This is a genomic window from Enterobacter cloacae complex sp. ECL72 (genome assembly GCF_019056635.1).
Taxonomy (GTDB): Bacteria; Pseudomonadota; Gammaproteobacteria; order Enterobacterales; family Enterobacteriaceae; genus Enterobacter; species Enterobacter hormaechei_C.
This window is the reverse complement of record NZ_CP077659.1, coordinates 1-461,373: the sequence shown is the minus strand read 5'-3', so window position 1 is coordinate 461,373 and position 461,373 is coordinate 1. Positions and strand designations below refer to the sequence as shown.

The window sequence follows — 461,373 nt, the reverse complement described above, 5'->3', positions numbered from 1 at the left end:
GGCGGAGCTGACGATAGCGCCTGAACGTCATGTGACGTACACGCGGGAGTACTTTGGCTGGGGGGTGTTTGCGTTAATGGCGCGATAATATGGCGCTGGCGGTATAGCCTTTAGGGTTATGCCGCCGATCAACTTCTTTGAGGTACAAAACGATGACGCGAAAATGTGCAGCCATTAGCAACATTTGCTGCCATGATCTGAGAATGAGATTTACTGGAATGTAGGGTAACTATTTGATTTAGATGGTGCGATAATAGGAATAAAACAAACCGTCATAAACAACTGTTATTTATACGTTTAATAATGTTGTGTTTTATTAGATACCCCCATAAGTACCCCCAAATAGTTTTAGCTTAAAATTAAATTGACCGAATTACTTTCAAGTGTGAATTTTTTGAGGTAATTCGCTTAATGTGACCGCGCAACTATTTAAGTGATTTTAAGTAAGAAGTCTTTCTTCATAATCTTCAACAGTTGGCATTCTGCCTAGCTCTGTCATCCGGCAAACTAGTTGCGATAGGAGCTTCCTTACCTCAATTATATGCTCAACTAAGTGATGATCTGACGTAACTCCACCGTGTACCGCTTTAGAGCGATAATCATACAGTTTCTTTATCCTGCGATACGCCTCTAAACGCTGTACCCCTCTTTCTTCAAGATATGCCGCCGCCATGATCGCCAGCCGGAAACGAAGTTCGGAGTTTATGCCAAAAAGAGCCTCAATTCCTGCCCATAACGCCGCTGCAGACATCCGTAAATTGGCGTGTTGGTTGTGGGTCGTAAGAGAATCTATAGCTAGTCTAAAGGCCGGGAACTCAAGCAAAGTTATCCAATTTTCTAAGTATTGTTGAACCCAATCGAGAGCCTCAAGCGATAGTTCTTTAACGGTATCTATTCGACGAGTTGCAGGTACGTCTTCAAGAAGTTGTACTTCGCAGGAGTTTGAGTTCATCGCGGGGAAAACATCCCATGATACATTTGCTACCGCGGGGACAAGTACCTCAATGAGAGTACGACATCTGATCGCCGATAAGATCCACCATCCTATGTTTAACTCTGTCTGTTGAAAAGTTGAATTACAGCATTGCAAAGCAAGTTCATGCGTTAATGCAGGCATATGGCGAGCAATAGGGCTTAGTAAGGATTTATTCTTAAGGGCAGCAGCAAGCTCGATTTCTCCAGGCGGATAAAGTACTTCTCTTAAAACGCCGATACCCTCAAAAATATAGGGACTTTTACTAAAGGTTAGACCAGACAAAGCAAAACATATTTCATGTTGCTCTCGTAAATGCTTTATTTTTTCCGACGCGTATTGCTTACGCCGCTCAAAGTGGGCTGTTAAATCCAATAACCTATCCTTACTATACTCTTTTTCCATATTTTACAGCTCCTTAGATAGCTTCATATACCTTAGACCATAGAGCTTATTGAAATGACTCGACTGTAAACCATAAGCATGTTAGCAGAATAAAATTTAATGTTGACTATATAAGGATAAAACCAAATGAACAACTAAATTAATGATAATTTTGTGATTTCAAGTCTATTGTAAGATAACAAGCAGCTTATAGAAATCATTTATTTTCAATAAATATGTGATCAAGGTTGCACATTCGAATTTTTGTTTATAATACTTTGCACAAGCCACGTGTTATTTTTATATATGTTTTATTAATCGATATTCATAACAAAACAGGGTATAATAACTATTTGTTATATAACAATTAATTTTATTGTCACTTCTTATTAAAAGGATTGTTTATGTTTAATTTAATAGTTGCTGGTGATATTTATAACTTCATCAAAGAAGATTCTGGCCGAGAAAATTTTTCAGTTTCGCGTTTACTTGAATCAACACCAGAGGATATTAGAAATAATTTACTACCTCTCACTGATGAATCTCTAGAATATCTCTCCTCATTACCTGTATTATTTATGACGGAACCGGAAAGAGAGTGGGGCGAGGATTTTGACACATCTGAATACTCTGAGATCAGAATAGGTAGTATTAGTGATTTAAAAATCACTAAATTGGGGCGAGATACAGTTATTGCGTTCAACTTTAAAATTGAAAGAAATCTCGGCAAATGCAAGTTAAATGATGAAAGTCATTATTCCGATGCTCTATCCCTAGGTGGCTTCGGACTACACAGAACTCACTGGTCAATAAAACGACTTGATATTGACACAGTATTAGATTTACTTGGTATAGAGGGACAATTACCACCAGTTCAGCCTAAAAAAACCAACCTCCCAAACAAAACCGAAGATATCGTAATATCTGATGTTAATACCTATCTTGATAAAGTATTGAAACATAACTTTGATGAGAATGAAGAGGTATTTTATCGCGGACATTCAGATCATCGGTATGAATTGGAACCATCATTATACCGTAAAAGTCCGGAGGGGGTTTTTCGTTATAGGCAACATGAATCAGAAATGATTACAGAATTATTAACAGTCCAACCATCCGAATTTACTACCGATAGATATATGCTCGACAAACTGGTTCGAATGCAACACTACGGTCTTCCAACACGTTTACTTGATGTAACCACAAATCCTCTCATTGCCCTTTACTTCGCATGTTCCAGTAAAAAAATAGAAAAGGGAAGTGAGGTTGATGGTAATGTGATAATTATTACCACAAAAAAAAATCAAATTAAGTTCTTTGACTCTGATACGGTTAGTTGTATTGCAAACCTTTCGCGTTTGCCTGAACATCTAAAAAAGGAATTAGATTTCAACCTTAACAAGCATGAATTTAATAAAACTGATCCTTGTGCGCAACTCTTACATTTAATCAAGGATGAAAAATCATATTTCAAACATGTCATTGAACCTTCTGACTTAAGAAGTCTACTTGTTGTGAAGGGAAGAATGACAAACCCAAGAATTAACTCTCAGTCAGGGGCATTCTTAATATTCGGTGAAGATGCCGTTCTTCCTGAAACAGGTTTTAGTGAGATAAAAATAAAAAAACTACGTATACAAAACAAAAGTGGTTTAATGAAAGAGCTCGCACGCTTTGGTATCAACGAAAGTACAGTTTATCCAGGCATTGAAAAAGCGGCAGGGGAAATTGCAAAAAAATATGATATTTCAAAAATATAAAGTTTAATAGTTGTTCTCATGAAAATACTGACTGAAGCAACTGTAACTTAGAGCGCGTTCTGCCAAAAATCCCCACTGGCGCTGCCGGTGGGTGACAACTTTTGACAACTCAATCTGAACGCCAGCGTCCGGGCAAACCAGAACAGCGATCTGAAAGAGGCTCGAGGATGGTTGCAAAGGGGGAGTGCTTAACACCTCCCCTTCACGAGTTCGTGTACCTGAAGTTTTCTAAAGCGGTAGCGGTTGACACTTTCCCCCTAGTTTTCCCTAGTAAGGCATAACAAACCATAACAGGCTGACACCTGCCGTGCTTCGCATCAGCCCTTTACACGTTGGCTGCAGCTGTTGTGCGTGAGCGTTAGGATCCGTTAGGTTGGGTTGACACTTTTCCCTGTTTTTCACGAAAAAGTGTCAAGTTAGAGGAGTTAGGTTTGGCTGGGGGTTTACAGTTTTTCACCTGCCAGCAGACAGAGTGCCTTTAATCCTGTTTCGCTCCAGTCATCCTGGGTGTCGGGATGCATTGCGGCCACATAGGCCAGCTCGGAACGCAGGAAACGCAGACCACCAGCCATGTGATCTTTGCCATAGAAGCTGTGGGTTTCTTCATCAAGCCGGAAGAGAATCAGCAGTTGTTCATCGGGCTCGTGCTGAACTTCAAAACCAAGTTCAGCGGCTGCTGCCTCTATTCGCTGGCCAGCATCAATATCAGCCGGCAGCGCTTTCCCGCCGTCATGCCCCCATACCCATTCGGCGGCCTGCGCCCACGTCATTTCAGTCTGGTGTTCGCCAACACCAGCAGAATTTTGTTTAGCCTGCGATGCGTCAACATCCACTTTATCGCCTGAAATTACAATTTCACCTCGCGCTATCCAGCCGTAAACAGTTTGCCGGCTAACGCCCATATGCCTGGCGTAGGCTGATTTACTTAACAGCATCCTGTGTTTCCCTCCGGGCAGAAAAAAGCCGCCCTCAGGCGGCCTGCTTCTCTTCTGAATGTGTCTGGCGCTGGCTGCCTTTGAGCATTGCGCTGACATGTTCGCTTAACTGATCAAGGCCGGTCATGCGTGGCTGAACTTCTGATGGATCGTCGTTCTTCCCGTACACGAGATTGTTATACCAGGTTCGGACAGCTGTAATTTGTGCAACGTCCTTCCTTACCGCGTCGACCAGATCGGCAACCGCGCTAATCACCTGCCCGTTCTCTGATGCAACACGGGAGAAGCCGAGACGTTTTAGCTGTTCCGTATCGAGTCCCGAACACACTGCGTGCGCCCTTAGCAAGGCGTCCGCCAGTTCCTGGTGCTTTCCACTGTGCATCGACAGCAGCATTTTTTCCTGGCTGCGGCGATCCAGCCGGGCGAATGCCAGGCGCATTTCACTGTCACGCATGAATCCCTGAACATCATCAGATGCCAGTGGATTAACCGGCGCGAGCTTGTTCTTCAGATAATCGAGAATGTTTGCGGCCTGCTCGCTTACGGCTGCGACGCCGCGGGTAAAGTCTTTGAGCGTGTCCGGGTTCCGGGCTTCACCTGCCCTGCGGTTTTTTGCCTGTTCGTTCAGATCCGGATCGTTGCGGATAACGTCCAGCAAATCCGCCTCAGCTTCGGCCTGCTGCGCCGTTGTCCTCAGGCTGGTGAGTTCGCCCGCCATGCCACGAAATAAAGCGGCCATCTGAGTATTTGGCGCAACAACCTTACCGGCATAACCCCCCAGCTCGATGCTGTGTTTCCCAATTTTGATTGAGTAGCTCACTGGCCAGCCTCCATTTTTGATAGCCCTGCATCAAATACCTTGCGCGCAACAGCATGGATTGACGGCGCGATCCCCATGCCCGACTTCTGGCGCTCCCTCTCCTGAATGGTTTTCAGAGCCTGAATCTGCTCCCCGTTCAGCAGGACGGGCTTAACGTTAACCTTGCTCATGATGCCCCCTGTAATAGCAACCGTTAAAATTCCATAAATCGCAACAATCGAATAATCAATTGCGATTTATGAAACGATGTTAATGAAATTGCAGGGGTGTACAACGCTAAAAGAGTGGATGCGTTTTAAAGAATTTGCCCTCAAGGTATACATGGTGTTCATTAAGGCAATAAATTACTTATAAAACAATACATTAACCTATGAACACCAGCCTACATTTTGGGATTTCAGGTCTACACGGTATACATCATTCTGTTTAATAAACCATCAGATGATTAATGAGAGAATGAACACCATGTACACCCTGTGTATACCTGAAAACAAGGTATACATGGTTTATTTCACTGATTTATATATAAATTATTCTCTCGATGTATACCATGTATACTATGTATACCTTTCTCCATATTTATCTGAACTTCATTCTTTATGACCGGCTACAGGATGCGTCTGAGGTAACCAGTCTTCCGCACTTTCCGAAAGTTCAACGTTAGTCACCATGCCACGGGCTCTACGTTCCTTACGGTACTCGTGATTAAACTCCCTCATCGCGCTTTCCATCCCCTCTGCGAATTTATTCAGCGTCAGCGGCTTGTCGAAACCGTTGGCCTCCAGGAATGCCAGGTAAGCGTGATAGAGATAAATTCGCGGATAGTGAGGCGGATTACGGTTTCCTACCATCATTCCCGCACAATCAGCCAGCCGCTCAAGATGCGCGCAGAAGGCATAAAGCGGATCCGTTTTCTGTTTCACCTCTAATGCCTCTTCGCTGTTCCGCTGTTCCAGCAGCAGCGCCCGCGCTTTTTCCGGGTTTGAAAAGTTCGCCAGCAGCCGGCGAACAACCACCGGAATTTCAGCGGATATCTTTTCTGCCAGGTCGGGATCCTTATCCTCTTCGCTGACGCGCCGGTTAAACTGGAAAATTACGCGGCGCCGGGAAACGCCGCCGGCGCGTTCGGTGAAAATCATCGGCGTGTTGTTCGTGGCCACAACCACCGCCCGCAGAACGGCGGTGTACTGGTGCTCGTGTTTCGGGTCGATCTCCACCGCATCCCCGCCGGTGATTGCCTTTATCCCGGTGCCCTCACCTGAATATTTGGGCTGATCAGGAAGCGTTATCATGCTCTTGCCGACGAACTGCGCCCGCCCGCGTGCACTGTCGAGCGCCGCCATGTTCCCGCTGGCGGTGTTATGCACGCCGGCCAGCATCGTCGCGATATGGGTGAAGACGCTTTTCCCGCTGCCGCCCTCCCCGGTTATCTCGAGGAACAGCTGCCAGTCGTACCGGTTCGCCAGCACCATAAAGAGCGCTGCAGCGATGCGCTGCATCTTAATTGCGTCTCTATCTGATGCGTAACTTAGCCACTTATGGAAGTTCGGCGCGTGGTCGCGGAGGTTTTCGCCCGGCACCGCCGGTGTGTAGGTCACGCCGTTGTGGTTGGTCAGCCAGTTATCCTGGCTGTGTTCGGAGAAAACGCCGGTTTCCATATCGTAGACGCCATTAGCAAAGGGGATCAGGCTGCGCCGCGGCTCCCCCATTACCGGGATAACGATTTTCAGGGCGTCGATAACGTTGTTGATCGCGCGCTTGCTGAAGTTGGTTTTGTTCTCGTTGTAGATAGCCACCATTTCGCGGCTCAGCTCGAGCAGTGACGTTTTCTCCCAGATGCCAGCGCGGTAGACGTACACGCCTTCGCTGTTTTCATTGATCGCAATGCCGGTGTAACGCGCGGCCAGTATGAGCGCCTTTTCGTTATCAGCCAGGTCGCGAAGGTTTACATCTGTCAGCGGTTTGCCGATCACCATGCTTTTGCCGGCTTCCGCATCGGCTTTGAGGCGCGGCAACTGGGGCGTCCAGTCCTCCAGTAGCTGATAACCTTCAGAGTAGAATTGCGCGCGCTCCACGCCGGCCAACGCCAGCTTTGTCGCGAGAATGGTTATCTGCCGTTCGGTCAGATGCCCGCCGCGGCAAACCCGGGCATAGAGCCGGCCATCATCAACAATGCGGATATTCTCCAGCTCCGCCAGCTGCTTTTTATCCAGCACAACCGGCGGCACCGTGTCGCCAATCGGGTTCATTTCCTGCCATGCTTTGGCGAACGTCCAGGCATCGGCGCCGGCAAAGATGATTGACTCCTCCATGAGATCCGCCGGCTGCTTTTTAAGGTTTGGTGCATTCTTCATTTTCTGTTCCCTCGCTCCCTGATGATTTCCCGCATGACACGAATTCGCTCGATGCCCTGTACCCGCATAATCCGATCGATATCTTTTTCGTCGGCGACCGGCGCGGAAGAAACAAATTCAAATTCCCGCACCAGTCTTTCTGGCGTGCAAAAACACGGTGAGCTGTACCCCTCGCGGCAATATGTCACTCTGTCGAATCGGTAACTTTCGATAATTACTATGTTGCCCCGACCGTCCTTCCATTTATCGCCCGGCCTGATTTCAGGGTGAGCGCGGCCACCAGCAGCTAAGCCGGAATTTTTAATCGTCATATTTTTTACCTCACGCCGCTGGCGGGATTACCTGATAACCAATTTTCCTCAGAAAGCGCGCGGCACTCTCCACCGTAAAAATGATCTCGTCGTCCAGAAGGGGGCGCATCGACTGCAACCCGTTCGACGTGTCCACCAGATAGCGACCACCGGCCGGAAAACTGAATACGTTTTTGCCGTCGGCCCGGCGAACCAGATCGTAAACAGGAGTCATAATTTCCCCTCCCCGTCCCTTAATAACTGGCTGGTAAAACAAAATCGCACACTATTTAATTGCGCAGGGATATGATCGGCGAAAGCACCGAGACAGCAAATTGGGATAACCGTTGTCATACAGATACCTCCATGGCCAGACGGGATTGAATGGCAGAGGCCTTACTGCCTAACTGGAGGTAAGTTCGGGTAATTGCCGGGTTACTGTGCCCGAGCATTTCAGAGGCGACCAGCAAGCCCTGTTCGCCGCCAGCGGACATGAGATTAAAGGCGGCAATTTTGCGGCTGGAGTAGGCGCTCAGGCGCAGACGCGTGTTTACGACGCGCGTAAACCACAGCATTACGTTGTGCAGTTTCTTCCAGATTGTCTGGCGGCTCACGCTACCTTCCAGAGACTGGCAACGGTTACTTTCAATCTGGCTGCGGGAAAATACCAGGTCGTCACCGATAAGATTGCGCTCCATGCGTTCACGCAGTCGTTTGATGATGCCCGGCGGCAGCTGTTTGGTATCATGCTTAACCTCAGCCTTTGCCACCAGCTCAAACACGATCGCCTGTTCTTCCTCCGTCATACCGGCGGCCAGCTCGTCGCAGCTCACGCTATCCCAGTGCATGTAGGCAATGTGATCTCCAGCAAGCCGGGCGGCGTCCTTGCGCTGCTGGCGAACAATCTCGATCCCCTTACGGGTCGCTCTGGCTTCTGCTGCTTTGGTCTGCTTCGCTACGATGATCGTTGCAATGCCTGTTTCCCAGTTAATGCAGGAGTAACGGAAATTGCACACGTCGCTCGTACGCCAGCCGGTAACGGTCGCAATATCCCACCAGAGTAAAACCCAGTCCGGCTGGGTCTGCTGGATGCGTTCGCGCAGTTTGCGCTGCTCTTCCCGTTCGTAAACGGGGGTCATGGTGCGGCTACCTTTCGTAGTAGTGGCTTTTACCACGTTGCCGCGCAGCTCGCGGGCTTTAGCTGTCAGGGTCTGGAGGTTAAACATGGCTACCTCCCAGTTTCGCAACATCCAGTTCAAACGCGCCGCTGCTGTATTGATAAAGCGAACATTCAGAGCGAATTTTGGCGGCAAAGATAAGATCCCAGCGGGAATAAAACTCGCGGGCTTCTTGCTCACTGTCGGCAACGATGCGGATAACAACGGGAGTGCAGGTCCGGCCTTTCGGCGTACCGAGGAAAAGCCAGGTGAATTTGGGCAGTTTTTGGGTTGGGGTAGTAGCCATGTGGCAGCCTCCATACAGTGGTCTAGATAGCCACCACCGGAAACGCCAATTTCACTGGTGGTGGACTGAGCAGGGTTGGCGTAACCGGACTGTATGGACTCCGGCGCGGATTTCTCCGCCCCCACCCAGCCCACCATAATTTTGCTAGCAGAGCGGTTTTGAACCACAACGCGTGAAAATAGGTGAGACGGATCAACGGCACAAAAAAAGACGCTTGGCGCGTCATGTGTCGCCATACAGTCATTCAGGACGCCAATCCTGGCACCAGATTTTGCTGATGCTTTTAAAGAATACCCTTCAGTTGAATAACAAGGCAAGGAGTTTTTAGGGTGAGCGAAGCCCTGCCCCAGACGGGCATAATTGTTCTTCATGGCATTAACCTTTTTGAATTGTTTAGTGAGCTGTCGCGACAAACTTATTTTGCGAGATCCGAAGTGCAAACTCTCGCAAATTATCTCTGCTCACGGAATCTCAGTTCGTTTGGCTGCGTGACGATTCAATGCGCTCACTAATCCATTCATCAATTTCGCTTTCAATGAAAGCGATTGCTCGAGAACCAATCTTTATGGATGAGGGGAAACGTTGCTCAGCCATGAGTCGATAGATCCAAGCCTTGCTATAGCCGGTTCTGCGCTGAACTTCAGGTAAGCGGATAAGGGATTGGGACATATATACCTCTCGAAGTCTAATGTGGTCTACGAGGTATATTTCAGCAAAAACATGCGGGTAGTTGTGGAAGTCACGGTAAATCAGTTGGAAGCAGCGCCTCCACTGAAATAGAAGTACGGCCAGAAGTTTTAGAACTTGAGGATCGTCTTTTTGGAAATCCTTACGAGCTATTTGGAAGCGTATGTGTTCAGAGCTTCATTAATTAGCATAGTCAATGCCTTATCTGTCACATCGATGCCATCGCCATGCTCCAATATGCTTCTTGAAGCACTTCTAGCAACTTCGGATTTGTTCAAATTTTTACCGCGAACATATTTGCCACCTGATTTTTCAAGCGCAATAGCCATTCCAGCGATCAGTTTTAACGCTGTATCTTTACCAGCAAACTCGCCCCACACGCTTCGTAAAGGCTGGTACTTTTCGCTAGAGCTATCTGGATCACATCCAAACCAACTATCTGTAGCTGATATTTCTTTTACAGCCCAAGGCCAAATATCATTGGAATAAAAATCAGCTCCAGTGATATCTCCGCCAAGTGAGCTAGACCATGTTCTCTTGGGATGTAGTTCTTCTGCGTTTACAGCACTCAAAATTATCCTCAAGTAACTGGAAGCAATGTTGTAGATCTCAGGAGGGAATTTAGCTTTCAACTCATCTAAGCGTGAACAACTGTACACGCCAGCCATAGCCATTGCAGCCTGCTCAGCAGTGACCACACGTTGTCGGCGAAGATGATGGGGCATGTTGAGGATGTTTTCTCGCATAAAAGCTTCCTGCTAACGATAGTCTACAGAAGTCTACTACTGTCAATTAGCACTGTCTATACATACAGTTAAGCGCTTTTCCCAAATGTTCCATGCACTACATTTTCGCCGTTTTCTAACGCTTCCATATAGTCGGCATACCACTGAAGCATTTCACGTCGGCCGTCTATGTACTGAGCGTGGTTGTACGTTCCTCGAATAGAGTTTTTGTCGACGTGTGCCAGCTGCGTTTCTATCCACGCGGTGTTGTAGCCCTTTTCGTGAAGGATGGTACTCATGGTGTGCCGGAAACCGTGCCCGGTGACTTTTCCGTCATAGCCAATCCGCTTAAAGACTTGGTTTATGCTGGCTTCACTCATTGTTTTTCGCGGATCGTTACGGCCAGGGAACATAAGCGGGTAATTGCCTGTTAGCTCTTGGAGCTGGCCAATAAGCGTAAGAGCTTGCCTGGACAACGGCACCACATGAGGGCGACGCATTTTCATGCGTGATGCTGGTATTTCCCAGACGGCCTTACTGATATTGATTTCATCCCAAAATGCCCCGCGGAGTTCGCCGGTACGCAAGCCGGTGATAATCAGCAAACGAGCGGCCAAAACTACTAAAGCGCTTCCTGTATATCCTGACAACGCCTTGAAGAAATCAGGCAATTCTTTCGGTGTAAGGAAAGGATAATGATTGGACTCATGCCCTTGCATGGCGCTGGTGAGATCCGGAGCGGGGTTATACTCAGCACGGCCGGTAACTATTGCATAACGGAAAACTTCCCCGCAGCGCTGCCTAACTTTTTTGGCCTTTTCTGTAGCGCCGCGCCCCTCAATGCGCCGCAGCACATTCAACAGTTCAAGCGGTTTGATATCGGCTATTGGTTTTTTGCCAATGTAAGGGAACACATCTTTGTTGAAAGCCTCCAGGATGTCTGAGGCATACCCAGCAGACCATTTTTTTAGTTTGCTGCTGTGCCACTCAAGGGCAATATCTTTGAAAGTGTTGTTTAACTGCGTTTCACGGGCGATCTTCTCTTCCCGTTTCGCTTCCATAGGATCGATACCCCCAGCGATACCCCTTTTGGCTTCTTCACGTTTTGCCCGAGCATCGGCCAATGTGACTTCAGGATACACACCCAGCGCTAACAGCTTCTCTTTGCCGGCTACACGATACTTGAGCCGCCAGTATTTGCCGCCATTAGGTTTAATCAGGAGATACAAACCACCACCATCAGCCAGCTTGTAAGGCTTATCTTTAGGTTTGGCGGTGTCCACCTGCCGGGCGTTTAGTTTCACTTGGGGGTACCTCCTCTAGACCGAACAGCATATACCCCCATAAGTACCCCCAAACGACTGTAGATTTCAGGGAACTTTAGTAGACATAGAAATACTAAAAGGGGCTGTAAAGCGCAGAGTATAAGGGGTTTCAGTGAACTTTAGTAGACTTGGGGAGACGTTAGAATGGTGCCGATAATAGGAGTCGAACCTACGACCTTCGCATTACGAATGCGCTGCTCTACCAACTGAGCTATATCGGCCCTGAAAGGCCGGTTACGAGCGTAACCACGGGGCAAAAGAGTAGATCTAACCGGGTGATGCGTCAATGCCCTTTTGAATCAAACGGCTATTTTTGCATCACCCGCGATTATTTACCCACGAATCGTATCATCACCGTAGCCGATCCACTTGTAGGTGGTCAGTGCTTCCAGCCCCATCGGACCGCGGGCGTGCAGCTTCTGAGTGCTCACAGCCACCTCCGCGCCCAGACCAAACTGGCCGCCATCGGTGAAGCGCGTCGAGGCATTCACGTAAACCGCAGACGAATCCACTTCATTCACAAACCGATCGGCATTGCGCAGGGTGCGCGTCAGGATCGCGTCAGAATGCTGGGTTCCGTGTTCACGAATGTGCGCAATAGCGTCATCGAGATCCGCAACCACCTTCACGTTCAGATCCAGCGACAAATACTCATCGTCGTACTGCTCCGCGTTAACCGGAACGACCTTCGCCGGACCGTCTTTCAGCAGGGCGAGAGACTTCTCATCCGCATGCAGCTTGACGCCACTTTCCGCCATCTGCTTGCTCAGCGCTGGCAGGAAGGTACTGGCGATGCCCTGATGCACCAGCAGCGTTTCCACCGTATTACAGGTGCTTGGACGCTGTGTTTTAGCGTTGACGATAATCTTCAGCGCAGGTTCTACCTCCGCGGTGTCATCCACTACGATATGGCATACGCCAATACCACCGGTGATCACCGGAATGGTAGATTGCTCACGGCACAGCTTGTGCAAGCCCGCGCCGCCGCGTGGGATCAGCATGTCGATGTATTTGTCCATGCGCAGCATCTCGTTGACCAGCGCACGGTCGGGGCTTTCAATCGCCTGCACGGCACCCGCCGGTAAACCACACTCCTCCAGCGCCTGCTGAATGACGTTTACCGTCGCGGCGTTGGTGCGCCAGGTCTCCTTCCCGCCACGCAGGATCGCGGCATTACCGGTCTTCAGGCACAGGGAGGCGACATCCACCGTCACGTTTGGACGCGCTTCGTAAATCACCCCAATGACGCCAAGCGGCACGCGGCGACGCTCAAGGCGTAATCCGCTGTCGAGCACCCCACCGTCAATCACCTGCCCTACCGGGTCGGGGAGGTTGCACACCTGACGGACGTCGTCGGCGATACCTTTCAGACGCGCCGGGGTCAGCGCCAGACGATCGAGCATCGCTTCGCTTAAGCCGTTGCGACGCGCTTCCAGCAGATCCTGCTCGTTGGCGAGCAAAATTTCCTGCGACTGAGATTCCAGATAATCAGCGATTTTTTCCAGCACGCGGTTTTTCTCGCGGCTGGAAAGGAGCGCCAGTTTATAAGAGGCTGCTTTCGCGGCTGCGCCCATTTGTTCAAGCATGTTCTGGCTCCTTAACGAATAATCATGTCGTCACGATGCACGGCAACCGGGCCATATTCATAGCCCAGGATGGCGTCGATCTGCTGGGAATGGTGACCAGCAATCCGACGCAGCGCGTCGCTGTTATAACGACTTACGCCATGAGCGATGTCGCGACCTTCAAGGTTACGGATTCGGATCACTTCACCACGCGAGAAGTTGCCTGTCACGCTTTTAATTCCTTTTGGAAGTAACGAGCTTCCTCTTTCCAGAATAGCGGCGGTCGCGCCTTCATCCACGGTCAGTTCGCCAGCCGGGGGCGCGCCAAAGATCCAGCGCTTTCGGTTTTCCAGCGGGGATGCCTGAGCGTGGAATCGTGTGCCCACAGAGATGCCTTCCATCACATCACCGATCACGCCCGGACGGCTGCCCGCGGCGATGATGGTGTCGATACCGGCCCGACACGCCACGTCCGCGGCCTGGAGCTTGGTGCCCATGCCGCCTGTCCCCAGACCAGAAACGCTGTCACCCGCAATGGCGCGCAGCGCATCGTCAATGCCGTGAACGTCTTTAATTAGTTCTGCCTGTGGATTAGAACGCGGGTCAGCGGTAAACAGCCCCTGCTGATCGGTCAGAAGCAGTAGCTTATCGGCCCCTGCCAGGATCGCCGCCAGCGCAGAGAGGTTATCGTTGTCGCCCACTTTGATTTCAGCGGTGGCAACAGCGTCGTTTTCGTTAATGACCGGAACGATATGGTTATCCAGCAGTGCACGCAGCGTATCGCGGGCGTTCAGGAAACGTTCTCTGTCTTCCATATCCGCACGCGTCAGCAGCATCTGCCCGACGTGAATGCCGTAGATGGAGAACAGTTGTTCCCAGAGCTGTATGAGTCGGCTTTGTCCCACGGCGGCCAGCAGCTGTTTGGAGGCGATCGTCGCGGGGAGTTCGGGGTAGCCCAGGTGTTCACGCCCGGCGGCAATCGCCCCGGAAGTCACAATCACAATACGATGCCCTGCGGCATGCAACTGAGCGCACTGACGTACAAGCTCAACGATATGGGCACGATTCAGGCGGCGCGATCCGCCTGTTAACACACTGGTACCGAGTTTTACCACCAGCGTCTGGCTGTCACTCATGATTCTCTGCCGTTCAACAATAAGGGAAAATGATGTCAGTCAGACGTTTTAACAGGTGTCAGCTCCGTTGCCAACTGCCTTAGCGCATGACCCGTCACTTTGTTGCGCGGGATCAGGAAGCGTAGCGGCAGATTTTGACAATTTTATTACCGAAAAATTAAAACATACTTTTTTAGACATATTCTTACTTTGTCATAAAACTTTCACCCACGAACGATAAAACCCTTCCTGTTTTTCACGGGGTAATAAGTCGAATCTTATTACTCAGCGAATATTAGCGCGTTTTTATAAAATCAGGATTGAAAATGAAAAAGAGCACTCTGGCATTAGTGGTAATGGGCGTAGTTGCTTCCGCATCTGTTCAGGCAGCAGAAGTTTATAATAAAAACGGGAATAAACTGGACGTGTACGGCAAAGTAAAAGCAATGCACTACATCAGTGATGATGACGCTAAGGATGGTGACCAGACTTACGTTCGTTTCGGCTTTAAGGGTGAAACGCAGATTAACGATCAGCTGACGGGCTACGGACGTTGGGAAGCTGAGTTCGCAGGTAACAAAGCTGAGAGCGACTCTTCTCAAAAAACACGTCTGGCATTTGCCGGGCTGAAACTGAAAGACTTCGGCTCACTGGATTACGGCCGTAACCTGGGCGCGCTGTATGACGTCGCCGCATACACCGATATGTTCCCGGAGTTCGGCGGTGACGGCCTGGCGCAGACCGATAACTTCATGACGAAACGCGCCTCCGGTCTGGCCACATACCGTAATACCGATTTCTTTGGCCTGGTTGACGGCCTGAACATGACCCTGCAATACCAGGGCAAAAATGAAAACCGCGACGTGAAGAAGCAAAACGGTGACGGCTTCGGTACCTCCCTGAGCTATGACTTCGGCGGCAGCGATTTTTCTGTGATTGGTGCGTATGCCAGCTCCGATCGCACTAACGATCAAAACCTTCAGGCACGCGGCGAAGGTAAAAAAGCAGAAGGCTGGGCAACCGGTTTGAAATATGATGCCAACGATATTTATCTGGCCACTATCTATTCCGAAACCCGCAATATGGCCCCTATTTCCGGTGGCTTTGCAAATAAAGCGCAAAACTTCGAAGTGGTTGCGCAATATCAATTTGACTTTGGTCTGCGTCCATCTCTGGGTTACGTGCAGTCTAAAGGCAAAGATATCGAAGGTATCGGCGATGAAGATATCGTGAAATACATCGACGTAGGTGCTACATATTATTTCAACAAAAATATGTCTGCGTTTGTTGATTATAAGATCAACCAGATCGATGACGATAATAAACTGGGCGTAAGCAGCGATGATATCGTTGCGCTGGGCATGACCTACCAGTTCTGATGTTGTGGTAATAAAAAACCGGCGCTGAGCCGGTTTTTTTGTGCCCGGTGACGCTGTGCTTACCGGGCGTACGGGATAGTACATTTTTCATGCCGGGTAAGGCGTAGCCGCCACCCGGCGCTGTGACATCATCAGGCTCTCAGTTTCACCGCTTCGCTGGAAAAATCGTCCGCAGGCTCCAGCTTCAGATCCAGCGTTGCCAGCAGATCACGAGCTTTGCCGTGAAATTCTTTTAGCGTATGCTCCAGACGATCGATCACTTCCTGATCTTTGATGCTCGTCGCCTGCCAGTGCCCGTCTTTATTAAACAGGCCAAACTGATAGCTATAGGTAAAACGGTTTTCCTGTGCTTCCATTTCCATCCACCAGCCCCAGAACTCACGTTTTTCGGGTGCAGGCTTCACGTTGACGCAAACAGCCAGGCAGTCGAAAAAAAAGCGATTCTCTTCACACTGCTCTTCTCGAATATACGGGCCAAGAGCCATGAACTTCTTAATCAGTCTACTTTTCGGGTGTCCACTCGGTAACGTCATTGCGATCTCCTTTTGTGAAGCACTGTTTTACCAAACCAACGAAATTTAGCAAACTATTAACACAATCTCTGCGTGATCCAGGGTGTGATCTCTTTCAGCGCTTTGTCAAAATTCTGGTACACCGGGCTGAAGGGTACCTCCAGCAATTTACCATCAGAAGATGACGACGTGATTAAGCGTGACTCCTCTTCCGGGCTAAACGGATCGTTCTTCCAGAAACCGGACATCATCGGGGTTGGGCAGCGGCGGCCGAGTAAGCCCTGCGTTTTTAATGAATAACGATTAAGTTCAATGCGCAACGCTTCGTCTGAAGCATCATGCATGCCAAGTCGGCTCGCCAGCACGTCCAGATACATCTCAGGAACGCTACCCTGACGCGCAGGATCGCTTAACAGAGCATGCACCACCGGGCCAAGACAGGCGACGGCCTTCAGGCGTGAAGATTCAAGGTAGGCAAGCCGTACCGCGACGTTAGCGCCAAAGCGGAAGCCAAACGCGCCAACCCGGGTGTGGTCAACCCAAGGGATATTCTCCAGCGCTTTTAAAGCATGCTGGTGCAGCAGGCTGGAGTCTTGCGTAAGTTTCCATTTGGATGAAAAACCAATGGAAGGCATATCAAGCGTCAGCATGGCGATTCCGTTTGGGGCAAAGTAGCGCTCATACAGGCTGTAATAGTCAATTTGTAACGAGTCCAGTCCACCGCACATCAGAACCGTCGGGAACGGCCCTTCCCCCTCCGGCATATGCAGGAATCCGGTCACCGGGCTGCCACCGGGAATGGCGAACTCAATTTCACGCATCCGGCCAGGCAACCGCTGCGCGGCCTCTTCATAAGCCCGGTTTGCCAGCGCCTGGGCCTGCTCTGCCAGTTCGTCGCCTTTAAGATGCGGATATGCAGCGATGCTGTACAGATTTGCCGCATGCAGCCAGTGCTTTCCGCTGAGAGTGGCGTCTTCTTCCTGGCTCGCTTTTTGCTGCCAGAGCATGGCCTGCTTTGACCATTCGTAGATCCAGTTTCCACCACGGTAGCCCACCACCGTATCGTAGAGATCGCCGTCGGTACGCTCGGACTCACTCATCACGATACGCGCCTGCACGTCGAGGATTTCACGCGGATCGATGCCGCGCCAGATCCACATCAGGCGGTTAATCATTCGATACCAGTGGGGCACGTTCTTACCGTCTAACGCTGACTGAACGGCAGGCATTGTCCCCGGATTAAACCGACGCACCAGCGTCGACGTTTCAGGGTGCTTGAAACGGGGTTTGAAGAGAGTTTCGGTAAGATTCGCCTGCGTCATTGCGTTGCCTCCATGGATACGTCATATGAAGACCATTGTAACGCGTGGCAGGCTAAAAAGAACAACGCCCGGCATAACCGGGCGTGTAAAGTTACGTACTGAAATTAACGGCCAGAGATAGGCGGTACGAAGACCACGCCCATATCCCATGGCTGTTCAATCCAGGTATCCTGCGGGATATCAATGACGTAATCATCAACCAGTGGGCGACCCGCTGGTTTCGCGAAGATCGTGACGAAGTGCGCTTTTGGATACATTTCGCGGATAGCCACCGCGGTACCGCCGGTGTCCACCAAATCGTCGATAACGATAAAGCCTTCACCGTCGCCTTCCGCGCGTTTCAGCACTTTCAGTTCGCGCTGGTTGTCGTGATCGTAGCTGGAGATACATACGGTATCGACATGACGAATACCCAGCTCACGAGCCAGCAGCGCCCCCGGTACCAGACCGCCACGGCTGACGGCAATAATGCCTTTCCACTGTTCGGAAGGCATCAGACGCGCAGCCAGTTTGCGTGCGTGAATCTGCAACATGTCCCAGGTGACGACGTATTTTTCGCTCATGTGAAGTGTCCCAGCCTGTTTATATACGGCTTAAAAAAATGAGGGTGAACCAGGTTGCGCGAGATTATAGAGATCTGACGCACTAAAAACCAGTGTTACGCGCCATGAGCCTGAGTTTTTACATGCTTAATGCTACCAGCCACGGGAGAAAGTGGTATTCTCAGTTGCATCTCGCAAGCCTGACTTGTGGTAACGATTAACCTGCTAACCCTGTGACCTGCAACATTGTTTTGCAGCGCAACGACAAGGAGACCTATCGTGTCTGAACTGTCTCAATTATCTCCACAACCACTGTGGGATATTTTTGCCAAAATCTGCTCCATTCCGCACCCTTCCTATCACGAAGAACAGCTTGCCGAACATATTATGGGTTGGGCAAAGGAAAAAGGTCTGCACGCTGAGCGCGACCAGGTTGGCAATATTCTTATCCGCAAACCTGCCACCGCAGGTATGGAAAACCGTAAGCCAGTGGTATTGCAGGCGCACCTGGATATGGTTCCGCAGAAAAACAACGACACCGTTCACGACTTCACAAAAGACCCGATCCAGCCGTACATCGACGGTGAGTGGGTGAAGGCGCGCGGCACGACTCTGGGCGCAGATAACGGCATTGGTATGGCTTCCGCGCTGGCCGTGCTGGCTGACGACAGCGTTGAACACGGTCCGCTGGAAGTGCTGCTGACCATGACTGAAGAAGCGGGCATGGATGGCGCGTTCGGTCTCCAGGCAAACTGGCTGCAAGCGGACATTCTGATCAACACCGACTCCGAAGAAGAGGGTGAGATCTACATGGGCTGCGCGGGCGGGATCGATTTTATCTCTACCCTGCCGCTGTCCCGCGAAGCGATCCCTGCCGGATTCGAGACCTTTAAGCTGACGCTGAAAGGGCTGAAAGGCGGTCACTCCGGCGGTGATATTCACCTGGGCCTGGGCAACGCCAACAAACTGCTAGCGCGTTTCCTGGCGGGCCATGCCGCTGAACTGGATCTGCGTCTGGTGGACTTCAACGGCGGTACTCTGCGTAACGCGATCCCTCGCGAAGCCTTCGCCACCGTGGCGGTATCTGCGTCGAAAGCGGACGAACTGAAAAAACTCTCCAGCGTGTATCTGGAGATCCTGAAAAACGAACTGTCTGCGAAAGAGAAAAACCTGACGGTGGTGCTGGAGTCCGTTACGACGGATAAAGCCGCGCTGACCGCACAGTCTCGTGACACGTTCGTCCAGCTGCTGAACGCAACGCCAAACGGCGTTATTCGCAACTCTGACGTGGCGAAAGGCGTGGTGGAAACCTCCCTGAACGTGGGCGTGGTGACCATGGGTGACGACAGCGCAGAGATCATCTGCCTGATCCGTTCCCTGATCGACAGCGGTAAAGAGTACGTTGTGAGCATGCTGGAATCTCTGGGTACCCTGGCGGGCGCGAAAACGTCTGCAAAAGGCAGCTACCCGGGCTGGCAGCCGGATGCAAGTTCTCCGGTCATGGCACTGGTGCGTGAAACTTATCAGCGACTGTTCAACAGCACCCCGAACATTCAGGTTATTCATGCGGGTCTGGAGTGTGGTCTGTTCAAGAAACCGTATCCGGATATGGACATGGTCTCCATCGGGCCAACCATCACCGGGCCACACTCCCCGGATGAGCAGGTTCACATTGAAAGCGTCGGTCACTACTGGACGCTGCTGACTGAGCTGCTGAAAGCAATTCCTGTTAAGTAATTAGCCGTTTGATGCCCGGTGGCGCTACGCTTGCCGGGCCTACGATTAGCGTAATCTACAGTCCCAACACCAGTTGACGCTCCAGCTGCGGATCCAGCAAGGTGACGTGCAGCCCCACCAGCCTCACCCCTCGTCCGCCCCGCCGTTCTTCCCACGCCTTTTTCGCCGTCGCGATAAGATCCTCTTTGTTGAGGCGTGGCCAGACGTGCTCCTGCGTCGTCTGCTGAAAATCGTTAAATTTCAGTTTGATGCCCTGTCGGGCAATAAGCAGATCCGGTTTGACCTTCAGTAAGCGTCGTTCAAGCTCAGGATAAAGCTGTTCCGTAATAATGGTTTCACACTCGGTCCAGTCATGGATATCTTCGCTCAGTGTGCGTTCAACGCCGACCGATTTACGCAGCCGTTCGTTGTTCACATCCCGGTCATCAATGCCCTGACTGCGTTCCCACAGTACGCGGCCAAACTTGCCAAAACGCTTAAGCAGCAGCGCCAGATCGCTGCGCTGAACGTCTTCGCAGGTGCGTAGCCCCATACTTTCCAGCTTCGCGGCGGAGACTTTGCCCACGCCGGGGATTTTGCTGAGCGGCAGCGTCTTTAAAAACGCCGGAACCTCTTCCGGAGTGATGACGTACTGGCCGTTGGGCTTATTTAAATCGGAGGCGATTTTGGCGAGAAATTTGACCGGCGCGACGCCTGCCGATGCCGTCAGGTTCAGCTCATTAAAAATAGTCTGGCGGATCTCCTGCGCCATGAGGGTGGCGGAGCCGTGGCAGTGCATGCTGTGGGTGACATCCAGATAGGCTTCATCCAGCGATAACGGTTCAATCAGTGAGGTGTAGCGGGAGAAGATCTCCCGAATGTGGCTCGATGCTTCTTTATAGGCATCAAAACGTCCGGGCAAAAGAGTGAGATGCGGGCACAGTTTCAGCGCCATCGCTGTCGGCATGGCGCTGCGTACACCGTATTTGCGAGCAGGATAGTTGGCGGTGCTGATGACACCGCGCTGAACCCGGCTGCCGCCAATGGCGATCGGAATATCCCGCAGCGCCGGGTTGTCACGCATCTCCACTGCGGCAAAAAAGCAGTCCATATCGACATGGATTATTTTGCGCATAGTAAGCCCTCACTTATTACTGGATAAGTATACAGTAAACAAATGAGGGTTGAGAAGTGCGCGCAGGAATTGTCGGGTGGCGGCGTTGCCTTACCCGACCTGGAAGACTAAATAATGCGTTGCTGCTCGCGAGCCATCCGCTTTTTCCGCGCATCGCACGGTTCCGGACAATCGCACACTTTTTCCATTCCGATGGAAGAGATGCCTCCGCAACTGCCCTGAATGCTTTTACGCTTGATGATCCAGCCTAAGGACATGCCGAAGATCACCAGCACAAACACCGCAAAGGTCGCCAGAAAAGTCAGCATAATCAGCCTCCGAAATCATCAAGCATGATGTTCTCATCTTCCACGCCAAGATCTTTTAGCATCTTAATCACGGCGGCGTTCATCATTGGTGGACCACACATATAGAACTCGCAGTCTTCCGGTGCCGGGTGCTGTTTGAGGTAATTTTCATACAGCACGTTGTGGATGAAGCCCGTATAGCCTGTCCAGTTATCTTCCGGCTGCGGATCGGATAGCGCCACATGGAAGGTAAAGTTAGGGTTATCACGCGCCAGTTGTTCAAACTCATCGTCATAGAACATTTCGCGCAGTGAACGCGCCCCGTACCAGAAGCTGATCTTACGCTTGCTGCCAAGTCGTTTGAGCTGGTCAAAAATATGCGAACGCATCGGCGCCATACCCGCACCGCCGCCGATAAAGACCATCTCCGCATCGGTATCTTTGGCAAAGAATTCGCCGAACGGGCCGGAAATCGTCACTTTGTCGCCAGGCTTGAGGGACCAGATATACGACGACATGACGCCAGGAGGGGCATCAGGCACATTCGGTGGCGGCGTGGCGATACGCACGTTGAGCATAATAATGCCCTTCTCTTCCGGATAGTTAGCCATGGAATAGGCGCGAAGCGCGGGCTCTTTTACCTCGGAAACAAAGCGGAAGAGGTTAAATTTATCCCAGTCTGCCCGGTACTCCTCAGGCACATCGAAGTCAGCATACGCGACGGTGTGTGCCGGACAATCAATCTGGATATACCCACCCGCACGGAACGGGACGCTCTCCCCTTCAGGGACACGCAGCTTGAGCTCTTTGATGAACGTGGCTTTGTTATCGTTAGAGATAACTTCGCATTCCCATTTTTTCACGCCGAAGATCTCCTCCGGCAGCTCAATCTTCATGTTCTGGCGCACAGCGACCTGGCACGCCAGACGGCATCCCTCTTTCGCTTCACGCTTCGTGATATGCGACAGTTCCGTTGGCAGAATATCACCGCCGCCCTCTTTGACCGTCACACGGCACTGGCCACAGGAGCCACCGCCGCCACAGGCAGACGAGACAAAAATCCCGTTGCCGGAGAGCGTGTTAAGCAGCTTATCCCCTGCCGGGGTACGGATCTGATTCTGCGGATCGTCATTGATATCAATGATCACATCCCCGGAATTGACCAGCTTCGCACGCGCCGCCAGGATCAGCCCTGACAGCACCAGTACTATCAGCGTGAACATCACCACGCCAAGAATAATTTCCATCTGTTAGCCCTTATAGCTGCACACCGGAGAAGGACATAAAGCCCAACGCCATCAGGCCGGTGGTGATAAAGGTGATCCCTAAGCCACGAAGCCCCGCAGGTACGTTGGCATATTTCATTTTTTCACGGATCCCCGCCATGGTGACAATCGCCAGCATCCAGCCGATACCGGAACCGAAGCCATACACAACCGATTCACTGAAGTTGTAATCGCGCTGAACCATAAACGAGACGCCACCGAAGATGGCGCAGTTCACGGCGATCAGCGGCAGGAAGATCCCCAGCGCGTTGTACAGCGACGGGAAGTATTTATCGAGGATCATCTCCAGGATCTGAACAAGCGCCGCAATCACTCCGATAAAGGTGATGAAGTTCAGGAAGCTAAGATCAACCCCCTCCACCAGCGCGCCATCGCGCAGCACGAAGTTGAATACCAGGTTGTTAATCGGAACGGAAAGCCCCAGCACAACGGTAACTGCCACGCCCAGACCAAATGCCGTCGATACCTTTTTAGAAACGGCAAGGAACGTACACATGCCCAGGAAGAAAGCGAGCGCCATGTTTTCAACAAACACCGCGCGCACAAATAAACTCAGGTAATGAGCCATTGTCGGTTACTCCTTTTCCTGCTGTTCAGGCTTCAACGTACGAATCAGCCAGATCAGCAAACCGATAATGAAAAATGCGCTTGGGGCCAGCAGGAACAGGCCGTTCGGCAGATACCAGCCGCCGTTCTGTACCGTATCCAGCACCGGAATGCCAAACAGCTTGCCGCTGCCAATAAGTTCGCGCAGGAAACCAACCGTCAACAGGATCACGCCGTAACCCAGGCCGTTGCCAATACCGTCCATAAAGCTCGCCAGCGGTGGCATTTTCATCGCATAGGCTTCAGCACGCCCCATCACGATGCAGTTGGTGATTATCAGACCGACAAACACCGAAAGCTGCTTCGAGGTTTCATAGGCGAAGGCGCGCAGGAGCTGATCGACCACGATCACCAGCGAGGCGATAATCGCCATCTGCACGATGATCCTCACGCTGTTGGGTATGTGGTGGCGGATCATTGAGATAAACATGCTGGAAAACGCTGTCACCAGCGTTACCGCCAGCGTCATGACCACCGCCGTTTCCAGCTTGGTGGTCACCGCCAGCGCCGAGCACACCCCCAGCACCTGTAACGTTATCGGGTTATTGGCTAACAGCGGGCCAATCAGCACCTTTTTAACTTCTTTCAGTTCACCCGTATCAGCCATTATTCAGCGCTCCTTCACGTACATTCTTCAGGAAGGGACCAAAGCCCAGTTCACCCATCCAGAAATCAAAGCTGTGCTGCACACCGTTAGAGGTGAGCGTGGCACCGGAAAGGCCATCAACGGCAAATTCATCGCCGGGACGCGCGCCCCCTTTCACCACCTTCAGCGCAGGCTGGCCGTTGTCGTCGAGCACTTTTTTACCAACAAACTGTGCCCGCCAGTTAGGGTTCTCAACTTCGCCTCCCAGCCCTGGTGTTTCGCCCTGATCGTAATAAGTAATGCCTTTGACCGTACGACCATCGGTTTCCAACGCCACAAAGGCGTACATCATTGACCATAAACCGTTGCCATAGATGGGCAACACGATTTCCTGGATGCGCTTTTGCTCGTCACGGACGAGGTAAATCTCCGCGACATTGCTGCGGCGCTTAATGCCTGCCGGATCCTGCGAGGCGTCAAGCGTGGTGCTCATCTGCGGATCTTTTAGCGCCAGCGCCTGGTTGTATTTCGCCGGGTCTTTATCCATTAACTCCCCGGTTTTTAAATCCACCAGCCGTGCGGTAATACGTTCGGCAAACACCGCTGCGACGTCATCCTTCGTCATGCCTTCCTGCATCAGCCCGGCCACGGCCAGGATGTTACGCTGTTTATCCAGCGCTCGTTGCTCCTGCTGTAGCGGCTTTAACCCTACGGCAGAACCGGCCACGACAATGGAACAGACCAGACACAGTACCAGCACCACCAGCAGCGTTTTGCTGATGCTGTCGTTATTTTTGATCTCAGCCACGCGCCTTCCTCCGCTTAATGTTGGCGCGCACGACCAGGTAGTCGAACAGCGGCGCAAACAGATTGGCAAACAGAATGGCCAACATCATCCCTTCCGGATAAGCCGGGTTGACCACGCGAATCAGTACACACATCACCCCAATGAGCGCGCCGTAACACCATTTACCTCTGTCGGTAAACGAAGCCGAGACCGGATCGGTGGCCATGAACATCATGCCAAACGCAAAGCCTCCCAGCACAAGGTGCCAGTACCACGGCATGGAGAACATCGGGTTTGTGTCTGAACCAATGAAGTTGAAAAGCGTGGCGGTGAGTACCATCCCGAGCATGACGCCTGCGACAATGCGCCAGGACGCCACGCGGCCAAAGAGGATGATGGCCCCGCCGATCAAAATCATCAGGGTAGACACTTCACCGATGGAGCCCGGAATATTGCCGATAAACGCATCAAACCAGGTGACAGGCTGTCCGGTTGCATTATTGACCAGCGTTTCGCCGCCGCCAGCCGCCCACTGTGAAAGTGGCGTCGCGCCGGAGAATCCGTCTGCTGCCGTCCACACCAGGTCGCCCGAGATTTGCGCCGGATAAGCAAAGAACAGGAACGCGCGCCCTGCCAGCGCCGGATTGAGGAAGTTGCGTCCGGTCCCGCCGAAGATCTCCTTGGCAATCACCACGCCAAAGCTGATCCCCATCGCCGCCTGCCAGAGCGGCAGCGTTGGCGGAACAATCAGCGCAAACAGAATAGAGGTAACAAAGAAGCCCTCGTTGATCTCATGTTTGCGAATAATAGCGAACAGCACCTCCCAGAAACCGCCCACGATAAAGACAGTCATATAGATAGGGAGGAAGAAGACAGCGCCCAGCGTCATCATGCTGACCCAGCCGGCATCTGCCGCAAAGCTCACCCCCAGCGACTGCGCCAGACGATAGTGCCAGTCAGACTGAATCACCTGCGCCAGCTGCTCTGCATCGTGCATATGGTGCAGCGCCGGAATAGTTTGCAACCCAACGTTATACATCCCCCAGAACATGGCCGGGAAGACCGCAAACCAGACCAGAATCATCATTCGCTTGAGGTCGATGGCGTCGCGAACGTGCGCCGCGCCTTTCGTCACCAGACCCGGCGTGTAGAAAATGGTCGTGGTCGCTTCATACAGCGGGTAGTACTTTTTGAGCTTCCCTTCGGTAAAGTGCGGCTCAATTTTTTCAAAGAGGTGTTTCAAGCCCATGGTTATCCTTCCTGCTCAATGCGGGTTAACACCTCGCGCAATACGGGTCCATATTCGTATTTACCTGGACACACATAGGTACACAGCGCCAGATCTTCTTCGTCCAGCTCCAGACAGCCCAACGCCTGGGCACCGTCGGTATCGCCGGCCAGGAGATCGCGCAGCAGCACGGTGGGCAGAATATCCAGCGGCATCACGCGTTCGTAGTTGCCAATCGGAACCATGGCGCGCTCACCGCCGTTGGTGCTGGTGGAGAAGTTAAACAGCTTACGACGCAGGAAGTGGCCGAGCGTGGTGCGCGTTACCGAGTATTTTTCTGCACCAGGCAGCACCCAGCCGAACAGCTCTTTCTCGCGTCCTTCAAGCACAACGCTCACCTGAAGATGGAAACGACCCAGCCAGGCCATCGGGCCTGTCGCGTGCCTGCCGCTCAGCACCGAACCGGAAATAATACGGTTTTCACCCTCTTTCGTTTCGCCAGCCAACAGCGCCGTCAGGTCTGCCCCAAGCAGCGTGCGAACCAGACGCGGTTGGGTTGCCTGAGGGCCGCCGATGGCAATAATGCGTTCTGCGCACAGCTCACCCGTGGTGAACAGCTTACCGATAGCGATCACGTCCTGATAATTAAGATGCCAGACCTGTTTCGTCAGGCTTACCGGCTCCAGGAAATGAATATGCGTTCCCACCAGCCCGGCCGGATGCGGGCCGGCAAATTCATTAAAGGCCACCTGCCCTTGCGGATGCCCGCCCAGCTTACCGCCGCTGGCCTGACAGACATGCACTTTACCCGGCGTCAGGCGCGTTAACACGGTGAGGCCGGCATCGAAAGCGTTTCGTTCCGCCAGGATAAGAGGCTGCGGATCTGCGCTGAGCGGGTTGGTGTCGATGGCCGTAACGAAGATAGCGGCCGGCACAGTGCCAGGCACGGGCGTTTTGCTATAGGGGCGCGTGCGAAGCGCCGTCCACAGTCCCGACTCCAGCAGTTGCGTCTGCACCGCGTCGCGGCTGAGGGTAGCGAGATCGGCGGCGTCAAAACGCGCAAATTCGCGTTTCTCATCGCCTTCAATTTGAATAACTACCGATTGCAGAACGCGACGCTCACCACGATGGATGGCGACAACGGTGCCGCTGGCTGGGGCTGTAAACATAACGCCAGGATTTTTTTTATCCTCGAAGAGCGCCTGGCCTTTTATTACGCGATCGCCTTCCTGTACCAGCATCGCGGGACGCATGCCCACGTAATCATCACCTACAATGGCGACATGATGAATACTGGCGCCGGTGGTAACGTGCTGTTCAGGCACGCCAGAGATTGGCAGATCGAGTCCTTTTCTAATTCTAAACATGTGGTTAGCAGGTATCCATGAACAACAATCCAGAGAGGCCGGAGTGTACCATTTTCGGCCCTGCCTGGGGCAGCAAATCCGCCGTCTGGCGCGCCGAAATGCGAGCTATTGCGCAAAGTTCCTGGAGTCAGGACATTATGAATGGGTTATAAAGTAAAACTAATTTGTAAACGCAAAGGTTGGCTCTTGCGAAAATCTCCATCGGTGCTAATGTGAGCGCTCCTGTCCAGATTAGTCTGATTTCGGGTGTCTTTTGCCGTTCTGGCAAGTTGGTCATTGTTTTATCAAGGAACCAGTAGTATGCGTAAAATCGCATTGTTCATTGCGATGCTTCTGATACCGTGCATGTCGTTTGCCGGGCTGCTTGGCAGTAATAGTTCAACGACGCCGGTCAGCAAAGAGTATAAACAGCAGTTGATGGGATCCCCGGTTTATATTCAAATCTTCAAGGAAGAGCGCACACTCGATCTGTTTGTCAAAATGGGCGAGACGTATCAGCTGCTCGATAGCTACAAAATCTGTAACTATTCTGGCGGGCTGGGGCCGAAACAGCGCCAGGGTGACTTCAAAAGTCCGGAAGGGTTTTACAACGTTCAGCGTAACCAGCTAAAACCGGACAGCCGCTTCTATAAAGCGATTAACATCGGTTTCCCCAATGCCTTCGACCGTGCGCACGGTTACGAAGGGAAATACCTGATGATTCACGGTGCCTGCGTGTCTGTCGGTTGTTATGCGATGACGGATTCCGGCATTGATGAAATCTTCCAGTTTGTCACGGGCGCACTGGTCTTCGGCCAGCCGAACGTTCAGGTCAGCATCTATCCGTTCCGTATGACGGATGCGAACATGGCGCGCCATAAGTACTCTGTTTACACAGATTTCTGGAAACAGCTAAAACCGGGCTATGACTACTTCGAGCAGACCCATAAGCCGCCGGTGGTGTCCATCGTCAATGGCCGTTACGTGGTGAGTAAACCGCTCAGCCATGAAGTGGTTCAGCCGCAGCTGGCGTCAAATTACGCGGTCCCCGAGACAAAATAGCGCCCACTCGCCTGGCATGATCTTTTGCCAGGTTTCGTTGCCGGTCAGCGGCTGCGTTGCAATGACAGTGACCACATCGTTCGGTGTGGTCTCCTTCTGAAAATCAATTTCCACATCCTGATCGAGCAGCGTGGCGACGCCAAACGGCGCACGTCGGGTGATCCAGAACAGATTCGTCGAGCAGAACGCCATCACGTAGCGCCCGTCAGACAGCAGCATATTAAAGACGCCCTTCTCGCGTAACTCAGACGCCAGTGACGCTGTGTACTTAAAAACGGCGGTCATGTTGCCGGGCGTACGGGGGTAGCGCTCGGTCAGCTTGTGCAGCAGCCAGCAAAATGCTTTTTCGCTGTCCGTTTCACCGACAGGACGGAAATTGCCGGTTTCCAGCGACTTATAGCCCGAAAGCTGCCCGTTGTGCGCATAGGTCCAGTTACGGCCCCACAGTTCACGGGTAAACGGATGGGTATTTTCCAGCGCCACTTCGCCGCGATTGGCCTGGCGGATATGGGCGATCACCGAACAGGATTTAATAGGATAGTCCTGCACCAGTCTGGCAATGGGTGAGTTAAAGCTGGGTTGTGGATCTTTAAACGTGCGACATCCTTTGCCTTCGTAGAAGGTAATACCCCAGCCGTCTTTATGCGGCCCGGTTCCTCCACCGCGCTGAACCAGCCCGGTAAAACTAAAGCAGATATCGGTTGGCACATTGGCGCTCATCCCGAGCAGTTCGCACATAGATCACCTCCACAACAGCGGGGGGCACCGGCGCCCCCCAGCGAAGTCTTACTTAACCATCTCTTTTTCGATCAGTTGGATCAGGATGTGGATCACTTTGATGTGAATTTCCTGAACGCGATCCGCATAACCGAAGTGTGGTACACGGATTTCAATGTCCGCTGTACCGTCCATCTTACCGCCATCTTTCCCGGTCAGGGTGATCACTTTCATGCCCTTCTCACGCGCGGCGGCGATCGCTTTGATCACGTTAGCAGAGTTACCGGACGTGGAGATACCCAGCAGCACGTCGCCTTCACGGCCTACGGCTTCAACGTAGCGGGAAAAGATATGGTCGTAACCGAAGTCGTTGCCTACACAGGAGATGTGGCTCACGTCGGAAATCGCAATCGCCGGGTAGCCCGGACGGTTTTCGCGATAGCGTCCGGTCAGCTCTTCGGCGAAGTGCATGGCGTCACAGTGGGAACCGCCGTTACCGCAGGAGAGCACTTTACCGCCGGCTTTGAAGCTGTCGGCAAGCAGGACCGCCGCGCGCTGAATAGCGTGAATATTGGCATCATCTTTCAGAAAATTCGCCAGCGTTTCCGCCGCTTCGTTCAGTTCGTTACGAATAAGATCCTGGTACATGAGGATAATCCTTCAGTATTGATGAAATAACACAGTGGAGTGTACCGGATAGCAGTAAAAGCGAGAAGCTAAAGCCATGCGAATCGTCCGGCGTTTTGATTTTTTGTGCCGGCTAAAACGCGAACAATGTGAACCAGGTTGTAATTATTTTGTAAACACATTGCTAAAGGAAATGACATCAACTACAACCATATCATCACAAGTGGTCAGACCTCCTACAAGCAAGGGAGCTTTTCTTTATGATGATTTTGAGCATTCTCGCAACCGTTGTACTGCTCGGTGTGTTGTTCTATCACCGTGTCAGTTTATTCCTGAGTAGCCTGATTCTTCTGGCCTGGACGGCTGCACTTGGCGTCGCTGGCCTGTGGAATATCTGGGTCCTTGTTCCCCTGGCCATCATTTTGCTGCCGTTCAACCTGACGCCGATGCGTAAGTCGATGATCTCTGCCCCGGTGTTCAGGGGATTCCGTAAAGTGATGCCGCCGATGTCGCGTACAGAGAAAGAAGCGATTGACGCCGGTACGACCTGGTGGGAAGGCGATCTGTTCCAGGGCAACCCGGACTGGAAAAAGCTTCACAACTATCCGCAGCCGCGTCTGACCGCCGAAGAACAAGCCTTTATTGATGGTCCGGTAGAAGAAGCGTGCCGCATGGCAAACGACTTTGCCATCACTCACGAAATGGCCGACCTGCCGCCTGAGCTGTGGGCATACCTGAAAGAGCATCGCTTCTTCGCGATGATCATTAAGAAAGAGTACGGCGGTCTGGAATTCTCCGCTTACGCTCAGGCTCGCGTACTGCAAAAACTGGCGGGTGTCTCCGGGATCCTGGCGATCACCGTTGGCGTGCCAAACTCCTTAGGCCCGGGCGAGCTGTTACAGCATTACGGTACAGAAGAGCAGAAAGATCACTACCTGCCGCGTCTGGCGCGTGGTCAGGAAATTCCGTGCTTCGCGCTGACCAGCCCGGAGGCAGGCTCCGATGCCGGCGCAATTCCTGATACCGGCGTGGTTTGCATGGGCGAATGGCAGGGCCAGCAGGTGCTGGGCATGCGCCTGACCTGGAACAAACGTTATATCACCCTAGCACCTATCGCCACGGTGCTGGGCCTGGCGTTCAAACTCTCTGACCCGGAAAAACTGCTGGGCGGTGAAGAAGAGCTGGGTATTACCTGTGCGCTGATCCCAACCTCGACTCCGGGCGTTGAAATTGGTCGCCGTCACTTCCCGCTGAACGTACCCTTCCAGAACGGTCCAACCCGCGGTCAGGATATCTTTGTTCCGATTGACTACATCATCGGTGGCCCGAAAATGGCCGGGCAGGGCTGGCGTATGCTGGTGGAATGTCTGTCTGTGGGCCGCGGCATTACCCTGCCGTCGAACTCAACAGGCGGTCTGAAATCGGTGGCGATGGGGATTGGGGCTTACGCGCATATCCGCCGTCAGTTCAAAATCTCCATCGGCAAGATGGAAGGTATCGAAGAGCCGCTGGCGCGTATTGCGGGCAATGCCTACGTGATGGACGCCGCAGCCTCGCTGATTACCTACGGCATTATGCTGGGCGAAAAACCCGCCGTGCTGTCGGCGATTGTGAAGTATCACTGTACCCACCGCGCACAGCAGTCAATTATTGATGCAATGGATATCGCAGGCGGTAAAGGTATCATGCTCGGCGAAGGCAACTTCCTGGCGCGCGGCTATCAGGGTGCGCCGATTGCCATCACCGTGGAAGGGGCAAACATCCTGACCCGCAGCATGATGATCTTCGGCCAGGGTGCGATTCGTTGCCATCCGTACGTGCTGGAAGAGATGGCTGCCGCGCAGAATAATGATGTGGATGCCTTCGACAAGCTGCTGTTCAAACATATCGGTCACGTCGGCAGCAACAAGGTGCGCAGCTTCTGGCTGGGCCTGACGCGCGGGCTGACCAGCGCGACGCCAACCGGCGATGCGACCAAACGTTACTACCAGCACCTGAACCGTCAGAGCGCCAACCTGGCTCTGCTGTCTGACGTTTCCATGGCGGTGCTGGGCGGTAGCCTGAAGCGTCGCGAACGCATCTCCGCCCGTCTGGGTGATGTGCTGAGCCAGATCTTCCTGGCCTCTGCGGTGCTGAAACGCTACGACGATGAAGGCCGTCAGGAAGCGGATCTGCCGCTGGTGCACTGGGGCGTTCAGGATGCGATGTATCAGGCCGAACAGGCGATTGACGATCTGCTGGCGAACTTCCCGAACCGCTTCGTGGCGGGTGCCCTGCGCGCGGTGATCTTCCCGACCGGTCGTCATCACCTGGCGCCGTCCGACAAGCTGGATCACAAAGTGGCAAAAATCCTCCAGGTACCAAGCGCAACCCGCTCTCGTATTGGTCGGGGTCAATATCTGGCACCTACCCCGCATAACCCGGTAGGTTTGCTGGAAGAGGCGCTGCTTGACGTGATGGCCGCCGACCCGATTCACCAGAAGATCTGCAAACAGCTGGGCAAAAACCTGCCGTTTACACGACTGGATGAGCTGGCAAAACAGGCGCTGGCGGGTGGCATCATCGACAACAGCGAAGCTGCGATTCTGGTGAAAGCCGAAGAGAGCCGTCTGCGCAGTATTAATGTGGATGATTTCGAACCTGAAGAGCTGGCGACACAGCCGGTAAAGCTGCCAGAGAAGCACCGCAAACCTGAAGCGGCATAAGGCCTTTTGCTCCCACAAACCCCGCCCCGCGCGGGGTTTTTTATTGCCACATTTTCTGGTAATGACGTGCTACAGTGTCAAAAAGTGTTTTTTAAGGAGCCTGTATCGTGCCTGGTTTAAAGATTTCTGTTTTGCAGCAACCTTTAGTGTGGATGGACGGCCCCGCCAACCTTCGCCATTTTGATCGCCAGCTGGAAGAGATTACCGGACGCGATGTGATTGTCCTGCCGGAGATGTTTACCACAGGTTTCGCGATGGAGGCAGCAAAACAGTCCATGCCGCAGGACGAGGTGGTGGCCTGGATGCACGCCAGGGCGCAGGAAACAAATGCGCTGATTGCCGGTAGCGTCGCACTCCAGACCGGGCGCGGACCGGTCAACCGCTTCCTGCTGGTCGAGCCGGAAGGAAAAGTCCATTTCTACGATAAGCGCCACCTGTTCCGCATGGCGGATGAACATCAACATTATGAAGCCGGAAGCGAACGCGTGGTATTTGAATGGCGCGGCTGGCGTATTCTGCCGCTGGTCTGCTATGACCTGCGCTTCCCGGTGTGGTCGCGCAACCGCAACGATTATGACCTGGCGTTGTACGTCGCCAACTGGCCCGCCCCACGCTCCCTGCACTGGCAGGCTTTACTGACCGCGCGCGCGATTGAAAATCAGGCTTATGTCGTTGGCTGTAACCGCGTGGGAACGGACGGCAACGGGCATCACTATCGCGGTGACAGCCGGGTGATCAGTCCGCAGGGAGAGATTATTGCCACCTCCGAGCCGCATCAGGCAACACGAATTGACGCTGAGATCTCGTTAACGACGTTAAAGGAGTATCGGGAGAAGTTTCCGGCCTGGCAGGATGCAGATCCGTTTAGCATTGGTTGAAAAAAAGCCGGGTGACGGCTGCGCCTTACCCGGCCTACAAAAAGCACAGCGTAGGCCCGGTAAGCGCAGCGCCACCGGGCGTTAATTAACTCACCAGCGCCTGCCCGTCTTTGCGGCTTTCCGTCGCGGCCACGTAGTGCCCTTCCGGCATACGGTAAATCACCTGCGCACCGCCGAAGTTATAATCCTGAAGCGGATCTTCCACCACGATCTGATGCCCGCGCTCGCGCAGCGCCGCGATAGTATTGCGATCGAACGTTGATTCGACGATCACCTCCCTGCCCTGCACCACGCGCCAGCGCGGGGCATCGATTGCCGCCTGCGGGTTTTGCCCGTGCAGCATAATGCGCAGCGCCATCTGCATGTGCCCCTGCGCCTGCATCGGGCCGCCCATCACGCCGAAGGACATCAGCGGCTTGCCGTTGCCGTCCATCGCAAATCCCGGAATGATGGTGTGGAACGGGCGCTTGCTGCCCGCCAGCGCGTTCGGGTGCGCAGGATCCAGCACAAAGCCGCAGCCCCGGTTTTGCAGGCTGATCCCGGTATCCGGCACCACAATGCCTGAACCGAAGCCCATATAGTTGGACTGAATAAACGAGACCATCATCCCACTCGCATCCGCGGTGCTGACGTAAACCGTCCCGCTCTGCGTCGGGGAACCGTAGACAAAATCAGAGGCGCTATCGTGGTTAATAAGCGCCGCGCGCGACTTCAGGTAATGGTCGCTCAGCAGTTCTTTCGCCGCGAAGGCCATGTGTTCTTCATCCGCCACGTAGCGATCGAGATCCGCCAGCGCCAGCTTCATCGCCTCAATGGACAGGTGCAGAGACTGCACGGAGTCCGGGTGGTGCTTCTCAATGCCGCACTGCTCAAGAATGCCGAGCGCAATCAGCGTGGCGATCCCCTGACCGTTTGGCGGCAATTCCTGAACCGAGCCGCCCGCGAAGTCGCGCGACAGCAGGTCAACCCAGTCCACGCGGTGGTTTGCCAGATCCTCTGCCGTCAGATGCGCACCGTGTTCTTTGGCAAAAGCAGCGATTTTCTGCGCCAGCTCGCCGCGGTAAAACGCGTCACCGTTGGTTTTGGCAATCAGCTCCAGCGAGCTGACCTGCGCCGGGTTACGGAAGATTTCCCCCACGCGCGGGGCGCGGCCTTCCGGCGCGAAGCAGGCGCTGAAGCCCGGCTGATCTTTCAGCTTGCTATAGCCTCGCTGCCAGAGATGACCAATCAGCGGCGAGACGGGAAAGCCGTTGCGCGCGTAGTCAATGGCAGGCTGCGCCAGCGTGGTCAGCGGCAGCGTGCCGAAGCGCTCCGCCAGCGCGACCCAGCCGGATACCGCTCCCGGCACGGTCACCGCGTCCCAGCCAATTTCCGGCACTGCGCTTTTTCCGGCAAACAGATCCGCATGCCAGCTGGCCGGCGAGCGGCCTGATGCGTTGAGGCCGTGAAGCTTTTCACCGTCCCAGACGATGGCAAAGGCGTCGCTGCCGATCCCGTTGCCGGTCGGCTCAACTACCGTCAGCGCCATCGCGGTGGCAATGGCTGCATCGACGGCATTGCCGCCCAGTTGCAGCATCTTCATCCCCGCCTGCGCCGCCAGCGGCTGCGACGTGGCAACCGCGTTATGGCCCAGCATCGGCGAACGGCGTGAATCGTAACCGGACGTAAAATCAAGCGCTTTGGTCATCATGACTCCTTAGTCGTGGCGCGGATCGAGCGCATCGCGCAGCCCGTCGCCGAGTAGATTAAAGCCCTGCACGGCAAGGAAAATCGCCACGCCGGGGAAAACGGACATCCACGGAGCCTGCTCCAGAAACCCTTTCGCGGTGTTGAGCATGGAGCCCCAGGACGGATTTGGCGGCTGCTGTCCCAGCCCCAAAAACGACAGGCTGGCTTCGGCGATAATCGCCGAGGCGATCGCCAGCGTGGCCTGCACGAGGATCGGCGACATCACGTTTGGCAGGACGTATTTAATGATGATCCAGCGATCCGGCAGGCCAATCGCCCGCGCGCCGTCGATATACTCTTCGTTGCGAATGGCGATCACCTGGCCGCGCGTCAGCCGGGCGAAGATCGGCATTGCCGAGAGACCAATGGCGATCATCGCATTCGTCAGGCTTGGGCCCAAAAATGCCCCCAGCGCGATCGCCATGATCAGGAACGGACAGGCCAGCAAGGCCTCAATAAAGCGCGAGATCACGCCGTCCCACATCTTCTGGAAGTAGCCCGCCACCAGCCCCAGCGGCACGCCGATGACCACGGCAATAATGACCGACATACAGCCCGCCATCAGCGAGGTGCGCGCCCCCCAAATAATGCGGGATAAGATGTCACGCCCCAGCTCGTCGGTGCCGAACCAGTACATCGCCGACGGCGCTTTGCGCACCGCCAGGAAGTTGGCTTTGACCGGGTCGAAGGGGGCGATCCACGGCGCCAGCAGCGCCACCAGGACAAAAAAGCCCACCACAAGCGCGCCAATCACCGCGCTTTTATTGCCGAGAAATTTCTTCAGCACCCGGTTCTGCGCGCGCGGCAGCGTGGGGGCAACGGTTTGCGTCGTCAGTTCCGCCATGGTTAACCTCGCATTTTCGGGTTGATAAGGACGTAGAGCACGTCGGCCAGCAGATTGAGCATCAGGAAGCCGATCGCCACGATCAGCACCACGCCCTGCACCACCGCATAGTCACGATTGAACACCGAGTCGACGATCATTTTGCCAAAGCCCGGAATGGTGAAGACCTGCTCGGTCAGCACCGCGCCGCCCAGTAGCTCGCCGAACAGCAGCGTGGTGAGGGTGATTACAGGCACCAGCGCGTTGCGAAAGGCGTGCTTCAGGATCACTGCTTTCGGCAGCAGCCCCTTAGCGCGCGCGGTGCGGATGTAATCCGCTTTCAGCACCGCAATCATCGACGCTCGGGTATGGCGCATCAGCGTCGCCGCCAGTCCGGTTCCGAGCACGGACGCGGGCAGCAGCAGCGTGCGCAGGTTCTGGATCGGATCTTCACTGAATGGCACATAACCGGACGCAGGTAACCATTGCAAGTTCACCGAAAAGACCAGAATCAGCAGGATCCCCAGCCAGAAGTGCGGAATTGATATCCCCGAGATCGCCACAAAGTTCGCCCCGTGATCGACCCAGCTGTTTTTATTCACCGCCGCAAGGATCCCCATGCTGATGCCAAACACCAGCGCGATGATCATCGCCAGCAGAGAGAGCTCCAGCGTGACCGGCAGCTTGCTGGCAATCAGCTGCGTGACCGGTTCATGCGTGCGCAAGGAGACGCCCAGATCGCCCTGCAGCGCGCGCGTCAGCCAATGGAAATACTGCACGGGGATCGGCGCATCCAGATTAAGCTCAGCACGCAGCTGGGCAATGACCGCCGGATCGCGCTCCTCCCCGGCCATGGCGATCAGCGGGTCGCCGGGCAGCAGCTTTTGCAGCCCGAACACCATCATGCTCACCAGCAATAGCGTCGGGACGGCCAGCAGCAGACGTTTGCAAATCAGTTCCAGCATGGGTTCTCCTCAGGACGTTTATTTTGCCAGCGTCAAACCGGCCAGACGCACGATGCCGTCCGGGTACGGCTTAAAGCCCTGCACGTTCTTGTTCAGTCCAAAAATGCGCGGCTCGAAGTAGAGGTAGGCAATCGGCATGTCGGTCTGGAGCTGCTTCACCACCTTGTCGTACAGCGGCTGGCGTGCGGCCTGGTCGGTGCTCTGACGCGCCTGAGTCAGCCATTCATCGATTTGCGCGTTGCTGTATCGGCCGTCGTTCAGGGTGCCTTTACTGTTGATAAAGCCGTAAATGCTGCCATCCGGATCCGGGCGCCCCGACCAGCCGGAGAAGCTCAACTGGTAGTCACCGCTCTGCTGGCGATCCAGCAGCGTGGCGAACTCGGTCATTTGCAGGTTCAGGTTAAAGCCCGCCTCTGCCACCATCGCCTGCAATACCTGTCCCACCTGCTGCGAGGTTGGGTTGTTCGGCACCAGCAGATTGACGCTCAGCGGCGTGGTTACACCGGCGGCTTTCAGCAGCGCTTTGGCTTTATCGACGTCGCGCGGCGGGACCGGCAGGTTAACGTGGTACGGGCTGACCGGTGAAAACGCCTGATTTGCCGGGGTGTAGAGCCCTTCAAAGACCACCTGGTTTAAGGCATCGCGATCGATTGCCTGAGAAAATGCCTCGCGCACGCGGGCATCTTTGAACGGATCGTTGGCCGGCACCTTGCCGTTGTTAATATTGAAGGTGATCCCCTGATAGCCCAGACCGGTGACCTTCGCCAGCGCCAGCTTGCTGTCGGCTTCGACGGTTTTGACGTCGCTGGCGGCAATGCCTTCGGTCAGGTCGAGATCGCCCGCGCGCAGGTTCGCGAGACGCACGGAGGCATCCGGGATCGGCAGATAGATGATTTTGTCGAAGTGATAGGCGTCTTTGTTCCAGTAGTTGTCGAAGCGGGTCAGAACGATGCGGTCCTGCGACACGCGGCTGTCGAATTTGTATGGACCGGAGCAGACGGGATGGGCGGCAAAGTCAGGCTTTTTCGCCACATCGGGTGCCATCATCGCGCCCGCGCGGTCGGTGAGCTGCATTAGCAGCGCGGCATCCGGTGTTTTCAGGTGCAGCGCAATCTGCATCGGGCCGGTGACCTCGACCGATTCAACGGATGAGATCTCGCTTTTACGCAGGGAGCCTTTGAGGGTCAGGGCGCGGTCGAGGTTGTATTTTGCCGCAGCGGCATCAAATTTTTCACCGTCGTGGAAGGTCACACCTTCGCGTAGATCCATAGTCAGCGTTTTGCCATCTTCGCTCCAGGCCCAGGATTTTGCCAGACCCGGCACCACTTTCAGGTGCTCGTCGACGTCCACCAGCCTGTCGCACAGGGAGGCAAACACGAAACGGCCATAGTAGGTGCGCGCCAGATGCGGGTCGAGCATATCCGGGTCGGCCCCCAGGCCGATCCGCAGCACGCTTTCAGAATGGGCGGGCAGCGCCGCGCCAAGCAACATAACACTTCCCAGTACGGTCAAAAGAGAATTACGCATTGTCATTATCATGAGTTCCTTGAAGGAAGGGAGGAGTGAGTGGCCGCGTGTTCAAACAGCGCACGGCGGCGCAGAAAAGCGGCGGATGGCGGTGCGATCTGGATAACGCTGCGATCGCGATTGATCTCCTGCCAACGATGGCAGGCAACCTGACGTCCGCCGTCGAGCACCTGATTAATCGGCTCGATCTGGCGGCATTCATCTGTAACGTAGGGGCAACGGGTGTGGAAACGGCAGCCGGACGGCGGGTTAGCCGGGTTCGGTAAATCACCCTGCAACAGCGGCGTATCCCGCGCTACGCCTGGCTGCATTTGCGGCGCTGAGGCAATCAACGCCTGGGTATAAGGATGCAACGGTGCGTCGAAGATGTCGTCGACGGTGGCCAGCTCGACGATTTGCCCAAGATACATTACCGCCACGCGGTCGCTCATATGACGGATAACCGCCAGCCCGTGGGCGACGATCACCATCGTTAGCCCCAACTGGTGCTTCAGGCTTTCCAGTAAATTGACCACCTGTGCCTGAACGGAAACGTCCAGCGCAGAAACCGGCTCATCACCCAGCAGCAGCTTTGGGCCTGATGCCAGCGCGCGCGCAATGCCGATACGCTGGCGCTGCCCGCCGGAAAATTCGTGTGGATAACGCCCGGCCCAGGCTGAGGGCAAGCCGACCGTCCTGAGTAGCTCGGAGACGCGGTACTGGCGATCCGTTTTTTTCATGTTCTGGTGCAGCCACAGCGGCTCACCGACAATTTGCTCCACCGTCATGCGCGGGTTCAGCGAAGCGAAGGGATCCTGAAAGATGATCTGTAGCTCACGCCGGAGCTGGTTCAGACGGGCGCCCGAGGCGTGGGTGATCTCCTCACCCTGATAAAATACCCGCCCTTCGCTGGCGCCCAGCAGGCGCAGCAGCAGACGACCAAGGGTGGATTTCCCGGAACCCGACTCGCCGACAATTGCCAGCGTTTCGCCAGGCATCACCGACATCGAAACTCGGTCGACAGCGGTGACAAAGCGGGCCGGCGTAAACAGTTTTTTAGGGCCGGGGAAAAGCTTGCTCAGATCGCGGGCTTCAAGAATGGGCATAGTCATGCGGTCTCTCCCAGGGCAATATGGTGTTCGAGCGGCACGCGGAAGCAGGCAACCTGATGGCCCGTACCGAGCGTAGTGAGCGGTGGTTTTTCAGCATGACAGCGCGTCTGCGCGAAGGGACATCGGGTGGCAAAGCGGCAGCCTTGAGGCATGGATTCCGGCAGCGGGACCGATCCGGGAATAGTTGATAGCTGGCTTTTACGCGCGCCCATAGAAGGAAGGGAACCCATAAGGCCAATGGTATAGGGGTGCTGCGGATCGGCAAACAGAGCTTCAACACTCCCCTGCTCCACTAGCTGTCCGGCATACATCACCGCCACCTGCTGCGCGACTTCAGCCACCACGCCTAAATCGTGGGTGATCATCAGCACCGCCGTGCCCGTTTCTTCTTTTAAAGTATTGAGCAGGGAGAGAATTTGCGCCTGAATGGTCACGTCCAGAGCGGTAGTGGGTTCGTCAGCAATGAGTAGTTTGGGATGGTTTATCAGCGCCATCGCAATCATCACGCGCTGGCGCATACCGCCGGAAAGCTGATGCGGGTAAGCCTTAAGGCGCATCTCTGCTGCCGGGATCTGCACCTTCTCCAGGATCTGTAGCGCAACCGTCATCGCCTCAGCCCGGGAGATCGTTTGATGGCGCATCACCGCTTCACTGAGCTGATCGCCAAGCGTGAAGGCCGGGTTGAGCGAGGTCATGGGCTCCTGGAATATCATCGCCAGCTCGCTGCCGCGCAGATCGGCATACTCCCGCGGCGAGAGCTTGCGCAGATCCTGGCGGCGGAAATTCATCTCCCCGCTGACGATCCGGGCGCTGGCAGGTAATAACCCCATCAGCGCCAGGGAAGTGATGCTTTTACCGCAGCCGGACTCGCCTACCAGCGCCAGCGTTTCTCCCGCCCTGACCGTCAGCGAGATATCGTCGAGCACGCTCACCGGCGAGCCCGCGAATTTAACGTTGAGGTTTTGCAGCCGCAGTACGGGCGTGGAGTCCTTAAAGGGTATCGTCGTCATAGCGTGGAATCGTCCTCAAGGTGAATAGCCTGAATCAGGGCGGTTTGCAGGCTGAGCAGGTGTTCGCGCATGGCGGCAGCTGCTTCATTAGGCTGGCGATGAATAATCGCTGACATGATTTTGTGATGGTGGTCGTTGTAGCTATCGACACGTTCAGGGGTGCGGGCAAGTTCGCGTAAATGCTGCCAGCCAGGCTCCCGGCGGACGGCATCTATCGCATCAAAAAGCCCAAGCATCAGGCGGTTACCTGCTGCCTCCGCAATGGCGCGGTGGAAGGCGCTATCCCACAGTTCGTTGAGATCGCGGTCATCCGGGCTGACCTTATTAATGCGTTCCAGCATACGCTGCATGAGCGCGAGGTTTTCCCTGGTGGCACGCAGTGCCGCAAGTCGGGCTAAGCCGGGTTCGAGCTGTAGTCGAGCTTCCATGACTTCCAGCAGGTTGGTTTGCTGAACCAATCCCTGAAGCGCCAACGGCTCAACCGGGGCAGATGGACCAATGAAGGTACCCTTGCCCTGCTTGCGCCAGATACGCCCTTCCTCTTCCAGCACGTCCAGCGCGCGACGCACTTCACGTCGGCCTACGCCGAGAGTGTCCGACAGCTCACGTTCAGTGGGCAGCGGAATGCCTGGTGTTGACTCGTGCTGGTTGATAAGCCCGCGCAGCTGCTCAAGCGCGGTACTGGAATTAGCTAAAAACCGTGAAGGCTTTTCCATATTGGTTCGCTCGCTTTCATCATTGCTTTATTTTTATTAATAATAAGTTATTGATATGACGCAGAACTTAACGTGCTAGTAATTAAGCAATTAACGAACCAATAGCGTATTGGTTCGTTAATTTTCTGAAAAATGATCGGTAACCGAATGATTTCCTACCAATTATTTTACATAATTATTACATAAGAAGATGGGCGCGAAGGTAAGGATGAGCAAAAAACGCACAAAAACAGTGCAAATAATGCACTAAAATCGTGCACTTGTTAATAAAATGCACCGTATTTATTAACTTTTTGTTAATGGAAATAAAAAGAGGAATAAACAATATTCGAGGGACTATAAAACGACGAAAGCCTGAATCATTTCTGACTCAGGCTTTCTGAATAGTGGCGGAACGGACGGGACTCGAACCCGCGACCCCCTGCGTGACAGGCAGGTATTCTAACCGACTGAACTACCGCTCCACTGTTCCCGTTTGGGGAACGAGGCGAATATTACGGTTTGCCTCTGAACTCGTCAACGCTTTTTCTCAGGTTTTGAATCGTTTGCTGCAAAATTCACCCAAACGGTGATTTAACAAACGTTTCAGCACATTTTCACGTGCGCCACAGACAGCTTCCGCCCTTCTTCTGCACTAAATCGAGACGAGATTCATGGTTCATCAGTTCTTCATCACTGGCTAAAACAACCCGCAGGCGATTCGCCTGACGCACAATACGCTGAATTCCCCCTTCATCCCGCGTCTGCTGGGATTCATTTTCCATACTGAATTTCATCGACGTTTGCCCGCCGGTCATGGTCAGGTAGACATCGGCCAGGATCTGGGCATCGAGCAATGCGCCGTGCAGCGTTCGCTTGGTGTTGTCTATCTCATAGCGAGAGCACAGGGCATCAAGGCTGTTACGCTTGCCGGGGAACATCTTCCTTGCCAGCGCCAGGCTATCCGTGACTTTACAGAACGTATTCGTCTTCGGAATATCACGGTTGAGCTTGCTGAACTCATAGTCCATAAAGCCGATATCGAACGACGCGTTATGAATGACAAGTTCCGCACCTCTGATGTAGTCGAGAAATTCATCTGCGACGTCGGCAAAGGTGGGCTTATCCAGCAAAAACTCATCGGCAATTCCGTGAACGCCGAACGCTTCCGGGTCCACCAGCCGATCGGGTTTAAGGTAAACGTGGAAGTTGTTGCCCGTAAGGCGACGGTTCACCACTTCAACGGCACCAATCTCAATGATTTTGTGCCCTTCGTAGTGGGCGCCAATCTGGTTCATACCGGTGGTTTCGGTATCAAGAACAATCTGGCGAGTAATTGCAGTGCTCATAGCGGTCATTTATGTCAGACTTATCGTTTTACTGAACGTTTCAAATACAGGAAGTCTACCAGAGATGCGTAAACAGGTAGAAATTTTCACCGATGGATCTTGTCTCGGTAACCCAGGGCCCGGCGGCTATGGCGCCATTATGCGCTATCGTCAGCATGAAAAAACATTTAGTGAAGGCTATTTCCTGACCACCAACAACCGCATGGAGTTGATGGCGGCCATCGTGGCGCTGGAAGCGTTAAAAGAACATTGTGACGTGGTGCTGAGTACCGACAGCCAGTATGTCCGCCAGGGCATTACCCAATGGATCCACAACTGGAAAAAGCGGGGCTGGAAAACGGCAGAGAAAAAACCCGTCAAGAATGTCGATCTCTGGAAGCGTCTTGATGCCGCCCTCGGTCAGCACGAAATCAAATGGGAGTGGGTAAAGGGGCACGCCGGTCATCCTGAAAACGAACGCTGTGACGAGCTGGCTCGCGCGGCGGCATCCAACCCGACCCATGAGGATGCAGGTTATCAACCTGAATCCTGATCACGGTTTTTTGTACTGCCGCGTGGCCCCCACGGTCTGGCGGATCCGCGTTTTTGATTTGCTTTGCTTCATCGGGTTGAGCGTAAGGGGGATCGTCCTCTTACGCGCGACAATAAATTGCATGCAGCCCAGCGCGGGTAAATGGGTGCTTAATAAGACCCCGCCTTTACGCGTCCAGGGGATGACCTGAAAACCCCCGTAGCTTAGCACTTCGAAATTTAACAGTGAAAGCCAGTCCAGCTGGCGCATCATGGTAAACATCCTGCTGTTATAAGGCGGCGTGCGACGCAGAACGGGCGTCATTTTACGTAGCCCCATCAGACTCAGCGGATTAAAACCGCTCAGGATCAGCCAGCCGTCATCAATCAAAACGCGGTCGGCTTCCCGCAGCAGACGATGGGGATCGCTGCACCAGGGCAGCGTGTGGGCGAGCAGACAGGCATCAATGGATTTTTCCGCAAACGGCAAATGCAGCGGATCCGCTTTCACCTGAACCGGGGAGCCATTAAGCGATACGCTAACCTGATGCGAGATAGCGCAGCTTTCGGTATTGATTTCTGCGCTCAGATTGCCAATCTTAAGCAGGTGAAAACCATACATTTTCGCGAGCCAGGGTTTAAGCTGAAGTTCTAAGGCCTCGCGATAATATTCACCCCAGGGCAACTCTGCCCAACGTTCCGGTGGTGCGACAGTCTGAGGTATCCTTGCCGGTTTCATCAAAACACCCGCCACGCTATAAGAGGTAATGCATGAATCTTATCAGTATTTCCGCCTTTCAGGACAATTACATCTGGGTTTTAGTCGACGACGATCGCAGATGCATCATTGTTGATCCAGGCGAATCCGCACCGATCCTGCACGCGATTAAAGAAAACGGCTGGCAGCCGGAGGCGATCCTCCTTACCCATCACCATCACGATCATGTCGGCGGTGTTCCCGATCTCCTTGCACGCTATCCCCATCTACCCGTCTACGGACCAGCAGAGACACAGGATAAGGGTACGACGCAAGTTGTTGAAGAAGGCGAAAGTATCCTCATCCTCGGGTGGGAGTTTTCCGTATTTGCTACGCCAGGTCACACTTCCGGTCATCTCTGTTTCTACAGCAAACCTTATCTGTTTTGTGGCGACACGCTGTTTTCTGGCGGCTGTGGAAGGCTGTTTGAAGGCACGCCAGAACAGATGTATCAATCTTTACAAAAAATTAATGCGCTGCCAGCCGACACCGTAATTTGTTGCGCACATGAGTATACATTAGGGAATATGAAGTTTGCTGTAAGCGTGCTGCCTGAGGATCGGGCGATTCAGGATTATTACCAGAAAGTGAAGGAGTTACGTGCAAAAAACCAAAAAACACTCCCCGTAATTCTGAAAAATGAGCGACAAATAAATTTATTTTTAAGAACTGATGATGTTGATTTAATTAATAAAATTAATCAAGAAACAAATTTGTTACAACCTGAAGCGCGATTTGCATGGTTAAGGTCAAAGAAAGATAACTTCAGATAATTGCGGGTTGCCTTTTCAAAATTTCGCCGTTATCATCGCTCGTCTTTTAAGCAACTATTGACACACACATGAAGGCAAAAGCGATATTACTCGCCTCTGTCCTGCTTGTAGGTTGCCAGTCACAAAACGGCAGCAACGTACAACAGCACGCACAGAGCCTTTCTGCGGCTGGTCAAGGGGAAGCAGGGAAGTTTACGAGTCAGGCGCGATGGTTGGACGATGGGACATCCTTCGCGCAGGAACAAGACTTGTGGGCCTCTATTGGCGACGAGCTAAAGATGGGAATTCCGGAAAACAGCCGGATTCGCGAACAGAAACAGAAGTATTTGAGAAATAAGAGCTATCTCCACGATGTAACATTACGGGCAGAGCCGTATATGTACTGGATAGCCGGGCAAGTTAAGAAACGTAACATGCCTATGGAACTGGTACTACTACCCATAGTGGAGAGCGCTTTTGACCCGCACGCGACGTCTGGCGCCAATGCAGCAGGCATCTGGCAGATCATTCCGAGCACAGGGCGAAATTATGGTTTAAAGCAGACCCGCAACTACGATGCGCGTCGTGATGTTGTCGCTTCAACGACAGCCGCTCTCGACATGATGCAACGTCTGAACAAGATGTTTGACGGCGACTGGTTATTGACCGTCGCGGCGTATAACAGTGGTGAAGGTCGTGTACTGAAGGCAATGAAAGCGAATAAAGCGCGTGGAAAATCCACAGACTTCTGGTCGCTCTCACTGCCACAGGAAACAAAGATTTACGTACCGAAAATGCTGGCACTGGGCGATATTATCAAGAACAGCAAACGTTACGGTGTACAACTGCCAACACCAGACGAAAGTCGTGCACTGGCGCGTGTCCGCCTCAGCAGCCCGGTTGATATTCAACAGGTTGCAGATATGACGGGTATGTCGGTAAGTAAGCTTAAAACCTTTAATGCAGGTGTTAAAGGCTCCACGCTGGGCGCTAGTGGCCCTGGCTATGTGATGGTTCCGCAGAAACATGCGGAACAGTTACGAGAGTCTTTAGCTTCGGGTGAAATTGCAGCCGTTCAGTCCACGCTGATCGCTGATACGTCGCCTGTAAGCAGCCGCAGCTATAAGGTGCGTTCAGGTGATACGCTTTCAGGTATTGCATCACGTCTTGGCGTGAATGCGAAAGATCTCCAGCAGTGGAATAATCTGCGCGGATCTGGTCTGAAAGTGGGTCAAACGCTGTCCGTAGGTGCAGGTAGCAGCGCACAGCGTCTCGCTAAAAACAGCGATAGCATTACCTATCGCGTACGTAAAGGCGACTCGCTGTCCAGTATTGCTAAGCGTCACGGCGTAAACATCAAAGATGTGATGCGCTGGAACAACGATACTGACAACCTGCAACCTGGCGACCAGCTGACGTTGTTTGTGAAAAACAGCGCTACGCCAGATTCCTGATAGTACGATCGCTTGTTAAAAAGGCACCGATTCCCCTCGGTGCCTTTTTTATTTATCCCGCTTTTTGCGCTTCAGCCATAATGGTGTCGCTGGTAAACGAACCATCATCATGCAGTTCAAAGTACGCCTTCACGTCAGCAGAGGCGCTCTCCTGATACAATCGGATCGCCTGAGTCAATGCCTCGGGTGTGCGCATCCGTGCAATCCATGATGTGAACTCCAGCGGCAAACGGTCGGTTATCAATGAGCGTGAAATCAAGCCGGCTTCGGTGATAAACGTAAGCCACTCTCCACTGGAGTAGTTTTGCACGTGCGAGGTATCACGCAGCGCTTCAACCGTCTGGAGCCAGATATTTCGTACTGGATGTCCGGGAGACATCACGTCCATGATGATGAAGATTCCGCCCGGTTTGAGCACGCGTTTCACTTCCCGTAATGCCTGCCCCACATCATGCCAGTGGTGTGCAGAGTAACGGCTAATCACAACCTCAAACGACGCATCCTCAAAGGGTAAAGATTCAGCGTAGCCCTGGCGCGTCGTGACGTTATTCAGCCCTTTCGCTTTCGCCGCTTCAGCAACCACATCCAGCATCTGGCTCGATAAGTCATATGCCGTCACCTGAGCAACCTGCTGTGCGGCGGTAAAACTGGCGTGCCCCGCCCCGCAGCCTAAGTCCAGCACGTGCGCGTCAGGAAACGCGGCGAGCCGTTCGCCGAGACGTACCAGATCGCGGCCAGAGGCGTGCACGGCGCTGCTCAGGTAGGCACTTGCCTGAGAACCAAACTGTTTTTCGACGTTGTCATGATGGGAGTGTGTTGTTGTCATGTTGCTGTCCTTTTATGGGTTAAAAAATAAAGGGCAGCACCCGCACAGGCCTGCCCCACGGCAGACCTGACGCACCATTATTTATCAGGTTTGCCGGGACTGAATTCAACTAGTAGAGGATTATGATCGGAGGCGCGCGTCACCAGAACGGAGGCGTCGTGCACGCTTAAACCCCGATAGAAGACAAAATCGAGAGGACGACCAAACGCTTTCTTGCGCTGGTCATCGTTAAAACGAACTTCACGCAGCGACATTTCACGCGCGAAGCGGTACAACGCGTTCATACGTGGACGGCTCCAGGCATTGAAGTCCCCGGCCATAATGATCGGCCCACTGTGATGAGCAATCTGATCGCCAATGGGTAGTAACTGCTTACTGTACACATCAACACCCAGGCTGAAGTTCACCGCATGAATGTTTACCACCATCAGCAGACGGGTGTCGGGCAACGGATAGACCGTGACCAGCGCCGATTTTGCCAGACGCAGGATTGGCTCACGTTCACGCAGCGGGCAGCAATAGACCGGATGTGCGGCTGAAAGGGTCATCACCCCAGAAGGATGCTGTGGCAGAACAAAGGCAGGCACCTGATCGGCTGCAAGATAGTTTGTCGTTGCAAACCTGACCAGCTCAGGCGTGGTTTGCGCCTCCTGTAACAGAACCAGATGCGCATCTTTACCAAAATTTTTAAGTACGGATAACCACTCCGCACGCTGTTGTTTAAAGATGTTCCACACCAGTACGCGAATTTTTTCGTCACTGCTTAATGGCGTGCCCGCTGGTAATGCCTGACCCAGGCTCGCAAACGACCCCGGAGGCAAGATCCTCTCCGCGGGCATTCCGGCAACATAACGCATGGCATAGGTATTTTTTCGCACTTTTGGAAACGACCTCTGTAACATGAACCAGCCCGGAAAACGGACTGGTTCTAATGTTATAGGGATTTTAGGTCACACTTTCAACGCAATTACTGAGAAACCGCTTTCCAGTTTTGTAAGCAAGCACTTACTGATACTTATCCAAGCGCGATACGAGCGGGTTTATCAAGCCGTCCACTCAGACTAATAAGCAGGAAAGCGACAAGCACAATTACCGCACCAATCCATGGCGTTTGGGTTAATCCAACGTGTTCAACCGTCTGCCCGCCGATAACCGATCCGAGTGCGATACCGATATTGAATGCGGCGATATTCAGGCCGGATGCGACATCCACCGCATTGGGCGTATAGCGTTCGGCTTTCTGTACAACATAGACCTGCAATCCCGGTACGTTACCAAACGCGAATATTCCCATAACCAACACAGTTACCAGCGCTGCGTATTGTATCGACGCGGTGAACTGGAAAATCATCAGCAGGACAACCAGCGCGGCGAAGATAAATTTTAGCGCCGGTACCGCACCATGCTTATCCGCAAGCTTGCCGCCCCAGATATTGCCGATTGCAACGGAGATACCGTAGCCCAGTAAAATCCAGCTCACTGCGCCCGGAGAAAAACCAGCCAGCTCCTGCATCATCGGTGCAAGGAAAGTGAACGCAGTGAACACACCTCCATAACCCAGAGCCGTAACGGCATAGATCAGCAGCAGGCGCGGGTGTGTCAGAACCTTAACCTGATCGCTCAGGCTGGCGCTCGCGCGCCCCGGAATACTGGAGGGCACCAGCAGCAGGCTGGCTACCAGAGCAATCACGCCCAACAGCGATACCGCGAGGAAGGTTTCTCGCCAGCCAAAATGTTGCCCAATAAACGTTCCTAACGGTACGCCGGTGACCAGCGCGACGGTTAAGCCGCCAAACATAATCGCAATGGCTGACGCCGCTTTCTCTTTTGGCACCAGGCTGGTTGCAATCGTAGAACCGATGGAGAAGAAGACACCGTGCGCGAGGCCAGACAGCAAACGGGCAATGACCAGGGTAGTGTAGTCCGGAGCCTGCCACGCCAGAATATTGCCGGCGGTGAAGAGCACCATCAGGGCAACTAACAGTTGTTTACGTGGAAAGCGTCCAGTCAGTGCGGTCAGCACAGGCGCCCCAACAGCGACGCCTAACGCGTAAATAGATACCAGCAGCCCGGCAGAAGGCAGCGAAATGGCGAGTTGTTCAGCAATAGTGGGAACAAGTCCTACAATAACAAATTCGGTCGTGCCAATTGCGAAGGCACTGATCGTCAGGGCAAGAAGCGCCAGTGGCATAAATACTCCGTCTCTTCAGGATTAAGATGACAGGCAGTATGCGCCAGTGTTTAAATAACAAAAATGGTTAGAATCTCAATAGAATTTTGCGGATGATGCAATAATGAAAGCCACATCGGAAGAACTGACTATCTTTGTTGCCGTTGTTGAAAGCGGCAGCTTCAGCCGTGCGGCCGAACAGCTCGGGCAGGCGAACTCCGCCATCAGCCGCTCGGTGAAAAAGCTGGAGATGAAGCTCGGGGTAAGTCTGCTCAACAGAACAACGCGGCAGCTCAGCCTGACGGAAGAAGGTGAACGTTATTTTCGCCGCGTACAATCCGTTTTGCAGGAGATGGCGGCAGCTGAGACGGAAATAATGGAGTCGCGTAGCACTCCGCGTGGATTGCTACGCATTGATGCGGCGACGCCGGTCGTGCTTCATTTTCTGATGCCGTTAATCAAGCCATTCCGGGAACGTTATCCGGAGATGACTCTGTCCCTGGTCTCTTCAGAGACGTTTATTAACCTGATTGAGCGTAAAGTTGATGTGGCGATCCGCGCGGGAACCCTGACGGATTCAAGTTTACGCGCTCGCCCACTGTTCACCAGCTACCGCAAAATTATCGCGTCACCGCAATATATTGCAGAGCATGGCAAACCGGAGACCGTTGAGGAGCTGAAGCAGCACCTGTGCCTGGGCTTTACGGAACCTGTCTCGCTGAACACCTGGCCCGTGGCCTGTCATGACGGACAACTTCATGAGATCACTTGCGGACTTTCGTCTAATAGCGGAGAAACGCTGAAACAGCTTTGTCTTGAAGGAAATGGGATCGCCTGTTTATCAGACTATATGATTGATAAGGAAATAGCTGCGGGTCAGCTTGTAGAACTGATGGCTGACAAACGCTTACCTGTAGAGATGCCTTTTAGCGCAGTGTATTACAGTGACAGAGCGGTAAGTACGCGCATACGCGCTTTTATCGACTTCCTTAGCGAACATATAAAAACAGCTCCCGGAGGAGCTGTGTGAGGGTTTAAGGGTACAGAGGAAGGGCTTTTATTAATCCCAGTCTGGTGCTAACCCTTCCGGGCTGACCAGACGATCGTTGCATTCCAGTGCAGCGATCGCGTTTTTATCTTCATCATCAAGCTGGAGATCCCGCGCTAACAGGTTACTTGCCAGGTTTTCACGTTTGGTTGAAGACGGGATCACGGCATAGCCCTCACCCATCGCCCATGCCAGGATCACCTGTGCGGCTGTCGCATTGTGTTTTTCAGCGATGCGTGCAATCACTTCATCTTTCAGCGCCTTACCATATGCCAGCGTCATGTACGAGGTGATGTGAATACCATGCTGTTTCGCCCAGTCCACGACTTTGTGGTTTTGCAGGTAAGGAGAGAGTTCAATCTGGTTGGTGGCAATATTTTCTTTACCCACTGCGGCAATGGCCCTTTCCATCAACGGGATGGTGAAGTTAGAGATGCCAATTTTACGCGTTAAGCCCTGCTCTTTCGCTTCCAGCAGCGCCTGCATGAACTCCTCCACAGAGACGGCATCGTCAGGTGATGGCCAGTGGATCAGCGTCAGATCAACATAGTCAGTACGCAGCTTTTTCAGACTTTCCTTCAGGCTTGGGATCAGCTTGTCTTGGCCGAGATTCTCAATCCAGATTTTAGTGGTGATGAAAAGTTCGTCGCGCGGTACGCCACTCTCTTCGATGGCCTGGCCTACGGCAGCTTCGTTATCATAAATCTGCGCCGTATCAATAGCACGATAGCCCAACTCAAGTGCGGTTTTAACAGATGCGATAACAACGTCGTCTTTCAGGCGGAAAGTGCCCAGACCCAGTGCAGGGATAGTCATATGATTCCTCAATCGTTATGTTCATAAACTGAGGAGAATTATCGCTGTAGTTGTTATGCCGAAAAAGATCGTGAACCGCAGAGGATTTTTGCTAATTTCGCAACAATCAAACGACAGATAAGAAAAAAGCCCTGAGCGTTAGCTCAGGGCTTTTAATAAGTGGCGGAACGGACGGGACTCGAACCCGCGACCCCCTGCGTGACAGGCAGGTATTCTAACCGACTGAACTACCGCTCCACCGAATACTTCTGTAACCACCGGATTAATGCACCGGCTTACTACTTAATTTGATGCCTGGCAGTTCCCTACTCTCACATGGGGAGACCCCACACTACCATCGGCGCTACGGCGTTTCACTTCTGAGTTCGGCATGGGGTCAGGTGGGACCACCGCGCTACAGCCGCCAGGCAAATTCTGTTAATCTGTATCAGGCTGAAAATCTTCTGTCTCTTCGCCAAAACAGCTTCGGCGTTGTAAGGTTAAGCCTCACGGTTCATTAGTATCGGTTAGCTCAACGCATCGCTGCGCTTACACACCCGACCTATCAACGTCGTCGTCTTCAACGTTCCTTCAGGAGACTTAAAGTCTCAGGGAGAACTCATCTCGGGGCAAGTTTCGTGCTTAGATGCTTTCAGCACTTATCTCTTCCGCATTTAGCTACCGGGCAGTGCCATTGGCATGACAACCCGAACACCAGTGATGCGTCCACTCCGGTCCTCTCGTACTAGGAGCAGCCCCCCTCAATTCTCCAGCGCCCACGGCAGATAGGGACCGAACTGTCTCACGACGTTCTAAACCCAGCTCGCGTACCACTTTAAATGGCGAACAGCCATACCCTTGGGACCTACTTCAGCCCCAGGATGTGATGAGCCGACATCGAGGTGCCAAACACCGCCGTCGATATGAACTCTTGGGCGGTATCAGCCTGTTATCCCCGGAGTACCTTTTATCCGTTGAGCGATGGCCCTTCCATTCAGAACCACCGGATCACTATGACCTGCTTTCGCACCTGCTCGCGCCGTCACGCTCGCAGTCAAGCTGGCTTATGCCATTGCACTAACCTCCTGATGTCCGACCAGGATTAGCCAACCTTCGTGCTCCTCCGTTACTCTTTGGGAGGAGACCGCCCCAGTCAAACTACCCACCAGACACTGTCCGCAACCCGGATTACGGGTCTACGTTAGAACACCAGCCATTAAAGGGTGGTATTTCAAGGTTGGCTCCACGCAGACTGGCGTCCACGCTTCAAAGCCTCCCACCTATCCTACACATCAAGGACCAGTGTTCAGTGTCAAGCTATAGTAAAGGTTCACGGGGTCTTTCCGTCTTGCCGCGGGTACACTGCATCTTCACAGCGAGTTCAATTTCACTGAGTCTCGGGTGGAGACAGCCTGGCCATCATTACGCCATTCGTGCAGGTCGGAACTTACCCGACAAGGAATTTCGCTACCTTAGGACCGTTATAGTTACGGCCGCCGTTTACCGGGGCTTCGATCAAGAGCTTCGCGTTGCCGCTAACCCCATCAATTAACCTTCCGGCACCGGGCAGGCGTCACACCGTATACGTCCACTTTCGTGTTTGCACAGTGCTGTGTTTTTAATAAACAGTTGCAGCCAGCTGGTATCTTCGACTGATTTCAGCTCCACCCGCAGGGGCTTCACCTACACATCAGCGTGCCTTCTCCCGAAGTTACGGCACCATTTTGCCTAGTTCCTTCACCCGAGTTCTCTCAAGCGCCTTGGTATTCTCTACCTGACCACCTGTGTCGGTTTGGGGTACGATTTCGTGTTACCTGATGCTTAGAGGCTTTTCCTGGAAGCAGGGCATTTATCACTTCAGCACCGTAGTGCCTCGTCATCACACCTCAGCGTTAAAAGGTACCGGATTTACCGAACCTCCGCCTACATGCTTAAACCGGGACAACCGTCGCCCGGCTGACATAGCCTTCTCCGTCCCCTTCGCAGTAACACCAAGTACAGGAATATTAACCTGTTTCCCATCGACTACGCCTTTCGGCCTCGCCTTAGGGGTCGACTCACCCTGCCCCGATTAACGTTGGACAGGAACCCTTGGTCTTCCGGCGAGCGGGCTTTTCACCCGCTTTATCGTTACTTATGTCAGCATTCGCACTTCTGATACCTCCAGCATGCCTCACAGCACACCTTCAACGGCTTACAGAACGCTCCCTACCCAACAACGCATAAGCGTCGCTGCCGCAGCTTCGGTGCATGGTTTAGCCCCGTTACATCTTCCGCGCAGGCCGACTCGACCAGTGAGCTATTACGCTTTCTTTAAATGATGGCTGCTTCTAAGCCAACATCCTGGCTGTCTGTGCCTTCCCACATCGTTTCCCACTTAACCATGACTTTGGGACCTTAGCTGGCGGTCTGTTTTTCTTCACGACGGACGTTAGCACCCGCCGTGTGTCTCCCGTGATAACATTCTTCGGTATTCGTAGTTTGCATCGGGTTGGTAAGCCGGGATGGCCCCTAGCCGAAACAGTGCTCTACCCCGAAGATGAGTTCACGAGGCGCTACCTAAATAGCTTTCGGGAGAACCAGCTATCTCCCGGTTTGATTGGCCTTTCACCCCCAGCCACAGGTCATCCGCTAATTTTTCAACATTAGTCGGTTCGGTCCTCCAGTTAGTGTTACCCAACCTTCAACCTGCCCATGGCTAGATCACCGGGTTTCGGGTCTATACCCTGCAACTTAACGCCCAGTTAAGACTCGGTTTCCTTCGGCTCCCTATACGGTTAACCTTGCTACAGAATATAAGTCGCTGACCCATTATACAAAGGTACGCAGTCACCCCATAAAGAGGCTCCCACTGCTTGTACGTACACGGTTTCAGGTTCTTTTTCACTCCCTCGCCGGGGTTCTTTTCGCCTTTCCCTCACGGTACTGGTTCACTATCGGTCAGTCAGGAGTATTTAGCCTTGGAGGATGGTCCCCCCATATTCAGACAGGATACCACGTGTCCCGCCCTACTCTTCGAGTTCACAGCAAGTGTGCTTTCGTGTACGGGACTATCACCCTGTACCGTCGGACTTTCCAGACCGTTCCACTAACACACAAGCTGATTCAGACTCCGGGCTGCTCCCCGTTCGCTCGCCGCTACTGGGGGAATCTCGGTTGATTTCTTTTCCTCGGGGTACTTAGATGTTTCAGTTCCCCCGGTTCGCCTCGTTAACCTATGTATTCAGTTAACGATAGTGCAACGGATTGCACTGGGTTTCCCCATTCGGACATCGCCGGGTCAAGGGTTCATATCACCTCGCCGGCGCTTTTCGCAGATTAGCACGTCCTTCATCGCCTCTGACTGCCAGGGCATCCACCGTGTACGCTTAGTCGCTTAACCTCACAACCCGAAGATGTTTCTTTCGATTCATCACCGACTTGCGAAAATTTGAGAGACTCGAACACACATGAGCTGTGTGTCGTTTCAATTTTCAGCTTGATCCAGATTTTTAAAGAGCAAAACTTCGCAGTGCACCTTTTCAGGTTCACTCTGAAGTTTTCTTGTGTTCGCAGTAAAAGATGGTGGAGCTATGCGGGATCGAACCGCAGACCTCCTGCGTGCAAGGCAGGCGCTCTCCCAGCTGAGCTATAGCCCCATCGTAGTCACCTCTGTACCGGTAATTTTTGTTGAGGCAAGGTGTGGTGACACGAAGCATACTTATGTATGTGAGTGTCGCCGCAACGCAGCATCAGCAAAAATTTGGTAGGCCTGAGTGGACTTGAACCACCGACCTCACCCTTATCAGGGGTGCGCTCTAACCACCTGAGCTACAAGCCTGTAGAGGTTTTTTACTGCTGTTTTTCATCAGACAATCTGTGTGAGCACTGCAAAGGCAGGTTCTTTAAGGTAAGGAGGTGATCCAACCGCAGGTTCCCCTACGGTTACCTTGTTACGACTTCACCCCAGTCATGAATCACAAAGTGGTAAGCGCCCTCCCGAAGGTTAAGCTACCTACTTCTTTTGCAACCCACTCCCATGGTGTGACGGGCGGTGTGTACAAGGCCCGGGAACGTATTCACCGTGGCATTCTGATCCACGATTACTAGCGATTCCGACTTCATGGAGTCGAGTTGCAGACTCCAATCCGGACTACGACGCACTTTATGAGGTCCGCTTGCTCTCGCGAGGTCGCTTCTCTTTGTATGCGCCATTGTAGCACGTGTGTAGCCCTACTCGTAAGGGCCATGATGACTTGACGTCATCCCCACCTTCCTCCAGTTTATCACTGGCAGTCTCCTTTGAGTTCCCGGCCGGACCGCTGGCAACAAAGGATAAGGGTTGCGCTCGTTGCGGGACTTAACCCAACATTTCACAACACGAGCTGACGACAGCCATGCAGCACCTGTCTCAGAGTTCCCGAAGGCACCAAAGCATCTCTGCTAAGTTCTCTGGATGTCAAGAGTAGGTAAGGTTCTTCGCGTTGCATCGAATTAAACCACATGCTCCACCGCTTGTGCGGGCCCCCGTCAATTCATTTGAGTTTTAACCTTGCGGCCGTACTCCCAGGCGGTCGACTTAACGCGTTAGCTCCGGAAGCCACGCCTCAAGGGCACAACCTCCAAGTCGACATCGTTTACGGCGTGGACTACCAGGTATCTAATCCTGTTTGCTCCCCACGCTTTCGCACCTGAGCGTCAGTCTTTGTCCAGGGGCCGCCTTCGCCACCGGTATTCCTCCAGATCTCTACGCATTTCACCGCTACACGGAATTCTACCCCTCTACAAGACTCTAGCCTGCCAGTTTCGAATGCAGTTCCCAGGTTGAGCCCGGGGATTTCACATCCGACTTGACAGACCGCCTGCGTGCGCTTTACGCCCAGTAATTCCGATTAACGCTTGCACCCTCCGTATTACCGCGGCTGCTGGCACGGAGTTAGCCGGTGCTTCTTCTGCGGGTAACGTCAATCGACAAGGTTATTAACCTTATCGCCTTCCTCCCCGCTGAAAGTACTTTACAACCCGAAGGCCTTCTTCATACACGCGGCATGGCTGCATCAGGCTTGCGCCCATTGTGCAATATTCCCACTGCTGCCTCCCGTAGGAGTCTGGACCGTGTCTCAGTTCCAGTGTGGCTGGTCATCCTCTCAGACCAGCTAGGGATCGTCGCCTAGGTGAGCCGTTACCCCACCTACTAGCTAATCCCATCTGGGCACATCCGATGGCAAGAGGCCCGAAGGTCCCCCTCTTTGGTCTTGCGACGTTATGCGGTATTAGCTACCGTTTCCAGTAGTTATCCCCCTCCATCAGGCAGTTTCCCAGACATTACTCACCCGTCCGCCACTCGTCAGCGAAGCAGCAAGCTGCTTCCTGTTACCGTTCGACTTGCATGTGTTAGGCCTGCCGCCAGCGTTCAATCTGAGCCATGATCAAACTCTTCAATTTAAGTTTGATGCTCGTGAATTAAACTTCGTAATGAATTACGTGTTCACTCAGAGACTTGGTATTCATTTTTCGTCTTGCGACGTTAAGAATCCATGTCACTTTGAGTGCCCACACAGATTGTCTGATAAATTGTTAAAGAGCAGTTGCGACGCGCTTCAGCGCGCTGTCGCGAGGTGGCGTATATTACGCTTTCCTCTTTCAGAGTCAACCCGTTATTTCAGGATTTTTTCTCTTCAACCGACCGGGTTGTCTGTGAAGTGATTCACATCCGCCGTGTCGATGGAGGCGCATTATAGGGAGCCGCCGAGGAATGACAAGCGGAAAAATGCATTTTTATTTCAACCGCTCACCTTTTCGCCAAAACGCCTATTTTTGGTGCTTTTTAATCTCTTTTGGCAGTTCTGCCAGACTAGTTATCACCCAGTCGGCTGCATTTTCTGCTTCTGGGGTGACCGGTTTACCGGTACGCACTAATACCTTGGTACCTACACCTGCCGCCGCTGCTGCCTGCATATCTTCCAGTTTATCGCCCACCATATAAGATGCGGCCATATCAATGTGCAGGAATTCCTGTGCAGAGATAAACATGCCCGGGTGTGGCTTACGGCAATCACAGGTCTGACGATACGCCTCTACACTTCCCTGCGGGTGATGCGGACAATAATAGATGCCATCAAGATCGACGCCACGATCGGCCAGAGACCAGTCCATCCATTCCGTCAGCGTCTCGAATTGCGCTTCGGTGAATTTACCCCGGGCGATACCGGACTGGTTAGTCACCACCACCAGCGCATAGCCCATCTCTTTCAACTGGCGCATGGCATCTATTACGCCCTCGATAAACTCGAACTCATCAATCTCATGGACGTAACCGTGATCCACATTAATAGTGCCGTCACGATCGAGAAAAATTGCGGGTACAGATTTTGCCACCGGTTTGCTCCTGAAAAAGTCTTGTTCAGCTAGTATCTCATGAATCGCAGCGCAATAAAGTGCTCATCGCACAGAGGTGGATTGATTTAGACGTCTGGATGCCTTAACATCCATTTTGTTTACGGTCATTCCCCGTATCTGGCAGAAGAAAATGCCACGGCTAACTTACTTACGATAAAAATAATCTAATGATTAAACTTTCCAATATCACCAAAGTGTTCCAGCAGGGGAACCGAACCATTCAGGCGCTGAACAACGTCAGCCTGCATGTGCCTGCTGGTCAGATTTATGGCGTCATTGGCGCATCGGGTGCGGGTAAAAGTACGCTGATCCGTTGTGTTAACCTGCTTGAGCGCCCAACCCAGGGCAGCGTAGAAGTTGGCGGCCAGGAGCTTACCGCTCTCTCAGAAAAAGAACTCACCAAAGCGCGTCGCCAGATTGGCATGATTTTCCAGCACTTTAACCTGCTGGCATCCCGCACCGTGTTCGGCAACGTTGCCCTGCCGCTTGAGCTGGATAACACGCCGAAAGAAGAAGTTACGCGTCGCGTCACCGAACTGCTCGACCTTGTTGGTCTGGGCGACAAGCATGATAGCTACCCGGCAAATCTGTCCGGTGGGCAAAAACAGCGTGTGGCCATTGCCCGCGCGCTGGCAAGCAATCCTAAGGTGCTGCTGTGCGATGAAGCCACCAGCGCGTTAGACCCGGCCACCACGCGCTCTATTCTGGAACTGTTAAAAGACATTAACCGTCGCCTGGGCCTGACGATTCTCCTTATTACGCATGAAATGGATGTAGTGAAACGCATCTGCGACTGCGTGGCGGTCATCAGCAACGGTGAGCTGATTGAGCAGGACACGGTGAGTGAAGTCTTCTCACACCCGAAAACGCCGCTGGCTCAGCAGTTCATTCAGTCCACACTGCATCTGGATATTCCGGAAGATTATCTGGAACGTTTAAAAACAGACGCAACGCCTGACAGCGTCCCGATGCTGCGCATGGAGTTCACGGGCCAGTCCGTTGACGCACCGCTGCTGTCCGAAACCGCGCGTCGCTTTAACGTGAATAACAACATTATTAGCGCGCAGATGGACTACGCCGGTGGCGTGAAGTTCGGCATTATGCTGACGGAAATGCACGGCACACAGGAAGAAACCCAGGCGGCAATTGCCTGGCTGCAAGAACATCACGTAAAAGTAGAGGTACTGGGTTATGTCTGAGCCGATGATGTGGCTACTGGTTCGCGGCGTTTGGGAAACGCTGGCAATGACCTTCGTATCGGGCTTCTTTGGTTTTGTGATTGGGCTGCCGGTCGGCGTGCTGCTGTACGTTACGCGCCCGGGTCAAATTATTGAAAACGCGAAGCTGTATCGTACGCTCTCTGCGCTGGTGAACATTTTCCGGTCTATTCCGTTCATTATTCTGCTGGTGTGGATGATTCCGTTTACGCGCGTGATCGTCGGGACGTCGATTGGTTTGCAGGCAGCTATTGTCCCGCTGACCGTAGGCGCGGCACCGTTTATCGCCCGTATGGTGGAAAACGCCCTGCTGGAAATCCCAACCGGCCTGATCGAAGCTTCCCGCGCTATGGGTGCGACGCCAATGCAGATCGTTCGCAAAGTTCTGCTGCCAGAGGCGCTGCCTGGGCTGGTGAACGCAGCAACCATCACGCTTATCACCCTGGTCGGTTATTCCGCAATGGGCGGCGCCGTAGGTGCTGGCGGTTTAGGCCAGATTGGATATCAGTACGGCTATATTGGCTATAACGCTACCGTAATGAATACCGTTCTGGTATTGCTGGTTGTGCTGGTTTACTTAATTCAATTCTCTGGCGATCGTATCGTCCGGGCTGTTACGCATAAATAACGTTACAAACAACACAAACTCGACGAGTTAAGGATATAACATGGCGTTTAAATTTAAGACCTTCGCAGCAGTAGGCGCACTGATTGGCTCGCTGGCACTGGTGGGTTGCGGTCAGGACGAAAAAGATCCAAACCACATCAAAGTAGGCGTTATCGTCGGTGCAGAACAGCAGGTTGCTGAGGCCGCGCAGAAAATCGCTAAAGAGAAATATGGCCTGGACGTTGAACTGGTGACTTTCAACGATTACGTTCTGCCGAACGAAGCGCTGAGCAAAGGCGACATTGACGCTAACGCCTTCCAGCATAAACCGTACCTGGATCAGCAGATCAAAGATCGCGGCTACAAACTGGTTGCTGTCGGTAACACCTTCGTTTACCCGATTGCCGGTTACTCCAAGAAAATTAAATCTCTGGATGAACTCCAGCCGGGTTCACAGGTTGCCGTCCCTAACGACCCAACCAACCTTGGCCGTTCCCTGCTTCTGCTACAGAAAGTGGGCCTGATTAAACTGAAAGAAGGCGTTGGCTTGTTACCGACCGTTCTGGACGTAACCGAAAACCCGAAAAATCTGAAAATTGTTGAGCTGGAAGCACCACAGCTGCCACGTTCTCTGGACGATGCGCAGATCGCCCTGGCCGTGATCAACACCACTTACGCCAGCCAGATCGGCCTGACCCCAGCGAAAGATGGCATCTTCGTTGAAGATAAAGATTCCCCGTACGTCAACCTGATCGTGACTCGCGAAGACAACAAAGACGCGGAGAATGTGAAGAAATTCATACAGGCATATCAGTCTGAAGAAGTGTACCAGGAAGCCAATAAGGTGTTTAACGGCGGCGCGGTTAAAGGCTGGTAATCTCCCGGCAGTGTAATATCATCAAGACGGGCATTTGCCCGTCTTGTCATTTGTGCGGTCAACTGCTTCAATATCTGACGTTTTGATTATCCACTGAGGAATTATTATGCGTGCTTTACCGATCTGTTTTTTAGCACTGATGCTGAGCGGCTGTTCTATGCTAAGCAGATCTCCTGTTGAACCTGTTCAAAGCACTGCAACCCCGCCAAAAGCGGAGCCAGCAAAACCGAAAGCGCCTCGCGCTGCGCCGGTACGTATTATTACCAAAGCCGACGAGCTGGTCGGTAAGCCATTCCGTGAACTGGGCGAAGTGAGCGGCGAATCCTGCCAGGCAACGAATCAGGACTCCCCACCCAATATTCCGACAGCCCGCAAGCGTATGCAAATCAACGCGTCGAAAATGAAAGCCAACGCGGTGCTGCTGCACAGCTGCGAAGTCACCAGCGGCACACCAGGTTGCTATCGCCAGGCGGTATGTATCGGTTCTGCGCTTAACATTACGGCGAAATGAGTTCATTTCAGTTCGAGCAGATAGGCGTTATCCGCTCCCCTTATAAAGAAAAGTTCGCCGTGCCGCGTCAGCCGGGTCTGGTCATTAACGGCGGCGGCGAGCTTCATCTTGTGGCGCCGTATAATCAGGCCGATGCAGTGCGCGGGCTTGAGGCGTTCAGCCATTTATGGGTGGTCTTTGTGTTTCACCAGACCATGGAAGGCGGCTGGCGTCCTACCGTGCGTCCGCCTCGTCTGGGCGGAAATGCCAGAATGGGTGTCTTTGCCACCCGCTCAACCTTTCGTCCCAACCCCATCGGGATGTCGCTGGTCGAGCTGAAAGGCATACGTTGTCAGAAAGATCAGGTGATCCTGGAGTTAGGTAGCCTTGACCTGGTTGATGGCACGCCGGTCATAGATATTAAGCCTTACCTGCCCTTCGCCGAAGCGCTGCCGGATGCCCGGGCAAGCTATGCTCAGGACGCACCGCAGGCAGATATGGCGGTTCACTTCACGTCTGAAATTACAACGCAAATCAGCGAGCTGGAAAAGCGTTATCCTCGCCTGCGTGACTTTATCGTTGAAGTGCTGGCCCAGAACCCCCGTCCCGCCTACCGCAAAGAAGAGGAAGCCGGGAATACGTACGCCGTCTGGCTGCTGGACTTTAACGTGCGCTGGCGCGTGACTGCGGCGGGTTTTGAAGTGTTTGCCCTGGAACCCAGGTAATTTTGTTCTCCTCTCTTTTGGCATCTTTGCCACACTGGTAAACTAAACCACTTTTTTTGTGTCAGGCTGGTGTTTCAGCCTGTTCCAATCGTCGAAATGGAACCGTAACAACATGCGTACTAGCCAATATCTGCTCTCCACTCTGAAGGAGACACCTGCCGACGCCGAGGTGATCAGCCACCAGCTGATGCTGCGCGCCGGGATGATCCGCAAGCTGGCCTCCGGGTTATACACCTGGCTGCCGACCGGCGTGCGCGTCCTGAAAAAAGTCGAAAACATCGTGCGTGAAGAGATGAACAACGCCGGTGCTATCGAGGTGTTAATGCCGGTCGTTCAGCCCTCTGAACTGTGGCAGGAGAGCGGTCGCTGGGAGCAGTACGGTCCTGAACTGCTGCGTATTGCCGATCGTGGCGATCGTCCATTCGTTCTCGGTCCAACGCATGAAGAAGTGATCACCGATCTGATCCGTAACGAGCTGAGCTCTTACAAACAGCTGCCGCTGAACTTCTTCCAGATCCAGACTAAGTTCCGTGACGAAGTGCGTCCACGCTTTGGCGTCATGCGTTCTCGCGAGTTCCTGATGAAAGATGCTTACTCTTTCCATACTTCTCAGGAATCGCTGCAAGAGACCTACGACAAAATGTACGCGGCCTACAGCAAAATCTTCTCCCGCATGGGGCTGGATTTCCGTGCTGTACAGGCTGATACCGGTTCAATCGGCGGTAGCGCCTCCCATGAATTCCAGGTTCTGGCGCAGAGCGGCGAAGACGATGTGATCTTCTCTGACTCCTCTGATTACGCCGCGAACATCGAATTTGCAGAAGCGCTGGCACCAAAAGAACCACGCGGCGCGGCAACGCAAGAGATGACGCTGGTTGATACGCCAAACGCGAAAACTATCGCCGAGCTGGTTGAGCAGTTTACTCTGCCGATCGAAAAAACCGTGAAAACCCTGCTGGTGAAATCGGCTGAAGGTAGCGCTTATCCACTGGTTGCCCTGCTGGTACGAGGCGATCACGAGCTGAACGAAGTGAAAGCCGAGAAGCTGCCGCAGGTTGCCAGCCCGCTGACCTTCGCAACGGAAGCGGAGATCCGCGCCGTTGTGAATGCAGGTCCTGGTTCTCTGGGTCCGGTGAACATGCCTGTTCCGGTGGTCATTGACCGCACCGTTGCGGCGATGAGCGACTTCGCTGCGGGCGCAAACATCGACGGTAAACACTACTTCGGCATCAACTGGGATCGTGACGTGGCGACGCCGGAAGTGGCTGACATCCGTAACGTGGTCGCAGGCGATCCAAGCCCGGACGGCAAGGGTACCCTGATGATCAAACGCGGTATCGAAGTAGGCCACATCTTCCAGCTGGGCGATAAGTACTCGCGCGCAATGAACGCTGCCGTTCAGGGCGAAGATGGCCGTAACCAGGTTCTGACCATGGGCTGCTACGGCATTGGCGTAACGCGCGTTGTTGCTGCCGCTATCGAGCAGAACTATGACGAACGCGGAATCGTCTGGCCGGATAACATCGCGCCGTTCCAGGTGGCGATCCTGCCAATGAACATGCACAAGTCTTACCGCGTGCAGGAGCTGGCTGAGAAACTCTACGCTGAGCTGAGCGCGAAAGGTATCGACGTGCTGATGGATGACCGTAAAGAGCGTCCTGGCGTGATGTTTGCTGACATGGAACTGATCGGTATTCCACACACCATCGTCATTGGCGACCGTAACCTCGACAGCGACGAGATTGAATACAAATACCGTCGCACCGGCGAAAAACAGATGATCAAGACGGGCGATATTCTTGATTACCTGGTGAAAGCCATCAAAGGTTAAGAAACAAAAAACCCCGCCAGTGCGGGGTTTTTTAATGGCTATATCTTATTTGCTTTCGCAGTCTTTCCCCGCAGCAAACTTCGCGTCTTTATCTGCCACCAGCGTTTTCACCAGCTCGCCGCTATCCGGGTTTGGCTCCAGCGTAAAGTGCCCTTCAACCGTCAGCAACACTGGCTTACTGTCGTTGCCGCGCGCGACGGCATAGTCTCGCTCCAGCTGGGCATTGTTCGCCACGCTGACTTTCTTCCCGGTTGCACAGTCAGTGAAGATCGCCGCATCCGCCATGTAGAAATACATCCCTCGCATCGCCATTGGGGTGGCTGGCAGGGTCGCTTTTACCGGGGCCAACGTGTAGTTGAACTGGGATTCAATCGGATTACCTTCGCGATCGAGCATCTCCATCCCCTCGCCTTTGGCGCGGAAGAAGGTTTTATCGCCCGTGGTATCCGTCAATACCAGCTTCTCAGCCGTACGCGCCCATGTTCCGTAAGATGCAAAAGAAGACGGTTCTTTCGCCCCCTGGTAACGCTGGTTCATGACCCAGGTGCCATCTTTTTGCAGAAACAGAGAGGTTTCGATGCCCTCGCAATCTGCACACGGTAATACGCCGCGCCAGCTTTGCTGCATCGGCTTTAATTCTTCATTTTGCGTTGGCTGTAGTACCTGCGTTTCTGAACGGTTATTACAGCCAAAAAGCGCGAACAGGCTTGTCACGGCCAGCGCTGATAATAATGCTTTTTTCACAATACTTTCCTTATGAAAAAGGGTATCCCTTTCGTCACATTATGGGTGACGGACTTTGCCACGCAGTGATTTTACGGTGGATTTCTGCGCCTTCGATGACAACCGACGTTCTTTCGATGCCCGCGTTGGACGTGTTGCCCGGCGACTTTTTTGTACAGCCGTCAGCTCTTTGATGACCGCGACCAGCCGGGCTATTGCCGCTTCCCGGTTAAGCTCCTGGCTGCGATACTCCTGCGCTTTAATCACCATCACACCCTCGCTGGTGATCAGGTGATGGCTGGCGGCAAGCAGGCTTTCTTTATAATACTCTGGCAGGCTGGAGGCCCGAATGTCAAAGCGCAAATGGATAGCCGTTGAGGCCTTGTTAACGTGCTGTCCCCCTGCTCCCTGGGCCCGGATGGCGGTGCTCTCCAGCTCGTTATCAGGGATGCTGACGTTTCGGGACAATACAATCATGATGCGGGCTGCCAGGCTGTGAGATGAATTTCCAGATTATTCTGAGAATCGGAAAGCCAGATGGCGCCGTCCTGAATCGTCGCCTGTAGCGCCATCGTCCGGCTGGCGAACGCACTCAGCTGCGCCAGCTGTTCATCATCCAGATACCAGACGGTAAGATTTTTGAACAGCGCACATTTATTTTTATTTTGTTGCCACCAGATCTCCGCCGCTCGCTGGTTGTAGGCAAACAACGCCACTTCAGCAGACTGGGTGCAGGCCTTTTTGATCCGGCGTTCATCCGGCAGGCCAAGCTCAATCCATAAATCGATACCCAGATGATCGTTGCGCAGCCAGGCTTCCGGTTCATCTTCCGCGCTTAAACCACGGGTAAATTGCAGACGCTCGTCGGCATACTTAATCCACGCCAGCAGGCGCAGCATCATGCGCTCCTGGGTTTCAGAAGGATGACGCGCCAGCGTCAATGACGCATTCAGAAACTGGTTACGGTCAAGATCCGCCACATTGACCACAGCTTTATAAATTGTCGCTTTCAGCGCCATGAGAGAACTCCTTTCGAATCAGGCGTACATTGTAGCGAAAACCGCGGCAAAAGGCTGTTACGAGGTGGTGGCGCCCTCTTATCAAGGCGCTGATATTGCTTAAATGAGTATGGTATAGTCACCTTGCTAAACCGAGTTTAACTTCGTAGGCTTAATGATATCTCACAGTAAGTCAGTACGCTGGCAGGAGGTGATGTGAATAATTATTGTGAGTTGATTCGCAGACGGTATGCGGAGATCGCCAGCGGAGATCTGGGGTACATTCCGGATGCGTTGGGCTGTGTATTGAACGTGCTAAATGAAGTGGCCTCTGATGAGAGCCTTTCTGAATCGGTCAGGGAAAAAGCAGCGTATGCTGCGGCGAATTTACTGGTGAGCGATTATGTCGATGAATGATACCTATCAACCCATCAATTGTGATGACTATGACAACCTCGAACTCGCCTGCCAGCATCATTTAATACTGACGCTGGAGCTAAAAGATGGCGAAGTGCTAAAGGCAAAGGCCAGCGATCTGGTTTCCCGTAAAAATGTGGAATACCTGGTTGTGGAAGATGCAGGTGCAACGCGTGAGCTACGCCTCGACAAAATTGCCAGTTTCAGCCATCCGGAAATCGGCACCGTTGTGGTGAGCGAATCCTGATAACCAACGGGCAGCCAGGCTGCCCGTTACGCTTTCCATTCAAAATTAACACCCGCTTCAGCCCACCCCTCTTCAGTGATGAACACCTCTGCCGCCGCGATGAGCGTGTCGCCGTAAAACAGAAGCGGCGTGGTATCACGTCGCCAGGGCGGAACGTTCTGTTCCTGCCAGATTTTCTTCAGCTTACGCCCGCCGTTACGACCGACGATATGCAGCATGCCGCTGGTCCTGAAGCGTATGGTAACGTTCTCGTCCGGCTCAGGTAGACGCACATTGCCCGAATGGCTTAACGCAACGACACCGGCATTCATCGGTAGCGTTAATGCTTTTTCCGGCGACGGCCAGTCGAGCACAACGTCAGCCAGCGACGGCACAGATTTCACCCACCAGAGTTGCCCTTTATAGCGCCTGACGTCATAACCATTCAGGTGTATACACGGGGCGGCATCTTCCCTCGCCTGTGCAACTTCCTCCCAGATACGGTTGAGCATCGCCCGGGACGGCATAACCGCACGGTGGTAAGCCAGCCAGCGACGAATCAGAGCAGCCCGACGCAGAGGGCTCATCACTTTCAATGGCGCAATGTTCAGGGCACCGTCAGCGGTAATCAGCGTATCCAGCTCCTCGCTCAGCAACTCATCCAGCAAGCTTTCCTGTTCAGCACACAGCATGGCGCTTCTGGCCACCGCTTCGGAAAAATGGGCCCAGCGCTCACTCAGCAGCGGTAAGACGCGCAGGCGCAGGAAGTTACGGTCGTAGCTGTCGTCCTGATTGCTCTCGTCTTCAATCCAGCACAGATGATGCTGCTGCGCCCAGGCTTCCAGTGATGCGCGCGTCTCACCCAGTAGTGGGCGGATGAGCTCTGTTTCAGCAAAATCAGCGCGCTCAGGCATGGCAGATAACCCCGCAGGCCCGCTGCCCCTCTTGAGCGCCAGTAAAAACGTCTCGCACTGGTCGTCCAGATGCTGCGCGGTGACCAACGCTTCCCCTTGCTGTAATGCGCCGGAAAACGCGGCGTAGCGGGCTTTCCGCGCCTGCGCCTCAATACCCAGCCCCTCATCCTCAAGCGTGACGCGTTCAACGATCAGCGGGATTGCCCACCCTGAGCACACCGCTTCGCAGTGCGCCACCCAGTCGTCGGCATGGGGGCTTAAGCCGTGATGGATATGCATCGCCCGCAGCTGGACGTCAGGCTCACGGTCGCGCCAGAGCTTAAGGCGGTGCAGCAAAACGGTGGAATCCAGGCCACCGCTGAACCCCACCAGCAGCTGGCGATAGGGTGAAACGGCGTGCGCGATAGCGGGTAAGGTCATAGGAAATTACACATAAAAAATGCCCGAACTGAACGGGCATTATCACACATGACGGCGATTACTGCTGGTAAAGCTCCAGCGGCAGCCCGTCCGGATCGTTGAAAAAAGTGAAACGTTTATCGGTAAAGGGATCGACACGAATCGCTTCGCAGGCCACGCCGTGGGCTTCCAGATGTTTTACCGCGCTGTCCAGGTCATCGACGCTGAAGGCCAGGTGGCGCAGGCCGCAGGCTTCCGGGCGTGAAGGACGCGCTGGCGGGAAAGGAAAAGAGAACAGTTCAATCACATATTGTCCGTTTAACGCCAGATCGCCTTTCCAGGAGTCGCGCTCCTCACGGTAAGCCTCGCTCAACAGCGTAAAGCCGAGAACGTCGCAGTAGAATGCCTTACTTTTCGCGTAATCGGTGGCAATGATCGCAATATGATGAACCGCTTTTAAACCCAGCATAGTTTCTCCTTTTTATGATGCTCTGAACGTTACAACCGACAACCCGCCCCTGGCAAGCAGACCCTTTTATTTTAGGACTCTCACCCAGTACACGCCGTTATCATCGCGTTTCGCGCCATGAATGTCCGTTTCAAAGCCCGGATAGTGGCGCCCTACCGAACAGAGCATCAGCAGGAAATCGAGCACCGCCCGGCTCTCCTCGGTGATCATTTCACCCGGCATCAGCAGCGGCACGCCCGGCGGATAAGGCAGGATCATGTTGGCCGATACCCGCCCGACCAGGTTCTCCAGCTCAACGGTTTCAACCTCCCCTTTCACCTGGCGCTGCCACGCCCTGTGCGGCGTCAGCTTCATTTCAGGCAGAACATCAAATGCCTGCAACATCAGGCGCGGCAGATCGTGCTGGCGGATCAGCCTGTGGATCCCCTGGGCCAGATCCTGAATACGCATATTGCGATAGAAGTCAGGATCTTCCGCGTAGAGATCCGGCAGCATATTCTTCACCCGCAGGTTCAGATCATATGCACGCTTAAACTCCATCAGTCCGCGCAACAGCCCCATCGCGCGGGTTTTATCGATCCCGATGCTGAACAGGAACAGCAAATTATAGGGGCCGGTTTTCTCCACCACCACGCCGCGCTCATCAAGGAACTTCGCCACCAGCGCAGCCGGGATCCCTTCCTCACCCATCACGCCCTGCTCATCCATGCCCGGCGTCAGGATCGTCACCTTAACCGGATCGAGGAACATGTGGTCCGCATCGGCATCCCGAAAACCGTGCCAGCTCTCCCCCGGCGCGACGGGCCAGCATTCTGCCTCATCAATCTCTTCCGGCTGCCAGATATCAAAGAACCAGCCGTCCGCTTCATCTTTAAGCCGCTGAACCTCTTTTCGGAAATGCAGCGCCCGTTCCACCGAACGATTGATCAGGCGTTTACCCGGATTACCGCGCAGCATCGCCGCCGCCGTTTCGATGGACGCCACCAGCGGGTAGCTCGGCGACGTGGTCGTGTGCATCATAAAGGCTTCGTTGAAGGTGTCCTCGTCGTACTCGCCCTTGATGTGAATAAGAGACGCCTGGGAAAACGCGGCCAGCATTTTGTGCGTCGACTGCGTTTCGAAGAACACCTTGCCCGGCACCCGCTCGCCGCTCATCCCACTTTTACCCGAGTAAATCGGGTGGAAATTGGTGTAAGGCACCCACGCGGAGTCAAAGTGGATCGACGGCACGTCGAGCGTCTGCTTGATCCAGTTCGTGTTGTAAAGCAGCCCGTCATAGGTGGAGTTGGTGATCACCGCGTGCACAGGCCAGCTTGCCTCGGGGATCGCTGCGATCTTATTTTCAATGGCTTCATGCGCGAATTCACGGCGAGGAATGCCGCCGAGAATACCCAGCGCATTACGCGTAGGCGACAGCCAGAGCGGCACCACGTCGCTCATCATCAGCAAATGCGCCAGTGATTTATGGCAGTTGCGGTCAATCAGCAGCGTACTGCCGGCAGGCGCGGCGTACATCCCGACGATTTTGTTCGAGGTTGAGGTACCGTTGGTCACCATGTAGCTTTGCTCGGCGCCAAAGGTCCGGGCGATGTACTCTTCGGCTTCCAGATGCGGGCCGGTATGATCCAGCAGAGAGCCTAACTCGGTGACCGAAATCGACACATCCGCCTTCAGCGTGTTACCGCCGAAGAAATCGTAGAACAGACATCCCACCGGGCTTTTTTGATAGGCTGTTCCCGCCATGTGGCCTGGCGTACAGAAGGTGTACTTCCCTTCATTCACATAGGTGAACAGCGCGCGCGTGAACGGCGGTGTGATGTTATCGAGGTATTCACCGGTGTACTGCTGAATGCGGGTCGCAATGTCCTCGGCAACGCCGAGTGAGTATTCGAAGAACCATAGTGCCATACGCATATCATGCGCGCTCACGTCCATGGTCGAGTGAGTGTTGATAAACGCGTACAGCGGAAGATATTCGTTGAGCTTATTGATATCGCTGCACAACTCCATGTCGTATTCGTCCCAGTCGAATATCACGCCACAGATGCGCGGATTGTGTTCGATAAATTTCAGCAGGTCGGCGCTGTTTTGCGGCCAGATCAGCTGGTATCCGCGTGCTTTGAGGGCTTGCTCCAGCTCCTTGATGGGTTCGTCTTTATAAAAGACGCCGTGTGGCCCCATGATGGCAATGATGTTCATGGTTTACCTCCTTGAAAAACATCAGATAAGCATAGTTAAGGTAAACGGCAGGTATAAAAAAAGCCGCAACAATGTGCGGCTTTTAGGATAATTGTGAGGCTTACGCGTAACCGTAGGTCATCAGACGCTGATAACGACGGTTGAGCAGATCTTCTGTGCTCAGCACGTCCAGGTCCGCCAGATCTGCCAGCAGCTGCGCTTTCAGGGAAGCAGCCATCACTTCCGGCTTACGATGCGCGCCACCCAGCGGTTCAGGGATAACGGTGTCGATCAGCTTCAGCTCTTTCAGACGTGGGGCAATGATGCCCATCGCTTCAGCAGCCAGCGGCGCTTTATCGGCACTTTTCCACAGAATGGAGGCACAGCCTTCCGGAGAGATAACGGAATAGGTACTGTACTGTAGCATATTCACTTTATCGCCCACGCCAATTGCCAGCGCACCGCCGGACCCACCTTCACCGATAACGGTACAGATGACCGGCACTTTCAGGCGAGACATCTCACGCAGGTTGCGTGCGATGGCTTCAGACTGACCGCGCTCTTCAGCGCCAACACCCGGGTAAGCACCCGGCGTGTCGATGAAGGTGATGATAGGCATATTGAAACGCTCAGCCATCTCCATCAGACGCAGGGCCTTACGGTAGCCTTCTGGCGCTGGCATACCGAAGTTACGACGGATTTTCTCTTTGGTTTCACGGCCTTTCTGATGACCAATAATCATCACCGGACGTCCATCCAGACGCGCGATACCGCCGACGATAGCTTTATCGTCAGCGTATGCGCGGTCGCCTGCCAGTTCGTCAAATTCGTCAAACGCCAGGCGGACATAATCCAGGGTGTACGGACGCTGTGGATGACGCGCCAGCTGGGCGATCTGCCATGCGCCGAGATCGGCAAAGATTTTGCGCGTCAGTTCTACGCTTTTTTCGCGCAGACGATGCACTTCTTCGTCGATGTTAATATCCAGTTTTTCATCCTGACGGCTCACGGCTGTCAGAGAATCGATTTTCGCTTCCAGCTCTGCAATCGGCTGTTCGAAATCAAGGAAATTCAGACTCATAGTATTCCTGTATTAGTCAAACTCCAGTTCCACCTGCTCCGAACCAATGAGGCCACGGAGATCGTTCAGTAAACGATCGCTCGGAGAGACACGCCACGTTGCACCAAAGCGCAACCGCGCACGTGCATCCGCCCTCTGATAGTAGAGATGTACTGGAATGGTCCCCGAGCGGTGGGGTTCCAGAGACTGACGGAGTCGGTTTAAAAGCTGGTCATCAATTTGCCTGTCCGTCAGCGAGATAGCAAGCCCGCGAGCATATTTTTCCCGGGCTTCGTCAATGTCCATCACTTCGCGGGCGGTCATTTTAAGCCCCCCGCTGAAGTCATCAAAGCTGACCTGTCCGCTGACGATAAGTATGCGGTCTTTTTCCAGCAATTGCTGGTATTTATCCAGCGCGTCGGTGAACAACATCACCTCCAGACGCCCGGAACGGTCATCCAGGGTACAGATGCCGATACGATTGCCGCGCTTGGTGACCATTACCCTTGCAGCAATCACGAGCCCCGCAGCCGTGGTGATTTTACCACGTTCTGTCGGATGCATGTCTTTAAGCCTGTGGCCGCCGACATAGCGCTCAATTTCTTTCAGATACTGGTTGATCGGGTGCCCCGTCAGGTACAGGCCTAACGTCTCACGCTCCCCATCCAGCACCACCTGTTCTGGCCAGGGCTGGCAGTTGGAATAAGACTGCTCAATCTGCTCTGGCTCTTCCGCCAGCACGCCGAACATATCCGCCTGGCCAATGGCTTCCGCTTTCGCGTGCTGATCGGCTGCTTTCAGCGCATCGCCGAGCGAGTTCATCAGCGCGGCGCGGTGTGGCCCCAGCCGGTCAAACGCGCCGGACATGATCAGTTTTTCCAGCACCCGGCGGTTCAGTTTTTTGGTATCGGTGCGGGCGCACAGATCGAACAGCTCGCGGAAATAGCCGCCGTTGTTACGCGCTTCGATGATCGCCTCGATCGGCCCCTCACCTACGCCCTTGATCGCGCCGATCCCATAGACGATTTCCCCGTCATCGTTAACGTGGAAATGGTACAGGCCAGAGTTAATATCCGGCGGCAGGATCTTCAGCCCCATGCGCCAGCACTCGTCCACCAGACCAACCACCTTCTCGGTGTTGTCCATATCGGCGGTCATTACCGCCGCCATAAATTCAGCGGGATAGTGAGCCTTCAGCCACAGCGTTTGATACGAAACCAAAGCATAGGCGGCGGAGTGGGATTTGTTAAATCCGTACCCGGCGAATTTCTCCACCAGGTCGAAGATTTTCATCGCCAGTTCGCCATCGACGCCGTTTTTCTTCGCCCCATCCTCAAAGATGGAACGCTGCTTGGCCATCTCTTCCGGCTTTTTCTTACCCATCGCACGACGCAGCATGTCTGCGCCGCCAAGGGTATAACCAGAAAGCACCTGGGCGATCTGCATGACTTGTTCCTGATACAGGATGATGCCATAGGTTGGCTCCAGTACCGGTTTCAGGCTTTCATGCTGCCACTGCACGTCCGGGTAGGAAATCTCTTCGCGCCCGTGTTTACGGTCGATAAAGTTATCTACCATCCCCGACTGCAACGGCCCCGGACGGAACAGGGCCACCAGCGCGATCATATCTTCGAAGCAGTCTGGTTGCAGACGCTTAATCAAATCTTTCATGCCGCGGGATTCAAGCTGGAAGACGGCTGTCGTCTCCGAGCGTTGCAGCATGTCGAAACTTTTCTTGTCATCAAGCGGGATAGCCGCGATATCCAGCGGAGGCTCGCCGTTCTTCTCGCGACGGGCGTTGATCATCTCCAGGGCCCAGTTGATGATGGTCAGCGTACGCAGGCCGAGGAAGTCGAACTTCACCAGCCCGGCGTATTCTACGTCGTTCTTGTCGAACTGGGTGACCGGATGCTGGCCCGCTTCATCGCAGTACAGCGGCGCAAAGTCGGTGATTTTGGTCGGGGCGATAACCACACCCCCCGCATGCTTACCGGCGTTACGCGTGACGCCTTCCAGCTTGCGCGCCATGTCGATCAGCGCTTTGACCTCTTCGTCGGCTTCGTAGATTTCCGGCAGCTGAGGTTCAGCTTCAAAGGCTTTCGCCAGAGTCATGCCCGGATCGGGCGGCACCAGCTTAGAGATACGATCGACAAAACCGTACGGGTGGCCCAGAACGCGGCCCACATCGCGGATAACCGCTTTCGCGGCCATCGTACCGAAGGTGATGATCTGCGAAACCGCATCACGACCATACATATCGGCCACGTGCTCAATCACCTGGTCGCGTTTTTCCATGCAGAAGTCGACGTCAAAGTCGGGCATGGAGACACGTTCCGGGTTGAGGAAACGTTCGAACAGCAGGTCAAATTCCAGCGGATCGAGATCGGTAATTTTCAGGGCATACGCCACCAGCGAGCCGGCACCAGAACCACGGCCCGGACCTACCGGCACGCCGTTATCCTTCGACCACTGGATGAACTCCATCACGATTAGGAAGTAGCCTGGGAACCCCATCTGGTTGATCACCTGGAGTTCAATATCCAGGCGCTCGTCATATTCAGGACGTTTCTCTTTACGGACCGCTTCATCCGGGAAGAGGAATTCCAGACGCTCTTCCAGACCCTCTTTCGATTTCATGACCAGGAAATCTTCGGTGGTCATGTCTCCCGTCGGGAACTGCGGCAGGAAGTATTCGCCGAGACGCACGGTGACGTTACAGCGCTTGGCAATCTCTACGCTGTTTTCCAGCGCTTCCGGGATGTCCGAGAAGAGCTCACACATCTCCTCTTCGCTGCGCATGTACTGCTGCGATGAGTAGTTGCGCGGACGTTTCGGATCGTCGAGGGTGAAGCCGTCGTGGATGGCGACGCGAATTTCATGCGCGTCAAAATCACCCGCCTCAAGGAAGCGCACATCGTTGGTGGCCACCACAGGCAGGCCACGCGCTTCCGCCAGGGCGACGGCCGCATGCAGGTAGCTCTCTTCATCCACACGCCCGGTACGGATCAGCTCCAGGTAATAACGATCCGGGAAATACTCTTCGTAGAACGAGACGCACTGATCCACCAGCGCGTTATTACCGCGTAGCAGACATTTGCCGACATCTCCCATACGGCCACCGGAGATCAGCAGCAAACCTTCGTTCAGCTCCGCCAGCCAGTCGCGGTCAATCCATGGACCCAGTGCGCCGTAACCGCGCTGGTAGGCTTTTGAGATCAGCAGAGTGAGGTTCTGATAACCCGTGTTATCCATGGCTAACACGGAAATTTGCGTCATCTCATCGCCGAGCAGGTCGCTCTGCACATGAAAATCCGCGCCGACGATGGGCTTTAATCCTGCGCCATGCGCCGTTCCGTAGAACTTCACCAGGCCACACAGGTTGGTAAAATCGGTGATCGCCAGCGCAGGCATGCCAAGCGAGGCCGCCTTTTTTACCAGCGGCCCGGTCTTTGCCAGCCCATCGATCATGGAGTAGTCGCTATGCACCCGCAGGTGTACGAAACGTGGTTCAGCCATCTTCAGATCCCGCGTTACTTAATTGCTTGCGTCTTGATTCAGGACACCAGTCCCAGCGCGCGTTTCACCGGGCCAAAGCTGCGCCGATGATGTTCAGTTGCGCCATGTTCAGCCAGCTTTTCCAGATGGAAAGCCGTTGGATATCCCTTGTGCTGGGCGAAACCATACGCGGGATAAGTGAGGTCCAGCGCGGCCATTTCGGCATCGCGCGTCACTTTGGCAATGATTGACGCCGCACTGATTTCTGCGACGCGGCTATCGCCTTTAACAACAGCCATGGAAGGCATCGGCAGCGCCGGGCAACGGTTACCGTCGATCAGCACATACTCAGGCACAATCTTCAGGCCAGCGACGGCACGCTGCATCGCCAGCATGGTGGCGTGCAGAATGTTCAGATCGTCGATCTCATCCGGCTCTGCGCGCCCGAGACTCCAGGCCAGCGCCTTTTCTTTAATTTCATCGAACAGCGCCAGGCGACGCTTTTCACTCAGTTTTTTCGAGTCGTTCAGGCCAACGATCGGGCGGGCTGGATCGAGGATCACCGCCGCGGTCACAACGGCACCCACTAACGGGCCACGACCGACTTCATCCACACCGGCAACGAGGTGGGTATGGGGATAAATAAATTCCATCATTGTGCTAACTCCAGCACCGCATCGGCCGCCTGCTCATCAGCATTACAGCGGATCAGTTGATGCAGTTCACAGAAGGTATCATGCATCTGGTGGCTGGTTTTACCGTTGGCCAGCAGCGGCAGTAATGCATCAGCCAGCGCCTGCGGCTGGCATTCATCCTGCAAGAGCTCTTTCACCAGCTCGCGACCCGCAAGCAGGTTTGGCAGGGATACGTAATCTGTTTTTACCAGACGTTTTGCCAGCCAGAAGGTAAACGGCTTCATGCGATAACCGACCACCATTGGGCATTTTGCCAGCATACACTCCAGCGCAGCCGTGCCGGAAGCCAGTAGTGCGGCATCGCTCGCAAACATGGCTTGCCGCCCTTTCCCGTCCAGCAGGCGGACGTGAAGATCCGGGGCGACGTCGGCTTTGATACGCTCAAACTGCTCGCGGCGTTTGGCATTCACCAGCGGCACGACCACTTCAAGATCGGGATAAGTCTTGCGAAGAATTTGCGCCGTTTTCAGGAAATCGGCACTGAGCATTTCAACTTCCGCACCCCGGCTCCCTGGCAGCAGCGCCAGACAGTGCACATCATGCGGGATGCCCAGTTCGTCACGCGCCGCGTTTTTATCCGGATCCAGCGGCATGGCATCCGCCATGGTATGACCGATAAAACGGCACGGGACATTAAATCTGTCGTAAAACGCTTTTTCGAAAGGCAGAAAAGCCAGCACCAGATTAGTGGATCGTCCGATTTTGAAAACGCGTTTCTGTCGCCACGCCCACACGGACGGACTGACGTAATGGATAGTTTTGATCCCCTGCTTTTTCAGGTTCCCTTCAAGGGTAATATTGAAATCAGGCGCATCAATGCCGACAAATACATCGGGCTTAAGGTCGGTAAAGCGGCGGGTAAGGTCGGCGCGAATATGCAGCAGGCGACGCAAGCGTCCCAACACCTCGACGATGCCCATCACAGCCAGCTCTTCCATTTCATACCAGGCTTCACAGCCTTCGGCCTGCATCAGCGGCCCAGCCACGCCCACAAAGCGGGCATTGGGTACACGGGCTTTAAGCGCGCGGATAAGACCTGCACCAAGAATATCGCCGGAGGTTTCTCCGGCGACCAGGGCGATGGTAAGCGGACGACTGTCGACCATTAACGAATCAGACCACGGGTTGAACGTTCAAAGAATTCCATGAACGTTTTCACTTCAGGGTGCTTATTCGCCAGCTCGGCAATTTCCGGCTTAGCCTCTTCCAGCGTTTTACCGCTACGGTACAGCAGTTTGTACGCGTTGCGGATGGCAGTAATCGCTTCGCGACTAAAACCACGACGCTTGAGACCTTCGATGTTCACGCCAAACGGCGTGGCATGGTTGCCCTGCGCAATCACAAACGGTGGGACGTCCTGCGCCACACCGGAGCATCCGCCGACCATCACGTGTGCACCAATGATGCAGAACTGATGGACTGCGGTCATGCCGCCAATAATGGCGAAATCATCAACCGATACGTGTCCCGCCAGCGTTGCGTTGTTGGCGAGAATACAGCGGCTACCCACGGTACAGTCGTGCGCAATATGCGCATTAACCATAAACAGGTTGTCGCTGCCCACCTTCGTCAATCCACCGCCTTGCGTTGTACCACGATGAATGGTGACGCTTTCGCGAATGCGGTTACGATCGCCGATTTCCACGCGGGTCGGTTCGCCAGCATACTTGAGATCCTGGTTAACTTCGCCGATGGAGGCGAACTGATAGATCTCATTGTTGCAGCCAATGGTGGTATGACCATTCACGACAACGTGAGATTTCAGTACTGTACCCTCACCAATTTCGACATGGGGTCCAACAATACAAAACGGGCCAATGTGGACGTTGGCACCAATGATGGCACCCGTTTCCACAATGGCGGTAGGATGAATAAAGGCGGATTTATCAATCACGTATCAGGCCTCCCGGCTACGCGCACACATCATTGTCGCTTCGCAAACAACTTTGCCGTCAACCATAGCTACGCCTTTGAAGCGAGTCAGGCCGCGACGCGTTTTTTCAAAAGTGACTTCCATGATCATTTGATCACCAGGCACGACCGGACGCTTGAAGCGCGCTTCATCGATACCCGCGAAGTAATAGAGTTCACCCGGTTCCAGTTTACCTACGCTTTTAAACGCCAGAATACCGGTAGCCTGTGCCATCGCTTCCAGGATCAATACACCCGGGAAGATAGGCTTACCAGGGAAGTGCCCCTGGAAGAACGGCTCGTTAACGGAGACATTTTTCACTGCGCGCAGAAAACGACCTTCTTCAAAATCCAGCACACGGTCTACCAGTAAAAACGGATAGCGGTGCGGCAGAAGTTCTAAAATCTCTTCAATATGCAGAGTATGAGTGTCAGTAGTCAAAATACTCTTCCTGTCAAATGTACTAAGTAGCAATAATAACACGGCCTGCCGGTTTATAAACAAAGCCGACAGGCCGGGAAATTTAGCGTTAAACGGATGAACGCTTAGTCTTGTTGATCGATTTTGCGCTCAATCGCTTTGAGTCGCTTGCTCATATCATCAATATTCATCACCAGTGCAGCTGTTTTACGCCAGACCTTGTTCGGTTGCAGCGGAATACCTGAGGAATAAACGCCAGGCTCAGTGATTGGACGCATCACCATACCCATCCCCGTCACCGTGACTTTGTCGCATATTTCCATATGGCCATTGATCACGCTGGCACCGCCAATCATGCAGTAACGGCCAATTTTCAGGCTGCCTGCCATGATAACACCACCCGCAACTGCGGTATTGTCGCCAATCACAACGTTATGTGCAATCTGGCACTGGTTGTCTATGATAACACCGTTACCAATAATGGTGTCGTCAAGCGCACCGCGGTCGATAGTTGTGCAAGCGCCGATCTCCACACGATCGCCGATAATCACGCGACCCAGCTGAGGGATCTTAACCCAGTTACCCCGATCGTTGGCGTAACCAAATCCGTCAGAACCAATCACCGTGCTGGACTGAACGAGACAATTCTCGCCAATCTCAACCTCATGGTAGACAGAGACATTGGCCCACAGACGAGACCCTGCGCCAATTTTCGTATTTTTTCCAACAAAGCAGCCAGGGCCAATCACCACGTTATCACCCAAAACAACGCCGGATTCGATAACGGCGTTTGCGCCGACTGATACGTTGTTACCCAGCTGAGCCGTCGGATCAATCGCAGCACTGGCTGCAATGTTCTGTGCCGGCTGCGGCGTGGTATCAAGAATTTGGGCCATGCGTGCATAGGTCAGGTAGGGATTTTTCACTACCAGTGCAGCGCTAGTGGCAAACGGAAGATCGTCCTGCGTCAGCACAACGGCAGACGCCTGGCACTGGGCCAGGTGTTCACGGTACTTAGGGCTTACCATGAAGGTAATAGTGCCTGCTTTAGCAGATTGCATGGACGCAACAGCGGTGATGACGATATCGCCATCACCGTGTAATTCTGCATCCAACTGCTGAGCTAAATCAGCCAGTCGAATTGAAGGCATTACTTATTTAACCTGTTTCAGAACATCAGCGGTGATGTCTTTAACATCGCTGCTGTTGAATGCAACGGCGTTCGCATCAACAACCAGATCGATGCTCTGATCGGCTGCTACTGCTTTAACGGCAGACTGAATACGCGTCACCAGTTTGCCACGCTCTTCGTTAGAACGACGCTGACGATCCTGCTCGAAAGCCTGTGCTTTCTGAGAGAAGGTCTGGCGCTGAGACATGACGTCTTTTTCCAGTTTGCTGCGCTCGCTCGCTTTCATGGTAGAACCATCACGCTGAAGACGCTGCATCTTGGACTGAAGATCACCTTCCATACGTTGCAGTTCGCTCGCACGGCCTTTGAATTCGTTTTCCAGCGTTGCAGAAACACCGGTTTTCTGTGCAACCTGCTGGAACAAATTACCCATGTTGACGATTGCAATTTTATCCGCTGCCTGAGCAGAAGTTGCCATCGCTAAACCGAGACCTGCAGCTAATAACCACTTTTTCACAATTAACTCCTTACCATCCCATTGGCACCCGAGGGGTACCGTTCTTTGCGTGGCAAGGCGACCGTGTTACCGATCGCCGGTTGTCAGCGCTACACTGCCAACGCATTCCATTGCAGCGGATTATTACCAGGTTTTACCAATGTTAAACTGGAACTGCTCCGCTTTGTCTCCATCGTATTTCTTAAACGGCTGGGCGTAAGAGAAGACCAACGGCCCCAGCGGTGACATCCATTGTAATGCGATACCTGCGGACATGCGAATGTTGCTCGGATCGCTGTAGTCCGGAACCCCCGCCGCACGCATCTGGGCGGTGTTCTCCCAGTTGGTGTCCCACACCGTACCTGCATCCATAAAGAAGGAGGTACGCACGGAGTTCGCATACTTATCACTGATAAACGGCGTAGGCGTGATGAACTCGAGGCTCGCCACGGCCATAGCGTTACCACCTACTGCGTCATCAGAGCTACATACTTGCTTAGGATCACGGCTTGCGCAGTTATCTTCGTCATTACCGCCGTAATAAACCGCTTTCGGACCAATGTTATTGGACTGGAAGCCACGCACGGTGCTTGAACCACCGGCGTAGAAGTTTTCATAGAACGGCAGTTCTTTGCTTCCAATACCGTCACCATAACCCCAACGGGTACGACCCAGAACAACCCACTTGTGATCTTCATCAATTGGGAAGTAGGACGCCGTATCCAGCGTGACCTTGTAGAACTCGTTATCCGAGCCCGGGATAGTCACTTTACCGTTCAGGTTGACGCGTGAACCTTCCGTCGGGAAGTAGCCACGGTCAAGACGGTTGTAGGTCCAACCGTAGTTGAAGGTGAAGTCATCCGCGGCGAAACCGTTATCATCGCTGGACGTACTCGCCGACTGACCGATGGAGTCCAGGTAACGCCACATCGCCACCTGCGGTTGCATGTTGGACAGGTCGTTATGCACGTACCCTAAACCTGCGCGCAAGGTGTTGTATTCGTTAACCGGGAAGCCAAGCGTACCATCCAGACCGTAACTCTTGTTGGTATACGAGGAGAGGTCCGCATCGTCCGCTTTAAAGTCGTTATAGAAGATACGACCGCCCAGGCTTACACCGTCAACGGTGAAGTATGGGTTGGTAACGGAGAACTCAGAGTAGGTCTGGTAGTCGTTTTTCGTCCCGTTGATACCGACAGAGTAGCCCGTACCCAGCCAGTTATCCTGCTGAACACCGACCTGGAAGCTCACGCCACTTTCAGTACCGTAACCAATACCGAAGTTGAAGCTACCGGTATTACGTTCTTTAACTTTATAAACAACATCAACCTGATCCGGACGACCTGGTACACGCTGAGTATCGGTATCGACCGTTTCGAAGTAGCCCAGACGGTTCAGACGCTCTTTACCCTGATCTACCAGATCGCTTCCCAGCCATGCCCCTTCCATCTGGCGCATTTCACGGCGCAGAACGGAGTCTTTAGAGGTATCGTTACCTTCGAAGCGGATCTTACGCACGTAGAAGCGGTTGCCCGCATCAACGTTAACGTGCAGCTTAACGGTTTTATCCGTGTCGTTAATTTCCGGCTGCGTTTGCACACGCGGATACGCATAACCATAACGGCCGAGCAGCTTCTTAATGCTGTCTTCCATTTTGGTGACTTTAGATCCGCTGTACAGATCGCCCGGCTGAATTTTGGTCAGAGATTCAATTTCAGCTGAATGTCCTGCCAGGTTGCCGCTGACTTCAACACCCGAAAGCGTGTACTTATCGCCTTCTGTGATGTTAACGGTAATGTAGATACCTTTCTTGTCCGGAGTCAGACTCACCTGAGTTGAATCGATGTTGAAACGGGCGTAACCGCGATCCAGATAGTAGCTGCGCAGGGTTTCAAGGTCACCCGCCAGTTTCTGTTTCTGGTATTTACGATCGCCTACCACGTTCCACCACGGCACTTCGTCACGCAGCTGGAAGTTGGAGATCAGTTCGTCGGTGCTGAACGCGTGGTTACCCACGATGTTGATCTGCTGGATCTTCGCAGAAACACCTTCCTGGAAGACCAGTTTCAGGTCAACACGGTTACGTGGCAGCGGTGTAACAACCGCTTTAACGCTCGCGCTGTATTTACCGACGCTGTAGTAGAAATCTTCCAGACCTTTTTCAATGTCTGCAAGGGTTGTGCGGTCCAGAGATTCCCCCACACGAACACCCGATGCCTCAAGGTTCTGCTTGAGCATGTCGTCTTTCACCGATTTGTTACCGGAGAAAGTGATGCTGGCAATCGTTGGACGTTCTTTTACCTGAACCACCAGCGTATCACCATCGCGCAGGACGCGGACATCCTCAAAGTTGCCAGTGGCAAACAGAGCACGGATGGTGTTACTGATATCTTCATCATTAACCGTATCGCCGGGGCGCACAGGCATACTGAGGAGGGCCGCACCAACGGCGACACGCTGAAGGCCTTCGAAATGAATATCTTTCACTACGAACCCGTCAGCACCGTATACGGTCGCGCTGCTAAACAGCAGCGACGCTATGAGCAACTTTTTCATCGCCATCGTTATTATGCGTTCTTCCTAACTAACTCTCTTACAACCGAGAGAAATCATTGAAAAGTGCAAGCCCCATTAACAGCACCAGCAAAATCGAGCCAATGCGATAACTAAAGTCTTGAACTCGCTCGGATACCGGTCCGCCTTTTAGCTTTTCAATCGCTAAAAACAGCAGATGGCCCCCATCTAATACGGGAAGCGGGAACAGGTTGATTATCCCCAGGTTCACGCTAATCAGCGCAAGGAACATGAGATAGTAAATCACCCCGAACTCCGCTGACATCCCAGCCCCCTGAGCAATCGAAATTGGCCCACTGAGGTTGTTCAGTTTCACATCACCGGTTATCAATTTCCCCAACATGTTGACCGTAAGCTTCATCAGCTGCCATGTTTTATCCGTGGCCTCAACGATGGCGCTAAACGGCCCATACTGGCGTATTGTCTTGTACTCATCTGGCAGTGGGATCACTTTCGGCACAACGCCTGCAAACCCTTCCGCCTTACCGCCGCCCGATTTGGTATCCGGGGTGAGAGTCAGTGAGAGCGAACTCCCCTGCCTTTCCACTTCCAGCGCGAGCGGCTTGCCTGGATTATCGCGCACCAGAGTAACAAAGGTCATCCATTGTGTTAATGGCTGACCATCGACTTTAACGATCCTGTCACCCGCTTGTAAACCTGCTTTACTCGCTGCCGATTTGGCCTGTACTTCGGCTAATACCGGCTCGATCTGCGCGCCGCGCGGTCGAATCCCGAGTGCGGCGACAGGGTCCTCTTTGTCTGGCTCAAAGCGCCAGTGGCGTAAATCCAGCACTTTTTCCTGCCGCTGGTCGGAACCAAATGGCGATACGCTGACGGTTGTCTGCTCATCACCAATTTTGGCAACCAGTTGTAACCTCACGGCATCCCAATCAGGGGTTTCGATACCATCAATCGCTTTAAGTTCCATTCCCGGTGTAATTTGCGCCGTTGCCGCAATAGAACCCGTAGTGATTTCGCCCACGACCGGGCGCACGCCAGGCACGCCGATGATAAACACCAGCCAGTAAGCGAAGATAGCGAAGATGAAATTGGCTACCGGGCCGGCAGCGATGATGGCAGCACGTTGTCCAACAGTTTTATTGTTAAACGCGCTATGGCGAAGTTCCGGGGCGACAGGCTCAACGCGTTCGTCGAGCATTTTGACATAGCCGCCCAGGGGAATCAGAGCAATGACAAACTCGGTGCCATGCTTATCGGTGCGCTTCCAGAGCGATTTGCCAAAGCCAATCGAGAATCGCTCCACCCGCACACCACAGCGCCGGGCAACCCAGAAATGGCCAAATTCATGCACGGTAATCAGTACACCCAGTGCAACAATGAACGCCGCCAGATTCCAGAGAATGCTCAGCATAAAACCTTCCGTTATATCGTCCCAAACACCAGTAAAAGCAGGCAAGCAAATACGGGAACAGCCGCGGTAAGGCTGTCAATGCGATCCAGTATTCCGCCATGTCCTGGAATCAGGTGACCACTGTCCTTAATCCCTGCTTCACGCTTAAACATACTCTCGGTTAAATCACCCAGCACCGATGCCAGCGCCGCGAAAATCGAACATACCAGCAGCGTGGAGGGGGCAACCTCAAGATTCGCCCAGACGCCATAGCCCCAGGAGATAATCGCTGCCGTAAACAGGCCGCCGATGAAGCCTTGCCAGGTTTTGCCCGGAGAAACCTTTGGCGCCAGTTTATGTTTGCCGAACAGTTTACCAAACATATAGGCCCCGGAGTCAGCCCCCCAGACGAGAATCATCACATAAAGCAGCCATATCGCGCCGCTGTAGTGGTTTTCGTCATAGTGCCAGGCGCGCAACGCAACCATCCCCCAGAAAAACGGAACAATCGTGAGCAGACCAAAAATAAGGCGCAACACTTTAGAGTTGCGCCAGATCGCCGCAGAGCCCGGATAGAAAAGCACTAAAACAAGCGCAGCAATCCACCAGGCCAGCGATATCCATAAGGATCCGGCAACCAGCGGCTGGTGAACATCATGATGATATTCAGGCAAGGTATACAGCATCAGGGCCAGTAAAAAACCACAGAGTACCGCCAGCCATACCCGCTGAGTGCGCGAGGTAAAGCCGCTAAGCTGCCCCCATTCCCACGCGGCGAGCATACACACCACCAGCGTAACAATAGCGAATCCCACCGGAGGCAGTAAAAACAGCGCTGCGATGACGACGGGTATTAATACAAAAGCGGAAATCAGGCGATACTTCAGCAAAAGCTACCCCCATCAGGCGTTATCGCCACCAGGCTCGGTGCCGCCGAAACGACGCTCTCGATTGGCAAAGGCATGCAGCGCACCTTCAAAGTCTTGTTCATCAAAATCTGGCCAAAGAACATCCGTAAAGTAAAGTTCGGCGTAGGCAATTTGCCACAGCAAAAAGTTACTTATGCGATGTTCCCCCCCTGTCCTTATAACCAAATCCACGGGTGCCAGTTCATTCATGCAGATTTGCTGACTCAGCGCCTCTTCATCAATCTGGTCGGGTCTTAACAGCCCTTCCTGAACCTGCTCAGCCAAATGCCGAACCCCCTGGATAATATCCCAGCGTCCGCCGTAATTCGCCGCGATATTGAGCGTCAGGCCGGTATTATTTTCCGTCAGCGCTTCTGCTTTGCGAATCCGTTCCTGCAAACGTGAGTTAAAGCGACTGGTTTCGCCAATAATACGCAAGCGGACGTTGTGGCGGTGCAGGCTTTTTACTTCACTATCGAGCGCCCACACGAACAGTTCCATCAACGCAGTCACTTCCTGCGCAGGTCGATTCCAGTTCTCACTGCTAAAAGCATAGAGCGTTAACGCATCAATGCCGTTATTGGCGGCAAAAGAGACGGCGCGGCGAACAGATTTCGCCCCAGCTTTATGCCCAAAGGCTCGTATCTTCCCTTGTCTTTTCGCCCAGCGGCCATTGCCATCCATGATGATTGCAACATGGCGACAGCCATGTGCTGGCAAGTTTTCGCTTATTGGTTGATTCGCAGACAACATAACGCGTTTTTAGTCCCTGAAAGGATTTAACGGTACACAGGAATACTGAAGCCTATACATAAAAAAGCCGTGTCAAACCACGGCTTACCTGACCACTTAAAGCCAAATACCTGCGATCAGGTGGCGCAGACTATATCACTGAAGCCCAACGCTAACAAATAGCACGACGACTAGTGCTTGCTTTATCACCAGCCTGCGAGACGTGTCACCTGTTTACGCGCAACAATGCGTGCCTGTTCATCCACGGCCAGCACCTCTTCGACGCTCTGCGGCTCACGCAAATCCATCATCTCCAGCACGGATAAATTCAACGCGGCGATGTCAGTAAAGCGGATCTGCTGATTCAGGAATGCTTCAACGGTCACTTCATTGGCTGCATTAAGCGCCGTTGTCGCCGCCTGCCCCTGATCGAAGGCCGTCATCGCCAGTTTCAGACAGGGATAACGGTCATAATCAGGCTCGCTAAACGTCAGTGAACTCAGCTTACAAAAATCGAGAGGCTTAACGCCCGATTTTACGCGGTTTGGCCACGCCATCGTATGAGCAATAGGCGTACGCATATCCGGTTCGCCCAGCTGGGCCAGCACGCTGCCGTCCTGATAGCGCACCATCGAGTGAATCACCGACTGCGGGTGGATCAGCACTTCCATCTGTTTCGCCGACGCATTGAACAGCCAGCGAGCTTCAATGTATTCCAGACCTTTGTTCATCATGGTGGCCGAATCGACGGAGATCTTACGCCCCATTGACCAGTTCGGATGACGACACGCCTGATCCGGCGTCATTGCGCTCAATTCAGACAGTGGCGTTTCACGGAACGGGCCACCAGACCCGGTAAGCAGAATCGACACAACGCCATTCTGCTCCAGGTCAGCGTACCCCAGGTTTTGTTGAAAAGGTTGAGGCAAACTCTGAAAAATCGCGTTGTGTTCGCTATCGACCGGCAAAAGACGCGCCCCACGCTGTTTTACCGCCTCCATAAAGAGGCGTCCGCAGGTGACCAGCGACTCTTTGTTCGCAAGCAGGACATCTTTCCCCGCATCAATAGCGGCAAGCGTTGGCAGAAGACCCGCCGCCCCGACGATTGCCGCCATGACCTGATCAACTTCATCAAGCGCGGCCATATCGCAAGCCGCCTGTTGCCCGCTGAGTACCTCGGTACGGCAGCCCTTCTCCTGCAACAGCGCTTTCACCTGGCGGGCGCTCTCTTCGTCATCCATCACCGCAAAACGGGGGGTAAACTCCAGGCACTGTTCGACCATTCGCTGCACGTTTTTTCCGGCCACAAGCGCGGCCACGGTGTAGCTGTCAGGATTATGACGTACAACGTCGAGAGTGCTGCAACCGATAGAGCCAGTCGAGCCGAGGAGAGTGAGATGCTTCATGAGATGCCCAAAAGTTAGACCAGATAAAAGCAAAACGCCGCCAGCAAGACTCAATGTCCTTCTGAACGGCGTTTATCAGTGTACAGCGAAAATCAGAACTGCATCAGTTCCGCTTCTTTTTCTGCCAGCGCCGCATCAATTTTCTTGATGGCCGCGTCGGTCATTTTCTGAATGTCGTCCTGAGAACGACGATCGTCGTCTTCGCTGATCTCTTTTTCTTTCAGCAGGGCTTTCACTTTATCGTTCGCATCGCGACGCACGTTACGTACGGAAACACGACCCTGCTCAGCTTCACCACGAACTACTTTGATCAGGTCTTTACGACGCTCTTCCGTCAGCGGAGGCAGTGGAACGCGAATATCCGCGCCGGCTGAGCTTGGGTTCAGACCCAGGTCAGATGCCATGATTGCTTTTTCAACGGCCGGGCTCATTGAGCGGTCGAACACGTTGATTTTCAGGGTACGGGTATCTTCTACCGTCACGCTCGCCAGCTGACGCAGAGGCGTTGGCGTACCGTAATATTCTACGATGATGCCATCCAGCAGGCTTGGGGAAGCACGGCCAGTACGGATTTTGCTGATTTGGTTTTTGAACGCTTCTACGCATTTTTCCATGCGTACTTCAGCATCTTTTCTGATGTCGTTAATCACGTTACGGATCCTTGAAAACTTGTCTCAGGCAGACTATCCGCCAGCACAGCGCTACAGGTGTGCTAAGTATAGTCGCGTTTAATTCATGACAACGCCAAAGGCGCGCCCGGGTAAGATACCACGTCGAAATAAAGCGGAATCTTACCTGTATTTATCGCCGACGGAAATTATTCCGTGATCAAAGTGCCTTCTTTTTCGCCCATAACAACGCGACGCAGCGCGCCAGGCTTGTTCATATTGAAGACACGGATCGGTAGTTTGTGGTCACGAGCCAGAGTAAAGGCGGCAAGATCCATCACTTTCAGCTCTTTTTCCAGCACTTCGCTGTAGGTCAGCTGATCGTACATGGTCGCTGAAGGATCTTTTGCCGGGTCGGCAGTAAACACGCCATCTACTTTGGTCGCTTTCAGCACCACATCGGCTTCGATTTCGATACCGCGCAGGCAGGCTGCGGAATCGGTGGTAAAGAACGGGTTACCCGTACCGGCGGAGAGGATCACCACGCGGTTGTTGCGCAGCAGGCTGATGGCCTCTGCCCAGCTGTAGTTATCGCATACGCCATTCAAAGGAATAGCGGACATCAGGCGAGCGTTCACATAGGCGCGATGAAGCGCATCACGCATCGCCAGGCCATTCATCACGGTTGCCAGCATACCCATGTGGTCGCCCACTACGCGGTTCATCCCCGCTTTCGCCAGACCAGCACCACGGAAAAGGTTGCCACCGCCAATGACCACGCCAACCTGAATACCCAGTTCGACCAGTTCTTTGATTTCCTGTGCCATGCGATCAAGGATGCTTGCGTCAATACCGAAGCCTTCCGATCCTTGCAGCGCTTCGCCACTCAGCTTAAGCAGAATGCGTTTGTACACGGGTTTTGCATTGGTAGCCATGTTTCTTTCCTGAGACTGTCAACGATTAAGATGGGGTTAATTCTGGCGACATGATATGTCGCAAATCAGCACAGCGATACTGGAGCCTGTCTGATTTCGTGAGACGGGTGACAAAAAGAAGCCGCCCTCAGGCGGCTCCTTTTCAATCATTAAGACTGCTTGGACATTGCAGCAACTTCTGCTGCGAAGTCAGTCTCAACTTTCTCGATGCCTTCGCCCACTTCGAAGCGGATGAAGCCAGTTACATCAGCGTTGTGCTCTTTCAGCAGCTGAGCAACAGACTTGCTTGGATCCATTACGAAAGGCTGGCCAGTCAGAGAAACTTCGCCGGTGAATTTCTTCATGCGGCCTTCAACCATTTTCTCTGCGATTTCTTTTGGCTTACCAGACTGCATCGCGATGTCCAGCTGAACCTGGTACTCTTTCTCTACCACTTCAGCAGACACGTCTTCTGGCTTAACGAATTCTGGTTTGCTTGCAGCGATGTGCATTGCCAGCTGTTTAACCAGCTCTTCGTCAGCGCCTTTAGCCGCAACCAGAACACCGATACGCGCGCCGTGCTGGTAAGAGCCCAGAACATCGCCTTCCAGGGAAGAAACGCGACGGATGTTGATGTTCTCACCGATTTTAGCAACCAGCGCTACACGCTCTTCTTCGAACTGTGCTTTCAGAATTTCAACGTCAGTGATTTTGCCTGCAACCGCTGCGTCCAGAACTTTGTTAGCAAATGCCTGGAAACCAGCATCTTTAGCAACGAAGTCAGTCTGGCAGTTAACTTCCAGAATGATGCCGTAGTTGCCGTCGATTTTGGTGATGATCACGCCGTCAGCAGCAACGTTGCCTGCTTTCTTAGCTGCTTTGATCGCACCGGATTTACGCATGTTTTCGATTGCCAGCTCGATGTCGCCGTTCGCTTCGGTCAGCGCTTTTTTGCAATCCATCATGCCTGCGCCAGTACGCTCACGCAGCTCTTTTACCAGGGATGCGGTAATTTCAGCCATTCTTAAATCCTCGGGAGATGTGAACTGCCCGGCCGGGAGCCAAACAGTATAAATTGAAAAAAGGGGCCGATAATGGGCCCCTATTCATACACGGTACTAATAAGGGGTAAAACCTTATTATTCAGCTTCTACGAAGCTTTCTTCCGCCTGAGAAGCCAGATCCTGGGAACGGCCTTCACGAACGGTAGCAGCTACAGCGCTCAGGTACAGGCTAACAGCACGGATTGCGTCGTCGTTACCCGGGATAACGAAGTCAACACCGTCCGGATCGGAGTTGGTATCAACGATAGCGAATACCGGGATACCCAGGTTGTTAGCTTCTTTGATTGCGATGTGCTCGTGGTCTGCATCGATTACGAACAGCGCGTCTGGCAGGCCGCCCATATCTTTGATACCGCCCAGGCTGTTTTCCAGCTTGTCCAGTTCACGAGTACGCATCAGCGCTTCTTTCTTAGTCAGCTTATCGAAAGTACCGTCCTGAGACTGGGTTTCCAGATCTTTCAGGCGCTTGATGGACTGACGAACAGTTTTCCAGTTGGTCAGCATGCCGCCCAACCAGCGATGGTTCACGAAGAACTGGTCGCAGCTGTTAGCAGCATCTTTCACAGCTTCGCTTGCAGCGCGCTTAGTACCAACGAACAGAATCTTACCTTTACGGGAAGAGATCTTGTTCAGCTCAGCCAGGGCTTCGTTGAACATTGGTACAGTCTTCTCAAGGTTGATGATGTGAACTTTGTTACGTGCGCCGAAGATGAAAGGCTTCATTTTCGGGTTCCAGTAACGGGTCTGGTGACCGAAGTGAACACCAGCCTTGAGCATGTCGCGCATGGAAACAGTTGCCATGTTTAAAACCTCTATATTGAAAGTTGGGGTTATGCCTCCACGTATCCCATATTACCGACCCCGAAGGGCACCCCGGAATATGTGCCGATACGTGTGTGTTGTTACACAAAGTGAGATTTGTCGCTCCCGTCCAGCCTGTGTATCTGAGATGGATCGGAAGTCCGGCGCGCTTTATATCACAAAACACGGCCAGAAACCAATAATTGTTGGCGGAGTGTGCTGTTAATGATTCTCAATTTGGCACGGGGTGCGCCTGACTGATACCATTGACAACACTTACACTAGTATTGTCGAAAAAATCGACACCGATGGACAGATTACATGGCTATCTCTATTAAGACACCTGAAGAAATTGAAAAGATGCGCGTCGCCGGTCGTCTGGCCGCGGACGTGCTGGAAATGATCGAGCCGTTTGTGAAACCGGGCGTCAGCACTGGCGAACTGGATCGCATCTGTAACGACTATATCGTCAACGAGCAGCACGCGGTCTCCGCCTGCCTTGGCTATCACGGTTTCCCGAAATCCGTCTGCATCTCTATTAATGAAGTGGTTTGCCACGGCATTCCGGATGACGAGAAGCTGCTGAAAGATGGCGACATCGTCAACATCGACGTGACCGTGATTAAAGACGAGTACCACGGCGACACTTCTAAGATGTTCATCGTTGGCAAGCCAACGATTCTGGGCGAGCGTCTGTGCAAAGTGACGCAAGAGAGCCTCTACCTGGCGCTGAAAATGGTGAAGCCGGGCATCCGCCTGCGCACCATCGGCGCCGCAATCCAGAAATTTGTGGAAGCGGAAGGTTTCTCCGTGGTGCGCGAATATTGCGGTCACGGTATTGGTCGTGTGTTCCATGAAGAACCGCAGGTTCTGCACTACGATGCAGACGACGGCGGCGTAGTGCTGCAAAAGGGCATGACCTTCACTATCGAACCAATGGTCAACGCGGGTGATTACCGCATCCGTACCATGAAAGATGGCTGGACGGTAAAAACCAAAGACAGAAGCTTGTCTGCCCAGTACGAGCATACTATTGTGGTTACAGACAACGGCTGCGAAATTATGACGTTGCGCAAGGATGACACCATCCCGGCGATACTGACGAACATTGAGTGATAAGAAGCCGGCGAATGCCGGCTTTTTTAATGGCGATAGCTTTTTCTTATGGGTGGCGCACGATGAGTAATCTCTTACCCGAACAGTATGCTAACACAGCACTTCCCACCCTCCCCGACCAGCCTGATAACCCGGGCGTCTGGCCACCGCATGAGCTGACCTGCGCGCATATCAAAGCCCACATGGAAGTTTTCCATCGCTGGCTGGGTAGCGCATTTGACGCAGGCGTTTCGGCCGAGCAGCTCATTGAAGCGCGCACCGAATTTATCGACCAGCTCCTGCAACGTCTGTGGATCGACTACGGTTTCGGCCAGGTGAGCGACGTCGCGCTGGTTGCGGTCGGCGGCTATGGCCGGGGTGAACTGCATCCGCTCTCTGATATCGACCTGCTGATCTTAAGCCGTAAAAAACTGCCGGACGATCGGGCGCAGAAAATCGGTGAACTGTTGACCCTGCTTTGGGACGTAAAGCTGGAAGTGGGCCACAGCGTACGCACGCTGGAAGAGTGTCTGCTGGAAGGGTTATCTGACCTGACCGTCGCCACCAACCTGATTGAAACCCGCCTGCTGATTGGCGACGTTGCGCTGTTCCTCGAACTGCAAAAGCACATCTTTAGCGACGGCTTCTGGCCTTCGGAAAAATTCTTCGCCGCGAAAGTCGAAGAACAAAACCAGCGCCACCAGCGTTATCACGGTACCAGCTATAATCTCGAACCGGATATTAAAAGCAGCCCCGGTGGCCTGCGCGATATCCACACGCTGCAATGGGTCGCCCGTCGACATTTTGGAGCAACATCACTGGACGAAATGGTCGGGTTTGGTTTTCTGACCGAAGCCGAACGTAACGAACTCAATGAGTGTCTGCATCTGCTGTGGCGCATCCGTTTTGCCCTGCACCTGGAAGTCACCCGCTACGATAACCGCCTGCTGTTTGACCGACAGCTCAGCGTGGCGCAGCGCCTGAATTACCAGGGCGAGGGCAACGAGCCGGTCGAGCAAATGATGAAGGATTTCTTCCGCGTCACCCGCCGCGTCTCTGAGCTAAACCAGATGCTGTTACAGCTGTTCGATGAGGCGATCCTCGCGCTGACGGCAGACGAAAAACCGCGTCCGATTGATGACGAATTTCAGCTGCGCGGCACGCTTATCGATCTGCGCGACGAAACGTTGTTCATTCGCGAACCGGAAGCGATCCTGCGAATGTTCTACACCATGGTGCGCAACAGCACGATCACCGGGATCTACTCCACCACCCTGCGTCATCTGCGCCATGCACGACGCCATCTGAAGCAGCCGCTGTGTTACATCCCGGAGGCGCGCTCGCTGTTCATGAGCATGCTTCGTCATCCGGGCGCCGTCAGCCGCGGTCTGCTGCCGATGCACCGTCACAGCGTATTGTGGGCCTATATGCCCCAGTGGTCGCATATTGTCGGGCAGATGCAGTTCGACCTGTTTCACGCCTATACGGTAGATGAGCACACGATCCGCGTCATGCTGAAGCTGGAAAGCTTCGCTAAAGAAGAGACGCGATCCCGCCATCCGCTGTGCGTTGATCTGTGGCCACGTCTGGCGCACCCGGAGCTGATCCTGATCGCCGCCCTGTTCCATGATATCGCCAAAGGTCGCGGCGGCGACCACTCCGTGCTCGGTGCCCAGGACGTGCTGAAATTTGCCGAGCTGCACGGCCTGAACTCGCGTGAAACGCAGCTTATCGCCTGGCTGGTTCGCCATCATCTGCTGATGTCAGTTACCGCTCAGCGTCGTGATATTCAGGATCCGGAAGTGATCAAGCAGTTCGCCGAGGAAGTGCAAACGGAGAACCGCCTGCGCTACCTGGTCTGCCTGACGGTAGCCGATATCTGCGCCACCAACGAAACCCTGTGGAACAGCTGGAAGCAGAGCCTGCTGCGCGAACTCTACTTCGCCACCGAAAAACAGTTGCGTCGCGGGATGCAGAACACCCCCGACATGCGCGAGCGTGTGCGCCACCATCAGTTGCAGGCGCTGGCCCTGCTGCGCATGGATAACATCAACGAAGAGGCACTGCATCAGATTTGGGCGCGCTGTCGCGCCAACTACTTTGTGCGCCACAGCCCAAACCAGCTTGCCTGGCACGCCCGGCATCTGCTGAAGCACGACCTGACAAAACCGATGATTCTGCTCAGCCCGCAGGCCACGCGCGGCGGGACGGAAATTTTCATCTGGAGCCCGGACCGGCCTTATTTGTTTGCAGCGGTCTGTGCCGAGCTGGACAGGCGTAACCTGAGCGTGCACGACGCGCAGATTTTTACCACCCGCGACGGCATGGCGATGGACACCTTTATTGTGCTGGAGCCGGACGGCAGCCCGCTGTCGTCGGACAGGCATGAGGGGATACGCTTTGGCCTCGAGCAGGCGATTACGCAGCGCAGCTGGCAACCTCCGCAGCCGCGTCGTCAGGCGGCAAAACTGCGCCACTTTACCGTCGATACCGAGGTCAATTTCCTGCCGACCCATACCGACCGTAAATCGTTCCTTGAGCTGATTGCGCTCGACCAGCCAGGGCTGCTCGCCCGCGTCGGTCAGGTTTTTGCCGATCTGGGAATTTCGCTTCACGGCGCCCGAATTACAACCATTGGCGAACGAGTAGAAGATTTATTTATAATCGCGACGGCCGACCGGCGTGCCCTTAATAATGACCTGCAACTTGAAGTGCAACAACGGTTGACAGCAGCCCTCAATCCAAACGATAAAGGGTGACGTGTTTTTTAGTGAAATGGAAAGAGTAAACAATGCAGCAGTTACAGAACGTTATTGAGTCCGCTTTTGAGCGTCGCGCCGACATCACTCCGGCAAATGTGGATACCGTGACCCGTGAAGCGGTAAACCAGGTTATTTCCCTGCTGGATTCCGGCGCGCTGCGCGTGGCAGAAAAAATCGACGGTCAGTGGGTTACTCATCAATGGCTGAAGAAAGCTGTGCTGCTCTCTTTCCGTATCAACGATAACCAGGTTATCGACGGAGCAGAAAGCCGCTACTTCGATAAAGTGCCAATGAAATTTGCGGATTACGACGAAGCGCGCTTCCAGAAAGAGGGCTTCCGCGTAGTACCACCGGCGGCCGTTCGTCAGGGTGCCTTCATCGCACGCAACACCGTGCTGATGCCATCCTACGTGAACATCGGCGCCTACGTTGACGAAGGCACCATGGTGGACACCTGGGCTACCGTCGGCTCCTGCGCGCAGATCGGTAAAAACGTTCACCTGTCCGGCGGTGTGGGCATCGGTGGCGTTCTGGAGCCACTTCAGGCTAACCCAACCATCATCGAAGACAACTGCTTCATCGGCGCACGTTCCGAAGTGGTTGAAGGCGTGATCGTCGAAGAAGGTTCTGTGATCTCCATGGGCGTTTATATTGGCCAGAGCACCCGTATTTACGATCGCGAAACCGGTGAAATTCACTACGGCCGCGTTCCAGCCGGTTCCGTTGTGGTTTCCGGCAACCTGCCGTCTAAAGATGGCAAATACAGCCTGTATTGCGCGGTCATCGTGAAAAAAGTGGACGCGAAAACGCGCGGTAAAGTGGGCATCAATGAACTGCTGCGCACCATCGATTAATCGGGTATAACAAAAAGCGGGGGCAACCCCGCTTTTTTTATATCCGAAGGTGGCGAAAATAGATTTTTTCGTTAATTATTCATAGGTTATGTTGAGATCAAGGGTACCGCTATGTACGATAATCTGAAAAGTCTGGGCATTACCAATCCTGATGAAATTGATCGTTATAGTCTCCGCCAGGAAGCCAATAACGATATTTTGAAAATCTATTTTCACAAGGACAAAGGAGAGTTCTTCGCCAAAAGCGTGAAGTTTAAATACCCTCGCCAGCGTAAGACCGTTGTCGCTGACGGTATCGGTCAGGGATATAAAGAAGTACAGGAAATCAGCCCTAACCTGCGCTACGTGATCGACGAACTCGATCAAATCTGCCAGCGCGATCGCAGCGAAGTCGATCTGAAACGTAAGATCCTTGACGACCTGCGTCACCTGGAAAGCGTAGTCACCAATAAGATCAGCGAGATTGAAGCGGATCTTGAGAAATTGACGCGTAACAAATGAGCCGTTTTATTGCCCGGTGGCGCTTCGCTTACCGGGCCTACGAACACATGTAGGCCGGGTAAGGCGAAGCCGCCACCCGGCAAACAGCATCATCTCTGTTCATCCAGCTGCAACGCCACATACAGCAGTAGCCGGTCGTCAAAATTCCCTAAATCCAGCCCCGTCAGTTCCGAGATCCGGTTTAGCCTATACTCCAGCGTATTACGGTGAATAAACAGCGCTTTTGACGTTGCCAGCGGCTGCACGTTATGCCGGAACCACGCCTGCAACGTGCGGCGCAGCAGCCCGTTGTTGTCCATTGCTTTCAGACGCACCAGCGGACGCGCCAGCTCGTTGGCCTGCCAGCCGCCGCGCAGGCTGTCGAGCAGGACCGGCAGCATCAGATCCTGATAGAAATAACTGCGGCTCTCCGGCATGCGCTGTTTACCCACCATCATGGTGGTGCGCGCCGTTCGCCATGAACGAGCGATGCTTCCCGGCCCGGTAAAGTAATTTCCCAGCGCGACGCGAAAACGGAGCTGTCCGTTCTCCTTCATGCGCTCGATTAGCAGCTCAACGCGGCGACGATGATCTTCCGCGTCCCAGCGACCAAACTGATTAAGCGCAGGCTTGAGCACCACCATTTCCGTCAAAGAGACAATCGCCACCAGGTTGTTACGCTCCGGCGTCGCCAGCATGTTTTGCAGCTGCTGTAGCTCCACCATGGCGCTGTCCACACCAAGCTGGCCGCTATCCACCTCAATAACGGCGACCACGCGCGGCTGATTCAGGTCGATACCCAGACGCTGCGCCCATTCGCTCAGGGCAGGCGTGTGCTCCTCAGCCTGAATCAAATTCATCACCAGCTCTTCACGCAGGCGGCTGTCCTGGGCGAGCAGGTGCATCAGACGCGACTGCTCCAGCATCATCTCCGCCGTCATGCAGACCAGCTCACCGTATTTACGCAGCGATTCAGGGTCGCCGGTCAGACCGATAACGCCAACAATCTCTCCTTCCAGACGCAGCGGCAGGTTGATCCCCTGACGGACCCCGTGCAGATGTTTCGCCACGGCGTCATCGATGTCGACCACGCGCCCCTGAGAGAGCACCAGCAACGCCCCTTCGTGCAATTCCCCAATACGCTCACGATCGCCGCTGCCGATAATGCGCCCGCGGGCATCCATTACGTTGATATTGGTATCAATGATGCGCATGGTTCGCGCCACGATATCCTGCGCCATTTTGGTATCAAGATGCCAGCCAGCCATATAACCCTCCCGTGAGCAGAGCTCAAGCATAGGGAAGTTCAGCTAAGGCTGCATTGTGCAGATGCCCAGAGGCAGAGAGAGATGTATGGAGTTGTGGGAAAGGTCACAGAAAAGAGAAAGCCCCTGCGAACAGGGGCTTAAGAAGATTACTGCATCAGGAGATAAATAGAGGTATCACCACGCTGAATATTCAGCGCCAGCACAGAAGGCTTGCTGTCGAGAATTTTGCGCAGTTCAGCGATGTTTTTCACCGGCTGCTGGTTAGCGCCCATGATCACATCACCTTTTTTCAGGCCGATACGGGCAGCAGGTGAGTTCGCTTTCACGTTGTTCACCACCACGCCTTTATCTGCCCCTTTGTTGCTCATCTCGGCACCTTCAATACCGCTGAAGATGGTGCTGGAATCGACCTGATTCTGACTGCTTTGTTGCAGTTCCAGGCTCACGTTAACCGGCTTACCTTCACGCAGCAGGCCGAGGGTCACTTTACTGCCGATTGGCATAGAACCCACTTCCGCACGCAGGGCGGCAAAGCTGCTGATCGGCTTACCGTTCAGAGAGGTGATCACGTCACCCGCTTTAATGCCGGCTTTCGCCGCCGAAGAGTTCGGCATGACCTGGCTTACGAATGCGCCGCGCTGAGCGTCCACTTTCATCGCTTTCGCCAGCTCGGAGTTCAGTTCGGTACCCATGATCCCCAGCTCACCGCGTTTCACCTGTCCATATTGCACCATCTGCGCAGTCAGGTTTTTCACCATGTTGCTCGGGATAGCAAAGCCGATACCGATGTTGCCACCGTCCGGTGCCAGGATAGCGGTGTTGATACCGATCAGCTCACCGTTCAGGTTAACCAGCGCACCGCCGGAGTTACCACGGTTAATGGCCGCATCCGTCTGAATGAAGTTTTCATAGTTTTCCGCATTCAGGCCGCTACGTCCCAGCGCAGAGACGATACCCGAGGTCACGGTTTCGCCCAGACCAAATGGGTTACCGATGGCGACGGTGTAGTCACCCACGCGCAGCGCGTCAGAGTCGGCAAGCTTAATCGCCGTCAGGTTCTTCGGATCCTGGATTTGAATCAGCGCGATGTCGGAGCGCGGGTCTTTACCAACCACTTTGGCATCGAATTTACGGCCATCGCTCATCTGCACCTTAATGGTGTTAGCATTATCTACCACGTGGTTATTGGTCACCACGTAGCCTTTCGCTGCATCAATAATCACGCCCGAGCCGAGTGCCATGAATTTCTGCTGCTGGCCGCCGCCCATGCCGTCATCCCCTGCGCCGCCGCCCTGACAGAACGGGGAGCTCTGGAATGGCGAACCGTCCTGGCAGAATGGCGAATTATCGCCGAAGAACTGCTGGAAATTACGCGGCATACGCGGCGTATTGACGGTCGTGCTGCCCTCAACGTTAATACTCACCACCGATGGCATCACTTTTTCGAGCATCGGGGCCAGGCTTGGCATCTGCTGCGCAGTCGCTGCCGAGGAAGCTGTCTCGGCCGCCATCGCCAGAGGGGACAGCGCTAAACCTAAACTCAGAGCCAGTGCACTCATTGCTAATGTGGTTTTTTTCATGTTTCTCAATCTCGATTTACCAGATAACGCAAAATTGCTGTGTAACTCAGATTCGTTTTATACCGCTTAGTTCCGGGATTAAGTTTATGGAAAAAGTAAAAATTTATTGGTCGTCTTTACAAAACTCATGGCTTATTCAACGGCCATAAGCTTGCGGTATTCATCCCAGGCATACAAATCTGTCATCCCGCTGATATAGTCCTGGATAAGACGACAGCGATAATAATATTCCATGACTGGCCATTGGGAAGAATGGCGATCTATTTTACTGACGGCTTCAATGTATGCCAGCCGGTGGCGGGTTGAAAGCTTCTGATAGAGACGAGATTCAATCGGCAGGCGGCGAACACGTTCATTATTTGCCAGCTCGCTAAACTCATCGACCGTCAGCTGGAGCAGCGGGCCATAAATCTCCAGCAACCCGCTGATAACCCGGTATCCTTGCAGCTCCAGCTGTTCGACATCCGGGTGGCTGAAAACATGGCGAACAGCCACGTTTTTATATAATTCAAGAAGCTGACTAAAACTGCTCTCATCTTCCAGCAGGGCGTGATTAAATTCCCCGCTAAATATCATCGGCAAATTATCAATGAAACGGGCGGCCGCATACGGCACCAGTTTATTCAGCGTGTTCACCCGCAAATACATAAAGAACTGATCTTCGGTACTGCGGCTCAGCGAATTTGAACGCGATTTATCCCAGGCATTCTCGACGACCTGCGCAAACAGAGAACCTTTTTCATGCTCTCCCCAGGCATCATGAAGATGCTGATACAGCTCCTCGACGCTGAATATTCTTTTTTCCACCGCGTCTTCCAGATCGGCCACGCAATAAGAAATGTCATCAGCCGCTTCCATAATCCATGTCAATGGAAAACGGCCATTAGGGGTCAGAGACAGTTCTTTACGCAACCGCGCGATGTATGCTTCTTCCGATAAGTAATAGCCCGGTTTTTTCATCAGGTAGCTATGCGTGGCGGGCGTTTCTCCGGTCCACCATGCGGGACGCGTGTATTTAAGAATACAGCCCACCTGGGCCCAGGTCAGATTCATCCGCATCAGGGAGTGCACCAGACGGATCCCCTGCGCGTTACCTTCGAAATGACACAGATCCTGGCGCACCTTACGGCGCAGATCGTTCAGGCTATCTTCGCCTTCACGCAGGCATAAATCGCGTACCACACAGCGGTCATCGCTGAGCGGCTGGCTTATGGCGTCAGAGGGAAAAAGCCGCTGTTTAAACCAGTCATTGATGGCGGCCTCGCCGAAATGACCAAAGGGAGGATTGCCGATATCGTGCATCAGGCAGGCCATCTCAACGATGCTTTCGAACGGCCCGGTCAGTTCATCCAGTCCGTAGGTTTCCAGCAGACGTTGCTCTTTAAGGCGGCTGAGGATCTCTTTCGCAATGTAGCGCCCCACCTGCTGCACTTCCATGGAGTGCGTTAACCGCGTACGCACCGCAGCGTTACGCTCCAGCGGGAACACCTGGGTTTTTTGCTGTAACCGACGGATGGCGGGCGAGTTGATGATGCGTCCGCGATCGCTTTCGAAAATGCGCAGGATCTCATGTTCGCTCTTATCGCCCTGTGGCGAACGGAAACGTCGGTGCCAGTTAATTTTGGTGCGAAAATCGATTGGTGCCATGTGCTCCCCCGCGTGAGAATGCGTTTCCCCTTAACCGCATGATAGACTATGCATCTTAACAAGGCACATCGCGAGTAAATCTATGAAAATCGGCATTATTGGTGCAATGGAAGAAGAAGTTACGCTGCTGCGTGACAAAATTGAGAACCGTCAGACCCTCTCCCTCGGTGGCTGTGAGATCTACACCGGCCAGCTGAACGGTGTTGACGTGGCTCTGCTGAAATCAGGCATCGGTAAAGTTGCAGCGGCACTGGGCGCGACCCTGCTGCTTGAGCGCTGCAAGCCTGACGTTATCATTAATACGGGTTCTGCGGGCGGTCTGGCGCCGACGCTGAAAGTGGGCGATATCGTGGTTTCCGACGAAGCGCGTTACCACGATGCAGATGTCACCGCATTCGGCTACGAATATGGTCAGCTTCCGGGCTGCCCGGCCGGGTTTAAAGCGGATGATAAGCTGATTGCCGCCGCTGAAAGCTGCATTAACGAGCTGAACCTCAATGCGGTGCGTGGCCTGATCGTCAGCGGCGATGCCTTTATCAACGGCTCTGTCGGTCTGGCGAAAATCCGTCATAACTTCCCGCAGGCTGTGGCCGTTGAGATGGAAGCCACGGCCATCGCGCACGTATGCCATAACTTCAGCGTGCCGTTCGTGGTCGTTCGCGCTATCTCTGACGTGGCGGACCAGCAGTCCCACATCAGCTTCGACGAATTCCTGGCCGTTGCGGCGAAACAGTCCACCGTGATGGTGGAAACCCTGGTGCAGAAACTGGCGCGTGGGTAAGGTGTCATTCAGGGCGCTGGTCGCCCTGCTTCTGCTCGCTCCGGCCTGGCTCATCGCCGCGCCGCGGGTGATCACTCTCTCTCCTGCCAATACGGAACTGGCGTTTGCCGCCGGGATCACGCCCGTTGCGGTGAGCAGCTTTTCCGATTATCCACCGCAGGCCGCCCATATCGAACAGGTTGCCACCTGGCAGGGAATGAACCTGGAACGCATCGTGGCGCTAAAGCCCGATCTGGTCCTCGCCTGGCGCGGCGGTAATGCCGAACGGCAGGTGAACCAGCTCTCTTCGCTGGGAATAACGGTGAAATGGGTGGACGCGGTGAGCATCGAACAGGTGGCGCAAACCCTCCGTGACCTCGCGCCTTTCAGCCCTACCCCCCAACGCGCCGGGCAGGCTGCACAGCAGATGCTCAACGACTATGCCGCGCTAAAAGCCCGATACGGCACGCAACCGAAACAACGCGTTTTTCTGCAATTTGGCAGCCAGCCGCTGTTCACTACCGGGAAAGGCTCGATCCAGAACCAGGTGCTTGAAACCTGTGGAGGTGAAAATATCTTTGCCGAAAGCCGGGTTCCCTGGCCCCAGGTCAGTCGTGAGCAGGTTCTTGCGCGACAACCGCAGGCCATTGTGGTGGTCGGAAATGCGAGCGAGATTCCTAAAATAGAACAATTCTGGCATCGGCAGCTTAAAATTCCGGTCATCGCACTCAACAGCGACTGGTTTGAACGCGCCAGCCCGCGTATTATCCTCGCCGCAAAACAACTCTGCGCCGAACTGGCAGAGAGTCACTCAAACAGATAAATACCCCCTTCGAGGATTTAACGATGCTCGTGTATTGGCTGGATATTCTTGGCACAGCCGTTTTTGCTATCTCCGGCGTTTTGCTTGCCGGAAAACTGCGCATGGACCCTTTTGGCGTACTGGTACTCGGCGTTGTTACGGCGGTGGGAGGCGGAACGATCCGCGATATGGCGCTGGCAAATGGCCCGGTATTTTGGGTAAAAGATCCCACGGATCTGGTGGTGGCGATGGTCACCTGCCTGTTAACCATCGTGCTGGTTCGTCAGCCTCGCAGACTGCCAAAATGGATATTGCCGGTGCTGGATGCCGTCGGTCTGGCGGTCTTTGTGGGAATAGGCGTGAATAAAGCCTTTATTGCCGGGACTGGCCCGCTGGTGGCGATCTGTATGGGCGTGTTAACCGGCGTGGGCGGAGGGATTATTCGCGACATACTGGCGCGAGAAGTCCCGATGATCCTGCGAACGGAAATCTACGCGACGGCCTGTATCATCGGGGGGATTGTTCACGCCACGGCGTATTACACCTTTGCTGTCCCGCTGGAGAATGCGGCGATGCTGGGGATGGTGGTCACGCTGGTGATCCGTTTAGCGGCGATACGCTGGCACCTGAAGCTGCCGACGTTTGCGCTGGATGAAAATTCAAGATAGGCGTCGTTTATAAGCCCGGTAGCGCTTCGCTTACCGGGCCTACAATCTGCGTTCAGGCTTAAATACTGAACGAAGAACCACACCCGCAGGTGCTGGTCGCATTCGGGTTAGTCACCACAAAGCGCGAACCTTCCAGACCTTCAGTGTAGTCCACTGAACCGCCCACCAGATATTGCAGGCTCATCGGGTCAACCACCAGCGCGACGCCCTGTTTCTCGATAGTCATATCACCATCGTTAACCTGATCGTCAAAGGTAAAACCATACTGGAAGCCACTACAGCCGCCGCCGGTAATATAAACACGCAGTTTCAGATCCGGATTGTCCTCGTCGGCAATCAGGGTTTTCACTTTTTTCGCTGCTGCTTCGGTAAATTCCAGCGGCAACGCTACGTCATCACTCATCTTATGCTCCCATGAATACTGCGACTGCTATTGGGCAAAAATCACCCAATTCTTTTTGTCATTATCTAATACCCTGGTAATTCATTCAAGTATTCTGCTTCAGGGCCTGTTCAGCTTCCTGTTTCGCCAGGGTACGGGCAAGAATGGTGGAGTATAGCGGTTTTCCACCCAGGAATTGGGCTAATAGTGTCGCGCCGAGACAGGTAATGATCATTGGCAAAATGAGCTGGTAATTGTCGGTCATTTCCAGCACCAGTACGATCCCGGTCAGCGGCGCGCGCAGGGAGGCCGCCAGCAGCGCCCCCATTCCCGCAACCGCAAACGTCCCCGCATCCAGATGGTAGGCCGGGAAACCTGCCGCCGCCGCCATCCCGAACGCCGTACCCAGCAGCGTTCCCAGTGCCAGCATCGGAGCGAAAATGCCGCCCGGTGCGCCGGAGGAGAAGCACAATACCGTAGTGATGACGCGAGAAATAAACATAAACAGCAGCAGGCCTACGCTGAAATTCCCCGCCGCGGCAATGGGAATCAGGCCGAAACCGCCGCCCGCCGCATTCGGTTCGATGAAACCGAGGATCCCGCACACGCCGCCAAGCAGGCCTCCCACCAGCACCCATTTCGTGGTATTTCCGCCATGGATGCGCTGAAACATATCCTGCGCCCGTAAAATCAGGGTGTTAAAAAGCGGGCCGACGACGCCAAAAATCATCCCAAGAACCAGATACAGCCATAAAGTATTGACCGGCGCATTGGTCAGCTTGCCAACTTCAATCACCGCTCCTTCGCCGTTAAAGACGCGAAAGACAATGCTCGACATAATCACGCCGGTAAACACCGCTTTAATGGAGATCAGGTTGTAGCGGAACTGGGCGCGCATCTCTTCAATGATAAACAGGATACCCGCCAGCGGCGCGTTAAACGCCGCAGACAGCCCCGCTGCGGCCCCCGTCGCCAGCAGTGTATGTCGTGCTTCGGCGCTGCGCATACGGAACAGATCGCCGACCATGCGCCCGACGTTACCGCCCAGCTGTACCGTTGGCCCTTCCCGACCGAGCACCATGCCCGCCCCGAGGGTTCCCATCCCGCCGATAAATTTCACAGGAAGCACCCGCCACCAGCGAACCGGGCGTAGTTCCTCCAGCGCCCCCTCAATTTCAGGGATCCCCGAGCCACCTGCTTCAGGTGCGAATTTACGCACCAGAAAATACCCCACCATGGCAAACAGCGCCGAAAGGCCAAAGGCCCACACCCAGACCAGCCATTCCCGATCGGCAAAGCTGGCGACGGTACCTATGCGCCAGTTGAGCACCGCGTTGACCGCTTTCTCGAATGCGACCCCCACCAGCCCGGCCAGCGTACCGACCACGGCGGCTGCCAGCAGAATGGCTAACGGGGTTTTGTCACGGTTGAGCAGCCGCCGGATACTGACCCGGTGCTTCGCGCGCGTAAACTGTTGTTGTTCAAAAGAAGGTGTGTTCTCGTTCATTACCTGTTCTGTTTCGTCATACAAAAGGCCGCAGGGATTCTACCAGAGACAATCCCCTCGTCCCCTGAAAAATACTTAACAATTGTTAAGCCTTCTGAGGGCCAAAAATTTTATAACCTCTTCCGAATCACTTAGAATAGTTGCCTTAACTTATTTCTACGAACCAGGAACGACGCCATGAGCAAGTCTGAAAACCTCTACAGCGCAGCCCGCGAGCTTATCCCAGGCGGCGTGAATTCACCCGTGCGCGCCTTTACCGGCGTGGGTGGCACCCCGCTGTTTATCGAACGTGCGGATGGGGCATATCTGTATGATGTGGATGGTAAAGCCTATGTCGATTACGTCGGCTCCTGGGGCCCGATGGTACTGGGGCACAACCACCCGGCGATCCGCAACGCGGTGATTGAAGCCGCTCAGCGCGGCCTGAGCTTCGGCGCGCCAACCGAGATGGAAGTCAAAATGGCGGAGTTGGTCACCGAGCTGGTGCCAACGATGGACATGGTGCGTATGGTGAACTCCGGTACCGAAGCGACCATGAGCGCTATCCGTCTGGCGCGCGGTTTTACCGGTCGTGACAAGATCATCAAGTTCGAAGGTTGTTATCACGGCCACGCCGACTGCCTGCTGGTAAAAGCCGGTTCCGGCGCGCTGACGCTCGGTCAACCGAACTCCCCGGGGGTGCCGGCTGATTTCGCGAAACACACGCTGACCTGCACCTATAACGATCTGAACACCGTTCGCGCCGCGTTCGAGCAGTATCCGCAGGAGATCGCCTGCATCATCGTTGAACCGGTGGCGGGCAACATGAACTGTATTCCACCGCAGCCGGATTTCCTGCCGGGCCTGCGCGCGCTGTGCGATGAGTTCGGCGCGCTGCTGATCATCGACGAAGTGATGACCGGTTTCCGCGTCGCGCTGGCGGGGGCGCAGTCATACTACGGCGTTGAGCCGGATCTGACCTGCCTCGGCAAAATCATTGGCGGCGGCATGCCTGTCGGCGCGTTTGGCGGCCGTAAGGACGTGATGGACGCGCTGGCGCCAACCGGTCCGGTTTACCAGGCGGGTACGCTCTCCGGTAACCCGATTGCGATGGCGGCGGGCTTTGCCTGTCTGACCGAAGTGGCGCAGCCGGGTATCCACGAAACCCTGACGGACCGGACGACGCAGCTGGCAAACGGCCTGCTGGAAGCCGCAGAAGACGCGGGTATTCCGCTGGTGGTAAACCACGTCGGCGGGATGTTCGGGATTTTCTTCACCGATGCGAAAACCGTGACCTGCTATCAGGACGTGGTGAAATGCGACGTGGAACGCTTCAAACGCTTCTTCCATCTGATGCTGGAAGAAGGCGTGTATCTTGCGCCGTCAGCGTTTGAAGCGGGCTTTATGTCCGTGGCGCACAGCGAAGAAGATATCAATAACACCATCGACGCAGCGCGTAAGGTGTTTGCGAAGCTCTAAGGGCATTGCCGGGTGGCGCTAACGCTTACCCGGCCTACGATGTTCTCCATCTTCCCTTGGGAGAGGGAGCAAACACGAAAACGGCAATCTAAGGATTGCCGTTTACTTTTATTACCGACTCTGCTTTCTCAACAGATATATAAAGTACGGCGCGCCGATAAAGGTCGACAGCAGGCCCGCCGGGATCTGATACGGGAACAGCACCATCCTTCCGCACCAGTCAGAAAAAACCAGGATCGCTCCGCCCGTCAGCGCAGAGATCACGATATGCGGCAAAGTCCTGCGGAAGCCCATCATACGGGCGATGTGCGGCGCCATTAATCCGACAAAACTGAGCGGGCCGATAGTCATGGTGGCCGTCGCCGTCAGGCACGCGGCCAGCAGCAACAGGGCGATACGCGTTGGCGTCAGCGCCACCCCGACCGCGCGGGCGGTATCTCCACCCAGCGGCAGAATGGTCATCCAGCGACGGCACAGCGGCACAATCGCCAGCAGCACGATCATCACAATCCCGGTATGCACCACCTGACTGCCGGTGGCGTTGTACGTTGAACCGGAAATCCAGGTCAGGATCTGCGCCATGCGCGGATCGCCGCTCGCCTGCAACATCATCAGCAGCATAGTAAACGCGGTGCTGAGCGCCATCCCGGCCAGCAGCATGCGGTGAGGTGAGAACCCCCCTCGCCCGGAGGCGATCAGGATAATCATCAGCGTGACTGCCGCGCCGATACTCCCGGCAGGCATCAGCCAGCCGAACGCATTTCCCGGCACGAGGAACAACATTAACACTACGCCAAACGCGGCTCCGGAGCTGATCCCTAATACTTCCGGGCTTGCCATCGGGTTGCCGGTGAGACGCTGGATAATACAGCCGGCCACCGCCAGCATGACGCCCGCAATCAGCGCGGAGAAGATCCGCGGCCAGCGCCACTGCATGAGTTCATGCAGCAAATCCCCCATCGCCCAGTGCCAGCCCGTGGCGTCACGTCCCAGCGAGAGTGCGGCAAACGAGGCGATAACCAGCACCGCCAGCCCGGCAAGGCTGAACCACACCACCGACTGACGTTCGGCATGTACTTTATCGCCGGCATCCATTGCCGGGGCGCTAATGCTGCGCAGGCGCGGCAACAGCCACAGCAGCAGCGGCGCGCCGATCAGGGCCGTCACCGAGCCCGTGGAAACTTCCATCCAGACGCGCGCCAGCCAGAGAATGAGTTGGTCGGAAAGCCAGAGGATCAGCGCGCCAATCAGCGGAGCCAGCATCAGCCGCGCCAGCAGACGGCGTGCGCCGAGCATTTTTGCCAGCAACGGCGCAAACAGGCCGATAAAACCGATGATGCCGACGGCGTTAACCAGTAACGCACTCAGCACAATCGCCAGGGTCAGGGCCGCCAGACGCGCCAGCGACAGCGCCAGCCCCAGATTGCGCGCCACGCCGTCATCGAGGCCCATCAACGTCAGCGGACGCAGCAGCAGCAGCGTCAGCACCACGCCGCCGAACAGCTGCGGCCACAGGCGCTGGACGATACTCCAGTCGGTCTGGGTGAGCGTGCCGGTACTCCACATAAACATGCTTTGCAGCTGGTCGTGGTGAAACAGCACCAGCAGCTGGTTGATCGCCCCACAGTAGAGGCTGACGACCAGCCCCGCGAGGATCAGCGTGACCGGCGAGAGACGTTTTCCCCAGGCCACGCCAAAGACCAGCGCACCGACCACACATGCGCCTGCCAGCGCGGCAAACTGCGAGGTTAACGCTCCCGGCAGGGTCCAGAGAGTGGTGATGGTGATCCCCAGCTGAGCCCCCGTCGCCACGCCCAGCGTGGTCGGCTCTGCCAGCGGGTTACGCAGCACCTGCTGAAACAGTACGCCCACCAGTCCCAGTCCCGCCCCGACCAGCAGGGAGATAGCCAGACGCGGCAGCAGGCTGTAGTGGAACAGCATTTGCTGAATATTATCGATATCCGGTGCGGCAAACGCGGCTGCCCATTGATCGCGCGGTAACGCCGTGCTCAGGTTAAAGCCGGTTAACATCAGGGCAGCCAGAAAAATGAGCGCTAACAGCAACATTGGGAAACGAGCCATACGCGTGCTCATGCCTTGCCTCCCAGTGCATTGTCCAGCACGCGGGCAAAATGCATTGCCGACAGCGTCGCGCCGTAGAACCATACCGCTGGCGCGCGCAGGAAGCGCTGCTCGCGGACGAACGGCATTGCCTGCCAGAGCGGGGTCGCCATCAGGGTTTGCATCTCGCGCTCGTTCCCGTGATCGAAGCACAGCACGTCCACATCACGAAACGCCGCCAGACGGTCAATACCCACGGCGGTACTGCCCCAGAATGTCATCTCGCCTTCCCAGGCATTGCGAATGCCAAAGCTGTCGAGCACTTCCTGGAACAGACAGTTATTTCCAAAGACAAGCATATGGCGGGCATCCAGCAGGGTTACCATCAGCAAAGGCCGATCGCCACGGTGGGCAAAGCGCGGCTTGAGGGAATCAATCAGCGCATCAAATTCATCGAGATGTTTTTTCGCCTGAGCCTCACGGTTGAGAAACTGCGCCATCTCGTGGATGGAATTTTTTGCCATGGTCAGCGGCTTTTTGCCGTCGCTAAAGGAAAAGCCCCGTCCGGGCGCAATCTTCGCCATGGTCTCTTCCGACGGGCCATACCCCGCAGACCAGAATAAATAAGACGGTTTCATCTGGGTGAGAAGCTCAAGGTTCGGCTCCGTACGCAGGCCAATGTCGATGACGGAGTCCGGCAGTTTTGGCTCATTCACCCACAGGGTGTAGTTGGGAATATCGGCCACGCCGTAAGGCGTCACGCCAAGCGCCATCATCAGTTCGACGGGCAACCACTCCAGCGCCACGATGCGGTGCGGATCGATAGCCGCAGCGCGGGCCGGGCCCATCTTTAACAGCAGCGGTGAGAGCGCCATGGCCGTCAGCAGGCGACGGCGGCTAATGAATGTTAAATCCAGCATCAGTAGACAAAGCTCACGGGTGCAGCCCCGGCTGGGTGAGACAGGATGCCCATAGGAATACCGTAGATATGTTCCAGCGTTTCGCTGCGCATCAGTTCGGCAGGGGTACCCTGAGCGATCATTTCACCGCCGCGCAGCGCTACCAGGTAGTCGCAATAGCGTGCCGCCATGTTGATATCATGCAGAACGGCAATCACCGTCAGGCCGCGCTGCTGACTTAAGCGATGCACCAGCGCCAGGACGTCAACCTGATGAGCAATATCCAGCGCCGAAGTGGGTTCGTCGAGCAGCAGGCAGCGGCTGTCCTGCGCCACCAGCATCGCGATCCATGCGCGCTGACGCTCGCCACCGGACAGGCTATCCACCAGACGGTGCGCCAGCGGTTTTAACCCAACCAGCGCGATCGCCTCTTCCACTTTCTCTCTGTCAGCGACGCCAAAACGCCCGAGCGCACCGTGCCACGGATAACGTCCAATCGCCACCAGCTCGCGCACCGTCATCCCCTCCGCCTGCGGCAACTGCTGCGGCAGATAGGCCACCTTGCGGGCAAAGGCCTTACTGCTCCAGCTCGCCAGCGGCTGGTCATCCAGCAATATGTCGCCCTCGGACGGCGGCTGATGACGACCCAGCATCTTCAGCAGCGTCGATTTACCGGAACCATTGTGCCCGATTAAACCGGTAACTTTACCTGCGGGAAACGTCAAAGAGAGCGGATGCAGCAAGGTGCGCCCGGGTACGCGAAAGGAGAGATTGTTAAGCGTGAAGGTGGAGTCGGATTGCGTTTTATTATCCTGCATGTCAGCCAACTTAAATAAAAAGGGCACGGCGAACCGTGCCCATAAAGAGGTTAGAAGCGGAAGGTCGCGGTGGCAACAACCTGGCGTCCTGCTCCCCAGTAGCATGCATACTCGCTGTAGCAGCTGGAGACGTATTCACGGTCAAAGATGTTGTTCACGTTGACGCCGACGGAAGATCCCGGCAGACCGAAGCGCGCCAGATCGTATTTCACGGTCGCATCCGCCAGGGCATAACCCGCGACGTTAAAGGACTCATAGGCTTTAGGCGACGCTGAGGAGTAGTACGTCACCGTGTTACCGATGTAACGCGCGCCCGCACCGACGGTCAGGCCACTCAGCGCCGTCTCGTGGAAGGTGTAATCCGCCCACAGGGATGCCATGTTGCGCGGTACTTCTGCCGGACGACGACCTTCATACCAGGTATCGTGGGTATATTCCGCATCGGTGTAGCTGTAGGCCGCCGTCACGTTCACGTTAGCCGACACTGCCGCTTTCGCTTCCAGTTCAAAGCCACGGGAGCGAATTTCACCGCCCTGCACGCTAAAGCCGCTGGTCGGGTTCGCCGGATCGGCGGTCAGGTTGTTGTTCTTGGTCAGCTGATAGACCGCGGCCGTCACCACAACAGGCAGATCTTTCGGAACATACTTCACGCCCGCTTCATACTGCTTGCCGCGCGCCGGATCGAACGGTTTGCCGCCCTGGGTGGTGCCAGAGAGCGGTTCAAAGGATTCACTGTAGCTGAAGTATGGGGTAATCCCGTTGTCGAACAGGTAGTTAATCCCCCCGCGCCAGGTAAATGCCTGATCGTTAATTTCCGCGGTGGTCCCGTTATTACGGTTAAAGGCAGACGTTTTTGCAAAGTCATAGCGGCCACCCATGGTGAGTACCCACTTATCCCATTCCGCCTGATCCTGCGCATAGAGCCCGGTCTGCTCCTGACGATTGAGCATGGCATACGGGAAGTTCACATTGACGTTCGCATTGCCGTGCTGCGGATTGTTCATGCTGATCGGATCGGCGGTACCGTAGTCAGCATCAATATCATTGCGCATACGAAGGTAATCCACCCCCGTCAGCAGCGTATGGTCAACGGCACCGGTCGCGAATTTCGACTGGAGCTGTGTATCAACCGTGAACGAGTTGAGGTCTTCATCTGAGCGCACGTACGCACGGCTGATCTGGGCCGGAGCGATATAGCCATTACCGTAAACTGAACGGTAAAGCGTATTGATTTTGGTATAACGCAGATTCTGACGCACGGTGAAGGTGTCGTTGAATTCATGCGCGAAGCTGTAACCCACCATTTTCTGACGACGGGAGATCTTATTGTCTTCATCGCCTTCGTTGAAATCGGTCGGCAGTTTGTGCGCCTTTCCGTTAGCATCATAGTAAGGCACAACGGTACCTTCACGCGGCAGCCAGCCGTAGTAACCCGCATCCGGATCGCTCTGGAAGTTGCTCAGGAAAGTGAAATCGGTTTTATCATCAGGACGCCAGCTGAAAGACGGCGCAATCGCGTAACGAGTAGACTTCACCATCTCCTGCTGCGCATTTTCACTGCGTCCCAGGCCGGTCAGACGGTAGGACCACACGCCGTTATCATCAATCGCGTCGCTGAAGTCAAACCCAGTCTGCCACAGGTTATCCGTCCCCATTTTGAACTGAATTTCTTTTAACGGTTCCGTGGTTGGACGCTTGCTGACCATACTCACTACGCCGCCAGGGTGGCTTTTTCCATACAGTACGGACGTCGGGCCTCGCAGCAGCTCTACGCGCTCCAGGAAGTATGGGTCCATCGACGCTTCAGAGTAGTTATCCCCTTGCAGCTTCATACCGTCCAGATACTGGTTGGTGTTCACTGTACTGGAGGTCGTAAAACCACGAATAGAAACCACGTCATAGGTCGTGGAGGCGCCGCGCGTTGCGAAAACGCTCGGCGTGTAGGCCAGCGCCTGTTTAACCGTCCCCGGCTGTTTCATGTCCATCTCTTCACGTGTGACCACGGAAATGGACTGCGGGGTTTTCTCGATCGGTGTATCGGTTTTCGTCGCCGTTGCAGTGCGCTTTGCTGCAATCGTCGGTGCAGGCCCCCAGGCACTCTCCTGCGCAGCCGGTGCGGCAGTAACAGTAATGGTTTCTTCTTTTTTCGGGGTTTCGGCGGCATGAGCATAAGCAGACATGCCGGCAACCGCTGTGGCTACGACGACCGCGATTTTACGCAGCGACGTGTTAATTGGCTGAGCAGTATTGGAAAGCGCCATGATGGATCTCTGATGGAAAAAGTGAATGATAACGTAAACGAGAATTATTATTATGACCGCAGAATAATATGCGAAACGTTGGCTGCATAGCAAGCAGTATGCGGCCCTACAAGATTTAAGGGTTTAAGAATTAACCAGATGAAAATAGAGGGTTAATGAAGTTAGCGAAATGATCGCTAAAGCCCGCCGAAACGGGCCGGAGGGCTTAACGATAGAAGAGTTCGAAAGTCGCGACGGCGTCGACTTTCCCGGCTTTAACCTCTCCCGTTTTGATGTAACGGGCTTTGAGTGGGATCTCAACCGGGACGTTGTCCTGGGTACGGGTTATTGCCGTGTAGCTCTGGTCGAACTGTAACACCGCATCGTTCTTGTCGAGGATTTGAATGCCTACGCCGCTTGCAGCGTTGTCTCCGGTAGCAATATTGAGGATATTGCCATCCGTTACGCCAGTCGACCCTGCACTGGTGAACTGATAATCAATTTTTGTCCCGGCGGCGCAGTCCGTAATATCAATCCTGAAACGACTGTCGGTCAGGATGTCAGAATACTGACCGTTAAAATCGTGCGCATTGACCGTTTCCAGCGGCACGTAGATGTTTTTATCCGCCAGGTTACAGGTGTTTGTCGTAATGTGCACACTGGTTGGTGAAAAGCGAATTTCGCCTATCACGTCGTTATCGTAAGTTTCATGTGAGGTTAACAGGGACGTATTAAGATCGCCCTCTTCGACTTCACCAATAACGATCAACTGAGCGGTAGCCCGGAAATTGTAATTCGTTGAAAAGCTTCTGATCGTGCCAAGATAAGTTTCCGGCCTGATAATGTCTTCTTCGGTATAGCTGGGGAACTGGGTTGTAGACGCTGCAACGCGAATGCCAATCCCGGTCACGTTGGTTTTATACACTCCGGGTAAAACATCTTCACGCGCATCAGCATCACTCAATGAGAGATAGCCTCTACGTACCCGAACGGAATCACCATCACATCTTTGCGCAATTTCACCTGATTCCACGCTGGCGTCATAAATAATGGTACCGACCTGAACGTCTGGCTCAAGCTGGATGACAGCGGGAATGTTGAAGGTAACAATTCCCCCGCTACTTCCGCCTCCCGTAAATGTACAAGTTGCGAATGCCGGAGCTGAAAACAGCATGATTAGGCCAGCCATTGCGCTGATGAATAGTTCTTTGCTACGCCTCATTGGCAATTTACCGTCATTTTCAAAATAGTTGCTGAGCGCCCGGGAGGGAGATCCCCCGCCCACGCACACCGTTGATCGCGCCCGTCACCCCACTGCACATTCAGGGAAACCGCTTCATGCAGACCGGTAAGCCAGACTTCTCCTTCATCACCGACGATAGCCGTTGCACTTTCCTGCGTGACAATGGCGCCGAAAGGTACCGGCTTGCCGTGGAAAAGCAGCGTGATAAGCGCACGCTTCCCCACTCGTGCATCAAAAATCGCTGAGATGGCCGCACCTTTTGTTGGGACAACATCCTGGGTAGCGGCGGCAATTTCAATATCTTCACGATCCTGGGTGTTGACCGTAATACCGTTTTTCCGGTAGGCCGTCAGGGAAGGGACAATCGCGTTACCAAAGCGATCGGTGTAGATCCCTCGCCCGTTCTGTACTTTGACGTTATCGCCATCTTTGATATGGACAATGGCAAAGGCGTCGCGGACGGATTGCCCCAGGGTTACTCCATGTTCATGCGCAACAATTGAACCCTGCGCGCTGTAGTTCCACTGTCGGTTATCGCCCCCGTAGTTATACCCCAGCCCGACATCACCGGCAGATCCCCGGTAGCGCCCGGATACACTGCCGCCATAGCCAGTATCTTGACTGGCATAGGTCTGCTGGAGGTTATAGCTGAGGTTATTGTTCTCAAGTGCCGTGCCGCCGATCCCTACCTGATGCGAAACGAATCCACCGCTGGCAGTGTTGGCGCTGTAAGTTGACCATGCGTTCGCTAGCCAGCGTGAAAGAGGTACGTTGACCATCAACGCCATTTGCCGATCGGTATTGGCGTCCGGCGTACGCGTCAGGCTGTAGCTTACCGACCAGGTTATACCGCGCCAGCCGGAGCTTAGCCCCGCACTGACGCTGCGCTCGTGTCCCGCCATGTTCCAGTAATCCTGCTGATAACCATTAAGGTAAGCCGATCCCCAGTCCGAAACGCGTTGGGAAAGATTAACCTGCATGCGGCTGCGCCGATTATTGGTTCGCCGATAGGTATAAATCCCATCGTCAATCTCGCTGTCACGCTGGTCGACAGCTTCCTGAAAGGTATAAAACCCTGAGGTGGAATAACGGTAGCTGGCAAGCGTCACGGTGGTGTCTGTATCCGGAATATCCCTGGAATACTGCGCACGCCATGACATCCCGCGGGCATCATCTCGTCCATCATCAAAAGCCGTACGGGCGGCGGTCACATCCACGGATGCCGATCCGAAACGGCCAAGATCGGCCCCTGTTCCCGCCAGCATAGCCTGATACGACGATGCAACGAGCGCGCCGGCGTATGTTGTTACGCCATAAGGCAGGCCGTAAATGACCGTCCCTTGCAGAAAAGGGGGCTCGTCCTCACCTTCATTACCGCGATAACGCCCTGCCGCCAGCGAATATTTAAATGCCCCTTCCCGCTGTAGCACCGGTACCGATGCGCTGGCCTGGATGAAGCTGTGTTCGCTGCCGTCGGCCTCTTCCACCGTCACCTCCAGATCCGGGCCGGATGTGACCTGGCTTAAATCGCGGATCTCAAATGGCCCCGGAGAGACGTTGCTTTGATAAATGGTGTAGCCGTTTTGCCTGATGGTGACCTTTGCATCGCTATTTGCGATACCACGCACCACGGGGGCAAACCCCTGCTGGCTGGTGGGCAGCATGGAAGTATCCGTTTCCAGCTTCACGCCGGTCATTTGGACGCTGTCGAAAAGCTCGCCGTTAGTGTACGTCTGGCCTATCTCAAGCTGGCTTTGCAGGGTTTTGATATCACGTTGCAGCGTACTGGCGATTGCATCCCAACCGGCGTTGTCACTCCAGGTGCTGTTGTTACGCAACCGCCACGCCCCGAGGTTGATCCCCGACTCCAGGCCAAGCCATGCAGATGACGTTTTACCAGAACGATAGTGCTGCTGAGAGCCGCTAAACTGGTAGCTTGTCCAGGCGGCGGGAGCACCGTCATCCCAGAATTTCGGCTCGATAGCCCCGGCCGCAGCCTGATCGCGGTATTTTTGCGGGATCACCAGCTTGAGGGTCTGATTATCCTGGTCGTAATCGTAGCGGGCATTATCAATAAAATGGGAGATGTCATCGATTATCACCGCATCATCCAGATCTTTCATGTCCGGGATCGTGTCGACTTTTACCCCTAATGCACGCAGATCCGCTTTGGTCAGCTCCGGTAACAGGCGCTGCTTATCGTCAGACAAGATCCAACTCACCGTGCGTTTATCCAGAACATCCCGATCCCACATAATGGTCGTCAGAAAGTTTCCGGGCAGTAAGCCATTATCATTAATGAAATTTTTTAGCGTTGAGGTGTTTTCCAGCGGAGTGTCCATCTCGAGGATCCGCAGGTTAAATTCGTCATCTGCACTCACAGGCTGGATCATCGCGAGCAGCGCTAACGCGATTCCCTTCAGAACCTGTTTGTAGAGTGGAGATGACGACATAGGGTACCAGCATTGTGTGTTTAAAGAGCCTGCTTGCGCTGGGAGGTTTGCGCGCCGAAATCGCTAATAGCAGTCCACGTCACGGGCCCGTTTGCAGATTGAGGCACAGAAAAATATTGCTCGCTGAAAGGTGCGACCATCATTGAAATCGCCCCCGGCGTTGTTCTTGTGTCAGTCACAGGGACACTTTTCCCGCCCACGGCCAGCTCGCCAAAGGAGACGTAAAACGGCGTTGGTTTTTTCGCAATGAGCTTGTTCCCCTGGCGGCGGAAGGTGATTTTTTCATAGGCTTGTAGCGCATCGGTTTCTTTCAAATCAGCAGGACGCCAGAACAGCTTCAGACGCGTTTTCATCGCGAATTGCAGCGTATTCTTGTCTTTTAAGTCAGGTGATAACGCCGAGACGGATTTCACATTCGCCAGAAATAAAGATTCGCGATCTGCGGGCAGATTTTTTTTATCGCCGGTAAAAATGATGTGCAAAAGGGTCTGACGATTTTCCTGTAATTTATAGACAGGCGGCGTAATGATGAAAGGTGCTTTTGCATCGTTGGGGTAACTCACCCAGCTTTGCACCAGATATCGAGTATGAGGGTCTTTATTTTTGAGTGCTATTTGTACTTCGGATTTATTCGATGGATAAATAATTCGCGTGCCACCGAGAACCACACTTGCCTGTACTGAACAGCAAGAGATAATCAAACATCCACCTAACAATTTTAATAAATAATTCATACTACGTTCCAGAAGGCAGCCCTTTCAGGCTGCCAAAATAGATTTAGCGATAAACAACCTCGAACGTTGCAGATGAGGAGTAGTGACCTGCTGTTGGTTTGTTATCACCAACCTGAATAACTTTCGCGGTGTAATTAAAGACAGATGCTGTGGCGCCAGTGGCATCGTTCGCAACATCGGTACCGGCTTCCGGTTCTGATCCGTTGAAAACCACGTCCCCCTTAGTCCCATTTTCATTACTGACAATGATGCCAACGTTGGTCGCATTGCCAGCGCCGGAAAGATCGTTCTTCAGGCGCTTGTATTCCGCATCCGTTGTGGTGCCGCTGAACTTGAGGTTCAGTTTGGCAACCAGCGGATCACATTTTTTCACTTCAATCTTAAAGGCCTTCGACGTCCCGACCTGACCGTCAGTACCAAAATCAGAAGGATAAGTATCTGCAAATGTGACGGTGGAAGTATTGGACCCCGAGCCATCAACATCAATTTCACAGGTATCCGCCACAATTTTTCCGGCGAAATTTACCGTACCAGAATCATTCGCTGCAAATACCGGCAGAGAAAGTGCAGCCATAAACGTGCTGGCCAGCACCGTTGAAACAACATATTTACTCATAACAATATCCTTATATGTGATGATGAAGATATCCATTCTTGATATATACAAAAATGTTGGGAAGTCCTCTAAGGAATATCCTGTGAGGTCAGTAAATTTCTGGGGAGGATTTAATCAGATTATTCTTCATCACGTCTAGATCGCAAAATGATAATGCCCGAATAATCGGACACAACTCTCTGTTTTAGATGAAAAAAAGCAAAAATTAATAATTCTACATTTTAAATTTAATAATTTTAAATATAAATGAATGTAAACATAAAAAAAGGCCGCTTAATCCTTAAGCGGCCTTTTATTCAGGAAACTAATTAGTTTCCGCCAAACATGTCCTTGATCCAGCCGGCGACACCGTCGCTGTCTTTCTTCTCATTCTGCTGCTGCGGCTGTTGCTGCGGCTGCTGGGGTTGAGAAGACTGATCGAACGGGTTACCTGTCGGTTCTTCTGGCTGACTTTGCTGACACAGCGCATCCGGGTTAGTCGTCCAGACCGGCAGCGTACGCATCCCGCCACCGCAGATAAAGTTGCCCGATGCGTCCACGCCCATATCAACGATATCTTCCGGGGCAACCAGGTTCAGCGGCACCGGAGACTGGTTGGCCAGGTAGCGCTGGTAAATCGACATCGCACCGCTCGCGCCATACAGTTTGGTCGGCTGGTTGTTATCGCGCCCCACCCAGGTGATGACCACTTCACGACCATCAATACCGGCGAACCAGGTATCGACGTTGTTGTTGGTGGTCCCGGTTTTACCCGCCAGATGCAGGCCCGGATACTTCGCTCCCAGCTGACGGCCTGTACCGCGCTGGACAACCTGCTGCATGGTCCACAGCGTCATATAGGCCGCCTGCGCCGGAACTGCACGTTCTGCCTGCGGGAAGCTCTGATACAGCACGGAGCCATCTTCGGCAATCACCGAACGCAGAGCGGAAAGCGGAGCACGGTTACCGCCGCTGGCGATGGTCTGGAACGCCTGCGCCACTTCGATTGGCGTCAGGTTAAGCGCCCCCAGAATCATCGCTGGCACCGGGTGCAGCTGATCTTTCGGTACCCCCAGCTTCTGCCAGGTGTCGGTAATGGCCGGCAGGCCCAGCGCCATTCCGAGGTTAACCGTTGGCACGTTCATCGAGCGGGTTAACGCATCCACCAGCATGACCTGGCCGCTGAACTGTCTGTCATCGTTCTGCGGTGACCAAACCTGGCCGTTAGGCTGGCGCAGGGAAATTGGCGCATCGGCAATCCAGGTATTCAGGCGATAAAGATTCGGCTGGCTCAGCGCGGTCAGATAGGTCGCCGGTTTTGCCAGTGAACCAATTGAACGACGCGCCTGCATGGCACGGTTATAGCCCGCAAACTGCGGCTCAGCACCGCCCACCATGGCACGAACTTCGCCGGTGTTACGGTCAACCACTACCATCGCGGTTTCCAGATCGCTCAGCTTACGCTGCTTTTTCAGCGCCGGAATACCTTCTACCGCCGCTTTTTCTGCGGCGTCCTGTGCCACGGAGTCAAAGGTGGTAAAGATCTTCACGCCGGAGAGATCTTTCACTTTATCCCCGAGCTTAGACTGCAACTCCTGACGCACCATCTGCATAAAGGCAGGCTGCGGAGAGATCACCCCACCGCGCGGCTGAACGCCCAGCGGACGCGCGCTCAGCATGTCGTACAGCTCCTGGTCAATCACCTGCTGTTGTTGCAGCAGACGCAGCACCAGGTTACGTCGCTCCAGCGCCAGTTTCGGGTTACGCCACGGGTTGTAGATCGACGCGCCTTTCACCATGCCCACCAGCAGCGCCTGCTGGTCAAGGCTCAGCTCTTCTACCGGACGACCAAAGTAGTACAGGCTCGCCAGCGGGAAGCCGCGGATCTCGTTGTCACCGCTCTGACCGAGGTACACCTCGTTCATGTACAGCTCAAGAATGCGATCCTTGCTGTAGCGCGCATCCATCAGCACGGCCATGTACGCTTCGTTGGCTTTACGCCAGTAAGAGCGCTCGCTGGAGAGGAACAGGTTTTTCACCAGCTGCTGGGTCAGGGTACTTGCCCCCTGCACCGTACGCCCGGCAGTCAGGTTCGCCAGTACCGCACGACCAATGGAGTAAAGGCTAATACCGTCGTGCTCGTAGAAGTGGCGGTCTTCGGTTGCCAGCAGGGTATCTACCAGCAGATCCGGGAAGCCATTACGCGCCACGAACAGGCGCTGTTCGCCGTTTGCGGACGACAGCATGGTGATGAGACGCGGATCGAGACGGAAGAAACCGAACTGGCGATCGTTATCCATGTTCTCAATGGTTTCCAGGCGATCGCCGTCAAAGGTCAGACGCGCGCGCACCTGCCCTTCTTTACTGTCCGGGAAGTCGAATGGACGGCGGATCATCTCAATGCTTTTCGCCTGGACGGTAAATTCACCCGGACGGGTCATTTTCGTGACCTGACGATACTGCGTGGCTTGCAGCAGCTTCACCATCTCGTTCTTGCTGATGGACATGTCCGGCTCAAGGTTCACCATGCGGCCGTACACTGCCGCAGGCAATTGCCAGACTTTCCCGTCGATACGGCTGCGGATCTTCTGATCCAGATAAACGCCGTAAATCGCGATCAGGACAACAAAAACAATGAACAGCTTCAGCAGCAACCAGAACCAGCCGCGCTTACCACGAGGCTTACGCCCTTTGCCTTTCCCTTTACGTGGCATCGGTTCTTCATCCTCATAATCGTCTTCATAGTCATCGTCATACTCCTCATCTCTGAGGCGACGACGGCTTACCTTTTCTTTCGCCGGACGCGTCGGCTTTCCCTTACGTCCTATTGGCTCGCGGTCATTCCCCGCCATGCTTTTTCTCCGCAACATTCAGGCGCAAAGGCCAGATTTTCTTATCTTGCACAGGTCAGTGAAAGAAGAAATCTCTCAAAGTTTGTTTCTCCCTTTCCCCATGGGAGAGGGCCGGGGTGAGGGCATCAGGCCGCACTCCCCTTTTCGATCCATTACGAATATTTCTTCGTGCGCCGTGTCGGCGCGGTATTCGCCGGATCGTCCGGCCAGACGTGTTTGGGATATCGCCCTTTCATCTCTTTCTGCACCTCACGATAGCTCCCCGCCCAGAACGCCCCCAGATCGCGGGTGATCTGCAAGGGACGATGCGCAGGCGAAAGCAGCTCAAGCACTAACGGCACGCGCCCTTCAGCGATGGATGGCGTGGTGGCCTCACCAAACATCTCCTGCATCCGAACCGCCAGCGCCGGCGGATTATCCTCATGATAACGAATGGCAATCCGGCTCCCGGTTGGCACAGTGTAATGCCCAGGCAGTTCACTATCCAGACGTTGACGTAACGACCAGTCCAGTAAATTCTGTAACGCTGCCTTAACATCAAGCGCCTTCAGGGCGCGCAGCGAGTGTACGCCGTTCATCTGCGGCAACAGCCATTGTTCAAGCGTCGCGAGCAGCGTCTCATCATTCACCGCTGGCCACCCCTGTTCCGGCAGCCACTTCGCGGCGCAATGCAGGCGAATGCGATACTGTTCGGCCTCCGGCGTCCAGTTCAGTACGCTCAGCCCTTTTTCCCGAATGCCGTTCAGCATCGCCTGGTGTAACTCTTCCTCCGACGGCTTCGCCAGCGGTTTCGTCCCGAGCGTCAGTTTGCCAATCTGGCTACGACGTAACGCCTTCAGCGTGCCCTGGGCATCATCCCATTCCACGATGTCAGATTGCTGAAGCAGCTGCGGGCAGGCACGCGTCAGGGCGTCAATATCCACGGCAACCGCCTGTAAAATACGCGCGTCCGGGGAATGGCTGCCCTGGAGCAAGAGCGGCGCGATCAGCCATTCGTGACGCGTCAGGGCGTCATCGCTGTCCAGCATCGCGCCCATCCCATTTGCCAGCTGATAGCGACCATCCAGCCCGCGACGGCGCGCGATCCTGTCCGGGAAGGCCTGGGCCAGCAGAGGGATAACTTTATCGCTGTCAGGCGAACCGCCCCGGCAATTCAGGCGTTTACACAGCTGCTGCGCGCGTTGTTGCCAGTTTCCCTGATGGCGAGAAAAGGCCTGTCCCAGATCGCTGCTGCCACCGCGCGGCGGCTCCTCAAGAATAGCCGCCAGTTTTGCCGCCGTGGCAATTTCATCGTCGCCCTGTGCTGCCACCAGCATTGCCGCCAGACGCGGATCGTTGCCCAGCGCCGCCATTTTCTGACCGCGCGCCGTCAGTCGCTCGTCTTCCAGCGCGCCAAGCTGGGTCAGCAGGCTGCGCGCGGCGGAAAGGTTCACGACAGGCGGAGGATTAAGCCAGGTGAGCTGGTCAGGGTCCGGGCAGCCCCACTGCATCAGATCCATCACCAGCCCGGAGAGATCGCTTTGTAAAATCTCAGGCGTGCTCTGCAATGCCGCACGCTCCGCCTGCTCGGCGCTGGTTAAATGCAGGCAAATACCCGGCTCAAGACGCCCTGCTCGCCCTGCGCGCTGCACCATTGAGGCCTGGCTGATGCGCTGCGTCAGTAGCCTGGTCAGCCCGGTACGCGGATCAAAACTGGCCACCCTCTCCTGCGTACTGTCCACCACCAGGCGAATGCCTTCGATGGTCAAACTGGTTTCCGCGATATTGGTTGCCAGCACCACTTTGCGCTGCCCCGCCGGTGCGGGAAGGATCGCCTTGCGCTGGTCAGCCAACGGCAGCGCGCCGTAGAGCGGGCACAGCATAACGTCACTGTTCACCCGGGATGCCAGCTGCTCCTGTACGCGCTGGATTTCGCCTACGCCGGGTAAAAACAGCAGCAGCGAGCCGGGTTCCTGACGGAGCAATTCGGCGGTGGCGATGGCAACCGCTTCGTCAAAACGCTGATGGGCAGGCAGCGGCTGATAGCGGCGCTCGACCGGGAACGCACGCCCTTCAGAGGAGATCATCGGCGCGTCAGGGAGCGTCTGCCGGAGCCGCTCGTTATCCAGCGTCGCCGACATAATCAGCAACCGAAGGTCGTCGCGCAGCCCCTGCTGAACGTCGAGCAGCAGCGCAAGGGCCAGATCGGCCTGGAGGCTGCGCTCGTGAAATTCATCAAGGATCACCAGCCCGACGCCGGTCAGCTCCGGATCGTTTTGCAGCATACGGGTGAGAATACCTTCGGTGACCACCTCCAGCCGCGTGGACGGTCCAACGCAGGTTTCGGCGCGCATCCGGTACCCTACCGTCTCGCCCGGTTTTTCATTCAGCAGTTCAGCCAGGCGCTGCGCCACATTGCGCGCCGCCAGCCTGCGCGGCTCCAGCAGGATAATTTTCCCGCTGATGCTCCCCTCGCGCAGAATTTGCAGGGGCAGCCAGGTGGATTTACCCGCTCCGGTGGGCGCGCTGAGCAAAACCTGTGGCGCATGTTCTAAGGCTGCGAGTAGCTCAGGAAGGACGACGGCGACGGGCAAAGAGGACACTTACGGCTCCAGAGGGTTAACATTAATCGGCGTACATTGTAGCATCGGCGCATATCATTACCGAGTCTTGCGCATGTCTGAGTCAAAACGGCTATTCTTCGCCATTGAATTACCCACCACGCTTCAACGGCAGATTGTTCGCTGGCGCGCCAGCCACTTCCCCGCAGAAGCGGGCCGCCCCGTCGTCGCCGCCAATATGCACCTGACGTTAGCCTTTCTTGGTGAAGTAAGCGCTGAAAAGCAGCGCGCGTTAAGCGCAATGGCCGGACGCATTTCGCAGCCGGGGTTTACGCTGCATCTTGACGATGCCGGGCAATGGCTGCGCTCTCGGGTGGTCTGGCTGGGGACGCGGCAGCCCCCTCGCGGACTGCTACAGCTCGCCAACATGCTGCGGGCGCAGGCCGCGCGCAGCGGCTGTTATCAGAGCCCGCAGCCGTTTCATCCCCACATTACCCTGCTGCGCGATGCGGGTCAGGCCGTTGCCATCCCGCCACCGGGCTTTCACTGGTCCTTTCAGGTGAATGAATTTGCGCTGTACGAATCTGCCTTTGTACAAGGACGCACCCGCTATACTCCGCTTCAGCGCTGGACGCTGGGCGACACGTTAAGGAATCCTGATGAAGTTTAGCCCTGCACTCCAGCCCGCCACGCTGATCCAGCGTTACAAACGCTTTCTCGCTGACGTGATCACCCCTGAGGGCGAAACGCTCACGCTGCACTGCCCTAACACCGGCGCCATGACCGGTTGCGCCACGCCGGGTGACACGGTCTGGTATTCCACATCAGAAAATACTAAACGCAAATATCCTCATACCTGGGAAATGACCGAGACGCAAAGCGGGGCATTTATTTGCGTGAATACCCTGCGCGCAAATCAGCTGGTTAAGGAAGCCCTGACAAATGGAATGCTTCCTGAACTGGTGGGTTACGGCACGCAAAAAAGCGAAGTGAAATATGGCGATGAAGGCAGCAGAATTGATTTTATGTTACAGGCGGAAGACCGCCCTGAGTGCTATATTGAAGTGAAATCAGTGACGTTAGCGGAACAGGAAAACGGCTTCTTTCCGGATGCGGTAACGCTACGTGGCCAGAAGCATCTGCGAGAGCTAATGAGTGTAGCGGCGGCGGGCAAGCGCGCCGTGTTGCTGTTTGCGGTTCTGCATTCAGCCATTGAACGGTTTTCCCCGGCCCGTCATATTGATCCTAAATACGCGCAATTGTTGAATGAGGCACAAAAGCAGGGGGTAGAGATTTTCGCCTATAAAGCGGAACTTTCTGCCGATAATATGACTCTGAGATCCTCTCTTCCCATTGTCTTATAAGGGATTAGACGATTGACTAATAAGTGTTCTGGCCGCGTGCGCAAATACGCTTTTCCTCACAGGGTTGTCAAGTGTTACGTTTAGATAATTGCCATACGGAAAAGCATCTGCTATTTATAGCGACCTGATTTTTCCCCCAACACGGGGATCGATAGTGCGTGTTAAGGAGAAGCAACATGCAAGAAGGGCAAAACCGTAAAACATCGTCCCTGAGTATTCTCGCCATCGCTGGGGTGGAGCCGTATCAAGAGAAGCCGGGCGAAGAGTATATGAACGAAGCCCAGCTGTCGCACTTCAAGCGTATTCTTGAAGCATGGCGTAATCAACTCAGGGATGAAGTCGATCGCACCGTTACACATATGCAGGATGAAGCTGCTAACTTCCCGGACCCGGTCGACCGTGCCGCTCAGGAAGAAGAGTTCAGCCTCGAACTGCGTAACCGTGACCGCGAGCGCAAACTGATCAAAAAGATCGAAAAAACGCTGAAGAAGGTCGAGGACGAAGATTTTGGCTACTGCGAATCCTGCGGTGTTGAAATCGGTATTCGTCGCCTGGAAGCGCGTCCAACAGCCGATCTGTGCATCGACTGTAAAACGCTGGCAGAAATCCGCGAAAAACAGATGGCCGGCTAACGCCTGCCCTCTCACTACTCAGCTAAGGCGGGAGTCTCTCCCGCCTTGTTACCGTTGATATGTCTGAATCTCACTATATCGGGCGCTTTGCGCCATCTCCCTCCGGTGAATTACACTTCGGCTCATTAATTGCCGCGCTCGGCAGCTACCTACAGGCTCGCGCCCGCCAGGGTCAATGGCTGGTCCGCATTGAAGATATCGATCCTCCACGTGAAGTTCCCGGTGCAGCAGACACTATTCTGCGTCAGCTGGAACATTACGGTCTTCACTGGGACGGCGACGTACTCTGGCAGTCTCAACGCCATGATGCCTACCGTGAACGTCTGGCGTGGCTTGCTGAACAGGGCCTTTCCTATAACTGCACCTGCACGCGGGCGCGTATTCAGAGCGTAGGTGGCGTTTATGACGGCCACTGCCGTACGCGGCACAACGGTCCTGAGAATGCCGCCGTACGGCTGATACAGCGTTCTCCGGTGACGCAGTTTACCGACGTACTCTCAGGAACAATTCAGGCGGATGAACGCCTGGCGCGTGAAGATTTTATTATTCACCGTCGTGATGGTTTGTTTGCCTATAACCTGGCGGTGGTTATCGATGACCATTTCCAGGGCGTTACGGAAATCGTGCGCGGGGCGGATCTGGTTGAGCCTACCGTGCGGCAAATATCGCTTTACCAGCAGTTTGGCTGGGCGGTGCCGGATTACATCCATCTGCCGCTGGCAGTCAATGAACAGGGAAATAAGCTATCGAAACAGAATCATGCCCCGGCGCTGCCTGACGGCGATCCGCGCCCGGTTTTGATCGACGCGCTGCGATTTCTCAACCAGAATGTAACGCAGGAATGGCAGGATCTGAGTCTGGATGAATTGCTGAAAACGGCCATTGCTGACTGGACGCTTATGGCCGTGCCAAAAATCCAGCATTCTCAAATGCGTTGCGCTGAGCTATGATTAGCCGCTTTTTTTGATAACAAAACACACTACGAGGTGTACTATTTTTACCCGAGTCGCTAATTTTTGCCGTAAAGTGCTGAGCCGCGAAGAGAGCATGGCGAACGACGCTATTGCACAGCCACACATGTCGGTCATTCCGCGTGAGCAGCACAATATTTCCCGCAAAGATATCAGTGAAAATGCCCTCAAGGTGCTCTATCGTCTGAATAAAGCAGGCTACGAGGCCTATCTCGTCGGCGGCGGGGTGCGCGATTTACTGCTGGGCAAAAAACCAAAAGATTTCGACGTGACGACCAGCGCCACGCCTGAGCAGGTGCGTAAATTATTCCGCAACTGCCGTCTGGTTGGCCGCCGTTTCCGTCTGGCGCACGTGATGTTTGGACCGGAAATTATTGAAGTGGCGACCTTCCGCGGTCACCACGAAGCGGGCGTTAACGATCGCACGACTTCCCAGCGCGGCCAAAACGGCATGCTGCTGCGTGACAACATCTTCGGCTCTATTGAAGAAGATGCTCAGCGTCGCGATTTCACCATCAACAGTCTTTACTACAGCGTGGCGGATTTTACCGTGCGCGATTACGTCGGCGGTATGCAGGATCTGAAAGACGGTCTGATTCGCCTGATCGGCACGCCGGAAACACGCTATCGCGAAGATCCGGTCCGAATGCTGCGCGCTGTGCGTTTCGCCGCCAAGCTGAACATGCGTATCAGCCCGGAAACCGCAGAGCCGATCCCGCGCCTGGCGACGCTGATCAACGACGTGCCCCCTGCCCGTCTGTTTGAGGAGTCGTTAAAGCTGCTCCAGGCAGGCTACGGGTTTGAAACCTACAACCTGCTGCGTGAGTACAACCTGTTCCAGCCGCTGTTCCCGACCATTACCCGCTACTTCACCGAAAACGGTGACAGCGCAATGGAGCGGATAATTGCGCAGGTGCTGAAGAACACCGATACCCGTATTCATAACGATATGCGCGTGAATCCGGCGTTCCTGTTCGCGGCCATGTTCTGGTATCCGCTGCTGGAAACGGCGCAGCGCATTACCCAGGAGAGCGGTCTCGCCTATTATGATGCGTTCGCGCTGGCGGCAAACGACGTGCTGGACGAAGGCTGTCGCACGCTGGCGATCCCGAAACGTATTACTACGCTGGTGCGTGATATCTGGCAGCTTCAGCTGCGTATGTCCCGCCGTCAGGGTAAACGCGCCTGGAAGCTGATGGAGCATCCTAAGTTCCGCGCCGCGTTCGATCTGCTCTCTCTGCGTGCTGAAGTGGAAAGGAACCCGGAACTACAGCGCCTGGCGCAGTGGTGGGGCGAGTTTCAGGTTTCTGCGCCACCGGAGCAGAAAGATATGCTTACGGATCTGGATGATGAACCGGCACCGCGCCGTCGTCACCGTCGCCCGCGCAAGCGCGCACCGCGTCGTGAAGGTACGGCATGACCCTTGCATATATCGCCATCGGCAGCAATCTGGCCTCTCCGCTGGAGCAGGTTAACGCTGCCGTGCAGGCCCTGGGAGAGATCCCCCAAAGCCGCATTGTCGCGCTGTCCTCATTTTACCGTACGCCGCCGCTCGGCCCGCAGGATCAACCTGATTATCTGAACGCCGCCGTGGTGCTGGAAACGACCCTTGACGCAGAAACGCTGCTGGATAATACCCAGTGTATTGAGCTACAGCAGGGTCGTGTCCGCAAAGCCGAACGCTGGGGACCGCGCACGCTCGATCTCGATATTATGCTTTTCGGTCACGAGGTGATTAACACCGAACGCCTCACCGTTCCGCATTACGACATGAAAAACCGCGGGTTTATGCTCTGGCCGCTGTTTGAAGTCGCGCCCGATCTCACCTTCCCTGACGGCTCCTCGCTGCAAGCCGTTCTGCAAAATCTCAACGCGGATAAACCGGCCCGCTGGTAATCCCGCCTCCGCATCGATTAACCATTCATTATTTGCGGTTAATCGATTGCCTAAAATCATTGTTCCCTCAAATGTTACTGTTAGAATGCGCAAAGATTCGCTTTTGGGCCATCAGGAAACAGTATGAAACCAACCACCATCTCCTTATTGCAGAAATGCAAACAGGAAAAAAAACGCTTCGCCACTATCACCGCGTATGACTACAGCTTCGCAAAACTGTTTGCCGAAGAAGGGATCAACGTCATGCTGGTCGGAGACTCGTTAGGGATGACGGTACAAGGACATGATTCCACTCTGCCGGTCACGGTCGAGGATATTGCTTACCATACCCGCGCCGTGCGCCGGGGTGCCCCCGCCTGCCTGCTGCTTTCCGATCTGCCGTTTATGGCGTATGCCACCCCGGAGCAGGCCTTCGAAAATGCGGCGACAGTGATGCGCGCCGGCGCCAATATGGTCAAAATCGAAGGCGGCGCCTGGCTGGTCGATACGGTGAAAATGCTCACCGACCGCGCCGTGCCGGTTTGTGGTCATTTGGGGCTGACGCCGCAGTCGGTCAACATCTTTGGCGGATATAAGGTGCAGGGCCGAGGCGATGCGGCGCAGACGCTGTTTGATGATGCCGTGGCGCTGGAAGCCGCGGGCGCGCAGCTGCTGGTGCTGGAGTGTGTGCCGGTTGAGCTGGCTAAGCGTATCACTGAGGCGCTGTCGATTCCGGTGATCGGCATCGGTGCGGGTAACGTCACCGATGGCCAGATTCTGGTCATGCACGACGCCTTCGGGATCACCGGCGGCCATATTCCAAAATTTGCTAAAAATTTCCTGTCAGAAGCAGGCGACATGCGTGCTGCTGTGCGGCAGTATATTGCCGAGGTTGAGTCCGGCGTTTATCCGGGCGAAAAACACAGTTTCCATTAAGGAGTCCAGGTGTGCTAATCATAGAAACCCTGCCGCTGCTGCGTCAGCATATTCGTCGGGCGCGTCAGGAAGGTAAACGTATCGCCCTTGTCCCAACCATGGGCAACCTGCACGATGGCCATATGAAGCTGGTCGATGAAGCGAGAGCCCGGGCAGATATCGTGGTAGTTAGTATCTTCGTTAACCCGATGCAGTTCGATCGCGAAGACGATCTGGCGCGCTACCCACGTACCTTGCAGGAAGATTGCGAGAAGCTCAAAAAACGTCATGCGGATATCGTCTTCGCACCGGCACCCGCAGATGTGTATCCCAAGGGTACCACTGAATCGACCTACGTCGACGTGCCGGGTATTTCGACCATGCTGGAGGGCGCCAGCCGCCCGGGCCATTTCCGTGGCGTCTCCACCATCGTCAGCAAGCTGTTTAACCTGGTGCAGCCGGACATCGCCTGCTTTGGCGAGAAAGATTTCCAGCAGTTGGCGCTGATCCGCAAAATGGTTGCCGACATGGGCTACGACATCGAGATCGTCGGCGTGCCGATTGTACGCGCGAAAGATGGCCTGGCGCTCAGTTCCCGTAACGGCTATCTGACCGCCGAACAGCGTAAAATTGCGCCGGGCTTAAGCAAAGTCATGAATACGATGGCAGAGCAACTGCTGGCAAAAGAGTTAACAGCAGAAGAGATTATCGCCCTGGCTGAAAAGGCGCTGAACGAGAAAGGTCTTCGTGCTGACGACGTTCAAATTCGGGATGCCGATACGCTTCTGGCACTTACAGAGACCAGCAAACGTGCGGTAATTCTGGTGGCGGCATGGCTCGGCCAGGCCCGCCTTATCGATAACAAAGTGGTTGAGCTGGCGTAGTTTTTCTACCCGGAAGATGAAAGGTAAACGTAATGATTCGCAAAATGCTGCAAGGTAAACTTCACCGTGTGAAAGTCACTCAGGCCGACCTGCATTATGAAGGCTCCTGCGCGATCGACCAGGATTTTCTCGACGCGGCGGGTATTCTCGAAAACGAAGCCATTGATATCTGGAACGTAAATAACGGCAAACGCTTCTCTACCTACGCCATTGCCGCTGAGCGCGGGTCCAAAATCATCTCCGTCAACGGTGCGGCGGCGCACTGCGCGGACGTAGGCGATATCGTGATTATCGCCAGCTTTGTCATGATGTCTGACGAAGAAGCGCGTCGCTGGCAGCCAAAAGTAGCCTACTTTGAAGGCGACAATGAGATGAAACGTACCGCGAAGGCGATTCCGGTACAGGTTGCCTGATAATATTTATCCCACGACCCATTCCTGCGCATTTATTAAATGAATGGGTCTTTAAAAAGCATTTATAGAATTAATATTCAAACTCTCCCCGCACAACCAGACAATCCCATCACATTGATAACAAATAATTTTAAATTTACTAAACTATTCATTTAGTTTAAATCACGCACAACATCTATATTTCATTGAGATTAACAATATAATTCGCCACGAAATTTAATTTCAAATAAAAGCTTTACGGGCACTTATTATTCACTCAACGAATATGGATATTTAAATGATTTCTAAAAAATATGGTTTGGCAATTGCTATGGCAAGCGTATTGGCTGCGGGTTCAGCGGTAGCAGCAGATCCTCACACCGGCACTATTACTTTCCACGGCATGGTTTCTAACAATACTTGCCAGGTCTCCCTTGACCAGAAAATCGATCAGAACGGTAACGATTTTGACGTGACTCTGGACACTGTATTTGTGCGTGATTTCGCAAACGCACTGGGTAGCACCAGCACCCTGGGTGAAAAGAAATTCAGCCTTTCACTGACCGGTTGTGATACCGCAACTGTGAAGAAAGCATCTGCACAGTTCTCTTCCTGGGCTGGCTCCTCTTCTACCGAAGGCGGTCTGCTGGTTCCACCAAGCAATGCTCAGGGTTCAGCTAAGAACGTTAACCTGGTGCTGTCAAACGACGGTAACTCAGCTACCGATCAGATCAAAATTGACCAGACTAACAACTCCCAGAAAGCAACCATCGATGAAACTTCTGGCGCAGGAAACCTGTACTACCGCGTAGCGTACACCCAGGGTCAGGGTTGGGATGCAACAAGTAATCCAGTTTCTGCTGGTACCGTGCAGGCACAGGTTGCCTTCACCATGATTTACGAATAAGAGATTCGTAAACTTTAAATTAAGCAATCCTTCATGATGAATGAGGGATTGCTTGTGTAATTCCAAAAGGAAGTGGAAAAAATGTCTCATTCAGTCTTCATTAAAAGTTTTCAAGCCGTATTGCTCGCAACTGCCGTTTTGGCCACATCGAATGCAAGTGCGGATATTGTTATTTCCGGCACCCGTATTATCTATCCACAGTCATCGAAGGATGTTGTTGTTAATCTCGATAACCATGGAACCAAACCGCTTTTGGTTCAAACCTGGCTTGATGATGGGCGTGATGGCGTAAATCCGGAAGAGTTAAAGCTTCCTTTTATCATTACCCCTCCAGTATCCCGTATTGACCCGAAAAAAGGCCAATCCGTACGTATTACCTACACAGGTACACCTTTACCACAGGATCGTGAATCGCTTTTCTGGTTCAATGTCCTGGAGATTCCACCAAAATCAAAAGCTGCGGATAAAGAGAATCTTAACCAGCTTCAGCTGGCATTCAGAACACGTATTAAATTCTTTTACCGTCCTGACGGGTTAAAAGGCTCGGCAGGTGAAGCAGCTGAGCATTTGACATGGACGCAGAAAAAAGAAGGAAACGCGGTTAAGCTTGTTGCCCATAATAATTCACCGTATAACGTCTCCGTTTCGGCGGTAACCATTAAAGCCAGTCAAAAAACATACGACGTTGATCATAAGGCCGTTCCACCGTTCAGTGATACCACAATGACGGTTAAAGGTTTAGCTTCTGCCGTAAATGGTAAAGTAGAGTTTGATTCTATTAATGACTATGGCGGCACAGACCATCACGAAGCGGGACTAAAATAGAGCACCCTTTAATACATATAATAATTAATAGCATTAACTCTGTGGAGAGCACCCTCTCTGCACTGATTAAGTGGATGTGCCATGTTATTTAAACGTTCTCTTTTATGTCTTACGATAAGTGCAGCATTGCCTTTTTATGCCTGTGCAGAAAATATCACGCCAGCAAAAGATCTGCCTGATAATGAAGAAGAGGTCGAGTTTAACGATCAATTTCTTTTAAATGGCAGCGCTAATATTGATATTAATCGTTTTTCACATGGCAACCCGGTTTTACCGGGGACCTATCGCACTAAGATCAACCTGAACGGTAAACTGAAGTCCACCGTGGAGGTCACGTTTAAAGATAACGGAACACCTCGTGCGACCCCGTGCATAACAAAACTGCTGCTGTCACAATCGGGTGTCGACACCAGCACATTGCCTGACGGACCGGAAGACGATGAAACCTGCGTCGATATTAAAAAATCTTTCGCTGGCGCTACGGTTAGCTATGACAGTGGCAAGCAGGCTATGGATTTTAATTTTCCCCAGATTTATGTGCTGAAACGCCCGGCGGGCTATGTCGATCCATCGTTGTGGGATAACGGGATTCCTGCCGCTCTGCTCTCTTATGACATGAACGGCTGGCGTAGCGAGAACAACGGCAGTACATCAGAAAGTGCATATGTAGGGTTACGCTATGGTCTGAATATGGGGCCATGGCGCCTGCGCTCGCGTGGCAATTTTAACTGGGACAAAGATAGCGGCACAAAATACTCCAGTCAGGATGTCTATTTGCAGCGCGATATTACACCATTGAGTGCCCAGTTTGTCATCGGCGACTCTTACACGCGTGGCGAGGCATTTAACTCTATGAGCCTTCGCGGCGCACGCATGTACAGTGACGATCGCATGTTGCCAATGGGGTCCACAGGCTACGCGCCTGTCATTCGGGGTGTCGCGAACAGTAACGCGAAGGTCAGCGTCACGCAGAGCGGCAATAAGATTTATGAAACCTCGGTGCCACCAGGCGCGTTTGAAATAAACGACCTGAGTACCACAGGTTACGGAAATGATTTACTGGTAACGATTGAAGAAGCGGATGGCAGCAAACGCTCCTTTACCGTACCCTTTTCATCCGTCACGCAGATGCTCCGTCCGGGAGCCTCTCGCTGGGACGTCGGTTTAGGTGAATTAAATGACGATTCACTGATTGATGCGCCTAAAGTGGGTTACGGTACGCTTTACTATGGCCTGAATAATACGTTCACGGGTTATATTGGCGCGCAATATACCGACATGGATTTTTATGCCGGTATTCTCGGCGTGGCAATGAACACCCCTGTTGGTGCGTTTGCATTCGACGTTACGCAATCTTATGCAGATATTGAGGGGCTGGATAAATTAAGCGGGCAAAGTTATCGTTTAACCTACAGCAAAATGATTGAGTCGACGAATACTTCCTTTAACGTTGCGGCTTATCGTTTCTCGACGGAAGACTACCTGACGCTTAACGATGCGGCGCAACTTCAGGACAGTATTAGGCACCAGAAGTACTCAAACCGTAGCTATGACTCAAACGAAGCGCTATATGCAGACTATCAGCGCACCAAAAACCAGGTGCAAATTAGTCTTAACCAACCGCTAACCTCCGGAGAAGACAATTTTGGCTCCCTGTATGTAAGCGGCACCTGGCAGGATTACTGGAACGCGACGGGCTCTACTTCCAATTACAATATTGGGTATAACAATAGCTTCACCTACGGCAGCTACAGCTTGTCATTACAGCGAACCTATGATCAGAACGGCAAGAAAGACGATAGCGTTTATTTAAGCCTAAGCATTCCATTAAGTGTATTCTCAAAAGATAGAGGGAATGCCGGTGGATTCTCAAACATCAATATGGGATTACGTTCCGACCTTAAAGGCGGCACAAGCTTTAACACGTCCGCGGGTGGAAATACGCAAGATAATAAGGTGAGTTATTCCGTTAGCGCCTCGTCAAACAGTGGTAATTATGGTGACCTGAATCAGATAAGCGGCTACGGGTCCTATAACAGTGAATATGGCCCGCTGGGGTTATCTGCCTCTTTTGGTGATGACAACAGTAAACAATATTCTGCCTCCTATAACGGTGGCATGGTCATCCATTCAGGAGGTATTGCATTTGCGCCAGGGAGTATTGGTGACAACGATGCGCTGGCACTGGTCAAAGCGAGTGGTGCGAAAGGCGCCGGTATCGGCTTTGGTAACAGCGAAATAGGCAGTTCCGGCTATGGCATTCTGCCTTATATGTCTGCCTACCGTGAAAACCGCGTATACCTTGATATCAGCACGCTGGAAAACGACGTTGAAATTAAAAACACCAGTGAAATTACGGTTCCCCGCAGTGGTTCCGTTGTGCTGGTTGATTTTGCAACCGATGAAGGTCGTTCATTAATTTTAGAACTTAAGCGCACCGATAACGGATTTATTCCTTTAGGCGCTGATGTTTTAAATGAAAAAAATGAATCTATTGGCACCGTGGGACAGGCGGGGCAAGCCTATGTCCGCGGCGTTGAGGATGAAGGCAAGCTTCATGTTGTCTGGGGAAGCGATAAAGACAGTAAATGTGACGTGCATTATAACGTCTCATCACATGCTCAAAAAGTAGGACTTACAACGGTGCTCAGCAATCAAGTGTGCCAGATGTAATTATTCGGGAAAATAGACGAGAGTTTGTATGAAAAAAAATCTTTATAGCCTGTCAGTCGTTGCCGTAACGATGCTGGCGTTATCAGGTTCGGCGCTCGCCGAGGGCACGAATCTCGATGTTAACTTTACGGCCAATATCCGTGAAACCACTTGTGATATGAAACTGATGGGCGGTACGGGTTCCGATACGGATCAAACACTGCTCATTGGTAACGGCGGCCAGGTGCGTCTCGACGATGTCAAAGCTGGCACCGCAAATGCCAATTTCAAAATTGTGATTGTTGAATGCCCGGCCTCTCTGATCTCACTGAAAGCCACGGTAAAAGGAAGCCAATCGGGTTATTTGCTTAGCGGCCTTGTTAATCAAAAACCAAAAGCCGATGGAGGCGCAGATTTCTCTGCTGTTGAAATTGCCAGAGCCAGCGCACCGGAGGCCCCTTTTATCATCAACTCTGACGATGATGCTAAGCGACTGGTCTGGAGTGCAACAGAAATCCAGAATAAAGAAGTTCCTTTAGTAGCCACAATACGTGAAACCAAAGTTAATAGCATGACAGTTGGTGATTTTGAGGCTACTGCGACTTTTGAATTTAGCTACGAGTAATTGGTGCAGGAAAACGGAGCAACATTATGAAATTTAAATCTACTTTTATCGCCCTGTCCGTTTCTGCACTTCTGTATTCGGGAATGGCAAACGCAGCAATTACAGGTACTGACAGTGTTAAATTAACGATAAAATCAAAAATAGTCTCGGGCACGTGTACAGCAAAAGTGCTTAACGGTGCAGGAACTGCGTCCACTGAAATTGCGTTTGGCGACGTATATAAAACCGATCTGGTAAATAAGACTCGTGTCGAGCCGTTAAAAATTGCCTTTACAAACTGCTCTGGTGTAACTAAGGCAACGGTAGCCGCAGCGAGTGGTGCAGGTGGGGGATGCTCGGGTCCGAAAACGGACGGAGATTCTTATTCTGCTGGGTTAGCAACAGGCTTCGAAATCTGGTCAGGAGTTGTAGATACTGGCGTAATGTTGAGTTGCAAAAGGCCTCCGGCGGCACAGGAGGTCACCATTGCTGACGGTGTAGGGGAATTCCCGATGAACTCACGCATTGTGATTGCGAAAGACAGAAATATTGCCGATGTTGGCACAGGTGCCGTTACTGCGCCAGTAACCTTCACAGTCACCTATCAATAATTCCAGGAACCATTATGCAACAATCACCGTTTAATTTACACCAGCCCGGTCTTGTGTTGCTTATCGGTCTGGCTGGTAGCACTCTGCCTGGCGTAAGCCAGGCAGGTTCAGGTATGGATGTAAACCTGACAGCAAACATCGTTAATAATACCTGTCGGCTAAGCGTCGAAAACGGCGGAGAGATCACTTTGCCGACCGTGTCACGAGACTGGTTTTATAACAGCGACAAGAGCGATCGTTTATCGCCAAACGATGATGAAGCTGGAACGCCTTTTACCATCCACGTAGATGACTGCTATGCGAGCAGTACAGAAGGCGCAACGATTAACAAACTAAAATTTAGTTTTGCTCCGCAAAATGGTTTCTGGAGTAATCACAACCAGGTGTTTAAAAACGATGCCACAGCCGGTGCGGCTGAAAATGTGGGTATCGTTATTTTTTCAGATACGTTCAAAACTAACGTCCTGAACAGCGACGGGACATCAAACGTTATTTACGATGTCGGTGGAAGTAGTGAGAACTATATAAAGGATTATGGCTTTTACGCACGTTATCAGAATATTGGAACGATCACCAGCGGTGTGGTTATGAGTAATGTTCTGGTTAATGTCAGCTACGAATAAAGGGATTTAGGATGAAAAAATATCTCACTATATTAGCTCTCGTGATGCTCGGAATTAGTAGCACAACGCATGCGGCATTAGAATGCAAATTTAACAGCAATGACACGCTGCTCATCATGTCTCCGGGTACACAACCGGTTATTACTCCCCTGCCCGTTGGGACGGTAACGACACCTGTACAGATCAGCAACACGATAATTATGGAGACGACACCATCATTGTCATCACATTGTGCTGTTGGTGACGACGGTGAAAACGTTTATCAAATGACAAACAATGCCATGCATATTGGAGAGATTGATGGAAAAGCCACGTTTAGGACAAACGTTCCGGGGATAGTCTACACGCTGGCATTTTACCCTGATGGCAACGGCGTAACGGCCTGGTTTCCACCCAATGCGAATGCGTTCTACCTTACCGGCAACGACCATGATAATGAAGGTGCCGTGGATGGCAAAACGTGGCATGTTCGCATGGAATTCTGGCAAACAAACGGATTTGTAGGTATTCCTCTTGACGAGGATTTCTTGACCGCAAGCAGCGGTCCTATCGGACAAATTGTCCTTGGCGATCCGGATTCAGCAATAGACGATCATCCACGCCCTCTGGTAAATATGTCCGAGATGTCATTTAGCATTCCATTAAATCGCCCGACCTGTGTCTTACGTGCGCCCACAACGGTAAATCTTGGTGACTGGTATCCCGCAGAAGTCGAAAACGGGAATACCAGCAAAGTCGAGTTCCATGTTACGGGTACATGTGTAAATACAACCGCTGTTTACTATACGTTATCCTCCACACATACCACCGCAGATAAAAAATATTTTACCAATACCGTCGAGAATACAGGTGGTGTTACTGCGGCAGGAGGCGTCGGCGTCATGATTACGGATTCTGAAAATGATCATTACCCCGTGCCGGCAGACAGTTATCAACGAGTCATCGCTATAGGAGAGATTGTTGGGGATCCTGTTAGTATTATTGACAGATCACTTTGGGCCACGTTGGTCAAAACCGGTAGCGATCCGGTAACCGTCGGTGTTTTCGGTACCACCGTGACCATTCAGACCACGTACGAATAACCTACCCCTGCGGCTGATTGCTGATCAGCCGCGACATCGTCTCCAGCGAATCCGTTCTCAGAATATACAGTCGCTTCAGTAAGAACGGATTATCCCCCGGCTTCACCTTCCCCTTCACCGTTGTCACTGCCAGATGAAAACCGGCATCATTCGCGGCTTTAATCGCTTTATTGTCATACCCGCCAAACGGGTACGAAACATACAGCACGCGCGGGTTGAACTGCGCCAGTGCACGCCGTGAGCGTTCAAAATCGTACAGGATCACGTGATAGCTGCGGCTCAATAAGATGGGGTGCTTATACCCATCCACGCGATGCAGAAAGTGGGTGTGAGACTGAATGTCGAACACATCCTGGATGCCCTTGATTTCCTGAACGCTCATAAACTGTAGCGATCGGGGATCCCACTTCTGCGGGTGACCTTTGATGCGGGATGAGATAATAAACGCCGTCGCGTTGAAGCCATACTCTTTCAGCACCGGATACGCGTAGCGGCTCACCGATTTCAGGCCATCATCAAAAGTGATCACCACCGCTTTCGCGGGGAGGTTCATCTTGTTACGCACGTACCCTTCAAGCTGGTACATTGTCAGCGTGGTATAGCCTTGATCGCGTAACCAGGCCATCTGATTATTAAACGCACGTACGCTGGTTGTCGTGGAGGTATGTCGAAAACGGGTGTTCTCTTCATCACGCAGGATATGGTGGTAGGTCAGAACCGGCAGTCCGTTATCTTCCTGTGCATCCAGGCTGCTGATCCACGCCAGACGATTGCCGATGCGAATTTGAAACCAGGTCTGGTTCAGGCGATCTTTCAGCTTATTCAGAATCGGATAGCGAAGATTGGCGCTTAAGGTGCCAAAGGGCGCGCTTCCGCTGCTGGGGGCGTTATACACCGGCGTGTCTTTCCAGGTGATGAGGTTTTGATTGCTGAGCGGCTTGTTCAGATCGCCCAGACTATCCTCAACGCGTTGCTTACCCTGCACTTTTTCCAGGTGCTCTTTATCAATAAACCCCGTACCGAATCCGAAACGAAATTCATAGTAATCCGCCGCGGCCGGAAAGACGGCGAGGATCTGCCCGGCGCGGACATTGCCCACGTTCACGACGGCATTTCCCACCTGCGCCCAGATGGCCGCATCTTCGGTGGTTTGCATATATTGGGCAGGAAGGCCTTGCTGACTGGTCAGGCTGGCAGACGCACCACCGGAGACCAGTAGCAGAAGGATAAAGATAACGCGCATGAGCATGGGATATAAATCGATACGGAAAATCAGTCGCCATTGTAGCAAAAGCGACATCAATACCAATGTTTAATGCTTATACAGATCGTGAAGCAGAACGAAAGGCGGATTCTTCTGCTGCTGGTGCCACAGGCTGCTCACGCCCGGCGAGCCCTGCGCCACAATGGCGTGACGAAACTCAGCGCTACTCAACGTTGCGCGCAGCGGATACATCGCTTCGAGTAAAGGCAGGCTGATACCGGAGATTACTTCACAGTTATCATGCTTATGGCTCATTAACGCCGCTGAACGGTAAGGCGCCGCGCCCGATCTGTCGGTGAGAAAAATCACGCCATCACCGGTGTCGGTTTCATGCAGCGCGTCGCACATCATCCGGCTTAGCATATTGGTGCTCAGCCCTCGCCAGTAATTTACCGCACGACATTGCGCCAGAGGGCCAAATCGGGCCTCCAGCTTCAGGAGCATTTCCTGTGCCTCTTCATCGTGGCAGGTGATAACCCATCCCAGCATATCGTCTCTCCTTAGCAGGCGAGTAGTTTATCCAGGTGAAGGTTAGTTTACGGTGATAACTGTCAAAGAAAGTGCCCGGCAAACAGAACGTCGCCGGGCAGAAGATTAGCTACGCAGCCCACGTCCACGCTGGATCAAATACCAGCACAGCAGATAGAACGCCACGATAAATACCGCCAGCACCACAACGGTGGTGAACAGCGGGACATCGGTAATGCCGAGGAAACCAAAGCGGAAGCCGCTGATCATATAGACAATCGGGTTCAGGTGCGACAGCGCCTGCCAGAACGGCGGCAGCAGCGTCAGGGAGTAGAACACCCCGCCCAGATAGGTCAGCGGCGTCAGCACGAAGGTCGGGATCAGGCTGATGTCATCGAACGTTTTGGCGAACACGGCGTTCAGCAAGCCGGCCAGTGAGAACAGGATCGCCGTCAGCAATAGCGTGAGCGCCACGAACAGCCACGAGTGCACCTGGAACGGCACGAAGAACAGCGAAATCGCCGTCACCAGAATACCCACGCACAGCCCGCGCGCCACGCCACCGCCCACGTAACCGGCGATAATGACGTGCGTCGGCACTGGCGCCACCAGCAGCTCTTCAATGTTACGCTGGAACTTGGCGCTGAAGAATGAGGACGCCACGTTCGCGTAAGCGTTGGTGATCACTGCCATCATGATCAGGCCCGGCACGATAAACTGCATATAGGTAAAGCCGTGCATCTCACCAATGCGGGAGCCAATCAGGTTGCCGAAAATGATGAAGTAGAGCGTCATGGTGATCACCGGCGGCACCAGGGTTTGCACCCAGATGCGCATAAAGCGGTTAATCTCTTTCGCCCAGATGCTTTTCAGCGCGACCCAGTAAAGATGCGTCATGCCTTGTCTCCTTGTTTATCGTGCACCAGAGAGACAAACAGCTCTTCCAGTCGGTTCGCTTTGTTACGCATGCTTAATACCTGAACGCCCTGCGTGCTCAGCTGGGAGAACACGCTGTTGATCCCCTGCTCGCGCAGCACTTCTACCTCCAGCGTCGAGGTATCGACCAGGCGATAGTTATACCCCTCCAGCTTCGGCAGGGCGCTTTTCGCCGCCAGATCGAGGATAAAGGTCTCTGATTTCAGCTTGGAGAGCAGGTTCTTCATTGAGGTGTTTTCCACCAGCTCACCGTGCTGAATGATGCCGATATTGCGGCACAGCATCTCCGCCTCTTCCAGGTAGTGTGTGGTCAGGATGATGGTGGTGCCTTTGTCGTTCAGATCCTTCAGGAAGCCCCACATGGAACGACGCAGTTCAATATCCACCCCAGCGGTCGGTTCATCGAGGATGAGCAGCTTTGGCTCGTGCATCAGCGCGCGAGCAATCATCAGGCGGCGCTTCATCCCCCCGGACAACATCCGCGCGCGCTCGTTACGCTTCTCCCACAGGTCAAGCTGTTTGAGATACTTTTCGCTGCGCTCAAGCGCCTCTTTGCGCTCAACGCCATAGTAACCCGCCTGGTTAACAACAATCTGCTGTACCGTCTCGAACGGGTTGAAGTTGAACTCCTGCGGCACCAGCCCCAGCTGGCGCTTGGCGTTGACCACGTCTTTTTGCAGGTCGTAGCCAAACACGCTAACGCGGCCAGACGTTTTATTGACCAGCGAGCTGATAATCCCGATGGTGGTCGATTTTCCCGCCCCGTTCGGCCCCAGAAGCGCGTAGAAATCTCCCGCTTCGACTTTAAGATCTATCCCGCGCAGCGCCTGGACGCCCCCCGGGTAGGTTTTTTTGAGCTGTTCAAGCTCCAGTGCAATCGCCATGAATTCAACTTACCTTAAGTTCTGACACACGTTGTGTGGTTTCATTAAAAGTCGGGTTACCCTATAGTAGCGCAACGCAATCACTTGGTTACAGGTCGCTAACCTCCATGAACGACATAGATACACTCATCAGCAACAATGCACTATGGTCAAAAATGCTGGTGGAGGAAGACCCCGGATTTTTTGGAAAACTGGCACAGGCGCAGAACCCGCGCTTTCTCTGGATTGGATGTTCCGACAGCCGCGTCCCCGCCGAACGTCTGACCGGTCTTGAACCGGGCGAACTGTTTGTTCACCGCAATGTTGCTAACCTCGTTATTCATACCGATCTCAACTGCCTTTCGGTTGTTCAGTATGCCGTTGACGTTCTGGAGGTTGAGCACATCATTATTTGTGGCCACTACGGCTGCGGCGGCGTACAGGCGGCGGTCGAAAATACAGAGCTGGGGTTAATCGATAACTGGCTGCTGCACATCCGTGATATCTGGTTCAAACATAGCTCACTGCTGGGCGAAATGCCGCAGGAGCGCCGTCTCGACACGCTGTGTGAGCTGAACGTGATGGAGCAGGTCTATAACCTGGGCCACTCGACGATTATGCAGTCTGCCTGGAAACGCGGACAGAAGGTCTCCATCCACGGCTGGGCGTACGGTATTCACGACGGCCTGCTACGCAATCTGGAAGTGACCGCCACCAACCGCGAAACGCTGGAACAGCGTTACCGCTCGGGAATTGCCAACCTCAAGCTTAAGCACGTTAACCATAAATAACAAAGCCGGGGGTGTTTTCACCCTCTCCCCTGTGGGAGAGGGCTGGGGTGAGGGCATCAGCCCGCAATTATTCGTCCAGAATCACTACTTTCCCAACATACGGCAGATGGCGATAACGCTGCGCGTAATCAATGCCGTAACCCACCACGAATTCGTCCGGGATGGAGAAACCAACGAACTCCACCGGCACCTGCACTTCACGGCGCTCAGGCTTATCCAGCAGAGTACAAATCGCCAGTGATTTTGGTTCACGCAGGCTCAGGATCTCACGCACTTTAGAGAGCGTGTTGCCGGAGTCGATGATGTCCTCAACAATCAACACATCTTTGCCACGAATATCTTCATCCAGATCTTTCAGGATTTTCACATCACGGGTTGTGGACATGCCGCTGCCGTAGCTGGAGGCGGTCATAAAATCGACCTCGTGCGGCACCTGCACTTCACGGCACAGGTCTGCCATGAACATGAAAGAGCCACGCAACAGACCGACCAGCACCATTTCGCTGCCGCTGTCCTTGTAATGTTCGGTGATTTGACGACCCAGTTCGGCGATACGCGCTTTGATCTCGGCTTCCGGGATCATCACTTCAACAGTATGTTTCATATTACTAACCAAATGATTTTAGTGAAAATCTCTCAATGCGGATGACTCTCGCTCCGGCATCGATACGCAAGCCAGCCATTATACCAGTAAATGGATAAGCCTGGCGTATGAGTTATAAAAAGCAATATTTGTGATTCCGATCACAGTTGTTAATACCTATAATTAATTGCTAGCAAATAATTAACAAAACTGACGAGTACTTTTCTATGGCTGAAACAAAAACTAAACAGCCGCGTCTACTGGTGACATTAACAGCCGCGTTTGCCGCATTCTGCGCGCTGTATTTGTTAATCGGTGGCGTATGGCTGGTCGCGATTGGCGGCTCCTGGTACTACCCGATTGCGGGTCTGGTTATGGTTGGCGTAACCGTCCTGCTTTTACGCAGAAAACAATCTGCTCTGTGGCTGTACGCAGCGTTACTGCTCGCAACCATGATCTGGGGCGTCTGGGAAGTCGGGTTCGACTTCTGGGCGTTGACGCCGCGCAGCGACATTCTGGTCTTCTTCGGTATCTGGCTGATCCTGCCGTTTGTCTGGCGTCGTCTGATCGTCCCTTCCAGTGGCGCCGTGGCCGGTCTGGTCGTTGCCCTGCTGATTAGTGGCGGCATCCTGACCTGGGCCGGTTTTAACGACCCGCAGGAGATCAACGGTACGCTGAACGCGGAATCCACGCCGGCTGCGGCTATTTCGCAGGTGGCGGACGGTGACTGGCCTGCTTATGGTCGTAACCAGGAAGGTCAACGCTACTCCCCGCTGAAGCAGATCAACGCGGACAACGTGAAAAACCTGAAGGAAGCCTGGGTATTCCGTACCGGCGACCTGAAGATGCCAAACGATCCGGGTGAGCTGACCAACGAAGTGACCCCAATTAAAGTGGGCAACATGCTCTACCTGTGTACGGCGCACCAGCGTCTGTTCGCGCTCGACGCGGCTACCGGTAAAGAGAAATGGCACTTTGATCCACAGCTGAACTCCAACCCGTCGTTCCAGCACATTACCTGCCGCGGCGTCTCTTACCACGAAGCGCGCGCCGATAATGCCAGCCCGGAAGTCATTGCCGACTGTCCTCGCCGCATTATGCTGCCGGTGAACGATGGCCGCCTGTTTGCCATTAACGCTGAGACCGGCAAGCTGTGCGAAACCTTCGCCAATAAAGGCATTCTGAATCTTCAGACCAACATGCCGGACACCACGCCGGGCCTGTATGAGCCGACCTCCCCGCCAATCATCACCGACAAAACCATCGTGATTGCCGGTTCGGTAACGGATAACTTCTCTACCCGTGAAACCTCCGGCGTTATCCGTGGTTTCGACGTGAACACCGGTAAACTGCTGTGGGCCTTCGACCCGGGCGCGAAAGATCCTAACGCGATCCCATCGGATGAACACACCTTTACCTTTAACTCACCGAACTCCTGGGCACCGGCAGCGTATGACGCGAAGCTGGACCTGGTCTACCTGCCGATGGGCGTGACCACGCCGGATATCTGGGGCGGTAACCGTACGCCGGAGCAGGAACGTTACGCCAGCTCCATCGTGGCGCTGAACGCAACAACCGGTAAACTGGCATGGAGCTACCAGACCGTTCACCACGATCTGTGGGATATGGATATGCCGTCCCAGCCGACGCTGGCGGACATTACCGTTAACGGTAAAACCGTACCGGTGATTTACGCCCCGGCGAAAACCGGTAACATCTTCGTGCTTGATCGTAGCAACGGTAAGCTGGTTGTTCCTGCGCCGGAAAAACCGGTTCCGCAGGGTGCGGCCAAAGGCGACTACGTCACCAAAACGCAGCCGTTCTCTGACCTGAGCTTCCGTCCGAAGAAAGATCTCAGCGGTGCAGACATGTGGGGTGCCACCATGTTTGACCAGCTGGTATGCCGCGTGATGTTCCACCAGCTGCGCTACGAAGGGATTTTCACCCCGCCGTCAGAGCAGGGTACGCTGGTCTTCCCGGGTAACCTGGGGATGTTCGAATGGGGTGGGATCTCCGTTGACCCTAACCGTCAGGTCGCCATCGCTAACCCAATGGCGCTGCCGTTCGTTTCCCGCCTGATCCCTCGTGGTCCGGGTAACCCAATGGAGCAGCCGAAAGATGCGAAAGGCAGCGGTACCGAAGCCGGTATCCAGCCGCAGTATGGCGTTCCTTATGGTGTGACCCTGAATCCGTTCCTTTCTCCGTTCGGTCTGCCGTGTAAACAGCCTGCCTGGGGTTACATCTCCGGTCTGGATCTGAAGACCAACAAGATCGTCTGGAAGAAACGTATTGGTACGCCACAGGACAGCATGCCGTTCCCGATGCCTGTTCCAGTGCCTTTCAATATGGGTATGCCAATGCTGGGTGGCCCAATCTCCACCGCCGGTAACGTGCTGTTCATCGCGGCAACCGCAGATAACTACCTGCGCGCGTACAACATGACCAACGGTGAGAAACTGTGGCAAGGCCGTCTGCCAGCCGGTGGACAGGCAACGCCGATGACCTATGAAGTGAATGGCAAGCAGTACGTTGTCATCTCTGCGGGTGGTCACGGTTCGTTTGGCACGAAGATGGGCGACTATATTGTCGCGTATGCACTGCCTGACGACGCTAAGTAATGAAAAAGCCCGGTGGCGCTAACGCATACCGGGCCTACGGGTGCCCTATGTAGGCCGGGTAAGGCGAAGCCGCCACCCGGCTTTTTTTTATACGGTAAAACCGAGCATCATCCCCGTATCTTCATGCTCCAGCAGATGACAGTGGGCCATATAGGCAAACTCTTTCGGCGCCTCGTGGTCAAACTTCACCAGCACCTCGCTGACGCCGCCTTCCACCCTCACCGTATCTTTCCAGCCCGCACGATGCGCCTCCGGCGCTTTACCATTTTCAGACAGAATACGGAACTGCGTGCCGTGGATATGGAACGGGTGCAGCATCATGTCGCCTTCGCCTGAAATCACCCAGCTTTCAAACTGCCCTTTCGTGGCGGCGAACATGGGCGTGTTCATATCGAACGCTTTGCCGTTGATGCGGTTGGCGTTGTGGAAATCGAAACCATGGCCGCCGTGATCCATGCCGCCCATTTTACCGTGGTCCATATTCATATGGCCCATCATCTGGCCGTGATGCATTCCCGCCATGGCCTGATTGCCGTACTTCTTCATCAGCGCCTGCATGCCCATCATGTCTAGCATCGGGTCCATAGAAAGCTGAAGTTTACGCTGCGTAAGCCCGTCCAGCGACGGGAGTGCTGGCAGCGTGGTGAGGGTCTCCGGCAGCGTACCGGAGGCGGTGATCTGTAGCGGCTGAATGCGCAGGACCGGATGCGGCTTATCAAACGGCGCAACGGCCATCCCCATCTGGCTGACCGGCAGGGTCACCAGGTCAAACGCTTTGCCATCGCTGATATCCACCAGCACCTCGAAGCGCTCCCCCATCAGCATCGGCAGCTCGCTCACCTTCACCGGCTCCGGCAGCAGGCCGCCGTCGCTTGCCACCACGTAAAGCGGGCGTTTATCGCTGGTGGCGAAGTTCAGCGAGCGGGCGTTACAGCCGTTAAGCAGACGTAAGCGCAGCCAGCCTTTTGGCGCGGCATGCTGCGGGTAGATCGCGCCGTTGGTCAGGAGTGTATCGCCAAACCAGCCTACCGCCGCGCTCATTACGTCCAGCTGATAGTCAATTTGCCCGTCAGCGTTGAATTTTTTGTCCTGCACAATCACCGGGACATCGTCGATTCCCCACTGTTTCGGCAGGCGCAGCAGGCGGCTTTCATCGTCTTCAATCAGCACCAGGCCGGCCAGCCCCATCGCCACCTGATGGCCCGTTTTGCCATGCTGATGCGGGTGGAACCAGCAGGTCGCCGCGCGTTGTTCCGGAGTAAAGGTTACGCTGCGTTTACCACCAGGCCTGATAATGCCCTGAGGCCCTCCATCCACTTCGCCCGGGACTTCCAGCCCGTGCCAGTGCAGCGTGGTCTCTTCCGCAAGCGTGTTATGAATGTCTACCGTCACCGCCTTCCCTTTGCGTAACTGCAACGCCGGGCCGAGCAGATTGCCGTTATAGCCCCACGTCGTGGCGGCGTGCTGACCGAACGTGGTTTTACCGGCCTGCACCACAAGCTGAATGCGGCTGCGGGCATCTGCGGCGAGTAATTCAGGAATGGGTAAAGCCGGTCTGTCGGCGGCAAAAACGGCGCGGCTCCAGAGAGGTAACGCGCTGGCAACCCCCAGTGCGGCAGAAAATTTTAAAAAATCACGACGTTGCATGTGCATTTCCTTATTTCCAGCAGGCGATCTTTTGAGCATAAACCCTCCCCTTACCGGAAGGTCAAGCACGGCGGCAATAATAAAGATCGTCGGCCTGGCATCAAGTATGCTAACGTTAATTTTCCGTGATGCAGTGGTAAAGGCAATGAAGACGTTTTTCAGAACAATTTTGTTCGCCAGCCTGATGGCGATGTGTGCGAACAGTTACGCGCTAAGTGAAAACGAAGCGGAAGATATGGCCGATCTGACGGCAGTTTTTGTTTTTCTGAAAAACGATTGTGGTTACCAGAATTTACCCAATGGGCAAATTCGTCGCGCACTGGTCTTTTTTGCCCAGCAGAACCAATGGGACCTCAGCAACTACGACAGCTTCGACATGAAGGCGCTCGGTGAAGACAGCTACCGTGATTTAAGCGGTATTGGCATTCCCACTGCTAAAAAATGCAAAGCGCTGGCTCGCGATTCACTCAGCCTGCTCGCCTACGTGAAGTAACCTTCCCGACGCCCCTTGTTGACCCGTTAACCGCCTCACGGCGGTGTTGTGTTGCGCCCATCTGCCGGATGTAATGGATGTTAACGAAGGAGGTGCTCCCCATGACCGAAAAAACGGTATGGCAAGAAACGCTGCATGACCAGTTTGGTCAGTATTTTGCCGTGGATAACGTGCTCTATCATGAGAAAACCGATCATCAGGATTTGATAATCTTCGAAAACGCCGCCTTTGGCCGCGTGATGGCGCTGGACGGCGTGGTGCAAACCACCGAGCGCGACGAGTTTATCTATCACGAAATGATGACCCACGTCCCGCTGCTGGCCCACGGCCACGCGAAGGACGTGCTGATTATCGGCGGCGGCGACGGCGCGATGCTGCGTGAAGTCTCTCGCCATCAGAATGTCGAAACCATCACCATGGTGGAAATCGACGCCGGTGTGGTGTCGTTCTGCCGCCAGTATCTGCCCAACCATAATGCCGGCAGCTATGACGATCCGCGGTTTAATCTGGTTATCGACGATGGCGTCAATTTTGTTAACCAGACCACGCAAACGTTTGATGTCATTATCTCTGACTGTACCGACCCTATCGGTCCGGGCGCGTCGCTGTTTACCTCGTCGTTTTACGAAGGCTGCAAGCGCTGCCTGAAGCCTGGCGGAATTTTTGTGGCGCAAAACGGCGTTTGCTTCCTGCAACAGGATGAAGCGCTTGATAGCCACCGTAAGCTGAGCACCTATTTTGCTGACGTCAGCTTTTACCAGGCGGCGATCCCCACTTACTACGGCGGGATCATGACCTTTGCCTGGGCGACGGATAACGACGTTCTGCGCCATCTCTCTACCGAGATCGTGCAGGCCCGCTTCCACCAGGCCGGACTCCAGTGCCGGTACTACAACCCGGCGATCCACACCGCAGCCTTTGCGTTGCCTCAATATCTGCAAGACGCGCTGTCCTCAAAGGAGGTGAACTAATTGAAAAAGCTTAAACTGCATGGCTTTAACAATCTGACCAAAAGCCTGAGTTTTTGTATTTACGATATCTGCTACGCCAAAACAGCAGAAGAGCGCGATGGTTACATCGCCTATATCGATGAACTCTACAACGCCAACCGTCTGACCGAGATCCTGACAGAGACCTGCTCGATTATCGGCGCGAACATCCTGAATATCGCGCGCCAGGATTATGAGCCTCAGGGTGCGAGCGTCACCATTCTGGTGAGTGAAGAGCCGGTTGACCCGAAGCTTATCGACAAAACCGAGCACCCCGGCCCGCTGCCGGAAGTGGTAGTCGCCCACCTGGATAAAAGCCACATCTGCGTGCACACCTACCCGGAAAGCCACCCGGAAGGCGGGCTGTGTACCTTCCGCGCGGATATTGAAGTGTCGACCTGCGGCGTGATTTCACCGCTGAATGCGTTGAATTATTTAATCCACCAGCTGGAATCCGATATCGTCACTATTGATTATCGCGTGCGCGGTTTTACCCGTGATATCAACGGCATGAAGCACTTCATTGATCATGAGATCAACTCCATTCAGAACTTCATGTCCGAGGACATGAAGTCGCTGTACGACATGATGGATGTGAACGTCTATCAGGAGAATATCTTCCATACCAAGATGATGCTTAAAGAGTTCGATCTTAAGCACTATATGTTCCATACCAGGCCGGAAGATTTAAGTGAAGAAGAGCGTAAGGTCATTACCGACCTGCTCTGGAAAGAGATGCGCGAAATTTACTACGGCCGTAACATTCCGACCGTGTAAGCGTGATCCGGAGCAGGGACGCTTCGGGGAATTACTTCTGTTGCATAAAATCGCGGTAGGCGTTCAACACGCTCAGGAAGTCTTCCACGCCGCAAAGCGACAGGCTCTCTTCGTCGTAGTAGCTCATCCCCTCTTCCATCTCATCACCCGAGAACTCAAGTTGGTTGGCGCGCACCATCACCTCTTCGCCATCCATCCACAGCGTGTATTCGTGCCCGGCGCGTTGCCAGGAGCGTTCACTGCCTTTCACCGTTTCCGCCGCCTGTTCGACTTCATCCAGCAGCGCAAGGTTCTCTTTCACCTCTTCGTTAAACCAGTGTCCAACGGCTTCGTGCCCCATCGACATTCGCACTTTCACCACGCCGGTGATGTCGCGCAAAAATTCGTAATCCATAGCGTTTTCCTCTGCAAAGCCATTAGGGTAATTATCGCAGCAGCGAGGAAGAAAAAAAAAGCGGGAGAGGCGGGAGGAATGAAAATAAAAAACCCACCGACGTTGCGATGGGTTTTGTAGGCCCGGTAAGCGTAGCGCCACCGGGCAATGGGTCAGGTGCGGAGCGGTCTGGTGCCCTCACCCCCAGCCCCTCTCCCACGGGAGAGGGTAGCATTTATACTGCGGTCTGGAAGATCACCCCGTCAGCCTTCTCGGTGTACTGAGAGAGCTGGTCGAAGTTCAGATAACGATAAGTATCCACCGCCGTCTTATCTACCTGAGCCACAAAGGTCTGGTACTCTTCCGGCGTTGGCAGTTTGCCAATCAGCGCCGCAACCGCCGCCAGCTCCGCAGAGGCCAGGTAAACGTTCGCCCCGGTTCCTAAACGGTTAGGGAAGTTACGGGTTGAGGTGGAAACCACCGTCGCACCGTCGGCCACGCGCGCCTGGTTGCCCATACACAGGGAACAGCCAGGGGATTTCGATACGCGCCCCGCTCTTACCAAACACGCTGTAGTAGCCCTCTTCGGTCAGCTGCGCCGCATCCATACGGGTTGGCGGCGCCACCCACAGACGGGTCGGCAGCTGGCCTTTGTGGGTATCCAGCAGCTTACCGGCAGCACGGAAGTGGCCGATGTTGGTCATACAGGAGCCGATGAACACTTCGTCGATCTTATCGCCCTGCACGTCAGAGAGCAGACGCGCATCGTCCGGATCGTTAGGCGCACACAGGATTGGCTCTTTGATATCCGCCAGATCGATCTCAATCACCGCCGCGTACTCTGCGTCAGCGTCGGCTTCCAGCAGCTGCGGATCCGCCAGCCATTTTTCCATGCCCTGAATACGACGCTCCAGCGTACGACGGTCGCCGTAGCCTTCCGCTATCATCCACTTCAGCAGCACGATGTTGGAGGTCAGATACTCAATAATCGGCTCTTTGTTCAGCTTGATGGTACAGCCCGCCGCAGAACGCTCGGCAGAGGCATCGGTCAGCTCGAACGCCTGCTCCACTTTCAGATCCGGCAGACCTTCAATTTCCAGAATGCGGCCAGAGAAGATGTTTTTCTTGCCTTTCTTCTCAACGGTCAGCAGACCCTGTTTAATGGCATACAGCGGGATCGCGTGCACCAGATCGCGCAGGGTAATGCCCGGCTGCATTTTACCTTTGAAGCGCACCAGCACCGATTCCGGCATATCCAGCGGCATCACGCCGGTCGCTGCGGCAAACGCCACCAGACCGGAACCCGCCGGGAAGGAGATCCCGATTGGGAAACGGGTATGGGAGTCACCGCCGGTACCGACGGTATCCGGCAGCAGCATGCGGTTCAGCCAGGAGTGGATAACGCCGTCGCCCGGACGCAGGGAGACACCGCCACGGTTCATAATGAAGTCAGGCAGCGTGTGGTGCGTGGTTACGTCAACCGGCTTCGGATACGCCGCGGTGTGGCAGAAGGATTGCATCACCAGATCGGAAGAGAAGCCCAGGCACGCCAGGTCTTTCAGTTCATCACGGGTCATTGGGCCAGTGGTGTCCTGAGACCCCACGGAGGTCATTTTCGGTTCGCAGTACGCGCCAGGACGGATACCAGTGACGCCGCAGGCGCGACCCACCATTTTCTGCGCCAGAGAGTAACCGCGGTTGCTCTCGGCCACGTCTTTCGCCTGACGGAATACGTCACTGTGCGGCAGACCCAGCGCTTCACGCGCTTTGGTGGTCAGGCCACGGCCGATGATCAGCGGAATACGGCCACCGGCACGCACTTCGTCGATCAGCACGTCGGTTTTCAGCTCAAAGCTGGCCAGCAGTTCGTTGGTTTCGTGGTTGCGCACTTCGCCTTTATACGGGTAAACGTCAATCACGTCGCCCATGTTCAGGTTGCTCACGTCCACTTCAATTGGCAGCGCGCCCGCATCTTCCATGGTGTTGAAGAAGATTGGCGCAATTTTGCCGCCGAGGCACAGGCCGCCGCCGCGCTTGTTCGGCACGTGCGGAATGTCGTCGCCCATGAACCACAGCACGGAGTTGGTGGCGGATTTACGGGAAGAACCGGTACCAACCACGTCACCGACGTAAGCCAGCGGGAAACCTTTTTGTTGCAGGGCTTCGATCTGTTTGATCGGGCCAACCACGCCTGGCTGATCCGGCTCAATGCCTTCACGGGCGTTTTTCAGCATCGCCAGGGCGTGCAGTGGGATATCCGGGCGAGACCATGCATCCGGCGCCGGAGAAAGGTCATCGGTGTTGGTTTCACCGGTCACTTTAAAGACGGTAACGGTAATTTTTTCAGCAAGCTGAGGGCGGTTCAGGAACCATTCGGCATCGGCCCAGGACTGCATCACCTGCTTCGCGTAAACGTTGCCTGCTTTGGCTTTTTCTTCCACATCGTAGAAGTTATCGAACATCAATAGCGTTGAAGAGAGCGCTTTGGCAGCAATTGGCGCCAGCTTGTCGTTATCCAGCGCGTCAATCAGCGGATGAATGTTATAGCCGCCCTGCATGGTGCCGAGCAGTTCAATCGCTTTTTCAGGAGTAACCAGTGGGGAGGTGGCTTCGCCTTTGGCAACGGCGGCAAGGAATCCGGCTTTTACGTAGGCAGCTTCATCTACGCCAGGCGGTACACGGTTGATCAGCAGATCTAACAGGAATTCTTCTTCGCCCTCAGGCGGGTTCTTCAGCAGCTCGACGAGCGCGGCCATTTGGGTTGCATCTAACGGTTTGGGTACAATTCCCTCGGCGGCACGTTCTGCTACGTGCTTACGGTATTCTTCTAGCACGACGGTTCTCCTCGCTCTCATTGTCATATGCGGCGGGCGTTCTCTTCACGCTCCTGTGAGACAGCAGTTTGTAGGGTAAATGCCCGATACCGCGTCGGGCAGCATAGCAGGATTTCTGCACAGTGTTAATCTGTTTACAAAAAAGCAACATTAAAAAATTTGCTGAATCGTTAAGCATGATGTAACGGGGAGACGAGACGAATTTCAGACACAAAAAAACCGCCTGATAGCGGTTTATTTGTTGCCTTGCGGTGGTAGCACACCGTGCTGGCAGATTTGCGGCAACCCCAACGCAATGAATTTTGCATCACGCCCCACTGGCTTGCAAGCCATTATGTCAATTTTGCGTGGCGCCTTCCTGTTTCGAATGAAAAAACGGTTAACTTCATTTATCGCCTTCTGAATTCCCACTGAGTCGATTACTCTTCTTCTCGGCCTGCTTCGCTGGTGTAGCAACCAGTCACCGGGCCCGGGAGCAGTTCCGTAACCTACGCGGCAACACCAACTTGCCTGGTTCTGCCTTTCCCGGTGAAGAATGAACCCGCGTAGCCTGTACAGGAACGCACGCAATGGAGATGCGAATCACTGCGCTGATCGTTGTGACCGGTTTACTGCTAACCGCACTGCACGGTGGCTGGAATATATCCGACATCATGGTGCTGTTTGTCGTCAACCTCGGCAACTAGCTGCTGGCCGCTCGCAAGAGCGGCCTTCTGAATGTCCGTCGCCTGCTCAGCCATCCGATATAATTGTGTAATAAATACTCACACTCTTTATCCGGACGCTTCGGAGGGTTTCCCAACAAAAGTCAAAACTGTAAAACACGGGTGAATGATACTCGCGGCAACAGCAACGCCTCACGGCACTGCACTCGTCTCGTTGGAGTCAATCTATGAAGTTGCCTTTTAAACCACATCTTCTTGTTCTGCTTTGCAGTGCGGGGCTGTTTGCCGCCTCGGGCGTCATGTTCGTTAAAAGCCGCGCAACGGAACCCGCTCCCGCACTTGCGCCGGTAGCCCCGCAGCTCCCCGCCCCGACAGCACAACCTGCCCCGGTGGCGACTCCGGCCTATACCGCCGCGCAGATCGATCAGTGGACAGCGCCCATTGCGCTCTATCCCGACGCGCTGCTGTCGCAAATTCTGATGGCCTCAACCTATCCGGCGAGCGTGATTCAGGCCGCCCAGTGGTCAAAGGACAACCCTAAAATGCAGGGCGATACCGCCATTCAGGCGGTCAGCGGGCAGCCATGGGATGCCAGCGTGAAATCGCTGGTCGCCTTTCCGCAGTTAATGTCGCTGATGGGGGAAAACCCGTCGTGGGTACAGAGCCTTGGCGACGCCTTTCTGGCCCAGCCAAAGGATGTGATGGATTCCGTGCAGCGTCTGCGCCTGCTGGCGCAGCAGACAGGCACGTTGCAATCCACCCCGCAGCAGACCGTCACCACCGTGAAAAAATCTGCGCCAGCCTCCGCCAGTACAGCCGCGACGTCAACGCCGGCTAGTCCGACGGTGATTAAAATTGAGCCAGCCGATCCACAGGTGGTTTATGTCCCTACCTACAACCCTTCCACCGTTTACGGCACGTGGCCAAACGCCAGCTATCCGCCTGTGTATCTGCCCCCGTCTCCCGGCCAGCAGTTTACCAATAGTTTCGTCAGAGGCTTTGGCTATAGCCTCGGCGTAGCCACTACCTATGCGCTGTTCAGTAACATAGACTGGGACGATGACGACGAACATCATCACGATCATGATGACGATCACCACGGCGGTTATTCGCATAACGGCGATAACATTAATATTAATGTTAATAACTTCAATAAGATCACCGGCGAGCACCGTACCGATAATCATCAGGTCTGGCAGCATAATCCGGCCTACCGCAACGGCGTGCCCTACGCCAATAGCCAGCTTGCCAGCCGCTATCATCAGACTTCAGTGCCGGGAGGGCTGAGCGCTACCCGGCAGCAGACGGTCAACCGCGATAGCCAGCGGCAGGCTGCGATGGCGCAGATACAGCAGTCGACGGGCAAAACCCTCACACAGCTACAGCATGGCGACGCGCATTTCCCGCAACATTCAGCGTCCGCGCAGCAGCTGAAGCAGCTCTCTCAGCGCAGCAACTATCGCGGCTACGACAGCGCGCGGCCCCACGCACAACAGATGAATAATACTCTTGCGCAAACCAGACGCCCGACGCAGGTTCAGCATCAGCCGCTGCGGGCAAACGCCCTGAGCGGCAACGACAGCCGCTCGGCCAACTGGCAGGCCCAGCACCAGCGCGGGCTGGAAAGCCGCCAGCAGCTGTCCGAACATCATACCGAACACCGTGAATTCCATCGTCGTTAAGGAAGCCGCTATGAACATGAAACCGATCGGTGGAATGCTGTTGTTGATGGTATCCACCTTCGCCTGCGCCCAGCAATCTTTCTCCACGCCTGAGCAGGCGGCCAATGCCCTGACGAAGGCCATCAGCGAGCAGAATGAGAGCGCGATGGCCGACCTGCTGGGGGATAACTGGCGCGACTATCTGCCACCTGAAGGGGTTGATCCGGAGGCGGTAGCTCGATTCCTGCGTGACTGGAAGATTAACCATCGTACCGAAATCAGCGGCGATATCGCCCATCTGTCAGTTGGCGATAACGGCTGGCAACTCCCCATACCGGTAGTGAAGAAAAAAGAGGGCTGGCAATTTGATATGCAGAAAGCGGCTAATGAGATCCTGACCCGCGAAATCGGCCGCAACGAACTCGCGGCTATCGGAGCGCTGCACGCCTACGTCGACGCACAGCAGAGCTACTACGCCATGAACCATCGCTATGCGCACAAGATTGTCAGCACACCAGGGCTAAAAGACGGCCTGTACTGGCCCATCTCGCCGGGCGAAGCGCCAAGCCCGCTGGGTCCCGCCTTCAGCCCGCCGGAGCCTGGTATGGGCTATCACGGTTATCGGTTCCGCATTCTGCCGGATAAAAATGGCTTTGCGATGGTTGCATGGCCCGTGAGCTATGGTCAGACGGGGGTAATGAGCTTTGTCGTTAACCAGGATGACAAGGTGCATCAGGCAGACCTCGGCAACGATTCGGCACAAAAAGCGCAGGCGCTCGCTGCATACCACCCGGATAAAACCTGGCAGCCTGTCCCCCCCTGAACGCGGCGCATAAAAAAAGCGGCCTGAGGCCGCTTTTTTCATCTGAAGAAACTTATTTCTTCTTCGCTTTCGCGTTTGGCAGGTCGGTGATGCTACCTTCAAACACTTCTGCCGCCAGGCCCACGGACTCGTGCAGAGTCGGGTGAGCGTGGATGGTCAGCGCGATGTCTTCCGCGTCACAGCCCATTTCGATAGCCAGACCGATTTCACCCAGCAGCTCGCCGCCGTTGGTACCGACAATCGCACCACCGATCACGCGGTGAGTCTCTTTGTCGAAGATCAGTTTGGTCATACCGTCTGCGCAGTCGGACGCGATAGCACGGCCAGAAGCAGCCCACGGGAAGGTGGCGGTTTCGTAGCTGATGCCTTTCTCTTTCGCTTCTTTCTCAGTCAGACCGACCCATGCAACTTCTGGCTCGGTGTAGGCGATAGATGGGATCACTTTCGGATCGAAGTAGTGCTTCATGCCGGCGATAACTTCAGCGGCAACGTGACCTTCGTGAACACCTTTGTGCGCCAGCATTGGCTGACCGACGATATCGCCGATAGCAAAGATGTGCGGCACGTTGGTGCGCAGCTGTTTGTCAACGCGGATGAAGCCACGGTCGTCCACTTCCACGCCAGCTTTGCCCGCGTCGAGGTTTTTACCGTTCGGCACACGACCGATAGCCACCAGCACGGCGTCGTAACGCTGTGGTTCGGAAGGGCCTTTTTTGCCTTCCATGGAAACGTAAATACCGTCTTCTTTCGCTTCAACGGCAGTCACTTTGGTTTCCAGCATCAGGTTGAATTTCTTGCTGATGCGTTTGGTGAAGACTTTAACGATGTCTTTGTCGGCAGCCGGGATAACCTGGTCGAACATTTCAACCACGTCGATCTCTGAACCCAGCGCATGGTACACGGTACCCATTTCCAGACCGATGATACCGCCGCCCATAACCAGCAGGCGCTTAGGAACGGTTTTCAGCTCCAGCGCATCGGTGGAATCCCACACGCGTGGATCTTCATGTGGAATGAATGGCAGTTCGATTGGGCGAGAGCCTGCCGCGATGATCGCGTTGTCGAAGTTAATCACGGTTTTGCCGTTTTCGCCTTCCACTTCCAGGGTGTTCGCACCGGTGAATTTACCCAGACCGTTTACCACTTTCACTTTACGGCCTTTGGCCATACCCGCCAGACCGCCGGTCAGCTGAGTGATAACTTTCTCTTTCCAGGTACGAATTTTGTCGATGTCGGTTTTCGGCTCGCCGAAGACGATACCGTGTTCAGCCAGCGCTTTGGCTTCTTCGATAACTTTCGCTACGTGCAGCAGCGCTTTAGAAGGGATACAGCCGACGTTCAGACAAACACCGCCGAGGGTGCTGTAACGTTCTACGATGACGGTTTCCAGACCTAAATCCGCGGCGCGAAATGCTGCGGAGTAACCTGCCGGGCCTGCCCCAAGTACTACGACCTGAGTTTTGATTTCTGTGCTCATCATGACCTCTTAATGTATACCCGTCGTCCACCGGGTCGTTCTATCCGCCCGTATTTTACAAAATTGTTAACAATTTTGAAACAACAAACGGCTCACGAATTATCGCTTTCACCAATAACCTCAAAAACCCCATGAGATTATCAGAAAAAAGCCGGCCGACTGGCCGGCTTTTCGATTACATCACCAAGCGGCGAATGTCGCTCAGCATGTTGTTGATGATGGTGATGAAACGCGCACCATCAGCCCCGTCGATCACGCGGTGGTCGAAGGACAGAGAGATTGGCATCATCAGACGCGGCACGAACTCTTTGCCATTCCACACCGGCTCCATCGCGGACTTGGACACACCGAGGATAGCCACTTCCGGCGCGTTCACAATCGGTGCGAAGTGGGTGGTACCCAGGCCGCCGATGCTGGAGATAGTGAAGCAGCCGCCCTGCATTTCGCCGGCAGTCAGCTTACCATCACGCGCTTTTTTGGAGATGGTGGTCAGTTCACGGGACAGCTCAGTGACGCTCTTCTTGTTCACGTCTTTGAAGACCGGAACAACCAGACCATTTGGCGTATCAACCGCAACACCGATGTTGATGTACTTCTTCAGCGTCAGCTTCTGGCCGTCTTCGGACAGGGAGCTGTTGAAGCGAGGCATCTGCTCAAGGGCAGCGGCAACCGCTTTCATGATGAAGACCACTGGAGTGAACTTCACGTCCAGCTTACGCTTCTCAGCTTCGGCGTTCTGCTGTTTACGGAACGCTTCCAGATCGGTGATATCGGTCTTATCGAAGTGGGTAACGTGCGGGATCATTACCCAGTTACGGCTCAGGTTAGCACCCGAGATTTTCTGGATACGGCCCAGTTCCACTTCTTCGATTTCACCGAACTTGCTGAAGTCCACTTTCGGCCATGGCAGCATGCCCGGGATACCGCCACCGGCAGCAGCAGGTGCAGCTTCGGCGCGTTTCACCGCATCTTTCACGTAAGCCTGAACGTCTTCGCGCAGGATACGGCCTTTACGACCAGTGCCCTTCACTTTCGCCAGGTTCACACCGAATTCGCGCGCCAGGCGACGAATCAGCGGAGTCGCGTGGACGTAAGCGTCGTTTTCAGCGAACTCAGATTTTTCTGCTTTAGCAGCAGGGGCAGCAGCCGGTTTAGCAGCCTGAGCCGGTGCAGCAGCCGGTGCCGGAGCAGCCGCGGCAGCTGGAGCGGCGGCAGGTGCTGCGCCTTCCACTTCGAAGACCATGATCAGAGAGCCGGTAGATACTTTGTCGCCGGTGTTGATTTTGATCTCTTTAACGGTACCGGCGAACGGCGCAGGCACTTCCATAGAAGCTTTGTCGCCTTCAACGGTGATCAGTGACTGTTCAGCGGCAACTTTGTCGCCCACTTTTACCATCACTTCGGTCACTTCAACTTCGTCACCGCCGATGTCCGGTACGTTAACGTCTTTCACGCCGCCAGCAGCCGCTGGTGCAGCAGCCGGAGCCGGAGCAGCTTCCGCTTTCGCTGGAGCCGCAGCGCCTTCAGCGCCCGCCACTTCGAAAATCATGATCAGGGAACCTGTAGACACTTTGTCGCCGGTGTTGATCTTGATCTCTTTAACGGTACCCGCGAACGGTGCCGGCACTTCCATAGAGGCTTTGTCGCCTTCTACGGTGATCAGTGACTGCTCGGCCGCAACGGTATCGCCCACTTTCACCAGGATTTCAGTGACTTCAACTTCGTCACCGCCGATGTCAGGCACGTTCACTTCTTTCGCTGCCGCGGCCGCTGCTGGAGCAGCAGCAGGTGCTGCTTCTTTCTTCTCTTCCTGCGCAGGTGCAGCAGCTGCTGCACCGTCGGCGGAATCGAAAATCATGATCAGTTTACCGGTCTCGGTTTTATCGCCAACAGAGACTTTGATCTCTTTAACGATGCCAGCCTGAGGAGACGGGACTTCCATAGAAGCTTTGTCGCCTTCTACGGTGATCAGCGACTGTTCAGCTTCAACTTTGTCGCCCACTTTGACCAGGATCTCGGTGATTTCAACTTCATCAGCCCCGATGTCCGGTACATTGATTTCGATAGCCATTATTCTTTTACCTCTTACGCCAGACGCGGGTTAACTTTATCTGCATCGATGTTGAATTTGGTGATTGCGTCTGCAACCACTTTCTTATCGATTTCGCCACGTTTAGCCAGTTCGCCCAGTGCTGCTACTACCACGTAGGAAGCATCAACTTCGAAGTGGTGACGCAGGTTTTCGCGGCTGTCAGAACGACCGAAGCCGTCAGTACCCAGTACGCGATAATCATCAGCTGGAACGTAAGTACGAACCTGCTCAGCGAACAGTTTCATATAGTCAGTAGACGCCACCGCTGGCGCGTCGTTCATCACCTGAGCGATGTACGGAACGCGTGGGGTTTCCATTGGGTGCAGCATGTTCCAGCGCTCACAATCCTGGCCATCACGCGCCAGTTCAGTGAAGGAGGTAACAGAGTACACATCGGAACCCACACCGTAGTCTTTCGCCAGGATCTGCGCTGCTTCACGAACGTGACGCAGGATAGAACCGGAGCCCAGCAGCTGAACTTTACCTTTGCTACCTTCGATGGTTTCGAGTTTGTAGATACCTTTACGGATACCTTCCTCGGCACCTGCTGGCATTGCCGGCATGTGGTAGTTTTCGTTCAGGGTGGTGATGTAGTAGTAAATATTCTCTTGCGCTTCACCGTACATGCGCTGCAAGCCGTCATGCATGATGACTGCCACTTCGTACGCGTAAGACGGGTCGTAAGAGATACAGTTAGGGATAGTCAGAGACTGAATGTGGCTGTGACCATCTTCGTGCTGTAGACCTTCACCGTTCAGGGTCGTACGACCAGAAGTACCACCGATCAGGAAGCCGCGAGCCTGCTGGTCGCCTGCCTGCCAGCACAGGTCACCGATACGCTGGAACCCGAACATGGAGTAGTAGATGTAGAACGGGATCATCGGCAGGTTGTTGGTGCTGTAAGAAGTCGCAGCAGCCAGCCAGGATGCGCCTGCACCCAGTTCGTTGATACCTTCCTGAAGGATCTGACCTTTCTCGTCTTCTTTGTAGTATGCAACCTGCTCACGGTCCTGCGGGGTGTACTGCTGACCGTTCGGGCTGTAGATACCGATCTGACGGAACAGACCTTCCATACCGAAAGTACGCGCTTCGTCGGCGATGATTGGAACCAGACGATCTTTGATCGACTTGTTCTTCAGCATCACGTTCAGGGCACGAACGAAAGCGATAGTGGTAGAGATCTCTTTGTTCTGCTCTTCCAGCAGCTGAGAGAAATCTTCCAGCGCTGGCAGTTCCAGCTTCTCGGTGAAGTTAGGCTGACGAGCAGGCAGGTAGCCTTTCAGCGCCTGACGACGTTCGTGCAGGTACTTGTGCTCTTCAGAACCTTCCGGGAAGGTGATGTAAGACAGTTTTTCTACCTGCTCATCGGTCACTGGAACGTTGAAACGGTCGCGGATATAACGCACGCCGTCCATGTTCATTTTCTTAACCTGGTGAGCGATGTTTTTACCTTCTGCGGTATCACCCATGCCGTAACCTTTGATGGTGTGGGCCAGGATCACAGTCGCTTTACCTTTGGTTTCACGCGCTTTTTTCAGTGCAGCGTAAACTTTCTTCGGATCGTGACCACCGCGGTTCAGCGCCCAGATCTGCTCGTCAGTCCAGTCTGCAACCAGGGCTGCGGTTTCAGGATATTTGCCGAAGAAGTGCTCACGAACGTAGGCACCGTCTTTGGATTTGAAGGTCTGGTAGTCGCCGTCAACGGTTTCGTTCATCAGCTGGATCAGTTTACCGCTGGTGTCTTTACGCAGCAGCTCATCCCAACGACCGCCCCACATCACTTTGATCACGTTCCAGCCAGCACCTGCGAAGATGCCTTCCAGTTCGTTGATGATCTTGCCGTTACCGGTTACCGGACCATCCAGACGTTGCAGGTTACAGTTGATGATGAAGCACAGGTTGTCCAGCTTCTCACGGGTCGCGATGGTGATCGCGCCTTTAGATTCTGGCTCATCCATTTCACCGTCGCCCAGGAAGGCGTAAACGGTCTGCTCAGAGGTGTCTTTCAGACCACGGTGTTCCAGGTACTTCAGGAATTTAGCCTGATAGATCGCACCGATTGGACCCAGACCCATAGATACGGTCGGGAACTGCCAGAACTCAGGCATCAGTTTAGGGTGCGGGTAAGAAGACAGACCCTTACCGTGAACTTCCTGACGGAAGTTGTTCATCTGCTCTTCAGTCAGACGACCTTCCAGGAAGGCACGTGCATAGATGCCCGGAGAGATGTGGCCCTGGAAGTACACCAGATCGCCGCCATCTTTCTCGTTAGCTGCACGGAAGAAGTGGTTGAAGCACACTTCGTAAATGGTCGCAGAAGACTGGAAGGACGCCATGTGGCCACCCAGTTCCAGGTCCTTCTTGGATGCGCGCAGAACGGTCATGATGGCGTTCCAGCGGATAGCAGAACGGATACGGCGTTCCAGATCCAGATTGCCCGGGTATTCCGGTTCGTCTTCGACGGCAATCGTGTTTACGTAGTTGCTAGCCCCTGCACCTGAAGCCACTTTCACGCCGCCTTTGCGTGCTTCTGAAAGCAGCTGATCAATCAGATACTGAGCGCGCTCAACACCTTCTTCACGGATGACCGATTCGATCGCCTGTAGCCAGTCGCGAGTTTCGATCGGATCCACGTCATTTTGGAGACGTTCTGACATGGGGGTATTCCTTATCTATCTAATACGTTGATTTGTCTGGAACCTGTCCCATTGTATTTTCGCCAGAAAACACAATAAGACAGGTTCTGCGTTTAGTTGCCGCGCTCTAAAAGTACCTGGCGCTTAATCCTTTCGTTGCTGTATGCGGCGTAATGAACGTTCGCGACGCGATTGTTCACGGCTGCGGTCCAGCAAGATTTCCTCAATGAAAGCCAGATGGCGGTGCGACGCTTCGCGCGCCTGCTCCGGTTCCCCGGCCATTATCGCCTCGAATACTCGGGTGCGATGGTTGCTTACCAGCGGGAGCATCTCCCGACGGGCATACAACAATTCAAAATTCTGACGAACGTTCTGGGCCAGCATCGGCTCCATGCAGCGTAGCAGATGGAGGAGCACCACGTTGTGCGCCGCTTCGGTGACGGCAATTTGATACTGGACGACGGCATTGGACTCGGCGTCTAAATCGCCGGACTGCTGTGCCCGTTCAATGGCCTGATGCAGCTCGCGAATACGTACGCGGTCTTCATCAGTGCTGCGAAGGGCGGCGTAATAAGCCGCGATACCTTCCAGCGCGTGACGGGTCTCAAGCAGATCAAACTGGGATTCTGGGTGGTCAGAGAGAAGTTCTACCAGCGGGTCGCTGAAGCTCTGCCACAGGCTGTTTTGCACAAAGGTTCCGCCACCCTGGCGACGGAGCAACAGGCCCTTTGCTTCGAGACGTTGAATCGCCTCACGCAGAGAGGGGCGTGAAACGTCGAACTGTTTTGCCAGCTCGCGTTCTGGCGGGAGCTTCTCGCCCGGGCGCAGTGTCCCTTCGAGAATCAAAAACTCCAGCTGCTGCTCAATCACATCAGAAAGTTTTGGTTGGCGAATTTTGCTGTAGGCCATATTCCCTGTCTTACGCCTTTTTGCCCGGAGTCAATTGGTCTTACCAATTTCATGTTCGTATCGCTAAAGTAACAAAGTATTCACCTTCTGTCCATATTGGTTTTGATTGAAATCAGTAAACCCGGCACATTTTAACAACCTTACAGAACTAACGTTTCAGGAATGTAACTTTGCACAAATGAAATGGTTACTACCAAAGAGGCAGTTTTAACCATAATGAAACGAGGGCTTTTGCAATCTGAAGCGATTCAACAAGGCAAAAAATGAAAATTCGCCCTCTTCTGACGCATTTCTATTCTATAGGTTGGGGTATGAGGGGTTAACGTACCGATTTACAATTGGTTTCTTTTTATTCAAGTCGTCTTCATCCCTTCATAAAGCAGGTGCATTCGCTGGCGCTTACCACTATTCTTGCGCTAACGGAAGCCATCTCCGCTTTTTTCGGTATCGTTAACCGTAAAGAAATAAATACAGAATATGGACTTTCATAATTACACACGCACAGCGTGAACATAACAACCACACACGAGGTTTCAAATGGAAGCTCAACAGCATGGCGATCAGCTAAAGCGCGGCCTTAAAAACCGCCATATTCAGCTCATCGCCCTGGGCGGTGCTATTGGTACTGGCCTGTTTCTGGGCAGTGCATCGGTTATCCAGTCGGCCGGTCCGGGCATTATTCTGGGGTACGCGATTGCGGGTTTTATTGCATTTCTGATTATGCGCCAGTTAGGTGAAATGGTTGTTGAGGAGCCGGTCGCAGGCTCATTCAGCCACTTCGCCTATAAATACTGGGGCAGCTTCGCAGGTTTCGCCTCGGGGTGGAACTACTGGGTTCTGTACGTTCTGGTTGCCATGGCCGAGCTGACCGCCGTTGGGAAATACATTCAGTTCTGGTACCCGGAGATCCCCACCTGGGCGTCTGCGGCGGCCTTCTTCGTCATTATCAATGCCATTAACCTGACCAACGTAAAAGTGTTTGGTGAGATGGAGTTCTGGTTTGCCATCATCAAAGTGATTGCCGTTGTAGCGATGATCATCTTCGGCGGCTGGCTGCTGTTCAGCGGCAACGGCGGTCCGCAGGCCACCGTGCGCAACCTTTGGGAGCAAGGCGGGTTCCTGCCGCACGGCATGACCGGTCTGGTGATGATGATGGCAATTATCATGTTCTCCTTCGGCGGTCTGGAGCTGGTGGGCATCACCGCCGCGGAAGCCGACAACCCGGAGCAGAGCATCCCGAAAGCCACTAACCAGGTTATCTACCGTATTCTGATCTTCTATGTGGGCTCCCTGGCGGTCCTGCTCTCCCTGCTGCCATGGACGCGCGTGACGGCGGATACCAGCCCGTTTGTGCTCATCTTCCACGAGCTGGGCGACACCTTCGTGGCGAACGCGCTCAACGTCGTGGTGCTGACCGCCGCGCTCTCCGTTTATAACAGCTGCGTTTACTGCAACAGCCGTATGCTGTTCGGCCTGGCGCAACAGGGCAACGCACCGAAAGCGCTGCTTACCGTTGATAAGCGTGGCGTACCGGTTAATACCATCATCGTGTCGGCGGTCGTGACGGCGCTGTGCGTTCTGATTAACTACCTGGCACCGGAATCTGCCTTCGGTCTGCTGATGGCGCTGGTGGTTTCCGCGCTGGTGATTAACTGGGCGATGATTAGCCTCGCGCACATCAAGTTCCGCCGCGCCAAGCACCAGCAGGGCGTAACCACGCGCTTCCCTGCCCTGCTCTATCCGCTGGGGAACTGGGTTTGCCTGCTGTTCATGGCTGCTGTGCTGGTCATCATGCTCATCACCCCAGGCATGGCGATTTCCGTCTACCTGATCCCGGTCTGGATTGCGATCCTCGGCGTGGGTTATATGGTGAAACAGAAAAATGCCAAAACGGTGAAAGCGCACTAAGTGTTTTCTCGCTGTACTCGCGGTTGCGGGTACAGCGTCTTGTTACCTTCCTCACAAATTCGCGCCTACAGCAAAATCCTCCATATCACCGCCTTTATATTGCAACGCATATATTCGTTTGCCAGCGAATAATTCTCTCCATACCGAAACCCGGAGAGCTGTCGATGAATAACAACAAACTGTCAGTAAAAGAAAAGATCGGCTATGGCATGGGTGACGCCGGATGCAACATTATCTTTGGCGCCATCATGTTATTTGTTAACTACTTTTATACGGATATTTTTGGTCTTGCTCCTGCACTGGTTGGCGTTTTACTCCTGTCCGTACGCGTCATTGATGCCATCACGGACCCAATTATGGGCGCGATTGCCGACCGTACCCGCAGCAAATATGGCCGGTTTCGTCCATGGCTGCTGTGGATTGCCTTCCCCTATGCGCTGTTCAGCATTCTGATGTTCACCACGCCGGAGTGGAGCTATAACAGCAAAGTTATCTATGCCTTTGTCACCTACTTCCTGCTGTCGCTGACCTATACGGCTATCAACATTCCCTACTGCTCGCTGGGCGGAGTGATCACCAACGACCCGAAAGAGCGCGTTGCCTGCCAGTCCTACCGTTTTGTTATGGTTGGTATCGCCACTCTGCTGCTGTCGCTAACGCTCCTGCCGATGGCCGACTGGTTCGGTGGGGATAACAAAGCCAAAGGCTACCAGATGGCGATGACCGTGCTGGCGCTGATTGGTACCTGCATGTTCCTGTTCTGCTTCGCCACGGTGCGCGAGCGCGTGCGTCCGGCGGTGCAAACCCATGACGAACTGAAAAACGACCTGAAAGACGTGTGGAAGAACGACCAGTGGGTGCGGATCCTGCTGTTAACCCTGTGCAACGTCTGCCCTGGCTTTATCCGCATGGCGGCCACCATGTATTACGTCACCTGGGTCATGGGGCAAAGCACCCATTTCGCCACGCTGTTTATCAGCCTGGGCGTGGTCGGCATGATGTTCGGCAGTATGCTGGCGAAAGTGCTGACCGACCGCTGGTGTAAGCTGAAGGTCTTCTTCTGGACCAACATCGTGCTGGCGATTTTCTCCTGCGCCTTTTACTTCTTCGACCCGAAAGCGACGACAACTATTGTCGTGCTCTACGTCCTGCTGAACATCCTGCACCAGATCCCGTCACCGCTGCACTGGTCCCTGATGGCCGACGTGGATGACTACGGCGAGTGGAAAACCGGGAAACGCATCACCGGGATCAGCTTCTCCGGCAACATCTTCTTCCTGAAGCTGGGTCTGGCGATTGCCGGGGCAATGGTCGGCTTCCTGCTCTCCTGGTACGGCTACGACGCGGGCGCAAAAGCGCAGAGCGCGGACGCCATCAACGGGATCGTGCTGCTGTTTACCGTCATTCCCGGCATTGGATACTTAATTACCGCGGGCGTAGTACGTCTGCTGAAAGTGGACCGTGAGACCATGAAGCAGATCCAGTCCGATCTGGAAAAGCGTCGCACCAACTATCGCGAGCTGAACAATTATCAGGAACTCAAAGCCGCTGAGACTAAATAAGGAAAGCCGAATGCAAACCTGGCCAAACCCGTTTATTGAACAACGCGCCGACCCGTATATCCTGCGTCACGATGGGCAATATTACTTTATCGCCTCCGTACCGGAGTACGATCGGCTGGCGATCCGCTGCGCGGACTCGCTGGAAGGTTTACGCGATGCCGAAGAGGTGGTTGTCTGGCGCAAGCCCGACACCGGCCCGATGAGCCAGCTGATCTGGGCACCGGAGCTGCATCATATCGACGGCAGGTGGTACATCTATTTTGCCGCCACGCATACCCAGGCGCTTGATCAGCTCGGGATGTTCCAGCATCGCATGTTTGCCATTGAATGCGCAGACGGCGATCCGCTCACCGGTACGTGGGTGGAAAAAGGGCAAATCAAAACCCCGTTTGACACCTTCGCGCTGGATGCCACCACCTTTGTTCATCAGGGTAAACGCTGGTATCTGTGGGCGCAAAAAGCCCCGGATATTTCCGGTAACTCCAATCTTTACCTGTGTGAAATGGAAAATCCGTGGACGCTGAAAGGCGAGCCGGTGATGCTCAGTAAACCGGAATATGACTGGGAGTGCCGTGGGTTCTGGGTCAACGAAGGCCCGGCGGTGCTGTTCCATGGCGATAAGCTGTTTATCAGCTATTCCGCCAGCGCCACCGACGAGAACTACTGCATGGGATTACTGTGGGCAGACCTGAATGCCGATCCGCAAAACCCGGCTAACTGGCATAAATCCCCGCGCCCGGTGTTTGTCACCAGCTACGAAAACCGTCAGTATGGGCCAGGCCATAACAGCTTTACGCAGACGCCGGAAGGCGAAGATGTGCTGGTCTACCACGCGCGAAACTACACTGAAATTGAAGGCGCTCCGCTTTACGATCCCAATCGCCATACTCGCCTGAAACTCATCCGCTGGAACGAAAACGGGATGCCTGATTTCGGCATCCCGCCCGCAGATACGCTGTAACGGCTTCGGCGCGCTGGCTTAAACCAGCGTGCCGTAAATCGTCAGCAGCGCCACAATCACCACCACCACAAACGACGTTTTCTTTGCCATCGAGACGGCAGCCTTTGGCGTTGCGACTTTATCCGTGTGCGGCTCACGCGCCAGCGAGAACTGTGCCAGTCGGGTTAAAACCTGATACTGCGAGGTATGGCGGTCTGCAAGGGAGACAAACCACGCGGGCAGCGCCTTTTCACCGTGACCGATGAGGGCATAGACCACGCCTACCAGACGCACCGGAAGCCAGTCGAGCACGTGCAGGATGGCATCAATGCCGGACTGTAGACGTTCATGCGGCGTAAGATAGCGGGCAAGCCAGGTCTGCCAGGCGCGCAGGAACGCATAACCCATCAGCAGTACCGGCCCCCAGGGTCCGCCCACCACGAACCAGAACAGCGGCGCCAGGTAGTAACGGAAGTTGATCCACAGCAGCGCGTTTTGCAGCTCCCGCAGAAACTCGCGTTCATCGCAGTCCGGCGGTACGCCGTGGATCATCGTCAGCTCGCTCGCCATCGCGCCGCGCGCGTGGGCATCATCCCGGGAAGCGGCTTTCAGATACGCGTGATAGTGCAAACGCACCTTGCCCGCGCCAATACACAGCACGCCGAGCAGGATCCACACCACCAGCAGCGGCACGTTGAAAAAGAGGCCGTAAAGCGAGCGCAGCAACAGGAACGTAATCGCCATCACGCCTGCCGCCATCAGCAACGTGCGCAGCATGGAAAAATGCCTGATGCGGCGGAATAACACCTCCAGCCGATGATCCAGATGCCAGTGCTCGCCGAGCTTAAACAGGCGTTCAGCGATCATAACCAGCAGCATGGTAAACAACGTCATGTTATCTCCTTATCTGACGACGTGGTAAGCATGGCGTGAAACCGGGACCAGTCAAACGCCGGGCCGGGGTCGGTTTTTCTTTCGGGGACGATGTCGCTGTGCCCTGTAATATTGTCTGCAATGGCGGGATAGCGCCCGATTAACGTTTGCGTTACAGCAACCAGTTTCTCATATTGCGCATCGGTGTAAGGCGTGGTGTCCGTTCCTTCCAGTTCAATTCCAATAGAGAAATCATTGCACCGCTCGCGCCCCTGATACATCGACACGCCAGCATGCCAGGCTCGCTTATCAAAAGGAACATACTGAACCACTTCGCCATCACGACGGATCAGACAGTGCGCCGATACGCGCAGATGCGCAATCTCAGCAAAGAAGGGGTGGGCATCGGGATCTATCGTTCCAGTGAATAACGCATCGATCCACGGACCGCCAAACTCACCCGGCGGGAGACTAATATTGTGAACCACCAGCAGTGTGGGCTTTTCATCCTCCGGGCGGCAGTCGTGGTGCGGCGACGGTACATGCCGCGCGTCCACCAGCCATCCGTTTTCTAACAACATGCTGGAACTCCTTATCTATGGTGCTGTTACTCGGTTCAGAGTAGCATGTTTCAATATTATGATTCGTTACCAATTTGGAGTTTTATCATGCCGCCTCGCCGCTATAACCCCGACCACCGACGTGACGCGCTTCTGGAACGTATTAATAGTGATATCCCGGCAAGCGTTGCCCATGCCCTGAAAGAAGATCTCGGCGGCGACGTCAGCGCCGATAACGATATTACCGCCCAATTGTTGCCAAAAGAGACACGCTCGCATGCGGTGATCATCACCCGCGAAGCGGGGGTTTTCTGCGGCAAACGCTGGGTTGAGGAGGTCTTTACCCAGCTGGCAGGCGACGAGGTGCAGGTAACATGGCACGTTGAAGACGGTGATGCGGTCACGGCGAATCAGCCACTGTTCGAGCTGGACGGCCCGTCCCGCGTCTTGCTGACCGGTGAACGCACCGCGCTCAATTTTGTGCAAACGCTCTCTGGCGTTGCCAGTGAAGTACGCCGCTACGTTGACCTGCTGGCAGGCACCCGCACGCAGCTGCTGGATACCCGTAAAACCCTGCCGGGCCTGCGGACCGCGCTGAAATACGCGGTACTCTGCGGTGGCGGCGCCAACCATCGTCTGGGGCTATCCGATGCCTTCCTGATCAAAGAGAACCACATTATTGCCTCTGGCTCGGTGCGTCAGGCCGTGGAAAAAGCCTTCTGGCTGCATCCGGATGTGCCGGTCGAAGTGGAAGTGGAAACGCTGGAGGAGCTGGACGAGGCCATTAAAGCGGGGGCTGACATCATCATGCTCGATAACTTCGACACGGAGCAGATGCGTGAAGCGGTCAAACGCACAAACGGCCAGGCGCAGCTTGAGGTGTCCGGCAACGTGACGTTCGACACCATCCGCGAATTTGCTGAAACCGGCGTCGATTACATCTCCGTTGGCGCCCTGACCAAGCACGTCCGCGCCCTCGACCTCTCGATGCGCTTCAAATAAATTATCCTCCCCTCTCCGCCCGGAGAGGGGAAATACGAAACCGCTCGCAATTACGCTGTCCTTCTCTGCAACACTGAATCATTTCCCTGAAAGCCCCTTCACGTTCACGCTTTTGTCCCTCGTTTCTGCATGCTGGCACTGCCACAGTAGCGCCACTTAACGTAAGGAGCAGACATGAACAGACAACAAGGATTTACCCTGATTGAGCTAATGGTGGTCATTGGCATTATTGCCATCCTGAGCGCCATTGGCGTCCCGGCCTATCAGAACTACCTGCGAAAAGCGGCGCTCACCGATTTGCTGCAAACGTTCATCCCCTACCGCACCGCCATTGAGCTTTGCGCCCTGGATCGTGGTGGTGTGGATAGCTGCGACGCAGGCACCAATGGCATCCCCTCCCCGACAACCACACGTTACGTTTCAGCGATGAGCGTGGCAAAGGGGGCCGTATCGTTAACAGGGCAGGAAAGCCTTAACGGACTTGAAGTGCTCATGACACCGATCTGGAGCGACGGTAACGGTATGACGGGCTGGACGCGTGACTGCAAAATTGCGTCCGACACGGCGCTCAGACAAGCTTGTGAAGATGTTTTCCGCTTCGACAACAACTGACAGGAGTGGACAATGAATACCGAACAGCTAATGACGCTCTGTCAGCGCCATCACGCACTGCTACTCGCAAGCGACGCCGATATGATCAGCATTGCGGTGGTGGGTAATCCTGCCTCTGAGCTGATGGAAGCGTTACGCTTCGCCACGCAGAAGCGTATTGATATTGAGTGCTGGACGGCAGAACGGATGGAAAAACGGCTTCAGTCCGTCTCATCATCACACCTGCCGGGCATAGCGCCAAACTCAGCCGCTGACGTGCTCAGTACAACGTTGCAGCAGGCAGTAAACCAGCGGGCTTCTGACATCCATATTGAACCGACGGAGCACGGCTACCAGATCCGTTTGCGAATCGACGGTGTTCTCTACCCGCAACCGCCGATCTCTGCCGCCCTCGGGACGACGCTTGCCGCACGCCTGAAGGTGCTGGGTCAACTGGATATTGCGGAGCGCCGCCTGCCGCAGGACGGCCAGTTTACGGTGGAGCTGGCAAGCATCCCCGTATCTTTTCGTATCGCAACCCTTCCCTGTAGCGGCGGAGAAAAAATCGTGCTTCGTCTGCTTCACCAGGTACAGCAGGCACTGGAGCTTGAACAGCTGGGGATGAGCGCAGACCAGCAGGCCCGTTTTGCCGGGGCGCTTAACAGCCCTCAGGGGTTGATTCTGGTCACCGGCCCGACCGGTAGCGGGAAAACGGTGACGCTGTACAGCGCGTTACAGGCGCGAAATACCCCTGACGTCAATATTTGCAGCGTGGAAGATCCCGTTGAAATCCCGCTTGCAGGCTTAAACCAGACACAGATTAATCCGCGCGCGGGGCTGACCTTTCAGAGCGTGCTGCGTGCCCTGCTCAGGCAGGATCCTGACATCATTATGGTGGGTGAAATTCGTGACGGCGAAACGGCAGAAATTGCCATTAAGGCGGCGCAAACCGGGCATCTGGTGCTGTCCACCCTCCATACTAATTCGACGACTGAAACGCTGGTACGGCTGCAACAGATGGGCGTCGCGCGCTGGATGATATCTTCGGCGCTCTCGATGGTGATTGCCCAGCGACTGGTGCGCCGTTTATGTCCGTACTGCCGACAGGAAGCCAGCCGCCACACCGAATTACCCCGCACGCTGTGGCCCCGGCCGCTTCCTCGCTGGCAACCCACCGGCTGCGATCGCTGCTACCACGGTTTTTATGGTCGCGTAGCCATTTTTGAAGTGCTCGTCATCGACGACACGCTGCGGCAGGCCATCGCCAGCGGAGCAAGCACGGAGGTGATTGGGTCCAGCGCTCGTCAGGCGGGAATGACCTCTTTGTTTGAGCATGGCTGCATGGCCGTAGAACAAGGGCTGACCTCGCTCGAAGAGCTGTTGCGCGTCCTGGGAATGCCCGATGGCTGCTAATTCGCTCTGGCGCTGGCGTGCCCTGAACACCGAGGGGGAGGTGCAAACCGGCACCCTCTGGGCCATCGACCGTGACGCAGCTTACACGGCTCTGGTGCTTAAACAACTGCACCCGCTGGCGCTAAAACGCTGTCAGCAGCGCCACCGATGGCAGGTGCAGCACTGCTACGATATTTTTCGCCAGCTCGCCACGCTGCTACAGGCTGGACTCACGCTATCCCAAAGCCTGCACATGCTGGCGGAACAGCATCCTTTGCAGCACTGGCAGGCGCTGCTGCACAGTCTTGCTGATGACCTGAGCGAAGGTTGCGCCCTGTCAGAGGCCATGAAGAAATGGCCAGAGGTGTTTAGCCCTCTTTATGTCTCAATGGTGAAGACGGGTGAGCTGACGGGTAAGCTCGAAGCCTGCTGCCGTCAGCTTGCGCAGCAACAAAAATCCCAGCAGCAGCTTAGTGCGAAGGTGAAGAAAGCGCTGCGCTATCCGCTGATCATCCTGACGCTGGCCGTTTTCGTGGTGCTGGCGATGGTCACGCTGGTTTTGCCTGAGTTTGCTGCAATCTACAAAACGTTCAACACCCCGCTCCCTTTGCTCACGCAGGCAGTCATGGGGCTGGCGGCCTTGGTTCAGGCGCATATCCTCACCCTTTTGACCCTGCTCGTGGCAATGGTTGTCATCGCCTGTAAGCTGCGGCGGCATCCACGCTGGCAGTATGTCTTGTTACACGTACCGGTGATGGGCACGCTGACGCGCGGGCAAAAACTGGGGCAGATTTTTACCGTGCTGTCATTAACCCAGCAGGCCGGAATTGCCTTTTTACAAGGACTGGAGAGTGTGGAGGAGACCGTTGAGAGGGGCTACTGGCAGGAGAAACTCCGTGAGATACGCAGCGATATCGAACAGGGGATGCCCGTGTGGTCCTCCTTCCAGAAGGCCTCTGTTTTTACGCCACTGTGTATTCAGCTCATTCGCACCGGAGAAGTGTCGGGTTCACTGGATGTGATGCTGATGAATCTGGCCCGCCACCATACGGAACAGACATTTCAGCAGGCAGACAATCTGGCGGCGCTTCTTGAGCCTTTGCTACTGGTCGTGACGGGTCTGATTATCGGCACGCTGGTGGTGGCAATGTATCTGCCGATTTTCCATCTGGGGGATGCAATGAGCGCGGGGTAACGCTGGCGCACGGACGCGCGCCAGCCGTAGCCGTCAGAGGCTATTAAATACGCGGTTTTCCTGCTCCTGAACGCGGATAAACGTCGTGCGTTTCGTCAGCTCTTTCAGGCGGGAAGCACCAACGTAGGTGCAGGCAGAACGCAGACCGCCGAGGATATCGCGCGCCGTGTTTTCGACCGGGCCGCGCAGTGGCAGCTTAACGGTTTTGCCTTCCGCCGCACGGTATTTCGCGACACCGCCCACGTGACGGGTCATCGCGGATTCAGAGCTCATTCCGTAGAACAGCATGAATTTCTCGCCGTTCTCTTCCACCACGGTACCGCCGCTCTCTTCGTGGCCTGCCAGCATGCCGCCGAGCATCACGAAATCCGCGCCGCCGCCGAAGGCTTTCGCGACATCGCCTGGCATGGTGCAGCCACCGTCGCTGATGATCTGGCCGCCCAGACCGTGCGCAGCGTCAGCGCATTCAATTACCGCAGACAGCTGCGGATAACCCACACCGGTTTTCACGCGCGTGGTGCAAACGGACCCCGGGCCAATGCCAACTTTTACAATGTCGGCCCCGGAGAGGATCAGCTCTTCACACATTTCACCGGTCACCACGTTGCCCGCGATGATGGTTTTGGTTGGCCAGGCCTCACGTGCCTTGCTGACGAACTGAACGAAATGCTCGGAATAACCATTTGCCACGTCAATGCAGACAAAATTCAGCGCTGGATTGGCGTTCAGGATCTGTTTGGTTTTCTCGAAATCTGCATCAGAGGTACCGGTCGAGACCATCACATGCTTCACCACGTCAGCCGAGGCGGAGGCGACAAACGCATCCCACTCTTCAGCGCTGTAGTGTTTGTGTACCGCAGTAAGGATGTCGAATTGCGCCAGTGCGGTCGCCATCTCGAAGGTTCCGACGGTGTCCATGTTGGCCGCGATAATCGGCACGCCAGACCACGTCTGACCGGAATGCTTAAAGGTGAATTGACGTTCGAGTTCAACGTCTGAGCGACTTTTCAGTGTAGAGCGTTTAGGGCGGATAAGAACGTCTTTGAAACCTAACTTCAGATCTTCTTCGATACGCATGTGCGGATTCCTGGGGTTAGAGGCAAATATATTAAAAGCACAACTCCAGTGACGCTATCATACGCACTAATACCTGCTCCGCAAGACTGCGAAATTCTCTTTTTTTACGCTACAATCCTAGAAATTTACCTGGTAAAAAGCGGGTAAAGAGAGCTAAACATTGGCTGTTGTAAGTTTGAATTTTAAGCAACTGATTTTAAAACTGAATAATTCCCAGGATCTGATTTAATGGGGTATATCGTCGCATTAACCGGCGGCATCGGTAGTGGTAAAAGCACCGTTGCGCACGCGTTTGCTCGTCTCGGCATCACGATTATCGACGCCGATATCATTGCCCGTCAGGTGGTAGAACCCAATACACCCGCCTTAAACGCCATCGAAGCGCATTTTGGTCGCCGTGTGATACAGGCTGACGGCACCCTGAATCGTCGGCAGCTGCGTGAGTGCATATTTTCCGATCCAGCGGAAAAAGCCTGGCTTAATGCCCTGCTCCACCCCATTATCCACCAGGAAACTCAGCGTCAGATTGCCGCAGCCCTTTCGCCCTATGTGTTGTGGGTGGTCCCGTTACTGGTGGAAAATCAGCTTCAAAATAAAGCAGACAGAACGCTGGTGATTGACGTTTCCCGCGAAACGCAAATCCAGAGAACCATGGCGCGTGACAATGTTTCTCGCGAGCATGCTGAACAAATTCTTGCCGCACAGGCCACGCGCGAAGCGCGCCTCGCCATTGCGGATGATGTTATTGATAATAACGGCGCACCAGATGCCATTGCATCGGATGTTGCTCGTCTGCACGCGCAGTATCTGACCTTCGCCGCGCAGGCCGTTGCACAGGAAAAACCATAATGTCGACTCATATCCTTTTTGAGCACCCGCTTAACGAAAAAATGCGTACCTGGCTACGCATAGAATTTCTTATTCAACAGCTTTCACAACATCTGCCTGTCAACGATCACGCCACGGCGCTGCATTTTTTCCGCAACGTGGGCGATCTGCTGGATGTGATTGAACGCGGCGACGTCCGCACTGAGCTGTTGAAAGAGCTGGAGCGCCAGCAGCGTAAATTACAGGCCTGGGCCGAAGTACCGGGCGTGGATCAAAGTCGAATTGACGCTTTACGCAAGCAGCTGAAAAACAGCAGCACGACCCTGATGGCCGCGCCGCGCGTTGGCCAGTTTTTACGAGAGGATCGTCTGATTGCGCTGGTGCGCCAGCGCCTGAGCATACCGGGCGGATGCTGTAGCTTTGACCTGCCAACGCTGCATATGTGGCTGCACATGCCGCAGGAACAGCGCGATCGCCAGGTGAACAGCTGGCTGGGCAGCCTGGAGCCGATGAATCAGACGTTATCCCTGATCCTCGATCTTGTGCGTAACTCTGCCCCGTTCCGCAAACAAACCAGTCTCAACGGTTTCTATCAGGATAACGGCGACGACGCCGATCTTCTGCGCCTGAACCTGTCTCTTGGCGAGCAGCTTTACCCGCAAATTTCCGGACATAAAAGCCGTTTCGCGATCCGCTTTATGCCGCTGGACAGTGAACATGGCACCGTGCCGGAACGCCTCGATTTTGAACTGGCCTGTTGTTAAGGAGTGCCAATGTCTGACGTAACCACCGTAAACTGCCCAACCTGTGGGAAAACTGTCGTCTGGGGAGACGTAAGTCCATTTCGCCCATTCTGCTGTAAGCGCTGTCAGCTTATAGACCTGGGCGAATGGGCGGCGGAAGAGAAACGCATTCCGAGCGAAGGCGATCTCTCGGATAGCGATGACTGGAGCGAAAACCAGCAGTAACGTTCAAAGCCTGCTGGCGCGTCGCTTAGCAGGCCTACGGTTGTGCGGCCAGCCGGAGGATCACAGGCTCATTGGCAGGCGGGAATTTTTCCGCATCGCTGGCCTGAAGCTCAATCCAGTTACCCGGCTGCCCCTCTTTTCCCCACGGCTCACCTTCCCAGTTTTCAACCAGCCAGAACCACAGCGTGATGTGACGATCCGGAAACTGGTACTCCAGCTTATCGAACAGCGTTGCGCCAAGCGGGGTGATCCCCACCTCTTCCTGAAGCTCACGCACCAGCGCCTGCTCCGGCGTTTCACCTGATTCGATTTTTCCGCCGGGGAATTCCCATTTGTTGGCCATGTGCGCATCGGCGGCACGTTGGGTAATGAAGATCTGATTTTGCGGGTTGCGAATGATCCCGACAGCAATTTGCAGTGTTTTCATCATGTCACTTCCATAAAAAAGGCGCAGATATCTGCGCCTTTTCAGTTTGTTATGTTCTTAACTCAGACGGCCGTGGCACGCCTTGTATTTTTTGCCGGAACCGCATGGGCACGGATCGTTACGACCGACTTTACGATCGCCCGTCTGCGCTGCGATTGCCGCTGCGGCTTCGCTTTCATCGGTCTGATGGCTCAGCTGCTGCATCTGTGCCAGACGCTCAGCTTCTTCACGACGCTGCTGCTCCATCGCTTCCACTTCTTCCGGCATACGCACCTGAACTTTGCTCAGGGTGCTGATGACTTCATACTTCAGCGACTCCAGCATGGCAGCAAACATGGAGAAGGATTCACGCTTGTACTCCTGCTTCGGATCTTTCTGCGCATAACCACGCAGATGGATACCCTGACGCAGGTAGTCCATTGCCGCCAGGTGCTCTTTCCACAGGGAGTCCAGGGTCTGCAACATTACGCCTTTCTCAAAGTGACGCATCATCTCTGCGCCAACCACTTCTTCCTTACGCTTGTAGACGTCCAGCGCGGTTTCGTAGATACGCTCGCGAAGGGTCTCTTCGTGCAGCTCAGGCTCTTTGTCCAGCCACTCTTTGATTGGCAGTTCGAGATCGAAGTCGTTTTTCAGACGTTCCTGCAAACCTTCGATATCCCACATCTCTTCCAGAGACTGTGGCGGAATGTGCGCGTCGATAGTGGCTTTGAACACATCTTCGCGAATGCTGTTGATGGTTTCGCTCACGTCGGACACGTCCAGCAGTTCGTTACGCTGGGTGTAGATCGCACGACGCTGGTCGTTGGCAACGTCATCATATTCCAGCAGCTGCTTACGAATATCGAAGTTGCGGCTTTCTACTTTACGCTGGGCGTTGGCAATCGCTTTGGTAACCCACGGGTGCTCGATCGCTTCGCCAGGTTTCATGCCCAGTTTACGCATCATGCCGGACACACGGTCAGAGGCGAAAATACGCATCAGCGCATCTTCCATAGACAGATAGAAGCGGGAAGAACCGGCATCACCCTGACGACCTGCACGACCGCGCAGCTGGTTATCGATACGACGAGATTCATGACGCTCGGTACCAATGATGTGCAGACCACCGGATGCCAGCACCGCGTCATGACGCACCTGCCAGTCGGCTTTGATCTGCGCGATTTGCTCTGGGGTTGGGTTTTCCAGCTCCGCCACTTCGGCCTGCCAGCTACCGCCGAGCATAATATCGGTACCACGACCCGCCATGTTGGTGGCGATGGTTACGGCAGCCGGGTAACCGGCCTGCGCAACGATATCTGCTTCTTTAGCGTGGAACTTGGCGTTCAGAACGTTGTGTTTGATGCCTGCTTTGGTCAGCTCGTTGGATACCACTTCGGATTTCTCGATGGAGATGGTCCCCACCAGTACCGGCTGGCCCTTCGCGGTACGTTCGCGAATATCTTCAATGATCGCCTGAATTTTTTCCGCTTCAGTCATGTATACCAGGTCCGGCATATCCTTACGGATCATCGGACGGTTGGTAGGTACTACCACGGTATCCAGCTTATAGATGGAGCTGAACTCAAACGCTTCGGTATCTGCGGTACCGGTCATCCCCGCCAGCTTCTCGTACAGACGGAAGTAGTTCTGGAAGGTGATGGATGCCAGCGTCTGGTTTTCGTTTTGAATATCCACGCCTTCTTTCGCTTCCACGGCCTGGTGCAGGCCATCGGACCAGCGACGTCCCTGCATAGTACGGCCGGTGTGTTCATCGACGATGATGACTTCGCCGTCTTTAACAATGTAGTCAACGTCGCGGGTGAAAAGGGCGTGCGCGCGCAGTGCGGCCGTTACGTGGTGCATCAGCATGATGTTGCTCGGGGAGTACAGAGACTCGCCCTCTTCCATAATGCCTTCAGCCACCAGCAACTCTTCGATTTTCACCAGGCCGCGTTCGGTCAGGTTGACCTGACGCGCTTTTTCATCCACGGAGAAGTGACCTTCCCCCTGGAAAGTATCGGAGTCTTCTTTCTCCTGACGCAGCAGGTGAGGAATGATTTTGTCGACTTTACGGTACATCTCGGAGCTGTCTTCGGCCGGGCCGGAGATGATCAGCGGGGTACGCGCTTCATCGATCAGAATGGAGTCAACCTCATCCACCAGCGCATAGTGCAGTTTACGCTGGACGCGCTCTTCCGGGCTGAACGCCATGTTGTCGCGCAGGTAGTCGAAGCCGTATTCGTTGTTGGTGCCGTAGGTGATATCTGCGTTATAGGCTTCACGCTTGGCAGGTGCCGGCAGGCCGGACATGTTAATGCCCACGGTCATGCCGAGGAATTCGAACAGTGGACGGTTGTTTTCTGCGTCGCGCTGCGCCAGATAGTCGTTGACGGTAACAACGTGAACGCCCTTACCCGTCAGCGCATTCAGGTAAGCCGGCAGCGTTGCCGTCAGGGTTTTACCTTCACCGGTACGCATTTCCGCGATGCAGCGCTCGTTGAGCACCATCCCGCCCAGCAGCTGCACGTCGAAGTGACGCATGCCGAACACGCGTTTACTGGCCTCACGTACAACGGCGAAGGCTTCCGGGATCAGGCTTTCTAAGGTTTCACCTTTCTCCAGACGCGCACGGAACTCCGCGGTTTTCGCTTTCAGCTCATCATCAGTGAGCTTCTCCATCGCCGGTTCCATACCGTTGATGACGTTCACAGCTTTGCGCATGCGGCGCAGGGTACGATCGTTACGACTACCAAAAACTTTGGTTAACAATTTGATTAGCATAATAAATTCTCAAACGCCCCAGTCGGGCAGATAAATTAAGGTATTGAAAAAGGTTAATTTAGCTGAGGCGTTGAGGCCCGGCACGGATGCCGTGAACCTGGCTAATCCATGTCGAAACAGAGAAGGATGCAGGGGAAACAAAATCCGTTTGCGCCGTCTGATTTACGGTCACTGGCGGCTGGTTGTCCTGCGTCAGAAGCGCATTAAGCGTATCGAGCAGGGCAAGATGCTGAGCCTGAACCGGCAGCGTTTCTTCCGCAACAGGCATCGTCTGTGGCGCCATCGCGAACGACAGATGGCGGATAACCGTGCGAATCGCGTGCTGCTGCCAGTAATCAACGGAGAAATTAGGACGGCGGCTAGCTTCAAGCCATGCGAGATTAGTGAAGTTAACCCGTGTGGTGAGATCGTGTTTGGTCGTCGTGGAACGTGCTGGCGTGGCCGCGTCTGCGCTGTTGCTGAGCACAGGCAAGCCGAAACTCGCCGCGACCATCCCCAATAAGAGATGCGGCCAGAAGTAACGTCTGCCAAATTGTCGCCAGCGCGTCAGTATTCCGCTCACTTGCTCCACCACGTTCGCCCGCCAGTGCAGGCTGAGTTCAGTTATTCTTTTTTTAGCGCCCAGATATTACCACTAAAGCCAATACACGGCAGCAGGAATGACACCTTGCAGCAGGTAAAAACGGTCAATAATGCAGCGAACACACCGTTATTCGGCACCCGACACAGGCCAGGGGTGAGGGGGACAAATTAAAGAAGGGCAGAAATAAAAACGACTGGCTTCCCCTGGTCGGAGAGAGTACCAGGTGAACCAGTCGCTTTTCTTACGAAACGGCTTTAACCGTTACGCCAGGACCATAGTCGGGGCTTTGAACGCCAGCGGCAGTTCAGCTTCGTCTTCGAAGGTCACATATTCCCAGGCTTCTTGTTTTGCCAGGACGGCCTGCAACAGTTTGTTGTTCAGTGCATGACCGGATTTAAACGCGGTAAATGCACCAATGATGTTGTGACCACACATGAAGAGGTCGCCGATCGCGTCCAGCATTTTGTGACGAACAAATTCATCTTCAAAACGCAGGCCGTCTTCGTTCAGTACGCGATAATCGTCAACAACGATGGCACAATCGAAGCTGCCGCCCAGGCACAGGCCGCGGGATTGCAGATATTCGATATCACGCATAAAGCCGAAGGTACGTGCTCGGCTGATCTGACGCATGAACGCATCCGCAGAGAAGTTCATCGCATAGCGCTGGGTGCTGGAGTCAATAGCCGGATGGTTAAAATCGATGGTGAAGTCCAACGAGAAACCATTGTACGGTTTGAATTCAGCCCATTTGTCGCCATCTTCGACGCGAACGGTCTCTTTAATGCGAACAAATTTCTTCGCGCAGTTCAGTTCTTCGATGCCGGCATCCAGCAACAAATAAACGAACGGAGCAGCACTCCCGTCCATGATCGGGATTTCTGGCGCATCGACTTCAACCATAATGTTGTCGATACCCAGACCCGCCAGGGCGGCGTTCAGGTGCTCTACGGTAGAAATCCGCACGTCATGCTCGTTCACCAGACAAGTACAGAGCATAGTATCACGCACAGATTTGGCATCGGCCGGAAAATCTACCGGTGGATTCAAGTCGGTGCGACGATAGATGACCCCGGTATTGGCCGGCGCAGGGCGTAACGTCAGTGTGACTTTCTTGCCGGTATGTAAACCGACACCCGTCGCCTGAACGATACGTTTAAGTGTCCTTTGTTTGATCATCGTATAATCTCGCCAAATTAACTATCCAACCGAGAGTGTATATCACTAACGGTGGGCCAGTTTAGCACAAAGAGCGCAAATCCCCAAATTCCAGCCAATTCTTAGTCAGCTTGCTTACGCAGGAACGCCGGGATATCCAGATAATCTGGCTCTTTTGCCGTTTGTGGAGTTGGGTCGTTCACCACTTTCGCAGCGGGTTTTTGCTCCTGAGTCAGAGGCGCCATACCGTGCTGCTGGTAACGATCCATAACCGGCTGCTGAGTCTGTTTGTTGGTCACCAGGGTGATCTCAGGACGCTTGTCCATACCGATACCGGTGGCCACAACGGTCACACGCAGTTCGTCGTTCATTTCCGGATCAAGGGACGTACCGATAACAACGGTCGCGTTGTCAGAGGCGAACGCACGGATGGTGTTACCCACGGTTTCGAACTCATCCAGACGCAGGTCAAAGCCAGCGGTAATGTTGACCAGCACGCCGCGCGCACCAGACAGATCGATATCTTCCAGCAGTGGAGAAGAGATCGCCATTTCAGCGGCTTCTTCCGCACGGTCTTCGCCGCTCGCCACGCCAGAGCCCATCATCGCGTAGCCCATCTCGGACATCACGGTGCGAACGTCTGCAAAGTCAACGTTCATCAGACCTGGACGGGTAATCAGTTCAGCAATACCCTGAACCGCGCCTTTCAGCACGTCGTTTGCCGCGCCAAAGGCGTCCAGCAGAGAGATACCGCGACCCAGCACTTTCAGCAGCTTGTCGTTCGGGATGGTAATCAGAGAGTCCACGTGCTTGGACAGCTCGGTGATACCCTGCTCCGCGAAAGCCATACGCTTCTTACCTTCAAAGTTGAAAGGCTTGGTCACGACAGCAACGGTCAGAATACCTAAATCTTTAGCGACTTCCGCCACAACGGGTGCTGCACCGGTACCTGTACCGCCGCCCATACCCGCTGCGATGAAGACCATGTCTGCACCGTCCAGTGCAGCGCGCAGCGCTTCACGATCTTCTTCAGCCGCGTTGCGGCCCACTTCCGGGTTAGCCCCTGCTCCCAGACCTTTGGTGATGCCACCACCGATCTGAATCGTCTGGCCAACAGCCGTTTTACGCAGCGCCTGCGCATCGGTGTTCACCGCGAAGAATTCAACACCTTCGATGCGCTCGCGCACCATGTGCTCTACGGCGTTACCGCCGCCGCCACCGACGCCGATGACTTTAATCACCGCGTCGTTGGTTAATTCCATAGGTTCAAACATAATCTCTCTCTCCGTTGTGCCTGTCGCCCGAGACCGCTAATTCTCTCCGGTCTCTTAAAAAAATTAAAACTCTTTTCGCAACCAGGTGTTAAGTCGTTTGACCCAAGACCCCACCGAGACGCGTTTTTCCACTTCTGCTTCACCACTCAAATGGGATTCTTTCCCGTAGTGCAGCAGGCCCACGGCCGTTGAGTAATACGGCTCCTGAGCGTAATCCGTTAAACCGGTAATATTCAGCGGCGCACCAATACGCACCTGCGTATGGAACACGCGCTGAGCGCAGGCCGCAAGACCTTCAATTTGCGCTGCCCCGCCGGTTAATACAATCCCCGCCGCGAGATGATGTTTCACACCCTGCTGGCGAAGCTGTTCCTGTAACTGCAAAATCTCTTCGTTGACCAGGTTGAGCAGCTCGGTATAACGCGGCTCAATCACCTCTGCCAGCGTCTGGCGTTGCAGGCTGCGCGGCGGTCGCCCGCCTACGCTCGGCACTTCAACGCTCTCGTCTTTGCCGACGATAGAGCCCAGCGCGCAACCATGGCGCACTTTAATCGCCTCTGCATCACTCGGTGGCGTACCAAAGGCGTAAGCGATATCGCTGGTCACCACATTCCCGGCGTACGGGATCACTTTGGTGTGGCGTAACGCACCGCCGGTATAGACGGCCATGTCCATTGTACCACCACCAATATCGACCACACAGACGCCCAGTTCACGTTCGTCTTCGGTCAGCACGGAATAGCTCGCGGCAAGACCGGCGAAAATGAGTTGGTCAACTTTCAGGCCACAACGTTCAACGGCTTTTACAATGTTCTTCGCCATATCGTTGTGACATGTGATCAGGTGCACTTTTGCCTGCATACGCACGCCCGAGAGACCGACCGGATTCTTGATGCCTTCCTGGTAGTCGATCGCGTATTCCTGCGGGATCACATGCAGCACACGGTGCTCGTCGCGAACACGCACGGATTTCGCCGTGTGGACAACGTTCTCAACGTCTTCCTGCGTCACCTCTTCTTCAGAAATCGGCACCATACCGATTTCATTCTGGCAGCTGATGTGCTTACCAGACAGGGCCAGATAGACAGAGGAAATCTGGCAATCTGCCATCAATTCAGCCTGGTCGATGGCGCGCTGAACGCATTTCACCACCGACTCAAGGTCGTTTACCCCACCTTTATCCATACCACGGGAGGGGCAGCTGCCCACGCCAATGATATTGACCATACCGTCGGGCAGAACTTCCCCTACCAAAGCGGCAACCTTCGCGGTGCCAATCTCCAGTCCTACTACCAATTTTCTGTCCGTCGACTTGATCATTGTTGTTCTGCCTGTACCTGTGCCTGATTTTGTTGCTGATTAGGTTCCTCGACCGGAGCCGGCTCCCAACCGACTGCTGCGCCTGAGTCATAGCGCAAATCAACGTAGCTTATCCGTTTGCCATCCGTCTGCGCCTGCTGCTGTAAAACCGGGTAAAGTTCTACAAAACGCGCCAGACGTTTCATTGTGTCGCCGCGGCCAAGATTGAGCTTAATGCCATTCGTTAGGGTCAACTGCCAGGAACGGCGCGCCGTCATCGCAGCATCTTTTAACGTAAAGCGATCCTTAGCCAGCACCTGCCCCATCTCACGAAAACCCTGCAATACTTCGTTTTCGCTGCCTTCCGGGCCATACAACATCGGTAAATTCTGCTTGTTGACACGATCGCTCGGGACGCTGAACGAATTTCCGTCTACGTCAACCATATGCTGATCATTCCAACGCGCAATCGGCACATATTCAACCAGATGAATCTTCAATTCATCTGGCCATTGTTTTCTGACACTCGCCTGTTTTATCCACGGCAGACGTTCAATCTGACTCTGGATAATGTTGACGTCCTGCGTCATAAAGGTGCCAGGCGACCCAAGCGCCAGAATCGACTGGCGAATGTCATCGTTACGCGTGTAGTGTCGCTCCCCGGTCACCACCAGCTTCGACAGCGGCAACCGCTGCGCGTCTTCCATCCAGCCCAGCACCATCCAGCCGCTGATAAACACGGTGCACAGCACCCCGAGCAGGAAGATGATCCCTGCAAGACGCGTTCCATTACTCCGGCGCGAAGAGGAATATTCTTCTTCGTCATCGCGGTTGCGCGTGTTCAATGCAGCCTGAGACATATCAGCCCGCCTGGTCCAGAATACGTACGACTAACTGCGAGAAGCTCATTCCCGCCTGACGCGCCGCCATCGGCACAAGGCTATGGCTGGTCATACCCGGAGACGTGTTTGCTTCCAGCAGATAAAATTGCCCGTCACCGTCAAGCATCACGTCAATGCGTCCCCAGCCACGACATCCCAGCACATTCCAGGCTTTAAGCACCAGAGACTGTAATTCGGCCTCACGCTCTGCTTCAAGACCCGCTGGGCAGAAATATTGCGTCTCATCAGAGAGATACTTCGCCTCATAATCATAGAAGACTCCGGCGGGTTGGATGCGAATTGACGGTAAAATTTCTTCGCCAAGCATCGCGACGGTAAATTCCGGCCCGCTAAGCCATTTTTCAATCAGAACTTCTTCATCATGTTGAAATGCCAGTGCTAAAGCGTCAGCCAAATCTACAGCTTTATCGACTTTGGACATTCCCACGCTCGACCCTTCACGGCTCGGCTTCACAATAACCGGTAAGCCCAGTGCCGCAATGCGTGTATTAACGCTGTCCGACAGACCCAATTCATATTCACGACGCGTCAGTGCAACCCATGGCGCAACGGGCAGGTCCGCCCCCTGCCACAGCAGTTTGCTGCGCAGTTTATCCATGGAGATGGCGGATGCCATCACGCCGCTGCCGGTGTACGGCATGCCGATCAGCTCCAGCAGCCCCTGCAACGTGCCGTCTTCACCGCCGCGACCGTGCAACGCGATAAAGGCTTTATCGAAGCCCATCGCTTTCAGCTGCGTGACGTCCACCTCTTTCGGATCAACCGGATGCGCGTCCACACCACCTTCACGCAGGCCCGCCAGCACGGCAGCGCCCGAATTCAGAGAAACCTCGCGTTCGGCGGAAGTGCCGCCAAACAGGACAGCAATCTTATCAGCCATGACGCTCGTCCTCCTGAGTTTGCGGCTTCAGTTTGATTTCAGCTAAGGTACGGGCGATTTTGCCGATATTTCCCGCGCCCTGAATCAGGATCAGATCGTTACCCGTCAGGACCGGGGCAAGCATTTCAGCCACCTGCGCCGGGTCGGGAACCAGAATAGGATCCACTTTACCGCGTCCACGGATGGTACGACATAAAGAACGACTGTCCGCACCCGGAATCGGAGTTTCACCCGCTGCATAAACATCCAGCATCAGCAGGGTATCGACCTGCGAAAGGACGTTGGCAAAATCGTCATACAGATCGCGAGTACGCGTGTAACGGTGCGGCTGGAAGATCATGACCAGATTCTTTTCCGGCCAACCCGCGCGTGCCGCTTTGATGGTTGCGTCCACTTCCGTCGGATGGTGACCGTAGTCGTCTACCAGCATCGCAGAACCTGGCTTACCGTTTACCGGCTCCAGCGGGAATTCACCGAGGAAGTCGAAGCGACGGCCCGTCCCCTGGAAGCTCTCCAGTGCGCGCAGGATCGCTTCATCGTCAATGCCTTCTTCTGTCGCAACAGCCACCGCCGCTGCCGCATTCAGGGCGTTGTGACGTCCCGGAGCGTTCAGGGTGACATGCAGCAGGTCTTTATCCTGACGCGCGAGGGTGAAATGCCCCTGCGCACCGATCTGCTTGTAATCTTCTACGCGTACATCCGCGTCTTCGCTGAAGCCGTAGGTCGTAATTTGACGCCCGACGCGCGGCAGCAGCTCGCGAATAACCGGATCGTCCACGCACATCACCGCACGGCCATAGAACGGCAGGTTGTGCAGGAAGTTAATAAAGGTCTGCTTTAAGTTCTCGAAGTCGCCCTGGTAAGTGTCCATATGGTCAGCTTCGATGTTGGTGACGATCGCCACCATCGGCTGTAGATGCAGGAACGACGCATCGCTCTCATCCGCTTCCGCAATCAGATAACGGCTGTGGCCCAGACGCGCATGCACGCCAGCGGCTTTCACCAGACCACCGTTAACGAACGTCGGGTCGAGACCCGCTTCCGCATAAATGCTGGAGACCATCGCTGTTGTGGTGGTTTTACCGTGCGTACCGGCCACCGCAATGCCGTGACGGAAACGCATCAGTTCCGCCAGCATTTCCGCGCGACGGATCACCGGGATGCGCGCCTCATGCGCCGCAACGATTTCCGGGTTATCCGCGGAGATAGCGCTGGACACCACAACCACGCTCGCATCGCTCACGTTTTCCGGGCGATGATTGAAATAGATAGTCGCCCCCAGCGACGCCAGCTGCTGCGTAACAGGGTTTGGCGCCAGGTCAGACCCGCTGATCTGATAGCCTTCGTTAGCTAACACTTCGGCAATACCGCCCATGCCAGCACCACCGATGCCGACAAAGTGAATGTGCCGGACGCGACGCATCTCGGGCACGATAGAACGCAGTTTTGCCAGTTGTTGTGTATTCATTCTCTAAACGCCATCGACTACTTCAAAAAAATCGTGCAGCGCAACACGCACTGCGAGAATTATGCCTGGGCTGCCAGGCTCACTTCTTTTGCCACCCGTTCCGTTGCATCCGGGATAGCGGTCGCGCGTGCGCGTTGCGCCATCTCCAGTAATACATCCCGGTTCCAGCCCGCCAGGGTAGTGGCGACCGCATCAGCGGTAAATTGTGGCTGCTCAAAAATCTTCGCTGCGCCCGCTTTCTCAAGCGGCAGCGCATTCCAGTACTGCTGTCGGTCTTTGTGCTGGAACGGCACAAACAGCGCCGGTAAACCGGCGGCGGCGATTTCGCTCACCGTCAGCGCGCCCGAGCGACAGACCACAACATCGGCCCAGGCATAGGCTGCGGCCATATCATCAATAAATTCAGTCACTTTATGCTGCGGCTGACCTTCCTGCACGTAGGCCTGCTCAACGGTCTGCTGAGCGCCCTTCCCGCTCTGGTGCCAGATGGTCACCGCATCACCCAGTTTTGCCGCAACCTGCGGCATCGTCTGGTTTAAAATACGTGCGCCCTGGGAACCGCCGACGACCAGCACGCGCACCGGCCCTTCGCGACCCGCCAGACGCGTATCTGGCAGCGGCAGCGCCAGCACGTCCACACGTACCGGATTCCCTACGACATCCGCTTTCGGGAATGCCCCGGGGAAGGCCTGCATAACTTTGGTGGCGATTTTTGCCAGCCATTTGTTGGTCAACCCGGCAATACCGTTCTGCTCATGCAGAACAACGGGGATGCCCAGTGACCACGCCGCCAGTCCGCCCGGACCGGAAACGTAACCGCCCATGCCCAGAACGACGTCAGGCTTAAAACGCTTCATAATGGCGCGCGCCTGACGCCAGGCATTGAAAATGCGCACCGGCGCCAGCAGCTGCGCCTTGATCCCTTTGCCACGAAGGCCAGAAATACGAATAAAGTCGATCTCGATACCGTGTTTAGGTACCAGATCGGCTTCCATGCGGTCTGCGGTTCCCAGCCAGCGTACCTGCCAGCCCTGTTCCATTAAATGGTGCGCAACCGCCAGTCCCGGGAACACGTGTCCACCGGTACCGCCTGCCATCACCATTAACCGCTTCGGTTGATTCATCGTGAACCTCGTGTAAACGCCTGAGCTTTCTCCAGACGCGTTTCATAATCTATGCGTAACAAAAACATGATGGCCGTCGACATGATCAGCAGACTCGAACCACCATAACTGATCAACGGCAACGTCAGACCTTTGGTCGGCAGCATACCCGCTGCCGCCCCAACGTTTACCAGCGCCTGGAAGCTAAACCAGATACCAATTGAGCAGGCCAGGAAACCGGAGAAGCGGTGATCGATCTCCAGCGCTTTCCGGCCAATCGACATGGCGCGGAAAGCGACGAAGAATACCATTAATAGCGCCAATACCACACCGATATAACCCAGTTCTTCCCCAATAATGGAGAAGATGAAGTCGGTGTGCGCCTCCGGTAAATACTCCAGTTTTTGTACCGAGTTGCCCAGGCCTTGACCCCAGACTTCGCCGCGGCCAAACGCCATCAGCGACTGCGTCAGCTGGTAACCGCTGCCGAACGGATCTTCCCATGGGTTCCAGAACGAGGTCACACGGCGGATACGGTAGGGCTCGGCGAGGATCAGCAGCACCACCGCCGAAATCCCCATCCCGATGATGGCAATGAACTGCCACAGTTTTGCGCCCGCCAGGAACAGCATCGCCAGCGTAGTGACAAACAGTACGACTACCGTACCGAGGTCGGGCTGCGCCAGCAGCAGGATCGCGAGGACCAGAATCACGCCCATCGGTTTTAAGAAGCCACGAAGGTTGTTACGAACTTCGTCAACTTTACGCACCAGGTAGTTAGCCAGGTAGCAGAACAACGACAGTTTGGTGAACTCCGCGGGCTGGATACGCAGTGGCCCAAAGGCAATCCAGCGTGATGCCCCGTTAACGGAGCTCCCGACAACCAGAACGATCAACAGCATGATGATTGAGGCGATGAGCATGGCTGTACTGTGCCGCTGCCAGAACGACATCGGCAGGCGTAAGGTGATCATTGCCAGGCAGAACGCGAGAATGATGTACAGCCCGTCACGCTTGGCAAACAGGAACGGGTCGTTTGCCAGACGCTGTCCGACAGGCATTGACGCCGAGGTGACCATAATAAAGCCGATCGCTGCCAGCCCCAGCGTGAGCCAGAACAGCGTGCGGTCGTACATAATCAGGCTATCGGAATCTTTATCCCGGGAAGCCATCACCCAGCCTTTCAGCGCCGTAAACAGCCATACCAGGATACCAAATCCTGGCAGGCGCGGCATTTTCAGGCGAGGGAGAGATAAACGCATCAGCCTAACTCCTTCGCCAGGCGGGTAAAGACATCACCCCGCTGTTCGAAACTCTTGAATTGATCGAGGCTGGCACAGGCTGGCGAGAGCAGTACCATATCGCCGGGCTTCACGCGTGGGGCGATGAGGCGCATCGCCTGCTCCATGGTCTCGGTTTGCTCGGCGACTTCAGGACGCAACGCCGCCAGCTCGCTGCCATCGCGGCCAAAGCAATACAGGCGCACGTTATCACCGTTGAGGTACTGCTTCAGCGAGGAGAAGTCAGCCGATTTACCGTCGCCGCCCAGCAGCAGGTATAGCGTGCCATCAACGTGCAAACCGTTCAGTGCCGCCTCGGTGCTACCCACGTTGGTCGCTTTGGAATCATTAATCCAGCGTACGCCGTTGTGCTCCAGCGCCAGCTGGAAGCGGTGCGCCAGGCCGGTAAAGGTGGTGAGCGCCTTCAGGCTTGAAGATCGCGGCAGGCCAACAGCATCCGCCAGCGCCAGCGCCGCCAGGGCATTAGTGTAGTTATGCTGGCCGGAGAGCATCATTTCTTTCACGTTCAGCACTTTCTCACCTTTCACACGTAGCCAGGTTTCGCCCTGCTGACGATTAAGGTGATAGTCACCCATGTTAATACCGAAGCTAATGCAGCGTTCGTCTGCGCCGCGCACCGGCATGGTGAGTGCATCATCGGCATTCACTACGCAAACTTTGGCATTTTCATAAACGCGCAGTTTGGCCGCACGGTACTGCTGCAAGCCGAACGGGTATCTGTCCATATGATCTTCGGTGACGTTTAGGATCGTCGCCGCCGCCGCATGCAGGCTTGAAGTGGTTTCCAGCTGGAAGCTGGAAAGCTCAAGGACGAACAGCTCACACCCTTTATCAAGCAGCATCAGAGCGGGCAGACCAATGTTACCGCCCACGCCGACATTTTTGCCCGCCGCCTTCGCCATTTCCCCCACCAGCGTGGTGACGGTGCTTTTACCGTTTGAACCGGTAATGGCGACGATCGGGGCCTGCGCCTCCCGGCAGAACAGTTCGATATCGCCGACAATCTCAACGCCCGCATCCGCGGCGGCGTTCAGGGAAGGATGCGCCAGCGCCATACCGGGGCTGGCAACTATCAGATTGGCGGCCAGCAGCCACTCATCATTCAGACCACCCAGGTGGCGTTCAACCTGCTCCGGCAGCTTGTCCAGACCCGATGGAGAGACGCGCGTATCCATCACGCGCGGCGTCACGCCACGCGCAAGGAAAAAGTCCACGCAGGAGAGGCCGGTGAGGCCCAACCCGATGATTACGACTTTTTTGCCCTGGTAATCTGCCATGATTAACGTACCTTCAGCGTTGCCAGGCCAATCAGCACCAGCATCAGCGAAATAATCCAGAAGCGCACAATGACGCGCGGCTCCGGCCAGCCTTTCAGTTCATAGTGGTGGTGAATCGGTGCCATACGGAAAATGCGCTGACCGCGCAGCTTGAAGGAACCGACCTGCAAAATCACCGATAGCGTCTCAACCACAAACACACCGCCCATGATCACCAGCAGGAACTCCTGACGCAGCAGCACGGCGATAATGCCCAGCGCACCGCCCAGCGCCAGTGAACCGACGTCGCCCATAAAGACCTGCGCCGGATAGGTGTTAAACCACAGGAAGCCCAGCCCCGCCCCGACAATCGCCGTACAGACGATCACCAGCTCACCCGCATGTCGCAGGTACGGGATGTGCAGGTAGTTTGCAAAGTTCATGTTACCGGTCGCCCACGCCACCAGCGCGAAACCGCCCGCGACAAACACGGTTGGCATGATGGCCAGGCCGTCCAGACCATCGGTCAGGTTGACGGCATTGCCGGTGCCGACGATCACAAAGTAAGCCAGCAGAATGTAGAACAGCCCCAGCTGCGGCATCACGTCTTTGAAGAACGGCACCACCAGCTCGGTGGCCGGGGTGTCTTTTCCTGCCAGATAAAGCGCGAAGGCCACGCCCAGCGCAATCACCGACATCCAGAAATACTTCCAGCGGGCGATCAAACCTTTGGTGTCTTTGCGCACGACTTTACGATAGTCGTCAACAAAACCGATGATCCCGTAGCCAACCAGGACGGTCAGCACGCACCAGACGTAGGGGTTAGACGGATAGGCCCACAGCAGAACGGACACCACAATCGCGGTCAGGATCATGATCCCGCCCATGGTCGGCGTACCGCGCTTGCTGAAGTGCGATTCCGGACCATCGTTGCGTACAACCTGGCCGAAAGAGAGTTTTTGCAGACGGGCAATCATGCGCGGGCCCATCCACAGCGAGATGAACAGCGCAGTCAGCAGGCTGACGATGGCGCGAAACGTCAGATAGGAAAAGACGTTAAAGCCTGAGTAATATTTGACCAAATGTTCGGCCAGCCAAACTAACATGTCCCGTTCTCCTGTAATGCGTGCACAACCTCTTCCATGGCGGCACTACGTGAACCTTTAACTAAAACAGTCACAATCTGTTTTTCTGTAATCAATGCCTTCAGGCGTTCGATCAGTGCAGATTTATCGGCAAAATGTTCGCCAACTTCACTGGCATCGGAAATGGCCTTGCTCAGCGTGCCTGCGCTCAATACGCGGTCAAGCCCGGCGGCTTTCGCCGCTTCACCCACCTGAACATGGCAGGCTTCGCTTTCATCACCCAGCTCGGCCATATCGCCCACAACCATCACGCGATAGCCCGGCATCTCAGACAAGACCTGCACGGCCGCCGTCATGGAGCCGACGTTAGCGTTGTAGGAGTCATCCAGCAGAAGTTTGTTTTCAGCCAGCTGGATCGGGAAAAGACGCCCCGGCACGGCTTTTAAATTTGCCAGACCTGCTTTGATCGCCGCGTGTGAGGCACCTACCGCCATTGAGAGCGCTGCCGCAGCAAGCGCATTGGCGATGTTATGACGACCGGGCAGGGGCAGCAGCACCTCGATGTCGCCCGTTGGGGTCGTGAGGGTGAACTCGGTGCCGTGTGACGTCACATGAATGTTGGTCGCCGAAAAATCACTGTTTGCCGCATTCGGTGAGAAGCGCCAGGTTTTGCGTGAACCAATGATGCTCTGCCAGTTCAGCCAGTCGTTGTTATCGGCGTTCATAATGGCGATGCCGTCATCCGGCAGGCCGGTATAAATTTCACCTTTCGCTTTCGCCACACCGGCCAGCGAACCAAAACCTTCAAGATGTGCCGCCGCCAGGTTATTCACCAGCGCCGCTTCCGGACGCGTCAGGCTCACGGTCCAGGCGATTTCGCCCTGATGGTTAGCCCCTAACTCAATCACCGCATATTCATGCTCGTGGGTCAGGCGCAGCAGCGTCATCGGTACACCGATGTCATTATTAAGGTTGCCCGCCGTATAAAGCGTGTTACCGCACTGGCTAAGGATCGCCGCCGTCATCTCTTTAACGGAGGTTTTGCCCGACGAGCCCGTCAGCGCCACGACGCGTGTTGGCACCTGCTGGCGAACCCATGCCGCCAGCTCGCCAAACGCCAGGCGCGTATCTTTCACCACAATCTGCGGCAAATCGATATCGAGCTTACGGCTGACCAGCAGCGCGCCCGCGCCGTTATCTTTAGCCTGTTGCGCAAAATCGTGGGCGTCAAAACGCTCGCCCTTCAGCGCCACAAACAGGCAGCCCGCCGTCACCTTACGGGTGTCGGTGGTCACAGCCTCAATGGTTAGATCCTGACCATGCAGCATCCCCTGCAATACCGCAGCGGCCTGGCTTAACGTAATGCTAATCATGCCACCACTCCCAGCAGACGCGCTGCCGTCACGCGGTCGGAGTAATCCAGACGACGATTGCCGACGATCTGATAATCTTCATGACCTTTACCGGCCAGCAGAACCACATCGTTCTCCTGCGCCTGCATAATGGCGTTAGTCACGGCCTCCGCACGGCCTTCGACCACGCGCGCACGACCCGCGTCCAGCATGCCCGCCAGAATGTCATTGATAATGGCCCGCGGCTCTTCGGTACGCGGGTTGTCATCGGTTACCACGGGAATATCTGCGAACTGCTCAGCTATGGCGCCCATCAGCGGACGTTTGCCCTTGTCGCGATCGCCACCGCAGCCAAACACGCACCAGAGCTTGCCTGCGCAGTGCAGACGCGCCGCTTCCAGCGCTTTTTCCAGCGCATCCGGCGTGTGTGCGTAATCCACGACCACCGTCGGCTTGCCCGGCGCGCTGAACACTTCCATGCGGCCACAGACCGGTTGCAAACGCTCAGACGTTTTCAGCAGATCCGCCATCGGGTAGCCCAGCGCCAGCAGCGTCGCCAGCGCCAGCAGCAGGTTACTGACGTTAAAGGCCCCCATCAGGCGGCTTTCAATTTCACCTTCGCCCCAGGTGGAAGCGAAGCGGATCGTCGCCCCACTATCGTGGTAGTTCACCTCGACCGCCTTCAGCCAGCGGCTGCGGCAGTTCGGATTAATGCGATCTTCCATCGACACCGCCACCGCATCCGGCAGTTTTTCCAGCCAGCGGCGACCGACTTCGTCGTCGGCGTTAATGATCGCCTGCCCGTGGTGGTGAGTGGAATAAAGCAGCCATTTCGCCGCTTCGTAGTGCTCCATATCACCATGATAATCAAGGTGATCGCGGCTCAGGTTAGTAAAGACAGAGGCAGCAAATTTCAGGGCCGCCACGCGATGTTGTACCAGACCATGGGAAGAGACTTCCATCGCAGCGAAGGTCGCCCCCTGCTCAGCGAGGCCCGCCAGCACACGCTGCACGTCAACCGCCGAGCCTGTAGTGTTTTCCGTCGGGCTTACTTTGCCCAGAAGACCGTTCCCCACCGTGCCCATGACGGCACCGGTTTCGCCCAGCAGCTGCGCCCACTGCGCCATCAGCTGAGTGGTGGTGGTTTTTCCGTTGGTTCCTGTCACGCCAACCAGCTTTAACTGGTCGGAAGGTTCGTTGTAAAAACGTCCTGCCAGCGCGGAGAGACGCTCATTCAGCTGGCTGAGATAGATGACCGGCACGCCGTGCATTTCACGGATCTCACCGTCTGTTGCCTCATCTTTGGCCTCAGCAATAATGGCAGCAACACCTTGCGCAATCGCCTGCGGGATATAACGACGCCCGTCCGCCTGATGACCCACCACTGCCACAAAAAGATCGCCAGAAGCCGCTACGCGGCTGTCCAGTACCATCTCTCGCAGTGCTCGCGCAGGTAGCATAGGCACCCACGGAGCAAGAAGGTCGCGCAAATTACGATCTGCCACCTGTTCCCTCGCCTTGATTAATTACAAATTCACTTTTTTCGCCCGTCGCCAGCGCATCCGGTTCAATGTTCATGGTGCGCAACACGCCGCCCATAATAGCCCCGAACACAGGCGCGGAGACGGCGCCGCCGTAGTATTTACCCGCCTGCGGATCGTTGATGACGACCACCAGCGCAAAACGCGGATTGCTTGCAGGCGCTACGCCTGCGGTATAGGCAATGTATTTGTTGATATAGCGGCCGTCCGGCCCCACTTTTTTCGCTGTACCGGTTTTAATGGCGATACGATAGCCCTTAATTGCGGCCTTCACGCCGCCACCGCCAGGTAACGCGACGCTTTCCATCATATGCACGACGGTACGAACGATAGATTCCGGGAAAACACGTTCCCCCGGAACCGGTGGATCAACTTTGGTGATCGACAGCGGACGATAAATGCCATAGCTGCCAATCGTTGCGTAGACTCGCGCTAACTGTAAGGGAGTTACCATTAGCCCGTAGCCGAAAGAGAAGGTGGCCCTCTCTATGTCAGACCACCGTTGTTTTTGAGGATATAAGCCACTGCGTTCTCCGACCAACCCCAAATTGGTCGCCTTTCCCAGCCCAAAACGTGAGTAAGTATCTACTAACGCTGAGGACGGCATCGCTAACGCCAGTTTTGACACACCGACGTTACTCGACTTCTGTAAGACCCCGGTGAGGGTCAGTTCGCTGTAACGTGCCACGTCTTTGATTTCGTGACCGTTAATTCGATAAGGAATCGTATTCAGAACGGTATTTTCGTTGACGATGCCTCGCTGTAGAGCCGTCATCACCACCATAGGTTTTACGGTTGAGCCGGGTTCAAACACATCGGTGATGGAGCGGTTACGCATTGCATCTTTTGCTGTACCGGCAAAATTATTCGGGTTGTATGAGGGGCTACTGGCCATCGCCAGCACTTCACCTGTCGCCACATCCACCAGCACGGCGCTGCCCGATTCCGCCTTGTTAAACGCGACGGCGTTGTTCAGCTCACGATAGACCAGCGCCTGCAAGCGTTCATCAATACTCAGGGCCAGGTTGTGCGCGGCCTGGCTGTCTGTCGAGGAAATGTCTTCAATGACGCGACCATAGCGGTCTTTACGCACGATTCGCTCGCCAGGCTGGCCGGTAAGCCACTTGTCGAAGCTTTTTTCAACGCCCTCAATCCCCTGGCTATCCACGTTGGTAAAACCAATCAGGTGCGCGGTGACTTCGCCCGAAGGATAGTAACGGCGGGATTCTTCCCGCAGATGAATGCCGGGCAGCTTCAGTTTCTTAATGTAGTCAGCCATGTCAGGGTTCACCTGACGGGCAAGATAGATAAAGCGCCCTTTCGGGTTGGCGTTAACGCGCGACGCTAGCTGATCCAGCGGCATTTTCAACGCGTCTGACAGCGCCTTCCAGCGGTTATCAAGGGTGATCCCGCCTGCATCGTGTAACTCTTTCGGATCGGCCCAGATCGCCTTCACCGGCACGCTCACCGCCAGCGGACGCCCGGAGCGGTCGGTGATCATCCCACGAGAGGTGGAAACTTCCTGCACGCGCAGAGAACGCATATCCCCCTGACGCACCAGCATGTCAGGCGCGATGATTTGCAGCCACGCCACGCGTCCAAGCAGGAAACCCAGCGCCAGTAAAATACAGCCGCAAAGCAACGCAAAACGCCAACTGACAAAGTTGGCCTGTTCTTCCTGGCGTTTTGGTTTTAGCGTTTTTGCCGCTGCTTTCATGCGTCGCGTTTTCCCTTATTTTTGTACTACGATATTTTCCTGCGAAGGATCAACATGCTGTAATTGCAGTTTTTCCGTTGCGATCCGTTCAACCCGGCTGTGATCGCCGAGCGCGTTTTCTTCAAGGATCAGATTTCGCCATTCAATATCCAGCGCATCGCGTTCCAGTACCATCTGTTCGCGCTGCGCAGTCAATAAACGGGTATGGTGAGCGGTGGTGACCACCATGACTGCCGTCACAATGATGCAAATGAACAAGCAGAGTGGCAGCTTCCCAAACCGCAAAAGATCGTCGCCGATCACGCCAGGCAAGGCATGGCGCTCGTTGCTTCCTAACGATCCCTTAACTTTGCTTAGGGTCTCTGTCACTCTGCTGATCATGCGTTCGTCCTCTCTGCAATACGCAGCACTGAACTACGGGCACGTGGATTCTCTGCCACCTCTTCTTCGCCCGGCATCAACTTGCCTAATGCTCGCAACTGTCGGCCTCCCAGCTTTCTGAGTTGTTCTTCCGTCATCGGCAGCCCAGCTGGAACCTGCGGACCGCGGCTTTGTTCACGCATAAAGCGTTTTACGATGCGATCTTCCAGCGAATGGAAGCTGATGATGGATAACCGCCCACCCGGGGCCAGCACGTCGAGCGAGCTTTTTAGCGCCAGCTCTATTTCCTCCAGTTCACTGTTTACCCAAATACGAACCGCCTGGAAGGTACGGGTCGCAGGATGTTTGTGCTTATCCTTCACCGGCGTTGCCGCCGCGATGACTTCTGCTAGCTCTTTGGTGCGGGTCATTGGCTCAACGCGGTTGCGCTCCACGATGGCGCGGGCAATACGTTTGCCAAAGCGTTCTTCACCGAAGGTTTTGATTACCCAGGCGATATCCGCTTCGTCAGCAGTTTGTAGCCACTCGGCGGCGGATTGTCCGCGCGTCGGGTCCATCCGCATATCCAGCGGCCCATCACGCATAAAGGAGAAGCCGCGTTCTGCATCATCAAGCTGTGGTGAAGAGACGCCAAGATCGAGAAGAATCCCGTCGATCTTGCCGGTCAGGCCGCGCTCAGCGACATAATCCGCAAGCGCAGAGAAAGGTCCATGCACGATGGAAAAGCGAGGATCATCGATGGTTTGCGCAACGGCAATCGCCTGCGGATCGCGGTCAATTGCCAGCAGGCGTCCTTCCGCTCCAAGCTGAGAGAGGATCAAACGCGAGTGACCACCGCGACCAAAAGTGCCATCAATATAGATGCCGTCTGGACGAATATTCAGGCCGTTAACGGCCTCATCCAGCAGCACCGTTGTATGTTTATAATTTTCCATCATATTTATAGAGACAAGTCCCGCAGCCGTTCCGATAATGTTGCGGAATCAGACTGCTCAGCGTCGATATCTTCCTTGACCTGTTGATACCAGGTCGTTTCGTCCCACAGTTCAAACTTGTTGAACTGCCCGACCAGCATCACTTCTTTAGTCAGACCGGCATGTTGCCGCAACACAGGCGCAATCAATAATCGCCCGGCGCTATCCATCTGACATTCACTGGCATGTCCCAATAACAGCCGCTGTACGCGGCGTTCCTGCGGGTTCATGCTCGACAGTCGCGACAGCTTTTGCTCAATGATTTCCCATTCAGGCAAAGGGTAAAGCAGCAGGCAGGGGGAGTTGATGTCAATGGTGCAAACCAGTTGACCCGAAGCGTTCTCAATCAGCTGGTCGCGATATCGGGTTGGTACCGATAAACGCCCTTTGCTGTCGAGATTGACTAACGTTGCTCCACGGAACATGCCAGCCTCACCCCTCCTCACCACTTTAACCCACAAATTCCCACCTGAAGGAGTTTACGGAGCGAGGGAAAAGCTTGTCAAGCCAGGACTCTCTCTATACCGGCGTGCAAGCACCGTATTTACAGAGCAAGAGTGACCTGGCTAATAACTACACAACTGGCGAGGCAAAATTAACGTTATGAATATTTGTAAGAAAAAAACGAATATGCACACGAGCGTTAAGACTCACTCAATATCATCGCAGGGAAATATAAAGTGTCAGTTTGCGACGCGGGCAGCATTTTAAGGCATATCGCCGGGGGATAACAGCACCAGATTAAGCGCAAGGCAATATGGATTCGTTCGTGTACATTGAGGGCTGAAGGGGACAGTAAAAAATGGCTGAATATTCATCGGCTGGCGGCTGTTTGTAACAAAACAATACAAAAGAATGCCCGTTAAAAATTATAATTGCGCTTTTTAACGCCAAAACGGATTCAGAAAAATAGCCGGCTACGAATCTTAGAGATAAATCCTAATTTTTATCCGGGAATTATTTCCCGCAATAAATGCGCCGCAAAAGGGGCAGTTTTACCGCCCCTGTGGAAATATTAATGGCGGCTCAAAATCCCGCGCCGATAGAGATTACGTTTGATACGCGTAAGCCCGGGTTTCGGTTTGCGAGGTTCATCCAGGCTTGCCAGAACAATCTCAAGCACGCGCTCGGCGACGTCGCGGTGACGCTGAGCCACGGCCAGCACCGGACATTGCAGGAAGTCGAGCAGTTCGTTATCGCCGAAGGTCGCAATCGCCAGATCGGATGGCAGCTTGCCATCGCGACGTAACGTCACGTCCATCACCCCCTGCAACAGGGCAAACGAGGTGGTAAACAACGCCTGCGGCATCGGGTGCGTTTCCAGCCATTTCTCGAACAGCTGAGCAGCCGCTTCGCGCTCATAGCTGTTGGCATACAGATAATGAACGTCACGCGGATCGTCTTTCCACGCCGTACGGAACCCTTGTTCACGCAGGAAGCTCACGGATAGTTCAGGCAAAGCGCCAAGATAGAGCACCGTTTCCGCCGGGAAGGTACGCAGCTCGGCAGCCAGCATTTCTGCATCGTCCTGATCGGCGCCTACGACGCTGGTGAAATGTTCACGATCCAAAGCACGATCCAGCGCCACAATCGGGAATGGATCGTTCGCCCAGCGCTGATAGAAAGGATGCTCGGGTGGTAAAGAGGTCGACACGATGATGGCGTCAACCTGACGTTGCAGCAGATGCTCAATGCAGCGCATCTCGTTGTCGGGCTGATCCTCGGAGCAGGCAATCAACAGCTGATAGCCCCGCTGACGAGCCTGACGTTCAAGATAGTTGGCGATGCGGGTATAGCTGGTGTTTTCCAGATCCGGGATCACCAGGCCAATCGAGCGGGTGCGTCCGGCACGTAAACCTGCGGCGACAGCATTCGGATGGTAATTATGCTCACGAACGACTGCCATCACTTTCTCAACGGTCTTATCGCTGACACGATACTGCTTTGCTTTACCGTTAATCACATAGCTGGCCGTGGTTCTCGACACGCCGGCGAGCCGGGCGATTTCATCCAGTTTCACAATTGCCCCTCAAAAAAAGAAAAAAGTCCATGGCCCTGTCAAGGTTATGGTTAAATATTTTAACATCTAAACGCAGAATAGCTTTCACGGCAACCGCTTTTGTCCGCGTTGTCGGCGGATTACGCAAAAAAAAGCCCGGCTTTGGCTACCGGGCTGAAAGAGGCGAACCTTTTGCGCAACTAACGCATGATTTTATCGCCGCGCGAGAGGCCAACAACGCCAGAGCGCGCAACTTCAACAATTTTTGCCACATCCCTGACGGAGGCCAGGAACGCATCCAGCTTATCGCTCGTTCCGGCAAGCTGCACAGTATATATAGAAGGCGTGACGTCAATGATCTGCCCACGGAAAATATCCGTGTTACGCTTGACCTCTTCACGGCCATAACCGCTGGCCTGAATTTTCACCAGCATCACTTCACGTTCGACGTAAGCCCCCTGCCCCAGCTCGCTGACGCGCAACACGTCCACCAGCTTGTGCAATTGCTTTTCGATCTGCTCAAGCACTTTCGCATCGCCGACAGTCTGGATCGTCATGCGGGAGAGCGTTGGATCATCGGTCGGCGCAACGGTCAGGCTTTCAATGTTGTATCCGCGCTGCGCAAAAAGCCCAATGACGCGTGACAGTGCGCCCGACTCATTTTCCAGTAATACAGATAATATCCGGCGCATATCAGGTTCTCTCCGTTTTGCTTAACCACATTTCATCCATACCACCGCCACGGATATGCATCGGATAAACGTGCTCTGTGCCGTCGACGATGACGTCCATGAAGACGAGGCGATTGTTTTTAACGTGCTCAAGCGCTTCGCCGAGCTTCGCTTCCAGCTCTGACGGATCGGTTACCCGCATGCCAATATGACCATAGGCTTCAGCCAGACGGACAAAGTCCGGAAGTGACTTCATATAAGACTGAGAGTGACGGCCGGAATAAATCATATCCTGCCACTGCTTCACCATACCGAGGTAACCGTTATTCAGGTTAAGCACCAGCACTGGCAACTCATATTGCAGCGCAGTAGAAAGCTCCTGAATATTCATCTGTATACTGCCATCACCCGTTACGCAGATAACCGTTTCGTTCGGCAACGCCAGCTTCACCCCCAGCGCGGCGGGCAGACCAAAGCCCATCGTGCCAAGCCCGCCTGAGTTGATCCAGCGACGCGGTTTATCAAACGGGTAATACAACGCAGCGAACATCTGATGCTGGCCTACGTCAGAAGTGACATACGCCTCGCCTTTGGTCAGATGCCAGATCGTCTCGATCACCGCCTGCGGCTTGATGTTTTCACTCTGCGTGTCGTATTTAAGGCACTGACGGCCGCGCCATTGTTCGATTTGCTGCCACCAGTCACGGATCTCATCCAGCGGTTGAGAGGCGGTCTCCTGCGCCAGCAGTTCCAACATTTGATCCAGCATCTGTCGTGCGTCCCCCACGATGGGCACATCCGCCGGCACCGTTTTAGAGATAGAAGTAGGATCGATATCAATGTGTAGCACCGTCGCATTCGGACAGTATTTCGCCAGGTTATTGGTGGTGCGATCGTCAAAACGTACGCCGACGGCAAAAATCACATCAGAATGGTGCATCGTCATATTGGCTTCATAGGTGCCATGCATACCCAGCATGCCCAGCGCCTGACGGTGGGTAGCCGGGAATGCCCCCAGCCCCATCAGCGATGACGCGACAGGAAGATTCAGCTTCTCAATCAGTTCGCGTAGTTGCGTTTCACAGGCTGCATTGACGGCGCCGCCCCCCACATAGACTACGGGCTTTTTCGCAGCCAGCAGCGTTTGCAGCGCACGCTTAATCTGGCCTTTGTGCCCTTGCGTCGTCGGATTATACGAACGCATGCTCACCGACTCAGGCCACAGGTAAGGCAGTTTATTCGCGGGATTGAGAATATCTTTTGGCAGATCGACAACCACTGGCCCAGGACGACCGCTGGCGGCCAGCCAGAAGGCTTTTTTCAGCACGCCCGGGATATCTTCCGTTTGCTTAACCAGAAAGCTGTGCTTCACCACGGGGCGTGAGATCCCCACCATGTCGCATTCCTGAAACGCATCATAGCCAATCAGTGACGTCGCCACCTGTCCGGAGAGAATGACCAGTGGAATAGAGTCCATATACGCAGTCGCAATGCCGGTGATGGCATTGGTCGCTCCCGGCCCCGAAGTGACCAGCACTACACCCACTTCGCCCGTGGCGCGGGCCAGGCCGTCAGCCATATGCACAGCAGCCTGTTCATGACGAACCAGAACATGATCAATACCGCCTACCGTGTGCAGCGCGTCATAAATATCGAGAACCGCGCCTCCGGGATAGCCGAACACTTGTTTCACGCCCTGATCGATAAGCGATCGGACGACCATTTCCGCGCCAGACAACATCTCCATGCTTTGCCTCCAGGCTTTTGTTATAGACGGTCAACAGAATTCATTTCCGCGCCGTCTTCTGACAGGGTGAACCCATCTTATAATGTGCAGAGTGATGGATACCTTAACCGCTCGTTATGAGGCAGGCAATTAGCAAACGGAATGCGGGAATGGGCAATAAAAGCAGAAAAAATAGCTGTCAGACACGAATATGGTGAATTCGTCTGGTATGAGGGGAGACGCTAATAATTCATCTCTTAAAAAGTGGATGGATCAGGAAATCATCTATTTTTAAGCCGCCCTGAGCGTCTGAAAAAATGCGCACAGAACAAAATATTGCCTGAATAAAAAATCACAGAATAAACCGCATGGCACCATGCGGTTTATTCACCCTGACTTATCGACGACAAATATTGATCAGCAACTCTTCCATCCACTGATGCCCTTTATCCCGCCCCGCCGCTTCATGCCAGGAAAGATAACAGGTACGGCTATTCAGCTTGAGCGGCAGAGGTAAAATTTGCAGGCTCAGCGAATCGGAGAACTCTTCAGCAAGCCAGCGCGGTGCAATAGCGACTAGCTGCGTCTGAGAAACGACATTTAAAACGCTGACCATCGCCATCCCCTGATAGGCCACGCTGGCTTGTTTATCGGCAGTGTCATACCACGGCTGACTGAACGAAGCATATCTGTCCAGAGCAACAACGGCATGCTGCTCGCTGTAAACATCGCTTTCACGCAGCGGCGAATTCATGCGTGGATGTTTTTTGCTGGCGACTAACACCATTTCATCTTTAAACAACGGAACACAGGCAAACTCTGGACGGCGAAACTCTTCGTAGCCCAGAACGAACTCCGTTTCCTGATAACGAAGCTGGTGCTCAGTGTTTTGATTTAAAGATGATTTAAAAACGAGATGAATATTAGGAGCAATCTGTTCAACTTTATTATATATAACAGACGTCAAATAATTGTCTAACGGACTGCAAACACAGAGATGGAAAACCCGCTCACTGCTTAAAGGTTCAAACCCTGAGCCGGGAAGCTCATTTTGAACCAGCTGTAGCGCCTGACGAATCGAACCGAATAGCTGGAATGCACGCGCCGTGGGCTGGATACCTCTTCCATACCGGACGAATAACTCGTCGTTAAACATCACCTTAAGTCTGGCTACGGCATTACTCACGGCAGGTTGAGACATTCCCAGAGATTGCGCTGCTCGCGTAATATTCTGCTCCTGCATAACTGCATCAAATACAGTTAACAGGTTGAGATCCACTGTGCGTAACTGAGGCTTAACCCCATCATAAGGCTGTGGTTGGTTAATATTATTTTCTGGCATTTCTGACTCCACTGTCACGCTAAATTCCCTTTGCCAAAGTACAGTAATAACTTCGAAAAATATGATTTACCATGCATATACAACAAGCGAAAGGAAATTATTTAAAATTCAGAATATATAAAGAACCCTCATTCAAGAGATGCCATTAAGCATCCCCTGAATGAAGAGCTAAAAATCGTTCAAATGATATCTAAAACTTTAATGCAGGCATGAAACCATAAAGCTGGCAAATACACAATCACCGCCTTAGTTAATAATAACTTAAGTATTATTAAACTATGAAGGGCATACACCACGATTTCATTAACAAAATGATATCAATATTGATAACTTTCCCGCCCATGATTCATTCATAGAACTTATAACTCAATGAAATAAAACACATTCCATTTCACAGCACATCGGTAAAAATACTGTGTTCAATTGCTACCAATTATATTCAAATTATTCCAGAGATGAATCTCAAGTCCAATAATAGACAATTAAATCGGTTAACAGCGTAAAAACCAGCACAATTAGCTAATGTGTTTATCCTGCGCTGAGTGGCCATTTTGCCTGAGAGGGGTTGACATGAGTCAGCGTATCCAGTACCACTAAAAGCATATCGCATTCATCTGGAGCACGATTCATGATTCGCACCCTTCGTTTCACCGGTCTACTACTACTAAACGCATCCACTGTGCGCGGTAGACTGGCGGGCGAAATTCAGCGTTGAATCGTCTTCAGTAAAACTAAAAACCCGCGCCACTGCGCGGGTTTTTTTATGCTCGTAGCAAGGCGCCCTAAGACTGACAAGGACCTAACCCATGAGCCAGCAAGTCGTTATTTTCGATACTACTTTACGTGACGGTGAACAGGCATTACAGGCGAGCCTGAGTGTTAAAGAAAAACTGCAAATTGCGCTGGCCCTCGAACGCATGGGTGTAGACGTAATGGAAGTCGGCTTTCCCGTCTCCTCGCCGGGTGATTTCGAGTCAGTACAGACCATCGCCCGCACCATCAAAAACAGCCGCGTATGCGGTCTGGCTCGCTGCGTTGAGAAAGATATTGATGTGGCCGCGGAATCCCTGAAAGTTGCAGAAGCCTTCCGTATCCATACATTCATTGCCACCTCCCCCATGCACATTGCAACCAAGCTGCGCAGCACGCTGGATGAAGTGATCGAACGTGCGGTGTATATGGTTAAACGCGCGCGTAACTATACTGATGACGTCGAATTCTCCTGTGAAGATGCAGGCCGCACGCCGATTGACGATTTGGCCCGTGTAGTGGAAGCCGCGATTAATGCCGGAGCCAGAACCATCAACATCCCGGATACCGTCGGCTACACCATGCCGTTTGAGTTCTCTAACATCATCACCGGCCTGTACGATCGCGTGCCAAATATTGATAAAGCCATCATCTCTGTTCACACCCACGATGATTTGGGTCTGGCTGTGGGCAATGCCATCGCCGCCGTCCACGCCGGCGCGCGTCAGGTAGAAGGGGCAATGAACGGCATTGGTGAACGCGCCGGCAACTGCTCGCTGGAAGAAGTGATCATGGCGATCAAGGTGCGCAAAGACATTATGAACGTACACACTCGCATCAATCACAACGAAATCTGGCGCACCAGCCAGACCGTGAGCCAGATTTGCAATATGCCGATCCCGGCGAACAAGGCGATTGTTGGTACTGGCGCGTTCGCTCACTCCTCCGGTATTCACCAGGATGGCGTGCTGAAGAACCGTGAAAACTACGAAATCATGACTCCGGAATCCATCGGTCTGAACCAGGTTCAGCTGAACCTGACCTCACGCTCTGGCCGCGCGGCGGTGAAACACCGTATGGAAGAGATGGGGTATCAGGACAGCGATTACAACATGGATCAGCTGTACGACGCATTCCTGAAGCTGGCTGACAAGAAAGGCCAGGTCTTCGATTACGACCTGGAAGCGCTGGCATTTATCAACAAACAGCAGGAAGAGCCAGAACACTTCCGTCTGGACTACTTCACCGTTCAGTCAGGCTCAAGTGATATCGCTACCGCCTCCGTCAAGCTGGCCTGCGGCGATGAAATTAAAGCGGAAGCCGCCAACGGTAACGGCCCTGTGGATGCCATTTACCAGGCGATTAACCGCGTCACTGAGTACGACGTAGAGCTGGTGAAATACGACCTGACGGCAAAAGGGCACGGTAAAGACGCCCTGGGCCAGGTTGATATCGTCGTCAACTATAACGGTCGCCGCTTCCACGGTGTGGGTCTGGCGACAGATATCGTCGAATCCTCCGCGAAAGCGATGGTGCATGTCCTGAACAACATCTGGCGCGCAGCCGAAGTCGAAAAAGAGTTGCAACGCAAAGCTCAGAATAAAGAGAACAACAAGGAAACCGTGTGATGTCGAAGAATTACCATATTGCTGTGTTGCCGGGTGACGGTATTGGCCCGGAAGTGATGACACAGGCGCTGAAAGTACTGGAAGCCGTTCGTTCGCGTTTTGCGATGAAAATTACCACCAGCCACTACGACGTGGGCGGTATTGCCATTGATAACCACGGTACTCCCCTGCCGAAAGGGACTGTAGAAGGCTGCGAGAATGCCGATGCCGTTCTGTTTGGCTCAGTGGGTGGCCCTAAGTGGGAACACCTGCCTCCAGCAGAGCAGCCAGAGCGCGGCGCGCTGCTGCCGCTGCGTAAACACTTCAAACTGTTCAGCAACCTGCGTCCCGCGAAGCTGTACCCGGGGCTGGAAGAGTTCTGCCCGCTGCGCGCCGATATCGCCGCCAACGGTTTCGACATTCTCTGCGTGCGTGAGCTGACCGGCGGGATCTACTTCGGGCAGCCAAAAGGCCGCGAAGGCAGCGGTCAGCATGAGAAAGCGTTTGATACCGAGGTGTATCACCGTTTTGAAATTGAACGTATCGCTCATATCGCGTTTGAGTCAGCGCGCAAACGCCGCCGTAAAGTGACCTCTATTGATAAAGCGAACGTGCTCCAGTCGTCTATTTTGTGGCGCGAAATCGTCAGTGAAGTTGCCAGGCAGTACCCGGACGTTGAGCTGTCACATATGTATATCGACAACGCAACGATGCAGCTGATTAAAGATCCGTCCCAGTTTGACGTGCTGCTGTGCTCCAACCTGTTCGGCGATATTCTCTCGGATGAATGCGCGATGATCACCGGCTCCATGGGCATGCTGCCCTCGGCCAGCCTGAACGAAGAAGGCTTTGGCCTGTACGAACCGGCGGGCGGCTCCGCGCCGGATATCGCAGGTAAAAACATCGCCAACCCGATTGCGCAGATCCTCTCCCTGGCTCTGCTGCTGCGCTACAGCCTGGATGCAGGCGATGCAGCAACCGCAATTGAAAACGCCATTAACCGGGCATTAGAAGAAGGCGTCCGTACCGGTGATTTAGCACGCGGCACGGCGGCAGTCAGTACCGATGAAATGGGCGACATCATTGCCCGCTATGTCGCTGAAGGGGTGTAATCATGGCTAAGACGTTATATGAGAAGTTGTTTGATGCGCACGTTGTTTACGAAGCACCAAACGAAACCCCACTGTTGTACATCGACCGTCATCTGGTACACGAAGTGACCTCTCCTCAGGCATTTGACGGCCTGCGCGCGCATAAGCGCCCGGTGCGTCAGCCGGGTAAAACCTTTGCCACGATGGATCACAACGTTTCCACCCAGACCAAAGACATCAATGCATCTGGCGAGATGGCGCGTATCCAGATGCAGGAGCTGATTAAGAACTGTAACGAGTTTGGCGTGGAGCTGTACGATCTGAACCACCCCTATCAGGGCATCGTCCACGTAATGGGGCCTGAGCAGGGGATTACTCTGCCGGGCATGACCATCGTCTGCGGTGACTCCCACACCGCGACGCACGGCGCATTTGGCGCCCTGGCGTTCGGGATTGGGACCTCTGAAGTTGAACACGTTCTGGCGACGCAGACCCTGAAGCAGGGCCGCGCCAAAACCATGAAGATTGAAGTGAAGGGTAAAGCTGCGCCGGGTATCACCGCGAAAGATATCGTGCTGGCGATTATCGGCAAAACCGGCAGCGCAGGCGGCACCGGTCACGTCGTGGAATTCTGCGGCGACGCTATCCAGGCGCTGAGCATTGAAGGTCGTATGACCCTGTGCAACATGGCCATTGAGATGGGCGCCAAAGCAGGCCTGGTGGCCCCAGACGAAACCACCTTCAACTATGTGAAGGGGCGTCTGCATGCGCCGAAAGGTCAGAATTTTGACGACGCGGTAGCGTACTGGAAAACCCTGAAAACGGACGAGGGGGCAATTTTTGATACCGTTGTGACGTTACAGGCGGAAGAAATCGCCCCGCAGGTCACCTGGGGCACCAACCCGGGCCAGGTGATTTCCGTCAACGACAGTATTCCTGACCCGGCCTCCTTTGCCGATCCGGTCGAACGTGCCAGTGCGGAAAAAGCGCTGGCTTACATGGGGCTGAAACCCGGCGTACCGCTGACCGACGTGAGCATTGATAAAGTATTCATTGGCTCCTGTACCAACTCCCGTATTGAAGATTTACGCGCTGCGGCAGAAATCGCTAAAGGCCGCAAAGTGGCGCCGGGCGTGCAGGCGCTGGTTGTGCCAGGCTCCGGTCCGGTGAAAGCCCAGGCGGAAGCGGAGGGTCTGGATAAGATCTTTATCGAAGCAGGCTTCGAGTGGCGCCTGCCGGGTTGCTCCATGTGTCTGGCGATGAACAACGACCGCCTGAATCCGGGCGAGCGCTGTGCTTCCACCAGCAACCGTAACTTTGAAGGCCGTCAGGGCCGCGGTGGGCGCACCCACCTGGTCAGCCCGGCAATGGCCGCCGCTGCGGCAGTCACCGGTCATTTCGCCGATATTCGCAGCCTGAAATAAGGAGACAATCATGGCAGAGAAATTTACCCAACATACGGGCCGGGTTGTCCCTCTGGACGCCGCTAACGTCGATACTGACGCGATCATTCCTAAGCAGTTTTTGCAGAAAGTGACGCGCACGGGTTTTGGTGCGCATCTGTTCAACGACTGGCGTTTCCTCGACGATAAAGGCGAAGTGCCGAACCCGGAATTCGTCCTGAACTTTCCGGAATACAAAGGGGCTTCCATTCTGCTGGCGCGGGAAAACTTTGGCTGCGGATCGTCGCGTGAACATGCGCCCTGGGCATTAACCGACTACGGCTTTAAGGTGGTTATCGCCCCGAGCTTCGCGGATATCTTCTACGGCAACAGCTTCAACAACCAGCTGCTGCCGGTGACGCTGAGTGACGAACAGGTCGATGAACTGTTTGCGCTGGTGCAGGCGAATCCGGGGATTTCGTTTGAGGTGGATCTGGAAGCGGAAGTGGTGAAAGCCGGGGATAAGATCTACAGCTTCAGCATTGATGCGTTCCGCCGCCACTGCATGCTGAACGGTCTGGATAGCATTGGCCTGACGCTGCAACACGAAGAGGCTATCTCCGCTTACGAGAAAAAACAGCCTGCGTTTATGGGTTAAAGGCAATGGCCCGCAGGGCGCGGGCCATTGATAAGGGTGCGTTGAGGCTCAACCACTCTGGAGTGGCGGGGAAAACTCCCCGCCAATACTGCTAACGTTTTGCTTCGTAAGCCAACACTGCCGCCAGCTCTGTTTTCTCCTGTCTGAAGTGCAGCTCACACAGCGAGTCGCGCACCATCCAGGTGAAGATCAACAGCGTCGTACAGATCAGAAACAAACCTAACAGCAGAGTACGTTTTGGCATTCCAGCCTCCTTATTGCTTTTCGGCAATGAAGAGACTAACCTCGCAATGTTGGTTGTGAAGTTGGTCTCCCCATCAGTTTTTTGATGTGGGACTCTCCACTGTTTGCCTCTTGCGAAAGCCTGAGGCAAACAGCCTCAAGCACCCGTCACGCACTCTATGCGCCTTCTCTGCGCCTGTCAGAAAATCGTTTCATTTCGTGAAGCCGCCTTCCAGAATCAAACGTCTTTTACCCGGCACGTCAGCATCAGCGTGACGAGCGAAATCGCTGCGATCACCCAGTACACGGATGCATGCCCATAGCTTTGCGACAGCGCCCCCTGAATCACCCCTGCCAGAATCACGCCGGTAGAGATACTGTTGGTAAACAGCGTGGTCGCGGAGCCTGCGCGCCCCGGCATTAAATCCTGGAACCAGAGCATGCCTATCCCGGCAACGATTCCGATAAACACCGCGTTAAACAGCTGTAACGCCAGCAAGGCTTCACGCGAATGGAACAGGATCAGCCCCGCGTAGAACAGTACCCCGGCCGCCACGGCGACGACCATCATCCGACGCTTTCCGAAACGTTTGACGTAGTAACCCGCCAGAATCATCGCCGGGATCTCCAGCCCGGCAGCGGTGCCCATCAGAATACCCGCGAGCTTGTCGGGCAGTCCCAGATCGCTGCTGATCCACAGCGGCATATCAATAATGTACATGGTGTTGCAGGTCCACATCAGCGTGGAGGCGATAAACAACATGCGGACGTTTTTATCCTGCCAGCCGCTCACCTGCGTGATGGGCTTGTCCGTCACCTGCTCTACGCGCGCCACCGATGGCAGCGCAAAGGCTATCAGCGCCAGGCTGATGACAAAAATCCCCGCCGCGATGGAAAACATGGTGGTGAAGCCGTAGTTCAGCGCCAGCATAAACGCCAGCGGCGGACCGATGACCCACGCGAGAGAGAGCTGCGCACGCATCACCGAGCTGAACATCACCACTTCCCTCGCCGAGCTGTCGGCGTACTCCCGGGCCAGGGCGAACAGTTGCGGCATGGCGGTGTTCGCCAGAGAGGCCAGCAGCACGCCGCAGGTAATGAGCGTCAGGTAATGGCGGTTGAAGGCAAACAGCAGCGCGTTGCCCACGGCCATGGCGCAACAAAAGAGGATCAGCTTGCGGCGATCGCCCTGGCTGTCGGATCGTTTCGCCAGCCACAGGCTGACGAGGATCCCGGCAATGGCGTTGACGGTGTAGAACAGGCCCACCCAAAACGGCTGCGCCCCCACCTCGCGGCTGAGAAACAGGCTCAGCGTCGGCGCCTGAAGCGCGCCGGCCACGCCCATCATGAAGGCCACCAGCATAAAAGCGGCGTACACGCCATTCAGGCGTCGCCCCATCGTCATCAACCAGAGCATGCGCAAGTCCTTATGAAAGCGAATCGAAATTGGGTGGAATAGTAAACGAAAAAAGCCAGCAAAAAACATTTTGCTGGCGGGTGATTAGCACCAATACTCAGTCACACATGATCGAGGCGAGTTAGCGAGAAGAGGTCGATTTCGTAACGTCCCACTGCATCAGATCTTCCAGTATTCTCAGCCGCTGCTCTGCGCACTGGCGGGCCAGCCAGGACACTCCCTTTGTCGCTGAAAAATAGTGCTGATAAAACTGACGTGCGGTAGACCTCTTCATAATTTACCTCCTCGCTTCATCGATAAGGATTATTGGCTTAATATAGGGATTAATAAATTGCTGATTTTTTGTCAGGAGTTCCCCTTTTATGCCTTCCGGTCGTCTGCAACAACAATTTATCCGCCTCTGGCAGTGCTGCGAGGGGCAATCGCAGGAGACCACGCTGAACGAGCTGGCCGAGCTCCTCAACTGCTCCCGGCGTCATATGCGCACGCTCCTTAATACCATGCAGCAGCAGGGCTGGCTAAACTGGGAGGCCGAAGCCGGACGCGGCAAGCGTTCGCGCCTGACTTTCCTTTATACCGGCCTGGCGTTACAGCAACAGCGAGCGGAGGATCTGCTGGAGCAGGACCGCATCGATCAGCTGGTCCAGCTGGTGGGCGACAAAGCCGCCGTGCGCCAGATGCTGGTCTCGCATCTGGGACGCAGCTTTCGTCAGGGACGCCACATTCTGCGGGTACTTTACTACCGCCCAATGAAAAATCTGTTGCCCGGTACGGCGTTACGTCGCTCTGAAACCCACATGGCCCGGCAGATATTCAGCGGTCTGACGCGGATAAATGAGGAAAACGGGGAACTGGAAGCGGATATTGCCCATCACTGGCAACAGGTGTCTCCGCTGCACTGGCGCTTCTTTCTACGCCCCGGCATTCATTTCCACCATGGACGCGAGCTGGAGATGCGCGACGTTATCGCCTCTTTAGAGCGCGCCCGCACGCTGCCGCTCTATTCGCATATCGCACGGATCCACTCTCCAACGGCCTGGACGCTGGATATTGAGCTTTCGCAGCCGGACAAATGGCTTCCGTGGCTTCTGGGCTACGTGCCATCAATGATCCTGCCTGCCGAGTGGCGATCCCTGAACAATTTTTCCAGCCAGCCGATTGGTACGGGCCCCTACTCCGTTTCACGGAACAACAGTAATCAACTGAAGATCCGCGCCTTTGATGATTACTTTGGCTATAGGGCGTTGATCGACGAAGTGAACGTCTGGGTGTTACCGGATCTCAACGAAGAACTGAGCGCAGGCCTGACCCTGGAAGGGCCAACAGCCGGTGAAAAGGCGTTCGAAAGCCGCCTGGAGGAGGGCTGCTACTATCTGCTCTTTGATAGCCGCAGCCATCGCGGGGCAAACCACGACGTCCGCAGGTGGATAAGCCATATTCTGGCGCCCGCTAACCTGATTTATCACGCAGAGGAGCAATACCAGACCTGGTGGTTCCCGGCCTATGGCCTGCTCCCACGCTGGCACCATGCGCAGCCCGTCCGCAGCGAAAAGCCTGCCGGACTGGAGACCATCACCCTCAGCTACTATCGCGACCACATTGAGCACCGTTTTCTGGCGAGGATCATGAGCACGCTGCTGGCAGCCGAAGGCGTGACGCTGGCGATACAGGAAGTCGATTATGATGAATGGCATCGCGGAGACGTCATCAGCGATATCTGGCTCAACAGCGCGAATTTTACGCTGCCGCTGGATTTCTCGCTCTTTTCTCACCTGTACGAGGTGCCCCTGATTCAGCACTGTATCAACCGGGACTGGCAGCAGGACGCCGCGCGGTGGCGGGCGGGAGAAATGGATCTGGCCGCCTGGTGTCAGGAATTACTGACCGGGCAGACGATCGTACCGCTGATTCACCACTGGCTGCTGATCCAGGGGCAGCGCAGCATGCGCGGTCTGCGGATGAATACCCTCGGCTGGTTTGATTTTAAATCCGCCTGGTTTGCGCCGCCGGAGCCATAACGCTTTCGTAATATTCACCAAATCATTACAATAGCGCCGTTCTCAACGGGGTGCTGCATCACTGATGTGCGCTGAGATAATACCCGTCGAACCTGATCCGGATAACGCCGGCGAAGGGATTTGAGGCTGTCTCTCAAAATCCTTTGCCACTCAACCCTGAGGTGCAAAGTGTTAAAAAACGTTCTTCCTCTGCTGGCGCTGGTTGCGCTGCCTGTTTTTGCTAAGCCTGTTCTGACGGTCTACACCTACGACTCCTTCTCCGCCGACTGGGGCCCCGGCCCGGTGGTAAAAAAAGCCTTTGAAGCCGACTGCAACTGCGAGCTGAAATTCGTGGCGCTGGAAGATGGCGTCTCGCTGCTCAACCGTCTGCGCATGGAAGGCAAAAACAGCAAAGCCGACGTGGTGCTCGGGCTGGATAACAACCTGCTGGAAGCCGCCACCCAAACCAGACTGTTCGCCAAAAGCGGCGTGGCGGCAGATGCCGTCAACGTACCGGGCGGCTGGAAAAACGACACCTTCGTTCCCTTTGATTACGGCTACTTTGCGTTTGTCTACGATAAAAACAAGCTGAAGAATCCGCCCAAAAGCCTGAAAGAGCTGGTCGAAAGTGACCAGAAATGGCGCGTAATTTATGAAGATCCGCGTACCAGCACGCCGGGTCTGGGGCTGCTATTGTGGATGCAGAAAGTCTACGGGGATAAAACGCCGGAAGCGTGGCAGAAGCTGGCCGCGAAAACCGTTACCGTCACCAAAGGCTGGAGCGAAGCCTACGGCCTGTTCCTGAAAGGCGAAAGCGATCTGGTGCTGAGCTACACTACCTCTCCGGCCTACCACATTATCGCCGAGAAGAAGGATAACTACGCCGCCGCGAACTTTGCTGAAGGGCATTATTTGCAGGTGGAAGTAGCCGCCCGCACCGCCGCGAGCAAACAGCCGGAGCTTGCCGAAAAATTCCTGAAATTTATGGTCTCCCCGGCATTCCAGAATGCTATTCCGACAGGAAACTGGATGTACCCGGTCACTGACGTTGCGCTGCCGGCAGGCTTTGAGCAGCTAAACAAGCCGCAAACCTCACTGGAATTTACGCCGCAGCAGGTTGCCGCCCAGCGCGCCGCATGGATTAGTGAATGGCAACGCGCCGTCAGCCGCTGATCCCCGGCTGGTTAGTTCCCGGGCTGCTCGCCGCCATACTGATGGTGGTCGTCAGCCTGGGTGCATTCCTTGCGCTGTGGTTTAACGCGCCAGAGAGCGATCTGCTCGCCCTCTGGCACGACAGCTATCTCTGGCACGTCATCCGTTTCTCCTTCTGGCAGGCGTTTCTCTCCGCGCTGCTGTCGACGATCCCGGCCATTTTCCTTGCACGCGCCCTCTATCGCAGACGTTTCCCCGGCAGGCTTGCCCTGCTGCGGCTGTGCGCGATGACGCTGATCCTGCCCGTGCTGGTGGCGGTGTTCGGCATTCTGAGCGTCTACGGTCGACAGGGCTGGCTGGCATCCCTCTTCAACCTGCTTGGTCTGGAATGGACCTTCTCCCCTTACGGCCTGAAAGGCATTCTGCTGGCGCATATTTTTTTCAATATGCCGATGGCGACGCGCCTCTTTTTACAGGCGCTGGAAAACATTCCCGGTGAGCAGCGTCAGATTGCCGCCCAGCTTGGCATGCGCGGCTGGTCGTTCTTCCGCTTTGTCGAATGGCCGTGGCTGCGACGCCAGATTGCCCCGGTGGCCGCGCTAATCTTTATGCTCTGCTTCGCCAGCTTCGCGACCGTGCTTTCTCTCGGCGGCGGGCCGCAGGCCACCACCATTGAGCTGGCGATCTATCAGGCCTTAAGTTACGACTACGATCCGGGCCGCGCCGCGCTGCTGGCGATGGTGCAGATGGTCTGCTGCCTGGCGCTGGTGTTACTCAGCCAGCGGCTGAGTAAAGCGATCCCCACAGGCAGCAATCACTTGACAGGCTGGCGCGATCCGCAGGACAGCCTGCACAGCCGCGTCGCGGATTTTATGCTGATCGCGCTGGCCCTCCTGCTTCTGCTGCCCCCGCTGCTGGCCGTTATCGTTGATGGCCTGAATCGCAATGTGTTGTCGGTACTGCAACAGCCTGTCCTGTGGCAGGCGACGTGGACCTCATTGCGCATCGCGCTGGCAGCCGGGCTGCTGTGCGTGATCCTGACCATGATGCTGCTCTGGAGCAGCCGCGAGCTGTACGCGCGTCATGCCTGTAAAGCCGGACACGCGCTGGAACTGACGGGTATGCTGATCCTGGCGATGCCGGGTATTGTGCTGGCGACCGGATTCTTTTTACTGTTCAACAGCACCATCGGCCTGCCGGAAAGCGCCGACGGCATCGTCATTTTTACCAACGCGCTGATGGCTATCCCTTACGCGCTCAAGGTGCTGGAAAACCCGATGCGCGACGTCAACAGCCGCTACAGTTTGCTGTGTCAGTCGCTGGGCATGCAGGGCTGGAAGCGTCTGAAGGTGGTCGAACTGCGCGCGCTAAAGCGTCCGCTGGCTCAGGCGCTGGCGTTTGCCTGCGTGCTGTCGATTGGCGATTTTGGCGTTGTGGCCCTCTTTGGCAACGAGGATTTCCGCACGCTGCCGTTCTGGCTTTATCAGCAAATTGGCTCCTATCGTAGCCAGGACGGCGCCGTCACGGCACTTTTACTGCTGGTGCTGTGCTTTGCGTTATTTACCGTTATCGAAAAACTTCCGGGGCGTGATGTTAAAACTGACTGATGTAACCTGGCTTTATGAGCACCTGCCAATGCGTTTTACCCTCTCCGTTCGTCAGGGAGAGCGAATCGCAGTGCTTGGCCCCAGCGGGGCCGGAAAAAGTACCCTGCTCAATCTGATTGCCGGTTTTTTGCAGCCTGCCAGCGGGTCGATCGTCATTGATAATGGCGAATATACCTACGCTCCGCCGGCTAAGCGCCCGGTGTCGATGCTGTTTCAGGAAAACAATCTGTTCAATCATCTTACGGTGTGGCAGAACATCGCGCTGGGTATGGATCCGGGGTTAAAACTCAGTGTTGCGCAGCGTCAGACGCTGGAGGCGATCGCCGAACAAATGGGCCTGGCTGCGTTTATCAACAGACTACCGGGTGAGCTTTCCGGCGGCCAGCGCCAGCGCGTGGCGCTGGCACGCTGTCTGGTGCGCAAGCAGCCGCTGCTGCTGCTCGACGAACCCTTTTCGGCGCTCGACCCGGCCCTGCGTCAGGAGATGCTCTCACTGGTTGAGGAGGTTTGCGAGCGCGAGCAACTGACGATGCTGATGGTTTCGCATAGCATCGAAGATGCCGCACGCATCGCGCCGCGATCGGTAGTGATCGCGGAGGGACGTATTTTGTGGGATGGAACAACCGACGCCTTAATGAGCGGGAAAGAAAGCGCGTCAGGATTACTGGGTATAAGACCGTAGGCCGGGCAAACGCAGTGCCGCCCGGCGTTTAACGGCTCACCACCTTCAACAGGATCTCACCGTACACCGGCATCAGCGGGTGGCGAATCAGCGCCACCAGCGCCACGACAGCCACCCCCAGCGTCAGCGGGGCCAGCCAGAGCAGGCGAGAGCGCGGAAGATAGCGCGTCAGGCGATCAACACTGGCTTTCGCGCTGCGCCACAGGCGCCAGCAGAGCCAGACCGCCAGCCACAGCAGGACCGCCGTTCCCAGCAGCAGCCACTTGAACTCACCGCTTTGCATACCGTCAGGAATATCGATGGCCGCGCCCGCCAGGATCCCCGGCAGGAAGTAGAACGGCGGCCAGAAGACGCAGCCGATGATGTTCGGCACCACAAACTTCGCGACGGGCAGATCCAGCATCCCGGCCACCATCGGCACCAGCGGGCGCGTTGGGCCAACGAAGCGCCCCACGAGGATGGTGAACATGCTGTGCTGGTGCAGCGCGTGCTCGGTTTTATCCAGCAGCGCTTTATTTTTTTTCATGAACGACCAGCGGTGCAGCGGCTTCTTAAAGCGCCAGCCCAGCCAGAAGGAGATCCAGTCCCCCAGCAAACAGCCAATAATACCGGCCATCCACGCCTGCCAGAAATTGACCTCGCCGCTGCCGATCAGCGCCCCAAGCCCCGCCATCATCACGGTGCCGGGCAGGATCAGCCCGACCAGCGCCAGCGACTCCAGAAACGCCACCAGCGCCACGGCGATGAGCGAATACATAACGGACTGGGTAATAAAATGTTCCAGCAATGCCTGCATAACTATTCCGGTCAGAAAACGAATCAGCGATTCTGCTTAGCGCCCTGCACCGCGTCAAGGCATCAATTGTCTGAATAGTTTACAAGATGCGCCTGAAGTTCACCTGAATGTTTACCGATTATTCACATCCCGCACGGAATTCGCTCGGGCTGGCACCGGTGCACTTCTTAAACACGCGAGAGAAATAGAGCTGATCTTCAAAGCCGACGTTACGCCCGACGGTGGCGATAGGCATTCGGGTGGTGCTGAGCAGCAGTTTCGCCTGGCTGATGCGCTGATCCTCACGCCAGCTGAGTACACTCACGCCAAGCTGCTGGCGGAACAGATGAGAGAGCCGTGACGGCGACAGACACACATGCTGGGCGACGCTGGCAATATCAAACTGGCTGTCGGCAAGGTGGTCGCTGATGTACTGGCAGGCGTCGCGGACGCGGTTGTCCAGCGGCGGATTAAGCGACTCGTTGATGGCCTCCATGCGGCGCAGCAGCACCTGTTCAAGCAGGTTGATGGCCAGCAGTTCGGCGTAGCGCCCGCCCGCCTGCCCTGCCTCAATAATCTGTGCGAACAGCTCACGGAACTGCGCCAGATGCGCCTCATCCGGGCGATATAAACCGGTATGGGCGAAAATGGCCGGCCACGAGAGCCACTCCTGCCAGTAGGCGCGCGGACGGAAATAGACCCACTGGTGATACCACTCTTTGGCATCCGGATGGCGCCCGTAGTGGTGGATCTCCCCCGGCGGGAACAGCAGCATATCACCGGGGCGGCAGATAAACTGCTGAGCCCCGTTTTTGACGACCCCTTCTCCGCGTACGGTCAGGTTGAGGATATATCCCTTCATGCCAAGAGGGCGATCGACGTAAAAATCGAGATATCCCTCGGCCTCAATTGGCGTCAGCCCCGCCACCAGATGGGCGTTAAATGAGTAGCCCGGCAGTAAGGGATCGTTTTGCGGTTCGGCCATAGATTCAGTTCTCCCAAGGGTCCTGAAGGAAACCAATTGTCCATATCGATAAAAGCAGTATAAAAATGGCCCGCGAAAAGATCCAAAAAGCATCACGCCTCTTTTACGTCCGCCATATTTCAGCCTTTCCCCCTGATTTCTCCGCCAGTACGGGCAGATAAGCAGTAACAAAAGTGTCTATAAGTGCGGCAGAAATGTCCACATAGAATATTTGCACGGCGTCACACTTTGCGTGGCTACAGCAATTTAGTCCATAAGATTAGCGGATCCTGCCTGACGATTTTTGTCCCTAGTCTCTAATGTTCTTCCATACCTGTTTTTTGGATGGAGCAACACCATGGCAATTGCAATTGGCCTCGATTTTGGCAGCGACTCAGTTCGCGCGCTGGCAGTGGACTGTACGACTGGCCAGGAGATAGCAACCAGCGTTGAGTGGTATCCGCGCTGGCAAGAGGGGCGCTACTGCGATGCGCCGAACAACCAGTTCCGCCACCACCCGCGTGATTACATTGAATCAATGGAAGCGGCGATCAAAACCGTGCTGGCAGAGTTGACGGACGCCCAGCGGGCCGATGTCGTGGGGATTGGCGTCGACAGCACCGGCTCAACGCCTGCCCCTGTCGATGCCGAAGGCCGCGTACTGGCGCTGCGACCGGAGTTTGCCGACAACCCGAACGCCATGTTTGTGCTGTGGAAAGACCATACCGCCGTGGAAGAGGCGGAAGCCATCACCCGCTTATGCCATCAGCCGGGCAAAACTGACTACTCACGGTATATCGGCGGAATTTACTCCAGCGAGTGGTTCTGGGCCAAGATCCTGCACGTTACCCGCGCGGACGCGTCGGTCGCACAGGCAGCCGCGTCATGGATTGAGCTATGCGACTGGGTTCCCGCCCTGCTCTCCGGCACCACTCGCCCGCAGGATATCCGCCGCGGCCGTTGCAGCGCCGGGCATAAATCGCTGTGGCATGAAAGCTGGGGGGGGCTGCCTCCGGCAACGTTCTTCGATGAACTCGACCCGATCATCAACAAAAACCTGACATACCCGCTGTTTACCGACACCTTCACCGCCGATATTCCGGTCGGCACGCTCTGCGAAGAGTGGGCGAAACGCCTCGGTCTGCCGCAAAACGTGACCATTTCCGGCGGCGCGTTCGACTGCCATATGGGTGCGGTGGGCGCGGGTGCGCAGCCCAACACGCTGGTGAAAGTTATCGGCACCTCCACCTGTGACATTCTGACGGCAGATAAAGCCAGCGTCGGCGACCGCGCGGTGAAAGGCATTTGCGGTCAGGTTGACGGCAGCGTGGTACCCGATTTTATCGGCCTCGAAGCGGGTCAGTCCGCCTTCGGCGATATCTACGCCTGGTTTGGCCGCGTGCTCGGCTGGCCGCTGGATCAGCTGGCTGCCGCGCATCCTGAACTGAAAACGCAGATTACGGCGAGCAAAAAACAGCTCCTGCCGCAGCTCACCGAAGCCTGGGCAAAAAATCCGTCTCTCGACCACCTGCCGGTGGTGCTGGACTGGTTCAATGGGCGTCGTACGCCGTTTGCCAACCAGCGTCTGAAAGGGGTGATTACCGATCTCAACCTCGCGACCGACGCGCCCGCGCTGTTTGGCGGCCTGATCGCCGCCACCGCATTCGGCGCGCGCGCCATTATGGAGTGCTTCACCGGGCAGGGCATTGACGTGAACAACGTGATGGCGCTGGGCGGCATCGCCCGTAAAAACCCGGTGATTATGCAGGCCTGCTGCGACGTGCTGAACCGGCCGCTGCAAATTGTGGCCTCCGATCAGTGCTGTGCGCTGGGCGCCGCGATTTTCGCTGCCGTGGCCGCAGGCGTACATGCGGATATCCCGACCGCGCAACAGCACATGGCGAGCGCCGTCGAAAGTACGCTCCAGCCTCAGACTCAGCAGGCACAACGCTTTGAACAGCTTTATCAGCGCTACCAGCAATGGGCAAAAAGCGCCGAACTTCACTATCTCCCTGTCGCCGCCCCGGCCAAAAGCACCGCGGACACTACGGCAACCCTGACACATTAAGGACACGATAATGACCATTTTTAATAATTATGAAGTGTGGTTTGTGATTGGCAGCCAGCATTTGTACGGACCGGAAGCGTTGCAGCAGGTGACGAAACACGCGGAGCACGTTGTGAATGCGCTGAACGCGGAAGCCAAACTGCCGTGCAAACTGATGCTGAAGCCGCTGGGTACCACCCCGGACGAAATCACCAACATTTGCCGCGATGCCAATTACGATGACAAATGCGCTGGCCTGGTGGTGTGGCTGCACACCTTCTCGCCAGCCAAAATGTGGATCAACGGCCTGGCTATCCTCAACAAACCGCTGCTGCAATTCCACACGCAGTTCAACGCCTCCCTGCCGTGGGACAGCATCGACATGGACTTCATGAACCTGAACCAGACCGCGCACGGCGGCCGCGAGTTCGGCTTCATCGGCGCGCGCATGCGTCAACAGCATGCCGTGGTGACCGGGCACTGGCAGGACGGTCAGGCACAAAAACGTATTGGCTCCTGGATGCGTCAGGCGGTATCTAAGCAGGATACCCGCCACCTGAAAGTGGTGCGTTTCGGCGACAACATGCGCGAAGTGGCGGTCACCGACGGTGATAAAGTGGCCGCGCAGATTAAATTTGGCTTCTCCGTCAACACCTGGGCGGTGGGCGACCTGGTGCAGGTGGTGAATGACATCAGCGATGGCGACGTTAACGCGCTGGTGGACGAGTACGAAAGCAGCTATCGCCTGACGCCTGCGGCACAGGTCAACGGTGACAAGCGCCAGAACGTGCTGGATGCCGCACGTATTGAGCTGGGCATGAAGCGTTTTCTGGAACAGGGCGGCTTCCATGCCTTCACCACCACCTTTGAAGATCTCCACGGCCTGAAACAGCTCCCGGGTCTGGCGGTACAACGTCTGATGCAGCAGGGCTACGGCTTTGCGGGCGAAGGCGACTGGAAAACTGCCGCTCTGCTTCGCATCATGAAGGTGATGTCGACCGGTCTACAGGGCGGCACCTCTTTTATGGAGGACTACACCTACCACTTCGAGAACGGCAACGATCTGGTGCTCGGCTCGCACATGCTGGAAGTGTGTCCATCCATCGCGGTTGAAGAGAAACCGATCCTCGACGTGCAGTACCTCGGCATTGGCGGCAAAGCGGATCCGGCCCGTCTGATCTTCAACACCCGTACCGGCCCGGCCATTAACGCCAGCCTGATTGACCTCGGCGATCGTTTCCGCCTGCTGGTGAACTGCGTCGATGCGGTTGAAACCCCGCATTCTCTGCCGAAGCTGCCGGTCGCCAACGCTTTGTGGAAAGCGCAGCCTGACCTGCCAACCGCCTCGGAAGCCTGGATCCTGGCCGGCGGCGCGCACCACACCGTATTCAGCCACGCGCTTGACCTGAACGATATGCGTCAGTTTGCCGAGCTGCACGACATCGAACTGACCGTGATTGATAACGACACCCGTCTGCCAGCCTTTAAAGACGCGCTGCGCTGGAACGAAGTCTATTACGGTTCAAAACGCTAAGTACGGAGTGCCCGGTGGCACTTCGTTTACCGGGCCTACGGTTCTGTAGGCCGGATAAGCGCAGCGCCATCCGGCAGGAGACGACAATGTTAGAAGATCTCAAACGTCAGGTACTCGAAGCCAACCTGGCGCTGCCAAAACATAACCTCGTAACCCTGACATGGGGCAACGTCAGCGCCGTTGACCGGGAAAAAGGGGTGTTCGTGATCAAGCCTTCCGGCGTGGATTACACGGTAATGACCGCAGAAGACATGGTGGTGGTCAGCATCGAAACGGGTGAAGTGGTTGAAGGCAATAAAAAGCCCTCCTCCGATACGCCCACTCATCGCCTGCTGTATCAGGCCTTCCCGACCATCGGCGGGATTGTGCATACCCATTCGCGTCACGCGACCATCTGGGCGCAGGCGGGCCAGCCTATTCCGGCCACCGGCACCACCCACGCGGACTACTTCTACGGCACCATTCCCTGCACGCGTCTGATGACCGATGCGGAGATCAACGGTGAGTACGAATGGGAAACGGGGAACGTGATTGTCGAAACCTTCGAAAAACAGGGAATCGACGCGGCGCAAATGCCCGGCGTGCTGGTGCACTCCCACGGCCCGTTTGCCTGGGGTAAAAACGCGGAGGACGCGGTGCACAACGCGATCGTGCTGGAGGAAGTCGCCTATATGGGGATCTTCTGCCGCCAGTTGGCACCGCAGCTGCCGGATATGCAGCAAACCCTGCTGGATAAGCATTACCTGCGTAAGCACGGTGCGAAAGCCTACTACGGGCAGTAAACCCTTGCCCGGTGACGCTGCGCTTACCGGGCCTGCGGAACCTGTAGGCCGGATAAGCGCAGCGCCATCCGGCGGAACGGGCACTGTATAAAACCCCAGCAAACACCCCTCAACCAGGCTATAATCAGGCCTGGTTTTGTTTTATGGGATATCGGCGTGACGCAGGCGCAAGAAGGCTTTTTACTGACCAGACACTGGCGGGATACCCCTCAGGGTACTGAGGTTGAATTCTGGCTGGCAACGGACAACGGCCCACTAAACGTTACGCTCCCGCCGCAGGAGTCCGTGGCCTTTATTCCTGAAGCTCACGTCGAGAAAGTGAAACAACTGCTACGCGGCGAAAACAACTGGCGCCTTACGCCGCTCCAACTGAAAGATTTCCACCGCCAGCCGGTTTACGGCCTCTACTGCCGCGCCCATCGCCAGTTGATGCGCTATGAAAAGCTGCTTCGTGAAGCAGGCGTGACGCTTTACGAGGCCGACATTCGCCCGCCTGAACGCTTTCTGATGGAGCGGTTTATCACCGCCCCCGTCTGGGTAGATGGCACCGCGCAAAACGGCAGGATCGTTAACGCGCGCCTGAAGCCTAATCCGCACTATCGCCCGCCGCTAAAGTGGGTGTCGCTGGATATTGAAACCACCCGCCACGGCGAACTGTACTGCATTGGTCTGGAAGGCTGTGGGCAGCGGGTTGTCTATATGCTCGGGCCGCCGAACGGCGATGCGTCCGCGCTGGATTTTAATCTGGAGTACGTCAACAGCCGCCCGCAACTGCTGGAGAAGCTTAACCAGTGGTTTGCCGAGCACGACCCGGACGTGCTGATCGGCTGGAACGTGGTGCAGTTTGACCTGCGCGTGCTGCAAAAACATGCCGAGCGTTACCGTATCCCGCTGATTCTGGGGCGCGGCAACAGCGAGCTGGAGTGGCGTGAGCACGGTTTTAAGAACGGCGTATTCTTTGCACAGGCCAATGGTCGCCTGATTATCGACGGCATCGAGGCACTGAAATCCGCCTTCTGGAACTTCTCTTCCTTCTCGCTGGAAGCGGTCGCCCAGGAACTGCTCGGCGAAGGTAAATCCATCGACAATCCCTGGGACCGAATGGACGAGATCGACCGGCGCTTTAACGAGGATAAACCGGCGCTCGCTACCTATAACCTGAAAGATTGCGAGCTGGTGACGCAGATCTTCCACAAAACCGAGATCATGCCGTTCCTGCTGGAACGCGCAACGGTGAACGGTCTCGCGGTCGACAGGCACGGCGGCTCGGTAGCGGCCTTCAGCCACCTCTATTTCCCGCGGATGCACCGGGCGGGCTATGTCGCCCCTAATCTCGGCGACGTGCCGCCGCAGGCCAGCCCCGGCGGTTACGTGATGGATTCACGGCCCGGACTGTATGACTCGGTACTGGTGCTGGATTATAAAAGCCTGTACCCGTCAATTATCCGCACGTTTCTGATTGATCCGGTGGGGCTGGTGGAGGGGATGGCCCAGCCAGACGATGCGCACAGCACCGAAGGGTTTCTTGGAGCTCGCTTCTCGCGGAAAAAACACTGCCTGCCCGAAATTGTGGGAAACATCTGGCACGGCCGCGACGAGGCGAAACGCCACGGCAACAAGCCGCTCTCACAGGCGCTGAAAATCATTATGAACGCCTTTTACGGCGTGCTGGGTACCAGCGCCTGCCGCTTCTTTGATCCCCGGCTGGCGTCTTCCATCACCATGCGCGGGCACGACATTATGCGCCAGACCAAAGCGCTGATTGAATCCCGGGGCTATGACGTTATTTATGGCGATACCGACTCCACCTTTGTCTGGCTGAAAGCGGCCCATTCAGAAGACGACGCCGCGCGAATCGGCAAAGAACTGGTCGCCTACGTGAACGACTGGTGGCGCGAAAATTTGCAAAAAGAGCGGTTAACCAGCGCGTTAGAGCTGGAGTTTGAAACCCATTTTGCCCGCTTTTTAATGCCGACCATTCGCGGAACCGACCAGGGCAGCAAGAAGCGCTACGCCGGGCTGATTCAGGAAGGTGACACGCAGCGGATGGTCTTTAAAGGGCTGGAGACGGTGCGCACCGACTGGACGCCACTGGCGCAGCAGTTCCAGCAGACGCTCTACCTGCGGGTGTTTCGCAACGAGCCGTATCAGGACTACGTGCGCGACACCATCGCCAGCCTGATGGCGGGTGAACTGGATGACCAGCTGGTGTATCGCAAGCGCCTGCGCCGCCCGCTGGCCGAATATCAACGTAACGTTCCTCCCCACGTACGCGCCGCGCGGCTGGCGGATGAAGAGAATGTTCGCCGGGGCCGTGCGCCGCAGTATCAGAACCGGGGTACGATCAAATACGTCTGGACAACTAACGGCCCGGAACCCGTTGATTACCAGCAGTCTCCGCTCGATTACGATCACTACCTGACCCGCCAGCTTCAGCCGGTTGCGGAGGGAATTTTACCGTTCATCAATGACGACTTTGCTACACTAGTGACAGGACAACTTGGGCTATTTTGACGCGTGACGAAACCGTTGCCATCCAGTACCATAGCGCCCTTTCCATTCCCGGACCCATTTTTCGATGACCGTCTTTTTGGACGGGGTCGAACTATTGCCTGCAATTAAAGATTAGAGCCGAACAACTATGCCTTTTACACTTGGTCAACGCTGGATCAGCGATACAGAAAGCGAACTTGGATTAGGAACCGTCGTTGCCGTCGATGCGCGCATGGTTACCCTCCTTTTCCCTGCTACCGGTGAAAACCGCCTGTACGCTCGCAATGACTCCCCTGTTACCCGCGTAATGTTCAATCCGGGCGACACCGTGACCAGCCACGAAGGCTGGCAGCTGAAGGTTGAAGACGTAAAAGAAGAGAATGGACTGCTCGCCTACATTGGAACGCGTCTTGATACCGACGAGACGAATGTTATCCTGCGTGAAGTGCTGCTCGACAGCAAACTGGTTTTCAGCAAGCCGCAGGACCGTCTGTTTGCCGGGCAAATCGACCGAATGGATCGCTTCTCCCTGCGCTACCGCGCGCGTAAGTTCCAGAGTGAACAGTACCGCATGCCGTGGAGCGGCCTGCGCGGCCAGCGTACCAGCCTTATTCCCCATCAGCTGAATATCGCCCATGACGTGGGCCGTCGCCATGCGCCTCGCGTGCTGCTGGCTGACGAAGTGGGCCTGGGTAAAACCATCGAAGCAGGCATGATCCTGCACCAGCAGCTGCTCTCTGGCGCTGCCGAGCGCGTGCTGATTGTGGTGCCGGAAACGCTGCAACACCAGTGGCTGGTCGAGATGCTGCGCCGCTTTAACCTGCGCTTCTCCCTGTTCGACGACGAGCGCTATGCCGAAGCCCAGCACGACGCGGACAACCCGTTTGAAACCGAACAGCTGGTGATCTGCTCCCTGGACTTCGTACGCCGCAGCAAGCAGCGCCTGGAGCACCTGTGCGACGCAGAATGGGATCTGATGGTCGTCGACGAAGCGCACCACCTCGTCTGGAGCGAAGATGCGCCAAGCCGTGAATACATGGCGATTGAGCAGCTTGCCGAGCGCGTACCGGGCGTTCTGCTTCTGACCGCCACCCCGGAGCAGCTGGGTCTTGAGAGCCACTTCGCCCGTCTGCGCCTGCTCGATCCGAACCGATTCCACGATTTTGAGCAGTTTGTTGAAGAGCAGAAAAACTACCGTCCGGTGGCGGACGCCGTTGCGCTGCTGCTGGCCGGTAATCGTCTCTCTAATGATGAACTTAACACCCTCAGCGATCTGATCGGCGAGCAGGATATTGAGCCGCTGCTTCAGGCCGCGAACAGCGACAGCGATAATGCGGGATCTGCGCGTAAAGAGCTGATCGACATGCTGATGGACCGTCACGGCACCAGCCGCGTGCTGTTCCGCAACACCCGTAACGGCGTGAAAGGCTTCCCGAAACGCGAGCTGCACACCATCAAACTGCCGCTGCCGACCCAGTACCAGACGGCGATTAAAGTCTCCGGCATTATGGGCACCCGTAAATCAGCGGAAGATCGCGCGCGCGATATGCTCTACCCGGAGCAAATTTATCAGGAATTTGAAGGCGACACTGGCACCTGGTGGAACTTCGATCCGCGCGTGGAGTGGTTAATGGGTTATCTGACCGCGCACCGTTCCCGGAAGGTGCTGGTGATCTGCGCCAAGGCAGCCACCGCCCTGCAACTTGAACAAGTGCTGCGCGAGCGCGAAGGTATTCGCGCCGCCGTGTTCCATGAAGGCATGTCTATTATCGAGCGCGACCGCGCTGCGGCGTGGTTTAGTGAAGAGGACAGCGGCGCGCAGGTTCTGCTGTGCTCCGAAATCGGTTCTGAAGGCCGTAACTTCCAGTTCGCCAGCAATCTTGTGATGTTCGATCTGCCGTTTAACCCGGATCTGCTGGAGCAGCGTATCGGCCGTCTGGATCGTATCGGTCAGGCGCACGATATTCAGATCCACGTTCCGTATCTGGAGAAAACCGCCCAGTCCGTTCTGGTTCGCTGGTACCACGAAGGCCTGGATGCGTTTGAACATACCTGCCCGACGGGCCGCACCATTTATGACCAGGTGCATAGCGATCTGATCGGTTACCTTGCGGCGCCGGAAAACACCGAGGGCTTTGATGAGCTGATCAAATCCTGTCGAGAGAAGCACGACGCGCTGAAAGCTCAGCTGGAGCAGGGTCGCGATCGCCTGCTGGAGATCCACTCCAACGGCGGTGAAAAAGCGCAGCAGCTGGCCGAAAGTATCGAAGAACAGGACGATGACACCAGCCTGATCAGCTTCTCCATGAACCTGTTCGACATCGTCGGCATTAACCAGGACGATCGCGGCGAGAACATGATCGTGCTGACCCCGTCCGATCATATGCTGGTGCCGGATTTCCCGGGCCTGCCGGAAGACGGCTGCACCATCACCTTTGAGCGTGATGTGGCGCTTTCCCGCGAAGATGCACAGTTCATCACCTGGGAGCACCCGCTGATCCGCAACGGTCTGGATCTGATCCTCTCCGGCGATACCGGCAGCAGCACCATCTCCCTGTTGAAGAACAAAGCCTTGCCTGTGGGCACGCTGCTGGTGGAGCTGATCTACGTTGTGGAAGCGCAGGCGCCGAAACAGCTTCAGCTTAACCGCTTCCTGCCGCCAACTCCGGTGCGTCTGCTGCTGGATAAAAACGGTACGAACCTGGCCGGCCAGGTGGAGTTTGAAAGCTTCAACCGTCAGCTGAGCGCGGTGAACCGCCATACCGGCAGTAAGCTGGTGAATGCGGTGCAGCAGGACGTGCATGCCATTCTGCAACTGGGTGAAGCCCAGGCCGAAAAAGCGGCCAGAGTGCTGATCGATGCGGCGCGTAGCGAAGCCGATGAGAAGCTTTCTGCCGAGCTGTCGCGTCTGGAAGCGTTGAAAGCAGTGAACCCTAACATTCGTGACGATGAGCTGGCCGCCATTGAGAGCAACCGCCAGCAGGTGCTGGAAAGCCTGAATCAGGCGGGATGGCGTCTCGACGCCCTGCGTCTTATCGTTGTGACGCATCAGTAAGCGGAGCGCAAGATGGTAATGGAGCCCTACAATCCCCCGATGGATCCGTGGCTGGTCATTCTGTATCAGGACGAGCACATTATGGTGGTTAACAAGCCGAGCGGCTTGTTATCCGTGCCGGGGCGTCTGGAAGAGCATAAAGACAGCGTGATGACGCGTATCCAGCGTGATTATCCCCAGGCCGAGTCTGTCCATCGTCTGGATATGGCGACCAGCGGCGTGATTGTGGTGGCTCTGAATAAAGCGGCAGAACGCGAGCTGAAGCGTCAGTTCCGCGAGCGCGAGCCGAAGAAACAGTATGTCGCGCGCGTCTGGGGCCATCCGGCGCAGGCGGAAGGGCTGGTGGATTTACCGCTGATTTGCGACTGGCCGAACCGGCCAAAGCAGAAGGTGTGTTACGAAACCGGCAAGGCCGCGCAAACCGAGTATGAAGTGCTGGAGAACGCGCCGGATAACACCGCGCGCGTCCTGCTGAAGCCGATTACCGGGCGCTCCCACCAGCTGCGTGTGCATATGCTTGCGATGGGTCACCCCATTCTGGGGGACAGGTTCTATGCGCCGCCGGAAGCGCTGGCGTTAGCGCCGCGCCTGCAACTGCATGCGCAGACGCTCACCATCACCCACCCTGCTTTCGGCAACGCCATGACGTTCAAAGCCCCGGTGGACTTCTGAAAAAATGGCCCGACACTGTCGGGCCATTTTTTTATTTAAAACCTTTCTGCTCTTTAATTAGCTCGTAGGCTTTCTGGATTTCCTGCGCTTTCTGTTTCGCCATCTCCATCATCTCTGGCGGCAGGCCTTTCGCCACCAGCTTATCCGGATGGTGCTCGCTCATCAGCTTACGATAGGCGCGTTTGATGGTCGTAACATCGTCAGACGGCTTCACGCCGAGGACGTTACAGGCATCTTCAAGCGTAGGGCCACGCTGCGCCTGCTGCCAGCCGCCGCCGGACGATTGCTGCTGATAACCGCCGCCAAAGTGCGCGCCGCCCTGCATCATGCGCAGGAACTGATCGAACTGCATGCGGGAAATGCCCAACTCTTCAGCAATCACATACAGGACGTCCCGTTCATTCGGATGCAGAGAGCCATCCGCGAAGGCGGCCTGGATTTGAATTTCCAGAAACATCCGAATTAAATCAAAACGCCCGAAACAGATGCTACGGAACTGCCGCATTTTTTCACGCAGCGGGTAGTGATCTGATTTACCAATCCGAAACGCATTCTGCGCCGCGATGCGGGATTCGCCGTGCAGATTCATGCGATCCATAAAGACGCTGGCCACCTGAATATCGGCTTCCGTTACGCGTCCTTTTGATTTGGTTAAGTGCCCCATCACCTCGAAGGTGGTGGAGAAAAAGAGTGACTGGCGCTCGCGCTGGTTAGCAAACCAGGCCATTTTGCGGCTGCGTGCTTTATCAAACATATGGCCGATAATGAGGCCAAGAACGACACCCCAGAATCCGGCACCCATAATAATTGCGAACGCAACGCCGATTATTTTACCCCAATACTGCATATACTCCCCGAATGGTCATGTTCCTGGCCGACGCAACGCCATCATTACAGTGGTCGCGCCACGGTCAATTGAGGGACATCGCCTATAATTTGCATTATCATACTCGTCATTCGATAGCGAGCCTAACACTCTGGCGCGCAAACGGGCAGGATTAACGCTGGTACTGCGCTGATGAGTAAGATAGTCTCTGAGCGTTTGTAAGCCGTAGCCACTGATGACGGAACAATAAAATACAACGTATGAAAAAACGTATCCCCACCCTTCTGGCCACAATGATTGGCACCGCCCTGTATAGCCAACAGGGGCTCGCAGCCGATCTCGCCTCGCAGTGTATGCTTGGCGTCCCAAGTTACAATCGCCCACTGGTGAAAGGCGATACGAATGACTTACCCGTCACCATTAATGCCGACAGTGCAAAAGGTAATTATCCTGACAATGCGACCTTTACGGGCAATGTCGATATTAACCAGGGAAACAGTCGCCTGCTTGCTGACGAAGTGCAATTGCACCAGAAGCAACCGGAAGGTGCTCAGGCGCCTGTCCGTACGGTGGATGCGCTGGGTAATGTGCACTATGACGACAATCAGGTCATCCTGAAAGGTCCGAAAGCCTGGTCGAATCTGAATACCAAAGACACCAACGTCTGGGAAGGTGATTACCAGATGGTCGGTCGTCAGGGGCGCGGTACCGCGGACCTGATGAAGCAGCGCGGCGAAAACCGCTACACCATTCTCGAAAACGGCACGTTTACCTCCTGTTTGCCAGGGTCAAATACCTGGAGCGTTGTGGGCAGTGAAGTGATCCACGACCGTGAAGAACAGGTTGCAGAGATCTGGAACGCCCGTTTTAAACTCGGCCCGGTGCCCATTTTCTATAGCCCTTACCTGCAACTGCCTGTGGGTGACAAACGTCGTTCAGGTTTCCTGATCCCGAACGCCAAGTACAGCACGTCGAACTACTTTGAGTTCTACCTGCCGTACTACTGGAACATTGCGCCCAACATGGACGCCACGATCACGCCGCACTATATCCATAAGCGCGGTAACATCATGTGGGAGAACGAATTCCGCTATCTGACCAAGGCGGGCGCGGGTCTGATGGAATTTGATTATCTGCCATCAGATAAGGTGTTCCAGGACGAGCATCCGAGCGAAGGTGATAAGCACCGCTGGATGTACTACTGGAAGCACGCCGGGGTATTGGATCAGGTGTGGCGTTTCAACATCGACTACACCAAAGTCAGCGATCCGTATTACTTCAACGACTTTGATTCTAAATACGGCTCCAGTACCGACGGTTACGCCACGCAGAAATTCAGCGTGGGCTACGCCATTGAGAACTTTGACGCGACGGTGTCGACCAAACAGTTCCAGGTATTTGATACACAATCGCGTAGTACCTATGGTGCCGAGCCGCAGCTGGACGTGAACTGGTACCAGAACGATGTGGGTCCTTTCGACACGCGCGTTTATGCTCAGGCGGTCCATTTCGTCAACACCAACTCGGATATGCCGGAATCAACGCGTCTGCATATCGAGCCGACGATCAATCTGCCGTGGTCAAACGACTGGGCGAGCCTGAATACCGAAGCTAAGCTGATGGCCACCCACTACCAGCAGAAAAATCTGGACTGGTATAACAAACGCTATGGCACCGATCTTGAAGAGTCGGTAAACCGTACGCTTCCGCAATTCAAAATGGACGGGAAGCTGATCTTCGAACGTGATATGGGCCTTCTCGCCGATGGATACACCCAGACGCTTGAGCCGCGTATGCAGTATCTGTATGTGCCTTATCGCGATCAGAGCAAAATTCAAAACTACGACTCTTCCTTCCTGCAATCAGACTACAGCGGCCTGTTCCGTGACCGTACCTACGGCGGGCTTGACCGTATTGCGTCTGCTAACCAGTTAACGACTGGCGTCACAACGCGCGTATATGATGATGCTGCCGTTGAACGTTTTAACGTTTCTGTTGGTCAAATCTACTATTTCACCGAGTCTCGTACCGGTGATGACGACATTAACTGGGAGAAAGACAACAAAACGGGCTCACTGGTATGGGCGGGCGACACCTACTGGCGCATGACGGATCGTTGGGGTCTGCGCGGTGGTGTTCAGTACGATACACGACTGGACAATATCGCGACGGGCAGCGCAGCCATCGAATACCGTCGTGATGAAGACCGCATGTTGCAGTTGACGTACCGTTACGCCAGCCCGGAGTATATCCAGGCGACGCTGCCAAACTATGCGAATACAGACCAATACAAAGACGGTATTTCACAGGTGGGTACCGCCGCGAGCTGGCCGATCGCCGATCGTTGGTCAGTCGTCGGGGCCTACTACTATGACACGAATGCCCAAAAACCTGCTGACCAGATGCTGGGTCTGCAATACAACTCCTGCTGTTACGCAATACGTGTCGGTTACGAACGCAAACTTAACGGCTGGGATACGCAAAACAGTCAGGGCAAATATGATAACGTGATCGGCTTTAATATCGAGTTGCGCGGCCTGAGTTCTAACTACGGTCTGGGCACGCAGCAGATGCTGCGCTCGAACATTCTGCCGTATCGTAGTTCATTGTAATGTGCTTGATTTACAACGTAATCCGCTTTGCGGTTAATTGAAATGGAAAAAGTATGAAGAACTGGAAAACGCTGCTACTCGGTGTCGCTATGGTTGCGAATACCAGCTTCGCGGCCCCACAGGTTGTCGATAAAGTCGCGGCTGTGGTTAACAACGGCGTCGTGCTTGAAAGTGACGTTGACGGTTTGATGAAATCTGTAAAGCTCAACTCGGGCGAAGCAGGTCAACAGCTTCCGGATGACGCTACGCTGCGCCACCAGATCCTGGAGCGTCTGATCATGGATCAGATTGTTCTTCAGATGGGCCAGAAAATGGGCGTGACGATCTCTGACGAGCAGCTCGATCAGGCGATCGCCAACATTGCAAAGCAGAACAACATTACCCCGGATCAGATGCGTAGCCGCCTGGCCTACGACGGCATCAGCTATGCCACCTACCGTAATCAGATCCGTAAAGAGATGCTGATTTCAGAAGTGCGTAACAATGAAGTCCGTCGCCGCGTCACCATCCTGCCTCAGGAAGTGGATGCCCTGGCAAAACAGGTAGGGAATCAGAATGATGCCAGCACTGAGCTTAACCTGAGCCACATCCTGATCCCACTGCCGGAAAACCCAACCTCCGATCAGGCGGCTGAGGCGGAAAGCCAGGCGCGCGCTATCGTTGAGCAGGCGCGTAATGGCGATGACTTCGGCAAGCTGGCGATCACCTATTCCGCTGACCAGCAGGCGCTGAAAGGCGGCCAGATGGGCTGGGGGCGTATTCAGGAGCTGCCATCCCTGTTTGCCCAGGCGCTGAGCACGGCGAAGAAAGGCGACATCGTCGGTCCAATCCGTTCCGGTGTGGGCTTCCACATTCTGAAAGTGAACGACCTGCGCGGCCAGAGCCAGAACATTTCGGTTACCGAAGTGCATGCGCGTCATATCCTGCTTAAGCCGTCTCCGATCATGACTGACGATCAGGCTCGTGCGAAGCTGGAACAGATCGCGGCAGACATCAAGAGCGGTAAAACCACCTTCGATAAAGCGGCAAAAGAGTTCTCTCAGGATCCTGGCTCTGCAAACCAGGGCGGTGACCTGGGTTGGGCGGCAGCGGATATTTACGATCCGGCTTTCCGCGATGCGTTAATGAAGCTGAATAAAGGCCAGATGAGCGCGCCGGTACACTCCTCCTTCGGCTGGCATCTGATCCAGCTGATGGACACGCGCAACGTGGATAAAACCGACGCGGCGCAGAAAGACCGTGCGTATCGCATGCTGTTTAACCGTAAGTTCTCTGAAGAAGCCGCAACCTGGATGCAGGAACAACGCGCCAGCGCTTACGTGAAAGTGTTGAGCAACTGATGAAACCGCATCGTGTTGTGATCACCCCCGGCGAACCCGCCGGGATTGGGCCTGACCTTGTGGTTCAGCTCGCCCAGCGCAGCTGGCCGGTAGAGTTGGTTGTCTGCGCAGATGCAACACTGTTACAAGACCGGGCAGCTTTGCTCGGTCTGCCTTTAACGCTCCTCCCTTACGTTGAAGGCCAACAGCCCGCACCGCAGCAGGCGGGTACTCTCACCCTGCTTTCTGTTCCGCTCCGTGCGCCTGTTGTCCCCGGTGAGTTACACACCGAAAACGGCCACTACGTTGTCGAGACGCTGGCGCGCGCCTGTGACGGTTGCCTTCAGGGCGAATTTGCCGCCCTGATCACCGGTCCGGTGCATAAAGGCGTGATCAATGACGCGGGCATTCCGTTTACCGGGCATACCGAATTTTTCGAAGAGCGTTCGCACAGCCCGAAAGTGGTGATGATGCTGGCAACCGAAGCAATGCGCGTTGCGCTGGTAACAACGCACCTGCCGATCAAAGCCATTCCGGATGCCATTACGCCTGAACTCCTGCGTGAGATCATTGGCATTTTGCATCACGATCTGCAAACCAAATTCGGCATTCCGCAGCCGCATGTGCTGGTTTGCGGCCTGAATCCGCACGCGGGTGAGGGCGGACATATGGGCACCGAAGAGATCGACATCATCATTCCGGTGCTTGAGGAGATGCGGGCGAAGGGGATGAACCTCAGCGGGCCTCTGCCTGCCGACACCCTTTTCCAGCCCAAATACCTGGATAATGCCGACGCCGTACTCGCGATGTACCACGATCAGGGTCTGCCCGTGCTAAAATACCAGGGCTTTGGCCGCGGGGTGAATATCACCCTCGGTTTACCCTTTATTCGAACGTCCGTTGACCACGGTACTGCGCTGGATCTGGCAGGCCAGGGAAAAGCGGATGTCGGCAGTTTTATTACGGCGCTTAATCTCGCCATCAAAATGATTGTTAATACTCAATGACTAATCGAGTCCATCAGGGCCACTTAGCCCGTAAACGCTTCGGGCAAAACTTCCTCAACGATCAGTTTGTGATCGACAGTATCGTTTCTGCCATTAATCCGCAGAAAGGTCAGGCCATGGTCGAAATCGGCCCGGGTCTTGCCGCGCTGACCGAGCCGGTAGGCGAACGCCTCGACGAACTGACCGTTATCGAACTCGACCGCGATCTGGCCGCACGTCTGCAAACGCACCCGTTCCTCGGGCCGAAGCTGACGATTTATCAACAGGATGCGATGACCATGAACTTCGGCGAACTGTCAGAAAAAATGGGACAGCCGCTGCGCGTGTTCGGTAACCTGCCGTACAACATCTCCACCCCGCTGATGTTCCATCTGTTTAGCTATACTGATGCCATTGCCGACATGCACTTCATGTTGCAAAAAGAGGTCGTTAACCGTCTGGTTGCAGGGCCGAACAGTAAAGCGTATGGTCGTTTAAGCGTGATGGCGCAATATTACTGCAACGTGATCCCGGTATTAGAAGTACCGCCTTCCGCGTTCACGCCGCCGCCAAAAGTAGATTCTGCGGTTGTGCGCCTGGTGCCACATAAAACGATGCCGTACCCGGTCAAAGACCTGCGTATACTGAGCCGTATCACGACAGAAGCCTTTAACCAGCGCCGTAAAACGATTCGTAACAGCCTTGGCAATCTGTTTACCGTTGACGTATTAGCTGAGTTGGGCATCGACCCGGCAATGCGTGCGGAAAATATTTCCGTAGAGCAGTACTGCAAGCTGGCTAATTACATCAGCGACAATGCGCCGCCGAAGGAGAGCTAAGCCATGATTGATTCGCCCCGCGTCTGTGTTCAGGTTCAAAGCGTCTACATTGAGTCCCAATCCACACCGGATGAAGAACGTTTTGTCTTTGCTTATACCGTAACCATTCGCAATCTGGGGCGGATGCCTGTGCAACTGCTCGGGCGCTACTGGCTTATCACCAACGGCAATGGCCGTGAAATTGAAGTCCAGGGCGAAGGCGTGGTCGGTGAACAACCCCATATCGCCCCTGGCGAAGAGTATCAGTACACCAGCGGCGCGGTAATTGAAACGCCGCTGGGTACCATGCAGGGCCATTATGAAATGGTCGATGCCGACGGCAATGCTTTCCGCATTGCTATTCCCGTATTCCGTCTCGCCGTACCTACACTTATTCATTAATCTAATGTCTACATATCTGATTGGCGACGTTCACGGTTGCTACGATGAACTGATCGCATTATTAAAACAGGTCGACTTCACCCCCGGGCAGGACACGCTCTGGCTGACGGGCGACTTAGTGGCGCGCGGTCCCGGTTCCCTGGACGTCCTCCGCTATGTCAAATCGCTGGGTGACAGCGTGCGCATGGTGCTGGGCAACCACGATCTGCATCTGCTGGCCGTATACGCCGGGATCAGCCGTAATAAGCCGAAAGATCGCATTACCCCCCTGCTGGAAGCACCGGATGCCGATGAGTTGCTCAACTGGCTGCGTCGCCAGCCGCTGCTACAGATTGACGAAGAGAAAAAGCTGGTGATGGCGCATGCCGGCATCACGCCTCAGTGGGATCTTGAGACGGCAAAAACCTGCGCGCGCGACGCCGAAGCGGTGCTGGCGAGCGACTCCTATCCGTTCTTCCTGGATGCGATGTATGGCGACATGCCGAATAACTGGAGTGATGACCTCAGCGGCCTGGCGCGACTGCGTTTTATCACCAATGCTTTTACGCGGATGCGCTACTGCTTCCCGAACGGGCAACTGGATATGTATTGCAAAGATACGCCTGAAAATGCCCCTGCGCCGCTTAAGCCATGGTTTGCGATTCCGGGCCCCGTGACAAACGAATACAGTGTGGTATTTGGACACTGGGCATCGCTGGAAGGAAAAGGCACCCCGGAAAATATCTATGCGCTGGATACCGGATGCTGCTGGGGCGGGGATTTAACCTGCTTACGCTGGGAAGATAAAACTTACTTTGTGCAGCCATCCAACCGACAGCTGGACTTAGGCGAGGGTGAGGCAGTCGCCTCCTGAAGATATTTATCCTCTCCCTTCGGGGAGAGGATAAAACCGTTAACGACGTTCCAGAATTTCGAAGCAGTAGCTGTGTGAGTTCTGCGCATCCGCATCGTGAAACTCACTGAATACGGACTCCCACTCGTCCGGATCGTAATCCGGGAAATGGGTATCCCCTTCCACTTCCGCATCAATGTGCGTCAGATACAGTTTCTGCGCTTTTGGCAGGAACTGCTCATACACACGCCCCCCGCCGATCACCATGATCTCTTCGGCATCGCCGCAGGCGGCAATGGCTTCATCTACGGACTTAACCCACTGAACGCGATCGTCAGTGCCCGGCTGGCTACTGATCACAATATTCTTACGACCCGGCAGCGGACGACCAATCGACTCCCAGGTCAGGCGGCCCATCACTACCGGCTTGTTTAACGTAGTACGTTTAAACCATGCGAGATCGGCAGGCAGGTTCCACGGCATGGCGTTTTCCATGCCGATAACGCGGTCTACCGCCAGCGCTGCAATCAGACTGATCATTGAAAATTTCCCGGATGCAAAAAATTGCCGCCACTATACGGAAAGCTTAATCTTTCGTCGACTGGCGGCAGGGTAAAGAATTAGAAATTTTTTAATATTGCTGGCAACTCCACTTCACGCAGAGGGTTTACTCTCCGGTTCATCCGCAGGATCACCAGTATGCTTGCCCTCTTCCGTTCCTTGCCAGCCGTGGCGCTGAACCAGCGACAGATGATTACGATCCTCGTTGATGATCTCCGTCAGCATGGTGCTGGTGCGTTTAAACACCGCAGCGCGTTCGGTTGCCGTACTGCTCGCCATCGCCACCATCTCTTCCACCATCTCATGATTAAAACGGCGGAACAGATCGGCACGCTCACGTGCCTCATACGCGCCAAGCCCCAGGCTTTCCAGCGCCATGCGGCCAGATTTGAGCGCCCCTTCGAAGGTTTCACGTTCAGGGGCTGCCACACCCGCCTGACGCAGCTGGATGTAGTGATCCACATCGCGCGCACGGGAGATAATGGTCAGATGCGGAAAATGCTCTTTGACCAGCTCAACCATCTGCATACTGGTCTCTGGATCGTCAATGGCATTAATCAACACCTCGGCTTTCGCCGCCCCGGCGGATTCCAGCAGATCGACGCGGGTCGCATCACCGTAAAACACTTTCATATCGAATTTACGCAGCGTATCGACATGGTCAGGATCGTGATCGAGAATGACCATTTTGACACCGCTGGAGAGCAGTAAACGGCCAGTAATCTGCCCGAAGCGGCCAAATCCGGCGATGATCACCCGCGGCTGCTCCTCGTCGATCTCATCGGCTTCTCGCTCCTGTTCGCTTCCCGTTTTCTCCAGACGCGTCAGCAGCACCAGCAGGATCGGCGTTGCGGCCATCGACAGCGCAACCGCCAGCGTCAGCGCTTTTGCCCATTCCGGATCAAGTACATTTGCCATCTGCGCTGCGCCAAAGACAACGAAAGCAAACTCACTCCCCTGCCCCAGCAGCACGGCAAACCAGCGGCGTTGCGGTTTTGGCACATTTAACGGGCGGGCAATCAGCCACAGCATCGCCATTTTAATGACCAGGAAACCCACCAGCAGAATGATGATGCGCAGCGGATGGGTTACCAGCGTCCCGAAGTCGATAGACATCCCGACGCCGATGAAAAACAGCCCCAGCAGCAATCCTTTAAACGGCTCGATATCGCTTTCCAGCGCGTGACGGTATTCGGAGCTTGCCAGTAAGACCCCCGCGAGGAAGGCGCCCATTGCCATCGACAGCCCGGCCTCTTCCAGCAGCAATCCAAAACCAAACACCAGGAATAACGCAACGGCGCTGAATACTTCGCGCAGGCCAGAGCGAGCAACAAAGCGCAGCAGCGGACGCGTTACGTAGCGACCAAGCAGAACAACCAGCGCCAGCGCACCGGCAACCTTCAGCGCTGATAAGGCAAATGCTCCCAGCGTCGTTGATGCGCCGCTGGCTGCCAGCAGCGGGATCATCGCCACCAGCGGGATGGCGGCAATATCCTGGAACAACAGTACGGAGAAGGTGCTGCGCCCCATTTGCGACACCGTCAGATTACGCTCGTTCATTGCCTGCATGGCAATCGCCGTCGAGGAGAGCGCCAGCGTCATGCCGATCAGCTCTGCGACTTTCCACTCCATCCCCAGCAGAATGCAGAACCCGCCCAACAGCAGACCGCAGGCCAGCATTTGCAGGGCGCCTCCGCCAAACACCGAGGCGCGCAGTTTCCACAGCCGCTGCGGATCCAGCTCCAGACCAATCACAAACAGCATCAGCACCACGCCGATCTCCGCAAAATGCAGGATCGACTCGGCATCCGTCACCAGCCGAAAGCCCCAGGGGCCAATCACACACCCGGCAATCAGATAGCCGAGCACCGAGCCCAGCCCCAGACGAACCGCCACGGGCACAATTAATGCCGCCGCGCCGAGGTAAATCAGCGCCTGTATCAGCGTATGGCTATCCATTGTGCGTCTCCTGCCACTCAAGTAAACGTTGTTTGTAGTGACGAGCCTGCGCCTGCAAGGTTTCATCGTCGCAGACAAAGGTACAGTGCATCGCAAAAGGCGGAAGCCAGTTCAGACCGCAGTAAAAGGCAGTAGCCTGGAGCGGCTGCGCCAGCACGTCAAATCCGGGGAAGGCGCCAATCTCAAAGTGGCTTTCCCCCCCGCCGGTGGTAACAGCCCACATCAGGCTTTTGCCCTGAAGCGCGTTGCCGTTGTGTCCATATGCCCAACCGTGGGAGAAAACTTTGTCGATCCACAATTTCAGCAGCGGAGGCGTGCTGTACCACTGCATCGGATGCTGCCAGACGATCAGATCGGCACGGGAGAGCGCCTCCTGTTCGGCGGCGACATCGATATTGAAATCAGGATAGAGTTGATAGAGGGAACGTATCTCTACGTTTTCAAGCGTCCTTGCCTGCTCAAGCATCCGCTTATTCGCATGCGAGTGCTGCGGATAGGGGTGCGCATAAATTATCAGAATCATGTATATGCCCGTCTTTTACTTTTCTTGTAGCAATGAGTGTAGACAGTTACCACCCCGACTTAAAGGGGTCATCTTACGCTTCAAAGTAAATCGCAAGTATTGGCAATCATCACCACCTTAACAGCGATTACGGCGCTAAAGAAAGAAAACGACGCGTACGACAAATTCATGCCGCAAAATAATAGTAACAACTCATATTGCCAACAGATATTTTTAGAGGACCTTAAGTCATTCTTTAATAAAACAGTCTGTACATAACCCATTGAAAAAATAATAATTTTACGCTCTTTGTTTTGAGCTCATTATTTAGGCGATCGATATACGTTTCACACACGTGTCGAATATTCCTTCTCACTCAAATGGATGTGTACATGAGCAACAAACCCTCCCAATTAAATAATACAACCAAAACTCTGGGAAAGATATTTCCTGCCTTGTTGATATGCACCCCTGCGGTTGCGTTTTCTGCAACGATTGACCAATCAACTTCTGTTCCTCAAGATTTCTCAGCCGATGCTGAATATGTTATTAATAAAGACGTGACGATATCTTCCGCAGATAGTGAAGCGGCGGTATCTGTCACTGGGTTTACTATCAATAATATCACTAACGAAGGGAATATTTCCGGTAGGGAAACTGGCCTGGATATAAATACTGCCGCGCAACGTGTTGTGGTGAATAACGAGGAAGGTGCCGCCATCACATCGAAATCGGCTACAGCTATTAGTATTGAATCAATGCAAGGTGAAATTAGCAACCGTGGGAATATAACCGCTTTTGAGGATGGTATATTCGTTAGTGAAAACTCATCGGCTGTAAGTATTTCAAATAGCACAACCGGAGTTATTAAAGGTAAAACTGGCCTGAACGCACTTGCAGGCGTTGCCATTAATAATGCGGGTACGATCACTGGCACAGCGAATGATGGAATCGCTCTGAGCGAGGGTAACACTAAGGTCATAAATACTGGTAACGTGCAGGGTGCGCAATACGGTTTTAATGTAACGAATAATGCAAAAGTAGATATCACGAATAGCGGAACGATTAGTGGTGATACAGCCGCTGTTATGTTTGCCAGCAATAAAAATAACACCCTGGTGCTTGATACGGGTTCCACTCTTATCGGTGACGTTATTTCCACCAATTCCACGGGAAACACTCTCACCCTGATCGGCACCGGTACGGAAGACAGTAACTTTGTGGGTCTGAACGAAGGCGACGGTTTTGCCAGTATAAAAATGATGGGCGAAAATTGGGCGCTGTCGGGCGATCTCGATATTATTGGCTCTGGCGATTCCTTGCTGATAGACACGGGCGCGTTAACCCTGTCAGGCGCGGTATCGAATACCGGTAATACACGGGTGGCCAAAGATGCTTCGTTGCAACTGGGCGATGGCGAAAAAACCGCGACCCTCAGCGGTGGGCTCACCAACAACGGTACCGTCATTTTTAACCAGGGAAGCGATTTCACTTTCGCCACCGACATGACCGGTAGCGGTAACGTCGAAAAAGTTGATTCCAACACCCTGACCCTGACGGGCAAAAATAGCTATACAGGGGATACGGTTCTGCACGGCGGCACCACGCTGGTCTCCACCGGCGCAACGCTCGGCGTCAAGGGCAGTAACGCCACCGTTACCGTTGAAAATGGCGCGACCTTTGCCACCGCAGGCGAAGTGAACAACAACATCGCGGTTCTTAGCGGCGGTACGCTGGCGGCATGGAATGCAGTCCAGGGTAACTCCACGCTCAGCGCTTCCGGCGTCGATACCATCAACGGCAACGTGACTAATGGCGGCACGCTGTTACTCAGTGCGGCTAATAAGAGCGTTGGCAATAATTTTACGATTAATGGCGACTACACCGGCTCTGACGGTAGCCAGATCGTGATGATCAGCACCCTGGGTGAAGATAATTCACCAACTGATCACCTCACTATTACGGGTAGCAGCTTCGGTCAGTCTGGCATCAGCATCACCAACATTGGCGGCGCAGGCGCGCAAACCATTAACGGTATGGAAATTGTCAGCATCGGCGGCAGTTCCGAAGCCCAACTGACGCTGGCAAAACCGGTCGTTGCAGGCGCCTGGGAATATAGCCTCTACCAGCACAGTGACGGCAACTGGTATCTGGAATCAAAGGCGACGCCTTCTGATGAGCCTTCCGACGACACCGATGACGGTGGCAATACTGATGATGGCGATAACACCGACAACGGCGGCAACACCGATGATGGTGGCAACACCGACAATGGCGGTAACACCGATAACGGTGGCAACACCGATGATGGTGGCAACACCGACAACGGCGGCAACACCGATAACGGCGGCAGCACCGATAACGGCGGCAGCACCGATAACGGCGGCAGCACCGATAACGGCGGCAACACTGACAACGGCGGTAACAATGCTCCGGAAGTCATGGCACCTGAAGTGGGTGCTTACTTAGGTAACTACCTTGCCGCACAGGGCATGTTCCTGCATAAGCGTGACGATCGCGACCAGATCACCTTCCGCAATGAAGACGACCTGAACACCTGGATGTACGTTAAGGGTCGCTATCACGAGAACGATGCGGGTGGCGATAAAGTCAGCTACGACACCACCACCACCGTACTGCAAGTCGGCAGCGATTTCATGAGCAAGCCAATGGATAACGGTATCCTGCGTGCTGGCGGGATGTTCGGTGCAGGCCAGGCGAAGACCCACTCTGATGCGAAGCACAACGTACGTGACGCACAGGGTAAGGTTGATGGCTTCAATGTTGGGCTGTACGCCACCTGGCAGGAAGATCAGAAATTACGTCTGGGCAGCTACGTTGATACCTGGGCCGCTTACAGCTGGTACAACAACAACGTCACCAGCAATCGCAACGATGAAGACTACGATAGTGAAGGTTTCGCCGCGTCTGTTGAAGTCGGCCACGCGTGGATAATCCAGTCTGAAAATGAACGCACCTGGAAGATCGAGCCGCAGGCGCAGGTGATTTACAGCTATCTCGATCAGGAAAATCATACCGATCGCGACGGCGTACGCGTCACTACCCTGGACAATGACAGCGTCTTTGGTCGTCTCGGCGTTAAAGCAAGCTACTTCCAGCAGAAGGACGTCAAGGCCTGGCAGCCGTACGTTGCGGTTAACTGGTTGAAAGGTGCTGGTCAAAACGATCTGGCATTCAACGACGAGACCGTCAGCAACGATACGCCGGAAGATCGTGGTCAGTTAGAGTTGGGCTTAACCGGCAACCTGAACGAAACCACGACGATCTCCCTTCGTGCCAGCGGCGAGTGGGGTGAAAACAGCTATGCCGCCTACGGCGGTCATATTTTGTTAAACCATCGCTGGTAATCGATCATCCTGAAGCAAAAAAGCAGTGGCATGTGCCACTGCTTTTTTTTAGTTATCCAGCTCGCCCATTGATTTAACCTGGTCACGGTTAATCTGTTCAGTTTGACCGGTTTCGGCGTTTTTGTACGATACCAGACCGGTATCGTCATCCACCTGCGGTTTCCCGTCAGTAACAATCGTTTTGCCATCGGTGGTTTTTACGGCCTGATTGGACGAACAGCCCGCCACGGTGAACATTGCGGTGGCAGCCAGAACGGAAGCGATCAGTAGTTTATTTTGCATGGTGTATTCCCCTGCTCTCAGTTGAATTTTCGTTATCGACCTAACTATTTTAGGCTAACTGACTGAAAGCGGATGAAAAACCAGAAGGTTCTTAAGATGGGAAAATTGCCCGGTAACCGGATGGCACCGGGCAATGTGTGTTACTTGCTAATCTGAGCGTGCATTTCCTGCACCGAAATCACCTTCTCGGTGGCATCCGCATTCAGCGCCATGGCCGTCGCGAAACCGCCGTTCAGGGTGGTGTCGTAATGCACTTTGTACTGGAGCGCGCTGCGGCGAATCAGTTTGGAGTCTTCAATCGCCTGGCGACCTGCGGTGGTGTTAATGATGTAGGTGTACTCGCCATTCTTAATGCGGTCCTGAATGTGCGGACGACCTTCATGCACTTTGTTCACCAGACGCGGGTTGATACCCGCTTCACCCAACACAATCGCCGTACCGTGAGTGGCGTCCAGCTCGAAGCCCTGTTTCAGCAGCTTGGCAGCCAGGTCAACCACGCGCTCTTTATCGCCTTCGCGAACGGAGAGCAGCGCACGGCCAGATTTTCTCATGGTGGAGCTACTGCCCAGCTGCGCTTTCGCAAACGCTTCTGCGAAGGTACGGCCAACGCCCATCACTTCCCCGGTAGAGCGCATCTCTGGCCCTAACAGCGGGTCAACGCCCGGGAATTTATTGAACGGCAGTACCACCTCTTTCACCGAGTAGTAAGGCGGGATAATTTCTTTCGTGACGCCCTGCTGAGCCAGCGTCTGGCCAGCCATCACGCGCGCCGCCACTTTCGCCAGCGGAATACCGGTCGCTTTGGAGACGAACGGTACGGTACGCGCCGCACGCGGGTTGACTTCAATCAGATAGACTTCGTTGTCTTTTACCGCGAACTGAACGTTCATCAGGCCGCGAACCTGAAGCTCGAAGGCCAGCTTCTGCACCTGCTGGCGCATTACGTCCTGAATCTCCTGGCTCAGGGTGTACGCTGGCAGAGAACAGGCGGAGTCACCGGAGTGCACGCCCGCCTGCTCGATGTGCTCCATGATGCCGCCAATCAGCACCCTTTCGCCGTCGCAGATGGCATCCACGTCGACTTCAACCGCGTCGTCGAGGAAGCGGTCGAGCAGCACTGGCGCATCGTTGGAAACGCTCACCGCCGTCTGGAAGTAGCGACGCAGGTCCGCTTCGTCGTAGACGATTTCCATCGCGCGGCCGCCCAGTACGTAGGATGGACGCACCACCAGCGGGTAGCCGATCTCTTTCGCTTTCTCAACGGCCATTTCAATTGCGGTCACGGTGGCGTTCGCCGGCTGTTTCAGTTTGAGACGGTCAACCGCCTGCTGGAAACGCTCGCGGTCTTCCGCACGGTCAATCGCATCCGGGCTGGTGCCGATAACCGGCACACCTGCTGCTTCCAGCGCGCGCGCCAGCTTCAGCGGAGTCTGGCCGCCGTACTGCACGATCACGCCTTTTGGCTTCTCGATGCGCACGATTTCCAGCACGTCTTCCAGGGTGACCGGCTCGAAGTAGAGGCGGTCGGAAGTGTCGTAGTCGGTCGAGACGGTTTCCGGGTTACAGTTGACCATAATGGTCTCGTAACCGTCTTCGCGCAGCGCCAGTGAGGCGTGTACGCAGCAGTAGTCAAACTCGATGCCCTGGCCGATACGGTTTGGACCGCCGCCCAGCACCATAATCTTGTCGCGGTCGACGGACGGGTTCGCTTCGCACTCCTCTTCATAGGTGGAGTACATGTATGCGGTATCGGTCGAGAATTCAGCCGCACAGGTGTCCACGCGCTTGTAGACCGGGTGCAGGTCGTACTGGTCGCGCAGCTTGCGGATTTCCGCTTCACGCACGCCCGCCAGCTTAGCCAGACGCGCATCGGCGAAGCCTTTACGCTTCAGCATGCGCAGGAAGTCTGCGTCCAGGCCGTTGATGCCCAGCTCCGCCACTTTCTCTTCCAGGCGCACCAGCTCTTCAATCTGCACTAGGAACCAGCGGTCAATGTTAGTCAGGTTAAATACGCCGTCGACGGACAGGCCCGCGCGGAAGGCATCGGCGATGTACCAGATACGCTCTGCGCCCGCGTCTTTCAGCTCGCGGCGGATTTTGGTCAGCGCTTCCGGGTCGTCCAGGCTGACTTTCGGGTCAAAGCCGGTCGCGCCCACTTCCAGGCCGCGCAGTGCTTTTTGCAGGGATTCCTGCTGCGTGCGGCCAATCGCCATGACTTCACCAACGGATTTCATCTGGGTAGTCAGACGGTCGTTGGCACCGACGAATTTCTCGAAGTTAAAGCGTGGAATTTTGGTCACAACGTAGTCGATGGACGGTTCGAAGGACGCTGGCGTGCGGCCGCCGGTGATATCGTTCATCAGCTCGTCAAGGGTGTAACCCACCGCCAGTTTCGCCGCCACTTTCGCAATCGGGAAGCCGGTGGCTTTGGAGGCCAGTGCGGAGGAACGGGACACGCGCGGGTTCATTTCGATAACAATCAGACGGCCGGTTTTCGGGTTCACCGAGAACTGCACGTTAGAGCCGCCGGTTTCCACGCCGATTTCACGCAGTACCGCCATCGAGGCGTTACGCATGATTTGGTACTCTTTGTCGGTCAGCGTCTGAGCTGGCGCAACGGTGATGGAGTCGCCGGTGTGGATCCCCATCGCGTCGAAGTTTTCGATGGAGCAGACGATGATGCAGTTGTCGTTTTTATCACGCACCACTTCCATCTCGTACTCTTTCCAGCCAATCAGCGATTCATCAATCAGCAGCTCTTTGGTTGGGGAGAGATCCAGGCCGCGCTCGCAAATTTCTTCAAACTCTTCGCGGTTGTAGGCAATACCGCCGCCGGTGCCGCCCATGGTGAAGGAAGGACGGATGATGCACGGATAACCCACTTCAGCCGCAACGGCCAGCGCTTCTTCCATATTGTGCGCGATACCGGAACGTGCGGTATCAAGGCCAATTTTTTTCATTGCCACGTCGAAGCGGCGACGGTCTTCTGCTTTATCAATCGCGTCGGCGGTCGCACCGATCATGGTCACGCCGAACTCTTCCAGCACGCCCTGACGCTCCAGCTCCAGCGCACAGTTCAGCGCCGTCTGGCCGCCCATGGTCGGCAGCACCGCGTCCGGACGCTCTTTCTCGATAATTTTGCGTACCACTTCCCAGTGAATCGGCTCGATGTAGGTCGCATCCGCCATTTCCGGGTCGGTCATGATGGTGGCCGGGTTAGAGTTTACCAGGATGACACGGTAACCCTCTTCACGCAGGGCTTTACACGCCTGCGCGCCGGAGTAGTCGAATTCGCAGGCCTGGCCGATGACAATCGGGCCAGCGCCAAGGATCAGGATGCTTTTTATGTCTGTACGTTTTGGCATGGTCTTCTCAGCTCCTGATTATTTAGCGGTCTTACGGTATTGCTCGATAAGTTCGATGAAGTGATCGAACAGCGGCGCGGCATCGTGTGGGCCCGGGCTGGCTTCAGGGTGGCCCTGGAAGCTGAACGCAGGCTTATCGGTGCGATGGATACCCTGCAAGGTACCATCGAACAGTGACTTATGCGTCACGCGCAGGTTAGCTGGCATCGTCGCTTCATCCACAGCGAAGCCGTGGTTCTGCGCGGTGATCATCACCGTGTTGTTGTCGATATCTTTCACCGGGTGGTTACCACCGTGGTGGCCAAACTTCATCTTGACGGTGTTCGCTCCGCTCGCCAGCGCCAGCAGCTGATGGCCGAGACAGATGCCGAATACTGGGATGTCGGTTTCAAGGAAGGACTTGATGGCGTCGATAGCGTAGTCGCACGGCGCCGGGTCGCCAGGACCGTTAGAGAGGAAGATGCCGTCCGGGTTCATCTTCAGAACATCTTCAGCAGAGGTTTTCGCCGGAACCACCGTCAGGCGGCAGCCACGGTCAACCAGCATACGCAGGATGTTGCGCTTGGCGCCAAAATCGTAGGCCACCACGTGGAACGGCAGCTCGCTTTCCGGTTTCGCTTCCGGCAGGTCGCCTTCCAGCGTCCAGCTTCCCTGCGTCCAGCTGTAGGCTTCAGCGGTGGTCACTTCTTTCGCCAGGTCCATACCGTTCAGTCCCGGGAAGGCTTTCGCTTTTTCCAGCGCCAGCGTCGCATCGAGGTTATCCCCTGCGATGATACAACCGTTTTGTGCACCCTTCTCGCGCAGCAGACGCGTCAGCTTACGGGTATCGATATCGGCAATCGCCACAATGTTGTGGCGCTTCAGGTAAGAAGAGAGGTCTTCGGTGTTGCGGAAGTTGCTGGCAATCAGCGGCAGGTCGCGAATGACCAGGCCTTGCGCATGTACCTGAGAGGATTCTTCGTCAGCCGCATTGGTGCCGACATTGCCGATATGAGGATAAGTAAGAGTAACGATTTGGCGAGAATAGGAAGGATCAGTGAGGATTTCTTGATAACCGGTCATTGAAGTATTGAAAACGACTTCCCCAACCGCCGAACCCGTTGCCCCTATGGCCCGACCGATAAACTGGGTTCCGTCTTCCAGAACCAATAGCGCTGACTTAATCAAAACACCCTCCAGAGAATATTCACTCACTTTATTTGCATATTAATTCATAACCATGTCATGGATCAATGCAAATGTGTTGCCAGCGGATTTTTGGCAAACGGCGGCATTCTGGGGATTTGCCATGTAAAAGTCAACTTAAAACGGGAGTTTTGTATATTCTTTTGCAAGCCTGGCGGTCTGAAATCAGATTAAGCGGCAAAAAGATCAACTAAATCACTGTGGAAACCGCTTGCGCATGCAGTTTAATAGAAAGGAACGTCTTGCAGGAATAAAAAGTGGACCAAATGGTCAAAATTTACAGTTCAGCAACAGAAATTATTGATAAAACACTTACTTTAAATAAGTTAGACACAATAAATACCCCAAATAGACAAAATAAAAGGGCAATAAAATATTGCCCTATGCAATCAAGTAATTACGACTGCAATAACCACATCACGAAGGGTAATAATGCTTACAAATTGTTGAGTTCGAGGACATCTCGCATATCAAAAAGACCATTACGCTTACCTTTCAGCCACAATCCCGAACGTACCGCCCCGTTTGCAAATGTCATGCGGCTGGATGCTTTATGAGTGATTTCGATCCTTTCGCCAATATCGGCGAACATAGCGGTATGTTCACCGACGATATCACCCGCGCGAACGGTGGCAAACCCAATGGTGCCAGGCACGCGCTCGCCAGTGTGGCCTTCGCGAGAATAGACCGCGATGTCTTTCAAATCTTTATCCATTGCACACGCAATCGCTTCGCCCATTGCCAGCGCCGTGCCTGACGGAGCATCGACTTTGTGGCGATGGTGCGCTTCGACGATTTCAATGTCGGTGTAGTCGCCCATCACCTTCGCCGCCTTCTCCAGCAGTTTCAGCATGACGTTTACCCCCACGCTAAAGTTTGCCGCAAAGACAATCGCAATCTCAGTGGACGCATCCTGAATGGCTTGCTTACCGACCTCGTCAAAACCGGTGGTGCCAATCACCATCCCTTTACCGTGCTGACGGCAAAACGCCAGGTGAGCCAACGTGCCTTCAGGGCGGGTAAAATCGATAAACACGTCAAAGTCTTCTTTCACCGCCTCAAGGCTGCTCTGCACGGTAACGCCCGTTTGACCTGCGCCTGCCAGCTCGCCTGCATCGGCTCCCAAAAGCGATGAACCTTCACGCTCCAGCGCCGCGCCAAGCGCCACGCCATCCATCTGTAGTGCCGCCTGAATCAGCTGACGGCCCATACGTCCACCCGCGCCCGCAATGGCGACGCGGATCTGTGCATCATGCATAGTTATTCTCTTACGTTAAAATGATGTAAATCGTTTTCAGATTAACCAGCCTTTGCACAGGCTGCCACAGAAAACGCCGATAATTAGAATTTAATGATAAACAGGGTGAGATATCAGTGAAAGACATGATCGTCAGCGAAAACCGCATGATTCCCGCACCACCAGCGCAGGCGGCAGAATGATTCGTTTGGCGGGTTCGTCGTTGCCCTGTATGCGGCTGTAAAGTAACTCCCCTGCCTTACGACCAATCTCTTTCGCCGCCACCGATACGGTGGTCAATGCGGGCTGCACCAGAGCCGCTTCGGTAATATCATCGAAACCGACCAGCGCAAAATCACGTCCCGGCTCACGGCCCATCTTGCGTAAGCTTTGCATCACCCCCAGCGCCACAACATCCTGATAGCAAATCGCCGCACTGATGTGTGGATGCTCGAGAAGTAACGCCTCTGCCACGCGCGCGCCGTCGCTTTGGCTGGCGTGAGAGGTTCTGATCCAGGCAGGATTCGGCGTCACGCCGTACTCCAGCAGCTTGCTGGTAAAGCCCCCGATACGCTGCGCCCGAGAGCCCGAATTCTGGCTCCCTCCAATGAACGCAATATGCCGATGGCCCATTCTGAGCAGATGCTCCGTCGCCATCTGCGTGCCTAAGAAGTTATCCGTTCCGACAAAATCAAAATCCGGATCGTTCAGCGGGCGCACAACCATGATTGCCGGAATATTGCGCCGCTTCAGACCCTCAAAAAAGGCCTGGGGCGTTTCCCGAGCCGCACACAGCACCATACCGCCGACGTTATTACGCATCAGTGAATCAACAAATTTTTGCTGTCGCTCTGCCGATTCCTCGCTATTCGCCAGAAAAAGCATCAGCTCGTGGCGCTCCATTTCATGACTTAGCCCTGCCGTCATCTCGCTGTAAAAAGGGTTGGTGATATCGTGCAAGAGCAGCCCGACCTGGTTACTGCTGCGGTTACGTAAATTGGCTGCCGTCTGGTTATAGACATAGCCGGATTCATCCAGCGCCTTAAGCACACGTTCGCGCGTGCTTTGCGAAATGCGGCCTTTGTTGCAGAGCACCATCGAGACCGTCGCCGTTGACACGCCGGCGCGTTTCGCGACATCGGCCAGTGTAATTCCCGTCATGTTGTCTCCTTCATCATCACTACAGGTTAATCGAATAACCTGTTTTTTTGCATTTTTCCCTGTGAGACTCTTCACATTACCGCTGTTGTTCTGGATTCGATTCGCATTTATGGCGGGTTAATCGCGTTAACCACTCTTCTCAAATACGGTTAATCGAATAACCTTAAATAACGATTACGGAGGATACAATGACAACCTACGACAAATTCCCCACGGTGGCGATACAGGGTTTTGATGACAGCGCCTGGCAAGGCTGGGAAGCAATAACCCGCGTTCTTGAGTCACAAACCCAACAGCGCAGCCGCACGGTGCTGGTGATTGACTGCTATCCGGGCGTGCGCATGACCGAGCTTGAAGAGAACGTGCTGCCGCGTCTACGCCCGACGCTGGCGATCAATGCTGAACAGGCGCGACGGGATGAGTGTGCCATTCATGAGATGCTGGCGCGCAACCTCACAGACGATCGCGTCTTTGGCGTTCTCTCCTGCCACCAGCTTGGAGAGTTTTTCGATCCCGCGCGTCTGGAGGCGTTGCAGGTTCAGGTGAACCAGTGTTCCGGGGGGCTGATTGTGATCTACGGACCCGGTGCGACGCTTGTCCATCCGGGTGATGTGCTGGTGTATGCCGATCTGCCGCGCTGGGAGATCCAGCAGCGTATGCGCCGGGGTGAGACTGGGAACTGGGGCGCAGATAATCAGCAGGAAGATATGCTTCGTCGCTACAAGCGCGCCTTTTTTGTCGAATGGCGCGTCTTCGATCGCCACAAAACACCGCTGCTCAGGCGCACCGATTTTTTACTGGATACAACCCAGACGAACCAGCCCGCGATGGTCAGCGGCGAGGCCCTGCGAGCCGGGCTGAAGCAAACTACCACCCAGCCTTTCCGCGTGGCGCCCTTTTTCGATCCTGGCGTCTGGGGCGGCCAGTGGATGAAACAGCAATTCGATCTCGATCCCTCTGCACCCAATTACGCGTGGTGTTTTGACTGCGTGCCCGAGGAGAACAGCCTGTTACTGCGTTTTGGCGCAGTGCGGATCGAGATCCCCTCTCAGGATCTGGTTTTGCTTGAGCCCCGTGCTCTGCTGGGCGAGAAAGTTCACGCACGTTTCGGCGCGGAATTCCCGATCCGTTTTGACTTCCTCGACACCATGGGTGGCCAGAATCTGAGCTTCCAGGTCCACCCCATTACCGAGTACATCCAGCAACAGTTTGGGATGCACTATACCCAGGATGAGAGTTATTACATTCTGGAAGCGGAGCCGGGTGCCGTCGTCTATCTGGGGACCAAAACCGGCACAGACCCTGAGGCCATGATGGACGATCTCAGGCGCGCGGGTCGCGGTGAAAAACCGTTTGATGACGACCGCTTCGTTAATCAGATCCCGGCAAAAAAGCACGATCATTTCCTGATCCCGGCTGGGACGGTGCACTGCTCCGGCGCGGGAACCATGGTGCTGGAGATCAGCGCTACGCCGTATATTTTCACCTTCAAACTGTGGGACTGGGGCCGCCTGGGCCTGGACGGGCTGCCGCGCCCGGTACACCTGGAGCACGGTGAAAAGGTGATCGACTGGCAGCGCGACGCGCAGTGGGTTCATCAGCATCTGGTGAATCAGTTCGAACCTGTCGCGGAAGGAAACGGCTGGCGTGAAGAGCGTACTGGCCTGCACGAGCGTGAATTTATCGAAACCCGCCGCCACTGGTTTAGCGAACCCGTTTTGCACCACACCGGCGGCGGCGTGAACGTGCTGAATCTGGTAGAGGGCGACGAAGCAATTGTCGACAGCCCAACCGGTGCATTTGAGCCGTTTACCGTCCATTACGCCGAAACCTTCATCATTCCGGCAAGCGTAGGTGACTATCGCATTTCACCTTCAGCCCGTGCTTCCGGACACCCCCTCGCGACTATCAAAGCCTGGGTAAGGAGCTAACGATGATTCATTTTATTGTCGCCACTCATGGGCCGTTAGCCGCCGCGCTGCTGGAGAGCGGCCGGATGGTATACGGCGAGCTCCCCGGCGTACACGCCATTTGTCTGACCGAACAGGCGGGAATAGAGGGCTTCCGGCAGGATTTCATCTCCACACTGGAAGCGGCAAGCGTCAACGCTGACGGCGTGCTGGTGCTGTGCGACATGCAAAGCGGCACGCCGTGGAACGTGGCCTGTGAGGCCGCGTTTAACCCACATACGCAGCCGCCGGTCGCCGTGGTGGCTGGAGTCAACTTCCCGATGCTGCTGCAAACCGATGAGGTGATGATGGCTCGCGATGTTCATCAGGCTGCCGGGCAGCTTATCGAACTTACTCTGCCGACGCTGGTACAGGCGAAACCGGCAGATACTGCACAGACAGACGATTTTTAAGGAGCCGCATATGAGTATTTCTTTTGTACGCATTGACGATCGCGTGATCCACGGGCAGCTCATTACACGCTGGGCCAGGGAGCTGCCCTGCGACGGCATCGTTGCCATTGACGATGCCGTTGCGGCCGATCCGCTGTTATCGTCGGTCATGAAAGGAGCCGTATCAGATACTAAAGTGTGGCTGTTCGATACGGCAACCGCGATCGAAAAACTGCCAAAAGTGATTGCCAGCGAAAAGCGCTATTTCGTGATTGGCAAATCTCCACTCACGCTACAGCGCATTGAGCAGGCGGGCATTAGCCTGAAAAACAGCAATGGAAAAATTAACGTGGGCCCGATGAGCGCCCGGGCTAACACGATCACCATCGGCCCGAATCAATCGGTAACCCAGGATGAAGCGGCGGCGTTCGAGTGGCTGACCGGGCAGGGACACGCGATTGAATTCCGCCTGGTTCCTGATGCCAGTTTTTATACCTGGCAGGATGCCAGACAAAAGCTGAAATAAGGAGCAGATCATGATTATCGAAGCGGCTTTAATTGGCCTGCTGTGTTATCTGGGCGCACTCAGTAGTCCGTGGCTTTTAGGGCTGACGGGCGGCTGGTATCTCATCTCCCGACCGCTCATTTCCGGGATGCTGGTTGGCCTGATCCTGGGCGATATCAAAACCGGGATTATGATTGGCGTAGCGGTGCAGGCGGTGTATATCGCAATGGTGACACCCGGCGGCTCGATGCCAGCAGATTTAAACTTTGTGGCTTATCCGGCCATTGCGCTGGGAATACTTTCCGGCAAAGGACCTGAGGTTGCCGTCGCGCTGGCGGCGACTATTGGGATCGCCGGAACCATTCTCTTCAATGCGATGATGGTGCTGAACTCCTTCTGGAACCATCGTGCGGATGTGGCGCTGGAGAACGGCGACGAGCACGGGATCTACCTCAACAGCGCCATCTGGCCGCAGGCGATGAATTTTGTGCTGCGCTTTGTGCCTACCTTTATCGCCGTCTTTTTTGGCGCACAGTACATTAGCGGGTTTATGGACAGCCTGCCGCACATCGTCCTCTCCACCATGAATGTGCTGGGCGGCATCTTGCCCGCCGTCGGTATTGCCATCCTGCTTAAGCAGATCATCAAAAGCTATACCATGCTTATCTACTTTCTGGTGGGCTTCGTCTGCATCGTTTTCCTGAAACTCAATATGGTCGCGCTGGTGATCGTGGGCGCCCTGCTGGCACTGATTCATTACAACTATAAACCCGAGGCACCGCAGGCCGTGGCTTCAGCACCTGTCCCTGACGACGAGGATGAATTCTGATGGAAGAACGTAAACTCACCCGCAAGGATCTGCGCCGCTGCTGGCGAGCGTGGATGATGCACAACCTCTCCTCAATGAGCTTTGAACGCCTTGAATCCTTCGGCTTTTGCCTGAGCATGCTGCCGGTCGCAAAAAAGCTCTATCCCGACCCGGTACAACGTACCGAGATGCTGCGCCGTCACGCGTCGTTCTACAACACGGAGCCACAGATTGGCGCGATCGTTAACGGTATGGCGCTGGGGCTGGAGGAGAAAAAAGCCAACGGCGAGCCGATTGACGGTGAAACCATAAATACCCTGAAGGTAGGCTTGATGGGGCCAATTGCCGGGATCGGCGATTCGATGATCCCCGGCATGCTGATCCCGATCCTGCTTAGCATTGGGATGGCGCTGGCGGCAGGCGGAAATATCCTCGGTCCACTGTTTTATACCGTTGCCTGGCTGGCCATCATTATCCCTGGCTCCTGGTTCCTGTTTCTCAAAGGCTACCAGATGGGATCAGGCTCCGTGGAGATGCTGGTCAGCAGCAAATCTACCCGGCTACGGGAAGCGCTCTCGCTACTGGGCGTATTTGTCATGGGCGGCGTGGCGGCCAGCTACGTGAAGCTCGGCACCGGGCTGGAGTTCATCACCCGGGACGGGGTTAACATTCACGTTCAGCAGATGCTGGACGGTATTTTCCCGCAGCTGCTTCCGCTGGCGGTGGTGCTGGGGACCTGGTATCTGATGGCAAAACGCGGCGTGTCGCCGGTAAAAGCCATGATATTGCTGCTTATACTGGCAGCGCTTGGCGTGGCGTCCGGTTTGTTTGCAGGATAAGAAAACCGGGGCAATGCCCCGGCTTCTTTATGGATGGAAGTTATTCCACAGTTCTGCGACTTTATCCGGACGCGAAATAAACTGGAACCGTGCGGGGTCATCAATAAACTGCTGATAAACAGGCGCATCAGTAATGCCAAATTCCGGATAACTTCTCGGCGTAATCATCTGCAAGCGCCCTGGTCTGTAGTGACTGTTATGCTGCCAGACAATATGATTACCCTGAACTAAGGGATACCAGGCCAGACCTTTTCGCGCACGAACGGCCTCATACTCAAAGCCATATTCCCGATCGCACCACGCACCAAACGTCAGCGGCTCATTGGGCGAGGCCGAAATCGTCGCATGGCCCCATCCGGGAGGGACCAGTACCTTTTCACCCGGCCCCGCGAGTACCGCAAAACAACGTCCCGGATCGTCGTCCACATACTCCTGCATGTAGATAATCGCTTTACCCTGCCAGATTTCGTACAGCTCAGGGGGCGACCATCCGCTGTGCTGGCTAATACGGTGAACATGTCCCTGGCTGCGGACCGGCTCATCGCCAAGCGTGCCTGCCGCGTAGGTGACCACACCAAAAAGCAGCATGCGTTTTTCGAGCTCCGGCCTGTCCGCCAGACGCGCCACGTCCATCGCGATGGCATATACCTGTTCAGGCCCTTCGCAGTCCGGATTGCGCAGCGACGGGCGGATCTGATCCAGCGTTCTGATCTCCGGCATCGGCCCGGTAACATCCTCTCCGTAGCAAAAACCGAGCGGCTGACGGGTGATGGTCATATCAAGGCCATAGTTAGCCATGGCGCACCTCGTAACCTTCCCCAGAGGCAAAGATCCGCAGGGTGAAGCCCTCTGCCAGCGCCGCATAGTCGTGTCCCGCAATGCTCGGCCAGACGGCAAGGGAGGATAGCGTCTCGTTGCCAGTGTTAATCAAACGATGCGCTGTAAAAGGAGGAATAATATGCACGGAGCCAGCCGTCACCTGCTCAAGCCGCGCGTCGCCCGCCTCCGTTTGCAGCAGCAACAAGCCACATCCGCGCAGGCCAAAATAGACCTCGCCCTGTTCGCGGCGCTGATGAAAATGACCGCGAGTCATAAAGAACTCATCGCCCACGTTACCCGCACGCAGGTGAGTTACCCCAACGAAGAGTGCCCCTTCCCCTACGGGCGAGCCCAGTACGTCTACGTCATACACACTTTTTTGAGGATTGCCGCACTTCCACGCCTCGCCGTCTGCGAAGATCCCAGGAAGATCCGCAAGACGAGTCGTTTTGCGGATAAGCGGCCCGCCGGCTAGCGCGCCGGTAGCCCACGTCAACTGAGGTGGCAAAAAGATGTCTGAATTCATATCGCTCTCCGGCCCGAGGAGAACAGCAATATCATGATGGCAGATTAAACGATTAACCTAGTGATAAAAGCGTCAATATTGATGGTGAATCACAGTTAACCAGAAACAAAAATGCCGGAGGCTTTCGCCACCGGCATTTTGAAGATTGAGAGGACATTATTCCACTTCGCGGGCGTCGATTCGCAGCTCTTTCGGCACTTCGAAGACAATGTTCTCTTCACGGCCTTCCAGCGGCACCGCTTCGCCACCGCCCAGCTCTTGCAGGCGGGCAATGACGTTTTGCACCAGGATATCCGGCGCTGAAGCGCCTGCGGTAACACCGACGCAGGCCGCGTTTTTCACCCACGCTTCCTGAATGTCCGTTGCGTCGTCGATCAGAAAAGCTGCTTTCCCCATACGCTGCGCCAGTTCGGCCAGTCGGTTGGAGTTAGAGGAGTTTTTCGAGCCGACCACCAGCACCACATCCGCCTGTTCAGCCAGGGCGCGTACGGCTTCCTGACGGTTGGTGGTTGCATAGCAGATATCATCTTTGCGCGGCCCGACGATTTTCGGGAAGCGCTGGCGCAGGGCGTCAATCACGTCTGAGGTGTCGTCTACGGAAAGCGTCGTCTGGGTCATAAATGACAGACGGGCTTCGTTTTTCACGTCCAGCGTAAAGACATCTTCCGGTGACTCAACCAGATACATGCCCCCTTCCGGGTTGCTGTACTGGCCCATGGTGCCTTCAACTTCCGGGTGACCAGCGTGACCAATCAGAATTGACTCTTCACCACGACGGCTGGCGCGCGCCACTTCCATATGCACTTTTGTCACTAACGGACAGGTGGCATCGAATACGGTCAGATCGCGGCTTTTCGCCTCGTTGCGTACCGCCTGAGAGACGCCGTGCGCGGAGAAGATGAGGATTGCGCCGTCCGGCACTTCGCTGATCTGCTCGATAAAAATCGCACCGCGCTCGCGCAGGCTGTCGACCACGTAACGGTTGTGCACCACTTCGTGACGCACGTAAATCGGCGCGCCGTAAATCTCCAGCGCGTTTTCAACAATGCTGATAGCGCGGTCTACACCGGCGCAAAAGCCGCGCGGGTTAGCCAACAGGATCTGCATTTTACTCCTCCAGTGCCGGATCGATCTCCAGCACTTCGACATCAAAATGAACGGTACGCCCGGCAAGCGGATGGTTGAAATCGACGGTGATAGAATCGCCGTTGATTTCTCGGATCACGCCAGGCATTTCGCTGCCGTCCATAGCGGTAAAGAGCATAATCGCCCCGATTTCTGGTTCACCCGCATCCATAAACTCACGACGCGAGAAATACTGGATCAGGTCCGGGCTTGGCACGCCAAATGCCGCATCCGGCTCCAGCGAAAACGCTTTTTTCTCGCCCTCTTTCAGACCCAGAAGCTGCTGCTCAAGGCCTTCAGACAGGGAGGTGTCACCCAGACGAAACAGCGCCGGTTTGCCATTGTTGCGGGTGGATTCGGCCGTGGAGCCGTCATCCAGCTTCAGCGTGAAATGAACGAGAACCGCGCTGTTGCTCTGTACGGATTTAGACATGCAAATTGCTCGCTTGTTTTGGGTCACCTGTTGCCCGGTGGCGCTACGCTTACCGGGCCTACGGGGGCCACAAATTCTGTAGGCCGGGATCGCTACGCGTCACCCGGCTGGTTTTGTTACGCCTGCTCTTTCGCGGCCGGTTTAGGCAAGAAGCCTTCCAGCACGATTAACGCCGCACCAACGCATATTGCGCTATCGGCGAGGTTAAAGGTCGCGAAGTGCCAGTCGCCGACGTAGAAATCGATCATATCGACCACAAAGCCGTGCCACAGGCGGTCAAACAGGTTACCCAGCGCGCCGCCAATGATCAGCGCGTAGGCGATGTTATTCAGCTTTTGCGTGGCCTTTGAGCGGTACATCAGCACCGCCAGCACGACGCAGATACCGATAGCGATACCCGCGAAGAACCAGCGCTGCCAGCCACCGCTGTCGGCAAGGAAACTAAACGCCGCACCATAGTTGCGGGCATAGTGCAGGTTAAGCGACGGAAACAGCGGGACCGTATCCCCCAGAGCGAAATTCTGGAGGATCAGGAACTTGCTGCCCAAATCAATAATCAGCACCACCACCACCAGCCACAGCCAGCGCAGTCCTGTTGAACAGAGAGTTTTACTCATCAGGCAAACTTACGTTTTTCGCCGTCACCGGCGACGTTGCTTACACAGCGTCCGCAGATGTCTGCGTGTTCCGCCACCTGGCCAACATCGGTGGTGTAATGCCAGCAACGCGGGCATTTCTCACCGTCGGCTTTGCTCAGTGCGACCTTCAGGCCTTTGAGCAGCTCGCTCTGCTGAGCATCAGCAGTAGCTTCGGCATAATCCGCAACTTTCGCACCGGAGGTCAACAGGACAAATCGTAATTCATCGCCCAGCGCGGTCAGTTTGGCCGCCAGCTCCGGTTCGGCGTACAGGGTCACCGTCGCTTCCAGAGAGCCACCGACTTTCTTGTCCGCACGCGCCTGCTCGATAACCTTGTTCACTTCGCCGCGCACTTTCAGCAGCTCGTCCCAGAAGGCATCGTTCATTGCTTCAGTGCTGGAGAGGTCGAACAGACCTTCGTACCACTCGCCGGTGAAGACATACTTCTCACGGTCGCCCGGCAGGTAGCCCCAGATTTCATCCGCGGTGAAGGACATGATCGGTGCCATCCAGCGCACCAGCGCTTCTGCGATGTGGAACAGCGCGGTCTGGCAGCTACGACGCGCCACGCTGTCCGCTTTCGCGGTGTACTGGCGGTCTTTGATGATGTCGAGGTAGAACGAGCCCATCTCGATGGAGCAGAAGCGCATCAGGCGCTGCACCACTTCGTGGAAGTCGTAAGACTCATAGGCTTTAAGAATATCTTCCTGCGCCGCTTTCGCGCAGCCTACCGCCCAGCGATCGAGCACAACCATCTCTTCCGGCTTCACCATGTCTTTTACCGGATCGAACCCGTTCAGGTTCGCCAGCAGGAAGCGCGCGGTGTTACGAATACGACGATAGCTGTCAGCAGCACGTTTCAGGATCTCATCAGAGACCGCCATTTCGCCGGTGTAGTCGGTAGAGGCCACCCACAGACGCAGAATGTCCGCGCCCAGTTTGTTCATCACGTCCTGCGGAGAAACGGTGTTACCGATAGATTTGGACATCTTACGGCCCTGACCATCCACGGTGAAGCCGTGGGTCAATACCTGGCGGTAAGGTGCTTTACCCTTCATGGCGGTGGAGATCATCAGCGATGACATGAACCAGCCGCGGTGTTGGTCAGACCCTTCCAGATACATATCGGCAGCGTGACCAGCAAACTCCGGACGCACATCAACCACGGAGGAGTGGGTAGACCCGGAATCGAACCACACGTCCAGGGTATCCGGCACTTTCTCGTAGCTGTCTGCGTCAGCGCCCAGGATGTCGCGGGCGTCGAGATCCCACCACGCCTGAATGCCGTCAACTTCGACGCGCTTCGCCACTTCTTCCATCAGTTCCAGAGTGTTCGGGTGCAGCTCCTGCGTCTCTTTATGTACGAACAGAGACATCGGCACGCCCCAGGTGCGCTGACGGGAGATACACCAGTCAGGACGGTTAGCCACCATGGATTCGATACGCGCCTGGCCCCAGTCAGGGATCCACTGCACGCCTTTGATCTCTTTCAGAGACTGCGCGCGCAGGCCTTTCTGGTCCATGCTGATAAACCACTGCGGGGTTGCACGGAAGATGATCGGGGTCTTGTGACGCCAGCAGCACGGATAGCTGTGCTGCATTTTCTCAACGTGCAGCAGCGCGCCGCTGGTGCGCAGCATATCAACGATGATGTCGTTAGCTTTAAAGACGTTGATACCGTCCAGCGCCGGGTAGGTGCCAGGCAGGTAAGAGCCGTCCGGGCCAACCGGATTAGCGATTTCCAGGCCGTACTTCAGGCTGATGTTGTAGTCGTCAGGACCGTGGCCACCGGCGGTATGTACCGCACCGGTACCCGCTTCCAGCGTGACGTGGTCGCCCAGAATCGCCGGAACGTCGAAGTCCAGGAACGGGTGTTTGAAGCGCATCAGTTCCAGCGCGTCACCTTTTACGGTGCCCAGCACGGTGTAATCGGTGATGTTCGCGCGTTTCAGCACGCTTTCGACCAGGTCTTTCGCCAGGATAACCGCACGGCCATCAATCTGCACCAGCGCATACTCAAACTCGCCAGAGAGGGAGATCGCGCGGTTAGCAGGCAGCGTCCACGGGGTGGTGGTCCAGATCACCAGAGAGATCGGGCCGCTTACACCAGGCAGACCAAATTTAGCTTTGATCGCATCCTGATCGACCGCTTCGAAGGCCACGTCGATAGAAGGCGAGGTTTTGTCGTAATACTCCACTTCCGCTTCTGCCAGCGCAGAGCGGCAGTCGACGCACCAGTGCACCGGCTTCGCGCCTTTGTGCAGGTGACCGTTGCCGATGATTTTACCCAGCGCTCGGATGATGTTGGCTTCGGTTTTGAAGTCCATGGTCAGGTACGGATGCGACCAGTCACCCAGCACGCCCAGACGGATGAAGTCAGCGCGCTGACCGTCAACCTGGGTGGCAGCGTATTCGCGGCATTTCGCACGGAATTCTGCGGCGGTGAACTTCTCACCCGGCTTACCGTACTCTTGCTCAACTTTCAGCTCGATCGGCAGACCATGGCAGTCCCAGCCCGGAACGTAAGGCGAGTCATATCCCGCGAGTCCTTTGGACTTCACGATAATGTCTTTCAGAATCTTGTTTACAGAGTGACCAATATGAATGCTGCCATTCGCATATGGAGGGCCATCATGCAGAATGAAGGTTTTTTTGCCTTTTTTGGCTGCACGAATGATGCCGTACAGGTCATCATCGGTCCAACGCGCCAGCATTCCCGGTTCACGCTTGGCGAGATCGCCGCGCATCGGGAACCCTGTTTCCGGCAAATTCAGGGTTGATTTATAATCACTCATCAGATTCTCGGTTCCGTATTTATCACGTAGGCAGTTAAGCCGGTTCTAAAGCCCAAAAAACTCGCGGGCCGTTAATTCATCTCGCGCGATTTGCGCCTTAAGTTCGTCCAGCGAAGCGAATCGCTGTTCATTGCGTATTTTTTTACGCAGTATCACATCTATATGGCGACCATACAGGTCCATTACAACGTCCAGCAGGTGTACTTCTAACTGTTGACGCACACCGGCAACCGTTGGACGTGTGCCAATGTTGGCGACGCCGTAGAAAGGCTTCTCGCCCAGTCCTGCCACTTCCACCGCATAGACCCCTTTAACCGGGGAGACCTGACGACGCAGCGGTATATTCGCCGTCGGGAAACCTATCGTGCGGCCCAGCGCATCGCCATGGACCACGCGACCTGAAATTGTGAACGGGTGACCCAGCAGCGTTTCTGCCGTGTCCAGTTCATCATTCGCCAGCGCCTGACGTACCGCCGTGCTGCTTACGCGCACGCCGCCCTCACAGAAGGTCATCGTGCTGGTGACGTCAAACCCGTACTCCAGGCCAGCCTTCTGTAATAACAAGAAATCGCCCTGACGACCAGCGCCAAAGCGGAAATCATCGCCCACGGCGAGAAACTGCACGCCAAGCTGCCTGACCAACAGGTCGCTGACAAAATTTTGTGCGGTCAGCGCGGCAAAACGACGGTCGAACCTTACGCACAGGACGTAGTCCACCCCTGACTCCGCCAGGTAGCGTAACTTCTCACGCAGACGCGTCAGCCGCGCGGGGGATTTCTCGCCTGCAAACAGCTCCAGCGGCTGAGGCTCGAAAATCATCACCACGACGGGCAAGCCTCGCGCCTCGCCTTCTTTACGCAATCCCTGCAACAGCGCCTGATGCCCACGATGCACGCCGTCAAAATTACCAATGGTCAGCACGCACCCGTGCGGGGCTTGACTGAGATTATGTATGCCGCGTATCAGCTTCATGACTGGCTCAAAACAGTGAAAATCGCCAAAGTATACCTTGTACAGCGGTTAAGGTTAACCGGCGATTGTTCACGCTAAACAGAAAGCCGTATGATTTCATCACGCTGACCTTTCACAGCAAAAAAATCTGTCCGCGAACTGCGATTTTTACGCCGAAAAGCTGTATTCACGAACGACAAGCTGGTAGAATCCTGCGCCATCACTACGTAACGTAGCGTCGCCACATTAACGGCGCTTATTTGCACAAATCCATTGACAAAAGAAGGTATAGAGGGCATATTCCTCGGCCTTTGAATTGTCCACATAGATCATATTTGGGAGTTGGACCTTGGCTAATATCAAATCAGCTAAGAAACGTGCCGTTCAGTCTGAAAAGGCTCGTAAGCACAATGCAAGCCGTCGCTCTATGATGCGTACTTTCATCAAGAAAGTATACGCAGCTATCGAAGCTGGCGACAAAGCTGCAGCGCAGAACGCATTTAACGAAATGCAACCAATCGTGGATCGTCAGGCTGCTAAAGGTCTGATCCACAAAAACAAAGCAGCGCGTCATAAAGCAAACCTGACCGCGCAGATCAACAAACTGGCTTAATCGCCACTTGTTGTTGCTTGTTTGAAAGAACCCGCTTAACGCGGGTTTTTTTATGTCTTCAGATTGCCGGCGGCGTAAAAAGCGCCGAATAGTCGCGATTGCAGATTCGCTGCACAGCCGGATGCTGAATCATCCTTTCGGCGAATATGGCGTGATACTCTTCCATCACGTTATCCACCCTGCCGATCTCGGTTATTTTGTCGTCTGAATAGAGATCGTGCGCGTACAGCGTTGGAGCAACGAAGATAGCGTTATGCGCTTCGCCAAAGGCTTTCATCAGCGCCGCATCGTCGAACTCACCGAGAATTTCTACGTTCAGCCCCTGCGAGTTAAACCAGTTCAGCAGCTTCCGTCCGAGCATGGACCTCCGACCCGGCACCAGCAAGCGGCGCTCTTCCAGGCAGGCAGGAAACGGTTTTTCCGGTGGCGGATTGATGCACCAGAAACTGACGCCGCATTCGCCAATTTTCACCGAGAACAAGCCTTCCTGCTGCGTGGAATCGATAGGGCAATCCGAAATAATCATATCCAGCTTATGCTGGCTCAGCTGTTCCAGCAGCATCTCGTGAGTGGACTCAAAGCAGCGTAAATGGATCTGTTCATCTTCCACCACCGCCGCATCCAGCACGCCACTCACCAGCCGTTTGGACAGCGCATCCGCCACCCCCACGTCAAAAAGCAGGTTAGACTCTTTGCGGTAGTTGACGATATCCAGCATCTCCTGGCTCAGGGTGAACATTTTATCCGCATAGCGGAACACCAGCTCGCCCAACTCACTGGGCTCAATCCCACGGCCCTTGCGCTTGAACAACTTGCCCTGTAACCGCTCTTCCAGGGCTTTGATTTGCCCGGTAATGGTTTGTGGCGTCAGGTAAAGCGCTTCTGCCGCCCCCACGACCGAGCCCTGTTTATAAACGTGCCAGAAGTAATAAAGATGGTTGTAATTCAAATGAGACATCGCGTGTTCTCTCCCTGAGTGTGTATCGGGAGAAGGAGCCCCCTCCTCCCGGTTTTCCGTTATGCCTGGACAGCCTGTCCGGACAATTTCACCTTCAACAAGGTATAACCAATGACTGCGGCCAGTAATGACCCGATGAGAATGCCGAGTTTTGCCCAGACGATAAGCTCAGGCGCGTTTGCGCCAAACGCCAGCGTCGAGATAAAGATCGACATGGTGAATCCAATACCGCACAGCACGCCGACGGCCATAATCTGGCTAAAGGTGGTCCCGTTTGGCAATGACGCCAGCTTCAGCTTCAGCGCCAGCCAGCAGAACAGGCTGATACCCAGCGGCTTACCGATAAACAGACCGGCGATGATACCCAGCGGCAGCACGGAGGTGAGTCCGTCCAGAGTAACCCCGGCCAGGGAAACTCCCGCGTTGGCAAACGCAAACAGCGGCAGGATCATAAAGCCCACCCACGGATGAAGCACATGCTCCAGCTGTCTGGCTGGCGATTTGCCGTCCTGCTCCTTCAGCGGAATAAAGAAGCCAACGATGACGCCCGCCAGCGTGGCATGCACGCCAGACTTCAGCACCGCCGTCCACAGCACCATGCCCACCAGAATATAAATACCCGTACGTCGGACGTTGAAGACGTTCAGCAAGGCCAGCACCACAATAGCCACGGCCGCCACGCTCAGCGACAGAACCGACAGATCGCTGGTGTAGAACAGCGCGATAATCACGATAGCGCCCAGATCATCGATAATCGCCAGCGCCATCAGGAAAATTTTCAGTGCTACCGGGACGCGGCTACCGAGCAAGGCTAAGACCCCGAGCGCAAACGCGATATCCGTTGCAGCCGGGATCGCCCAGCCGTCACGCGCAACCGGATCCTGCCACGCAAACGCGAGAAAGAGCAACGCCGGAACGATCATCCCGCCAATCGCCGCGATCACCGGAAACGCCGCGCGCTGACGGCTGGCAAGCGAACCGATCACCAGCTCACGTTTAACCTCCAGACCCACCAGCAGGAAGAACACCGCCATCAGCGCATCGTTGATCCACAGCAGCATGTTCTTGTTAATTTCCAGCGCCCCGACTTTCAGCTCGACGGGCGTTTCCAGAAATGCTTGATAGAGATCGCGCGTCATGCCCATATTGGCGAGCAGCATAGCGGCCGCAGCAGCAATAATCAGGATGACGCCGCCGGATGCCTCACTGCTAAAGAAACGGTGTAGTAATTTCACGTTTAAACTCTCTTTTACAACAATACCTCGGTAAAACCATAATATCAGCGCAAACAGATCGGTAAAAACAGATTAATATTGGGTATATATTCAGTTTAACCGAGGAATAACGCTATAAACAAAAAGCCCGGAATTGCTTCCGGGCTTTAAAGGATAGTAACCAGCTAGCGGGTTAGCGGGTTAAATCGTCGAAGAATTTTTTGACGCCATCGAAGAAGCTTTTGGAGCGCGGACTGTTTTTCTCACCCGTCGGGCCACCAAAACTCTCCTGAAGCTCTTTCAGCAGCTGTTTCTGCTTATCGTTCAGGCCGACCGGCGTTTCCACGACCACGCGGCATAACAGGTCACCCTGCGCGCCACCGCGAACGGATTTAACGCCTTTGCCGCGCATGCGGAACAGCTTCCCGGTCTGGGTTTCGCCGGGGATTTTCAGGTTAACGCGACCGTCCAGCGTCGGCACTTCGATTTCGCCACCCAGCGCCGCCATCGCAAAGTTGATCGGCACTTCACAGTACAGGTTGTTACCTTCACGCTCGAAGATGGCGTGCTGCTTCACCTGAACCTGAACGTACAGATCGCCTGCCGGTGCGCCGTGCTCGCCGGCTTCACCCTCACCTGCCAGACGGATGCGGTCGCCCGTATCCACGCCTGCCGGGATCTTAACGGACAGCGTTTTGGTTTTCTCCACGCGACCGTGACCGTGGCATTTGGTGCACGGATCTTTAATCAGCGTACCGCGACCATGACAGTGCGGACAGGCCTGCTGCACCGCGAAGAAGCCCTGGCGCATCTGCACCTGACCGGAACCGTGACAGGTTGGGCAGGTCTGTGGCTGAGTCCCCGCTTTCGCGCCGCTGCCGTGGCAAACGTCACACTCTTCCAGCGTCGGAATACGGATCTCTTTGGTGACGCCGCGAACCGCTTCTTCAAGCGTCAGCTCCATGTTGTAGCGCAGGTCTGCGCCGCGCGCCGCGCGCTGACGACCACGTCCGCCGCCGAAGATATCGCCAAATACATCACCAAAGATATCGCTGAAATCAGCGCCGCCGCCGAAGCCGCCGCCACCAAATCCACCGCCGCCCATGCCGCCCTGTTCAAAGGCCGCGTGACCGTACTGATCATAGGCCGCACGTTTTTGTGCATCGGTCAGGACTTCGTAGGCTTCTTTAATCTCTTTAAATTTGGCTTCAGCCTCTTTGTCACCCTGATTACGGTCAGGGTGGAATTTCATGGCCAGGCGCTTATACGCCTTTTTGATTTCACGCTCTTCCGCAGTTTTCGGAACGCCTAAAATCTCGTAATAGTCTTGCTTTGCCATTGGTTTTTTTAAGCCCCTTAACATGCGAGCACGGGCGTGGAGAATTCTCCTACGCCCGTGCCGATTACTTACCCTGCATCAGGGCGATTATTTTTTGTCTTTCACTTCTTCGAACTCAGCGTCGACAACATCGTCGTCTTTCGCGTTGTTCTGGGAAGCATCAGCGCCCGCCTGCTGCTGTGCGTGCTGCTGCTGAGCGATTTCCATCAGCTTCTGAGAAACCTGTGCCAGCTCCTGCATCTTCGCTTCGATGTCCGCTTTGTCTTCGCCTTTCAGAGACGTTTCCAGCGCGCTCAGTGCAGTTTCGATCGCAGTTTTGTCTTCCGCTGGCAGTTTATCGCCCGCTTCTTCAACCTGCTTACGGGTGCTGTGCAGCAGATGGTCACCCTGGTTACGGGTCTGAACCAGCTCTTCGAACTTACGGTCGGATTCCGCGTTAGCTTCGGCATCACGAACCATTTTTTCGATTTCCGCTTCGTTCAGGCCAGAAGATGCCTTGATGGTAATCTTCTGCTCTTTACCGCTATTTTTGTCTTTCGCAGACACATGCAGGATACCGTCAGCATCGATGTCGAAGGTGACTTCGATCTGTGGCATGCCGCGTGGTGCCGGGTTAATACCGTCCAGGTTGAACTGACCCAGAGATTTGTTATCCGCCGCGCGCTTACGCTCACCCTGAATCACATGGATGGTTACCGCAGACTGGTTGTCTTCAGCGGTAGAGAACACCTGGCTGTGTTTCGTCGGGATAGTGGTGTTTTTGTTGATGAGCGGAGTCATCACGCCACCCATGGTTTCGATACCCAGAGACAGCGGGGTAACGTCCAGCAGCAGTACGTCTTTTACTTCACCCGTCAGAACACCACCCTGAACCGCAGCACCGATAGCAACCGCTTCGTCCGGGTTCACGTCTTTACGTGGCTCTTTACCAAAGAATTCAGCCACTTTCTTCTGAACCATTGGCATACGAGTCTGACCACCTACCAGGATAACGTCCTGAATGTCAGACACGGACAGGCCAGCGTCCTGCAATGCAACTTTCAGTGGCTCGATAGAACGGTTCACCAGGTCTTCTACCAGGCTTTCCAGTTTCGCACGGGTCACTTTGATGTTCATGTGTTTTGGACCGGTCGCGTCTGCGGTGATGTACGGCAGGTTCACGTCGGTCTGCTGAGCGGAAGACAGCTCGATCTTCGCTTTCTCAGCGGCTTCTTTCAGTCGCTGCATGGCCAGCGGGTCGTTACGCAGGTCAATGCCCTGATCTTTCTTGAACTCGTCAACGAGGTAGTTGATCAGACGGGTATCGAAGTCTTCACCACCCAGGTGGGTATCACCATTGGTTGCCAGAACTTCGAAGGTTTTTTCGCCGTCAACGTCGTCGATTTCGATAATAGAGATATCGAAGGTACCACCACCCAGGTCGTAAACCGCGATAGTACGGTTGCCAACTTCTTTATCCAGACCGTAAGCCAGTGCTGCTGCGGTTGGTTCGTTGATGATACGTTTTACTTCCAGACCTGCGATACGGCCAGCATCTTTGGTTGCCTGACGCTGAGCATCGTTGAAGTAAGCAGGTACGGTGATAACAGCTTCAGTTACCGGCTCACCCAGGTAATCTTCCGCGGTTTTCTTCATTTTCTTCAGCACTTCAGCAGAGATCTGCGGAGGTGCCGTTTTGGTGCCTTTCACATCAAGCCATGCATCGCCGTTATCGGCTGCGATGATTTTGTAAGGCATGATGGAAACGTCACGCTGAACTTCTTCGTCCTGGAAGCGGCGGCCAATCAGGCGTTTGATCGCAAACAGGGTGTTTTGCGGGTTTGTCACGGCCTGACGTTTAGCCGGCTGACCAACCAGAGTTTCACCATCCTGGGTATAAGCAATGATAGAAGGCGTGGTGCGATCGCCCTCGGCGTTCTCCAGCACACGTGCAGTAGTGCCATCCATAATCGCTACACAAGAGTTGGTAGTACCCAGGTCGATACCAATAATTTTACCCATCTAAACGTCTCCACTAAAAATTCAGTCAACATGTGGTTGTGTACCTGTAATAAGGGCAGAACGTGCTTTTTCAACTGCCCAGATTTGATTTTTTTCAGGTCCACACACTGCGGTTGCTTACAAGATGGGGTCACAACAGCATCCATCAAGGGGGAAGGATAAAAAATTTTTTAATTTCACCCCGGTGAGATCATAGACGGCGTCGATGCCGCCCATTATGATGCCGCGCCCCGTCAGGTAGAACTGGCGCGGGTTTAACCATTTCACCATATTAATGATGATTTTTTTGAGGACTTATGGGCAACACTAAGTTGGCTAATCCGGCTCCGCTGGGCCTGATGGGTTTTGGCATGACCACCATTCTGCTGAACCTGCACAATATCGGGATGTTCCCGATGGACGGCATTATCCTGGCGATGGGCATTTTTTACGGCGGTATCGCACAGATCTTTGCGGGCCTGCTGGAATATAAGAAAGGCAACACCTTCGGCTTAACCGCCTTTACCTCTTACGGTTCCTTCTGGCTGACTCTGGTCGCAATTTTGTTGATGCCTAAAATGGGCCTGGCAGAGGCGGCAAACGCCCATTTCCTGGGCGTGTACCTGGGACTGTGGGGCGTGTTCACCCTGTTCATGTTCTTCGGTACCCTTAAGGCGAACCGCGCACTGCAATTCGTCTTCCTGAGCCTGACCGTACTGTTCGCTCTGCTGGCCATCGGTCACCTGGCGGATAACGAAGGCATCGTTCACGTTGCCGGCTGGGTAGGTCTGGTTTGCGGCGCAAGCGCAATCTACCTGGCCATGGGTGAAGTGCTGAACGAGCAGTTCGACCGCACCATTCTACCTATTGGTGAAAAACACTGATCCCTCTGTCGTGCCCGCGTCGCGGGCACGACGTCCTCTGACTGGCGAAGCCACACCCCCAAAACCAGTCCCATCAGCGATAACGCCAGCACGTACCACGCAGGTGCAAGGGGTGACACCCCCATCAACACCGTCACCACAATCGGGGTCAGCCCACCGAAAATGGCATACGAGACATTATAAGAGAAAGAGATCCCAGTGAAGCGTACCTCCGGCGGGAAGGCGCGGACCATTACGTACGGTACGGCGCCAACGACGCCCACGCACAGCCCGACGACACCGTACAGCAGGAACAGCTGTTCAGGATGGGTGCCCGCAAGATGATAAAATGCCCAGCTCGACGCGGCCAGAAGCAAACTGCCGACAATAAAGGTCGCGCTTGCGCCGAAACGATCCGCCGCCAGCCCGGCGGCCAGACAACCAAAGCAGAGCATAATTGTCGCGATACTGTTCGCCTGTAACGTCACGGCAGGCGCAAAACCGTACTGTTTTTGCAGCCAGACCGGCGACATCAAAATGACCACCACGATCCCCGCAGACAGCAGCCAGGTCAGAAGCATCGACACCACTACCGCTTTTTTATGCCGCACTACTACGGTTTTCACCGGCAGTTCTTGCGCCAGCGCCTTCCGCTGCTGCATTTCCAGAAATATTGGCGTCTCCTGCAACCAGCGTCGCAGGTACATTGCCACCAGCCCAAACGCCCCGCCCAGCAGGAACGGTATACGCCAGCCCCAGTCGTGAACGGCCTGTTGCGTCATGCTGGTATTGATGATGGTTGCAACCACGGAGCCAAGCAGGATCCCGATCGTCAGCCCTGCGGTCAGCGTTCCGCACGCAATGCCGATGCGGCGCACCGGGACGTGCTCAGCGACAAACACCCAGGCGCCCGGCACTTCCCCGCCGATGGCCGCGCCCTGGAGAATACGCATCAGCAGCAGCAATAACGGGGCGATAATGCCCATCGACTCATAGGTAGGCAAAAGCCCAATCGCCAGCGTCGGCACGGCCATAAGCAGGATGCTGAGGGTAAACATCTTCTTGCGCCCGACCAGATCGCCAAAGTGCGCCATGACAATGCCGCCCAGCGGACGCGCCAGATAGCCGGCAGCGAAAATGCCGAAGGTTTGTACCTGACGCAGCCATTCCGGAATATCCGCCGGGAAAAACAGCGCCCCCACAACGGCGGCGAAGAAGACAAAGATGATGAAGTCGTAAAACTCCAGCGCGCCGCCCAGGGCAGCGAGCGTGAGGGTTTTGCAGTCCTGTCGATTCAGAGGTCGGGTGTTATGTGACATAGCGAACCATTGTGCATGTGTTGTGGATTATTTTTTACAGCAATCGTAAAGAAAAAATTACTATATCGTATATCCATTTACACGCTACCGCGGCTGGCGCTAATGTCACATTTTAAAGAATTTCAGGAGATTGTTTCGCGGCGAGCGCTTTTAGGGCGAAATGCTGCTACCACGTTGCCGTCAGTTTCCACATACGGACCGTCAAGCAGTTGTATACAATACGGTACACTTGCAAAGATACCGTGGACGATAACGCTGCCGTCCTCGGCTTTTACCCCTTCCAACGTCTCTTTTATCGACTTCGGCTGCCCCGGCAGGTTCAGGATCAGCGCCTGTTTGCGGATCACCCCGACCTGACGGGAAAGAATGGCCGTCGGGACAAAGTGTAGACTGATCTGGCGCATCTGCTCACCGAAGCCCGGCATTTCACGATCGGCGATAGCCAGCGTCGCGTCCGGCGTTACATCGCGGCGCGCGGGGCCGGTTCCGCCCGTCGTCAGCACCAGGTGGCAGCTCATCTCATCCACCAGTTCACACAGGGTTTGCTCGATGATCGGCTGCTCGTCCGGGATCAGGCGAGTCTGGATCTCAAACGGGGTAGTGAGCGCGCTGCCCAGCCACGCTTCCAGAGCAGGGATGCCTTTATCCTGATAAACACCGCTGGAGGCGCGGTCAGAAATCGACACTAAGCCGATGCGTAAGGTATTCATATCCATTCCATTCAAAAAGTACTGATTAAAGGGAATGATACACGCAGAGAGAAAATTCAGACAGAGGCGGGGGAAAGAGGCGTGACCGGGAACCCGGTCACGCAGAATGATTACAGCAGGTCGCCGATCATTTTTTCCAGTTTTTCCTGGTCGATAGCAAACTTACGGATACCGTCCGCCAGCTTGTCTACCGCCATTGGATCCTGGTTGTGCTGCCACAGGAACTCGGACTCGGTGATGCGCTCAGGGCGTGCTTTCACTTCGCCGGTGTAAGACAGTTTACGCTCGATAGCACCTTCGCTTTCTGCCAGCTCTTTCAGCAGCGCAGGAGCGATGGTCAGGCGGTCACAGCCAGCCAGCTCGATGATTTCGCCGACGTTACGGAAGCTTGCGCCCATAACAACGGTCTCATAGCCGTGCTGTTTGTAGTATTCGTAGATTTCAGTCACTGAAATCACGCCTGGGTCTTCAGACGCCGCGTACTCTTTCTTGTCGGTGTTGGCTTTGTACCAGTCCAGAATACGGCCCACGAACGGAGAAATCAGGTATACGCCAGCTTCGGCACATGCACGCGCCTGCGCGAAGGAGAACAGCAGAGTCAGGTTACAGTTGATGCCTTCTTTTTCCAGCTGCTCAGCAGCGCGGATGCCCTGCCAGGTAGACGCCAGTTTGATCAGGATACGGTCATTGCTGATGCCCGCATCGTTGTACAGTTTGATCAGGCGTTTTGCTTTTGCGATAGACGCTTCGGTGTCGTAGGACAGGCGAGCATCAACTTCGGTAGAGATACGGCCAGGAACGAGCTTCAGGATTTCCAGACCGATGTTCACTGCCAGTTTGTCAGTAGCATCCACAACCTGCTGCGCGCGGTCATTGCTCTGTGCTTTTGCCCAGGTCACCGCCTCGTCGATCAGTTTGCGATACTCAGGGATCTGCGCGGCGTTAAGGATCAGAGAAGGGTTGGTTGTGGCATCCTGCGGCTGGTACAGCTTCATTGCCGCGATATCTCCGGTGTCAGCGACGACAGTGGTGAACTGACGAAGGGAGGTCAATTTATCCGTCATGATAGTGTTTCTCTTTTAACGTGCCCTGGATAATTCACACTACCGACAGCTTGCCAGCAGCGGAAAAATGACAGGTTTACTTGTTAGGGGGATGTAACCGGTCTGCCCTGATGATAACACGAGTGAGAGGCAGCGCAACCGCAGACAGTGCGCTTAGGCAGAGTATGATAAACTCAGAATATTAACAGGCTGCTAAGTAACAGCATGCACAATCAGTGGTAGCGCTTACATATTCACTTTGGCATCAACAAGAGGGACGTTAGTGCCTGATTTCTTTTTCTTTATCAACGAAGTCCTCTGGGGTTCGATCATGATATACCTGCTTTCAGGAGCAGGTATCTGGTTTACCTGGCGCAGCGGTCTGATTCAGTTTCGCTATATCCGCAAATTTGGCAGAAGTCTGAAAAACAGCGTCACCCCACAGCCGGGCGGCCTGACCTCGTTTCAGGCGCTCTGTACCAGCCTGGCCGCGCGCGTCGGCAGCGGTAACCTGGCCGGTGTCGCGCTGGCGATCGGCGCGGGCGGTCCGGGCGCGGTATTCTGGATGTGGGTGACGGCGATTATCGATATGGCCACCTCCTTTGCTGAATGCTCGCTTGCGCAACTCTACAAAGAAAAAGACGGCAAAGGTCAGTTTCGCGGCGGTCCCGCCTGGTATATGGCTCGCGGGCTGGGAATGCGCTGGATGGGCGTTCTGTTCTCGATCTTTTTGCTGATTGCCTATGGCCTTATTTTCAATACCGTTCAGGCAAATTCCGTCGCCCACGCGCTGCGCTTTGCCTTCAATTGTCCGGAGTGGCTGACGGGCGGCGCGCTTGCCCTTCTCACCCTGCTGACCATTGTGACCGGGCTCAAAGGGGTTGCCCGCCTGATGCAGTGGTTGGTTCCGCTGATGGCGCTGCTGTGGGTGTCCACCAGCCTGATGGTATGCGCGATACATATCGACGAGGTGCCGAACGTCATCGTCACCATTTTCCAAAGCGCGTTCGGCTGGCGCGAAGCGGCTTCCGGCGCGCTGGGTTACACCCTTAGCCAGGCACTCACTGCGGGTTTTCAGCGGGGTATGTTCTCCAACGAAGCGGGAATGGGCTCCACGCCGAATGCCGCCGCAGCGGCCGCATCCTGGCCCCCACATCCCGCCGCGCAGGGCATTGTACAGATGATTGGCGTCTTCACAGACACCATTGTTATCTGCTCCGCCAGCGCGATGATAATGCTGCTGGCCGGTGCCGCTGAACAACCGTCCGGTAGTACGGCAGGCATTCATTGGGTACAACAGGCGCTGGTCTCCCTCGTCGGCAGCTGGGGCGCGGGCCTTGTCGCACTTGTCGTGGGACTTTTTGCCTTTAGTTCCATTGCGGTGAACTATATCTATGCCGAAAACAACCTTATCTTCCTGAAAGTTGACTCGCGTCTGGCCCGCAACATCCTTCGCGCGGGCGTGCTGGCGATGGTGTTTGTAGGTTGCCTGCTCAGCATGCCGATGATCTGGCAAATAGCGGACGTCATTATGGCGCTGATGGCCATCACGAACCTGACGGCCATTTTGCTGCTTTCACCGGTTGTGGCGCTGATCGCGCGCGATTATCTGCGTCAGCGCAAGCTCGGCGTACAGCCCGTCTTTGACGCCTCACGCTATCCCGAAATCGAGTCACAAATTGCCCCTGGCACCTGGGATAATTTGCCGCGGCAATAACAGCTATCGATCAATTCAGGGCGATTTTTTGTTAAAGTCGCTCTAAATTTCCTGCAAGGACTGGATATGCTGATTCTGATTTCACCTGCCAAAACGCTCGACTACCAGAGCCCGCTCGCCACTGAGCGTTATACCCAGCCGGAATTGCTGGACTACTCGCAACAGCTGATCCACGAGGCGCGTAAGCTTTCGGCTCCGCAAATCGCTTCGCTGATGAGCATCAGCGATAAACTCGCCGACCTGAATGCCACCCGTTTTCATGAGTGGCAGCCTGACTTCACGCCCGCCAACGCCCGCCAGGCGCTGTTGGCCTTCAAAGGTGACGTCTACACTGGCCTGCAAGCAGAAACGTTTAGCGAAGCCGATTTCGATTTTGCCCAGCTGCATCTGCGCATGTTATCCGGCCTGTACGGGGTGCTGCGACCGCTGGATCTGATGCAACCGTATCGTCTGGAGATGGGTATCCGCCTGGAAAACGCTAAAGGTAAAGATCTGTACCAGTTCTGGGGCGATGTCATTACCGACAAGCTTAACGCGGCGCTGCAAGCCCAGGGGGACAACGTGGTGATCAACCTGGCCTCCGATGAGTACTTCAAATCGGTGAAGCCGAAGAAGCTGGATGCGGACATTATCAAGCCGGTATTCCTCGACGAGAAAAACGGCAAATTTAAAGTGATCAGCTTCTACGCCAAAAAAGCGCGCGGTCTGATGAGCCGCTTCATCATTCAAAACCGTCTGACGAAGCCAGAGCAGCTCACCGGCTTTAACAGTGAAGGGTATTTCTTCGACGAGGCATCGTCAGGAAAAAACGAGCTGGTGTTTAAGCGTCACGAGCAATAAAAAGACAACCCCGCCAGCTGGCGGGGTTTGTGTTAATGGTGCTTCCGGTCCGGGCCCGGGCGACGATCGTCATGACGGTGGTGATCGTCACGATCGCGATGTTCATCGTGCGGACGCCAGTGGTTATCGCGCCAGTCATAGTGCGCTTTCCACCAGTCATGGTCGCGCCAGCGGCCGCCATCCCAGTAGTGCCCGTTATTATCCCGATCGCCAATTTGCAGTTTTACCGCTGGCACGAGGGTGATCTCAGCTGCCTGCACCGCCATGGGAGCGACCAGCATCAGTGAAAGCGCGATAAGTGCAGGTTTCAGTGTAGACATAGGTGACTCCTTATTCTTCTTGCCCAACGTGGGCCGATGTAAGGAGAGTACGTGATGGGGACGGGGGATGTTATTCTCTGCAATCCTAAACGCTAAGTGACCGCATTTATTGGGAATTTCTGCTTTTTTCCTGCTGTTTTTCTCCTTAATTTCTTCACAAAAAAGCCGGGTGGCGCTGCGCTTACCCGGCCTACGATGAGTTCGCCGTTGTAGGCCCGGTAAGGCGAAGCCGCCACCGGGCAGCACAATCACGCTCGGGTCATCATCAGCTTACGCAGCGCGGCAAAGTCTGCGGGCAGCTCATGAGACAGCAGCGGCAGGTCGGCGCGATCGGCCAGCTCTTTTGGCAGCGGCAGCGTTTCCCCCAGGATCGCTTCCACGCTCTCTTTGAACTTGGCCGGATGGGCGGTGCCGAGGAACAGGCCATACTCACCCGGTTGAAGCTGATCGCGCAGGGCACGATAGGCAATCGCCGCGTGCGGCTCAGAGGTATAGCCCACCGCTTTCAGCTCGCGCATGGTGGCTTTAGTGGTTTCGTCCGTCACCGCTGCGTAACCCAGATCGCCCAGACGCCAGACCTTACGGCGGAACAGCTCTTCCACACGCGGCCAGTTGTTAGGCTGTGACACATCCATCGCATTGGAGAGCGTGGCCTGAGTCGCGTTCGGCGCCCATTTTCCGTCCTTCAGGAAACGCGGCACGGTGTCGTTGGCGTTGGTGGCGGCGATAAAGCGCTTCACCGGCAGGCCGAGTGATTTCGCCAGCAGGCCTGCCGTCAGGTCGCCGAAGTTCCCACTTGGCACGGAAACCACCAGCTGATTGCGCGCGTCCTGCGGCAGCTGCGCCACCGCTTCGAAGTAGTAGCAGATCTGCGCCAGCAGACGGCTGATGTTGATGGAGTTGGCAGAGTTCAGCCCCAGCGCCGCCTTCAGCTCTTCGTCATCGAAGGCCTGCTTCACTAGCGCCTGACAGGCATCGAAATCGCCGTCGATCGCCACGGTTTCAATGTTGCCCCCAAGGGTGCAGAACAGTTTTTCCTGAAGCGGGCTGATTTTGCCTTTCGGATAGAGGATCACCACGCGGACGTTTTTCAGGCCGTAGAACGCATGGGCCACCGCCGCTCCGGTATCGCCTGAAGTCGCGGTAAGAATGGTCACCGGTTTGTCGCCGCTGATGTGGGTCAGCATCTGCGCCATAAAGCGACCGCCGAAATCTTTGAACGCCAGCGTCGGACCGTGGAACAGCTCCAGACAACCAACGTCAGGCTCCACCTGCTTCACCGGCGCCGGGAAAGCAAACGCCGCACGCACGCGCTCTTCGAGCAGCTCCTGCGGGATTTCGTCGCCGATAAAGGCAGACAGAATTTTGGTGCTGCGGGTGACAAAGTCCTGCTTCAGCAGCTCATCGATTTCGGTCAGCTGAAATTCCGGCAGGTCGTGGGGGAAGAAAAGCCCCTGATTTTTGCCAAGCCCCTGCGTTACCGCCTGCGCGAAGCTGACCTGCTCGTTATGATCTTTAAGGTTGTAGAGTTTCATTCGTTATCCCAGTACTCGTGCGCCAGCCGTGTCCAGACGGCAAATATGAACAAAGCCTTCCTGATTTTGCAGGTAGTGTTTAGAGAGCCAGTCCGCCACGCGCTGCGCGGTGTCTGGCTTGTCGCATAAGGCGAACAGCGTCGGGCCGGAGCCGGAGATGCCGCACGCCTGTGCGCCGATATCCATGGATGCCTGTCGCGCTTCGTTAAAGCCCGGCAGCAGCTTCGTGCGATACGGCTCGGCAATGACGTCTTTCATCAGTTTCGCCGCCAGCTGCGGCTGACGGGTGTAGCAGGCGTGAATAAAGCCCGCCAGATGACGCCCGTGGGCGATACAGTCCTGACGACGATACTGCGCCGGCAGGATCGCACGCGCTTCGGCGGTAGACACTTTAATGCCCGGATAGGCCAGCACCCACAGCCACTCATCAAACCCTGGCACCTGCTGGCTGATGATGCCATTTTCTTCAATCATCAGCTGCATGCCGCCAAGGAAGCACGGCGCCACGTTATCATAATGAATGCTGCCGGAGATGCGCCCTTCCAGCTCGCCCATCAGCGCCAGCAGACGGTTGTTGTTCAGCGGCTTGCCGCAATGCTCATTCATCGCCACCAGCGCGGCGACCACCGAGCAGGCGCTCGAGCCCAGCCCCGAACCAATCGGCATGCTCTTTTCCAGCGTCATGGCGACCGGCACGTTTTTGCCGATCTCCTGACAGAAGCGTTCCCAGCACTGATAAACGATATTCTCGCGCGGTTCAGACGGCAGCTTACTGGCGAAGCGGCCGATGTTATTCAGGCTGAAGCGCTCTGCCGCCTCAACCGTAACCGTATCGCCCAGCAGCGAACCGTCCACCGGTGTGACCGCCGCGCCCAGCACGTCAAATCCGACGCTCATATTGGCGCTGGAAGCCGGGGCATATACTTTAACCATCTTAAACTCCTAACTTCCATGACAGGGTACGCAGCAGATCGGCAAACACGCCTGCCGCCGTCACATCATTCCCTGCGCCATAGCCGCGAAGCACCAGCGGCAGTGGCTGATAATAATGGCTGTAGAACGCCAGGGCGTTCTCGCCGTTTTTCACCTTGTACAGCGGATCGTTGCCATCCACTTCGGCAATCTTCACCCGGCAGACGCCGTCTTCTTCAATGTTGCCAACATAGCGCAATACCTTACCTTCATCACGGGCTTTCGCAACGCGTGCGGCAAAGGCGTCGTCAAGCTGCGGCAACCTGGCCATAAAGGCGCTGACGTCACCGCTGTCATCAAATTCTGCTGGCAGCACCGGCTCAATCACGATATCCGAAAGCTCCAGCTCGCGGCCAGTTTCGCGCGCCAGGATCAGCAGCTTACGCGCCACGTCCATGCCGGAGAGGTCGTCGCGCGGATCCGGCTCGGTGTAGCCCAGCTCGCGCGCGGCGCGGGTGGCTTCCGACAAGCTCATCCCTTCGTCCAGCTTGCCGAAGATAAACGACAGGGAGCCGGAGAGGATGCCGGAGAAACGCTGTAGTTCGTCGCCCGCGTTCAGCAGGTTTTGCAGGTTCTCGATGACCGGCAGGCCCGCGCCCACGTTGGTGTCATACAGAAACTTACGGCGCGACTTACTCGCCGCCAGCCGCAGCTGGTGATAGTAATCCATCGACGAGGTGTTGGCCTTTTTGTTTGGCGTCACCACGTGGAACCCTTCGCGCAGGAAGTCGGCGTACTGATCGGCCACCGCCTGGCTGGAGGTACAGTCAACAATCACCGGGTTAAGCAGGTGATATTCTTTCACCAGGCGGATCAGGCGGCCCAGGTTAAATGGCTCTTTCGCCTCTTCCAGCTCCGCCTGCCAGTTTTCCAGATTCAGACCGTGGACGTTAGTCAGCAACGCTTTCGAGTTCGCAATGCCGCAAACGCGCAAATCGATATGTTTCTTCTTAAGCCACTCCTGCTGGCGCTTCACCTGCTCCAGCAGCGCGCCACCGACACCACCGACGCCCACCAGGAACAGCTCAATCACCTGGTCGGTGTTGAACAGCATCTGATGCACCACGCGCACGCCGGTAGTGGCGTCATCGTTATCCACGACAACGGAAATGGAACGCTCTGATGAGCCCTGGGCAATCGCCACGATATTGATATTGGCCCGCGCCAGCGCGGCAAAGAATTTGGCGGAGATACCGCGCAGGGTGCGCATGCCGTCGCCGACCACAGAGATAATCGCCAGACGTTCCTGAATCGAGAGCGGCTCCAGCAGCTCTTCTTTCAGCTCCAGATAGAACTCTTCTTCCAGCGCGCGGCGGGCACGCAGGCAATCACCCTGCGGAACGCAGAAGCTGATGCTGTATTCGGAAGAAGACTGCGTGATCAGCACCACAGAGATCCCGTTGCGGGACATAGCGGCAAAGACGCGTGCCGCCATGCCGACCATGCCCTTCATCCCCGGGCCGGAGACGCTGAACATCGCCATGTTATTGAGGTTAGAAATGCCTTTCACCGGCAGGTCATCTTCATCCGCGCTGGCGCCAATCAGCGTGCCCGGCGCCTGAGGGTTACCGGTATTCTTAATCAGGCAAGGGATTTGGAACTGGGCAATCGGGGAGATGGTACGCGGGTGAAGAACTTTAGCGCCGAAGTAGGAAAGCTCCATCGCTTCCTGGTACGACATCGACTTCAGCAGCCTGGCGTCCGGCACCTGGCGCGGATCGCAGGTATAAACGCCGTCGACGTCAGTCCAGATCTCACAACAGTCTGCGCGTAAACAGGCCGCCAGCACGGCAGCGGAGTAGTCAGAGCCGTTACGCCCCAGCACCACCAGTTCGCCCTTCTCGTTACCGGCGGTAAAGCCTGCCATCAGGATCATATGGTCAGACGGGATTTTGCTCGCCGCAATACGGCGTGTCGACTCGGCAATGTCGACGGTGGATTCAAGGTAGTGGCCCACAGCCAGCAGTTTTTCAACCGGATCGATGACCGTCACGTGGTGACCGCGCGCTTCCAGCACGCCAGCCATGATGGCGATAGAGAGTTTTTCACCCCGGCAAATCAGCGCCGCGTTGATGCTGTCCGGGCACTGACCAAGCAGGCTGATACCGTGAAGAACGTGTTTAATCTGGGCAAATTCAAGTTCAACGGTGCTTTTCAGCTGCGCCAGCGGGAAACCAGGCTGGGCGTCGGCCAGCCCCTGAAGCAGATCGGCAAAGATACGCTCGGCGTCGCTGATGTTCGGTAGTGCATCCTGACCACCGATGGTTTTTTCAATCATCGCCACCAGGTGGTTCGTGATTTTGGCCGGGGCAGAGAGCACGGTGGCCACCTGCCCCTGCCTGGCGTTGCTTTCCAGGATATCGGCAACACGCAGAAAACGTTCTGCATTTGCCACTGACGTACCGCCGAACTTCAACACTCGCATGGTTCTACCTCATTTCCTTTAGCCGAAAAAAAAGCCCGCACTGTTCAGGTGCGGGCTTTTTTCTGTTTTTCCTGTACGCGTCAGCCCGCATCGTTACCTGTGGTAATGATGATGGTTGTAGTAATGGTGGTGATGCTGATGCGTTTCATGGATGTTGTGTACTCTGTCATTATTATCTGTCTGTGCTCTATTCTTTTAGGGTTAAAGGATCGAGCCCCTTAAGTCAATGAATTTTTAATTCGATCACAATTCGAGATATTCTCACGTCCCGCTGCGGGCAGATTTATTTTCATCGGAATACCCCAGATGCAACCCCAGACATCAGCAGGATCGGCCATAATAAAAACCTATGACACTATTTTACTCGGCTAATTTTTTTTTCAATATCATGAAGCAATCGGTGCAGCATTGCCGTGTCGCGCTGCTCAAGACGCCCCAGGCGCTGCTGTAACCAGTCCACCATTTTTTGATCGTCAGCGACGCCCAACTGCTCAAGAAGCTTATCTGCACGAACACGCAGTGCCGCCAGCTGGTTTTCATCCGAAACTGTCACCGGTGGCTGAGAAATTTGTATTAAGGATGCTAATTGATAGCAATAGACCATCACCGCCTGCCCCAGATTGAGTGACGGATAATCCGCCACCATCGGCGCGCCCGTCAGCACGTCAGCCAGCTCCAGCTCTTCGTTAGTCAGCCCGGAATCTTCTCGCCCAAACACCAGCGCGGCTTTCTCCAGCCACAGGCTTTTCTCTTCCAGCATCGGCACCAGTTCAGCAGGCGTGGCGTAATAGTGAAACTTCGCCCGGCTGCGCGCGGTCGTCGCGACGGTAAACGAAATATCGTGGAGTGCGTCGGCGAGCGTAGCGTAAGTGGTTATATTATCGAGAATATCACCCGAACCGTGCGCCACCCAGCGCGCAGCAGGCTCCAGATGCGCCGTGCTGTCCACAATACGCAAATCGGTAAACCCCATAGTCTTCATGGCACGCGCCGCAGCGCCAATATTTTCAGCTCTTGCTGGTGCCACCAGCACAATCGACAGATGCATTTACGCTCTCTTTTTAATCAGTTAGCAGGTAAAAATGTGATTCAGTTCATCATATTACGCAGCACGAATTTACAATTTTGCAACACAAATCACCGAAATAGCGTTTCATAACAATTAAAAAAAGCTAAACTATTTTGTGGCTGAACAATCAGTTAGAATGTTAACAGAAGTCCATTATCCTTATGTTTTGTAATGATAATGACCATATGAATACTCTTTTCTGATTGGATTCGTACCGTTTATCAATCAATGTCCGCAACTAGTTGGTTTATTGAAAAATTGTGACAAAGGCTAGCATTCAGCTACGATGATTTCATCAAACTGTTAACGTGCTACAATTGAACTTGATATATGTCAACGAAGCGTAGTTTTATTGGGTGTCCGGTGTCACTTAGCCTGTTATGTTGCTGTTAAAATGGTTAGGATGACAGCCGTTTTTGACACTGTCGGGTCCAAAGGGAAAGTACCCACGACCAAGCTAATGATGTTGTTGACGTTGATGGAAAGTGCATCAAGAACGCAATTACGTACTTTAGTCACGTTAAGCCGATCATGTTAATTTGCGACATGCATCAGGCAGGTCAGGGACTTTTGTACTTCCTGTTTCGATTTAGTTGGCAATTTAGGTAGCAAACATGCAGACCCCGCACATTCTTATCGTTGAAGACGAGTTGGTAACACGCAACACGTTAAAGAGCATTTTCGAAGCAGAAGGCTACGATGTCTTTGAAGCGACCGATGGCGCAGAGATGCATCAGATCCTTTCTGAAAATGATATCAACCTGGTGATTATGGATATCAACCTGCCGGGCAAAAACGGGCTTCTTCTGGCGCGCGAACTGCGTGAACAGGCGAACGTCGCGTTGATGTTCCTGACGGGCCGTGACAACGAGGTTGATAAAATTCTTGGTCTGGAAATCGGCGCGGATGACTACATCACCAAGCCGTTCAACCCTCGCGAGTTAACCATTCGTGCACGCAACCTGCTGTCCCGCACCATGAATCTGGGTACGGTAAGTGAAGAGCGTCGTAGCGTCGACAGCTACAAATTCAACGGCTGGGAACTTGATATCAATAGCCGTTCGCTGATTAGCCCGAACGGTGAGCAGTACAAACTGCCGCGCAGTGAATTCCGCGCGATGCTGCACTTCTGCGAGAACCCGGGCAAGATTCAGTCCCGTGCAGAACTGCTGAAGAAAATGACCGGTCGTGAGTTGAAGCCACACGATCGTACCGTTGACGTAACCATCCGTCGTATTCGTAAGCACTTCGAATCTACGCCGGATACGCCGGAAATCATCGCCACGATCCATGGTGAAGGCTATCGTTTCTGCGGTGACCTCCAGGAGTAATTCTCCCGTCACGCAGTAAAAAACGGCGCATTTGCGCCGTTTTTTTTATCAATGCCACGGCATAATCGGTACCGCGCTTATCGCGTTTTTCGGTGAGCCGTCCACGACTTTGTCGGAATAAGCCAGATAAGCCAGGGTGTTACGCTTCGCGTCATAAAAACGGACCACCTGTAGCTTTTTGAACACCAGCGAGGTCCGTTTCTGGAATACGACGTCGCCCTGCGCTTTGCCGTTTTTGATTTTGTCACTCAATTCCACCGGGCCAACCTGCTGGCAGGAGATGGCCGCGTCAGACGTGTCTTCAGCCAGCCCCAGGCCGCCTTTAATCCCGCCGGTCTTTGCCCGGCTGACATAGCAGGTGACGTTTTTAACGTCCGGATCGTCAAAGGCTTCCACCACAATTTTGTGGTCCGGCCCAAACATTTTAAACACAGTATCCACGGAGCCAATTTGCTCCGCCTGTGCCACGCGCCCTGCCATCAGCGCCAGTGCTGTAAAGACTAAAACCTTGTATTTCATATTGTTACCATTCATAAAAATTACGCTGAGCGATTATTCAACAGGTTAGATAAAAATGTAGCAAGATCACAGGATTAGAATATATCCGCACATAAATCACTACAAAAAGCATTTATGCGCAAAAAAAACACTGAATGCTAAAACGTCAAAAAATGCTATTATCCGCTAACCTGTAAACAGGCACCTGCGGCAGTTTTAAGGATGAGGATAGTATATGGATCAGGCTGGAATTATTCGCGACCTGCTCACCTGGCTGGAAGGTCATCTCGACCAGCCTTTGTCACTGGATAATGTGGCGGCAAAAGCAGGCTATTCCAAGTGGCATCTGCAAAGGATGTTCAAGGATGTCACCGGTCATGCTATCGGTGCCTATATTCGCGCACGTCGTTTATCAAAGTCTGCTGTCGCGTTGCGCCTGACCGCGCGACCAATCCTGGATATTGCCCTGCAATATCGCTTCGATTCACAGCAAACCTTCACCCGCGCCTTTAAAAAACAGTTCTCGTTAACGCCAGCGCTTTATCGCCGCTCGCCGGACTGGAGCTCCTTTGGTATGCGTCCGCCGCTGCGTCTGGGCGAGTTTGCGATGCCAAAATATGAAATCATCACCCTGCCGGAAACGCACCTGGTCGGCACCACGCAGAGCTACTCCTGTTCCCTGGAGCAGATCTCCGAGTTCCGCCATCAGATGCGCGTTCAGTTCTGGCGCGAATTTTTAAGCCATGCTCCGGCGCTCCCGCCGATTCTGTATGGCCTGAACGAAACGCATCCCAGCCAGGAAAAAGACGACGAGCAGGAGGTGTTCTATACCACGGCGCTGACGCCTGACATGGCGAACGGTTACATTCATGGCTCGAAGCCTGTCGTGCTGGAAGGCGGCGAGTATGTGATGTTCTCATACGAAGGTTTAGGAACGGGCGTTCAGGAGTTCATCCTGACCGTTTACGGGACCTGCATGCCGATGCTGAATCTGAATCGCCGTAAAGGTCAGGACATTGAGCGCTACTATCCGGCGCAAGATGCTAAACCGGAAGAAGGCCCTATCAATCTGCGTATGGAATTCCTGATTCCGGTACGTCGTTAACGCTGCAATTCGTCCAGAGCAGGGGCATCAAGATGCGAAATGTCCCCTGCCATCTCAACTACCCACCCCGATGCCAGCCAGGCACTTTCCTGATAGTCGATACGGGAAATGGAACAGTTGCGCAGACGCAAACGGCGTTCGGCGTAAGCCGGCAGTCCCAGAATGGTGCTCACCAGGCAACCCAGCGCGATACCGTGGCTAACCAGCAGCGGTCGGCTACCTGCCGGGAGTTTCAGGCACTCGGCCAGCGCGGCATGCATGCGCACGCTCAGCTCCTGCATGGATTCCCCTTCAGGGATGCGACCATCTTCAGTGCCGTTCACCAGCGTGCGGCGCCAGCCTTCTTCGGTTTCCGTCAGCGTATCGATAGGACGTTTTTCCAGCACGCCCATATCCAGCTCGCGCAGACGCGGTTCGAGGGTCACGTCGCAGCCACAGGCATCGGCGATGATGCGTGCCGTCTGCTGCGTGCGGCCTAAATCACTGGAGATGACGTGAGTGATACCCAGCGTTCTGGCGCGCTCCGCCACCTGCCACGCTTGCTGCACGCCTTTGTCGGTGAGAGGACTATCTGACTGGCCTTGAATACGTCGCTCGGCGTTCCACTGCGTTTCACCGTGGCGAACAAGGTATACCTGTAACATACTTTTTTTCCGTTATACTGCGATGAATTTTTTAAATCGAGCTTAATTATGCACCATGTTGTCTCTGCTACCACCAATCCTGCCAAAATTCAGGCAATTCTAAGGGCATTTGAAGAGATCTTCGGCGAAGGATCCTGCCATATTGACGCCGTCGGCGTCGAGAGCGGTGTGCCGGAACAGCCGTTTGGCAGCGAGGAAACACGCGCTGGCGCACGAAATCGCGTGGCGAATGCAAAAGCCGCCGCGCCAGACGCTGACTTCTGGGTCGCGATTGAAGCAGGCATCGACGAAGGGGCGACCTTCAGCTGGGTTGTCATCGAAAGCCGTGAGCAGCGCGGCGAAGCGCGTTCTGCCACGCTGCCGCTGCCGGAAGTCATACTGGAGAAAGTCCGCGCGGGTGAGGCGCTGGGGCCGGTAATGTCGCACTACACCGGCATTGATGAAATTGGTCGTAAAGAGGGGGCGATTGGCGTCTTTACGGGTGGCAAGCTTACGCGTTCAGGCGTTTACCACCAGGCCGTTATTCTGGCGTTAAGTCCGTTCCATAACGCGATTTATCGTTAAGTTTGCAGGCCGGATAAGGCGAAGCCGTCATCCGGCGTTTTTCAGCAATACCGCTTCCAGCCACTGACGCAGTTCAACCGGCGCCGACTTCAGGCTGTTTGAACCACGGGTGATGGTCGCAATACCCGCGCCCAGCTCGTTTTTCAGCTCGCGCTGGCTCATTTCGCCGCGCAGCAGTTCCTCAATAATGCGTACCCGCGTGCCCAGCGCTTCGCGTTCATCGGGCGTCAGCATCAGCTGTAGTAACGGTAAATGCAGATCTTTGTCGTAAGACTGGCGGAGCAACTCCACAAAACGAAGCCACTCCTGATGACGCTGTTCGGCCATGGCCGAGGAATACGGGGAATGCTGGGTCATGTTATGCTGCCTCTTGTACTCATTAGCGAGTACAGCATAACACAACCCGCGCCGATCAGTAACGTCTCTGCCACTCGGCATCGCTCATCAGGGTATCTTTCTGCCCCATGAAGTAGCGATAGTAGGCGTCATAAGCCAGCACATTCTTCACATAGCCGCGCGTTTCCGAGAACGGAATGCTCTCGACAAACGCCACGGCGTCGATGCGCCCTGCGCTGTTGCCAAGCCATGTCCGCACGCGGCCAGGCCCGGCGTTGTACGCCGCTGACGCGAAGATACGGTTATTACCGAACTGCTGATAGACGTACTGCAAGTAGCTGGTACCGATGTTGATGTTAGTCTCCGGATCCAGCAGCTGGGACGGGCTGCTGTAGCCTGGAATATTAAACATCTTCACCGTGTGCGTCGCGGTACCCGGCATAATCTGCATCAGGCCGCTGGCACCCACCGGAGAACGCACTTTCGGGTTCCAGGCGCTCTCCTGACGGGCAATGGCCATCGCGTAGCTTTGCGGAATATCTTTGCCGCTGGTGTAGCGATCGAACAGATCCTTATAAGCCAGCGGGAAACGCTCTTCGAGATGATCCCACAGTTTGCCGGCGATCGTCGCCTGCACGCTCAGATCCCACCAGCGATTATCAAATGCATAGCGGGCAAGCTGCGCTTTCTCATCGGTGGTACGGCTGGTGACCAGATTCGCCCATTCGCTGCGCGCGGTATTATCCAGATTCCAGTACATCAGCTCGCGCACGCGCGCCATTTCCGGCCCCTGCGTCAGCGCCGGGTTCGCGTTGGCTGGCGCTTTGTCGATCTTCAGGGTGTACTCCTCGCCCAGACGCTGCGCCGCCGCCATCGGGTAGAATCCACGCTGCTGCATCAGGGAGTGGAGGATCTCTTTGGCTTCATCTTCACGACCACGTTCCAGCAGCATGTCCGCCTGCCAGTAACGCCATTCATCTTTCTCTTTGGCATCCATCGGCAGACGCGCCAGCCAGGTATTGAGGCCACGACGATCGCCCGTTCCCAGCGCCATGCGCACGCGACGCTCCACCAGCGAGACAGAGTTCGAACGCATCACCGCATCGTCACGCCAGCGCGCCTGTTCGTCGGTGACATCTGTCCCCATCAGTCGCCATGCAACGATATCGCGCAGCTCCTGAGTTTGATCGTCATTAAGCTGCTGGGCCTGCACCAGCTGCGGGATCATCAGCCGGGCGTTTTCCACATCATCACGCGCCACGCTGGCAAAGGCCACCGCCGCCATCTGGCGGGTAAAATCGGTCGCGCCGGTAGTACGCGCAAACGTCAGCACGGTATTGGGATCGTTTGCCAGACTGATAACGGCAGACGCAATAGTCTGATAATCTGCGGGCATCTGGCCCGCCAGCACTGTGACCAGCCGGGTGTTTCCGGCCTTCATCGCCAGGCGAATACGTTCCAGGTAAGAGAGCGGATCCTGCTTGCCCGAGGCGCGCCAGGCGCTGAACAGCGGGTCACAGGCGTTTGGCTGGCTTTTGCCCGTCAGCCACAGCTCTTTCGCGCCGGTCCAGGCTTCCTCCTGCTGACCGGTCGCCCATTTCGCATAATAGTAATTACACTGCGCTTCCGTCGCGCCCGGTTTATCCGGGCTGAAGGCCAGCAGGCCGCGCCAGTCTTCGCGACGGGCCAGCTCGTTCACAAACCGGGACTTCAGGGTGCGCGCAGGCGGCAGGGTCGGGTTCGCCTGAATGAAGTTATTCACGGTGACGGTCGGTTGATTCATGAGATCGTCCGTGATCTGACGATACTCAAGATACGGATACAGCGGATAATCCTTCAGCGTCGGCATCAGCGCCTGCACGGTATCCATCTGCTTGTTGTCCCATGCCTGTTTAATCTGGGCATAGCGGTTACGTTGTTCATCCAGTGAATCGGCATGCACCGCCTGGCTTACCGCCATTACGCATACGCTGGCAGCCAGCAGACGCCAGACCACCCGTTTGGCTTTTTCCACAAGCTCTTCCTCATTGTTTTTCGTCAGTTGCAGCGTCTTGCCACGTCAAAGTTACATCAACTTATGCTAACCAGGCATCCCACAACGCGCCACGTCATGGACACTTTTTTACCTTTCTTGCGCGTTTTAACACTCCCGACGTTCCTGGCTGGGATTAGGGCGTGAAAAAGGCTACACTTCGAGGCTGAAATTCATTCTCATCACGATAAAAGAGGCGAAGTCCAACGTGGCTCAATTCGTTTATACCATGCATCGTGTCGGCAAAGTTGTCCCGCCGAAACGTCATATTCTTAAAAATATCTCGCTGAGCTTCTTCCCGGGCGCAAAAATCGGTGTTCTGGGTCTCAACGGTGCCGGTAAGTCCACCCTGCTGCGCATCATGGCCGGCATCGATACAGACATCGAAGGTGAAGCCCGTCCGCAGCCTGGCATTAAGATCGGCTACCTGCCGCAGGAACCCCAGCTGAACCCGGAACACACCGTGCGTGAATCCGTTGAAGAAGCGGTATCCGAGGTGGTTAACGCCCTGAAGGGTCTGGATGAAGTGTATGCCAAATACGCCGAGCCGGATGCGGACTTCGACAAACTGGCCGCTCAGCAGGGCAAATATGAAGAGATTATCCAGGCGCACGACGGTCACAACCTGAACGTGCAGCTGGAGCGCGCGGCCGATGCCCTGCGTCTGCCAGACTGGGATGCGAAAATCGCTAACCTGTCCGGTGGTGAACGCCGCCGCGTGGCGCTGTGCCGCCTGCTGCTGGAAAAACCAGACATGCTGCTGCTCGACGAACCTACCAACCACCTGGATGCGGAATCCGTGGCGTGGCTGGAGCGCTTCCTGCACGACTTCGAAGGCACCGTGGTGGCGATTACCCACGACCGTTACTTCCTCGACAACGTTGCGGGCTGGATCCTGGAGCTGGACCGCGGCGAAGGTATTCCGTGGGAAGGCAACTACTCCTCCTGGCTGGAGCAGAAAGATCAGCGTCTGGCGCAGGAAGCATCTCAGGAAGCGGCGCGTCGTAAGTCTATCGAGAAAGAGCTGGAGTGGGTGCGTCAGGGCGCGAAAGGCCGTCAGTCCAAGGGCAAAGCCCGTCTGGCACGCTTCGAAGAGCTGAACAACACTGAATACCAGAAACGTAACGAAACCAACGAACTGTTTATTCCACCTGGAGCTCGTCTGGGGGATAAAGTGGTTGAAGTGACCAACCTGCGTAAGTCCTACGGCGACCGTCTGCTGATCGACGACCTGACCTTCTCCGTGCCGAAAGGCGCTATCGTTGGCATCATCGGTCCGAACGGCGCAGGTAAATCAACCCTGTTCCGCATGATGTCCGGTCAGGAACAGCCTGACAGCGGCTCTATCACCTTGGGTGAAACCGTGAAGCTGGCTTCCGTGGACCAGTTCCGCGACGCAATGGATAACAGCAAAACCGTGTGGGAAGAGGTTTCCGGCGGTCTGGATATCATGCGTATCGGCAACACCGAGATGCCAAGCCGCGCTTACGTTGGCCGCTTTAACTTTAAGGGCACTGACCAGGGCAAACGCGTGGGCGAGCTGTCCGGCGGTGAGCGCGGTCGTCTGCACCTGGCGAAGCTGCTCCAGGTTGGCGGCAACGTTCTGCTGCTTGATGAACCTACCAACGACCTGGACATCGAAACCCTGCGCGCGCTGGAAAACGCCCTGCTGGAGTTCCCGGGCTGCGCGATGGTTATCTCGCACGACCGCTGGTTCCTGGACCGCATCGCAACCCACATCCTGGACTACCAGGACGAAGGTAAGGTGGAGTTCTTCGAAGGTAACTTCACCGAATACGAAGAGTACAAGAAACGCACGCTGGGCGCAGACGCGCTGGAGCCGAAGCGTATTAAGTACAAGCGTATTGCGAAATAAAAGCAAAACGGCAACTTCGGTTGCCGTTTTTTATGTTTGTACCCTCTCCCCGTGGGAGAGGGCCAGGGTGAGGGCATCAGGCCGCACAGTGTGTAGGCCGGGTAAGGCGAAGCCGCCACCCGGCTTTTTTATTTGCCCACGTAATACCGCTTCACCTCATCAAACTGCATCGCAAAGTCGATATAGCTCATCAGCGCAGGCGAATTGAGCTTACGGCTCGGGTAGGCCAGCCAGAGATCGTTTCCCTCAACGCTCCACGCCGGCAGCACCTTCACCAGCGCGCCCTTTTCGATCTTATCTTCCAGCAGGAATGCGGGTAACAGCGTGATCCCCGCCCCGGCAATGGCGCATTCCCGGGCGTACACCAGGTTATCGGTCATATGGGCGTTATCCGGCAGATACCGATAATCCTCACTCTCGCTTCGCAGAAGCCACTCCGACCATGCCCGGTGCGTAATGCAGCGGTGCTCCACCAGCTGTCGGGGATGGATTAACGGCGCCCGACGCGCCAGGTAGTGGGGCGAGGCCAGCATGTAGCGCGGACAGTGCCCAATCATGCGGCCAATCAGGGAAGAATCCTGCGGTTTGCCGGTGCGCAGCGCCACGTCAAAGCCAGACTCGACCAGATCCACCACGTCGTCTGAGATCGACACATCCAGCGACACGTCCGGATAGCGAAGCTGGAACTCGGCATTCATATGCGCCAGCAGCGTCGCGCCAATTCCCGCCGGACAGGTGATCCGCAGCCGCCCGCTGGGGTTTTCGCGCAGCCGCTGAATGGCATACTCCGCGCGCTCGCTGGCCGCCAGCATTTCACGACAGTGCACCAGATAGTGCTCGCCTGCAAACGTCAGGCTGATCCTGCGCGTGGTGCGATTCAACAGACGGATCCCCACCTGCTGCTCCAGCTGGCTAATCCGCTGGCTGACGCTGGATTTCGGCAGTTCCGCCTTCTGCGCCGCCGCGGTAAAGCTGCCCATCTCGGCCACCAGCGCAAACAGCGCCATATCCTGAAGCTGTTTAAACATGATTGTTCACCTGTACGAACGCTGAGTTCTGGATTGTCCATCTTATCATGCAGCTGACCACTTAATAGACTAGCCTCAACAAAACGCATGCCATTGAGGAGCACACCATGTCAGTGAAAGCCATTGCCGTTAACCCGGAAAATCCGTCCACCTTCGTTGAAATCACTCCGCCGATGCCGCAGCCCGGTGAACACGATCTGCTGGTGGAGGTAAAAGCCGTCTCCGTAAACCCGGTGGACACCAAGGTACATGCAGGCATTGCCAAAAGCGGACTGAAGGAGCCGCGCATTCTCGGGTGGGATGCCAGCGGTATCGTACAAGCCGTTGGGGCTGGCGTCACCGGATTCAAACCGGGTGACGAAGTGTGGTACGCGGGGGATATCACCCGTCCGGGCAGTAATACCACGCACCAGCTGATCGATGCGCGTATTGTCGGGCACAAGCCTGCAAGCCTTGACTGGGCCGCCGCGGCTGCATTGCCGCTGACGGCGCTCACCGCGTGGGAAGGCCTGTTTGAACGGCTGAAGATTCAGGATGCCGACGCAGATAAAACGCTGCTGATAATTGGCGGCGCGGGTGGAGTCGGATCGCTGGCGATCCCGTTTGCGAAGCACAACAGCAAGGTGAAGATCGTCGCAACCGCTTCACGAGAAGATTCCGCCCGGTGGTGTCGCGATCGCGGGGCTGACATTGTTGTAAATTACCGCGACCTGAAGGGAGAACTGGCGAAACAGGGGCTCACCTTTGTGGATTACATTTTTATCCTCAACGATACCGACGGGCACTGGGATGCGGTCAGCGATCTGATTGCCCCTCAGGGAGACATTTGTTCCATCGTTGAAAACGCGCATCCGCTGAACCAGGACAAGCTGAAGTCCAAATCTGCCGCCCTGCACTGGGAGTTTATGTACACCCGTAGCATGTACCAGACTGCGGATATGGCGCGTCAGGGTGAGATTTTAGATGAGGTGGCGAAGCTGGTGGATAACGGCGTGGTGGAAAGCTCGCTCAGCGAAACGCTGCACGGGCTAAGCGTGGAAAGCATTACCGAAGCGCACCGCAGGGTACTGGAGGGGCATATGCGTGGGAAGGTGGTGGTTGAGTATTGAGTGGACTGATTCCCTCACCCCGGCCCTCTCCCTTTGGGAGAGGGAGATTAAAGTCCCCTCTCCTGGTGGGAGAGGGGAAGTTATTAACCCTGCTCCCCCATCATCTCATTCACCAGCTCGACGCAGCGCAGGAAGCGGGAATCGTAGTCCGACTCTTCCACATGCACAAACTCAACGTTGTTCTCGTTAAGCATCTCTACCAGCATGGTCTGGAACTCCCGCCTGTCCACCGAGCTGCCCAGGCTGCGCATGCCGTCGGCAACCCATGGGGTGTTGTTTTCCAGCAGGATCACCAGATCAAAGCGGTATTCGTCAATCAGCGCCTGCACAAACGGGTGCTCGCGCCCTTCGTACTTTTTGCAGAACGCCTGCGTGGTGACGAAATCGGTATCAATAAAGGCGACTTTATTGGCGTATTTCACCGCAAAATCAATGTACTGGGCATGACCGAGCGCGATTTTATCGTAGTCGGAATACTGCAACGCCATCTCGTCGCCGCCAAGGTGTGAGAAGACGTAATCGCGGCCATACTCCCACGCACTGGTGGTATTGAAGATGTTAGCCAGCTTATTTACCAGCGTCGATTTCCCGCTCGACTCGCCGCCGAGGATCGCCACCGTACGCACGAAGAACGGCTTCACCTCGGTCGGGATGTAGTCCCAGTAACGGAACGGGTTCTCGCGGATCTGCGCCCCGCTGATGTTCATGAAGGTGCGTTTAGGATCGATCAGCACCGTCTCAATGCCCAGATGCTCACGGAACTGCGGCGCGTCGGACTCTTCAGAGGTGTAGATCCAGTTAGGCGCAATGCCCTTCTCTTCCATAAACGCTTTGATGCCGTTGCTCCACACGTCCCAGCCGTGCGGGTACGGTTCCATGCCCTCTTCGTTAAAAGCATGAATGCGTATATTTTTCTGGTACTTAAAGGTCTGAAGCAGCCAGCGCAGGCGGTCCGGCACGGTGGGCTGCTGCGACATGGCGCTGTCTTCAAACAGCTGGCGATCGCGGGTTTCATCATAACCCATGATGATATGCAGTTCGTCGACCTGGCTACAGGCGCGCTGGATCAGATAGATATGCCCGGTATGCAGCGGGTAGAACTTACCGAACACCACGCCAATGTTCTTTTGCATCCGCGGAAATTCAAGCCCCAGAAAACGGTGCAGCGCTTCCAGCTTCTGCGCGCTGGGGCTTTTGATTTTGGCGTTCAGCAGTTGGCTCAGATAGCCCTTGGTCATGCCGCTGGCGTCCGCCACCTGCTGCAACGTGCAGCCCTTCTGGCGGATAGCGGTCTTGATGTAGTCAAATGATGACATAAATTACGGTGCCTCCTGCAAAATCGAATACGTAATTATAAGTCGTCAAAGACATTTAACGCATCTGCGAGTTTTTTAACGCCAAAAACCTGCATCCCTTCCGGGATTTTTTTCGGCACGTTGGCGGCCGGAACAATCGCGCGGCGGAAGCCATGTTTTGCCGCTTCGGAGATACGCTCCTGACCGCTCGGCACCGGGCGGATCTCGCCGGCCAGCCCCACCTCGCCAAACACCACCAGATCCTGCGGCAACGGCCTGTCGCGCAGGCTGGAGACCATCGCCAGCAGCAGCGCCAGGTCCGCGCTGGTTTCCGTAACCTTCACCCCACCAACCACGTTGACGAACACATCCTGATCCGCCATTTGCAGACCGCCGTGACGGTGCAGCACCGCCAGCAGGATCGCCAGGCGGTTCTGTTCCAGACCGACCGCCACGCGCCGCGGGTTGCCCATCATCGATTGATCCACCAGCGCCTGAATTTCAACCAGCAGCGGACGCGTCCCCTCCCACAGCACCATCACCGAACTACCGGACGTGATCTCGTCGCCACGGCTCAGGAAGATGGCCGACGGGTTGCTGACTTCGCGAAGCCCCTGCTCGGTCATGGCAAACACGCCCAGCTCATTCACCGCGCCAAAGCGGTTTTTATGGCTGCGCAGGGTACGAAAACGGGAATCCGCATCGCCATCGAGCATCACCGAGCAGTCGATACAGTGTTCAAGCACTTTCGGTCCCGCCAGCGAGCCGTCTTTGGTCACATGACCAACCATCACAATCGCCACGCCGCGCGTTTTGGCAAAGCGCGTCAGGTAGGCCGCGGTTTCACGCACCTGCGCCACGCTTCCCGGTGACGACTGAATGTCAGCCATATGCATCACCTGAATGGAGTCAATCACCATCAGCTTCGGCTGCTCTTCTTCGGCGATCATGCAGATCTGCTCGATGCTGGTTTCCGAAAGCATATTCAGATTGCCGGTCGGCAGGCCGAGGCGGTGCGCGCGCATCGCCACCTGCTGAAGTGATTCTTCCCCCGTGACGTACAGGGTTTTCATCTGTTCGGCGAGCTTGCAGAGCGTTTGCAGCAGCAGGGTCGATTTACCCGCGCCCGGGTTACCGCCGATCAGAATGGCGCTGCCCGGCACTACGCCACCGCCGAGCACGCGGTCAAATTCTTTGAATCCGGTGGAAAAGCGCGGCAGCGCTTCCAGGCTGATATCCGAAAGTTTTTGTACCTTCGACACGCCTGCATTGCCCGCATAGCCGCTCAGCCGTTCATTGCGGGCCACGCTCGGCGAAGCCGCCACACCACGCACTTCGGTGATGGTGTTCCAGGCATGGCAGGCGCTGCATTGCCCCTGCCAGCGCGGATAATCCGCACCACATTCATTACAGACAAATGCGCGTTTTGGAGCTTTCGCCACGGTTTACCTCGTTATTTCTGTGCGGTCTGCGCGCCGGGTGGCGCTGACGCTTACCCGGCCTACAAAAGCAGGCCGCTATTTTTGATTAATGCTGCCGGAGAGAATGCAGAACACCCCCATCAGATCAGCATGACGGATAGTGACTTCCGTCTTTTCATTCACTTTCGGCTTGGCATGGTAGGCAATACCCAGCCCGGCAACTTTGATCATCGGCAGATCGTTCGCGCCATCGCCGATGGCGACGGTCTGCTCGACCGGAATGGCATATTTCTCCGCCAGACGCGTCAGCGTATTGGCTTTGTACTGCGCATCCACGATGTCGCCGATGACCTGTCCGGTGAGTTTGCCGTCCATGATCTCCAGCTCGTTTGCCACCACGGTGGTCAGACGCAGCTTGTCACGCAGGTAGTCGGCAAAGAAGGTGAACCCGCCGGAGGCAATCGCCACTTTCCAGCCGAGCGTCTCCAGCTTGAGCACCAGCTGCGTCAGCCCAGGCATCAGGGGCAGTTCATCGCGCACCTGACGCAAAATGTTAGCATCGGCCCCCTTCAGGGTCGCCACGCGCTGTCTCAGGCTGGCGGTAAAATCCAGCTCGCCGCGCATCGCGCGCTCGGTGACTTCCGCCACCAGCTCGCCGCTGCCCGCCAGTTTAGCAATCTCGTCAATACATTCGATCTGAATGGCGGTGGAGTCCATGTCCATTACCAGCAGGCCGGGCGTTTTCAGGTGCGGAATTTTGCCGAGGGGGGCAACGTCCAGCCCGGCGTCGTGCGCCAGACGCGTGGCGCGCTGCGTCAGGGAACCCGCCAGGCGAATAACCTGATAATCTTCCACGCACCAGGCCGCAACGATGACCATCGCTGCGCCCAGTTTGGTTTGATACTGGGTGAGGCGTTGCTTATCCAGGCCGCGTCCGTACAGCAGCCAGCCGCTACGGCCAGCGTGGTAATCGAGAGGCATCACCTCATCGCCACTTAAAGAGAGCGGCAATCCTGGCCATAAAGAGACATCCGTTGGCAGGTCGCACCAGGTAATGTTCGGCATTGAAGCTCCTGTAATTTCGTTCGCGCCGGAAGGTTCCAGAGGGAAAATAACGCATGAGGCTACCCTGTAACCATCACTTCTGGCAACATTAAGCCGTAAATTTTAAGCAGGTGGAATATGGCTCGCGCAAAACTGAAATTCCGGCTTCATCGCGCCGTGATTGTCCTGATCTGTCTCGCACTATTAGTGGCGCTGATGCAGGGGGCATCCTGGTTTAGCCAGAATCACCAACGACAGCGTAACCCGCAGTTTGAGGAACTGGCCCGGACGCTGGCGCGCCAGGTGACGCTCAACGTTGCGCCGTCTATGCGCACCGAAACGCCGGATGATAAGCGAATAGCCCAGGTATTGCGCCAGCTTACGGAAAACAGCCGCATTCTGGATGCGGGCGTGTACGATGAACAGGGCGACCTGATTGCCCGCGCGGGTGAGCATGTCGACGTGCGCGACAGGCTGGCGCTGGATGGCAAAAAAGCCGGGGGTTATTTCAACCAACAAATCGTCGAACCCATTCAGGGCAAGAATGGTCCGCTCGGCTATTTACGTCTGACACTCGACACCCACACCCTGCCAACCGAAGCCAAACAGGTGGATAACACCACCAATATTTTGCGCCTGATGCTGCTGCTCTCGCTGGCGATTGGCGTGGTACTGGCGCGCACGCTGCTCCAGGGCAAACGCACCCGCTGGCAGCAGTCGCCGTTCCTGTTAACCGCCAGCAAGTCGGTTCCCGAAGAGGAAGAGAGCGAGAAGAAAGAATAATGATAAAGTAGGCGGATGATTCGGAAAAGGAAATCTGCCATGTCGACGTTACGCCTGCTAATCTCTGACTCTTACGATCCCTGGTTTAACCTGGCGGTGGAAGAGTGCATCTTCCGCCAGATGCCTGCCACCCAGCGCGTCCTGTTTCTCTGGCGCAACGCCGATACGGTCGTTATTGGTCGCGCGCAAAATCCGTGGAAAGAGTGTAACACCCGCCGTATGGAAGAGGACAACGTCCGCCTGGCGCGCCGCAGCAGCGGCGGCGGTGCGGTGTTTCACGATCTGGGCAACACCTGCTTTACCTTTATGGCGGGCAAGCCGGAATACGACAAAACCATCTCGACCTCCATTGTGCTTAACGCGCTCAATTCACTCGGCGTGACGGCTGAAGCCTCGGGACGTAACGATCTGGTCGTGAAAACGCCTGAAGGCGACCGGAAAGTGTCAGGCTCAGCCTACCGCGAAACGATGGATCGCGGATTCCACCACGGCACATTATTGCTGAATGCCGATCTGAGCCGTCTGGCAAACTATCTGAATCCGGACAAGAAAAAGCTCCAGGCTAAGGGAATTACCTCCGTGCGCGGTCGCGTGGCGAATCTGGTGGAGCTCCTGCCGGGGATTACCCATGAACGCATTTGCGATGCGATCCGCGAGGCCTTTTTCAGGCATTACGGTGAACGCGTAGAAGCCGAGGTGATTTCTCCGGATAAAACCCCGGATCTGCCAAACTTCGCGGAAACCTTCGCCCGCCAGAGCAGCTGGGAGTGGAATTTCGGTCAGGCACCGGCGTTTTCACACCTGCTGGATGAGCGATTTACCTGGGGCGGCGTTGAGCTGCACTTTGACGTCGAGAAAGGCCATATCTCTCGTACTCAGGTATTTACGGATAGTCTTAATCCGGCACCGTTAGAAGCGCTGGCTGCACGTTTGCAGGGCTGTCTCTATCGGGCAGATATGCTGCAACAGGAGTGTGACGCGTTACGTGTTGATTTTCCGGAACAGGAACAAGAGTTGCGGGAGTTATCGGCGTGGATTGCGCAGGCAGTACGCTAATAAAAAAGCCCGCTGGCGCTCTGCTTAGCGGGCCTGTAAAACCGCTGGCCGGGTCAGGCGAAGCCGCCACCCGGCACAACAGGTATTACTCTTTATCGCCGAGCAGAACGGATTCCAGCGCGATTTTGATCATGTCGTTGAAGGTGGTCTGACGCTCGGCAGCGGTAGTCTGCTCGTGGGTACGGATGTGGTCAGACACGGTGCAGATGGTCAGCGCTTTCGCACCGAATTCAGCCGCCACGCCGTAGATACCGGCCGCTTCCATTTCCACGCCCAGAATGCCGTATTTTTCCATCACGTCGAACATGTCGCCTTCTGGCGAGTAGAACAGATCGGCAGAGAACAGGTTGCCCACGCGCGCGTCAACGCCCAGCGCTTTTGCCGCGTCAACCGCGTTACGCACCATGTCAAAGTCAGCGATGGCTGCAAAATCATGATCTTTAAAGCGAATGCGGTTGACTTTAGAGTCGGTGCACGCGCCCATGCCGATCACCACGTCACGCAGCTTAACGTCCATGCGCACTGCGCCGCAGGAGCCGACACGGATGATTTTCTTCACGCCGAAATCGGTGATCAGCTCTTTGGTGTAGATGGAGCAGGATGGGATACCCATGCCGTGACCCATCACGGAGATTTTGCGGCCTTTATAGGTGCCGGTGAAGCCCAGCATGCCGCGCACGTTGTTCACTTCACGCACGTCTTCGAGGAAGGTTTCTGCAATGTGCTTCGCGCGCAGCGGGTCGCCCGGCATCAATACGACGTCAGCGAAATCACCCATTTCTGCATTAATGTGAGGAGTTGCCATCTTCAGTTCCTTTTACATTGTTGTTTTTGCCGGGTGGCGGCTACGCCTTACCCGGCCTACATTCTGTTTCTCCCTCTCCCGGTGGGAGAGGGCCGGGGTGAGGGCATCAGGCCGCACCCAATCCGTTTAGAACATAGCCTTGCCATATTCCATGTCAGACGTACCAAAGTATTTCGCAATCGTCTGGCCGATGTCCGCGAAGGTCTCACGGTGACCCAGCGAGCCCGGTTTGACTTTCGGGCCGTACACCAGCACCGGAATGTGCTCACGGGTGTGGTCGGTACCGGTCCAGGTCGGGTCACAGCCATGGTCAGCGGTCAGGATCAGAATGTCATCTTCCCCCACCAGCTCCATCAGCTCTGGCAGACGGCGGTCAAACAGCTCCAGACCCGCAGCATACCCGGCGACGTCGCGACGGTGGCCCCAGGAGGAGTCGAAGTCCACGAAGTTGGTGAAGACAATGGTCTTATCGCCCGCTTCTTTCATCTCTTTGATGGTGGCGTCGAACAGCGCATCCAGACCGGTCGCTTTGACCTTTTTGGTAATGCCGCAGTTGGCGTAAATGTCCGCGATTTTACCCACGGAAACCACGTGGCCGTCTTTCTCGTCGACGAGTTTTTGCAGCACGGTCGGCGCCGGTGGCTCCACGGCCAGATCGTGACGGTTGCCGGTACGCTGGAAGTTACCCGCTTTGTCGCCGATAAACGGACGCGCGATAACGCGGCCAATGTTGTAGCCGCCTTCGGTCAGCTCTTCACGGGCGATCTCGCACAGCTCGTACAGTTTATCCAGGCCAAACGTCTCTTCATGGCAGGCGATCTGGAACACGGAGTCAGCAGAGGTATAGAAAATCGGCTTGCCGGTTTTCATATGCTCTTCGCCGAGCTGATCCAGAATCACGGTACCGGAAGAGTGGCAGTTGCCGAGGTAGCCCGGCAGGTTGGCGCGCTTCACCAGCTTATCGAGCAGCTCCTGCGGGAAGCTGTTCTCGTGATCGGAAAAGTAACCCCAGTCAAACAGCACCGGCACGCCGGCAATTTCCCAGTGACCGGACGGAGTATCTTTCCCGGAAGAGAGCTCGTGCGCCCACGCGTAGGCGCCCACCACTTCCGCGTTACCGTCCATACCGGCTGCGATCTTACCGGTAGAGCCTTCATGCGCTTTTACCAGCCCCAGACGGGTCAGGTTTGGCAGGTTCAGAGGGCCTTTACGACCGTTGTCCGCTTCGCCTTTTGCACAGGCTTCCGCGATGTGACCAAGGGTATCGGAACCCACGTCACCAAATCGTTCTGCATCTTCGGTTGCGCCGATGCCGAATGAGTCCAGCACCATAATAAATGCACGTTTCATAATTGTTCTCCGTACTTAGTGCTTCATAAAAATGCGATCAGATCAGTATACCGCTATTCAGTGATACGACGATAGACCGTCGGTGTGGTTTCCGGTGCTTTATCGTCAAGAGATATTGCCGCCTTCACCGCTTTCGCCGCGTCCTGCCAGCTGGCTTCATCTTTAGCGTGGATCACCGCCAGCGGACGTTGGCCGTCAACGCTGTCGCCCAGACGGGCCATATCGGTAAAGCCGACGCTGTAATCAATGGTGTCCGATGCCTGACGACGACCGCCGCCCATAGACACAACAGCCATGCCGAGCGCGCGGGTATCCATAGCCGAGACAAAGCCTTCGCTGTCCGCATAGACCGCTTTGCTGAGCATCGCGGTGGGCAGGTATTTCGCGTAGTTTTCCACGAAGTCGGTCGGGCCTTTCTGCGCCGCCACCATCCGACCAAAGATCTCCGCCGCTTTGCCGTTGTCCAGCACCGCCTGAAGCTTCGCGCGGGCTTCCGCGTCGTCTTTGGCCAGCTTGCCGGAGATTAACATCTCAACGCACAGCGCCATGGTGACATCGAACAGGCGCGGGTTACGGTATTCGCCTGTGAGGAACTGCACGGCCTCACGGACTTCAACCGCGTTACCGGCGCTGGAGGCCAGCACCTGGTTCATGTCCGTCAGCAGTGCAGTGGTGCGCACGCCCGCGCCGTTGGAGACGCCAACGATCGCTTCGGCCAGCGCCTCAGAGAGTTCATAGGTTGGCATAAACGCGCCGCTGCCCACTTTCACATCCATCACCAGCGCATCCAGACCTTCCGCCAGTTTTTTGGCAAGGATAGAGGCGGTGATCAGCGGGATGGAGTCTACGGTCGCGGTAATGTCACGCGTCGCGTAGAAACGCTTGTCAGCCGGAGCAAGAGAGCTGGTCTGGCCGATAATCGCCACGCCAACGTCTTTAATAATGTCGCGGAAGCGGTTGTCATCCGGGAAGATATCGAAGCCCGGAATGGCTTCCAGTTTGTCGAGCGTACCGCCGGTATGACCCAGGCCGCGCCCGGAAATCATCGGGATGTAACCGCCACAGGCCGCCACCATTGGGCCGAGCATCAGAGACGTCACGTCGCCCACGCCGCCGGTGGAGTGTTTGTCCACAATTGGGCCGTTAAGGTTGAGGCTTTTCCAGTCCAGAACGGTTCCTGAATCTCGCATCGCCATGGTCAGCGACACGCGCTCAGGCATCGACATATCGTGGAAGAAAATGGTCATCGCCAGAGCCGCAATCTGCCCTTCAGAGATGGTGTTATCACGAATGCCATTGATAAAAAAGCGGATTTCTTCGTCGCTTAATGCATGACCATCACGTTTTTTACGAATAATTTCTTGTGCGAGAAACACGGTAACCTCCATGCGGAATCGGGTGAATGGCGGCGGATATGTTGACCCGCCCTACGATCCTGTAGGCCGGGTTAGCGTAGCGCCACCCGGCAATTCAACTTAGTAGCTGCTTGCGCTCTTACCGTCACCGTGACCCAGCGCTTTCAGCAAGCTGGCCAGCAGGCTGGACGCGCCGAAGCGGTAGTGGCGGGAATCAGCCCAGTCGGCGCCGAACAGCTCGTCGGCAATCGCCAGGAACTGCTGCGCGTCTTCCGCGGTACGCACGCCGCCCGCCGGTTTGAAGCCAACGGTTTTGGACACGCCCATATCACGGATGACTTCCATCATGATGCGTGCGCTTTCCGGGGTAGCGTTGACCGGCACTTTACCGGTAGAGGTTTTAATGAAATCCGCGCCCGCTTTGATAGAGATTTCAGACGCTTTACGAATCAGCGCCTCTTCTTTCAGCTCGCCGGTTTCGATGATCACTTTAAGCAGCACGTTTGCCGCCGCACACGCGTCTTTACAGGCTTTCACCAGGTCAAAACCGACCTGCTCGTTGCCGGCGATCAGCGCGCGGTACGGGAATACCACGTCAACTTCGTCTGCGCCGTACGCAATCGCCGCGCGGGTTTCTGCCAGCGCGATGTCGATATCGTCATTGCCGTGCGGGAAGTTGGTTACGGTGGCAATGCGCACGTCCGGCGTGCCCTGCTCTTTCAGCGTTTTGCGGGCAATCGGGATGAAGCGCGGATAGATACAGACGGCGGCGGTGTTACCCACTGGCGTTTTCGCCTGATGGCACAGGGCGATGACTTTTTCATTGGTGTCGTCATCGTTCAGGGTGGTCAGGTCCATCAGTTTCAACGCGCGCAGGCTGCTTGCAGTTAAATCGGTCATAACATTCTCCAACGGCAGTGCCGTATAAATTTTACCTTGCGGGTCTGTGAGTATTCTAACATTCACCCGCATCCACACTTCGACATTCATCACAGTTAATGAAAACTGTGTGCAAATTTGCATTACTGTAATGAGATCTTCTTCAAATTTTAGTGCGTTAATTGCTGACTAAATCGGCGATATCCCCTGTCTGATCAAAAGCGCCACCAGGCTGGCTTCCTACAATTCGTTCACTATCCGCAGAACAACCAAGGAAGTGAACATGCCCGACGCCCTGCAACAACGTTGCCAGCACATTGTGACCAGCCCGGTGTTAACCCCGGAACAAAAACGTCATTTTCTGGCGCTGGAAGCAGAGAACAATCTGCCCTATCCCGCTCTGCCAGAGGCGGCCCGGGCCGCGCTGGACGAGGGATTCATCTGCGACATGTTCGAAGGCCATGCGCCTTACAAACCGCGCTACGTGCTGCCGGACTACGCTAAATTTCTGGCTAACGGCTCAGAATGGCTGGAGCTGGAAGGGGCGAAAGATCTGGATGATGCCCTCTCGCTGCTCACTATCCTTTATCACCATGTTCCGTCCGTCACATCGATGCCGGTCTATCTGGGCCAGCTCGATGAGATACTCAGCCCCTATGTTAAAATTCTAACACAGGATGAAATCGATAGCCGAATAAAACGTTTCTGGCGTTACCTGGACAGAACCCTGCCCGATGCGTTTATGCATGCCAATATCGGCCCGGCGGATACGCCTGTCACCCGAGCCATCCTTCGCGCGGATGCCGAACTGAAGCAGGTTGTGCCGAACCTGACCTTTATCTACGACCCGGATGTAACCCCCAGCGATCTGCTGCTGAGCGTGGCGGAAAACATTTGTGAATGTAGTAAACCGCATATTTCTAATGGCCCGGTGAATGATAAAATTTTCACAAAAGGTCGCTATGGCGTGGTGAGCTGTTACAACTCCCTGCCGCTGGCGGGCGGCGGCAGCACGCTGGTGCGCCTTAACCTGAAAGCGATTGCGGAACACAGCCGCTCACCGGAAGACTTTTTCACCCGTACCCTTCCCCACTACTGCCAGCAACAAATCGCGATCATCAATGCGCGCTGCGATTTTCTATATGAACAATCCGGCTTCTTTGAGAATAGCTTCCTGGTGAAAGAGGGGCTGATTGATGCCGATCGCTTTGTGCCGATGTTTGGCATGTACGGTCTGGCCGAAGCGGTGAATGTGCTGTGCGAGAAAGCAGGCATTACGGGACGTTACGGTAAGAACGAACAGGCCAATGCGCTGGGCTACCGCATCAGTGAACAGCTTGCGGCGTTTGTTGAAAACACGCCGGTGAAACACGGCTGGCAGCACCGCGCGATGCTGCATGCCCAGTCTGGGATCAGTTCCGATTCTGGCACCACGCCGGGCGCACGTCTGCCGTACGGCGACGAACCGGACCCTGTCAGCCACCTGCTGGCCGTGGCGCCGCATCATAAACACTATCATTCGGGGATCAGCGATATTCTCACCCTGGAGGAAACGGTTAAACGCAATCCTCAGGCTGTGGTGCAGCTGTGCCTGGGGGCGTTCAACGCCGGTATGCGTGAGTTCACCGCGAATGTAGCCGGAAACGACCTGGTGCGCGTCACCGGGTATATGGTGCGGCTCTCCGATCTGGAGAAATACCGGGAGGCCGGCTCGCGCACCAACACCACCTGGCTCGGCGAGGAGGCCGCGCGCAATACCCGTATTCTGGAACGTCAGCCGCGCGTGATAAGCCATGAACAGCAGATGCGCTTTAGTTAGTCAGGTCATATCCTTCTCCTGCGTTGACGGGCCGGGCAGCCGCCTGGCGTTGTTCCTCCAGGGCTGTAACCTGCGCTGCAAAACCTGCCACAACCCGTGGACGATAGGGCGCTGCAACGACTGCGGCGACTGTGTTCCCCACTGTCCTCATGATGCGCTGGCAATTCAGGCCGGGCGCGTCTGGTGGCAGGAGAGTCACTGTCAGCAGTGCGACACCTGTCTGCACCTGTGTCAGCAGCAGGCGACGCCGATGGCGCAGCGCTATAGCGTCGAGGAGATCCTCTCCCGGGTTCGCACGTCCGCGCCGTTTATTGAGGGCGTGACCGTCAGCGGGGGTGAGGCCACCACGCAGCTGCCGTTTTTGGTTGCGCTGTTCACCGCGATCAAAGCCGATCCGTCCCTGCGCCATCTGACGTGCCTGGTGGACAGCAACGGCCTGTTAAGCGAAACCGGCTGGCAAAAGCTGTTACCGGTGTTTGACGGCGCGATGGTGGATCTGAAAGCCTGGGGCAATGAACATCACCGTTTTCTGACCGGGCGCGAAAACACGCAGATCAAGCAGAGCATCCGCTGGCTGGCCGATCGTCATCGCCTGACGGAGCTGCGCCTGCTGGTGATCCCCGCTCGGTGTGATTATCTGCACCATCTGCCATCGCTGACCGCTTTTATCCACGCGTTGGGGAACGTTCCTGTGCGGATCAACGCGTTTCATGCTCATGGGGTTTACGGGGAGGCGGCGCGATGGCGGAGCGCCACGCCGGAGGACATCGAGCCGCTGGCGCAGGCCCTGGAACGGCAGCAGATCACGGTGATCCGCCCGGCCCTTTATTTATAGCGTGATGCCGAAGACCGCGCGGGTGTTTTCCAGCAGCGCGCTGGCAATCACATCTTCAGGCTCCTGACGCAGCTCACACAGCACATCAAAAACGCGCGCCGCCTGCTCCGGGCGGTTGGGCTGGCCCTGAAAACCATTCAGCGGCATGTCAGGCGCATCCGTTTCCAGCAGGAGCGAGGTCAGCGGGAGCTGCGCCATCACATCACGGGTTTTGCTGGCACGCGGATAGGTCATGGTGCCACCGACGCCAATCTTATAGCCCAGCTCAATAAAACGCTGCGCCTGCTGAAGGCTTCCAGCGAAACCATGGACCACGCCCCTGCGCGGCACGTCGATACGCTTCAGGTGCATCGCCAGTTTGTCATGGGTACGTCTGGAGTGGAGGATCACCGGCAGATCGTGGCGCTTTGCCAGCCGGAGCTGCGCATCCAGGATCGTCTGCTGGCGCTCAAACTGCGGATCTTCACGATAGAGATCGAGGCCGATCTCACCGATGGCAACCAGCTTCGTATCCGCATTTTGCAGCGTGGCATCCAGCCTGTCGAGATGGTCATCAAGATGGTGCTCAATAACGATCGGATGCAGACCCAGCGCGGCATACAGCGCATCGTGCTCCCGGGCAAGCGCCAGAACTTTGTCGAATCTCGCCGCTTCAATAGCGGGCACAATAATGGCTCTCACACCGGCCTGAGCCGCGCGCGCAATACTTGATGTTTCCTCCCCGCTAAACGGCGGGAAATCAAAGTGGCAATGGGTATCGATAAAGCAGTGCGTCACGCCAGATCCTCGTTATCGAGTAAGCCATCGTTGGCCTGCGGCGCGTCCACCAGCGGCATCGCCACCGCGTCATTGGCCACAACGGCAGGCGGCAAAATGATGCTTTTATGCCGATGAAGAGGCGGTTGCTCCGCCAGCATTTTCCCGACGGTCGCCAGGAAGTAACGCCCGCACAGCCGCCCCGTTTTGTAATCCATACGCAACGCAGGCAGCCGACTGCCCAGCGCCATGCTCAACAGCGGTTTAGGCGGATAAATTTCAAAGATGCGCAGCTTGCCCGGTGGTTTTTCAATAAAACGCTGCATCGCGCCGTAGGTGGTTTCATGCTGCTTCGCGATATTCACCAGCGGTTGCAGGCTGCTGTCGCCCAGCCAGCGTTCCATCCGCTTAAACCACTGTGGGGTGTAATACATCTGCGAAGGCACCGTGCGGATCACCACAATGGTTTTTGCCCCGCGCCGCGCCGCCTCCTGTACCGGCACCGCGTCGCTGATACCGCCGTCAAGATAGCTTATCCCCTCCAGCAGGGCGCCGGTGCGGTAGAATCCCGGGATCGCGCTGGACGCGCGGATGATATCCAGCCAGTTCTCTTTCTGCGGCGAAAAGTAACCCGGCGAATAGTCATCGCCACGGCTGGCGCACATCCAGAACTCTTTGCCGGTATCGAACAGACGTGACGCGGTATCCATGGCCAGCGGCATCTGGCTGGAGGTGGCATCCAGTAACCAGTCGAGATCGATCAGGTTCCCGCCGCGTACGAAGCGTACCGGATTGAAGAATTCTTTGGAGGTGGTGTAGCGCATAATCACTTTGCGCGCATAGCCGGGCTGGTTGCAGACATAGGCGGAGAGGTTCTGCGCCCCGGCAGAGGTGCCGAAATAGAGATCGAACGGGTTGAATTGTGCGCGCATAAATTCGTCAAGCACGCCGGCGGTAAAGATACCGCGCTGCCCTCCCCCTTCACAGACCAGCGCAAGCTGGCCTGCATGAAACGGTTTTAACGTCAGCGGCGCAATATTGCCGAGCGTAACGGGAATTCGTTGCCCCACCTCTGCCTTCCTGTTTTCATTATTTTGATGAGACACAGTAACGCACTTCCCCGGTGGTTCTCAAACGAGAAAAAGCCAGTCACGAGGACTGGCTTGAGTTTGTTTAGTAAATATTGCGTTTGCTACGGGCGACGTCGACCCGTAAACAGGCTGACCAGGAACAGAATAATACCGACGACGAAGACAATTTTCGCTGCCCATGCCGCGGTACCCGCCAGTCCACCAAAGCCCAATGCGGCGGCAATTAACGCGATAACCAGAAATATAATGCCCCAACGAAACATAAGCCTCTCCTTTACCATAGTTAATGTCGGCCGCTAAACGTGAGCGCTCAGGTCACTCACCGGCTTTTCCAGAATCGTTTTTATTTCGCCCGCGGTTTTCAGCCTGACGGGCGAATGGTACTGCTTTACTTCGTTTTCAGATCGTTTTTGACGCTTTTCACACCATCAATAGCTTTCGCAATTGACTCGGCACGATCGCTTTGTGCCTGATTCTCAACCGTACCGGACAGCTGGACCACACCATCGGTGGTTTCAACTTTCACCATACGGGATGGCACGATGTCGTCAGCTAACAGTTTAGCTTTGATTTCGCTGGTAGTTGCTGCATCTCCGGCATAGCCCTTCACCGACGATTCTTTGCTGTCACGTACGTGCAGTTTGTCGCTGACGGAGCTTACGCCCTCAACGCCTTTCGCCACTTTAACGGCTTCTTCGGCCTGGGTCTGGCTTTCAACGAAACCGCTCAGGGTGACAACCTTGTTGTCGGTTTTAACAGAAATATCGGTGCTCTTGATGGATTCGTGATCCACCAGTGCGGCTTTCACTTTTGCTGTGATTGAGCTGTCATCCATGAAATTACCGACTTTATTCATAGAGCTATCGATTTTTTCCCCTGCGGTATTGGCGGAATTTTGCGCTTTATCCATGGTGCTGGTTTCCGCCAGAGCAGAACCGCTTACCAGGACACTACCCAATGTTACAGCCAGCAGAGTTTTAGAAATCTTCAGTCTTGTCATATTCATCGATTTATTCCTGTGTTTTGCCCATTATTTGGGCGACATACTTCCCTAATCTTGGTTTTATATATTGCGAATTAACACCGGGGCAAAATGGAGAACCAATGGACATGCATTGAACAGTTAATTCATCCACGCCCGGTGCTAAACACTGAGTTAAATATAGATCACAATCAGAGGGGTGCATTCAGAATTGGGGAAAAAACGAACGAATAGCGAAAAATTGCGGTGAATTAAGAACATTCCGCAAGGGTTTAATATCACAGGAATTAAAGAAGAGCACGGCGGCTGCCGTGCTCTGAAAGGAAATTAATGCTCGCGCGTTTTGCGGAACTGAACATCAGGATAACGTTCCTGCGTCAGGTTCAGGTTTACCATGGTTGGGGCGATATAGGTCAGGTTATCGCCACCGTCCAGCGCCAGCTGAACTTCGTTCTTACGTTTAAATTCTTCGAATTTCTTCACGTCTGAACATTCAACCCAGCGGGCGGTCGCCACGTTCACCGATTCGTAAATCGCTTCCACGTTGTACTCGCTCTTAAGACGGGCAACCACCACGTCGAACTGGAGCACACCCACCGCGCCCACGATCAGATCGTTGTTGGCGATTGGGCGGAACACCTGTACCGCGCCCTCTTCGGAAAGCTGGACCAGGCCTTTCAGCAGCTGCTTCTGCTTCAGCGGATCGCGCAGGCGAATGCGGCGGAACAGTTCTGGCGCGAAGTTCGGGATACCGGTGAACTTCATCATTTCGCCCTGCGTGAAGGTATCACCAATCTGAATGGTACCGTGGTTGTGTAAACCAATGATGTCACCCGGATAGGCTTCTTCTACATGCGAACGGTCGCCCGCCATGAAGGTCAGCGCGTCGGAGATCACCACGTCTTTACCGATACGGACCTGACGCAGCTTCATGCCCTTTTCGTACTTACCGGAAACCACGCGCATAAAGGCGACGCGGTCACGGTGTTTCGGATCCATGTTGGCCTGAATTTTAAAGACGAAGCCGGAGAACTTCTCTTCCTTCGCTTCTACTTCGCGGGTGTCGGTTTTACGCGGCATCGGCTGCGGGGCCCACTCCACCAGACCGTCGAGCATATGGTCAACGCCGAAGTTGCCGAGTGCGGTACCGAAGAAGACCGGGGTAATTTCACCGCTCAGGAACAGCTCTCTGTCGAACTCGTGCGACGCGCCTTTAACCAGCTCCAGCTCATCGCGCAGCTGGGCGGCCAGCTCTTCACCGACAGCGGCGTCCAGCTCGGGATTGTCCAGACCTTTCACAATGCGGACTTCCTGAATGGTGTGGCCCTTACCGGTCTGGTACAGGTAGGTTTCGTCTTTATAGAGGTGGTAAACCCCTTTGAACAGCTTGCCGCAGCCAATCGGCCAGGTGATTGGCGCGCAGGCAATCTTCAGCTCGTTTTCCACTTCATCCATCAGCTCCATCGGATCACGGATGTCACGGTCGAGTTTGTTCATAAAGGTGAGGATCGGCGTATCGCGCAGACGGGTGACTTCCATCAGCTTGCGGGTACGATCTTCAACACCTTTCGCGGCGTCGATCACCATCAGGCAGCAGTCCACCGCCGTCAGCGTACGGTAGGTATCTTCGGAGAAGTCTTCGTGCCCCGGGGTGTCCAGCAGGTTCACCAGGCAGTCGTGATACGGGAACTGCATCACGGAGGTGGTAATCGAAATACCACGCTGCTTTTCCATCTCCATCCAGTCGGATTTAGCATGCTGGCTGGAGCCACGGCCTTTAACGGTACCCGCGGTCTGGATCGCCTGTCCGAACAGCAACACCTTCTCGGTGATGGTCGTTTTACCGGCATCCGGGTGCGAGATAATGGCAAAAGTGCGGCGTTTGGCCACCTCTTGCAGATAAGGAGACAACGTCATAATCAATTCTTCTTAGGTAAGCGCGGCAGCAGGCCGCGCATCATGGAATACGAAAAATGCGGCTATTTTACCCATCAACAGGGGGCAGGCAATCATTGTTTACACAGGAGCTGCTCCAGTTCGTTCAATGACGTAACGGTCCAGGTCGGCTCGATGCCTTCCGGCAGCGTGCGACCATGCGCATTCAGCCAGACGGTCGACAGGCCCGATCTCATACCTCCCAGAATATCAGATTCTGCCGTATCCCCCACCATCAGCACGCGATCGCGGTCAGGATTGCCCGCTTGCGCCAGCGCATAATCGAAAATACGCGGATCCGGCTTCGGTACGCCCACCTCTTCGGAGATCACCAGCGCGTCGAAATGATCGCGCAGGCCGGTGCGTTCAAGGCGGATCTGCTGAAGCGCGGTAAAGCCGTTGGTAATGATCCCAAGCTTCACCTTCCCTTTCAGCGAATCCAGCAGAGAAACGGCGCCGGGCAGCGGCGCGCAGATATCCGCCATCGCATTCAGGAAGGCCTCGTTCAGCGCCCCAGGACTGACGTTTAACCGTTCAGCCCACACGTCAAAACGCTGATGCTGAAGCTGTAACGCGGTGATGGCTCCGTTCTGGTAATCCACCCACAGCGGTTTGTTCACCGCCTGATAGTCCTGAAAATCTTCCGCGGTGAACGTCACGCTATAGTCGAGAAACATCCGCTGTAGGCCGCCGAACGAGTCAAACGTAAACAGCGTTTCGTCGGCATCAAAGAAAATCCAGTCCCATTTCATCGTTACAACCTTATTTTCGTTATCCAATCGGCAGAGCCATGATAATGGCGTCTTCACGTCCCTCTGCGGTGGGGTAGTAGTTACGGCGGATAGTCGCCTCGTTGAAGCCTAAGCTTTCATAGAGCGCGATGGCGGCGACATTGGACGCGCGCACCTCCAGCCACAGGGTGAAAACGTCACGGGTTTCCAGCTCACGAATGAGGTGCTCAAGCAGTTCCCTGCCCAGCCCGCGGCGCTGGTAAGCGGGATCGACCGCAATATTAAACAGCGTCGCCTCGTCCAGAACGACCTGCGTGATGGCGAACGCAGCCATCGCACCGTCAACGTCCAGGCGGAGATTTAAATAGCGTTCGCCCTGATTGCTGGCAAACGTCTTTTCGCTCCACGGAAAGGCATGGGCGCGGGTTTCAATCGCGAACGCGGTGGTCAGGTCAGCCGTCGTGAGGGAAGAAATCGTGTTCATATTCGCAAATTTGTTGCCATAGCGCGCTACGCGCTTTTGGGTTGGCTTTCAGTTCGTCCAGCGCTGGCGAACTGATCTGGCTTCCTTCAAGAGGTAGCTCGTCCACCGCCCCGATTCGCCAGCTGTTACAGCGGCTGTCAGGGGGAAGCATCGCGACGCTTTCAGGCGCCAGCTGTAATACCTGATCGCGGGTCACCTTCAGGGTGCGAAGGACATCCTCAATCAGGGGCTCGTTCAGGGCAGGCGGCGCTTCTGCCACCATCACCAGGCGGACATGCGCAGGTATGGAGATGGCTATTTCGCCCCGCAACGCCGTCGGGCGACGCAAAGCCCACTGGGTAATGCCCAGCTGCTGCAACTGCCAGTCTCGTCGGGATATCATAGCGAAAACTCCTGTCTCTCAGGCGCGCAAATATAGCAAATGTGTCGAAACTGCGCCATCTACCTACTATAATCCCCGCCTGAGTTTATTGAGGAACAATTCATGTCTGCATTTACCCCGGCAAGTGAAGTCTTGCTGCGTCACAGTGATGATTTCGAAGAAAGCCGTATTCTGTTTGCCGGAGATATGCAGGATGACCTGCCCGCGCGTTTCGACTGTGCTGAAAGCCGTGCCCACACCCAGTACTATCACCACTGGCAGGTGCTGAGCCGCCAGATGGGCGAGCGCGCGCGCTTTAGCCTGGCGGCGGAGCAGAGCGATATTGCTGACTGCGATACGCTCATTTACTACTGGCCGAAAAACAAGCCGGAAGCCCAGTTCCAGCTGATGAACCTGCTTTCTCTGCTGCCGGTCGGCTGCGATATTTTTGTTGTCGGTGAGAACCGCAGCGGGGTGCGTAGCGCAGAGCAGATGCTCGAAGCCTGGGCGCCGCTGACGAAAATCGACAGCGCCCGTCGCTGCGGACTGTACCATGGTCGTCTGGAAAAACAGACCACCTTCGATGCCGACGCCTTCTGGGACGAGTACCAGCTTGACGGCCTGACCATTAAAACCCTGCCGGGCGTGTTCAGTCGTGATGCGCTCGATACGGGCAGCAAGCTGCTGCTGTCCACCCTGACGCCTCACACCAAGGGCAAGGTGCTGGACGTCGGCTGTGGCGCGGGCGTGCTGTCAACGGTTCTCGCCAGCCACTCACCAAAAGTGCGTTTAACCCTGTGTGACGTGAGCGCCCCGGCAGTAGAAGCCAGCCGCGCCACGCTTGCTGCGAATGGCATAGAAGGTGACGTGTTTGCCAGCAACGTTTTCTCCGACGTGACCGGTCGCTTTGACATGATCATCTCTAACCCGCCGTTCCACGACGGAATGGAGACCAGCCTTGAAGCGGCGCAAACGCTGATCCGTGGCGCAACCCGTCACCTCAACAGCGGCGGTGAGCTGCGTATCGTAGCGAACGCCTTCCTCGCGTACCCGAAAGTGCTGGATGAAACCTTTGGCTTCCACGAAGTGATCGCCCAGACGGGCCGCTTTAAGGTCTATCGCACCGTGATGACGCGCCAGGCGAAAAAGTAAACCCCCGGTCCGGCGATGGCCGACGCTGCCATCGCCCATTTTTGCAGCAATCAAAACAACGTGCGCAATTTTCTGTTGACGTAAAGCTGAAAACATCTAGAATGCGCCTCCGTGGTTACGATACTTTTACAGTGTCGATGGTATGCGAAGGTGGCGGAATTGGTAGACGCGCTAGCTTCAGGTGTTAGTGTCCTTACGGACGTGGGGGTTCAAGTCCCCCCCCTCGCACCATAAATCACGTTGATATTGCTCGCACTGGGCGAAGGTGGCGGAATTGGTAGACGCGCTAGCTTCAGGTGTTAGTGTCCTTAGGATGTGGGGGTTCGAGTCCCCCCCCTCGCACCAACGAGGCGATATCAAACCAGTAAGATGACTGTGCGAAGGTGGCGGAATTGGTAGACGCGCTAGCTTCAGGTGTTAGTGTCCTTACGGACGTGGGGGTTCAAGTCCCCCCCCTCGCACCAATTATCTTACATCCCCTCAGCAGTGCCTCCTGTTTTTCCCTTTTATTTCAAACTCATCAGAATCACCAGCAGTCCACTGATTAGCGCAACGCATGATGGCAGCAGCACGTAATGCCGTAACTGTTTGTGCCAGATCATCGCGGATGTCACCAGCAAGCCTGAAACAATCATTGCTTTCCAGACATCAATGGGGAGATCGGCAAACATTAGCCCACCGATAATGGAACCAGGCAGTAATATTCCCCACCCACTTCCCAGCGCTTTGCTCAACATGGTTTCACCTCTCGCACTGATAATGATAACCAGTATCATATGATAGTAATTATCACTTGTCAGCATGCGACGTAGAAATTGCGCCAGCAATTGCTTTCCCATAATGACAGAGAATGTGTAAGGTGATAAATTGCCCACCTGTTAACTTCCGATAAAGTTTTTCTGATAATAAAAATTCATTTTTGTAGCGCCCAATATTACACAACAACACCTTGCTCATTGTTTTAATTGAGTTTTGATAAAAACGCACGCATATGACATCACAATCCTGGCTGTCTTTAGTCAACAAGAAATATCAGCTATCTTTACGTTTGTTTTTATTTCTGAACGCCGCATCAGCATTGTTCTCGGTAACAAACCCTCTCTATTCCGTGCGTGTGTTATCAGTCCCGCTCTTTGCCGTAATGACTATCAGCACAGGCTTACTTATCTGGCACTGGAAAAACAGCACGCGAAAAATAAATATCCCTGTTGTTTCAGCTATTTTTGGTCTTTTATGGGCCTGGCAGATCGTCTCTAAATTTCTGTTAATCACGCACGATCACGCGACCTATTTAATGATGGCGCTATTGACAGTGCTTTTTATAGGGTCTCTGGCGTTCGCGAGTAATATTAAAGCCTTTACGTTACATTCATTTCCCGCTTTTATATCCTGCCTGTGGCTTAGTCCGTCCGAAAACTGGCTGAGAATGGCCTATTTTTTCGCGCTGCCGGTGGTCGCTATTGGTATCCATCATGTTCTTCAGCGGCGCAATGACCGTTTCGCCCAGGAGCTGCTTTCCGAACTGCTGGAGGAGCGCGAAACCCTGACCGATCTCAGCATGATGGACCCGCTCACCGGCCTATATAACCGTCGCGGGCTGCAAAGCCGGCTGGAGAATCTTCCCAAGCCTGACGCTGGCGAGCACTTCGTGCTGCTAATGGATATCGACCACTTCAAAGCCTACAACGACCATTATGGCCATATGATGGGCGATCAGGCCTTGATCAGGGTCTCGGCTGCGATACGCGACGCCGTGCGCTCACGCGATGTTGTCGCCCGGTTTGGCGGGGAAGAATTTATGGTGCTGTTGAGTAACATCCCGCTGGAGCAAGCGCGACAGACGGCTGAACGCATACGTCAGAAGGTTTACGATCTTAAAATCCCCCATATGTTTAACGAAAGCGTCGCCACTAACGTGACCATCAGCATCGGCATCGCCATGTTCGAAGGTGACGACGTTGAGGGCGCGCTGGCGAAAGCCGATAAAGCCCTCTATGAAGCCAAGCATATGGGACGTAACAGCATTCTGCTGAGCGAAGAGCTTCATACCGCCTGAAACCGTCTTCACAGCGCCAGGATAAAACGCTTGCGCTCGGTTTTATCTATAGTTAGGATTGGCAATCATTATCATTTAGATTTGTAATCCACACTATGGCGACTCGTACCGCACACATCGTTGAGCCCCTGCTCTGGCGAGCTCCACTCTCCGCCGGGGAAACGACGCTTGCGGATGCCATTCGGGAAAAAATTGCCGTAACGCGCGCCCATCTGCTGGATTTCATCAAACTGGATGAAGCACCGCCGCATCATGCTCTGACGCTGACTGAGTGGCAACGCCCTGCGGAGCTGCGGTCACTGCTGGCAACCTATTCCGACCATATTTATCGTAACCAACCTACCCTGACGCGGGAAAACAAACCGCTGTTATCCCTCTGGGCACAGTGGTATATCGGGCTGATGGTGCCGCCTGTCATGCTGGCCCTGTTGACCCAGGAAACGATGCTCGATCTCTCGTCGGAACATTTCCATGTTGAGTTTCATGAAACCGGGCGCGCTGCCTGTTTCTGGATTGATGTACACGAAGATCCGAGCGCGAGACACCTGTCAGCGCAGGCGCGTATGGAACGGCTGATTACAAGAGCGCTGGTTCCGGTCATTGATGCGCTGGAAGCGACGGGAGAGATTAACGGCAAACTGATCTGGAGTAATACCGGGTATCTTATCCACTGGTATTTAACGGAGATGAAGCCGCTGCTCGGCGACGAGAAAGTGGATGCACTGCGTCAGAGCTGTTTCTTTGCCAGACAGCTGTCGGATGGACGGGACAACCCTCTTTACCGCACCGTGGTTCCGCGTGAGGGACTTCTGGTACGTCGTACCTGCTGTCAGCGCTACCGTCTGCCGGACGTGCAGCAGTGTGGCGATTGCACGCTTAAGTAGTCTGGCCCGGCCTGAAACCCGCAGAGAGAGGGAACAAACATTAAAAACGGCAACCTACGTTGCCGTTTTGCTTTTACCTAAGCGACCTGCTGATTTTCCTCTTCTCCATTACGCTGTGCTTCTTCCGCTTCCTGCTGAAGCAACTGTTTCTCGTACACCTTGAAGAACGGGAAATAGATAATGGCGGAAACGCAGGCCAAAACCAGCACCAGAATGGCTGCACGGAAATCCCAGCCCAGCGCCCAGGCGGCACCAACCGGAGCCGGTGCCGTCCACGGCACAACGGAAATCACGCGGCCAATCAGATCAAACTTCATCGCTGCCCATGCCAGCACGGCATTAACCATCGGCGCCAGCAGGAAAGGAATAAAGAACACCGGGTTCATCACAATCGGCGTACCGAAAATCACCGGTTCATTGATATTGAAAATGCTTGGTACCACGCTCAGACGTCCAATGGAGCGCAGGTGCGCGGAGCGGCTACGCAGATAGCAGAACACCAGCCCCATCGTCGCCCCCGATCCGCCGATAACGATAAAGAACGTCCAGAAGGCTTCCATAAAGATGTGTGGCAAAGGCTGGCTCGCCGCCAGCGCGGTCTGGTTCGCCCCCAGGTTTGTCAGCCAGAACATTTGCAGCATCCCGGAGACAATCGCCGCGCCGTGGATCCCGGCAAACCACAGCAGGTGGCCAATCAGCACCGCCAGCAGGATCGCAGGCAGCGAGTCAGCCGCAGAGACCAGCGGTTTGAATATCGACATGATGGCCTGTGGGATTAGCATACCGAACTGCGACTGGATCAGCAGGCTCAGCGGGTATAGCGTGAGCACCACCACCAGCACCGGGATCAGCAGGTCAAACGAGTTTTTGATCATCGGTGGAACCTGGTCTGGCAGGCGGATCCCGATATTGTGTGCTTTCAGGAAACGCATCATCTCAACGCAATAGATCGCCACCAGAATCGCGGTGAAAATACCGGTCCCTCCCAGGCTATCCACCGGTAAAGCGCCTTTGGTTTTAGGGGCGGCGACCAGCAGGAACGCCATCAGCGACAGCATCGCGCACATGAACGGATCCAGCTGATGGGTTTTAACGTAATGTTTGCCCAGGTTGTAGGCAATAGCCGCACAGATATAAAGGGACATCACCCCCATTGTCATATCAAACGGCGTCAGAATTTGACCTTCAAACTGCTTCGCCATATCCAGCCAGGCGCGAGCAAAACCCCAGGTGGTATCAGGCGAAAAAGGCGGGTAAGCGAACACTAATAAAAACGAGCCTACAATCATAAACGGCATCGCTGAGATAAACCCGTCACGAATAGCCATAACGTGACGCTGGGAAGAGATGCGCCCGGCAATAGGGCTGACATAATTTTCAACGAAGCGGAAAATCAGATTAAATGCAGCGTGGTTGGCAGACATAGCAGATCTCCTATCAGACGTTCGTTTTGGACGCTCTCACGTCACACGTTGTTCCATACATCAGCGTCACAACCTTGCCGGATCGTGTACCTGCGGTACTGCTCAAACGGAATGGTTTCATAATTAGCTCTTATTATTAGATACAGGGGAAGTTACACACTTAGTATTAATCTCTGCATCACGCTCTGCAACCGGTTACTGTAACCGGTTTCTGTGAATGTGAAGGCGATCCAGAAATCGCCCCTGACGGATATTTGTTACTTAAGGGATATTTACAGCGACTAAATTCTTATGACAGATTACGCAGGATATTTGTCAGGAGGAATCAATGAGTTTGCAGTCTGTACAACAGTTTTTTGCCGAACACGCTCCGGATATAGAGATCATTGAGCTTAACCAAAGCACAGCGACTGTTGCCCTTGCTGCTGCCGCGCACAACGTTGAACCCGGCCAAATTGCCAAAACGCTGTCACTGAAAATTAAAAATGACGTGATTCTGGTGGTTGCAAAAGGCGATGCGCGTCTGGATAACAAAAAGCTTAAAGAGACATTCGGCGCAAAAGCCCGCATGCTCAGCAGCGATGAGGTAGTCACCCTGACGGGTCATCCTGTTGGCGGCGTCTGCCCTTTCGGACTGGAAAATCCGCTCTCTGTTTACTGTGACATCACATTAAAACAGTACGCGGAAGTGTTACCCGCAGCGGGTGCCATCCACAGTGCGGTGCGTATATCGCCCGACAGAATGGCGGAGCTGACCGCAGCAAAATGGGTCGATGTCTGCATTTAAACGTTGCGCCAGAAGAACTCTGGCGCACCACTTAACGCTGAGAGAATGAAGGAACGGTGAGAGCTGAACGACGCACTTCCCGGGCAGGGAGATGCGCCAGGATATCCGCCGCATCCAGTAATCCCACGTCAGAATTGACGCCCAGCTTTACCATTGCGTTAAACTTATGCGCCCGGATGGTTTTAATATTGCGTTCAAGCTGCGCCGCAATTTCAGGGATTGAAAAACCCGATGACATATAACGCAGTATTGCCCTTTCGGTTGGGCTTAACATACGATTCTGGCTCACACACCAGTGATTGTACATGTTGTCATTCACCTGATGCGTTTCGCTGAGTAATGTCTCCAGCCCCTCCATTAGCTGTTTTAGCGGAACCGATTTACTGATTATCCCATGCAAGCGAGAAGGCGAAAGATGGCTGACCAGCCTCGCCTCCATTTCGTCAGAGGCCAGCACGATACGCTGGACGTCGCTGTGGGTGAAGGTGAGATCCCGTAAACAGGCCAGACAGTTTCTCCGCTCTTCACGCTCATCAGACAGTGAATAGATAACCGCATAGAATGAGATATCCGAGAGCGCCGCTTTAAAGCTGGCGAATCTGCTAAACAGGTGCACCTGGTAATGGCTCAGGGCGGGCATCGCAAAGAGATGCTTCAGCCCTACAGCGCTCATTGAGCAGCTTTCGATGACGGCGATATGTCTTGTTGCAGTGGTCTTTTCCATTCCTCAAACTCTCCATAAGCCGACATTAAACTGAGTTCTCGCATTCCCTGGGTACTGCTTATCCACGCGTACATATCGGCATTACTGCGAAGTGATAAGCGGCGCATTGCACTGTTTTTCTGTGCACTGATCGTTTTATTACTTTTATTCAGCAGCGTGGCTATTTGGTTGATTCCCCAACCTTTACCTAATAAACGCAACACCTTGCGTTCAGAGTGGGTGAGCGCAATCATTTGCTCACTCTCTTCTTCAATATCGGACGTTTCCGGTATTAATAACGTCTGGCTTATTCGCTCGGCACGTTCACTGCCCGCGCGAATAGCGTTAATAACGCCTTCGATCGGTTCCATATCCGAAAGCAGCGTGCTTTCCGGACGCATAAGAAGCTCTACTGCAAGTGGATAAAGGGGACGCGAGACAAGGAATATCCAGTGAATGTCCCGATACTGATTCATTAATCCATAATACTGCTCAAGCGTGCCGCGAGGATTACGATACTCACCTGAAATATCGGCAATAACGACCCCAGCGCGACGCAATTGTAGTAGCGTCAACTCCTGCATCGAACGGCAGTACGTTATTTCAAAATCAGGAAAATGACGCGTCATGACGCCACCTAGCCCATTTTGCATAACCGGCACTCTACTAATCACCACTCCGTGTTTACCATTCAATGGCAACATAGACCCTCCCTGTCATGAATTCATTATTTAAGAACGAACTAACCCTACGAGTTTAAACACGCTTGCATCCCTCAGTACAAAACGGCTTAATACTCGCAAATCAGAAGAAATGTCACATGGGTTAAGAAACGCCCAATACTGGCTTAATATCGCATAAAGACCACAAAACTTTAATTAAGATTGCGTGAAAAGATTGAAAATATGAAATTAGAAATACTTAATATATTGTCTTTATAAATCTATATTTTTATATTCATTAAATAAATAGAAAGTGCGGTTTTCTCCCCCTGCTCACGCGACTGATTGCACAAATGTTGATCTGGCCCAGCGCAAAGGGCCCTGCCCTTTGTGTTAAAAGTAAGCAATCTCTCTTCTCTTCAGGGCGTTTCATGCAGGCAGATCGGTCTACGCAACGTGCTACCACGCGGCTATGTATTCAGTGCGGGCTTTTTCTCTTACAACACGGGGCAGAAAGCGCCCTCGTGGAAGAACTTTCCACACGCCTTGGGCTGGCGCTGGGGATGGACAGCGTTGAGAGCTCCATCTCGTCAAATGCCATTGTGCTGACCACCATTAAAGACGGACAGTGCCTGACCTCCACCCGTAAAAATCATGACCGCGGCATTAACATGCACGTCGTGACGGAAGTGCAGCACATCGTGATCCTTGCTGAACACAAGCTGCTCGATCTGAGGGAGATAGAGAAACGCTTCAACCAGATCAAACCTCTCCGGTATCCACGCTGGCTGGTTGTGCTGATGGTGGGACCCTCCTGCGCCTGCTTCTGCAAACTCAACGCGGGCGGCTGGGACGGCGCTGTCGTGACCTTCTTTGCCAGCAGCATCGCGATGTATGTCCGCCAGCTGTTGACGCACAGGCAACTGCATCCGCAAATTAACTTCTGCATCACGGCGTTCGTGGCGACAACCGTATCCGGCCTTCTTTTGCGCCAGCCTTACTTCGCCAGCACGCCTACTGTTGCGATGGCCGCCAGCGTATTGCTGCTGGTGCCGGGTTTTCCCTTAATCAATGCCGTCGCTGATATGTTCAAAGGCCACATCAACACCGGTCTGGCGCGCTGGGCGATAGCCAGCCTGCTGACGCTGGCGACCTGTATCGGAGTGGTAATGGCCATGACACTCTGGGGGTTACGCGGATGGGCGTGATGGATTTTCTTCTCGCACTGGCGCAGGACATGCTCCTGGCAGCCCTTCCCGCCGTTGGCTTTGCAATGGTGTTTAACGTCCCACAGCGTGCATTACCCTGGTGTGCGCTGCTGGGTGCCATTGGCCACGGCTCACGTATGATCATGATGACCGCAGGCTTTAATATCGAATGGTCGACGTTTATCGCCTCCATGCTGGTCGGCAGCATCGGTATTCAGTGGTCCCGCTGGTATCTGGCGCACCCGAAAGTGTTCACCGTGGCGGCAGTCATTCCTATGTTCCCGGGCATTTCAGCCTATACGGCGATGATCTCCGCCGTCAAAATCAGCCACTTTGGCTACAGCGAACCGCAGATGATCCTGCTTCTGAGCAACTTCCTTAAAGCCTCGTCGATTGTAGGCGCGCTCTCCATCGGCCTGTCGATCCCCGGATTATGGCTTTACCGCAAACGTCCACGCGTATAATAAAATCGCTTGCAATTGTATCGTGCACTATCTATATTCATTTCATGGACGCAAAAACGAACGACACCACCAACGCGCTTCTGCTGGATAACCAGCTCTGTTTTGCCCTCTATTCGGCAAATCTGGCGCTTAACAAGCTGTACCGGCAACTGCTGGCGCCGCTTAACCTGACCTACCCGCAATACCTGGTGATGCTGGTGCTGTGGGAGCAGGATGATATTACGGTGTCAGACATTGGCGAGCGGCTGTTCCTGGATTCCGCCACGCTGACTCCCCTGCTGAAACGCCTGGAAAGCGCAGGATTAATCTTCCGCCAGCGTTCCCGTCAGGATGAGCGTCAGGTCGCCGTCACCCTGAGCGACGCGGGCCGGGCGCTGCAACAGCAGGCCGTGACGATACCCCACGCCGTGGGCTGTGCAGCGCAGTGTGATACCGACACCATGCTGGCGCTCAAGCACCAGCTCGAACTTTTGCGCCAACAGCTTCATCGCGCGTAAGGCTATACTTTACGCGTCTGATTTTAACTTAATACATCGCGCGCTATTTAATAGTGCATATAAACGTAAGATGAGGAACCTGCCATGTCTTTAGAAAAAGTTGTCTACACTGCCAAAGCCAAAGCAACCGGAGGCCGTGATGGCCGCGCAACGTCTTCCGATGGCGTTCTGGATGTCAAACTGGGTGTGCCAAAAGAGATGGGCGGCATGGGGGGTGAAGTAACCAACCCTGAACAGCTGTTCGCTGCGGGCTACTCCGCCTGCTTCCTGGGCGCAATGAAGTTCGTTGCGGCACGCGACAAATTCGCTCTGCCAAAAGACGCCTTTATTGAAGGCGAAGTGGGGATTGGCCCGCTGCCAACCGGTTTTGGTATCGAAGCGAAGCTGAACATCCACGTTGAAGGGATGGACGCAGCGGAAGCCAAAAAACTGGTGGATGCAGCGCATATCGTCTGTCCGTACTCTAACGCGACGCGCGGCAATATCGACGTGACGCTGAACATCATCGCGTAAACTGCCGCCTGTGATTTTAGCCCCGGTAAGCGTAACGCCGCCGGGGAAATCCTCTCCTTTCCTCCCCCTCTCTCTGTGCTACCATAACCCTCAATCACGTCCGTAGTAATCAGTTGAGAAAGTGTTATGTCCTCCAGAATCCTGACTACCAGCATTGCTGGCATTGATGCCTTTATGCGCGATCCTCGCGGTGTGTTGACGCACGCCGAAGGCGGCACGCTCGCGGTATTTGCCGACAACGCCCCGGCGTTTTATGCGGTCACGCCGGAACGTCTGGCGCAGCTTCTGGAAATTGAAGCGAAGCTGTCGCGTCCGGCGAGCGATGTCATGCTGGATAATCAGTTTTTTGACGAACCCGCCAGCGCCCCGGTGGCCGTTCCAATGGGGAAATTTCCCATGTACGCCGGTTGGCAGCCGGACGCCGATTTTCAGCGGCAGGCGGCCTTATGGGGAATAGCCCTCGCGCAGCCCGCGACGCCAGAAGAGCTGGCGGCCTTTACCGCTTACTGGCAGGCTGAAGGAAAAGTCTTCCACCATGTTCAGTGGCAGCAAAAGTTCGCGCGCAGTCTGCAAATCAACCGCGCCAGCAACAATGGCCAGCCAAAACGTGATATCAATGCCTTTTCAGAACCGGACAAAAATATCCCTGATGGATTCCGAGGTGCGAAATGAAAAACGTCGGCGACCTGATGAAACGTTTGCAGAAGATGATGCCCGCCAACGTGAAGCCCGCCTTCACCACCGGTGAAGAGCTGCTGGCATGGCAAAAAGAGCAGGGTAAAATTCGCGCGGCTGCCCTCGCCCGCGAAAACCGCGCGATGAAAATGCAGCGCACCTTTAACCGCTCGGGCATTCGCCCTCTGCACCAGAACTGCTCCTTCGAGAATTATAAGGTCGAGTCACAGGGGCAGATGAACGCCCTCAACCAGGCGCGCCAGTACGTGGATGAATTTGACGGCAACATTGCCAGCTTCATCTTTAGCGGAAAACCCGGCACGGGGAAAAATCACCTTGCGGCCGCAATCTGCAACGAGCTGCTGCTGCGCGGGAAGTCAGTGCTGATTATCACCGTGGCCGATATTATGTCCGCCATGAAGGACACCTTCAGTAACCGCGAAACCAGCGAAGAACAGCTGCTGAATGATTTGAGTAACGTGGATTTGCTGGTCATCGACGAGATCGGCGTCCAGACGGAGTCCCGCTACGAAAAAGTGATCATCAATCAGATTGTCGATCGCCGTTCGTCGTCAAAACGCCCAACCGGTATGCTGACGAACCACAATATCGACGAGATGACCCGACTTCTTGGCGAGCGGGTGATGGATCGCATGAAGCTGGGTAACAGCCTGTACGTCATCTTCGACTGGGACAGCTATCGCAGCCGCGTCACCGGCAAAGAGTATTAAGATATTTCCAGGGAGCACCGGAAGAGCAGAGGTATATACTGAACCCACTTTTGGCCCAAAACGGACCTTGTTGAGTAAATCATTATGAAAAAACAGTTTCTTATCAGCATCCTTACTGGCGCCCTGCTGGTGACTGGCGCAGCGCAGGCCGCATCATGGCAGGAGTCGCTCTCCAGCGCAGCAAGTGAGTTAACCAAAGAGAGCGGCACTTCCCAGGGCGGGCTGTCAGCCTCGTCCCTCACCGGCCTGCTGAGTAACAGCTCCCAAAGCCTGAGCGCCGGAACGATGAACAACGCGGCGGGCATTCTGGAATACTGCGCGAAGCAGAAACTGGCTTCCGTTACCGATACCGAAAACATCAAAAACCAGGTACTGGGTAAACTGGGTCTGGACACCCAGGAGCAGAAAGCGGACACCAACTATATGGACGGTATTCAGGGTCTGCTGAACGCGCAAAATGGCCAGCAGCTGAACCTCAGCACCCTTGGAAATTCATCTCTGGCGAAACAGGTAAAAACGAAAGCCTGCGATCTGGTGCTGAAACAAGGCGTTAATTTCCTCTCCTGATCGCCTCCCATTTTCTGCCACAACACGCCGGGTTTATTACGTTAGTCTTACACCGCGGCGTGAAGTGCGTTTTATTACCCCCTGCCACCACCTCAGCCTCCGTGTGCCACGATGCGACTGTATTCAAAAATCCGATTTTATAAACCAAATCCTAACAACAGCACACTTTCGTGACACTAAAATTGCAGCTAAGCGACATCGCAATTACATTGTATTACCCAAAAAATAAGCAATTAGCCGGCTAAGCGTCCGGCATGATGAGGATCTGCTGTTGTCAGAGTTAATGTCCCTTGTCCTTTTCCTGGCTTCCATCGGCGTTTATGCCTGGAAAGCCGGTCGTCACACCTGGTGGTTTGTGGCCACCCTGGTGGTGCTCGGCATTTTTATTGTTTTAAACATTACGTTATATGCCAGCGATTACTTTACCGGCGACGGTATTAACGACGCGGTGCTCTACACGTTGACCAACAGCCTGACCGGCGCTGGTGTGGGTAAGTACATCCTTCCGGGTCTGGGGCTGGTGGTCGCCCTGGTGGGCATCTTCGCCGCGCTGGCCTGGGTTCTGCGCCGTCGCCGTCACCGTCCGCATCATCATGGCTACAGCCTGCTGGCGCTGTGCCTGGCGCTGGCCTCCGTGGATGCCAGCCCGGCATTCCATCAAATTACCGAGCTGGTAAAATCCCAGTCGCGCGATGGCGATCCGGACTTTGCGGCCTATTACAAAGAACCCTCGAAGAAGATCGACAATCCCAGACTCAACCTGGTCTATATCTACGGCGAAAGTCTGGAACGCACCTATTTTGATAACGATGCTTTCCCGAACCTGACGCCAGAGCTTGGCGCGCTGAAAGACCAGGGCCTCGACTTTAGCCACACCATGCAGCTGCCCGGTACGGATTACACCATCGCCGGGATGGTGGCCTCCCAGTGCGGCATTCCGCTGTTCGCTCCGTTTGAAGGCAACGCCTCCGCCTCGATGTCGAGCTTCTTCCCGCAGAATATTTGCCTCGGCGATATCCTGAAAAACTCGGGCTATGAAAACTACTTTATGCAGGGCGCTAACCTGCGCTTTGCCGGGAAAGATGTGTTCCTGAAATCCCACGGTTTCGATCACCTGTATGGTTCCGAAGAGCTGAAAACCACGGTGGCCGATCCGGCCTACCGCAACGACTGGGGCTTTTACGACGATACCGTTCTTGATGAAACCTGGAAGAAATTCGAGGAGCTTTCCCGCGCCGGTAAACGCTTCTCGCTGTTTGCGTTGACCGTTGACACGCATCATCCGGATGGTTTCGTCTCACGCACCTGTAAACGTCAGGGCTATGACATTGACGGTAAAAACAACAAGTCGTTCAGCGCCGTGACCTGTAGCCAGGAGCATATCGCGGCGTTAATCGAGAAAATCAAAGCGTCGCCGTATTTCAAAAATACGGTCATCGTCGTCTCATCTGACCATCTGGCGATGAAAAACAGCGCCTGGGATGAGCTGAATAAGCTGGATCGCAGCAACCTGTTCTTTGTGCTGCGCGGCGATAAACCGCAGCAGGAGATCATTGCCGCTAAACGTAACTCGATGGATAACGGCGCTACCGTGCTGGATATTCTGGGTGGCGATAACTTCATTGGCCTGGGTCGCAGTACGCTGTCGGGCCAGTCCCTGTCGGAAATCTTCCTCAACATGAAGGAAAAAATCCTCGCCTGGAAGCCGGATATCATTCGTCTGTGGAACTTCCCGAAAGAGATAAAAGACTTCACCATCGATCAGGATAAAAAAATGATCGCGTTCTCCGGCAGCCATTTCCGCCTGCCGCTGCTGCTGCGCGTGTCGGATAACCGCGTCGAGCCGCTGCCGGAAAGCGAATACTCCGCGCCACTGCGCTTCCAGCTGGCGGAATTTGCCCCGCGCGATAATTTCGTCTGGGTCGACAAATGCTACAAAATGGGCCAGCTCTGGTCGCAACAGCTCTCGCTGTCCACCGACTGGTGCGTCTCTCAGGGGCAACTCGGCGGCGAGCAGACCGTGCAACACGTTGACAAACCGCAGTGGCAGGGAAAAACCGCGTTTAAAGATACGATTATTGATACCGCACGCTATCAGCGCAACGTAGACCTGCTGAAAATCGTCGACAACGACATTCGTTATAAAGCAGACAGCTTCATCTTTAATGTTGCCGGCGCGCCGGAAGAGGTGAAGCAGTTCAGCGGTATTTCACGGCCGGAATCCTGGGGGCGCTGGTCTAACGCGCAGTTGGGCGATGAGGTGAAAATTGAATATACCCATCCGCTGCCGGAGAAATTCGATCTGGTGATCACCGCCAGGGCATTTGGTCCCAACGCAAACCGTCCTATACCGGTGCGCGTCGGTGATAAAGAACAGACGCTGACGCTGAGCAACGATGTCACCACCAGCACGCTGCATTTCGATAACCCAACGCGCAGCAATACGCTGGTCATTGTGCCACCCGATCCGCAGTCCACTAACGAAGGGAATATTCTCGGTCACGCTCCGCGCAAGCTGGGGATCGGCATGGTGGAGATTAAAATTGTGAGCAGCGCTGGCTGATGACGGCGTTCACTCTTCGCCCGACGCGCATCGACGACGTCGCTGCCCTGCCCGCCATTGAACGCGCGGCGGGGCAGCGGTTTCGCGACGTTCCTGAGCTGGCCTGGCTGGCAGACAATGAGGTTATTTCTGTTGAAGATCACCTCGGTTACGCCGGACGCGGATTAAGCTGGCTGGCGCTGGCTGACGACAGGCCCGTGGGCTTTATTCTCGCCGAAGCTCATCCATCGACGCTGTTTATTGTGGAACTGTCGGTTCACCTGGACTGGCAGGGACGAGGTCTTGGACGCCAGTTAATCGCCCGTGCCGCCGCGCATGCCCGCAGTCTGGGGCTGAACTCGCTGACGTTAACGACGTTTCGTGATGTCCCGTGGAATGCGCCCTTCTACAGGCGATTAGGGTTTGAAATGATGACGACGCTGACGCCAGAACTGCGCCAGAAACGCGAGGAAGAGACGGCGCACGGTTTAGCGTATGGTTCCCGCTGCGCCATGCGCCTGCCTCTGTAAGATCGCCCGGTGGCGCTGCGCTTACCGGGCCTACAAAACCCAATTCCGCCGTCCGGGTAAGGCGAAGCCGCCCCCGCCAAAACCCACACCCTGTAGGCCGGGTAAGGCGTAGCCGCCACCCGGCGAAACGCACAACCCGTAGGCCGGGTCAGGCGCAGCCGCCACCCGGCAAAACGCACATCCCGCAGGCCGGGTCAGACGCAGCCGCCACCCGGCAAAACGCACATCCCGCAGGCCGGGTCAGACGCAGCCGCCACCCGGCGAAACGCACAACCCGTAGGCCGGGTCAGGCGCAGTCGCCACCCGGCAAAACGCACAGCGTCAGAACGTTTCCCAGTTATCGCCCGCGTCTGCGGTCGCCGGTTTACGCGCCACTACCGGTGCGGCAACGCTTTTCGCCGAGGCGAACTCGCGCGCCTTCATCTGTTCCTGCTGAATACGGAACACCGCAACGGCCTGCGTCAGACGGCTCGCCTGCTCTTCCAGTGCCGCGGCCGCCGCCGCAGACTCTTCCACCAGCGAGGCGTTCTGCTGCGTCACGCGATCCATCTCAGCCACCGCCAGCCCAACCTGGTCGATACCGCGGCTCTGCTCGTCAGACGCAGACGCGATTTCGCCCATGATATCCGTCACGCGCGTTACCGCATTCACGATCTCACCCATGGTTTCACCCGCGCTTTCAACAAGCGTTGAACCAATTTCCACGCGCCCCACGGAGTCTTCAATCAGGCTCTTGATCTCGCGAGCCGCCTGCGCGCTGCGCTGCGCCAGGTTTCGGACTTCACCTGCAACCACCGCAAAACCACGCCCCTGCTCGCCCGCACGCGCCGCTTCTACCGCCGCGTTCAGCGCCAGAATATTGGTCTGGAAGGCAATCCCGTCGATCACGCTGATGATATCGGCGATTTTCTGCGAACTGCCGGCGATGTCACGCATGGTCTGCACCACGTTATCCACCACCTTGCCGCCTTTCTGCGCGGTTTCAGACGCGCTCAGCGCCAGGTTGCTCGCCTGACGGGCGTTCTCGGCGTTCTGCTTCACGGTGGCAGTCAGCTGTTCCATGCTGGCGGCGGTCTCTTCCAGAGAGGCAGCCTGCTGTTCGGTACGGGATGAGAGATCGTTATTGCCCATCGAGATTTCGCTCGCACCACTGTAAATGGCGTTGGCGCCGTTACGCACGTCACCCACGGTACGCACCAGCTCGCCCTGCATATGGCGCAGGGAGTCAGCCAGTACACCCATCTCGTTGGAGCCTTCCACGTCGATGCGCTTCACCAGGTCGCCGCTGGCGATATGACGAATGCTGTCAATCAGACGGTTCAGCGGCGAAATCAGCGCCTGACGAATACCCAGCCAGACGGCAACAATCACCACCAGCACCGCAGCCAGCACGCTAATCAGCACCCAGATAGCCTGGCGGTAAGAGCTGTTGCTGTCTTCAACCGCGGTCTGATACAGCGCGTCGTTCTGTTGCAGGTAGTTGACGTACTGCTTCTCAAAGCCATCCTGATAGCTCTGGGTCGGCTGGTCGAAGAACTCATTGATTTTGCCCGCCCCCAGCAGCTGGATCAGCTCAGCCAGCGCGCCATGGTAAATATCGTAATTACGTTTGATTTCCAGTGCCGCAGCGTCGCTCTGACGCGGGTCGCGCGGCAGCGCTTCGTAATCCGCCCAGTTTTTTTCCGCCTGTTTCAGAGACGCAGAGGCAATCTGCATCAGCTCGGCGACGGTTGAGCCGCTGCCGATATTGTTCTGATCCATCATATAGCGGATACCCGCGCGGTTCAGGGTGTTACGGGTTTGCAGCAGCGCCACCCAGCTACCGTTCAGGGTGGATTGTTGCTGGCGAATGGTTTGCAGGATGGTGAAATTCTCTTTGTCATGCTTCAGGGCATTGAAGAAAAGACCACCAGACGTGAGTTGTAAAAGGCCAAATATCGCTAAAACCAGCAGTAAGCTGGTGACAATCTTGATTCGGTTTAACATGTTTTCTCTTTCCTCAGGCAGATACAGAATATTCGGCCTGGCATGAGAAAACTTTACGAAAATCATCCTGGAATTTAGGGTTTTTACGCTTCGTCCCTCGCGGCGATATGTCGGTTTCCAAGTTCAATAAACTCTTCCAGCAGCGCCGTGAGCTGCTTCATCTTCTCAGGCGTATATTCCGCCTCTATCTGCTGGTACGCCTCTTCCACCTGAGCCTGAGCACGCTGGTACAGCGCGTTGCCTTCTTTCGTCAGCGACACGTACAGCTTGCGCTGGTCAGTCACCGGTTTTAAGCGCAGCACCAGACCGTCGCGCTCCATCCGCGTCAGAATGCCGGTCAGGCTTGGGCGCAAAATACAGGTGCGGAACGCCAGATCGTGAAAATCCATGGAGGGATGCTCGGCCAGCACGCGGACGATACGCCACTGCTGCTCGGTCAGATTATGCCGCTTCACTATCGGGCGGAAGTAGCCCATAGCCGCTTCACGCGCCTGCAACAGCGCGATGGTTAATGAGTCATGCATCATCTACCCCTTACATCATTAACAAATAAACAATTAAAAACAGATGCTTTTATAGACAACACGTTTTAACCCAAAAAGTCTAACAGAAACAAAGCTATTTTTTTAACTTATTGATTTAAATATCAATCCACCCTTTTATGTAAATTTATTGTTATTTGCATCACAAATTATTCACTTCTGATTGCGAAACGAACAGCAAAAGCATAAAACCAGATCATTAATATATTAATGAAATCAAAACCGGACAGCCGGTTTGAGGAGTATGGGAATGAAAGGTACTGTTTTTGCCGTAGCGCTAAACCACCAAAGCCAGCGTGTGGCCTGGGCTGAGGCGTTTGAAAAAGCCCCCTATAACGCGCCGCCAAAAACGGCGGTGTGGTTTATCAAGCCACATAACACTGTTATCCGCGCAGGCGAACCGATTCCCTTCCCGCAGGGAGAAACCGTGTTAAGCGGCGCGACGGTGGCGCTGGTGGTGGGCAAAACCGCCAGCAAAGTACGCGTTGAAGAGGCGGCGGCGTACATCGCCGGCTACGCGCTGGCTAACGAAATCAGCCTGCCGGAAGAGAGCTTCTACCGTCCGGCGATCAAGGCCAAATGCCGGGATGGATTTTGCCCGCTCGGCGAACCTGTCGCCGTTAATAACGTTGATAATCTGACCATCATCATCGAGATCAACGGCCGCGAAGCGGACCACTGGAACACGGCCGATCTGCACCGCAACGCCGCCGAACTGCTGAGCGCCCTGAGCGAATTTGCCACCCTGAACCCCGGCGATGCGATATTGCTCGGCACTCCGCAAAGCCGCGTCGAAGTTCGCCCGGGCGATCGGGTACGTATTCTGGCAGAAGGATTTCCGCCGCTGGAAAACCCGGTGGTGGAGGAACGCGACGTTGCCATCGCTTCGCGCACGCCGCCGCACGCCACGCTGTTTGCCCTCGGTCTGAACTATGCCGACCACGCCAGCGAGCTGGACTTCAAGCCACCCACCGAGCCGCTGGTGTTTATCAAAGCGCCGAATACCTTCAACGGCGACAACCAGACGTCGGTGCGCCCGAACAATATCGAGTACATGCATTACGAAGCGGAGCTGGTGGTGGTCATCGGCAAAACCGCGCGCAAGGTCAGCGAAGCCGAGGCGATGGACTACGTGGCGGGCTATACGGTGTGCAACGATTACGCCATCCGCGATTATCTCGAAAACTACTATCGCCCGAACCTGCGGGTGAAAAGCCGCGACGGGCTGACCCCAATCAGCCCGAACGTAGTGCCAAAAGAAGCCATTCCTGACCCGCACAACCTTCGTCTTCGCACCTACGTCAACGGTGAACTGCGTCAAGAAGGCACCACAGCAGACCTGATCTTCAGCATCCCCTACTTGATTGCGTATCTGAGTGATTTCATGACCCTGCAACCGGGCGACATGATTGCCACCGGCACGCCGAAGGGGCTGTCCGACGTGGTGCCGGGCGATGAGGTGGTGGTGGAAGTGGAAGGCGTAGGCCGTCTGGTAAACCGAATTGTCAGTGAGGAGACTGCAAAATGAAAAAGATTAACCACTGGATCAACGGTAAAAACGTCGCCGGAAGTGAGTACTTCCAAACCACTAACCCGGCCTCCGGCGAGGTGCTGGCAGAAGTGGCCTCAGGCGGCGAAGCCGAAATCCATCAGGCCGTTGCCGCCGCCAAAGAGGCGTTTCCGAAATGGGCCAACCTGCCGATGAAGGAGCGCGCGCGCCTGATGCGTCGCCTGGGGGATCTGATTGACCAGAACGTGCCGGACATTGCCGCGATGGAAACCGCCGACACCGGCCTGCCGATCCACCAGACCAAAAACGTGCTCATTCCGCGCGCCTCGCACAACTTCGAGTTCTTCGCCGAGGTGTGCCAGCAGATGAACGGCAAAACCTACCCGGTCGACGACAAGATGCTCAACTACACCCTGGTGCAGCCGGTGGGGGTTTGCGCGCTGGTGTCGCCGTGGAACGTGCCGTTTATGACCGCCACCTGGAAGGTCGCGCCGTGCCTGGCCTTAGGGAATACCGCGGTGCTGAAGATGTCTGAACTCTCCCCGCTGACCGCCGACCGTCTGGGCGAGCTGGCCCTCGAAGCGGGCATTCCGGCGGGCGTGCTCAACGTGGTGCAGGGCTATGGCGCCACGGCGGGCGACGCGCTGGTGCGTCATCATGACGTGCGCGCCGTCTCCTTCACCGGCGGTACCGCCACCGGGCGCAACATCATGAAAAACGCCGGGCTGAAGAAGTATTCCATGGAACTTGGCGGCAAATCTCCGGTGCTGATTTTTGAAGACGCAGACATCGAGCGCGCGCTGGACGCCGCCCTGTTCACCATTTTCTCCATCAACGGCGAACGCTGCACCGCCGGCTCGCGCATCTTCATCCAGCAGAGCATCTACCCGGAGTTCGTCAAACGCTTTGCCGAGCGCGCCAACCGCCTGCGCGTGGGCGACCCGACCGATCCGAACACCCAGATTGGCGCGCTCATCAGCCAGCAGCACTGGGAAAAAGTCTCCGGCTATATCCGCCTCGGCATTGAAGAGGGGGCAACCCTGCTGGCGGGCGGCCCGGACAAACCGACCGATCTGCCTGCGCACCTGAAAGGCGGCAACTTCCTGCGCCCGACCGTGCTGGCGGATGTCGATAACCGCATGCGCGTGGCGCAGGAAGAGATCTTCGGGCCGGTGGCCTGCCTGCTGCCGTTTAAGGACGAAGCGGAAGGCCTGCGCCTGGCCAACGACGTGGAGTACGGCCTGGCATCTTACATCTGGACCCAGGACGTCAGCAAAGTGCTGCGTCTGGCGCGCAGCATCGAAGCGGGCATGGTGTTCGTCAACACCCAGAACGTGCGCGACCTGCGCCAGCCGTTTGGCGGCGTGAAGGCCTCCGGCACCGGGCGTGAGGGCGGCGAGTACAGCTTCGAGGTCTTCGCGGAGATGAAGAACGTCTGTATCTCCATGGGTGACCATCCGATTCCAAAGTGGGGGATCTGACCATGGGTAAATTAGCGTTAGCGGCAAAAATCACACACGTTCCGTCAATGTATCTCTCCGAACTGCCGGGCAAAAACCACGGCTGCCGCCAGTCGGCCATCGACGGGCATAAAGAGATCAGCAAGCGCTGCCGCGAGCTGGGCGTGGACACCATCATCGTGTTCGACACCCACTGGCTGGTGAACAGCGCCTACCACATCAACTGTGCGGACCATTTTGCGGGCGTCTACACCAGCAACGAGCTACCGCACTTTATCCGCGACATGACCTACGACTACGACGGCAACCCGGAACTCGGCCAGCTGATTGCCGACGAAGCGGTGAAGCTTGGCGTTCGCGCCAAGGCGCACAACATCCCGAGCCTGAAGCTGGAGTACGGCACGCTGGTGCCGATGCGCTACATGAACGCGGATAAGCACTTCAAAGTGGTCTCCATCTCGGCGTTCTGCACGGTTCACGACTTCGCCGACAGCCGCAGGCTGGGCGAGGCCATCGTCAGCGCCATCGAAAAATATGACGGCACCGTGGCAGTGCTTGCCAGCGGCTCGCTCTCGCACCGCTTTATCGACGACCAGCGCGCGGAGGAAGGGATGAACAGCTACACCCGCGAGTTTGACCGCCAGATGGACGAGCGCGTGGTGAAGCTGTGGCGCGAGGGTCAGTTCAAGGAGTTTTGCAGCATGCTGCCGGAGTACGCCGACTACTGCTACGGCGAGGGCAATATGCACGACACGGTGATGCTGCTGGGGATGCTCGGCTGGGACAAATACAACGGTAAGGTGGAGTTTCTCACCGAGCTGTTCGCCAGCTCCGGCACCGGCCAGGTCAACGCCGTTTTCCCGCTGCCCGCGTAAGGAGCCGCCATGCCGCACTTTATTGCTGAATGTACCGACAACATCCGCGAGCAAGCCGACCTGCCAGGGCTGTTCGCCAAAGTGAACGAGGCGCTCGCTGCCACGGGCATCTTCCCCATCGGCGGCATCCGCAGCCGCGCCCACTGGCTGGACACCTGGCAGATGGCAGACGGTAAGCACGATTACGCCTTTGTGCATATGACGCTGAAGATTGGCGCGGGGCGCAGCCTGGAAAGCCGGGAAGCCGTGGGGGGAGATGCTGTTTGCGCTGATCAAAACGCATTTTGCAGAGCTGATGGCCGCCCGCTATCTGGCGCTGTCGTTCGAGCTCGACGAGCTGCACCCGACGCTTAATTACAAGCAGAACAACGTGCACGCGTTGTTTAAGTAGCCGTTTGCTCGCCCGGTGGCGCTGCGCTTACCGGGCCTACAACGGCCCCAAACCGTAGGCCGGGTAAGCGCAGCGCCACCCGGCAACAGCAGCACCGAACCGTAGGCCGGGTAAGCGAAGCGCCACCCGGCAACAGCCGCACAAAGGATACGCCATGCTCGACAAACACACCCATACCCTGATCGCCCACCGCCTGCATCAGGCGGAACAATCCCGGGGAGCAGATCCGCGCGATCTCGCTGGAGTACCCGGAGATCACCATTGAAGACGCCTACGCCGTCCAGCGCGAATGGGTGAGCCTGAAAATTGCCGAAGGCCGCGTGCTGAAAGGCCACAAGATCGGCCTCACCTCCAAAGCGATGCAGGCCAGCTCGCAGATCAGCGAGCCGGACTACGGCGCGCTGCTGGACGATATGTTCTTCCACGACGGCAGCGACATCCCCGTGGATCGCTTTATCGTCCCGCGCATCGAAGTGGAGCTGGCCTTCGTGCTGGCAAAACCGCTGCGCGGCCCGAACTGTACGATCTTCGACGTCTACAACGCCACGGATTACGTCATCCCCGCCCTGGAGCTGATCGACGCCCGCTGCCATAACGTTGACCCGGAAACCCAGCGCCCGCGCAAGGTGTTCGACACCATCTCCGATAACGCCGCCAACGCGGGCGTGATCCTCGGCGGCCGCCCGATTAAACCCGACGAGCTGGATCTGCGCTGGATCTCCGCCCTGCTCTACCGCAACGGTGTGATCGAAGAGACCGGGGTCGCCGCAGGCGTGCTTAACCACCCGGCAAACGGCGTGGCGTGGCTGGCGAACAAACTCGCGCCATACGACGTGCAGCTTGAGCCAGGCCAGATCATCCTCGGCGGCTCGTTTACCCGCCCGGTTGCCGCCAGCAGAGGCGACACCTTCCACGTCGACTACGGCAACATGGGCTCCATCAGTTGCCGCTTTGTGTAGGAGTGCACCATGGAAAATGCATTTAAGACCGCGCTGAAAGCCGGAAAGCCGCAAATCGGCCTGTGGCTGGGGCTGACCAGCAGCTACAGCGCTGAGCTACTGGCCGGGGCCGGTTTTGACTGGCTGCTGATCGACGGGGAGCACGCGCCGAACAGCGTGCAGACCGTCCTGACTCAGCTCCAGGCCATCGCCCCTTATCCCAGCCAGCCGGTGGTGCGCCCATCGTGGAACGATCCGGTGCAGATCAAGCAGCTGCTGGACGTGGGGGCGCAAACCCTGCTGGTGCCGATGGTGCAAAACGCCGACGAAGCCCGTCTGGCGGTCAGCGCCACCCGCTATCCGCCTGCCGGCATTCGCGGCGTCGGCAGCGCGCTGGCGCGGGCGTCGCGCTGGAACCGCATCCCGGAGTATCTGCATCAGGCTAACGACGCCATGTGCGTGCTGGTGCAAATCGAAACTCGCGAGGCGCTGAAAAACCTGCCGCAGATCCTGGACGTGGAAGGGGTGGACGGCGTGTTTATCGGCCCGGCGGATCTGAGCGCCGACATGGGCTTCGCCGGTAATCCGCAGCACCCGGAGGTGCAGGCCGCCATTGAACAGGCGATCGCGCAGATCCTCAGCGCGGGCAAAGCGCCCGGCATCCTGATGGCGAATGAACAGCTGGCAAAACGCTATCTCAGCCTCGGCGCGTTGTTTGTCGCGGTCGGCGTGGATACCACCCTGCTCGCCCGCAGCGCCGAAGCGCTGGCGGCCCGCTTTACCGACGTCACCACAGCAGTTGATAACAATAAATCCGTCTACTAAACGTACGATGTGGAGCGCAACATGACGACCTCAACCCTGCATAATAAAGCTGTTGAACATCGCGTTATTAATAAGCTGTTCCGTCGTTTGATCGTGTTTCTTTTTATCCTGTTTGTTTTCTCGTTTCTCGATCGCATCAACATCGGCTTTGCCGGGCTGACGATGGGCAAAGATCTGGGCCTCACGTCAACCATGTTTGGCCTGGCCGCGACGCTGTTTTACGTGACCTACGTGCTGTGCGGTATCCCCAGCAACATCATGCTGGCGAAGGTCGGCGCCCGCCGCTGGATCGCCGGGATCATGGTGGTGTGGGGCATCGCCTCTACCTGCACCATGTTCGCCACCAGCCCCGAAACGCTTTATGTCCTGCGCATGCTGGTGGGCATTGCCGAAGCCGGTTTCCTGCCAGGCATTCTGGTCTATCTCACCTGGTGGTTCCCGGCGTATCACCGCGCCCGCGCCAACGCGCTGTTTATGATCGCCATGCCGGTGACCATGATGCTCGGCTCGATCCTCTCCGGGTACATTCTGGCGATGGACGGGCTGTGGAACCTGAAGGGCTGGCAGTGGCTGTTCCTGCTGGAGGGGCTGCCATCGGTGGTGCTCGGCGTGGTGACCTGGTTCTACCTTAACGACACCCCGGATCAGGCCACCTGGCTGGATGATGACGAAAAGCAGGCACTCAAAACGATGATCGCCCGCGAACAGGAGCTGGCCATTGCGCACGCCGCCACGCCGCGCTCGACGCTGCGCGAGGTGCTGACGCCCGCCGTGCTGCTCTACACGCTGGCCTACTTCTGCCTGACGAATACGCTGAGCGCGATCAACATCTGGACGCCGCAGATCCTGCAAAGCTTCAACACCGGCAGCAGCAATATCGTGATTGGCCTGCTGGCGGCGATTCCGCAGTTTTGCACCATCCTCGGGATGATCTGGTGGAGCCGCCGCTCCGACAGGCTGAAAGAGCGAAAAAAGCACACCATCCTGCCGTATCTGTTTGCAGCGGCGGGATGGATGCTGGCCTCAGCGACCGATCACAGCCTGATCCAGCTGCTTGGCATCATCATGGCCTCAACCGGATCGTTTACCGCCATGGCGATATTCTGGACCACGCCGGATCAGGTTATTAGCCTGCAATCCCGCGCGGTGGCGCTGGCGGTGATCAACGCCATCGGCAACGTCGGGTCTGCCGTCAGCCCATTGCTGATAGGTATTCTGCGCGACGCGACCGGCAGCTTCAGCTCGGGACTGTGGTTCGTGGCGGGTCTGCTGGTGGTGGGCGCGCTGGTGCTGACGCGCATTCCGATGACGCAGCGGGATCAACAGAGGAACGATCATGTGCCAGAGCCCCATCGCCAACATTGATATCAGCAAGGATTACGACGAAAGTCTGGGCACCGACGATGTGCACTACCAGTCGTTTGCCCGCATGGCGGCCTTTTTTGGCCGCGACATGCAGGCGCACCGCCACGACCAGTATTTTCAGATGCATTTTCTCGACACCGGGCAGATTGAGCTCCAGCTCGACGACCACCGTTACTCGGTGCAGGCGCCGCTGTTCGTGCTAACACCACCGTCGGTGCCGCACGCGTTTATTACCGAATCCGACAGCGACGGCCACGTGCTGACGGTGCGCGAGGATCTCATCTGGCCACTGTTAGAAGTGCTCTACCCCGGTACGCGGGAAGCGTTCGGCCTGCCGGGGATCTGCCTGTCGCTTGCCGACAGGCCTGACGAGCTGGCGGCGCTGAAGCACTACTGGCAGCTGATTGCCCGGGAATCCACGGAACAACTGCCCGGTCGCGAGCATACGCTGGTCCTGCTGGCCCAGGCCGTTTTTACCCTGCTGCTGCGCAACGCGAAGCTCGACGACCACGCGTCAGGCGGCATGCGCGGTGAGCTGAAGCTTTTTCAGCGCTTTAACCAGCTGACAGATGCTCATTACCACGAGCACTGGACGGTGCCGGAGTATGCAAGCGAATTGCATCTCACCGAATCTCGCCTGACCGATATCTGTCGCCGCTTCGCCAACCGCTCGCCGAAACGGCTGATCTTCGACCGCCAGCTGCGGGAAGCCAGGCGTTTGCTGCTGTTTTCCGACAGCACAGTGAGCGAAATTGCCTGGCAGCTGGGGTTTAAAGATCCGGCCTATTTCGCCCGTTTTTTTAACCGACTGACGGGGTGCTCACCCAGCGCATACCGGGCGCAGAAAGTACCGGTTTCCTGAACGCATAACGGTTCGTAGGGCGGGTAAGCGCAGCGCCACCCGCCGAAAAGCCGCACAGATCACAAAACCACCTCTCACCCGAAAAGTACCTGCCGTTGTCCCAATCGTCCCTTCACGTTCCGCCCGTCTCAAGCTTCAATTAAACAACAAAAACAAAACATAAATTTAACAACCATCTTCCGATACGAGGTCCCTATGAAGCCTGAAGATTTCCGCGCTGATGCCAAACGTCCGTTAACCGGTGAAGAGTATTTAAAAAGCCTGCAAGATGGCCGTGAGATTTATATCTACGGCGAGCGCGTTAAGGACGTCACTACCCACCCGGCATTTCGCAATGCGGCGGCGTCCATCGCCCAGATGTACGATGCCCTGCACAAGCCAGACATGCAGGATACCCTCTGCTGGGGTACCGATACCGGCAGCGGCGGCTACACCCATAAATTCTTCCGCGTGGCGAAAAGTGCCGACGATCTGCGCCAGCAGCGTGACGCCATCGCCGAGTGGTCGCGCCTGAGCTACGGCTGGATGGGGCGTACGCCGGACTACAAAGCCGCGTTCGGCTGCGCGCTCGGCGCTAACCCTGCCTTCTACGGTCAGTTCGAGCAGAATGCCCGCAACTGGTACACCCGTATTCAGGAAACCGGCCTGTACTTTAACCACGCCATCGTCAACCCGCCGATCGATCGCCATAAACCGGCGGACGAGGTGAAAGACGTTTACATCAAGCTGGAGAAAGAGACCGACGCCGGGATCATCGTCAGCGGCGCGAAAGTGGTGGCCACCAACTCGGCATTGACCCACTACAACATGATCGGCTTCGGCTCTGCGCAGGTGATGGGCGAAAACCCGGACTTCGCGCTGATGTTCGTCGCGCCGATGGATGCCGAAGGGGTGAAGCTGATCTCCCGCGCCTCTTACGAGATGGTGGCAGGGGCGACAGGCTCTCCGTACGACTACCCGCTCTCCAGCCGCTTTGATGAGAACGACGCCATTCTGGTAATGGATCATGTGCTGATCCCGTGGGAAAACGTGCTGATCTACCGCGATTTCGACCGCTGCCGTCGCTGGACGATGGAAGGTGGCTTCGCCCGCATGTACCCGCTTCAGGCCTGCGTGCGTCTGGCAGTGAAGCTCGACTTCATCACCGCTCTGCTGAAGAAGTCGCTGGAGTGTACCGGCACCCTCGAGTTCCGCGGCGTGCAGGCGGATCTCGGCGAAGTGGTGGCGTGGCGCAACATGTTCTGGGCGCTGAGCGACTCCATGTGCTCCGAAGCCACGCCGTGGGTAAACGGCGCGTATCTGCCTGACCACGCGGCGTTACAGACTTACCGCGTGATGGCACCAATGGCCTATGCGAAGATCAAGAACATCATCGAACGTAACGTGACCTCGGGGCTGATCTACCTGCCGTCCAGCGCGCGGGACCTGAACAACCCGCAGATCGACCAGTACCTGGCGAAGTACGTGCGCGGCTCCAACGGGATGGATCATGTCGAACGCATCAAGATTCTGAAACTGATGTGGGATGCCATCGGCAGCGAGTTTGGCGGACGTCACGAGCTGTACGAAATCAACTACTCCGGTAGCCAGGATGAGGTCCGCCTGCAATGCCTGCGTCAGGCGCAAAGCTCCGGCAACATGGACAAGATGATGGCGATGGTTGACCGCTGCATGTCCGAGTACGACCAGCACGGCTGGACCGTACCGCACCTGCACAACAACACTGATATCAACATGCTGGATAAGCTGCTGAAATAACGCAGCGGGAGGTTTCAATGCAATCTGAAGAACGCCTGCGTTTTCGCGACGCGATGGCCAGCCTGTCGGCGGCGGTGAATGTGATCACTACCGAGGGCGATGCGGGTCGCTGCGGCATTACCGCCACCGCCGTCTGCTCGGTCACGGACACCCCGCCTTCGGTCATGGTCTGCATTAACGCCAGCAGCGCCATGAACCCGGTCTTCCAGGGCAACGGCAAACTGTGCGTCAACGTGCTGAACCACGAGCAGGAGATCATGGCCCGCCACTTTGCCGGGATGACCGGCATGGCAATGGAGGAGCGCTTTGCTCTCTCCTGCTGGCAGAAAGGACCGCTGGCGCAGCCGGTGCTGAAAGGCGCTCTGGCAAGCCTGGAAGGTGAGATAACCAAGGTGCAAACCATCGGCACCCATCTGGTCTACCTTGTGGAGATTAAGAACATCATCCTCAGCAGCGAGGGGCACGGCCTGATCTACTTCAAACGCCGTTTCCACCCGGTGATGATGGAGATGGAAGCCGCGATTTGATCCCGTTGCACAAAAAAACGCTAAGGTTTCCGCAAAGGTGCGCCGTTAACTATCCATAAGATAAATTTTCCGGGGCGGCTGGCAACGTCGTCAGCCGCCCCCTTAACGCTGGAAAGTCTTATGGCCCCTTCACCCCGAAGCCGCTCGGCTGAACGTCTGGTTGAAATCATTATTGCCCTGCACCGCAACGGAAGCGTTAATCGCCGCGATCTGATGCAAAAATTTGGCATTACCGAACGCACGGTGTACCGCGATTTACAGGCGCTTTCCCCGATTATTGAACACGACGGCAAAGGGCGCTATCAGCTGCTGCCGACGTATCAGCCCTGCCGCTGCGTGCACTGCCCTGAAGCGAACGACAAAAGCTCACAGGGCTAGATTATTCTCAGTGATCTCAATCACATATTTTCTCCCACCGGGGGTGAGCCTTAACCACTCACCCTCGCTTTTGACCGCTCACGCATCGCTTTCAACCACTCACCCATTTACCGTGCTTTACACGCGCGAGGATCTGGCACGATCGCTCCAGCATTAATCAATACCTCCTCACAACGAACCCTGACCCTTTTTTCTTTACATAAAAAACCAGGTCTTATTATGGATACTAAAAAACTACTTAAGCACGTGCCCTGGGCCATCCTCGGGATCATCGGTGCTTTCTGTCTGGCGGTTGTCGCATTACGCCGGGGCGAGCACGTCAGCGCCCTGTGGATCGTGGTCGCGTCGGTTTCCGTCTACCTTGTGGCTTATCGCTACTACAGCTTGTACATCGCGCAGAAGGTTATGAAGCTCGACCCGACGCGCGCCACCCCGGCGGTTATTAACAACGACGGCCTGAACTACGTGCCAACCAACCGTTACGTGCTGTTTGGTCACCACTTTGCCGCTATCGCCGGTGCAGGCCCGCTGGTCGGCCCGGTGCTGGCCGCGCAGATGGGCTACCTGCCGGGTACGCTCTGGCTGCTGGCGGGCGTGGTGCTGGCAGGGGCGGTGCAGGACTTTATGGTGCTGTTTATCTCCTCGCGCCGTAACGGTTCGTCGCTGGGCGAGATGATCAAAGAGGAGATGGGCCGCGTGCCAGGCACGATCGCCCTGTTCGGCTGCTTCCTGATCATGATCATCATCCTGGCGGTGCTGGCCCTGATCGTGGTGAAAGCGCTGGCCGAAAGTCCGTGGGGCGTCTTCACCGTCTGCTCTACCGTACCGATTGCGCTGTTCATGGGCATCTACATGCGCTTCCTGCGCCCTGGCCGCGTTGGCGAGGTGTCGGTCATCGGTATCGTGCTGCTGGTCGCCTCCATCTACTTCGGCGGCGTGATTGCGCACGACCCGTACTGGGGTCCGGCGCTGACCTTTAAAGACACCACCATCACCTTCGCGCTGATCGGCTACGCATTCATCTCAGCGCTGCTGCCGGTGTGGCTGATTCTGGCTCCGCGTGACTACCTGGCAACCTTCCTGAAAATCGGCGTTATCGTCGGGCTGGCCATTGGTATTGTGATCATCAACCCGGAGCTGAAAATGCCGGCGGTGACGCAGTACATTGACGGTACCGGTCCGCTGTGGAAAGGCGCCCTGTTCCCGTTCCTGTTTATCACCATTGCCTGCGGTGCCGTGTCTGGCTTCCACGCGCTGATCGCCTCCGGCACCACGCCGAAGCTGATGGCCAACGAAACCGACGCGCGCTTCATCGGTTACGGCGCGATGCTGATGGAATCCTTCGTGGCGATCATGGCGCTGGTTGCGGCGTCGATTATCGAGCCTGGCCTGTACTTTGCGATGAACACCCCGCCGGCGGGTCTCGGCATTACCATGCCAAACCTGCATGAGATGGGCGGCGAAAATACCGCGCTGATCCTGGCACAGCTGAAAGACGCCAGCGCACACGCGGCGGCGACCGTCAGCTCCTGGGGCTTCGTGATTTCGCCTGAGCAGATCATGCAGACCGCGAAAGACATCGGCGAACCGTCCGTGCTGAACCGCGCAGGTGGCGCGCCAACGCTGGCGGTGGGTATCGCACACGTGTTCCACAAAGTGCTGCCGTGGGCGGACATGGGCTTCTGGTACCACTTCGGTATTCTGTTTGAAGCGCTGTTCATCCTCACCGCGCTGGATGCCGGTACGCGTGCAGGCCGCTTCATGTTGCAGGATCTGCTGGGTAACTTCGTGCCATTCCTGAAGAAAACCGACTCGCTGGTGGCCGGCGTTCTGGGCACTGCGGGCTGCGTAGGCCTGTGGGGTTATCTGCTGTATCAGGGCGTTGTTGACCCGCTGGGCGGCGTGAAGAGCCTGTGGCCGCTGTTCGGTATCTCTAACCAGATGCTGGCGGCTGTGGCCCTGGTGCTGGGTACCGTTGTCCTCGTGAAGATGAAACGCACCAAATACATCTGGGTCACCGTGGTGCCTGCGCTGTGGCTGCTGCTCTGCACTACCTGGGCGCTGGGTCTGAAACTGTTCAGCACCAACCCGCAGCTGGAAGGCTTCTTCTTCATGGCTAACCAGTTCAAAGAGAAGATTGCCGCAGGCGGCGCGGATCTGACCGCGCAGCAGATTGCCAACATGAACCATATCGTGGTGAACAACTACACCAACGCGGGTCTGAGCATTCTGTTCCTGGTGGTGGTGTACAGCATTATCTTCTACGGCATCAAAACCTGGATGAAAGTGCGTAACGTTGAGGGCCGTACGGACAAAGAGACCCCGTACGTACCGGTGCCGGAAGGCGGCGTGAAGACCTCCTCACACCATTAATTAAGCATGTTACTGTAGGCCCGGTAAGCGTAGAGCCACCGGGCTTCTTCTATCTGGAACCCTCAATGTTTGGTAACTTAGGCGAAGCAAAAAAATACCTCGGTCAGGCGGCGAAAATGCTGATTGGCATTCCGGACTATGACAACTACGTTGAGCATATGAAGACCAACCATCCGGATAAGCCGTACATGACCTACACTGAATTCTTCCGCGAGCGCCAGGAAGCGCGCTACGGCGGAAGTGGAGAAGGCGGCGTCCGCTGCTGCTAAAGGAGAAACCATGACCCCGATTGCCGTTACCCTGCTGACCGGTTTCCTCGGCGCCGGTAAAACCACCCTGCTGCGCCACATTCTGAACGAGCAGCACGGCTTCAAAATCGCCGTCATCGAAAACGAATTTGGCGAAGTCTCCGTTGACGATCAGCTGATTGGCGACCGCGCCACCCAGATCAAAACCCTGACCAACGGCTGCATCTGCTGCACCCGCTCTAACGAATTAGAAGACGCCCTGCTGGACCTGCTCGACAGCCGCGATCGCGGTGACATCGACTTCGACCGTCTGGTGATCGAGTGCACCGGCATGGCCGACCCCGGCCCGATTATTCAGACTTTTTTCTCTCATGAGATCATTTGCCAGCGCTACCTGCTGGACGGCGTCATCGCTCTGGTGGATGCGGTACACGCCGACGAGCAGATGAACCAGTTCACCATCGCCCAGTCCCAGGTTGGCTACGCCGACCGCATCCTGCTGACCAAAACCGACGTGGCGGGTGAAAGTGAAAAACTGCGCGAGCGCCTGACGCGCATCAACTCGCGTGCGCCCATTTACACGGTGACGCATGGCGATATCGCTCTCGCTCAGCTGTTCAACACCAACGGCTTTATGCTGGAAGAGAACGTCACCGCGAAACCGCGCTTCCACTTTATGTCCGACAAGCAAAACGACGTGACGTCGATTGTGGTTGAGCTGGACTACCCGGTTGACATCAGCGAGGTCTCCCGCGTGATGGAGAACCTGCTGCTGTCATTTGCCGACAAGCTGCTGCGCTATAAAGGGATGCTGTGGATCGACGGCGAGCCGAACCGCCTGCTGTTCCAGGGCGTGCAGCGCCTGTACAGCGCCGACTGGGATCGCCCGTGGGGCGATGAAGCGCCGCACAGCGTGATGGTGTTTATTGGAATACAGCTGCCGGAAGAGGAAATTCGGGCAGCGTTTGCGGGGCTGAAAAAATAAGATACATCAGGGCCAATTTTTAATGGCCCTGATTTAATTACTGTCTCACATTTTCGATTTTTTTATTCTCATCTCTCTGGCAGAGAAGTAAGATTACAGCACAAGCACCAATTACCATTGCTGTATTTCGTTGGATAAAGAGGACATCTGTCAATCCCATAAGAAATAGCGCTGACATATAAAGCAGCAACCCAACATTAAACTTATTCTTTTTTTCGCAGGAAGCTAAAAAACCAGTGACATAAAACAATATAATAGCAATGACGCCTAAAAGGCCCTGTAAGCTAAAGCTTTCAATTATATCATTATGGAAATGATATTTTATAGCCCTGACTGCTTCCGCGCTTTTATAGTTTTGTTCAATATATTCTCTTGCATTATTATAACGCTTTTCTGCATCCTGACCAAAAAGTGATAAACTCGCTACGTGCTGTCCTGCGTCAAGCATAACAAAACGTGCTCCTAAAGATGTGTTAGCATTATTTTTTTGTAATTGTTGGATGTTATCATAAGCCTCAACAATTCTCTTTTGCATCTTATAAGCTATCCCTCCGCCAATGATGGATATTGCCAGTAATGCTAAAAACCAATAACGAGGCTTTACATTTCTCAATTCAAAACATGCCAGGACGAAGCAGACAATGAAAAAAGTGCCTATAGCGCCTCTGGTTTCTGTCATCAGTAATAAATAAGAGAATATGAAAAATGTAGCAATGTTAAATACAGTACGGTAAAGCTGATTTGAAACTGCTTTTTTAATAAGAGAAAAACACAGAACTGACTGAACAACCATTATATAAGCAGTAGTCGTAGCAGCATCGGCTAGTAATTTAATTCTGGTTATACCAGTCGCTTGCTCCTGGTAACCAAACCAAACGGTGAGTAAACCTAGAACAACGCTAGTGCAAGCAGCGAATTTCCAGCTTTGGATTGAAATTACATTTACGGATTTAAGCAAATAAAATGCCATTACTCCTGACAGGATGAGCAACTTTCCACCGGCATAATAATTATCTTTAATATCCTGTAAATGTGTCGATGGAAATATCATCGACCAAATTAGCTTACTGGCACCGAGAAGCACAATGCTCAACAAAAATGCTATTGCGATTTTATTACTCAATAGCCATTGACGAAAACCCTTCCAACTTTCCAAAAAAAGAAGGCCAAAAATAGAAAGATAACAACCCATGTAAAATAGCTTTCTTGGATAAGCCTCTATAAAAAGATCGCTTCCAACTGTAAACACAACAAGAATGAAAATAATGTTAACATTTAACCTTTTAATGTATTCACGACTTAACATGTTTAGTTTGCCTTTTTTCCAAGAAACGAGCCAAATGATAACGAACAAACATACAGAAAGCTTCAATAAACTGTTTCTTATTATTAAGCGTTTTATAGCATTTCTTTAGTTCTTTCGCACAACGTGGACTAACATCTTCAACATCACACCAGGGTGACATTTTTTTATATTTACGATAGTAGGTGCTTATTTGCTGTTGATTCCATAACTGCCATGGTTTATCGCTACCAACATAATGTAACAAAACTGTTTCATTGGGTGGTTCACGCATGAAATCTCCCTTTTTGTGTCCTGCCTTTATTTGGCAATTATACTTGCCATCTATAAACATTATTTTTTCGTTCAGGACAACATTCAGAGCATCTTGATCAAAATACTTAAAGTCAGCCCCACGCTCCAGTAAGCATTCAAAAACTTTTTGCGATATTTTATTTTCATTCCACGTTCTGGCATCAACATAAAGAACGCCAGAATTAAAATAATCGCAACCAGACATATTAATAGATTCTGAAAGAGCAGTCTGATGCTCCGGCTCCCTGACAGCACAACAAATATTATTTATCGGCTTATGGTTTTCTAATAGATCATAAATACTATCCAGCGCTATAATATCGGCGTCAACATATAAAAAATAACGATATTCTTTAATTACATACGGAGCCAGGAGACGGAAATATATTGAGACCGGGAAAATTGAATTCTTAGGAAAAACATCCAGAGCGTCAGCAGATACAATAATAATTGTCAGTGCATGTTGAGTATTCTTGATAATAGACTGCAATCTGGAAAAGTCAACTTCATTGCTTTTATCTGTAATAATGAAAAAATGCAATGGAACTTCCGAAGTTTTTTCCACAATTGATAACATCGAGATCCCACAATGCTTTAGAAAATTTTCATCGACACCATAAACAACTGCTGAATATTGAACTTCAACATCGAGATTAAAATTCGTTACTTGCACGCCCAATATATTTTCGTTTAAATTAAGAATGGTTGGGTTCATCATTATTTATCGAGCTCAAAAATACTTATAATACATAAGATAACAAATAATAGCTGCCTTCCCCAGTACTTTCTCTAATTTGTTTAGCAATCATACAAAACATGATAACCTTGGAAAAAATGACAGGTTAACCTTTTGAATAACATATAAAAAAGCACTATACCCATAGACGCATGGGTATAGTGCTGCGTTACTTTAGAAATGGTCGATTAACCAACCGCTCTCATTTCAACGCCTCCGGCAGCGTCACAATCCACAGCTCGCTGTCGGACTCCGGTTTCTTCAACGGCTTCACGCTGAGGGTGGTTTCAACCGGTTTGTCATCCAGCATCAGCGCCCCCTGCGCGTTCACCCGATAATCCTTGAGCTTCTTGCCCTCGACTGGCTTCTGCATCGCCACCTTCACGCCAAAGTCATTATCGTTCGCTACCGCCAGCGTTTTGCTGTCAATCAGCGCCAGCCCTTCGGCCTTTTCCTGCTGCCAGCCCAGCGCACGCAGATCGACCACCTGCGTTTTTTCCGCAAGCGTGATGCCGCGCTGCGCCAGCGTTTTCTCATCATCAAACTCCGGGTATTCGCCCGGCTTGTCGAAGGCCGCCAGATCGCTCGCCTTGCTCAGATCAACCCTGTAGATGAGATTACGCATTGCGTCATTTTTATCCTCGCCCTGTTCAATCAGCAGGATGGTGTGGTTATCCAGCGCCACTATGTCGCCGATTTTGGCGTCGCTGTTTTTGCTGTAGGCCGCGCTGTCGACAGGGTAGCCGTACATCGCGGTTTTCCCGGTCGCCGGATCGAAGCTCACCAGACGCGTAAACAGCGCCTGTTTTTTGCTCTTCCCGTCGATATCCAGCGTGCTTTGCACGGCGGCGATAATGCGTCCGTCCGGCATGCGGGTCAGCCCTTCAAAGCCCCGGTTTGCCTGACGCCATTTGATAACGTTTGGCAGACCGCCCGCGATGGATTTCTCCCCTTCCGTCGCCTGCGGACCGTGGATCGCGAGGATTTTCCCTTTACTGTCGACGTTAATCAGGAACGGGCCATACTCATCGCACAGCCAGTAACCGCCCTTCCCGTCCGGCGTGATGCCTTCCGTATCCAGCCCGCGGTTATCGCCTTTCAGCACTTTTAAGGTGTCGCTTAGCGCGACTTCATTGGTAGATCCAATCACGCCGCTTTGCAGCGGCAGGCCGTTGATCTCGCCTTTATCATCATGCAGCGGTCGCGCGTCCACGGCCTCCGCTTTGCCGTTTAGCACACGGATCGTCATCAGCAGCGGGGCGAAATCCGGGGTAGCAAAGATTTTGGCATCGCTTTTCCCCATTTTTGGCGAATCCGCGTTAGGACCGCGATCGGTCACGGTCGCAAACGTCAGCGCATCGCCCTGCTTGCCCGTGAATAACAAACCCGAACCAATCCCCACCGGGAGCCCGTTCGGGAATGCGCTGGCAAACGCACCGCTGTATTTGACATGCGCGCCTTCGGGAAAGCTGACGACGTAGCGCTCCGCGGTTGGCTGTGCCGCCAGGCCAGAGAAAGAGAGCGCACAACCGATTAGCACAGGAATAATTTTTCTTTTCATATTGTTAGCATCCAGTAAGTGAAGCCAACAACGTAATGAAGAAACGTGTCAGAAAAATGACATGTAATGGCAACGAAGCGGCGCGTACGGACGTATATCAATCACCAGAAATGTAAACCTCTGTCTTTATCTGTGTCAGCTGAAATACTTTTGGAAATTATTAGAAACCCAATTAATTCATGGCGAAGGACTATTTTCGCCTCGTTCATTTTACGTTTAGCCAGGAATGTAAACTGTCCCTAAACGCGAATGTATTGGACATTGACGATTTGCCATATAAACAATTCATCAACATTTACCATTCAAAAACCCAACACAAACAGCATATAAATGCGAGACCTATCACATTTGCAGTCATAAACATCGCTTGTTAAGGTGCCCTCAGATTAATTTAATGACGAGGAAACACTCATGAAAAAACTTAACATCCTGATCCTTTCTGCTCTGACCGCCGTATCGGGCTCCGCACTGGCCATGGGTGGCAGCATTGAGCAGGGTAAAAACTTTACTAACCTCAATCTGGAAATGGGGAAATCCTCATCCGGCCTGTATGCGGAGAGCAACTGGCTGAAAAACACCGATGACGGCACCCAGACCGGCGGCGTTGGGGCAGGCTACAACCTGGAAGTGGGTCCGGTGATGCTGAATGCTGGCGCGAAAGCCATCTACATCGGCCCGAAAAAAGGCGATAACGGCGTGGCATTCCCGATTGGCGGCGGCGTTAACGTTGCGCTTACGGACAGCATTCACGTGTTTGGTGAAGGTTATGTGGCGCCAGACGGCCTGAACAACAGCGTGAAGAACTATGTTGAAGCTAACGGCGGCGTAAGCTGGACGCCAGTCAAACCTGTCACGCTGAAAGTGGGCTATCGCCACGTGAGCGTAGACGGTAAAGACGGTCGTCCAAACCACACGCTGATCGATGGTGCATATGTAGGCGGTGGAGTGTCCTTCTAAGCCTGTTTGCGCGTTTCGCCCGGCGGCGCTACGCTTGCACGGGCCTACAATGAAGGGTGCAATGTATTAAAATTATTGCACATTGATTGTAGGCCGGGTAAGCGCAGCGCCACCCGGCAAGAAAGGCGATGCGACCGTTAATAAAAAACCTGCCGGATGGCAGGTTTTTTTATTAACGCATTACTTGCGAACGACCACCAGCTTCTGGTTCACAAACTCTTTGATCCCCAGGTCCGACAGCTCGCGTCCGTAACCCGAACGTTTTACGCCGCCGAACGGCAGCTCTGCCGCAGTGTCGGTGAGCCAGTTGATGTATACCATCCCGGTCTCAATGCGCGACGCCATTTTCTTCGCGCGCTCGATGTTCTGGCTGAACACCGCGCCGCCCAGACCGTAGTGGGAATCGTTAGCCAGTGCGACCGCTTCGTCGTCGCTTTTCACCACGTAAACCTGCGCTACCGGACCGAAGAACTCCTCGAAGTACGCCGGGTTATCGCGCGAGATATGTGTCAGGATCGTCGGCTCAAAGAAGCTTCCGTCACGCTGAACCGGCTTGCCGCCATGGTGCAGCTTCGCGCCATTTTTCACCGCCTCGTTAACCTGTTTAGTTAGCGTCTCCAGCGCGTCTTTGGATGACAAAGGCCCCAGCGTGGTGCTTTCGTCCAGCGGATCGCCAATTTTCACCTGCTTAAACGCCTCGGTGAATTTGCTCAGGAAGGCGTCTGCAATCTTTTCATGCAGGATAAAGCGCTTCGCCGCGGTACAGACCTGCCCGGCATTGTTCAGCCGCGCGTTAACGCCGATCTTCACGGCTTTATCCAGGTCGGCATCGTCCAGCACCACGAACACATCGTTCCCGCCCAGTTCCAGGGTCGATTTTTTGATGTGCTTCGCAGCCTGTGCCGCAACCACGCTACCCGCTTTTTCTGAACCGGTCAGCGCCGCCCCCTGTACGCGATTGTCGGCGATAATGTTCGCCACCTGTTCGGACGAGATAAACAGGTTGGTCCACGCCCCTTCCGGCGCGCCCGCTTCACGTACCAGCTGTGCAAAGGTCTCTGCACAGTGCGGCACGATGCTGGCGTGCTTGGCGATCACCGGGTTGCCCGCTGCCAGGTTTGGCGCCAGAACGCGCATCAGCTGATAGTACGGGAAGTTCCATGGCTCGACGGCCATCAGCACGCCGATGGGGTGATGTTCAACCCATGCTTCCCCGAGTTCAGAGTCATACTTCACCGGGGCCAGGAACTGCTTCGCGTTGTCCGCATAGTAGCGGGCGATTTGCGCGCACAGCTTCACTTCGCCGCGGCTTTGTTCGATGAGCTTACCCATCTCCTGACTGGCGATTTTCGCCAGATCCTCCACGCGTTCGTCGATCAGGTCCGCCAGCTTATGCAGCACCGGCAGGCGCTGGCTTATGTCGCCTTTCGCCCAGTCGGAGTGATAGAGCGCATCGGCTGCCTTCAGCGCCGCTTCAACGTCTGCGTCAGTGTGAGAGGGATATTCTTTGATGAGCTGGTTCGTGGCAGGATTTACTGTCTGGTAAGCCATATCGAATCTCCTTGTTTTACCGCTTAGGGTATTAAGGGTAGTCAATCTGACTGGCTTTGAAGGTAAAGTTGGGTATATACGGAGGGTTCTTAACAAGACGCTGCCAGGCGATGCGCAGACATGGTATAAAAAATGCTCATCAATGGAGTTCCTATGACCGATACCCGCCACATCCGCCAGACCTTTAACCGCGCAGCAGGCCTTGAGCTGCGCAGTACGTGGCAAAGCACCCGGGCATATAAACGTCATTGCCATCCACAGCTCTCCATCGGCGCGATTGTGGAAGGCCAGACCTGCTGCGTAAGTCATGGCAATGCGTACGTTCTTGATCCCGGTGATCTTATCATGATCCCGGCTTATGCCCCGCACAGCTGCAACCCCGTTGTCGGGAAGCCGCGCAGTTACCATATGCTCTATATCGACACCGATCTTCCCCTGGCGCTACAGGTTATTCGCGATCCCACGCTCTTTAAGCACTTTCTTGCCGTTGTCGGGACGATGTCCTCCGCATCCGTGGAGACCCTGCTTTCTGCCCTTCCCCGTTGCGCGGGTGAGATGAATGCACCTCGCTCAACCAGCCAGCAGGTTCAGCAGGCGTTACTCTCCGACCTTGCCGCACCGCCTTCCCTTGACGAACTCGCCCAACGATTCTCACTGCGCAAGGAGACGCTGATCCGCACTTTCAGGCAGGATACCGGCCTGACGCCGGGCAGTTTCCTCAACATTTCGCGCGTGGAGTACGCCAAAGCGCGGCTGCGCGCGGGGGATGATATCGCCGACGTGGGCTACCAGAGCGGGTTTGCCGACCAGAGTCATTTTCATAAGACCTTCGTGAATTATACCGCTGCCACGCCGCGCCAATACGCCACGGGCCGATCAATATCAGACAATAATCAGGATACGTAACGTCGTAAGGTGACCTCAGATTTGTTACTGAGGTCGCTATGGAACTGTTATTTCCCTCCGCCTTTCTTGCCCTGGCGCTGGCGCATTTTGTTGCCCTGTTAAGCCCGGGCCCGGATTTCTTCCTGCTGGTAGGCTACGCCGCCCGCTACCGGCTGCGCGGCAGCGCCGGATTGTGTCTCGGCATCGCAGCAGGTAACGGGTTGTATATCTTACTGGTGATTATCGGCTGGAGCGCGCTGCGCCAGTTTGGGTGGCTGTTTACGCTTATCGAACTGTCCGGCGCGCTGTACCTGCTGTGGATTGGCTCGCATCTTGTGCGCAGCCGCCCGCAGCCGCTGGCGCTGGAAGAAACCCGCCAGCGCTGCCCTTCTCTGCGGAAGCAAATCCTGCTGGGGCTGGGTTCGGCGCTGTTAAATCCCAAAAACGCGTTATTCTACCTGGCGCTAATGACAGCGTTACTCGGGCCGGACGTCACGCTGCTTCAGCAGGCGACCTGCGGCGTCTGGATGGTGATGGTGGTGCTGGTATGGGATCTGGCGCTGGTATCGCTGATGGGGTTACCGGCGGTTCAGCGAAAGCTCAGCCGTTCGCTCTGGCTGATAGAGCGCACGGCGGGGGTGGTGTTGATGGGGTTTGGTGGGTGGGTGCTGTGGCGGTTTTTGCACTTTTCCCCCGTATCCCTCTATCCTTAACCCATGGAAAAACATACCGAACTCAAACGCGCCAAGCTTCTCGCGCTGTCGCTGCTGCTGATTGCCGTCGCAGCGTTTATCACCACCCTGTTCCTGCCGCAAACCTTCTGGGTGCGCGGCGTAAAGGCCATTGCCGAAGCGGCGATGGTCGGCGCGCTGGCGGACTGGTTTGCCGTTGTCGCGCTGTTCCGCCGGGTGCCAATTCCCTTTATCTCGCGCCATACGGCGATTATCCCGCGCAATAAAGACCGCATCGGCGACAATCTCGGCCAGTTCGTGCAGGAAAAGTTTCTCGATACGCAATCCCTTGTCGATCTTATCCGTCGCTACGAGCCCGCACAGATGATTGGGACCTGGTTCAGCCAGCCCGATAACGCCCGGCGCGTGGGGCAGCATCTGGTGCAGGTGATGAGCGGTTTTCTGGAACTTACCGACGATGGACGCATTCAGCGCCTGCTCAAACGCGCCGTCCACAAGGCTATCGACAAAGTCGATCTAACCGAGACCAGCGCCGTCATGCTGGAAAGCATGACCAAAAACAACCGTCACCAGGTGCTGCTGGACGCCATCATCAACCGCCTGATTACCCTGATTCAGCGGGAAAGCACGCGGGAATTTATTGCCGACCAGATCGTCCACTGGCTTAAGACCGAGCATCCGCGCAAGGCGATGGTGCTGCCCACCGAGTGGCTGGGCGATCAAAGCGCGGAGATGGTGTCGAACGCGGTGAACACGCTGCTGGACGATATCAGCCACGACCGCACGCACCAGATCCGTCAGGCGTTTGACCGCGCCACGATCAAGTTCATCGACAATCTGAAAAACGATCCGGAGATGACGGCGAAAGCCGAGAATATCAAACACTACCTGAAGAATGACGAAGCCTTTAACCGCTATCTGGGGGAAATGTGGGCTGACCTGCGCCAGTGGCTGAAAAATGACATGCAGAGCGATGATTCCCGCGTGAAGCAGCGTATCGCCAACGCCGGGCTGTGGTTTGGCGAAACGCTGACCAACGACGCCAGCCTGCGGGCGTCGCTGAATGAGCATCTGGAGCAGGCCGCGCACCGCGTGGCGCCGGATTTCGCCGCGTTCCTGACGCGCCATATCAGCGACACGGTGAAAAGCTGGGATGCCAAAGACATGTCACGCCAGATAGAACTCAATATCGGTAAAGATCTTCAGTTCATTCGCGTTAACGGTACCCTGGTGGGCGGAACAATTGGCCTGATCCTGTTTCTGCTCTCGCAGTTGCCCGCCGTGCTGGGGCATTAATCTGCTTTTGGCGGCGCGATAACGTAGCGCGTCGCCTCGAAGCGGTTCAGGATCAGGTGCACCAGAAAGACCATCGTCAGCGTGACCACCAGCGCGAAGGTGACGGAGGTGATGCGGTACAGATCGCTGAACACCAGGTCGCTGTCCGGATGCATGTTCTGCCCGAACATAATGCCGATGGTGGTGATACTGGCGAAGCCTACCCCGGCGCCGACCTTCTCCATTACGTGCAGACGCGCGCCAAACGCCAGTCCAAGGCCAATCAGCGGCATCATCAGCAGCATATGGCTGCTGTGATCGTAGAGGATAAGCTGGACGACAAGGATATAGAGACACCCCAGCACCACGCCGACTACGCGCCAGATGGAGCTGATAACCGAGCCGCGATAGTGCATCGGGAACAGGATCAGAATGCCCGCCATCAGCGCCGAAAGCGAATCGCTTAAGTCGCTCATCTGGAACACCACGAAAATCAGCGTCGCCACGGTGCCCGAGAGCAGAGACTCGTGGCGCACGCGGGCGTCATCTTTCTCGATCAGCGGCGGCGGCTTACGCGGCTCCACGTCCGGCAGCAGGTAGTTCATCAGCGCGCTCAGGCACACCGCCATTACGCTCGCTTCGATGTTAGAGAATAAAAGCGTGTGCCAGTTGGTGGTGGGGTAGCTCATAAAGTTGAGCATCACGCTCTGGCAAACCACGCCCATCGAGCCGAACAGGAACAGCGGCCCCTTACTCATAAAGCGAAAACGCATCACGTACAGGGCAAACACCACCAGCGTCATAATGACCGGCCACTGGGACAGATAGCCGATGATAAACACCATTTCGATGCAGTTCAGCGAGGCGCTGAAGATAAACTGCTTCGCCACGTGGCGGTTAAACACCGGCACCAGCGAGAGCAGCATGATCGGATAGACCACAAAAAACACGCCGTAGCTGGTGTTGTAGAAACTCGAAATACTGAGCGCAATCATCCCGGCAAAGACGATACGCAGGGTCTGGCGAAAGTCGTTTGCCGTATAGACGATGTTGCCGTGCGGGGTAAATACCCGCGCCAGGGTGCTAATAGACATAGTGAAGCAGGCTAACCAGATGGATTTGCATCCCGGAGAAGAATCGCGCAAACGGCCCTTCGCTATTGTAGAGCTGCACGGTGGCGCGCGCGCCGGTCGGCAGCGACTTCGGTAAGGCTTCGTCCAGCGCCACGTGAATGCGCATACGCTGGGCATCACGCACCCAGCGGTTGGAGGTTTCCGGTTCAGAAAGTTGACCGTTTACGGCCTCCTGTCCGGCGAGGATCCCCGCGTCGCTGCTGGTGACGTGGGCACGGAAAACTTGCCCCGGGAAGGCGTCGAACACCACGGCGGCGTCGGTCCCCTGGTGGGTATGCCGCAGGCTCTTCTCGCGGAAATCCGCCACGATATCGATCCGGGTGTTCACCAGCGCCAGCGCAGCCGAACCGGACGAGGCGTAAAAACCGGGGCTTAATTGCAGGTTACTGACCGTGCCGTCCGCCTCGGCGTAGACCTTCGTCCAGCCAAGATTCAGCTCCGCTTCATCCAGCGCGTTACGGTATTTTTGCAGCGTCACGTTGCGGTGCTCATCCCGCTCGCCGCGCTGAATGCGCAGGTTATGAATATTCGCCTGAATCGAGCTGACGGACTGCTCGCTGCTCTGCCAGGTGGTACGGACCTTATCCAGATCCGCCTGCGACACGCTCTGCAAGGTACTCAGTTTCTGGTAGCGGTCGAAGGTAACTTTGTCATTACGCGCCGTCAGCACCGCGGTTTTCAGGCTGGCCTGCGCCGCGGCAATCTGCGCGTCCAGCTGATCGTTAGACAGACGCGCCTGTTCCAGCGCAATCTGCGCCGCTTCGACCTTATTGCGAAACGGCGTGGCGTCGAGCTCAAACAGCAGATCGCCTCTCTTAACCTGGCTATTGTTGTGGACATGTACCGCCGCCACATACCCGGAGACGCGGGCAGACACCGGGGTCACCACGCGCATCACGGTGGAGTCCGGCGTCAGCGGGATCCAGATATCCGCGACGATAAAGTAGACAAACATCAGCAGGAAAGAGGCAATACTCACCCTTACCCAGCGGGCAAACTTTTGTTCAGGAGTCATTATTTTTCGGTCTTATTATCTTCTTCGCGGATTGTCCGCAAATTGCAGGCGATTTGATTGAGTGTGGCGCTGAAAATATTGATATGTTCCGGCGCGATGTTTTGCGATACGCGCGCCTGATACGTCTCAATCACCTGAGAGAGCCTTTCAAGAATGGCTTTTCCCTCAGGCGTCAGCGTCAGCAGCCGGATACGCTTGTCATACGGCGAGACGGTGCGCAGCAGGTAGCCCTGCTTTTCCAGCTGTGTCAGCGTACGCATTAGCGGAGGCAGTTCAATCCCCTGCACTTCCGCCAGCTCGCTGACCGAGACGTTATCCCCGAGTTGATGAAGCTGCATCATCACCGTCCAGCTCGACTGGGTTAACCCGGTGTCGAGAATGGCGTCGTCGATGACTGCGCGCCACTGACGCACGATCATCGCCATCCGCATGCCCATCGGCCTGCGGCTAAACAGATCTTCTTCACTCATGGGGAATCCTCTCGTAGTACGCCATTACGATAATAGTTATCATGGTAAGTATCAAGAAACGAGAAGTTAAAGCGCAGGAATTGCGAAACGATGTTCTCCCTCTCCCCTGTGGGAGAGGGTCGGGGTGAGGGCATCAGCCCGCAACGGCGTTTAGCGGCTAAAATGCTTCCTGACGGCACTTTTCCCCGAAGCCGTCACCACCACCTCCCTGTACCCCGCCACCCGCTGGATCCAACCTTTGCTTTCCATGTGGATGAGCAGCGCCGCGCCGGCCTCTCCCCCCCCAGATGAAACCGCCTCTCGCTCCAGTCCAGGCAGGCGCAGCACGCCTTGCGACGGGTATTGGGATTTAACGGAATACCAAGCTTCAGAAACTGCTCGCGGCCATGTAGCGTGAGCGCTGAACCGTCTGCCTCAAGCCAGCCTTCCGCCTGCATGAATTCATAGATATGCACCGCCACCGTTCCGGCAAGATGGTCGTAGCAGGTTCGTGCTTCGCGCAGGGCTTTTGGCGCGGAGGTTTCCGGCGACGTGATGCGGCTCCAGGAGAGCCCCATCATCTGCTCGACAAGCGCCGCCACGTCGTGTCCCGCCAGGCGATAGTAGCGATGCCGCCCCTGAGACAGGCAGGTAATCAGCTTTCCCTCCACCAGCCGCGCGAGATGCCCACTGGCGGTCGACGGCGCAACGTCTGCCGCCACGCTCAGCTCTGTAGCCGTCCACGCCCGCCCGTCCATCAGAGCACAGAGCATCTTCACGCGCGACGGATCGGCCATTGTAGCCGCTACAGCGGCAATGGCCTGTTCCAGCGCCGCCGCAATTTCACCCTGCTCGCCGGGCCTGTTGTCGAAAATCACATGAACGTCATACATGCGCGTGCCCTCCCGTTTCGGAGCTGTACTCCCGCATCAGCTGCGCCACGCGAATACGGTAGAAAGAAAAAATCGACGCCCGGCCTTCGGCCTGCGCGGCCTGATGGAAGACATTCTGCTTCCAGCGGCGGACGGCCTCTTCATACCGCCACCAGGAAAGGGACAGGATTTTGCCGTCGGTCGTCAGGCTCTGGAACCGTTCGATATCAATAAAGCCGTCGATATCGGCCAGCAAAGGCTTAAGCTCTGCGGCAAGTTGAAGATAGCGCGCCTGATGCGCCGGTGCAGCTTTAGCTTCGAAAAGGACTGCAATCATGAAGGTCTCTCCGTTGTGATGATATGGAGAGAATGCGGGACTAATGGTGTGGATGCTTCGGTATGGAGCGAAGTGTTTGCCGGATGGCGCTGCGCTTATCCGGCCTACGGTGTTTTGTAGGCCCGGTAAGCGTAGCGCCACCGGGCAGGGTTTAACCCACAATCGACCTCGGCTCCATAAACGCCCGAATCCCCCACTCGCCATCGTCACGTCCCGCCAGGCTTACGGGCGCTGGTGGCGATAATCCGCGAGCGCGGGATTACTCCAGGTTAGCCTTGTTCAGCCCATATGCCGCATCCAGCGAGCCCGGCTCCATGCGGGAGGTAATGCCCAGGCGGTTCCAGGCGTTGATCGCTACGATGGCGAAGTTCAGCTCTGAAATCTCCACGTCCGAGAAGTGCTCCGCCACGCTGCGGTACAGCGCGTCGCTCACGCCGTGAACGCCAATCTGGGTCAGCGCTTCGGTGAAGGCCAGCGCGGCTTTCTCGCGGGCGCTGAACAGCGGCGACTCGCGCCATGCCGCCAGATGGTACAGGCGCAGCTCGCGCTCGCCGGCAATTTTGGCCTCTTTCGAATGCATATCCAGGCAGAAGGTACAGCCGTTCAGCTGCGAGACGCGAATGTCGATCAGGTGCTTCAGCGCCGGATCAATGGAGGTTTTCGCCACTTCCATGCTCAGGGCGGAAAGCGCGTTGGCGAGTGCAGGTGTGGCTTTGTGGTGGTTTACGCGGGTGCTCATTGTCTTTCCTCTTTTTTGTGCGGTTTTTATCATGCGATGAGGCAAATCTACGCCGTTAATGACATAGTAAAAAGACACAAAAAACCTGAAATGAGGTAGGACATGAAGCCAGGCTATCACGACATTTATACCCGCTATCGCGATAACATCACGCGCGGCGTACTGAAGCCCGGCGACAAAGTGCCTGCCATCCGCGTGCTGGCTGAAGAGCTTAAGGTCGCGCGAAAAACCGTTGAAACAGCCTATGCCATTCTGACGGGGGAAGGATATCTGGTAAGCCAGGGCGCGCGCGGCACGCGGGTGAATCCGGATCTTCTGCTGCCCGCGCAAAACGCTCCGGCAGAACAAGCGACCGGCACGCTGCCGGCGTCGTTGATTAGCCAGCGCGAACGGGCCGGTTTTCTGCGCCCCGGCATTCCCGCGCTCGACAGCTTCCCCTATAAAAAATGGCTGCTGCTGGCAGGCCAGGCGACGCGCGCCATGCGTCAGGATGAAATGCTCAACCCGCCGGTGCTGGGCTGGTATCCGCTGCGCGAGGCAATTGCCCGCTATCTCAATATCTCGCGCGGGTTGTCCTGCACCGCAGAACAGGTGCTGATCACCAGCGGCTACAGCGGCAGCCTGCGCCTGATCCTCGACACGCTCGCCAGCCGCAGCGATAAGGTGGTATTTGAGGATCCGGGCTACTTTATGGGCCAGCAGTTGCTCAAGCGCATTGTGCCCCGCCTGCACACCGTGCCGGTCGATCGCGCAGGGATGGATACGGACTACCTGCTGCGTAATCACCACGATGCCCGCTTCGCCATCGTTACCCCGTCGCACCAGAGTCCGCTGGCGGTGACGCTCTCCCTGCCGCGCAAGCAGCAGCTGCTCGACTGGGCGTCACAAAACGAGGCATGGATTATCGAAGATGACTATGACGGCGAATTTCACTACACCCGCAAAGTGCTGCCGTCGCTGAAAAGCCTCGACCAGCATGACAGGGTGATCTTTATGGGCACCTTCAGCAAAACCATCATGCCTTCACTGCGCATGGGCTACGTGGTGATGCCCGCCAGCACCGTCGGCGCGTTTACCGACAGCGCGGACATCCTCACCAGCGGCCAGCCGGTGCTGACGCAAAAGATCCTCACAGCCTTTCTCAACGAGGGGCATTTTTTCCGTCATCTGAAAAAGATGCGCGCGCTCTATCAAACCCGCAGCGACTGGATGATTGCCGCCCTGCGTGAGGTCTATGGTGATCTGTTCTTCACCGAGCAAAACGACGGTGGAATGCATATTGTCGCGTTCCTCGCAAAGGGAAGCGCTGACCGGGAGATCGCCCGCTGCTGGCAGGAACAGCAATTGCAGGTCAATGCGCTTTCGGCGTGGTATCGCGGGTCGGGCAAACGCTACGGGCTGGTGATGGGCTATAACAACGTGCGGTCATATCAGGAGGCGGTTGAGCTGCTGGAAAGGCCGAAACGGCAGACGCTTACGCTGTTGAGCTGAAAACCGCCGGGTGGCGGCTGCGCCTTACCCGGCCTACGGTCTCCTGTAGGCCCGGTAAGCGTAGCGCCACCGGGCAACCCTATGCTCACACATCATATCGCGATAACCCGACGTCCTTGAGCTGCTCGTCGCTCATCTGGCTCAGAATACGGCGGGTACGGTTGATGCGATACCAGTTACGCAGCGTTTTCGCTATCCAGACAAACGCGATAAACGGACGTTTTGAACGATTCTCGTAGAATTCCATGATGCTCTCCTCGCTGTGCCAGTGGAGTTATCATCATGGAAAACGGCCAGTACAATACAGATTCAAAAACCGCTTTTGTTTACCATACAGATCCGCTAAAACGGTATCTGCATGGTGGTTTACCCATCAATCTGTACTGGTTTAATGCTCTGTATGGTGAAAAAAAAGGATACAGCATGACGCGCTATCAACATCTGGCCAACCTCCTGGCGGAACGTATCGAACAAGGGCTGTATCGCAGCGGTGAACGTCTGCCGTCGGTACGCACGCTGAGCCAGGAGCACGGCGTGAGCATCAGCACCATACAGCAGGCCTACCAGATCCTCGAAAACCGCCAGCTGATTACGCCTCAGCCGCGCTCCGGCTATTTTGTCTCGAAACGCAAAGCCCAGCCGCCCGTCCCGGCGATGACGCGCCCGGTACAGCGCCCCGTGGACGTCACCCAGTGGGACGAAGTGATGATGCTGCTGGACGCCCGCGCCGACAAAGAGATGATCTCCTTTGGCGGCGGCTCACCGGACATTAACCAACCGAGCCTGAAGCCGCTGTGGCGTGAGATGAGCCGCATTGCGCAGCATAATCCGGGCGAAATGCTGAGCTATGACGTGCTCGACGGGCGCCTGGAGCTACGCGAGCAAATCGCCCGTCTGATGCTGGATGGCGGCTCCACCGTGGCGGCAAACGAGATTGTCATCACCAACGGCTGCCACGGCGCGCTGTCGATCGCTCTGCTCTCGGTGTGCAAGCCGGGTGACATCGTGGCAGTCGAGTCACCATCGTTTCACGGCACCATGCAGATGCTGCGCGGCTTTAACATCAAGGCCATTGAAATTCCCACCGATCCCGAGACCGGGATCAGCATCGAGGCGTTAGAGCTGGCGCTGGAGCAATGGCCGATCAAGGCGGTGATCCTGGTGCCGAACTGCAATAACCCGCTCGGGTTTATCATGCCGGAGTCTCGCAAGAAGCAGGTCTTAGCCCTGGCACAGCGGCACGATATCGTGATTGTTGAGGATGACATTTACGGCGAGCTGGCGGCGGAGTACCCGCGTCCGCGCACCATTCATTCTATGGACATAGATGGCCGCGTGCTCTTATGCAGCTCGTTTACCAAAACCGTGGCGCCGGGCCTGCGCGTCGGCTGGATCGTGCCGGGGCGCTATTACGACCGGGTGATGCACATGAAGTACGCCGCGGGCGGGTTTAACGTGCCGGGCACGCAGATGGCGGTGGCGGCGTTTATTCGCGACGGCCATTACCATCGCCACGTGCGCCGTATGCGTCAGATTTATCAGCAGAATATGGAAACCTATACCTGCTGGGTGCGGCAGTATTTTCCGGCAGAGATATGCGTCACCCGCCCGCAAGGAAGCTTCCTGCTGTGGGTTGAGCTGCCGGAGACGGTCGATATGGTGTGCGTCAGCAAGCAGCTGTGCCGTCTGAAGATCCAGGCTGCGGCCGGGTCGCTGTTTTCTGCCTCCGGGAAGTACCGCAACTGCATGCGGATCAACGTGGCGTTGCCGCCGACGGAGAAGAACCGCGAAGCGCTGAGGAAGATGGGCGAGGCAATTGTGATTGCGATGGAGGAGTAGTGCGGCCTGTTGCCCTCACCCCAACCCTCTCCCAAAGGGAGAGGGTGGAAACCGCCACCGGGCAATGGTCAACGACTCAGAACTTCCACGAAACGCTGCCCACAATGCTGCGTTCTGCACCGAAGTAGCAGTAAGAGAGCGAGTTACACGCCGCGACGTAGCTTCTGTCCGTCAGGTTATTGACGTTCAACTGCGCGCTCACGCCCGTGAGCCCCACTTTCGACAGGTCATACCCCACGGTCATATCCACCAGCGTGTACGACGGAAGCGTATGGGTGTTCTGGCGATCGCTGGCGATCCCGTTGACATAGCGCACGCCGGAGCCGACGGTCAGGCCATCCAGAGGGCCGGTTTTGACGTCGTAACTCAGCCAGGCGCTGGCCATGTTACGCGGGGCATAAACGGCGCGCTTGCCCTCCTCTTCCGGGCTGCTCTTCTTGTAGCGAATATCCGTGTAGGTGTACGCGGCCTGCATACGCAGGCTGTCGGTCAGCTGACCAATCGCCTCCAGTTCAACGCCTTCGGATTCGATTTCACCGATGGAACGGTACGGATCGGTCGGCTCCTCTTTAGTGGCAATGTTCTTCTGGTTAATGCGGAACACCGAGGCGCTGAACTGGCTGTTCATCCCCTCCGGCTCATACTTCACACCCGCTTCCCACTGCTTGCCCTTCATCGGATCCAAAATGTTGCCCTGCTCGTCGGCAAAGCTGGTCGGCGTAAAGGCGGTAGAGTAGCTGACGTACGGCGCGACGCCGTTATCAAACAGATACAGCAGCGCCGCGCGGCTGCTGAAGTTATTTTTATCCAGATCGCTGCGGGTGTGGTTGAAGTTGTCGACGTTCGACACGCTCACCTGGTCGTAACGCCCGCCCAGCGTGAGGCGCCAGCGGTCAATGGACATCTGATCCTGTAGGTAGTAGCCGGTCTGGCGCAGCTTGTGTTTTTCCCTGCTGTACTGGGTGATGTAGTCCGGCTTCGCGCCGTAAACAGGATGGAAAGCGTCAATCGGCGGGAAGCCGCCGTAGTAGCCAGTGACGTTGTTGGTGCGGCCCTGGTAGTCCATGCCGATCAGCACGCGGTGGTTTACCGCCCCGGTATCGAAGCTGCCGTCGACCTGGTTATCCAGGGTGATGGCGTTCATCTTCTCGTCGGAGCCGGAATAGCCGCGGTTCAGCTCGGTGTCATTCAGCCAGCCTGCGGCATACACCTGGTTCAGCTCGACTTTGGTGTGCAGGTAGCGCAGCTTCTGGCGCACGGACCAGCCGCTGTCAAACAGGTGCTCGATGTTATAGCCGACCATGTTTTCCCGACGATCGTACTTGTCGTAATCGTCCTCGCCCTCGAAGAAGGTGTTGGAGATTTTCTTACCGCTGTGCGGTACAACGGTGCCCTCATATGGCAGGCCGGAGTGGCTGCCGCCTTCCGGATCGCGGTGCAGGTAGGCCATCAGATCCAGACGGGTGTTGTCGGTGATACGCCAGGTCAGGCTCGGCATCAGGGCGTAACGCTCTTCCTTCAGCGGATCGAACTGGGAATCGGCATAGCGGGTCATCCCGCTGAGGCGCACCGCCACGCGGTCGTTATCATCAACCGGGCCAGTGACGTCGAACATCGCCCCACGCTGGTTATTGTTACCGGCGAAGAGCTTGATCTCCCCGCCAGGATCGAACGATGGCTTACGGGAGGTGAGCGCCACAATCCCGCCCGGCGATGAGCGACCATAGAGCACGGAGGCCGGACCGCGCACGACTTCGATACTGTCCAGGAACCACGGGTCAACCACCAGCGAGCTGTGGGAGTTGGTGTCGCCCATCATCTTCAGGCCGTCAAGGTAGACGTTATCCAGGCTGCCGTCCGAGAAGCCGCGCAGCACCATGTAGTCAAAGCGGTTTGACGCCCCGATCTGGTTGCTGTAGACCCCCGGCGTGTAGCTCACGGCCTGACGCACGCTGGTTGCGCCCTGCTCTTCGAACTGCTCGCGAGTGACGATAGAGACCGACTGCGGGGTTTCAATATCCGGTGTTTCAAGCTTGGTGGCCGCAGACTGCATCTGCGAGGTCACCACCACGGTGTCAGTTTTTTGGGCATCCTGCGCCAGTAAAGGAAAAGCAACGCTACCGGTAACCCATCCCACCAGCAGTGCCAGACGCGATTTAACAAACATAACCCTCTCCAGAGATATTTCTTATTGTTAATAAGAATTATTACCTTTTTGAGAGTGCAAACGGCTATGCGTGCCGCCAGGTTACGTATGCGCGATGCTAAACCACACGAAATGCATTCGCGCGACAGGAGAAATTACGTTAGCGGAGTTTGCGCACGTCCCCCGGTGAAATCCCGTAATGACGACGAAACGCGGTGGCAAAGTTGGTGGCATGCTGATACCCGCACATCCAAGCCGCCTGCTGCACGCTGTGGCCTTCCAGCAGATAGCGGCGCGCCAGCGCAAGGCGACAGTCGCGAAGGTAATCGAAGAGCGTGCAGCCGTAGCGCTGACGGAACTTGCTGCGCAGGCTGCTTGGGCTCATTGCGGCAAGGGCTGCCAGCTGCGCGAGAGTATGATCCCGTTCAGGAGACTGTTCCAGCAGGCTCCGCACGCGTTCAAGACGCGCATGCTCAGGCCGGCGCGGGCAAGGCTGCTGGCGCTGGTTGAGGCCATGGCCGAGCAGCTGATACATCAGCCCCTCCAGCAACAGCTTGCGTGAGAGCACGCTTCCCCCCTGCCGCTGCGCATGCAGAATACCTGACATCACAAACTCGGGAACCTGCCAGACAAACGCGGGTGCATTCAGGCTTTGCCATTCCAGAAGCAATGACTCAAGCAGGGCTTCACGTCCGGCATCGTGCGGGTAGACGCCAAACGAGAGCGTTTTCAGCGTGCTGTCGGCATCGTGACGCGCGCTCATCACCTGATCTTCACTCAGACGTGAGCTGAACGCCATGCCCGGGCGGACGGGATAATTGATACCATTGAGCGTGAGCGTGACGCACCCTTCCAGCACCACCAGCATATAGAGCGGGCTGCTGTGGCGAGAGGTGGTTTCATAGGGCTGTAATACACGTACGTCGGAGTGGGTCAGCGAAATGCCGGACGAGAGCATCATCTCTTCAACATTCCCCTGCAACACGGGGCTACCGCTGACCTGCGCCTCTTTTAACTGGGGGAAACGGTAGTCGATGCCGTAGCGCTCGCCGAATACCTGAAAATCTTCAACAAAAAATATGCGTTTCGCTGATCTATTTTCACTCTGGAGCATCATTCGGGGCCTGCATTAGGGAAAGGACAGGCAAAACAGTACCATCCATTTGTAATGGCAGCAATCACCGGGCGCAGACACTATTACGCTCCGGACGAAGCCGGAGCGAAGGCATATATTTCCTTGCGAGAAATATATTTATGCTTCCTGCCACTCAGCAAAAACCTCTTTATGGTTTTTGGTCAGGACAACTTTATTATCTTCGACCTTATCAACCCAGCCGAGAGGAATAAAGTGGTGCTTGCCGCCCGATTCCGGATCGCTCTTCGCAAGCTTGATACGCTCACCATCAAGATGGTCCACAACCCCGACGTGCGTTCCGCAGCTGGCGACAACCTGAGTGTGATCCTTAATTGCGCTTTTATCTACCATAATTATTCTCCTGTTTCGGTTATTTGCCTGTTGCACGAAATTAACTGTAGCGCATAAATTCAGGCTTAAACGTCTTATTAGCATTTTGAAACATCATTGACAGAACCGAATATTAAGTCTACTTAACGCCGAAATGAAAAAATAAGAATGAGATGAATTATTACCGACTGATTATTTCCCGTTCATAATTAAATTATCGCAACCAACGAGGAGGTATTTATGACGATTCGCAATAATCGGGCAGAAATTTCACTGGCTCTTGGTGAAGCGGTTTTAGACATCGTGCAAAAAGGCCATGAAGTATCGCGAGAAAATCTTGCCCGGGCGATGAAAATCAAAGCGGAGAAAGAGCGCGACGATGAGCGGCTTCTTAACTACTGGAAGGCCTGTAATATGCTGGTCTGAACCTGGCGGCGTTTAGCCTGACTAAACGCCGCCTGCTGTTACTCGTCGAAGAACCAGTAGCCCTGGTTAATCAAACCGGTCAGCTCTTCCACAAACGCCGGATTATTCAGCGCATCGCCCAGCTCAGCCTGGCCGAGCTCGGTGAAGCGGCACAGCGCATCCGCACCGTTCACATCCGCCGTTTCCAGCTGTTCGCTGTTGATAAAGACGCTGCCGTTGATGTTCAGCACGCGCAGCCCGCTCAGGCGGGAGAGCGTTTCGCCCCCTTGCAGCGCGTCGAGCACCTCTTCTACGGAATACGGCGGCTCGGCGGCGGCAATATCCAGCTCGTGACGCGGCGTGGAGACGAAGCTGCCAAACCATTTCGTAAAATCATCTGGCTTGCTAATCATGTCGATCATCATCTGGCGAATGCGATCGAGCTCGTACTGCTCCACGCGGCCAGGGTGTTCGCGGCAGGTCAGATCCGGATCGCTGTAATGTTCGCCGCCCAGATCGTTCTCCAGCGCGTAGTCGGCAAAGCTGCTGATCAGATCGCGACCGTTCGGCCCGCGGAAACCGACAGAGTAGTTGAGCGCGGTTTCATGGGTGAAGCCGTCATGCGGGAATCCAGGCGGAATGTAGAGGATATCGCCCGGGGCCAGATCTTCGTCGATGATCGGCTCAAACGGATCGACATGCAGCAGGGCCGGATGCGGACAGAACTGACGCATCGGCAGCTTGTCCCCCACGCGCCAGCGGCGGCTGCCCATCCCCTGGATAATAAACACATCGTACTGATCGATATGCGGCCCAACGCCGCCACCCGGGACGGAGAAGGAGATCATCAGGTCATCAAGACGCCAGTCCGGCAGGACGCGGAACGGACGCACCAGCTCTGCTGCGGGCATATGCCAGTGGTTCACCGCCTGCGCCAGCAGGGACCAGCCGGTTTCACCGAGGTTATCGAAATGCTCAAACGGGCCATTGCTCGCCTGCCACTTGCCGTTAGCATGGCTTACCAGGCGGCTATCAACTTCCGGCTCCATCGCCAGACCCGCCAGTTCATCAGGGGTAATGGGGTCGACAAAATTCGGGAAGGCATTTTTCAGCACAACGGGTTGTTTTTGCCAGTATTTTTCAAGAAATTCCGGCCAGTTCAGGTTCAGTTGATACGCCATGGGTAGCACCAGTGAGAGGGGAGACAGGCGCGATTATAGAAGAGACAGCGAGGGGGGAACTTGTCATGGGTCAATCGAGCGCGCGTAGGTCGGGTAAGGCGAAGCCGTCACCCGACGCACACGCGGGCTTAAACTTAATCCAGGTTCAGCTCGTCATAATGGGTAATCAGTTTACCCACGATGCCGTAGTCCAGCGCTTCCGCCGGTGACATCCAGAAGTTACGGTCGGTGTCTTTCTTCACTTTCTCCAGCGGCTGGCCGGTGGCGTCAGCAATCAGCTTGTTCACGCGCTCCAGCATGCGGATGATCTCGCGCGCTTCGATTTCGATATCCGTTGCCTGACCGCGCACGCCGCCCAGCGGCTGGTGGATCATAAAGCGGGTATTCGGCAGAGCGTAGCGGTGCTCTTTTTTCGCCGCCAGGAAGATGGTAATCCCGGCGCTCGCCACCCAGCCGGTGCCGATCACATGCACTTCCGGACGGATAAACTTAATGAAGTCGTGGATGGTGTCGCCCGCTTCTACATGGCCGCCCTGACTGTTGATGTACAGCTTGATCGGATCGTTGCTGACGCTTTGCAGCAGGATCATCTGAGTGATGACCTTCTGGGCCAGCTCCTGGTTAATCTCTCCGGAGATGACAATCGAACGGGATTCCAGCAGTTTTTGCTGTAGAGCGCCCGCGCCGTTTGTTCCTTCCGCTTTTTCCTTGTCGCTTTCTTTCAGTGTGTAGTGCATTGTTGTTTCCTCAGCTTGTCGCGCTCAAAACCAGAGTGTAGCCTGTTTTACCGGTGAAAGTCCTCACAGACAAATAACGAGGGATCTTATGAATATTGCACATGTCGCACTCTGGACCCGCAGCCTGGACGCGCAGGTTCAGTTCTGGGAAACGGTGTTTGGCGGCCGCAGTAATGACCGCTACGTCAGCAAAAATCGTCCGGGGTTTAAATCTCACTTTATTACCCTGGATGACGGGCCGACCATCGAGCTGATGACGCTGCCGGGCCTGCCCAGTGCACCTTCGCACCCGGAATTTGTCGGCTGGGCGCATATCGCCATCAACGTCGGCAGCAAAGCGCAGGTGGACAGTATGGCAGCGCAGGCGCAGGCAAGCGGCTCCCTGCTCAGCGCCCCGCGTATGACCGGGGACGGTTTCTATGAAGCGGTGATTGCGGACCCGGACGGCAACCGTATTGAGCTTGTCGGTGCATAAAAACAGCGTTTCGTTCCTTCATCGCCTCCGCTCCAGCTCGCTATACTTCATATGGTTATCATATTGCTAAATGATAATGATATTTAATATGTTAAGATGAAAGTCAGCATAAACAGTCTCTTACGTAGCCATAGTGACTGTTTACATCCTCGACATTTAAATCAACACCGGGGCGGTGAATGGAACACATTGTTTATGTGGTTGATGACGATGACACAGTCAGGCAGTCCGTTGTCAGGCTGTTGGAATCTGCGGATATACATGCCCTTGGCTTTTCCTCAGCAGAGGCCTTTCTCAGCCATCCCTTTGAGGATCTGCCCTCCTGCGTGATCCTCGATATGCAAATGCCCACGATAACCGGGTTTGATGTCGCAGATGCGCTGAAAGACAGCGGGCGGGAAATACCGATCATCTTTCTCACCGGCCACGGCACCATCCCTATGTCCGTCCGGGCGATCAAAGGCGGGGCCTACGAATTTCTCACTAAGCCCGTTGAATCCAGCGCGCTCATCGGCTCCATCGAATCCGCGCTCAGGCTGGCACAGCACAACGCCGCCCGCGTCAAAGAGCACTACGCCCTGAAACAGCGCCATCTGTCCCTCACGCCGCGCGAGCATGAGGTGCTTGAGCTGGCCGTCAGCGGCAAGCTCAACAAGCAGATCGCCGCCGAGCTGGGCGTCAGTGAGATTACGGTGAAAGTGCACCGCCGCCGGGTGATGGAGAAAATGCAGGTCCGCTCCGTGGCTGAACTGGTCAGGGCCGTCGAGCGCCTGACCAAACATCAGCCAGCGGAATAAACGTTACATCTCCTGTCCGGCAAGCGGCAACGCGAAGGTAAACACCGTGCCGTACGGCTCTCTGCGGCGCGCGCTCAGTTTCCCCCGGTGCCGTTCAATGATGCTGGCGCTGATGGTCAGCCCCATGCCCATTCCCTGCGCTTTGGTCGAATAGAACGAGTCAAAGATCCGCTCGGTGAGCTCCGGCTCAATGCCGCTGCCGGTATCGGCGATCTCGAAGATCACCTTCCCCTCAGCGCAGTTCGCGGTGGCGATCGTGATGCTGCACGGGCGATCCGTCACTTCCGCCATCGCTTCCATCGCATTCATCACCAGGTTAAGCAACACCTGCTGGATCTGCACGCTGTCGCCGATGATAAAGCTGTCGTCAGCGTTCAGAAGATAATCAACGCTTATGTGTCGCAGCTCAAGTTCGCTGCGGGAAAGCATAATGATGTGGTGGATCAGGAAGTGCAGATCGATTCGCGTAAACGTGGGGTCCTGTTTGCGCGTCAGAGACTGAATGCTGCGGATGATCTCCCCTGCCCGCTCGCCCTCGGCGGCGATCTCCTCCAGCCCCTCGCGCACTTTTTCCAGCCGCGCCGGATCGCGGTTGAGCCAGCGCAGGCTCGCGCCGGCGTTCGAGACAATCGACATCAGCGGCTGGTTGATCTCGTGCGCGATCGAGGAGGTCAGTTGCCCGACGGTAGTGGCTCGTGAGACCCGCGCCAGATCCGCCTGCGCCACCCGCATCGCATCCTCCGCCGCCCGCTGGCTGGTGATGTCGGTAATGATGCCGTAATACTCATTCACCTCACTGCCCACCCCCACCGGATCGCCAATCCCGAGGATGTAACGAACGGAGCCGTCGGTGCGGATGATGCGAAACTCCGCGCGCATCGACAGCCCGTCACGCACGCTCTGATTAACGAGGGTGCTGATCCGGCCATAATCATCCTCATGCACGAAGGTCAAAAACTCCGCCATTGAGATCATCTTTTGCTGCTCCGGCAGGCCAAGGATACGGGCGTACTCTTCGGACATAAACATCAGATCCTGCACCAGCTCCCAGCGCCAGCTGCCGGTATGGCTGATCTGCTCGCCCAGCATCAGCGAGGTCTGGCTGGCGCGCAGCTCTTTCTCCACCCGTCGGCGCTGGATGTTTTCCGCCAGCAGCTCGGCGTAGAGCCGCGCCGTCTTCAGCGAAACCGCCGCCTGCGCACCCAGCAGGCTGACCACGCGCGAATGTTCGGCGGTAAACACCTCCGGCATCAGGCGGTTTTCCAGATACAGCATCCCCACCAGCCGCGCCTGTTTGAACATCGGCACGCACATCACGGCGGCGCCGGACGTCACCAGATACGGATCCTGGCTGAACGGGTGGAACTCCTCCGGTTTGCCGGTGCGGATCTCCTGCCCGGTGCGGATCACCGCGGCCAGCACCGACAGCGGCATGTCCGTCGCCATCGGTGACGCTTTCAGGATGCGCACCCGCACGCCGTCGGTACTGGTCCAGGCGCTGGCTTCAATCTCCGGGATGTGATTATCGCTGACACGCAGCAGCAGGCCACGCTGCGCCCCGGCCCGTTCAAGCAGCAGCGTCATCAGGTTTTCGATTAAACGTTCAAGGTTGATCTCTTCGGATAAGGCGCGTGAGGCTTTGATGACGCTCTGTAAATCGCGGATCACCTCGTTCTGGGCAAACGCCGCCGTGTCATACGCGCGGCTCTGCCCGGAGGCCAGCAGATGGGGGAAATCCTGCTCCAGCTGGCGCACCTTGGCCTGCGCCCCGACGCGCCCCCAGGCGGCAATCGCGCCGCGGAAATGGGCGTCGGAGGCGGTCGGGTAGCCGCAGGCCAGCGAGAAACGCCCGGCCAGCTCGTGCGCCAGGGCATTGATCGGGTTAAACCCGCCCTCCCGCGAGAGTCGCACCGCTTTTTCATACTGCTCCAGCGCGATGCTGTTCATGCCGTCCAGACGGACGATTTCGGCATAAATCAGCGCCTCTTTATCGGCAAATGTGCCCGGATTGATCCGCGCCCAGAGGGCAATTTTGTCGTAATGGTGATGAATACTGCGGCGATAATCCGCCGAAAAGGTTTCCGGCGTGAGCTGGCGGGAGAGCGCCAGCGCGCTGTAAAAATGGTAATCCAGCAGATGAATATGACCCGGCGCGGACCACGCATACCAGCCCGCCATTTCTAAATCCGCCTGTGCGTCGGCGTATTCGCCGCAGGAAAAGTGCGCCATCCCGCGATAGAGCCAGTACCAGAAGAGCATGGTCGAGGTCTGCTCGGGCGCCTGCTCCGGCGGCGCGGGCAGCAGATCGTCAGGCAGCGCCTGGGCGGCGCTCCATGGGCCCGTCACCGGCGTGCGTAAAAACTCCACGTAGCGGCGCTGAATGTGCAGAACGGTTTCAATGTCCTGGTAATCCGTTTTGCGCACAAAGGCCAGACCGCGATCGATGCTGGTCAGCACGCCATCCAGATGATCGCCCCGGGAGAGGAAGTTAATGATCTGATGACAGGCCGCGAAGCAGGCCATCGTCATGTCGCCGTGGGTCACCGCTGAGGTAAAGCAGGCCTTGGCGCACTCGATAGTGTACGACAGCGGCTGGGTCCAGACGCTGAGCTGGTCGAGCGGCAGCAGAGTTTTGGCTTCATAGGCATCATAGCCGTGGCGGTTCACCAGCTCACGAGCCAGCGTGCCGTACTCAAACCCGAGACGGTATTCGGCGTAGCGGTGGCCAATCAGCACGCCAAACCAGGCCATCGCCGTGGTGGAAGCACCGGTTATGCCGTGATCGAGCGTGAGGTGCATCATCCGGCACAGGAGTAAAAAGTGCAGGCGCGGGCAGGTAAAGCTGGCGAAAATACTGGCGCTGTAAAGCAGGTTCATCACCGCTTCGGTCTCTGCGTTCTCCATCAGCTTAAGCTGAGAAAACGGGTTCTGCGGCGCGTCGGCGGTGCGTTGACAGAACTGCTGCCAGGCCTCGTCACATTCGGCATTTTCCGGGTAGCGGCTGATCTGGATCCCAAACACGCCCAGCCAGCATAACGACGCCTCCAGCGCCAGGCGGATCTCCGACTGGCGCATATAAACTTCCGCCAGCAGGTTGGCGGCCAGCGCTTTCTCCGTCAGCCCGCCCGGTGAACCGAGGATCGCATCGCACAGCGCACGCGTGCGCTCCAGGTGTCCGAGCGCAAACTCACAGCCCGCCTCTTCGATATCCAGCATAAAGTCCGAGACCGGGCCCGCATTCCCCAGCGCTCTGGCGGTCTGGATATAGCTTAAGGCGGAAAGGTAATCGCCGGTACGCTTCGCACGCCGCGCGGCCTGAAGGCTCAGCTCCCGGAATCGCTGCCGCTGGGGTGCAGGCTGGATGCAGTCCAGCGCGGCGCTGACGTGGTGAACCGCGCGGAACAGCAGTTCGTTGCCCGCCGTCTGCCGCGCGGCATCCGCCAGCAGGCTGGCGGTGGTCAGGTGCAGATGGCTTTTCTCGCCCTCATCCAGCAGGGCAAAGGCGGCTTCCTGCACCCGATCGTGGGTAAAAGCGTACTCTTTCTCCGTCAGCACAATCAGCTGAGCGGTCACCGCCGGATGAAGCGCGTAGCGGATTTCCGCCGCCGACCGCCCCACCACGCGGCACAGCATCTCCAGCTCGCCCGTGCAGCCGAGGCAGGCGATGCTGCCCAGCAGGCGGCGCGTCTCGTCGGGCATCTCCTTGAGCTGTTCAAGCACCAGCGTCACCACGTTCTCGGTGTAGTGCCGGGCGCGGATGGCCTGGAGATCGTAATGCCATTTCCCCTGATATTTGTTGTGCACCACCAGTCCGTCATCGACGATGCGGCGTAAAAATTCCTGCACGAACAGCGGGTTGCCGCCGGTTTTTTCATGGATCAGCGTGGCAAGATCGGTGGTACCGGTACTGCGGGCATGAAAAATCCCCCCGAGCCAGCGCGCCACGGCCTTCACCGACAGCGGCTGCGGCACGATCGTCGTGGCGTGTTGCGCCGCCTCTGGCAGGCTCGCCAGCGCGGTCTGCAAGGTGGGCTCAGAAAGCGAACTGAGATCGCGGTGCGCCACCACCACCAGCAGCGGGATGGCGCCGCAGGCGCGCAGCAGGTGATCGAGCGTTTGCAGGCTGGCGGCGTCGATCCACTGCACATTATCCAGCAGCAGCACCAGCGGCGCGCCCTGGGTGGCGAAGGTTTTCACCAGCGCCAGCACCATATGGCTGAAGCGCGCCCGCGCGTCGATGGAAAAGGTATCCGCAGAGAAACGCGGTTTGTTCTCTAGGAGTAAATTCAGCTCCGGCACCAGGCTGACGGCCAGCTCCTCGAAGCCTTCCAGCGCGCGCGACAGACGGATTTTCCACGTCGCTACCTCCCCGGCTGGCAGCCCGAGCAGGTGCAGCGTGAGCGTCCGAAACGCCGAACTCAGCACGCCGTAGGGCAGCGTGGGAGAATATTGATCGACCTTGCCCACCGCCAGCAGCACCTTGCGCTGTTGCAGCGATTTCAGCGTGGTGGCGATCACGGAAGATTTGCCGATCCCCGAAGGCCCCCCAATCGTCACCAGTTCCGGCGCACCGCTCTGGCTGACCCGCTCAAACGCGGCGATGACGTCGCTGGCCTGCGGATGCGCAGAGAAAAGCGAATCGGCAAGATGGATCGCCGGAGAGCGATCCTGCTGGCCGGGAATAAAGTCGACGATCTCACCTTCGGCGGTCAGCGTCGCCTGGCAGCGCCTGAGGTCGGCAATCAGCCCGTCGACGGTCTGATAGCGATTCTCCGGATTCTTCTCCAGCAGCTTAAGGATAATGGTCGACAGCATGCCGGGTACGTCCGGGCGCACCCGCCCCGGCGCAAGCGGCTCAGAGGCAATGTGGTAATGCGCCCAGTTGGTCTGGTCATCAGCGCTCAGTTCAAACGGCAATCGCCCGGTCAGAAGTTCATAAAGCACGATACCCAGACTGTAGAGATCGCTCCGGCTGTCGACGGCGCGCCGGGTACGCGTGGTGTGTTCCGGTGACATGTAGGCGGGCGTGCCGCCAGACGCGGCAAGCCGGGACTGGGAGAACGCGTCGGAGGTGCCGCAGGAAAGACCGAAGCTGCAAAGACGGCAGGTGGCGTCGTGATGAACGAAGAACGCCCCGGGTTTGATATCGCCGTGGATCAGGTTGTGCAGATGCATCTGGCGCAGGGGACCGCAGATGCGGATCGCCATTTCGATAAAGCGGGCGATCCCGGAAATCGCCTTACCTGCCCGGCACGCCAGCAGTTCAAAGCAGAACGGCGCGTAGACCAGCGCAAAACGTCCGCGGTACTGGGTTGAAGCGACGGGCCGGATAGCCCAGCCGTCATGAAGCCGGTCGCGCAGGGCAAACTCGTTTTTCAGCAGCCGCGTTGCCCGCTCCTCTTCTTCATCGCTGACCGCGGTGGCAATAATAAACGAACCGCCGGACTGGGGATGCCGCCCGTTCATCCAGGAGATGCCGCCCTCCTGCGCCAGCACGGTAAAAATGACATCCTCTTTCAGAACAAAAGCCCGCCCTTCATGGAGACTTCCCCGGGCGGGCCAAAATGCAGGCGACGTATGTTCGTTCATCCGCGATCCTTATTGTCGGCGGGTCAGCTCCCGCTGAATATGATCCAGCAGAATATCGATGTTAATCGGCTTACGCAAAAATGCAGCGGCGCCCAGACTGAGTGCATACCGCTGCATATTTTCATCAGCATGGCCGGAGATAAACAGTATTGGCGGTGGCGGCATGGCCAGCAACCGCAGCTTCTCAAACAGCTCGATGCCGTTCATGCCGCGTAGCTTGATGTCGGTGATCACCAGCGACGCGCCGGACAGGGCGAGAGGGTGGCTCAAAAACACCTCTGCCGAATCGAAGGTATCGGTAGCATACCCTTCCGATTGCAGCAGGTTACTGAGCCCGCTGCGAACAGAGCGTTCGTCATCAATGATGGCAATGCGCCACGGCAGCGTCATGCTGTCTTTCCTCAAACAAATCGTTACGCGTCGCGGCTTTCCTTCGCGGGCGCTGGGGGCGCGGTACCGCTGATCTTCGGTACGCATTCATGACGAAACCAGGCCAGGGTCAACGGTTCGCGGCTCACCAGACGCCGTCCGATGGGGATCAGCTGTTCACCCACCAGCATGCCGAACAGGCCAAGCAGCGCGACGACCGGCGGCGCCGGGGAATGCACGTCGAGCAGGGCGTAAAGTACCCCAGCCGCGACCCCGCACACCAGCGAAATAATCCAGGCCTTCATGATGACGCTCCGGACAGGTGCTGAACGTGGGGAACCGTCACCTGCACGCCCGCGGGATTGTCGCGGGATAAAAGATGACGCATCGCCTGTTCCCCCGCCAGCATCCCCAGCAGGCCAATCAGCGCCAGCGCGGGCGGCGCGGGGGAACGCACCTTCAGCACGGCATACATCAGGCCAATCAACACGCCTGCCGCGAGGGATATCAACCCTGTACTCATTGTGAACTCCAGAGAAAAAGGCAGCGGCGAGCCGGATGAGGGACCAGCCCGCCAGCGGGACTTAGCGTGCCGGAACCGGCGCTAAGGTGCGGTGCTCGCTCTTCTGACGAGACGGCGCTTTGTGCACCATGGTGTAGGCGTAATCCACACCCATTCCGTAGGCGCCGGAGTGCTCGCGCACGATATCCATCACCGCGGTGTAGGTCTCTTTGCGCGCCCAGTCACGCTGCCACTCCAGCATCACCTGCTGCCAGGTCACCGGGATCACGCCCGCCTGGATCATGCGCTGCATCGCGAAGTCGTGGGCTTCTTTGGAGGTGCCGCCGGAGGCGTCTGCCACCATATAAATTTCGTAGTCGCCTTCCAGCATCGCGCACAGGGCAAAGCTGTTATTGCACACTTCGGTCCACAGGCCCGCGACAACCACCTTCTTCTTGCCGTTGGTCTTCAGCGCGTCGCGCACCTTCTGGTCGTCCCAGGAGTTCATGGAGGTACGCTCCAGAATGTCCTGGCCCGGGAACACGTCCAGCAGCTCCGGATAGGTATTGCCGGAGAAGCTTTCGGTCTCAACGGTGGTGATGATGGTTGGGATGTTGAACACCTTAGCCGCTTTCGCCAGCGCCACGGTGTTGTTTTTCAGCACCTGGCGGTCAATAGACTGCACGCCGAACGCCATCTGTGGCTGGTGATCGATGAAGATGATCTGACAGTTGGCAGGGGTTAAGACTTCGAGCTTAGAAGTGGTCATAAGATTATCCAGTGAGGTTAAAGGTTAAAATCGCCGCGAACAGCACGCCGATAAAATCGCGTTCATCCTATGACCCACAGCGCTGTGGTGTAATTATCTCTTCGTATAGTTAACCTTAGGTATAGTTATACTTTGGTATACCTATCCTATTGTATAACTGGATCTTTGCCGAAACCGGTTCCCATAATCCTGACCATTCCCCTCTTAGTCTGGAGCTATTATGGTTACCCTCGGTAAAGCCGATCTCATTCTGGTTAACGGCCAGTTTCACACCGTCGATCGCGAGAATCCTGTCGCGGAAGCCGTTGCCGTGCGCGACGGAAAATTTCTGGAAGTGGGTACCGTCGCCGAGGTGATGCAACACCACTGCGACGGCACTAAGGTGGTCGACTTAAAAGGCCACACCGCCATCCCCGGCCTGAACGACTCGCACCTGCACCTGATCCGCGGCGGCCTGAACTACAACCTCGAGCTGCGCTGGGAAGGCGTGCCGTCCCTGGCCGACGCCCTGCGGATGCTAAAAGGGCAGGCCCTGCGCACGCCGTCGCCCCAGTGGGTGCGCGTGGTGGGCGGCTGGAGCGAGTTCCAGTTCGCCGAGCGCCGCATGCCGACCCTCGACGAAATTAACGACGCCGCGCCTGACACCCCGGTGTTTATCCTCCACCTGTACGACCGCGCCCTGCTCAACCGCGCCGCGCTGAAGGTGGTCGGCTACACCAAAGACACGCCAAACCCGCCGGGCGGGGAGATCCAGCGCGACGCCAACGGCAACCCGACCGGAATGCTTATTGCCCGTCCGAACGCCATGATTTTGTACGCCACGCTGGCGAAAGGGCCGAAGCTGCCGCTGGAGCAGCAGGTCAACTCCACGCGCCAGTTCATGCGCGAGCTGAACCGTCTGGGGCTGACCAGCGCCATCGACGCGGGCGGCGGCTTCCAGAACTACCCGGAAGATTACGAGGTGATTGCCGAGCTGCACGAGAAAAAGCAGATGACCATCCGCATCGCCTACAACCTGTTTACCCAGCGTCCGGGCCACGAGCTGGAAGACTTTGAAAAATGGACCGATATGCTTACGCCGGGCCAGGGCAGCGATTTCTTCCGCCACAACGGCGCGGGCGAGATGCTGGTCTTCTCCGCCGCCGATTTTGAAGACTTCCTCGAGCCGCGCCCGGATCTCGCGCCGGGCATGGAGGACGAGCTGGAGCGCGTAGTGCGCCATCTGGTGGAGCACCGCTGGCCGTTCCGCCTGCACGCCACTTACAACGAATCCATCAGCCGCATGCTGGACGTGTTCGAGAAGGTGAACCGTGACATTCCGTTCAACGGGCTGCACTGGTTCTTCGACCACGCCGAAACCGTGTCGCAGGCCAACATTGACCGCATCAAAGCACTCGGCGGCGGTATTGCCGTGCAGCACCGCATGGCCTTCCAGGGGGAATACTTTGCCGAGCGCTACGGCATCGAAGCCACCCGCCACACGCCGCCGGTGGCAAAAATGCTCGAGACCGGCGTGCCGGTGGGCCTGGGAACGGACGCCACCCGCGTGGCGAGCTATAACCCATGGACCGCGCTCTACTGGCTGGTCTCCGGCCGCACCGTTGGCGGGATGCAGATGTACGATCACAGCGCCCGTCTGGATCGCGATACCGCCCTGATGCTCTGGACCCAGGGCAGCGCGTGGTTCTCCAGCGAGCAGAACCAGAAGGGGCAGATCAAAGCGGGCCAGCTCGCGGATCTGGCGGTGCTCAGCAAAGATTACTTCCGCGTGCCGGAGGAGGAGATCAAGGGCATCGAGTCCGTCCTCACCGTGGTGAACGGCGATATCGTCTATGCCGCAGGCGCTTTTGGCCCACTCGCGCCGCCCGCCATTCCGGTCCTGCCCGAGTGGTCCCCGGTGGTGAAGGTGCCGGGCCACTACCGCAGCGCGCCGCCGCAGGCCGCACGCGTGGGTATGAGTATGGCTCACCACTGTAGCGGCCCGTGCGGGGTTCACAACCACCAGCATGACTTTGCCCGCACGTCAGAGATGCCGGTATCCGACGATAACGCTTTCTGGGGTGCGCTGGGTTGCAGCTGCTTTGCATTCTGATGAAACAAAATGACGCTTCGCCCCGGATCGATCCGGGGCTGTTCTTTCTGCGCCTGACCGGCAGTCTGCTGCTGCTTTACGTGCACGGTCTGCCGAAGGTGCTGCACTTCAGCGAAGAGCTGACGCGCATCGAAGATCCGTTTGGTTTTGGGCCGTATGCCAGTCTGATCCCGGCGATCGTCGCCGAGGTGATCTGCCCGCTGTTTATCATTGCGGGGATTTACACCCGCCTGGCGTGCCTGCCGATTATCGCCGTGCTGCTGGTGGCGATGCTGGCGGTCCACCCGAACTGGTCGATTGCCGAGGGGCAGTTTGGCTGGCTGCTGCTGATTATCTTCACCACCCTCGCCCTTACCGGGCCGGGCCAGTGGCGAGTGCAGCGTAAAACAACGGAGAGGTTCGCATGACCCAGGTAAACGACGTTCGCGACGCACACGTCGAGACGACGCCCGCCCCCGCGGTTTCACCCTGGCAGCCGCTGAGCCAGCCGGTGTTCCGCATGCTGTGGATCGCCACGGTGGTCTCTAACGTCGGCTCATGGATGAGCGACGTCGGTATCAACTGGAGCATGCTGACGCTCAGCGCCGATCCTTTAGATATCGCGCTGGTGCAGGCGGCGAGCAGCCTGCCGATGTTCCTTTTCGCCCTGCCGTCCGGGGTGATGGCGGACATCGTTGATCGACGTAAATACCTGCTCTTCTCCCAGCTGTGGGTGTTCATTGCCGCCGCCGGGCTGACGCTGCTCTCTTTTACCGGACACGTCACCCCCACCGTTCTGCTGGCGGCGACATTTCTGCTGAGCGTGGGTGCGGCCATGAGTTCGCCGCCGTTTCAGGCGATTGTCCCTGACCTGGTGAGCAAGCCCGAGCTGGGTTCCGCCGTGGCGCTTAACTCGCTCGGGGTCAATATCAGCCGGGCAATTGGCCCTGCGCTGGGCGGTTTTCTGCTGTCGCTTGCCGGGCCGTGGATGGTGTTTGCCCTGAACGCGCTGTCCGTGATGGGCGTGGCGTGGGTGCTGTGGCGCTGGCGTCCGGCACCGTCCGTGCAGCGTTTGCCACCGGAGCACTTCTTCTCTGCGGTGCGCTCCGGGATTCGCTACGTGCACGCCGCGCCGGTGCTGCGCAACGTGCTGGTGCGCACCGTGGCCTTTTTTGTTTTCGGCAGCGCGGGCTGGGCATTGCTGCCGCTGGTGGCGCGCCGCGAGCTGGGCTTAGGCCCGGCGGGCTACGGCGTGATGCTGGCGTGTATCGGCCTTGGCGCCATTGCCGGGGCCATCCTGCTGCCGCGTCTGCGCCAGCGGCTGAACGCCGATCGGCTGATGGTGGCCGCCAGCCTGACGTTTGCGATCACCATGCTGGCGCTGGCATTTGTACGTCACTTTTGGCTGCTAAACTTGTTTGAGTTCTTTACCGGCTTCGCGTGGATTGCGGTGCTCTCCACCCTCAACCTTGGCGCGCAGCGCAGCGCCGCACGCTGGGTAAAAGCCCGGGCGCTGGCGGTGTATCTGACGGTCTTTTTCGGTTCGATGACCGCAGGCAGCCCCGTCTGGGGCCAGATCGCCTCGCAGTTCGGCACTCCGGCTTCGCTGGTTGTCGCCACGCTGGGGATGGTGCTGGCGAGCATGACGGTGTTCCGCTGGAAGCTGGAGAAAGATCCGGATTTAAATCTCGACCTGAGCGGGCAGCCGCTGGACGGGGTGGAGATTGAACTCCCGAACGAGCGTGGCCCGGTGCTGGTCTCGCATGAGTACATCATCGACCCGCAGAACGCGAAAGCGTTTTTGCAGGCCGTGCACGAGCTACGCCGGGTGCGCCGCCGCGCCGGGGCGATGAGCTGGGCGGTGTACGAAGATATTGAACGTCCGGGTCTGTTTATCGAAACCTTCCTGATGGGTTCCTGGATCGAGCATCTGCGCCAGCAGGAGCGCCACACCATGAATGACCTCCTGTTGCAGAGCCGCGTTCTGGCTTTTCATCAGGGCACAACATCACCGGCAATTCGTTATCTGGTCGCGCCGGTCTGAACATAACAATCACCTGTAGAGGAACACACTATGGCAACGTTTAAGGCAAAAGATGGTACGCAGATTTATTACAAAGACTGCGGCGCGGGCAAACCGGTTCTTTTCAGCCACGGCTGGCCGCTGGATGGGGATATGTGGGACAGCCAGCTGAACCACCTGGCCGAGCGCGGCTACCGCACCATCGCCTTTGACCGTCGCGGGTTTGGACGTTCAGATCAGCCGTGGAACGGCTATGACTACGATACCTTTGCATCCGACATTAACGACCTGATCACCACGCTGGATCTGCGCGACGTGACGCTGGTGGGCTTCTCCATGGGCGGCGGCGACGTAACGCGTTACATCAACAACTACGGCAGCGAACGCGTGGCCGGTCTTGCCCTGCTGGGCGCGGTAACGCCCATTTTCGGCAAATCCGAAAGCTACCCGGAAGGGGTCGATCAGAGCGTGTTCAGCGGGATTCGCGACGGACTGCGTAAAGATCGCGCTCAGTTCATCAGCGATTTCGCCACCCCATTCTACGGCACCAACGCCGGGCAGACCGTTTCTGCCGGTGCCCTGACGCAGACGCTGAACATCGCCCTGCTGGCGTCCCTGAAGGGCACCATCGACTGCGTAACCGCCTTCGCCGAAACCGACTTCCGCCCGGATATGGCGAAAATCGACGTGCCGACGCTGGTGATCCACGGCAGCAACGACCAGATCGTGCCGTTTGAAACGACCGGCAAGCTGGCGGCAGAGATGATCAAAAACGCCACGCTGAAAGTGTACGACAACGCGCCGCACGGCTTCGCGCTGACCCACCAGGACCAGCTCAACGAAGATCTGCTGGCGTTTGTGAAGTCGCTGTAAGTCATTACGCGAAGCCTGATGGCGCTTCGCTTATCAGGCCTACAAGGGCTGGTCCTGTAGGCCGGGTAAGGCGCAGCCGCCACCCGGCGCTTTCGCAGACGCATTCCGCTCCGCCAGCAGCCGACAAATCTCCGCATGCTTCTCCTCGGTAAAGTTAAAGCGCGACATAAAGCCCATTCGGATCAGCGAGCCTATCGCCGGTAACAAACAAATGCCGAAGAACAGCCCCGCCAGCACGCTGTCGCTCTGTGACTGCGCCTGCGGCACATAGTCGATCATCGTCAGAAACACGCCGATGAGCCCGCCGCCCACCGCCACCGACATCTTGCCGGTAAAGGTCTGCCCGGAGAAGGTGATCGCCGCGCAGCGCTTGTGGGTGTGATACTCCGCATACTCGATGGTGTCGGCAATCATCGACGAGGTGAGGATGTTGGTCATCATCACGAACAGCGTGCTCAGGCCGAGCAGGATAAACAGCAACGCCGTGTGCTGATAGCCCGTGAACCACATCACCACGCGCACCGCCACGTCCAGCCCGCAGAGGATCATAAACAGATTCCGCTTCTGCATCCGGCGCGTCAGCAGCGGGGCGACCAGGCACAGCACCGCCGCCACTATCCCCATCACGCCAATTGCCATTTGCAGGCTGCCGTCGCCCATATTGTTGATAAAGAAGTAGATATAGAGACCGCCCGCCACGTTATGGAACACGCAGAAAAAAAACGACAGCAGGACGATAAACAGCGGCTTGTTCTGGCGCAGGTTGTGGAAGGTGTCGCGCATCGTCACCTTTTCCGGGCTCGGCGGCACGCGCTCTTTGATCTGCATAAAGCCGTTGAGCATCAGCGGCAGGCCCACCAGCATCATCACCAGCGCCGCCATAAAGTAGCCTTTATCGTTGCTGTACTGGGCAAAGAACGCCGCCAGCTTCGGGAAGAAGATGTTGGCGCAGGCGATCCCGGCGTTCACTCCAAGCATCGCCGCCGTCACCGCGCGGGTGCGCTGGCCGGAGTCGTTGGTCATCACCGATGACATCGACCAAAACGGGATATCGGAGATGGCGTACAGCGTCCCCCACAGGATATACGTCACCCCGGCGTAGAGGATTTTGGTGGTCATGTCCGCTTCGATTTTATAGAACGCCAGCAGGGTGACCCCGGTGATCAGCAGCGGGGCGATCAGTAAAAAGTGGCGAAACTTGCCGAACCGGCTGTTAATGGTGTCCATAATGCTGGCAAACAGCGGATCGTGAACCGCATCCCACGCACGGGCAATCAGGAAGATGGTGCTTGCCGCCAGCGCCGAGATCCCCAGCACGTCGGTGTAAAAATAGTTAATAAACGAACCCACTAAACCAAAGCTAAAACACTGACCTAAACCATAGCCAAAGTAAGACCACAACTCGCGAGACGGTATTTTCATTGTCATTGCCATAGTGCGTACCTGGTTGCCCGGCGACAGCGCGCCGGGTCATTATTATTAGCCCTGCGGATTCGGGGCGATTTTGCGCAGCTTCTTCATCAGCGCGATTTCAGCGCGTGAGAACGGGATACCGTTCTCCTCAAACACGTCGTGGAACCACAGGCGGCAGTAGTCCGTGGACTCCTTCATCACTACCGGCCACGGCAGCCAGGTCTGGGTTTTACCGCGCACCAGCCCCCACTGATACGGCGCGACCTTCGCCATGTACATCAGCGGGAGCTGCTCTTCGATGGTGCCGCCCACGTGACGCGCCAGCCATTCGGTGCAGAAGATTGGGCGGCCCAGCGCCTGAAGCTGCTGGATAATCGCCGTCATGCGCCCGGTATTGGTATAGGCGTGGTAGCTCACCACATCTGACAGCGCCAGCGCGGTCTGGTCCAGCGGGTGCTGGTAAAACGTCTCGCCCTCTTCTTCCGCCGGCAGACGCCACGCGCAGATGGTGAGCGGCTGGGTCGGGTCTTCCTCACGCACCCAGCGGAACGCCTGCTTCATCAACTCGTGCGCGCAGGTTTCCAGCTTCTCGTCGTACAACACCTCCTCCGTGCCGGTCGCGAAAATGCCGCGGTTGCCCGGCTCGTTATACAGATCCCAGAGCAATACGCGCTTATCCTCGCGAAACTGGCGCACAACGTCGCGGATATAGCGCTCAATCTGTGGCCAGCAGTCGCGATCGCACACCTTATCGCGTCCCGGGCTCGCTGCCGCCTGGCTGTTGTGCTTGCCCGGTACGGGCGGCTTTTGCGGGCCGAGGTACGGCTCGTCGCCGGAGAAGCCGCAGTCATCCATCAGGGTCAGCATGGTGCTGAACCCGTGACCGTCGGCAATCGTCAAAAAGCGGTCGATGCGCGCCATCAGCCCGTCGCGGTCGTGCTCCCAGACGATGAACGGCAGGTTGATGCGCAGGGTGTTATAGCCCGCGTCCGCCGCCCAGCCCAGCTCGCGGTCGATGGTTTCGGCATCGAAGGTCTCTTCCTGCCAGATATCGGTCCAGTTCACCGCCGTCGACGGCAGATAGTTAAACCCGCACAGCCAGCCTTTCTGCTGATACCACGCCTGTGCCTGCTCCCTGCTCCATTGCTCTTTCATTACGCATCCTCTTACTGATAATATTTAGCTAATAAATATTAGTTGCAGAATAAATGCGCAAATCGTGGCGCTCAGAAAAGCGACGCCTCTCACAAAGTTCACGCTTCGATGGATGAGAAACGTGATCGACGGCGCGGAAGCGCGCGGTTAGGGTATGATGCAAATTCGCGAAAGGGAGAGGACGGATGAAGCGAAAAACAAAAGTGACGATGAACGATATTGCGCGGGCGGCAGGGGTGTCGCAGGCGACGGTATCGCTGGTGCTTAACCAGTCCCGCAACATCAAGCTCAGCGACGATACCCGCCAGCGGGTGATTAATGTGGCTACCGAGCTCGGCTACGACCGCCTCCCCGCCGTTCACGCCCCGCGCAACCAGGAGGAGATCGCCCTGCTGGTCAGCTCCATGCAGAGCTTCGACCCGTTTATCGACGCCATCAGCCAGGCGCGGGAAGCGGCGTGGCGCAACGAGACCCTGCTCACCGTCTACGACTACGGCGACGACGTGGAGCTGGCCCTGAACATCATCCGCCAGCTGGACAAGCGCAACTGCATCGGGATTATCCTTGCCTCTCCGGTCACGAACGTCGTCGATATGACGGCATTCCAGGACTGCACCCGCATCCCGCTGGTGCTGCTCAACCAGCGCGACCCCGGCTCGCCGCTGCTGCCGTCGTTTATTCCGGACGACTACGCCAACGCTTTCCAGGTTACCAGACACCTCATCGCCTGCGGCGCCACGCGCATCGCCCACATCACCGGCGAGAGCTGGATGGAGGCCTCGCGCCAGCGTCTGGCGGGCTACCAGGCGGCATTACAGCAGGCCGGACTGGCGTGCGACGACGGTCTGGTGCGCCAGACCAACTGGCAGTTCAGCGAGTCCTTTACCGCGACAGCTTCGCTGCTGGAACTGGCCGAGCGCCCGGACGCCATCTTCTGCGCCAGCGACTGGCTGGCGATCGGCTGCTACCAGGCGCTGGCGGTGAACAGCGTGCGCATTCCGCAGGATATGCTGCTGGCGGGCTACGACGACCAGAAGATTTCCGAGCAGCTCACCCCGCCGCTGACCAGCATCCAGTTGCCTTACAGCGAGCTGGGACGGCTGGCGGTGGAGTACCTGTGCAATCAGGAAGATGCCGCCACGCACGTGACGCTGGCGGGCAGGCTGAAGGTGCGCGCCTCAAGCCTCGTCTGAGGTAAACACCATGCCCGCGTAGGGCTTCTCGCGACACGCCGCCAGCCGCGCGGCGAGGCTGCCCACGTGCAGCTCCAGCTTGTGCCCGTCCGGGTCGAGAAAATAGAACGACGCCCCCTCGCTTTTGTTCTGCTTCCAGACGGTGACGCCCGCCTGCTCAAGCCTTTGCGAGAACGGTTCAAAATCCTCTTCCGCCACGGTAAACGCGTAGTGGGTGTAGTCGCTCTCCTGCGGCGGCACATACTGGCGCGCCTCGTCGTACGACAGGCAGACCCACAGATCGCCGCAGGTAAGATAGGCCCCGGTATTCCAGCGGGCGTGCAGCGCCAGCCCCAGCAGCTCGTGCCAGAAGGTGACGCTTTTTTGCAGGTCGCTGACCGCGAGGGTCAGGTGGTTGAGTGATTGCAGCATGACGTGCCCCGCATGACTGAAATTTAGTTAATTGATCTTACCTCTACAGAGCCTTTTCAAAAGCATTTCGGAGTAATTTGCATTAAGTGAACTCCATATTTAGCCCCCCCCATAATTGACAGCAGTAGATGCAGAGGATCTTGTTATATGATACTCGCTATCATATACCTCGGACATATAACCAAATGAAAAAAATCATAAAATACCGTTTAAGTAATCTTCAGACATTCATAATTTCTTTTTTCTTAATAATTATCGGTTGTAGTATAACGCGGTATACCAGCCTTGAAACCGCATGGCTTTTTTTGTTGGGTGGGCTTTTTTTAGCATTTATATCACTTCTGGAAAGCAAGCGTCTTTCGCGCGTTGAAAAAGGGGTTTCTCTTATTTTCTTTGGGATATTCATGGGATTAGGAATTCCAGAACTGTTCCAAAAAAACTATAAAGACTTAATGACCCCTGATTTCAACGAGAACCTTGCTATATTTACTCAAATGGCTTTTTTTGTTTGTGCCGGAGCCGGAGGAGGTGTACTCGCCAACCATGCTGAGAATATTAAGACGGTCGACGTCACACCAAATACGCAAAATGGAAATGTTGATACAGCATTGAACTATATAAAAACATTGCAAGTAGAAGCCATATCACAGCGTAAAAAGATAGAGCAGTTAAGGTTAGTTATAATCGTAGCTGTAGGCTTGGGTTTGGCAAACCTTATCGTAACCATTTTAAAGTAGAGAAGGATGCAATTGAATTGTTCAATAATTATGATACTGTAGTTCTATGAACATAAACCACGCCGTGCTCACCGTAAACCGCTGGTGGCTGCCTTCTTAAAGGCGGCACGGAGTTGTTTTCCTCATTTTCAGATAGCCGCCGAAAGGCGGCTTTCTCACATCTTAGACCCCTTTCGGCATTACAACGTTAAGGAGTCTTTATGAACGCACCAACCATTCTCACCGGCGATCGCCCAACCGGCCCGCTGCACCTCGGTCATTTCGTCGGATCGCTGCGCCAGCGCGTGGCGCTTCAGCAGACGCACAACCAGTTTGTGCTGATTGCTGACCTTCAGGGGCTAACCGACAACGGCAGCAACCCGCAAAAAATTCGCGACAACATCCCCGAAGTGCTGGCCGACTACCTCGCCGCGGGCATTGACCCGAACCAGACCACGATCTGCCTGCAATCCGCCCTGCCCGCCCTTGCAGAGCTGACGATGCTGTATATGAACATCGTCACCGTCGCCCGCGTGGAGCGTAACCCGACGGTGAAAAACGAGATTGTGCAGAAAGGCTTTGCCCGCTCGCTGCCGGTCGGGTTTATGGCCTACCCCATCAGCCAGGCGGCGGACATCACCGCGTTTAAGGCCGAGTGCGTGCCCGTCGGCGACGACCAGCTGCCGATGATTGAGCAGACCAACGAGATTGTGCACAAGATGAACAGCCTGCTGCCCGCCCCGGTGCTGCGCCACTGCAAGGCGATGCTGAGCGACACCAGCCGCCTGCCCGGCATCGACGGCGGTGCCAAGATGTCGAAATCGCTGGGCAACACGCTGCACCTTTCGGCCAGCGAAGAGACCATTCACCGTGCGGTCAGCGCCATGTACACCGACCCGAACCATCTGAAGGTGAGCGACCCGGGGCAGATTGAGGGGAATGTGGTGTTTACGTACCTCGACGCGTTTCATCCGGACAAGGAGAAAGTGGCGGCGATGAAGGCGCATTATCAGGCGGGCGGGCTGGGCGACAGGGTGTGTAAGAACGAGCTGGAGGCGTGTTTGCAGGAACTGATTGCGCCAATGCGGGAGCGGAGGGCGATGTACATGCAGGATAAAGGGGAGCTGATGGCGATGCTGAAGCGCGGGACCGAATGGGCGCAGGGGGTGACGCAGGAGACGTTGAGGGAGGTGAAGGTTGGGCTGGGGGTGCCGGTGTTTTGATGAGGTGAGTTGATTGAGGTTGGGCGGTGGAGTGCGTGCTGTTAGCACAAAGCCGCTTATTATCTCATTTAATATAATATTAATTCCGCCAATAATTCTTAATTCGTCGTTTAGATATAATTAATTGCTTTATCTACATTAATATCACATTGATATTACCCTTTATAATACATTTGAAGGGATACTATGGCTGATGTAGAAGATATAGCCCGGAGATTATGCAACATAATCGCTTCTCCTGATACAGTTACTGGGCTTATAAATGGAGGGCTATCTGTACCGTTAGATTATGGATATCTGGTTTACGGAATCTTTGACACAGATACCAGGTATGCTCGTGAAACTCAACGTATAAGAATGATGACTGCCATAAAAAACGACATTTTGAATTACGAGAACATAGTTAACGCAGTTAACGTTATATTTAAAGCATTCAATAGATATTTAACCGAGGAGGAGCAGGATAAAATATACAGATCTGTAACGACTTCAATGGCAGGTAGAATATCAACCAATATTATCACATCAACAATCGCAAAGCATGTTATTGAAAGGACGTCCTTCACGTTTGTTGTTTTCAAAGGGAAAAGTAACCCAATCACGGCACTGAGCACACTCCTTTTGTTTGGGGGAATGGCTGAGCGATCAATTAGAACATCTGACAGACTCGAAGCAGAAGCCCCAGAAGTATATCAACTTCTGAGACCAAGAGACTATGACTTACTTTATTTTCTGTTCGCTGATGCCGTCCAGCCTTTCGTAGATGCTATCCATGCAGGTTATTCAGAAGGAAAACCTGTATTTAATCAAATCATAAAGAAAGTTAATGAAAAACTAACTGCACACACTACGGCAGGCGCGTATGAGTAAGTTTATCACCCCAATTATAAACCTGCTTCTTTGCTCATATTTAGTTTTAGCCTATATCCTTAGCTGGGTTGAATTCGAAACATGGCATGATAAAACAATCGCCTTTTGCATCATTACCCTAAGTGCCTACCTTATTTCATTAGTAATGAATAAATTCCTGCCAGGAAAGATACATATTTTTGGCGGGCTCCTGGATGTGTTATCAGGTCCCTTACTTATCATCGGTGCATTTGCTTGTATAGCTGTCCTTGAACCATGGCCTCTGAAAGTTATTGCCTTATTCATATGGGTCGTTGCGATGTTGCGCCTACCTTCTTTTGTAAATATAGATGAGGAATAATCATGTCAAATCCAGCATATCTTTGGTTAACCGATGCTAATGGCTCACCAATCGTAGGAGGTTCCATGGTATCCGGTCGGCTAGGCGCTAATGAAATAAAAGCAGTTGCTCATCACCTCACCATTCCTGTGAGTGGAAATACAGGCCGATTAACAGGTACTCGTGTACATACCCCAATTGCCGTTCAGAAGGAGTTTGATAAAACAACACCCGTTCTCTTCAGGGCACTGTGTGAAAATCAAACACTAAAATCGGCTACGATAAAAATGTATCAAATTGATGATGCAGGAATCGAGAGAGAATATTTCAACATTATCCTGGAGAATGTAAAAATCACGGGTATCACGCCAAATCTGTTCCCGGGTTCTGGAACAGGAACGCATACAGAGACGATCGAGCTAAGGAAGGTGCGAACAAGTCCCTGATATGAGATCATGTTTGTCATCTGGAGCCATGGAACAGGGTTCATCATGAGTCATCAACTTACCTTCGCCGACAGTGAATTCAGCAGTAAGCGCCGTCAGACCAGAAAAGAGATTTTCTTGTCCCGCATGGAGCAGATTCTGCCATGGCAAAACATGGTGGAAGTCATCGAGCCGTTTTACCCCAAGGCTGGTAATGGCCGGCGACCTTATCCGCTGGAAACCATGCTACGCATTCACTGCATGCAGCATTGGTACAACCTGAGCGATGGCGCGATGGAAGATGCTCTGTACGAAATCGCCTCCATGCGTCTGTTTGCCCGGTTATCCCTGGATAGCGCCTTGCCTGACCGCACCACCATCATGAATTTCCGCCACCTGCTGGAGCAGCATCAACTGGCCCGCCAATTGTTCAAGACCATCAATCGCTGGCTGGCCGAAGCAGGCGTCATGATGACTCAAGGCACCTTGGTCGATGCCACCATCATTGAGGCACCCAGCTCGACCAAGAACAAAGAGCAGCAACGCGATCCGGAGATGCATCAGACCAAGAAAGGCAATCAATGGCACTTTGGCATGAAGGCCCACATTGGTGTCGATGCCAAGAGTGGCCTGACCCACAGCCTAGTCACCACCGCGGCCAACGAGCATGACCTCAATCAGCTGGGTAATCTGCTGCATGGAGAGGAGCAATTTGTCTCAGCCGATGCCGGCTACCAAGGGGCGCCACAGCGCGAGGAGCTGGCCGAGGTGGATGTGGACTGGCTGATCGCCGAGCGCCCCGGCAAGGTAAGAACCTTGAAACAGCATCCACGCAAGAACAAAACGGCCATCAACATCGAATACATGAAAGCCAGCATCCGGGCCAAGGTGGAGCACCCATTTCGCATCATCAAGCGACAGTTCGGCTTCGTGAAAGCCAGATACAAGGGGTTGCTGAAAAACGATAACCAACTGGCGATGTTATTCACGCTGGCCAACCTGTTTCGGGCGGACCAAATGATACGTCAGTGGGAGAGATCTCACTAAAAACTGGGGATAACGCCTTAAATGGCGAAGAAACGGTCTAAATAGGCTGATTCAAGGCATTTACGAGAGAAAAAATCGGCTCAAACATGAAGAAATGAAATGACTGAGTCAGCCGAGAAGAATTTCCCCGCTTATTCGCACCTTCCCTAAGATATGAGGCAATCACCTGGAAACACTGTGACGGGAATATCGTTTACAGAGATGCCTGGAATCATATGGCGATCGCCTGAACTGACTTCAAAATTTCTCGGGCCGAGGTAACGTTGTGCTTGTCGGTCTGACCAAGCGGAACGCCGCCGGAAAGCGCTGGCGATGATTTCCACCGCTTTAAAGGAGAGCATCATGATGGAACCCACTCTCTCACAAGTTATTGAGGTTGTTCGAAACTCCTCAGGGGAGCAGCGTAAACCTATCGATAGCAATACGTTGATTGAGGCCGATTTGCATATTTGCGGTATGGACGGCGAAGACCTACTGGAAGACTGCGAAGAAGCGTTTGGCGTTCAGCTTGCCACGGAAGAAGATGGCTATATGAAAACGTTCTCTCTCGCAGAAAATGAGTATCTGTTTACGGGTGAAGGTATAGACTTTTTTGGCATCTGTCGGTTTATCCGCTGGGTACGTGGCATACCCGAACCTGTTATACGTGATTTAACCGTCGGCGAACTTCATGCTGTGCTGGTTAAAGCTGTAAAAGAGCAGGTAAAGCACGAGTGACTGTTGCTTAATACGGGCATAGGATGACATGCCCGTATCGTTTTATTGCTTCAAGGATTACATGAGGTGGGATCAAGAGATTCATATGTCGCATCTACCGTTAACTGTTTGATTATCCATATTAAAACACCATATTTACAAGTCAGAGCATGGCCAGGCCAGGGAGCCCTAAGGGTTTTGTCGCAATCAAAAGGTTAGGACAAATGTTATTCCTTTTTGATTTTATATTACTGGAATGACACAGGATTTCTAACACTCCCATTTTAAAACACTTACGCTGCATAATATTATTTATCGGCAATTCAGCGAATATTACATTTATAATTAACAGGAACCATTACTATCCCTTCTTTAAAAGATGACCAATATCAATCTGGATATTAATTTCGGATTTTAGCCCGACTTATTAACCACTTTATGTATATTCGCCATACAGTCTAAAACCTAGCATTGCTGCATTTACTCTTCTGCCCCTACAAGGAATTGTCATGCAGCTTTACACCAATGAATTCACCGCTGAGTTGAAAGCGGAAATAGATCGTTCCCCTTTTACCTATGAAGAACTGGCCGCCATGCCCGAGGACGCACGCGCCATCATTGCCGAACAGGAAGCCTTTCATCGACAACATCCCGTCACCGCCATCTGGCGGATCGCCACGGCTGGCAGCCAGACCCGACTGGGCGGCGTTGTTCTTCCCGTCGATCGTGAAGCCACAATGCTCATGGACGATGGGAGTTACACCAGCGTGATTGTCGAAGGGGATTGTGTGGCCTATCCGGATGGAACGCTCGCCACGATTATGACCTCAGCAGGAGAAGCGTTTTCCTGGAGGCATCAGGGCGTTGCGCTGGTCGGCAGCCTGCTTGATAACGATGACGAGATTATCAGCACACCGCTCGGCAGTACTTATCTGGTCACCCGCGAAGGGATTCCACCTCAAGAGGATTTCTTAACCTGGCCCGGAGAATAGGCCATGGGCTACCGTTCCACGAACTACGGCCGCGGTCAGGCGCTGCACGGCGACAGAACGACCACCGGCGCAATATGTTGTAGCACCCTGCCCAACTGCACCGAGCACGGGCGCGGCGTTATCCGCGTTGGCGATAAAACTACGGCATGCCCTAAATGCGGCAAACAGGGCGTTGTTGCAGACGGCGAACCTCGCGTTAACTGGATGGGACAAACCTCAGCCGTCGATGGTTCTGTCGTCATTTGTGGCTGCCCGCACGGAACCAACCGCGTGATCGCCCCATCGGGAGAGTGGCTCGGCTCCGGTCCCTCTCCTGAACAGATCGCACAGGAAAAGCATCAGGCCATGCTCGCAGCACGCCTAAAAGAGCAAGAGGCCGAAGCGCAGCGACAAGCAGAAGAACGCGATCGCAACCGGGTATTTGCGAAATCCTGCCTGCGCGGTGAAGGCTGTAACGATGCAGGCACCGGAAGAGAGCCCCACACCAATTTCGGCGAAATGGCATTTTACCAGGCCATGCCCAACGACGCCCCGCAGCACGCCCAGGCGGCAAAGCGTAAGGCGATTCCAAAGCCGAAGCAACGCAGCGCGCTTTATCTCTGGTGGAACGGGCATCACGAGGAGATGGACTACCAGGCTGCCGTTGCGGCCGAAGAAAGGGCCTGGACCGCGCGGACCGCGATCGCCGATGCCAGCGAACTCGCACTCGTTGGCGGGCGCACCATCACTTCCGGCACATGGGCCGTGCGCGGCGCTGCACTTGGCGAGATAGCTACGGGAGGCCTTGGTGCACCTGTCGCAGGGCTGCTGATAGGGATGTATCCCGGCAAGCTGAACGACGGCGAACAGGATTTCATCGACAGGATGCGCGCCGAACAGATGCGGGAAGCCCCTACTCGCATTGCCTTTTCACTGGTGCTCATGGCGGTAAATTCCGCTTCGCTCATGGTAGTGAAAGGACTGTCAGCCGGTGGCCGGATGGCGTCATAAATCGCTTTCCGCGTTGCCTCTTCGCCGTGCTGCATAAACGCATCATTCCAGTCACCGAATACCGGCGACAGGGCGACAATGCCCTCGCAGGCTCCTGCGGCCACAGCGGCTTTGTTCTGGCCGTCACCGTTAAGGTCACGGTCGGCGGCGAGGACAATCTGACAGGCCGGGTGTTTCTGGCGGACAAGGCTCGCCAGAGAAAGGAGGTTCACGGACGACAACGCCACCATAACGGTTTCACCTGTCAGGTGATGCACGGTGAGCGCGGTCGCATAGCCCTCCGCTATCCACAGGCGTTTTCCGGCCTGTTTTTTTCCTTCGATGGTGTGGCACGCTCCTTTTACCGCCCCGCCTTTCAGGGTGCGTTTGAGACCGTCAGAACTGATAAGCTGAAGGTTAACCAGTGCGCCGGTATCGTCATACAGCGGGACAACCACATCACCGGCGCGAAACGTCACTCCGCCGGTTTTGTGTGTGGCCGACAGTACCGGACATTCCCGGTCGGGGAAGCCCTTGCGGGTCAGGTAGGCGTTGCCGCTGGCCGGTCGGGTTTTCTCCATGAGCCTGACGGCCAGTGCGGCCGCCGCTTTGCGGTCGGTATCGGTTTCAGCCTCTGCGGCCGCAATCACTTCCGGGGCAACCGGCGGCAGGTTGCCGGTCACGGCGTTCACCTTCCCGGCAGCCTCTGATGCGTTCATGCCGAACACTTTCTCTACCAGTTTAAGTCCGTCACCCGCACCGCACTGGTTGCAGTACCACGTCCCGCGCCCCTCTCTATCGTCAAAGCGAAAACGGTCAGAGCCGCCGCACACCGGACAGGCCTGATGCCGGTTTTTTATGACCTTCACACCCAGCGCCGGGAGAATGTGCGGCCAGTGGCCGCACGCCTGTTTTACCGTCTCTGTTACGTTCATTTTCATCGTTATTTTCTCCCTCAGTGCATAACAGGCGATTGCATGTGACGGGCACAGAGTTCATCCATCACTGCGAGCCCGAGAAAGGACAGCGACGGCGCGGCTTTGAGTGGTCCGGCTTCCATTAAGTCTTCCAGTAGTGCACAGGCAATCTGGCGACCTTTCTCCTCGCCATGCTGGCGCAGGTAGAAGCCCTCCAGCTCGTCGGCAATGGCACTTTCCAGCGCGTCGAGAGTGAGGTGCGGGTAGCGGTGCTGACGTTCGCATACTGTCAGCCACGCACAGGCGACAGCGCGGCGATACAGCGCGGCGCGTAATATGGGCGGTAGTGGCTTTTTCATACGTTACCCTCCCCGGTCAGCCAGCGCTGATTGCAGTGTTCGACCACGCCGTCGAGCTGGGCGGTCATGAGGTAAATCACGGAGGTGAGCTGTAACTGCTGCGCAGGGTCACGACGAATGGCCGTGCAGTCCTGCACCTGCATCAGATCGCCGACGAGCTGGCCGACGTTGCGAAGGTGTTCAAGGCATTCAAGGTCTGCCCGGCTGATGGTGGGCTGATTTATATTTTGCGGCCGTTCTGCACTGTTAACAGGCATAATTTCGTCTCCTGAGGTCGTGCGTATCCCTGCGCAGATACGCACATTTAATATTCGTTATCGTTTTGTAATTACAGATAATGGCGGTAGCTGTTATCCGGTTTTATTTCCGTTTCCGGCCTGAAATTATTTCGCCATTTATACGCCACCGGTGCCGGGCGTTTAACCGGGGGAATATCGTCAGGATATTTATCGATATTCCGCATCCGGTATTTCTGTAATTCCGGGTCTGCGGCAAGCTCACTCAGAACAGCATGGCGGTTTTCAGGACTGCGTTTAAATACGTCGGGAGACTCGCAGGTAAATTCACGCAAAAAACGACCGAGTGGAATTTCTGCCATATCACCAGTAGCGATAATACGAATGAGGATGGTGTAGGTGCGCCGGTAGGGATTCCAGACTTGCCCCGGGCAGCGGTACGGCATATCCCATGGAATACCGTCGGCCAGAATGCCTGACACCACCACGTCAGGAAAGCCTGAACAACGGTATGTTTCACCCGGCTGAGGGAAATCAAACATGGTGCTCCCCTCCGTTCCCCGATGTCGTGGCGAGAAAGTCACGGCACAGGCCTTTGGCTTTCAGCTCTTCCAGTACGTAGCTAACGTCCTCATGGATATAACTAAAAATCTGCGGCAGGTATAGCTGGTGTAGACCGTTCAGTTCACGGTGCAGCAAATCTCCACCAATGAACTGTGAGACGGCGCTTGCGCGATTGAGTTTATGATACGCCTCTATGCTGAGGTGTTCCTGCATGGGGTTAAGGTCATCACGACGCGCTGAGACGGTCTGAAGTGTGTTTTTATTAGGCATGTGACACCTCCACAACCGGCAGACGGGCGGCAAGGGAAAGCACGTATTCGCGGACAAGGGTGCGACGGGCGGCCAGCTCGTCACCGGCAATGGTGCGGAGCATACAGATACGGGGCTTACGGTCTGCGCGACGGACGGCGGCAAACACAAAGACAAACTGCGGGTGTGACGGGTTGAGGGTCGTAGCCATAGGGGCAACCTCCTTGAAGTAGCGGTTATTGCTACCACCAGAGTTCCTACACTCATGGGTGGTAGCCCGGACGGGGGTAGGAATACCGGCCTTCAAGGAAACCGGCCAGCCCGAGGGCTGCCCCGCCCGGACCACCATTATCTGATACAGGCTGGTGTGAAACCACCATAGCCCAAAAATAAGGTGTACCTGAGCAACGACGTAAAAAAAGACGCATGGCGCGTCTGGTGTCGCCTTGAAGTAACACGGGTTCCTACGCCCGGCTGTCGATTTTGCGACAGCGACAAAACTGTACCAGGAAACACACAACAGATGCAAGCCAGAAAAAGGGGCTTTGTGAAAACGGTTCTGATTCATGCGTTGTATTTCCGGTTACGGTGGGCGATACGTTCTTCCATCCACGCCGTGATTTCAGATTGTAGCCAAGCGACATTCTTACCCCCGAGGGAAACCTGAGCCGGGAAAGCATCACGGGCAATTAAATCGTAGAGCGTGGAGCGGGACAGGCCGCACTGATGAATTACTTCCGGAAGACGTAAAAAACGTTCCTGAGCCGGGGATGAAACCGGCATCGGGTGCGTGCCAGTGTGGGTCGATAGTGCTGATGAAACTGTATGCATAACGCTACCTCGTTAATATCCGCAGAGATCCGGACGTTTCCGTCCGGTATCAGGTAGCGCTCTATTTTGTGAATATTTTGGTCTGATGCAACAAGTGAATTTTGTATGAGGCATGGCACAGGCTGTCTGAATTTTGAGCAGCAAAATTTCAAATTGCTTTAAATGACTTTAAATGGCTTCAGGCGGAAATAAGAATTTATCTTCGATTAATTACACCTATGGTTATATGTTAATTAATAGAAATTAACGTAATTATGAGGCAATGCTAAATTTCTATAGCGTGAACAGTTGGTGAACAGTTGGTGAACAGTCACAACCTCAACTGTACACCCCTTATCTTACTGTATTAATTGTCTTTTTCTTTTCAGTGAACAGTGGTGAATAGTTATAAGTAAAAAAACAAACGATGAGTAAGGTTTTGCTGAGACCTTTCTCTGGCCAGCCGGGTTTTGAGTGCTGTTTGTGCCAGAACTGCCACAACTGCAATGAATCGAGATGTTGTGTGATGAAGGGCAGAATCATTACAGGTTGAATAAACGGAGAGCCTGAACATGAAACCCGAAACACTCATCACCGCCCTGCAAGATGTAGCCGCTCAGCAGTACGCAGAGAACAGTCCGCACATCACCGACAAGCTGAGCGCATTCACTGCTGCCAGAGACACCCACGCGGCCAGCATGCAGGCGCTGAAAGAGATTGATACGTCCATTGAACGCTGTAAGCAGGAGCGGCAGACAGCCCTCGATGAGAGCGCTGAGGCGGAGCAGGACTGGCGCAGCCGCTTTCGCACCCTGCGCGGCAGTCTTACGCCTGAAATGAAAGCTGAGCACAGCAGGCGTATCGCCAGTCGCGAGCTGGCCGACGAGTTTACCGGCCTGATTGCGGAGCTGGAGACTGACCGGACACGCGCCATGCTGAATGCCTGCTCCACCGGCAATAAATACCTTTCAGCGCATGAAGATGCCTTTACCGCTTACGCCGGTGCGGAATGGGCTCAGGCTGTCAATGCGGTTCCTGTCACCCTCATCCGCGCTTTCCTGCTGCGCATTCGTGCCCTCGAAATGAAGGGAGAAAGCGCCCCGCAGTCCGTGGCCACTGGCGAGCTGCGCGATGCGCTGAGCCGTCAGGGCAGCCTGTATCACTTCGATATGACGCAGGAGCCGGTGTTGTCCGTGACGGGCATGCACCGGCCGCAGATTACTGACGTTGATACGGAGCTGTTACGCAGCCCTGCGAAGAGAATGATGCTTGCCAGAAAGCTGGCTGAAAATGGCGAGACAGAAGCGGAGGGGTAAGCATGTTTCACTGCCCGTTCTGCAAAACCAGCGCGCATTCCCGCACCAGTCGCTATCTGTCCGATAACGTCAAACAGCGCTATCACCAGTGCATGAACATCGAGTGCTCGGCCACGTTCCGCACGCTTGAATCCATCGACGGGGTTATTCGTTCACCGGTGACAGAGCCGGTTATCCCGCTACCCGCACCGGCGGCCACCGTTAACCGTGCCGGTGCGTAAGCACGGCCAGTCATCAGGAGAAACATACGTGACCACACTGACGCTACAGAAAGCCTTTGAGGCCTGTCAGGCAAATAAATCCGCCTGGCTGCAACGCAGGGAAGAACTGACGCAGGCCGAACAGGCATACCGCGAACAGCTTGCCGGCAGCGGCCACAGCGGCCGGAGCCTGCAAACCCTGCGCGAGATTATCGACGTGAAAAAATGGGAAATTAATCAGGCTGCCGGTCGCTATATCCGCTCGCATGAGGAGGTGCAGCGCATCAGTATCCGCGACCGTTTAAATGATTTTATGCAGGTGCACGGCGCGGAGCTGGCCGCCGCCCTTGCCCCTGAACTGATGAATTATCCCGGGCAACACCCCGCCGTTCAGCGCTGCGCCATGCAGCACTCACTCGACTATCTGCGCGAGGCGCTACAGCTCTGGCTGGTCGCCGGTGAAAAAATTAATTATTCGGCGCAGGATAATGACATTTTAACGGCCATCGGATTCAGACCTGACGCGGCTTCGTGCGATGATAGTCGTGAAAAATTCACGCCTGCACAGAACCTGAATTACACCCGCCGCCGTGCAGAACTGGCCGTGCAGTAGTCCGCTTAAAAATCCCCGAAAATCCCGCCATTTTTACGTATAAAAGCCATGCATGCATAGGTGCATGGTTTTGCATGCGTTTTAACGACACTGAATTCCCCGCCAGCGCCAGCACTGGCGCACCCTGAGGCCGATCATGCATCTGCATTAAAAGCGCCCCCTTAAGCGGGCAGGCGGGGCGGGGAGAGCATTGCGCGTAAGAAGTAGTGATTTTGATTGGATTGCAATTTATACTAGTAAAGTTTGAATAAAGTAATTATCTGTGAAAAATTTATGAGGGACTAACATGCAATCAAAATCAATAAATCCCACATCGTTCTTGAACACCAGGAGTTAAAATGTCAAAAATATCAAAAATTGACACTTACAACATTATTAACAAGGGAACTGTAAGTGAACTTGATTTAAACAAACGCATAACTATATTAACCGGGTATAATGGGTCTGGGAAAACTACACTTTTAAAAGCTATTCACGAAACCATAGCCATTTATAACGACACCATATACCCACACAAAAGAAAAGGCCTTGCTGTCGATATATATTTTGAAAACTCTTACAAAATTAGAAACTTTACTCTTCCGGAAGATGCAAGGCAGCTTGACCTAAATGATCAATCATTTGTTGCTAAACATGTAAAAATTACTGATAAACTTGATTTGGCTTATAAAAAACTATTAAATTCCTTAACCAGAAATAATTCTGCCGAAAAAATCAAATCAAAAGACAACATTAAAATAGGCGAGGATAGTAAAAAAAACAGCAGTTACAATGGATTGGTAATTTTTCCAAAAGATAACAGCAAAAAATTATCATCCATATTATATTGCGATGAACTATTTTTCTTCAGCGACGATGAGGACTCTACAAGTAAAGAAAAACTTGAAGAACTCGATGTCTATTCAAGAAGTAATAACCTAGCTAAAACATTGTATATTTTGCTTCAGGAATTCTCTAAAGAATCAATTTTAAACGAGAAGGAAAGAGAAAAAATTGATGCAATGAATGAAATTAAATCCATGTTGGATTATGTTCCAGAGGATAGAAAACTCTCCTTGGAGAAAACTATTCGGGAGCTTGAAGAGAAATCCGATTATAAAAGAGAGTTGAATGATTTTATTGCAATCGTTAATTCTTTTTTTGAGTTAACAAATAGAAAAATATTTATTGATAATGAAGGACTCATATCTCTTGAGTACAAAGAAAATTATTACAAATGGTTTGATTTTTCAAAAGGAGAAATGACATTATTATCCTTACTCTTAGTCGTATACTTACACAGAAATGAAAATGTTATATTTTTATTTGATGAGCCTGATTTATCATTGCACATAAAATGGCAAAAGAATCTAATTTCTAAGCTCGCTGCTATAGCACCTTCTTCACAATTTATCATCAGCACTCATTCCCCAGCCTTGATTGGAAATTATAACGATCAAAGTATTATCAACATAAGTAGCTTATCTAGGGGGGAATGATGAGTAATTTAGGTTTTGGATTTGACAATGACTACTATCAAAATATGAAATATTTTGATGAGGACGAAATAGAAACTGTTTTAGTTTTTTTAGAAGACATGGCAGACTTGCTTGTTTGGGGAGTTTGCTTCCCAAACAATAAACCTATTAACTTCGAATTCAGAAGCACTGAACAATTCGTATTTACAGATAAAATAGTGTCCAGTGGATGTGATCGAATACTCAGCCTTGTAAAAAAAGGAGATATTGTACTTGGTCATAATGTTATTGCCTGCCTTGACAGTGATCATCACGAAATGACTAATTTCCGCAATACTCCTTATGGGGAGTACTATAAAAACCCTAATATTTATTTAACAAGACTGCATTCATTAGAAAACATACAATATCACTTCAATAATATTGATGAACTTCTTGCTGATTCGGTTTGCAAACATGTTTCAGCACTAACACTGAAACCTTCAGATATAGCTAAAGAACTGTCCAATCAAATATACCCTGCCTTTTCAAAATACCTTTTTTTATTATCTTTTGAAAACAATAAAAAAGCATTAGCAATATCTGGGTACGGAAAACTAAAAAAAACAATTAAGTACATGTCATCCGTTGAAAAAACATCATGTACTAATAACTCATCACTTTTGAATTCTAGTCACTGGCGACAAGGAGTATCAAGGTTATCTGATATTAACACTAGCTTGACACAAGCGATATCTGATTTAAATAAAAGCAATGAATATACTGCATATTGTAGTAATTGGAATCATAAAGGCTTTACAATGGATAACGCCTACCTCTTCATGAGAGGACATAATATTAATGATTTCTTTGTTTCTATTCTTGATAAGACATATGATTTATATACGCAACAAGAATGTCAAAGGTTAGTACAAATATGCACTCAAAACAATAAATCGCCTGAAGTTATTCAGCAAAAAGTAGAGCATTATAAGCAAACTACACAACTTTTTAGTTCATTAAAAAAGAAATTACTTGTCCCAGTTAATTCTATACATTTATTCTCCCAAACAGCACAAAGAATCGCACAAGTATATTAAAAAAGTAATGAGGGCTATGCAGCTCTCATTACTCCTCAAGAACATCTATTTTTTGCAAATTCATATGGTGATAAATATTGCACACGACTTTCATCAATATAATCAGCCCACCATTGAACCATTTTCTTCCTTTCCTCTAAATACTCTGATGTATGAACATAAGCAGCCCGGACACTATTACGTTCTGAATGGCTCAACTGCCGCTCTATAGCGTCATCACTCCACAACCCTGACTCACCCAAAGCACCGCGCGCCATTGTTCTAAATCCATGCCCGCAGACCTCAGTTTTCGTGTCATATCCCATCGCACGCAATGCGCTGTTTACCGTGTTTTCACTCATAACCTTAGTTGCGTCATGATCACCCGGAAAAAGCAGCTCTTTATCACCACTAATCTGCTTTAACTGGTCTAACAAAATCATCGCCTGTCGACTAAGCGGAACGATATGCTCCTCTTTCATCTTCATGCCACGGTACGAGTAACGCACGCCTTTAATTTCTTCTCGTTTTGCAGGTACTCGCCAGAGAGATTTATCGAAGTCGAACTCATCCCAACGCGCGAAACGTAACTCACTTGAACGCACAAAAGTTAGTAAGGAAAGCTCGACCGCGATCCGTGTCATTACACGGCCACGATAAGCAGCAAGACGAGCAAGAAACTCAGGGAACCGGTTTGAGGGCAAAGCGGGGTAATGTCGCGCTTTAGTTGTCGATAGCGCACCGGCCATATCACTGGCTGGATTTGAGTCGATGTAATCGTTCTGTACGGCATAACGCATAATGGCAGTAACGCGCTGTTGCAGGCGCTGAGCAACGTCATGCTTACCACTGGCATCAACTTTTTTAATCGGGGCTAACAGGTGACTGGTTTTGAGCAGGCGAATGTCGGACGAACCGATATGAGGAAAAATATAAAGCTCAAGATAGCGAAGAACGCGCGATCGATGGTCTTCACTCCATCGCTTGTTACTGGCATGCCATTCACGAGCAATGGTTTCGAAAGTATATGCCCCCGAATTCTCGGCCTGAGCTTCTTTCTGTTCAGCTTTTGGATCGATGCCCTGTACTAACAGCTTTTTAGCTTCGTCGCGCTTTGCTCTTGCCTGAGCAAGCGTCACAGTAGGCCACACACCAAAAGCGAGGCGATCCTCTTTTTTGTCAGAGGGGCGTCTGTATTTCATGCGCCAGTATTTAGAACCCTTGGCCGAAACCTCGAGATACAAACCGCCGCCATCGGCCATTTTGTAGGTTTTGTCTTTTGGCTTTGCGGTCTCGACCTGTCTGGCGTTGAGCTTCATTTGGGGGCACATTTCTAATCGAAGTTAAGATGCCCCCAATTATGCCCCCAATGACATCCGGATTTCAACGGACAACCTCGGACGACTCAGGACGTAAAAATCGCTGCAAGCATTGATTTTTAAGGGATAATTGGACTTTCTCGGATGGTCTTGGAAGTACTAATGGTGCCGAAGGCCGGACTCGAACCGGCACGTATTTCTACGGTTGATTTTGAATCAACTGCGTCTACCGATTTCGCCACTTCGGCACTGAAGGGGATGCGGAAACGTTGTGGATTATACCTGTCGCGCGCCGCCATGCAAGCGACGACGCGCTAAACCCGCGCTAAGTGCCCAAAAAACCAGCGCCCTGGTTACTCCAGCTCAGACACCGCCAGCCGAATCACCCCCGCCGCCTTCTGCTCCGGCAACGCCAGCACCTTCGCCCACATCTCCTGCACCATATCGCAGGAGAGCTTCTCTTTGCCCGCCGCCTTCTCCGGCATCTGCAACAACTGGATGTCCTCGCCGTACTTATCGGCTAGTTGTTTCATAATCGGCCGGACATCCTCGACAGCCGCCTCGCGTTCGGCCGGGGTCACGGTGTGGCGGTTTTTGCCGTAGGCCGCGCGCATCATGTCCGCATCGGCCTGCATGCGCCGCGCCATCAGGTCTTTATCCAGCATGCGCATCGGGTTCACGCCGCCCTTCACCATCGGGTAGAGGAAGCGGAAGCAGGCGTCGTCGCTCACCTTCTGGATGGCGGCGGTCTGCTCCATATTAATGGTCATGTAGTTCACCACGTTGGCGTCCGGGGCGTTTTGCAGGCGCGACATCTGCAGATGCAGGATCTGCGGCTGGATGGTGTCGATAATCTGCTGCTCCGGCTCGCCCGCTTTTTGCAGGGCGGCCATCTGGTAGAGGATGCGCTGATGCAGCGCGGGCTCCTGCTCCTTAATCACCTGCCAGGCGGGCATCGCGTTGAGGGCGTTATCCATCTGCCGTTCCGGGGCGCGCTGCCTGTCGAAAAACACCCAGAACGCCACGGCGGCAGCCGCAATGACGACAATCATAATACGGGTCCACGTTTTATTCATCTCGCATCCTTATCCTTGAGTTATGCCGGTTTACACCGGCACGCCGCTGTGGAAGCGAAACTCGTTGTCCGGTGTCGAGATAAGTGTGGCTTCAATTTCGCCAAAAAGCTTTATGCGCGGTGAGATATCGTCGTCGCTCACCCGCCGGGCCAGCGTCAGGTAGTCCTGATAATGGCGCGCTTCCGAGCGCAGCAGCGAGAGATAGAACTTCTGTAAGTCATCGTCGAGGAACGGGGCCAGCGTGGCGAAGCGTTCGCAGGAGCGGGCTTCGATGTAGGCGCCGCAGATGAGCTTGTCGAGCAGCGTCAGCGGCTCGTGGGTGCGCACGTCCTTCAGCATCCCTTTGGCGTAGCGGCTGGCGGTGATTTTGACGTACGGAATGTCGCGGGCCAGCATCGCCTCACGCACCTGCCAGAAATGGTGCAGCTCCTCTTTAATCAGCAGCACCATGCTGTCGATGAGCGCCTGGCCCCACGGGTCGTCGGTTTTGGGCATCACGCTTTTGCCAATCTGCCTGTGCAGGGCGATAAAGTCCGGCTCCGGGCCGTCGCGGAAGGTGAACTGTTCGTAGGGCTTGAGCCAGTCGAGCAGCGCGTCGGCACCGCTTTCGTCGGCGACGTATTTACGCACCAGCAGCAGCGCGGTCTGGGCGGCCTTGAGCTCGCACACCATGTGGTCGGTGAGCAGCAGCGGCAGGTTCGCCGGGTCGCGGGCTTTATCAATCCATGCTTGCGGGGTCGGGCACTGGAGGAAGTTGAGTACGGGGGCGAGTATCTGCGGGTAATCCATGGTTCTGCCTTGAAAAAAGCGGTGGCGCGCGCCACCGCCTGAAACGCTTAGTGACGCACGCCGTCGTCGTCTTCGTCGACGTAATCTTCGTCGTCGCCTTCTTCGCCGTCTTCACCGTTCGGATCTTCGAAGTAGGTTCCCCAGCCGTCGTATTCCACCTCAAACTTCTCGGCCAGGTTCATCAGCTGTTCTACCTGCGCGTCGATCAGCTCCGCCTTCAGCGCGCCTTCGCTCAGGATGTCGCAGCAGATGACGGTGTCGCCCTCTTCCACTTCCAGCTCTTCCGGCTCGGTCACTTCGTAACCCAGCTTGAAGGCTTCCACGGCCATTTTTTCCAGCGCTTCAAAGTCGTCCGCAGAGAAATGGTGCTCGATGGTGTACAGCGCGTCCGGATCGCTACCGTCTTCCAGCAGTTCTTCAATAATCAGACGCGTCTCTTCGCGTTGCTCTTCCAGTAATTCCGGGTTTGCCATGGGTCAATCCTCTTTAAAGTGCGGCAGATACTTCTATTTTCACACACGGACGGGTTTGCCTCCACCTTTGTTAGAAAGATTTGTGAAACGGGGTTGCAAATGAATAATTACACATATAAAGTGAATTTTAATTCAATAAGTGGCATTCGCCATGCGAGGATAAAATGTCTGATCTGTACAAGAAACACTTTCTGAAATTGCTCGATTTTACCCCTGCACAGTTCACCTCTCTGCTGACCCTTGCCGCACAGCTCAAAGCCGATAAAAAAAATGGCAAGGAAGTACAGAAGCTTACCGGTAAAAACATCGCGCTCATCTTCGAAAAAGACTCGACCCGTACCCGTTGCTCTTTCGAAGTTGCCGCATTTGACCAGGGCGCTCGCGTTACCTATTTAGGGCCGAGCGGCAGCCAGATTGGGCATAAAGAGTCAATTAAGGACACCGCGCGCGTGCTCGGGCGGATGTACGACGGCATTCAGTATCGCGGGCACGGCCAGGAAGTCGTCGAAACGCTGGCGCAGTATGCGGGCGTGCCGGTATGGAACGGGCTGACCAACGAGTTCCACCCGACGCAGCTGCTGGCGGACCTGCTGACCATGCAGGAGCACCTGCCGGGCAAGGCGTTTAACGAGATGACGCTGGTCTACGCGGGCGACGCGCGCAACAACATGGGCAACTCGATGCTGGAAGCGGCGGCGCTGACGGGGCTGGATCTGCGCCTGGTGGCCCCGAAAGCCTGTTGGCCGGAAGAGAGCCTGGTGGCAGAGTGCAGCGCGCTGGCGGAGAAGCACGGCGGGAAAATCACCCTGACGGAAGACGTGGCGGCGGGCGTGAAGGGCGCGGACTTTATCTATACCGACGTGTGGGTGTCGATGGGCGAAGCCAAAGAGAAGTGGGCGGAGCGTATCGCGCTGCTGCGCGGGTATCAGGTGAACGCGCAGATGATGGCGCTCACCGGCAACCCGGACGTGAAGTTCCTGCACTGTCTGCCGGCGTTCCATAACGACCAGACCACGCTCGGCAAGCAGATGGCGAAAGAGTTCGATCTGCACGGCGGGATGGAAGTGACGGACGAGGTGTTTGAGTCGCCGGCGAGCATCGTGTTCGACCAGGCGGAAAACCGGATGCATACGATTAAGGCGGTGATGGTGGCGACGCTTGGGGAGTGATTGGGTCCTCTGAGGGCTGGTGCCCCTCACCCCGGCCCTCTCCCACAGGAAGAGGGAGAAAAACCTAAAAACGACAACAGCGTTATCGTCAGGCAGAAAAATTCATTTTACTGACGCTTTCTCAGATACGCATTAACCATAATAGGTATTTATGTTTTTATTAACCATTATTTACTGAGTAGATAATGGTTAATATCAGGTCATTATCAATTACAAAACACCGTATATTATCGGCGTAATATTTCCTTATTGCTGCATTTCATTAATAAGGATTTTTTTATGTCATGGAATAAACATGAAGCTGTGTCATACGCCCGTAGCCACGCACTAACCCATACTGGACACTATTGCGCTCGAGCAATCGCCGCCGCCATTCGAGCCGGAGGGCTTAAAATCGAAGGGGCAAACGCTAAGGATTTCTGGCGTTCTCTTGAAAAAGCAGGATTCTCAAAAGTCTATGGCACTCCCATAGAGGGGGATATCGCGGTGATTGATGCCTTGCCCGGCCCGAATCAGTACGGGCATGTCTGTATTTACGATGGCGCTGGAACCTGGTATTCAGATTTTAAACAGAGAACACTGTACCCGGGGCCAACCTATCGCCAACTTCAGCCAGCAATAACCTTATACAGGCATTATTAATATGAATAAGCTCATCTTAATTGTGTTATTCAGCACAGCAGCATTGGGGGCCGAAGATTTTCAGATACCGATGCAGCGCGCTCTTGAATTCAATCGCTGGTACATGAAACAAGTGAACAACGATCGTTATCCCATCCAACAGGGAAATGAAATCGATAAGTTCGTTACGGCCAGCACCATGAAAAAATTACGTCATGCAGACGATCCCCGTTATGCCGACGCTGAATTTTACGAGGCTGATTTTTTTTTATGAAATCGCAATATATCGGCGAGGACTGGGCTGAGAATGTGGCTATTGATTCGTATGATTCAGACCCGGTCTGTGTAAACGTGAATATCACGTTTGGCAAAAAGACCCAGCACACAGTCATTGATTGCATGGTTAAAGAAGATGGGATCTGGAAAATTCAGTCTGTCGCCGCTCGGGATAATAATTGATTCCCCCGCTAACAATAATGTAGCCGGGTGGCGCTGCGCTTACCCGGCCTACAAAACCCGTAGGCCCGTGCAAGCGCAGCGCCGCCGGGCAAATCAGGCGACGATGCGGCTGATGCCCTTTCTCCCACAACCCGCTCTACTCAATTGATTTTTCACCCCGAAAAAAGGTACGTTTTCGCCTTAATTCCAGCGTGGACATACCAGCATTATGCCGATTATTCAGTCTGTTGAACGTGCGTTGCAGATCCTCGACCTGTTCAACGAGCAGGCCACCGAGCTTAAGATCACCGACATCAGCAAACTGATGGGGCTGAGCAAGAGTACCCTCCACTCGCTGCTGAAAACCCTGCAACTTCACGGCTATATCGATCAGAACCCCGAGAACGGCAAGTATCGCCTCGGCATGAAGCTGGTCGAGCGCGGTCATTTTGTCGTGGGCTCCATCGATATTCGGCAGAAGGCGAAAGGCTGGCTGACGGAGCTGTCCCAGCGGACCGGGCAGACCACCCATCTGGGGATCCTGGACGGGCGTGAAGGGGTTTATATCGAGAAGATTGAAGGCAAGCTGGCCGCCATCGCCTATTCGCGCATTGGCCGCCGCCTGCCGGTTCACGCCACCGCCATCGGCAAAGTGTTGATTGCCTGGCTGGGCGAGGCCGAGCTGAATGCCCTGCTGGAGGGCTATCAGTACACCACCTTTACGCCCGCTACCCTCGCCTCCCGCGAAGCGTTAATGGCAGCCCTGACGCGGACCCGCGAACAAGGCTACGCCCTGGACAGCGAAGAGAACGAGCAGGGCGTGCGCTGCGTGGCGGTGCCGGTGTGGAACCACGAGTCCCGCGTCATCGCCGCCCTGAGCCTGTCGACGCTGACCTCCCGCGTGGACGACGCAGAGCTGGCTGATTTCCGCGAGCAGCTTCAGCAGGCCGGGCTCCAGCTCTCACGCGCGCTGGGCTACCCGGCCTGAGCCGTCAGACCTGCTCGTAGGTGAAGTAGTCGAAGTCAGCGTGGCAGCCGTCGCCGCTGATGTCCTCGCAGTGCAGTCCCACAAACGCGCCGGTGAAGAAGCCGCGCCCGCCAATATAGTCATCCGACAGCTTCCACGCCTCATACGTCACCGGCACGGCATGCCACGTCTCGCCGTCGAACGAGTAGCTGTAGCGGTAGACCAGCCTATCCACATCCACCCGGAGCCAGACGCTCTCAGCCTGTTCCGGCACCGGAATCGGCTGCTCGTGCAGCGGCCATGACGGCACGTTGTGGTCAAGCTGGATCACCTTAATCGTTCTGCCCTGCCCCCCCTCGTAGTCCACAAAGCAGTAGCTCCAGTTTTTGCTGTTGTAGTAGCAGGTCAGCCCCGCGCTCTGCTGGAAGTGCACCGGCGAGAACTGCATCCGCGTCTCGGCCCGGAAGGTGAAGTGCTGCCAGCGGCGCGCCACGGTCGACTGGGTAAAGGTCGAGTTGAGCGAGTCGTTGCCGTACAACCGTAAATAGCCGGGGCGCGCGGTGAGCGAGCCGAGGGTGTCGTCGAACGGAATGCGCAGAGTCTGCAATTCAGGGTCAAGCGTGCTGCCGTCGAAATCATCCCGCCAGCTACCCTGAGCGGCGCCAGGCTGCTCCGCCACCTGCGGGCCTTTCACGGTCAGCTGCGCGTGCTTGCCGCCTTCCACGTACGGCCAGCCATCGCGCCATTCAATGCGGGCAATGCCGGTCTCGCGCCCCAGCGGACAGTAGCCGCGTCCGCCGGAGGCCAGCAGCGGCACGCCGGGCAGGCGCAGCGGGCGGCTGGTAAGGTAGGCCATATACCACTCCCCGGTGTGGGTTTGCAGCAGCGAGCCGTGGCCGCTCTTTTGCAGCGGGTTCTCCGGCAGGTGCCAGCTGGTCATCATCGTCACGTCCGGGTGAAGCTCGTACGGCCCGTCGATGGTTTTTGCACGCAGCACCACGACGGCGTGCTCGTAGCTGGTGCCGCCTTCGGCAACCATCAGGTAGTACCATCCCGCGTGGCGATAAAGATGCGCCCCTTCGGTGTAGCAGAGCGGCGTGCCGGTAAACAGCGTTTTGCGCTCGGGCGAGAGGGTGCCGGTCTGCGGGTCAAACTCCTGCATCACGATGGTGTTGTGCGGGTTGCTGTGATGGCGCGGCCCCCACGGGCGGTAGAGGTAGTATTTGCGGCCATCGTCGTCGTGGAACAGGGACGGATCGAACCCGCCGTTGCCCATCGGGACCGGCTCGCTCCATGGCCCCTCAATGGACGGCGCGGTGACGAGGAAGTTGCGGCCATTTTTCCACGGCGAATCGACAATCTTCACGTCGGTGTAGAGCAGCCAGAATTTGCCGTCGGCGTAGCTCAGGCACGGTGCCCAGATACCGCCGGAGTCCGGGTTGCCCTTCATGTCCAGCATCGACACACGGTCCAGCGGGGTGCTGACCAGCGACCAGTTTTTCAGGTCGCGGGAGTGATAGATGCGCACGCCCGGGAACCACTCGAAGGTCGAGGTGGCGATGTAGTAGTCCTCGCCCTGGCGGCACAGGGACGGGTCCGGGTTGAAGCCGGTGAGTATCGGGTTAGTGATTTCCATGTTGCCTCCGGTTAATGGGATGCGGCTGTCGCGGCGTCGGGAATGGCCTCGCCCTGCGCCGCGCGGTGCTTGATCAGCTGCTGGCTGATGGCCTCCACGCGGGCGTCGGTGAGCTTATAAAACGACAGCATGATGAACATGCCCGCATAGAGCACCACGGGCACCACGCAGAACAGAATTTTGATGGTGGTCAGCACCTCGACCGGCTGCACGCTGCTGCTGGCGGAGTAGTTCACGTACGCCAGGATCCAGCCCACTACTGCCCCGCCAATTGCCAGGCCAATCTTCAGGCTGAACAGGTAGGTGGAGAACACCAGCCCGTCCAGGCGTCGCCCGCTGCGGCTTTCTTCGTAATCCACCACGTCAGAGGCCATCAGCCACTGTAGCGGCGTGGTGGTGTTAAAGACGAACAGGAACAGGATGTTGAGGGCGAAAATCAGGGCAATATGCTCCGCCGGCGTGAAGAAGATCAGCAGGCTAATCAGAGAGTAAGCGACGATGATCCACTTAAAGGCGGTGACGCGGTCGAAGCGGCCCAGCAGACGAGACGAGCAGAGCGAGCCGAACATGGTGGCGAGGCTGCCGTAGAGTAAAAACTGGGTCGCCATCTCCGGGTGATCCATCACGTATTTCACGAAGTAGAGCGTCGCCCCGCCGCGCACCACGTTGGAGCAGGTCGCCATCATCTTGAAGGCGCACATGATCCGCCACTGGCCGTTGCCCAGCAGCAGCTTAAGATCTTTCGCCACCGACGAGCCAGGCTGCACTTCAAAGGTGTAGCGCTCTTTGGTGGTGAAGAAGCAGACATAAAGCAGGACCACGCCGCTCAGACCCAGCACGCACATGGCGCCGAAATAGCCCACCTGCTCGTTCCCTTTGCCGATGATGCTGACCAGCGGCAGCGCGATGCCGCTGATGGCGAGCGACCCAGCGGCGGCGAGGAAGAAACGCCAGGACTGAAGGGCATGACGCTCTTTCGGGTCGGCGGTGATCACCCCCGGCATGGCACAGTACGGGACGTTAACGAAGGTGTAGACCAGAGTCAGCAGAATGTAGGTCACGCAGGCGTAGATGATTTTGCCCTGCGCGGAGAAGTCCGGCGTGTAGAAGGTCAGCATGCAGACGATGCCAAACGGGATGGCGCCCCACAGCAGGAACGGGCGGAACTGGCCGTAGCGGGTGCGGGTGCGGTCTACCAGCAGCCCCATCAGCGGATCGGTCACGGCGTCGAGCACGCGGGAAACTAAAAACAGCGTCCCCATTATGCCCGCGGAGAGACCGAACACGTCGGTGTAGAAATAGGCCAGCAGGAACATCGTGGCCTGCCAGACGAAGCCGCAGGCGGTATCACCCAGCCCGTAGCCAATTTTGTCTTTCATGGTTAATTGCGTCATCAGAATTACACCCTTATGTAGTGTGCTGAATTACAACATCGTGTTAATGGAGTGTAATGAGATGCTCAATTAACCAGCAATGGTCATATCTTATTTCTGAATTACGTTATTTCGCTTTTGTGACGCCAACGATATATCATAAGTCATTGTTTAAATTATAAAATTAAAGACAAGCAAAAACCGCCCGCGGAATATTTTCCGCAGACGACTTTCTCTCAGAAAATAATTAAATGCCGAGTGCTTTTTTACCGGCGTTAATTACCTCAATGATTTTATCGGTGTCATAAATACAGCCTTTCCAGGTGCCGCCACTCACGGACTGTAATGCCGCCCACAGCCGGGTATCGTCCGGCAAAAAGTCGTGAGCGTGCAGGTCCGGGTGCGTCTGCCGCCGCGCCAGCTCGCGCGCGCCCTCTTCCGGCGTCAGCGGGTTGTCCGCGGTACCGATGAAGTTCACGCTACCGGTCAGAGTCAGGCGGTCCACGGCAATCTCAATGATGTCGTTATCGCGCAGCTTACCAATCGGCCCTCCCGCCAGCGCCTCCGGCGATACGTGGCCGAAGCAGGCCCCCGTCGACACGCCCGAGAAGCGCGCATCGGTGATTAACGACACCGTCTTGCCCCACGAGATATGCTTCAGCGCGGAGGTAAGCTGGTAGGTCTCTTCCATGCCGGTGCCGGACGGGCCACCGCCGATCACCACCATGATATCGCCCTGCTTAATCTCTTCCCGCTTGATGGCCCTGATCGCCTGCGCCTCCGAGACAAACACCCGCACCCGGCCAGTGTGGCGGTAAACGCCATCTTCACCCACCACCGACGGGTCGATCGCCGTGGCCTTGATCACCGATCCTTCCGGCGCGATGTTGCCCGTCGGGAAGCAGACCGTCGAGGTCAGCCCTTTCGCTTTTGCCTTCTCCGGCGGCAGGATCACGTCATCCGGCTCCACGCCGTCCTGCTCGCGCAGGCACTGGCGGAAGCGCTTACGGCGCTCCGAGCTCTGCCACCAGTCGAGGTTCTCGCCCACTGTCTGGCCAGTGACGGTCATGGCGTCCAGATTCAACAGGCCGAGATCGCGCAGGTGGAGCATCACCTCCGGCACGCCGCCCGCGAGGAAGGCGCGCACGGTCGGGTGATAGTCCGGGCCGTTGGGCAGCACGCTTACCAGGCGAGGCACCCTGCGGTTGACGCGCGTCCAGTGCTCAACGTCCGGAATAGTGCAGCCCGCTGCGTGGGCGATGGCCGGAATATGCAGCAGTAAATTGGTGGAGCCGCCGAACGCCGCGTGGATCACCATCGCGTTTTCGATGGCTTTGTCGGTGAGGATATCGCGCGTGGTGATGCCACGGTTATCCAGTTCACTGACCGCGCGTGCCGACTGGCGGGCGATCTCCAGCCACACCGCCTGCCCGGACGGCGCCAGTGCAGAGTGCGGCAGCGCCAGACCCAGCGCCTCCGCCACTACCTGCGAGGTGCCCGCCGTACCGAGGAACTGACACCCGCCGCCCGGCGACGCGCAGGCGCGACAGCCCAGCTCGGCGGCCTCCTGCAAGGAGAGCTCATGGTTGGCGAAGCGCGCGCCGATGGTCTGCACTTTGCCCGCATCTTCCCCCACGGTGGGCGGCAGCGTCGCCCCGCCCGGCACCAGAATGGTCGGCAGATCGTGCATGGAAGCCAGCGCAATCATGGTGGCGGGCAGCCCTTTATCGCAGGTTGCCACGCCGATCACCGCCCGGCGCGTCGGCAGGGAGCGGATCAGGCGGCGAAACACGATCGCCGCGTCGTTGCGGTACGGCAGGGAGTCGAACATGCCGTGCGTGCCCTGCGAGCGACCGTCGCACGGATCGCTGACGAAGGCGGCGAACGGGATCCCGCCGTTGCGGGTGATCTCCTTCGCCGCCGCCTGCATCTGCATGCCGATCTCCCAGTGTCCGGTGTGGTAGCCCAGCGCGACCGGGCGTCCGTCTCCGGCGCGGATGCCGCCCTGGGTGCCGATGATCAGCACCTCTTTGCCGGTGAGCTTGTTGGCATCCCAGCCCATCCCGGCGTTCTGCGTCATACCGAACAGGTTGCCGCTGGGGGATTCCATCAGCATCTGCGGGGTCAGCGGCAGCGTGCCCTGCGGCCCCGCCGCGTGGGTGTTCACCGCATAAAACGCATCGTCCTGTGGGGTGAAAATTTTCTCAATGGTCATCGTTATCGTCCGGCTCAGCAGAGTTTGAGCTGTTGTAACAGGGTTTTCAGCTGCGCCTTGCGCGGCTCGTCCAGCGGCGAGGCTGGCGGCAGGACGTGCGTAGAAATCGGACGACCGCAGAGCACGATCGCCTCTTTAATGACGTTCACAAACGGCGTATCCAGCTGATACATCTGCGGGATTTGCAGCAGGGTCTGATGATACTCAGCCGCTTTCGCCACGTCGTTATCCCGCCAGGCTTTCAGAAGATTTACCGACACCTGTGGGGCAAAGTTGCCGCTGGCCGAGATCGCCCCGTCGCCGCCTAGCAGCAGGGTATTAAACAGATGATCGTCGTAGCCGCACAGCACCGTGAAATGAGGATGGGCGCCTTTAACGGTGTGGATCATGCTGCGCAGGTGGGCGACGGAATCGATGGTGTCTTTGATGCCGACGATGTTACTGCGCGAGTCGGCCAGGGTTTTCACCAGCGCCGGGGGCAGATCCTGCCCGGTCAGCGCCGGGAAGTTATAGAGCATCACCGGCAGCGTGACGCTGTCGGCCACCTGCTCGAAATAGCGGATCAGGTTCGCTTCCGACACTTTCCAGTAGTAAGGGTTGATCACCACGATGCCGTCCGCGCCCGCCTGCTGCGCGTGCTGGCTCAGCTCAATGGTTTCCCGGGCGTTGGTGCCGCCGGTGCCGATCAGAACCGGCACGCGACGATCGACATGATCGATCGCAAACCGAGCAATGGTTTTACGCTCTTCGGCGCTGAGCTGGGAGAACTCGCCGCCGCTGCCCAAGGAAGAACAGGCCGTCGACGCCCGCAGCAATCAGATCGTCGATCAGCGCGGCGGTACCCGGTTTATCGAGCTGGCCATCGGCGGTAAAAATGGTGGAGACAGGGGGAATGATACCCGTGAACAACGCGGACTGCGGCATGAGATCTCCTTGTTGAAACATTTTGTTCTACATTATAGAACGGAGTTCATTAATTTAACGATCATACTATGACGCAGAAAAAGCGCAGGTAAATGGGAAGGGATGAGGGAGTGCGGGAAGTTTAAGCTGGATCACATTATGCGTGGGTGCGGTCTGGTGCCCTCACCCTAACCCTCTCCCAAGGGGAGAGGGAACTTTTACACCCTCTCCCCTTGGGAGAGGGCCGGGGTGAGGGGGTTACTCTACCAGCATCTTCACCACAACCTTACGCACCTGCGCCGGCGCTCCCGCCGCGCACAGCGGCTTATGCACTTCGCCCGGCCAGAACACTACAAAATCCCCTTCGCTCAGCACCACGGTTTTCTCCTGCTCGCCTTCCGGCAGGAACGCGATGTCTTTGTCCGCCAGCCAGTCGGTGTCCGGCGTACCGTGCGGCAGGGTACTGAAGGTCATCCCTTCCTGACCTCTTAGCACAATCTGAATATCCAGATAGCGTGCATGGTATTCAGCGCGACGCTCGGCGAACGGCTGGGTCATGTCCTCCGAAACCAGATAAAACAGGCTGTTGCCATTGATGTCGTGCTTACCGGTCGGCGTTGCGTCGGTGACGTGGGCCTTAACGTGCTCAATGGCCTGGCGCAGCTCTTCTGGCAACCAGGACTGGAGATGATGAATATTGCCAATAATCATGATACAACCCTCAGATTAAAACATTGTTTCATTTTTATGTTTTATACGAGAATTGCCTCTTCCATACCAGCCCTTTTTTGACAAGATTTGCGTCAGCGCATGTTTATCGGGAAATGTGTTAATCCACTGTTAATTGCACACAGGCATTTATGCAGTGGTTATGCATAACCTCATTTCATGCACTTTGCACATAGGATCTAACTCACTGAATTTAAAACATAACCCACAAAACCTGTTGGTGTATCACACTTTACCACTTTGGTTATTTCCTTTAAAAATCCATAATTATTTATTGATTTCTCTTAAATGAAAAATAGTTAACTGTCATTATTGCATAGCTATTCCCGTGACAACATTTTATCCATTAAAATCAACAACATAACTAAATATTTCAAAGCGTGTGATTCTACAAAATAATAACAACTTCAAATATTGCCACCCGTTCCTGCTTAGCTATTCATCCCTTAATAATATGAAATTAATCATTATCTGATACGAATCATGCAATTGAAAATAAACTGCTCAATATCGGTTTTCGCGTGAGCAATGTCACAATAACCATTATTTAAGCGCCTACTATAAATCACGAAATCAATTGAGCTTAGCCGCCATGAAATTAAACACATCACATGGCGCATGCCCTTTTTATTCTGAAAAAAAGTTAAAGGAATAATTATGGAAAAGCATTACGTCGGTTCTGAAATTGGTCAATTGCGTAGCGTTATGCTGCACCGTCCTAATTTAAGTCTGAAACGGTTAACCCCCTCAAACTGTCAGGAGCTGCTATTTGATGACGTGCTCTCGGTTGAACGGGCGGGTGAAGAGCATGACATCTTCGCAAACACGCTGCGCAAGCAGGGTGTGGAAGTCCTGCTGTTGACCGACCTTCTTACGCAAACGCTTGATATTGCGGAAGCAAAAGACTGGCTTCTTGAAACACAAATCTCCGACTATCGCCTGGGGCCAACCTTTGCCGCCGACGTGCGCGGCTGGCTGGCGGATATGCCGCATCGCGAACTGGCGCGCAGATTGAGCGGTGGATTAACCTACGGTGAAATTCCTGCGGCTATTAAAAATATGGTGGTCGATACCCACACGGCGAATGATTTTATTATGAAGCCGCTGCCGAACCACTTATTTACCCGCGATACCTCCTGCTGGATATATAACGGCGTCTCCATTAATCCGATGGCGAAACCCGCCCGCCAGCGTGAAACCAATAACCTGCGGGCAATATATCGCTGGCACCCCGCATTTGCCGACGGCGAGTTTATTAAGTATTTCGGCGACGAGAATATTAATTACGACCACGCCACATTAGAAGGCGGCGACGTATTAGTGATTGGCCGCGGAGCGGTATTGATCGGCATGTCCGAGCGCACGACGCCGCAGGGCGTGGAGTTCCTCGCCAACAGCCTGTTTAAACACCGCCAGGCCGAGCGCGTGATTGCCGTTGAGCTGCCAAAACACCGCTCCTGCATGCACCTCGACACAGTCATGACCCACATCGACGTTGACACCTTCTCCGTTTACCCGGAAGTGGTGCGCAAGGACGCCCAGTGCTGGACGCTCACCCCGGACGGACGCGGCGGCCTGCTGCGCACCCAGGAAACCGACCTGCTGCACGCCATCGAGAAAGCCCTCGGCATTAACCACGTCCGCCTGATCACCACCGGCGGCGACGCCTTTGAAGCCGAACGCGAGCAGTGGAACGACGCTAACAACGTCCTGACCCTCCGCCCGGGCGTGGTGATCGGCTACGAGCGCAACGTCTGGACCAACGAGAAGTACGACAAAGCGGGCATCACCGTGCTGCCGATCCCGGGCGACGAGCTGGGACGCGGTCGCGGCGGCGCGCGCTGCATGAGCTGCCCACTGGAACGCGACGGAATTTAAAGGAGCCATCATGGAACGAAAACCCACTCTGGTTGTGGCCCTTGGCGGCAACGCGCTGCTCAAGCGCGGCGAGCCGCTTGAAGCGGACATCCAGCGCCAGAACATTGAGCAGGCCGCCCGCACCATCGCCGGCTTAACGGAACAGTGGCGCGTGGTGCTGGTGCACGGCAACGGCCCGCAGGTCGGACTGCTGGCGCTGCAAAACAGCGCCTACGACAAAGTCACTCCCTACCCGCTGGACGTTCTTGGCGCCGAAAGCCAGGGAATGATCGGCTACATGCTCCAGCAGGCGCTGAAAAACAATCTGCCCCAGCGCGAGGTCAGCGTCCTGCTCACGCAGGTGGAAGTGGACGCCGCCGACCCGGCGTTCAGCAACCCGACCAAGTACATCGGCCCGGTCTACAGCGAAGCCCAGGCTAAAGCGCTGGCCGCGGAAAAAGGCTGGGTGTTTAAGGCCGACGGCAGCTACTTCCGCCGCGTGGTGCCGTCGCCGCAGCCGAAGCGCATCGTCGAGAGCGACGCCATCACGGCGCTGATTCAGCGCGACCACCTGGTGATCTGCAACGGCGGCGGTGGCGTGCCGGTAGTGGAAAACGCCAACGGCTATCGCGGGATCGAGGCGGTGATCGACAAAGACCTCTCCGCCGCCCTGCTGGCGCGCCAGATCGAGGCCGATGCCCTGCTGATCCTCACCGATGCCGACGCGGTGTACCTCGACTGGGGCAAGCCAACCCAACGTCCGCTGGCGCAGGTGACGCCGGAGCTGCTCAGAGGCATGCAGTTCGACTCCGGATCGATGGGGCCGAAAGTGGCCGCCTGCCGCGAGTTTGTTGAGGCCTGCAACGGCATTGCCGGGATCGGCGCGCTGGCCGACGGCGCGGAGATCCTGGCGGGCGAGAAAGGCACATTGATTCGTAACTGAGTCGTTTTCCCCCTCACCCTAACCCTCTCCCAAAGGGAGAGGGAATGCACGCCCCCTCTCCCTGCGGGAGAGGGCCGGGGTGAGGGCATCAGACAGCACAAATTTTAAAAAGGATTTCCCCATGACCATTAACCTGAAAAACCGCAACTTCCTGAAACTGCTGGACTACACCCCGGCGGAGATCCAGTACCTGATCGATCTCGCCATCGAGCTGAAGGCCGCCAAAAAAGCCGGACGCGAAAAACAAACCCTGGTCGGGAAAAACATCGCCCTGATCTTTGAAAAAAACCTCCACCCGCACCCGCTGCGCCTTCGAAGTGGGTGCGTTCGACCAGGGCGCGCAGGTCACCTACCTCGGCCCAAGCGGTTCGCAGATTGGCCACAAAGAGTCGATGAAGGACACCGCGCGCGTGCTGGGCCGCATGTATGACGGCATCGAGTATCGCGGCTACGGCCAGGCCATCGTTGAAGAGCTGGGCGAGTACGCGGGCGTGCCGGTGTGGAACGGCCTGACCGACGAGTTCCACCCCACCCAAATTCTCGCCGACCTGATGACCATGCTGGAGCACTCTCCGGGCAAAACCCTGCCGGAGCTGAGCTTTGCTTACCTGGGCGATGCGCGGAACAACATGGGTAATTCGCTAATGGTCGGCGCGGCCAAAATGGGGATGGATATCCGCCTGGTTGCACCGAAATCTTTCTGGCCGGAGGCGGGCCTGGTTGAGCAGTGCCGCGCCATCGCCAAAGAGACCGGCGCGCGCATCACCCTCACCGACGACGTGGAGGAAGGCGTGCAGGGCACCGATTTCCTCTACACCGACGTGTGGGTTTCCATGGGTGAGCCGAAGGAGGCCTGGGCCGAGCGCGTCAGCCTGATGAAGCCATATCAGATTAACGCGGACGTGATGAAGGCCACCGGTAACCCGAACGTCAAGTTCATGCACTGCCTGCCGGCGTTCCACAACGAGCACACCAAAGTGGGCCGCGAAATCGAAATGGCGTACGGCCTGAAGGGGCTGGAAGTGACGGAAGAGGTCTTCGAATCACCGAACTCCATCGTCTTCGACGAAGCAGAGAACCGCATGCACACCATTAAAGCGGTCATGGTGGCGACACTCGGCGACTAATCACCGCCCGGCGCGCCGCGGGGTGCGCCGGGTTCAGGAGAACATCATGGGCAAGTTCAAGTTTCCCTCCGCTTACACCATTCTCTTTTTTCTGATTGCCGTGGTTGCCGTGCTGACGTGGATTGTTCCGGCCGGGCAGTACCATATGGCAATGAACGAGGCGCTCGGTAAAGAAGTGCCGGTTGCTGGCACCTACGCGCACGTGGCAGCGCACCCGCAGGGGCTGGTTTCGGTGCTGATGGCGCCGATTGCCGGGCTGTACGATCCGGAGTCCGGCCAGGCCGGGGCCATCGACGTGGCGCTGTTTATTCTGATCATCGGGGGATTCCTCGGGATCGTCACTAAAACCGGGGCGATAGACGCCGGGATCGAGCGCGTCACCACCCGGCTGCGCGGACGCGAAGAGTGGATGATCCCGATCCTGATGGCGCTGTTTGCCGCAGGCGGCACGATTTACGGCATGGCAGAAGAGTCGCTGCCCTTCTATACCTTACTGGTGCCGGTGATGCTGGCGGCGCGGTTCGATCCGGTGGTTGCTGCGTCCACCGTGCTGCTCGGCGCGGGGATCGGCACCCTCGGCTCCACCATCAACCCGTTCGCCACGGTGATCGCCGCCAACGCCGCCGGGATCCCCTTCACCAACGGCATCATGTTGCGCATCGCGCTGCTGGTGATCGGCTGGATCATCTGCGTGGCGTGGGTAATGCGCTATGCCCGCAAGGTGCGCAAGGATCCGTCGCTGTCGATCGTGGCGGATAAGCAGGAAGAGAACCGCGCCCACTTCCTCGGCAACAAGGGCGAGCAGTCGCTGGAGTTTACCCCGGTGCGCAAACTCATCCTGGTGATCTTCGCCCTCGCCTTCGCGGTGATGATCTACGGCGTGGCGGTGCTGGGCTGGTGGATGGCGGAGATCTCGGCGGTGTTCCTCGCCAGCGCGATTATCGTCGGGCTGATCGCCCGCATGAGCGAAGAGGAGCTGACCTCAACCTTTATCAACGGCGCGCGAGATTTGCTGGGCGTCGCGCTGATTATCGGCATCGCGCGCGGTATCGTAGTGATCATGGATAAGGGCATGATTACCCACACCATTTTGCACAGCGCCGAGGGAATGGTCACCGGATTGTCGACGGTGGCGTTCATCAACGTGATGTACTGGCTGGAAGTGGTGCTGTCGTTTCTTGTGCCTTCTTCGTCCGGCCTGGCCGTTCTGACGATGCCGATCATGGCGCCCCTTGCCGATTTCGCTAACGTCAACCGCGACCTGGTGGTTACGGCTTACCAGTCGGCGTCCGGCATCGTTAACCTGATCACTCCCACCTCTGCCGTCGTGATGGGCGGGCTGGCTATCGCCCGCGTGCCCTACGTGCGCTATCTGAAATGGGTCGCGCCGCTGCTGGGGATTTTAACGGTGGTGATTATGGTGGCGTTAAGCCTGGGCGCCCTGTTGTAATTTGCCGGATGGCGCTGCGCTTATCCGGCCTACGGATCGGTGCAGTGCCACCGGTTATTTCGGGAACTGATATGGGAACTATGATGGATTACGAAGAGTACTCTCCCAAAGAGCAACTACAGCTAACGGTCTGCCAGCGTCTGATCGCGGAAAAGAGCTATCTCTCCCAGGAGGAGATCCGCCGCGACTTACAGGAGCGGGGTTTTGAGACCATCAGCCAGTCCACCGTTTCACGTCTGCTCAAGTTGCTCGGTGTCATAAAAATTCGCAATGCCAAAGGGCTAAAGATTTATTCGCTGAATCCCCAGCTGCGCCCGGCCCCCGACGCGGCGCGTACCGTCTCTGAAATGGTGGTGAGCGTGGAGCACAACAGCGAATTTATCCTTATCCATACCGTCGCCGGATATGGCCGCGCGGTGGCGCGTATTCTGGATTATCACCAGTTACCGGAAATTTTAGGCGTGGTGGCCGGAAGCAGTATCGTCTGGGTCGCCCCCCGCGTGGTGAAGCGCACCGCACTGGTGCATAAGCAAATTAATTATTTACTCAGAACGCATTAATATTCATAAAGAACCGTTTGCATTGAGTAAAGCGTGCATTAAATCGCTTGATCCCAAAAGCGAGCTGCGTATAATGCCCGACAATTTGCCGGGAGGAAGCATGGTCAAGCGTGTACGACATATCGTCTTACCGCGTCTGAAATCAGACGCTGGCCTGCCGTTTTTCTTCCCGTTGCTAAACCTATTCCCAGAGCCCCTCATTTGAGGGCCTTTTTTTTGCCCGGCGTCAGGAGATAAACATGAATCCGCTTTATCAAAAACACATCATTTCCATAAACGACCTCAGCCGCGAAGAGCTGGAACTGGTTCTGGAAACCGCGGCAAAACTGAAGGCCAATCCGCAACCGGAGCTGCTGAAGCACAAGGTGATTGCGAGCTGCTTCTTCGAGGCCTCCACCCGCACCCGCCTCTCCTTCGAAACCTCCATGCACCGCCTGGGCGCGAGCGTGGTGGGCTTCTCGGACAGCAGCAACACGTCGCTGGGCAAAAAAGGCGAGACCCTGGCGGATACCATTTCAGTCATCAGCACCTACGTGGACGCGATTGTGATGCGCCACCCGCAGGAGGGCGCGGCGCGTCTGGCGACCGAGTTTTCCGGCGGGATTCCGGTGCTGAACGCCGGTGACGGTGCCAACCAGCACCCGACGCAGACCCTGCTGGATCTGTTCACCATTCAGGAGACGCAGGGCACGCTTGAGAACCTGAACATCGCCATGGTCGGCGACCTGAAATATGGCCGCACCGTCCATTCCCTGACCCAGGCGCTGGCGAAATTTAACGGCAACCGCTTCTTCTTCATCGCGCCGGACGCGCTGGCGATGCCGCAGTACATTCTCGATATGCTGGACGAAAAAGGCATCGCGTGGAGCCTGCACGCCAGCATAGAAGAAGTGATGGGCAACGTGGATATTCTCTACATGACCCGCGTGCAGAAAGAGCGTCTTGACCCATCCGAGTACGCCAACGTGAAGGCGCAGTTCGTCCTGCGCGCCAGCGACCTCGAGGGCGCGCGCGACAACATGAAGGTGCTGCACCCGCTGCCGCGCATCGATGAGATCACCACAGACGTGGATAAAACGCCGCACGCCTGGTACTTCCAGCAGGCCGGAAACGGCATCTTCGCCCGCCAGGCGTTACTGGCACTGGTTCTGAATCGCGAATTAGCTCTGTAAGGGGAGACGACCATGACACACGATAACAAACTCCAGGTTGAAGCCATCAAGCGTGGCACCGTGATTGACCACATCCCTGCGCAGGTGGGCTTTAAGCTGCTGACGCTGTTCAAACTGACTGAAACCGACCAGCGCATCACCATCGGCCTGAACCTGCCGTCGGGCGAAATGGGCCGTAAAGACCTGATCAAAATCGAGAATACCTTCCTGACCGACGAGCAGGTCAACCAGCTGTCTCTGTACGCGCCGGACGCCACGGTTAACCGCATCGACGATTACGACGTGGTGGGCAAATCCCGCCCAAGCCTGCCGGATCGCATCGAAAGCGTGCTGGTCTGCCCGAACAGCAACTGCATCAGTCATGCTGAGCCGGTTTCCTCCAGTTTCGCAGTGAAAAAACGCGCCAATGACATTGCACTCAAATGCAAATACTGCGAAAAAGAGTTTTCTCATTATGTGGTGCTGGCCAACTAATTGAGGTTGGTAATGAAATCCCGGCTGTTATAATGGCCGGGAACATTCTTAACGCTGTAATTCTGGAGAAAAAATGAGCAAAGTACTCGCGACGGAAAATGCACCAGCGGCTATCGGCCCATACGTTCAGGGCGTTGATCTGGGCAGCATGATCATCACTTCTGGTCAGATCCCAGTGAACCCAAAAACCGGTGAAGTGCCAGCCGACGTAGCGGCGCAGGCGCGTCAGTCGCTGGAAAACGTGCAGGCGATCGTCGAATCTGCCGGCCTGAAAGTGGGCGATATCGTCAAAACCACCGTGTTCGTGAAAGATCTGAACGATTTCGCCACCGTCAACGCCACTTATGAAGCGTTCTTCACCGAGCACAACGCCACCTTCCCGGCGCGCTCCTGTGTGGAAGTGGCGCGTCTGCCAAAAGACGTAAAAATTGAAATTGAAGCGATTGCCGTACGTCGCTAATTTATTTCAATAAAGAGAAGGCAGCTCAGGCTGCCTTTTTTATTGCGACCATTTTTACTCTCTCCAGGCAATGACGCATCCCCCACTCCATTAATAGACTGACGCTGCCTTGTTATATTCTAATTAATGGATGAAGAATGAAACTCTCTAAGATCGCGCTGGCCGTTGCCACATTAGCGGTTGCGTCTTCCGCACTTGCACACGGATATATAGAATCCCCCGCCAGCCGCGCTTATATGTGTAAGCTCGGCCAGAATATTGACTGTGGCTCTGTACAATATGAACCGCAGAGCGTAGAAAAGACCTCCGGCTTCCCGACGGGCGCAATGCCGCCTGACGGCCAGCTTGCCAGCGCCGGTATTGCCAGCTACTCCCAGCTTGATAAGCAGAGCCTGAACGCCTGGACTAAAAGCCCCATGACGGCAGGCCCGCATGAATTTGTCTGGCACCATACCGCGCCGCATAAAACCACCAACTGGCGTTATTACATTACCAAACAAAACTGGGACCCCAATAAACCGCTGACCCGTGACCAGTTCGAATTAACGCCGTTCTGTACTATTAACGGGAATGGTCAGGCACCGTCCATGACAAAATCCAAGACCTGTAATGTCCCGGAACGTACGGGCTACCAGGTTATTTATGGCGTGTGGGAAATTGCGGATACCACAAACAGTTTCTATCAGGCCATTGACGTTGATTTCGGTAACGGCGGCAACGTCACGCCGGACGATACCCCAGCGGTAATATCCCAGTGGAGTAAAACCCTGAGCGGACAGATTGCCGGGAATAACCTGAACGTGGGCGATAAAGTGATTGCACGCTTCTTCGACGCCAACGGGGAAGTTGCCGCCCTGCGTACTGAAATGACCATCGGCTCTTCAGAACAAGGCGACGCTAACCAGTGGTCCTACGATCTGGCGCAGAAGATCAACACCGCTCATAGCGATGTCCGCGTCGGTGTGAAAGATGAAGCCGGTGAAATTAGTCCGGTTCACGGCGCCAACAGCGTATTCGTGAAAGACGGCAGCACGCTGAAATCCGTTGCCATCTCTTATGAAGAGCAAAAAGCGCAGGTGAGCGAGACCATCGCCGTTTCCGATCTGCAATACAGCAAAATCGAACATGGCAATGTGATTGTAACCTTCCATGTGAACACGCAGGGTGACGTTAATTTTGAAGCGCACGTGATGAACCACCACGGTGCCGAAAAAGGTTACCTGAAGCAGGATATGAATAACGTCAATCAAAACGTGACCATGACGCTGACTGACGTCACGGCGGGCCACCATATGCTGAAATACTACGCCACCAACAAAGACGGCACCCTGTTCGCGCAGGACGTGCTAAACCTGATGCTGGAAAGCGACGCGGCGGACAGCAGCGGCCCGCATGACTTTATCTTCCCGGACAGCATTGCCTCTTACAAAGCGGGCACCGTGGTGTTACAGCCTAAAAACGGTAAGACCTACGAGTGTAAACCGTTCCCGTATAGCGGCTACTGCGTGCAGTACAGCCCAACCGCAAACCAGTTTGAGCCAGGCGTGGGCGCGCACTGGAGAGAGGCGTGGGTGCTGAAGAACTGAGTTGCCTTCACGCCCGGCGGCACTTCGTTTGCCGGGCCTACACGTCACGTAGGCCCGGTAAGCGTAGCGCCACCGGGCGCATTTGTTACTGATTCCGCGTCGCACGCAGCAGCGTTTCCAGCGGGTAAACCGCCGCAATCACCACCTCGTCCTGGATCTTCGCCGCATTATCCAGTTCGCTCTGGATCGACGCGATCTCGTTGTCGTCCAGCGTGCCCTGGCGCGCCACCAGATCCGTCAGCCTCAGGCCAATCGACGAAAGCTTGTCCACCTCCTGAATCACCGGCTTGATCGCCTTCAGCTGATAGCTGTTTTCGCTCAAGGCCAGCGCATCGCTGGTGTTGTTCTGCCAGCGGTTAAAGACGTGGCGCAGCGCGTCGGCGCTTTCCGTGTCTTCCGCGTCGCTCACCAGACGGTCCGCCCATTTATTCATCTGACGCACGATCGCACTTTCCGCGTTTAGCGCGTCAGCGAGCCGGTTGAGCGGCTCAAACTGATGATAGTTTCCGGCCTGGAACTTAAGATGCTGGCGGGTGTAATACTGCGCCGGTTCAAGCGCCTGGGCGAGAATTTGCAGCGGCAGGGTATCCGCATTGTTGGCGAGGCGCGTGAACTGCACCTGCTGCTGGGTATGCTGCTGTAGTCCAGCCGACACCGTCGACCAGCTGTCCATCGCCTGGAGCCGGGTATACATGTTGTCGATGTCGTTGACGTCCTTCGCCGACCATAGCCGCTCCGCCACCGCAAAGGCGCGCGGCCACAGACGGATATCAAGCACCGGCGCGACCACGTTTTCCGCCCACAGCGCGGCTTCGCCGCCGAGCAGATTGGCCTCGTTCGCCGGGTCCGGCACCACCGGCGGTATGCCTTTTGGCACCGCGTCCAGACGCGTGCCGTCGATCGGGTAGCGGGCGTTACCCACCAGGAAATAGCCGCTGAGCTTATCGTTCTCAACGGAAACGACCGGACGCGTTTCACCCATCCAGGTATCAACGGTAAACGTTACCTGGTTGTCGTCCCGCCACTGAATGTTCTCCACCGCCCGACGCGATTTCCCGGCAAAATCAATAAATCCGCGCCACCCGGCATCGCCTTTCACCAGCGTAAAGCTGCCTTCCACCGGCTTGCCTTTCAGACGCGGCATGGAGAAAGCCCAGCTCTGGACGCTGTCGGTGTCCGCTATCACATCCACGCCGTTCAGCCCCTGCGGCACAATTTCATTGCGGTAGTGGTAGGCGGTGGATTGCGGCTGATCGAGGTAGAAACCGGTTGAGAGAATGCCCTTATAGCCGTTCTGCGCCACCTGCCCCAGCGCGTCCTGTCCCTGCCAGGACTGGATCAGAATGCTTTTCGGCAGATCGGGATGGTAGATCTCATCCCAGCCAACCATCTGCCGGTGGTGCTTCTCAAGGATCGTCTCCAGCTTGCGGTTGAAATACGCCTGCAACGCGTGGCTGTCCGCCAGTTTGTTGTCGCGCATAAACGTCTGGATCGCAGCGTTCGCTTTCCACTGGCTGTCGTCAACCTCATCGCCGCCAATATGCAGATACGGATCCGGGAAGATCGCCGCCAGTTCGCTGACCATCGCGTCGGCAAAGGTATAAGTTGCCTCTTTGGTTGGATCCAGCACCGGCTTTAGCACGCCCCAGTGGCGCTCCATGGCGTACGGCCCCGGCGCGCTCATCAGCTCCGGGTAGGCGACGGCAATCGCCGAGGCGTGGCCCGGCATATCAATTTCCGGCACCACGCGTATGCCCCGCTCGGCAGCGTAACGCACAATCTCGCGCATCTGCTCCGGGGTGTAGAACAGCCCATCGCTGGCAAGCTGGGTCAGCTTAGGGTAGCGCTTTGAGCTGAAGCGCCAGCCCTGATCGTCCGTCAAATGCCAGTGCAGGACGTTGAGTTTGGCCGCGGCCATGCCGTCGATCTGGCGTTTAATATCCGGAATCGGGAGGAAGTGGCGCGCCGAATCGAGCAGCAGCCCGCGCCACGGGAAGCGCGGCGAATCTTCAATGGTCACCCACGGGATCGAGGTGTTTTCGGCGCCGTTCTGCATCAGCTGAAGCAAGGTTTCCATGGCGCGCAGCGCGCCGAAGCGGGTGTTGGCAGAGATATTTACGCCGTTGGCGTCCACCGTGAGTTTATAGCTCTCATCGCTGTCAGGCAGCGGCTGCGGCTTCACCTTTTTGGCGATGGCGATGCGGATGGTCGGCTTGTCAGGTTTTTCGGCCTGCGGCTGTAGCGTCCAGCCGGTTTGCAGCGCAATGCGCTGGCGCAGGCGGTTGACCGCATCCCCCAGATCGTCGCCGCTGACGCTCACAGAGAGTTGATTGTTAAGCACCAGCGCGCCCTGAGTGGTCGGGCGTTCAACCTTCGCAGGCCAGGGCATTAAGGGAAGGTCGCCTGCCGGGGCGGCAAAGGCGGAGGCGCCGAGCATGAGCCCGGCGGTTAAGAGGCTGTACCGTAACATGAATGTTCCTTATCTGACGGGCCAAATACAGGCAAAACATTCTGTTAACATGCGCTCAAATTGTCGTCAAGCGAATGCGCCGACGGAGATCACAGGTTGTTGAATTTGGGAGGAAAGCTATTGCCCGGTGGCGCTGCGCTTACCGGGCCTACGTTTCGGGAGTAGGCCGGGTAAGGCGAAGCCGCCACCCGGCAAACATAATTTACTGCCACCCATACCGACGGCTATAGAACCCTTTCACCATCTGCGTCAGCACCATGTAGCCCGCGAGGATCGCCACCAGCCACGGGAAGTAGCTCAGCGGCAGCGCCTGAAGTTGCAGGTAGCTTGCCAGCGGCGAGAACGGCAGCGCGATCCCGAGCGCCATTACAATGCCCGTCATCACAATCAGCGGCCACGCGGCACGGCTCTGGATAAACGGAATGCGACGGGTGCGGATCATGTGCACAATCAGCGTCTGAGACAGCAGTCCCACCACGAACCAGCCGGACTGGAACAGCGTCTGGTGTTCTGGCGTATTCGCATGGAACACAAACCACATCAGGCAGAAGGTCAGAATGTCGAAGATAGAGCTGATCGGCCCAAAGAACAGCATAAAGCGCCCCAGATCGGCGGGGTTCCAGCGCTGCGGCTTCTGGATCTGCTCGTCGTCCACGTTATCAAACGGGATCGCCACCTGAGAGACATCGTACATCAGGTTCTGGATCAGCAGGTGCAGCGGCAGCATCGGCAGAAACGGCAGAAACGCGCTCGCTACCAGCACGCTGAAGACGTTGCCGAAGTTGGAGCTGGCGGTCATTTTGATGTATTTGAGCATATTGGCGAAGGTGCGACGCCCTTCGATGACGCCCTCTTCCAGCACCATCAGGCTCTTTTCCAGCAGAATGATATCCGCCGCTTCGCGGGCAATATCCACCGCGCCGTCCACGGAGATACCGATATCCGCCGCACGCAGGGCTGGCGCATCGTTGATGCCGTCGCCCATAAAGCCCACTACGTGCCCTTCGCGACGCAGCAGAGTGACGATGCGCTCTTTATGCATCGGCGTCAGGCGGGCAAACAGCGTGGTGCGTTGGGCAAGCTCGGCCAGCTCATCGTCGGACAGGTGCTCAATGTCGCTCCCCACGACGACGTCGCCCGCGTCCAGGCCGACTTCGTGGCACACTTTGGCCGCCACCAGCTCGCTGTCGCCGGTGAGGATTTTGACGGTGATACCGCTCGCTTTCAGCGCTTTTAGCGCCGGCGCGGTGGTCTCTTTCGGCGGATCGAGGAATGCGATGTAACCTTCGAGGATCAAATCGGATTCATCGATACGCTGGTAGTCACCTTCCCGCGCAGGCAGGAACTTGCTGGCTACTGCCACCACGCGCAGCCCCTGACGGTTCAGGTTATCGGTGACGCGTTTGATGCGGCGCAGCATGGTCTCATCCAGCGGCACGATCTCGCCGTTATGGCGCACCTGCGTGGAAACATTCAGGATCTCCTGCAATGCCCCTTTGCAGATCAGCTGATGTACGTCCGCCTGCTCGCTGACCACCACCGACATGCGGCGGCGCTCGAAGTCGAACGGGATTTCATCCACCTTCTGCCAGCGACCGGAGAGCGTGCGGGCAGACTCCTCGTCCACCCCTTCCAGCACCGCCACGTCGAGCAGGTTTTTCAGCCCGGTCTGATAGTGGCTGTTCAGCCACGCGCTGTACAGCACCCGTTCGCTGGTCTTTCCGGCGATATCGGTGTGGTTCTCCAGCACGATTTTGTCCTGCGTCAGGGTGCCGGTTTTATCGGTGCAAAGGATGTCCATCGCGCCAAAGTTCTGGATGGCGTCGAGGTGTTTAACAATCACCTTTTGTTTAGAGAGTTTGACCGCCCCGCGCGCCAGCGTGGAGGTGACAATCATCGGCAGCATTTCCGGCGTTAAGCCAACGGCCACGGAGAGCGCGAACAGCGCCGCCTCCCACCAGTCGCCTTTGGTGTAGCCGTTGATCAGCAGGACAATCGGCGTCATGACCATCATAAAGCGGATCAGCAGCATGCTGACGCGGCCAATGCCTTTCTGGAACGCATTCGGCTCGCTCTCCTGCTCGCTGACGCGTCCGGCAAGCTGTCCAAACCAGGTATTGCCGCCGGTGGCGGTGACAATCGCCTGCGCGGTGCCGCTGACCACCGTGGTGCCCATAAAGCACAGGGTGTCGCACTCCAGCGGGTTCATCTGCTGCGGATCGCGGGTCCGCGCTACCTTCTCTACGGGCAGGGATTCACCGGTGAGTGACGCCTGCGCGACGAACAGATCCCGCGCCTGGATGACGCGTAAATCCGCTGGGATCATGTCCCCCGCCGCCAGCTTCACCAGATCGCCCGGCACCAGCTGGTCAATGGGAAGCTCAATCCAGGCGTTCTCGCCGAGGTCGTTAATCACGCGCGACACGGTGGCGGTGTTGCTGACCATTGCTTTCAGGGCGTCCGCCGCTTTGGTGGAGCGCGCTTCCTGAATAAAGTTCAGCAGCGTGGAGATCCCCACCATCAGGGCAATCACGCCTGCGGCAAACAGATCTTCAGTGGCGTAAGAGATAATCCCGAGCACCGTCAGCAGCAGGTTGAACGGATTGCGGTAGCAGAGCCACAGGTGGACCCACCAGGGAGAGGGTTTCTGCGCCGGGATCTGGTTATCGCCATGTTCCGCGCGGATTTTTAACACTTCTTGCGCGTTCAGCCCTTCCGGGTGGCCGCCAAAGGCGCGCCAGACTTCGTTTTCATCCATCGCCGCCACGTTCAGGCAGCGCTCGGTCAGGGAAGCGGGGATTGCCGCTCCCGCCATGGTGTTGGCATTTGGCAGCGGATCGCGCGCAATCAGGCGATGTGGCAGGTGACGGCTCAGCAGCGCTTGCAGCTGCCGGGTGATATTTTTCAGCATAGTCATTCCCCCGCATCCGCAAAGGCGGACGCAGTTTTCCCGCAGGCGTGGCAAAGCCGTACCTGTCAGGCACTTAATTTATCAAGCAGGAACGTATGAACGTTGCTGCCTCACGCCGGTGAGACAGCAAAAGGCTGGCTTACCGGAAAGAAGGTTTTCTCCTGGTCAGGAGAGGTGTGGGATCGGGATCCATGTGGCCTCCGGTAAGTAAAAAGTTGGGTATCGGCACGCAGTATAGTGATTTATCCATACCGTTTGTGACTAATCGGGCGGTATTATAACGCCCTGCAAATAAACCGAACGTAAACCAGACTTTGCCCATAGCGAATTCGCAGGATAGCATTAGGCTCAATTGATTATTTTATCGTTGTTACAGGGAATACAGCATGCAGAACCGCCTTACGATTAAAGATATCGCGCGTTTAAGCGGCGTGGGGAAATCGACTGTCTCACGCGTGCTGAACAACGAAAGCGGTGTCAGCGAGCGCACACGCGAGCGCGTCGAGGCGGTGATGAATCAGCACGGTTTTTCCCCTTCCCGCTCCGCGCGCGCCATGCGCGGGCAGAGCGATAAAGTGGTCGCCATTATTGTCTCGCGTCTGGATTCCCTCTCCGAAAACCTCGCCGTACAGACGATGCTGCCCGCGTTCTACGAGCAGGGCTACGATCCGATCATGATGGAGAGCAAGTTCTCCGCGCAAATGGTGGAGGAGCATCTCGGCATGCTTCAGCGCCGTAATATTGATGGGGTGGTGCTGTTCGGATTTACCGGCCTAAAAGAGGACGTGCTTAAACCCTGGCAGCCGTCACTGGTGCTGCTGGCGCGCGACGCCAGCGGGTTTGCCTCTGTCTGTTACGATGACGAAGGGGCGATCGTGATCCTGATGCAGCGCCTGTATGAACAGGGCCATCGGCATATTAGCTATCTCGGCGTGCCGCATGCCGACATCACCACCGGCAAGCGTCGCCACGAAGCGTACCTGGCGTTTTGTAAAAAACACAATCTTCCCGCCGTGGCCGCGCTGCCCGGTCTGGGTATGAAACAGGGATATGAACAGGTCGCCAGCGTGCTGACGTCACAAACCACCGCCCTGGTATGCGCCACGGATACCCTTGCATTGGGTGCGAGCAAATATTTGCAGGAGCAGCGCATCGGGGAACTGCAATTAGCGAGCGTGGGAAGCACGCCGCTGATGAAGTTCTTACACCCGGAGATTATCAGCGTTGATCCGGGTTACGCCGAGTCTGGCCGGCAGGCTGCCGCGCAGCTGATCGAGCAGATTACCGGGCGTACCGAGCCCCGTCAGATCGTTATTCCAGCCCATCTCTCATAATTCTTTTGAATAGATTATTGTGATCTTCGCCCGATTTCGGGAACGTTCCCATTTTCGCCGTCACGTTGAAGGAGTAGGCTTGCGCACAGGTCATAACCCCTATCACCATCTGTCATGAGGTTTCATGATGAGTAAAGTCAAACAAACAGATATCGATCAGCTGATCGTCCTGGTCGGCGGACGCGATAACATCGCCACCGTCAGCCATTGCATTACCCGCCTGCGCTTCGTGCTGAACGATCCGGCCAAAGCCAACCCGAAGGCCATTGAAGAGCTTTCTATGGTTAAAGGCTGCTTCACCAACGCCGGGCAGTTTCAGGTGGTGATTGGTACCGAAGTGGGCGATTACTATCAGGCTCTGCTGGCGACTACCGGGCACTCTTCCGCCGATAAAGAGCAGGCGAAGAAGGCCGCGCGCCAGAATATGAAATGGCATGAGCAGCTGATTTCCCATTTTGCGGAGATCTTCTTCCCGCTGCTGCCAGCGCTGATCAGCGGGGGCTTAATTCTGGGCTTCCGTAACGTCATCGGCGATGTGCCAATGAGCGACGGCAAAACCCTGGCGCAGATGTACCCGGCGCTGCAAAGCATCTATGACTTCCTGTGGCTGATTGGCGAAGCGATCTTCTTCTATCTGCCAGTCGGGATCTGCTGGTCCGCGGTGCGCAAGATGGGCGGAACGCCAATTCTCGGTATCGTGCTCGGCGTGACGCTGGTCTCTCCGCAGTTAATGAACGCTTACTTACTTGGTCAGCAAACGCCAGAGGTGTGGAACTTCGGCCTGTTTACCATCGCCAAAGTCGGCTATCAGGCGCAGGTGATCCCGGCATTGCTGGCGGGCCTGGCGCTGGGCTTTATTGAGACGCGCCTGAAGCGCATCGTGCCGGATTACCTCTATCTAGTGGTGGTCCCGGTCTGCTCGCTGATCCTGGCGGTGTTCCTGGCGCACGCCTTTATCGGTCCGTTTGGCCGCATGATTGGCGACGGCGTGGCCTTCGCGGTCCGTCACCTGATGACCGGCAGCTTCGCGCCAATCGGTGCCGCGCTGTTTGGCTTCCTCTACGCTCCGCTGGTGATCACCGGCGTGCACCAGACCACGCTGGCGATTGATATGCAGATGATCCAGAGCCTCGGCGGTACGCCTGTCTGGCCGATCATCGCCCTGTCTAACATTGCGCAGGCCTCGGCGGTAACCGGCATCATCATCGTCAGCCGTAAGCACAACGAGCGAGATCTCCGTTCCGGCTGCCATCTCCGCTTACCTCGGCGTCACTGAACCGGCGATGTACGGTATCAACCTGAAATACCGCTTCCCGATGCTCTGCGCGATGATCGGCTCCGGTCTGGCGGGCTTGCTGTGCGGCCTGAACAGCGTGATGGCGAACGGGATTGGCGTCGGCGGCCTGCCGGGTATCCTCTCCATTCAGCCCGCGTTCTGGCAGGTATTTGCGCTGGCGATGGCGGTGGCGATTATCATCCCAATGGCGCTGACTACTGTGGTTTACCAGCGTAAGTTCCGTCAGGGCACGTTGCAGATTGTTTAATTCTCTCTTTCGGGGCGCAGTTGCGCCCCTTCGCATTTGCAGGAACGTACTATGAATACCCTTCCTCACTGGTGGCAGAACGGCGTCATCTATCAGATTTACCCAAAGAGTTTCCAGGACACCACCGGCAGCGGCACGGGCGATCTGCGCGGCGTGACGCAGCGCCTGGACTACCTGAAAACCCTCGGCATTGACGCCATCTGGCTGACGCCGTTTTATATCTCCCCGCAGGTGGATAACGGTTACGACGTGGCGAACTACACTGCCATCGATCCGACCTACGGCACGCTGGACGACTTTGACGAGCTGGTTGCCCGGGCGCATGAACGCGGCATCCGCATCGTGCTGGATATGGTCTTTAACCACACGTCCACGCAGCACGCCTGGTTCCGTGAGTCGCTGGATAAAGCGAGTCCGTACCGCCAGTTCTATATCTGGCGCGACGGTACGCCGGATACGCTTCCCAACAACTGGCGCTCCAAATTTGGCGGCAACGCCTGGCGCTGGCACGCCGAAAGCGAGCAGTATTATCTGCACCTGTTCGCACCGGAGCAGGCGGATCTCAACTGGGAAAACCCGGCGGTGCGCGCCGAGCTGAAAAAAGTGTGCGAGTTCTGGGCCGATCGCGGCGTGGACGGCTTGCGTCTGGACGTGATTAACCTGATTTCAAAAGATCAGGATTTCCCGGACGATACCCTCGGCGACGGTCGCCGCTTCTACACTGACGGGCCGCGCATCCACGAATATCTTCAGGAGATGAGCCGCGACGTCTTTACGCCGCGTAATCTGATGACGGTGGGCGAGATGTCCTCCACCTCGCTGGAGAACTGCCAACAGTACGCGTCTCTTGACGGCCGCGAGCTGTCGATGACCTTTAACTTCCACCACCTCAAGGTAGACTACCCCGGCGGCGAAAAATGGACGAAGGCGAAGCCGGACTTCGTGGCGCTAAAAACCCTTTTCCGCCACTGGCAGCAGGGGATGCACAACAAAGCCTGGAACGCGCTGTTCTGGTGTAACCATGACCAGCCGCGCATCGTGTCGCGCTTTGGTGACGAAGGGGAACACCGCGTGGCGGCGGCGAAAATGCTCGGCATGGTGCTGCACGGGATGCAGGGCACGCCGTATATCTACCAGGGTGAAGAACTGGGTATGACCAACCCGCATTTCAGCCGTATCACCGACTACCGCGACGTGGAAAGCCTGAACATGTTCGCCGAACAGCGGGCTAACGGTCGCGATACGGATGAACTACTGGCGATTCTGGCGAGTAAGTCACGCGATAATGGCCGCACGCCGATGCAGTGGGACGCCTCGCATAATGCGGGCTTTACCGAGGCCGAGCCGTGGATTGGCGTCTGCGACAACTACGAAACCGTGAACGCCCGCGCGGCGCTGGACGACCCCAATTCGGTGTTTTACACCTATCAGTCGCTGATTCGCCTGCGCAAAACCTTGTCGGTACTGACGTGGGGGGATTATGAGGATCTCCTGCCTGACCACCCTTCCCTGTGGTGCTACCGCCGCCAGTGGCAGGGACAAACGCTGATGGTGGTGGCGAACCTGAGCCACGCGCGCCAGCAGTGGCAGCCCGTCCCCGTAGAGGGAGCATGGCGGGTGGCACTCAGCAACTATGAAGAGGTTCCCTTCCGACCCGATACGTTGCTATTGCGCCCGTTTGAAGCTATCTGGTGGGTGCAGGAATAAACCTCAGGAGATACAGCATGCTGTATCTCTTTTTTTATGTTTAGCGATACGCTAAATGTACGACGATAACTTTTACAATATGGCGCACTCAAAATAAAAATAGCCTGCCAATTAAATAACCTCGGCAGGATATTATGAAAAAGATAATTATTAAAGCAACGTGTATTAGCGCATTATTATTGAGCACGCAGGGATGGTGCGGAAATACGTCCGTCGATCTTCGCTTTGGTCATAATACACGCTCAGACGTAAATGATTCACGCATTAAGGTCATGCATCAGGCGAATAACGGTTTTTACTTCTCCGTTGAAGCCGCTCAAAACCATAACGATACGTTTTTTGGTGATACCGACAGATATAACCCAGACGACAAAGGGTTAACGGAAGCGGCACAGGAAATCGAAACGCGCTGGCGTTTCGATCTGGGAAATGGTTTCGCCGTTGCGCCTGGCATGGTGACGGTTTTCACCGCCAGCAATACGCATTACCGCCCCTTCATTCAGGGCTGGAAAGCCTTCGATAACGGTCTGAATCTCTCCGCCCGTTACCGCTATAACACCGTCAATGACGCGCACAGCGATAAAGAACTCGACGGCAGCGGTTATACTCGCCGCCAGTGTCGACCCCTGACGGGTAATCGCAATAATCTTCAACCCTTTGCGCAGCGCGTTACGCGCCATTTCAATCAGCGACTGCGTCTCCCCGGATTTACTGATCAACACCAGCGTCCCCTTCGATACGCGTGTCAACTGGTGCATGTCATTCAAAATAAGGTGCGGCAGGCTCGCCAGCGACAAAAAGCGCGACAGGTAGTTGAGGCTGGTGAGCGAGGCTCCCCGTGCGTAAAGATAGATATGGCTGGAATGCGTAAGCAACCTGGACACGTCTGTCACAATATCATCCGGCTGCGGCCCCACGTCGGGTGTAGCAGGTGCAGGTGTAAAATGGTCGCGTAAAAAACGGTACCGAAGCTCGGTATAGCTTTTATAGCCCATTTTTTTACATACACGATTAACGGATGTTGTCGTGGTAAAGGTATCACGGGCAATCTCTTTTGCCGATATATTAGAAATATTACACGCATGATGCTGAATGTATTCAAATATCAAACGTTCACTTCCCTGGAATGAATTCATCTATTACGCCCCGTTTAATCCCGAGATGATATTAACACAACAGAGAAATAGTCTCTGGAAGGCGCTTCACACATTGAATTTACGCGTATCACGATACGTAATTAGTATTAGCAAACATTAAAAACTGTTTTAGGTTCTCTTTATACTTCCCCTGTTTTCACATCCAGGGAATTATGACAATGACGAAACAAAAAGTTGTCGCGGTAACGGCCTGCCCGACAGGTATCGCACACACCTTTATGGCGGCGAATAAAATTATTGCATGGGCTAACGAGCACAATATCGAGGTAAAGGTCGAAACGCAGGGCAGCGACGGCGTTAAAAACCGCTTAACAAAACAGGATATCGCCTCCGCCACGGCCATTATTCTGGCAACCGACGTTCCCATTCAGGATGCCGAGCGTTTTGAAAACATTCCTCACCTTCAAACCCGCACACAAGAGCTGATCAAACATACCGATCGCTATCTGCGTCAGGCGCTGGCAAAGGAAAAAAACGTCACCACTGTCGCACAAGAAGACGATCTTCAGCGTTCGGCTTACCAGATTTTTATTGGCCATATTATGGCGGCCATCAGCTATATGCTGCCGGTGGTGGTGATGGGTGGGCTGATGATGGCGACGGCCAAAATAACCGGGCAGTTTATTAACATCGAACATTCGCCGTTCAGCGTGCTGGATAAAGTGGGCTTTATGACCATTAAGTTCATGTATCCCGTTTTTGCAATGTATCTGGCGTTTTCCATTGCCGGTAAACCGGCACTCATCCCCGGTCTTATTGGCGGCATCATGTCAGACGAAGTCTATAAGCGCTTCTTTGATATCGAAGGCTTTATGCCATCCGGCTTTTTCGGCGCCATTGGTATCGGCTTTTTTGTGGGCTATCTGGTGCGCTGGCTCAATGATTCGATTCACGTCCGCCAGCAGCTCACCACCATTAAAACCATGCTGCTCGTCCCGCTGATCACCGGCATTACGCTGGTGATGGTCATGGAATATTTGATTAACCCGATTTTTGGCTCGCTTAACCAGCTGATGGTGGTCTTTTTTACCTCGGCAGGTGACACCGGGCGCGGGTTCTATTCCGCGATGATCGCCGCGGGCACCGCGTTCGACCTGGGCGGTCCGGTCAACAAGGCGGCAGGCTCGGTCGCGCTCGGCCTGAACGGCATGAGCGAGACGTTTGATTTAACCGCCCGCGAACTCTCCATCGTGATCCCCTCCATTGGCGTCGGCTTTGCTGCGTTCCTCAACGGCCGCTTTGGATTACCGGATGTCTTTAGCCAGGAAGAGAAAACCGTCGGTAGCACCTCGTTGTTGCTGGGCGTGATTGGGATCTCCGAAGGCGCGATCCCGTTCATCCTGAAAAACCCACGTCTGATCCCGGTGTTCATGACCGGTGCCGTCGCCGGCGCGCTGGTCGCCATTACCCTTGGCGTGAAGCAGACGCTGCCTCTGCCAGCCGTCTGGGGCTGGCCGCTGGCAACCAACGTGGCGGGCTACCTGGCGAGCGTCTTTATTGGCGCACTGATTTGCGCCCTGGGCGTGCTCTATGTCAGCCCAAAGAACGCCAGATAAGGGGAACGTCATGAATCAGATCCACGTCATTGCCCATACGCACTGGGATCAGGAGTGGTATTTCACCCGTCAGGACAGCATGGTGCTGGCGTCATATAATTTTGCGGACGTCATCAACACGCTGGAGCAGGACTCCGCTTACACCTGCTATCACCTTGACGGACAGATGGCGGTAGTGGAGGACTTTCTCGCCATCAATCCTGATTATCGCGCCAGGCTGGAAAAGCTGGTCAGAGAAAAAAGGATCTTCGTAGGGCCATGGTATACCCAGACGGACACCTATAACGTGCATGGCGAATCGATTATCCGCAACCTGAAGTACGGCATTTTTTCTGCCCGGACGCTGGGGCATGCGATGCAGGTTGGGTATCTTCCGGATACCTTTGGCCACAATGCGCAAATGCCCACGATCTTGCAGGGCTGCAATATCGACAATATCGTCTTCTGGCGCGGTATCGATCACGACAGGCACGCCAAAAGCAGCCAGTTCCTCTGGCGCGCACCCTCAGGTGCGACCGTCATCGCCTGTGCGATGGCGCTCGGTTATGGCGCGGCTAAAAACATGCGTTCGGAAGCCTCCCATCTCCGGGGAAAAATCTACCCGATGACCACACTTTTGCGTTCACGGGCCGGTCTAAACGACCTGCTCCTGCCCTGCGGCGGCGATCAGGTCAGCATCGACCCGGCGCTGCCGAAAATTCTGGAGGTCGCCAGCGCACAGTCCCCGGATCAGGACCGTTACTTCATCAGCTCTCTGGAGCGTTATGTAGAAACCCTTCGCGCGCAGCGTGAACAGTTTGAGCTCTGGAAGGAGAGCTGAAATCGCCGCGCTACACCCGCATCCATAAAACGATCGGCTCCGTGCGCTACGACATCAAAAAGAAAAACGATGAGGTTGAACAATTCATCCTGCGACAGCTGGAGCCGACAATCGCAATGGCGCGTCACCAGGGGATTCCGGTCAACCTCGCGGTAGTCGACACCCTCTGGAAAAAGCTGTTGCGAAACCATGCCCACGATTCCATTGGCGGCTGTAATAGCGATGCCACCAACCGCGACATTCTGCATCGTATGGAACAAACCGAACAGCTGTGCCATAGCCTGTGGAATCTGGTGGTGAAAACCCTGGCCGCCGCCTGCGTTCAGGATGGCGACCTGCTGATTTTTAACTCGCTGGCTACCCCAACGCAGCGCGTGGTGATAGCCACACTGTATAGCCGGGCGGATAATATCGCCCTGACGCATCAGGGGCAGCCCATCCCTTTCGACGTCCTGGAAAGAGACATTCTGCCCGGCGGAACGGCGATCTCCCTTACCGCCGAGGGCGAGTGCGAGACGCCCCTTCTCCCTTATTACCGCTGGCACGTTGCGGTAAAGACACCGGTTCTGCCGCCGATCGGCTATCTCACCGTTAACGTTGAAGAAGACCCTGCGCCTTTCCTGGCGTCTGAAAAGATAAAGGGCAGCGAGATTGAGAATGCGCATTATCGACTGTCGCTGGATGCCGGAACGCTTACCCTGCATGACAAACGCAGCGGCAGACGTATCCCCTCTTTCTTTACCTTTGAAGACTGCGCGGACGCGGGCGACAGCTACGATTTCTCACCGCTTGCGGGCGACGCGCCGACGCGCTGTTCGCATTTTACGCTCGTCGACGGCGTAAAAACGCCGCTTGTCGAAAAGCTGACCGTCGAGGCCACAATGCGTCTTCCGCAGGATCTCGCCAGCCGTCAGGATACGGCCCGAACGCCGTTATCCATTCGTCTGGTCTGCGAATTACGCCACGACGATCCGAATCTGTATGTCGAGGCTTCGCTGGAAAACAGCCACTGCGATCACCGGCTACGTTTACTGATCGGCAGCGATGTTCACACCCGTCACGCTATCGCCTCACAGCCCTTCGCAATCATCCAGCGCGAAACGGGATATGACGGTGAACACTGGCAAGAACGCTATCGCGAGAAGCCCGTGGATATCGAAACCAGCGAGGGCATTATCGCTGTCACGGAACCGGGTAAAGCGCTGGTTGTGACTAGCCGTGGCATGAAAGAATTTCAGATTATCGGCAGCGAACCCGCTGCTATTGCCCTGACGATGTTTAAATCGACGGGCGTGCTCGGACGCAGCGATCTCGAATGGCGACCGGGTCGGGCCTCCGGCATCAATAATACGGTGGTTGAGACTCCTGATGCCCAGTTGCTGAAACCGTTGCGCTTTTCATTCACCGTCGCGCTGGCCGACAACGCCGACCACCTCACGCTGCGCCAGCTGGAAAATCAGGCGGCTGGACAGCCCTTCACCTACCAACGGCAAACGCTACACACGCTCGATCACCGTCTTGAGCGCTTTTCGTTGCGTCTGCCCGAGCGCAGGCTTCCGGCAGAGTTCTCGCTACTGACCGTGCCGGAGCCGCTCATCCTTTCCGCTCTGCCCCATGCGCAGCTGCTGCATGGCACCGTCTTACGCGTATTTAACGCCGGGACACAACCGGCTCCCGTCCCGGAAAGTCTGGCAGTGTTACGGCAGATCAACTATCTGGAAGAGCCGATGCAACCGGTAACGGCGATCCTCCCCTCCGCAACCTGCGATTTTTTGATTGAGGCTTAATATGAACTTGCTGGCATTGACGCATCCCGATCTGGTGTTTATCAACCCGCCCCAACGTACGCCGGAAGCAGTGATCCGTTGGCTCACCGAGCCGCTCGCCAGGCGGAAGGTCATCAACGATCGAGAGGCATTTATCGAAAGCGTTTTACAACGTGAAAGTGAAGGCCCTACCGCGCTGGGTGAAGCGCTCGCCGTCCCGCACGGTAAAACCGAGGCGGTGCAACAGGCGGCATTTTGTCTGGCGCTCTTTGACGATCCGATATGCTGGCCGGGGCTGGAGGGTGATGAAGAGGTGAGGATGGTTTTCCTGCTCGCCATTCCGCCAGCGGAAGCAGGCAGTACGCATATGCACCTGCTGACGACGCTGACCAGCAGACTCACGGATGAGCGGGTGCGTGAGCAATTGCTGGCGGCGCGTACGCGGGAAGAGGCGATGTCTGCGCTGAGTAATGAAGGTTCTCAAAAACAGGACGATGCCCCCGAAAGCTCTCTTCTCATCCCGTTGGTACTGGGCTGCATCGTTACCGTAGCCTTTTTGCAGGCAGGGTTGAGCTGGGCCTGCGGGGTGAGTTAATCGAGCAGCGCTCAGCACAGGCTCTGCTGAGCGCTTGTTTTTGTTGAATAATTAATCAGATTTTTCCTTCGAGTCTTTACAATTGCCCCAGCGCCCGCCGTATGTACTCTCGTCTTTTTACTTTGTTCTGCATCAAAAAAATCGCAAACTTGTTTGATGCAAATCACTATATGTAGCACTTAAAATGCACGCCGACCCAACATCTTGTATTTATCGTCTACTATTCCAACAACAAGACGGCGCGAACGCTGGCCGGAATTGTGGATAACACGAGCTGGGCACGCGGGAAGTCTTTGCCGCGGCGAGGAATACGTCCGGTGAATACTTCTCCACCTTTGTGGATAACCTGTTTTTAAAATGGAGTGATCATGACACCGCATGTGATGAAACGTGATGGCTGTAAAGTGCCGTTTAAATCAGAGCGCATCAAAGAAGCCATTCTGCGTGCAGCTAAAGCAGCGGGAGTCGATGACGCAGATTACTGCGCCACCGTCGCAGAAGTCGTTAGCAGCCAGATGCATGAACGCAGCCAGGTGGATATCAACGAGATCCAGACCGCGGTTGAAAACCAGCTGATGTCTGGTCCGTACAAGCAGCTGGCGCGCGCCTACATTGAGTATCGTCACGACCGTGACGTCCAGCGTGAGAAACGCGGTCGCCTGAACCAGGAGATCCGCGGCCTGGTAGAGCAAACCAACTCGTCGCTGCTCAATGAAAATGCCAACAAAGACAGCAAAGTGATCCCAACCCAGCGCGACCTGCTGGCCGGTATCGTCGCCAAGCACTATGCCCGCCAGCACCTGCTGCCGCGCGACGTGGTGTCTGCGCACGAGCGCGGTGAGATCCACTATCACGATCTCGACTACTCGCCGTTCTTCCCGATGTTTAACTGCATGCTGATCGACCTGAAAGGCATGCTGACCCACGGTTTTAAAATGGGTAACGCCGAGATTGAGCCGCCGAAATCCATCTCCACCGCGACGGCGGTCACGGCGCAGATCATCGCCCAGGTGGCAAGCCACATCTATGGCGGCACCACCATTAACCGCATCGATGAAGTGCTGGCCCCGTTCGTGGCCGAGAGCTTCAACAAACACCGTAAAACGGCGGAAGAGTGGCAGATCCCGGATGCCGACGGTTACGCCCGTTCCCGCACCGAGAAAGAGTGCTACGACGCGTTCCAGTCGCTGGAATATGAGGTAAACACGCTGCACACCGCCAACGGCCAGACGCCGTTTGTGACCTTCGGGTTTGGCCTCGGCACCAGCTGGGAATCACGCCTGCTCCAGCAGTCTATTCTGCGCAACCGCATCTCCGGCCTCGGTAAAAACCGTAAAACGGCGGTGTTCCCGAAACTGGTGTTCGCCATTCGTGACGGCCTGAACCACAAGTTTGGCGATCCGAACTATGACATCAAGCAGCTGGCGCTGGAGTGCGCGAGCAAGCGTATGTACCCGGACATCCTCAACTACGACCAGGTGGTGAAAGTCACCGGTTCGTTTAAAACGCCAATGGGCTGCCGCAGCTTCCTCGGCGTGTACGAAGATGAGAACGGCGAGCAGATCCACGACGGGCGCAACAACCTGGGCGTCATCAGCCTGAACCTGCCGCGCATCGCGCTGGAAGCTAAAGGGAATGAAGCGGCCTTCTGGACGCTGCTGGATGAACGTTTACAGCTGGCACGTAAGGCGCTTATGACCCGCATCGCCCGTCTTGAAGGGGTGAAAGCCCGCGTCGCGCCAATTCTCTATATGGAAGGAGCCTGCGGCGTGCGCCTGAAGGCGGACGATGATGTGTCGGAGATCTTCAAAAACGGTCGCGCATCGATCTCTCTTGGCTATATCGGCATTCACGAAACGATTAACGCGCTGTTTGGCGACAAGCACATCTATGACAACGACGCCCTGCGTGAGAAAGGTATCGCGATTGTGCAGCGCCTGCGCGATGCGGTAGACCAGTGGAAAGAGGAAACTGGCTACGGTTTCAGCCTGTACAGCACGCCGAGCGAAAACCTCTGCGATCGCTTCTGCCGTCTGGACACCGCCGAGTTCGGCATCGTGGAAGGCGTGACCGACAAAGGTTACTACACCAACAGCTTCCACCTCGATGTGGAGAAGAAGGTGAACCCGTACGACAAGATCGACTTTGAAGCGGCCTATCCGCCCATTGCGAACGGCGGTTTTATCTGCTACGGCGAGTACCCGAACATTCAGCACAACCTGAAGGCGCTGGAAGACGTGTGGGATTACAGCTATCAGCACGTGCCGTACTACGGAACCAACACGCCAATTGACGAGTGCTACGAGTGCGGCTTTACCGGTGAGTTCGAATGCACCAGCAAAGGCTTCACCTGCCCGAAATGCGGTAACCACGACGCAGCCCGCGTCTCCGTGACCCGCCGCGTGTGCGGCTACCTCGGCAGCCCGGATGCCCGTCCGTTTAACGCCGGTAAGCAGGAAGAGGTGAAGCGCAGGGTGAAACATCTGGGGAATGGGCAGATCGGGTAATCCGCTGCCACGTTAATGCCCGGTGGCGCTGCGCTTACCGGGCCTACGGACCGCTCTCTTTTGTAGGCCGGGTAAGCGCAGCGCCACCCGGCGTGGTTATTCGCGATGAACTATCACCAGTACTACCCCGTCGACATCGTCAACGGCCCCGGCACCCGCTGTACCCTGTTTGTATCAGGCTGCGTTCACGAGTGCCCCGGCTGCTACAACAAAAGCACCTGGCGCCTGAACTCGGGTATGCCGTTTACCGCTGAGATGGAAGACCGCATCATCAACGACCTGAACGACACGCGCATCAAACGCCAGGGGATCTCGCTCTCCGGCGGCGACCCGCTCCATCCGCAAAACGTGCCGGCGATCCTGAAGCTGGTAAAACGCATCCGCCGCGAGTGCGCAGGAAAAGACATCTGGGTCTGGACGGGCTATAAGCTGGATGAACTGAATGCGCAGCAGATGGAAGTGGTGGATCTGATTAACGTCCTGGTCGACGGCAAGTTCGTGCAGGATCTAAAAGATCCTATGCTTATCTGGCGCGGCAGCAGCAACCAGGTTGTGCATCATCTGCGTTGAATGAAGGCGGATATCCTCTGTCCGCCTGAACGTCAAAACCGACTCAAACTCTCCATCGCCTCAGCCTTAAACGCCGCAAAATTCTCGCACTGGCACAGGCGCGCCATCGCGCGTTCACGCAGGAAGGTGACAAAGATGTCGTAAATCGCCATTGCCTCTTCGTACTCGCTTTTGCTGATGGCGAGCAGGAAGATGACATGAGCGGTTTCATCTCCCCACTGAATGCCCTGCGGCGCCAGCACGGTGTAGACCACCGTTTTTTGCGCCAGCAGCCCGAGGGAGTGCGGCAGCGCGATGCCGTCGCCGAGCATGGTGCTGACGATGGCTTCACGCTCGATAACCGATTCCAGAAACTCCGCGCCGACAAAACCTTCCCCTTCAAGCTGCCCGCACAGTTCGCGGAACAGCGTTTGCTGGTCGACAGGCTTGTCGAGAATGCGGAAATGGGCCGCGTCGAAGTATTTTTCCAGCATCCACGTGCGGGTGCGATCCACCAGCACCAGCTTGCCGATCTGCTCTAACTGATAATCGGTCGGGAACGGGGCGATCATCACCACCGGTTTGGATTTTTCGCTCACGCGGGCGGTGGAGATCACGAAGTCTTCGCCAATGGCATCGGCAAGCTCGTACTCACGAAGGGTGAGCGTGCGCGTCACCTCAATCTGCGGATATTTACGCTGAAGTACCGCCTCGATCATGCGCACCATCGCGTTACCGGCGTCGCACACCAGCAGCACCCGCGGCTGGCGCTGGTAGCCGATATTGTAATGGCGCTCCAGCCCGACGCCGATATGCAGCACCAGAAAACCAATTTCGTTTTCGCTGATCACATACGGGGTGTATTTGCCCCAGCTCGACACCGCCGCGAGGGTCATATCCCACGCCATCGGGTAGTGCTGCTTGATGTTATCCAGCAGCGGATTGGGGATCATGATTTGATACCGCACGCGGGTAATCATGGTTTTGATGTGCGTGAGCAGATCTGCATGCAGTTGCTCATCGCTCAGCAGGTTGTAGTTATAGTGGGTGTTGATGTAGCGCAGAATGTAGTTGACCAGGGCTTCGTCGTCGTCGGCGTTAATCGCGCTGGGGGCGATCTCCTGGATCTGCCGCGCCGCAATGTGCACACACAGCCAGCTCTCTTCTGACGGCGAAAGCGCTTTGCCCGCCAGCTCCTGGATAGCCACCGCGATATCTTTCGCCGCCTCACGCACGTTCTCTTCCACGTCCTCCGCGTGGAATTCCGGCAGCGGATACCCCTCGCTGATGCGCCGCACCGACACCGCGCAGTACAGGCGCAGGAACAGCTCGCCTTCATCGGTCAGGCGAATGTGATGGCGCGTCAGCGCATCGTGCAGCACCGGCACCATCTTTTCCGCCACCCCCGCATTCAGCGCCACGTCGGTCACCAGCGGGTTCAGGCTGTCCTGCTGCGCCAGCTCCCACAGGAGGTCGGTCAGGCAGGCGCGGATCGCCATCTCGCTGCCAAACAGCTTCATCCCGTGGCGCGGGCGGGTTTCCAGCGTCAGGTTATAACGGTGAAACCACTCGCGCACTTCCACCATGTCGCTCTGCAACGTAGCCCGGCTGACGAACCACTCATCGGCCAGATCCTCCAGCTTGAGGGAAAAGGCTGACGTCAGAAAACGCACCACCAGATAGTGCACGCGCTCCGGTCCGGTTCGCGGAATACGCAGCGCGCGCGGGTGGGACGCCTGCAATTGTTGATAGCGCACCACATCATTAATTTTGAGCTGATAGCCGTTGCCCCGGCTCAAAATGAACTGCGCGCCGTGGCTGGCCAGCAGCGCGTTCAGGGCGGTGATATCCGCCCGGACGGTTCGCGTGGAGACCGACAGCCGCTGCGCCAGCTCGTCCTGTGGCAGCGTCTCGTTTTGCAACAGATCGAAAAGTTGCGCTAAACGTTGGTTCGGAAATCGCACGTCGTTGTCCTCTTACTGCTCAGGGTGAAATGACCATCTGGGATGGGCTGCCGACCGGGGTATAGTCTGGCTCGGCGCTCAGCTTGCCGTCCGGCGCCACGCGGAAACGGGTAATGTTGTCGCTGCGCTGGTTCATGACGTACAGCCAGCGACCCTGCTTATCGAGCGTCAGGGTGCGCGGATAGTCGCCGCGCGTCCAGACATCATCCTGATGCGTCAGCGTACCCTCCGCCGTTACGGTAAAGTGCCCGATGCTGTTATGCAAACGGTTAGCGACATACAGCTGTTTCCCGTCGGCGCTTAGCGCCAGCCCGGCAGCAAAACTGGTGCCTTTATAACCGTCCGGCAGGGCTGAAACCGTTTTACCCTCTTTCAGCCTGCCATTACTGTCCAGCGCATAATGGGTGAGCGTAGACGCCTCTTCGTTAATCAGCCACAGGGCATCGCCTTTCGGCGTAAAGACGAAGTGGCGCGGCCCGGCCCCTTTTGAGGAGGCGCTGATAAATGGCGGATCGTTAGGAGTCAGCTTCCCGGTTTGATCGTCAAAACGGTACTGATAGATGCGATCCAGCCCCAGATCGGTGGAAAAAACGTATTTCCCGTCCGGATCGGCGGCGATCATGTGCGCATGTGGGCCGTTATGATCGCTGATGGCGAAACTGCCCTCGACGGCAGCTTCCGGCTTCGCCGCGCCCGGTTCGCCTTTGTCCTGATGGGTGTCCGTAGCATCGCCCAGGCTGCCGTCTGCGTTAACGGGCAGCACCGCGACAGTTCCGCTGACGTAGTTTGCCACCAGCAGATGTTTGCCGTTCGGCGTCAGGGAAAGATACACCGGCCCCGCGCCGCCGGAGGACACCTGATTCAGCTCGCTCAGCGCGCCGTTATCACCGATGCGCAGCGCCTGCACCACGCCCTGCTCCACTTCGCTTGCCAGATACAGCGTTTTGCCGTCGTGTGAGACGGTTAACTGCGCGGCGTTCGGCAGTTTGCTCACCAGTGTTTTATCGTTCAGCGCACCGGTTTGCGGATCGACGGTAAAGCGGTACAGCCCTTCACCGTTCGGATTATAGGTACCCACCCAGGCGTACTGGGTTTGAGCGATTGCAGAGGTAGCAAGTAAAGAGAGTGAAGCGACAAGCAGGGTACGGGTGTGCATGGTGGCTCCTTCGGGTGTGTGCGGTTTGTTTCCCCTCACCCCAGCCCTCTCCCAAAGGGAGAGGGGTTAAAGGTTCCCTCTCCCGGTGGGAGAGGGTTAGGGTGAGGGGCAGGTTCTACTTAACCAGCTTCTTCGTCATCGCCAGCAGCGTACGCACATCTTCCGGACGCGTATCACCGCTGGCTTTATCGATAATCGAGCTGTAGATATGCGGGATGATTTTGCTCACGCCCGCATCCAGGGCGATCTGCAAGATCGCCTCGAAGTTCTCCAGATCGATTCCCCCGGTCGGCTCCAGCCAGAAGTCGTGACGGGCGCAGGCTTCCGCCACCGCCTGGTATTCGTCACGGCATTTCAGGCCGCCCATCGGGAAGTACTTGATGGAGCTGCCGCCGAAATCTTTCAGCAGGGCGATAGCGGTTTCAACCGGCACTATGCCGTCCGGCGCTTTGCTGCTCAGCGGGCCGGTGGAGATTTTCACCATGCCGACGGTGCCGGTCGGGGAGACCAGACCGTTGACCACGGACTCATTCTGCCCCAGCAGCGCGCGGCTGGTGGCCACGCCGGTAAAGACCTGGTTAACGTGCTGCGGCTGCACCTGGCGGGAGATTTCACTCACCATCGCTGACTGGTTCGGGTCGCCCGCGCCCAGCCCCACGGAGAGCGCATTATCAATCAGGGCTGCGTATTCGCGCATGTCCGCAACCGCGCTCGCCACGTCCGGGTAATTTTTGGAGAGCACGCCCACCAGCACATGACCTTCCGCCGCCTCGTAAATGGCGCTGGCGTTGGCCTTTGAGCCTGCCAGCACGTTCAGGCAGACGCGGTCACGGTAAAAGTTGGGGGTCAGTTTCATGCTTTTTTCTCCTGTCCTAATACTTCGCTAATGCGGCGGTACACGATGTTCAGCTGGTCAGCATTCACGCTGCGCACGTCCGCCTCGATAATCCCTTCGTTGGCCTTATAGCCACGGAAGTAAATGGCGTATTCGCCCTGTTTCAGCGCGTTCACCAGTTCACCGGTGCCGACGCCGGTGGTGGCTTCGTCAAACTTAATCTCGGTGCGGGCGATGTCACGCCCGGCGCTGTCCCAGACCACGCGCGCGGTCACGCCGTTCAGGGTGTTCAACGCGTCGATAAACGGCGTCATCTTCGCCACCATCTCGGCCCCGCTCTCTTTGGTCGCCGTCAGGTAGTGTTCGATGGCGCAGGTCAGGCCCAGGATACCCTCTTTGCCCACTTTCATCGCGCGACCAATGCCCGCCGTCTGGCGCTTCACCCACTCAACGTACTGGGTTTTGCCGATCACCAGCCCGCTGGTTGGCCCTTCGATCGCCTTCGCGCCGCTGTAGATCACCAGATCGGCACCGGAGCGGTAGTAGGCGTGCAGATCTTCTTCCGCCGCCGCATCGACGATCAGCGGGAGATCGTGCTTGCGCGCCACGACCGCCGCCTGCTCGACGCTGAGCATGCTTTTCTGCACGCAGTGGTGCGATTTGATGTAGAGGATCGCCGCCGTGCGCGGAGTGATCGCCGCCGCCAGCTGATCGGCAGAGCATTCGTTGGCGTAGCCCGCCTCCACCAGCTTGCCGCCGCCCAGCGCCACCATGGTGCCCACCGGCGCGCCAAAGTTCACGTTGTGGCCTTTCGGCAGGACGATTTCGTTGTTTTCAATCGGTGTGACGTGCAGGTTTTCCAGCAGCCAGTCGCTGTCTTTCACCAGCACCGCCGCCACGGACTGGGCAATGCCCGCCGACGCGCAGGAGACCACCGTCGCCCCTTCCACCTCCAGCAGCTTCGCGATGTATTCCCCGGTTTTATTGACCAGATCCTTCATCTCGAAATAGTGATTCATGCCGTCCATCGCCGCCTGCACCACTTCCGGGCGCGGCGTGGAGACACCCAGCGCCGTCATGCGGCCAGAGGTGTTGATAACCTGCTTTAAGTTGTACTTCTCATAAATCGAAGGCATGTTCCGTGCTCCCTTGTTCGGTCATGTAGCCCTTGCCCGCGCGGATCGCGGCAAGCGGCATCAGAATGTGTTCAGCCTGTAGGCTGTCGTTTTCGGCATCCGTCAGCACCGTCGGCTGGCGCTTGAGCGTAAACAGCGTCAGATCGGCGTCGAGGCCAGGCTGAATGCGGCCTTTGCGCGTCAGGCGCAGGCCGTCGGCGGCGTTGGCCGTGACACAGTCAATCACCTGCGGCAATGACATGCCGATGGCGAGGAATTTCGACATCACGCTCGCCAGCGAGCCGACCGGGCCGTTGATGCGGTTGCGGCAGTAAATATCCGAGCTGATGGTATGCGGCAGAATGCCCATCGCAATGGCGCGCTTCGCCACTTCAAAGCTGAAGCTCGCCGTGCCGTGGCCGACGTCCAGGCGCACGCCGCGCTTCAGCGCAGACGTAATGGAGGCGCGCAGCTCGCCGGAGGGCGTCAGAATGCGGTTAGGCTTGCCGTTGTAGCAGTGGGTGATGATGTCGCCGGAGCTCAGCAGTTCGGCAATCTCATCGAGGTTCGGCGGGTTGTTGCCGATGTGCACCATCAGCGGCAGGTCGCCGTTCTCTTTCTGAATCGCTTTCGCGCGCTCCAGCGGGGTGATGCCGTTTTCACCGACCACGCTGCTGCTCATGCGCGCCTTCAGGCCAACGATAAAATCCGGGTGGCGCGTCACCGCCTGCTTCACCGCATCGGCGTCAATATTCGCCATGTTGGCCAGCTCGTTCTGGGCGATCAGCCCCACGCGGGAGATGTTCAGCAGGGCAAACACCTCGGTGGAGGCTTTGCGGGTGATGGCGTAAAAATCGTCCACGTCGTCGGCTCCGGTACTGCCCGCGTCCACCACGGTGGTGACGCCGGTGGCAATGCCCACGCTGTCCGGCTCGTCGTGGTAAATCGGGGAGTTCGGGTAGCAGTGGACGTGGGAGTCAATCCAGCCCGCGCTGACGAACACGTCGCCGTTCAGCTCAACCGTTTTGCGGGCGGGAGCGTCAATGTCGCCTGTCGCGGCAATCTTCCCGTCCTGGATGGCGATATCGGTCAGGGTATCGTCGGCGAGGCGCGCACGGCGCAGGAGTAAATCAAACATGAGGATCTCCTGATAAAGCGGGCACCGAAGCGCCCGCGGGTATTAAAGGGCGACCGGGAACAGCCAGCCCAAAATCATTGCGCCGAGGATGGCGCCACCGGTAATCGGCTTCTGCCAGATGTAGAACAGCAGCGCGCCTACCAGGGAACCGACGCCGATTGGAATGGAGGCGGTCATGGCGCTGAGGATAATCAACGGCCCGAGGAAGCGGCCGGAGGCGTTACCCGCGCCCATCATCACGTCTGCGCCGTAGGTGGAGTTGCTCTGATTGATGGTGAACTTACGCGCCAGGATGATGACGTAGCCAATCGCCAGGCCAATCACCAGGCCGGTAATCAGCGCGGCAATGAAGTTGGTCACCGGGAACATGATCCCCGCGCCCAGCAGCAGCGCCGGAACGCCGAGGCCCACGCCGGTCTGGATCGCACCGCCGATATCGAGAATACCCACTAGCGAGCCTTCGATAATACGGGCGAACAGGAAGCTAGCACCGAACGCCGCCACCGCGCCGTAGACGCCGGTATCGATTCCCGCTTTCAGCATCGCCACGAAGGCCACTTCGTTAAACGCGCCGATGCCGTAGAGGTAGTACATGTGCGTCCCGGCGAAGACGCCGGAGGAGAGCAGGCCAACGAAGATCGGGAACGACCAGTCGGCATACCAAAAACCTTTATTCTGTTCCATTTAGAGGCTCCTGTTATTTACCGCTGAGCGAGTTGTGGATCATGTCGAGCCAGTTCGGCACGGTCAGATGGAAGGATTCGATCATCTTCATGTCGAAGCCGCGGAAGAAGCCGCTCAGCACGAAGAGCAGAACGATCGCCGCCATCATCACTTTGGTGACGTGGTTCCAGCCACTCTCTTCAACACCTTTACCAATCAGAATACCCAGTACCAGACCCGGTACGGCGTTACCCATGATCAGCTGTGCCGCGCCGCCAAAGATGGTGGCCCAGAAGCCCGATTTTTTACCCGCGTCGATGGCCGCCAGCCAGAAGATCACCGGCATCACGGTGTTGACCAGCAGGTTCGCCGCCGGTACCAGCACCTTCACGGCGGTCACCTGAAGCGCTGCCGGAACGGAGGAGGCGGTCAGGTTAAGGAAGGTCACAACAATCATGCCGATGATGCCGCAGGCAATCGCCATTTTGCGCGGGTCATGCAGCGTTTCACCGACGTTACGGTTTTTAATCATCAGTGCAGCAGCACCCCAGTTCGGGATGATGCGGTGGTCAACGTCCTGTGTGAAGGCACCTGCGGCCACGGAAGAGGCCAGGCGTTAAAGAAGAAACCTAACCCAAAGGAGAAGTGGGACGCCGGATCCCCTTCGCAGGAGTTCAGTTCCCCCAACGTACGAAACGCGCCCATACCCTGAGTGGTAGGCGCATGAAACATGCGTGCAGCCCCGGCGCCAACACCGACGCCAACCAGGCCGCCAATGATGAGCGATTTTATTAATATAATTAAGAACATCAGTCTGCCCTTTTATGAATAATCAGCGTTGCGTGACGAACTCCACCTGGTCGAGATTGATGGCGGTCACGTTGACGGTCACATCCAGCTCCACGCTGTAGGTGCGTCTTTCCCGGCGCAAAAAGAAGAACAGAAACGCTTCTTTTCGCACCGCTTCTTGCGCCTGAACAACCTGCACATCCTGTGGCTCAATACGCAGTAAGATATGCGGTGAGGCTTTCATCACCGCAGCCTGAACGTGGTTGAGGGCGTCGGCAAAGGCGCGCGCTTTGGCGTCGCCCTTCCCCTTCACTCTCACCGTGGTTGTGAACTGTTCTTTCATGCTTACGCGCCGTATTTCTTCTGCCACGCCTGTACCAGACGCTCGCCCAGCTCTTCTTTATCCATAAAGCCAAAGCCCAGCACGTTGCAGCCTTCGTTGATGGCGGTCACCCTCATCCACGGAGCGCATGCCGTATTTGGCCTTGTAGCCATATTTGGTCTGAGCGGTGATGGCGCCCGCGCCGCCGCTGCCGCAGAAGGAGATCCCGAAGGTGGCGTTTTCTGCTTTCATCACGTCACCGAGCTTCATATCCGCTGCCATGCCCGGTACGACAACCGCGCGTCCGCCGGCTTTTTCCACACCCGCAGCCACTTTCTGACCTTTACCAGGCGATCGCCAATCACGACTGTAATCTGTTCCATGTGTTGCTCCTTAAAGGTTGTCTTTCGCGACTTCGAAGTGAACGGAGAGCAGCCAGGCCTCTTCATCAGGAAGGTTGCCGAACTGCGCTACCACTTCACGGGCGAGTTGCATTGAATCTGGTGAAATTTCGTCGAACAGCTCTGCTTCAACCTCCGGCAGCGGCTCGCCGGTCACGGACCGGTGCGCCATTGCGCGAACGTGGGAGGTCAGCATCTGCTCCTGTACCGCGTTGGGAATGATGTTGTGCCGGGCCAGCAGGGCGTAGACCTGCTGAAGCATGGTGTTCGCGAGCTGTTCTGTTTGCACCGCCTGTTCCCCAACGTCGTTCATTACCGCTCCGTTAATCACTCGTCTTACCCCGTTAATGGCTCTGGAATAAAACTAACGTCGAGGGGGAATTGTTTGTAGCGAGTTGTTTTCCACTTCGAAGTGGAAAGGCGAGCAGCGGCAGTGATCTGTGCCACATAAATGCGGTGAATCTGTATAAATCGCTGGATTTACGTGATGAATATCACGCTATTACGCGGCATTAGACTGGTAAGCGGAGTGGAAAAGATTACGAGCAGGCTCGTAGAAATGTGACGTGGATAAGGTTTTCTTATGGGGATCCGCTAGAGTGGCGGCGGGTGCTTGAGACTGACCGTCTCAGGCATGGGACGGAAAGTGGGAAGCCCCGCCTGATAAAAAATCAGGGCGGGGGCTCGAAACGACACGTCACACCGTGGAGTTCGCTACCTCGCCCGCTTTAAAGCAAGGAGGCATCCATGAAACGCAGAAACCCAAGTATCGGGGTTTTGATGATTATTTCTTTGACAATAATCATCTTAACGCTGGTGACGAGGAAAACACTGTGCGAGATCCGTTTTCGTAACGGCTCGCTTGAAGTGACAGCGCGGATGGATTGTCGCTCCGGCAAGTAGGGAGCAACGATGCGGGGGCGCATAATGCGCCTCCGCATACGGGGAGAGGACGTACAGCTCAGGCACCCAATTAACGATACTTTTTGTGGTACGTGTTGCGGGTCGCGACAAACTGATCGGCTGCCGCCTGGGCTTCTTTCACTTTGCCTTCGTTCGCCAGCTTCAGCGCGCCGTCAATCTGGCCGACCAGCACGTCAAAACCGTGGCGGTAGTCTTTCATCTCGGCGCTGTCTGCCGCTTTGCTTTCCAGCTTCGGCGGCGTCGCTTTTTGCGCATCCAGCGCGGCTTCACGCATTTTAGTCAATGCGTCTTTCATGTCCGCCGCATTGTCCGTTTTCTGCACCACCTTCAGGTTTTCACTGAGGATGTCCATGTTGTCTTCGAGATCGGCAGCAAACGCAGACGGGCCAAGAACCAGCGTTGAAGCCGCGACGATCGCTAACAGGTGTTTACGCATTGCTCACTTCCTTTTTTTATTATTAATCAATCTTTTACGGGGATTATTGCCCGGCGATTTTCATCTCCGGCAGTAATACAGAACCACACTGAATATTGCTGCGTGTTTCAATATCGTTACCGACCGTAACAATATTGCGCCACATGTCCTTCAGGTTGCCGGCGATGGTGATTTCGCTCACCGGATACTGAATTTCACCGTTTTCGACCCAGAAGCCCGCTGCACCGCGAGAGTCGTCGCCGGTAATACCGCTCACGCCCTGCCCCATCAGCTCGGTGACCACCAGGCCGGTGCCCATCTCTTTCAGCATCTGTTCAAAATTCAGGCCCTGTCCGGCAATGCGCCAGTTATGAATGCCGCCCGCGTGCCCGGTGCTTTTCAGCCCCAGCTTACGCGCGGAGTAGTTGGTCAGCAGCCACTGGGTCAGAATGCCGTCTTTCACGATATCACGACGTTCCGTGCGCACGCCTTCGCTGTCGAACGGCGTAGAGGCCAGCCCTTTCAGCAGGTGTGGGTGCTCTTCGATGGTCAGCCATTCCGGCAGGATCTGCTTGCCCAGCGAGTCGAGCAGGAAGGTCGATTTACGGTACACCGAACCGCCCGCAATCGCTCCCACCAGATGACCAAACAGGCCGGTTGCCACTTCGTTGGCAAAAATGACCGGCGCTTTCATGGTGGAGAGTTTACGCGGCGAAAGGCGTGACAGCGTGCGTTCGGCGCACGCTTTTCCCACCCACTCCGGAGACTGCAAATCTCCCAGCGCGCGGCCAATGGTATACGCGTAATCACGCTCCATATCGCCGTTTTCTTCGGCGATGACGCAGCTGGAAAGCGAGTGGCGGGTTGAGCAGTACCCCTGCAACATGCCATGGGAGTTACCAAACACTTTAATGCCGTAGTGGCTGTTAAAGCTGCCGCCTTCGGTATTGGTGATGCGTTTGTCAGCCTGCAAAGAGGCCTGCTCGGCTCGCGCGGCCAGCTCAATGGCTTCATCCGGCGTCACTTCCGCGGGATGGAACAGATCGAGATCCGGCGCGTCAAACGCCAGCAGCTCTTTATCGGCCACGCCAGCGTAAGGGTCCGGGGAGGTGTAACGCGCGATATCCAGCGCCGCCTGCACCGTACGGGCGATGGCATCCGGGCTCAGATCGGTAGACGACGCGCTGCCTTTACGATTCTGGTGATACACCGTGATCCCCAGCGCGCCATCGCTGTTAAATTCTACATTCTCCACTTCGCCATAGCGGGTGCTCACGCTAATGCCGGTGGTTTTGCTGACCGCCACTTCGGCGCCATCTGATTTACCTGAAGCGAGCGTCAGCGCGGTGGAGACGGCTTCTTCCAGGATCTTACGCTGCGCTTCAACTTGTGAGGTTACTTTCATCGCAAATGCCATACTGTAAGAGAGAGTTAAGTGAAGTCTAACAGAGAACCGTTTTTCAGTGCGCGTCTTAACTGGTAACATTAGCCTCTTTTTTTAAGGAGCCTGACATGACTAAGCAGCCCGAAGACTGGCTCGACGACGTTCCCGGTGATGACATCGAAGACGAAGATGATGAGATCATCTGGGTCAGTAAAAGTGAAATTAAACGTGACGCCGAAGAGTTAAAACAGCTTGGCGCAGAAATGGTAGAACTGGGTAAAAACGCGCTGGATAAGATCCCGCTCGACCAGGATCTGCGTGATGCCATTGAACTGGCACAGAAAATCAAGAAAGAAGGGCGTCGCCGCCAGCTTCAGCTTATCGGTAAACTGCTGCGTCAGCGCGACGTGGAGCCGATCCGTCAGGCGCTGGACAAACTGAAAAACCGCCACAACCAGCAGGTTGCGCTGTTCCATAAGCTGGAGCAGATCCGCGATCGTTTGATCGAGCAGGGTGATGACGCGGTACCTGAAGTGCTGAACCTGTGGCCGAATGCCGACCGCCAGCAGCTGCGATCGCTGATCCGCAACGCGAAGAAAGAGAAAGAAGGGAATAAGCCCCCGAAGTCTGCGCGCCTGATTTTCCAGTATCTGCGCGAGCTGTCTGAGAACGAAGAGTAATCTGTGCGGGTTTGCGCCGGATGGCGGCGTAAACGCCTTATCCGGCCTACAAGGTCGTGCGAAAAAATGTAGGCCCGGTAAGCGCTAGCGCCACCGGGCTTTTTTTACTCTGCGGCCGCGGCTTTCTTCGCCAGACCGTCCAGCAGCTTCTGATGGATCCCACCAAACCCACCGTTGCTCATCACCAGAATGTGATCGCCAGGCTGTGCGGCTTTCACCACCATATCCGCTAAGACATCCACGTCCGCACTCCAGTGCGCCGGCTGAATGCAGGCGTCTGCCACTTCGGCCACCTGCCACGGAATATGCTGCGGTTGCAGCAGGAAGACCTCGTCGGCACGCCCTAAGGACGGTGCGAGATCGTCTTTGCAAATACCCATTTTCATGGTGTTCGAACGCGGTTCCAGCACGGCCAGAATGCGCGCGGTGCCGCCAACTTTGCCACGCAATGCGGCAAGCGTCGCCAGAATGGCCGTTGGGTGGTGCGCGAAATCGTCATAAACGGTAACGCCGTGGGCTTCACCGCGCAGCTCCAGACGGCGACGGGCGTTGATAAACGAGCCCAGCGCATTGGCGGCATCCGCAGGCAGTACGCCCACGTGACGCGCCGCGGCGATCGCCATCAGGCCGTTGTGCATGTTGTGCTCGCCCACCAGGCCCCACTTCACCTCGCCCACTTTCTCACCGTCGAGCAGCACTTCCCATTCGGAGGCATCCGCGTTGAGCTTTTTCGCCTGCCAGTGCCCCTGCTCGCCAACCAGCTCCTGCTCGCTCCAGCACCCCATCGCCATAGTCTGCTTCAGGTTGATGTCGTTCTCCGGCAGGATAATGCGGCCCTGACCCGGAACAATGCGCACCAGATGGTGGAACTGTTTCTGAATCGCTTTCAGGTCGTCAAAGATATCCGCGTGATCGAACTCAAGGTTGTTGAGGATCAGCGTGCGTGGGCAGTAATGCACGAACTTGGAGCGCTTGTCGAAGAACGCGCAGTCGTATTCATCCGCTTCAATCACAAAGAACGGGCTGTCGCCCAGACGCGCGGAGACGTCGAAATTCCCCGGTACGCCGCCGATCACGAAGCCCGGCTTGTAGCCGCAGGCTTCGAGGATCCAGGTCGCCATACCGGCGGTGGTGGTTTTGCCGTGCGTCCCGGCAACGGCGACAACCCAGCGGTCGCGCAGGACAAAATCATGCAGCCACTGCGGGCCAGACATGTACGGGATATTGCGTTCCAGCACCGCTTCAACGCATGGATTCCCACGGGTCATGGCGTTACCCACGATCACCAGATCCGGCTGCGGCTCCAGCTGGCTGGCGTCATATCCCTGAATCAGAGAAATTCCCTGCTTCTCGAGCAGCGTGCTCATCGGCGGATACACATTGGCGTCCGAACCTGTCACTTCATGGCCCAGCGAGCGCGCCAGCATTGCCAGTCCGCCCATGAAAGTGCCACAAATCCCCAATATATGAATGCGCATACGTCACTATCCTTCTTCAATGTGGCGCACATTTTACTCACATGTCAGCGGCTGTGAAACGCATTTCAGGTAAATCCGTATTTTGCTGGCGCGATTCACCTCTGCGCTAATATTTGAATGTTTGTTAAGATTGTTGGACATCAACCGCTTTACTCAACATAAGATGCAGGGAAAGTGTTATGAAAACGTTAGGTGAATTTATTGTCGAGAAGCAGCACGAGTTCTCTCATGCTACGGGTGAGCTCACTGCTTTGCTGTCGGCAATAAAGCTGGGCGCTAAGATCATCCACCGCGATATCAACAAGGCCGGTCTGGTCGATATCCTGGGTGCCAGCGGTGCCGAGAACGTTCAGGGTGAGGTTCAGCAGAAACTCGACCTGTTCGCCAATGAAAAACTGAAAGCTGCACTGCGCGCGCGCGACATCGTTGCGGGTATCGCCTCTGAAGAAGAAGATGAGATCGTCGTATTCGAAGGGTGTGAACACGCGAAATACGTTGTTCTGATGGATCCGCTGGACGGCTCCTCCAACATCGACGTTAACGTTTCTGTCGGTACCATTTTCTCCATCTACCGTCGCGTCACGCCGGTTGGCACACCGGTGACGGAAGAAGACTTCCTGCAACCGGGCAGTAAACAGGTTGCTGCCGGTTATGTGGTGTATGGCTCGTCCACCATGCTGGTGTACACCACCGGCTGCGGCGTACACGCCTTTACCTACGATCCGTCCCTGGGCGTGTTCTGCCTGTGCCAGGAGCGTATGCGCTTCCCGGAGAAGGGCAACACCTACTCCATCAACGAAGGCCTACATCAAATTCCCGAACGGCGTGAAGAAGTACATCAAATTCTGCCAGGAAGAGGATAAAGCCACCCAGCGCCCATACACCTCGCGTTACATCGGCTCGCTGGTGGCGGATTTCCACCGTAACCTGCTGAAGGGCGGTATTTACCTCTACCCAAGCACCGCCAGCCACCCGGACGGAAAACTGCGTCTGCTGTACGAGTGCAACCCGATGGCGTTCCTGGCCGAACAGGCAGGCGGCAAGGCGAGCGACGGTAAAGAGCGTATTCTGGATATCGTGCCGGAAAGCCTGCACCAGCGCCGTTCATTCTTCGTCGGCAACCGCCATATGGTGGATGACGTTGAACGCATGATCCGCGAATTCCCGGACGCGTAACGCACGAAAAGGAGCCAGGCAGGCTCCCTTTTCAGGCCGTTTGCATCGTCAGCTTGAAGGAGGCCATCGCTTCCATCAGCTCGCGCGACTGTTCCTCCAGGGAACGAGTTGCCGCAGATGATTGCTGGACCAGCGCCGCATTTTGCTGCGCCGTTTCATCCATCTGATTGACGGCGATATTCACCTGCTCAATACCGCGGCTCTGCTCCTGGGACGCCGTCGCAATTTCACGCATCAGTTTGGTCATACGCAGCACTTCGGTAGCGATCTCGTCCATCGTCTCACCGGCCTGCTGCGCCAGCTCGCTGCCCTCGTTCACGTGGGTTTGCGAATCGCTGATAAGCGAGCGGATCTCTTTCGCCGCATCAGCACTGCGGCTGGCGAGATTACGCACCTCACCCGCCACGACCGCAAAACCTCGCCCCTGCTCACCCGCACGCGCGCTTCAACGGAGGCGTTCAGCGCCAGAATATTGGTCTGGAAGGCAATGCCGTCGATGACGCTCAGGATATCGGCGATGCGCGCCGAGCTGCCGGAGATGTCGCGCATCTTCTCAATGACATAACAGACCATTTCACTGCCGTGATCGGCGGTATCGGAGACCGACTTCGCCAGCTGGTGCGCCTGCTCGGCGTTATCGGCGTTAAGTTTCACCGTGGCGGTGATCTCTTCCATGCTGGCGGCCGTCTGCTCCAGCGAGGTGGCGGTGGATTCCGTGCGCTGGGCCAGGTTCATATTCCCGGCCGTCAGCTCGCGGCTGCCGGTATCAATCTGCGAGCTGGCGTCACGCACCCGCAGAACCGAGTCCATCAGCGACTGGCGCATCCCTTCGATCGCCGCGTTAAGGCGATTAAATTCCTGGCTCGCCGGCGCGTTCAGGGTATGGGTTAAATCCCCGGCCGCCACATGTTCCAGCTGGGCAATCGAGGCTGAAAGCGGCGAGCAGCATATGGCGCAGCACCAGCCAGGCCAGCACGATAATGCCAGCCGTCAGCAGCGCCGCGACGATAATCAGGATCAGCACGCGGGTTTTACTCGCCTGCACGGCGCTCACCTCCGCTTTACCGCGCGCCTCGCTCCATGCCTGAACGCCTGCATATCGTTATCAAACTGCTTCGCCACCGGGACCAGCTTGTTTTCCAGCAGATCGTAATAGCTGTCCGCGCTTTGCTCGTTCAGGGCTTTCAGCATCGGGCTGATGCCCTGCTGGTTGTACACCGCCAGGCTCGCGGCGACGTTATCCAGAAGCATTTGCCCCTGCTCATCCGCCACGCCGCTGCCGATCACGTCCTTCAGCGTTTTCTGTGCCAGCGCCACTTCTGGTTAATGGTTTTGACCGCCCTGACCGCATCGTCCAGCAGGCCGACCTCCATCATGCGGACGGCCTGCCCCTTCGTTACGCGCGCGCAGGATCAGCGTATAGCCGGCATTCAGCTGCACCATCTGTTCACCCTGAAGATGATTGATGCGCTGGAGAGAAGCGGAACTTTGTGTAAGGGCATAAATGCCGATGCCGCTGACAATCAGCAGCAGAAGGGTCATAACGGCCAGTAAAGAGAGCAAGCCGGTACGAATCGATAGCGTTTTAAGCATGATGTTATTTCCGGTAGCGAGATATTTCTGGGCATAAAAAAAGAGTATCGGCCGCTACCGGAAAATGTTTAGAGTTTAAGCAATTTCAGCATGTTATCGCCCTGTTACAGAGGTATTCACCCGGGTAACAGGCGAGCTCTGGCGGTTCTCCCACAGCACCGTCAGGCCGCGCTGAAGCGCGATGAAAATAAACAGCAGAATGCCGATGGCGATTTTGGTCCACCAGGAGCTGAGCGTGCCGTCGAAGTTGATATAGGTCTGAATCAGCCCCTGGATCGCCACGCCAAATAGCGTGCCGAGCACCGTCCCCACTCCGCCACTGAGCAGCGTACCGCCAATCACCACCGAGGCAATGGCATCCAGCTCAACGCCCACCCCCGCCAGGGCATAGCCTGCCTGGGTATAAACCGAGAAGACAATCCCCGCGAGCGTGGCCAGCCCGGTCGAAAGCATGTAGATGCGGATAGTGGTGCTGCGCGTGGAAATTCCCATCAGGTTCGCGGACGTGGCGCTGCCGCCAATGGCATAAACCTGGTTACCAAACCGGGTACGGTGGGCGAGGAAGATCCCGATCACCACCACGCCCAGCATCAGCAGCCCCATTGCGCTCAGGCGTCCCCCGCCGGGGATTTTCCACGCCAGGCTGGAGAGCGTGTCGTAGATCGGGTGGTTAATTGGAATTGACTCCTCCGACACCAGATAGCTCACGCCGCGCAGGAAGAACATCCCGGCGAGGGTGATGATAAACGCCGGGATTTTCAGCGCATCGATCAAAAGCCCCATAAAGGCGCCGAACGCGCAGCCCATAACCAGCACCAGCGGAAAAGCCAGCAGCGGCGAAATCCCCCAAAAGCCAATCGCCTTGGCAAGGAACACGCCGGTAAAGGCGATCACCGACCCAACGGAGAGATCGATCCCGCCGGAGAGGATCACAAACGTCATACCGACGGCGATAATGCCTAAAAGGCGTTGTCGGTCAGAATGTTGCAAATCACCCGCGTGGAGGCGAAGCCCGGGAACTGGGTCAGGCAGTAAAGGTATCCCAGCACGAACACACCCAGCGTGATCATTAACGGCAAATTACGTTTTATCATGACCGCGGTTCCCCTTAATGAGAGTGATAAAGCGCGGCGACTGCACGATAAGTACGATAAGCACCACGACCGCTTTGACGACCTGATTCAGCTCCGGCTGGAACCCGGAGAGCAAAATACCGGTATTCATACCCTGAATAATCAACGCCCCACCACCGAGAGCAGCAGATTAAAACGTCCGCCCATCAGCGATCCACCGCCGATAACCACCGCGAGGATCGCATCCAGCTCGAGCCAGAGTCCGGCGTTATTGGCATCCGCTCCGCGAATATCGGCGGCCACGATCACCCCGGCAATCGCAGCACAGACGCCGCTCAGCACGTAAGTCAGCATCACCATCAGCCGCGTATTTACCCCGGCGTTTTTCGCGGCCCGAATGTTAATCCCCACCGCTTCGATGAACATCCCGAGCGCCGTTTTGCGGGTGAAAAGCCAGAACACCACCAGCGTCACCAGCGCGACGATCACCGGCGTCGGGAAGAACAGAAAATTACCGCTGCCGATCCACGCCAGGCTCGGGAGTTAAAGGTGACGATTTGACCGGAGGTGATAAGCTGCGCCACACCGCGCCCGGCCACCATCAAAATCAACGTCGCGACAAACGGCTGGATCTTGAGCACTGCGACCAGAATGCCGTTCCATAGCCCGGCTAATACACCGGAGCCCAGCGCGGCCAGCAGAACCACCGGCAGGCTGTGCCCGGCGACGGTCATCGAGGCGGCGGTGGCGCCCGCAATCGCCATTACCGCACCGACGGAGAGGTCGATCCCGCCGGTGGCAATGACCAGCGTCATACCAATCGCCAGCAGCGCCACTGGCGCGGCACGGTTTAAGATGTCGATCGGGCTACCAAACAGGCGGCCATCCTGCACGACGATCTGGAAAAATGCGGAGCCACCAGGCTATCCACCAGCAGCACCAGCAGCAGCCGCGATTTGCGGCGTGCCGGTCGGCCAGGTGAAGCGGCGCTTCGCTTCGCCAGTTTGCGAAAGAGAACGGGACATCACATTTGACTCCTTACGCCGCGATGGCATTCGCGATCGCCGGTACCGACAGTTTATCCAGCGGGATCTCTGCCACCTGCCTGCGATCGCGCATGATGATGACGCGATCGGCATAGCCGACCAGCTCCTCCAGCTCGGACGAGATCACCAGCAGCGCCAGACCGTCGGCGCAGAGCGTTTCGATAAGCCGGATGATTTCGGCGTGCGCGCCCGTCGATACCGCGCGTGGGCTCGTCGAGGATCAGGAATTGCGGTTTGGTGAGCAGCCAGCGCGAGAGGAGAACCTTCTGCTGGTTACCGCCCGAGAGGAACTCGATGGGCTGTTCCGCGCTCGGGGTACGTATACCGAGCTGGCGGATGAAGCGCTCGGCAATCGCGTTCTGCTCGCGCTTAGGATCGGACGCAGCCAGCCGCGCTGGGCCTGTAGCGCCAGAATGATGTTTTCCCGCACCGAGGCGGCGGCAATAATCCCGTCCGTTTTCCTGTCCTCCGGGCAGAAGCCCACGCCGAGGCTGATGCGGTGAACGTAGCGTTTGTGGTTTGCCTTTGATCAGCGCCGTTCCGCTGTCGGCAGTTTGATCCCGAAGATGACTTCGGCGGTTTCGGTGCGCCCGGAGCCTAACAGCCCCGCCAGACCCACAATTTCACCGGGGCGTACCTCGAGGTTAAACGGCGCGATGGTCCCTTTGCCGTAATCGTGAAACGCGGCGATCGGTTTTTCGCTCAGCAGCGTACGGCCCGCGCGCTGAAGCGCGTTGGTCTCGAGCTCGCGGCCCAGCATCATTTTGACCAGCTCTATCTGCGGCAGCTCGCGGGTTTCCCGGCAGCCGACAAAGCTGCCGTTGCGCAGCACCGTTATACGGTCGCTCACCTCGTAAACCTGATCGAGGAAATGCGTCACGAAAATCAGGCTGACGCCCTGATTACGCAGCTGGCGCATCAGGGTAAAAAGCATCTCCACTTCCTGGGTATCGAGGCTGGCGGTGGGTTCATCGAGGATCAGCACTTTCGCCGAGAGATCGATAGCGCGACAGATCGCGACGATTTGCTGCATCGCTACGGAAAACGGTTCAGCGGTTCGCGCACGTCGAGAGAAGCCATACGATTCCATCAGCTTCGCGGCGCGCGCTTCCATCTCTTTGCGGCGCAGCAGGCCAAAACGTCTGGGTTCGCGGCCAATAAACAGGTTATCCGCTACCGACATGTTTGGCAGCAGGTTCACTTCCTGGTAGACCGTGCCGATCCCCAGTTGCTGGGCATGCGCGGTGTTTTTGGGCGAAATGGCGTTACCTTCCAGCCAGATAGCGCCGCGATCGGCGTGATAGACCCCGGTCAGGGTTTAATCAGCGTCGACTTCCCCCCCGTTTTCGCCGAGCAACGCCATGATCTCCCACGCCGCAGGCTGAAATCAACGTTATCCAGCGCCTTAACGCCAGGGAAAAATTTACTCAGGCCCTCTGTGCGGAGGATTTCCTGGTGTTGTTCGGTGGTCATGGTTTCCCCCTGCATCAGGCCGGATGACGCTACGCTTATCCGGCCTACAAAAGAGCGTATCGTAGGCCGGGTAAGCGCAGCGCCACCCGGCAATTTCACTGGATCAGTAGCCCATATTTTTCTTCTTCTCTAACTCTTCTTTCGCCGTGTCCGGCAGGTAGAGCGTGGATTTGGTGATGGTCAACTTCTCAGGCTGGGTGCCGTCTTTCTTGAATTTCTCCAGCGCATCGAATGCCGGGCCCGCCATATTTGGCGTCAGCTCCACGCTGGCGTTCGCTTCGCCGTCAATCATCGCTTTGTAGATGTCCGGTACGCCGTCGATCGAGCCGGTGAGGATATCTTTGCCCGGCTTCAGGCCCGCTTCTTTGATGGCCTGGATGGCGCCGATCACCATGTCGTCGTTGTGGGCGTAAACCATGCAGATATTTTTGCCGTTATTTTCTGCCTTGATGAAGCTTTCCATGACCTCTTTACCCTTGCTGCGGGTGAAGTCGCCGGACTGAGAACGGATGATTTTGATGTTTGATGCTTTAGCGATGGCCTCCGCGAAACCTTTCTTACGGTCGATAGCCACGCTCGCCCCGACGGTGCCCTGCAACTCAACCACGTTACACGGCTTGCCATCCACCTGCTTCACCAGCCAGTCACCAATCAGTTTGCCTTCCAGCACGTTATCGGCGGTGACGGTGGTCATATAGAGATTTGTCTTTACGTCGATGGAACGGTCGAGCAGGAAGACCGGAATTTCAGCATCTTTGGCTTCCTTCAGTACCGGCTCCCAGCCCGTGGCGACAACCGGGGCAATAAAGATGGCATCCACGCCCTGAGCGATAAACGAGCGCACCGCTTTAATCTGGTTCTCTTGCTTTTGCTGACCATCGGCGATTTTCAGCGTAATACCGCGCTTTTCGGCCTCACTTTTCGCCACATTCGTTTCAGCGGCGCGCCAGCCAGATTCAGATCCGACCTGCGAAAATCCAACGGTTAAGGGTGCGGCCATCGCCATAGACGACATGGCTGCCGAAACTGCTGTAACAAGAAGTAAGCGCTTCCACATATGAACGTCCTCGTAGGGTAGGTTATTGTTGGTTAAAAGATGTTCCGCGGATGAACTATAGCCAATGGAATATGTTACGGATTGCGTTACATCACACTTCAGAAAAGTGAATAAAACGTTAATCACAAGTTTGTAATCGCTTTCATTTCAACATTTAAAATGCGGCTGAGTTTATGGATTATCCTGTCATGGAAACGGTCTGAAAAGTGAAGGCGCGAGGAGAGACGAAAACAGGCGGAGACTTTCAGCGCCAGTTGGCTATAATACCTGCCACTTGTTTACCATCCATTTTAAAGGACACCGACATGAGCTTACTCAACGTCCCTGCGGGTAAAGAACTGCCAGAAGACATCTACGTTGTGATCGAAATCCCGGCCAACGCAGATCCAATCAAATACGAAATCGACAAAGACACCGGTGCGCTGTTCGTTGACCGTTTCATGTCTACCGCCATGTTCTATCCGTGCAACTACGGCTACATCAACCACACTCTGTCTCTGGACGGTGACCCGGTTGACGTACTGGTCCCAACGCCATATCCATTGCAGCCAGGCTCCGTCATTCGCTGCCGTCCTGTTGGCGTGCTGAAAATGACTGACGAAGCGGGTGAAGATGCGAAACTGGTTGCCGTACCGCACACCAAGCTGAGCAAAGAGTACGATCACATTAAAGATGTGAACGACCTGCCAGAGCTGCTGAAAGCGCAGATCGCCCACTTCTTCGAGCACTACAAAGATCTCGAAAAAGGCAAATGGGTTAAAGTTGAAGGCTGGGATAACGCAGAAGCGGCGAAAGCAGAAATCATCGCCTCTTTCGAACGTGCTGCTAGAAGTAATTCTTACTGTTGAGACTAAGCCCCGCGCGTCGGGGCTTTTGTGCCTGTCGCTCCAGGTAACCCGTGCGATTGAGGTATCGCCCGGCGGCGCTACGCTTGCACGGGCCTACGGCGCAAAACGACAACGCCACCTTACGGTGGCGTTGTCGTTTTCAGAACTGGTCTCTGTCTAACCAGTTACCGCTTTCAATCAACGTTAACCCGTCGACCGAACGTTGGTACACGTACATCCATGCACTGCCGTAAGGCGTCTGGATCAACTGGCGAGCGTATTCACCGCCCTGGTGCGCAAGGCATCAAGTTCGGCCAGCGTGGCATTATCAATACGATAAACCTCACCCTGTACCGTTCCGTTCCCCGGAACCGCGCCTGGATAGTGGCCCAGACTGTACAACTGGTAGTTTTCGATTGTGTAATTTCCCAGCAACTGGGCGTTGGTCATCCAGTGGCTGTTGCCTTGCCTGGTTCGTAAACTGCCGTAAACAAATATTCGCATTGCTAAAACTCAAACTGATAGAGCAGATCAAGTGCCTGGTCTACGCCGGACACTGCTTCCAGATATAGCTTAGGCATCAGGCGATAACGTAACGTGAGTGTAGCCAGTGAGTCAAAGATCCCCGCCATATTTTACCTGTAGACCCGGCAGTACATAGCCGCTGACCACTACCTGCGAAGAGTCACCCACGCCCTGAGTGTCCAGCGCCAGATTGCTTACGCCAAACGTCTCGCCGATTTTACCCACAACCTGACCACTTTGTGCAACCCCCAGACCAACTAACATTGATGTCATTGCCGCACCATCGCCCTGTTGGCTATCCAGACCTGGCCGCGCAGCAGGTAAGAGAGCGCTTCCTGTTGCGACATGGCCGGGTCAGAGAAGATCTCGCCTTAGGTTCATCGGCGGAGCCCGTCACGCGCACGCCTGCAATCACATCATCTTCGGTGGCTTCCGGGTTACGGATCGCTTCGATATTGAGTACCGGCTGATCCGGTGGACCGGAGAACAGCAGCTCGCCTTTACGCACAATCAAATCCTGCCCGTAGGCATGGAAGCGCCCTTCAGGAATATTGATTTGTCCATTGAGGCCAAGTCCCTGTTGATCCTGCGCCACTTTCAGGTCACCCGTGAGTCTCGCCTTTAGCCCAAACGCGTCCAAACGCACGTTATTCCCCACGTGCACGATAAGATTACTATTGATCGGTATGCCAGCGCTCTTCTGTTCAACAGGTTTCAGATTTTCATTGAGCATAACTTCGTCACTGGAGACGCCAACCGCGCTTTCCGGCACCTCGTGAACCACGATGCGCGCCCACGGTACGTCAACACGGCCGTCCAGGGTGAAGAGACTCGGCGTTGCCTCAAAGACCACGTCTGGCGACACGTCCAGGCGCACCATCGGCGGTACCGTGATACGCACCCTGCTGCCCTTGGCCGCAATACGGGCGCGCCAGTTGTCGAGCTGGCTCCAGTCTGCGTCACCGCTCAGGTTGATTTGTCCCTGCTGCGTCAACACTGAGCCACTGAGGGTTGAGCTTTGGCCGTTAAAGTTCATCGTCAGCTGGCTTGGCTGCATATCGAACGGCATAAAGTTACCGTCAATGTCCACACCGTTTAACCGCATCTGGCCAAACAGCTGTGGGCTTTGCGCATCCCCGCCAGACGCAGGTTGGCGCTGAGCATCCCGCCGCCTTTTCTCCCCGCGAGAAGATCGGATTCACCATCGCCAGGTTGAAGTTACGAATATTGACGTTGCCGCCGAGATTGCGCCGCCCTTGCGGATCGGTAATTTGCACCTGTCCGTCAAACTGACCGTTGTTGGTCAGGCGGATCAGCCATCCCAGTTCCGCACGATTGTTACGCAGGTTAGCGTTCACATTCAGGGTGTCGAACGCCACCGGCAGTGGCGCGTCATTGACCTCCTGCGTCACCTTCACGTTACGCCCGGAGAGGGTAACGCTGCCCTGCGGCAGTCCCTCTTTGGTGGTGTCCCACGCGACGTCCGCTTTACCGCTGAAGACCCCGCTGGCCTGGGTGGTTTCCGGCATAAACGGTTTCAGCATCGCCAGGTCGAAACGGTTGAGGTTGATCTGCGCGCGTCCTTCCGCGCCTGCATCAATGGTCTGCGGCACGCACAGCTCAGCATTCGGGTTGGTCCAGCAGTGTGGCCCAATGCTGATCTTTTGCTCCGCGTTGCGGTAATCCAGCGCGACAGACCGCGACAGCACCAGCGGGCCGACCGGCGTGCTGAAGCGGGTGTTATCCAGCACGCCTTTCCAGCGCGTCGCCTGGCGGTCAAAACTGCCCGTCAGGTGCAGCTGCCCGGAGACCGGCTCGCCCTGCACGCGTAGCTGGAGATCGTGCTGCTTTTCGTTACCTTTTGCCGCCAGCGTGACCAGACTGATGTTCACGTCCGGCTGAGAGATACGCTCCACGCGCAGATTCAGGTTTCCGCCGATCTGATCGGTGGATTTCACGTCTCCCTCGACACGTACGCGGGCAATAGAAAGTTCCTGCCAGCGCAGGTTATTGGCGGTGATGTCCGCCAGCAGCTGCGGCGCCTCCACCGTACCGCGAACCTTCACTAACCCCTTCGCCGTGCCGCCAAGACCCGGCAGGGCGTTATCGAGATTTGGCGCGTCGATGGTGGCATCCAGATTGAGGTCTTTCACGCCCAGCTCGCCTTTGATATCCGCCGTGTTGCGACCCAGCGCCACGTGCAGGCCCGGGATCACCCACTGGAGATAGCTGTTGCCCTTAAGCGAGCCCTCTACGTTGACTTTGTTCTGCTTCACGTTGCCGGTGAGCTTGAGTTCCGGCACGTCCATCTGCCAGGTGCCACCGTACAGGCTACCGCGGGTTTTGATCAGGCCATCCAGTTTTGACGGCCAGTCCGGGACCTCTTTAGCGGTGTTGATCCCGGTCAGCTTCAGCTCGCCGCGCCAGCTGATCGCCTGCTGCCAGTCGAGCAGCGCGGTCAGCTCGGTTTTTCCTTCCAGCGCCGCCACGGTCAGCTTGTCGAGGTTAACCTGCAACTCGTTACCCTTCGCATCCAGGGTAATATCGGCGGGCGGTACCCCCTGCCCCTTCACTGCCGTGCGGAACGACAGCGTGTAGTCGGTCATTTTGCCACTCAGCTTCAGCTTCAGATCGTCAGCCTGGAACTGTTTTTCGCCGGTGAACGGCCAGTAAAGCTGCTTGCTGACAACCTCAAGGTTGAGCGGTAAACCGGCCTCTGCCAGCTGGGTTTGCCCGCGCAGCACCATATCCACCGGTC

The 461,373-nt window shown here is 55.4% G+C and carries 407 protein-coding genes, 9 tRNA genes, 3 rRNA genes, 24 pseudogenes, 1 riboswitch and 1 other annotated feature (1 of these 445 only partly in view); of the genes and pseudogenes, 187 read left to right on the top strand and 256 right to left on the bottom strand.

The features are described from left to right. Positions 1 to 88, top strand: the 3' portion of a protein-coding gene (locus tag KTH07_RS02190) for a cyclopropane-fatty-acyl-phospholipid synthase family protein (protein WP_023303167.1). The gene continues 659 nt to the left of window position 1, outside the view; 88 of the gene's 747 nt are visible here — the last part of the coding sequence; its start codon lies beyond the left edge, outside the window; the stop codon is at positions 86 to 88. Positions 89 to 439: 351 nt separating this feature from the next. Here the strand turns inward: KTH07_RS02190 and KTH07_RS02185 are convergent, their stop codons facing one another. Next, positions 440 to 1,378 (bottom strand): HEPN domain-containing protein, encoded by a 939-nt coding sequence (locus KTH07_RS02185; RefSeq protein WP_063162191.1) that lies wholly within the window; start codon positions 1,376 to 1,378, stop codon positions 440 to 442. A 383-nt stretch (positions 1,379 to 1,761) separates the two neighbouring features. Between KTH07_RS02185 and KTH07_RS02180 the strand changes: the two genes are divergently transcribed. After that, positions 1,762 to 3,117: an FRG domain-containing protein gene (locus tag KTH07_RS02180; RefSeq protein ID WP_063162190.1), complete on the top strand. Its 1,356-nt coding sequence runs from the start codon at positions 1,762 to 1,764 to the stop codon at positions 3,115 to 3,117. Positions 3,118 to 3,560: 443 nt separating this feature from the next. On the opposite strand, the gene KTH07_RS02175 is transcribed toward KTH07_RS02180, so the two are convergent. The 15 genes and pseudogenes from KTH07_RS02175 to proB all read right to left on the bottom strand — a co-directional run bounded on the left by KTH07_RS02175 (position 3,561) and on the right by proB (position 14,418). Continuing rightward, positions 3,561 to 4,052 carry a hypothetical protein gene (locus KTH07_RS02175; RefSeq protein ID WP_074147582.1) on the bottom strand — a complete coding sequence of 164 codons (492 nt, stop codon included), beginning with the start codon at positions 4,050 to 4,052 and terminating at the stop codon, positions 3,561 to 3,563. A 34-nt stretch (positions 4,053 to 4,086) separates the two neighbouring features. After that, positions 4,087 to 4,872, bottom strand: coding sequence for a hypothetical protein (locus KTH07_RS02170; RefSeq protein WP_063162189.1), 786 nt, complete (start codon positions 4,870 to 4,872; stop codon positions 4,087 to 4,089). After that, on the bottom strand, positions 4,869 to 5,042 hold the full coding sequence (locus KTH07_RS02165) for a hypothetical protein (RefSeq protein WP_014830800.1): 174 nt from the start codon (positions 5,040 to 5,042) through the stop codon (positions 4,869 to 4,871). The genes KTH07_RS02170 and KTH07_RS02165 overlap by 4 nt, the downstream gene beginning before the upstream one ends. A gap of 420 nt (positions 5,043 to 5,462) precedes the next feature. After that, entirely contained in the window at positions 5,463 to 7,226 is a 1,764-nt protein-coding gene (locus tag KTH07_RS02160; protein WP_063162188.1) for a primase-like DNA-binding domain-containing protein, read from the bottom strand. Further along, positions 7,223 to 7,537: a DUF4222 domain-containing protein gene (locus tag KTH07_RS02155; RefSeq protein ID WP_063162187.1), complete on the bottom strand. Its 315-nt coding sequence runs from the start codon at positions 7,535 to 7,537 to the stop codon at positions 7,223 to 7,225. The genes KTH07_RS02160 and KTH07_RS02155 overlap by 4 nt, the downstream gene beginning before the upstream one ends. 10 nt (positions 7,538 to 7,547) lie before the next feature. Further along, positions 7,548 to 7,751 carry a hypothetical protein gene (locus tag KTH07_RS02150; protein WP_006809969.1) on the bottom strand — a complete coding sequence of 68 codons (204 nt, stop codon included), beginning with the start codon at positions 7,749 to 7,751 and terminating at the stop codon, positions 7,548 to 7,550. 115 nt (positions 7,752 to 7,866) lie between these two features. Continuing rightward, complete coding sequence (locus KTH07_RS02145) at positions 7,867 to 8,742, bottom strand: tyrosine-type recombinase/integrase (protein WP_063162186.1); 876 nt, start codon at positions 8,740 to 8,742, stop codon at positions 7,867 to 7,869. Further along, complete coding sequence (locus KTH07_RS02140) at positions 8,735 to 8,980, bottom strand: host cell division inhibitor Icd-like protein (protein WP_020802552.1); 246 nt, start codon at positions 8,978 to 8,980, stop codon at positions 8,735 to 8,737. Before KTH07_RS02140 ends, KTH07_RS02145 begins: the two co-directional genes overlap by 8 nt. Positions 8,981 to 9,027: 47 nt before the next feature. After that, positions 9,028 to 9,216, bottom strand: a pseudogene (locus KTH07_RS23420) (ash family protein); the annotation flags it as partial. Between the two features lie 235 nt (positions 9,217 to 9,451). Continuing rightward, on the bottom strand, positions 9,452 to 9,649 hold the full coding sequence (locus tag KTH07_RS02130; RefSeq protein WP_045339018.1) for an AlpA family transcriptional regulator: 198 nt from the start codon (positions 9,647 to 9,649) through the stop codon (positions 9,452 to 9,454). Positions 9,650 to 9,816: 167 nt separating this feature from the next. After that, entirely contained in the window at positions 9,817 to 10,413 is a 597-nt protein-coding gene (locus KTH07_RS02125) for a hypothetical protein (protein WP_063162185.1), read from the bottom strand. Between the two features lie 68 nt (positions 10,414 to 10,481). Then, complete coding sequence (locus tag KTH07_RS02120) at positions 10,482 to 11,696, bottom strand: integrase arm-type DNA-binding domain-containing protein (protein WP_063162184.1); 1,215 nt, start codon at positions 11,694 to 11,696, stop codon at positions 10,482 to 10,484. A 166-nt stretch (positions 11,697 to 11,862) separates the two neighbouring features. Beyond that, positions 11,863 to 11,938, bottom strand: a tRNA-Thr gene (locus KTH07_RS02115). Positions 11,939 to 12,049: 111 nt separating this feature from the next. Further along, complete coding sequence (gene proA, locus KTH07_RS02110; protein ID WP_063162183.1) at positions 12,050 to 13,303, bottom strand: glutamate-5-semialdehyde dehydrogenase; 1,254 nt, start codon at positions 13,301 to 13,303, stop codon at positions 12,050 to 12,052. Positions 13,304 to 13,314: 11 nt separating this feature from the next. After that, positions 13,315 to 14,418: a glutamate 5-kinase gene (proB, locus tag KTH07_RS02105; protein WP_015571369.1), complete on the bottom strand. Its 1,104-nt coding sequence runs from the start codon at positions 14,416 to 14,418 to the stop codon at positions 13,315 to 13,317. Positions 14,419 to 14,723: 305 nt separating this feature from the next. On the opposite strand from proB, the gene phoE reads away from it, so the two are divergent. Further along, positions 14,724 to 15,776, top strand: coding sequence for a phosphoporin PhoE (gene phoE, locus KTH07_RS02100; RefSeq protein WP_017383128.1), 1,053 nt, complete (start codon positions 14,724 to 14,726; stop codon positions 15,774 to 15,776). A gap of 131 nt (positions 15,777 to 15,907) precedes the next feature. Here the strand turns inward: phoE and crl are convergent, their stop codons facing one another. The 3 genes from crl to gpt form a co-directional block, all read right to left on the bottom strand. Beyond that, a complete protein-coding gene (crl, locus tag KTH07_RS02095; RefSeq protein ID WP_006809999.1) occupies positions 15,908 to 16,309 on the bottom strand; it encodes a sigma factor-binding protein Crl in 402 nt (133 codons plus the stop codon). Between the two features lie 56 nt (positions 16,310 to 16,365). Continuing rightward, the gene (frsA, locus tag KTH07_RS02090) at positions 16,366 to 17,610 is read right to left on the bottom strand and encodes an esterase FrsA (protein WP_217310878.1); all 1,245 of its coding nucleotides are present in this window, start codon (positions 17,608 to 17,610) and stop codon (positions 16,366 to 16,368) included. 104 nt (positions 17,611 to 17,714) lie between these two features. Further along, positions 17,715 to 18,173: a xanthine phosphoribosyltransferase gene (gene gpt, locus KTH07_RS02085; protein ID WP_003863205.1), complete on the bottom strand. Its 459-nt coding sequence runs from the start codon at positions 18,171 to 18,173 to the stop codon at positions 17,715 to 17,717. Between the two features lie 258 nt (positions 18,174 to 18,431). On the opposite strand from gpt, the gene pepD reads away from it, so the two are divergent. Then, a complete protein-coding gene (gene pepD / locus KTH07_RS02080; protein WP_023303125.1) occupies positions 18,432 to 19,889 on the top strand; it encodes a cytosol nonspecific dipeptidase in 1,458 nt (485 codons plus the stop codon). A gap of 55 nt (positions 19,890 to 19,944) precedes the next feature. Here pepD and dinB read toward each other — a convergent pair whose 3' ends face one another. From dinB to KTH07_RS02040, 8 genes are all read right to left on the bottom strand, one after another. Next, positions 19,945 to 21,003, bottom strand: a complete 1,059-nt coding sequence (gene dinB / locus KTH07_RS02075; protein WP_023303124.1) for a DNA polymerase IV — start codon at positions 21,001 to 21,003, stop codon at positions 19,945 to 19,947. A gap of 107 nt (positions 21,004 to 21,110) precedes the next feature. After that, positions 21,111 to 21,311 carry a (Na+)-NQR maturation NqrM gene (gene nqrM, locus KTH07_RS02070; RefSeq protein WP_003863212.1) on the bottom strand — a complete coding sequence of 67 codons (201 nt, stop codon included), beginning with the start codon at positions 21,309 to 21,311 and terminating at the stop codon, positions 21,111 to 21,113. A gap of 2 nt (positions 21,312 to 21,313) precedes the next feature. Then, a complete protein-coding gene (gene nqrF / locus KTH07_RS02065) occupies positions 21,314 to 22,537 on the bottom strand; it encodes an NADH:ubiquinone reductase (Na(+)-transporting) subunit F (RefSeq protein WP_015571374.1) in 1,224 nt (407 codons plus the stop codon). A gap of 10 nt (positions 22,538 to 22,547) precedes the next feature. Continuing rightward, positions 22,548 to 23,144: an NADH:ubiquinone reductase (Na(+)-transporting) subunit E gene (nqrE, locus tag KTH07_RS02060; RefSeq protein WP_003863217.1), complete on the bottom strand. Its 597-nt coding sequence runs from the start codon at positions 23,142 to 23,144 to the stop codon at positions 22,548 to 22,550. 6 nt (positions 23,145 to 23,150) lie between these two features. Continuing rightward, on the bottom strand, positions 23,151 to 23,789 hold the full coding sequence (locus KTH07_RS02055; RefSeq protein ID WP_003863219.1) for an NADH:ubiquinone reductase (Na(+)-transporting) subunit D: 639 nt from the start codon (positions 23,787 to 23,789) through the stop codon (positions 23,151 to 23,153). Continuing rightward, positions 23,782 to 24,576 carry a Na(+)-translocating NADH-quinone reductase subunit C gene (locus tag KTH07_RS02050; RefSeq protein WP_017383124.1) on the bottom strand — a complete coding sequence of 265 codons (795 nt, stop codon included), beginning with the start codon at positions 24,574 to 24,576 and terminating at the stop codon, positions 23,782 to 23,784. Before KTH07_RS02050 ends, KTH07_RS02055 begins: the two co-directional genes overlap by 8 nt. Beyond that, entirely contained in the window at positions 24,569 to 25,804 is a 1,236-nt protein-coding gene (locus tag KTH07_RS02045; protein ID WP_023303122.1) for an NADH:ubiquinone reductase (Na(+)-transporting) subunit B, read from the bottom strand. The genes KTH07_RS02050 and KTH07_RS02045 overlap by 8 nt, the downstream gene beginning before the upstream one ends. Positions 25,805 to 25,806: 2 nt before the next feature. Beyond that, positions 25,807 to 27,150 carry a Na(+)-translocating NADH-quinone reductase subunit A gene (locus KTH07_RS02040; protein ID WP_023303121.1) on the bottom strand — a complete coding sequence of 448 codons (1,344 nt, stop codon included), beginning with the start codon at positions 27,148 to 27,150 and terminating at the stop codon, positions 25,807 to 25,809. 300 nt (positions 27,151 to 27,450) lie between these two features. Between KTH07_RS02040 and dpaA the strand changes: the two genes are divergently transcribed. Beyond that, a complete protein-coding gene (gene dpaA, locus KTH07_RS02035; RefSeq protein WP_006810008.1) occupies positions 27,451 to 28,191 on the top strand; it encodes a peptidoglycan meso-diaminopimelic acid protein amidase in 741 nt (246 codons plus the stop codon). On the opposite strand, the gene KTH07_RS02030 is transcribed toward dpaA, so the two are convergent. Beyond that, entirely contained in the window at positions 28,162 to 28,929 is a 768-nt protein-coding gene (locus tag KTH07_RS02030; protein ID WP_217310876.1) for a class II glutamine amidotransferase, read from the bottom strand. The genes dpaA and KTH07_RS02030 overlap by 30 nt on opposite strands. Positions 28,930 to 28,977: 48 nt before the next feature. Then, complete coding sequence (lpcA, locus tag KTH07_RS02025; protein ID WP_003863232.1) at positions 28,978 to 29,556, bottom strand: D-sedoheptulose 7-phosphate isomerase; 579 nt, start codon at positions 29,554 to 29,556, stop codon at positions 28,978 to 28,980. Positions 29,557 to 29,795: 239 nt separating this feature from the next. Between lpcA and fadE the strand changes: the two genes are divergently transcribed. Both fadE and KTH07_RS02015 read left to right on the top strand, forming a co-directional pair. Beyond that, on the top strand, positions 29,796 to 32,240 hold the full coding sequence (gene fadE / locus KTH07_RS02020; protein ID WP_032620207.1) for an acyl-CoA dehydrogenase FadE: 2,445 nt from the start codon (positions 29,796 to 29,798) through the stop codon (positions 32,238 to 32,240). A 107-nt stretch (positions 32,241 to 32,347) separates the two neighbouring features. Next, entirely contained in the window at positions 32,348 to 33,118 is a 771-nt protein-coding gene (locus KTH07_RS02015) for an amidohydrolase (RefSeq protein WP_023303118.1), read from the top strand. An 85-nt stretch (positions 33,119 to 33,203) separates the two neighbouring features. Here the strand turns inward: KTH07_RS02015 and KTH07_RS02010 are convergent, their stop codons facing one another. From KTH07_RS02010 to dnaQ, 9 genes are all read right to left on the bottom strand, one after another. Continuing rightward, entirely contained in the window at positions 33,204 to 34,805 is a 1,602-nt protein-coding gene (locus KTH07_RS02010; RefSeq protein WP_032620209.1) for a gamma-glutamyltransferase family protein, read from the bottom strand. Between the two features lie 9 nt (positions 34,806 to 34,814). After that, on the bottom strand, positions 34,815 to 35,690 hold the full coding sequence (locus tag KTH07_RS02005; RefSeq protein ID WP_015571381.1) for an ABC transporter permease: 876 nt from the start codon (positions 35,688 to 35,690) through the stop codon (positions 34,815 to 34,817). Positions 35,691 to 35,692: 2 nt separating this feature from the next. After that, positions 35,693 to 36,634: an ABC transporter permease gene (locus KTH07_RS02000; RefSeq protein ID WP_015571382.1), complete on the bottom strand. Its 942-nt coding sequence runs from the start codon at positions 36,632 to 36,634 to the stop codon at positions 35,693 to 35,695. Positions 36,635 to 36,652: 18 nt separating this feature from the next. Beyond that, positions 36,653 to 38,167: an ABC transporter substrate-binding protein gene (locus KTH07_RS01995; RefSeq protein WP_072201441.1), complete on the bottom strand. Its 1,515-nt coding sequence runs from the start codon at positions 38,165 to 38,167 to the stop codon at positions 36,653 to 36,655. A gap of 2 nt (positions 38,168 to 38,169) precedes the next feature. Then, positions 38,170 to 39,252 carry an ABC transporter ATP-binding protein gene (locus KTH07_RS01990; protein ID WP_015571384.1) on the bottom strand — a complete coding sequence of 361 codons (1,083 nt, stop codon included), beginning with the start codon at positions 39,250 to 39,252 and terminating at the stop codon, positions 38,170 to 38,172. Beyond that, complete coding sequence (locus KTH07_RS01985) at positions 39,249 to 40,262, bottom strand: ABC transporter ATP-binding protein (RefSeq protein WP_063162182.1); 1,014 nt, start codon at positions 40,260 to 40,262, stop codon at positions 39,249 to 39,251. The genes KTH07_RS01990 and KTH07_RS01985 overlap by 4 nt, the downstream gene beginning before the upstream one ends. Next, on the bottom strand, positions 40,259 to 40,978 hold the full coding sequence (locus tag KTH07_RS01980) for a FadR/GntR family transcriptional regulator (protein WP_015571386.1): 720 nt from the start codon (positions 40,976 to 40,978) through the stop codon (positions 40,259 to 40,261). The genes KTH07_RS01985 and KTH07_RS01980 overlap by 4 nt, the downstream gene beginning before the upstream one ends. Positions 40,979 to 41,365: 387 nt before the next feature. Continuing rightward, positions 41,366 to 41,442 (bottom strand) — tRNA-Asp (locus KTH07_RS01975). 132 nt (positions 41,443 to 41,574) lie between these two features. Continuing rightward, on the bottom strand, positions 41,575 to 42,306 hold the full coding sequence (gene dnaQ / locus KTH07_RS01970) for a DNA polymerase III subunit epsilon (protein ID WP_003863237.1): 732 nt from the start codon (positions 42,304 to 42,306) through the stop codon (positions 41,575 to 41,577). Here dnaQ and rnhA point away from each other — a divergent pair. Further along, positions 42,260 to 42,838: a ribonuclease HI gene (rnhA, locus tag KTH07_RS01965; RefSeq protein ID WP_160840538.1), complete on the top strand. Its 579-nt coding sequence runs from the start codon at positions 42,260 to 42,262 to the stop codon at positions 42,836 to 42,838. The genes dnaQ and rnhA overlap by 47 nt on opposite strands. On the opposite strand, the gene KTH07_RS01960 is transcribed toward rnhA, so the two are convergent. Further along, positions 42,839 to 43,555, bottom strand: coding sequence for a class I SAM-dependent methyltransferase (locus tag KTH07_RS01960; RefSeq protein WP_032620212.1), 717 nt, complete (start codon positions 43,553 to 43,555; stop codon positions 42,839 to 42,841). A gap of 32 nt (positions 43,556 to 43,587) precedes the next feature. Between KTH07_RS01960 and gloB the strand changes: the two genes are divergently transcribed. Together gloB and mltD are read left to right on the top strand one after the other, a co-directional pair. Then, a complete protein-coding gene (gloB, locus tag KTH07_RS01955) occupies positions 43,588 to 44,346 on the top strand; it encodes a hydroxyacylglutathione hydrolase (protein WP_032620215.1) in 759 nt (252 codons plus the stop codon). A 68-nt stretch (positions 44,347 to 44,414) separates the two neighbouring features. Then, positions 44,415 to 45,779, top strand: coding sequence for a murein transglycosylase D (mltD, locus tag KTH07_RS01950; protein WP_023303113.1), 1,365 nt, complete (start codon positions 44,415 to 44,417; stop codon positions 45,777 to 45,779). A gap of 52 nt (positions 45,780 to 45,831) precedes the next feature. On the opposite strand, the gene KTH07_RS01945 is transcribed toward mltD, so the two are convergent. The 3 genes from KTH07_RS01945 to KTH07_RS01935 form a co-directional block, all read right to left on the bottom strand. Continuing rightward, a complete protein-coding gene (locus tag KTH07_RS01945) occupies positions 45,832 to 46,605 on the bottom strand; it encodes a class I SAM-dependent methyltransferase (protein WP_015571390.1) in 774 nt (257 codons plus the stop codon). A gap of 77 nt (positions 46,606 to 46,682) precedes the next feature. Next, positions 46,683 to 47,483 carry an endonuclease/exonuclease/phosphatase family protein gene (locus tag KTH07_RS01940; RefSeq protein WP_026080641.1) on the bottom strand — a complete coding sequence of 267 codons (801 nt, stop codon included), beginning with the start codon at positions 47,481 to 47,483 and terminating at the stop codon, positions 46,683 to 46,685. Between the two features lie 137 nt (positions 47,484 to 47,620). Further along, the gene (locus KTH07_RS01935) at positions 47,621 to 48,796 is read right to left on the bottom strand and encodes an MFS transporter (RefSeq protein ID WP_063162181.1); all 1,176 of its coding nucleotides are present in this window, start codon (positions 48,794 to 48,796) and stop codon (positions 47,621 to 47,623) included. Between the two features lie 103 nt (positions 48,797 to 48,899). On the opposite strand from KTH07_RS01935, the gene yafC reads away from it, so the two are divergent. Further along, the gene (gene yafC / locus KTH07_RS01930) at positions 48,900 to 49,805 is read left to right on the top strand and encodes a DNA-binding transcriptional regulator YafC (protein ID WP_015571393.1); all 906 of its coding nucleotides are present in this window, start codon (positions 48,900 to 48,902) and stop codon (positions 49,803 to 49,805) included. A 30-nt stretch (positions 49,806 to 49,835) separates the two neighbouring features. Here yafC and dkgB read toward each other — a convergent pair whose 3' ends face one another. The 8 genes from dkgB to gmhB form a co-directional block, all read right to left on the bottom strand. Beyond that, positions 49,836 to 50,639, bottom strand: coding sequence for a 2,5-didehydrogluconate reductase DkgB (gene dkgB / locus KTH07_RS01925; protein WP_032620217.1), 804 nt, complete (start codon positions 50,637 to 50,639; stop codon positions 49,836 to 49,838). Between the two features lie 160 nt (positions 50,640 to 50,799). Further along, a tRNA-Asp gene (locus tag KTH07_RS01920) sits at positions 50,800 to 50,876 on the bottom strand. Positions 50,877 to 50,931: 55 nt separating this feature from the next. After that, positions 50,932 to 51,047: ribosomal RNA gene (rrf, locus tag KTH07_RS01915) — 5S ribosomal RNA — on the bottom strand. A 67-nt stretch (positions 51,048 to 51,114) separates the two neighbouring features. After that, positions 51,115 to 54,000, bottom strand: a 23S ribosomal RNA gene (locus tag KTH07_RS01910). 180 nt (positions 54,001 to 54,180) lie between these two features. After that, a tRNA-Ala gene (locus KTH07_RS01905) sits at positions 54,181 to 54,256 on the bottom strand. A gap of 105 nt (positions 54,257 to 54,361) precedes the next feature. Beyond that, positions 54,362 to 54,438, bottom strand: a tRNA-Ile gene (locus KTH07_RS01900). A 70-nt stretch (positions 54,439 to 54,508) separates the two neighbouring features. Continuing rightward, a 16S ribosomal RNA gene (locus tag KTH07_RS01895) occupies positions 54,509 to 56,042 on the bottom strand. Together the 16S, 23S and 5S rRNA genes with 3 tRNA genes alongside form the textbook arrangement of a ribosomal RNA operon. Positions 56,043 to 56,408: 366 nt before the next feature. Further along, the gene (gene gmhB / locus KTH07_RS01890) at positions 56,409 to 56,975 is read right to left on the bottom strand and encodes a D-glycero-beta-D-manno-heptose 1,7-bisphosphate 7-phosphatase (protein WP_017383733.1); all 567 of its coding nucleotides are present in this window, start codon (positions 56,973 to 56,975) and stop codon (positions 56,409 to 56,411) included. A 188-nt stretch (positions 56,976 to 57,163) separates the two neighbouring features. Here gmhB and metN point away from each other — a divergent pair, with 188 nt between their 5' ends. From metN to proS, 6 genes are all read left to right on the top strand, one after another. Then, positions 57,164 to 58,195, top strand: a complete 1,032-nt coding sequence (gene metN / locus KTH07_RS01885; protein WP_006810022.1) for a methionine ABC transporter ATP-binding protein MetN — start codon at positions 57,164 to 57,166, stop codon at positions 58,193 to 58,195. After that, positions 58,188 to 58,841 carry a methionine ABC transporter permease MetI gene (locus KTH07_RS01880; protein WP_003856130.1) on the top strand — a complete coding sequence of 218 codons (654 nt, stop codon included), beginning with the start codon at positions 58,188 to 58,190 and terminating at the stop codon, positions 58,839 to 58,841. The genes metN and KTH07_RS01880 overlap by 8 nt, the downstream gene beginning before the upstream one ends. A 40-nt stretch (positions 58,842 to 58,881) precedes the next feature. Further along, on the top strand, positions 58,882 to 59,697 hold the full coding sequence (metQ, locus tag KTH07_RS01875; protein WP_003856132.1) for a methionine ABC transporter substrate-binding lipoprotein MetQ: 816 nt from the start codon (positions 58,882 to 58,884) through the stop codon (positions 59,695 to 59,697). Between the two features lie 106 nt (positions 59,698 to 59,803). Further along, positions 59,804 to 60,208, top strand: coding sequence for an Rcs stress response system protein RcsF (rcsF, locus tag KTH07_RS01870; protein ID WP_015572735.1), 405 nt, complete (start codon positions 59,804 to 59,806; stop codon positions 60,206 to 60,208). Further along, on the top strand, positions 60,205 to 60,912 hold the full coding sequence (gene tsaA, locus KTH07_RS01865; protein ID WP_217310875.1) for a tRNA (N6-threonylcarbamoyladenosine(37)-N6)-methyltransferase TrmO: 708 nt from the start codon (positions 60,205 to 60,207) through the stop codon (positions 60,910 to 60,912). The genes rcsF and tsaA overlap by 4 nt, the downstream gene beginning before the upstream one ends. 112 nt (positions 60,913 to 61,024) lie before the next feature. Then, positions 61,025 to 62,743: a proline--tRNA ligase gene (gene proS, locus KTH07_RS01860; protein ID WP_023295954.1), complete on the top strand. Its 1,719-nt coding sequence runs from the start codon at positions 61,025 to 61,027 to the stop codon at positions 62,741 to 62,743. A gap of 45 nt (positions 62,744 to 62,788) precedes the next feature. On the opposite strand, the gene nlpE is transcribed toward proS, so the two are convergent. Genes nlpE through KTH07_RS01845 form a run of 3 tightly spaced genes read right to left on the bottom strand, consistent with a single transcriptional unit; the run spans position 62,789 to position 64,485 of the window. After that, a complete protein-coding gene (gene nlpE, locus KTH07_RS01855; RefSeq protein ID WP_017383734.1) occupies positions 62,789 to 63,487 on the bottom strand; it encodes an envelope stress response activation lipoprotein NlpE in 699 nt (232 codons plus the stop codon). A gap of 39 nt (positions 63,488 to 63,526) precedes the next feature. Beyond that, positions 63,527 to 63,943, bottom strand: a complete 417-nt coding sequence (arfB, locus tag KTH07_RS01850) for an alternative ribosome rescue aminoacyl-tRNA hydrolase ArfB (RefSeq protein WP_023303111.1) — start codon at positions 63,941 to 63,943, stop codon at positions 63,527 to 63,529. Next, a complete protein-coding gene (locus tag KTH07_RS01845; protein WP_063162022.1) occupies positions 63,940 to 64,485 on the bottom strand; it encodes a YaeQ family protein in 546 nt (181 codons plus the stop codon). Before KTH07_RS01845 ends, arfB begins: the two co-directional genes overlap by 4 nt. 195 nt (positions 64,486 to 64,680) lie before the next feature. On the opposite strand from KTH07_RS01845, the gene KTH07_RS01840 reads away from it, so the two are divergent. Both KTH07_RS01840 and rof read left to right on the top strand, forming a co-directional pair. Further along, positions 64,681 to 64,881, top strand: a complete 201-nt coding sequence (locus KTH07_RS01840; RefSeq protein WP_003856146.1) for a YaeP family protein — start codon at positions 64,681 to 64,683, stop codon at positions 64,879 to 64,881. Then, positions 64,868 to 65,128: a Rho-binding antiterminator gene (rof, locus tag KTH07_RS01835; RefSeq protein ID WP_003856148.1), complete on the top strand. Its 261-nt coding sequence runs from the start codon at positions 64,868 to 64,870 to the stop codon at positions 65,126 to 65,128. Before KTH07_RS01840 ends, rof begins: the two co-directional genes overlap by 14 nt. 26 nt (positions 65,129 to 65,154) lie before the next feature. Here rof and tilS read toward each other — a convergent pair whose 3' ends face one another. The 20 genes from tilS to rpsB all read right to left on the bottom strand — a co-directional run bounded on the left by tilS (position 65,155) and on the right by rpsB (position 88,635). After that, positions 65,155 to 66,441, bottom strand: coding sequence for a tRNA lysidine(34) synthetase TilS (tilS, locus tag KTH07_RS01830; RefSeq protein ID WP_017383736.1), 1,287 nt, complete (start codon positions 66,439 to 66,441; stop codon positions 65,155 to 65,157). A 58-nt stretch (positions 66,442 to 66,499) separates the two neighbouring features. Further along, positions 66,500 to 66,889 carry a VOC family protein gene (locus tag KTH07_RS01825; RefSeq protein ID WP_003856151.1) on the bottom strand — a complete coding sequence of 130 codons (390 nt, stop codon included), beginning with the start codon at positions 66,887 to 66,889 and terminating at the stop codon, positions 66,500 to 66,502. A gap of 66 nt (positions 66,890 to 66,955) precedes the next feature. Beyond that, positions 66,956 to 69,088, bottom strand: a complete 2,133-nt coding sequence (locus KTH07_RS01820) for a lysine decarboxylase LdcC (protein WP_015572729.1) — start codon at positions 69,086 to 69,088, stop codon at positions 66,956 to 66,958. Positions 69,089 to 69,188: 100 nt separating this feature from the next. Beyond that, entirely contained in the window at positions 69,189 to 70,148 is a 960-nt protein-coding gene (gene accA / locus KTH07_RS01815; protein WP_003856154.1) for an acetyl-CoA carboxylase carboxyl transferase subunit alpha, read from the bottom strand. Positions 70,149 to 70,160: 12 nt separating this feature from the next. Beyond that, positions 70,161 to 73,643, bottom strand: a complete 3,483-nt coding sequence (gene dnaE, locus KTH07_RS01810; protein ID WP_023303110.1) for a DNA polymerase III subunit alpha — start codon at positions 73,641 to 73,643, stop codon at positions 70,161 to 70,163. Between the two features lie 38 nt (positions 73,644 to 73,681). Then, positions 73,682 to 74,278 carry a ribonuclease HII gene (gene rnhB, locus KTH07_RS01805; RefSeq protein WP_015572727.1) on the bottom strand — a complete coding sequence of 199 codons (597 nt, stop codon included), beginning with the start codon at positions 74,276 to 74,278 and terminating at the stop codon, positions 73,682 to 73,684. Next, positions 74,275 to 75,423 carry a lipid-A-disaccharide synthase gene (lpxB, locus tag KTH07_RS01800; protein ID WP_075606852.1) on the bottom strand — a complete coding sequence of 383 codons (1,149 nt, stop codon included), beginning with the start codon at positions 75,421 to 75,423 and terminating at the stop codon, positions 74,275 to 74,277. Before lpxB ends, rnhB begins: the two co-directional genes overlap by 4 nt. Next, the gene (gene lpxA / locus KTH07_RS01795) at positions 75,423 to 76,211 is read right to left on the bottom strand and encodes an acyl-ACP--UDP-N-acetylglucosamine O-acyltransferase (RefSeq protein ID WP_003856164.1); all 789 of its coding nucleotides are present in this window, start codon (positions 76,209 to 76,211) and stop codon (positions 75,423 to 75,425) included. Before lpxA ends, lpxB begins: the two co-directional genes overlap by 1 nt. 3 nt (positions 76,212 to 76,214) lie before the next feature. Continuing rightward, on the bottom strand, positions 76,215 to 76,670 hold the full coding sequence (fabZ, locus tag KTH07_RS01790) for a 3-hydroxyacyl-ACP dehydratase FabZ (protein WP_003856165.1): 456 nt from the start codon (positions 76,668 to 76,670) through the stop codon (positions 76,215 to 76,217). A 104-nt stretch (positions 76,671 to 76,774) separates the two neighbouring features. Next, the gene (lpxD, locus tag KTH07_RS01785; RefSeq protein WP_015572726.1) at positions 76,775 to 77,800 is read right to left on the bottom strand and encodes a UDP-3-O-(3-hydroxymyristoyl)glucosamine N-acyltransferase; all 1,026 of its coding nucleotides are present in this window, start codon (positions 77,798 to 77,800) and stop codon (positions 76,775 to 76,777) included. Between the two features lie 3 nt (positions 77,801 to 77,803). Next, positions 77,804 to 78,298 (bottom strand): molecular chaperone Skp, encoded by a 495-nt coding sequence (gene skp / locus KTH07_RS01780; RefSeq protein ID WP_006810039.1) that lies wholly within the window; start codon positions 78,296 to 78,298, stop codon positions 77,804 to 77,806. Positions 78,299 to 78,421: 123 nt separating this feature from the next. Then, positions 78,422 to 80,839 carry an outer membrane protein assembly factor BamA gene (bamA, locus tag KTH07_RS01775; protein WP_003856172.1) on the bottom strand — a complete coding sequence of 806 codons (2,418 nt, stop codon included), beginning with the start codon at positions 80,837 to 80,839 and terminating at the stop codon, positions 78,422 to 78,424. A 31-nt stretch (positions 80,840 to 80,870) separates the two neighbouring features. Next, a complete protein-coding gene (gene rseP, locus KTH07_RS01770) occupies positions 80,871 to 82,223 on the bottom strand; it encodes a sigma E protease regulator RseP (protein WP_023303108.1) in 1,353 nt (450 codons plus the stop codon). An 11-nt stretch (positions 82,224 to 82,234) separates the two neighbouring features. Next, the gene (gene cdsA, locus KTH07_RS01765) at positions 82,235 to 83,092 is read right to left on the bottom strand and encodes a phosphatidate cytidylyltransferase (RefSeq protein ID WP_003856175.1); all 858 of its coding nucleotides are present in this window, start codon (positions 83,090 to 83,092) and stop codon (positions 82,235 to 82,237) included. 12 nt (positions 83,093 to 83,104) lie between these two features. Continuing rightward, positions 83,105 to 83,863: a (2E,6E)-farnesyl-diphosphate-specific ditrans,polycis-undecaprenyl-diphosphate synthase gene (ispU, locus tag KTH07_RS01760; RefSeq protein WP_003856176.1), complete on the bottom strand. Its 759-nt coding sequence runs from the start codon at positions 83,861 to 83,863 to the stop codon at positions 83,105 to 83,107. 185 nt (positions 83,864 to 84,048) lie between these two features. Then, positions 84,049 to 85,248 carry a 1-deoxy-D-xylulose-5-phosphate reductoisomerase gene (gene ispC / locus KTH07_RS01755; RefSeq protein ID WP_023303107.1) on the bottom strand — a complete coding sequence of 400 codons (1,200 nt, stop codon included), beginning with the start codon at positions 85,246 to 85,248 and terminating at the stop codon, positions 84,049 to 84,051. 92 nt (positions 85,249 to 85,340) lie between these two features. Further along, complete coding sequence (frr, locus tag KTH07_RS01750) at positions 85,341 to 85,898, bottom strand: ribosome recycling factor (protein ID WP_017383739.1); 558 nt, start codon at positions 85,896 to 85,898, stop codon at positions 85,341 to 85,343. 167 nt (positions 85,899 to 86,065) lie between these two features. Further along, on the bottom strand, positions 86,066 to 86,791 hold the full coding sequence (pyrH, locus tag KTH07_RS01745; RefSeq protein WP_002889306.1) for a UMP kinase: 726 nt from the start codon (positions 86,789 to 86,791) through the stop codon (positions 86,066 to 86,068). Between the two features lie 149 nt (positions 86,792 to 86,940). After that, positions 86,941 to 87,792 (bottom strand): translation elongation factor Ts, encoded by an 852-nt coding sequence (tsf, locus tag KTH07_RS01740; RefSeq protein WP_023303106.1) that lies wholly within the window; start codon positions 87,790 to 87,792, stop codon positions 86,941 to 86,943. Between the two features lie 117 nt (positions 87,793 to 87,909). Beyond that, positions 87,910 to 88,635: a 30S ribosomal protein S2 gene (gene rpsB, locus KTH07_RS01735; RefSeq protein WP_003856207.1), complete on the bottom strand. Its 726-nt coding sequence runs from the start codon at positions 88,633 to 88,635 to the stop codon at positions 87,910 to 87,912. 321 nt (positions 88,636 to 88,956) lie between these two features. Between rpsB and map the strand changes: the two genes are divergently transcribed. From map to KTH07_RS01715, 4 genes are all read left to right on the top strand, one after another. Further along, positions 88,957 to 89,751, top strand: coding sequence for a type I methionyl aminopeptidase (gene map, locus KTH07_RS01730; protein ID WP_015572721.1), 795 nt, complete (start codon positions 88,957 to 88,959; stop codon positions 89,749 to 89,751). A 62-nt stretch (positions 89,752 to 89,813) separates the two neighbouring features. Beyond that, positions 89,814 to 92,489 carry a bifunctional uridylyltransferase/uridylyl-removing protein GlnD gene (gene glnD, locus KTH07_RS01725; RefSeq protein ID WP_032620961.1) on the top strand — a complete coding sequence of 892 codons (2,676 nt, stop codon included), beginning with the start codon at positions 89,814 to 89,816 and terminating at the stop codon, positions 92,487 to 92,489. Positions 92,490 to 92,521: 32 nt separating this feature from the next. Continuing rightward, entirely contained in the window at positions 92,522 to 93,346 is an 825-nt protein-coding gene (gene dapD / locus KTH07_RS01720) for a 2,3,4,5-tetrahydropyridine-2,6-dicarboxylate N-succinyltransferase (protein WP_003856214.1), read from the top strand. A 111-nt stretch (positions 93,347 to 93,457) separates the two neighbouring features. After that, positions 93,458 to 93,847, top strand: a complete 390-nt coding sequence (locus KTH07_RS01715; protein WP_015572719.1) for a DUF3461 family protein — start codon at positions 93,458 to 93,460, stop codon at positions 93,845 to 93,847. 89 nt (positions 93,848 to 93,936) lie between these two features. On the opposite strand, the gene KTH07_RS01710 is transcribed toward KTH07_RS01715, so the two are convergent. From KTH07_RS01710 to dgt, 3 genes are all read right to left on the bottom strand, one after another. After that, on the bottom strand, positions 93,937 to 95,094 hold the full coding sequence (locus tag KTH07_RS01710) for a CdaR family transcriptional regulator (RefSeq protein WP_003856217.1): 1,158 nt from the start codon (positions 95,092 to 95,094) through the stop codon (positions 93,937 to 93,939). A gap of 146 nt (positions 95,095 to 95,240) precedes the next feature. Then, positions 95,241 to 96,674 carry a serine endoprotease DegP gene (gene degP / locus KTH07_RS01705; RefSeq protein ID WP_023303104.1) on the bottom strand — a complete coding sequence of 478 codons (1,434 nt, stop codon included), beginning with the start codon at positions 96,672 to 96,674 and terminating at the stop codon, positions 95,241 to 95,243. A gap of 132 nt (positions 96,675 to 96,806) precedes the next feature. Next, positions 96,807 to 98,321, bottom strand: a complete 1,515-nt coding sequence (dgt, locus tag KTH07_RS01700; protein WP_015572717.1) for a dGTPase — start codon at positions 98,319 to 98,321, stop codon at positions 96,807 to 96,809. An 82-nt stretch (positions 98,322 to 98,403) separates the two neighbouring features. On the opposite strand from dgt, the gene mtnN reads away from it, so the two are divergent. The 3 genes from mtnN to KTH07_RS01685 are packed head-to-tail and all read left to right on the top strand — an operon-like array spanning position 98,404 to position 100,551. Beyond that, complete coding sequence (gene mtnN, locus KTH07_RS01695) at positions 98,404 to 99,102, top strand: 5'-methylthioadenosine/S-adenosylhomocysteine nucleosidase (protein ID WP_003856223.1); 699 nt, start codon at positions 98,404 to 98,406, stop codon at positions 99,100 to 99,102. Next, complete coding sequence (btuF, locus tag KTH07_RS01690) at positions 99,095 to 99,904, top strand: vitamin B12 ABC transporter substrate-binding protein BtuF (protein ID WP_017383741.1); 810 nt, start codon at positions 99,095 to 99,097, stop codon at positions 99,902 to 99,904. The genes mtnN and btuF overlap by 8 nt, the downstream gene beginning before the upstream one ends. A gap of 23 nt (positions 99,905 to 99,927) precedes the next feature. Continuing rightward, positions 99,928 to 100,551, top strand: a complete 624-nt coding sequence (locus KTH07_RS01685) for a TRIC cation channel family protein (protein ID WP_003856227.1) — start codon at positions 99,928 to 99,930, stop codon at positions 100,549 to 100,551. Between the two features lie 58 nt (positions 100,552 to 100,609). Here the strand turns inward: KTH07_RS01685 and erpA are convergent, their stop codons facing one another. Continuing rightward, positions 100,610 to 100,954 carry an iron-sulfur cluster insertion protein ErpA gene (gene erpA, locus KTH07_RS01680; RefSeq protein WP_003856230.1) on the bottom strand — a complete coding sequence of 115 codons (345 nt, stop codon included), beginning with the start codon at positions 100,952 to 100,954 and terminating at the stop codon, positions 100,610 to 100,612. Positions 100,955 to 101,039: 85 nt separating this feature from the next. Then, positions 101,040 to 102,440 carry a H(+)/Cl(-) exchange transporter ClcA gene (gene clcA, locus KTH07_RS01675; protein WP_017383743.1) on the bottom strand — a complete coding sequence of 467 codons (1,401 nt, stop codon included), beginning with the start codon at positions 102,438 to 102,440 and terminating at the stop codon, positions 101,040 to 101,042. A 177-nt stretch (positions 102,441 to 102,617) separates the two neighbouring features. Here clcA and hemL point away from each other — a divergent pair, with 177 nt between their 5' ends. After that, positions 102,618 to 103,898, top strand: a complete 1,281-nt coding sequence (gene hemL, locus KTH07_RS01670; RefSeq protein ID WP_015572714.1) for a glutamate-1-semialdehyde 2,1-aminomutase — start codon at positions 102,618 to 102,620, stop codon at positions 103,896 to 103,898. A 111-nt stretch (positions 103,899 to 104,009) separates the two neighbouring features. Here the strand turns inward: hemL and fhuB are convergent, their stop codons facing one another. From fhuB to hrpB, 10 genes are all read right to left on the bottom strand, one after another. Continuing rightward, the gene (fhuB, locus tag KTH07_RS01665) at positions 104,010 to 105,992 is read right to left on the bottom strand and encodes a Fe(3+)-hydroxamate ABC transporter permease FhuB (protein ID WP_063162021.1); all 1,983 of its coding nucleotides are present in this window, start codon (positions 105,990 to 105,992) and stop codon (positions 104,010 to 104,012) included. Further along, positions 105,989 to 106,879, bottom strand: a complete 891-nt coding sequence (gene fhuD / locus KTH07_RS01660; protein ID WP_017383745.1) for a Fe(3+)-hydroxamate ABC transporter substrate-binding protein FhuD — start codon at positions 106,877 to 106,879, stop codon at positions 105,989 to 105,991. The genes fhuB and fhuD overlap by 4 nt, the downstream gene beginning before the upstream one ends. Then, positions 106,879 to 107,676 (bottom strand): Fe3+-hydroxamate ABC transporter ATP-binding protein FhuC, encoded by a 798-nt coding sequence (gene fhuC / locus KTH07_RS01655; protein WP_017383746.1) that lies wholly within the window; start codon positions 107,674 to 107,676, stop codon positions 106,879 to 106,881. Before fhuC ends, fhuD begins: the two co-directional genes overlap by 1 nt. A 50-nt stretch (positions 107,677 to 107,726) precedes the next feature. Further along, positions 107,727 to 109,937 carry a ferrichrome porin FhuA gene (gene fhuA, locus KTH07_RS01650; RefSeq protein ID WP_015572711.1) on the bottom strand — a complete coding sequence of 737 codons (2,211 nt, stop codon included), beginning with the start codon at positions 109,935 to 109,937 and terminating at the stop codon, positions 107,727 to 107,729. A gap of 205 nt (positions 109,938 to 110,142) precedes the next feature. Continuing rightward, entirely contained in the window at positions 110,143 to 111,090 is a 948-nt protein-coding gene (locus KTH07_RS01645; protein WP_223862345.1) for a fimbrial protein, read from the bottom strand. A 44-nt stretch (positions 111,091 to 111,134) separates the two neighbouring features. Continuing rightward, entirely contained in the window at positions 111,135 to 113,612 is a 2,478-nt protein-coding gene (locus tag KTH07_RS01640) for a fimbria/pilus outer membrane usher protein (protein ID WP_032620935.1), read from the bottom strand. Between the two features lie 20 nt (positions 113,613 to 113,632). Continuing rightward, entirely contained in the window at positions 113,633 to 114,346 is a 714-nt protein-coding gene (locus KTH07_RS01635; RefSeq protein WP_032620934.1) for a molecular chaperone, read from the bottom strand. A 43-nt stretch (positions 114,347 to 114,389) separates the two neighbouring features. Beyond that, positions 114,390 to 114,998 (bottom strand): fimbrial protein, encoded by a 609-nt coding sequence (locus KTH07_RS01630; protein WP_017383750.1) that lies wholly within the window; start codon positions 114,996 to 114,998, stop codon positions 114,390 to 114,392. Positions 114,999 to 115,270: 272 nt separating this feature from the next. After that, entirely contained in the window at positions 115,271 to 117,793 is a 2,523-nt protein-coding gene (gene mrcB / locus KTH07_RS01625) for a bifunctional glycosyl transferase/transpeptidase (RefSeq protein ID WP_017383751.1), read from the bottom strand. Between the two features lie 152 nt (positions 117,794 to 117,945). Next, a complete protein-coding gene (gene hrpB, locus KTH07_RS01620) occupies positions 117,946 to 120,375 on the bottom strand; it encodes an ATP-dependent helicase HrpB (RefSeq protein ID WP_032620933.1) in 2,430 nt (809 codons plus the stop codon). A gap of 73 nt (positions 120,376 to 120,448) precedes the next feature. Between hrpB and thpR the strand changes: the two genes are divergently transcribed. From thpR to KTH07_RS01540, 16 genes are all read left to right on the top strand, one after another. Then, on the top strand, positions 120,449 to 121,003 hold the full coding sequence (gene thpR / locus KTH07_RS01615) for an RNA 2',3'-cyclic phosphodiesterase (protein ID WP_003856249.1): 555 nt from the start codon (positions 120,449 to 120,451) through the stop codon (positions 121,001 to 121,003). Further along, positions 120,993 to 121,697: a DNA/RNA nuclease SfsA gene (gene sfsA, locus KTH07_RS01610; RefSeq protein WP_017694492.1), complete on the top strand. Its 705-nt coding sequence runs from the start codon at positions 120,993 to 120,995 to the stop codon at positions 121,695 to 121,697. The genes thpR and sfsA overlap by 11 nt, the downstream gene beginning before the upstream one ends. A 176-nt stretch (positions 121,698 to 121,873) precedes the next feature. After that, positions 121,874 to 122,329, top strand: a complete 456-nt coding sequence (gene dksA / locus KTH07_RS01605) for an RNA polymerase-binding protein DksA (protein ID WP_001155232.1) — start codon at positions 121,874 to 121,876, stop codon at positions 122,327 to 122,329. A gap of 59 nt (positions 122,330 to 122,388) precedes the next feature. Next, positions 122,389 to 123,279, top strand: coding sequence for a tRNA glutamyl-Q(34) synthetase GluQRS (gene gluQRS / locus KTH07_RS01600; protein ID WP_023303096.1), 891 nt, complete (start codon positions 122,389 to 122,391; stop codon positions 123,277 to 123,279). 43 nt (positions 123,280 to 123,322) lie between these two features. Continuing rightward, complete coding sequence (pcnB, locus tag KTH07_RS01595) at positions 123,323 to 124,720, top strand: polynucleotide adenylyltransferase PcnB (RefSeq protein WP_026080645.1); 1,398 nt, start codon at positions 123,323 to 123,325, stop codon at positions 124,718 to 124,720. Continuing rightward, a complete protein-coding gene (folK, locus tag KTH07_RS01590; RefSeq protein WP_023303095.1) occupies positions 124,717 to 125,196 on the top strand; it encodes a 2-amino-4-hydroxy-6-hydroxymethyldihydropteridine diphosphokinase in 480 nt (159 codons plus the stop codon). Before pcnB ends, folK begins: the two co-directional genes overlap by 4 nt. Positions 125,197 to 125,319: 123 nt before the next feature. Beyond that, positions 125,320 to 126,111 carry a 3-methyl-2-oxobutanoate hydroxymethyltransferase gene (panB, locus tag KTH07_RS01585; protein ID WP_023303094.1) on the top strand — a complete coding sequence of 264 codons (792 nt, stop codon included), beginning with the start codon at positions 125,320 to 125,322 and terminating at the stop codon, positions 126,109 to 126,111. Between the two features lie 11 nt (positions 126,112 to 126,122). Further along, entirely contained in the window at positions 126,123 to 126,974 is an 852-nt protein-coding gene (gene panC, locus KTH07_RS01580; protein ID WP_217310873.1) for a pantoate--beta-alanine ligase, read from the top strand. 32 nt (positions 126,975 to 127,006) lie between these two features. Continuing rightward, positions 127,007 to 127,387, top strand: coding sequence for an aspartate 1-decarboxylase (gene panD / locus KTH07_RS01575; protein ID WP_003856284.1), 381 nt, complete (start codon positions 127,007 to 127,009; stop codon positions 127,385 to 127,387). A gap of 277 nt (positions 127,388 to 127,664) precedes the next feature. Beyond that, positions 127,665 to 128,273, top strand: a complete 609-nt coding sequence (locus KTH07_RS01570) for a fimbrial protein (RefSeq protein ID WP_063162020.1) — start codon at positions 127,665 to 127,667, stop codon at positions 128,271 to 128,273. Positions 128,274 to 128,354: 81 nt separating this feature from the next. After that, positions 128,355 to 129,098, top strand: coding sequence for a fimbrial chaperone (locus KTH07_RS01565; protein WP_015572704.1), 744 nt, complete (start codon positions 128,355 to 128,357; stop codon positions 129,096 to 129,098). Between the two features lie 81 nt (positions 129,099 to 129,179). Beyond that, the gene (locus KTH07_RS01560; RefSeq protein WP_063162019.1) at positions 129,180 to 131,771 is read left to right on the top strand and encodes an outer membrane usher protein; all 2,592 of its coding nucleotides are present in this window, start codon (positions 129,180 to 129,182) and stop codon (positions 131,769 to 131,771) included. Positions 131,772 to 131,799: 28 nt separating this feature from the next. Next, positions 131,800 to 132,375 carry a fimbrial protein gene (locus tag KTH07_RS01555; RefSeq protein WP_063162018.1) on the top strand — a complete coding sequence of 192 codons (576 nt, stop codon included), beginning with the start codon at positions 131,800 to 131,802 and terminating at the stop codon, positions 132,373 to 132,375. Between the two features lie 26 nt (positions 132,376 to 132,401). Continuing rightward, positions 132,402 to 132,965, top strand: coding sequence for a hypothetical protein (locus KTH07_RS01550; RefSeq protein WP_015572702.1), 564 nt, complete (start codon positions 132,402 to 132,404; stop codon positions 132,963 to 132,965). Between the two features lie 14 nt (positions 132,966 to 132,979). Further along, positions 132,980 to 133,588, top strand: a complete 609-nt coding sequence (locus KTH07_RS01545) for a fimbrial-like protein (protein ID WP_023303090.1) — start codon at positions 132,980 to 132,982, stop codon at positions 133,586 to 133,588. An 11-nt stretch (positions 133,589 to 133,599) separates the two neighbouring features. Beyond that, entirely contained in the window at positions 133,600 to 134,670 is a 1,071-nt protein-coding gene (locus KTH07_RS01540) for a fimbrial protein StkG (RefSeq protein ID WP_023303089.1), read from the top strand. Between the two features lies 1 nt (position 134,671). Here the strand turns inward: KTH07_RS01540 and KTH07_RS01535 are convergent, their stop codons facing one another. From KTH07_RS01535 to KTH07_RS01520, 4 genes are all read right to left on the bottom strand, one after another. Beyond that, the gene (locus KTH07_RS01535) at positions 134,672 to 135,919 is read right to left on the bottom strand and encodes a polysaccharide deacetylase family protein (protein WP_032620926.1); all 1,248 of its coding nucleotides are present in this window, start codon (positions 135,917 to 135,919) and stop codon (positions 134,672 to 134,674) included. A gap of 63 nt (positions 135,920 to 135,982) precedes the next feature. Then, positions 135,983 to 136,423, bottom strand: coding sequence for a PTS sugar transporter subunit IIA (locus tag KTH07_RS01530; protein ID WP_015572698.1), 441 nt, complete (start codon positions 136,421 to 136,423; stop codon positions 135,983 to 135,985). 105 nt (positions 136,424 to 136,528) lie between these two features. Then, positions 136,529 to 137,299, bottom strand: a complete 771-nt coding sequence (locus KTH07_RS01525) for an ABC transporter permease (protein WP_006810078.1) — start codon at positions 137,297 to 137,299, stop codon at positions 136,529 to 136,531. Continuing rightward, on the bottom strand, positions 137,296 to 138,222 hold the full coding sequence (locus KTH07_RS01520) for an ABC transporter ATP-binding protein (protein ID WP_023295928.1): 927 nt from the start codon (positions 138,220 to 138,222) through the stop codon (positions 137,296 to 137,298). The genes KTH07_RS01525 and KTH07_RS01520 overlap by 4 nt, the downstream gene beginning before the upstream one ends. 107 nt (positions 138,223 to 138,329) lie before the next feature. Between KTH07_RS01520 and can the strand changes: the two genes are divergently transcribed. Next, positions 138,330 to 138,992: a carbonate dehydratase gene (gene can / locus KTH07_RS01515; RefSeq protein WP_003856301.1), complete on the top strand. Its 663-nt coding sequence runs from the start codon at positions 138,330 to 138,332 to the stop codon at positions 138,990 to 138,992. Positions 138,993 to 139,059: 67 nt separating this feature from the next. On the opposite strand, the gene hpt is transcribed toward can, so the two are convergent. Beyond that, positions 139,060 to 139,596 (bottom strand): hypoxanthine phosphoribosyltransferase, encoded by a 537-nt coding sequence (hpt, locus tag KTH07_RS01510; RefSeq protein ID WP_003856303.1) that lies wholly within the window; start codon positions 139,594 to 139,596, stop codon positions 139,060 to 139,062. A gap of 206 nt (positions 139,597 to 139,802) precedes the next feature. Here hpt and KTH07_RS01505 point away from each other — a divergent pair, with 206 nt between their 5' ends. Further along, positions 139,803 to 142,193 carry a glucose/quinate/shikimate family membrane-bound PQQ-dependent dehydrogenase gene (locus KTH07_RS01505; protein ID WP_003856304.1) on the top strand — a complete coding sequence of 797 codons (2,391 nt, stop codon included), beginning with the start codon at positions 139,803 to 139,805 and terminating at the stop codon, positions 142,191 to 142,193. 87 nt (positions 142,194 to 142,280) lie between these two features. On the opposite strand, the gene cueO is transcribed toward KTH07_RS01505, so the two are convergent. Continuing rightward, positions 142,281 to 143,840 (bottom strand): multicopper oxidase CueO, encoded by a 1,560-nt coding sequence (gene cueO, locus KTH07_RS01500; protein WP_032620924.1) that lies wholly within the window; start codon positions 143,838 to 143,840, stop codon positions 142,281 to 142,283. Between the two features lie 145 nt (positions 143,841 to 143,985). Here cueO and KTH07_RS01495 point away from each other — a divergent pair, with 145 nt between their 5' ends. The 3 genes from KTH07_RS01495 (at position 143,986) to speD (ending at position 146,099) form a co-directional block, all read left to right on the top strand. Continuing rightward, positions 143,986 to 144,333: a YacC family pilotin-like protein gene (locus tag KTH07_RS01495; protein ID WP_003856306.1), complete on the top strand. Its 348-nt coding sequence runs from the start codon at positions 143,986 to 143,988 to the stop codon at positions 144,331 to 144,333. A gap of 101 nt (positions 144,334 to 144,434) precedes the next feature. After that, positions 144,435 to 145,304 carry a polyamine aminopropyltransferase gene (gene speE, locus KTH07_RS01490; protein ID WP_015572694.1) on the top strand — a complete coding sequence of 290 codons (870 nt, stop codon included), beginning with the start codon at positions 144,435 to 144,437 and terminating at the stop codon, positions 145,302 to 145,304. Next, positions 145,305 to 146,099 carry an adenosylmethionine decarboxylase gene (gene speD / locus KTH07_RS01485; RefSeq protein WP_017383765.1) on the top strand — a complete coding sequence of 265 codons (795 nt, stop codon included), beginning with the start codon at positions 145,305 to 145,307 and terminating at the stop codon, positions 146,097 to 146,099. A 31-nt stretch (positions 146,100 to 146,130) separates the two neighbouring features. Here the strand turns inward: speD and yacL are convergent, their stop codons facing one another. Further along, a complete protein-coding gene (gene yacL / locus KTH07_RS01480) occupies positions 146,131 to 146,493 on the bottom strand; it encodes a protein YacL (RefSeq protein ID WP_015572693.1) in 363 nt (120 codons plus the stop codon). Positions 146,494 to 146,707: 214 nt separating this feature from the next. Continuing rightward, a pseudogene (gene acnB, locus KTH07_RS01475) lies at positions 146,708 to 149,306 on the bottom strand (bifunctional aconitate hydratase 2/2-methylisocitrate dehydratase). Between the two features lie 892 nt (positions 149,307 to 150,198). Between acnB and KTH07_RS01470 the strand changes: the two are divergent. Further along, positions 150,199 to 151,653 carry a DUF3300 domain-containing protein gene (locus tag KTH07_RS01470; protein ID WP_023303086.1) on the top strand — a complete coding sequence of 485 codons (1,455 nt, stop codon included), beginning with the start codon at positions 150,199 to 150,201 and terminating at the stop codon, positions 151,651 to 151,653. Between the two features lie 10 nt (positions 151,654 to 151,663). After that, complete coding sequence (locus tag KTH07_RS01465; RefSeq protein WP_023303085.1) at positions 151,664 to 152,455, top strand: DUF2950 family protein; 792 nt, start codon at positions 151,664 to 151,666, stop codon at positions 152,453 to 152,455. A 52-nt stretch (positions 152,456 to 152,507) separates the two neighbouring features. Here KTH07_RS01465 and lpdA read toward each other — a convergent pair whose 3' ends face one another. From lpdA to pdhR, 4 genes are all read right to left on the bottom strand, one after another. Then, the gene (gene lpdA / locus KTH07_RS01460) at positions 152,508 to 153,932 is read right to left on the bottom strand and encodes a dihydrolipoyl dehydrogenase (protein WP_217310948.1); all 1,425 of its coding nucleotides are present in this window, start codon (positions 153,930 to 153,932) and stop codon (positions 152,508 to 152,510) included. Positions 153,933 to 154,107: 175 nt separating this feature from the next. Then, entirely contained in the window at positions 154,108 to 156,003 is a 1,896-nt protein-coding gene (aceF, locus tag KTH07_RS01455; protein WP_017694504.1) for a pyruvate dehydrogenase complex dihydrolipoyllysine-residue acetyltransferase, read from the bottom strand. 14 nt (positions 156,004 to 156,017) lie between these two features. Further along, on the bottom strand, positions 156,018 to 158,681 hold the full coding sequence (aceE, locus tag KTH07_RS01450; protein ID WP_003856315.1) for a pyruvate dehydrogenase (acetyl-transferring), homodimeric type: 2,664 nt from the start codon (positions 158,679 to 158,681) through the stop codon (positions 156,018 to 156,020). Between the two features lie 123 nt (positions 158,682 to 158,804). Continuing rightward, entirely contained in the window at positions 158,805 to 159,569 is a 765-nt protein-coding gene (pdhR, locus tag KTH07_RS01445; protein WP_015572686.1) for a pyruvate dehydrogenase complex transcriptional repressor PdhR, read from the bottom strand. A 537-nt stretch (positions 159,570 to 160,106) separates the two neighbouring features. Here pdhR and aroP point away from each other — a divergent pair. The 3 genes from aroP to KTH07_RS01430 all read left to right on the top strand — a co-directional run bounded on the left by aroP (position 160,107) and on the right by KTH07_RS01430 (position 164,000). Then, entirely contained in the window at positions 160,107 to 161,477 is a 1,371-nt protein-coding gene (gene aroP / locus KTH07_RS01440; RefSeq protein ID WP_015572685.1) for an aromatic amino acid transporter AroP, read from the top strand. Between the two features lie 164 nt (positions 161,478 to 161,641). Continuing rightward, positions 161,642 to 163,039: a glycoside-pentoside-hexuronide (GPH):cation symporter gene (locus KTH07_RS01435; RefSeq protein ID WP_032620921.1), complete on the top strand. Its 1,398-nt coding sequence runs from the start codon at positions 161,642 to 161,644 to the stop codon at positions 163,037 to 163,039. A 10-nt stretch (positions 163,040 to 163,049) separates the two neighbouring features. Then, on the top strand, positions 163,050 to 164,000 hold the full coding sequence (locus KTH07_RS01430) for a family 43 glycosylhydrolase (RefSeq protein ID WP_063162017.1): 951 nt from the start codon (positions 163,050 to 163,052) through the stop codon (positions 163,998 to 164,000). An 18-nt stretch (positions 164,001 to 164,018) separates the two neighbouring features. On the opposite strand, the gene ampE is transcribed toward KTH07_RS01430, so the two are convergent. Both ampE and ampD read right to left on the bottom strand, forming a co-directional pair. Further along, a complete protein-coding gene (gene ampE / locus KTH07_RS01425; protein ID WP_003856320.1) occupies positions 164,019 to 164,873 on the bottom strand; it encodes a beta-lactamase regulator AmpE in 855 nt (284 codons plus the stop codon). After that, on the bottom strand, positions 164,870 to 165,433 hold the full coding sequence (gene ampD, locus KTH07_RS01420; RefSeq protein ID WP_063931721.1) for a 1,6-anhydro-N-acetylmuramyl-L-alanine amidase AmpD: 564 nt from the start codon (positions 165,431 to 165,433) through the stop codon (positions 164,870 to 164,872). The genes ampE and ampD overlap by 4 nt, the downstream gene beginning before the upstream one ends. Before the next feature lie 87 nt (positions 165,434 to 165,520). Between ampD and nadC the strand changes: the two genes are divergently transcribed. From nadC to hofC, 4 genes are all read left to right on the top strand, one after another. Next, positions 165,521 to 166,414 carry a carboxylating nicotinate-nucleotide diphosphorylase gene (nadC, locus tag KTH07_RS01415; protein ID WP_015572681.1) on the top strand — a complete coding sequence of 298 codons (894 nt, stop codon included), beginning with the start codon at positions 165,521 to 165,523 and terminating at the stop codon, positions 166,412 to 166,414. 174 nt (positions 166,415 to 166,588) lie between these two features. Continuing rightward, positions 166,589 to 167,026, top strand: coding sequence for a prepilin peptidase-dependent pilin (ppdD, locus tag KTH07_RS01410; RefSeq protein ID WP_017694509.1), 438 nt, complete (start codon positions 166,589 to 166,591; stop codon positions 167,024 to 167,026). Positions 167,027 to 167,038: 12 nt separating this feature from the next. Then, positions 167,039 to 168,418: a type II secretion system protein GspE gene (gspE, locus tag KTH07_RS01405; protein WP_032620917.1), complete on the top strand. Its 1,380-nt coding sequence runs from the start codon at positions 167,039 to 167,041 to the stop codon at positions 168,416 to 168,418. Continuing rightward, positions 168,408 to 169,592, top strand: coding sequence for a protein transport protein HofC (gene hofC / locus KTH07_RS01400; RefSeq protein WP_017694511.1), 1,185 nt, complete (start codon positions 168,408 to 168,410; stop codon positions 169,590 to 169,592). The genes gspE and hofC overlap by 11 nt, the downstream gene beginning before the upstream one ends. Before the next feature lie 33 nt (positions 169,593 to 169,625). Here hofC and KTH07_RS01395 read toward each other — a convergent pair whose 3' ends face one another. After that, positions 169,626 to 170,669: a GMP reductase gene (locus KTH07_RS01395; protein WP_017383777.1), complete on the bottom strand. Its 1,044-nt coding sequence runs from the start codon at positions 170,667 to 170,669 to the stop codon at positions 169,626 to 169,628. 228 nt (positions 170,670 to 170,897) lie between these two features. Here KTH07_RS01395 and coaE point away from each other — a divergent pair, with 228 nt between their 5' ends. Genes coaE through yacG form a run of 3 tightly spaced genes read left to right on the top strand, consistent with a single transcriptional unit; the run spans position 170,898 to position 172,465 of the window. After that, positions 170,898 to 171,518 (top strand): dephospho-CoA kinase, encoded by a 621-nt coding sequence (gene coaE / locus KTH07_RS01390; protein ID WP_017383778.1) that lies wholly within the window; start codon positions 170,898 to 170,900, stop codon positions 171,516 to 171,518. Further along, positions 171,518 to 172,261 (top strand): cell division protein ZapD, encoded by a 744-nt coding sequence (gene zapD / locus KTH07_RS01385; protein WP_017383779.1) that lies wholly within the window; start codon positions 171,518 to 171,520, stop codon positions 172,259 to 172,261. The genes coaE and zapD overlap by 1 nt, the downstream gene beginning before the upstream one ends. Positions 172,262 to 172,270: 9 nt before the next feature. After that, the gene (yacG, locus tag KTH07_RS01380; RefSeq protein ID WP_015572675.1) at positions 172,271 to 172,465 is read left to right on the top strand and encodes a DNA gyrase inhibitor YacG; all 195 of its coding nucleotides are present in this window, start codon (positions 172,271 to 172,273) and stop codon (positions 172,463 to 172,465) included. A 34-nt stretch (positions 172,466 to 172,499) separates the two neighbouring features. On the opposite strand, the gene mutT is transcribed toward yacG, so the two are convergent. From mutT to leuO, 23 genes are all read right to left on the bottom strand, one after another. Continuing rightward, positions 172,500 to 172,892 (bottom strand): 8-oxo-dGTP diphosphatase MutT, encoded by a 393-nt coding sequence (gene mutT, locus KTH07_RS01375; protein WP_026080649.1) that lies wholly within the window; start codon positions 172,890 to 172,892, stop codon positions 172,500 to 172,502. Positions 172,893 to 172,949: 57 nt separating this feature from the next. Next, positions 172,950 to 175,655: a preprotein translocase subunit SecA gene (gene secA, locus KTH07_RS01370; protein WP_015572673.1), complete on the bottom strand. Its 2,706-nt coding sequence runs from the start codon at positions 175,653 to 175,655 to the stop codon at positions 172,950 to 172,952. A 58-nt stretch (positions 175,656 to 175,713) separates the two neighbouring features. Further along, positions 175,714 to 176,217 carry a secA translation cis-regulator SecM gene (secM, locus tag KTH07_RS01365; protein WP_032103219.1) on the bottom strand — a complete coding sequence of 168 codons (504 nt, stop codon included), beginning with the start codon at positions 176,215 to 176,217 and terminating at the stop codon, positions 175,714 to 175,716. 282 nt (positions 176,218 to 176,499) lie between these two features. After that, entirely contained in the window at positions 176,500 to 177,417 is a 918-nt protein-coding gene (lpxC, locus tag KTH07_RS01360; RefSeq protein ID WP_003856337.1) for a UDP-3-O-acyl-N-acetylglucosamine deacetylase, read from the bottom strand. A 101-nt stretch (positions 177,418 to 177,518) separates the two neighbouring features. After that, a complete protein-coding gene (gene ftsZ / locus KTH07_RS01355; RefSeq protein ID WP_003856338.1) occupies positions 177,519 to 178,670 on the bottom strand; it encodes a cell division protein FtsZ in 1,152 nt (383 codons plus the stop codon). A gap of 63 nt (positions 178,671 to 178,733) precedes the next feature. Further along, positions 178,734 to 179,990, bottom strand: coding sequence for a cell division protein FtsA (gene ftsA, locus KTH07_RS01350; RefSeq protein ID WP_003856340.1), 1,257 nt, complete (start codon positions 179,988 to 179,990; stop codon positions 178,734 to 178,736). Then, on the bottom strand, positions 179,987 to 180,829 hold the full coding sequence (ftsQ, locus tag KTH07_RS01345; RefSeq protein ID WP_003856342.1) for a cell division protein FtsQ: 843 nt from the start codon (positions 180,827 to 180,829) through the stop codon (positions 179,987 to 179,989). Before ftsQ ends, ftsA begins: the two co-directional genes overlap by 4 nt. A gap of 1 nt (position 180,830) precedes the next feature. Next, positions 180,831 to 181,751 carry a D-alanine--D-alanine ligase gene (locus KTH07_RS01340; RefSeq protein ID WP_017694515.1) on the bottom strand — a complete coding sequence of 307 codons (921 nt, stop codon included), beginning with the start codon at positions 181,749 to 181,751 and terminating at the stop codon, positions 180,831 to 180,833. After that, positions 181,744 to 183,219 carry a UDP-N-acetylmuramate--L-alanine ligase gene (murC, locus tag KTH07_RS01335; protein ID WP_003856345.1) on the bottom strand — a complete coding sequence of 492 codons (1,476 nt, stop codon included), beginning with the start codon at positions 183,217 to 183,219 and terminating at the stop codon, positions 181,744 to 181,746. Before murC ends, KTH07_RS01340 begins: the two co-directional genes overlap by 8 nt. Before the next feature lie 59 nt (positions 183,220 to 183,278). Further along, positions 183,279 to 184,343 carry an undecaprenyldiphospho-muramoylpentapeptide beta-N-acetylglucosaminyltransferase gene (gene murG, locus KTH07_RS01330; RefSeq protein WP_017383783.1) on the bottom strand — a complete coding sequence of 355 codons (1,065 nt, stop codon included), beginning with the start codon at positions 184,341 to 184,343 and terminating at the stop codon, positions 183,279 to 183,281. Beyond that, positions 184,340 to 185,584 carry a cell division protein FtsW gene (gene ftsW, locus KTH07_RS01325; protein ID WP_006810115.1) on the bottom strand — a complete coding sequence of 415 codons (1,245 nt, stop codon included), beginning with the start codon at positions 185,582 to 185,584 and terminating at the stop codon, positions 184,340 to 184,342. The genes murG and ftsW overlap by 4 nt, the downstream gene beginning before the upstream one ends. Then, positions 185,584 to 186,900: a UDP-N-acetylmuramoyl-L-alanine--D-glutamate ligase gene (murD, locus tag KTH07_RS01320; protein WP_032620913.1), complete on the bottom strand. Its 1,317-nt coding sequence runs from the start codon at positions 186,898 to 186,900 to the stop codon at positions 185,584 to 185,586. The genes ftsW and murD overlap by 1 nt, the downstream gene beginning before the upstream one ends. A gap of 2 nt (positions 186,901 to 186,902) precedes the next feature. Continuing rightward, a complete protein-coding gene (mraY, locus tag KTH07_RS01315; protein WP_003856353.1) occupies positions 186,903 to 187,985 on the bottom strand; it encodes a phospho-N-acetylmuramoyl-pentapeptide-transferase in 1,083 nt (360 codons plus the stop codon). After that, positions 187,979 to 189,337: a UDP-N-acetylmuramoyl-tripeptide--D-alanyl-D-alanine ligase gene (gene murF / locus KTH07_RS01310; protein WP_023303078.1), complete on the bottom strand. Its 1,359-nt coding sequence runs from the start codon at positions 189,335 to 189,337 to the stop codon at positions 187,979 to 187,981. Before murF ends, mraY begins: the two co-directional genes overlap by 7 nt. Continuing rightward, a complete protein-coding gene (gene murE, locus KTH07_RS01305) occupies positions 189,334 to 190,821 on the bottom strand; it encodes a UDP-N-acetylmuramoyl-L-alanyl-D-glutamate--2,6-diaminopimelate ligase (protein ID WP_075606854.1) in 1,488 nt (495 codons plus the stop codon). Before murE ends, murF begins: the two co-directional genes overlap by 4 nt. Further along, on the bottom strand, positions 190,808 to 192,574 hold the full coding sequence (gene ftsI / locus KTH07_RS01300; protein WP_003856361.1) for a peptidoglycan glycosyltransferase FtsI: 1,767 nt from the start codon (positions 192,572 to 192,574) through the stop codon (positions 190,808 to 190,810). Before ftsI ends, murE begins: the two co-directional genes overlap by 14 nt. 15 nt (positions 192,575 to 192,589) lie before the next feature. After that, positions 192,590 to 192,955, bottom strand: a complete 366-nt coding sequence (gene ftsL, locus KTH07_RS01295; RefSeq protein ID WP_003856363.1) for a cell division protein FtsL — start codon at positions 192,953 to 192,955, stop codon at positions 192,590 to 192,592. Next, on the bottom strand, positions 192,952 to 193,893 hold the full coding sequence (gene rsmH / locus KTH07_RS01290) for a 16S rRNA (cytosine(1402)-N(4))-methyltransferase RsmH (protein WP_003856366.1): 942 nt from the start codon (positions 193,891 to 193,893) through the stop codon (positions 192,952 to 192,954). The genes ftsL and rsmH overlap by 4 nt, the downstream gene beginning before the upstream one ends. Positions 193,894 to 193,895: 2 nt before the next feature. Continuing rightward, the gene (gene mraZ / locus KTH07_RS01285; RefSeq protein ID WP_006810119.1) at positions 193,896 to 194,354 is read right to left on the bottom strand and encodes a division/cell wall cluster transcriptional repressor MraZ; all 459 of its coding nucleotides are present in this window, start codon (positions 194,352 to 194,354) and stop codon (positions 193,896 to 193,898) included. A gap of 590 nt (positions 194,355 to 194,944) precedes the next feature. After that, entirely contained in the window at positions 194,945 to 195,949 is a 1,005-nt protein-coding gene (gene cra, locus KTH07_RS01280) for a catabolite repressor/activator (RefSeq protein WP_003856369.1), read from the bottom strand. A 179-nt stretch (positions 195,950 to 196,128) separates the two neighbouring features. Continuing rightward, positions 196,129 to 196,620: an acetolactate synthase small subunit gene (gene ilvN, locus KTH07_RS01275; RefSeq protein WP_003856371.1), complete on the bottom strand. Its 492-nt coding sequence runs from the start codon at positions 196,618 to 196,620 to the stop codon at positions 196,129 to 196,131. 1 nt (position 196,621) lies between these two features. Beyond that, positions 196,622 to 198,346: an acetolactate synthase 3 large subunit gene (gene ilvI, locus KTH07_RS01270; protein WP_063162016.1), complete on the bottom strand. Its 1,725-nt coding sequence runs from the start codon at positions 198,344 to 198,346 to the stop codon at positions 196,622 to 196,624. 376 nt (positions 198,347 to 198,722) lie between these two features. Beyond that, positions 198,723 to 199,667, bottom strand: coding sequence for a transcriptional regulator LeuO (gene leuO / locus KTH07_RS01265; protein ID WP_017383788.1), 945 nt, complete (start codon positions 199,665 to 199,667; stop codon positions 198,723 to 198,725). A 628-nt stretch (positions 199,668 to 200,295) separates the two neighbouring features. On the opposite strand from leuO, the gene leuL reads away from it, so the two are divergent. From leuL to leuD, 5 genes are all read left to right on the top strand, one after another. After that, complete coding sequence (gene leuL, locus KTH07_RS23570; protein ID WP_057979999.1) at positions 200,296 to 200,382, top strand: leu operon leader peptide; 87 nt, start codon at positions 200,296 to 200,298, stop codon at positions 200,380 to 200,382. Between the two features lie 91 nt (positions 200,383 to 200,473). Continuing rightward, positions 200,474 to 202,045 carry a 2-isopropylmalate synthase gene (gene leuA / locus KTH07_RS01255; protein WP_017383789.1) on the top strand — a complete coding sequence of 524 codons (1,572 nt, stop codon included), beginning with the start codon at positions 200,474 to 200,476 and terminating at the stop codon, positions 202,043 to 202,045. Beyond that, a complete protein-coding gene (gene leuB / locus KTH07_RS01250; RefSeq protein WP_017694521.1) occupies positions 202,045 to 203,136 on the top strand; it encodes a 3-isopropylmalate dehydrogenase in 1,092 nt (363 codons plus the stop codon). Before leuA ends, leuB begins: the two co-directional genes overlap by 1 nt. 2 nt (positions 203,137 to 203,138) lie before the next feature. Next, on the top strand, positions 203,139 to 204,539 hold the full coding sequence (gene leuC / locus KTH07_RS01245; RefSeq protein ID WP_015572663.1) for a 3-isopropylmalate dehydratase large subunit: 1,401 nt from the start codon (positions 203,139 to 203,141) through the stop codon (positions 204,537 to 204,539). A gap of 10 nt (positions 204,540 to 204,549) precedes the next feature. Beyond that, the gene (gene leuD / locus KTH07_RS01240) at positions 204,550 to 205,155 is read left to right on the top strand and encodes a 3-isopropylmalate dehydratase small subunit (protein ID WP_015572662.1); all 606 of its coding nucleotides are present in this window, start codon (positions 204,550 to 204,552) and stop codon (positions 205,153 to 205,155) included. 91 nt (positions 205,156 to 205,246) lie between these two features. Here leuD and KTH07_RS01235 read toward each other — a convergent pair whose 3' ends face one another. From KTH07_RS01235 to sgrT, 3 genes are all read right to left on the bottom strand, one after another. Next, positions 205,247 to 205,399, bottom strand: coding sequence for a Hok/Gef family protein (locus tag KTH07_RS01235; protein ID WP_010427008.1), 153 nt, complete (start codon positions 205,397 to 205,399; stop codon positions 205,247 to 205,249). Positions 205,400 to 205,615: 216 nt separating this feature from the next. Then, positions 205,616 to 206,794, bottom strand: coding sequence for a sugar efflux transporter (locus KTH07_RS01230; RefSeq protein ID WP_015572661.1), 1,179 nt, complete (start codon positions 206,792 to 206,794; stop codon positions 205,616 to 205,618). A 121-nt stretch (positions 206,795 to 206,915) separates the two neighbouring features. After that, on the bottom strand, positions 206,916 to 207,068 hold the full coding sequence (gene sgrT / locus KTH07_RS01225; protein ID WP_023303076.1) for a glucose uptake inhibitor SgrT: 153 nt from the start codon (positions 207,066 to 207,068) through the stop codon (positions 206,916 to 206,918). A gap of 88 nt (positions 207,069 to 207,156) precedes the next feature. Here sgrT and sgrR point away from each other — a divergent pair, with 88 nt between their 5' ends. From sgrR to thiQ, 4 genes are all read left to right on the top strand, one after another. Beyond that, the gene (gene sgrR / locus KTH07_RS01220) at positions 207,157 to 208,812 is read left to right on the top strand and encodes an HTH-type transcriptional regulator SgrR (protein ID WP_023303075.1); all 1,656 of its coding nucleotides are present in this window, start codon (positions 207,157 to 207,159) and stop codon (positions 208,810 to 208,812) included. A gap of 36 nt (positions 208,813 to 208,848) precedes the next feature. Beyond that, positions 208,849 to 208,949: riboswitch (TPP riboswitch) on the top strand. A 31-nt stretch (positions 208,950 to 208,980) separates the two neighbouring features. Continuing rightward, on the top strand, positions 208,981 to 209,964 hold the full coding sequence (thiB, locus tag KTH07_RS01215) for a thiamine ABC transporter substrate binding subunit (RefSeq protein WP_032620909.1): 984 nt from the start codon (positions 208,981 to 208,983) through the stop codon (positions 209,962 to 209,964). Next, a complete protein-coding gene (thiP, locus tag KTH07_RS01210; RefSeq protein ID WP_023303073.1) occupies positions 209,940 to 211,550 on the top strand; it encodes a thiamine/thiamine pyrophosphate ABC transporter permease ThiP in 1,611 nt (536 codons plus the stop codon). The genes thiB and thiP overlap by 25 nt, the downstream gene beginning before the upstream one ends. Beyond that, on the top strand, positions 211,534 to 212,232 hold the full coding sequence (thiQ, locus tag KTH07_RS01205; RefSeq protein WP_017694525.1) for a thiamine ABC transporter ATP-binding protein ThiQ: 699 nt from the start codon (positions 211,534 to 211,536) through the stop codon (positions 212,230 to 212,232). The genes thiP and thiQ overlap by 17 nt, the downstream gene beginning before the upstream one ends. A 28-nt stretch (positions 212,233 to 212,260) precedes the next feature. Here the strand turns inward: thiQ and KTH07_RS01200 are convergent, their stop codons facing one another. Next, positions 212,261 to 213,028: a DedA family protein gene (locus tag KTH07_RS01200; RefSeq protein ID WP_015572658.1), complete on the bottom strand. Its 768-nt coding sequence runs from the start codon at positions 213,026 to 213,028 to the stop codon at positions 212,261 to 212,263. A gap of 118 nt (positions 213,029 to 213,146) precedes the next feature. Beyond that, entirely contained in the window at positions 213,147 to 213,992 is an 846-nt protein-coding gene (gene araC / locus KTH07_RS01195; RefSeq protein ID WP_017383797.1) for an arabinose operon transcriptional regulator AraC, read from the bottom strand. Between the two features lie 337 nt (positions 213,993 to 214,329). Here araC and araB point away from each other — a divergent pair, with 337 nt between their 5' ends. From araB to rluA, 6 genes are all read left to right on the top strand, one after another. Further along, positions 214,330 to 216,039 carry a ribulokinase gene (araB, locus tag KTH07_RS01190; protein WP_023303071.1) on the top strand — a complete coding sequence of 570 codons (1,710 nt, stop codon included), beginning with the start codon at positions 214,330 to 214,332 and terminating at the stop codon, positions 216,037 to 216,039. A gap of 10 nt (positions 216,040 to 216,049) precedes the next feature. Next, on the top strand, positions 216,050 to 217,552 hold the full coding sequence (araA, locus tag KTH07_RS01185) for an L-arabinose isomerase (RefSeq protein ID WP_063162014.1): 1,503 nt from the start codon (positions 216,050 to 216,052) through the stop codon (positions 217,550 to 217,552). An 86-nt stretch (positions 217,553 to 217,638) separates the two neighbouring features. Further along, positions 217,639 to 218,334 (top strand): L-ribulose-5-phosphate 4-epimerase, encoded by a 696-nt coding sequence (gene araD / locus KTH07_RS01180; RefSeq protein ID WP_015572655.1) that lies wholly within the window; start codon positions 217,639 to 217,641, stop codon positions 218,332 to 218,334. A 156-nt stretch (positions 218,335 to 218,490) separates the two neighbouring features. Beyond that, positions 218,491 to 220,848: a DNA polymerase II gene (gene polB, locus KTH07_RS01175; protein WP_023303069.1), complete on the top strand. Its 2,358-nt coding sequence runs from the start codon at positions 218,491 to 218,493 to the stop codon at positions 220,846 to 220,848. A 127-nt stretch (positions 220,849 to 220,975) separates the two neighbouring features. Beyond that, positions 220,976 to 223,882, top strand: coding sequence for an RNA polymerase-associated protein RapA (gene rapA / locus KTH07_RS01170; RefSeq protein WP_015572654.1), 2,907 nt, complete (start codon positions 220,976 to 220,978; stop codon positions 223,880 to 223,882). A 12-nt stretch (positions 223,883 to 223,894) separates the two neighbouring features. Beyond that, positions 223,895 to 224,554 carry a bifunctional tRNA pseudouridine(32) synthase/23S rRNA pseudouridine(746) synthase RluA gene (gene rluA, locus KTH07_RS01165; RefSeq protein WP_023303068.1) on the top strand — a complete coding sequence of 220 codons (660 nt, stop codon included), beginning with the start codon at positions 223,895 to 223,897 and terminating at the stop codon, positions 224,552 to 224,554. Between the two features lie 31 nt (positions 224,555 to 224,585). Here the strand turns inward: rluA and djlA are convergent, their stop codons facing one another. Continuing rightward, positions 224,586 to 225,401 carry a co-chaperone DjlA gene (gene djlA / locus KTH07_RS01160; protein ID WP_015572652.1) on the bottom strand — a complete coding sequence of 272 codons (816 nt, stop codon included), beginning with the start codon at positions 225,399 to 225,401 and terminating at the stop codon, positions 224,586 to 224,588. 239 nt (positions 225,402 to 225,640) lie between these two features. Between djlA and lptD the strand changes: the two genes are divergently transcribed. From lptD to apaH, 6 genes are read left to right on the top strand one after another with little or no spacing between them, the layout of a single operon-like run. Next, positions 225,641 to 227,992: an LPS assembly protein LptD gene (lptD, locus tag KTH07_RS01155; RefSeq protein WP_017383802.1), complete on the top strand. Its 2,352-nt coding sequence runs from the start codon at positions 225,641 to 225,643 to the stop codon at positions 227,990 to 227,992. Positions 227,993 to 228,045: 53 nt separating this feature from the next. Further along, complete coding sequence (surA, locus tag KTH07_RS01150; protein ID WP_017383803.1) at positions 228,046 to 229,332, top strand: peptidylprolyl isomerase SurA; 1,287 nt, start codon at positions 228,046 to 228,048, stop codon at positions 229,330 to 229,332. Further along, positions 229,332 to 230,318 carry a 4-hydroxythreonine-4-phosphate dehydrogenase PdxA gene (gene pdxA / locus KTH07_RS01145; RefSeq protein WP_032620901.1) on the top strand — a complete coding sequence of 329 codons (987 nt, stop codon included), beginning with the start codon at positions 229,332 to 229,334 and terminating at the stop codon, positions 230,316 to 230,318. The genes surA and pdxA overlap by 1 nt, the downstream gene beginning before the upstream one ends. After that, complete coding sequence (gene rsmA / locus KTH07_RS01140; protein ID WP_032620900.1) at positions 230,315 to 231,136, top strand: 16S rRNA (adenine(1518)-N(6)/adenine(1519)-N(6))-dimethyltransferase RsmA; 822 nt, start codon at positions 230,315 to 230,317, stop codon at positions 231,134 to 231,136. The genes pdxA and rsmA overlap by 4 nt, the downstream gene beginning before the upstream one ends. 3 nt (positions 231,137 to 231,139) lie before the next feature. Continuing rightward, entirely contained in the window at positions 231,140 to 231,517 is a 378-nt protein-coding gene (apaG, locus tag KTH07_RS01135; RefSeq protein ID WP_003856425.1) for a Co2+/Mg2+ efflux protein ApaG, read from the top strand. Positions 231,518 to 231,521: 4 nt separating this feature from the next. Then, complete coding sequence (gene apaH, locus KTH07_RS01130) at positions 231,522 to 232,370, top strand: bis(5'-nucleosyl)-tetraphosphatase (symmetrical) ApaH (protein ID WP_015572649.1); 849 nt, start codon at positions 231,522 to 231,524, stop codon at positions 232,368 to 232,370. Between the two features lie 39 nt (positions 232,371 to 232,409). Here the strand turns inward: apaH and folA are convergent, their stop codons facing one another. The 3 genes from folA to kefF all read right to left on the bottom strand — a co-directional run bounded on the left by folA (position 232,410) and on the right by kefF (position 235,392). Beyond that, a complete protein-coding gene (folA, locus tag KTH07_RS01125) occupies positions 232,410 to 232,889 on the bottom strand; it encodes a type 3 dihydrofolate reductase (protein WP_003856431.1) in 480 nt (159 codons plus the stop codon). A 114-nt stretch (positions 232,890 to 233,003) separates the two neighbouring features. After that, entirely contained in the window at positions 233,004 to 234,869 is a 1,866-nt protein-coding gene (gene kefC / locus KTH07_RS01120; protein WP_023295908.1) for a glutathione-regulated potassium-efflux system protein KefC, read from the bottom strand. After that, on the bottom strand, positions 234,862 to 235,392 hold the full coding sequence (gene kefF, locus KTH07_RS01115; protein ID WP_032620894.1) for a glutathione-regulated potassium-efflux system oxidoreductase KefF: 531 nt from the start codon (positions 235,390 to 235,392) through the stop codon (positions 234,862 to 234,864). The genes kefC and kefF overlap by 8 nt, the downstream gene beginning before the upstream one ends. Before the next feature lie 371 nt (positions 235,393 to 235,763). On the opposite strand from kefF, the gene KTH07_RS01110 reads away from it, so the two are divergent. Then, positions 235,764 to 238,739, top strand: a complete 2,976-nt coding sequence (locus KTH07_RS01110; protein WP_174570138.1) for an autotransporter outer membrane beta-barrel domain-containing protein — start codon at positions 235,764 to 235,766, stop codon at positions 238,737 to 238,739. 48 nt (positions 238,740 to 238,787) lie between these two features. Here the strand turns inward: KTH07_RS01110 and KTH07_RS01105 are convergent, their stop codons facing one another. The 5 genes from KTH07_RS01105 to KTH07_RS01085 form a co-directional block, all read right to left on the bottom strand. Further along, complete coding sequence (locus KTH07_RS01105) at positions 238,788 to 239,021, bottom strand: YgdI/YgdR family lipoprotein (RefSeq protein ID WP_003856439.1); 234 nt, start codon at positions 239,019 to 239,021, stop codon at positions 238,788 to 238,790. 140 nt (positions 239,022 to 239,161) lie between these two features. After that, positions 239,162 to 242,386, bottom strand: a complete 3,225-nt coding sequence (gene carB / locus KTH07_RS01100; protein ID WP_023295906.1) for a carbamoyl-phosphate synthase large subunit — start codon at positions 242,384 to 242,386, stop codon at positions 239,162 to 239,164. 18 nt (positions 242,387 to 242,404) lie between these two features. Continuing rightward, the gene (carA, locus tag KTH07_RS01095) at positions 242,405 to 243,553 is read right to left on the bottom strand and encodes a glutamine-hydrolyzing carbamoyl-phosphate synthase small subunit (RefSeq protein WP_023295905.1); all 1,149 of its coding nucleotides are present in this window, start codon (positions 243,551 to 243,553) and stop codon (positions 242,405 to 242,407) included. A gap of 454 nt (positions 243,554 to 244,007) precedes the next feature. Then, positions 244,008 to 244,829 carry a 4-hydroxy-tetrahydrodipicolinate reductase gene (dapB, locus tag KTH07_RS01090; protein ID WP_032620890.1) on the bottom strand — a complete coding sequence of 274 codons (822 nt, stop codon included), beginning with the start codon at positions 244,827 to 244,829 and terminating at the stop codon, positions 244,008 to 244,010. A gap of 132 nt (positions 244,830 to 244,961) precedes the next feature. Beyond that, on the bottom strand, positions 244,962 to 245,969 hold the full coding sequence (locus KTH07_RS01085; RefSeq protein ID WP_015572642.1) for a LacI family DNA-binding transcriptional regulator: 1,008 nt from the start codon (positions 245,967 to 245,969) through the stop codon (positions 244,962 to 244,964). A gap of 188 nt (positions 245,970 to 246,157) precedes the next feature. On the opposite strand from KTH07_RS01085, the gene KTH07_RS01080 reads away from it, so the two are divergent. The 5 genes from KTH07_RS01080 to KTH07_RS01060 are packed head-to-tail and all read left to right on the top strand — an operon-like array spanning position 246,158 to position 250,462. Next, positions 246,158 to 247,900: a class I mannose-6-phosphate isomerase gene (locus KTH07_RS01080; RefSeq protein ID WP_015572641.1), complete on the top strand. Its 1,743-nt coding sequence runs from the start codon at positions 246,158 to 246,160 to the stop codon at positions 247,898 to 247,900. Positions 247,901 to 247,902: 2 nt separating this feature from the next. Further along, on the top strand, positions 247,903 to 248,331 hold the full coding sequence (locus KTH07_RS01075; protein WP_017383812.1) for a PTS sugar transporter subunit IIA: 429 nt from the start codon (positions 247,903 to 247,905) through the stop codon (positions 248,329 to 248,331). 10 nt (positions 248,332 to 248,341) lie between these two features. After that, positions 248,342 to 248,836, top strand: a complete 495-nt coding sequence (locus KTH07_RS01070; RefSeq protein ID WP_015572639.1) for a PTS sugar transporter subunit IIB — start codon at positions 248,342 to 248,344, stop codon at positions 248,834 to 248,836. Positions 248,837 to 248,846: 10 nt separating this feature from the next. Further along, complete coding sequence (locus KTH07_RS01065; RefSeq protein ID WP_032620888.1) at positions 248,847 to 249,644, top strand: PTS sugar transporter subunit IIC; 798 nt, start codon at positions 248,847 to 248,849, stop codon at positions 249,642 to 249,644. After that, positions 249,644 to 250,462 carry a PTS system mannose/fructose/sorbose family transporter subunit IID gene (locus tag KTH07_RS01060; RefSeq protein WP_015572637.1) on the top strand — a complete coding sequence of 273 codons (819 nt, stop codon included), beginning with the start codon at positions 249,644 to 249,646 and terminating at the stop codon, positions 250,460 to 250,462. Before KTH07_RS01065 ends, KTH07_RS01060 begins: the two co-directional genes overlap by 1 nt. Positions 250,463 to 250,489: 27 nt before the next feature. Here the strand turns inward: KTH07_RS01060 and KTH07_RS01055 are convergent, their stop codons facing one another. The 8 genes and pseudogenes from KTH07_RS01055 to KTH07_RS23415 all read right to left on the bottom strand — a co-directional run. Beyond that, positions 250,490 to 251,260, bottom strand: coding sequence for a glucose-6-phosphate isomerase family protein (locus KTH07_RS01055; RefSeq protein ID WP_015572636.1), 771 nt, complete (start codon positions 251,258 to 251,260; stop codon positions 250,490 to 250,492). After that, on the bottom strand, positions 251,253 to 251,807 hold the full coding sequence (locus KTH07_RS01050) for a glucose-6-phosphate isomerase family protein (RefSeq protein ID WP_017383813.1): 555 nt from the start codon (positions 251,805 to 251,807) through the stop codon (positions 251,253 to 251,255). The genes KTH07_RS01055 and KTH07_RS01050 overlap by 8 nt, the downstream gene beginning before the upstream one ends. Before the next feature lie 156 nt (positions 251,808 to 251,963). Beyond that, on the bottom strand, positions 251,964 to 252,914 hold the full coding sequence (ispH, locus tag KTH07_RS01045) for a 4-hydroxy-3-methylbut-2-enyl diphosphate reductase (protein WP_017383814.1): 951 nt from the start codon (positions 252,912 to 252,914) through the stop codon (positions 251,964 to 251,966). A 1-nt stretch (position 252,915) separates the two neighbouring features. Continuing rightward, entirely contained in the window at positions 252,916 to 253,365 is a 450-nt protein-coding gene (fkpB, locus tag KTH07_RS01040) for an FKBP-type peptidyl-prolyl cis-trans isomerase (RefSeq protein WP_015572634.1), read from the bottom strand. A 116-nt stretch (positions 253,366 to 253,481) separates the two neighbouring features. Then, complete coding sequence (lspA, locus tag KTH07_RS01035; RefSeq protein WP_003856452.1) at positions 253,482 to 253,982, bottom strand: signal peptidase II; 501 nt, start codon at positions 253,980 to 253,982, stop codon at positions 253,482 to 253,484. Then, positions 253,982 to 256,798 carry an isoleucine--tRNA ligase gene (gene ileS / locus KTH07_RS01030; protein WP_032620885.1) on the bottom strand — a complete coding sequence of 939 codons (2,817 nt, stop codon included), beginning with the start codon at positions 256,796 to 256,798 and terminating at the stop codon, positions 253,982 to 253,984. Before ileS ends, lspA begins: the two co-directional genes overlap by 1 nt. Before the next feature lie 45 nt (positions 256,799 to 256,843). After that, on the bottom strand, positions 256,844 to 257,770 hold the full coding sequence (gene ribF, locus KTH07_RS01025; RefSeq protein ID WP_003856456.1) for a bifunctional riboflavin kinase/FAD synthetase: 927 nt from the start codon (positions 257,768 to 257,770) through the stop codon (positions 256,844 to 256,846). A 7-nt stretch (positions 257,771 to 257,777) separates the two neighbouring features. Then, a pseudogene (locus tag KTH07_RS23415) lies at positions 257,778 to 257,983 on the bottom strand (DUF2575 domain-containing protein); the annotation flags it as partial. A gap of 115 nt (positions 257,984 to 258,098) precedes the next feature. Between KTH07_RS23415 and rpsT the strand changes: the two are divergent. Further along, positions 258,099 to 258,362: a 30S ribosomal protein S20 gene (gene rpsT / locus KTH07_RS01020; protein WP_003856458.1), complete on the top strand. Its 264-nt coding sequence runs from the start codon at positions 258,099 to 258,101 to the stop codon at positions 258,360 to 258,362. Between the two features lie 58 nt (positions 258,363 to 258,420). Here the strand turns inward: rpsT and nhaR are convergent, their stop codons facing one another. The 4 genes from nhaR to dnaK form a co-directional block, all read right to left on the bottom strand. Continuing rightward, entirely contained in the window at positions 258,421 to 259,320 is a 900-nt protein-coding gene (gene nhaR, locus KTH07_RS01015; RefSeq protein ID WP_003856462.1) for a transcriptional activator NhaR, read from the bottom strand. A 59-nt stretch (positions 259,321 to 259,379) separates the two neighbouring features. Further along, positions 259,380 to 260,555 carry a Na+/H+ antiporter NhaA gene (gene nhaA, locus KTH07_RS01010; protein ID WP_063162012.1) on the bottom strand — a complete coding sequence of 392 codons (1,176 nt, stop codon included), beginning with the start codon at positions 260,553 to 260,555 and terminating at the stop codon, positions 259,380 to 259,382. Positions 260,556 to 260,727: 172 nt separating this feature from the next. After that, the gene (gene dnaJ, locus KTH07_RS01005; RefSeq protein WP_014830600.1) at positions 260,728 to 261,873 is read right to left on the bottom strand and encodes a molecular chaperone DnaJ; all 1,146 of its coding nucleotides are present in this window, start codon (positions 261,871 to 261,873) and stop codon (positions 260,728 to 260,730) included. A gap of 87 nt (positions 261,874 to 261,960) precedes the next feature. Continuing rightward, a complete protein-coding gene (gene dnaK / locus KTH07_RS01000) occupies positions 261,961 to 263,874 on the bottom strand; it encodes a molecular chaperone DnaK (protein WP_006810169.1) in 1,914 nt (637 codons plus the stop codon). Between the two features lie 296 nt (positions 263,875 to 264,170). On the opposite strand from dnaK, the gene satP reads away from it, so the two are divergent. Beyond that, positions 264,171 to 264,737 carry an acetate uptake transporter gene (gene satP, locus KTH07_RS00995; RefSeq protein WP_003856474.1) on the top strand — a complete coding sequence of 189 codons (567 nt, stop codon included), beginning with the start codon at positions 264,171 to 264,173 and terminating at the stop codon, positions 264,735 to 264,737. On the opposite strand, the gene KTH07_RS00990 is transcribed toward satP, so the two are convergent. The 3 genes from KTH07_RS00990 to tal all read right to left on the bottom strand — a co-directional run bounded on the left by KTH07_RS00990 (position 264,665) and on the right by tal (position 267,809). Next, on the bottom strand, positions 264,665 to 266,035 hold the full coding sequence (locus tag KTH07_RS00990; RefSeq protein WP_231765432.1) for an MFS transporter: 1,371 nt from the start codon (positions 266,033 to 266,035) through the stop codon (positions 264,665 to 264,667). The two genes, satP and KTH07_RS00990, sit on opposite strands and share 73 nt — an antisense overlap. Before the next feature lie 122 nt (positions 266,036 to 266,157). Beyond that, positions 266,158 to 266,745, bottom strand: a complete 588-nt coding sequence (gene mog, locus KTH07_RS00985) for a molybdopterin adenylyltransferase (RefSeq protein WP_003856479.1) — start codon at positions 266,743 to 266,745, stop codon at positions 266,158 to 266,160. Positions 266,746 to 266,855: 110 nt separating this feature from the next. After that, positions 266,856 to 267,809 (bottom strand): transaldolase, encoded by a 954-nt coding sequence (gene tal / locus KTH07_RS00980; RefSeq protein WP_003856481.1) that lies wholly within the window; start codon positions 267,807 to 267,809, stop codon positions 266,856 to 266,858. Positions 267,810 to 268,071: 262 nt separating this feature from the next. On the opposite strand from tal, the gene KTH07_RS00975 reads away from it, so the two are divergent. Then, entirely contained in the window at positions 268,072 to 269,505 is a 1,434-nt protein-coding gene (locus KTH07_RS00975; RefSeq protein WP_063162010.1) for a sodium:alanine symporter family protein, read from the top strand. Positions 269,506 to 269,571: 66 nt separating this feature from the next. Then, positions 269,572 to 270,345, top strand: coding sequence for a peroxide stress protein YaaA (gene yaaA, locus KTH07_RS00970; protein WP_015572628.1), 774 nt, complete (start codon positions 269,572 to 269,574; stop codon positions 270,343 to 270,345). Positions 270,346 to 270,377: 32 nt separating this feature from the next. Here the strand turns inward: yaaA and KTH07_RS00965 are convergent, their stop codons facing one another. The 7 genes from KTH07_RS00965 to yjjY form a co-directional block, all read right to left on the bottom strand. Next, complete coding sequence (locus KTH07_RS00965) at positions 270,378 to 270,665, bottom strand: DUF2502 domain-containing protein (RefSeq protein WP_015572627.1); 288 nt, start codon at positions 270,663 to 270,665, stop codon at positions 270,378 to 270,380. Positions 270,666 to 270,913: 248 nt separating this feature from the next. Then, on the bottom strand, positions 270,914 to 272,200 hold the full coding sequence (gene thrC, locus KTH07_RS00960) for a threonine synthase (protein WP_015572626.1): 1,287 nt from the start codon (positions 272,198 to 272,200) through the stop codon (positions 270,914 to 270,916). A gap of 3 nt (positions 272,201 to 272,203) precedes the next feature. After that, positions 272,204 to 273,133 carry a homoserine kinase gene (gene thrB / locus KTH07_RS00955; RefSeq protein ID WP_015572625.1) on the bottom strand — a complete coding sequence of 310 codons (930 nt, stop codon included), beginning with the start codon at positions 273,131 to 273,133 and terminating at the stop codon, positions 272,204 to 272,206. Between the two features lies 1 nt (position 273,134). Beyond that, positions 273,135 to 275,597 (bottom strand): bifunctional aspartate kinase/homoserine dehydrogenase I, encoded by a 2,463-nt coding sequence (gene thrA, locus KTH07_RS00950; protein WP_023295899.1) that lies wholly within the window; start codon positions 275,595 to 275,597, stop codon positions 273,135 to 273,137. A gap of 24 nt (positions 275,598 to 275,621) precedes the next feature. Next, positions 275,622 to 275,739: a sequence feature (Thr leader region), on the bottom strand. Beyond that, complete coding sequence (gene thrL, locus KTH07_RS00945) at positions 275,678 to 275,746, bottom strand: thr operon leader peptide (RefSeq protein ID WP_015572623.1); 69 nt, start codon at positions 275,744 to 275,746, stop codon at positions 275,678 to 275,680. Its footprint overlaps the feature before it by 62 nt. 206 nt (positions 275,747 to 275,952) lie before the next feature. Beyond that, positions 275,953 to 276,645: a tRNA/rRNA methyltransferase gene (locus KTH07_RS00940; protein ID WP_017694547.1), complete on the bottom strand. Its 693-nt coding sequence runs from the start codon at positions 276,643 to 276,645 to the stop codon at positions 275,953 to 275,955. 399 nt (positions 276,646 to 277,044) lie between these two features. Continuing rightward, a complete protein-coding gene (gene yjjY / locus KTH07_RS00935; protein WP_001541509.1) occupies positions 277,045 to 277,185 on the bottom strand; it encodes a protein YjjY in 141 nt (46 codons plus the stop codon). 95 nt (positions 277,186 to 277,280) lie between these two features. On the opposite strand from yjjY, the gene arcA (KTH07_RS00930) reads away from it, so the two are divergent. Then, positions 277,281 to 277,997 (top strand): two-component system response regulator ArcA, encoded by a 717-nt coding sequence (gene arcA, locus KTH07_RS00930; protein WP_003856501.1) that lies wholly within the window; start codon positions 277,281 to 277,283, stop codon positions 277,995 to 277,997. Between the two features lie 48 nt (positions 277,998 to 278,045). Here arcA (KTH07_RS00930) and creA read toward each other — a convergent pair whose 3' ends face one another. Further along, positions 278,046 to 278,516 (bottom strand): protein CreA, encoded by a 471-nt coding sequence (gene creA / locus KTH07_RS00925; protein WP_032103047.1) that lies wholly within the window; start codon positions 278,514 to 278,516, stop codon positions 278,046 to 278,048. A 214-nt stretch (positions 278,517 to 278,730) separates the two neighbouring features. On the opposite strand from creA, the gene robA reads away from it, so the two are divergent. Beyond that, on the top strand, positions 278,731 to 279,600 hold the full coding sequence (gene robA, locus KTH07_RS00920) for an MDR efflux pump AcrAB transcriptional activator RobA (RefSeq protein WP_015572620.1): 870 nt from the start codon (positions 278,731 to 278,733) through the stop codon (positions 279,598 to 279,600). Here robA and gpmB read toward each other — a convergent pair. Further along, positions 279,597 to 280,244: a 2,3-diphosphoglycerate-dependent phosphoglycerate mutase GpmB gene (gpmB, locus tag KTH07_RS00915; RefSeq protein ID WP_006810187.1), complete on the bottom strand. Its 648-nt coding sequence runs from the start codon at positions 280,242 to 280,244 to the stop codon at positions 279,597 to 279,599. The genes robA and gpmB overlap by 4 nt on opposite strands. A gap of 48 nt (positions 280,245 to 280,292) precedes the next feature. Here gpmB and yjjX point away from each other — a divergent pair, with 48 nt between their 5' ends. Continuing rightward, complete coding sequence (gene yjjX, locus KTH07_RS00910; RefSeq protein WP_015572619.1) at positions 280,293 to 280,808, top strand: inosine/xanthosine triphosphatase; 516 nt, start codon at positions 280,293 to 280,295, stop codon at positions 280,806 to 280,808. A gap of 27 nt (positions 280,809 to 280,835) precedes the next feature. Here the strand turns inward: yjjX and trpR are convergent, their stop codons facing one another. After that, complete coding sequence (gene trpR / locus KTH07_RS00905; protein WP_003856511.1) at positions 280,836 to 281,165, bottom strand: trp operon repressor; 330 nt, start codon at positions 281,163 to 281,165, stop codon at positions 280,836 to 280,838. 55 nt (positions 281,166 to 281,220) lie between these two features. After that, positions 281,221 to 283,158, bottom strand: coding sequence for a murein transglycosylase (gene sltY / locus KTH07_RS00900; protein ID WP_017694548.1), 1,938 nt, complete (start codon positions 283,156 to 283,158; stop codon positions 281,221 to 281,223). Positions 283,159 to 283,384: 226 nt separating this feature from the next. Here sltY and ettA point away from each other — a divergent pair, with 226 nt between their 5' ends. Then, entirely contained in the window at positions 283,385 to 285,052 is a 1,668-nt protein-coding gene (gene ettA, locus KTH07_RS00895) for an energy-dependent translational throttle protein EttA (RefSeq protein ID WP_006810191.1), read from the top strand. 128 nt (positions 285,053 to 285,180) lie between these two features. On the opposite strand, the gene KTH07_RS00890 is transcribed toward ettA, so the two are convergent. After that, positions 285,181 to 286,080, bottom strand: coding sequence for a LysR family transcriptional regulator (locus KTH07_RS00890; protein ID WP_015572618.1), 900 nt, complete (start codon positions 286,078 to 286,080; stop codon positions 285,181 to 285,183). Between the two features lie 107 nt (positions 286,081 to 286,187). Here KTH07_RS00890 and KTH07_RS00885 point away from each other — a divergent pair, with 107 nt between their 5' ends. Further along, positions 286,188 to 287,189 (top strand): zinc-binding alcohol dehydrogenase family protein, encoded by a 1,002-nt coding sequence (locus tag KTH07_RS00885; RefSeq protein ID WP_017383828.1) that lies wholly within the window; start codon positions 286,188 to 286,190, stop codon positions 287,187 to 287,189. Positions 287,190 to 287,272: 83 nt separating this feature from the next. Here KTH07_RS00885 and nadR read toward each other — a convergent pair whose 3' ends face one another. The 3 genes from nadR to serB all read right to left on the bottom strand — a co-directional run bounded on the left by nadR (position 287,273) and on the right by serB (position 290,970). Continuing rightward, a complete protein-coding gene (gene nadR, locus KTH07_RS00880; protein WP_023303055.1) occupies positions 287,273 to 288,505 on the bottom strand; it encodes a multifunctional transcriptional regulator/nicotinamide-nucleotide adenylyltransferase/ribosylnicotinamide kinase NadR in 1,233 nt (410 codons plus the stop codon). A 35-nt stretch (positions 288,506 to 288,540) separates the two neighbouring features. Continuing rightward, a complete protein-coding gene (radA, locus tag KTH07_RS00875; RefSeq protein WP_017383829.1) occupies positions 288,541 to 289,926 on the bottom strand; it encodes a DNA repair protein RadA in 1,386 nt (461 codons plus the stop codon). A gap of 75 nt (positions 289,927 to 290,001) precedes the next feature. Next, complete coding sequence (gene serB, locus KTH07_RS00870) at positions 290,002 to 290,970, bottom strand: phosphoserine phosphatase (RefSeq protein WP_003856524.1); 969 nt, start codon at positions 290,968 to 290,970, stop codon at positions 290,002 to 290,004. Between the two features lie 117 nt (positions 290,971 to 291,087). Here serB and KTH07_RS00865 point away from each other — a divergent pair, with 117 nt between their 5' ends. Together KTH07_RS00865 and lplA are read left to right on the top strand one after the other, a co-directional pair. Continuing rightward, the gene (locus tag KTH07_RS00865) at positions 291,088 to 291,732 is read left to right on the top strand and encodes a YtjB family periplasmic protein (protein ID WP_015572615.1); all 645 of its coding nucleotides are present in this window, start codon (positions 291,088 to 291,090) and stop codon (positions 291,730 to 291,732) included. A 39-nt stretch (positions 291,733 to 291,771) separates the two neighbouring features. Continuing rightward, positions 291,772 to 292,788, top strand: a complete 1,017-nt coding sequence (gene lplA, locus KTH07_RS00860) for a lipoate--protein ligase LplA (RefSeq protein ID WP_015572614.1) — start codon at positions 291,772 to 291,774, stop codon at positions 292,786 to 292,788. An 85-nt stretch (positions 292,789 to 292,873) separates the two neighbouring features. On the opposite strand, the gene deoD is transcribed toward lplA, so the two are convergent. The 4 genes from deoD to deoC all read right to left on the bottom strand — a co-directional run bounded on the left by deoD (position 292,874) and on the right by deoC (position 297,198). Continuing rightward, on the bottom strand, positions 292,874 to 293,593 hold the full coding sequence (deoD, locus tag KTH07_RS00855; protein WP_003856538.1) for a purine-nucleoside phosphorylase: 720 nt from the start codon (positions 293,591 to 293,593) through the stop codon (positions 292,874 to 292,876). A 126-nt stretch (positions 293,594 to 293,719) separates the two neighbouring features. Further along, a complete protein-coding gene (gene deoB / locus KTH07_RS00850) occupies positions 293,720 to 294,943 on the bottom strand; it encodes a phosphopentomutase (RefSeq protein ID WP_003856540.1) in 1,224 nt (407 codons plus the stop codon). A 53-nt stretch (positions 294,944 to 294,996) separates the two neighbouring features. After that, positions 294,997 to 296,319: a thymidine phosphorylase gene (deoA, locus tag KTH07_RS00845; RefSeq protein WP_017383831.1), complete on the bottom strand. Its 1,323-nt coding sequence runs from the start codon at positions 296,317 to 296,319 to the stop codon at positions 294,997 to 294,999. Between the two features lie 99 nt (positions 296,320 to 296,418). Continuing rightward, complete coding sequence (deoC, locus tag KTH07_RS00840) at positions 296,419 to 297,198, bottom strand: deoxyribose-phosphate aldolase (protein ID WP_023303054.1); 780 nt, start codon at positions 297,196 to 297,198, stop codon at positions 296,419 to 296,421. Between the two features lie 262 nt (positions 297,199 to 297,460). On the opposite strand from deoC, the gene KTH07_RS00835 reads away from it, so the two are divergent. Both KTH07_RS00835 and KTH07_RS00830 read left to right on the top strand, forming a co-directional pair. Further along, positions 297,461 to 298,996: a YjjI family glycine radical enzyme gene (locus KTH07_RS00835; protein WP_063162009.1), complete on the top strand. Its 1,536-nt coding sequence runs from the start codon at positions 297,461 to 297,463 to the stop codon at positions 298,994 to 298,996. Then, positions 298,971 to 299,831: a YjjW family glycine radical enzyme activase gene (locus KTH07_RS00830; RefSeq protein ID WP_023303052.1), complete on the top strand. Its 861-nt coding sequence runs from the start codon at positions 298,971 to 298,973 to the stop codon at positions 299,829 to 299,831. The genes KTH07_RS00835 and KTH07_RS00830 overlap by 26 nt, the downstream gene beginning before the upstream one ends. Here KTH07_RS00830 and KTH07_RS00825 read toward each other — a convergent pair. From KTH07_RS00825 to KTH07_RS00790, 8 genes are all read right to left on the bottom strand, one after another. After that, a complete protein-coding gene (locus tag KTH07_RS00825; protein ID WP_017383834.1) occupies positions 299,826 to 300,608 on the bottom strand; it encodes a metal-dependent hydrolase in 783 nt (260 codons plus the stop codon). The two genes, KTH07_RS00830 and KTH07_RS00825, sit on opposite strands and share 6 nt — an antisense overlap. Further along, a complete protein-coding gene (locus KTH07_RS00820) occupies positions 300,605 to 301,657 on the bottom strand; it encodes a patatin family protein (protein ID WP_003856550.1) in 1,053 nt (350 codons plus the stop codon). Before KTH07_RS00820 ends, KTH07_RS00825 begins: the two co-directional genes overlap by 4 nt. A gap of 122 nt (positions 301,658 to 301,779) precedes the next feature. Beyond that, positions 301,780 to 301,941 (bottom strand): DUF1328 domain-containing protein, encoded by a 162-nt coding sequence (locus KTH07_RS00815; protein ID WP_003856556.1) that lies wholly within the window; start codon positions 301,939 to 301,941, stop codon positions 301,780 to 301,782. A gap of 125 nt (positions 301,942 to 302,066) precedes the next feature. Then, the gene (osmY, locus tag KTH07_RS00810) at positions 302,067 to 302,684 is read right to left on the bottom strand and encodes a molecular chaperone OsmY (protein ID WP_015572610.1); all 618 of its coding nucleotides are present in this window, start codon (positions 302,682 to 302,684) and stop codon (positions 302,067 to 302,069) included. A 303-nt stretch (positions 302,685 to 302,987) separates the two neighbouring features. Further along, a complete protein-coding gene (gene prfC, locus KTH07_RS00805; protein ID WP_006810210.1) occupies positions 302,988 to 304,577 on the bottom strand; it encodes a peptide chain release factor 3 in 1,590 nt (529 codons plus the stop codon). Positions 304,578 to 304,669: 92 nt separating this feature from the next. Next, positions 304,670 to 305,347 (bottom strand): pyrimidine 5'-nucleotidase, encoded by a 678-nt coding sequence (yjjG, locus tag KTH07_RS00800; RefSeq protein ID WP_017383835.1) that lies wholly within the window; start codon positions 305,345 to 305,347, stop codon positions 304,670 to 304,672. Positions 305,348 to 305,366: 19 nt separating this feature from the next. Next, positions 305,367 to 305,810, bottom strand: coding sequence for a ribosomal protein S18-alanine N-acetyltransferase (gene rimI, locus KTH07_RS00795; RefSeq protein ID WP_003856565.1), 444 nt, complete (start codon positions 305,808 to 305,810; stop codon positions 305,367 to 305,369). Next, positions 305,779 to 306,192, bottom strand: a complete 414-nt coding sequence (locus KTH07_RS00790) for a DNA polymerase III subunit psi (RefSeq protein WP_017694553.1) — start codon at positions 306,190 to 306,192, stop codon at positions 305,779 to 305,781. The genes rimI and KTH07_RS00790 overlap by 32 nt, the downstream gene beginning before the upstream one ends. Positions 306,193 to 306,294: 102 nt before the next feature. Between KTH07_RS00790 and rsmC the strand changes: the two genes are divergently transcribed. The 4 genes from rsmC to KTH07_RS00770 all read left to right on the top strand — a co-directional run bounded on the left by rsmC (position 306,295) and on the right by KTH07_RS00770 (position 307,787). Beyond that, positions 306,295 to 307,323 (top strand): 16S rRNA (guanine(1207)-N(2))-methyltransferase RsmC, encoded by a 1,029-nt coding sequence (gene rsmC, locus KTH07_RS00785; protein WP_015572609.1) that lies wholly within the window; start codon positions 306,295 to 306,297, stop codon positions 307,321 to 307,323. Between the two features lie 144 nt (positions 307,324 to 307,467). After that, a tRNA-Leu gene (locus KTH07_RS00780) sits at positions 307,468 to 307,554 on the top strand. A 28-nt stretch (positions 307,555 to 307,582) separates the two neighbouring features. Continuing rightward, positions 307,583 to 307,668 (top strand) — tRNA-Leu (locus KTH07_RS00775). Positions 307,669 to 307,700: 32 nt separating this feature from the next. Then, positions 307,701 to 307,787 (top strand) — tRNA-Leu (locus tag KTH07_RS00770). 42 nt (positions 307,788 to 307,829) lie between these two features. On the opposite strand, the gene KTH07_RS00765 is transcribed toward KTH07_RS00770, so the two are convergent. Continuing rightward, positions 307,830 to 308,099 carry a DUF1435 domain-containing protein gene (locus tag KTH07_RS00765; RefSeq protein WP_026080652.1) on the bottom strand — a complete coding sequence of 90 codons (270 nt, stop codon included), beginning with the start codon at positions 308,097 to 308,099 and terminating at the stop codon, positions 307,830 to 307,832. Positions 308,100 to 308,314: 215 nt separating this feature from the next. Here KTH07_RS00765 and KTH07_RS00760 point away from each other — a divergent pair, with 215 nt between their 5' ends. Both KTH07_RS00760 and fhuF read left to right on the top strand, forming a co-directional pair. Next, a complete protein-coding gene (locus KTH07_RS00760; protein ID WP_032620882.1) occupies positions 308,315 to 309,379 on the top strand; it encodes a GGDEF domain-containing protein in 1,065 nt (354 codons plus the stop codon). Positions 309,380 to 309,474: 95 nt separating this feature from the next. Continuing rightward, positions 309,475 to 310,263: a siderophore-iron reductase FhuF gene (gene fhuF, locus KTH07_RS00755; protein ID WP_003856570.1), complete on the top strand. Its 789-nt coding sequence runs from the start codon at positions 309,475 to 309,477 to the stop codon at positions 310,261 to 310,263. 77 nt (positions 310,264 to 310,340) lie between these two features. Here fhuF and KTH07_RS00750 read toward each other — a convergent pair whose 3' ends face one another. Beyond that, on the bottom strand, positions 310,341 to 311,687 hold the full coding sequence (locus KTH07_RS00750; RefSeq protein WP_003856571.1) for a PTS cellobiose transporter subunit IIC: 1,347 nt from the start codon (positions 311,685 to 311,687) through the stop codon (positions 310,341 to 310,343). A gap of 328 nt (positions 311,688 to 312,015) precedes the next feature. Between KTH07_RS00750 and KTH07_RS00745 the strand changes: the two genes are divergently transcribed. Continuing rightward, positions 312,016 to 312,474, top strand: coding sequence for a YbaK/EbsC family protein (locus tag KTH07_RS00745; RefSeq protein ID WP_003856572.1), 459 nt, complete (start codon positions 312,016 to 312,018; stop codon positions 312,472 to 312,474). Between the two features lie 31 nt (positions 312,475 to 312,505). On the opposite strand, the gene bglJ is transcribed toward KTH07_RS00745, so the two are convergent. Beyond that, a complete protein-coding gene (bglJ, locus tag KTH07_RS00740) occupies positions 312,506 to 313,147 on the bottom strand; it encodes a DNA-binding transcriptional activator BglJ (RefSeq protein WP_017383840.1) in 642 nt (213 codons plus the stop codon). Continuing rightward, a complete protein-coding gene (locus KTH07_RS00735) occupies positions 313,144 to 313,881 on the bottom strand; it encodes a LuxR C-terminal-related transcriptional regulator (RefSeq protein WP_017383841.1) in 738 nt (245 codons plus the stop codon). The genes bglJ and KTH07_RS00735 overlap by 4 nt, the downstream gene beginning before the upstream one ends. Before the next feature lie 389 nt (positions 313,882 to 314,270). On the opposite strand from KTH07_RS00735, the gene KTH07_RS00730 reads away from it, so the two are divergent. From KTH07_RS00730 to KTH07_RS00690, 9 genes are all read left to right on the top strand, one after another. After that, entirely contained in the window at positions 314,271 to 315,047 is a 777-nt protein-coding gene (locus tag KTH07_RS00730) for a threonine/serine exporter ThrE family protein (protein ID WP_032620879.1), read from the top strand. Continuing rightward, positions 315,038 to 315,511 (top strand): threonine/serine exporter, encoded by a 474-nt coding sequence (locus KTH07_RS00725; RefSeq protein ID WP_032103059.1) that lies wholly within the window; start codon positions 315,038 to 315,040, stop codon positions 315,509 to 315,511. Before KTH07_RS00730 ends, KTH07_RS00725 begins: the two co-directional genes overlap by 10 nt. A gap of 44 nt (positions 315,512 to 315,555) precedes the next feature. Continuing rightward, complete coding sequence (locus KTH07_RS00720; protein WP_023295883.1) at positions 315,556 to 316,008, top strand: MarR family winged helix-turn-helix transcriptional regulator; 453 nt, start codon at positions 315,556 to 315,558, stop codon at positions 316,006 to 316,008. A gap of 84 nt (positions 316,009 to 316,092) precedes the next feature. Beyond that, positions 316,093 to 316,521 (top strand): organic hydroperoxide resistance protein, encoded by a 429-nt coding sequence (locus KTH07_RS00715; RefSeq protein WP_003856578.1) that lies wholly within the window; start codon positions 316,093 to 316,095, stop codon positions 316,519 to 316,521. 126 nt (positions 316,522 to 316,647) lie between these two features. Continuing rightward, on the top strand, positions 316,648 to 317,193 hold the full coding sequence (gene dnaT, locus KTH07_RS00710; RefSeq protein ID WP_101429121.1) for a primosomal protein DnaT: 546 nt from the start codon (positions 316,648 to 316,650) through the stop codon (positions 317,191 to 317,193). Further along, a complete protein-coding gene (gene dnaC / locus KTH07_RS00705; RefSeq protein ID WP_003856580.1) occupies positions 317,190 to 317,927 on the top strand; it encodes a DNA replication protein DnaC in 738 nt (245 codons plus the stop codon). The genes dnaT and dnaC overlap by 4 nt, the downstream gene beginning before the upstream one ends. Before the next feature lie 84 nt (positions 317,928 to 318,011). Next, positions 318,012 to 318,494: a DUF2501 domain-containing protein gene (locus KTH07_RS00700; protein ID WP_015572603.1), complete on the top strand. Its 483-nt coding sequence runs from the start codon at positions 318,012 to 318,014 to the stop codon at positions 318,492 to 318,494. Between the two features lie 271 nt (positions 318,495 to 318,765). Continuing rightward, positions 318,766 to 321,057, top strand: coding sequence for a phosphatidylglycerol--membrane-oligosaccharide glycerophosphotransferase (gene opgB / locus KTH07_RS00695; RefSeq protein ID WP_032103060.1), 2,292 nt, complete (start codon positions 318,766 to 318,768; stop codon positions 321,055 to 321,057). After that, positions 321,057 to 321,566 carry a GNAT family N-acetyltransferase gene (locus KTH07_RS00690; protein WP_045141642.1) on the top strand — a complete coding sequence of 170 codons (510 nt, stop codon included), beginning with the start codon at positions 321,057 to 321,059 and terminating at the stop codon, positions 321,564 to 321,566. The genes opgB and KTH07_RS00690 overlap by 1 nt, the downstream gene beginning before the upstream one ends. Positions 321,567 to 321,887: 321 nt before the next feature. Here the strand turns inward: KTH07_RS00690 and tsr are convergent, their stop codons facing one another. After that, entirely contained in the window at positions 321,888 to 323,552 is a 1,665-nt protein-coding gene (gene tsr, locus KTH07_RS00685; protein WP_017383845.1) for a methyl-accepting chemotaxis protein, read from the bottom strand. Between the two features lie 83 nt (positions 323,553 to 323,635). Then, positions 323,636 to 324,076 (bottom strand): homoprotocatechuate degradation operon regulator HpaR, encoded by a 441-nt coding sequence (hpaR, locus tag KTH07_RS00680; protein ID WP_017383846.1) that lies wholly within the window; start codon positions 324,074 to 324,076, stop codon positions 323,636 to 323,638. A gap of 268 nt (positions 324,077 to 324,344) precedes the next feature. Between hpaR and hpaG the strand changes: the two genes are divergently transcribed. The 14 genes and pseudogenes from hpaG (at position 324,345) to yjiA (ending at position 338,589) form a co-directional block, all read left to right on the top strand. Continuing rightward, positions 324,345 to 325,622 (top strand): 4-hydroxyphenylacetate degradation bifunctional isomerase/decarboxylase, encoded by a 1,278-nt coding sequence (hpaG, locus tag KTH07_RS00675; protein WP_063162007.1) that lies wholly within the window; start codon positions 324,345 to 324,347, stop codon positions 325,620 to 325,622. Continuing rightward, positions 325,619 to 327,085, top strand: a complete 1,467-nt coding sequence (gene hpaE / locus KTH07_RS00670; RefSeq protein WP_017383848.1) for a 5-carboxymethyl-2-hydroxymuconate semialdehyde dehydrogenase — start codon at positions 325,619 to 325,621, stop codon at positions 327,083 to 327,085. The genes hpaG and hpaE overlap by 4 nt, the downstream gene beginning before the upstream one ends. Before the next feature lie 2 nt (positions 327,086 to 327,087). After that, a complete protein-coding gene (gene hpaD / locus KTH07_RS00665) occupies positions 327,088 to 327,939 on the top strand; it encodes a 3,4-dihydroxyphenylacetate 2,3-dioxygenase (protein WP_032620870.1) in 852 nt (283 codons plus the stop codon). A gap of 9 nt (positions 327,940 to 327,948) precedes the next feature. Next, a pseudogene (locus KTH07_RS00660) lies at positions 327,949 to 328,330 on the top strand (5-carboxymethyl-2-hydroxymuconate Delta-isomerase). Positions 328,331 to 328,484: 154 nt separating this feature from the next. After that, positions 328,485 to 329,289: pseudogene (gene hpaH / locus KTH07_RS00655) on the top strand (2-oxo-hept-4-ene-1,7-dioate hydratase). A gap of 9 nt (positions 329,290 to 329,298) precedes the next feature. Next, positions 329,299 to 330,093, top strand: coding sequence for a 4-hydroxy-2-oxoheptanedioate aldolase (gene hpaI, locus KTH07_RS00650; RefSeq protein ID WP_015572592.1), 795 nt, complete (start codon positions 329,299 to 329,301; stop codon positions 330,091 to 330,093). A gap of 21 nt (positions 330,094 to 330,114) precedes the next feature. After that, positions 330,115 to 331,458 (top strand): 4-hydroxyphenylacetate permease, encoded by a 1,344-nt coding sequence (gene hpaX / locus KTH07_RS00645; protein WP_015572591.1) that lies wholly within the window; start codon positions 330,115 to 330,117, stop codon positions 331,456 to 331,458. Further along, a complete protein-coding gene (gene hpaA / locus KTH07_RS00640; RefSeq protein WP_017383853.1) occupies positions 331,430 to 332,320 on the top strand; it encodes a 4-hydroxyphenylacetate catabolism regulatory protein HpaA in 891 nt (296 codons plus the stop codon). Before hpaX ends, hpaA begins: the two co-directional genes overlap by 29 nt. Positions 332,321 to 332,515: 195 nt before the next feature. Then, entirely contained in the window at positions 332,516 to 334,078 is a 1,563-nt protein-coding gene (gene hpaB / locus KTH07_RS00635; protein ID WP_023295873.1) for a 4-hydroxyphenylacetate 3-monooxygenase, oxygenase component, read from the top strand. A 17-nt stretch (positions 334,079 to 334,095) separates the two neighbouring features. Continuing rightward, positions 334,096 to 334,605: a 4-hydroxyphenylacetate 3-monooxygenase reductase subunit gene (locus KTH07_RS00630; protein ID WP_217310872.1), complete on the top strand. Its 510-nt coding sequence runs from the start codon at positions 334,096 to 334,098 to the stop codon at positions 334,603 to 334,605. Positions 334,606 to 334,725: 120 nt separating this feature from the next. Next, positions 334,726 to 334,983, top strand: a complete 258-nt coding sequence (locus tag KTH07_RS00625; RefSeq protein WP_023303042.1) for an HTH domain-containing protein — start codon at positions 334,726 to 334,728, stop codon at positions 334,981 to 334,983. A 219-nt stretch (positions 334,984 to 335,202) separates the two neighbouring features. Then, the gene (locus KTH07_RS00620) at positions 335,203 to 337,356 is read left to right on the top strand and encodes a carbon starvation CstA family protein (RefSeq protein ID WP_023303041.1); all 2,154 of its coding nucleotides are present in this window, start codon (positions 335,203 to 335,205) and stop codon (positions 337,354 to 337,356) included. Between the two features lie 65 nt (positions 337,357 to 337,421). After that, on the top strand, positions 337,422 to 337,625 hold the full coding sequence (locus KTH07_RS00615) for a YbdD/YjiX family protein (protein WP_003856610.1): 204 nt from the start codon (positions 337,422 to 337,424) through the stop codon (positions 337,623 to 337,625). A 10-nt stretch (positions 337,626 to 337,635) separates the two neighbouring features. After that, positions 337,636 to 338,589 (top strand): GTPase, encoded by a 954-nt coding sequence (gene yjiA / locus KTH07_RS00610; RefSeq protein ID WP_032620869.1) that lies wholly within the window; start codon positions 337,636 to 337,638, stop codon positions 338,587 to 338,589. A 37-nt stretch (positions 338,590 to 338,626) separates the two neighbouring features. Here yjiA and KTH07_RS00605 read toward each other — a convergent pair whose 3' ends face one another. The 3 genes from KTH07_RS00605 to KTH07_RS00595 form a co-directional block, all read right to left on the bottom strand. Continuing rightward, a complete protein-coding gene (locus KTH07_RS00605; protein WP_023303040.1) occupies positions 338,627 to 339,895 on the bottom strand; it encodes an O-antigen ligase in 1,269 nt (422 codons plus the stop codon). Next, positions 339,882 to 340,904, bottom strand: a complete 1,023-nt coding sequence (locus tag KTH07_RS00600; protein ID WP_032620868.1) for a glycosyltransferase family 8 protein — start codon at positions 340,902 to 340,904, stop codon at positions 339,882 to 339,884. Before KTH07_RS00600 ends, KTH07_RS00605 begins: the two co-directional genes overlap by 14 nt. 220 nt (positions 340,905 to 341,124) lie before the next feature. Then, complete coding sequence (locus tag KTH07_RS00595) at positions 341,125 to 342,483, bottom strand: esterase-like activity of phytase family protein (RefSeq protein ID WP_023303038.1); 1,359 nt, start codon at positions 342,481 to 342,483, stop codon at positions 341,125 to 341,127. A 411-nt stretch (positions 342,484 to 342,894) separates the two neighbouring features. Between KTH07_RS00595 and KTH07_RS00590 the strand changes: the two genes are divergently transcribed. Beyond that, a complete protein-coding gene (locus tag KTH07_RS00590) occupies positions 342,895 to 343,440 on the top strand; it encodes a YfaZ family outer membrane protein (RefSeq protein ID WP_006810254.1) in 546 nt (181 codons plus the stop codon). A 180-nt stretch (positions 343,441 to 343,620) separates the two neighbouring features. On the opposite strand, the gene KTH07_RS00585 is transcribed toward KTH07_RS00590, so the two are convergent. Further along, complete coding sequence (locus tag KTH07_RS00585) at positions 343,621 to 344,991, bottom strand: NAD-dependent succinate-semialdehyde dehydrogenase (RefSeq protein WP_015572583.1); 1,371 nt, start codon at positions 344,989 to 344,991, stop codon at positions 343,621 to 343,623. A 153-nt stretch (positions 344,992 to 345,144) separates the two neighbouring features. Between KTH07_RS00585 and KTH07_RS00580 the strand changes: the two genes are divergently transcribed. Genes KTH07_RS00580 through KTH07_RS00570 form a run of 3 tightly spaced genes read left to right on the top strand, consistent with a single transcriptional unit; the run spans position 345,145 to position 347,864 of the window. Beyond that, a complete protein-coding gene (locus KTH07_RS00580) occupies positions 345,145 to 345,897 on the top strand; it encodes an AraC family transcriptional regulator (RefSeq protein WP_017383861.1) in 753 nt (250 codons plus the stop codon). A 38-nt stretch (positions 345,898 to 345,935) separates the two neighbouring features. Then, entirely contained in the window at positions 345,936 to 346,589 is a 654-nt protein-coding gene (locus tag KTH07_RS00575; RefSeq protein ID WP_023303036.1) for a LysE family translocator, read from the top strand. Between the two features lie 3 nt (positions 346,590 to 346,592). Beyond that, complete coding sequence (locus tag KTH07_RS00570) at positions 346,593 to 347,864, top strand: DUF445 domain-containing protein (RefSeq protein ID WP_015572579.1); 1,272 nt, start codon at positions 346,593 to 346,595, stop codon at positions 347,862 to 347,864. Here the strand turns inward: KTH07_RS00570 and KTH07_RS00565 are convergent. The 6 genes and pseudogenes from KTH07_RS00565 to KTH07_RS00540 form a co-directional block, all read right to left on the bottom strand. After that, entirely contained in the window at positions 347,861 to 348,937 is a 1,077-nt protein-coding gene (locus KTH07_RS00565; protein WP_015572578.1) for a DUF2955 domain-containing protein, read from the bottom strand. The two genes, KTH07_RS00570 and KTH07_RS00565, sit on opposite strands and share 4 nt — an antisense overlap. Further along, entirely contained in the window at positions 348,927 to 349,994 is a 1,068-nt protein-coding gene (locus tag KTH07_RS00560) for an HlyD family secretion protein (protein WP_026080654.1), read from the bottom strand. Before KTH07_RS00560 ends, KTH07_RS00565 begins: the two co-directional genes overlap by 11 nt. After that, on the bottom strand, positions 349,991 to 350,461 hold the full coding sequence (locus KTH07_RS00555; RefSeq protein ID WP_023303035.1) for a MarR family winged helix-turn-helix transcriptional regulator: 471 nt from the start codon (positions 350,459 to 350,461) through the stop codon (positions 349,991 to 349,993). Before KTH07_RS00555 ends, KTH07_RS00560 begins: the two co-directional genes overlap by 4 nt. A gap of 150 nt (positions 350,462 to 350,611) precedes the next feature. Beyond that, positions 350,612 to 351,333, bottom strand: a pseudogene (locus KTH07_RS00550) (ArsR/SmtB family transcription factor). After that, on the bottom strand, positions 351,326 to 351,649 hold the full coding sequence (locus KTH07_RS00545; RefSeq protein WP_023303033.1) for an antibiotic biosynthesis monooxygenase: 324 nt from the start codon (positions 351,647 to 351,649) through the stop codon (positions 351,326 to 351,328). The pseudogene KTH07_RS00550 and the gene KTH07_RS00545 overlap by 8 nt, the downstream one beginning before the upstream one ends. A 259-nt stretch (positions 351,650 to 351,908) precedes the next feature. Then, positions 351,909 to 352,388, bottom strand: coding sequence for a carboxymuconolactone decarboxylase family protein (locus KTH07_RS00540; RefSeq protein ID WP_010427243.1), 480 nt, complete (start codon positions 352,386 to 352,388; stop codon positions 351,909 to 351,911). A gap of 102 nt (positions 352,389 to 352,490) precedes the next feature. Here KTH07_RS00540 and KTH07_RS00535 point away from each other — a divergent pair, with 102 nt between their 5' ends. Further along, positions 352,491 to 353,879: a PLP-dependent aminotransferase family protein gene (locus KTH07_RS00535; RefSeq protein WP_032620866.1), complete on the top strand. Its 1,389-nt coding sequence runs from the start codon at positions 352,491 to 352,493 to the stop codon at positions 353,877 to 353,879. Positions 353,880 to 353,964: 85 nt separating this feature from the next. Here the strand turns inward: KTH07_RS00535 and KTH07_RS00530 are convergent, their stop codons facing one another. Continuing rightward, positions 353,965 to 354,126, bottom strand: a complete 162-nt coding sequence (locus KTH07_RS00530; RefSeq protein WP_015572572.1) for a DUF1127 domain-containing protein — start codon at positions 354,124 to 354,126, stop codon at positions 353,965 to 353,967. Between the two features lie 176 nt (positions 354,127 to 354,302). Here KTH07_RS00530 and KTH07_RS00525 point away from each other — a divergent pair, with 176 nt between their 5' ends. After that, positions 354,303 to 355,718 (top strand): PLP-dependent aminotransferase family protein, encoded by a 1,416-nt coding sequence (locus tag KTH07_RS00525; protein WP_032620954.1) that lies wholly within the window; start codon positions 354,303 to 354,305, stop codon positions 355,716 to 355,718. A 76-nt stretch (positions 355,719 to 355,794) separates the two neighbouring features. On the opposite strand, the gene foxA is transcribed toward KTH07_RS00525, so the two are convergent. The 3 genes from foxA to KTH07_RS00510 all read right to left on the bottom strand — a co-directional run bounded on the left by foxA (position 355,795) and on the right by KTH07_RS00510 (position 359,350). Continuing rightward, positions 355,795 to 357,903, bottom strand: a complete 2,109-nt coding sequence (foxA, locus tag KTH07_RS00520) for a ferrioxamine B receptor FoxA (protein ID WP_126530022.1) — start codon at positions 357,901 to 357,903, stop codon at positions 355,795 to 355,797. A gap of 121 nt (positions 357,904 to 358,024) precedes the next feature. Then, a complete protein-coding gene (locus KTH07_RS00515) occupies positions 358,025 to 358,981 on the bottom strand; it encodes an AraC family transcriptional regulator (protein WP_017694577.1) in 957 nt (318 codons plus the stop codon). 135 nt (positions 358,982 to 359,116) lie between these two features. Beyond that, positions 359,117 to 359,350, bottom strand: coding sequence for a DUF2171 domain-containing protein (locus KTH07_RS00510; protein WP_003863067.1), 234 nt, complete (start codon positions 359,348 to 359,350; stop codon positions 359,117 to 359,119). Between the two features lie 219 nt (positions 359,351 to 359,569). On the opposite strand from KTH07_RS00510, the gene KTH07_RS00505 reads away from it, so the two are divergent. After that, on the top strand, positions 359,570 to 359,755 hold the full coding sequence (locus KTH07_RS00505) for a hypothetical protein (protein ID WP_015572568.1): 186 nt from the start codon (positions 359,570 to 359,572) through the stop codon (positions 359,753 to 359,755). Between the two features lie 38 nt (positions 359,756 to 359,793). On the opposite strand, the gene KTH07_RS00500 is transcribed toward KTH07_RS00505, so the two are convergent. Continuing rightward, on the bottom strand, positions 359,794 to 360,915 hold the full coding sequence (locus tag KTH07_RS00500) for a cupin domain-containing protein (protein ID WP_023303029.1): 1,122 nt from the start codon (positions 360,913 to 360,915) through the stop codon (positions 359,794 to 359,796). A 134-nt stretch (positions 360,916 to 361,049) separates the two neighbouring features. Further along, positions 361,050 to 361,652, bottom strand: a complete 603-nt coding sequence (locus KTH07_RS00495; RefSeq protein ID WP_015572566.1) for an ATP-dependent Clp protease proteolytic subunit — start codon at positions 361,650 to 361,652, stop codon at positions 361,050 to 361,052. 88 nt (positions 361,653 to 361,740) lie between these two features. On the opposite strand from KTH07_RS00495, the gene KTH07_RS00490 reads away from it, so the two are divergent. Both KTH07_RS00490 and KTH07_RS00485 read left to right on the top strand, forming a co-directional pair. Next, entirely contained in the window at positions 361,741 to 362,127 is a 387-nt protein-coding gene (locus KTH07_RS00490; protein WP_017383871.1) for a VOC family protein, read from the top strand. A 179-nt stretch (positions 362,128 to 362,306) separates the two neighbouring features. Then, positions 362,307 to 362,924 carry a response regulator transcription factor gene (locus KTH07_RS00485; protein WP_017383872.1) on the top strand — a complete coding sequence of 206 codons (618 nt, stop codon included), beginning with the start codon at positions 362,307 to 362,309 and terminating at the stop codon, positions 362,922 to 362,924. Between the two features lie 3 nt (positions 362,925 to 362,927). Here KTH07_RS00485 and KTH07_RS00480 read toward each other — a convergent pair whose 3' ends face one another. The 5 genes from KTH07_RS00480 to KTH07_RS00460 all read right to left on the bottom strand — a co-directional run bounded on the left by KTH07_RS00480 (position 362,928) and on the right by KTH07_RS00460 (position 370,153). Further along, positions 362,928 to 368,513, bottom strand: a complete 5,586-nt coding sequence (locus tag KTH07_RS00480) for an ATP-binding sensor histidine kinase (protein ID WP_217310870.1) — start codon at positions 368,511 to 368,513, stop codon at positions 362,928 to 362,930. 9 nt (positions 368,514 to 368,522) lie between these two features. Further along, positions 368,523 to 368,903, bottom strand: a complete 381-nt coding sequence (locus KTH07_RS00475) for a response regulator transcription factor (RefSeq protein WP_023295862.1) — start codon at positions 368,901 to 368,903, stop codon at positions 368,523 to 368,525. A 23-nt stretch (positions 368,904 to 368,926) separates the two neighbouring features. Continuing rightward, positions 368,927 to 369,187, bottom strand: a complete 261-nt coding sequence (locus tag KTH07_RS00470) for a XapX domain-containing protein (RefSeq protein WP_003863056.1) — start codon at positions 369,185 to 369,187, stop codon at positions 368,927 to 368,929. Further along, positions 369,184 to 369,405: a DUF1427 family protein gene (locus tag KTH07_RS00465; protein WP_017383875.1), complete on the bottom strand. Its 222-nt coding sequence runs from the start codon at positions 369,403 to 369,405 to the stop codon at positions 369,184 to 369,186. Before KTH07_RS00465 ends, KTH07_RS00470 begins: the two co-directional genes overlap by 4 nt. Positions 369,406 to 369,466: 61 nt before the next feature. Further along, a complete protein-coding gene (locus KTH07_RS00460; protein WP_015572562.1) occupies positions 369,467 to 370,153 on the bottom strand; it encodes a hydrolase in 687 nt (228 codons plus the stop codon). Positions 370,154 to 370,373: 220 nt separating this feature from the next. Between KTH07_RS00460 and KTH07_RS00455 the strand changes: the two genes are divergently transcribed. From KTH07_RS00455 to KTH07_RS00440, 4 genes are read left to right on the top strand one after another with little or no spacing between them, the layout of a single operon-like run. Beyond that, positions 370,374 to 372,245, top strand: a complete 1,872-nt coding sequence (locus KTH07_RS00455) for an amidohydrolase (RefSeq protein ID WP_023295861.1) — start codon at positions 370,374 to 370,376, stop codon at positions 372,243 to 372,245. Next, positions 372,245 to 372,652 carry a DoxX family protein gene (locus tag KTH07_RS00450; protein WP_023295860.1) on the top strand — a complete coding sequence of 136 codons (408 nt, stop codon included), beginning with the start codon at positions 372,245 to 372,247 and terminating at the stop codon, positions 372,650 to 372,652. The genes KTH07_RS00455 and KTH07_RS00450 overlap by 1 nt, the downstream gene beginning before the upstream one ends. After that, positions 372,649 to 374,268, top strand: a complete 1,620-nt coding sequence (locus KTH07_RS00445; protein ID WP_032620861.1) for an MFS transporter — start codon at positions 372,649 to 372,651, stop codon at positions 374,266 to 374,268. Before KTH07_RS00450 ends, KTH07_RS00445 begins: the two co-directional genes overlap by 4 nt. 30 nt (positions 374,269 to 374,298) lie before the next feature. Further along, the gene (locus KTH07_RS00440; RefSeq protein ID WP_023295858.1) at positions 374,299 to 375,120 is read left to right on the top strand and encodes an alpha/beta fold hydrolase; all 822 of its coding nucleotides are present in this window, start codon (positions 374,299 to 374,301) and stop codon (positions 375,118 to 375,120) included. Between the two features lie 39 nt (positions 375,121 to 375,159). On the opposite strand, the gene KTH07_RS00435 is transcribed toward KTH07_RS00440, so the two are convergent. After that, positions 375,160 to 376,554 (bottom strand): MFS transporter, encoded by a 1,395-nt coding sequence (locus KTH07_RS00435; protein ID WP_017383879.1) that lies wholly within the window; start codon positions 376,552 to 376,554, stop codon positions 375,160 to 375,162. 45 nt (positions 376,555 to 376,599) lie between these two features. After that, the gene (locus KTH07_RS00430) at positions 376,600 to 377,688 is read right to left on the bottom strand and encodes a cellulase family glycosylhydrolase (RefSeq protein WP_017383880.1); all 1,089 of its coding nucleotides are present in this window, start codon (positions 377,686 to 377,688) and stop codon (positions 376,600 to 376,602) included. 185 nt (positions 377,689 to 377,873) lie between these two features. Here KTH07_RS00430 and KTH07_RS00425 point away from each other — a divergent pair, with 185 nt between their 5' ends. Then, positions 377,874 to 378,881, top strand: coding sequence for a LacI family DNA-binding transcriptional regulator (locus KTH07_RS00425; RefSeq protein ID WP_023303024.1), 1,008 nt, complete (start codon positions 377,874 to 377,876; stop codon positions 378,879 to 378,881). On the opposite strand, the gene fosA is transcribed toward KTH07_RS00425, so the two are convergent. Further along, the gene (fosA, locus tag KTH07_RS00420; RefSeq protein ID WP_023303023.1) at positions 378,867 to 379,292 is read right to left on the bottom strand and encodes a FosA/FosA2 family fosfomycin resistance glutathione transferase; all 426 of its coding nucleotides are present in this window, start codon (positions 379,290 to 379,292) and stop codon (positions 378,867 to 378,869) included. The genes KTH07_RS00425 and fosA overlap by 15 nt on opposite strands. Before the next feature lie 185 nt (positions 379,293 to 379,477). Between fosA and KTH07_RS00415 the strand changes: the two genes are divergently transcribed. The 10 genes and pseudogenes from KTH07_RS00415 (at position 379,478) to KTH07_RS00375 (ending at position 386,570) form a co-directional block, all read left to right on the top strand. Next, entirely contained in the window at positions 379,478 to 380,029 is a 552-nt protein-coding gene (locus KTH07_RS00415) for a hypothetical protein (RefSeq protein WP_032634092.1), read from the top strand. Between the two features lie 200 nt (positions 380,030 to 380,229). Continuing rightward, on the top strand, positions 380,230 to 381,231 hold the full coding sequence (trpS, locus tag KTH07_RS00410) for a tryptophan--tRNA ligase (protein ID WP_023303021.1): 1,002 nt from the start codon (positions 380,230 to 380,232) through the stop codon (positions 381,229 to 381,231). Between the two features lie 186 nt (positions 381,232 to 381,417). Next, entirely contained in the window at positions 381,418 to 382,101 is a 684-nt protein-coding gene (locus tag KTH07_RS00405) for a hypothetical protein (protein ID WP_023303020.1), read from the top strand. Next, entirely contained in the window at positions 382,094 to 382,441 is a 348-nt protein-coding gene (locus KTH07_RS00400) for a hypothetical protein (RefSeq protein WP_023303019.1), read from the top strand. Before KTH07_RS00405 ends, KTH07_RS00400 begins: the two co-directional genes overlap by 8 nt. Before the next feature lie 2 nt (positions 382,442 to 382,443). Further along, positions 382,444 to 382,866, top strand: a complete 423-nt coding sequence (locus KTH07_RS00395; protein ID WP_217310868.1) for a type VI secretion system tube protein Hcp — start codon at positions 382,444 to 382,446, stop codon at positions 382,864 to 382,866. A 45-nt stretch (positions 382,867 to 382,911) separates the two neighbouring features. Then, positions 382,912 to 383,892, top strand: a complete 981-nt coding sequence (locus tag KTH07_RS00390) for an IS5-like element IS5 family transposase (RefSeq protein ID WP_000019402.1) — start codon at positions 382,912 to 382,914, stop codon at positions 383,890 to 383,892. A 146-nt stretch (positions 383,893 to 384,038) separates the two neighbouring features. Then, positions 384,039 to 384,122: pseudogene (locus tag KTH07_RS23565) on the top strand (cytoplasmic protein USSDB7A); the annotation flags it as partial. A 115-nt stretch (positions 384,123 to 384,237) separates the two neighbouring features. After that, positions 384,238 to 384,609, top strand: a complete 372-nt coding sequence (locus KTH07_RS00385) for a hypothetical protein (RefSeq protein WP_032620952.1) — start codon at positions 384,238 to 384,240, stop codon at positions 384,607 to 384,609. 488 nt (positions 384,610 to 385,097) lie between these two features. Then, positions 385,098 to 385,580 carry a hypothetical protein gene (locus KTH07_RS00380; protein WP_023303016.1) on the top strand — a complete coding sequence of 161 codons (483 nt, stop codon included), beginning with the start codon at positions 385,098 to 385,100 and terminating at the stop codon, positions 385,578 to 385,580. Positions 385,581 to 385,583: 3 nt separating this feature from the next. Next, entirely contained in the window at positions 385,584 to 386,570 is a 987-nt protein-coding gene (locus tag KTH07_RS00375; RefSeq protein WP_223862344.1) for a PAAR domain-containing protein, read from the top strand. Here the strand turns inward: KTH07_RS00375 and KTH07_RS00370 are convergent. The 7 genes and pseudogenes from KTH07_RS00370 to KTH07_RS00340 all read right to left on the bottom strand — a co-directional run. Beyond that, positions 386,474 to 387,490, bottom strand: a pseudogene (locus KTH07_RS00370) (primase-helicase zinc-binding domain-containing protein); the annotation flags it as partial. The gene KTH07_RS00375 and the pseudogene KTH07_RS00370 sit on opposite strands and share 97 nt — an antisense overlap. Before the next feature lie 14 nt (positions 387,491 to 387,504). After that, on the bottom strand, positions 387,505 to 387,825 hold the full coding sequence (locus KTH07_RS00365; protein ID WP_032620858.1) for a DUF5375 domain-containing protein: 321 nt from the start codon (positions 387,823 to 387,825) through the stop codon (positions 387,505 to 387,507). Next, complete coding sequence (locus KTH07_RS00360) at positions 387,822 to 388,082, bottom strand: hypothetical protein (RefSeq protein ID WP_044488962.1); 261 nt, start codon at positions 388,080 to 388,082, stop codon at positions 387,822 to 387,824. Before KTH07_RS00360 ends, KTH07_RS00365 begins: the two co-directional genes overlap by 4 nt. Before the next feature lie 71 nt (positions 388,083 to 388,153). Continuing rightward, the gene (locus KTH07_RS00355) at positions 388,154 to 388,603 is read right to left on the bottom strand and encodes a hypothetical protein (protein ID WP_032620857.1); all 450 of its coding nucleotides are present in this window, start codon (positions 388,601 to 388,603) and stop codon (positions 388,154 to 388,156) included. Beyond that, positions 388,596 to 388,895: a hypothetical protein gene (locus KTH07_RS00350; protein ID WP_032620855.1), complete on the bottom strand. Its 300-nt coding sequence runs from the start codon at positions 388,893 to 388,895 to the stop codon at positions 388,596 to 388,598. The genes KTH07_RS00355 and KTH07_RS00350 overlap by 8 nt, the downstream gene beginning before the upstream one ends. Further along, positions 388,888 to 389,442 carry a host cell division inhibitor Icd-like protein gene (locus KTH07_RS00345; protein WP_032620854.1) on the bottom strand — a complete coding sequence of 185 codons (555 nt, stop codon included), beginning with the start codon at positions 389,440 to 389,442 and terminating at the stop codon, positions 388,888 to 388,890. The genes KTH07_RS00350 and KTH07_RS00345 overlap by 8 nt, the downstream gene beginning before the upstream one ends. Next, complete coding sequence (locus tag KTH07_RS00340; RefSeq protein WP_026094409.1) at positions 389,439 to 389,705, bottom strand: AlpA family transcriptional regulator; 267 nt, start codon at positions 389,703 to 389,705, stop codon at positions 389,439 to 389,441. The genes KTH07_RS00345 and KTH07_RS00340 overlap by 4 nt, the downstream gene beginning before the upstream one ends. A 551-nt stretch (positions 389,706 to 390,256) precedes the next feature. On the opposite strand from KTH07_RS00340, the gene KTH07_RS00335 reads away from it, so the two are divergent. From KTH07_RS00335 to KTH07_RS00315, 5 genes are all read left to right on the top strand, one after another. Then, positions 390,257 to 391,000 carry a hypothetical protein gene (locus KTH07_RS00335; protein WP_032620852.1) on the top strand — a complete coding sequence of 248 codons (744 nt, stop codon included), beginning with the start codon at positions 390,257 to 390,259 and terminating at the stop codon, positions 390,998 to 391,000. 2 nt (positions 391,001 to 391,002) lie between these two features. Further along, complete coding sequence (locus KTH07_RS00330; RefSeq protein ID WP_023323621.1) at positions 391,003 to 391,221, top strand: ogr/Delta-like zinc finger family protein; 219 nt, start codon at positions 391,003 to 391,005, stop codon at positions 391,219 to 391,221. Positions 391,222 to 391,249: 28 nt separating this feature from the next. Beyond that, positions 391,250 to 391,813, top strand: coding sequence for a phage polarity suppression protein (locus tag KTH07_RS00325; RefSeq protein WP_017692853.1), 564 nt, complete (start codon positions 391,250 to 391,252; stop codon positions 391,811 to 391,813). Positions 391,814 to 392,151: 338 nt separating this feature from the next. Further along, positions 392,152 to 393,291 carry an AAA family ATPase gene (locus KTH07_RS00320; RefSeq protein WP_032620851.1) on the top strand — a complete coding sequence of 380 codons (1,140 nt, stop codon included), beginning with the start codon at positions 392,152 to 392,154 and terminating at the stop codon, positions 393,289 to 393,291. Next, positions 393,288 to 394,349, top strand: a complete 1,062-nt coding sequence (locus KTH07_RS00315) for a DUF4435 domain-containing protein (protein ID WP_080288371.1) — start codon at positions 393,288 to 393,290, stop codon at positions 394,347 to 394,349. Before KTH07_RS00320 ends, KTH07_RS00315 begins: the two co-directional genes overlap by 4 nt. A gap of 35 nt (positions 394,350 to 394,384) precedes the next feature. Here KTH07_RS00315 and KTH07_RS00310 read toward each other — a convergent pair whose 3' ends face one another. The 5 genes from KTH07_RS00310 to rraB form a co-directional block, all read right to left on the bottom strand. After that, positions 394,385 to 395,647, bottom strand: a complete 1,263-nt coding sequence (locus KTH07_RS00310) for an integrase arm-type DNA-binding domain-containing protein (protein ID WP_032620849.1) — start codon at positions 395,645 to 395,647, stop codon at positions 394,385 to 394,387. A 163-nt stretch (positions 395,648 to 395,810) separates the two neighbouring features. Then, positions 395,811 to 395,895 (bottom strand) — tRNA-Leu (locus KTH07_RS00305). Positions 395,896 to 396,000: 105 nt separating this feature from the next. Beyond that, positions 396,001 to 396,723, bottom strand: coding sequence for a hypothetical protein (locus KTH07_RS00300; protein ID WP_032620848.1), 723 nt, complete (start codon positions 396,721 to 396,723; stop codon positions 396,001 to 396,003). Between the two features lie 30 nt (positions 396,724 to 396,753). After that, positions 396,754 to 397,512, bottom strand: coding sequence for a tRNA isopentenyl-2-thiomethyl-A-37 hydroxylase MiaE (gene miaE, locus KTH07_RS00295; RefSeq protein WP_023302996.1), 759 nt, complete (start codon positions 397,510 to 397,512; stop codon positions 396,754 to 396,756). A 47-nt stretch (positions 397,513 to 397,559) separates the two neighbouring features. Next, positions 397,560 to 397,985, bottom strand: a complete 426-nt coding sequence (rraB, locus tag KTH07_RS00290) for a ribonuclease E inhibitor RraB (protein ID WP_017694625.1) — start codon at positions 397,983 to 397,985, stop codon at positions 397,560 to 397,562. Between the two features lie 99 nt (positions 397,986 to 398,084). Between rraB and KTH07_RS00285 the strand changes: the two genes are divergently transcribed. From KTH07_RS00285 to xynR, 5 genes are all read left to right on the top strand, one after another. Beyond that, complete coding sequence (locus tag KTH07_RS00285; protein WP_213704808.1) at positions 398,085 to 398,180, top strand: hypothetical protein; 96 nt, start codon at positions 398,085 to 398,087, stop codon at positions 398,178 to 398,180. After that, the gene (gene argF / locus KTH07_RS00280) at positions 398,150 to 399,154 is read left to right on the top strand and encodes an ornithine carbamoyltransferase (protein WP_023302995.1); all 1,005 of its coding nucleotides are present in this window, start codon (positions 398,150 to 398,152) and stop codon (positions 399,152 to 399,154) included. Before KTH07_RS00285 ends, argF (KTH07_RS00280) begins: the two co-directional genes overlap by 31 nt. A gap of 279 nt (positions 399,155 to 399,433) precedes the next feature. Continuing rightward, positions 399,434 to 399,796, top strand: a complete 363-nt coding sequence (locus KTH07_RS00275) for a hypothetical protein (RefSeq protein WP_017383896.1) — start codon at positions 399,434 to 399,436, stop codon at positions 399,794 to 399,796. 1 nt (position 399,797) lies between these two features. Then, a complete protein-coding gene (locus KTH07_RS23410; RefSeq protein ID WP_254360260.1) occupies positions 399,798 to 400,049 on the top strand; it encodes a hypothetical protein in 252 nt (83 codons plus the stop codon). A 393-nt stretch (positions 400,050 to 400,442) separates the two neighbouring features. Continuing rightward, on the top strand, positions 400,443 to 401,201 hold the full coding sequence (gene xynR / locus KTH07_RS00265) for a DNA-binding transcriptional repressor XynR (protein ID WP_023302994.1): 759 nt from the start codon (positions 400,443 to 400,445) through the stop codon (positions 401,199 to 401,201). Between the two features lie 4 nt (positions 401,202 to 401,205). On the opposite strand, the gene KTH07_RS00260 is transcribed toward xynR, so the two are convergent. From KTH07_RS00260 to KTH07_RS00240, 5 genes and pseudogenes are all read right to left on the bottom strand, one after another. After that, positions 401,206 to 402,816, bottom strand: a complete 1,611-nt coding sequence (locus KTH07_RS00260) for a glycoside hydrolase family 43 protein (protein WP_063162005.1) — start codon at positions 402,814 to 402,816, stop codon at positions 401,206 to 401,208. A gap of 11 nt (positions 402,817 to 402,827) precedes the next feature. Beyond that, complete coding sequence (locus KTH07_RS00255; RefSeq protein ID WP_017694629.1) at positions 402,828 to 404,210, bottom strand: MFS transporter; 1,383 nt, start codon at positions 404,208 to 404,210, stop codon at positions 402,828 to 402,830. 226 nt (positions 404,211 to 404,436) lie between these two features. Then, complete coding sequence (yagF, locus tag KTH07_RS00250) at positions 404,437 to 406,404, bottom strand: xylonate dehydratase YagF (protein WP_063162004.1); 1,968 nt, start codon at positions 406,402 to 406,404, stop codon at positions 404,437 to 404,439. A gap of 14 nt (positions 406,405 to 406,418) precedes the next feature. After that, a pseudogene (gene yagE / locus KTH07_RS00245) lies at positions 406,419 to 407,328 on the bottom strand (2-keto-3-deoxygluconate aldolase). Positions 407,329 to 407,565: 237 nt separating this feature from the next. Further along, the gene (locus KTH07_RS00240) at positions 407,566 to 408,018 is read right to left on the bottom strand and encodes a YhcH/YjgK/YiaL family protein (RefSeq protein ID WP_023302990.1); all 453 of its coding nucleotides are present in this window, start codon (positions 408,016 to 408,018) and stop codon (positions 407,566 to 407,568) included. A 675-nt stretch (positions 408,019 to 408,693) separates the two neighbouring features. Here KTH07_RS00240 and arcA (KTH07_RS00235) point away from each other — a divergent pair. From arcA (KTH07_RS00235) to KTH07_RS00215, 5 genes and pseudogenes are all read left to right on the top strand, one after another. Beyond that, positions 408,694 to 409,914 carry an arginine deiminase gene (gene arcA / locus KTH07_RS00235; RefSeq protein WP_023302989.1) on the top strand — a complete coding sequence of 407 codons (1,221 nt, stop codon included), beginning with the start codon at positions 408,694 to 408,696 and terminating at the stop codon, positions 409,912 to 409,914. A 10-nt stretch (positions 409,915 to 409,924) separates the two neighbouring features. Beyond that, complete coding sequence (gene arcC, locus KTH07_RS00230; RefSeq protein WP_023302988.1) at positions 409,925 to 410,836, top strand: carbamate kinase; 912 nt, start codon at positions 409,925 to 409,927, stop codon at positions 410,834 to 410,836. Positions 410,837 to 410,957: 121 nt separating this feature from the next. After that, positions 410,958 to 411,963 (top strand): annotated as a pseudogene (gene argF, locus KTH07_RS00225) (ornithine carbamoyltransferase). 46 nt (positions 411,964 to 412,009) lie between these two features. After that, positions 412,010 to 413,413, top strand: a complete 1,404-nt coding sequence (locus KTH07_RS00220) for a YfcC family protein (RefSeq protein WP_003863365.1) — start codon at positions 412,010 to 412,012, stop codon at positions 413,411 to 413,413. Positions 413,414 to 413,493: 80 nt separating this feature from the next. Further along, positions 413,494 to 413,973, top strand: a complete 480-nt coding sequence (locus KTH07_RS00215) for an arginine repressor (RefSeq protein WP_003863366.1) — start codon at positions 413,494 to 413,496, stop codon at positions 413,971 to 413,973. A 3-nt stretch (positions 413,974 to 413,976) separates the two neighbouring features. Here KTH07_RS00215 and KTH07_RS00210 read toward each other — a convergent pair. After that, positions 413,977 to 414,094: pseudogene (locus KTH07_RS00210) on the bottom strand (hypothetical protein). Here KTH07_RS00210 and KTH07_RS00205 point away from each other — a divergent pair. The 5 genes from KTH07_RS00205 (at position 414,074) to gbpA (ending at position 417,665) form a co-directional block, all read left to right on the top strand. Next, positions 414,074 to 414,178: a pyrBI operon leader peptide gene (locus KTH07_RS00205; RefSeq protein ID WP_071524139.1), complete on the top strand. Its 105-nt coding sequence runs from the start codon at positions 414,074 to 414,076 to the stop codon at positions 414,176 to 414,178. The pseudogene KTH07_RS00210 and the gene KTH07_RS00205 sit on opposite strands and share 21 nt — an antisense overlap. A 34-nt stretch (positions 414,179 to 414,212) precedes the next feature. Beyond that, a complete protein-coding gene (gene pyrB, locus KTH07_RS00200; protein WP_003863368.1) occupies positions 414,213 to 415,145 on the top strand; it encodes an aspartate carbamoyltransferase in 933 nt (310 codons plus the stop codon). Between the two features lie 12 nt (positions 415,146 to 415,157). Beyond that, entirely contained in the window at positions 415,158 to 415,619 is a 462-nt protein-coding gene (gene pyrI / locus KTH07_RS00195) for an aspartate carbamoyltransferase regulatory subunit (RefSeq protein ID WP_003863370.1), read from the top strand. 73 nt (positions 415,620 to 415,692) lie between these two features. Further along, positions 415,693 to 416,079 (top strand): 2-iminobutanoate/2-iminopropanoate deaminase, encoded by a 387-nt coding sequence (gene ridA / locus KTH07_RS00190; RefSeq protein WP_003863373.1) that lies wholly within the window; start codon positions 415,693 to 415,695, stop codon positions 416,077 to 416,079. Positions 416,080 to 416,216: 137 nt separating this feature from the next. Beyond that, on the top strand, positions 416,217 to 417,665 hold the full coding sequence (gbpA, locus tag KTH07_RS00185) for an N-acetylglucosamine-binding protein GbpA (protein ID WP_032634094.1): 1,449 nt from the start codon (positions 416,217 to 416,219) through the stop codon (positions 417,663 to 417,665). Between the two features lie 85 nt (positions 417,666 to 417,750). On the opposite strand, the gene KTH07_RS00180 is transcribed toward gbpA, so the two are convergent. Continuing rightward, positions 417,751 to 420,135: a beta-N-acetylhexosaminidase gene (locus tag KTH07_RS00180; protein ID WP_032620840.1), complete on the bottom strand. Its 2,385-nt coding sequence runs from the start codon at positions 420,133 to 420,135 to the stop codon at positions 417,751 to 417,753. A gap of 202 nt (positions 420,136 to 420,337) precedes the next feature. Next, entirely contained in the window at positions 420,338 to 423,046 is a 2,709-nt protein-coding gene (gene mgtA / locus KTH07_RS00175; protein ID WP_032620944.1) for a magnesium-translocating P-type ATPase, read from the bottom strand. Between the two features lie 386 nt (positions 423,047 to 423,432). On the opposite strand from mgtA, the gene treR reads away from it, so the two are divergent. From treR to KTH07_RS00155, 4 genes and pseudogenes are all read left to right on the top strand, one after another. Beyond that, on the top strand, positions 423,433 to 424,380 hold the full coding sequence (gene treR, locus KTH07_RS00170; protein WP_017383908.1) for a trehalose operon repressor TreR: 948 nt from the start codon (positions 423,433 to 423,435) through the stop codon (positions 424,378 to 424,380). 127 nt (positions 424,381 to 424,507) lie between these two features. Beyond that, a pseudogene (treB, locus tag KTH07_RS00165) lies at positions 424,508 to 425,924 on the top strand (PTS trehalose transporter subunit IIBC). A gap of 51 nt (positions 425,925 to 425,975) precedes the next feature. Then, on the top strand, positions 425,976 to 427,631 hold the full coding sequence (gene treC, locus KTH07_RS00160; RefSeq protein WP_023295820.1) for an alpha,alpha-phosphotrehalase: 1,656 nt from the start codon (positions 425,976 to 425,978) through the stop codon (positions 427,629 to 427,631). 134 nt (positions 427,632 to 427,765) lie between these two features. Next, positions 427,766 to 428,248, top strand: a pseudogene (locus tag KTH07_RS00155) (oligogalacturonate-specific porin KdgM family protein); the annotation flags it as partial. Here the strand turns inward: KTH07_RS00155 and KTH07_RS00150 are convergent. Continuing rightward, positions 428,231 to 428,767: pseudogene (locus KTH07_RS00150) on the bottom strand (MurR/RpiR family transcriptional regulator); the annotation flags it as partial. The pseudogenes KTH07_RS00155 and KTH07_RS00150 sit on opposite strands and share 18 nt — an antisense overlap. Positions 428,768 to 428,946: 179 nt before the next feature. Between KTH07_RS00150 and KTH07_RS00145 the strand changes: the two are divergent. The 5 genes and pseudogenes from KTH07_RS00145 (at position 428,947) to nrdG (ending at position 436,602) form a co-directional block, all read left to right on the top strand. Further along, a complete protein-coding gene (locus tag KTH07_RS00145) occupies positions 428,947 to 430,344 on the top strand; it encodes a PTS fructose transporter subunit IIC (RefSeq protein ID WP_071842881.1) in 1,398 nt (465 codons plus the stop codon). A 10-nt stretch (positions 430,345 to 430,354) separates the two neighbouring features. Next, positions 430,355 to 432,951 (top strand): annotated as a pseudogene (locus tag KTH07_RS00140) (glycoside hydrolase family 38 C-terminal domain-containing protein). A gap of 1 nt (position 432,952) precedes the next feature. Then, the gene (locus KTH07_RS00135; RefSeq protein ID WP_015572515.1) at positions 432,953 to 433,525 is read left to right on the top strand and encodes a PTS sugar transporter subunit IIA; all 573 of its coding nucleotides are present in this window, start codon (positions 432,953 to 432,955) and stop codon (positions 433,523 to 433,525) included. Positions 433,526 to 433,893: 368 nt separating this feature from the next. After that, entirely contained in the window at positions 433,894 to 436,032 is a 2,139-nt protein-coding gene (nrdD, locus tag KTH07_RS00130; protein ID WP_217310867.1) for an anaerobic ribonucleoside-triphosphate reductase, read from the top strand. A 105-nt stretch (positions 436,033 to 436,137) separates the two neighbouring features. Beyond that, positions 436,138 to 436,602 (top strand): anaerobic ribonucleoside-triphosphate reductase-activating protein, encoded by a 465-nt coding sequence (gene nrdG / locus KTH07_RS00125; RefSeq protein WP_023302982.1) that lies wholly within the window; start codon positions 436,138 to 436,140, stop codon positions 436,600 to 436,602. Between the two features lie 32 nt (positions 436,603 to 436,634). Here nrdG and KTH07_RS00120 read toward each other — a convergent pair whose 3' ends face one another. The 10 genes and pseudogenes from KTH07_RS00120 to KTH07_RS00075 form a co-directional block, all read right to left on the bottom strand. Beyond that, positions 436,635 to 438,545 (bottom strand): transcription antiterminator, encoded by a 1,911-nt coding sequence (locus KTH07_RS00120; protein ID WP_032634096.1) that lies wholly within the window; start codon positions 438,543 to 438,545, stop codon positions 436,635 to 436,637. 19 nt (positions 438,546 to 438,564) lie between these two features. Further along, on the bottom strand, positions 438,565 to 439,701 hold the full coding sequence (locus KTH07_RS00115) for a lactonase family protein (RefSeq protein WP_032103144.1): 1,137 nt from the start codon (positions 439,699 to 439,701) through the stop codon (positions 438,565 to 438,567). 115 nt (positions 439,702 to 439,816) lie between these two features. Continuing rightward, positions 439,817 to 440,557 (bottom strand): KDGP aldolase family protein, encoded by a 741-nt coding sequence (locus tag KTH07_RS00110; protein ID WP_017694646.1) that lies wholly within the window; start codon positions 440,555 to 440,557, stop codon positions 439,817 to 439,819. Continuing rightward, the gene (locus KTH07_RS00105; RefSeq protein ID WP_023295814.1) at positions 440,554 to 441,672 is read right to left on the bottom strand and encodes a DgaE family pyridoxal phosphate-dependent ammonia lyase; all 1,119 of its coding nucleotides are present in this window, start codon (positions 441,670 to 441,672) and stop codon (positions 440,554 to 440,556) included. The genes KTH07_RS00110 and KTH07_RS00105 overlap by 4 nt, the downstream gene beginning before the upstream one ends. Then, positions 441,656 to 442,789 (bottom strand): amidohydrolase/deacetylase family metallohydrolase, encoded by a 1,134-nt coding sequence (locus tag KTH07_RS00100; protein ID WP_017383915.1) that lies wholly within the window; start codon positions 442,787 to 442,789, stop codon positions 441,656 to 441,658. Before KTH07_RS00100 ends, KTH07_RS00105 begins: the two co-directional genes overlap by 17 nt. Positions 442,790 to 442,831: 42 nt before the next feature. Next, the gene (locus KTH07_RS00095) at positions 442,832 to 443,473 is read right to left on the bottom strand and encodes a DUF4310 family protein (RefSeq protein WP_015572508.1); all 642 of its coding nucleotides are present in this window, start codon (positions 443,471 to 443,473) and stop codon (positions 442,832 to 442,834) included. Between the two features lie 13 nt (positions 443,474 to 443,486). Beyond that, positions 443,487 to 444,262: pseudogene (locus KTH07_RS00090) on the bottom strand (DUF4311 domain-containing protein). A 22-nt stretch (positions 444,263 to 444,284) separates the two neighbouring features. After that, positions 444,285 to 444,584, bottom strand: coding sequence for a DUF4312 family protein (locus KTH07_RS00085; protein WP_023302978.1), 300 nt, complete (start codon positions 444,582 to 444,584; stop codon positions 444,285 to 444,287). A 2-nt stretch (positions 444,585 to 444,586) separates the two neighbouring features. Further along, a pseudogene (locus tag KTH07_RS00080) lies at positions 444,587 to 444,946 on the bottom strand (SFCGS family glycine-rich protein). A 10-nt stretch (positions 444,947 to 444,956) separates the two neighbouring features. Beyond that, a complete protein-coding gene (locus KTH07_RS00075) occupies positions 444,957 to 445,295 on the bottom strand; it encodes a PRD domain-containing protein (RefSeq protein WP_026080657.1) in 339 nt (112 codons plus the stop codon). Between the two features lie 416 nt (positions 445,296 to 445,711). Here KTH07_RS00075 and KTH07_RS00070 point away from each other — a divergent pair, with 416 nt between their 5' ends. Then, positions 445,712 to 445,867, top strand: a complete 156-nt coding sequence (locus KTH07_RS00070; RefSeq protein ID WP_017383916.1) for a Hok/Gef family protein — start codon at positions 445,712 to 445,714, stop codon at positions 445,865 to 445,867. A gap of 70 nt (positions 445,868 to 445,937) precedes the next feature. Here KTH07_RS00070 and cybC read toward each other — a convergent pair whose 3' ends face one another. Both cybC and pmbA read right to left on the bottom strand, forming a co-directional pair. After that, a complete protein-coding gene (gene cybC / locus KTH07_RS00065) occupies positions 445,938 to 446,324 on the bottom strand; it encodes a cytochrome b562 (RefSeq protein ID WP_217310860.1) in 387 nt (128 codons plus the stop codon). A 43-nt stretch (positions 446,325 to 446,367) separates the two neighbouring features. Beyond that, a complete protein-coding gene (pmbA, locus tag KTH07_RS00060) occupies positions 446,368 to 447,720 on the bottom strand; it encodes a metalloprotease PmbA (RefSeq protein WP_217310865.1) in 1,353 nt (450 codons plus the stop codon). A gap of 95 nt (positions 447,721 to 447,815) precedes the next feature. On the opposite strand from pmbA, the gene yjgA reads away from it, so the two are divergent. Beyond that, positions 447,816 to 448,367: a ribosome biogenesis factor YjgA gene (gene yjgA / locus KTH07_RS00055; RefSeq protein WP_003856072.1), complete on the top strand. Its 552-nt coding sequence runs from the start codon at positions 447,816 to 447,818 to the stop codon at positions 448,365 to 448,367. A 104-nt stretch (positions 448,368 to 448,471) separates the two neighbouring features. Here the strand turns inward: yjgA and mpl are convergent, their stop codons facing one another. After that, entirely contained in the window at positions 448,472 to 449,845 is a 1,374-nt protein-coding gene (gene mpl / locus KTH07_RS00050; protein ID WP_017694649.1) for a UDP-N-acetylmuramate:L-alanyl-gamma-D-glutamyl-meso-diaminopimelate ligase, read from the bottom strand. A 179-nt stretch (positions 449,846 to 450,024) separates the two neighbouring features. Between mpl and fbp the strand changes: the two are divergent. Further along, positions 450,025 to 451,021: pseudogene (gene fbp / locus KTH07_RS00045) on the top strand (class 1 fructose-bisphosphatase). A gap of 31 nt (positions 451,022 to 451,052) precedes the next feature. Here fbp and KTH07_RS00040 read toward each other — a convergent pair. The 8 genes and pseudogenes from KTH07_RS00040 to ytfQ all read right to left on the bottom strand — a co-directional run bounded on the left by KTH07_RS00040 (position 451,053) and on the right by ytfQ (position 457,263). After that, positions 451,053 to 452,614: pseudogene (locus tag KTH07_RS00040) on the bottom strand (methyl-accepting chemotaxis protein). Between the two features lie 93 nt (positions 452,615 to 452,707). Further along, positions 452,708 to 453,708 (bottom strand): annotated as a pseudogene (yjfF, locus tag KTH07_RS00035) (galactofuranose ABC transporter, permease protein YjfF). Continuing rightward, positions 453,695 to 454,715 (bottom strand): annotated as a pseudogene (gene ytfT, locus KTH07_RS00030) (galactofuranose ABC transporter, ATP-binding protein YtfT). The pseudogenes yjfF and ytfT overlap by 14 nt, the downstream one beginning before the upstream one ends. A gap of 10 nt (positions 454,716 to 454,725) precedes the next feature. Further along, complete coding sequence (locus KTH07_RS23560) at positions 454,726 to 454,860, bottom strand: hypothetical protein (RefSeq protein WP_371822068.1); 135 nt, start codon at positions 454,858 to 454,860, stop codon at positions 454,726 to 454,728. A gap of 136 nt (positions 454,861 to 454,996) precedes the next feature. Beyond that, positions 454,997 to 455,263: pseudogene (locus KTH07_RS23555) on the bottom strand (sugar ABC transporter ATP-binding protein); the annotation flags it as partial. After that, the gene (locus KTH07_RS23550) at positions 455,263 to 455,994 is read right to left on the bottom strand and encodes an ATP-binding cassette domain-containing protein (protein ID WP_371822136.1); all 732 of its coding nucleotides are present in this window, start codon (positions 455,992 to 455,994) and stop codon (positions 455,263 to 455,265) included. The gene KTH07_RS23550 and the pseudogene KTH07_RS23555, both read right to left, overlap by 1 nt. 50 nt (positions 455,995 to 456,044) lie before the next feature. Further along, complete coding sequence (locus KTH07_RS23545) at positions 456,045 to 456,206, bottom strand: hypothetical protein (protein WP_371822067.1); 162 nt, start codon at positions 456,204 to 456,206, stop codon at positions 456,045 to 456,047. Positions 456,207 to 456,309: 103 nt separating this feature from the next. Further along, a complete protein-coding gene (gene ytfQ / locus KTH07_RS00020; protein ID WP_217310864.1) occupies positions 456,310 to 457,263 on the bottom strand; it encodes a galactofuranose ABC transporter substrate-binding protein YtfQ in 954 nt (317 codons plus the stop codon). Between the two features lie 305 nt (positions 457,264 to 457,568). Here ytfQ and ppa point away from each other — a divergent pair, with 305 nt between their 5' ends. Then, the gene (ppa, locus tag KTH07_RS00015) at positions 457,569 to 458,111 is read left to right on the top strand and encodes an inorganic diphosphatase (protein WP_217310863.1); all 543 of its coding nucleotides are present in this window, start codon (positions 457,569 to 457,571) and stop codon (positions 458,109 to 458,111) included. Between the two features lie 139 nt (positions 458,112 to 458,250). Here ppa and KTH07_RS00010 read toward each other — a convergent pair. After that, positions 458,251 to 458,594: pseudogene (locus tag KTH07_RS00010) on the bottom strand (gamma-glutamylcyclotransferase). A 2-nt stretch (positions 458,595 to 458,596) separates the two neighbouring features. Beyond that, positions 458,597 to 461,371, bottom strand: a pseudogene (locus tag KTH07_RS00005) (translocation/assembly module TamB domain-containing protein); the annotation flags it as partial. Positions 461,372 to 461,373 lie beyond the last annotated feature (2 nt).

What these genes read in the sequence shown, in the direction of transcription:
- sgrR (WP_023303075.1), top strand. Translation starts at nt 207,157, where the DNA reads ATGCCTTCCGGTCGTCTGCAACAACAATTTATCCGCCTCTGGCAGTGC.
- KTH07_RS00240 (WP_023302990.1), bottom strand. Translation starts at nt 408,018, where the DNA reads ATGATTATTGGCAATATTCATCATCTCCAGTCCTGGTTGCCAGAAGAG.
- fkpB (WP_015572634.1), bottom strand. Translation starts at nt 253,365, where the DNA reads ATGTCTAAATCCGTACAGAGCAACAGCGCGGTTCTCGTTCATTTCACG.
- coaE (WP_017383778.1), top strand. Translation starts at nt 170,898, where the DNA reads ATGGGGTATATCGTCGCATTAACCGGCGGCATCGGTAGTGGTAAAAGC.
- KTH07_RS00355 (WP_032620857.1), bottom strand. Translation starts at nt 388,603, where the DNA reads ATGTTTGATTTCCCTCAGCCGGGTGAAACATACCGTTGTTCAGGCTTT.
- clcA (WP_017383743.1), bottom strand. Translation starts at nt 102,440, where the DNA reads ATGAACGAGAACACACCTTCTTTTGAACAACAACAGTTTACGCGCGCG.
- dkgB (WP_032620217.1), bottom strand. Translation starts at nt 50,639, where the DNA reads ATGACTATCCCTGCACTGGGTCTGGGCACTTTCCGCCTGAAAGACGAC.
- yjjX (WP_015572619.1), top strand. Translation starts at nt 280,293, where the DNA reads ATGCACCATGTTGTCTCTGCTACCACCAATCCTGCCAAAATTCAGGCA.
- miaE (WP_023302996.1), bottom strand. Translation starts at nt 397,512, where the DNA reads ATGGATTACCCGCAGATACTCGCCCCCGTACTCAACTTCCTCCAGTGC.
- KTH07_RS00470 (WP_003863056.1), bottom strand. Translation starts at nt 369,187, where the DNA reads ATGAAGGCCTGGATTATTTCGCTGGTGTGCGGGGTCGCGGCTGGGGTA.
- dnaT (WP_101429121.1), top strand. Translation starts at nt 316,648, where the DNA reads ATGTCCTCCAGAATCCTGACTACCAGCATTGCTGGCATTGATGCCTTT.
- KTH07_RS01820 (WP_015572729.1), bottom strand. Translation starts at nt 69,088, where the DNA reads ATGAACATCATTGCCATCATGGGGCCACACGGCGTCTTTTATAAAGAC.
- KTH07_RS02040 (WP_023303121.1), bottom strand. Translation starts at nt 27,150, where the DNA reads ATGTTTAGAATTAGAAAAGGACTCGATCTGCCAATCTCTGGCGTGCCT.
- KTH07_RS00085 (WP_023302978.1), bottom strand. Translation starts at nt 444,584, where the DNA reads ATGAAAGAACAGTTCACAACCACGGTGAGAGTGAAGGGGAAGGGCGAC.
- KTH07_RS02140 (WP_020802552.1), bottom strand. Translation starts at nt 8,980, where the DNA reads ATGGCTACTACCCCAACCCAAAAACTGCCCAAATTCACCTGGCTTTTC.
- hpaB (WP_023295873.1), top strand. Translation starts at nt 332,516, where the DNA reads ATGAAGCCTGAAGATTTCCGCGCTGATGCCAAACGTCCGTTAACCGGT.
- map (WP_015572721.1), top strand. Translation starts at nt 88,957, where the DNA reads ATGGCTATCTCTATTAAGACACCTGAAGAAATTGAAAAGATGCGCGTC.
- KTH07_RS00940 (WP_017694547.1), bottom strand. Translation starts at nt 276,645, where the DNA reads ATGCATCTGTCGATTGTGCTGGTGGCACCAGCAAGAGCTGAAAATATT.
- KTH07_RS00455 (WP_023295861.1), top strand. Translation starts at nt 370,374, where the DNA reads ATGGTTACCCTCGGTAAAGCCGATCTCATTCTGGTTAACGGCCAGTTT.
- KTH07_RS00605 (WP_023303040.1), bottom strand. Translation starts at nt 339,895, where the DNA reads ATGTTAAGTCGTGAATACATTAAAAGGTTAAATGTTAACATTATTTTC.
- KTH07_RS01995 (WP_072201441.1), bottom strand. Translation starts at nt 38,167, where the DNA reads ATGACAATGCGTAATTCTCTTTTGACCGTACTGGGAAGTGTTATGTTG.
- KTH07_RS00625 (WP_023303042.1), top strand. Translation starts at nt 334,726, where the DNA reads ATGGCCCCTTCACCCCGAAGCCGCTCGGCTGAACGTCTGGTTGAAATC.
- secA (WP_015572673.1), bottom strand. Translation starts at nt 175,655, where the DNA reads ATGCTAATCAAATTGTTAACCAAAGTTTTTGGTAGTCGTAACGATCGT.
- KTH07_RS01960 (WP_032620212.1), bottom strand. Translation starts at nt 43,555, where the DNA reads ATGAAACCGGCAAGGATACCTCAGACTGTCGCACCACCGGAACGTTGG.
- tilS (WP_017383736.1), bottom strand. Translation starts at nt 66,441, where the DNA reads ATGACCTTACCCGCTATCGCGCACGCCGTTTCACCCTATCGCCAGCTG.
- ispU (WP_003856176.1), bottom strand. Translation starts at nt 83,863, where the DNA reads ATGTTGTCTGCGAATCAACCAATAAGCGAAAACTTGCCAGCACATGGC.
- KTH07_RS00340 (WP_026094409.1), bottom strand. Translation starts at nt 389,705, where the DNA reads ATGCATACAGTTTCATCAGCACTATCGACCCACACTGGCACGCACCCG.
- rsmC (WP_015572609.1), top strand. Translation starts at nt 306,295, where the DNA reads ATGTCTGCATTTACCCCGGCAAGTGAAGTCTTGCTGCGTCACAGTGAT.
- proS (WP_023295954.1), top strand. Translation starts at nt 61,025, where the DNA reads ATGCGTACTAGCCAATATCTGCTCTCCACTCTGAAGGAGACACCTGCC.
- arcC (WP_023302988.1), top strand. Translation starts at nt 409,925, where the DNA reads ATGGAACGAAAACCCACTCTGGTTGTGGCCCTTGGCGGCAACGCGCTG.
- rimI (WP_003856565.1), bottom strand. Translation starts at nt 305,810, where the DNA reads ATGAACACGATTTCTTCCCTCACGACGGCTGACCTGACCACCGCGTTC.
- KTH07_RS02185 (WP_063162191.1), bottom strand. Translation starts at nt 1,378, where the DNA reads ATGGAAAAAGAGTATAGTAAGGATAGGTTATTGGATTTAACAGCCCAC.
- KTH07_RS01825 (WP_003856151.1), bottom strand. Translation starts at nt 66,889, where the DNA reads ATGCTGGGTTTAAAAGCGGTTCATCATATTGCGATCATTGCCACCGAT.
- KTH07_RS00415 (WP_032634092.1), top strand. Translation starts at nt 379,478, where the DNA reads ATGAAAAAAATCATAAAATACCGTTTAAGTAATCTTCAGACATTCATA.
- KTH07_RS00115 (WP_032103144.1), bottom strand. Translation starts at nt 439,701, where the DNA reads ATGCACACCCGTACCCTGCTTGTCGCTTCACTCTCTTTACTTGCTACC.
- KTH07_RS00395 (WP_217310868.1), top strand. Translation starts at nt 382,444, where the DNA reads ATGTCAAATCCAGCATATCTTTGGTTAACCGATGCTAATGGCTCACCA.
- KTH07_RS01985 (WP_063162182.1), bottom strand. Translation starts at nt 40,262, where the DNA reads ATGACGACGATACCCTTTAAGGACTCCACGCCCGTACTGCGGCTGCAA.
- KTH07_RS01565 (WP_015572704.1), top strand. Translation starts at nt 128,355, where the DNA reads ATGTCTCATTCAGTCTTCATTAAAAGTTTTCAAGCCGTATTGCTCGCA.
- KTH07_RS01200 (WP_015572658.1), bottom strand. Translation starts at nt 213,028, where the DNA reads ATGCAGGCATTGCTGGAACATTTTATTACCCAGTCCGTTATGTATTCG.
- KTH07_RS00835 (WP_063162009.1), top strand. Translation starts at nt 297,461, where the DNA reads ATGCCCGACGCCCTGCAACAACGTTGCCAGCACATTGTGACCAGCCCG.
- KTH07_RS00570 (WP_015572579.1), top strand. Translation starts at nt 346,593, where the DNA reads ATGGAAAAACATACCGAACTCAAACGCGCCAAGCTTCTCGCGCTGTCG.
- KTH07_RS00765 (WP_026080652.1), bottom strand. Translation starts at nt 308,099, where the DNA reads ATGATACTGGTTATCATTATCAGTGCGAGAGGTGAAACCATGTTGAGC.
- lspA (WP_003856452.1), bottom strand. Translation starts at nt 253,982, where the DNA reads ATGAGTAAAACTCTCTGTTCAACAGGACTGCGCTGGCTGTGGCTGGTG.
- ppdD (WP_017694509.1), top strand. Translation starts at nt 166,589, where the DNA reads ATGAACAGACAACAAGGATTTACCCTGATTGAGCTAATGGTGGTCATT.
- KTH07_RS00425 (WP_023303024.1), top strand. Translation starts at nt 377,874, where the DNA reads ATGAAGCGAAAAACAAAAGTGACGATGAACGATATTGCGCGGGCGGCA.
- ftsL (WP_003856363.1), bottom strand. Translation starts at nt 192,955, where the DNA reads ATGATCAGCAGAGTGACAGAGACCCTAAGCAAAGTTAAGGGATCGTTA.
- djlA (WP_015572652.1), bottom strand. Translation starts at nt 225,401, where the DNA reads ATGCAGTATTGGGGTAAAATAATCGGCGTTGCGTTCGCAATTATTATG.
- pmbA (WP_217310865.1), bottom strand. Translation starts at nt 447,720, where the DNA reads ATGGCATTTGCGATGAAAGTAACCTCACAAGTTGAAGCGCAGCGTAAG.
- KTH07_RS01540 (WP_023303089.1), top strand. Translation starts at nt 133,600, where the DNA reads ATGAAAAAATATCTCACTATATTAGCTCTCGTGATGCTCGGAATTAGT.
- KTH07_RS00745 (WP_003856572.1), top strand. Translation starts at nt 312,016, where the DNA reads ATGAGTTTGCAGTCTGTACAACAGTTTTTTGCCGAACACGCTCCGGAT.
- KTH07_RS01055 (WP_015572636.1), bottom strand. Translation starts at nt 251,260, where the DNA reads ATGGCTAACTATGGCCTTGATATGACCATCACCCGTCAGCCGCTCGGT.
- KTH07_RS01340 (WP_017694515.1), bottom strand. Translation starts at nt 181,751, where the DNA reads ATGGCTGATAAGATTGCTGTCCTGTTTGGCGGCACTTCCGCCGAACGC.
- KTH07_RS02055 (WP_003863219.1), bottom strand. Translation starts at nt 23,789, where the DNA reads ATGGCTGATACGGGTGAACTGAAAGAAGTTAAAAAGGTGCTGATTGGC.
- nqrE (WP_003863217.1), bottom strand. Translation starts at nt 23,144, where the DNA reads ATGGCTCATTACCTGAGTTTATTTGTGCGCGCGGTGTTTGTTGAAAAC.
- KTH07_RS01570 (WP_063162020.1), top strand. Translation starts at nt 127,665, where the DNA reads ATGATTTCTAAAAAATATGGTTTGGCAATTGCTATGGCAAGCGTATTG.
- KTH07_RS00095 (WP_015572508.1), bottom strand. Translation starts at nt 443,473, where the DNA reads ATGGAACAGAATAAAGGTTTTTGGTATGCCGACTGGTCGTTCCCGATC.
- KTH07_RS01640 (WP_032620935.1), bottom strand. Translation starts at nt 113,612, where the DNA reads ATGTCGTCATCTCCACTCTACAAACAGGTTCTGAAGGGAATCGCGTTA.
- lpxD (WP_015572726.1), bottom strand. Translation starts at nt 77,800, where the DNA reads ATGCCTTCAATTCGACTGGCTGATTTAGCTCAGCAGTTGGATGCAGAA.
- hpaE (WP_017383848.1), top strand. Translation starts at nt 325,619, where the DNA reads ATGAAAAAGATTAACCACTGGATCAACGGTAAAAACGTCGCCGGAAGT.
- creA (WP_032103047.1), bottom strand. Translation starts at nt 278,516, where the DNA reads ATGAAATACAAGGTTTTAGTCTTTACAGCACTGGCGCTGATGGCAGGG.
- KTH07_RS00180 (WP_032620840.1), bottom strand. Translation starts at nt 420,135, where the DNA reads ATGTTACGGTACAGCCTCTTAACCGCCGGGCTCATGCTCGGCGCCTCC.
- kefF (WP_032620894.1), bottom strand. Translation starts at nt 235,392, where the DNA reads ATGATTCTGATAATTTATGCGCACCCCTATCCGCAGCACTCGCATGCG.
- KTH07_RS00575 (WP_023303036.1), top strand. Translation starts at nt 345,936, where the DNA reads ATGGAACTGTTATTTCCCTCCGCCTTTCTTGCCCTGGCGCTGGCGCAT.
- mtnN (WP_003856223.1), top strand. Translation starts at nt 98,404, where the DNA reads ATGAAAATCGGCATTATTGGTGCAATGGAAGAAGAAGTTACGCTGCTG.
- ribF (WP_003856456.1), bottom strand. Translation starts at nt 257,770, where the DNA reads ATGAAGCTGATACGCGGCATACATAATCTCAGTCAAGCCCCGCACGGG.
- KTH07_RS00135 (WP_015572515.1), top strand. Translation starts at nt 432,953, where the DNA reads ATGAACTTGCTGGCATTGACGCATCCCGATCTGGTGTTTATCAACCCG.
- prfC (WP_006810210.1), bottom strand. Translation starts at nt 304,577, where the DNA reads ATGACGTTGTCTCCTTATCTGCAAGAGGTGGCCAAACGCCGCACTTTT.
- KTH07_RS00600 (WP_032620868.1), bottom strand. Translation starts at nt 340,904, where the DNA reads ATGATGAACCCAACCATTCTTAATTTAAACGAAAATATATTGGGCGTG.
- frsA (WP_217310878.1), bottom strand. Translation starts at nt 17,610, where the DNA reads ATGACGCAGGCGAATCTTACCGAAACTCTCTTCAAACCCCGTTTCAAG.
- mgtA (WP_032620944.1), bottom strand. Translation starts at nt 423,046, where the DNA reads ATGCTGAAAAATATCACCCGGCAGCTGCAAGCGCTGCTGAGCCGTCAC.
- KTH07_RS00700 (WP_015572603.1), top strand. Translation starts at nt 318,012, where the DNA reads ATGAAAAAACAGTTTCTTATCAGCATCCTTACTGGCGCCCTGCTGGTG.
- nadC (WP_015572681.1), top strand. Translation starts at nt 165,521, where the DNA reads ATGCCGCCTCGCCGCTATAACCCCGACCACCGACGTGACGCGCTTCTG.
- KTH07_RS00715 (WP_003856578.1), top strand. Translation starts at nt 316,093, where the DNA reads ATGTCTTTAGAAAAAGTTGTCTACACTGCCAAAGCCAAAGCAACCGGA.
- KTH07_RS00285 (WP_213704808.1), top strand. Translation starts at nt 398,085, where the DNA reads ATGAATAATTACACATATAAAGTGAATTTTAATTCAATAAGTGGCATT.
- thpR (WP_003856249.1), top strand. Translation starts at nt 120,449, where the DNA reads ATGTCTGAGTCAAAACGGCTATTCTTCGCCATTGAATTACCCACCACG.
- KTH07_RS00585 (WP_015572583.1), bottom strand. Translation starts at nt 344,991, where the DNA reads ATGGCTTACCAGACAGTAAATCCTGCCACGAACCAGCTCATCAAAGAA.
- nqrM (WP_003863212.1), bottom strand. Translation starts at nt 21,311, where the DNA reads ATGCTGACTTTTCTGGCGACCTTTGCGGTGTTTGTGCTGGTGATCTTC.
- ftsA (WP_003856340.1), bottom strand. Translation starts at nt 179,990, where the DNA reads ATGATCAAGTCGACGGACAGAAAATTGGTAGTAGGACTGGAGATTGGC.
- tsr (WP_017383845.1), bottom strand. Translation starts at nt 323,552, where the DNA reads ATGTTAAACCGAATCAAGATTGTCACCAGCTTACTGCTGGTTTTAGCG.
- KTH07_RS00540 (WP_010427243.1), bottom strand. Translation starts at nt 352,388, where the DNA reads ATGAGCACCCGCGTAAACCACCACAAAGCCACACCTGCACTCGCCAAC.
- fhuF (WP_003856570.1), top strand. Translation starts at nt 309,475, where the DNA reads ATGGCGACTCGTACCGCACACATCGTTGAGCCCCTGCTCTGGCGAGCT.
- panD (WP_003856284.1), top strand. Translation starts at nt 127,007, where the DNA reads ATGATTCGCAAAATGCTGCAAGGTAAACTTCACCGTGTGAAAGTCACT.
- fhuC (WP_017383746.1), bottom strand. Translation starts at nt 107,676, where the DNA reads ATGCAGGATAATAAAACGCAATCCGACTCCACCTTCACGCTTAACAAT.
- KTH07_RS00490 (WP_017383871.1), top strand. Translation starts at nt 361,741, where the DNA reads ATGAATATTGCACATGTCGCACTCTGGACCCGCAGCCTGGACGCGCAG.
- leuC (WP_015572663.1), top strand. Translation starts at nt 203,139, where the DNA reads ATGGCTAAGACGTTATATGAGAAGTTGTTTGATGCGCACGTTGTTTAC.
- nhaR (WP_003856462.1), bottom strand. Translation starts at nt 259,320, where the DNA reads ATGTCTCATTTGAATTACAACCATCTTTATTACTTCTGGCACGTTTAT.
- KTH07_RS01070 (WP_015572639.1), top strand. Translation starts at nt 248,342, where the DNA reads ATGAGTATTTCTTTTGTACGCATTGACGATCGCGTGATCCACGGGCAG.
- KTH07_RS00215 (WP_003863366.1), top strand. Translation starts at nt 413,494, where the DNA reads ATGATGGATTACGAAGAGTACTCTCCCAAAGAGCAACTACAGCTAACG.
- rluA (WP_023303068.1), top strand. Translation starts at nt 223,895, where the DNA reads ATGGTAATGGAGCCCTACAATCCCCCGATGGATCCGTGGCTGGTCATT.
- KTH07_RS02175 (WP_074147582.1), bottom strand. Translation starts at nt 4,052, where the DNA reads ATGCTGTTAAGTAAATCAGCCTACGCCAGGCATATGGGCGTTAGCCGG.
- degP (WP_023303104.1), bottom strand. Translation starts at nt 96,674, where the DNA reads ATGAAAAAAACCACATTAGCAATGAGTGCACTGGCTCTGAGTTTAGGT.
- thrA (WP_023295899.1), bottom strand. Translation starts at nt 275,597, where the DNA reads ATGCGAGTGTTGAAGTTCGGCGGTACGTCAGTGGCAAATGCAGAACGT.
- arcA (WP_003856501.1), top strand. Translation starts at nt 277,281, where the DNA reads ATGCAGACCCCGCACATTCTTATCGTTGAAGACGAGTTGGTAACACGC.
- hpaD (WP_032620870.1), top strand. Translation starts at nt 327,088, where the DNA reads ATGGGTAAATTAGCGTTAGCGGCAAAAATCACACACGTTCCGTCAATG.
- thiQ (WP_017694525.1), top strand. Translation starts at nt 211,534, where the DNA reads ATGTTAAAACTGACTGATGTAACCTGGCTTTATGAGCACCTGCCAATG.
- KTH07_RS01635 (WP_032620934.1), bottom strand. Translation starts at nt 114,346, where the DNA reads ATGAATTATTTATTAAAATTGTTAGGTGGATGTTTGATTATCTCTTGC.
- accA (WP_003856154.1), bottom strand. Translation starts at nt 70,148, where the DNA reads ATGAGTCTGAATTTCCTTGATTTCGAACAGCCGATTGCAGAGCTGGAA.
- KTH07_RS01560 (WP_063162019.1), top strand. Translation starts at nt 129,180, where the DNA reads ATGTTATTTAAACGTTCTCTTTTATGTCTTACGATAAGTGCAGCATTG.
- hpaX (WP_015572591.1), top strand. Translation starts at nt 330,115, where the DNA reads ATGACGACCTCAACCCTGCATAATAAAGCTGTTGAACATCGCGTTATT.
- speE (WP_015572694.1), top strand. Translation starts at nt 144,435, where the DNA reads ATGACCGAAAAAACGGTATGGCAAGAAACGCTGCATGACCAGTTTGGT.
- lpxC (WP_003856337.1), bottom strand. Translation starts at nt 177,417, where the DNA reads ATGATCAAACAAAGGACACTTAAACGTATCGTTCAGGCGACGGGTGTC.
- rsmA (WP_032620900.1), top strand. Translation starts at nt 230,315, where the DNA reads ATGACTAATCGAGTCCATCAGGGCCACTTAGCCCGTAAACGCTTCGGG.
- KTH07_RS00760 (WP_032620882.1), top strand. Translation starts at nt 308,315, where the DNA reads ATGACATCACAATCCTGGCTGTCTTTAGTCAACAAGAAATATCAGCTA.
- pyrB (WP_003863368.1), top strand. Translation starts at nt 414,213, where the DNA reads ATGAATCCGCTTTATCAAAAACACATCATTTCCATAAACGACCTCAGC.
- apaH (WP_015572649.1), top strand. Translation starts at nt 231,522, where the DNA reads ATGTCTACATATCTGATTGGCGACGTTCACGGTTGCTACGATGAACTG.
- KTH07_RS00615 (WP_003856610.1), top strand. Translation starts at nt 337,422, where the DNA reads ATGTTTGGTAACTTAGGCGAAGCAAAAAAATACCTCGGTCAGGCGGCG.
- KTH07_RS01505 (WP_003856304.1), top strand. Translation starts at nt 139,803, where the DNA reads ATGGCTGAAACAAAAACTAAACAGCCGCGTCTACTGGTGACATTAACA.
- KTH07_RS00320 (WP_032620851.1), top strand. Translation starts at nt 392,152, where the DNA reads ATGTCAAAAATATCAAAAATTGACACTTACAACATTATTAACAAGGGA.
- KTH07_RS00460 (WP_015572562.1), bottom strand. Translation starts at nt 370,153, where the DNA reads ATGACCACTTCTAAGCTCGAAGTCTTAACCCCTGCCAACTGTCAGATC.
- KTH07_RS00360 (WP_044488962.1), bottom strand. Translation starts at nt 388,082, where the DNA reads ATGCCTGTTAACAGTGCAGAACGGCCGCAAAATATAAATCAGCCCACC.
- phoE (WP_017383128.1), top strand. Translation starts at nt 14,724, where the DNA reads ATGAAAAAGAGCACTCTGGCATTAGTGGTAATGGGCGTAGTTGCTTCC.
- leuD (WP_015572662.1), top strand. Translation starts at nt 204,550, where the DNA reads ATGGCAGAGAAATTTACCCAACATACGGGCCGGGTTGTCCCTCTGGAC.
- murF (WP_023303078.1), bottom strand. Translation starts at nt 189,337, where the DNA reads ATGATTAGCATTACGTTAAGCCAGGCCGCTGCGGTATTGCAGGGGATG.
- KTH07_RS01065 (WP_032620888.1), top strand. Translation starts at nt 248,847, where the DNA reads ATGATTATCGAAGCGGCTTTAATTGGCCTGCTGTGTTATCTGGGCGCA.
- KTH07_RS00375 (WP_223862344.1), top strand. Translation starts at nt 385,584, where the DNA reads ATGGGCTACCGTTCCACGAACTACGGCCGCGGTCAGGCGCTGCACGGC.
- gpt (WP_003863205.1), bottom strand. Translation starts at nt 18,173, where the DNA reads ATGAGCGAAAAATACGTCGTCACCTGGGACATGTTGCAGATTCACGCA.
- aceE (WP_003856315.1), bottom strand. Translation starts at nt 158,681, where the DNA reads ATGTCAGAACGTCTCCAAAATGACGTGGATCCGATCGAAACTCGCGAC.
- folK (WP_023303095.1), top strand. Translation starts at nt 124,717, where the DNA reads ATGACCCTTGCATATATCGCCATCGGCAGCAATCTGGCCTCTCCGCTG.
- sfsA (WP_017694492.1), top strand. Translation starts at nt 120,993, where the DNA reads ATGAAGTTTAGCCCTGCACTCCAGCCCGCCACGCTGATCCAGCGTTAC.
- rcsF (WP_015572735.1), top strand. Translation starts at nt 59,804, where the DNA reads ATGCGTGCTTTACCGATCTGTTTTTTAGCACTGATGCTGAGCGGCTGT.
- tal (WP_003856481.1), bottom strand. Translation starts at nt 267,809, where the DNA reads ATGACGGATAAATTGACCTCCCTTCGTCAGTTCACCACTGTCGTCGCT.
- cueO (WP_032620924.1), bottom strand. Translation starts at nt 143,840, where the DNA reads ATGCAACGTCGTGATTTTTTAAAATTTTCTGCCGCACTGGGGGTTGCC.
- rnhB (WP_015572727.1), bottom strand. Translation starts at nt 74,278, where the DNA reads ATGATGGAATTTATTTATCCCCATACCCACCTCGTTGCCGGTGTGGAT.
- KTH07_RS01945 (WP_015571390.1), bottom strand. Translation starts at nt 46,605, where the DNA reads ATGACAACAACACACTCCCATCATGACAACGTCGAAAAACAGTTTGGT.
- KTH07_RS00595 (WP_023303038.1), bottom strand. Translation starts at nt 342,483, where the DNA reads ATGAAAAGAAAAATTATTCCTGTGCTAATCGGTTGTGCGCTCTCTTTC.
- KTH07_RS00400 (WP_023303019.1), top strand. Translation starts at nt 382,094, where the DNA reads ATGAGTAAGTTTATCACCCCAATTATAAACCTGCTTCTTTGCTCATAT.
- ppa (WP_217310863.1), top strand. Translation starts at nt 457,569, where the DNA reads ATGAGCTTACTCAACGTCCCTGCGGGTAAAGAACTGCCAGAAGACATC.
- araB (WP_023303071.1), top strand. Translation starts at nt 214,330, where the DNA reads ATGGCAATTGCAATTGGCCTCGATTTTGGCAGCGACTCAGTTCGCGCG.
- leuO (WP_017383788.1), bottom strand. Translation starts at nt 199,667, where the DNA reads ATGCCAGAAAATAATATTAACCAACCACAGCCTTATGATGGGGTTAAG.
- KTH07_RS01990 (WP_015571384.1), bottom strand. Translation starts at nt 39,252, where the DNA reads ATGACTATGCCCATTCTTGAAGCCCGCGATCTGAGCAAGCTTTTCCCC.
- KTH07_RS01060 (WP_015572637.1), top strand. Translation starts at nt 249,644, where the DNA reads ATGGAAGAACGTAAACTCACCCGCAAGGATCTGCGCCGCTGCTGGCGA.
- KTH07_RS00450 (WP_023295860.1), top strand. Translation starts at nt 372,245, where the DNA reads ATGAAACAAAATGACGCTTCGCCCCGGATCGATCCGGGGCTGTTCTTT.
- KTH07_RS00145 (WP_071842881.1), top strand. Translation starts at nt 428,947, where the DNA reads ATGACGAAACAAAAAGTTGTCGCGGTAACGGCCTGCCCGACAGGTATC.
- KTH07_RS02180 (WP_063162190.1), top strand. Translation starts at nt 1,762, where the DNA reads ATGTTTAATTTAATAGTTGCTGGTGATATTTATAACTTCATCAAAGAA.
- ispH (WP_017383814.1), bottom strand. Translation starts at nt 252,914, where the DNA reads ATGCAGATCCTGTTGGCTAACCCGCGCGGCTTTTGCGCCGGTGTAGAC.
- KTH07_RS01050 (WP_017383813.1), bottom strand. Translation starts at nt 251,807, where the DNA reads ATGAATTCAGACATCTTTTTGCCACCTCAGTTGACGTGGGCTACCGGC.
- pdxA (WP_032620901.1), top strand. Translation starts at nt 229,332, where the DNA reads ATGAAACCGCATCGTGTTGTGATCACCCCCGGCGAACCCGCCGGGATT.
- yagF (WP_063162004.1), bottom strand. Translation starts at nt 406,404, where the DNA reads ATGACCATTGAGAAAATTTTCACCCCACAGGACGATGCGTTTTATGCG.
- KTH07_RS01845 (WP_063162022.1), bottom strand. Translation starts at nt 64,485, where the DNA reads ATGGCGCTGAAAGCGACAATTTATAAAGCTGTGGTCAATGTGGCGGAT.
- KTH07_RS00750 (WP_003856571.1), bottom strand. Translation starts at nt 311,687, where the DNA reads ATGTCTGCCAACCACGCTGCATTTAATCTGATTTTCCGCTTCGTTGAA.
- ftsW (WP_006810115.1), bottom strand. Translation starts at nt 185,584, where the DNA reads ATGCGTTTATCTCTCCCTCGCCTGAAAATGCCGCGCCTGCCAGGATTT.
- leuB (WP_017694521.1), top strand. Translation starts at nt 202,045, where the DNA reads ATGTCGAAGAATTACCATATTGCTGTGTTGCCGGGTGACGGTATTGGC.
- satP (WP_003856474.1), top strand. Translation starts at nt 264,171, where the DNA reads ATGGGCAACACTAAGTTGGCTAATCCGGCTCCGCTGGGCCTGATGGGT.
- dnaQ (WP_003863237.1), bottom strand. Translation starts at nt 42,306, where the DNA reads ATGAGCACTGCAATTACTCGCCAGATTGTTCTTGATACCGAAACCACC.
- KTH07_RS00530 (WP_015572572.1), bottom strand. Translation starts at nt 354,126, where the DNA reads ATGGAATTCTACGAGAATCGTTCAAAACGTCCGTTTATCGCGTTTGTC.
- zapD (WP_017383779.1), top strand. Translation starts at nt 171,518, where the DNA reads ATGTCGACTCATATCCTTTTTGAGCACCCGCTTAACGAAAAAATGCGT.
- murC (WP_003856345.1), bottom strand. Translation starts at nt 183,219, where the DNA reads ATGAATACACAACAACTGGCAAAACTGCGTTCTATCGTGCCCGAGATG.
- carB (WP_023295906.1), bottom strand. Translation starts at nt 242,386, where the DNA reads ATGCCAAAACGTACAGACATAAAAAGCATCCTGATCCTTGGCGCTGGC.
- ridA (WP_003863373.1), top strand. Translation starts at nt 415,693, where the DNA reads ATGAGCAAAGTACTCGCGACGGAAAATGCACCAGCGGCTATCGGCCCA.
- yjiA (WP_032620869.1), top strand. Translation starts at nt 337,636, where the DNA reads ATGACCCCGATTGCCGTTACCCTGCTGACCGGTTTCCTCGGCGCCGGT.
- surA (WP_017383803.1), top strand. Translation starts at nt 228,046, where the DNA reads ATGAAGAACTGGAAAACGCTGCTACTCGGTGTCGCTATGGTTGCGAAT.
- rraB (WP_017694625.1), bottom strand. Translation starts at nt 397,985, where the DNA reads ATGGCAAACCCGGAATTACTGGAAGAGCAACGCGAAGAGACGCGTCTG.
- KTH07_RS00830 (WP_023303052.1), top strand. Translation starts at nt 298,971, where the DNA reads ATGAACAGCAGATGCGCTTTAGTTAGTCAGGTCATATCCTTCTCCTGC.
- KTH07_RS00690 (WP_045141642.1), top strand. Translation starts at nt 321,057, where the DNA reads ATGACGGCGTTCACTCTTCGCCCGACGCGCATCGACGACGTCGCTGCC.
- mpl (WP_017694649.1), bottom strand. Translation starts at nt 449,845, where the DNA reads ATGCGCATTCATATATTGGGGATTTGTGGCACTTTCATGGGCGGACTG.
- gloB (WP_032620215.1), top strand. Translation starts at nt 43,588, where the DNA reads ATGAATCTTATCAGTATTTCCGCCTTTCAGGACAATTACATCTGGGTT.
- deoC (WP_023303054.1), bottom strand. Translation starts at nt 297,198, where the DNA reads ATGACCGATTTAACTGCAAGCAGCCTGCGCGCGTTGAAACTGATGGAC.
- KTH07_RS00110 (WP_017694646.1), bottom strand. Translation starts at nt 440,557, where the DNA reads ATGAAACTGACCCCCAACTTTTACCGTGACCGCGTCTGCCTGAACGTG.
- KTH07_RS00515 (WP_017694577.1), bottom strand. Translation starts at nt 358,981, where the DNA reads ATGATGCTCCAGAGTGAAAATAGATCAGCGAAACGCATATTTTTTGTT.
- KTH07_RS00465 (WP_017383875.1), bottom strand. Translation starts at nt 369,405, where the DNA reads ATGAGTACAGGGTTGATATCCCTCGCGGCAGGCGTGTTGATTGGCCTG.
- KTH07_RS00275 (WP_017383896.1), top strand. Translation starts at nt 399,434, where the DNA reads ATGTCATGGAATAAACATGAAGCTGTGTCATACGCCCGTAGCCACGCA.
- yjgA (WP_003856072.1), top strand. Translation starts at nt 447,816, where the DNA reads ATGACTAAGCAGCCCGAAGACTGGCTCGACGACGTTCCCGGTGATGAC.
- trpS (WP_023303021.1), top strand. Translation starts at nt 380,230, where the DNA reads ATGAACGCACCAACCATTCTCACCGGCGATCGCCCAACCGGCCCGCTG.
- KTH07_RS01465 (WP_023303085.1), top strand. Translation starts at nt 151,664, where the DNA reads ATGAACATGAAACCGATCGGTGGAATGCTGTTGTTGATGGTATCCACC.
- nqrF (WP_015571374.1), bottom strand. Translation starts at nt 22,537, where the DNA reads ATGGAAATTATTCTTGGCGTGGTGATGTTCACGCTGATAGTACTGGTG.
- fhuB (WP_063162021.1), bottom strand. Translation starts at nt 105,992, where the DNA reads ATGAGCACGCGTATGGCTCGTTTCCCAATGTTGCTGTTAGCGCTCATT.
- KTH07_RS01545 (WP_023303090.1), top strand. Translation starts at nt 132,980, where the DNA reads ATGCAACAATCACCGTTTAATTTACACCAGCCCGGTCTTGTGTTGCTT.
- KTH07_RS00885 (WP_017383828.1), top strand. Translation starts at nt 286,188, where the DNA reads ATGTCAGTGAAAGCCATTGCCGTTAACCCGGAAAATCCGTCCACCTTC.
- KTH07_RS00380 (WP_023303016.1), top strand. Translation starts at nt 385,098, where the DNA reads ATGCAGCTTTACACCAATGAATTCACCGCTGAGTTGAAAGCGGAAATA.
- dnaE (WP_023303110.1), bottom strand. Translation starts at nt 73,643, where the DNA reads ATGGCTGAACCACGTTTCGTACACCTGCGGGTGCATAGCGACTACTCC.
- rapA (WP_015572654.1), top strand. Translation starts at nt 220,976, where the DNA reads ATGCCTTTTACACTTGGTCAACGCTGGATCAGCGATACAGAAAGCGAA.
- KTH07_RS00735 (WP_017383841.1), bottom strand. Translation starts at nt 313,881, where the DNA reads ATGTTGCCATTGAATGGTAAACACGGAGTGGTGATTAGTAGAGTGCCG.
- arfB (WP_023303111.1), bottom strand. Translation starts at nt 63,943, where the DNA reads ATGATTGTATTGTCCCGAAACGTCAGCATCCCTGATAACGAGCTGGAG.
- KTH07_RS00390 (WP_000019402.1), top strand. Translation starts at nt 382,912, where the DNA reads ATGAGTCATCAACTTACCTTCGCCGACAGTGAATTCAGCAGTAAGCGC.
- fosA (WP_023303023.1), bottom strand. Translation starts at nt 379,292, where the DNA reads ATGCTGCAATCACTCAACCACCTGACCCTCGCGGTCAGCGACCTGCAA.
- thrB (WP_015572625.1), bottom strand. Translation starts at nt 273,133, where the DNA reads ATGGTTAAAGTATATGCCCCGGCTTCCAGCGCCAATATGAGCGTCGGA.
- KTH07_RS00105 (WP_023295814.1), bottom strand. Translation starts at nt 441,672, where the DNA reads ATGCCTTCGATTTATGAGAAGTACAACTTAAAGCAGGTTATCAACACC.
- mog (WP_003856479.1), bottom strand. Translation starts at nt 266,745, where the DNA reads ATGAATACCTTACGCATCGGCTTAGTGTCGATTTCTGACCGCGCCTCC.
- yaaA (WP_015572628.1), top strand. Translation starts at nt 269,572, where the DNA reads ATGCTGATTCTGATTTCACCTGCCAAAACGCTCGACTACCAGAGCCCG.
- dpaA (WP_006810008.1), top strand. Translation starts at nt 27,451, where the DNA reads ATGCGTAAAATCGCATTGTTCATTGCGATGCTTCTGATACCGTGCATG.
- treC (WP_023295820.1), top strand. Translation starts at nt 425,976, where the DNA reads ATGAATACCCTTCCTCACTGGTGGCAGAACGGCGTCATCTATCAGATT.
- leuA (WP_017383789.1), top strand. Translation starts at nt 200,474, where the DNA reads ATGAGCCAGCAAGTCGTTATTTTCGATACTACTTTACGTGACGGTGAA.
- trpR (WP_003856511.1), bottom strand. Translation starts at nt 281,165, where the DNA reads ATGACCCAGCATTCCCCGTATTCCTCGGCCATGGCCGAACAGCGTCAT.
- mltD (WP_023303113.1), top strand. Translation starts at nt 44,415, where the DNA reads ATGAAGGCAAAAGCGATATTACTCGCCTCTGTCCTGCTTGTAGGTTGC.
- rseP (WP_023303108.1), bottom strand. Translation starts at nt 82,223, where the DNA reads ATGCTGAGCATTCTCTGGAATCTGGCGGCGTTCATTGTTGCACTGGGT.
- KTH07_RS02005 (WP_015571381.1), bottom strand. Translation starts at nt 35,690, where the DNA reads ATGGCGGAACTGACGACGCAAACCGTTGCCCCCACGCTGCCGCGCGCG.
- KTH07_RS00565 (WP_015572578.1), bottom strand. Translation starts at nt 348,937, where the DNA reads ATGTCTATTAGCACCCTGGCGCGGGTATTTACCCCGCACGGCAACATC.
- aceF (WP_017694504.1), bottom strand. Translation starts at nt 156,003, where the DNA reads ATGGCTATCGAAATCAATGTACCGGACATCGGGGCTGATGAAGTTGAA.
- KTH07_RS01710 (WP_003856217.1), bottom strand. Translation starts at nt 95,094, where the DNA reads ATGGCTGGCTGGCATCTTGATACCAAAATGGCGCAGGATATCGTGGCG.
- KTH07_RS00500 (WP_023303029.1), bottom strand. Translation starts at nt 360,915, where the DNA reads ATGGCGTATCAACTGAACCTGAACTGGCCGGAATTTCTTGAAAAATAC.
- KTH07_RS01630 (WP_017383750.1), bottom strand. Translation starts at nt 114,998, where the DNA reads ATGGATATCTTCATCATCACATATAAGGATATTGTTATGAGTAAATAT.
- KTH07_RS01550 (WP_015572702.1), top strand. Translation starts at nt 132,402, where the DNA reads ATGAAATTTAAATCTACTTTTATCGCCCTGTCCGTTTCTGCACTTCTG.
- ytfQ (WP_217310864.1), bottom strand. Translation starts at nt 457,263, where the DNA reads ATGTGGAAGCGCTTACTTCTTGTTACAGCAGTTTCGGCAGCCATGTCG.
- lptD (WP_017383802.1), top strand. Translation starts at nt 225,641, where the DNA reads ATGAAAAAACGTATCCCCACCCTTCTGGCCACAATGATTGGCACCGCC.
- KTH07_RS00890 (WP_015572618.1), bottom strand. Translation starts at nt 286,080, where the DNA reads ATGTTTAAACAGCTTCAGGATATGGCGCTGTTTGCGCTGGTGGCCGAG.
- metQ (WP_003856132.1), top strand. Translation starts at nt 58,882, where the DNA reads ATGGCGTTTAAATTTAAGACCTTCGCAGCAGTAGGCGCACTGATTGGC.
- KTH07_RS01525 (WP_006810078.1), bottom strand. Translation starts at nt 137,299, where the DNA reads ATGACGCATCTTTACTGGGTCGCGCTGAAAAGCATCTGGGCGAAAGAG.
- KTH07_RS00255 (WP_017694629.1), bottom strand. Translation starts at nt 404,210, where the DNA reads ATGACGCAATTAACCATGAAAGACAAAATTGGCTACGGGCTGGGTGAT.
- KTH07_RS00430 (WP_017383880.1), bottom strand. Translation starts at nt 377,688, where the DNA reads ATGAAAGAGCAATGGAGCAGGGAGCAGGCACAGGCGTGGTATCAGCAG.
- KTH07_RS02045 (WP_023303122.1), bottom strand. Translation starts at nt 25,804, where the DNA reads ATGGGCTTGAAACACCTCTTTGAAAAAATTGAGCCGCACTTTACCGAA.
- dinB (WP_023303124.1), bottom strand. Translation starts at nt 21,003, where the DNA reads ATGCGCAAAATAATCCATGTCGATATGGACTGCTTTTTTGCCGCAGTG.
- KTH07_RS01685 (WP_003856227.1), top strand. Translation starts at nt 99,928, where the DNA reads ATGCTCGTGTATTGGCTGGATATTCTTGGCACAGCCGTTTTTGCTATC.
- KTH07_RS01075 (WP_017383812.1), top strand. Translation starts at nt 247,903, where the DNA reads ATGATTCATTTTATTGTCGCCACTCATGGGCCGTTAGCCGCCGCGCTG.
- KTH07_RS00725 (WP_032103059.1), top strand. Translation starts at nt 315,038, where the DNA reads ATGGGCGTGATGGATTTTCTTCTCGCACTGGCGCAGGACATGCTCCTG.
- KTH07_RS00220 (WP_003863365.1), top strand. Translation starts at nt 412,010, where the DNA reads ATGGGCAAGTTCAAGTTTCCCTCCGCTTACACCATTCTCTTTTTTCTG.
- KTH07_RS00720 (WP_023295883.1), top strand. Translation starts at nt 315,556, where the DNA reads ATGGACGCAAAAACGAACGACACCACCAACGCGCTTCTGCTGGATAAC.
- proA (WP_063162183.1), bottom strand. Translation starts at nt 13,303, where the DNA reads ATGCTTGAACAAATGGGCGCAGCCGCGAAAGCAGCCTCTTATAAACTG.
- KTH07_RS01715 (WP_015572719.1), top strand. Translation starts at nt 93,458, where the DNA reads ATGTACGATAATCTGAAAAGTCTGGGCATTACCAATCCTGATGAAATT.
- arcA (WP_023302989.1), top strand. Translation starts at nt 408,694, where the DNA reads ATGGAAAAGCATTACGTCGGTTCTGAAATTGGTCAATTGCGTAGCGTT.
- nrdD (WP_217310867.1), top strand. Translation starts at nt 433,894, where the DNA reads ATGACACCGCATGTGATGAAACGTGATGGCTGTAAAGTGCCGTTTAAA.
- KTH07_RS00480 (WP_217310870.1), bottom strand. Translation starts at nt 368,513, where the DNA reads ATGAACGAACATACGTCGCCTGCATTTTGGCCCGCCCGGGGAAGTCTC.
- KTH07_RS01395 (WP_017383777.1), bottom strand. Translation starts at nt 170,669, where the DNA reads ATGCGTATCGAAGAAGATCTGAAGTTAGGTTTCAAAGACGTTCTTATC.
- can (WP_003856301.1), top strand. Translation starts at nt 138,330, where the DNA reads ATGAACGACATAGATACACTCATCAGCAACAATGCACTATGGTCAAAA.
- pyrH (WP_002889306.1), bottom strand. Translation starts at nt 86,791, where the DNA reads ATGGCTACCAATGCAAAACCCGTGTACAAACGCATTCTGCTTAAGCTG.
- KTH07_RS00485 (WP_017383872.1), top strand. Translation starts at nt 362,307, where the DNA reads ATGGAACACATTGTTTATGTGGTTGATGACGATGACACAGTCAGGCAG.
- dnaJ (WP_014830600.1), bottom strand. Translation starts at nt 261,873, where the DNA reads ATGGCAAAGCAAGACTATTACGAGATTTTAGGCGTTCCGAAAACTGCG.
- ftsI (WP_003856361.1), bottom strand. Translation starts at nt 192,574, where the DNA reads ATGAAAGCAGCGGCAAAAACGCTAAAACCAAAACGCCAGGAAGAACAG.
- erpA (WP_003856230.1), bottom strand. Translation starts at nt 100,954, where the DNA reads ATGAGTGATGACGTAGCGTTGCCGCTGGAATTTACCGAAGCAGCAGCG.
- KTH07_RS01520 (WP_023295928.1), bottom strand. Translation starts at nt 138,222, where the DNA reads ATGGCGATTGCACTGGAGCTTGAACAGCTCAAAAAAACCTACCCGGGG.
- mutT (WP_026080649.1), bottom strand. Translation starts at nt 172,892, where the DNA reads ATGAAAACACTGCAAATTGCTGTCGGGATCATTCGCAACCCGCAAAAT.
- cybC (WP_217310860.1), bottom strand. Translation starts at nt 446,324, where the DNA reads ATGCGTAAACACCTGTTAGCGATCGTCGCGGCTTCAACGCTGGTTCTT.
- leuL (WP_057979999.1), top strand. Translation starts at nt 200,296, where the DNA reads ATGATTCGCACCCTTCGTTTCACCGGTCTACTACTACTAAACGCATCC.
- lpcA (WP_003863232.1), bottom strand. Translation starts at nt 29,556, where the DNA reads ATGTACCAGGATCTTATTCGTAACGAACTGAACGAAGCGGCGGAAACG.
- deoB (WP_003856540.1), bottom strand. Translation starts at nt 294,943, where the DNA reads ATGAAACGTGCATTTATTATGGTGCTGGACTCATTCGGCATCGGCGCA.
- KTH07_RS23545 (WP_371822067.1), bottom strand. Translation starts at nt 456,206, where the DNA reads ATGACCACCGAACAACACCAGGAAATCCTCCGCACAGAGGGCCTGAGT.
- deoD (WP_003856538.1), bottom strand. Translation starts at nt 293,593, where the DNA reads ATGGCAACTCCTCACATTAATGCAGAAATGGGTGATTTCGCTGACGTC.
- fadE (WP_032620207.1), top strand. Translation starts at nt 29,796, where the DNA reads ATGATGATTTTGAGCATTCTCGCAACCGTTGTACTGCTCGGTGTGTTG.
- hpaI (WP_015572592.1), top strand. Translation starts at nt 329,299, where the DNA reads ATGGAAAATGCATTTAAGACCGCGCTGAAAGCCGGAAAGCCGCAAATC.
- crl (WP_006809999.1), bottom strand. Translation starts at nt 16,309, where the DNA reads ATGACGTTACCGAGTGGACACCCGAAAAGTAGACTGATTAAGAAGTTC.
- KTH07_RS00350 (WP_032620855.1), bottom strand. Translation starts at nt 388,895, where the DNA reads ATGCCTAATAAAAACACACTTCAGACCGTCTCAGCGCGTCGTGATGAC.
- KTH07_RS00310 (WP_032620849.1), bottom strand. Translation starts at nt 395,647, where the DNA reads ATGAAGCTCAACGCCAGACAGGTCGAGACCGCAAAGCCAAAAGACAAA.
- KTH07_RS01110 (WP_174570138.1), top strand. Translation starts at nt 235,764, where the DNA reads ATGAGCAACAAACCCTCCCAATTAAATAATACAACCAAAACTCTGGGA.
- KTH07_RS00330 (WP_023323621.1), top strand. Translation starts at nt 391,003, where the DNA reads ATGTTTCACTGCCCGTTCTGCAAAACCAGCGCGCATTCCCGCACCAGT.
- KTH07_RS00365 (WP_032620858.1), bottom strand. Translation starts at nt 387,825, where the DNA reads ATGAAAAAGCCACTACCGCCCATATTACGCGCCGCGCTGTATCGCCGC.
- KTH07_RS00205 (WP_071524139.1), top strand. Translation starts at nt 414,074, where the DNA reads ATGGTCAAGCGTGTACGACATATCGTCTTACCGCGTCTGAAATCAGAC.
- dgt (WP_015572717.1), bottom strand. Translation starts at nt 98,321, where the DNA reads ATGGCACCAATCGATTTTCGCACCAAAATTAACTGGCACCGACGTTTC.
- ispC (WP_023303107.1), bottom strand. Translation starts at nt 85,248, where the DNA reads ATGAAGCATCTCACTCTCCTCGGCTCGACTGGCTCTATCGGTTGCAGC.
- KTH07_RS02155 (WP_063162187.1), bottom strand. Translation starts at nt 7,537, where the DNA reads ATGACGATTAAAAATTCCGGCTTAGCTGCTGGTGGCCGCGCTCACCCT.
- kefC (WP_023295908.1), bottom strand. Translation starts at nt 234,869, where the DNA reads ATGGATAGCCATACGCTGATACAGGCGCTGATTTACCTCGGCGCGGCG.
- yjjG (WP_017383835.1), bottom strand. Translation starts at nt 305,347, where the DNA reads ATGAAATGGGACTGGATTTTCTTTGATGCCGACGAAACGCTGTTTACG.
- pyrI (WP_003863370.1), top strand. Translation starts at nt 415,158, where the DNA reads ATGACACACGATAACAAACTCCAGGTTGAAGCCATCAAGCGTGGCACC.
- ftsQ (WP_003856342.1), bottom strand. Translation starts at nt 180,829, where the DNA reads ATGTCTCAGGCTGCATTGAACACGCGCAACCGCGATGACGAAGAAGAA.
- hemL (WP_015572714.1), top strand. Translation starts at nt 102,618, where the DNA reads ATGAGCAAGTCTGAAAACCTCTACAGCGCAGCCCGCGAGCTTATCCCA.
- KTH07_RS01470 (WP_023303086.1), top strand. Translation starts at nt 150,199, where the DNA reads ATGAAGTTGCCTTTTAAACCACATCTTCTTGTTCTGCTTTGCAGTGCG.
- bamA (WP_003856172.1), bottom strand. Translation starts at nt 80,839, where the DNA reads ATGGCGATGAAAAAGTTGCTCATAGCGTCGCTGCTGTTTAGCAGCGCG.
- KTH07_RS02130 (WP_045339018.1), bottom strand. Translation starts at nt 9,649, where the DNA reads ATGTCCCAATCCCTTATCCGCTTACCTGAAGTTCAGCGCAGAACCGGC.
- KTH07_RS02145 (WP_063162186.1), bottom strand. Translation starts at nt 8,742, where the DNA reads ATGTTTAACCTCCAGACCCTGACAGCTAAAGCCCGCGAGCTGCGCGGC.
- murG (WP_017383783.1), bottom strand. Translation starts at nt 184,343, where the DNA reads ATGAATCAACCGAAGCGGTTAATGGTGATGGCAGGCGGTACCGGTGGA.
- KTH07_RS01435 (WP_032620921.1), top strand. Translation starts at nt 161,642, where the DNA reads ATGAATAACAACAAACTGTCAGTAAAAGAAAAGATCGGCTATGGCATG.
- aroP (WP_015572685.1), top strand. Translation starts at nt 160,107, where the DNA reads ATGGAAGCTCAACAGCATGGCGATCAGCTAAAGCGCGGCCTTAAAAAC.
- tsaA (WP_217310875.1), top strand. Translation starts at nt 60,205, where the DNA reads ATGAGTTCATTTCAGTTCGAGCAGATAGGCGTTATCCGCTCCCCTTAT.
- KTH07_RS00790 (WP_017694553.1), bottom strand. Translation starts at nt 306,192, where the DNA reads ATGATATCCCGACGAGACTGGCAGTTGCAGCAGCTGGGCATTACCCAG.
- KTH07_RS01555 (WP_063162018.1), top strand. Translation starts at nt 131,800, where the DNA reads ATGAAAAAAAATCTTTATAGCCTGTCAGTCGTTGCCGTAACGATGCTG.
- ftsZ (WP_003856338.1), bottom strand. Translation starts at nt 178,670, where the DNA reads ATGTTTGAACCTATGGAATTAACCAACGACGCGGTGATTAAAGTCATC.
- araD (WP_015572655.1), top strand. Translation starts at nt 217,639, where the DNA reads ATGTTAGAAGATCTCAAACGTCAGGTACTCGAAGCCAACCTGGCGCTG.
- bglJ (WP_017383840.1), bottom strand. Translation starts at nt 313,147, where the DNA reads ATGAGCGCTGTAGGGCTGAAGCATCTCTTTGCGATGCCCGCCCTGAGC.
- KTH07_RS00315 (WP_080288371.1), top strand. Translation starts at nt 393,288, where the DNA reads ATGATGAGTAATTTAGGTTTTGGATTTGACAATGACTACTATCAAAAT.
- panB (WP_023303094.1), top strand. Translation starts at nt 125,320, where the DNA reads ATGAAACCAACCACCATCTCCTTATTGCAGAAATGCAAACAGGAAAAA.
- yacL (WP_015572693.1), bottom strand. Translation starts at nt 146,493, where the DNA reads ATGGATTACGAATTTTTGCGCGACATCACCGGCGTGGTGAAAGTGCGA.
- KTH07_RS00630 (WP_217310872.1), top strand. Translation starts at nt 334,096, where the DNA reads ATGCAATCTGAAGAACGCCTGCGTTTTCGCGACGCGATGGCCAGCCTG.
- KTH07_RS00405 (WP_023303020.1), top strand. Translation starts at nt 381,418, where the DNA reads ATGGCTGATGTAGAAGATATAGCCCGGAGATTATGCAACATAATCGCT.
- KTH07_RS02150 (WP_006809969.1), bottom strand. Translation starts at nt 7,751, where the DNA reads ATGACTCCTGTTTACGATCTGGTTCGCCGGGCCGACGGCAAAAACGTA.
- KTH07_RS00505 (WP_015572568.1), top strand. Translation starts at nt 359,570, where the DNA reads ATGACGATTCGCAATAATCGGGCAGAAATTTCACTGGCTCTTGGTGAA.
- KTH07_RS00535 (WP_032620866.1), top strand. Translation starts at nt 352,491, where the DNA reads ATGAAGCCAGGCTATCACGACATTTATACCCGCTATCGCGATAACATC.
- KTH07_RS02000 (WP_015571382.1), bottom strand. Translation starts at nt 36,634, where the DNA reads ATGCTGGAACTGATTTGCAAACGTCTGCTGCTGGCCGTCCCGACGCTA.
- KTH07_RS00100 (WP_017383915.1), bottom strand. Translation starts at nt 442,789, where the DNA reads ATGTTTGATTTACTCCTGCGCCGTGCGCGCCTCGCCGACGATACCCTG.
- xynR (WP_023302994.1), top strand. Translation starts at nt 400,443, where the DNA reads ATGCCGATTATTCAGTCTGTTGAACGTGCGTTGCAGATCCTCGACCTG.
- araA (WP_063162014.1), top strand. Translation starts at nt 216,050, where the DNA reads ATGACCATTTTTAATAATTATGAAGTGTGGTTTGTGATTGGCAGCCAG.
- thrC (WP_015572626.1), bottom strand. Translation starts at nt 272,200, where the DNA reads ATGAAACTCTACAACCTTAAAGATCATAACGAGCAGGTCAGCTTCGCG.
- KTH07_RS00510 (WP_003863067.1), bottom strand. Translation starts at nt 359,350, where the DNA reads ATGGTAGATAAAAGCGCAATTAAGGATCACACTCAGGTTGTCGCCAGC.
- metN (WP_006810022.1), top strand. Translation starts at nt 57,164, where the DNA reads ATGATTAAACTTTCCAATATCACCAAAGTGTTCCAGCAGGGGAACCGA.
- KTH07_RS00495 (WP_015572566.1), bottom strand. Translation starts at nt 361,652, where the DNA reads ATGCACTACACACTGAAAGAAAGCGACAAGGAAAAAGCGGAAGGAACA.
- gpmB (WP_006810187.1), bottom strand. Translation starts at nt 280,244, where the DNA reads ATGTTACAGGTATACCTTGTTCGCCACGGTGAAACGCAGTGGAACGCC.
- gbpA (WP_032634094.1), top strand. Translation starts at nt 416,217, where the DNA reads ATGAAACTCTCTAAGATCGCGCTGGCCGTTGCCACATTAGCGGTTGCG.
- serB (WP_003856524.1), bottom strand. Translation starts at nt 290,970, where the DNA reads ATGCCGAACATTACCTGGTGCGACCTGCCAACGGATGTCTCTTTATGG.
- KTH07_RS02125 (WP_063162185.1), bottom strand. Translation starts at nt 10,413, where the DNA reads ATGCGAGAAAACATCCTCAACATGCCCCATCATCTTCGCCGACAACGT.
- ileS (WP_032620885.1), bottom strand. Translation starts at nt 256,798, where the DNA reads ATGAGTGATTATAAATCAACCCTGAATTTGCCGGAAACAGGGTTCCCG.
- KTH07_RS01935 (WP_063162181.1), bottom strand. Translation starts at nt 48,796, where the DNA reads ATGCCACTGGCGCTTCTTGCCCTGACGATCAGTGCCTTCGCAATTGGC.
- robA (WP_015572620.1), top strand. Translation starts at nt 278,731, where the DNA reads ATGGATCAGGCTGGAATTATTCGCGACCTGCTCACCTGGCTGGAAGGT.
- KTH07_RS00590 (WP_006810254.1), top strand. Translation starts at nt 342,895, where the DNA reads ATGAAAAAACTTAACATCCTGATCCTTTCTGCTCTGACCGCCGTATCG.
- hpt (WP_003856303.1), bottom strand. Translation starts at nt 139,596, where the DNA reads ATGAAACATACTGTTGAAGTGATGATCCCGGAAGCCGAGATCAAAGCG.
- yacG (WP_015572675.1), top strand. Translation starts at nt 172,271, where the DNA reads ATGTCTGACGTAACCACCGTAAACTGCCCAACCTGTGGGAAAACTGTC.
- apaG (WP_003856425.1), top strand. Translation starts at nt 231,140, where the DNA reads ATGATTGATTCGCCCCGCGTCTGTGTTCAGGTTCAAAGCGTCTACATT.
- KTH07_RS00440 (WP_023295858.1), top strand. Translation starts at nt 374,299, where the DNA reads ATGGCAACGTTTAAGGCAAAAGATGGTACGCAGATTTATTACAAAGAC.
- KTH07_RS00260 (WP_063162005.1), bottom strand. Translation starts at nt 402,816, where the DNA reads ATGGAAATCACTAACCCGATACTCACCGGCTTCAACCCGGACCCGTCC.
- ilvI (WP_063162016.1), bottom strand. Translation starts at nt 198,346, where the DNA reads ATGGAGATGTTGTCTGGCGCGGAAATGGTCGTCCGATCGCTTATCGAT.
- KTH07_RS00300 (WP_032620848.1), bottom strand. Translation starts at nt 396,723, where the DNA reads ATGAATAAAACGTGGACCCGTATTATGATTGTCGTCATTGCGGCTGCC.
- dksA (WP_001155232.1), top strand. Translation starts at nt 121,874, where the DNA reads ATGCAAGAAGGGCAAAACCGTAAAACATCGTCCCTGAGTATTCTCGCC.
- mraY (WP_003856353.1), bottom strand. Translation starts at nt 187,985, where the DNA reads ATGTTAGTTTGGCTGGCCGAACATTTGGTCAAATATTACTCAGGCTTT.
- KTH07_RS02160 (WP_063162188.1), bottom strand. Translation starts at nt 7,226, where the DNA reads ATGAAGAATGCACCAAACCTTAAAAAGCAGCCGGCGGATCTCATGGAG.
- KTH07_RS01085 (WP_015572642.1), bottom strand. Translation starts at nt 245,969, where the DNA reads ATGACGGGAATTACACTGGCCGATGTCGCGAAACGCGCCGGCGTGTCA.
- dapD (WP_003856214.1), top strand. Translation starts at nt 92,522, where the DNA reads ATGCAGCAGTTACAGAACGTTATTGAGTCCGCTTTTGAGCGTCGCGCC.
- KTH07_RS01645 (WP_223862345.1), bottom strand. Translation starts at nt 111,090, where the DNA reads ATGCTGTTTTCAGCTCCGGCATTCGCAACTTGTACATTTACGGGAGGC.
- KTH07_RS00345 (WP_032620854.1), bottom strand. Translation starts at nt 389,442, where the DNA reads ATGAATCAGAACCGTTTTCACAAAGCCCCTTTTTCTGGCTTGCATCTG.
- KTH07_RS02165 (WP_014830800.1), bottom strand. Translation starts at nt 5,042, where the DNA reads ATGAGCAAGGTTAACGTTAAGCCCGTCCTGCTGAACGGGGAGCAGATT.
- argF (WP_023302995.1), top strand. Translation starts at nt 398,150, where the DNA reads ATGTCTGATCTGTACAAGAAACACTTTCTGAAATTGCTCGATTTTACC.
- proB (WP_015571369.1), bottom strand. Translation starts at nt 14,418, where the DNA reads ATGAGTGACAGCCAGACGCTGGTGGTAAAACTCGGTACCAGTGTGTTA.
- mraZ (WP_006810119.1), bottom strand. Translation starts at nt 194,354, where the DNA reads ATGTTCCGTGGAGCAACGTTAGTCAATCTCGACAGCAAAGGGCGTTTA.
- lpxB (WP_075606852.1), bottom strand. Translation starts at nt 75,423, where the DNA reads ATGGTCGACAGTCGTCCGCTTACCATCGCCCTGGTCGCCGGAGAAACC.
- KTH07_RS00555 (WP_023303035.1), bottom strand. Translation starts at nt 350,461, where the DNA reads ATGAGTGAAGAAGATCTGTTTAGCCGCAGGCCGATGGGCATGCGGATG.
- KTH07_RS01980 (WP_015571386.1), bottom strand. Translation starts at nt 40,978, where the DNA reads ATGGAAAAGCCTTCACGGTTTTTAGCTAATTCCAGTACCGCGCTTGAG.
- rsmH (WP_003856366.1), bottom strand. Translation starts at nt 193,893, where the DNA reads ATGATGGAAAATTATAAACATACAACGGTGCTGCTGGATGAGGCCGTT.
- gspE (WP_032620917.1), top strand. Translation starts at nt 167,039, where the DNA reads ATGAATACCGAACAGCTAATGACGCTCTGTCAGCGCCATCACGCACTG.
- KTH07_RS00990 (WP_231765432.1), bottom strand. Translation starts at nt 266,035, where the DNA reads ATGTCACATAACACCCGACCTCTGAATCGACAGGACTGCAAAACCCTC.
- ampE (WP_003856320.1), bottom strand. Translation starts at nt 164,873, where the DNA reads ATGACGTTGTTTACCATGCTGCTGGTTATGATCGCTGAACGCCTGTTT.
- hofC (WP_017694511.1), top strand. Translation starts at nt 168,408, where the DNA reads ATGGCTGCTAATTCGCTCTGGCGCTGGCGTGCCCTGAACACCGAGGGG.
- KTH07_RS23410 (WP_254360260.1), top strand. Translation starts at nt 399,798, where the DNA reads ATGAATAAGCTCATCTTAATTGTGTTATTCAGCACAGCAGCATTGGGG.
- hpaA (WP_017383853.1), top strand. Translation starts at nt 331,430, where the DNA reads ATGTGCCAGAGCCCCATCGCCAACATTGATATCAGCAAGGATTACGAC.
- KTH07_RS01080 (WP_015572641.1), top strand. Translation starts at nt 246,158, where the DNA reads ATGACAACCTACGACAAATTCCCCACGGTGGCGATACAGGGTTTTGAT.
- murD (WP_032620913.1), bottom strand. Translation starts at nt 186,900, where the DNA reads ATGGCAGATTACCAGGGCAAAAAAGTCGTAATCATCGGGTTGGGCCTC.
- KTH07_RS00385 (WP_032620952.1), top strand. Translation starts at nt 384,238, where the DNA reads ATGGAACCCACTCTCTCACAAGTTATTGAGGTTGTTCGAAACTCCTCA.
- KTH07_RS00525 (WP_032620954.1), top strand. Translation starts at nt 354,303, where the DNA reads ATGACGCGCTATCAACATCTGGCCAACCTCCTGGCGGAACGTATCGAA.
- KTH07_RS00475 (WP_023295862.1), bottom strand. Translation starts at nt 368,903, where the DNA reads ATGACGCTGCCGTGGCGCATTGCCATCATTGATGACGAACGCTCTGTT.
- dnaC (WP_003856580.1), top strand. Translation starts at nt 317,190, where the DNA reads ATGAAAAACGTCGGCGACCTGATGAAACGTTTGCAGAAGATGATGCCC.
- lpdA (WP_217310948.1), bottom strand. Translation starts at nt 153,932, where the DNA reads ATGAGCACAGAAATCAAAACTCAGGTCGTAGTACTTGGGGCAGGCCCG.
- KTH07_RS01105 (WP_003856439.1), bottom strand. Translation starts at nt 239,021, where the DNA reads ATGCAAAATAAACTACTGATCGCTTCCGTTCTGGCTGCCACCGCAATG.
- thiP (WP_023303073.1), top strand. Translation starts at nt 209,940, where the DNA reads ATGGCAACGCGCCGTCAGCCGCTGATCCCCGGCTGGTTAGTTCCCGGG.
- KTH07_RS01495 (WP_003856306.1), top strand. Translation starts at nt 143,986, where the DNA reads ATGAAGACGTTTTTCAGAACAATTTTGTTCGCCAGCCTGATGGCGATG.
- pdhR (WP_015572686.1), bottom strand. Translation starts at nt 159,569, where the DNA reads ATGGCCTACAGCAAAATTCGCCAACCAAAACTTTCTGATGTGATTGAG.
- KTH07_RS00580 (WP_017383861.1), top strand. Translation starts at nt 345,145, where the DNA reads ATGACCGATACCCGCCACATCCGCCAGACCTTTAACCGCGCAGCAGGC.
- mrcB (WP_017383751.1), bottom strand. Translation starts at nt 117,793, where the DNA reads ATGGCGGGGAATGACCGCGAGCCAATAGGACGTAAGGGAAAGCCGACG.
- KTH07_RS01430 (WP_063162017.1), top strand. Translation starts at nt 163,050, where the DNA reads ATGCAAACCTGGCCAAACCCGTTTATTGAACAACGCGCCGACCCGTAT.
- folA (WP_003856431.1), bottom strand. Translation starts at nt 232,889, where the DNA reads ATGATCAGTCTGATTGCAGCGCTGGCGGTAGACCGCGTTATCGGCATG.
- KTH07_RS00815 (WP_003856556.1), bottom strand. Translation starts at nt 301,941, where the DNA reads ATGTTTCGTTGGGGCATTATATTTCTGGTTATCGCGTTAATTGCCGCC.
- glnD (WP_032620961.1), top strand. Translation starts at nt 89,814, where the DNA reads ATGAGTAATCTCTTACCCGAACAGTATGCTAACACAGCACTTCCCACC.
- fhuD (WP_017383745.1), bottom strand. Translation starts at nt 106,879, where the DNA reads ATGCTGGATTTAACATTCATTAGCCGCCGTCGCCTGCTGACGGCCATG.
- treR (WP_017383908.1), top strand. Translation starts at nt 423,433, where the DNA reads ATGCAGAACCGCCTTACGATTAAAGATATCGCGCGTTTAAGCGGCGTG.
- KTH07_RS02010 (WP_032620209.1), bottom strand. Translation starts at nt 34,805, where the DNA reads ATGACCAAAGCGCTTGATTTTACGTCCGGTTACGATTCACGCCGTTCG.
- rpsB (WP_003856207.1), bottom strand. Translation starts at nt 88,635, where the DNA reads ATGGCAACTGTTTCCATGCGCGACATGCTCAAGGCTGGTGTTCACTTC.
- KTH07_RS01530 (WP_015572698.1), bottom strand. Translation starts at nt 136,423, where the DNA reads ATGCTGGGATGGGTTATCACCTGCCACGATGAAGAGGCACAGGAAATG.
- hpaG (WP_063162007.1), top strand. Translation starts at nt 324,345, where the DNA reads ATGAAAGGTACTGTTTTTGCCGTAGCGCTAAACCACCAAAGCCAGCGT.
- KTH07_RS00730 (WP_032620879.1), top strand. Translation starts at nt 314,271, where the DNA reads ATGCAGGCAGATCGGTCTACGCAACGTGCTACCACGCGGCTATGTATT.
- osmY (WP_015572610.1), bottom strand. Translation starts at nt 302,684, where the DNA reads ATGAATATGACAAGACTGAAGATTTCTAAAACTCTGCTGGCTGTAACA.
- gluQRS (WP_023303096.1), top strand. Translation starts at nt 122,389, where the DNA reads ATGTCTGAATCTCACTATATCGGGCGCTTTGCGCCATCTCCCTCCGGT.
- KTH07_RS01535 (WP_032620926.1), bottom strand. Translation starts at nt 135,919, where the DNA reads ATGCTCATGCGCGTTATCTTTATCCTTCTGCTACTGGTCTCCGGTGGT.
- KTH07_RS00545 (WP_023303033.1), bottom strand. Translation starts at nt 351,649, where the DNA reads ATGATTGCAGTCCTTTTCGAAGCTAAAGCTGCACCGGCGCATCAGGCG.
- dnaK (WP_006810169.1), bottom strand. Translation starts at nt 263,874, where the DNA reads ATGGGTAAAATTATTGGTATCGACCTGGGTACTACCAACTCTTGTGTA.
- hpaR (WP_017383846.1), bottom strand. Translation starts at nt 324,076, where the DNA reads ATGCATGACTCATTAACCATCGCGCTGTTGCAGGCGCGTGAAGCGGCT.
- KTH07_RS00070 (WP_017383916.1), top strand. Translation starts at nt 445,712, where the DNA reads ATGAAACGCAGAAACCCAAGTATCGGGGTTTTGATGATTATTTCTTTG.
- KTH07_RS01880 (WP_003856130.1), top strand. Translation starts at nt 58,188, where the DNA reads ATGTCTGAGCCGATGATGTGGCTACTGGTTCGCGGCGTTTGGGAAACG.
- fhuA (WP_015572711.1), bottom strand. Translation starts at nt 109,937, where the DNA reads ATGGCGCTTTCCAATACTGCTCAGCCAATTAACACGTCGCTGCGTAAA.
- KTH07_RS00865 (WP_015572615.1), top strand. Translation starts at nt 291,088, where the DNA reads ATGGCTCGCGCAAAACTGAAATTCCGGCTTCATCGCGCCGTGATTGTC.
- KTH07_RS01235 (WP_010427008.1), bottom strand. Translation starts at nt 205,399, where the DNA reads ATGCCAAAACGTACTCTGCTGTTAGGTTTGTTTCTGATCTGTACGACG.
- KTH07_RS00435 (WP_017383879.1), bottom strand. Translation starts at nt 376,554, where the DNA reads ATGGCAATGACAATGAAAATACCGTCTCGCGAGTTGTGGTCTTACTTT.
- KTH07_RS02030 (WP_217310876.1), bottom strand. Translation starts at nt 28,929, where the DNA reads ATGTGCGAACTGCTCGGGATGAGCGCCAATGTGCCAACCGATATCTGC.
- ampD (WP_063931721.1), bottom strand. Translation starts at nt 165,433, where the DNA reads ATGTTGTTAGAAAACGGATGGCTGGTGGACGCGCGGCATGTACCGTCG.
- nrdG (WP_023302982.1), top strand. Translation starts at nt 436,138, where the DNA reads ATGAACTATCACCAGTACTACCCCGTCGACATCGTCAACGGCCCCGGC.
- KTH07_RS00445 (WP_032620861.1), top strand. Translation starts at nt 372,649, where the DNA reads ATGACCCAGGTAAACGACGTTCGCGACGCACACGTCGAGACGACGCCC.
- nadR (WP_023303055.1), bottom strand. Translation starts at nt 288,505, where the DNA reads ATGTCATCATTTGACTACATCAAGACCGCTATCCGCCAGAAGGGCTGC.
- yafC (WP_015571393.1), top strand. Translation starts at nt 48,900, where the DNA reads ATGAAAGCCACATCGGAAGAACTGACTATCTTTGTTGCCGTTGTTGAA.
- tsf (WP_023303106.1), bottom strand. Translation starts at nt 87,792, where the DNA reads ATGGCTGAAATTACCGCATCCCTGGTAAAAGAGCTGCGTGAGCGTACT.
- KTH07_RS00620 (WP_023303041.1), top strand. Translation starts at nt 335,203, where the DNA reads ATGGATACTAAAAAACTACTTAAGCACGTGCCCTGGGCCATCCTCGGG.
- KTH07_RS00335 (WP_032620852.1), top strand. Translation starts at nt 390,257, where the DNA reads ATGAAACCCGAAACACTCATCACCGCCCTGCAAGATGTAGCCGCTCAG.
- KTH07_RS00965 (WP_015572627.1), bottom strand. Translation starts at nt 270,665, where the DNA reads ATGTCTACACTGAAACCTGCACTTATCGCGCTTTCACTGATGCTGGTC.
- sgrT (WP_023303076.1), bottom strand. Translation starts at nt 207,068, where the DNA reads ATGAAGAGGTCTACCGCACGTCAGTTTTATCAGCACTATTTTTCAGCG.
- ilvN (WP_003856371.1), bottom strand. Translation starts at nt 196,620, where the DNA reads ATGCGCCGGATATTATCTGTATTACTGGAAAATGAGTCGGGCGCACTG.
- lplA (WP_015572614.1), top strand. Translation starts at nt 291,772, where the DNA reads ATGTCGACGTTACGCCTGCTAATCTCTGACTCTTACGATCCCTGGTTT.
- araC (WP_017383797.1), bottom strand. Translation starts at nt 213,992, where the DNA reads ATGGCCGAACCGCAAAACGATCCCTTACTGCCGGGCTACTCATTTAAC.
- rof (WP_003856148.1), top strand. Translation starts at nt 64,868, where the DNA reads ATGTCGATGAATGATACCTATCAACCCATCAATTGTGATGACTATGAC.
- KTH07_RS01230 (WP_015572661.1), bottom strand. Translation starts at nt 206,794, where the DNA reads ATGCTCTGGTTGATGACGATGGGGCGACGCCTGAATGGCGTGTACGCC.
- dapB (WP_032620890.1), bottom strand. Translation starts at nt 244,829, where the DNA reads ATGCATGATGCACAGATCCGCGTCGCCATTGCGGGCGCGGGTGGACGT.